The organism is Piscinibacter sp. HJYY11, assembly GCF_016735515.1.
GTDB lineage: Bacteria > Pseudomonadota > Gammaproteobacteria > Burkholderiales > Burkholderiaceae_C > Rhizobacter.
In genome coordinates this window covers 1,027,700-1,483,083 of the sequence record NZ_JAERQZ010000001.1, presented here as the reverse complement: position 1 = coordinate 1,483,083, position 455,384 = coordinate 1,027,700, and the positions used below count along the sequence as shown (strand labels likewise).

The 455,384-nt window shown below is 67.9% G+C and carries 392 protein-coding genes, 5 tRNA genes, 2 pseudogenes and 1 riboswitch (2 of these 400 running past the window's edge); of the genes and pseudogenes, 201 read left to right on the top strand and 198 right to left on the bottom strand.

The genetic code is table 11. From position 1 onward, the window contains the following. On the bottom strand, nt 1–729 hold the 5' portion of the coding sequence (locus JI745_RS06635) for an MFS transporter (RefSeq protein ID WP_201804804.1). 441 nt of this gene lie to the left of the window's left edge; only the first 729 of its 1,170 coding nucleotides appear in the window; it begins with the start codon at nt 727–729; its stop codon lies beyond the left edge, outside the window. A gap of 84 nt (nt 730–813) precedes the next feature. Between JI745_RS06635 and JI745_RS06630 the strand changes: the two genes are divergently transcribed. Then, entirely contained in the window at nt 814–1,845 is a 1,032-nt protein-coding gene (locus tag JI745_RS06630) for an endonuclease/exonuclease/phosphatase family protein (protein WP_201804803.1), read from the top strand. A 3-nt stretch (nt 1,846–1,848) separates the two neighbouring features. On the opposite strand, the gene JI745_RS06625 is transcribed toward JI745_RS06630, so the two are convergent. After that, entirely contained in the window at nt 1,849–4,359 is a 2,511-nt protein-coding gene (locus tag JI745_RS06625) for a catalase (protein ID WP_201804799.1), read from the bottom strand. Between the two features lie 155 nt (nt 4,360–4,514). Here JI745_RS06625 and JI745_RS06620 point away from each other — a divergent pair, with 155 nt between their 5' ends. The 4 genes from JI745_RS06620 to JI745_RS06605 all read left to right on the top strand — a co-directional run bounded on the left by JI745_RS06620 (nt 4,515) and on the right by JI745_RS06605 (nt 7,801). Next, on the top strand, nt 4,515–5,018 hold the full coding sequence (locus tag JI745_RS06620; RefSeq protein ID WP_201804798.1) for a hypothetical protein: 504 nt from the start codon (nt 4,515–4,517) through the stop codon (nt 5,016–5,018). Nucleotides 5,019–5,025: 7 nt separating this feature from the next. Beyond that, entirely contained in the window at nt 5,026–5,382 is a 357-nt protein-coding gene (locus JI745_RS06615) for an ArsC family reductase (protein ID WP_201804797.1), read from the top strand. Nucleotides 5,383–5,552: 170 nt separating this feature from the next. Then, on the top strand, nt 5,553–6,656 hold the full coding sequence (locus JI745_RS06610) for a Gfo/Idh/MocA family protein (RefSeq protein ID WP_201804795.1): 1,104 nt from the start codon (nt 5,553–5,555) through the stop codon (nt 6,654–6,656). Then, nucleotides 6,638–7,801, top strand: coding sequence for a DegT/DnrJ/EryC1/StrS aminotransferase family protein (locus tag JI745_RS06605; protein WP_201804794.1), 1,164 nt, complete (start codon nt 6,638–6,640; stop codon nt 7,799–7,801). Before JI745_RS06610 ends, JI745_RS06605 begins: the two co-directional genes overlap by 19 nt. A 174-nt stretch (nt 7,802–7,975) precedes the next feature. Here the strand turns inward: JI745_RS06605 and JI745_RS06600 are convergent, their stop codons facing one another. Both JI745_RS06600 and acnA read right to left on the bottom strand, forming a co-directional pair. Continuing rightward, on the bottom strand, nt 7,976–9,127 hold the full coding sequence (locus JI745_RS06600) for a DNA alkylation repair protein (RefSeq protein ID WP_201804792.1): 1,152 nt from the start codon (nt 9,125–9,127) through the stop codon (nt 7,976–7,978). A gap of 13 nt (nt 9,128–9,140) precedes the next feature. Beyond that, nucleotides 9,141–11,864, bottom strand: a complete 2,724-nt coding sequence (gene acnA / locus JI745_RS06595; protein ID WP_201804790.1) for an aconitate hydratase AcnA — start codon at nt 11,862–11,864, stop codon at nt 9,141–9,143. 152 nt (nt 11,865–12,016) lie between these two features. Between acnA and JI745_RS06590 the strand changes: the two genes are divergently transcribed. Then, on the top strand, nt 12,017–12,496 hold the full coding sequence (locus tag JI745_RS06590; protein WP_201804788.1) for a helix-turn-helix domain-containing protein: 480 nt from the start codon (nt 12,017–12,019) through the stop codon (nt 12,494–12,496). Beyond that, a complete protein-coding gene (locus JI745_RS06585; protein WP_201804787.1) occupies nt 12,489–13,199 on the top strand; it encodes a nucleotidyl transferase AbiEii/AbiGii toxin family protein in 711 nt (236 codons plus the stop codon). The genes JI745_RS06590 and JI745_RS06585 overlap by 8 nt, the downstream gene beginning before the upstream one ends. Here JI745_RS06585 and JI745_RS06580 read toward each other — a convergent pair. The 4 genes from JI745_RS06580 to JI745_RS06565 form a co-directional block, all read right to left on the bottom strand. Continuing rightward, nucleotides 13,162–14,670, bottom strand: a complete 1,509-nt coding sequence (locus tag JI745_RS06580; protein WP_201804785.1) for a tripartite tricarboxylate transporter permease — start codon at nt 14,668–14,670, stop codon at nt 13,162–13,164. The genes JI745_RS06585 and JI745_RS06580 overlap by 38 nt on opposite strands. A 12-nt stretch (nt 14,671–14,682) precedes the next feature. Further along, nucleotides 14,683–15,198: a tripartite tricarboxylate transporter TctB family protein gene (locus tag JI745_RS06575; RefSeq protein ID WP_201804783.1), complete on the bottom strand. Its 516-nt coding sequence runs from the start codon at nt 15,196–15,198 to the stop codon at nt 14,683–14,685. Continuing rightward, on the bottom strand, nt 15,195–16,157 hold the full coding sequence (locus JI745_RS06570) for a tripartite tricarboxylate transporter substrate binding protein (protein WP_201804781.1): 963 nt from the start codon (nt 16,155–16,157) through the stop codon (nt 15,195–15,197). The genes JI745_RS06575 and JI745_RS06570 overlap by 4 nt, the downstream gene beginning before the upstream one ends. 142 nt (nt 16,158–16,299) lie before the next feature. Further along, nucleotides 16,300–18,786: a chemotaxis protein CheW gene (locus JI745_RS06565; RefSeq protein ID WP_201804780.1), complete on the bottom strand. Its 2,487-nt coding sequence runs from the start codon at nt 18,784–18,786 to the stop codon at nt 16,300–16,302. 191 nt (nt 18,787–18,977) lie between these two features. On the opposite strand from JI745_RS06565, the gene JI745_RS06560 reads away from it, so the two are divergent. From JI745_RS06560 to JI745_RS06515, 10 genes are all read left to right on the top strand, one after another. Continuing rightward, a complete protein-coding gene (locus JI745_RS06560) occupies nt 18,978–20,873 on the top strand; it encodes a tetratricopeptide repeat protein (RefSeq protein WP_236674922.1) in 1,896 nt (631 codons plus the stop codon). 144 nt (nt 20,874–21,017) lie between these two features. Further along, nucleotides 21,018–23,282, top strand: coding sequence for a type I secretion system permease/ATPase (locus tag JI745_RS06555; RefSeq protein ID WP_201804778.1), 2,265 nt, complete (start codon nt 21,018–21,020; stop codon nt 23,280–23,282). A gap of 86 nt (nt 23,283–23,368) precedes the next feature. Next, nucleotides 23,369–24,595 (top strand): HlyD family type I secretion periplasmic adaptor subunit, encoded by a 1,227-nt coding sequence (locus JI745_RS06550; RefSeq protein WP_201804776.1) that lies wholly within the window; start codon nt 23,369–23,371, stop codon nt 24,593–24,595. A 169-nt stretch (nt 24,596–24,764) separates the two neighbouring features. Further along, nucleotides 24,765–26,108 (top strand): TolC family protein, encoded by a 1,344-nt coding sequence (locus JI745_RS06545; protein ID WP_201804775.1) that lies wholly within the window; start codon nt 24,765–24,767, stop codon nt 26,106–26,108. Nucleotides 26,109–26,142: 34 nt separating this feature from the next. Next, a complete protein-coding gene (locus JI745_RS26735; protein WP_310738502.1) occupies nt 26,143–27,063 on the top strand; it encodes a WxcM-like domain-containing protein in 921 nt (306 codons plus the stop codon). 77 nt (nt 27,064–27,140) lie between these two features. Further along, a complete protein-coding gene (locus JI745_RS26730; protein ID WP_201804774.1) occupies nt 27,141–27,635 on the top strand; it encodes an acyltransferase in 495 nt (164 codons plus the stop codon). Nucleotides 27,636–27,648: 13 nt separating this feature from the next. After that, nucleotides 27,649–28,779, top strand: a complete 1,131-nt coding sequence (locus JI745_RS06530) for a DegT/DnrJ/EryC1/StrS aminotransferase family protein (protein WP_201804769.1) — start codon at nt 27,649–27,651, stop codon at nt 28,777–28,779. 1 nt (nt 28,780) lies between these two features. Next, entirely contained in the window at nt 28,781–29,743 is a 963-nt protein-coding gene (locus tag JI745_RS06525; RefSeq protein ID WP_201804767.1) for a glycosyltransferase family A protein, read from the top strand. A gap of 1 nt (nt 29,744) precedes the next feature. Then, nucleotides 29,745–30,425 (top strand): acyltransferase, encoded by a 681-nt coding sequence (locus JI745_RS06520; protein ID WP_201804765.1) that lies wholly within the window; start codon nt 29,745–29,747, stop codon nt 30,423–30,425. Beyond that, on the top strand, nt 30,412–31,767 hold the full coding sequence (locus JI745_RS06515; protein WP_201804764.1) for a bifunctional glycosyltransferase/class I SAM-dependent methyltransferase: 1,356 nt from the start codon (nt 30,412–30,414) through the stop codon (nt 31,765–31,767). Before JI745_RS06520 ends, JI745_RS06515 begins: the two co-directional genes overlap by 14 nt. A gap of 69 nt (nt 31,768–31,836) precedes the next feature. Here the strand turns inward: JI745_RS06515 and JI745_RS06510 are convergent, their stop codons facing one another. From JI745_RS06510 to JI745_RS06495, 4 genes are all read right to left on the bottom strand, one after another. Beyond that, on the bottom strand, nt 31,837–33,357 hold the full coding sequence (locus JI745_RS06510; protein WP_201804761.1) for an FkbM family methyltransferase: 1,521 nt from the start codon (nt 33,355–33,357) through the stop codon (nt 31,837–31,839). Between the two features lie 19 nt (nt 33,358–33,376). Then, entirely contained in the window at nt 33,377–34,270 is an 894-nt protein-coding gene (locus tag JI745_RS06505; RefSeq protein WP_201804760.1) for a glycosyltransferase, read from the bottom strand. Between the two features lie 13 nt (nt 34,271–34,283). Continuing rightward, nucleotides 34,284–35,084 (bottom strand): glycosyltransferase family A protein, encoded by an 801-nt coding sequence (locus JI745_RS06500; protein ID WP_201804758.1) that lies wholly within the window; start codon nt 35,082–35,084, stop codon nt 34,284–34,286. Nucleotides 35,085–35,209: 125 nt separating this feature from the next. Further along, nucleotides 35,210–35,563 (bottom strand): helix-turn-helix domain-containing protein, encoded by a 354-nt coding sequence (locus JI745_RS06495; RefSeq protein WP_201804756.1) that lies wholly within the window; start codon nt 35,561–35,563, stop codon nt 35,210–35,212. 102 nt (nt 35,564–35,665) lie between these two features. On the opposite strand from JI745_RS06495, the gene JI745_RS06490 reads away from it, so the two are divergent. Further along, nucleotides 35,666–36,526, top strand: coding sequence for an NAD(P)-dependent oxidoreductase (locus JI745_RS06490; protein ID WP_201804755.1), 861 nt, complete (start codon nt 35,666–35,668; stop codon nt 36,524–36,526). Nucleotides 36,527–36,530: 4 nt separating this feature from the next. Here the strand turns inward: JI745_RS06490 and JI745_RS06485 are convergent, their stop codons facing one another. The 3 genes from JI745_RS06485 to serC form a co-directional block, all read right to left on the bottom strand. After that, nucleotides 36,531–40,349: a heme utilization protein gene (locus JI745_RS06485; RefSeq protein WP_201804754.1), complete on the bottom strand. Its 3,819-nt coding sequence runs from the start codon at nt 40,347–40,349 to the stop codon at nt 36,531–36,533. 85 nt (nt 40,350–40,434) lie between these two features. After that, nucleotides 40,435–49,893 carry a hypothetical protein gene (locus tag JI745_RS06480; RefSeq protein WP_201804752.1) on the bottom strand — a complete coding sequence of 3,153 codons (9,459 nt, stop codon included), beginning with the start codon at nt 49,891–49,893 and terminating at the stop codon, nt 40,435–40,437. Between the two features lie 392 nt (nt 49,894–50,285). Beyond that, a complete protein-coding gene (gene serC, locus JI745_RS06475) occupies nt 50,286–51,368 on the bottom strand; it encodes a 3-phosphoserine/phosphohydroxythreonine transaminase (protein ID WP_201804751.1) in 1,083 nt (360 codons plus the stop codon). Nucleotides 51,369–51,774: 406 nt separating this feature from the next. Between serC and sbcB the strand changes: the two genes are divergently transcribed. Continuing rightward, entirely contained in the window at nt 51,775–53,208 is a 1,434-nt protein-coding gene (sbcB, locus tag JI745_RS06470) for an exodeoxyribonuclease I (RefSeq protein WP_201804750.1), read from the top strand. Nucleotides 53,209–53,267: 59 nt separating this feature from the next. On the opposite strand, the gene acnB is transcribed toward sbcB, so the two are convergent. The 4 genes from acnB to JI745_RS06450 all read right to left on the bottom strand — a co-directional run bounded on the left by acnB (nt 53,268) and on the right by JI745_RS06450 (nt 58,815). Continuing rightward, nucleotides 53,268–55,862, bottom strand: coding sequence for a bifunctional aconitate hydratase 2/2-methylisocitrate dehydratase (acnB, locus tag JI745_RS06465; protein ID WP_201804749.1), 2,595 nt, complete (start codon nt 55,860–55,862; stop codon nt 53,268–53,270). A gap of 120 nt (nt 55,863–55,982) precedes the next feature. Continuing rightward, on the bottom strand, nt 55,983–56,426 hold the full coding sequence (locus JI745_RS06460) for a hypothetical protein (protein ID WP_201804748.1): 444 nt from the start codon (nt 56,424–56,426) through the stop codon (nt 55,983–55,985). 310 nt (nt 56,427–56,736) lie between these two features. After that, a complete protein-coding gene (locus tag JI745_RS06455) occupies nt 56,737–57,744 on the bottom strand; it encodes a CoA ester lyase (protein WP_201804747.1) in 1,008 nt (335 codons plus the stop codon). Nucleotides 57,745–57,828: 84 nt separating this feature from the next. Beyond that, on the bottom strand, nt 57,829–58,815 hold the full coding sequence (locus JI745_RS06450; protein ID WP_201804746.1) for a malate dehydrogenase: 987 nt from the start codon (nt 58,813–58,815) through the stop codon (nt 57,829–57,831). 186 nt (nt 58,816–59,001) lie between these two features. On the opposite strand from JI745_RS06450, the gene JI745_RS06445 reads away from it, so the two are divergent. The 26 genes and pseudogenes from JI745_RS06445 to JI745_RS06320 all read left to right on the top strand — a co-directional run. Beyond that, nucleotides 59,002–59,775 (top strand): GntR family transcriptional regulator, encoded by a 774-nt coding sequence (locus JI745_RS06445; protein ID WP_236674921.1) that lies wholly within the window; start codon nt 59,002–59,004, stop codon nt 59,773–59,775. A 103-nt stretch (nt 59,776–59,878) separates the two neighbouring features. Beyond that, nucleotides 59,879–60,301 carry a succinate dehydrogenase, cytochrome b556 subunit gene (sdhC, locus tag JI745_RS06440; protein WP_201804743.1) on the top strand — a complete coding sequence of 141 codons (423 nt, stop codon included), beginning with the start codon at nt 59,879–59,881 and terminating at the stop codon, nt 60,299–60,301. 8 nt (nt 60,302–60,309) lie between these two features. Further along, entirely contained in the window at nt 60,310–60,675 is a 366-nt protein-coding gene (sdhD, locus tag JI745_RS06435; protein WP_201804742.1) for a succinate dehydrogenase, hydrophobic membrane anchor protein, read from the top strand. A gap of 65 nt (nt 60,676–60,740) precedes the next feature. Then, nucleotides 60,741–62,468 (top strand): succinate dehydrogenase flavoprotein subunit, encoded by a 1,728-nt coding sequence (gene sdhA / locus JI745_RS06430; protein WP_236675189.1) that lies wholly within the window; start codon nt 60,741–60,743, stop codon nt 62,466–62,468. A 19-nt stretch (nt 62,469–62,487) separates the two neighbouring features. Next, nucleotides 62,488–63,192 (top strand): succinate dehydrogenase iron-sulfur subunit, encoded by a 705-nt coding sequence (locus tag JI745_RS06425; RefSeq protein WP_201804739.1) that lies wholly within the window; start codon nt 62,488–62,490, stop codon nt 63,190–63,192. A gap of 16 nt (nt 63,193–63,208) precedes the next feature. After that, on the top strand, nt 63,209–63,481 hold the full coding sequence (locus tag JI745_RS06420) for a succinate dehydrogenase assembly factor 2 (protein ID WP_201804738.1): 273 nt from the start codon (nt 63,209–63,211) through the stop codon (nt 63,479–63,481). Nucleotides 63,482–63,518: 37 nt separating this feature from the next. Beyond that, a complete protein-coding gene (gene gltA, locus JI745_RS06415; protein ID WP_201804733.1) occupies nt 63,519–64,832 on the top strand; it encodes a citrate synthase in 1,314 nt (437 codons plus the stop codon). Between the two features lie 115 nt (nt 64,833–64,947). Next, nucleotides 64,948–66,357 (top strand): 3-isopropylmalate dehydratase large subunit, encoded by a 1,410-nt coding sequence (gene leuC / locus JI745_RS06410; protein ID WP_201804731.1) that lies wholly within the window; start codon nt 64,948–64,950, stop codon nt 66,355–66,357. A gap of 11 nt (nt 66,358–66,368) precedes the next feature. After that, nucleotides 66,369–67,013 carry a 3-isopropylmalate dehydratase small subunit gene (gene leuD, locus JI745_RS06405; RefSeq protein WP_201804730.1) on the top strand — a complete coding sequence of 215 codons (645 nt, stop codon included), beginning with the start codon at nt 66,369–66,371 and terminating at the stop codon, nt 67,011–67,013. Between the two features lie 16 nt (nt 67,014–67,029). Beyond that, a complete protein-coding gene (gene leuB / locus JI745_RS06400) occupies nt 67,030–68,109 on the top strand; it encodes a 3-isopropylmalate dehydrogenase (RefSeq protein ID WP_201804728.1) in 1,080 nt (359 codons plus the stop codon). A 53-nt stretch (nt 68,110–68,162) separates the two neighbouring features. Beyond that, nucleotides 68,163–69,296 (top strand): aspartate-semialdehyde dehydrogenase, encoded by a 1,134-nt coding sequence (gene asd, locus JI745_RS06395; RefSeq protein ID WP_201804726.1) that lies wholly within the window; start codon nt 68,163–68,165, stop codon nt 69,294–69,296. A gap of 306 nt (nt 69,297–69,602) precedes the next feature. Beyond that, nucleotides 69,603–72,257 (top strand): FimV/HubP family polar landmark protein, encoded by a 2,655-nt coding sequence (locus JI745_RS06390; RefSeq protein WP_201804725.1) that lies wholly within the window; start codon nt 69,603–69,605, stop codon nt 72,255–72,257. 46 nt (nt 72,258–72,303) lie between these two features. Beyond that, nucleotides 72,304–73,092 carry a tRNA pseudouridine(38-40) synthase TruA gene (truA, locus tag JI745_RS06385; RefSeq protein ID WP_201804718.1) on the top strand — a complete coding sequence of 263 codons (789 nt, stop codon included), beginning with the start codon at nt 72,304–72,306 and terminating at the stop codon, nt 73,090–73,092. Nucleotides 73,093–73,099: 7 nt separating this feature from the next. Next, nucleotides 73,100–73,747, top strand: coding sequence for a phosphoribosylanthranilate isomerase (locus JI745_RS06380; protein WP_201804716.1), 648 nt, complete (start codon nt 73,100–73,102; stop codon nt 73,745–73,747). 14 nt (nt 73,748–73,761) lie between these two features. Continuing rightward, complete coding sequence (gene trpB, locus JI745_RS06375) at nt 73,762–75,006, top strand: tryptophan synthase subunit beta (RefSeq protein WP_201804715.1); 1,245 nt, start codon at nt 73,762–73,764, stop codon at nt 75,004–75,006. Further along, complete coding sequence (gene trpA / locus JI745_RS06370; RefSeq protein ID WP_201804713.1) at nt 75,006–75,833, top strand: tryptophan synthase subunit alpha; 828 nt, start codon at nt 75,006–75,008, stop codon at nt 75,831–75,833. Before trpB ends, trpA begins: the two co-directional genes overlap by 1 nt. Continuing rightward, nucleotides 75,830–76,702: an acetyl-CoA carboxylase, carboxyltransferase subunit beta gene (gene accD / locus JI745_RS06365; RefSeq protein WP_201804712.1), complete on the top strand. Its 873-nt coding sequence runs from the start codon at nt 75,830–75,832 to the stop codon at nt 76,700–76,702. The genes trpA and accD overlap by 4 nt, the downstream gene beginning before the upstream one ends. A gap of 69 nt (nt 76,703–76,771) precedes the next feature. Next, nucleotides 76,772–78,073 carry a bifunctional tetrahydrofolate synthase/dihydrofolate synthase gene (gene folC / locus JI745_RS06360; protein WP_201804710.1) on the top strand — a complete coding sequence of 434 codons (1,302 nt, stop codon included), beginning with the start codon at nt 76,772–76,774 and terminating at the stop codon, nt 78,071–78,073. Nucleotides 78,074–78,142: 69 nt separating this feature from the next. After that, nucleotides 78,143–78,928, top strand: a complete 786-nt coding sequence (locus tag JI745_RS06355) for an SPOR domain-containing protein (protein WP_201804708.1) — start codon at nt 78,143–78,145, stop codon at nt 78,926–78,928. An 11-nt stretch (nt 78,929–78,939) separates the two neighbouring features. Then, nucleotides 78,940–79,458: a CvpA family protein gene (locus JI745_RS06350; protein WP_201804707.1), complete on the top strand. Its 519-nt coding sequence runs from the start codon at nt 78,940–78,942 to the stop codon at nt 79,456–79,458. Between the two features lie 19 nt (nt 79,459–79,477). Further along, a complete protein-coding gene (gene purF / locus JI745_RS06345) occupies nt 79,478–81,001 on the top strand; it encodes an amidophosphoribosyltransferase (protein ID WP_201804705.1) in 1,524 nt (507 codons plus the stop codon). A 7-nt stretch (nt 81,002–81,008) separates the two neighbouring features. Further along, on the top strand, nt 81,009–82,400 hold the full coding sequence (gene gltX / locus JI745_RS06340; protein WP_201804704.1) for a glutamate--tRNA ligase: 1,392 nt from the start codon (nt 81,009–81,011) through the stop codon (nt 82,398–82,400). Between the two features lie 75 nt (nt 82,401–82,475). Continuing rightward, nucleotides 82,476–82,551, top strand: a tRNA-Ala gene (locus JI745_RS06335). 55 nt (nt 82,552–82,606) lie between these two features. Next, nucleotides 82,607–82,682 (top strand) — tRNA-Glu (locus JI745_RS06330). A 38-nt stretch (nt 82,683–82,720) separates the two neighbouring features. Further along, a tRNA-Asp gene (locus JI745_RS06325) sits at nt 82,721–82,797 on the top strand. Between the two features lie 333 nt (nt 82,798–83,130). Then, nucleotides 83,131–83,298, top strand: a pseudogene (locus JI745_RS06320) (fumarylacetoacetate hydrolase family protein); the annotation flags it as partial. 44 nt (nt 83,299–83,342) lie between these two features. On the opposite strand, the gene JI745_RS06315 reads toward JI745_RS06320, so the two are convergent. The 11 genes from JI745_RS06315 to JI745_RS06265 all read right to left on the bottom strand — a co-directional run bounded on the left by JI745_RS06315 (nt 83,343) and on the right by JI745_RS06265 (nt 91,640). After that, a complete protein-coding gene (locus JI745_RS06315; protein ID WP_201804703.1) occupies nt 83,343–83,840 on the bottom strand; it encodes a hypothetical protein in 498 nt (165 codons plus the stop codon). An 80-nt stretch (nt 83,841–83,920) separates the two neighbouring features. After that, nucleotides 83,921–84,511: a TetR/AcrR family transcriptional regulator gene (locus tag JI745_RS06310; RefSeq protein ID WP_201804702.1), complete on the bottom strand. Its 591-nt coding sequence runs from the start codon at nt 84,509–84,511 to the stop codon at nt 83,921–83,923. Between the two features lie 54 nt (nt 84,512–84,565). Next, nucleotides 84,566–85,798 carry an MFS transporter gene (locus tag JI745_RS06305; protein ID WP_310738501.1) on the bottom strand — a complete coding sequence of 411 codons (1,233 nt, stop codon included), beginning with the start codon at nt 85,796–85,798 and terminating at the stop codon, nt 84,566–84,568. Further along, a complete protein-coding gene (gene arsN2 / locus JI745_RS06300; RefSeq protein WP_201804700.1) occupies nt 85,791–87,665 on the bottom strand; it encodes an arsenic resistance N-acetyltransferase ArsN2 in 1,875 nt (624 codons plus the stop codon). Before arsN2 ends, JI745_RS06305 begins: the two co-directional genes overlap by 8 nt. Next, nucleotides 87,659–88,138 (bottom strand): MarR family winged helix-turn-helix transcriptional regulator, encoded by a 480-nt coding sequence (locus JI745_RS06295; RefSeq protein ID WP_201804698.1) that lies wholly within the window; start codon nt 88,136–88,138, stop codon nt 87,659–87,661. Before JI745_RS06295 ends, arsN2 begins: the two co-directional genes overlap by 7 nt. A gap of 110 nt (nt 88,139–88,248) precedes the next feature. Then, nucleotides 88,249–88,956 carry an MIP/aquaporin family protein gene (locus JI745_RS06290; protein ID WP_201804697.1) on the bottom strand — a complete coding sequence of 236 codons (708 nt, stop codon included), beginning with the start codon at nt 88,954–88,956 and terminating at the stop codon, nt 88,249–88,251. Nucleotide 88,957: 1 nt separating this feature from the next. Further along, the gene (locus JI745_RS06285) at nt 88,958–89,464 is read right to left on the bottom strand and encodes an arsenate reductase ArsC (protein WP_201804696.1); all 507 of its coding nucleotides are present in this window, start codon (nt 89,462–89,464) and stop codon (nt 88,958–88,960) included. A gap of 9 nt (nt 89,465–89,473) precedes the next feature. Then, complete coding sequence (locus tag JI745_RS06280) at nt 89,474–89,971, bottom strand: arsenate reductase ArsC (protein WP_404932800.1); 498 nt, start codon at nt 89,969–89,971, stop codon at nt 89,474–89,476. Between the two features lie 9 nt (nt 89,972–89,980). Beyond that, complete coding sequence (locus JI745_RS06275) at nt 89,981–90,460, bottom strand: ArsI/CadI family heavy metal resistance metalloenzyme (protein WP_201804695.1); 480 nt, start codon at nt 90,458–90,460, stop codon at nt 89,981–89,983. A 13-nt stretch (nt 90,461–90,473) separates the two neighbouring features. Continuing rightward, nucleotides 90,474–90,797, bottom strand: coding sequence for a helix-turn-helix transcriptional regulator (locus tag JI745_RS06270; protein WP_201804693.1), 324 nt, complete (start codon nt 90,795–90,797; stop codon nt 90,474–90,476). A gap of 60 nt (nt 90,798–90,857) precedes the next feature. Continuing rightward, the gene (locus tag JI745_RS06265) at nt 90,858–91,640 is read right to left on the bottom strand and encodes an SDR family oxidoreductase (protein WP_201804692.1); all 783 of its coding nucleotides are present in this window, start codon (nt 91,638–91,640) and stop codon (nt 90,858–90,860) included. A 211-nt stretch (nt 91,641–91,851) separates the two neighbouring features. Here JI745_RS06265 and JI745_RS06260 point away from each other — a divergent pair, with 211 nt between their 5' ends. After that, nucleotides 91,852–92,757 carry a LysR family transcriptional regulator gene (locus JI745_RS06260; RefSeq protein ID WP_201804691.1) on the top strand — a complete coding sequence of 302 codons (906 nt, stop codon included), beginning with the start codon at nt 91,852–91,854 and terminating at the stop codon, nt 92,755–92,757. 65 nt (nt 92,758–92,822) lie between these two features. On the opposite strand, the gene JI745_RS26895 is transcribed toward JI745_RS06260, so the two are convergent. The 7 genes from JI745_RS26895 to JI745_RS06225 form a co-directional block, all read right to left on the bottom strand. Beyond that, nucleotides 92,823–93,152 (bottom strand): S41 family peptidase, encoded by a 330-nt coding sequence (locus JI745_RS26895; protein WP_404932843.1) that lies wholly within the window; start codon nt 93,150–93,152, stop codon nt 92,823–92,825. Nucleotides 93,153–93,336: 184 nt separating this feature from the next. Next, nucleotides 93,337–94,878, bottom strand: a complete 1,542-nt coding sequence (locus tag JI745_RS26725; RefSeq protein ID WP_201804689.1) for a methyl-accepting chemotaxis protein — start codon at nt 94,876–94,878, stop codon at nt 93,337–93,339. A 234-nt stretch (nt 94,879–95,112) separates the two neighbouring features. After that, nucleotides 95,113–95,361 (bottom strand): hypothetical protein, encoded by a 249-nt coding sequence (locus tag JI745_RS06245; RefSeq protein ID WP_201804688.1) that lies wholly within the window; start codon nt 95,359–95,361, stop codon nt 95,113–95,115. A gap of 14 nt (nt 95,362–95,375) precedes the next feature. Further along, on the bottom strand, nt 95,376–96,080 hold the full coding sequence (locus tag JI745_RS06240; RefSeq protein ID WP_201804687.1) for a hypothetical protein: 705 nt from the start codon (nt 96,078–96,080) through the stop codon (nt 95,376–95,378). A gap of 1 nt (nt 96,081) precedes the next feature. Next, nucleotides 96,082–96,516 carry a hypothetical protein gene (locus JI745_RS06235; protein WP_201804686.1) on the bottom strand — a complete coding sequence of 145 codons (435 nt, stop codon included), beginning with the start codon at nt 96,514–96,516 and terminating at the stop codon, nt 96,082–96,084. 44 nt (nt 96,517–96,560) lie between these two features. Then, nucleotides 96,561–98,015, bottom strand: coding sequence for a M20 family peptidase (locus tag JI745_RS06230; protein ID WP_236674919.1), 1,455 nt, complete (start codon nt 98,013–98,015; stop codon nt 96,561–96,563). A 114-nt stretch (nt 98,016–98,129) separates the two neighbouring features. Continuing rightward, a complete protein-coding gene (locus JI745_RS06225) occupies nt 98,130–99,095 on the bottom strand; it encodes a LysR family transcriptional regulator (protein WP_201804685.1) in 966 nt (321 codons plus the stop codon). A gap of 90 nt (nt 99,096–99,185) precedes the next feature. Here JI745_RS06225 and JI745_RS06220 point away from each other — a divergent pair, with 90 nt between their 5' ends. Beyond that, the gene (locus JI745_RS06220; protein WP_201804683.1) at nt 99,186–99,728 is read left to right on the top strand and encodes a nuclear transport factor 2 family protein; all 543 of its coding nucleotides are present in this window, start codon (nt 99,186–99,188) and stop codon (nt 99,726–99,728) included. Beyond that, nucleotides 99,725–100,597, top strand: coding sequence for an AraC family transcriptional regulator (locus tag JI745_RS26720; RefSeq protein WP_201804682.1), 873 nt, complete (start codon nt 99,725–99,727; stop codon nt 100,595–100,597). The genes JI745_RS06220 and JI745_RS26720 overlap by 4 nt, the downstream gene beginning before the upstream one ends. Here the strand turns inward: JI745_RS26720 and JI745_RS06210 are convergent. From JI745_RS06210 to JI745_RS06200, 3 genes are read right to left on the bottom strand one after another with little or no spacing between them, the layout of a single operon-like run. After that, nucleotides 100,588–102,294: an AMP-binding protein gene (locus tag JI745_RS06210; protein ID WP_201804680.1), complete on the bottom strand. Its 1,707-nt coding sequence runs from the start codon at nt 102,292–102,294 to the stop codon at nt 100,588–100,590. The genes JI745_RS26720 and JI745_RS06210 overlap by 10 nt on opposite strands. Continuing rightward, nucleotides 102,291–102,848, bottom strand: coding sequence for a hypothetical protein (locus tag JI745_RS06205; RefSeq protein WP_201804678.1), 558 nt, complete (start codon nt 102,846–102,848; stop codon nt 102,291–102,293). Before JI745_RS06205 ends, JI745_RS06210 begins: the two co-directional genes overlap by 4 nt. Before the next feature lie 26 nt (nt 102,849–102,874). Then, the gene (locus tag JI745_RS06200; protein WP_201804677.1) at nt 102,875–104,233 is read right to left on the bottom strand and encodes a TIGR03118 family protein; all 1,359 of its coding nucleotides are present in this window, start codon (nt 104,231–104,233) and stop codon (nt 102,875–102,877) included. A gap of 303 nt (nt 104,234–104,536) precedes the next feature. Here JI745_RS06200 and JI745_RS06195 point away from each other — a divergent pair, with 303 nt between their 5' ends. Next, nucleotides 104,537–105,415, top strand: a complete 879-nt coding sequence (locus tag JI745_RS06195) for an AraC family transcriptional regulator (protein ID WP_201804675.1) — start codon at nt 104,537–104,539, stop codon at nt 105,413–105,415. A gap of 13 nt (nt 105,416–105,428) precedes the next feature. Here the strand turns inward: JI745_RS06195 and JI745_RS06190 are convergent, their stop codons facing one another. After that, nucleotides 105,429–106,505: an alpha/beta fold hydrolase gene (locus JI745_RS06190; protein ID WP_201804674.1), complete on the bottom strand. Its 1,077-nt coding sequence runs from the start codon at nt 106,503–106,505 to the stop codon at nt 105,429–105,431. Between the two features lie 133 nt (nt 106,506–106,638). Here JI745_RS06190 and JI745_RS06185 point away from each other — a divergent pair, with 133 nt between their 5' ends. Further along, nucleotides 106,639–107,142 carry a GNAT family N-acetyltransferase gene (locus JI745_RS06185; protein WP_201804672.1) on the top strand — a complete coding sequence of 168 codons (504 nt, stop codon included), beginning with the start codon at nt 106,639–106,641 and terminating at the stop codon, nt 107,140–107,142. A 32-nt stretch (nt 107,143–107,174) separates the two neighbouring features. On the opposite strand, the gene JI745_RS06180 is transcribed toward JI745_RS06185, so the two are convergent. The 5 genes and pseudogenes from JI745_RS06180 to JI745_RS06160 all read right to left on the bottom strand — a co-directional run. Next, on the bottom strand, nt 107,175–108,020 hold the full coding sequence (locus JI745_RS06180; RefSeq protein WP_201804670.1) for an AraC family transcriptional regulator: 846 nt from the start codon (nt 108,018–108,020) through the stop codon (nt 107,175–107,177). After that, nucleotides 108,017–108,523, bottom strand: a complete 507-nt coding sequence (locus JI745_RS06175; RefSeq protein ID WP_236674918.1) for an SRPBCC family protein — start codon at nt 108,521–108,523, stop codon at nt 108,017–108,019. Before JI745_RS06175 ends, JI745_RS06180 begins: the two co-directional genes overlap by 4 nt. A gap of 149 nt (nt 108,524–108,672) precedes the next feature. After that, complete coding sequence (locus JI745_RS06170) at nt 108,673–109,149, bottom strand: cupin domain-containing protein (RefSeq protein ID WP_236674917.1); 477 nt, start codon at nt 109,147–109,149, stop codon at nt 108,673–108,675. A 25-nt stretch (nt 109,150–109,174) separates the two neighbouring features. After that, on the bottom strand, nt 109,175–110,098 hold the full coding sequence (locus JI745_RS06165; RefSeq protein ID WP_201804666.1) for a c-type cytochrome: 924 nt from the start codon (nt 110,096–110,098) through the stop codon (nt 109,175–109,177). A 157-nt stretch (nt 110,099–110,255) separates the two neighbouring features. Then, nucleotides 110,256–110,599: pseudogene (locus JI745_RS06160) on the bottom strand (IS630 family transposase); the annotation flags it as partial. 71 nt (nt 110,600–110,670) lie between these two features. On the opposite strand from JI745_RS06160, the gene JI745_RS06155 reads away from it, so the two are divergent. Continuing rightward, the gene (locus JI745_RS06155; RefSeq protein WP_201804662.1) at nt 110,671–111,072 is read left to right on the top strand and encodes a helix-turn-helix domain-containing protein; all 402 of its coding nucleotides are present in this window, start codon (nt 110,671–110,673) and stop codon (nt 111,070–111,072) included. On the opposite strand, the gene JI745_RS06150 is transcribed toward JI745_RS06155, so the two are convergent. Beyond that, a complete protein-coding gene (locus JI745_RS06150; RefSeq protein ID WP_201804660.1) occupies nt 111,019–112,125 on the bottom strand; it encodes a LysR substrate-binding domain-containing protein in 1,107 nt (368 codons plus the stop codon). The two genes, JI745_RS06155 and JI745_RS06150, sit on opposite strands and share 54 nt — an antisense overlap. Nucleotides 112,126–112,235: 110 nt before the next feature. Between JI745_RS06150 and JI745_RS06145 the strand changes: the two genes are divergently transcribed. Continuing rightward, on the top strand, nt 112,236–112,517 hold the full coding sequence (locus JI745_RS06145) for a hypothetical protein (protein WP_201804659.1): 282 nt from the start codon (nt 112,236–112,238) through the stop codon (nt 112,515–112,517). 360 nt (nt 112,518–112,877) lie between these two features. Here JI745_RS06145 and JI745_RS06140 read toward each other — a convergent pair whose 3' ends face one another. From JI745_RS06140 to JI745_RS06125, 4 genes are read right to left on the bottom strand one after another with little or no spacing between them, the layout of a single operon-like run. Continuing rightward, complete coding sequence (locus tag JI745_RS06140) at nt 112,878–115,088, bottom strand: ATP-binding protein (protein WP_201804657.1); 2,211 nt, start codon at nt 115,086–115,088, stop codon at nt 112,878–112,880. Between the two features lie 13 nt (nt 115,089–115,101). Beyond that, entirely contained in the window at nt 115,102–117,012 is a 1,911-nt protein-coding gene (locus tag JI745_RS06135) for a TonB-dependent siderophore receptor (RefSeq protein WP_201804656.1), read from the bottom strand. Then, a complete protein-coding gene (locus JI745_RS06130) occupies nt 117,009–118,886 on the bottom strand; it encodes an ATP-binding protein (RefSeq protein ID WP_201804655.1) in 1,878 nt (625 codons plus the stop codon). The genes JI745_RS06135 and JI745_RS06130 overlap by 4 nt, the downstream gene beginning before the upstream one ends. 7 nt (nt 118,887–118,893) lie before the next feature. After that, a complete protein-coding gene (locus tag JI745_RS06125; RefSeq protein ID WP_201804654.1) occupies nt 118,894–119,457 on the bottom strand; it encodes a YfiR family protein in 564 nt (187 codons plus the stop codon). A gap of 332 nt (nt 119,458–119,789) precedes the next feature. Here JI745_RS06125 and JI745_RS06120 point away from each other — a divergent pair, with 332 nt between their 5' ends. Then, nucleotides 119,790–122,642 carry a PAS domain-containing protein gene (locus JI745_RS06120; RefSeq protein WP_201804653.1) on the top strand — a complete coding sequence of 951 codons (2,853 nt, stop codon included), beginning with the start codon at nt 119,790–119,792 and terminating at the stop codon, nt 122,640–122,642. A gap of 20 nt (nt 122,643–122,662) precedes the next feature. Here JI745_RS06120 and JI745_RS06115 read toward each other — a convergent pair whose 3' ends face one another. The 6 genes from JI745_RS06115 to JI745_RS06090 form a co-directional block, all read right to left on the bottom strand. Further along, on the bottom strand, nt 122,663–123,025 hold the full coding sequence (locus JI745_RS06115) for a response regulator (RefSeq protein WP_201804649.1): 363 nt from the start codon (nt 123,023–123,025) through the stop codon (nt 122,663–122,665). Between the two features lie 10 nt (nt 123,026–123,035). Next, a complete protein-coding gene (locus tag JI745_RS06110) occupies nt 123,036–124,154 on the bottom strand; it encodes a sugar ABC transporter substrate-binding protein (protein WP_201804648.1) in 1,119 nt (372 codons plus the stop codon). Between the two features lie 11 nt (nt 124,155–124,165). Further along, nucleotides 124,166–125,506, bottom strand: a complete 1,341-nt coding sequence (locus JI745_RS06105; RefSeq protein ID WP_201804647.1) for a sensor histidine kinase — start codon at nt 125,504–125,506, stop codon at nt 124,166–124,168. Between the two features lie 222 nt (nt 125,507–125,728). Further along, nucleotides 125,729–126,814: a PHB depolymerase family esterase gene (locus JI745_RS06100; protein WP_201804646.1), complete on the bottom strand. Its 1,086-nt coding sequence runs from the start codon at nt 126,812–126,814 to the stop codon at nt 125,729–125,731. A gap of 287 nt (nt 126,815–127,101) precedes the next feature. Next, entirely contained in the window at nt 127,102–127,983 is an 882-nt protein-coding gene (locus JI745_RS06095) for an HDOD domain-containing protein (RefSeq protein ID WP_201804645.1), read from the bottom strand. A gap of 121 nt (nt 127,984–128,104) precedes the next feature. After that, a complete protein-coding gene (locus tag JI745_RS06090; protein WP_201804644.1) occupies nt 128,105–129,241 on the bottom strand; it encodes a DUF1615 domain-containing protein in 1,137 nt (378 codons plus the stop codon). A gap of 571 nt (nt 129,242–129,812) precedes the next feature. Here JI745_RS06090 and JI745_RS06085 point away from each other — a divergent pair. Further along, entirely contained in the window at nt 129,813–130,124 is a 312-nt protein-coding gene (locus JI745_RS06085) for a polyhydroxyalkanoic acid system family protein (protein WP_201804642.1), read from the top strand. 133 nt (nt 130,125–130,257) lie between these two features. Continuing rightward, nucleotides 130,258–131,394 (top strand): sensor histidine kinase, encoded by a 1,137-nt coding sequence (locus JI745_RS06080; protein WP_201804640.1) that lies wholly within the window; start codon nt 130,258–130,260, stop codon nt 131,392–131,394. A 64-nt stretch (nt 131,395–131,458) separates the two neighbouring features. Here JI745_RS06080 and JI745_RS06075 read toward each other — a convergent pair whose 3' ends face one another. Then, on the bottom strand, nt 131,459–134,146 hold the full coding sequence (locus JI745_RS06075; protein ID WP_201804639.1) for an ATP-binding protein: 2,688 nt from the start codon (nt 134,144–134,146) through the stop codon (nt 131,459–131,461). 299 nt (nt 134,147–134,445) lie between these two features. Here JI745_RS06075 and JI745_RS06070 point away from each other — a divergent pair, with 299 nt between their 5' ends. Next, nucleotides 134,446–134,982, top strand: a complete 537-nt coding sequence (locus JI745_RS06070) for a chemotaxis protein CheW (protein ID WP_201804637.1) — start codon at nt 134,446–134,448, stop codon at nt 134,980–134,982. A gap of 35 nt (nt 134,983–135,017) precedes the next feature. Then, nucleotides 135,018–136,757: a methyl-accepting chemotaxis protein gene (locus JI745_RS26715; protein WP_310738500.1), complete on the top strand. Its 1,740-nt coding sequence runs from the start codon at nt 135,018–135,020 to the stop codon at nt 136,755–136,757. A 75-nt stretch (nt 136,758–136,832) separates the two neighbouring features. Here JI745_RS26715 and JI745_RS06060 read toward each other — a convergent pair whose 3' ends face one another. Together JI745_RS06060 and JI745_RS06055 are read right to left on the bottom strand one after the other, a co-directional pair. After that, a complete protein-coding gene (locus tag JI745_RS06060; protein ID WP_201804635.1) occupies nt 136,833–137,468 on the bottom strand; it encodes a response regulator transcription factor in 636 nt (211 codons plus the stop codon). A gap of 125 nt (nt 137,469–137,593) precedes the next feature. Beyond that, nucleotides 137,594–138,013 (bottom strand): putative quinol monooxygenase, encoded by a 420-nt coding sequence (locus JI745_RS06055; RefSeq protein WP_201804634.1) that lies wholly within the window; start codon nt 138,011–138,013, stop codon nt 137,594–137,596. A gap of 131 nt (nt 138,014–138,144) precedes the next feature. Between JI745_RS06055 and JI745_RS06050 the strand changes: the two genes are divergently transcribed. Beyond that, nucleotides 138,145–139,065 carry an AraC family transcriptional regulator gene (locus JI745_RS06050; protein ID WP_201804632.1) on the top strand — a complete coding sequence of 307 codons (921 nt, stop codon included), beginning with the start codon at nt 138,145–138,147 and terminating at the stop codon, nt 139,063–139,065. Here the strand turns inward: JI745_RS06050 and JI745_RS06045 are convergent. From JI745_RS06045 to JI745_RS06020, 6 genes are all read right to left on the bottom strand, one after another. Further along, on the bottom strand, nt 139,011–140,357 hold the full coding sequence (locus JI745_RS06045) for an adenylosuccinate lyase family protein (protein ID WP_201804631.1): 1,347 nt from the start codon (nt 140,355–140,357) through the stop codon (nt 139,011–139,013). The genes JI745_RS06050 and JI745_RS06045 overlap by 55 nt on opposite strands. 28 nt (nt 140,358–140,385) lie before the next feature. Then, entirely contained in the window at nt 140,386–141,219 is an 834-nt protein-coding gene (locus tag JI745_RS06040) for a CoA ester lyase (protein WP_201804628.1), read from the bottom strand. Further along, nucleotides 141,216–142,412, bottom strand: a complete 1,197-nt coding sequence (locus JI745_RS06035; RefSeq protein ID WP_201804627.1) for a CaiB/BaiF CoA-transferase family protein — start codon at nt 142,410–142,412, stop codon at nt 141,216–141,218. The genes JI745_RS06040 and JI745_RS06035 overlap by 4 nt, the downstream gene beginning before the upstream one ends. Before the next feature lie 19 nt (nt 142,413–142,431). Next, entirely contained in the window at nt 142,432–143,301 is an 870-nt protein-coding gene (locus tag JI745_RS06030; RefSeq protein WP_201804625.1) for a MaoC family dehydratase N-terminal domain-containing protein, read from the bottom strand. 24 nt (nt 143,302–143,325) lie between these two features. Further along, nucleotides 143,326–144,450 carry a porin gene (locus tag JI745_RS06025; RefSeq protein ID WP_236674916.1) on the bottom strand — a complete coding sequence of 375 codons (1,125 nt, stop codon included), beginning with the start codon at nt 144,448–144,450 and terminating at the stop codon, nt 143,326–143,328. 77 nt (nt 144,451–144,527) lie between these two features. Continuing rightward, nucleotides 144,528–146,615 carry a 4-oxalomesaconate tautomerase gene (locus tag JI745_RS06020; RefSeq protein ID WP_201804623.1) on the bottom strand — a complete coding sequence of 696 codons (2,088 nt, stop codon included), beginning with the start codon at nt 146,613–146,615 and terminating at the stop codon, nt 144,528–144,530. Nucleotides 146,616–146,725: 110 nt separating this feature from the next. Here JI745_RS06020 and JI745_RS06015 point away from each other — a divergent pair, with 110 nt between their 5' ends. Further along, nucleotides 146,726–147,655 (top strand): LysR family transcriptional regulator, encoded by a 930-nt coding sequence (locus JI745_RS06015; RefSeq protein ID WP_201804621.1) that lies wholly within the window; start codon nt 146,726–146,728, stop codon nt 147,653–147,655. Here JI745_RS06015 and JI745_RS06010 read toward each other — a convergent pair. Then, nucleotides 147,652–148,644: a LysR family transcriptional regulator gene (locus JI745_RS06010; RefSeq protein ID WP_201804620.1), complete on the bottom strand. Its 993-nt coding sequence runs from the start codon at nt 148,642–148,644 to the stop codon at nt 147,652–147,654. The two genes, JI745_RS06015 and JI745_RS06010, sit on opposite strands and share 4 nt — an antisense overlap. Nucleotides 148,645–148,784: 140 nt before the next feature. On the opposite strand from JI745_RS06010, the gene JI745_RS06005 reads away from it, so the two are divergent. The 6 genes from JI745_RS06005 to JI745_RS05980 all read left to right on the top strand — a co-directional run bounded on the left by JI745_RS06005 (nt 148,785) and on the right by JI745_RS05980 (nt 157,564). Continuing rightward, the gene (locus JI745_RS06005) at nt 148,785–149,804 is read left to right on the top strand and encodes a TRAP transporter substrate-binding protein (protein ID WP_201804619.1); all 1,020 of its coding nucleotides are present in this window, start codon (nt 148,785–148,787) and stop codon (nt 149,802–149,804) included. 62 nt (nt 149,805–149,866) lie between these two features. Continuing rightward, entirely contained in the window at nt 149,867–151,648 is a 1,782-nt protein-coding gene (locus JI745_RS06000) for an IlvD/Edd family dehydratase (RefSeq protein WP_201804617.1), read from the top strand. 19 nt (nt 151,649–151,667) lie between these two features. Then, a complete protein-coding gene (locus JI745_RS05995; protein WP_201804615.1) occupies nt 151,668–152,882 on the top strand; it encodes a fumarylacetoacetate hydrolase family protein in 1,215 nt (404 codons plus the stop codon). Nucleotides 152,883–152,884: 2 nt separating this feature from the next. Then, nucleotides 152,885–153,475 (top strand): TRAP transporter small permease, encoded by a 591-nt coding sequence (locus JI745_RS05990; protein ID WP_310738745.1) that lies wholly within the window; start codon nt 152,885–152,887, stop codon nt 153,473–153,475. Then, a complete protein-coding gene (locus JI745_RS05985) occupies nt 153,472–154,749 on the top strand; it encodes a TRAP transporter large permease subunit (protein WP_201804614.1) in 1,278 nt (425 codons plus the stop codon). Before JI745_RS05990 ends, JI745_RS05985 begins: the two co-directional genes overlap by 4 nt. A 25-nt stretch (nt 154,750–154,774) precedes the next feature. After that, the gene (locus JI745_RS05980) at nt 154,775–157,564 is read left to right on the top strand and encodes an endo-1,4-beta-xylanase (RefSeq protein ID WP_201804613.1); all 2,790 of its coding nucleotides are present in this window, start codon (nt 154,775–154,777) and stop codon (nt 157,562–157,564) included. Between the two features lie 37 nt (nt 157,565–157,601). Here the strand turns inward: JI745_RS05980 and JI745_RS05975 are convergent, their stop codons facing one another. Then, the gene (locus JI745_RS05975; protein ID WP_201804612.1) at nt 157,602–158,114 is read right to left on the bottom strand and encodes a MarR family winged helix-turn-helix transcriptional regulator; all 513 of its coding nucleotides are present in this window, start codon (nt 158,112–158,114) and stop codon (nt 157,602–157,604) included. 148 nt (nt 158,115–158,262) lie between these two features. On the opposite strand from JI745_RS05975, the gene JI745_RS05970 reads away from it, so the two are divergent. The 4 genes from JI745_RS05970 (at nt 158,263) to JI745_RS05955 (ending at nt 164,147) form a co-directional block, all read left to right on the top strand. Next, nucleotides 158,263–160,698 (top strand): 2-hydroxyacyl-CoA dehydratase family protein, encoded by a 2,436-nt coding sequence (locus tag JI745_RS05970; protein WP_201804611.1) that lies wholly within the window; start codon nt 158,263–158,265, stop codon nt 160,696–160,698. Between the two features lie 135 nt (nt 160,699–160,833). Continuing rightward, nucleotides 160,834–161,850: a porin gene (locus tag JI745_RS05965; RefSeq protein ID WP_310738499.1), complete on the top strand. Its 1,017-nt coding sequence runs from the start codon at nt 160,834–160,836 to the stop codon at nt 161,848–161,850. A 32-nt stretch (nt 161,851–161,882) separates the two neighbouring features. Next, on the top strand, nt 161,883–163,136 hold the full coding sequence (locus JI745_RS05960) for a CaiB/BaiF CoA-transferase family protein (protein WP_201804609.1): 1,254 nt from the start codon (nt 161,883–161,885) through the stop codon (nt 163,134–163,136). 24 nt (nt 163,137–163,160) lie between these two features. After that, nucleotides 163,161–164,147: a tripartite tricarboxylate transporter substrate binding protein gene (locus JI745_RS05955; RefSeq protein ID WP_201804608.1), complete on the top strand. Its 987-nt coding sequence runs from the start codon at nt 163,161–163,163 to the stop codon at nt 164,145–164,147. Here JI745_RS05955 and JI745_RS05950 read toward each other — a convergent pair. The 4 genes from JI745_RS05950 to JI745_RS05935 are packed head-to-tail and all read right to left on the bottom strand — an operon-like array spanning nt 164,125 to nt 167,318. Further along, nucleotides 164,125–165,129: an NAD(P)-dependent oxidoreductase gene (locus JI745_RS05950; protein WP_201804607.1), complete on the bottom strand. Its 1,005-nt coding sequence runs from the start codon at nt 165,127–165,129 to the stop codon at nt 164,125–164,127. The genes JI745_RS05955 and JI745_RS05950 overlap by 23 nt on opposite strands. Beyond that, a complete protein-coding gene (locus tag JI745_RS05945; RefSeq protein ID WP_201804606.1) occupies nt 165,126–165,908 on the bottom strand; it encodes a FadR/GntR family transcriptional regulator in 783 nt (260 codons plus the stop codon). The genes JI745_RS05950 and JI745_RS05945 overlap by 4 nt, the downstream gene beginning before the upstream one ends. Continuing rightward, the gene (locus tag JI745_RS05940) at nt 165,895–166,428 is read right to left on the bottom strand and encodes a VOC family protein (protein ID WP_236674915.1); all 534 of its coding nucleotides are present in this window, start codon (nt 166,426–166,428) and stop codon (nt 165,895–165,897) included. The genes JI745_RS05945 and JI745_RS05940 overlap by 14 nt, the downstream gene beginning before the upstream one ends. Beyond that, nucleotides 166,425–167,318, bottom strand: coding sequence for a sugar phosphate isomerase/epimerase (locus tag JI745_RS05935; RefSeq protein WP_201804601.1), 894 nt, complete (start codon nt 167,316–167,318; stop codon nt 166,425–166,427). Before JI745_RS05935 ends, JI745_RS05940 begins: the two co-directional genes overlap by 4 nt. Before the next feature lie 209 nt (nt 167,319–167,527). Between JI745_RS05935 and JI745_RS05930 the strand changes: the two genes are divergently transcribed. The 5 genes from JI745_RS05930 to JI745_RS05910 all read left to right on the top strand — a co-directional run bounded on the left by JI745_RS05930 (nt 167,528) and on the right by JI745_RS05910 (nt 173,427). Continuing rightward, nucleotides 167,528–168,583, top strand: coding sequence for a sugar phosphate isomerase/epimerase (locus JI745_RS05930; protein ID WP_201804600.1), 1,056 nt, complete (start codon nt 167,528–167,530; stop codon nt 168,581–168,583). A gap of 12 nt (nt 168,584–168,595) precedes the next feature. Continuing rightward, the gene (locus tag JI745_RS05925; protein ID WP_236674914.1) at nt 168,596–169,786 is read left to right on the top strand and encodes a Gfo/Idh/MocA family protein; all 1,191 of its coding nucleotides are present in this window, start codon (nt 168,596–168,598) and stop codon (nt 169,784–169,786) included. A 93-nt stretch (nt 169,787–169,879) separates the two neighbouring features. Further along, on the top strand, nt 169,880–171,361 hold the full coding sequence (locus JI745_RS05920) for a sugar ABC transporter ATP-binding protein (protein WP_201804598.1): 1,482 nt from the start codon (nt 169,880–169,882) through the stop codon (nt 171,359–171,361). Then, entirely contained in the window at nt 171,342–172,385 is a 1,044-nt protein-coding gene (locus tag JI745_RS05915; protein WP_201804596.1) for an ABC transporter permease, read from the top strand. The genes JI745_RS05920 and JI745_RS05915 overlap by 20 nt, the downstream gene beginning before the upstream one ends. Nucleotides 172,386–172,464: 79 nt before the next feature. After that, the gene (locus JI745_RS05910; RefSeq protein WP_201804595.1) at nt 172,465–173,427 is read left to right on the top strand and encodes an ABC transporter substrate-binding protein; all 963 of its coding nucleotides are present in this window, start codon (nt 172,465–172,467) and stop codon (nt 173,425–173,427) included. A gap of 20 nt (nt 173,428–173,447) precedes the next feature. Here the strand turns inward: JI745_RS05910 and JI745_RS05905 are convergent, their stop codons facing one another. Next, the gene (locus JI745_RS05905) at nt 173,448–175,085 is read right to left on the bottom strand and encodes a sialate O-acetylesterase (RefSeq protein ID WP_201804593.1); all 1,638 of its coding nucleotides are present in this window, start codon (nt 175,083–175,085) and stop codon (nt 173,448–173,450) included. A gap of 89 nt (nt 175,086–175,174) precedes the next feature. Then, nucleotides 175,175–176,146 (bottom strand): porin, encoded by a 972-nt coding sequence (locus JI745_RS05900; RefSeq protein WP_201804591.1) that lies wholly within the window; start codon nt 176,144–176,146, stop codon nt 175,175–175,177. 168 nt (nt 176,147–176,314) lie between these two features. Here JI745_RS05900 and JI745_RS05895 point away from each other — a divergent pair, with 168 nt between their 5' ends. Both JI745_RS05895 and JI745_RS05890 read left to right on the top strand, forming a co-directional pair. Continuing rightward, entirely contained in the window at nt 176,315–177,505 is a 1,191-nt protein-coding gene (locus JI745_RS05895; protein ID WP_201804589.1) for a mandelate racemase/muconate lactonizing enzyme family protein, read from the top strand. Between the two features lie 86 nt (nt 177,506–177,591). Then, a complete protein-coding gene (locus JI745_RS05890) occupies nt 177,592–178,242 on the top strand; it encodes a GntR family transcriptional regulator (protein WP_201804587.1) in 651 nt (216 codons plus the stop codon). Here JI745_RS05890 and JI745_RS05885 read toward each other — a convergent pair. Next, the gene (locus JI745_RS05885) at nt 178,239–180,308 is read right to left on the bottom strand and encodes a diguanylate cyclase domain-containing protein (protein WP_201804586.1); all 2,070 of its coding nucleotides are present in this window, start codon (nt 180,306–180,308) and stop codon (nt 178,239–178,241) included. The two genes, JI745_RS05890 and JI745_RS05885, sit on opposite strands and share 4 nt — an antisense overlap. A gap of 113 nt (nt 180,309–180,421) precedes the next feature. Beyond that, nucleotides 180,422–182,167, bottom strand: coding sequence for a D-lactate dehydrogenase (gene dld / locus JI745_RS05880; RefSeq protein WP_201804582.1), 1,746 nt, complete (start codon nt 182,165–182,167; stop codon nt 180,422–180,424). A 161-nt stretch (nt 182,168–182,328) separates the two neighbouring features. Between dld and JI745_RS05875 the strand changes: the two genes are divergently transcribed. From JI745_RS05875 to JI745_RS05865, 3 genes are read left to right on the top strand one after another with little or no spacing between them, the layout of a single operon-like run. Next, entirely contained in the window at nt 182,329–183,087 is a 759-nt protein-coding gene (locus JI745_RS05875) for a ribonuclease activity regulator RraA (RefSeq protein WP_310738497.1), read from the top strand. Beyond that, entirely contained in the window at nt 183,084–183,902 is an 819-nt protein-coding gene (locus JI745_RS05870) for an NAD(P)-dependent oxidoreductase (RefSeq protein ID WP_201804579.1), read from the top strand. The genes JI745_RS05875 and JI745_RS05870 overlap by 4 nt, the downstream gene beginning before the upstream one ends. Beyond that, nucleotides 183,868–184,806, top strand: a complete 939-nt coding sequence (locus JI745_RS05865; RefSeq protein WP_201804578.1) for an SMP-30/gluconolactonase/LRE family protein — start codon at nt 183,868–183,870, stop codon at nt 184,804–184,806. The genes JI745_RS05870 and JI745_RS05865 overlap by 35 nt, the downstream gene beginning before the upstream one ends. 62 nt (nt 184,807–184,868) lie before the next feature. Here JI745_RS05865 and JI745_RS05860 read toward each other — a convergent pair whose 3' ends face one another. Beyond that, the gene (locus JI745_RS05860; protein ID WP_201804576.1) at nt 184,869–185,861 is read right to left on the bottom strand and encodes a tripartite tricarboxylate transporter substrate binding protein; all 993 of its coding nucleotides are present in this window, start codon (nt 185,859–185,861) and stop codon (nt 184,869–184,871) included. Nucleotides 185,862–186,057: 196 nt separating this feature from the next. Between JI745_RS05860 and JI745_RS05855 the strand changes: the two genes are divergently transcribed. The 9 genes from JI745_RS05855 (at nt 186,058) to JI745_RS05815 (ending at nt 198,813) form a co-directional block, all read left to right on the top strand. Beyond that, the gene (locus JI745_RS05855; RefSeq protein ID WP_201804574.1) at nt 186,058–187,485 is read left to right on the top strand and encodes an aldehyde dehydrogenase family protein; all 1,428 of its coding nucleotides are present in this window, start codon (nt 186,058–186,060) and stop codon (nt 187,483–187,485) included. Nucleotides 187,486–187,551: 66 nt separating this feature from the next. After that, nucleotides 187,552–188,691, top strand: coding sequence for an ABC transporter substrate-binding protein (locus JI745_RS05850; RefSeq protein ID WP_201804572.1), 1,140 nt, complete (start codon nt 187,552–187,554; stop codon nt 188,689–188,691). A gap of 132 nt (nt 188,692–188,823) precedes the next feature. Then, on the top strand, nt 188,824–190,134 hold the full coding sequence (locus tag JI745_RS05845; RefSeq protein WP_201804570.1) for a GH39 family glycosyl hydrolase: 1,311 nt from the start codon (nt 188,824–188,826) through the stop codon (nt 190,132–190,134). Then, nucleotides 190,095–190,376: a hypothetical protein gene (locus tag JI745_RS05840; RefSeq protein WP_201804568.1), complete on the top strand. Its 282-nt coding sequence runs from the start codon at nt 190,095–190,097 to the stop codon at nt 190,374–190,376. Before JI745_RS05845 ends, JI745_RS05840 begins: the two co-directional genes overlap by 40 nt. 14 nt (nt 190,377–190,390) lie before the next feature. Continuing rightward, nucleotides 190,391–190,552 carry a hypothetical protein gene (locus JI745_RS05835; RefSeq protein ID WP_201804566.1) on the top strand — a complete coding sequence of 54 codons (162 nt, stop codon included), beginning with the start codon at nt 190,391–190,393 and terminating at the stop codon, nt 190,550–190,552. 274 nt (nt 190,553–190,826) lie between these two features. After that, entirely contained in the window at nt 190,827–191,786 is a 960-nt protein-coding gene (locus JI745_RS05830) for a CrpP-related protein (protein ID WP_310738496.1), read from the top strand. Nucleotides 191,787–191,990: 204 nt separating this feature from the next. Further along, nucleotides 191,991–193,811, top strand: coding sequence for an autotransporter assembly complex family protein (locus JI745_RS05825; protein ID WP_201804564.1), 1,821 nt, complete (start codon nt 191,991–191,993; stop codon nt 193,809–193,811). A 9-nt stretch (nt 193,812–193,820) separates the two neighbouring features. Then, a complete protein-coding gene (locus tag JI745_RS05820; protein WP_201804557.1) occupies nt 193,821–198,014 on the top strand; it encodes a translocation/assembly module TamB domain-containing protein in 4,194 nt (1,397 codons plus the stop codon). Nucleotides 198,015–198,075: 61 nt separating this feature from the next. Continuing rightward, nucleotides 198,076–198,813, top strand: coding sequence for an SRPBCC family protein (locus JI745_RS05815; protein WP_201804555.1), 738 nt, complete (start codon nt 198,076–198,078; stop codon nt 198,811–198,813). Here JI745_RS05815 and JI745_RS05810 read toward each other — a convergent pair. Together JI745_RS05810 and JI745_RS05805 are read right to left on the bottom strand one after the other, a co-directional pair. After that, nucleotides 198,740–200,308, bottom strand: coding sequence for a sensor histidine kinase KdpD (locus JI745_RS05810; RefSeq protein ID WP_201804554.1), 1,569 nt, complete (start codon nt 200,306–200,308; stop codon nt 198,740–198,742). The two genes, JI745_RS05815 and JI745_RS05810, sit on opposite strands and share 74 nt — an antisense overlap. Nucleotides 200,309–200,485: 177 nt before the next feature. Further along, on the bottom strand, nt 200,486–202,465 hold the full coding sequence (locus tag JI745_RS05805) for a S9 family peptidase (RefSeq protein ID WP_201804552.1): 1,980 nt from the start codon (nt 202,463–202,465) through the stop codon (nt 200,486–200,488). 132 nt (nt 202,466–202,597) lie between these two features. Between JI745_RS05805 and JI745_RS05800 the strand changes: the two genes are divergently transcribed. From JI745_RS05800 to JI745_RS05775, 6 genes are all read left to right on the top strand, one after another. After that, a complete protein-coding gene (locus JI745_RS05800; protein ID WP_201804550.1) occupies nt 202,598–202,900 on the top strand; it encodes a patatin-like phospholipase family protein in 303 nt (100 codons plus the stop codon). Continuing rightward, nucleotides 202,876–203,613: a patatin-like phospholipase family protein gene (locus JI745_RS05795; protein ID WP_201804547.1), complete on the top strand. Its 738-nt coding sequence runs from the start codon at nt 202,876–202,878 to the stop codon at nt 203,611–203,613. Before JI745_RS05800 ends, JI745_RS05795 begins: the two co-directional genes overlap by 25 nt. 9 nt (nt 203,614–203,622) lie before the next feature. Further along, nucleotides 203,623–204,495 carry an MBL fold metallo-hydrolase gene (locus JI745_RS05790; protein WP_201804546.1) on the top strand — a complete coding sequence of 291 codons (873 nt, stop codon included), beginning with the start codon at nt 203,623–203,625 and terminating at the stop codon, nt 204,493–204,495. A gap of 98 nt (nt 204,496–204,593) precedes the next feature. After that, on the top strand, nt 204,594–204,866 hold the full coding sequence (locus tag JI745_RS05785) for a hypothetical protein (RefSeq protein ID WP_201804545.1): 273 nt from the start codon (nt 204,594–204,596) through the stop codon (nt 204,864–204,866). 8 nt (nt 204,867–204,874) lie between these two features. Next, nucleotides 204,875–205,045, top strand: coding sequence for a hypothetical protein (locus JI745_RS05780; protein ID WP_201804544.1), 171 nt, complete (start codon nt 204,875–204,877; stop codon nt 205,043–205,045). A gap of 73 nt (nt 205,046–205,118) precedes the next feature. Next, nucleotides 205,119–205,436, top strand: coding sequence for a hypothetical protein (locus JI745_RS05775; protein ID WP_201804543.1), 318 nt, complete (start codon nt 205,119–205,121; stop codon nt 205,434–205,436). 5 nt (nt 205,437–205,441) lie between these two features. Here JI745_RS05775 and JI745_RS05770 read toward each other — a convergent pair whose 3' ends face one another. Then, nucleotides 205,442–205,957 carry a DUF4142 domain-containing protein gene (locus JI745_RS05770; RefSeq protein WP_201804541.1) on the bottom strand — a complete coding sequence of 172 codons (516 nt, stop codon included), beginning with the start codon at nt 205,955–205,957 and terminating at the stop codon, nt 205,442–205,444. Nucleotides 205,958–206,191: 234 nt separating this feature from the next. Here JI745_RS05770 and JI745_RS05765 point away from each other — a divergent pair, with 234 nt between their 5' ends. Then, nucleotides 206,192–207,718 carry an ATP-binding protein gene (locus JI745_RS05765; RefSeq protein WP_201804540.1) on the top strand — a complete coding sequence of 509 codons (1,527 nt, stop codon included), beginning with the start codon at nt 206,192–206,194 and terminating at the stop codon, nt 207,716–207,718. A gap of 14 nt (nt 207,719–207,732) precedes the next feature. Then, nucleotides 207,733–209,121 carry a sigma-54 dependent transcriptional regulator gene (locus JI745_RS05760; protein WP_201804538.1) on the top strand — a complete coding sequence of 463 codons (1,389 nt, stop codon included), beginning with the start codon at nt 207,733–207,735 and terminating at the stop codon, nt 209,119–209,121. Between the two features lie 67 nt (nt 209,122–209,188). Here JI745_RS05760 and JI745_RS05755 read toward each other — a convergent pair whose 3' ends face one another. From JI745_RS05755 to JI745_RS05715, 9 genes are all read right to left on the bottom strand, one after another. Further along, the gene (locus tag JI745_RS05755; RefSeq protein WP_201804537.1) at nt 209,189–209,395 is read right to left on the bottom strand and encodes a hypothetical protein; all 207 of its coding nucleotides are present in this window, start codon (nt 209,393–209,395) and stop codon (nt 209,189–209,191) included. A gap of 166 nt (nt 209,396–209,561) precedes the next feature. Then, nucleotides 209,562–210,323 carry a DUF2243 domain-containing protein gene (locus JI745_RS05750; protein WP_201804535.1) on the bottom strand — a complete coding sequence of 254 codons (762 nt, stop codon included), beginning with the start codon at nt 210,321–210,323 and terminating at the stop codon, nt 209,562–209,564. Then, complete coding sequence (locus tag JI745_RS05745) at nt 210,320–210,691, bottom strand: hypothetical protein (RefSeq protein WP_201804534.1); 372 nt, start codon at nt 210,689–210,691, stop codon at nt 210,320–210,322. The genes JI745_RS05750 and JI745_RS05745 overlap by 4 nt, the downstream gene beginning before the upstream one ends. Before the next feature lie 85 nt (nt 210,692–210,776). Beyond that, nucleotides 210,777–211,184: a response regulator gene (locus JI745_RS05740; RefSeq protein WP_201804532.1), complete on the bottom strand. Its 408-nt coding sequence runs from the start codon at nt 211,182–211,184 to the stop codon at nt 210,777–210,779. Nucleotides 211,185–211,193: 9 nt separating this feature from the next. Further along, the gene (locus tag JI745_RS05735; RefSeq protein ID WP_201804525.1) at nt 211,194–213,761 is read right to left on the bottom strand and encodes a PAS domain S-box protein; all 2,568 of its coding nucleotides are present in this window, start codon (nt 213,759–213,761) and stop codon (nt 211,194–211,196) included. A gap of 114 nt (nt 213,762–213,875) precedes the next feature. Continuing rightward, on the bottom strand, nt 213,876–214,955 hold the full coding sequence (locus JI745_RS05730; RefSeq protein WP_236674913.1) for a glycosyltransferase family 9 protein: 1,080 nt from the start codon (nt 214,953–214,955) through the stop codon (nt 213,876–213,878). Next, nucleotides 214,952–216,118, bottom strand: a complete 1,167-nt coding sequence (locus tag JI745_RS05725; RefSeq protein ID WP_310738494.1) for a glycosyltransferase family 9 protein — start codon at nt 216,116–216,118, stop codon at nt 214,952–214,954. The genes JI745_RS05730 and JI745_RS05725 overlap by 4 nt, the downstream gene beginning before the upstream one ends. Further along, the gene (locus JI745_RS05720; RefSeq protein ID WP_201804523.1) at nt 216,115–216,705 is read right to left on the bottom strand and encodes an HAD-IIIA family hydrolase; all 591 of its coding nucleotides are present in this window, start codon (nt 216,703–216,705) and stop codon (nt 216,115–216,117) included. The genes JI745_RS05725 and JI745_RS05720 overlap by 4 nt, the downstream gene beginning before the upstream one ends. Nucleotides 216,706–216,709: 4 nt before the next feature. After that, nucleotides 216,710–218,014 carry a glycosyltransferase family 4 protein gene (locus tag JI745_RS05715; protein WP_404932799.1) on the bottom strand — a complete coding sequence of 435 codons (1,305 nt, stop codon included), beginning with the start codon at nt 218,012–218,014 and terminating at the stop codon, nt 216,710–216,712. Between the two features lie 245 nt (nt 218,015–218,259). Between JI745_RS05715 and JI745_RS05710 the strand changes: the two genes are divergently transcribed. Then, the gene (locus tag JI745_RS05710; RefSeq protein ID WP_201804521.1) at nt 218,260–219,219 is read left to right on the top strand and encodes a UDP-glucuronic acid decarboxylase family protein; all 960 of its coding nucleotides are present in this window, start codon (nt 218,260–218,262) and stop codon (nt 219,217–219,219) included. Here JI745_RS05710 and JI745_RS05705 read toward each other — a convergent pair whose 3' ends face one another. The 6 genes from JI745_RS05705 to JI745_RS05680 form a co-directional block, all read right to left on the bottom strand. After that, nucleotides 219,220–220,170 (bottom strand): glycosyltransferase family 4 protein, encoded by a 951-nt coding sequence (locus JI745_RS05705; protein WP_201804520.1) that lies wholly within the window; start codon nt 220,168–220,170, stop codon nt 219,220–219,222. Next, entirely contained in the window at nt 220,167–221,159 is a 993-nt protein-coding gene (locus JI745_RS05700; protein WP_201804518.1) for a glycosyltransferase family 2 protein, read from the bottom strand. The genes JI745_RS05705 and JI745_RS05700 overlap by 4 nt, the downstream gene beginning before the upstream one ends. Continuing rightward, nucleotides 221,156–222,958, bottom strand: coding sequence for a carbamoyltransferase C-terminal domain-containing protein (locus tag JI745_RS05695; protein WP_201804516.1), 1,803 nt, complete (start codon nt 222,956–222,958; stop codon nt 221,156–221,158). Before JI745_RS05695 ends, JI745_RS05700 begins: the two co-directional genes overlap by 4 nt. Before the next feature lie 26 nt (nt 222,959–222,984). Next, nucleotides 222,985–223,740, bottom strand: coding sequence for an SDR family oxidoreductase (locus JI745_RS05690; RefSeq protein ID WP_201804514.1), 756 nt, complete (start codon nt 223,738–223,740; stop codon nt 222,985–222,987). Nucleotides 223,741–223,873: 133 nt separating this feature from the next. After that, entirely contained in the window at nt 223,874–224,368 is a 495-nt protein-coding gene (locus JI745_RS05685) for a hypothetical protein (RefSeq protein WP_201804513.1), read from the bottom strand. Then, nucleotides 224,365–227,118 (bottom strand): ATP-binding cassette domain-containing protein, encoded by a 2,754-nt coding sequence (locus JI745_RS05680; protein WP_201804511.1) that lies wholly within the window; start codon nt 227,116–227,118, stop codon nt 224,365–224,367. The genes JI745_RS05685 and JI745_RS05680 overlap by 4 nt, the downstream gene beginning before the upstream one ends. A 104-nt stretch (nt 227,119–227,222) precedes the next feature. Here JI745_RS05680 and JI745_RS05675 point away from each other — a divergent pair, with 104 nt between their 5' ends. The 4 genes from JI745_RS05675 (at nt 227,223) to JI745_RS05660 (ending at nt 231,212) form a co-directional block, all read left to right on the top strand. Further along, the gene (locus JI745_RS05675; protein ID WP_201804510.1) at nt 227,223–228,014 is read left to right on the top strand and encodes a ferritin-like domain-containing protein; all 792 of its coding nucleotides are present in this window, start codon (nt 227,223–227,225) and stop codon (nt 228,012–228,014) included. A 16-nt stretch (nt 228,015–228,030) separates the two neighbouring features. Further along, nucleotides 228,031–229,203, top strand: a complete 1,173-nt coding sequence (locus JI745_RS05670; protein ID WP_201804509.1) for a hypothetical protein — start codon at nt 228,031–228,033, stop codon at nt 229,201–229,203. Nucleotides 229,204–229,318: 115 nt separating this feature from the next. Next, the gene (locus JI745_RS05665) at nt 229,319–229,930 is read left to right on the top strand and encodes a hypothetical protein (RefSeq protein WP_201804507.1); all 612 of its coding nucleotides are present in this window, start codon (nt 229,319–229,321) and stop codon (nt 229,928–229,930) included. A 58-nt stretch (nt 229,931–229,988) separates the two neighbouring features. Further along, nucleotides 229,989–231,212 carry a PQQ-dependent sugar dehydrogenase gene (locus JI745_RS05660; RefSeq protein ID WP_201804506.1) on the top strand — a complete coding sequence of 408 codons (1,224 nt, stop codon included), beginning with the start codon at nt 229,989–229,991 and terminating at the stop codon, nt 231,210–231,212. Here the strand turns inward: JI745_RS05660 and JI745_RS05655 are convergent. From JI745_RS05655 to JI745_RS05600, 12 genes are all read right to left on the bottom strand, one after another. Beyond that, on the bottom strand, nt 231,196–232,257 hold the full coding sequence (locus JI745_RS05655) for a Cj0069 family protein (protein WP_201804505.1): 1,062 nt from the start codon (nt 232,255–232,257) through the stop codon (nt 231,196–231,198). The genes JI745_RS05660 and JI745_RS05655 overlap by 17 nt on opposite strands. A gap of 29 nt (nt 232,258–232,286) precedes the next feature. After that, a complete protein-coding gene (locus JI745_RS05650) occupies nt 232,287–233,333 on the bottom strand; it encodes a YeiH family protein (RefSeq protein ID WP_201804500.1) in 1,047 nt (348 codons plus the stop codon). Between the two features lie 6 nt (nt 233,334–233,339). After that, entirely contained in the window at nt 233,340–234,113 is a 774-nt protein-coding gene (locus JI745_RS05645) for a ferredoxin--NADP reductase (protein ID WP_201804499.1), read from the bottom strand. Then, nucleotides 234,110–234,436, bottom strand: coding sequence for a DUF971 domain-containing protein (locus JI745_RS05640; protein ID WP_201804498.1), 327 nt, complete (start codon nt 234,434–234,436; stop codon nt 234,110–234,112). Before JI745_RS05640 ends, JI745_RS05645 begins: the two co-directional genes overlap by 4 nt. A gap of 11 nt (nt 234,437–234,447) precedes the next feature. Next, complete coding sequence (locus tag JI745_RS05635) at nt 234,448–235,314, bottom strand: ABC transporter ATP-binding protein (RefSeq protein ID WP_201804497.1); 867 nt, start codon at nt 235,312–235,314, stop codon at nt 234,448–234,450. Further along, nucleotides 235,311–236,249, bottom strand: a complete 939-nt coding sequence (locus tag JI745_RS05630; RefSeq protein ID WP_201804496.1) for an ABC transporter permease — start codon at nt 236,247–236,249, stop codon at nt 235,311–235,313. The genes JI745_RS05635 and JI745_RS05630 overlap by 4 nt, the downstream gene beginning before the upstream one ends. Before the next feature lie 10 nt (nt 236,250–236,259). Beyond that, on the bottom strand, nt 236,260–237,708 hold the full coding sequence (locus JI745_RS05625) for an ABC transporter substrate-binding protein (RefSeq protein WP_201804494.1): 1,449 nt from the start codon (nt 237,706–237,708) through the stop codon (nt 236,260–236,262). Between the two features lie 82 nt (nt 237,709–237,790). After that, nucleotides 237,791–238,129, bottom strand: coding sequence for a ferredoxin FdxA (fdxA, locus tag JI745_RS05620; RefSeq protein ID WP_201804488.1), 339 nt, complete (start codon nt 238,127–238,129; stop codon nt 237,791–237,793). Between the two features lie 83 nt (nt 238,130–238,212). Continuing rightward, on the bottom strand, nt 238,213–239,175 hold the full coding sequence (locus JI745_RS05615; protein WP_201804486.1) for a HEAT repeat domain-containing protein: 963 nt from the start codon (nt 239,173–239,175) through the stop codon (nt 238,213–238,215). A 2-nt stretch (nt 239,176–239,177) separates the two neighbouring features. Then, a complete protein-coding gene (locus JI745_RS05610) occupies nt 239,178–239,411 on the bottom strand; it encodes a ferredoxin family protein (RefSeq protein ID WP_201804485.1) in 234 nt (77 codons plus the stop codon). Between the two features lie 21 nt (nt 239,412–239,432). Next, nucleotides 239,433–241,160: a fumarate reductase/succinate dehydrogenase flavoprotein subunit gene (locus JI745_RS05605; protein ID WP_201804483.1), complete on the bottom strand. Its 1,728-nt coding sequence runs from the start codon at nt 241,158–241,160 to the stop codon at nt 239,433–239,435. A 13-nt stretch (nt 241,161–241,173) separates the two neighbouring features. After that, a complete protein-coding gene (locus JI745_RS05600; RefSeq protein WP_201804482.1) occupies nt 241,174–241,989 on the bottom strand; it encodes a GntR family transcriptional regulator in 816 nt (271 codons plus the stop codon). 352 nt (nt 241,990–242,341) lie between these two features. On the opposite strand from JI745_RS05600, the gene JI745_RS05595 reads away from it, so the two are divergent. The 3 genes from JI745_RS05595 (at nt 242,342) to JI745_RS05585 (ending at nt 246,022) form a co-directional block, all read left to right on the top strand. After that, on the top strand, nt 242,342–243,523 hold the full coding sequence (locus JI745_RS05595) for an acetyl-CoA C-acetyltransferase (RefSeq protein WP_201804480.1): 1,182 nt from the start codon (nt 242,342–242,344) through the stop codon (nt 243,521–243,523). Nucleotides 243,524–243,637: 114 nt separating this feature from the next. Continuing rightward, the gene (locus JI745_RS05590; RefSeq protein WP_201804478.1) at nt 243,638–244,882 is read left to right on the top strand and encodes a hypothetical protein; all 1,245 of its coding nucleotides are present in this window, start codon (nt 243,638–243,640) and stop codon (nt 244,880–244,882) included. 207 nt (nt 244,883–245,089) lie between these two features. After that, complete coding sequence (locus tag JI745_RS05585; RefSeq protein ID WP_201804477.1) at nt 245,090–246,022, top strand: LysR family transcriptional regulator; 933 nt, start codon at nt 245,090–245,092, stop codon at nt 246,020–246,022. Here JI745_RS05585 and JI745_RS05580 read toward each other — a convergent pair. Then, a complete protein-coding gene (locus tag JI745_RS05580; RefSeq protein WP_201804476.1) occupies nt 246,019–247,515 on the bottom strand; it encodes a hypothetical protein in 1,497 nt (498 codons plus the stop codon). The genes JI745_RS05585 and JI745_RS05580 overlap by 4 nt on opposite strands. Nucleotides 247,516–247,636: 121 nt before the next feature. Continuing rightward, on the bottom strand, nt 247,637–248,032 hold the full coding sequence (locus JI745_RS05575; protein ID WP_201804474.1) for a nuclear transport factor 2 family protein: 396 nt from the start codon (nt 248,030–248,032) through the stop codon (nt 247,637–247,639). A 64-nt stretch (nt 248,033–248,096) separates the two neighbouring features. Here JI745_RS05575 and JI745_RS05570 point away from each other — a divergent pair, with 64 nt between their 5' ends. Continuing rightward, on the top strand, nt 248,097–248,570 hold the full coding sequence (locus JI745_RS05570; protein ID WP_201804472.1) for a MarR family winged helix-turn-helix transcriptional regulator: 474 nt from the start codon (nt 248,097–248,099) through the stop codon (nt 248,568–248,570). 27 nt (nt 248,571–248,597) lie between these two features. Then, the gene (locus JI745_RS05565) at nt 248,598–249,014 is read left to right on the top strand and encodes an ester cyclase (protein WP_201804470.1); all 417 of its coding nucleotides are present in this window, start codon (nt 248,598–248,600) and stop codon (nt 249,012–249,014) included. Between the two features lie 87 nt (nt 249,015–249,101). Here JI745_RS05565 and JI745_RS05560 read toward each other — a convergent pair whose 3' ends face one another. Continuing rightward, nucleotides 249,102–249,830 carry a DUF502 domain-containing protein gene (locus JI745_RS05560; protein WP_201804469.1) on the bottom strand — a complete coding sequence of 243 codons (729 nt, stop codon included), beginning with the start codon at nt 249,828–249,830 and terminating at the stop codon, nt 249,102–249,104. A 72-nt stretch (nt 249,831–249,902) separates the two neighbouring features. Then, entirely contained in the window at nt 249,903–250,541 is a 639-nt protein-coding gene (locus JI745_RS05555; protein WP_201804467.1) for a hypothetical protein, read from the bottom strand. Between the two features lie 223 nt (nt 250,542–250,764). On the opposite strand from JI745_RS05555, the gene JI745_RS05550 reads away from it, so the two are divergent. Then, nucleotides 250,765–252,675, top strand: coding sequence for a PAS domain-containing sensor histidine kinase (locus tag JI745_RS05550; protein ID WP_201804466.1), 1,911 nt, complete (start codon nt 250,765–250,767; stop codon nt 252,673–252,675). On the opposite strand, the gene JI745_RS05545 is transcribed toward JI745_RS05550, so the two are convergent. Next, entirely contained in the window at nt 252,653–253,588 is a 936-nt protein-coding gene (locus JI745_RS05545; RefSeq protein ID WP_201804459.1) for a ParA family protein, read from the bottom strand. The genes JI745_RS05550 and JI745_RS05545 overlap by 23 nt on opposite strands. Before the next feature lie 213 nt (nt 253,589–253,801). On the opposite strand from JI745_RS05545, the gene JI745_RS05540 reads away from it, so the two are divergent. Next, nucleotides 253,802–254,977 (top strand): MFS transporter, encoded by a 1,176-nt coding sequence (locus tag JI745_RS05540; protein WP_201804458.1) that lies wholly within the window; start codon nt 253,802–253,804, stop codon nt 254,975–254,977. Here JI745_RS05540 and JI745_RS05535 read toward each other — a convergent pair. Beyond that, nucleotides 254,959–255,801: an arylamine N-acetyltransferase gene (locus JI745_RS05535; RefSeq protein WP_201804456.1), complete on the bottom strand. Its 843-nt coding sequence runs from the start codon at nt 255,799–255,801 to the stop codon at nt 254,959–254,961. The two genes, JI745_RS05540 and JI745_RS05535, sit on opposite strands and share 19 nt — an antisense overlap. Nucleotides 255,802–255,899: 98 nt before the next feature. Here JI745_RS05535 and JI745_RS05530 point away from each other — a divergent pair, with 98 nt between their 5' ends. Next, complete coding sequence (locus JI745_RS05530) at nt 255,900–258,632, top strand: ATP-binding protein (RefSeq protein WP_201804455.1); 2,733 nt, start codon at nt 255,900–255,902, stop codon at nt 258,630–258,632. On the opposite strand, the gene JI745_RS05525 is transcribed toward JI745_RS05530, so the two are convergent. The 4 genes from JI745_RS05525 to JI745_RS05510 all read right to left on the bottom strand — a co-directional run bounded on the left by JI745_RS05525 (nt 258,625) and on the right by JI745_RS05510 (nt 263,212). Next, a complete protein-coding gene (locus JI745_RS05525; protein ID WP_201804453.1) occupies nt 258,625–260,160 on the bottom strand; it encodes a methyl-accepting chemotaxis protein in 1,536 nt (511 codons plus the stop codon). The genes JI745_RS05530 and JI745_RS05525 overlap by 8 nt on opposite strands. Before the next feature lie 129 nt (nt 260,161–260,289). Next, nucleotides 260,290–261,192, bottom strand: coding sequence for a DMT family transporter (locus tag JI745_RS05520; protein WP_201804450.1), 903 nt, complete (start codon nt 261,190–261,192; stop codon nt 260,290–260,292). Then, the gene (locus JI745_RS05515) at nt 261,192–261,707 is read right to left on the bottom strand and encodes a methylated-DNA--[protein]-cysteine S-methyltransferase (RefSeq protein ID WP_201804449.1); all 516 of its coding nucleotides are present in this window, start codon (nt 261,705–261,707) and stop codon (nt 261,192–261,194) included. Before JI745_RS05515 ends, JI745_RS05520 begins: the two co-directional genes overlap by 1 nt. 26 nt (nt 261,708–261,733) lie before the next feature. Beyond that, complete coding sequence (locus JI745_RS05510) at nt 261,734–263,212, bottom strand: DNA-3-methyladenine glycosylase 2 family protein (protein ID WP_236674912.1); 1,479 nt, start codon at nt 263,210–263,212, stop codon at nt 261,734–261,736. Nucleotides 263,213–263,305: 93 nt separating this feature from the next. Here JI745_RS05510 and JI745_RS05505 point away from each other — a divergent pair, with 93 nt between their 5' ends. The 4 genes from JI745_RS05505 to JI745_RS05490 all read left to right on the top strand — a co-directional run bounded on the left by JI745_RS05505 (nt 263,306) and on the right by JI745_RS05490 (nt 267,652). Further along, nucleotides 263,306–263,815, top strand: a complete 510-nt coding sequence (locus JI745_RS05505; RefSeq protein WP_201804447.1) for a nucleoside deaminase — start codon at nt 263,306–263,308, stop codon at nt 263,813–263,815. A 181-nt stretch (nt 263,816–263,996) separates the two neighbouring features. Continuing rightward, nucleotides 263,997–265,385, top strand: coding sequence for a phosphomannomutase/phosphoglucomutase (locus tag JI745_RS05500; protein WP_201804446.1), 1,389 nt, complete (start codon nt 263,997–263,999; stop codon nt 265,383–265,385). Between the two features lie 18 nt (nt 265,386–265,403). Beyond that, a complete protein-coding gene (waaC, locus tag JI745_RS05495) occupies nt 265,404–266,375 on the top strand; it encodes a lipopolysaccharide heptosyltransferase I (RefSeq protein ID WP_201804445.1) in 972 nt (323 codons plus the stop codon). A gap of 8 nt (nt 266,376–266,383) precedes the next feature. After that, nucleotides 266,384–267,652 (top strand): 3-deoxy-D-manno-octulosonic acid transferase, encoded by a 1,269-nt coding sequence (locus JI745_RS05490; protein ID WP_201804443.1) that lies wholly within the window; start codon nt 266,384–266,386, stop codon nt 267,650–267,652. A gap of 30 nt (nt 267,653–267,682) precedes the next feature. Here JI745_RS05490 and JI745_RS05485 read toward each other — a convergent pair whose 3' ends face one another. Genes JI745_RS05485 through JI745_RS05465 form a run of 5 tightly spaced genes read right to left on the bottom strand, consistent with a single transcriptional unit; the run spans nt 267,683 to nt 274,800 of the window. Beyond that, nucleotides 267,683–269,011: a TolC family outer membrane protein gene (locus JI745_RS05485; protein WP_201804441.1), complete on the bottom strand. Its 1,329-nt coding sequence runs from the start codon at nt 269,009–269,011 to the stop codon at nt 267,683–267,685. A 38-nt stretch (nt 269,012–269,049) separates the two neighbouring features. Continuing rightward, nucleotides 269,050–269,703: a protein-L-isoaspartate O-methyltransferase gene (locus tag JI745_RS05480; RefSeq protein WP_201804438.1), complete on the bottom strand. Its 654-nt coding sequence runs from the start codon at nt 269,701–269,703 to the stop codon at nt 269,050–269,052. A gap of 41 nt (nt 269,704–269,744) precedes the next feature. Next, on the bottom strand, nt 269,745–272,924 hold the full coding sequence (locus JI745_RS05475; RefSeq protein ID WP_201804437.1) for an efflux RND transporter permease subunit: 3,180 nt from the start codon (nt 272,922–272,924) through the stop codon (nt 269,745–269,747). Nucleotides 272,925–272,936: 12 nt separating this feature from the next. After that, a complete protein-coding gene (locus JI745_RS05470; protein ID WP_201804436.1) occupies nt 272,937–274,115 on the bottom strand; it encodes an efflux RND transporter periplasmic adaptor subunit in 1,179 nt (392 codons plus the stop codon). Between the two features lie 16 nt (nt 274,116–274,131). Next, nucleotides 274,132–274,800, bottom strand: a complete 669-nt coding sequence (locus JI745_RS05465) for a TetR/AcrR family transcriptional regulator (RefSeq protein WP_201804434.1) — start codon at nt 274,798–274,800, stop codon at nt 274,132–274,134. Nucleotides 274,801–274,948: 148 nt separating this feature from the next. Here JI745_RS05465 and JI745_RS05460 point away from each other — a divergent pair, with 148 nt between their 5' ends. Next, nucleotides 274,949–275,806, top strand: coding sequence for an undecaprenyl-diphosphate phosphatase (locus tag JI745_RS05460; RefSeq protein ID WP_201804433.1), 858 nt, complete (start codon nt 274,949–274,951; stop codon nt 275,804–275,806). Here JI745_RS05460 and trmB read toward each other — a convergent pair. Next, nucleotides 275,790–276,485 carry a tRNA (guanosine(46)-N7)-methyltransferase TrmB gene (trmB, locus tag JI745_RS05455; protein WP_201804431.1) on the bottom strand — a complete coding sequence of 232 codons (696 nt, stop codon included), beginning with the start codon at nt 276,483–276,485 and terminating at the stop codon, nt 275,790–275,792. The genes JI745_RS05460 and trmB overlap by 17 nt on opposite strands. 116 nt (nt 276,486–276,601) lie before the next feature. Continuing rightward, complete coding sequence (locus tag JI745_RS05450; protein WP_201804430.1) at nt 276,602–278,239, bottom strand: serine hydrolase; 1,638 nt, start codon at nt 278,237–278,239, stop codon at nt 276,602–276,604. A 214-nt stretch (nt 278,240–278,453) separates the two neighbouring features. On the opposite strand from JI745_RS05450, the gene JI745_RS05445 reads away from it, so the two are divergent. The 3 genes from JI745_RS05445 (at nt 278,454) to JI745_RS05435 (ending at nt 280,430) form a co-directional block, all read left to right on the top strand. Continuing rightward, entirely contained in the window at nt 278,454–279,359 is a 906-nt protein-coding gene (locus JI745_RS05445; protein ID WP_201804428.1) for an aspartyl/asparaginyl beta-hydroxylase domain-containing protein, read from the top strand. Between the two features lie 45 nt (nt 279,360–279,404). Next, nucleotides 279,405–279,478, top strand: a tRNA-Gly gene (locus tag JI745_RS05440). A gap of 70 nt (nt 279,479–279,548) precedes the next feature. Further along, the gene (locus JI745_RS05435) at nt 279,549–280,430 is read left to right on the top strand and encodes a GGDEF domain-containing protein (protein WP_201804425.1); all 882 of its coding nucleotides are present in this window, start codon (nt 279,549–279,551) and stop codon (nt 280,428–280,430) included. Nucleotide 280,431: 1 nt separating this feature from the next. Here JI745_RS05435 and JI745_RS05430 read toward each other — a convergent pair whose 3' ends face one another. Then, nucleotides 280,432–281,910, bottom strand: coding sequence for an NAD-dependent succinate-semialdehyde dehydrogenase (locus JI745_RS05430; protein ID WP_201804424.1), 1,479 nt, complete (start codon nt 281,908–281,910; stop codon nt 280,432–280,434). A 152-nt stretch (nt 281,911–282,062) separates the two neighbouring features. On the opposite strand from JI745_RS05430, the gene alaS reads away from it, so the two are divergent. From alaS to dut, 5 genes are all read left to right on the top strand, one after another. Beyond that, complete coding sequence (alaS, locus tag JI745_RS05425; protein ID WP_201804423.1) at nt 282,063–284,690, top strand: alanine--tRNA ligase; 2,628 nt, start codon at nt 282,063–282,065, stop codon at nt 284,688–284,690. A 98-nt stretch (nt 284,691–284,788) separates the two neighbouring features. Then, nucleotides 284,789–285,388: an NMCC_0638 family (lipo)protein gene (locus JI745_RS05420; RefSeq protein WP_201804420.1), complete on the top strand. Its 600-nt coding sequence runs from the start codon at nt 284,789–284,791 to the stop codon at nt 285,386–285,388. Then, nucleotides 285,385–286,221: a dienelactone hydrolase family protein gene (locus JI745_RS05415; protein ID WP_201804419.1), complete on the top strand. Its 837-nt coding sequence runs from the start codon at nt 285,385–285,387 to the stop codon at nt 286,219–286,221. Before JI745_RS05420 ends, JI745_RS05415 begins: the two co-directional genes overlap by 4 nt. Nucleotides 286,222–286,249: 28 nt before the next feature. Next, nucleotides 286,250–287,470 carry a bifunctional phosphopantothenoylcysteine decarboxylase/phosphopantothenate--cysteine ligase CoaBC gene (gene coaBC / locus JI745_RS05410; RefSeq protein WP_201804418.1) on the top strand — a complete coding sequence of 407 codons (1,221 nt, stop codon included), beginning with the start codon at nt 286,250–286,252 and terminating at the stop codon, nt 287,468–287,470. After that, the gene (dut, locus tag JI745_RS05405; RefSeq protein ID WP_201804416.1) at nt 287,467–287,916 is read left to right on the top strand and encodes a dUTP diphosphatase; all 450 of its coding nucleotides are present in this window, start codon (nt 287,467–287,469) and stop codon (nt 287,914–287,916) included. The genes coaBC and dut overlap by 4 nt, the downstream gene beginning before the upstream one ends. A gap of 4 nt (nt 287,917–287,920) precedes the next feature. Here dut and JI745_RS05400 read toward each other — a convergent pair whose 3' ends face one another. Then, nucleotides 287,921–288,442 (bottom strand): peptidylprolyl isomerase, encoded by a 522-nt coding sequence (locus JI745_RS05400; RefSeq protein WP_201804415.1) that lies wholly within the window; start codon nt 288,440–288,442, stop codon nt 287,921–287,923. A gap of 25 nt (nt 288,443–288,467) precedes the next feature. On the opposite strand from JI745_RS05400, the gene JI745_RS05395 reads away from it, so the two are divergent. The 3 genes from JI745_RS05395 to JI745_RS26280 all read left to right on the top strand — a co-directional run bounded on the left by JI745_RS05395 (nt 288,468) and on the right by JI745_RS26280 (nt 290,444). Further along, nucleotides 288,468–289,592, top strand: coding sequence for a cupin domain-containing protein (locus tag JI745_RS05395; RefSeq protein WP_201804413.1), 1,125 nt, complete (start codon nt 288,468–288,470; stop codon nt 289,590–289,592). Between the two features lie 10 nt (nt 289,593–289,602). Continuing rightward, nucleotides 289,603–290,094 carry a hypothetical protein gene (locus JI745_RS05390; RefSeq protein ID WP_201804412.1) on the top strand — a complete coding sequence of 164 codons (492 nt, stop codon included), beginning with the start codon at nt 289,603–289,605 and terminating at the stop codon, nt 290,092–290,094. 140 nt (nt 290,095–290,234) lie between these two features. After that, complete coding sequence (locus tag JI745_RS26280) at nt 290,235–290,444, top strand: hypothetical protein (protein WP_236674910.1); 210 nt, start codon at nt 290,235–290,237, stop codon at nt 290,442–290,444. Nucleotides 290,445–290,503: 59 nt separating this feature from the next. Here JI745_RS26280 and JI745_RS05385 read toward each other — a convergent pair whose 3' ends face one another. The 7 genes from JI745_RS05385 to JI745_RS05360 all read right to left on the bottom strand — a co-directional run bounded on the left by JI745_RS05385 (nt 290,504) and on the right by JI745_RS05360 (nt 296,179). Beyond that, nucleotides 290,504–291,280: an MBL fold metallo-hydrolase gene (locus JI745_RS05385; protein WP_201812347.1), complete on the bottom strand. Its 777-nt coding sequence runs from the start codon at nt 291,278–291,280 to the stop codon at nt 290,504–290,506. A gap of 30 nt (nt 291,281–291,310) precedes the next feature. Beyond that, complete coding sequence (gene bamC, locus JI745_RS05380) at nt 291,311–292,450, bottom strand: outer membrane protein assembly factor BamC (protein ID WP_201804410.1); 1,140 nt, start codon at nt 292,448–292,450, stop codon at nt 291,311–291,313. A 93-nt stretch (nt 292,451–292,543) separates the two neighbouring features. Next, nucleotides 292,544–293,425 (bottom strand): 4-hydroxy-tetrahydrodipicolinate synthase, encoded by an 882-nt coding sequence (gene dapA, locus JI745_RS05375; RefSeq protein WP_201804408.1) that lies wholly within the window; start codon nt 293,423–293,425, stop codon nt 292,544–292,546. Between the two features lie 25 nt (nt 293,426–293,450). Continuing rightward, nucleotides 293,451–294,011, bottom strand: a complete 561-nt coding sequence (locus JI745_RS05370; RefSeq protein ID WP_201804406.1) for a bifunctional 2-polyprenyl-6-hydroxyphenol methylase/3-demethylubiquinol 3-O-methyltransferase UbiG — start codon at nt 294,009–294,011, stop codon at nt 293,451–293,453. Beyond that, nucleotides 294,008–294,814, bottom strand: coding sequence for an SDR family oxidoreductase (locus JI745_RS05365; RefSeq protein WP_201804404.1), 807 nt, complete (start codon nt 294,812–294,814; stop codon nt 294,008–294,010). The genes JI745_RS05370 and JI745_RS05365 overlap by 4 nt, the downstream gene beginning before the upstream one ends. 7 nt (nt 294,815–294,821) lie before the next feature. After that, on the bottom strand, nt 294,822–294,947 hold the full coding sequence (locus JI745_RS26615) for a hypothetical protein (protein WP_255545606.1): 126 nt from the start codon (nt 294,945–294,947) through the stop codon (nt 294,822–294,824). A gap of 5 nt (nt 294,948–294,952) precedes the next feature. Beyond that, nucleotides 294,953–296,179 carry an MFS transporter gene (locus JI745_RS05360; protein ID WP_236674909.1) on the bottom strand — a complete coding sequence of 409 codons (1,227 nt, stop codon included), beginning with the start codon at nt 296,177–296,179 and terminating at the stop codon, nt 294,953–294,955. Between the two features lie 59 nt (nt 296,180–296,238). On the opposite strand from JI745_RS05360, the gene JI745_RS05355 reads away from it, so the two are divergent. The 5 genes from JI745_RS05355 to JI745_RS05335 are packed head-to-tail and all read left to right on the top strand — an operon-like array spanning nt 296,239 to nt 303,501. Next, nucleotides 296,239–298,212: a DNA topoisomerase IV subunit B gene (locus tag JI745_RS05355; protein WP_201804402.1), complete on the top strand. Its 1,974-nt coding sequence runs from the start codon at nt 296,239–296,241 to the stop codon at nt 298,210–298,212. 46 nt (nt 298,213–298,258) lie between these two features. Next, complete coding sequence (locus JI745_RS05350; RefSeq protein ID WP_201804401.1) at nt 298,259–298,891, top strand: hypothetical protein; 633 nt, start codon at nt 298,259–298,261, stop codon at nt 298,889–298,891. Nucleotides 298,892–298,895: 4 nt separating this feature from the next. Continuing rightward, a complete protein-coding gene (locus JI745_RS05345; RefSeq protein WP_201804399.1) occupies nt 298,896–299,579 on the top strand; it encodes a lytic transglycosylase domain-containing protein in 684 nt (227 codons plus the stop codon). Nucleotides 299,580–299,585: 6 nt separating this feature from the next. Next, nucleotides 299,586–301,889, top strand: a complete 2,304-nt coding sequence (gene parC, locus JI745_RS05340; RefSeq protein WP_201804397.1) for a DNA topoisomerase IV subunit A — start codon at nt 299,586–299,588, stop codon at nt 301,887–301,889. Nucleotides 301,890–301,899: 10 nt separating this feature from the next. Beyond that, nucleotides 301,900–303,501, top strand: a complete 1,602-nt coding sequence (locus JI745_RS05335; protein ID WP_201804396.1) for an MFS transporter — start codon at nt 301,900–301,902, stop codon at nt 303,499–303,501. A gap of 13 nt (nt 303,502–303,514) precedes the next feature. Here the strand turns inward: JI745_RS05335 and JI745_RS05330 are convergent, their stop codons facing one another. From JI745_RS05330 to JI745_RS05320, 3 genes are all read right to left on the bottom strand, one after another. Next, complete coding sequence (locus JI745_RS05330; RefSeq protein ID WP_201804394.1) at nt 303,515–303,853, bottom strand: hypothetical protein; 339 nt, start codon at nt 303,851–303,853, stop codon at nt 303,515–303,517. Nucleotides 303,854–303,932: 79 nt separating this feature from the next. Next, complete coding sequence (locus JI745_RS05325) at nt 303,933–304,397, bottom strand: disulfide bond formation protein B (protein ID WP_201804392.1); 465 nt, start codon at nt 304,395–304,397, stop codon at nt 303,933–303,935. Then, a complete protein-coding gene (locus JI745_RS05320; protein ID WP_201804391.1) occupies nt 304,394–304,849 on the bottom strand; it encodes a RidA family protein in 456 nt (151 codons plus the stop codon). The genes JI745_RS05325 and JI745_RS05320 overlap by 4 nt, the downstream gene beginning before the upstream one ends. Before the next feature lie 46 nt (nt 304,850–304,895). Between JI745_RS05320 and JI745_RS05315 the strand changes: the two genes are divergently transcribed. The 8 genes from JI745_RS05315 (at nt 304,896) to JI745_RS05280 (ending at nt 321,200) form a co-directional block, all read left to right on the top strand. Then, the gene (locus JI745_RS05315) at nt 304,896–307,301 is read left to right on the top strand and encodes a DNA internalization-related competence protein ComEC/Rec2 (protein ID WP_201804389.1); all 2,406 of its coding nucleotides are present in this window, start codon (nt 304,896–304,898) and stop codon (nt 307,299–307,301) included. A gap of 88 nt (nt 307,302–307,389) precedes the next feature. Further along, nucleotides 307,390–308,826 (top strand): circularly permuted type 2 ATP-grasp protein, encoded by a 1,437-nt coding sequence (locus JI745_RS05310; protein WP_201804387.1) that lies wholly within the window; start codon nt 307,390–307,392, stop codon nt 308,824–308,826. A gap of 18 nt (nt 308,827–308,844) precedes the next feature. Further along, entirely contained in the window at nt 308,845–309,816 is a 972-nt protein-coding gene (locus JI745_RS05305; protein ID WP_201804385.1) for an alpha-E domain-containing protein, read from the top strand. A 15-nt stretch (nt 309,817–309,831) separates the two neighbouring features. Then, nucleotides 309,832–310,674: a transglutaminase family protein gene (locus tag JI745_RS05300; RefSeq protein ID WP_201804384.1), complete on the top strand. Its 843-nt coding sequence runs from the start codon at nt 309,832–309,834 to the stop codon at nt 310,672–310,674. Further along, on the top strand, nt 310,675–314,091 hold the full coding sequence (locus JI745_RS05295) for a DUF2126 domain-containing protein (RefSeq protein WP_201804382.1): 3,417 nt from the start codon (nt 310,675–310,677) through the stop codon (nt 314,089–314,091). It abuts the gene before it with no gap. 127 nt (nt 314,092–314,218) lie between these two features. Continuing rightward, nucleotides 314,219–317,899, top strand: a complete 3,681-nt coding sequence (locus JI745_RS05290; RefSeq protein WP_201804380.1) for a DUF2339 domain-containing protein — start codon at nt 314,219–314,221, stop codon at nt 317,897–317,899. Then, nucleotides 317,889–319,253 carry a DUF3999 family protein gene (locus JI745_RS05285; RefSeq protein WP_201804378.1) on the top strand — a complete coding sequence of 455 codons (1,365 nt, stop codon included), beginning with the start codon at nt 317,889–317,891 and terminating at the stop codon, nt 319,251–319,253. The genes JI745_RS05290 and JI745_RS05285 overlap by 11 nt, the downstream gene beginning before the upstream one ends. A 27-nt stretch (nt 319,254–319,280) precedes the next feature. After that, entirely contained in the window at nt 319,281–321,200 is a 1,920-nt protein-coding gene (locus tag JI745_RS05280) for a radical SAM protein (protein ID WP_201804376.1), read from the top strand. Here JI745_RS05280 and JI745_RS05275 read toward each other — a convergent pair. Further along, complete coding sequence (locus tag JI745_RS05275) at nt 321,197–321,820, bottom strand: TetR/AcrR family transcriptional regulator (RefSeq protein ID WP_201804370.1); 624 nt, start codon at nt 321,818–321,820, stop codon at nt 321,197–321,199. The genes JI745_RS05280 and JI745_RS05275 overlap by 4 nt on opposite strands. Nucleotides 321,821–321,933: 113 nt before the next feature. Here JI745_RS05275 and JI745_RS05270 point away from each other — a divergent pair, with 113 nt between their 5' ends. Together JI745_RS05270 and JI745_RS05265 are read left to right on the top strand one after the other, a co-directional pair. Next, the gene (locus tag JI745_RS05270; protein WP_201804368.1) at nt 321,934–322,359 is read left to right on the top strand and encodes a hypothetical protein; all 426 of its coding nucleotides are present in this window, start codon (nt 321,934–321,936) and stop codon (nt 322,357–322,359) included. After that, nucleotides 322,356–322,967: an N-methyl-D-aspartate receptor NMDAR2C subunit gene (locus tag JI745_RS05265; RefSeq protein ID WP_201804367.1), complete on the top strand. Its 612-nt coding sequence runs from the start codon at nt 322,356–322,358 to the stop codon at nt 322,965–322,967. Before JI745_RS05270 ends, JI745_RS05265 begins: the two co-directional genes overlap by 4 nt. Before the next feature lie 10 nt (nt 322,968–322,977). Here JI745_RS05265 and JI745_RS05260 read toward each other — a convergent pair whose 3' ends face one another. Further along, nucleotides 322,978–323,463 carry a hypothetical protein gene (locus JI745_RS05260; protein WP_236674908.1) on the bottom strand — a complete coding sequence of 162 codons (486 nt, stop codon included), beginning with the start codon at nt 323,461–323,463 and terminating at the stop codon, nt 322,978–322,980. A gap of 61 nt (nt 323,464–323,524) precedes the next feature. Further along, a complete protein-coding gene (locus JI745_RS05255; protein ID WP_201804365.1) occupies nt 323,525–325,375 on the bottom strand; it encodes a diguanylate cyclase in 1,851 nt (616 codons plus the stop codon). Between the two features lie 188 nt (nt 325,376–325,563). Here JI745_RS05255 and JI745_RS05250 point away from each other — a divergent pair, with 188 nt between their 5' ends. From JI745_RS05250 to JI745_RS05240, 3 genes are all read left to right on the top strand, one after another. Then, nucleotides 325,564–328,032 (top strand): circularly permuted type 2 ATP-grasp protein, encoded by a 2,469-nt coding sequence (locus JI745_RS05250; protein ID WP_201804363.1) that lies wholly within the window; start codon nt 325,564–325,566, stop codon nt 328,030–328,032. Between the two features lie 2 nt (nt 328,033–328,034). Continuing rightward, the gene (locus JI745_RS05245) at nt 328,035–328,919 is read left to right on the top strand and encodes a transglutaminase family protein (RefSeq protein WP_201804362.1); all 885 of its coding nucleotides are present in this window, start codon (nt 328,035–328,037) and stop codon (nt 328,917–328,919) included. A 154-nt stretch (nt 328,920–329,073) separates the two neighbouring features. Continuing rightward, nucleotides 329,074–329,292 (top strand): hypothetical protein, encoded by a 219-nt coding sequence (locus JI745_RS05240; RefSeq protein WP_201804360.1) that lies wholly within the window; start codon nt 329,074–329,076, stop codon nt 329,290–329,292. 43 nt (nt 329,293–329,335) lie between these two features. On the opposite strand, the gene JI745_RS05235 is transcribed toward JI745_RS05240, so the two are convergent. The 7 genes from JI745_RS05235 to JI745_RS05205 form a co-directional block, all read right to left on the bottom strand. Further along, the gene (locus JI745_RS05235) at nt 329,336–330,478 is read right to left on the bottom strand and encodes an ABC transporter substrate-binding protein (RefSeq protein WP_201804359.1); all 1,143 of its coding nucleotides are present in this window, start codon (nt 330,476–330,478) and stop codon (nt 329,336–329,338) included. Nucleotides 330,479–330,620: 142 nt separating this feature from the next. Beyond that, entirely contained in the window at nt 330,621–331,955 is a 1,335-nt protein-coding gene (locus tag JI745_RS05230; RefSeq protein ID WP_201804357.1) for a YbfB/YjiJ family MFS transporter, read from the bottom strand. 42 nt (nt 331,956–331,997) lie between these two features. Continuing rightward, entirely contained in the window at nt 331,998–333,890 is a 1,893-nt protein-coding gene (locus tag JI745_RS05225) for an FAD/NAD(P)-binding protein (RefSeq protein WP_236675173.1), read from the bottom strand. Between the two features lie 281 nt (nt 333,891–334,171). Further along, complete coding sequence (gene mltB, locus JI745_RS05220) at nt 334,172–335,272, bottom strand: lytic murein transglycosylase B (RefSeq protein WP_201804354.1); 1,101 nt, start codon at nt 335,270–335,272, stop codon at nt 334,172–334,174. A gap of 8 nt (nt 335,273–335,280) precedes the next feature. After that, nucleotides 335,281–337,335 carry a DUF3488 and transglutaminase-like domain-containing protein gene (locus JI745_RS05215; RefSeq protein ID WP_310738493.1) on the bottom strand — a complete coding sequence of 685 codons (2,055 nt, stop codon included), beginning with the start codon at nt 337,333–337,335 and terminating at the stop codon, nt 335,281–335,283. Continuing rightward, nucleotides 337,326–338,330 carry a DUF58 domain-containing protein gene (locus JI745_RS05210; protein WP_201804350.1) on the bottom strand — a complete coding sequence of 335 codons (1,005 nt, stop codon included), beginning with the start codon at nt 338,328–338,330 and terminating at the stop codon, nt 337,326–337,328. The genes JI745_RS05215 and JI745_RS05210 overlap by 10 nt, the downstream gene beginning before the upstream one ends. Before the next feature lie 16 nt (nt 338,331–338,346). Next, nucleotides 338,347–339,273: a MoxR family ATPase gene (locus JI745_RS05205; protein WP_201804348.1), complete on the bottom strand. Its 927-nt coding sequence runs from the start codon at nt 339,271–339,273 to the stop codon at nt 338,347–338,349. Nucleotides 339,274–339,310: 37 nt separating this feature from the next. On the opposite strand from JI745_RS05205, the gene JI745_RS05200 reads away from it, so the two are divergent. Continuing rightward, nucleotides 339,311–340,246, top strand: a complete 936-nt coding sequence (locus JI745_RS05200; RefSeq protein ID WP_201804346.1) for a histone deacetylase family protein — start codon at nt 339,311–339,313, stop codon at nt 340,244–340,246. A 94-nt stretch (nt 340,247–340,340) separates the two neighbouring features. Then, entirely contained in the window at nt 340,341–341,636 is a 1,296-nt protein-coding gene (locus JI745_RS05195; protein ID WP_201804345.1) for a mechanosensitive ion channel family protein, read from the top strand. 30 nt (nt 341,637–341,666) lie between these two features. Here JI745_RS05195 and JI745_RS05190 read toward each other — a convergent pair whose 3' ends face one another. After that, entirely contained in the window at nt 341,667–343,190 is a 1,524-nt protein-coding gene (locus JI745_RS05190) for a fumarate hydratase (RefSeq protein WP_201804343.1), read from the bottom strand. Nucleotides 343,191–343,243: 53 nt separating this feature from the next. On the opposite strand from JI745_RS05190, the gene nhaA reads away from it, so the two are divergent. Continuing rightward, nucleotides 343,244–344,479: a Na+/H+ antiporter NhaA gene (gene nhaA / locus JI745_RS05185; protein ID WP_404932842.1), complete on the top strand. Its 1,236-nt coding sequence runs from the start codon at nt 343,244–343,246 to the stop codon at nt 344,477–344,479. Here nhaA and JI745_RS05180 read toward each other — a convergent pair. Further along, nucleotides 344,473–345,084 carry a YqhA family protein gene (locus tag JI745_RS05180; RefSeq protein ID WP_201804341.1) on the bottom strand — a complete coding sequence of 204 codons (612 nt, stop codon included), beginning with the start codon at nt 345,082–345,084 and terminating at the stop codon, nt 344,473–344,475. The two genes, nhaA and JI745_RS05180, sit on opposite strands and share 7 nt — an antisense overlap. A gap of 169 nt (nt 345,085–345,253) precedes the next feature. On the opposite strand from JI745_RS05180, the gene acs reads away from it, so the two are divergent. Further along, nucleotides 345,254–347,221: an acetate--CoA ligase gene (gene acs / locus JI745_RS05175; protein ID WP_201804340.1), complete on the top strand. Its 1,968-nt coding sequence runs from the start codon at nt 345,254–345,256 to the stop codon at nt 347,219–347,221. 4 nt (nt 347,222–347,225) lie between these two features. On the opposite strand, the gene JI745_RS05170 is transcribed toward acs, so the two are convergent. From JI745_RS05170 to JI745_RS05160, 3 genes are all read right to left on the bottom strand, one after another. Beyond that, on the bottom strand, nt 347,226–347,999 hold the full coding sequence (locus JI745_RS05170) for a 4'-phosphopantetheinyl transferase superfamily protein (RefSeq protein WP_201804339.1): 774 nt from the start codon (nt 347,997–347,999) through the stop codon (nt 347,226–347,228). Between the two features lie 7 nt (nt 348,000–348,006). After that, nucleotides 348,007–348,768, bottom strand: a complete 762-nt coding sequence (locus JI745_RS05165) for a metallophosphoesterase (RefSeq protein ID WP_201804334.1) — start codon at nt 348,766–348,768, stop codon at nt 348,007–348,009. Nucleotides 348,769–348,841: 73 nt separating this feature from the next. Further along, nucleotides 348,842–349,153: a c-type cytochrome gene (locus JI745_RS05160; RefSeq protein WP_201804333.1), complete on the bottom strand. Its 312-nt coding sequence runs from the start codon at nt 349,151–349,153 to the stop codon at nt 348,842–348,844. Here JI745_RS05160 and JI745_RS05155 point away from each other — a divergent pair. Together JI745_RS05155 and JI745_RS05150 are read left to right on the top strand one after the other, a co-directional pair. Next, nucleotides 349,059–349,268 (top strand): hypothetical protein, encoded by a 210-nt coding sequence (locus JI745_RS05155; protein ID WP_201812784.1) that lies wholly within the window; start codon nt 349,059–349,061, stop codon nt 349,266–349,268. The two genes, JI745_RS05160 and JI745_RS05155, sit on opposite strands and share 95 nt — an antisense overlap. 14 nt (nt 349,269–349,282) lie before the next feature. Next, a complete protein-coding gene (locus JI745_RS05150) occupies nt 349,283–349,540 on the top strand; it encodes a TIGR04438 family Trp-rich protein (RefSeq protein WP_201804332.1) in 258 nt (85 codons plus the stop codon). Nucleotides 349,541–349,603: 63 nt separating this feature from the next. Here the strand turns inward: JI745_RS05150 and ilvD are convergent, their stop codons facing one another. Next, on the bottom strand, nt 349,604–351,283 hold the full coding sequence (gene ilvD, locus JI745_RS05145; RefSeq protein WP_201804331.1) for a dihydroxy-acid dehydratase: 1,680 nt from the start codon (nt 351,281–351,283) through the stop codon (nt 349,604–349,606). Nucleotides 351,284–351,422: 139 nt separating this feature from the next. Between ilvD and JI745_RS05140 the strand changes: the two genes are divergently transcribed. The 5 genes from JI745_RS05140 to JI745_RS05120 all read left to right on the top strand — a co-directional run bounded on the left by JI745_RS05140 (nt 351,423) and on the right by JI745_RS05120 (nt 355,196). Continuing rightward, complete coding sequence (locus tag JI745_RS05140) at nt 351,423–352,562, top strand: beta-ketoacyl-ACP synthase III (protein WP_201804330.1); 1,140 nt, start codon at nt 351,423–351,425, stop codon at nt 352,560–352,562. A 10-nt stretch (nt 352,563–352,572) separates the two neighbouring features. After that, entirely contained in the window at nt 352,573–353,514 is a 942-nt protein-coding gene (locus tag JI745_RS05135; protein ID WP_201804329.1) for a LysR family transcriptional regulator, read from the top strand. 75 nt (nt 353,515–353,589) lie between these two features. Continuing rightward, complete coding sequence (gene lgt / locus JI745_RS05130) at nt 353,590–354,399, top strand: prolipoprotein diacylglyceryl transferase (RefSeq protein WP_201804327.1); 810 nt, start codon at nt 353,590–353,592, stop codon at nt 354,397–354,399. Beyond that, nucleotides 354,396–355,100 (top strand): DNA polymerase III subunit epsilon, encoded by a 705-nt coding sequence (gene dnaQ / locus JI745_RS05125; RefSeq protein ID WP_201804326.1) that lies wholly within the window; start codon nt 354,396–354,398, stop codon nt 355,098–355,100. The genes lgt and dnaQ overlap by 4 nt, the downstream gene beginning before the upstream one ends. 21 nt (nt 355,101–355,121) lie before the next feature. Continuing rightward, nucleotides 355,122–355,196, top strand: a tRNA-Val gene (locus JI745_RS05120). Between the two features lie 54 nt (nt 355,197–355,250). Here JI745_RS05120 and JI745_RS05115 read toward each other — a convergent pair. Further along, nucleotides 355,251–355,946 carry a PEP-CTERM sorting domain-containing protein gene (locus JI745_RS05115; RefSeq protein ID WP_236674907.1) on the bottom strand — a complete coding sequence of 232 codons (696 nt, stop codon included), beginning with the start codon at nt 355,944–355,946 and terminating at the stop codon, nt 355,251–355,253. A 287-nt stretch (nt 355,947–356,233) separates the two neighbouring features. Here JI745_RS05115 and JI745_RS05110 point away from each other — a divergent pair, with 287 nt between their 5' ends. Together JI745_RS05110 and JI745_RS05105 are read left to right on the top strand one after the other, a co-directional pair. Further along, nucleotides 356,234–359,176, top strand: coding sequence for a thioesterase domain-containing protein (locus JI745_RS05110; protein WP_201804324.1), 2,943 nt, complete (start codon nt 356,234–356,236; stop codon nt 359,174–359,176). 102 nt (nt 359,177–359,278) lie between these two features. Further along, complete coding sequence (locus JI745_RS05105) at nt 359,279–362,095, top strand: hypothetical protein (protein ID WP_201804322.1); 2,817 nt, start codon at nt 359,279–359,281, stop codon at nt 362,093–362,095. A 16-nt stretch (nt 362,096–362,111) separates the two neighbouring features. Here the strand turns inward: JI745_RS05105 and JI745_RS05100 are convergent, their stop codons facing one another. From JI745_RS05100 to JI745_RS05085, 4 genes are all read right to left on the bottom strand, one after another. Then, on the bottom strand, nt 362,112–362,402 hold the full coding sequence (locus tag JI745_RS05100; RefSeq protein ID WP_201804319.1) for a hypothetical protein: 291 nt from the start codon (nt 362,400–362,402) through the stop codon (nt 362,112–362,114). A gap of 103 nt (nt 362,403–362,505) precedes the next feature. Further along, complete coding sequence (locus JI745_RS05095) at nt 362,506–363,414, bottom strand: aldose 1-epimerase (protein WP_201804318.1); 909 nt, start codon at nt 363,412–363,414, stop codon at nt 362,506–362,508. Between the two features lie 4 nt (nt 363,415–363,418). Beyond that, the gene (locus JI745_RS05090; RefSeq protein WP_201804317.1) at nt 363,419–364,318 is read right to left on the bottom strand and encodes an SMP-30/gluconolactonase/LRE family protein; all 900 of its coding nucleotides are present in this window, start codon (nt 364,316–364,318) and stop codon (nt 363,419–363,421) included. Nucleotides 364,319–364,391: 73 nt separating this feature from the next. Further along, nucleotides 364,392–366,140: an IlvD/Edd family dehydratase gene (locus JI745_RS05085; RefSeq protein WP_201804316.1), complete on the bottom strand. Its 1,749-nt coding sequence runs from the start codon at nt 366,138–366,140 to the stop codon at nt 364,392–364,394. Nucleotides 366,141–366,279: 139 nt separating this feature from the next. On the opposite strand from JI745_RS05085, the gene JI745_RS05080 reads away from it, so the two are divergent. Further along, the gene (locus JI745_RS05080; protein ID WP_201804314.1) at nt 366,280–367,047 is read left to right on the top strand and encodes an SDR family NAD(P)-dependent oxidoreductase; all 768 of its coding nucleotides are present in this window, start codon (nt 366,280–366,282) and stop codon (nt 367,045–367,047) included. Nucleotides 367,048–367,053: 6 nt separating this feature from the next. Here the strand turns inward: JI745_RS05080 and JI745_RS05075 are convergent, their stop codons facing one another. Continuing rightward, nucleotides 367,054–368,031, bottom strand: a complete 978-nt coding sequence (locus JI745_RS05075) for a LysR family transcriptional regulator (RefSeq protein WP_201804313.1) — start codon at nt 368,029–368,031, stop codon at nt 367,054–367,056. 120 nt (nt 368,032–368,151) lie between these two features. On the opposite strand from JI745_RS05075, the gene araD1 reads away from it, so the two are divergent. From araD1 to JI745_RS05015, 12 genes are all read left to right on the top strand, one after another. Continuing rightward, nucleotides 368,152–369,147: an AraD1 family protein gene (gene araD1 / locus JI745_RS05070; RefSeq protein ID WP_201804311.1), complete on the top strand. Its 996-nt coding sequence runs from the start codon at nt 368,152–368,154 to the stop codon at nt 369,145–369,147. Nucleotides 369,148–369,152: 5 nt separating this feature from the next. Continuing rightward, nucleotides 369,153–370,592: an aldehyde dehydrogenase family protein gene (locus tag JI745_RS05065; RefSeq protein ID WP_201804309.1), complete on the top strand. Its 1,440-nt coding sequence runs from the start codon at nt 369,153–369,155 to the stop codon at nt 370,590–370,592. A 109-nt stretch (nt 370,593–370,701) separates the two neighbouring features. Further along, nucleotides 370,702–371,664, top strand: coding sequence for an ABC transporter substrate-binding protein (locus JI745_RS05060; RefSeq protein WP_201804308.1), 963 nt, complete (start codon nt 370,702–370,704; stop codon nt 371,662–371,664). 84 nt (nt 371,665–371,748) lie between these two features. Next, nucleotides 371,749–372,816, top strand: a complete 1,068-nt coding sequence (chvE, locus tag JI745_RS05055; RefSeq protein ID WP_201804307.1) for a multiple monosaccharide ABC transporter substrate-binding protein — start codon at nt 371,749–371,751, stop codon at nt 372,814–372,816. Nucleotides 372,817–372,893: 77 nt separating this feature from the next. After that, entirely contained in the window at nt 372,894–374,447 is a 1,554-nt protein-coding gene (gene mmsA / locus JI745_RS05050; RefSeq protein WP_201804305.1) for a multiple monosaccharide ABC transporter ATP-binding protein, read from the top strand. Next, nucleotides 374,444–375,640: a multiple monosaccharide ABC transporter permease gene (gene mmsB / locus JI745_RS05045; protein ID WP_201804303.1), complete on the top strand. Its 1,197-nt coding sequence runs from the start codon at nt 374,444–374,446 to the stop codon at nt 375,638–375,640. Before mmsA ends, mmsB begins: the two co-directional genes overlap by 4 nt. An 11-nt stretch (nt 375,641–375,651) precedes the next feature. Continuing rightward, nucleotides 375,652–377,172, top strand: a complete 1,521-nt coding sequence (locus JI745_RS05040; RefSeq protein WP_201804301.1) for a sugar ABC transporter ATP-binding protein — start codon at nt 375,652–375,654, stop codon at nt 377,170–377,172. Next, nucleotides 377,169–378,212 (top strand): ABC transporter permease, encoded by a 1,044-nt coding sequence (locus JI745_RS05035; protein ID WP_201804300.1) that lies wholly within the window; start codon nt 377,169–377,171, stop codon nt 378,210–378,212. Before JI745_RS05040 ends, JI745_RS05035 begins: the two co-directional genes overlap by 4 nt. Beyond that, nucleotides 378,209–379,231 carry a galactofuranose ABC transporter, permease protein YjfF gene (gene yjfF, locus JI745_RS05030; RefSeq protein ID WP_404932798.1) on the top strand — a complete coding sequence of 341 codons (1,023 nt, stop codon included), beginning with the start codon at nt 378,209–378,211 and terminating at the stop codon, nt 379,229–379,231. Before JI745_RS05035 ends, yjfF begins: the two co-directional genes overlap by 4 nt. Continuing rightward, entirely contained in the window at nt 379,228–380,109 is an 882-nt protein-coding gene (locus JI745_RS05025) for a 2-dehydro-3-deoxygalactonokinase (protein WP_201804293.1), read from the top strand. The genes yjfF and JI745_RS05025 overlap by 4 nt, the downstream gene beginning before the upstream one ends. Then, nucleotides 380,106–380,771, top strand: a complete 666-nt coding sequence (locus JI745_RS05020; RefSeq protein WP_310738492.1) for a 2-dehydro-3-deoxy-6-phosphogalactonate aldolase — start codon at nt 380,106–380,108, stop codon at nt 380,769–380,771. The genes JI745_RS05025 and JI745_RS05020 overlap by 4 nt, the downstream gene beginning before the upstream one ends. Before the next feature lie 37 nt (nt 380,772–380,808). Further along, nucleotides 380,809–381,930: an NAD(P)/FAD-dependent oxidoreductase gene (locus tag JI745_RS05015; RefSeq protein WP_201804292.1), complete on the top strand. Its 1,122-nt coding sequence runs from the start codon at nt 380,809–380,811 to the stop codon at nt 381,928–381,930. 3 nt (nt 381,931–381,933) lie between these two features. On the opposite strand, the gene JI745_RS05010 is transcribed toward JI745_RS05015, so the two are convergent. The 4 genes from JI745_RS05010 to JI745_RS04995 all read right to left on the bottom strand — a co-directional run bounded on the left by JI745_RS05010 (nt 381,934) and on the right by JI745_RS04995 (nt 384,456). Then, nucleotides 381,934–382,308, bottom strand: coding sequence for a hypothetical protein (locus JI745_RS05010; RefSeq protein WP_201804290.1), 375 nt, complete (start codon nt 382,306–382,308; stop codon nt 381,934–381,936). Nucleotides 382,309–382,332: 24 nt separating this feature from the next. Then, nucleotides 382,333–383,238, bottom strand: coding sequence for a c-type cytochrome (locus JI745_RS05005; RefSeq protein WP_201804288.1), 906 nt, complete (start codon nt 383,236–383,238; stop codon nt 382,333–382,335). A gap of 21 nt (nt 383,239–383,259) precedes the next feature. Then, nucleotides 383,260–383,979 carry a hypothetical protein gene (locus tag JI745_RS05000; RefSeq protein WP_201804286.1) on the bottom strand — a complete coding sequence of 240 codons (720 nt, stop codon included), beginning with the start codon at nt 383,977–383,979 and terminating at the stop codon, nt 383,260–383,262. A 135-nt stretch (nt 383,980–384,114) separates the two neighbouring features. Beyond that, nucleotides 384,115–384,456 (bottom strand): cupin domain-containing protein, encoded by a 342-nt coding sequence (locus JI745_RS04995; protein WP_201804284.1) that lies wholly within the window; start codon nt 384,454–384,456, stop codon nt 384,115–384,117. Between the two features lie 94 nt (nt 384,457–384,550). Between JI745_RS04995 and JI745_RS04990 the strand changes: the two genes are divergently transcribed. Further along, on the top strand, nt 384,551–387,214 hold the full coding sequence (locus JI745_RS04990; RefSeq protein WP_201804283.1) for a LuxR C-terminal-related transcriptional regulator: 2,664 nt from the start codon (nt 384,551–384,553) through the stop codon (nt 387,212–387,214). Here JI745_RS04990 and JI745_RS04985 read toward each other — a convergent pair. After that, entirely contained in the window at nt 387,211–388,179 is a 969-nt protein-coding gene (locus JI745_RS04985; protein WP_201804281.1) for an inositol monophosphatase family protein, read from the bottom strand. The two genes, JI745_RS04990 and JI745_RS04985, sit on opposite strands and share 4 nt — an antisense overlap. Nucleotides 388,180–388,292: 113 nt before the next feature. Between JI745_RS04985 and JI745_RS04980 the strand changes: the two genes are divergently transcribed. Further along, complete coding sequence (locus JI745_RS04980; protein WP_201804280.1) at nt 388,293–389,018, top strand: RNA methyltransferase; 726 nt, start codon at nt 388,293–388,295, stop codon at nt 389,016–389,018. Nucleotides 389,019–389,043: 25 nt separating this feature from the next. Continuing rightward, nucleotides 389,044–389,811 (top strand): serine O-acetyltransferase, encoded by a 768-nt coding sequence (gene cysE, locus JI745_RS04975; protein WP_201804278.1) that lies wholly within the window; start codon nt 389,044–389,046, stop codon nt 389,809–389,811. On the opposite strand, the gene JI745_RS04970 is transcribed toward cysE, so the two are convergent. The 3 genes from JI745_RS04970 to yjgA all read right to left on the bottom strand — a co-directional run bounded on the left by JI745_RS04970 (nt 389,804) and on the right by yjgA (nt 393,662). Further along, entirely contained in the window at nt 389,804–392,440 is a 2,637-nt protein-coding gene (locus JI745_RS04970; protein ID WP_201804276.1) for an EAL domain-containing protein, read from the bottom strand. The genes cysE and JI745_RS04970 overlap by 8 nt on opposite strands. A 66-nt stretch (nt 392,441–392,506) precedes the next feature. Beyond that, the gene (mog, locus tag JI745_RS04965; protein ID WP_201804274.1) at nt 392,507–393,112 is read right to left on the bottom strand and encodes a molybdopterin adenylyltransferase; all 606 of its coding nucleotides are present in this window, start codon (nt 393,110–393,112) and stop codon (nt 392,507–392,509) included. After that, nucleotides 393,105–393,662 carry a ribosome biogenesis factor YjgA gene (yjgA, locus tag JI745_RS04960; RefSeq protein ID WP_201804272.1) on the bottom strand — a complete coding sequence of 186 codons (558 nt, stop codon included), beginning with the start codon at nt 393,660–393,662 and terminating at the stop codon, nt 393,105–393,107. Before yjgA ends, mog begins: the two co-directional genes overlap by 8 nt. A gap of 101 nt (nt 393,663–393,763) precedes the next feature. On the opposite strand from yjgA, the gene pmbA reads away from it, so the two are divergent. The 3 genes from pmbA (at nt 393,764) to JI745_RS04945 (ending at nt 397,608) form a co-directional block, all read left to right on the top strand. Further along, complete coding sequence (gene pmbA, locus JI745_RS04955; protein WP_201804271.1) at nt 393,764–395,140, top strand: metalloprotease PmbA; 1,377 nt, start codon at nt 393,764–393,766, stop codon at nt 395,138–395,140. Nucleotides 395,141–395,292: 152 nt separating this feature from the next. Continuing rightward, entirely contained in the window at nt 395,293–396,375 is a 1,083-nt protein-coding gene (locus JI745_RS04950) for a TRAP transporter substrate-binding protein (protein WP_201804269.1), read from the top strand. A gap of 150 nt (nt 396,376–396,525) precedes the next feature. Continuing rightward, nucleotides 396,526–397,608, top strand: a complete 1,083-nt coding sequence (locus JI745_RS04945; RefSeq protein WP_201804267.1) for a TRAP transporter substrate-binding protein — start codon at nt 396,526–396,528, stop codon at nt 397,606–397,608. A 44-nt stretch (nt 397,609–397,652) separates the two neighbouring features. Here JI745_RS04945 and JI745_RS04940 read toward each other — a convergent pair whose 3' ends face one another. The 9 genes from JI745_RS04940 to JI745_RS04900 form a co-directional block, all read right to left on the bottom strand. Beyond that, nucleotides 397,653–398,117, bottom strand: a complete 465-nt coding sequence (locus JI745_RS04940; protein ID WP_201804266.1) for a hypothetical protein — start codon at nt 398,115–398,117, stop codon at nt 397,653–397,655. A 1-nt stretch (nt 398,118) separates the two neighbouring features. Continuing rightward, complete coding sequence (locus tag JI745_RS04935; protein WP_201804264.1) at nt 398,119–399,609, bottom strand: TRAP transporter large permease subunit; 1,491 nt, start codon at nt 399,607–399,609, stop codon at nt 398,119–398,121. 45 nt (nt 399,610–399,654) lie between these two features. Beyond that, entirely contained in the window at nt 399,655–400,194 is a 540-nt protein-coding gene (locus JI745_RS04930) for a TRAP transporter small permease subunit (protein ID WP_201804263.1), read from the bottom strand. Between the two features lie 133 nt (nt 400,195–400,327). Beyond that, complete coding sequence (locus tag JI745_RS04925; protein WP_201804262.1) at nt 400,328–400,978, bottom strand: response regulator transcription factor; 651 nt, start codon at nt 400,976–400,978, stop codon at nt 400,328–400,330. Continuing rightward, complete coding sequence (locus JI745_RS04920) at nt 400,975–402,351, bottom strand: cache domain-containing protein (protein ID WP_201804261.1); 1,377 nt, start codon at nt 402,349–402,351, stop codon at nt 400,975–400,977. Before JI745_RS04920 ends, JI745_RS04925 begins: the two co-directional genes overlap by 4 nt. 18 nt (nt 402,352–402,369) lie before the next feature. Beyond that, complete coding sequence (locus JI745_RS04915; protein WP_201804258.1) at nt 402,370–402,714, bottom strand: TIGR01244 family sulfur transferase; 345 nt, start codon at nt 402,712–402,714, stop codon at nt 402,370–402,372. 10 nt (nt 402,715–402,724) lie between these two features. Continuing rightward, on the bottom strand, nt 402,725–403,171 hold the full coding sequence (locus tag JI745_RS04910) for a GatB/YqeY domain-containing protein (protein ID WP_201804250.1): 447 nt from the start codon (nt 403,169–403,171) through the stop codon (nt 402,725–402,727). A gap of 100 nt (nt 403,172–403,271) precedes the next feature. Continuing rightward, on the bottom strand, nt 403,272–403,484 hold the full coding sequence (rpsU, locus tag JI745_RS04905; RefSeq protein ID WP_047503026.1) for a 30S ribosomal protein S21: 213 nt from the start codon (nt 403,482–403,484) through the stop codon (nt 403,272–403,274). A gap of 148 nt (nt 403,485–403,632) precedes the next feature. After that, the gene (locus JI745_RS04900; RefSeq protein WP_201812341.1) at nt 403,633–404,850 is read right to left on the bottom strand and encodes an NAD(P)/FAD-dependent oxidoreductase; all 1,218 of its coding nucleotides are present in this window, start codon (nt 404,848–404,850) and stop codon (nt 403,633–403,635) included. Nucleotides 404,851–404,925: 75 nt separating this feature from the next. On the opposite strand from JI745_RS04900, the gene JI745_RS04895 reads away from it, so the two are divergent. Then, nucleotides 404,926–406,050 carry an MFS transporter gene (locus JI745_RS04895; protein ID WP_201804248.1) on the top strand — a complete coding sequence of 375 codons (1,125 nt, stop codon included), beginning with the start codon at nt 404,926–404,928 and terminating at the stop codon, nt 406,048–406,050. A gap of 6 nt (nt 406,051–406,056) precedes the next feature. On the opposite strand, the gene JI745_RS04890 is transcribed toward JI745_RS04895, so the two are convergent. The 5 genes from JI745_RS04890 to nirB form a co-directional block, all read right to left on the bottom strand. Beyond that, nucleotides 406,057–407,190 (bottom strand): sterol desaturase family protein, encoded by a 1,134-nt coding sequence (locus tag JI745_RS04890; RefSeq protein ID WP_201804246.1) that lies wholly within the window; start codon nt 407,188–407,190, stop codon nt 406,057–406,059. Nucleotides 407,191–407,250: 60 nt separating this feature from the next. After that, on the bottom strand, nt 407,251–408,204 hold the full coding sequence (gene ybiB / locus JI745_RS04885; RefSeq protein ID WP_201804245.1) for a DNA-binding protein YbiB: 954 nt from the start codon (nt 408,202–408,204) through the stop codon (nt 407,251–407,253). A gap of 62 nt (nt 408,205–408,266) precedes the next feature. After that, the gene (locus tag JI745_RS04880) at nt 408,267–411,074 is read right to left on the bottom strand and encodes a molybdopterin-dependent oxidoreductase (RefSeq protein WP_310738490.1); all 2,808 of its coding nucleotides are present in this window, start codon (nt 411,072–411,074) and stop codon (nt 408,267–408,269) included. A gap of 65 nt (nt 411,075–411,139) precedes the next feature. Continuing rightward, complete coding sequence (nirD, locus tag JI745_RS04875) at nt 411,140–411,520, bottom strand: nitrite reductase small subunit NirD (RefSeq protein ID WP_201804243.1); 381 nt, start codon at nt 411,518–411,520, stop codon at nt 411,140–411,142. Between the two features lie 19 nt (nt 411,521–411,539). After that, nucleotides 411,540–413,999 (bottom strand): nitrite reductase large subunit NirB, encoded by a 2,460-nt coding sequence (gene nirB / locus JI745_RS04870; RefSeq protein WP_201804241.1) that lies wholly within the window; start codon nt 413,997–413,999, stop codon nt 411,540–411,542. A 170-nt stretch (nt 414,000–414,169) separates the two neighbouring features. Here nirB and JI745_RS04865 point away from each other — a divergent pair, with 170 nt between their 5' ends. Beyond that, entirely contained in the window at nt 414,170–415,864 is a 1,695-nt protein-coding gene (locus tag JI745_RS04865; protein WP_201804239.1) for a bifunctional protein-serine/threonine kinase/phosphatase, read from the top strand. Here JI745_RS04865 and JI745_RS04860 read toward each other — a convergent pair. After that, nucleotides 415,821–417,092, bottom strand: coding sequence for a nitrate/nitrite transporter (locus JI745_RS04860; protein ID WP_201804237.1), 1,272 nt, complete (start codon nt 417,090–417,092; stop codon nt 415,821–415,823). The two genes, JI745_RS04865 and JI745_RS04860, sit on opposite strands and share 44 nt — an antisense overlap. Before the next feature lie 356 nt (nt 417,093–417,448). Between JI745_RS04860 and JI745_RS04855 the strand changes: the two genes are divergently transcribed. Further along, nucleotides 417,449–418,480, top strand: coding sequence for a sensor domain-containing diguanylate cyclase (locus JI745_RS04855; protein ID WP_236674905.1), 1,032 nt, complete (start codon nt 417,449–417,451; stop codon nt 418,478–418,480). 6 nt (nt 418,481–418,486) lie between these two features. On the opposite strand, the gene JI745_RS04850 is transcribed toward JI745_RS04855, so the two are convergent. From JI745_RS04850 to JI745_RS04840, 3 genes are all read right to left on the bottom strand, one after another. Then, nucleotides 418,487–418,930 carry an EVE domain-containing protein gene (locus tag JI745_RS04850; protein ID WP_201804235.1) on the bottom strand — a complete coding sequence of 148 codons (444 nt, stop codon included), beginning with the start codon at nt 418,928–418,930 and terminating at the stop codon, nt 418,487–418,489. Nucleotides 418,931–419,199: 269 nt separating this feature from the next. After that, nucleotides 419,200–419,526 (bottom strand): cell division protein ZapA, encoded by a 327-nt coding sequence (locus tag JI745_RS04845; protein WP_201812338.1) that lies wholly within the window; start codon nt 419,524–419,526, stop codon nt 419,200–419,202. An 8-nt stretch (nt 419,527–419,534) separates the two neighbouring features. After that, complete coding sequence (locus tag JI745_RS04840) at nt 419,535–419,765, bottom strand: cell division protein ZapB (RefSeq protein ID WP_201804233.1); 231 nt, start codon at nt 419,763–419,765, stop codon at nt 419,535–419,537. Between the two features lie 53 nt (nt 419,766–419,818). Further along, nucleotides 419,819–420,054: riboswitch (cobalamin riboswitch) on the top strand. 121 nt (nt 420,055–420,175) lie between these two features. On the opposite strand from JI745_RS04840, the gene JI745_RS04835 reads away from it, so the two are divergent. Genes JI745_RS04835 through JI745_RS04785 form a run of 11 tightly spaced genes read left to right on the top strand, consistent with a single transcriptional unit; the run spans nt 420,176 to nt 431,050 of the window. After that, a complete protein-coding gene (locus JI745_RS04835) occupies nt 420,176–422,086 on the top strand; it encodes a TonB-dependent receptor (protein WP_201804232.1) in 1,911 nt (636 codons plus the stop codon). Continuing rightward, on the top strand, nt 422,083–422,652 hold the full coding sequence (gene cobU, locus JI745_RS04830) for a bifunctional adenosylcobinamide kinase/adenosylcobinamide-phosphate guanylyltransferase (protein ID WP_201812337.1): 570 nt from the start codon (nt 422,083–422,085) through the stop codon (nt 422,650–422,652). The genes JI745_RS04835 and cobU overlap by 4 nt, the downstream gene beginning before the upstream one ends. Before the next feature lie 11 nt (nt 422,653–422,663). Next, nucleotides 422,664–423,518, top strand: coding sequence for an ABC transporter substrate-binding protein (locus JI745_RS04825; RefSeq protein ID WP_201804230.1), 855 nt, complete (start codon nt 422,664–422,666; stop codon nt 423,516–423,518). Beyond that, nucleotides 423,518–424,540, top strand: a complete 1,023-nt coding sequence (locus JI745_RS04820) for an iron ABC transporter permease (RefSeq protein ID WP_201804228.1) — start codon at nt 423,518–423,520, stop codon at nt 424,538–424,540. The genes JI745_RS04825 and JI745_RS04820 overlap by 1 nt, the downstream gene beginning before the upstream one ends. Then, a complete protein-coding gene (locus JI745_RS04815; RefSeq protein WP_201804227.1) occupies nt 424,537–425,298 on the top strand; it encodes an ABC transporter ATP-binding protein in 762 nt (253 codons plus the stop codon). Before JI745_RS04820 ends, JI745_RS04815 begins: the two co-directional genes overlap by 4 nt. A 30-nt stretch (nt 425,299–425,328) precedes the next feature. Further along, nucleotides 425,329–426,270: an adenosylcobinamide-phosphate synthase CbiB gene (cbiB, locus tag JI745_RS04810; RefSeq protein WP_201804225.1), complete on the top strand. Its 942-nt coding sequence runs from the start codon at nt 425,329–425,331 to the stop codon at nt 426,268–426,270. Further along, nucleotides 426,249–427,220 (top strand): aminotransferase class I/II-fold pyridoxal phosphate-dependent enzyme, encoded by a 972-nt coding sequence (locus JI745_RS04805; protein WP_310738489.1) that lies wholly within the window; start codon nt 426,249–426,251, stop codon nt 427,218–427,220. The genes cbiB and JI745_RS04805 overlap by 22 nt, the downstream gene beginning before the upstream one ends. After that, a complete protein-coding gene (locus JI745_RS04800) occupies nt 427,217–428,692 on the top strand; it encodes a cobyric acid synthase (protein ID WP_201812335.1) in 1,476 nt (491 codons plus the stop codon). The genes JI745_RS04805 and JI745_RS04800 overlap by 4 nt, the downstream gene beginning before the upstream one ends. Next, nucleotides 428,689–429,726: a nicotinate-nucleotide--dimethylbenzimidazole phosphoribosyltransferase gene (cobT, locus tag JI745_RS04795; protein ID WP_201804220.1), complete on the top strand. Its 1,038-nt coding sequence runs from the start codon at nt 428,689–428,691 to the stop codon at nt 429,724–429,726. The genes JI745_RS04800 and cobT overlap by 4 nt, the downstream gene beginning before the upstream one ends. Beyond that, the gene (gene cobS, locus JI745_RS04790) at nt 429,723–430,496 is read left to right on the top strand and encodes an adenosylcobinamide-GDP ribazoletransferase (protein ID WP_201804219.1); all 774 of its coding nucleotides are present in this window, start codon (nt 429,723–429,725) and stop codon (nt 430,494–430,496) included. Before cobT ends, cobS begins: the two co-directional genes overlap by 4 nt. Further along, the gene (locus JI745_RS04785; RefSeq protein ID WP_310738487.1) at nt 430,484–431,050 is read left to right on the top strand and encodes a histidine phosphatase family protein; all 567 of its coding nucleotides are present in this window, start codon (nt 430,484–430,486) and stop codon (nt 431,048–431,050) included. Before cobS ends, JI745_RS04785 begins: the two co-directional genes overlap by 13 nt. On the opposite strand, the gene nth is transcribed toward JI745_RS04785, so the two are convergent. From nth to JI745_RS04755, 6 genes are all read right to left on the bottom strand, one after another. Then, nucleotides 430,996–431,652 (bottom strand): endonuclease III, encoded by a 657-nt coding sequence (gene nth, locus JI745_RS04780; RefSeq protein WP_201804217.1) that lies wholly within the window; start codon nt 431,650–431,652, stop codon nt 430,996–430,998. The two genes, JI745_RS04785 and nth, sit on opposite strands and share 55 nt — an antisense overlap. Before the next feature lie 42 nt (nt 431,653–431,694). After that, nucleotides 431,695–431,841, bottom strand: a complete 147-nt coding sequence (locus JI745_RS04775; protein WP_201804216.1) for a hypothetical protein — start codon at nt 431,839–431,841, stop codon at nt 431,695–431,697. A gap of 27 nt (nt 431,842–431,868) precedes the next feature. After that, on the bottom strand, nt 431,869–432,060 hold the full coding sequence (locus JI745_RS04770; RefSeq protein ID WP_201804215.1) for a hypothetical protein: 192 nt from the start codon (nt 432,058–432,060) through the stop codon (nt 431,869–431,871). Between the two features lie 155 nt (nt 432,061–432,215). Further along, nucleotides 432,216–432,860 (bottom strand): electron transport complex subunit RsxB, encoded by a 645-nt coding sequence (gene rsxB / locus JI745_RS04765; protein WP_201804214.1) that lies wholly within the window; start codon nt 432,858–432,860, stop codon nt 432,216–432,218. Between the two features lie 10 nt (nt 432,861–432,870). Next, on the bottom strand, nt 432,871–434,193 hold the full coding sequence (locus JI745_RS04760; protein WP_201804212.1) for a polyhydroxyalkanoate depolymerase: 1,323 nt from the start codon (nt 434,191–434,193) through the stop codon (nt 432,871–432,873). Nucleotides 434,194–434,395: 202 nt separating this feature from the next. Continuing rightward, nucleotides 434,396–435,595: an amino acid aminotransferase gene (locus tag JI745_RS04755; protein WP_201804211.1), complete on the bottom strand. Its 1,200-nt coding sequence runs from the start codon at nt 435,593–435,595 to the stop codon at nt 434,396–434,398. Between the two features lie 94 nt (nt 435,596–435,689). Here JI745_RS04755 and uvrB point away from each other — a divergent pair, with 94 nt between their 5' ends. The 8 genes from uvrB to fdx all read left to right on the top strand — a co-directional run bounded on the left by uvrB (nt 435,690) and on the right by fdx (nt 443,322). Then, nucleotides 435,690–437,783, top strand: coding sequence for an excinuclease ABC subunit UvrB (gene uvrB, locus JI745_RS04750; RefSeq protein WP_201804210.1), 2,094 nt, complete (start codon nt 435,690–435,692; stop codon nt 437,781–437,783). A 218-nt stretch (nt 437,784–438,001) separates the two neighbouring features. Further along, nucleotides 438,002–438,535, top strand: a complete 534-nt coding sequence (gene iscR / locus JI745_RS04745; RefSeq protein WP_201804209.1) for a Fe-S cluster assembly transcriptional regulator IscR — start codon at nt 438,002–438,004, stop codon at nt 438,533–438,535. A gap of 27 nt (nt 438,536–438,562) precedes the next feature. Then, a complete protein-coding gene (locus JI745_RS04740) occupies nt 438,563–439,783 on the top strand; it encodes an IscS subfamily cysteine desulfurase (protein ID WP_201804207.1) in 1,221 nt (406 codons plus the stop codon). A 33-nt stretch (nt 439,784–439,816) separates the two neighbouring features. Then, on the top strand, nt 439,817–440,203 hold the full coding sequence (gene iscU, locus JI745_RS04735; protein WP_201804206.1) for a Fe-S cluster assembly scaffold IscU: 387 nt from the start codon (nt 439,817–439,819) through the stop codon (nt 440,201–440,203). Between the two features lie 2 nt (nt 440,204–440,205). Beyond that, entirely contained in the window at nt 440,206–440,529 is a 324-nt protein-coding gene (iscA, locus tag JI745_RS04730) for an iron-sulfur cluster assembly protein IscA (protein WP_201812334.1), read from the top strand. Nucleotides 440,530–440,602: 73 nt separating this feature from the next. Continuing rightward, nucleotides 440,603–441,121 carry a Fe-S protein assembly co-chaperone HscB gene (gene hscB / locus JI745_RS04725; RefSeq protein WP_201804205.1) on the top strand — a complete coding sequence of 173 codons (519 nt, stop codon included), beginning with the start codon at nt 440,603–440,605 and terminating at the stop codon, nt 441,119–441,121. Between the two features lie 3 nt (nt 441,122–441,124). Continuing rightward, entirely contained in the window at nt 441,125–442,981 is a 1,857-nt protein-coding gene (gene hscA, locus JI745_RS04720) for a Fe-S protein assembly chaperone HscA (RefSeq protein ID WP_201804204.1), read from the top strand. A 2-nt stretch (nt 442,982–442,983) separates the two neighbouring features. Then, entirely contained in the window at nt 442,984–443,322 is a 339-nt protein-coding gene (gene fdx / locus JI745_RS04715; RefSeq protein ID WP_201804203.1) for an ISC system 2Fe-2S type ferredoxin, read from the top strand. Between the two features lie 127 nt (nt 443,323–443,449). Here the strand turns inward: fdx and JI745_RS04710 are convergent, their stop codons facing one another. The 8 genes from JI745_RS04710 to JI745_RS04675 all read right to left on the bottom strand — a co-directional run bounded on the left by JI745_RS04710 (nt 443,450) and on the right by JI745_RS04675 (nt 450,797). After that, on the bottom strand, nt 443,450–443,908 hold the full coding sequence (locus JI745_RS04710) for a chemotaxis protein CheX (protein ID WP_201804202.1): 459 nt from the start codon (nt 443,906–443,908) through the stop codon (nt 443,450–443,452). Beyond that, entirely contained in the window at nt 443,905–444,279 is a 375-nt protein-coding gene (locus JI745_RS04705; protein WP_201804201.1) for a response regulator transcription factor, read from the bottom strand. Before JI745_RS04705 ends, JI745_RS04710 begins: the two co-directional genes overlap by 4 nt. After that, nucleotides 444,276–446,420, bottom strand: a complete 2,145-nt coding sequence (locus JI745_RS04700) for an ATP-binding protein (RefSeq protein WP_201804200.1) — start codon at nt 446,418–446,420, stop codon at nt 444,276–444,278. Before JI745_RS04700 ends, JI745_RS04705 begins: the two co-directional genes overlap by 4 nt. Before the next feature lie 96 nt (nt 446,421–446,516). After that, a complete protein-coding gene (locus JI745_RS04695; protein ID WP_201804198.1) occupies nt 446,517–447,317 on the bottom strand; it encodes an ABC transporter ATP-binding protein in 801 nt (266 codons plus the stop codon). A gap of 19 nt (nt 447,318–447,336) precedes the next feature. Beyond that, a complete protein-coding gene (gene ntrB / locus JI745_RS04690) occupies nt 447,337–448,242 on the bottom strand; it encodes a nitrate ABC transporter permease (RefSeq protein WP_201804196.1) in 906 nt (301 codons plus the stop codon). A gap of 27 nt (nt 448,243–448,269) precedes the next feature. After that, nucleotides 448,270–449,517 (bottom strand): ABC transporter substrate-binding protein, encoded by a 1,248-nt coding sequence (locus JI745_RS04685; RefSeq protein WP_201804194.1) that lies wholly within the window; start codon nt 449,515–449,517, stop codon nt 448,270–448,272. 264 nt (nt 449,518–449,781) lie between these two features. Then, entirely contained in the window at nt 449,782–450,432 is a 651-nt protein-coding gene (locus tag JI745_RS04680; RefSeq protein WP_201804187.1) for an ANTAR domain-containing response regulator, read from the bottom strand. Nucleotides 450,433–450,509: 77 nt separating this feature from the next. Next, nucleotides 450,510–450,797, bottom strand: a complete 288-nt coding sequence (locus JI745_RS04675) for a hypothetical protein (RefSeq protein ID WP_201804186.1) — start codon at nt 450,795–450,797, stop codon at nt 450,510–450,512. A gap of 192 nt (nt 450,798–450,989) precedes the next feature. Between JI745_RS04675 and tsaD the strand changes: the two genes are divergently transcribed. From tsaD to pnp, 4 genes are all read left to right on the top strand, one after another. Beyond that, entirely contained in the window at nt 450,990–452,021 is a 1,032-nt protein-coding gene (tsaD, locus tag JI745_RS04670; RefSeq protein WP_201804185.1) for a tRNA (adenosine(37)-N6)-threonylcarbamoyltransferase complex transferase subunit TsaD, read from the top strand. Beyond that, nucleotides 452,018–453,169, top strand: a complete 1,152-nt coding sequence (locus JI745_RS04665; RefSeq protein WP_201804179.1) for a pyridoxal phosphate-dependent aminotransferase — start codon at nt 452,018–452,020, stop codon at nt 453,167–453,169. Before tsaD ends, JI745_RS04665 begins: the two co-directional genes overlap by 4 nt. A gap of 148 nt (nt 453,170–453,317) precedes the next feature. Next, nucleotides 453,318–453,587: a 30S ribosomal protein S15 gene (gene rpsO, locus JI745_RS04660; protein ID WP_201804177.1), complete on the top strand. Its 270-nt coding sequence runs from the start codon at nt 453,318–453,320 to the stop codon at nt 453,585–453,587. A gap of 207 nt (nt 453,588–453,794) precedes the next feature. After that, a protein-coding gene (gene pnp, locus JI745_RS04655) for a polyribonucleotide nucleotidyltransferase (RefSeq protein WP_201804169.1) crosses the window boundary here: on the top strand, nt 453,795–455,384 show its 5' portion. Its footprint extends 531 nt past the window's final position; 1,590 of the gene's 2,121 nt are visible here — the first part of the coding sequence; its start codon is at nt 453,795–453,797; its stop codon lies beyond the right edge, outside the window.

Genomic DNA, 455,384 nt, shown 5'->3' with positions numbered 1-455,384 from the left:
GCCGAGCGCCTGCATCAAGCGAGGCAGGTGGGCCGCCATCGCGGTGCTGGTGAACCACGCCACCGCGAACACGAACGACAGCACCACGCTCACGAGCATCGGGTGCTGGGGCTCCGTTTCAGGCGGCACCTCTGCCGCGGCCGCCGCTGCTGCCGGCGCGGGCGCCAGCGATGCGGGCGCCTTCGGCAAGGCCGCGTTCAGTGGCAGCCCCAGCACGATGTGCAGGCCTGCCCAGCCCAGGCACGCGCCGCGCCAGCCGAAGGTCGTTTCCATCCAGGCGGTGAGCGGCCAGCCGATGGTGCTCGCGAAACCGGCGAAGAGCGTGATGCCGGTGATGGCGTTGCGCGAGTCATGGCCGTACAGCCGCACGAGCGTGGCAAACGCTGCCTCGTAGAGCCCGGCGCCCATCGCAAGGCCGAGCACGACCCAGGCGATGAAGAGCGTCCACGGCCCCTGCGCGAGCGCGAGGCCGGCAAGGCCGGCGGCAAACAGCACATTGGTGCCCATCAGCAACTGCCGGCCGCCGTGGCGGTCGATGGTGCGGCCGGCCCAGGGGCCGACGAAGGCCGACACTACCAGCGCCAGCGAGAACGCGAGGAACACCGTCGGCTCGCGCAGGCCCAGGTCGCGGGCGATGGGTGCGGCGAGCAGGGCGGCGATGTAGTACGACGACGCCCAGGCCAGGGTCTGGGCGCTGCCGAGCACGGTGACGACGATCGGCTTCTTCATGGAGGCCGGCCGAATATAGAGGAGTAGGGATTGCGCGCCTGTCACATGCGTCGCCTACTCTCGCGTCACCACCCGGAGGCCGCCATGAACCTGAGAGAGCTGAGCATCGCCACCTTCAACCTCTACAACCTCAACGAGCCCGGCCGGCCGCTCTACACCGACCGCGACGGCTGGACCGAAGCCGAGTACAACCTCAAGATCGCCTGGACGGTGCGCCAGCTCACCATCCTCAAGTCCGACGTGTTCGGCTTCCAGGAGCTCTGGCATGCCGATTCGATGAAGCGCGCGTTGCAGGCCGCCGGCCTCGACGCCGACTACGACCTCGTCGCCCCGCCCGATGCCGATGGCCGCAAGATCGTCTGCGCCGCCATCGTGCGCAAGGGCCTGTTGAGCGGCGTGCCCCAGTGGATCGAGCAGTTTCCGAGCAAGTTCGTGCTGCGCTCGCACGGCGACGACCCGCAGACCCCGCTCATCGACGTGAGCATCCGCGGCTTCTCACGCCCGGTGGCGCACTGCACCATCAAGCCGCGCGAAGACGAGCCCGAGGTGCACCTCTACGTGTGCCATTTCAAGTCGAAGGGCCCGACGAAGATCTACAACGAAGGCTGGTACCGCGAAGACCGCGACACCTACGCCAAGCACGCCACCGCGATCGGCGCGGCCATCTCCACCATCCGCCGCACGGCCGAGGCGGCGGCGCTGCGCTTCATCCTCACCGAGCAGATGAAGGGCAACGACACGCCGGTGATCGTGCTCGGCGACATCAACGACGGCCACTTCAGCAACACCACCAACATCCTCACCGAGCAGCCGCGCTATCTCGTGGGCGACTCCATCGGCGGCGGCGACATCGCGCTCTACAGCACGCAGACGCTGCAGGAGTACCGCGACACGCGCGACGTGTACTACACCCACGTGCACGAGGGCATCCGCGAGTCGCTCGACCACATCATGGTGAGCGAGCAGTTCTACGACCACAGCCGCAAGCGCGTGTGGCTGTTCGACGGGCTGGTGGTCAACAACGACCACCTCAATTTCGACGACCACAAGCTCGACGGCACGAACGACCACGGGGTCATTCGCGCCGTCTTCAAGTACAAGCCGCAGCGGGCCTAGTCGCTACACGCGCGGCGGGTCGGTCTCGCGCTCGTAGTGGCGGTGCCGCGCGAGCGCGGTGACGAAGGCGTCCACGTTCACCTCGGCCCCCGGCGCGGCGGCGTCCATCGGCTCGCCCAGCACGATGCCCGGGTCGGGCGTGCCGTCGGGCAGCTGCACGTCGATGCTGGCCTTGGCCAGGACGACGCTCGCATGGCCCAGCACCAGCATCGGCTTGCAGTGCCGGTACTGGTCTTTCACGAACTCGAGCACCTGCCCCTGCGCGGCGAGCGAGAGCGCCGCCCGCTCGCCATCGGGCAGCACGACCGCATCCCAGGTCACCGAGGGTGCGGCTTCGAGCGACACCTCCACATGCAGCGGCTCCTGGCTCAGCGGCGTGACGACGCCCAGCCGCACGCCCACGAAGCGCGGCGCGGCGCCTGCCGTGGCCAGTGCCTTGTGGACCGCGCGCAGCCGCAGGTCTTCCACGCCATCGGCGACCAGCAGCGCCACGCGCCGGCCCTTGACGCCGGCCTCGCCGGGGCGTGAGAGCAACGACAACGCCGGCGAGCTTTCCACCTCCGGCGTCACCTCGATCGCCAGCGCCTTCGGTTGCGGCGGCGGCACCGGCATGCCCAGGCCTTCGGCCACGCGGGTCACGAGCTCGGTGTCGATGTTCGCCAGCACCGACAGCACACGCTCGCGCACCGCCGGCGTCTGCACGCGCGTCAGCTCGAAGCGGTAGGCGCCGACGATGTGCGCCTGCTCGGTGGGCGTCTGGCTCTTCCAGAAGAGCCTGGCCTGCGAGTAGTGGTCGGCGAACTTCTCGGGCTTGCCGCGCACCTTGTCTTCGGCCACCGGCTGCGGGAAGGAGACGAAGCCCGCCTTGCCGGCCTGGAACGGGCAGCCGCCGCCCAGCGAGTTGGGCTCGTAGTTCACCCGTCCGCGGTGGATGGCCTGGCGGTGCAGGCCATCGCGCTGGTTGTTGTGCACCTGCGCAATCGAGGCGTTGATCGGGATCTCGTGGAAGTTGGGCCCGCCGAGCCGCGTGAGCTGCGTGTCGACATACGAGTGAATGCGGCCCTGCAGCAACGGGTCGTTGCTGAAGTCGATGCCGGGCACCACGTGTGCGGTGCAGAAGGCGACCTGCTCGGTCTCGGCGAAGAAGTTGTCGGGGTTGCGGTTGAGCACCAGGCGGCCCACGGTGCGCAGCGGCACCAGCTCCTCCGGCACGATCTTGGTCGGGTCGAGCACGTCGAAGCTGAAGCCTTCGGCCTGCACCTCGCTGAAGATCTGCACGCCGAGCTCCCACTCGGGGTAGTTGCCGGCCTCGATGGCCTCCCACAGGTCGCGGCGGTGGAAGTCGGGGTCGGCGCCGCCGAGCTTGGCGGCTTCATCCCACACCAGCGAGTGCGTGCCGGCGACGGGTGTCCAGTGGAACTTGCAGAAGACCGATTCACCCGCCGCGTTGACCAGCCGGAAGGTGTGCACGCCAAAGCCCTGCATCGTGCGGTAGCTGCGCGGGATCGCGCGGTCGCTCATCACCCACATCAGCATGTGCGCCGACTCGGGCATCAGCGAGACGAAGTCCCAGAAGGTGTCGTGCGCGCTCGAAGCCTGCGGCATCTGGTGGTGCGGCTCGGGCTTGACCGCATGCACGAGGTCGGGGAACTTCATCGCGTCCTGGATGAAGAACACCGGGATGTTGTTGCCCACCAGGTCCCAGTTGCCCTGCTCGGTGTAGAACTTGACGGCGAAGCCGCGCACGTCGCGCGCGGTGTCGATCGAGCCGCGCTCTCCGGCCACGGTCGAGAAACGCACGAAGACCGGGGTCTTTTTACCGGCTTGTGCAAAAGGTGCGGCAGCCGTGTGCTCGGTCAGCGGCTCGGTGCATTCGAAGTACCCGTGCGCCGCCGAACCGCGCGCATGCACCACCCGCTCGGGGATGCGCTCATGGTCGAAGTGGGTGATCTTCTCGCGCAGGATGAAGTCTTCGAGCAGCGTGGGCCCGCGCAGGCCGGCCTTGAGCGAGTTCTGGTTGTCGGCGACCGGCACGCCCTGGTTGGTGGTGAGTGCCTGGCCGCCGCTGTCGACGCGCACGCGGTCGAGCGGGCCGTTGGTGGGGTTGAAGCCGGGCCTCACGCTGCCGTCGCCCGTCTTCGGCGAGGGCACGTCTTCGTTGACGGTGCTGCTGCGCACAATCTCGTCGGGCGCCGCCTGCGAAGGCCCGGCCTGCGGATGGTGGCCGTTGTCGAGCCCGTGCTCGGCGGGCTTGAGCGGGTTGGAAGGCATCGCTTTCGCGAGCACCTGCGTGCCGGCGTAGCGTGTGCCGAGCATCTGCTGCGCGGGCGTGGAAAGGGCTTGCGCGTCGTCTTCGGTGAAGAGCACCGTCGATGGGCCGGAGAGCGTGCTGAGCACCGTGCCCACGGCTTCCTGCGGATCGGCGGGCAGGGGCTGGCTCGGGTCGGGCTCGGCGGCGGTGGGGGCGGGCGAGGGTGCCGGCTTCCGGGGGCTTTTTGGTTTTGACGTGGCCATGCAAGCTGCTCTCGACGAGTGGAGTTGAGCCCACTCGGCAAGGCCTGTTCCCTGGCGCGCCGTCGTTGGGGAGAAGTCCCCCGTGTGGACGGGGGCACGAGCGCTTCCTACCATGAGGCCTTCGGTGCCTGCATGCACCGCGGAAAGGATCTCTCATGAAGTCGTTCCACGCCTTGGGCGCAGCGCTGGCGGCCGCCGTGCTGGCGGGCTGCGTGAGCTATGGCCCGCAGTCGCTTTCCCCCGGCACCTCGATCCAGGCGGCCCGCCAGTCGCTCGGCGAGCCGACCGGCGAGTACCCGCAGGCCGACGGTGGCCGCCGCCTCGAGTTCGCGCGAGGCCCGTTTGGCCGGCACACCTACATGGTCGACTTCGACGCGGCCGGCAAGCTGGTGCGCTGGGAGCAGGTGCTGACCGAGGCCAACTTCAACGCGGTGCAGCCCGGCATGGCCGCGAGCCAGGTGCAGGCGCTGATCGGCCATTCGTTCGACCAGCGGGTGGTGGGCATCGCCGAACGGCGGCAGACCGTCTGGGCCTATCGCTACGAGACGCCGTTCTGCCAGTACTTCCAGGTGGGCATCGACGCGCAGGGCAAGGTGATGGACACGTCCTACGGGCCCGATCCGCTGTGCGACGTGCACGACGCCGACAACGGGCTATAAAGCGCGGATGACCTCCATCACGCTCTACGGCATCCCCAACTGCGATACCGTCAAGAAGGCGCGCGCTTGGCTTTCCGGGCAAGGCGTCGACGTGGCCTTTCACGACTTCAAGAAACAAGGCGTGCCCGAGGCCCGGCTCTCGCGCTGGTTGCAGGCCGTCGGCTGGGAGAAGCTCGTCAACCGCCAGGGCACGACCTGGCGCAAGCTCGACGAGGGCGAGAAGACCGCGGTGACCGATGCCGCCTCGGCCCGTGCGCTGATGCTGCGCCAGCCGAGCGTGATCAAGCGGCCCGTGGTCGAGTGGGGCGACGGCGAGGTGACCGTCGGGTTCTCCGAAGCGCTCTTCGCCGGCCACGTGCGCTGAGGCTCGCGTCGGCAACGCTTGCACATCACGGGAAGACCGCGCCGGTAAAAGTGGCATCCGCCCTGCGGCGGGAGAGTCGGCACTACGGCGCAGGGCCCGGTGCTCGCTGCAAGCATTGAAGTCGGCAAACCTGCAACTGTCTCGGGCACGGGACCTGCAGTTGCGCCCCCATGATCAACGTCGCCATTGTCGGCTGCGGCCGCATCGCCAAACGGCATGCCGAGCTCCTGACGCAGCACGTGGCCGGCATGAGGCTGGTCGCGGTGTGCGACCACCACGCCGGCCGCGCCGAGGCGTTCGGCGCCCGGCACGGGGTGCCCGCCTTCGAGTCGCTTGCCGAGATGCTGGCCATGCGGGGCATCGACCTGGTGGCCGTGCTCACGCCGAGCGGCGAGCATGCCGAGCACGCGATCGCGGCCATGCGCAGTGGCCGCCACGTGCTCGTCGAGAAGCCGATGGCGCTCACGCTGACCGATGCCGACGCGATGCTCGACGAAAGCGAGCGTGCCGGCGTGCAGCTCTTCGTCGTCAAGCAGAACCGCTTCAACGTGCCGGTCGTCAGGGCGCGCGAGGCCCTCGAGGCCGGCCGATTCGGCCAACTGGTGCTGGGCACGGTGCGCGTGCGCTGGTGCCGCGAGGCGGCCTACTACGACGAGGCCGCGTGGCGAGGCACCTGGGCGCTCGATGGTGGTGTGCTGGCCAACCAGGCGAGCCACCACGTCGACATGCTGCGCTGGTTCATGGGCCCGGTGGCGAGCGTGCATGCGCGTGGCGCCACGGCCCTGGCCCGCATCGAAGCCGAAGACACGGCCGTCGCCACGCTGCGCTTTCGCAATGGCGCGCTGGGCGTGATCGAGGCCACCACCGCGGCCCGCCCGCACGACATGGAGGGCTCGCTGTCGGTGCTGGGCTCGACGGGTGCGGTGGAGATCGCGGGCTTCGCCGTCAACCAGACGCGCATCTGGCAGTTCAACGAGCCGTTGCCCGGCGATGCCGACGCACTCACGCGCTTCAGCGTCAACCCGCCCAACGTCTACGGCTTCGGGCACCAGGCGTTCTACGAGCACGTGGTGGAGGTGCTGGGGGGCCGTGCCGCGCCGCTGGTCGATGGGCATGAAGGGCGCGGCACCCTGGAGCTGCTGGTCGCGCTGTACGAGTCGATGGCTTCGGGCGAGGAAGTGGCCCTGCCGGTGCAGGGGGTCCGGCATAGCCGCCTCGGCCGGCGCGCTTCTGTGCCGGCGTCCGCATGGGCGGCATGGGAGGCAGCCTCGTGATCCGCTTCCTCGACCTGCAGGCGCAGTATCAGTCGATCCGCGACGACATCGACAGCGCCATCGCCGCCGTGATCGCCAACTCGGCCTTCGTCGGCGGGCCCCATGTCGCCGCGTTCGAAGAGCAGTTCGCCCGCTACGCCGGTGCGGCGCATTGCGTGGGCGTGGGCAACGGCACCGACGCGCTGGAGATCGCCATCGAGGCGCTGGCCTTGCCGCCGGGCAGCGAGATCATCGTGCCGGGCAACAGCTTCATCGCCAGTGCGGAGGCGGTGTCACGCTGCGGGCACCGCGTGGTCTTCGCCGACGTGCACCGCGAGAGCTACGTGCTCGACGTGGCCTCGGTGCAGGCGCAGCTCACGCCGCGCACGAAAGCGCTGGTGGCGGTGCACCTCTACGGCCACCCCTGCGACATGGACGCGCTGATGGCGCTGGCGCGCGAGCATGGCCTGGCGGTGATCGAAGACTGCGCGCAGGCGCATGGCGCCGAAGTGCGCGGGCAGCGTGTGGGCGGCCTCGGCGATGTCGGCTGCTTCAGCTTCTACCCGGGCAAGAACCTCGGTGCCTACGGCGATGCCGGCGCCATCACCACGCAGCGCGCCGACCTCGCGCAGCGCTGCCGCATGATCGCCAACCACGGGCGTCTGGCCAAGCACGAGCATGAATTCGAGGGCCGCAACTCGCGGCTCGACGGGCTGCAGGCGGCCGTGCTGTCCGCCAAGCTGCCGCACCTGGGCGGGTGGACCGAGCACCGCATCGCGATCGCCGACCACTACCTGCGCGAGCTGGCCGGTGTGGGCGACCTGGTGCTGCCGGTGCGCCAGCCCTGGGCGCGGCAGGTGTACCACCTGTTCGTCGTGCGCACGGCGCGGCGCGATGCGCTGATGAAGCACCTGGCCGAGCACGGCATCGAGACGGGGCGGCACTACCCGGTGGCCTTGCCCAAGCTGCGGGCCTACCGGTACCTCGGCGAGCCTGACCTGCGCGCGTTCTGCAACCGCATCGACGCCACCCTGCTCAGCCTGCCCATCGGCGAGCACATGACGCTGGCCGACGCGCAGGCCGTGGTCTCGGCCGTGCGGTTGTTCTACCGCGAGGCCGAGCAGGACGAGGCGCCGCTCAGAAGATCAGCCAGAGCAGCAGGATGACGGGAATGGGGACGCCCAGCGCCCAGAGAAGAACGGATTTCATGGCGTGCTCCTGTCGTTGCGAATGAGGAGCTTGCAGCGTAGGGCGAGGAGCAGGAGGCGCGAACCGGACGGCGCGCCGAAACGCCCAAGACCCGGCAGCGGCGTGCTGTCGGAGTGATCCGACGCCAGGCCCTAGATGCGCAACTCGAAGCTCGCCTCGGCCACCGCTGCCCCGTTCACCAGCACCTCGAGGCGGTGCGTGCCCGGGTAGTACACGCGGGTGGTGATGGGCTTGAGCGAGTGCTGCTTGCGGAACTCGCGTGCCTCGCCCGCGGCCAGCTCCGCCACCCAGCCCTTGAAGACCTTGGGCGAGGTCTCGCCGCTGGCCTTCACGTGGTGCACGGCGTAGTCGATGGCCAGGCGCTGCGGCTTCTTCGCGGTCGATCGCAGCGTCAGCGCGAGCAGCAGGCTGTCGCCCACCTTCGCCCGGCGTGACGACAGCGTGAGGCCCGCCTCGCCCTTGAACCGGTCGCCCACGCCGAAGGCTTTCAGCACGCCGGCGTGGCCCTTCTTCACCAGCGTGCGGCTGGCGTGCTTGAGCAGTGCGAGCCGCTGTGGCGTGGCGCCCGGCAGGTGCTCCTGCAGCCAGGCCTCGACGAGATACGGGTGGTCCTTGGCGATGTCGTTCAGGTGGTTGGCCACGCTGCGCCGCACGTAGGGGCTGGCGTCGTCCATCAGCCGGCGCAGCAGGGGCAGGGTGGGCGAGGGGTCGTCGACCAGGGGTTTGAGCACCATGCCCCAGGGCAAGCGCGGGCGGCTGCCTTCGCTCACCAGGCGGCGCACGTGCGGGCTGGTGTCGGTGCTCCAGCGCTGGAGGGTGTCGAACGACAGCGCCGGCTCCGACAGGATGAACGGGCGGATCGCCCATTCGGCGGTGAAGCGCTGCGTCATCGCATGCAGGGCCTGCAGGGCGCGGGGCGCGTTGTCGTGGCCGTGCCGCGCCACGTATTCAGTGAGCGGCCACACGGCCCAGCCGGCGAGGCCGTCGTCGCGCGCGCCGGTGGGGCTGTCGAGCGTGGCGTCGTCGATCGGGTCCATCGACGCGAGCGCGCCTTCCATCACCGCAGCGGCGCTGTCGAAGTCGCTTGGCAAGGTCTTCTCGAGCGCGCTGCAGAGGTGCTGCGCGCGGGCCTTCATCTCCAGCACTTCCAGCCCGCTGAGTGCGAGCGAGCGAAAGCGTTTGGCGTTGAAGGCCGCACCGGTTTCAGCGCCCGCACGTTGCAGGTGGCTCGCCATCGCGGCGACCACCTGCGGTCCGAGCAGGTTCTTGAACGGCTCGGGCATCAGTGCAGAGAGATCAGGCCGCGGCCAGCAACTGCCGCAGCACGAAGGGCAGGATGCCGCCGTGCTTGTAGTAGTCGACCTCGATCGGCGTGTCGATGCGCAGCGTGACGCGCACGTCGCGCTTTCCCCCGTCCTTGCTGCAGATCACGAGCGTGGCGTCCTGCTGCGGTTTGAGCTCGGTGCCGAGCAGCACGTCGAAGCTCTCGTCGCCCTTGATCCCCAGCGTCTGCCAGGAGTCGTCGCCCTTGAACTGCAGCGGCAGCACCCCCATGCCGACCAGGTTCGCACGGTGGATGCGCTCGTAGCTGCGCGCAACCACCGCCTTGATGCCCAAGAGCGCCGTGCCCTTGGCGGCCCAGTCGCGCGACGAGCCGGTGCCGTATTCCTCGCCCGCGAAGACGATGGTGGGGATGCCCTGCTCGATGTACTTCATGGCAGCGTCGTAGATGAACTTCTTGCTGCCATCCATGTAGATGGTGAGGCCGCCTTCCTCGCGGCTGCCGTCGGGCCCCGGCGGGATCATCAGGTTCTTGATGCGCACGTTGGCGAAGGTGCCGCGCACCATCACGTCGTGGTTGCCGCGGCGCGAGCCATACGAGTTGAAGTCGGCCTTGGAGACGCCATGCGACTTGAGCCAGTGTCCGGCGGGCGATTGCTCCTTGATCGAGCCGGCCGGCGAGATGTGGTCGGTGGTGATCGAGTCGCCGAAGAGCGCCATCGCGCGTGCGCCCTTGATGCCCAGGCTGGCGGTGGCCGGCGTGATGTGGAAGTCGTCGAAGAAGGGCGGCTTGGCGATGTAGGTGCTGCGCGGCCAGGTGTAGGTCTCGCCCTTCACGCCCTCGATGCGCTCCCACAGCTCGCCGGGGTTGCTCTTCACCTGCGCGTAGTTCTCGCGGAAGGCCTTGCCGTCCATCGCGAGGTTCATCAGCGCGCTGATCTCGTCGCTGGTCGGCCAGATGTCGCCGAGGTAGACGTCGCGGCCGTTCGTGCCCTTGCCGACAGGCTCGGTCATCAGGTCGCGCGTCACGTTGCCGGCGATGGCGTAGGCCACGACCAGCGGCGGCGAGGCGAGGAAGTTCGCCTTGAGGTTGGGGTGGATGCGCGCCTCGAAGTTGCGGTTGCCCGAGAGCACCGCGGCGCACACCAGGTCGTTCTTGTAGATGACCTCGTTGAGCTCGAGCGTCAGGTCGCCGGCGTTGCCGATGCAGGTGGTGCAGCCGTAGCCGGCGAGCGTGAAGCCGAGCTTGTCGAGGTAGGGCGTGAGGCCGGCCTTGTCGAGGTAGGTGGTGACGACACGCGAGCCCGGGGCAAGCGAGGTCTTCACGTGCGGCTTGACGGTCAGGCCCGCCTCCACCGCCTTCTTGGCCAGCAGGCCCGCGGCCAGCAGCACGGCGGGGTTCGAGGTGTTGGTGCAGGAGGTGATGGCGGCGATCAGCACGTCGCCGTTCTGGATCGGGATGCCGCTCTTGGTGGTGTAGGTCTGGTGCAGCTTCTCGGGCGGCTGGTTGAAGCCGTTGGCCGTGACGGGCTTGGAGAAGAGCTCGCTGAACTCCTTCTTCAGGTTGCCGAGCTCGATGCGGTCCTGCGGGCGCTTGGGGCCGGCGAGCGACGGGGCCACGGTGCCGAGGTCGAGCGAGACTTCCTTCGAGTAGCGGATCTCGCCACGCCGCGGGATGCCGAACATCTTCTGGGCCTTGAAGTAGGCCTCGAGCATCTCGATCTCGTCCTTGGTGCGGCCGGTGCCGCGCATGTAGTCGAGCGTGCGTGCGTCGACCGGGAAGAAGCCCATGGTCGCGCCGTATTCGGGCGCCATGTTGGCGATGGTGGCGCGGTCGGGCAGCGTGAGGCTCTCGGTGCCTTCGCCGTAGAACTCGACGAACTTGCCGACGACCTTCTCCTTGCGCAGGATCTCGGTGACGGTGAGCACCAGGTCGGTGGCCGTCACGCCTTCGCGCAGGCGGCCGGTGAGTTCGAAGCCCACCACGTCGGGCGTGAGGAAGTAGACCGGCTGGTCGAGCATGGCCGCTTCGGCCTCGATGCCGCCCACGCCCCAGCCCACCACGCCGATGCCGTTGATCATGGTCGTGTGGCTGTCGGTGCCGACCAGCGAGTCAGGGTAGACCACGCCGTTCTTCTCGTACACGCCGCGCGCCAGGTACTCCAGGTTCACCTGGTGCACGATGCCGAAGCCGGGCGGCACCACGCCGAAGGTCTCGAAGGCCTGCATGCCCCACTTCATGAACTGGTAGCGCTCCTTGTTGCGGTCGAACTCGAGCTTCATGTTCAAGTCGATCGCGTCCTTGGTGCCGTAGTAGTCGACCATCACCGAGTGGTCGACCACCAGGTCGACCGGGCACAGCGGCTCGATGGTGCGCGGGTTCTTGCCCTTCTGCACCGCCACGTTGCGCATGGCGGCCAGGTCGGCCAGCAGCGGCACGCCGGTGAAGTCCTGCAGCACCACGCGGGCCACGACGAAGGGGATCTCGTTGACACGGTCCGCGTTCGGAGCCCAGTTCGCCACCTGCGCCACATGGTCGGCGGTGACCTTCTTGCCATCGCAATTGCGCAGCACCGACTCGAGCACGATGCGCATCGAGACGGGCAGCTTGGCGACGTTGGGGTAGGTCTTGGCCAGCTCGGGCAGCGAGAAGTAGCTCGCACTGCGCCCGGAGGCGGTCTTGACGGTCTTGAGCGTGCTGGCAAAGGCGTGATCTGCTGGCTTCTTGGCGGTGGCCATGGCGATGCTCCTGTGGGTGGGGATGGAGGGACAGCGGCTGATTGTGCCGCTGCTGCTTGTCCTCCGGGAGTCAAGGCTGTTGGCGAGCCTGCAGGTGGATATGTTTCTCATTGTGGACAAAACGGCGAGGAATGCCTAAGATGAGAAACACTATGCCAGCCCGCGCCCCCACCCCCGACCTTGCCGCTGCCGCCCGCCTGGGTGCGCTCGGCCTCGACATCCGCGCGCGGCGCAAGGCCTTGGGCGTGAGCGCGCAGGCGGCCGCCGAGGCGGCGGGCATGTCGCGCGTGACCTGGCACCGCATCGAGGGCGGTGAACCGTCGGTGACGATGGGGGCCTACCTCAACGCGCTCGGTGCGCTGGGCCTTGAGATCCACGTCGCCGGGGTGGTGGTGATGCCCGCGAAGGCGGAGGCGCCGCCGGTGCCTCAGCGCATCGTGCTGGCCGACTATCCGCAGCTCAAGCGCCTGGCCTGGCATGCGCCGGGGCTCACCGAATTGACCCCTGCCGAGGCACTGAGCCTGTACGAGCGCCACTGGCGCCACCTCGACCGCGAAGCGCTCGATCCCAGGGAGCGTGCGTTGCTGGAAGCTTTGGCCCGTCAAGAGGGCGGAGGGCGTCTGCTTGTTTGAGCGCGCCCACCATCGCCGCATCGCGACCGTGCTGGAGGCGCTCGACGCGCCTTTCCTGCTCGCGCATCGTTGCCTCTTCGGAGGCGGGACGGCCATCGCCTTGCGCTATGGCGAGTACCGTGAATCGGTGGACATCGACTTCGTGGTGTCCGACTTGGCGGGCTACCGCGAGCTCCGCCAGCGTCTCACCGGCACACAGGGGCTGCAAGCCATCGTGCGCGACGGCGCCTCGCTGCAGCCCGTGCGCGAGGTGCGTGCCGACCAGTACGGGCTGCGCACGCTGCTGAAGGTCGACGAGGTGGAGATCAAGTTCGAGATCGTGCTGGAAGGTCGCATCGAACTCGACCCTCCTGGTCCCGACGACCTGGTGGGGGGTGTCGCCGCCCTGACGCGTGTCGACATGGCGGCGACCAAGCTGCTCGCCAACTCAGACCGTTGGGCCGACGACAGCGTGTTCAGCCGCGACCTGATCGACCTCGCGATGATGCAGCCCAAGGGCAAGCTGATGAAGCAGGCCCTGGCCAAGGCGCAGGCGGCCTATGGCGACAGCGTGGAGCGCGACCTTGGCAAGGCCGTCGACCACCTGCTCGGCCGCGAAGGCCGGCTGGAGCGCTGCATGACGGTGATGCAGGTGAGCGTGCCGCGTGCGCTCTTGTGGCAGCGCATCAAGGCCTTGCGGCCTGCACGCCGCGGCGGCGCTTGATCCACCCGATCACGAACGGCGCGAACAGCGCCAGCGCCACGACCACCAGCAACCCGGCCGACATCGGCCGCTCGATGAACACCGTCCAGCTGCCCTCGCCGATGGAAAGCGCGTTGCGCATCTGCGCCTCGGCCAGCGGGCCGAGGATCATGCCGACGATGACCGGCGCGGTCGGGAAGTCGAAGCGGCGCATCAGCACGCCGGCCAGGCCCACGCCCCACATCAGCACCAGGTCGAAGGCGCTCTGGCGCATGCCGTACACACCGACGGTGGCGAAGATCAGGATGCCGGCGTAGAGCTGCGGGCGCGGGATCTTCAAGAGCTTCACCCACATCGCGACCAGCGGCAGGTTCAGCACCAAGAGCATCACGTTGCCGATGTACAGCGAGGCGATCAGCGCCCACACCAGCGCCGATGAAGTCTGGAAGAGCTGCGGCCCCGCCTGAATGCCGTAGTTCTGCAAGGCGCTCAGGAGGATGGCTGCCGTCACCGAGGTCGGGATGCCGAGCGTGAGCAGCGGCACGAGCGTGGCGGTCACCGAGGCGTTGTTGGCGGCCTCCGGCCCGGCCACGCCTTCGATGGCGCCGGTGGTGCCGAACTCCTCCTTGTGCTTCGACAGCTTGCGCTCGGTGGCATAGCTGAGGAAGGTGGGAATCTCCGAGCCGCCCGCCGGCACCGCCCCGAAGGGGAAGCCGATCGCCGTGCCACGCAGCCATGCCGGCCAGGAGCGCTTCCACTCGCTGCGGGTCATGTGGACCTTGTCCATGCGGTTGAGCGTGGCGGCCGTGCGGCCTTCATACAGCGCGGTGTAGAGCGTCTCGCCGACCGCGAAGAGGCCCACCGCGACCAGCACCACCTCGATGCCGTCGAGGAACTCCGGGATTCCGCCGGTGTAGCGCACCTGGCCGGTGATCTGGTCGAGGCCGATGAGGCCGAGCGCCAGCCCGATGAAGAGCGAGGTGATGCCGCGCAAGCGGCTCTTGCCCAGTACCGCACTCACCGTGGTGAACGCCAGCAGCATCAGGCAGAAATACTCCGGCGGGCCGAGCTTCACCGCGAACTCGGCGACCGGCGGCGCGAAGAGCGTCACCAGCACCGTCGCCAGCGTGCCTGCGACGAAGGAGCCGATGGCCGCGGTGGCGAGCGCCGCGCCGGCCCGGCCGCTCTTGGCCATCTTGAAGCCTTCGAGCGCGGTGACCATCGTGGCCGTCTCGCCGGGCGTGTTGAGCAGGATGGAGGTGGTCGAGCCGCCGTACATCGCGCCGTAGTAGATGCCGGCAAAGAAGATCATCGATGCGGCCGGCTCCACCTGGGCGGTGATGGGCAGCAGCATGGCGATCGTCACCGCCGGCCCCAGGCCGGGCAGCACGCCGATGGCGGTGCCGAGCGCGCAGCCCAGGAAGGACCACATCAGGTTGATCGGCGTGGCGGCCGACGCGAAGCCGGCGAGGAGCTGGTCCCAGGTGCCCATGTCGCGTGCCTTTCAGATCCAGCCGCTGGCTGAAAGCCCCGGGAGCGTGAGCCCCAGCAGCTTGCGGAAGAGCCAGAACACCGGCGCCGAGATCGCCAGGCCCACCAGCCCGTCGATCAGCGTCTGCCTCAGGTCGCCGGCCGGTTTCCCTTCGGACCCCCGCAGCCCGCGCACCGCCAGCATGAAGCCGATGGCGCAGCTGAGCACGAAGCCGATGGTGGTGATGAGCGCCGCGATCTCGAGCACGCCGGCCGAGACCCAGGCGAAGGCTTTCCAGTCGCCGCGCTCGGCGCCCGAGGGCGGGTCCACCTCGCGGTAGCCGCCGTGGGTGGCCTGCCAGCAGAGCAGGGCGCCGCAGATCGCGAGCACCGCGCTCACCACCCAGGGCAGGAAGTTGGGCCCGACGCCCTGGTAGCCCGCGGTCGACGGGATGAACCACGCGCCCACCGCCATCACGGCGGCGAGCGCGAGCGTGCCCAGCCCGACCAGCAGCTGCCGGCGCTGGGTCGACGAGGCCGCCTCGCTCACGACACCATGCCGGCTTTGGTCATCGTGTCGCGCAGGCTCGCGAACTCCTTCTTCACGAACGCCTCGAACTCCGCGCCGCTCAGCACCGCGGGCGTCCACTGGTTCTTCTCGAGCGCCTCGGCCCAGGCCTTCGACTGCAGGGCCTTCAGCACCATGTCGGTGATGGCCTTGCGCTGCTCGGGCGTGATGCCGGGGCCGGCGTAGACGCCGCGCCAGTTGCCGATCTCGACGTTGAGGCCCTGCTCCTTGAGCGTGGCGATCTCGATGCCCTTCACGCGGCTCGGCGCCGTGATGCCGATGGCCGTCATCTTCTTGGCGTCGATGTACTGCTGGAACTCGCTGAAGCCGCTGCCGCCCACGGTGACGTTGCCGCCCAGGATGGCGGCCACCGCCTCGCCGCCCCCGCGGAAGGCCACGTAGTTGATCTTGGCCGGGTCGACGCCGGCTTCACGCGCGATCATGGCCGCGGCGATGTGCTCGGTGGACCCGCGCGAGCCGCCGCCCCATTTCACGCTGGCGGGGTCCTTCTTGAGCTGGGCCACCACGTCGGCCATGGTCTTGAGCGGCGAATTGGCCGGCAGCACGAACACGCCGTACTCGGTGGTGAGGCGGGCGATGGGCGTCATCGTCTCCAGCGTCACCGGCGGCTTGGTGGTGATGATGCCGCCGAGCATCACGGCCCCCATCACCATCAGCGAATTCGGGTCGCCCTTGGCGGAGTTGGCGAATTGCGCCAGGCCGAGCGCACCGGCGGCGCCGCCCTTGTTCTCGAAGGTGACGCTGGCAGCCACGCCGGCGTCTTGCAGGGCCTTGCCCAGGGCGCGGCCGGTCAGGTCCCACCCGCCGCCGGGGTTGGCAGGGATCAGGATCTTGAGGTTGGCGGCGGCGTGGGCGGCCGAAGGCACGAGGCCCATGGCGGCGAGCCCGGCCAGGGCGTGCAGGAAGGTGTCGCGGCGCATGTCGTCTCCTTTGTGTTGTGGGGGCGCGCAGGCGCGCGCCAGCTCGTTGGACTCGAGCGAGCTTACCCGGGCAAAGGATGTTTCGCGAGCGGGGACTACTGATGACAAGGGCAGGGCTTGCCCGCCCCCGGTCTGCCTGGCCTCAGGCCGCGAGGGCCACCGGCGCGGGGCCGAGCGACTCGGCCAGGCGCTGCGCGTCGAGCAGCTGCACCAGCACCTTCTCGTGCGTCTCGCCGTTGGAGGCGCGGCAGTCGACCAGGCCCTTGAGGCTGGCCGCGAAGCCGCCGCTGCCGGCCGGTACCGGGTGCAGGTCGTGGCCGGGTACTTCGATCACGCTCAGCACGTCGTCCACGCGCAGGCCGAAGACCGAGGCCGTGCTGCCCTGGCCACGGCGCAGCAGCAGCACCACGCCATCGGTGGCACGCGCAGCGCGTGTGATGCCGGTCAGGCGACGTGCGCAGATCACCGGCACCGCGCGGCCATCGCCGGCCGGCCCGCCGGCGAGCGGCAGCATGCCGACCACGAGTGAGGCCGCACCCGGCGAGCGCACCACCTGCTGGGTGGAGACGACTTCGAGCACCGCATCGCAGTCCAGCGCATAGCGGGCGCCGCCCACCTGGAACACCGCCATCTCGCGCTTCTCTTGCCTGTTCCCACCCCGCTGCTGCGGGTTCGGCGTGCTCAGCTCGTAGTCGCTGAAGCGCAGGCCGCGCCGCTCGGTGGTGCCGATCTGCAGGCCGACCACGGCCCGCACCTGGTTGTCGTAGCCGTCGCTCTTCTTGAACTCGCGGTAGCCGCCGGCTTGCGAGCTGGCGCAGGCCCACATCACGCCGTCGAGGTCGAGCAGCTCGCCGGCCTCGCCGGTGCCAGCCGGGCGCACCTTGTCGGCCAGCTCCGGGTGGGTGGCGGCGAGCACGCGGCCGTGGGCGTCGACGAACGCGGCATGGCCGGCACGGGTGCCGAGGATGTCGGTCAGCATGGCCGAGAGTTCGCGCGCCGCATTGAAGACGATCGCCACGCCGCCGACGAGCGTGCGCTCGTCATGCTCGGCGCGCACTGCGGCCAGGTAGACGTAGGTGTCGCCGTTGTCGTGCAGCGCCGTCGGGCCGAACTCGCTCACCGCGTAGTGCTGCGAGCCCTGCAGGCTGCGCACCCGCTGCAGCCAGGCCTCGGGCACGCGGCTTCCGAGCAGGTCGCCTTCGGCGCGCGAAGCACTGCGGATCACGCCCTGCGTGTCGAAGGCCACGAGCCGGCTGTACACCGTGTAGAGGCCGTTGATGTGGTCGAGCACGCCATTCATCGTGGCGCGGCTTTCGGCGCTGTCGGGCGCGGCCAGCTCGCGGCGCAGCACCGGCGAGAGCGCCCACCAGCGGCAGTCGTTGGCCCGCTCGTAGAGGTTGCGGTCCATGATGTCGGCGGCCAGGCGTGCGAGCTGCTGCGCCTGGCGGCAGGTGCGGCCGAACGAGGTGGCCGAGAGGTCGACGATCGCGTTTTCCAGCCGCCGCCGGGTGCGCACGCCGGCGAGGCTGACCTGGCGCAGCACCGCTTTCAGGCGCATGCGCCCGTCGTCGCTCTGGCCCGTCATCAGGCGGCCGTTCCAGATCACGCGGCGCAGCTCGCGGTTGATCGCGTCGGCATCGCGCTCCACCGCCGAGAGCTCGCCGGTCGCGAGCTGCGTGCCGGCCATGGTGACGCCGGTGTCGCCCGAGGTGTTGAAGGCGGTGAGCAGCGACACCATCGCGAGGGCCCGCCAGCGCGGCCCCGCGTAGCCCTGGTAGCCGTGGCTCGCGCAGCACACCGCCAGGTATTCGCGCCCGGCAAAGCTCGTGAGCGCCACGCTGCCGAGCGGCAGGGTGGCGAAGCGTGCGCCGAGCGGCACATGCGCCTCGTCGTTGCTCATGATCACGCGGTTGGCATCATCGAGCAGCACGATGGCGATCTGGCCTTGCGCGTCGCTCACGTCGGCAAAGATGCGCTCCATCTCGTCGGCGAAGCGGAAGCGCAGCACCAGCACGCCCACGGCATGGCCGCGGGTGTTGACGATGCGGTGGGCGTAGCGCAGGCAGGGCAGGGCGGGGTCGCTGCCGAGGTCGCTCAGCCCGAAGGCTTCGACATACGCGCCGGCGGCGAGCGCCTGCGCGGCGATGGGGTCGTGGCTGGTCGCGAGCTCATGCCGGTCGTCGAGCCGCAGCAGCACCTCGCCGTCGGTTCCGAGCAGGGCGATGTCGTCGTAGACGGTGTATTTGGCCTGGTACTCGCGCAGCCGCGTGCGCAGGCGTTCGCGCTCAGCGGCACGCGTGTCGGCATCGGCAGCGCAGAAGTCGGTGACCGGCCCGTCGGTCGCGAGAAAGCCCACGTCGGCGGTGCGCTCGTAGAGGTTGCGCACGAGGATGTCGATCGCGCATTGCGCGCGGGCACCGAGGTCGTCGCCCAGGGCGGCGCGGTTCTCCTCCACCATGCGGTCGACCAGGCGGGTGCGCATGGCGTCGAAGCGCTCGCGGGTGTCCACGAGCGTGGGCATCAGCGACGAGACTTCTTCCGGGCAGCTGATGGCCGCGCTCGTTTCGATCATCTGCCACAGCACGCTGAGGTCGCACAGGTCGCGCTCGGCCACTTGCACGCGGCGCATGTGGGGAAGCAGGGGGTCGAGATTGGCCACGGTTGAAGCTCGCCAATGTGGGTGGTGCCAGCTTTCGAGTCTAGGGAGCGCGCGCGCCGCGCTGGCGCTGATTTGACGGCGTTTCCCGGCCCATTCGCCGCGATCGGCCGGGTGGCCCGCTGCCCACAATGGGATGAGCCCACTCTGCCCCCGCTTGCTCCATGAAAAAGTCGACCGCAAAACCCCCGATGGCGCCCGTGGTGACGCCCAAGGCGGCGGCGAACCAGATTCAGGCCCTCCAGGTGCCCCAGGCCGTGCCCACCGAGCACCAGCGCCTGCTCGCCCTGGCACGCACGGGCGCGATGGGGCTGGGCGATCTGATGAACCACAACCAGCTGCTGCAGCAAAGCGGCCAGCTGGCGGCCTCGGCCGAGCTGTACGAGGTGTGGATCGCGCACAACGTGTCGCCCATGCTCCACGTGGCCTGCTTCAACTGGGGCACCGTGCTCGGCAGCCTGAACCGCGCGGCCGATGCCGAAAAGGCCTACCTGCGCGCGCTGGCCCTGAGCCCCGTCTTTCACCAGGCCCGCCTGAATCTCGGCCACCAGGTCGAACGCCAGGGCCGCCCCGACGAGGCCCTCGCCCATTGGAAACAGGTGGTCGAGACCCCCGGCATCGAGGAAGAGCTGCTGCTGCACGGCCTGAACAACATGGCCCGCCTGTACGAGACCCAGCGCCGCTACGACGAGGCCGAGGCCTACATGGTCAGGAGCCTGGAGAAGAAGCCCACGCAGAACGACGTGATCCAGCACTACGTGCACCTGCGCCAGAAGAAGTGCGCCTGGCCGGTCTACCAGCCGGTCGGCGAGGTCACGCCCAACCAGCTGGTGATGGGCACCTCGGTGCTGGCCATGCTCGGCCAGAGCGACGACCCGGCCCTGCAGCTGCTCGTGGCCCAGCGCTTCGTGCACGACCGCACGCCCAAGCCGCCGGCCCAACCCTTCCACAAGGCCGGCCCGAAGCGCGAAGGCAAGATCCGCATCGGCTACCTCTCGGGCGACCTGCACATGCATGCGGTGGGCCTCTTGTCGGTCGAGCTGCTGGAGCTGCACGACCGCGAGCGTTTCGAGGTCTACGCCTTCTCGTGGAGCCGCGACGACGGCACCCCGCTGCGCGCGCGCATCCGCGCCGCCATCGACCACTACGTGCCCATCGGCGGCCTCGACGACGTGACCGCCGCGCGCCTGATCGCTGAAGCCGGCATCGACATCCTGGTCGACCTGCAAGGCCTCACCAGCGGCGCCCGCCCGGCCATCGTCGGCATGCGCCCGGCGCCCGTGCAGGTGAGCTACCTCGGCCTGCCGGGCACCTGCGCGCTGCCGGGTGTCGACTGGATCCTGGCCGACCGTTTCGTGATGCCGCCCGAGCTGCAGCCGTACATGACGGAAAAGCCGATCTACGTGCCCAGCTGCTACCAGGTGAGCGACCGCCAGCGCGAAGCCGGCCCGACGCCCAAGCGCGCCGACTACGGCCTGCCGGAAGACGCCTTCGTCTTCTGCTCGTTCAACAACACCTTCAAGTTCACCGACGAGCTCTTCCGCAGCTGGCTGCGCATCCTGCAGCAGGTGCCCAACTCGGTGCTGTGGCTGCTGGCCGACAACGACTGGGCGCTCGCCAACCTGAGGAGCGAAGCCGATGCGCATGGCATCGACCCGTCGCGCATGATCCTCGCGCCGCGCGTGGCGCCGCCCGAGTACCTGGCCCGCTTCCAGCTGGCCGATCTCATGCTCGACACCTTCCCCTACAACGCCGGCACCACCGCCAGCGATGCGCTGTGGATGGGCCTGCCGATCGTCACCTACAGCGGCCGCAGCTACATCTCGCGCATGGCCGGCAGCCTGCTCACCGCCGTGGGCCTGCCCGACCTCGTGACCTTCTCGCTGGCCGACTACGAGAAGCTCGCGGTGCAGCTGGGCCGCAACCCCCTGCGCGTGGCGTCGTACAAGCGCTACCTGGCCGAGCAGGGCCGGCAATCGAAGCTCTTCGACGTGCCCCAGCTCGTGCGTGACATCGAGCACGAATTCGAGCGCCTGGCACTGGAATACCGGGCCCGCTGAGGCCCGCCCGACCGCGCGGGAAGCGCGGAATAGTGCAGCAATCGCCTCTCTATTGGAGGCACCGCGCCGGGGGCGGCCGCTCACAATGAAACGGACTCACTCTGCCGTCATCGCCTGCGCATTGGATCGCGCCGGCACCCCTTCATGAGCGCACGCCAGGAACCTTTCATCGCACCGCCCGCAGGCTCGTTGCATGCCGACGATGCGCTGGCGCAGGCGATCGTCTGGCTGTGCAAGCACCATGGGCGCGAGCGCTCGGCCGAGTCGCTGCTGGCCAACACGCCGGTGGAGGGCAACCTCGGCCCCGACCAGGCGGTGCGCATCATGCGCGAGGCGGGCTTCAACGCCGGCCTGATCCAGAAGCGCATCTCCGACATCCACTCGCTGCTGCTGCCGGCGGTGCTGCTGCTGAAGAACGGCGACTGCGCCATCCTCGTGGCCCGCCACGCGGCTGACAAGGGCGCCGACGCCTACGACGTCATCATGCCCGGCCCCGAGAGCCACGCCTGCAAGGCGACCGAGGCCGAGCTCGTGGGCGAATACACCGGCTTTGCCTTCGTGGCCTCGCCCAAGCCTCAGGCGGCCGTGAACCTTGGCGACGAGGCCCTGCTCGACCCCGGTGCGCACTGGCTGTGGGGCACGCTGCGCCGCTTCATTCCTTATTACCGCTCCGCGCTGCTGGCCGCGGCGCTGAGCAACGTGCTGATGCTGGCCAGCGGCCTCATCACTGCGGTCGTGTTCGACAAGGTGATCCCGCACCAGGCCTTCGTCACGCTGTGGGCGCTGGCGACCGGCGGCTTCATCGCGCTCGGCTTCGACCTCATCGCCCGCCAGCTGCGCAGCAGCCTGATCGACCGCGCCGGCAAGAAGGCCGACATGCTGATCGGCTCGCTGCTCTTTCGCCAGACGCTGGGCGTGCGCATGGAGCACCGGCCCGAGTCGGCCGGCTCCTATGCCCACCACCTCGCGCAGATCGAGACGGTGCGCGACTTCTTCGCCGGCGCCACGCTGTCGGCCTTGAGCGACTTGCCGTTCATCGTGATCTTCATCGCGATGACCTTCGTGATCGGCGGCCCGCTCGGCTGGGTGCTGGTGTTTGCCGTGCCGCTGATCCTCCTGGTGTCGTTTGTGATCCAGTCGTCGCTGCGTCGCTCGATGAGCGCCCACATGGCCCACCAGGCTGACCTGCAGGGCCTCCTCGTCGAGGCGGTCGAGGGCCTGGAAGACGTGAAGGCCGCCGGCGCGCAGGGCCGCTTCCTGCGCCGCTACGAAGACGCCACCGCTGCGGGTGCCGAGACGGCCCTGCGCGCACGTTCGCTCGGCGGCCTCACCAACAACATCGCCGCGATGTCGCAGCAGCTCGTCACGCTCGTGATGCTGATCGTCGGCGTCTACCTCATCCATGCCGGCGTCATCAGCGGCGGTGCGGTCATCGGCGCGATCATGTTCGCCGGCCGCGCCATCGGGCCGCTCAACAGCGTGGTGGGCCTGGCCACTCGCTACCAGGGCGCGCGCGCCGCGATGGTGGCGCTCGACCAGATGATGAGCCTGCCGCTCGAGCGCACCCCCGGCGCGACCTACGTGGCCAACCACGAGATCAAGGGCCGCATCGCGCTGCGCGAAGTCGGCTTCTCCTACCCGCCCACCGCCGAAGACGCCGCGGCACCGAAGGTGCTCAAGGGCGTGACGCTCAAGTTCGAGCCGGGCGAGCGGGTCGCCATCCTCGGGCGCATCGGCAGCGGCAAGTCGACCGTGCTGCGCCTCCTGGCCGGCCTCTACCAGCCGACCGAAGGCATGGTCGAGGTCGACGGCATCGACCTGCGCCAGATCGACCCGGCCGATTTCCGCGTGAAGGTCGGCTTCGTCTCGCAGGAGCCGCGCCTGTTCAAGGGCACGCTGCGCGAGAACGTGCTGATGGGCCGTGTCTCGGTCGACGCGACGCGCCTGGCCGAAGTGGCCCGCGTGACCGGTCTCGACCGCCTGATCGCTTCGCACCCGCAGGGCTGGGAGCTCCCGGTCGGCGAAATGGGCGGCCTGCTCTCGGGCGGCCAGCGCCAGCTCGTGGCGCTCGCGCGCTGCCTCGTCACGCAGCCGCAGATCCTGCTGATGGACGAGCCCACCAGTTCGATGGACGCGCAAAGCGAAACCCTCTTCCTGCGCCAGCTCAACGAAGCGCTGGGCACACGCACCGTGGTGATGGTCACGCACCGCCCGGCGGTGCTCGAGCTCGCACAACGTGTCGTGGTGGTCGATGGCGGCAAGGTCGTGCTCGACGGGCCGAAGGCCCAGGTGCTGGCGGCGTTGTCGGGCGCCAAGCCTGCAGCCACGGCGACGCCCGAGACCACCACGTCGCCCAACGTCCACCTGCACCCGTCGACACAGCCGGTGCAGCGTCAAGCTTCTGTTTGATATGACGACGCCCCCACGCTCGCTTCGCTCACTGCCCCCCGAGGGGGCGCCAGCCTCCCTTGGGGCGGCCCGGCGGGAGGCTTGACATGGCCTTCTGGAAACGCAAACCCAAGGACCCGAGCGGCCAGGAGATGGCCTACGTGGCCGACGTGCGCGCCGCGATGGTGGTCGACTCCCTGCCCGGCACCAACCTCACGCTGTACCTGATCGCGGTGATTCTGGTGGCCGGCGTGGCCTGGGCTGCGCTCGCCAAGGTCGACGAGATCACCCGCGCCGATGGCCGCGTGGTGCCCGAGGGCCGCGAGCAGGTGATCGCGAGCCTGGAAGGCGGCATCCTGCGCGAGCTGCACGTGCGCGAAGGAACGCAGGTGTTCGAAGGGCAGGAGCTGGCCCAGCTCGACCCCACCCGCTTCGAGTCGCAGCAGAACGAAGGCGAGGCCAAGCGCGTGGCGCTGCTCGCCACCATCGCCCGCCTCACGGCCGAAGCCAATGGCCGTGCGCTCAAGTTCCCCGATGAAGTGAAGGCCGTGGCCTCGCTGGTGGAAGCCGAGACCGACTCCTTCAACGCCCGCAAGCTGGCGCTCGACGAAGCGCTGCACACCAACGCGCGCAACGTGCAGCTGCTGATGAAGGAGCTGGGCGTCTCGGAGGCCATGTCGGCCAAGGGCCTGATGAGCGAGGTGGAGGTGATGCGCCTGCGCCGCCAGGTCAACGACCTGCAGCTCAACGCACGCGAGCGCATCAACAAGTTCCGCCAGGACGCGAGCGGCGAGCTGGTGCGCGCCCAGACCGAGCTCTCGCTGCTCGACGAGCAACTCGCCGGCCGTGCCGACGTGCTGCGCCGCACCGTGCTCACCTCGCCGGTGCGCGGCCTGGTGAAGAACATCCGCATCAACACCATCGGCGGCGTGGTGGGGCCGGGCGCGGCCATCATGGAGATCGTGCCCATCGGCTCGCGCGTGCTGGTGGAGGCGCGACTCAAGCCGAGCGACGTGGGCTTCGTGCGCGTGGGCCAGAAGGCAGAGGTCAAGCTCGCCGCGTATGACTACAACACCTACGGCGGCCTGCACGGCAAGATCGAATACATCAGCCCCGATGCGCTGGGCGAGGCCGACAAGGGCACGCCCGACTCGACGTACTACCGCGTGATGATGCGCAGCGACCGCTCCACGCTGAAGGACAAGAGCGGCAAGGCGCTGCCCATCCTGCCGGGCATGACGGCGCAGGTGGAAGTGCGCACGGGTGAGCGCTCGGTGTTGAGCTTCATCCTGCGCCCCATGCTGAAGTCCAAAGAAGCGTTCCGCGAAAGATGACGGCCCCTCGGCTGGCGGGTACGCCAGCCCGCGCGCTGAGCACGTTCCGGAGCGCTCGCTCCGAATTGGCGGCCATTTCCCCCCGCTTTCCGGCCATCGAGGCCCCGTGTTCCGCGGTGTACTGAAGGGAGTGCTGTCCCTGTAGTACGCAGCCCCCGTGGAGCCCGTCTTGATCAAACCCACCGTCCAACAACTCCTGCCTGCATTCGCCGCCGTGCTCGCGCTGCTGGCCGTGATGCCGGCAGACGCCAACTGCATCGACGAAAGCGCGGCCGAAGCCCGCACCGATGCGACCCCCATCGAAGGCGCCGGCGGCAGTGACCCGCGCGAGAACCTGCACAACCTCGTGCGCGAAGCCCTGCGCCGCAGCCAGGCCATCGGTGCCGCCAAGCTGCTGGCCGAAGCCGCTGCGATCGACGTCAAGGAAACCCGCGCGACCCGCTTTCCCACGGTCAACGTGGGCGGCACGATCGGCAGCACGCGCTCCGAAGTCGGCGGCGTGGAAGAAGCCCGCGGCAAGCAGGGCCGCGGCACCTTCAGCGTGACCGTGCCCATCTTCGACGGTGGCCGCATCTCCGACCTCACCGACTGGCGCGAAAGCCTGGCCGAAGCGGCCCGCTTCGGCCACATCAACGCCCAGGAGCAGGTGGCGCTGCAGACCGTGTCGCTCGCCATCGAGCGCAGCCGCTACCACCAGCAGGCGCAGGTCTACCAGCAGTACGCCCGCAAGATGAGCTGCCTGGTCGAGGCGCTGCAGACCATCGTGCGCGCCGACCGTGGCCGCCAGAGCGAGCTCGTGCAGGCGCAGAAGAACCAGAAGCAGGCGGAGGTCTCCTACGCCCAGACCCTGTCCACCGTGCGCCAGGTCGAGACACGCCTGCGCCGCTTCGTCGGCGAGCAGCTGCCCGCCAACCCGGTGGTGCCGGTCACGCTGATGAGCGTGCCCAACCTGCCTGACGTGCTCGCACAGGCCGAGGGCGCCCCCGACATCGCCCAGCTCACCGCCCAGGCCGAAGCCTCGAAGGCGTTTGCCGAATCGGTGAAGGCCCAGCGTTGGCCGCAGGTCAGCGCCACGGTGAGCGGGAGCGAGGTGCGCGGGGTCGGCAACTCCGGCACCTGGTCGGCCGGCATCAACGTCAGCATGCCCATCTTCAACGCGCCCGTCGGCCATGCGGTCGATTCATCGCGCAAGCGCGCCGAAGCGGCCCGCCTGCAGCGCGCCGATGCGCTCGAGTCCAAGCGCTCGCGCATGACCGAGGTGCACGACCAGGCCATGTCGTCCTTCGACCGTGCGCGCCGCGTGGTGGAGGTGCTGCGCGACAGCGAGCGCCTGCGCAACTTCACCCTGCAGCAGTGGCAGCAGCTCGGCCGCCGGTCACTGTTCGACGTGATGGCCTCCGAAGGCGACCACTACAACCTGCGCGTGAGCTACGTGAACGCGCTCTACGACGGCCAGCAGTCCAACGCGCTGCTCTGGTCGCTGGGCCTGGGGGTCCAGGCCCAGCTCAAGTGAATTCTTCAACTCCGACCGACCCGAGGACGCCTTCATGGGCCTGATGACCGACACCGAGCGCGAATCGCTGATCGACGCCGCCGCCCGCGCACAGCGCGAGCGCTACAGCGTGGTCGACCCGAGCGCCACCGTCGGCGGCGGCACCACGCTGGGCCCGCACGCCTTCGTCGATGCCCAGGCGGTGATCGGTGACGACTGCGTGGTCGAGAGCGGTGCCCACATCTGCCGTGGCACGGTGATCGAGAGCCAGGTGCACATCGGCGCGCATGCGGCGTTTGCCGGTGCCCCGGGTGGCGGCCAGCCGGCGGCGGTGGTCAAGGCCGGCGCCTGGATCGGCGCCAACGCCAGCATCCTGGCCGGCGTGGTGATCGGTGCCAAGGCCATCGTGCGGCCGGGCTCGGTCGTCTCGCGCTCGGTGCCGCCCGGCGCCATCGTCGAAGGCAACCCCGCCAACATCATCGGCTACGTCGACGCGGCCCCCGGCCCCGGCACCGCGCCCCTGCATGGCGGCTCGCGCGGCGGCGCCAAGATCGAAGAGACGGCCGTGAAGGGCGTCACGGTTCACCACTTCCCGGTGATCCCCGACCTGCGCGGCAGCCTCACGGTGGGCGAGTTCGACCGCCAGGTGCCGTTCACGCCCAAGCGCTACTTCATGGTGTTCGGCGTGCCCAGCCGCGAGATCCGCGGCGAGCATGCCCACCACCAGTGCCACCAGTTCCTGATCTGCGTGCGCGGCAGCTGCGCCGTGATGGCCGACGACGGCGAGCACAAGGTCGAGGTGCTGCTCGACTCGCCCGACCGCGGCATCTACCTGCCGCCCATGACCTGGGGCGTGCAGTACAAGTATTCGGCCGACGCGATGCTGCTCGTGTTCGCCTCCGACTACTACGACAACGCGGACTACATCCGCGACTACGCCGACTTCATCCGCATCAGCGGCCAGGCCAAGGCCTGACGAGCCTGCGAAGTGGGGGGCAAATCCCCTCGCTTTCCGGCCATCAGCGCGCACTCACCTGCGGTGTACTGAGGGGCATGAGCAGCCCCTCGTCCCCCTCCAGCGAGCCGTTTGTCCATCGCCTCGCCGACTGCCAGTGCACCGCCATTGGCGCCGGCTCGACGGTGTGGCAGTTCACGGTCGTGCTGGCCGGCGCCCGCATCGGCGCCAACTGCAACATCAACAGCCACTGCTTCATCGAGAACGACGTCGTGATCGGCGACGACGTGACGGTGAAGTGCGGCAACTACCTCTGGGACGGCATCACGCTCGAAGACAAGGTCTTCATCGGCCCGAACGTGACGTTTTCCAACGACCGCTACCCGCGCTCCAAGCAGTACCCCGATGCCTTCGCGCGCACCGTCGTGAAGGCGGGCGCCTCCATCGGCGCCGGCGCGGTGATCCTGCCCGGCCTCGTGATCGGCGAGGGCGCCATGGTCGGCGCCGGCGCGGTGGTCACGAAAGACGTGCCGCCCCATTCGGTGGTGCGCGGCGACTACGCCCGCAACGTCTACCTCGCCAAGAAACCCTGAGCCTCTGCCCGCCATGACCCACCCGAGCGTTCCCTTCCTCGACCTCAAGGCCATCCAGATGACGCAGCGCGAAGAGCTGCGCGCCGCGTTCGACCGCGTGCTCGATTCCGGCTGGTACATCCTCGGCCAGGAAGTGGCGAAATTCGAAGCCGAATACGCCGCGTGGTGCGACGCTGAACACTGCATCGGCGTGGCCAATGGCCTCGATGCGCTCACGCTCGCCTTGCGCGCGATGGATGTGACCGAAGGCGACGAGGTCATCGTGCCCTCGAACACCTACATCGCCACCTGGCTGGCCGTGAGCCACATCGGCGCCGTGCCGGTGCCGGTGGAGCCCGACGCGGCCACCTTCAACCTGGATGTGGCCCGCATCGAAGCCGCGATCACGCCGCGCACGAAGGTCATCCTGCCGGTGCACCTGTACGGCCAGGCGGCCGACATGGCCCCGATCGTCGCCATCGCCCGCAAGCATGGCCTGCGTGTGCTGGAAGACGGTGCCCAGGCGCATGGCGCCCGTTACCACGGCCGCCGTGTCGGCGCGCATGGCGATGCGGTCGCGTGGAGCTTCTACCCCGGCAAGAACCTCGGCGCGCTCGGCGATGGCGGTGCCGTCACCACCAGCGACCCGCAGATCGCCGACCGCCTGCGCGTGCTGCGCAACTACGGCTCGCGGGTGAAGTACCACAACGAAGTCATCGGCTACAACTCGCGCCTCGACGAGCTGCAGGCCGCGCTGCTGCGCGCCAAGCTGCCCGCGCTGCAGGGCCAGAACGAGCGCCGCGCCGAGATCGCGCAGCGCTACCTGCAGGGCCTGGCCGGCCTCGGCCTGACGCTGCCGGTCGTGCCGGCGGGCCACGAGCCGGTGTGGCACCTCTTCGTCGTGCGCCACCCGCAGCGCGACGCGCTGGCCCAGGGCCTCGCGGCGCTCGGCGTGCACACCATGATCCATTACCCCGTCGCGCCGCACCTGCAGCCGGCCTACGCCTCGCTGGGCCTGAAGGCCGGCAGCCTGCCGATCTCGGAAGCCATGCACGCCGAAGTGCTGAGCCTGCCCATCGGCCCGACGCAGACCGACGCCCAGACCGACCAGGTGATCGCGGCCGTGCGCGAAGTCGCCGCGCGTTTGCACAAGCTCGCCGCCTGACATGCAGATCACGACGCTCATCCCGGCCTACAAGGCCCAGTACCTGCCCGAGCTGCTGCAGTGCCTGCGCTCGCAGACGCACAAGGCCGGCAAGATCATCTTCAGTGACGACAGCCCCGGCGGTGCCTACCGCCAGGCGCTGTTCTCCGACGCACTGGCCCCGCTGCGCGCCGGCCTCGACATCGAGTGCGTCGAGGGCCCGCGCAAGGGTGGCGGCTACGCCAACATGCTCAACCTGCTGCAGGTGTGGAACCAGCGCAGCGAGCTCTTCCACCTGCTGCTCGACGACGACGTCATCTATCCCGAGTTCTACGAACGCCACCTGGTGGCGCACCTGTCGAGCCCCTTCAGCTGCTCGATCAGCCGCCGCTGGTCGGCCAACGAGCAGGGCCTGCCGATCAAGAGCGACCTGCCCCTGCCGCCCGCGGTGGCACGCCACCCGAACCGCCTGCTCTCGCTCGACGACTCGGTGATCTTCAGCACCACCGCCATCGAGGGCAAGAACTGGCTGGGCGAGTTCTCCAACGCCGTCTTCCGCGCCAACACCACCGCGGCGCTGATGAAGCCGGCTTTCGGCTCCGTCTCGTACGCGGGCCTCTGGGACCTGGGCGCCTTCATGGCGGCCAGCCTCGTGGCGCCGGTGGGCTACGTGCACGAGCACCTGGGCTATTTCCGCACCGGGCCGGCCGGCAACTCGTCGAAATTCTTCGGGCCCTACATGAAGGGCGCCTACCTCGGCTACGCCGCGCTCGTGATGGGCGGCGTGGAGATCGGCAAGTACACCCCCGAGCAGGCACGCCCCTCGTATGCGGCGCTCGCCGGCATGCTGGGCCAGTACTACCGCTCGCAGGCCGACATGCTGCCTTTCATCGAGCTTTTGCCGCGCATGGCCGCGGGCGATGAGCTGGCGGTGGCCTCGTTCCACGAGGTCTGGCACGCCTTCCTGCGCACGCACGACTTCTGAGATGAAGCGGCTCTTCGAACGCCTCACCGCCAAGGTCCTCGCGGCGAACCCGCTGGACCTCGAGTCCATGGTGCGCGGCTTCCTGATCCAGTATTTCTTCCACACCTCCGACCGCGGCCGCATCGCGGTGGTAGGCGAGGGCCGGCGCAGCATCAACCTGCTCACGCCCACGCAGTTCAAGGGCTTGGGCCGCATCGTGCTGTCGACCACCACGGTCTTCGGCGTGCCGCGTTCGCCGGGCAGCTACGGCTGCAGCTACGTCGAGTCGCGCACGCCCGAGTCGCTGATCCAGATCGGCGCCGGCACCGTGTTCAACAACCGCGCGTTCATCCTCTCCGAAGGCGCGAGCGTGACCTTCGGCGAGCGCGTGCTCGTGGGCCCCGAGCTGCACGTGGCCGACAGCAACTCCCACCAGCTCGAGCTCGGCCTGCGTGCACAGCCCGATGCGAAGCCCCTGCCGGTGGTGATCGGCGACGACGTCTTCATCGGCTCGCGCGTCACCATCCTCAAGGGCGCGCGCATCGGCCGCGGCTGCGTGATCTCGGCCGGCACCGTGGTGACGCCGAACTTCGAGGCGCCCGAGATGAGCATCGTCGCCGGCAACCCCTGCCGCATCGTGGGCCGCGTGAAAGACGCCGCGTCCACCGACAACTCCAGGAACGAAACCCATGAACCCGCATGACATTCCCGTCGTCGCCGTCTCGTACAACTCGCCCGAGCTGCTGCTGGGCCTCCTGAGCTCGTTCCGCCAGTTCTACCCGCGCAACCCGATCCACATCGTCGACGGCTCCGAGCCGGGGCCGCTCGCCAGGATCCGCGAGGTGGCGGCCGGCTTCGAAGGCGTGCAGCTGCACGCGATGGAATACAACATCCACCACGGCCCCGGCATGGCCTGGGCCATCCAGAACCTGAACCTGTCGGGCCCGGTGCTCTTTCTCGACACCGACATCGTGGTGCTGCGCGAAGGCTTCATCGAGGAGCTGCTGGCCGTGCTGCAGCCCGGCGACTACGGCGCCGGCGGCGTGGCCTACGTCAACCGGGACGGTTTCGACATCGACTACGCCTATGGCGCCATCGCCTACCTGCACCCGCCCTGCATGCTGTGCAACGTGGAGGTGATGCGCGAGTGGCCGATGCCCATCAAGCACGGTGCGCCGATGGTGGCCCCGATGCGTGCGCTGCACGACGCCGGCAAGTCCGAGCTGCTGCGCAACCTGCCCTGGTGCGCCAACGACGTGCTGATGGGCACGAAGAAGGTCTTCATCGACCACATCGGCCAGGGCACCAGCACCCGCACCGGCGGCTACCACCTGGAAGAGTGGATGGCCGAGATGGCCGAGAAGCGCAAGAAGGAGGCCGCCGACATGGCCGCCCGCGCCGGCTCGTACAACCCCGACCTGCTGAACCTGATGCCTGCGCAACGCAAGGTGCTGGAAGTGGGCTGCAGCACCGGCGCCCTGGCGCAGGCCTACCAGCAGAAGAACGGCGAGGCCGACTACTGGGGCATCGAGTTCGACCCCAAGGCCGCCGAGATCGCCAAACGCCACTGCAAGCAGGTGACCGCGCTCGATGTCGAAGGCATGAGCGACAAGGAGCTGGCCGAGCTGTCGACCCGCAACTGCTGGGTCTTCGGCGACGTGCTGGAGCACCTGCGCGACCCGTGGCGCCTGCTGGCCCGCATCCGCAAGGTGCTGCCGGCCGATGGCTGCGTGGTGGCGAGCATCCCCAATGCGCAGCACTGGAGCGTGCAGGCCAAGCTTGCGATCGGCGACTTCCGCTACACCGACGGCGGCCTGATGGACCGCACGCACCTGCGCTGGTTCACCCGCGTGACCATGCTCGAGATGTTCCAGAACGCCGGCTTCCGCATCGAGGCGGGTGGCCCGCGCATCTTCAACGAGCCGGCGCGCGACAAGGCGCTGCCGGCCATCCGCATGATGGCCGAGGCCCTGGGGATCGACCCGCAGCAGGCGGTGAACGATGCGCTGCCGCTGCAGTACGTGGTGCGGGCGGTGCCGGCCTGAGGGCCTGGTCGACCGGTCAAGAAGAAGCGGGCCCTCGAGGCCCGCTTTCTTTTGGAACGTTGCCGAGGCTTACTCGGCCAGCTTCCATTCTTCCCACACGAAGTAGTAGCACCACGACTGCCGGTGCGTCGCCTGCAACTTCTCGACGATGCTCGCGCGCAGCGCGATCGCGTTCGGCACGAAGTCGTGGAACTGCACCTGCAGGCGGCGCACCTTCTTGATGTCGCCCGTTTCGATCAGGTGCTCGAGCAGGTCGTACTCGCCGCCTTCGATGTTGATCTTCAGGAGGTCGATGCGCTCGATGCGGTGCTCGCGCAGGAACTTCGCCGCTTCGACCAGCGTCACGCTCTCGCTCACCGAGGCCTTCATGAAGGCGCCGGTGCCGTCGGCCGAGTGGCCCATGTCCAGCGTGGCGTCTTGCGCGCCCAGGCCGAACTGGCAGGGCTTCACCTTGGGGTGTGCGGCAAAGCGCGCGCAGATGTTGTCGTGGTAGCCCTTGATGGGCTCGAAGACGTAGACGTTCGAGCCATAGCGCTGGTGGATCTCGGCCGTCCAGTCGCCCTTGTAGCCGCCGAGGTCGAGCACGGTGCTGTCGGCGTCGAGCTCGGGGAACTCCAGGCGCAGGGTCTGGTCGCCGCGCGTGGCAAACCAGGCGCGGATGGCGTCGTCGAAGCGTTGCTTCTGCAGCTTCTGTGCGCTGGCGGCGAGCTCGGCCGCGTCCAGCTTGAAGGGATGCACTGCGCCGGCCACTTGCACCCAGCGCGCCGGGCAGGGCGAGGGCGTGGCATCGATGGTGACCCACTCCTTCGGGCAGATCACGGTGCCGCCCTTGTGCTCGCCGAAGCGGGCCGCCCACCAGGAGTAGCTCGAATTGGCGATCACGAAATGCTGGCAGAGCGACATCAGGTAGAGGTCGCCCAGGTCGCTGCCGCTGGCCACCGGTGTGAACGCATGGCCCGCGCTCAGCAGCAGGTGGCGCGCGTAGTTGGGCTCGTCGCTGAAGACGAAGAGCTCGGCCTGCGGGTGGTTGAGCTTGAGGTTCTCGATGGCGGCGAGGTAGTAGCTGTCCTTGCACAGGCCCATGTGGCCGTAGTCGCCACGGCGGATGTGGACCGCGATCGCGTCGGCGCTGCCCTGGATCTGCAGTGCGAGCTCGGCCGACACCATGCCGCCGGCGCGGCGCGCGAGCTGCGCGTAGGTCTCTTCGACGACCTTGGCGTCGAGCAGGCTGTCGCGTTGCCAGTAGCCGGTGAGCACCAGCGTGCGCACGCCTTGGGGCATCTGCGGCAGCTGCTCCAGCGACTGGATCTGACCTTCCTTCAGCACGAAGCAGCCTTCGCCGGCGTGCTGGGCCACGGTGCCGGTGCGGGTCTCGCCCGCCAGGCTCCACACCCAGGCCTGGCGGCCGTAGGGGTCGTGGTCGAAGGCGCTCAGGTCGGTCACCAGGTCGGCGCCCACGCGGCGCGCGAGGCTGCGCGCGAACACATGCTGGAAGAGCTGGTTGCCGATCCCGCCCTTGGCGCAGTTGAGGATGACCGGCCGCGGGCTCGTGGTCGGGGCGACGGCGGGCTCGGCGTGGGCAAGTGTCATGGTGTGTTGTTCTCGTGGTTCAGCGCAGGTGGCGCATCAGGCTGCCCGTCACGATGCGGGCGTATTCGTCGCTGTGCGGCACGGCGCGCGCCAGGCGCGTCATCGTCGGGCCGCACTGCTGCAGCACGGTGAGGGCGATGTCGCGCGAGCGGAATTGCGTCTGCAATGCGATGAACTGCGGCAGCAGGCCGGGGTTCTCGCCCTGCAGCATGGCGGCCATGTAGCGCGCCTTGATCGCGATGTCGCGCTCGTACTGCAGCTGCGCCTTCTGGCTGCTGACCTGGCCGGCGTGCTTGCGGTAGTGCGTCAGCACCTCGGGGATGTTGGCGAACTGCGCGCCGAGCAGGCTCGCGCGGCACCAGAGTTCGTAGTCTTCGGCGAAGTCGAAGCGCGGGTCGTAGAAGCCGAAGCGCTCAAAGGTGCTGCGGCGGCACAGCACCGAGGGGTGCGAGATCGCGCAGCGTTGCAAGAGCGCGGTGCGGATCTCGGCGCTCTCGGTCGGGTGGGCGAGCACGTGGCGGTCGACACGCTGGCCGTTTTCCACGCCGAAGATCTGCATGTGGCTGCCGCACACGTCGATGCCCGGGCGGCTGCTCAGGAAGCTGAGCTGCCGCTCCAGGCGCTGTGGTGCGGCCAGGTCGTCGGCGTCCAGCCGGGCGACGAACTCCGAGTCGCTGGCACGCAGGCCGTCGTTGATCGATTCGGCCACGCCGCGCGAGCTCTCGTGCGTCACGACCTTGATCGACAGGCGCTCGGCAAACGAGGCGGCCACGGCGGCGGTGCCGTCGGTCGAGCCGTCGTTGACGAGCACGACCTCGAAGTCGCGGAAGCTCTGCGCGGTCAGGCTTTCCAGCGTCTCGCCCAGCGTGGCTTCGGCGTTCTTGGCGGGGATGACGACCGAGACGAATGGCATGGTGCGTCCCGCCTCAGAGCCAGGCCGTGGGCAGCGCCAGCCCGACGGACTGCATCAACTGCTGGCGCTGGGCCTGCAGCTCGGGCGTGGGGGCCCGCCAGCGGCGGTAGGTGTGCAGGAAGTCGACGACCACCGTCGCGTCGTTGGCGGCGGTCGAGGTGCCGCGGCGTGTGCCGGGGTTCACGTAGTCCTTGTGGACGATCGCGCCGCCGCCTTCGTAGTGCACCGGCATCGCCTTCTGGCAGACGGCGAGCAGGAAGTCCCAGTCTTCCTGCGACTCCAGGTGCGGGTCGACGGTGACGCCTTCGAGCACCATGCGGTGGAAGACGAGCGCGTTGTTCGGGATGAAGTTCTTGACGTGCAGCGACTCGATCGGCTGCGCCGCGAGGCTCACGCGGTTGCGCGACAGGGCGGTGTGCAGGTCCTTCGAGCGGTCTTCGGTGAGCACGTCGAAGTCGGAAAACAGCACCTTGGCGGCCGGGCCGGCGGTGATGCGCGCATGCGCGTTCTGCAGGTGATCGGGGGCGAAGGTGTCGTCGTCGTCGAGGAAGACCACCCACTCGCCGCGCGCGAGCGACATGCCGACGTTGCGGCTTTCCGCCGGGCCGCGGCGGCCACCGCGCTTGATGAAGACATCCTGCTCGCGCAGCAGCTCCGCGCAGACGGTGGCGGTGCCGACATCGAGCGCATCGGCCACGACGATGAGCTCGAAATCCTGGAAGGTCTGGGCCCGCAGCGACCGCAGGTTGCGCGCCAGCAGGGGCGAGCGCAGGTGGGTCGCGGTGATGACGCTGAAAAAGGGCGCGTGGGGCATGTTGCAGGCGCCGCAGGGCGCGTCTCGCAGGCCAATGGTGACGAGGCATGCTATCGACGCGGGGGTGCGCCAAGCGGGCGGAATAGGGGCGGAAAGGGGGCGGTTCTCCCCCGAGCCCGCGGGCGCTACACCGGCGTGTCGGCCGCGCCCGAGGCCGCGCGCTGGGCCTCGTAGTCGGTGCCCCACTGCGCCAGCGGGCCCAGCGCCTGGTTGAGCGACACCCCGAGCGGCGTCAGCGAGTACTCCACGTGGGGCGGCACGGTCGCCCGGTCCACCCGCGACACCAGCCCGTCGGCGACGAGCTCGCGCAACTGCTGGATCAGCATCTTCTCGGTGATGCCGGGCACCAGCCGCTTGAGCTCGCCGAAGCGGCGCGTGGCGCCGTGCAGTTCCCACAGGATGACCGCCTTCCACTTGCCGCCGATGACGGCGAAGGCCGGGCCGATGCCGCAGTTGAAATGAACGTCGTCGCTGCTCATGGGTACGAACCTCCAGGTGGGTACAGACAAAATTGTAGGTACTTGATGAATGGAAAGCACCCTCCCATCATCCGCTCCCCCACTTCTTTTTGGAGCGAACACATGAGTGCAGTGACCGTGATTGGCTTGGGCGCGATGGGCGCGACCCTGGCCAGCTTGTTCAGAGACAAAGGCCGCGAGGTGACGGTGTGGAACCGCAGCCCCGCCAAGGCGGCGGGCCTCGAGGGCGTGGCGACCGCACCCACCGCCGCGGCCGCCGTGGCGGCGAGCCCGCTGGTGGTGATGTGCGTGTACGACTACGTGGCGGTGCGCGAGATCCTGGCGCAGCCCGGCGTGGCCGACGCCCTGGCCGGCAAGACGCTGGTGCAGCTGACGACCGGCAGCCCCGCCGATGCACGCGACGCCGCTGCGTGGTGCGCGGCTCATGGCGTGGCCTACCTCGACGGCGCCATCCAGGCCGCCCCCAGCCAGATGGGCCAGCCCGACACGCCCATCCTCATCTCGGGCGACCCGGCGGCGTTCGCCCAGTGGCAGGGCGTGCTGGCCGACCTCGGCGGGCACTACGCCCACCTGGGCGAGCAGCCCGATGCCGCAGCCACGATGGACCTGGCGACGCTCTCCTACGTGTACGGCGCCTTCATCGGCTTTGCGCATGGCGCGCTGATCGCCGAATCGCAGGGGCTCGACGTGGCCCGCTTCGGCCAGCTCGTCCAGGACATCTCGCCGAGCTTCGGCGCCTTCTTTGCCTTCGAGGGCCAGGTGATCCAGTCGGGCGACTTCACGATGAAGGAGAGCCCGCTGCGCATCTCGGTGGAAGCAACGCAGCGCATCCACGAGTTCTCGCGCGAGGCGCGGCTCAACACCGAGCTCCCCGAGCTGGCCGACCGGCTGCTGAAGCGGGCGCAGGCCGCCGGGCTCGCGAACGAGGAGCTGGCGGCGCTGATCAAGGTCATGCGCCGCTAGCGCGTCAGATCAGCGGTGCAGGCCGGGTGTCGCCGAAGCTCGGGTACGAGATGGCGGTGGGGGCGGCCGTCGTGCCGGCAGGAGCCTGGGATGGCGCCGGGGCGGCCGCACCGGGCAGCAGCTCGGCGGGGGGAGCGGAGAGCAGCTCGCCGAGCTGCAGGTCGGCACTGCGGTCCTTGGCGAACCACACGTCGGCCATCGCGTGCTCGGCGCCGTCGGCGGTCGTGTAGCTCGACACCAGGCCCAGCAGGTTGCCGTTGTCGACCTCGGTGCCCGTCACCGCATCGAGGTTGATCGAGACGATGCCGAAATCGGCCAGGCCGTGCAGTTCGCCGGCGTCGGTCTTGCCGTCCTGGTTGGCATCGACCCACAGCTTGAGTTCGCCGAAGCGGGCGTCGCCGGCGGCGAGCCGGCCGTCGCCGTTGCTGTCTTCGAGCTTCATGGCCTCGAAGCCGTTGGCCACGCGGCCGCCGCTGGCGGTGCGGGTGGCCGAGCCGAAGAGCTCGCTGCCGTCGTTGACCCGGCCGTCGCCGTTGCGGTCGAGCACCAACAGGCCGTCGGTGGCCGAGGCCCAGCCCGCGCGGTGCACGGTGCCGGTGCCGCCCAGGTCGAAGTTCACGCCATCGGCCGCCGCGGTGGTGCGCACGCCGTTGCCGTCGAGGTCGAGCACGATGGGGGTGGCGGCGAAGAGCGCGTCGATCTGCGCGTTGCTCATCACCGTCAGGTCTTCGGCTTCGAAGGCCGCGACCTGCGTCATGTCCATCGCGGCGATGTCGGCCGTTTCCAGGGCCACGACCTGCGTGGTGGTGAGTGAGGTGATCTGGTCGGGCGTGAGGCCGGCGACCGCCGCCGTGGAGATCGCGGCGATCTGCGCGGTGCTCAGCAGCGAGATCTGCTCGGTGCTCATGCTGTTGAGGTGCACGGCCGACAGCGAGTTGATCGCGTTGGTCGACAGGGCACGCAGGTCCTGCGTTTCCAGTGCCGCGAACTGCCCCGCCGACAGACCTGCCACCTGCATGCTGGTGAGCGCGGCGTAGTGCTGGGTGGTCAGGGCGTTGAGGTCCTGCTGGTCCATCGCATTGATCTGCGACGAGCTGAACGACGCCACCTGCTGGGTGGTCAGCGCCTCGTAGTGCTGCGTGCCCAGGAAGAGCAGCTGCGTCGGCGACAGCGACTGCAGTGCCGAGGTGCTGAGGGCGCGCAGGTCATCGGTTTCCAGGTTGGCCACCTGGTCGAGCGTCAGCGCGTTGATCTGGGCGGTGGTGAGCGCGCGGAACTGCGCCGTGCCCAGCGCATTGAGGTCCTGCGTCTCCAGCAGCGCCACCTGGATGGGGCGCAGCGCCGCCACCTGGGTGGTGGTGAGGGCGCCGATCTGCTCGGTGGTGAGTGCGTTGAGGGTGCTCGGGTCCAGGCCCGCGATCTGCGCGGTGGAGAACGAGGCGACCTGCGCCGTCGACAGCGCGGCGAGCTGGTCGGTGTTGAGCACCGAGAAATGGTCGGTCGTCCAGCCCCGCAGGGCGGCGGTGCTGAGCGCGCGCAGGTCGGCGGTTTCCATGCCGGCGATCTGGCCGAGCGTGAAGGCCGAGGTCTGCGCGGTGGTGAAGGCCGCGAAGTGCTCGGTGCCCATCGCGTTGAAGTCGATGTCGCTCAGCGATTGCAGCTGGGCCGAGGTGATGGCCGCGGCTTGTGTCGTGGTGAGCGAGGCGAAATGCTGGGTGCCGAGCGCATCGAACTGCGCCGGCGAGAACGCACGGAATTGCGAGGTGCTCAGTGCACGCAGGTCGCCCGTCTCCAGGCTGGCGACCTGGTCGAGCGTGAGCGCGTTGACCTGGGCGGTGGTGAGCCGGGCGAACTGCGCCGTGGTGAGCGCGTTGAGGTCCTGCGTCTCCATCGCGACGAGCTGCGCGGTGGTGAGCGCCATCACCTGGGTGCTGGTGAGGGCGCCAAGCTGGGCCGAGCTGAGCGCGCCCAGGTCCTCGGGCAGGAGGCCGGCGATCTGGGCGGTGGTGAGCGAGACGAGCTGCGCGGTGCTGAGGGCTTCGATCTGGTCGGAGCCCATCGCGGCGATCTGCTCGGTCGACCAGGCGCGGATGCCGGCGGTGTTGATCGCGCGCAGGTCTTGCGTTTCCAGCGCGGCGATCTGGTCGGTGGTGAACGCGCGCACCTGGTTCGAGTTGAAGGCGGCGAAGTGCGCGCTGCTGAAGGCGTTGAGGTCGGCGGGCGCGAGGCTCGCGATCATCTGCGTGCCGAACGACGCGATCTGCGCCGTCGACATCGACGCACGCTGCAGCGGCGTGAGCGAGTTGATCTGCTCGGCCGTCATCGCGTTGAGCACCGGCAGGCTGATGGCCTGCAGGTCCTGCGTCGAGAGGGTCGGCAGCTGGTCGGTGGTGAGCGCAACGATCTGCGTGCTCGTGAGCGCGGCGAACTGCTCGGTGGTGAGCGCGTTCAGGTCGACCGTGTCCAGGCTGGCCAGCTGCGTGTTGGTGAGCGCGCGGATCTGCGTGGTGGTGAGCGCCGCCATCTGGTCGCTGCTGAAGCCGGCGATCTGGTCGGTGCTGAGCGACTGCAGCACGCCGGTGGAGAAGCCGCGCACATCGGCCGTCTCGAGGGCTGCGATCTGGTCGCTCGTCATCGCGCCGAGCTGGGCGGGGGTGAGGCCGGCCACCTGGGCACTGGTGAGTGCGCGCACGTCGGCGGTCTCCAGCGCGCCGAGCTGGGTGCTGGTGAGCGCGCCCATCTGCGCGCTCGTGAGCGACGCGATCTGCATCGTGGTGAGCGCGGCGATCTGGTCGGTGCTCAGCGTCTGCAGCATGCCGGTTGCGATGGCGCGCAGGTCGGTCGTCTCGAGCGCGGCGATCTGGCTGCCGGAGAGGGCGGCCACCTGGTCCACGGTGAGGGCGGCCACCTGGGCGGTGGTCAGGGCCACCAGGTCTTCGCTGCCGAGCGCGGCCACCTGCAGGGTGGAGAGGCCGCGGACCTGGTTGTTGGTGAGCGCCGCGATCTGGGCGGTGCCGAGCGCGGCCATCTGGCTGGCGTTGAAGGCCGCCACCGCGTCAACCGAGATGGCGCGCAGGTCCTGGGTCTCGAGGGTTGCGACCTGGTCGGTGCGCATCGCGCTGACCTGGCCGATGTTCATCGCGGCGAACTGGGCGGTGCCCAGCGCGCGCAGGTCCTGCGTTTCGAGCGCGGCGATGCGGTCGCTGGTGAACGAGGCGATGTGCGTGGTGGTGAGCGCGGCGAACTGCGCCGTGCTCATCACGTTGAGCTCGTCGGTCGTGAGCGTGGCCAGTTGCTGCGTGGTCATCACCGCCACCTGGGCGGTGGTGAGGGCTGCGATCTGGGCGGTCGACAACGCGGCGATCTGCGTGGTCGACATGGTCGGCAGCGCATCGGTCGAGATGCCGACGATGCGCGAGGTGGCCAGCAGGCCGATCTGGTCGGTGGTGAGTGCCTGGATCTGGGCCGACGACATGCCGCGGAAGTCGGCCGACTCCAGCGCGCGGAAGTCCTGCGTCTCCAGCGCCACCATCTGCGTGGGCGTGATCGCCCCCGACTGCGTGACGGTGAGCATGGCGAACTGCGAGACCGTGAGCGCGTTGAGCTCGTCGGTCGTCATCGCGGCGATCTGCGACGGCGTGAGCGCGCGCACCTGTTCATCGGTGAGGGCGTAGGGCGAGTTGCTCCCTCCGCCGCCACCGGCGCCGCCATTGCCGCCGCCGGCGGTGGCGGAGGTGTCGAACGAGCTCCAGCGCGTGACCTTGGACCGGAGTGCGTAGAACACCCAGGTGCCCGTCACGATCTTGCCGAGCGAGAACTTCATGGTCGTCAGCCGGGCGTGAGTGACAAGACCTCACCCGACGCACCCACCCGGAGGGGCAGGTGCGTCGGTGTCTTGGTCATGGCCGTCAGATCAGCGGCAGGTTGTTGTTGTCGTCAGGCAGCAGGCTCTTGTCGACCGACCCGGTGGCGACGTCGCGAGCCGGTGCCGGGGCGGCAGCCGGTGCAGCGCTCGGCAGCACGTCGCTCGGTGCAGCGGCCAGCAGCTCGTCGAGCTTCGGCGCATCCTTCGCGAACCAGACGTCGGCCATGTCGTGCTTGGCGCCGTCGGCGGTCGTGTAGCTCGAGGTGATGCCCAACAGGTTGCCGTTGTCCATCGCCGTGCCGGCAATGCCGTTCAGGTCGAGCGAGACGATGCCGAAGTCGGCCAGGCCGCGCAGTTCGCCTTCGTCGGTCTTGCCGTCCTGGTTCGCGTCGACCCAGAGGCGCAGCTCGTTGAAGCGTGCGTCATCGGCGGAGAGCTTGCCGTCGGCGTTGCTGTCCTCGATCTTCATCGCTTCGTAGCCGTTGCCCGCGCGGGTGCCGTCGGCCTTGACCGTGGCGACACCGAAGAGCTCGGTACCGTCGTTGATCTTGCCGTCGCCGTTGCGGTCCATCACGAGCAGGCCGTCCTTGGCGTCGACCCAGCCGTAGCGCTGGCTGGTGTTGCCGCTCGCGTTCAGGTCGAAGTTGACGCCGTTGGCGGCCGCCGTGGTGCTCACGCCGTTGCCGTCGAGGTCGAGCACGACCGGCGAAGCCGCCAGGTACGCGTCGAGCTGGGCAGCCGACATGCGGCCGATGTCAGCGTTTTCGAAGGCCGAGATCTGCGCCATGCTCATCGCCGCGATGTCGGCCGTTTCCAGCGCGACGACCTGGTCGGTGGTCAGGGCCACGATCTGGTCGGTCGTCAGGAACTGGGCCTGTGCGGTGGTCAGCGCGGCGATCTGGGCGTTGGTCAGCTGGGCGAAGTTCGCGGTGCTGATCGCTTCGATCTGGGCCTGGTCCCACTGCTGGATGCCGGCGGTCGTGATGGCACGGATGTCGGCCGTTTGCAGGTTGTTGATCTGCTCGGTCGTCAGCGCGTTGATCTGCGAGGTGGTCATCACGAGGAACTGCGACGCGGTGAGGGCGTTCAGGTCTTGCGTGGCCAGGCCCATGATCTGGTCGCTGGTGAACTGGTTCACCGCACCACCCAGCTGCTGGAACTGATCCGACGTCAGCTCGGCGAGCTGGGCATCGGTCAGGGCACGCAGCGAGGCGCCGGACAGGGCACGCAGGTCGTTGGTCTCGATCGACGACACCTGGTCGGTCGTGAAGGCCTGGAGCTGGTCGGTCGTGAACGCGGCGAAGTGTGCCGTGGTCAGGGCCACCACATCGTCGCTGTTCAGCGAGGCGATCTGGTCCGAGGTCAGCGTGCGGACCTGCGCCGTGGTGAGCGAGGCGATCTGCTGGCTGCTCAGGGCACGCAGGTCTTCCGTCGTGATCGTCGGCACCTGGTCGGTGGTCAACGATGCGACTTGCTGGGTGCTGAGCGCGCCCACCTGGTCGGACGTGAGGGCGGCCAGTTGGTCGGAGTCAAGCGCGCGGATCGCCGTCGTCGTGATGGCACGCAGGTCATCGGTCTGCAGGCTGCGGATCTGGTCGGAGACCAGCGACTCGACCTGTGCCGAGCTCAGCGCAGCGAAGTGGGCGGTGCCCAGCGCGTTGAGGTCCTGGGTGGCCAGGGTCGGCAGTTGGTCGGTGGTCAGCGCCGCCGCCTGGGCGGTGGTCAGCACGCCCACCTGGTCGGAGCTCAGCGCACCGAGCTGGTCGCTCGACAGGCCGCGGATGGCCGCGGTCGACAGGGCGCGCAGGTCGGCGGTCTCAATGGCCGCGATGTGGTCGCTCGTCAGGTAGCCGACTTGAGCTGCGCTCAGGGCGGCGACCTGGGCCGAGGTCAGCGCGGCGATGTCGGCCGTCTGCATGGTCGGCAGCTGGTCGCTGGTCAGCGCGGCGATCTGGGCCGTGGTCAGGCGCGGGATCTGATCCGAGCTCAGGGCGTTCAGGTCGGCGGTGCTCAGGCCGGCGATCTGCTGGGTCGTGAGCGACGAGACCTGGGCGCTGGTGAGCGTCGGGATCTGGTCGGACGTCAGGGCGCCGAGCTGCTCGTCGGTCAGGGCACGGATCGCGTTGCTGCTCAGCGAGCGGAGGTCGTCGCTCTGCAGGCGCGAGATCTGGTCGGTCGTCAGGCCGGCCACTTGCGCCGCGGTGAAGGCGGAGAAGTGGGCGGTGCTGAAGGCGTTCAGGTCTTGCGTGGCCAGGGTGTTGAGCTGGTCGGACGTCAGGGCCGAGCTCTGGGCCGTGGTCAGCGCCGCCATCTGGTCGCTGGAGAGCGCACCGATCTGCTCGCTGGTCAGGCCACGGACAGCCGCCGTGCTCAGGGCACGCAGGTCGGCGGTCTCGATCGCGCCGATGTGATCGCTGGTCAGGTAGCCGACTTGAGCAGCGCTCAGGGCGGCGACCTGGGCGGTCGACAGGGCGGCGATGTCAGCGGTCTGCATGGTGGGCAGCTGGTCGCTGTTCAGCGCGGCGATCTGGGCGGTCGTCAGACGCGGGATCTGATCCGAGCTCAGGGCGTTCAGGTCGGCGGTGCTCAGGCCAGCGATCTGCTGGGTGGTCAGCGACGAGACCTGGGCCGAGGTCAGGGTCGGCACCTGGTCCGAGGTCAGGGCACCGAGCTGCTCGTTGGTCAGCGCGCGCAGGGCGTTGCTGCTCAGGGCGCGCAGGTCATCGCTCTGCAGGCTCGACACCTGGTCGCTCGTCAGGCCGGCCACCTGGGCTGCCGTGAGGGCAGAGAAGTGGGCGGTGCCGAGCGCGTTCAGGTCTTGCGTGGCCAGGGTGTTGATCTGGTCGGAGGTCAGCGCAGCGGTCTGGGCGGTCGTCAGGGCACCCATCTGGTCGCTCGTCAGGGCGCCCAGCTGCTCGCTGGTCAGGCCACGGACAGCCGCCGTGCTCAGGGCACGCAGGTCGGCGGTCTCGATCGCAGCCATGTGATCGCTGGTCAGGTAGCCGACCTGAGCGGCGCTCAGGGCAGCGACCTGGGCGGTCGTCAGCGCGGCGATGTCGGCCGTCTGCATGGTTGGCAGCTGGTCGCTGTTCAGGGCGGCGATCTGGGCGGTCGTCAGGCGCGGGATCTGGTCCGAGCTCAGGGCGTTCAGGTCAGCGGTGCTCAGGCCGCCGATCTGGGCGGTGGTGAGCGACGAGACCTGGGCGCTGGTGAGCGTCGGGACCTGGTCGGAGGTGAGGGCACCGAGCTGCTCGTTGGTCAGCGAGCGGATCGCGTTGCTGCTCAGCGAGCGCAGGTCATCGCTCTGCAGGCGCGAGATCTGGTCCGTCGTCAGGCCGGCCACTTGCGCTGCGGTCAAGGCAGAGAAGTGGGCGGTGCCGAGCGCGTTCAGGTCTTGCGTCGCCAGGGTGTTGATCTGGTCGGATGTCAGGGCCGAGGTCTGGGCCGTCGTCAGGGCGCCCATCTGGTCGGAGCTCAAGGCACCGAGCTGCTCGCTGGTCAGGCCACGGATGGCGGCGGTGTTCAGCGCGCGGAGGTCGGCGGTCTCGAAGGCGGCGACGTGGTCGCTGGTCAGGTAGCCGACCTGAGCGGCGCTCAGGGTGGCGACCTGGGCGGTCGTCAGGGCCACGATGTCAGCGGTCTGCATCGTGGGCAGCTGGTCGCTGTTCAGGGCGGCGATCTGGGCGGTCGTCAGACGCGGGATCTGGTCCGAGGTCAGGGCGTTCAGGTCAGCCGTGCTCAGGCCGCCGATCTGGGCGGTGGTGAGCGAGGCAACCTGGGCGCTCGTGAGCGTGGGCACCTGGTCGGAGGTCAGGGCGCCGAGCTGCTCGTTGGTCAGCGCGCGGAGGGCGTTGCTGCTCAGCGAGCGCAGGTCATCGCTCTGCAGGCGCGAGATCTGGTCCGTCGTCAGGCCGGCCACTTGCGCTGCGGTCAAGGCAGAGAAGTGGGCGGTGCCGAGCGCGTTCAGGTCTTGCGTCGCCAGCGTGTTGATCTGGTCCGAGGTGAGCGCGGCGGTCTGGGCCGTGGTCAAGGCACCCATCTGGTCGGAGCTCAAGGCACCGAGCTGCTCGCTGGTCAGGCCACGGACGGCGGCGGTGCCCAGAGCACGCAGGTCAGCCGTCTCGATGGCCGCGACGTGGTCGCTCGTCAGGTAGCCGACCTGAGCGGCGCTCAGGGTGGCGACCTGGGCGGTCGTCAGGGCGGCGATGTCGGCCGTCTGCATGGTCGGCAGCTGGTCGCTGTTCAGCGCAGCAATCTGGGCGGTCGTCAGACGCGGGATCTGGTCCGACGTCAGGGCGTTCAGGTCGGCGGTGCTCAGGCCGCCGATCTGGGCGGTGGTGAGCGAGGCGACCTGGGCGCTCGTCAGCGTGGGCACCTGGTCCGAGGTCAGGGCGGCGAGCTGGTCGTTGGTCAGCGCGCGGATCGCATTGCTGCTCAGGGCGCGCAGGTCATCGCTCTGCAGGCGCGAGATCTGGTCGCTCGTCAGGCCGGCCACTTGCGCTGCGGTCAAGGCAGAGAAGTGGGCGGTGCCGAGTGCGTTCAGGTCTTGCGTGGCCAGGGTGTTGATCTGGTCAGAAGTCAGCGCAGCCGTCTGGGCGGTCGTCAGGGCGCCCATCTGGTCGCTCGAGAGAGCCCCCAGCTGTTCGCTCGACAGGTTGCGGATCGCGGCCGTCGACAGGGCGCGCAGGTCGGCCGTCTCGATGGCGGCCATGTGGTCGCTCGTGAGGTAGCTGATCTGGTCGGAGCGCAGTGCGGCGACTTGGGCGGTCGTCAGCGCAGCGATGTCGGCCGTCTGCATGGTCGGCAGCTGGTCGCTGTTCAGCGCAATGATCTGGGCGGTCGTCAGACGCGGGATCTGGTCCGAGCTCAGCGCGTTCAGGTCGGCGGTGCTCAGGCCGCCGATCTGGGCGGTCGTGAGCGAGGCGACCTGGGCGCTCGTGAGCGTCGGGACCTGGTCGGAGGTCAGGGCGGCGAGCTGGTCGTTGGTCAGCGCGCGGATCGCATTGCTGCTCAGGGCGCGCAGGTCATCGCTCTGCAGGCGCGAGATCTGGTCGCTGGTCAGGCCGGCCACCTGCGCTGCCGTGAAGGCAGAGAAGTGGGCGGTGCTGAGCGCGTTCAGGTCTTGCGTGGCCAGGGTGTTGATCTGGTCAGAGGTCAGCGCGGCCGTCTGGGCCGTGGTGAGCGCACCCATCTGGTCGGAGCTCAAGGCACCGAGCTGCTCGCTGGTGAGGCCGCGGATCGCAGCCGTGTTCAGCGCACGCAGGTCGGCGGTCTCGATGGCGGCGATGTGGTCGCTCGTCAGGTAGCCGACTTGAGCAGCGCTCAGCGAGGCGACCTGGGCGGTCGTCAGCGCAGCGATGTCAGCCGTCTGCATGGTCGGCAGCTGGTCGCTGTTGAGGGCGCCGATCTGGGCGGTGGTGAGGCGCGGGATCTGGTCCGAGGTCAGCGCGTTCAGGTCGGCCGTGCCGAGGCCGCCGATCTGGGCGGTGGTGAGCGAGGCAACCTGGGCGCTCGTGAGCGTGGGCACCTGGTCCGAGGTCAGGGCGGCCAGCTGGTCGTTGGTCAGCGCGCGGATCGCATTGCTGCTCAGGGCGCGCAGGTCATCGCTCTGCAGGTGCGAGATCTGGTCGCTCGTCAGGCCGGCCACTTGCGCTGCCGTGAGGGCAGAGAAGTGGGCGGTGCCGAAGGCGTTCAGGTCTTGCGTGGCGAGCGTGTTGATCTGGTCGGAGGTGAGCGCAGCCGTCTGGGCCGTGGTCAGCGCACCCATCTGGTCGGAGCTCAGGGCACCGAGCTGCTCGCTGGTCAGGCCGCGGATCGCGGCCGTGTTCAGGGCGCGCAGGTCAGCCGTCTCGATGGCGGCGACGTGGTCGCTCGTCAGGTAGCCGACCTGAGCGGCGCTCAGCGAGGCGACTTGTGCCGTGGTCAGCGCGGCGACGTCGGCCGTCTGCAGGTAGGGCAGCTGGTCGCTGTTGAGCGCGGCGATCTGGGCCGTGGTCAGGCGCGGGATCTGGTCGGAGGTCAGCGCGTTCAGGTCGGCGGTGCCGAGGCTGCCGATCTGGGCGGTGGTCAGCGAGGACACCTGGGCCGTGGTCAGCGCGCCAATCTGGTCGGAGGTCAGCGCGGCGAGCTGGTCGGAGCCCAGCGCGCGGATGCCGGCGGTCGTGATGGCGCGCAGGTCCTGGGTCTCGAGGCGCGAGACCTGGTCGGTGGTCAGCGCCTGGATCTGGGACGCCGTCATCGCAGCGAAGTGCTGGGTGCCGAGCGCGTTCAGGTCGTTGGTGGTGATGTTCTCGAACTGCGGCTGGGCTGTCAGCGCGGCGACTTGCGCGGTCGTCAGCGCGGAGAACTGGTCACTGCTCAGCGCGTTGATCTGGTCGGTGCTGAGGTTGCGCAGGGCGGCGGTCGACAGGGCCCGCAGGTCGGCCGTCTCGAAGGCGGCGATGTGGTCGCTGGTCAGCAGGGCGACCTGGTCGCTGTTCAGCGCGGCCACCTGGGCCGTCGTCAGGGCGACGATGTCGGCGGTCTGCATGTACGGCAGTTGGTCGCTGTTCAGCGCGCCGATCTGGGCGGTGGTCAGGCGCGGGATCTGGTCGGACGTGAGCGCATTCAGGTCGGCGGTGCCGAGGCCGGCGATCTGGGCATTGGTCAGCGTGGAGACCTGGGCCGAGGTGAGCGTCGGGATCTGGTCGGACGTGAGGGCGCCGAGCTGCTCGTTGGTGAGCGCGCGGATCGCGTTGCTGCTCAGCGAGCGCAGGTCGTCGCTCTGCAGTTGCGAGATCTGGTCGGTGGTGAGGCCCGCCACTTGCGACGCGGTGAGCGACGCGAAGTGGGCGGTGCCGAGCGCGTTCAGGTCTTGCGTGGCCAGGGTGTTGATCTGGTCGGAGGTCAGCGCAGCGGTCTGGGCGGTCGTCAGGGCACCCACCTGGTCGGAGCTCAGGGCACCGAGCTGCTCGCTGGTCAGGCCGCGGATCGCGGCGGTGTTGATGGCGCGCAGGTCAGCGGTCTCGATCGCGGCGATGTGGTCGCTCGTGAGGTAGCTCACTTGCGAGGCGCTCAGCGTCGCGGCTTGTGCGGTCGTCAGCGCGGCGATGTCGGCGGTCTGCATCGTCGGCAGCTGGTCGCTGTTCAGGGCAGCGATCTGGGCCGTCGTCAGGCGCGGGATCTGATCCGAGCTCAGGGCGTTCAGGTCAGCGGTGCTCAGGCCGCCGATCTGGGCGGTGGTGAGCGACGAGACCTGGGCGCTGGTGAGCGTCGGGACCTGATCGGAGGTGAGGGCACCGAGCTGCTCGTTGGTCAGCGCGCGGATCGCGTTGCTGCTCAGCGAGCGCAGGTCATCGCTTTCGAGGCGCGAGATCTGGTCGCTCGTCAGGCCGGCCACCTGTGCTGCCGTGAGGGCAGAGAAGTGGGCGGTGCCGAGCGCATTCAGGTCTTGCGTGGCCAGGGTGTTGATCTGGTCGGAGGTCAGCGCAGCGGTCTGGGCCGTGGTCAGCGCACCCATCTGGTCGCTGCTCAGGGCGCCGAGCTGCTCGCTCGTCAGGTTGCGGATCGCGGCAGTCGAGAGGGCACGCAGGTCGGCCGTCTCGAGGGCGGCGACATGGTCGCTCGTCAGGTAGCTGACCTGGTCGGAGCGCAGGGCGGCGACCTGGGCGGTCGTCAGCGCAGCGATGTCGGCCGTCTGCATCGTCGGCAGCTGGTCGCTGTTCAGGGCGCCGATCTGGGCGGTCGTCAGGCGCGGGATCTGGTCGGACGTCAGCGCGTTCAGGTCGGCGGTGCTGAGACCGGCGATCTGGCTGTTCGTCAGCGACGAGACCTGGGCGCTGGTGAGCGTCGGCACCTGGTCGGAGGTGAGGGCGCCGAGCTGCTCGTTGGTGAGCGCACGGATGGCGTTGCTGCTCAGCGAGCGCAGGTCATCGCTCTGCAGGCGCGAGATCTGGTCGCTGGTGAAGCCGGCCACCTGGGCGGCGGTGAACGAGGCGAAGTGCGCGGTGCCCAGCGCGTTCAGGTCGTGGGTGGCCAGGGTGTTGATCTGGTCGGACGTGAGGGCAGCGGTCTGGGCCGTGGTCAGCGCGCCGATCTGGTCGGAGCTCAGGGCACCGAGCTGCTCGCTCGTGAGGCCACGGACGGCGGCGGTGCCCAGGGCACGCAGGTCAGCGGTCTCGATGGCGGCGACGTGGTCGCTCGTCAGGTAGCCGACTTGAGCAGCGCTCAGCGAGGCGACTTGTGCCGTGGTCAGGGCGGCGATGTCGGCCGTCTCCATCGTGGGCAGCTGGTCGCTGTTCAGCGCGGCGATCTGGGCGGTCGTCAGGCGCGGGATCTGGTCGGAGGTCAGCGCGTTCAGGTCGGCGGTGCCGAGGCCGCCGATCTGGGCGGTGGTCAGCGACGAGACCTGGGCCGTGGTCAGCAGCGGCACCTGGTCGGACGTGAGGGCGGCGAGCTGGTCGTTGGTGAGCGCGCGGATCGCGTTGCTGCTCAGCGAGCGCAGGTCATCGCTTTGCAGGCGCGAGATCTGGTCGCTGGTGAGGCCGGCGACCTGGGCGGCGGTGAGGCCGGCGAAGTGCGCGGTGCCCAGCGCATTCAGGTCTTGCGTGGTCAGCGTGTTGATCTGGTCGGAGGTGAGCGCGGCGGTCTGGGCCGTGGTCAGCGCACCCATCTGGTCGCTGCTCAGGGCGGCGAGCTGTTCGCTCGTGAGGCCGCGGATCGAGGCGGTGTTGAGCACGCGCAGGTCAGCGGTCTCGATCGCGGCGATGTGGTCGCTCGTGAGGTAGCCGACCTGGCCGGCGCTCAGCGCGGCGACCTGGGCAGTCGTCAGCGCAACGATGTCGGCCGTCTGCATGTAGGGCAGCTGGTCGCTGTTGAGCGCGGCGATCTGGGCCGTCGTCAGGCGCGGGATCTGGTCGGAGGTCAGCGCGTTCAGGTCGGCGGTGCCGAGGCCTGCGATCTGGGCGGTGGTGAGCGAGGTGATCTGGGCCGAGGTCAGCGCGCCGATCTGGTCGGAGGTGAGCGCGGTGAACTGGTCGCTGTTGAAGCTGCGGATCGCGGCGGTCGAGATGGCGCGCAGGTCATCAGTCTGCAGGTGCGCGATCTGGTCGCTGGTGAGGTTCATCAACTGCGACGACGACATCGCGGCGAAGTGCGCGGTGCTGAAGGCGTTGAGGTCTTGCGTGGCGAGCGACGAGAGCTGCTCGGTGGTGAGCGCGGCCACCTGGGCGGTGGTAAAGGCGCCGACCTGGTCGGTCGACAGGGCGCCGATCTGGTCGCTGTTCAGCGCGCGGACGGCGGTGCTCGTCAGGGCGCGCAGGTCGTTCGTCTCGAACGCCATCATGTGGTCACTGTTCAGCGCACCGATGCCGGTGGTCGTGATGGCCGCCATCTGTGCGGTCGTCAGGGCCACGATCTGGTCAGTGCGGAACGCCGCCCAGTCTTCTGTGGTCAGCCCAGCGATCGATCGGGTCGACAAGCCGGCGATCTGCTGGGTGCTCAGTGCGGGGATGATGGTGGCCATGTGGGTTCCTGTTGCAGTTTTTCGGTCGGCGACGTCGGCTTTTCCTTGAACCTGGGTCGCGGCGCTCGAGACGGAAAGTTGTTCGTTTGCTGTCTTTCGTGGGTCGGGAGGGGGTGTGGTGGTGAGGCGCGAATGCACCGTCCACAGGTCTTCCTCTCTTCCCAGTCCGTCGGAATATCGGTGAACACCCCCCCGGACTTAAGGGTGATGTGCAGGCCTTAGTGGCCTCTTTTCCGTGTGCACGGGGGTGCTTGAACGAGCGCGCGAGACATCCGTCACGAACGGGTGCCCAGAACGACAAAGGCCCCGTCGTTGCCGACGGGGCCTGTGCATCCGGAGGTCGTGAAGCTGTTCGCGTTCTCTATATGGAGGGGCCGCGGCGCCCTGAGGCCTCAGCCATGGCGGGCTGCGAATTCCTTCATGTACTGGGCGAGCGCCTGCACGCCCTCGAGGGGCATGGCGTTGTAGATCGAGGCCCGGATGCCGCCCACCGAGCTGTGGCCCTTGAGCTGCACCATGCCGCGCTCGGTGGCGCCCTTGAGGAAGGTGGTGGTGAGCTCTTCGGTGGGCAGGGTGAAGGGCACGTTCATCAGCGAACGGTCGCTGCGCGCGACGGGGCTCTTGTAGAAGGGCGTCGCGTCCAGCAGGTCGTACAGCAGTGCGGCCTTCTTCCGGTTGTGCGCTTCCATCGCGGCGAGGCCGCCTTGTTTCTTCAGCCACTGGTACACGAGCCCGGCGATGTAGATCGCGTAGGTGGGCGGTGTGTTGAGCATGGAGTCGTGGTCGGCCTGCTGCTTGAAGTCGAAGGCATTGGGCGTGATGGGCAGGGCGCGGCCGAGCAGGTCGTCGCGCACGATCACGAGCGTCATGCCGGAGGGGCCCATGTTCTTCTGCGCGCCGGCGAAGATGAGGCCGTAGCGGCTCACGTCGATGGGGCGCGAGAGGATGTCGGACGACATGTCGGCCACGAGCGGCACGTTGCCGGTGTCAGGCACCCAGTGGTACTGCACGCCGCCGATGGTCTCGTTGCTGCAGATGTGCACGTAGGCGGCCTCGGGGTCGAGCTTCCAGGTGTCACGCGGCGGGATGCAGGTGTAGTGCTGCGGCTCGCTGGTGGCGGCTTCGTTGGCCTGGGCGTATTTCTTCGCCTCCTTCAGCGACTTGCTGGCCCACGAGCCGGTGTTGATGACATCGATGCTCTTCTTGTTGCCGAGCAGGTTCATCGGGATGATGCCGTTCATGCCGACACCGCCGCCCTGCAGGAAGAGGATCTTGTAGTTGCTCGGCAGATTCAAGAGCTCCGTCAGGTCGGCCTTGGCCTGCGCATGGATCGACATGAACTCCTTGCCGCGGTGGCTCATCTCCATCACCGACATGCCGGAGCCTTGCCAGTCGAGCATCTCGTCGGCGGCCTGGCGGAGCACGGATTCGGGGAGGACGGCGGGGCCGGCGCTGAAGTTGTAGGCGCGAGTCATGTCTCTTGAACGGTTTGCGGAAGGGGACGGGGTAGCTTAGCTGATGGGGGTGCGCGGCTGGCAGTACAGATGGCGCGGATATGGGGGATGACAGAGCGGCACATCGGGCCTGGGGTGAGGGGCTCCGTTCATGTCCCCCGACGAGGATCGCTCCCGCGAGCCTCGTCTCCTCCTTTACTTCACTGCGCCCCTCACCCCAGGCCCGATGTGCGAGACGCTCTGCCCTGCGAAAGATGTATTTCGCGGCCGTGGTGGCGTGCGGGGCTGGGGTGTCGCACGGAGCGAAGTAAAGGAGGAGCAAGGGATCACGGGAGTGATCTCTTGCGGGGGACATGAGCGGAGTGCGATACCCCAGCCCCGCACGCTCGCGCCGAACAACACAAGGCGCCTGTTAGATTCCAAGCCCATGAGTGAAATGAGCTTCTTCTGGCACGACTACGAAACCTTCGGTCGTGTGCCGCGCCGTGACCGGCCTTCGCAGTTTGCGGGCGTGCGCACCGATGCGGATCTGAACGAGATCGGCAAGCCGGTGATGGTGTATTGCCAGCCCGCGCCCGACTACCTGCCCGACCCCGAGTCGTGTCTGCTCACCGGCATCCTGCCGCAGGTGTGCCTGGCCCAGGGCCTGCCCGAGCATGCGTTTGCCGATCTGATCGAGAAGGAGCTGGCGACGCCCGGCACCATCGGCGTGGGCTACAACTCCATCCGCTTCGACGATGAAGTGACCCGCCATCTCTTCTGGCGCAACCTCATCGACCCCTATGCGCGCGAGTGGCAGAACGAGTGCGGCCGGTGGGACCTGCTCGACGTGGTGCGCGTCACCTGGGCGCTGCGGCCCGAAGGCATCGAGTGGCCGGTGCACGAGGATGGCCGGCCTTCGTTCAAGCTCGAGCACCTGACCAAGGCCAACGGCCTGCTCCACGAAGCGGCGCACGATGCACTCTCCGACGTGCGCGCCACCATCGCAGTGGCCCGGCTCATCAAGACGCGCCAGCCCAAGCTGTGGGACTTCTGCCTGCGCCTGCGCCGCAAAGACGAGGTGATCCGCGAAATGGGCGTGGGCAAGCCTTTCCTGCACGTCTCGGGCATGTACGGCGTGGAGCGCGGCTGCATGGCGCTCGTGTGGCCGCTCGCGCCGCACCCGACCAACAAGAACGAAGTCATTGTGTGGGACCTGGCCACCGACCCGAGCGAGCTCTTCACCCTCGGCGTGGAGGCGATCCGCGAGCGCATGTTCAGCAAGGCCGATGCGCTGCCCGAGGGCGTGGCGCGCCTGCCGATCAAGACCATCCACATCAACAAGTCGCCCATCGTGGTGGGCAACCTCAAGACGCTGAGCGATGCCGTGGCGGCGAAGTGGGGCGTCGACGTGGCGCTGGGCCTGCGACACGCGGAGCTGTGCGCGCAGAAAGGCCAGCTGCTCGCCGGCATGTGGCCCGCGGTGTTCGACCGCCCGCAAGTGGAGGGCAAGCCCGATGTCGACGAAGACCTCTACGGCGGATTCGTCGGCAACGAAGACCGCCGCACCCTGCAGCGCCTGCGTGGCCTGACGCCCGAGCAACTGGCGGAGAAACGCCCGGTGTTTGCCGACAAGCGGCTCGACGAGCTTCTGTTCCGCTACCGCGCGCGCAACTTCCCGCACACGCTCAACGATGTCGAGCGGCTGCAGTGGCAGGAGCATTGCGCCCACAAGCTGCACGACGGCGCCGGTGGGGCGCTCACGCTGGAAGCGTTCTTCGAGCGCATCGACCAGCTCGAGCCCGAGGCCGACGAGCGGGCGCAGGAAATCCTGGGCGCGCTCGTCGACTACGCGACCGAGATCGCCCCCGAGCGCGACTGAACCAAATGAAAAAGCCCGCGGTGTGAGCCGCGGGCTTTTGGCTTGTGAGCGCTGAGCGATCAGGCCGTCGTCACCGACTTCGCCGTCTCGACGTACTCGTCGATCTGGTTGAAGTTGAGGTAGCGGTACACGCTCGCCTTGTCGGCGTCGATGATGCCCATCTCCTTCAGGTACTCGGCCGGCGAGGGCAGCTTGCCCAGGCGCGAGGCGATGGCCGCGAGCTCCGCCGAGCCGAGGAACACGTTGGTGTTCTTGCCCAGGCGGTTCGGGAAGTTGCGGGTCGAGGTGGAGATCACCGTCGCGCCCTCGCGCACCTGCGCCTGGTTGCCCATGCACAGCGAGCAGCCCGGCATCTCGGTGCGCGCGCCGGCGGTGCCGAAGGCGGCGTAGTGGCCTTCCTTGATCAGCTCGTCCTGGTCCATCTTGGTCGGCGGGGCCACCCACAGCTTGACCGGGATGTCGCGCTGGCCGCCGAGCAGCTTGGCAGCCGCACGGAAGTGGCCGATGTTGGTCATGCACGAGCCGATGAAGGCTTCGTCGATCTTGGTGCCTTGCACTTCCGACAGGAACTTGGCGTCGTCCGGGTCGTTCGGGCAGCAGACGATCGGCTCCTTGATGTCGGCCAGGTCGATCTCGATGACGGCGGCGTACTCGGCGTCCTTGTCGGCTTCGAGCAGCTGCGGGTTGGCGAGCCAGGCTTCGACCTTCTCGATGCGGCGCTGCAGGGTGCGGGCGTCGGCATACCCGTTGGCGATCATGTTCTTCATCAGAACGACGTTCGACTGCAGGTACTCGGCGACCGGCTCCTTGTTGAGCTTGATCGTGCAGCCGGCGGCCGAGCGCTCGGCGGAAGCGTCCGACAGTTCGAAGGCTTGCTCGACCTTCAGGTTCGGCAGGCCTTCGATCTCGAGCACGCGGCCCGAGAAGATGTTCTTCTTGCCGGCCTTGGCGACCGTCAGCAGGCCTTGCTTGATCGCGTAGAGCGGAATCGCATGCACGAGGTCACGCAGGGTGACGCCCGGCTGCAGCTCGCCCTTGAAGCGCACCAGCACCGATTCGGGCATGTCGAGCGGCATCACGCCGGTCGCCGCTGCGAAGGCGACGAGGCCCGAGCCGGCGGGGAAGGAGATGCCGATCGGGAAGCGGGTGTGCGAGTCGCCGCCGGTGCCCACGGTGTCGGGCAGCAGCAGGCGGTTGAGCCAGCTGTGGATCACGCCGTCGCCCGGGCGCAGGGCCACGCCGCCGCGGTTGCTGATGAAGGCCGGCAGCTCGCGGTGCATCTTCACGTCGACCGGCTTCGGGTAGGCCGCGGTGTGGCAGAAGGACTGCATCACCATGTCGGCGCTGAAGCCCAGGCAGGCCAGGTCCTTCAGCTCGTCCCGGGTCATCGGGCCCGTCGTGTCTTGCGAGCCGACGGTGGTCATCTTGGGCTCGCAGTAGGTGCCCGGGCGGATGCCCTGGCCTTCGGGCAGGCCGCAGGCGCGGCCGACCATCTTCTGCGCGAGCGTGAAGCCCTTGCCGCTGTCGACCGGTGCCTTGGGCAGGCGGAACACGGTGGAGGCGGGCAGACCGAGGAATTCGCGCGCGTTGGCGGTCAGCGAGCGGCCGATGATGAGGTTGATGCGGCCGCCGGCACGCACTTCGTCGAGCAGCACGTCGCTCTTGAGCGCGAAGGTGGCGACTGTCTGGCCGTTCTTCTCGAGCTTGCCGTCGTAGGGATAGACGTCGATCACGTCGCCCATCTCGAGCTTCGAGACATCGACCTCGATCGGCAGCGCGCCGGAGTCTTCCTGGGTGTTGAAGAAGATCGGGGCGATCTTGCCGCCGAGGGTGACGCCGCCGAAGCGCTTGTTCGGCACGAAGGGGATGTCTTCGCCGGTGGCCCAGATCACCGAGTTGGTGGCCGACTTGCGCGAAGAGCCGGTGCCGACCACGTCGCCCACGTAGGCCACGAGGTGGCCCTTCTTCTTCAGATCTTCGATGAACTGCATCGGGCCGCGCTTGCCGTCTTCCTCGGGCTTGAAGGCCGCGTCGGGGCGGGTGTTCTTCAGCATCGCGAGGTAGTGCAGCGGGATGTCGGGGCGGCTCCACGCATCGGGGGCCGGCGACAGGTCGTCCGTGTTGGTTTCGCCGGGCACCTTGAAGACGGTGACGGTGATCTTCTTCGCGACTTCGGGGCGCGAGGTGAACCACTCGGCGTCGGCCCAGGACTGGATGACTTCCTTCGCCTTGGCGTTACCAGCCTTGGCTTTGGTGGCGACGTCGTTGAAGAAGTCGAACATCAGCAGCGTCTTCTTCAGCGCATTGGCGGCGACCGAGGCGACGTCAGCGTGGTCGAGCAGGTCGACCAGCGGCTGCACGTTGTAGCCGCCGACCATGGTGCCGAGCAGCTCGGTGGCCTTGGCCTTGGAGATGAGGGCGACCGTCACGTCGCCATGGGCGACGGCGGAGAGGAAGGAGGCCTTGACCTTGGCCGCGTCGTCCACGCCCGGGGGCACGCGGTGGGTCAGGAGGTCCAGCAGAAACTCGCCTTCGCCGGCCGGGGGAGCCTTGAGCAGCTCGATGACCTCGGCCGTCTGCTGGGCGGTCAGGGGCAGCGGCGGGATGCCGAGCGCGGCGCGGTCAGCAACGTGTTGGCGATAGGCTTGAAGCATGGAGGTCTCCGGGTGGTGCAAAGCAAGAAAAAGGGGAAGCAAGATTCCTGCGCGCGGAGCGAGCAGGGTCTTGCCATGCGGTCATGACGTTTGCGTGCGCACCCGGAGAAGCCCGTCGAATCACGACTTCGAGGCCTCCATGGCGGCACGCTGCTTCTCGTGCACGCAAGCATCGACCAGGCGCTGGCCGATCTTGGTGTCCATCAGCATGGACTTGTTGGCGATCTGCAGCAGCAGGGTGCGGCCCTTGACGTCTTCCAGGCGCAACGCGCCGGTGGACGAGACGCTGGGCTTCATCGTCCAGGTGTCCTTCTTGAACTTGACGTCGACGTAGCCCGGGTACTTCGGGTTCATCGAGACGTCGATCGTCTGCTTGAAGTCGCATTCGTAGACGCCGAAGTGCGTGCGCTCGGCAGCGTCGAGCTGGGCCTGGTCGGCCTGGGGCAGCGGCTTCTCGGCGGCGGCCGGTTTCTTCGCAGCGGGCTTGGCGGCCGTCTGGGCCATGGCGGCGCCGCCAGCGAGGGCGAAGGACACGGCAACGGCAAGTGCGATGCGGGAGGTCATGGATCCACTCCTGGTGTTGAGGAAGCACGGATTGTGAAGGGGCACTCACAACGGCTTTCCAGGGCGGAATCCCGGATTGAAACAATTTGCTGGGCTGACTTTGCGGGGCGTGCGCGCGTGCGGTGCAGCGTGTCAGCGCTTGGTGCGGCATGCACGGGCAACGCCGGCCGCGTGGGTGTGCGTGAAGTCACGAACACGACGCCCGAGGCCTTCCCACGCCGCGTGCGCAACGTGCTAGCGGCACAAGCGCGCACGGTCGCGGCGCTGAAACATTTGTTCGCCAAGCCGAAAACCGCGGGCGTGAAGGAGTTCACGACGCCGCTCCCGGGGTGTCGGCGAAAAACAGCTCTTCGACCTGCGCCGGCAGGTCCTGGCCCGTCTGCCGGGCGCGTTCGAGCACATGCCAGAAGTAGCGGAAGCTCGCGCGGTCGTGCAGGGTGTCGCGGTGGCTGATCGGCGCCCAGTCGGCCGCCTGCGCGGCCATCAGGATCTCGATCGCCTGGTCGGTCTCGGCGACCGTGGGGGCGAAGCTCTCGACGATGGGCTGGATCTGGTCGGGATGGATGCTCCACATGCGCAGGTAGCCGAGCTGGCGCGACGCCTTCTGCGCAGCGGCGCGCAGCAGGTCGAGCTTGCGGAACTCGGTCACCACGCAATGCGAGGGTGTCTTGTTCGACGCGTGGCAGGCGGCCGAGATCTCGAGCTTGGCGCGCAGCACCAGCGGGTGCTCGAACTGGCCTTGTGCGCTCATGCCGGCCTGCGGGATGGCGCCGCGATGGGCGGAGACGAAGTCCATCAAGCCGAACGACAGCGACTCGATGCGCGGATGCGCGGCGATGCGCTGGACCTCGCGCAACGCACCATGCGTCTCGATCAGCACGTGCACCGGCAGCACACGCTTGTGGCCGTGTTCGACCATGGCCTGATCGACGGCGCGGACGGCGGCCTGCGCCTCGTCGAAGCCCGCGACCTTGGGCACCGTCAGGTAGGCGAGGCGCTGGCCGGCCCGCTTCACCAGCGTGGCCACGTCGGCATCGAAGCTCGGGTGGTCGACCGGGTGAACCCGTGCGCCCACGCGGCCGTGCAGGTTGAGCTCGGAGGTCGCCATCTCGGCCACCAGGTGGGCATGCTCGGCCTCGCCACCAACCGGCGCGCCGTCTTCGCAATCGAGCGTGACGTCGAAGATCGGCCCGAGTTCGGCCTGCAGTTGCAGGCTCTTCCTCATGCGCGCCTCGACGCCGCAGTAGTGGTCGCAGACAGGCAACGACGGCGCGATCTCGCGCGCGTCGAAGAGGGCTTGTCTGGGATGAAGCGGCATGGCGTTCAGCGTGGGCGGGTCGGCGGGGGCGAAAAAAAGGCCAGCAGCGTGATGCACCGGCCTTTTTGTTTGCGCTTGACGCGATCAGAGCAGGTGCTTGACGCCGTCTTGCTCTTCCTGCAGTTCCTTCAGCGTGATGTTGATGCGCTCCTGGCTGAAGGCATCGATCGGCAGGCCTTCGACGATCTTGTACTTGCCGCCTTCGGTGGTGACCGGGTAGCCGAACATCACGTCCTTCGGGATGCCGTATTCGCCATTCGAGGGCACGCCCATGGTGACCCACTTGCCGTTGGTGCCCAGGGCCCAGTCGCGCATGTGGTCGATGGCGGCGTTGGCGGCCGAGGCGGCCGACGACAGGCCACGCGCTTCGATGATGGCGGCGCCGCGCTTGCCGACGGTGGGCAGGAACACGTCCTTGTTCCACACATCGTCGTTGATCGTTTCCTTGACCGACTTGCCATCGATGGTGGCGAAGCGGTAGTCGGCGTACATCGTCGGCGAGTGGTTGCCCCACACGGCGAGCTTCTCAATGGCGGCGACCGGCTTGCCGGTCTTGGCGGCGATCTGCGAAGCGGCGCGGTTGTGGTCGAGGCGCAGCATGGCGGTGAAGTTCTCGCGCGGCAGGCTGGGGGCGCTCTTCATCGCGATGTATGCGTTCGTATTGGCAGGGTTGCCGACGACCAGCACCTTGACGTTGCGCGAGGCGACCTTGTCGAGGGCCTTGCCCTGGGCGGTGAAGATCTGGGCGTTGGCGGCCAGCAGGTCCTTGCGTTCCATGCCGGGGCCACGGGGGCGGGCGCCGACGAGCAGGGCGTAGTCGGTGTCCTTGAAAGCGGTGTTGGCGTCGCCGTGGGCTTCGATGCCGGCGAGCAGCGGGAACGCGCAGTCGTCGAGTTCCATGATCACGCCCTTGAGTGCCTTCTGGGCCTTCTCGTCGGGGATCTCGAGCAGCTGCAGGATGACCGGCTGGTCCTTGCCCAGCATCTCGCCCGAGGCGATACGGAACAGCAGGGCGTAGCCGATCTGGCCAGCAGCGCCGGTGACGGCGACACGAACGGGTTTCTTGCTCATGGAAGGCTCCGGAAGGTTCAGGGGGATGGTGGAATTCGGGCCGCGGCGGGCGCTTTTCTGGTGAGCCGGGGAGTTTAGGCGAGTCTAGGTGGCAACCCTGGGTGTGTCAATGCTCTTATGTCTTATATAAGACATCTTTCAAATGGGCGTGGACGCAAACCGGGCGCCTGTGTTGCAATTCCGGACATGGCCACGTCGACGTCCGTCCCTGCTGCTGCCCGCCCCGCGGAAGGCGAAGCCGATGGCCCGGCATTCAGCCCGCTGTATCAGCAGATCAAGTCGCTGATCACGCGCAGCCTGCAGAGCGGCGAGTGGAAGCCGGGTGAGGCCATCCCGAGCGAGATGGAGCTCGCCGCGCGCTTCAAGGTGAGCCAGGGCACGGTGCGCAAGGCGATCGATGCCTTGGCCGACGAGAACCTGGTCGTGCGCCGCCAGGGCAAGGGCACCTTCGTCGCAACGCATGCGGAAGAAAAGATCCAGTACCGCTTCCTGCGCCTGATGCCCGACGACGGCCAGCCTGGCGGGGCCGAGCGGCGCTTCATCGATTGCCGCCGGGTGCGCGCTCCCGCCGACGTGGCGCGTGCGCTGGAACTGAAGGCCGGTGACATGGCGGTGCAGGTGCGGCGTGTGCTGCATTTCCACGGCTCGCCGGTCGTGCTCGACGACATCTGGCTCAACGGGACGCTCTTCAAGGGCCTGACGGCCGAGCGCCTGAGCGAATACCAGGGGCCGATGTATGGCCTCTTCGAAACCGAATTCGGCGTGCGCATGATCCGCGCCGAAGAGCAGCTGCGTGCGGTTGCCGCCGATGCCGGGGCGGCGGAGCTGCTTCAAGTTCCGCTGGGCGCACCCTTGCTCAGCGTGGAGCGGCTGTCGCGGACCTATGGCGACAAGCCGGTGGAGCTGCGCCGGGGCCTGTACAACACCCAGGCGCATTACTACCGCAATGAGCTGAGCTGAGGACCAAGCAGGGCGAACCGCGACCGCAGAAAGGTGCGTGTCAGGCGAAACCCTGCTGCGTTGCAATAAACTCCGAAAGTTTCTACAGGATTACAGGTTGGGCATGGCACAGACCACAGCGAAGCAAAGACCCGGCGCCAACATGCGCCTCATCGAAGCCACGCAATACCGGCTTCCGCCCGCCGGATGGGTGTCGATCCTTCATCGCGTGAGCGGCATCCTGATGTTCGTGCTGCTGCCGTTCATCATCTGGCTGCTCGACAAGAGCCTCACGTCCGACATCAGCTACGGCGAGTTCACCAGCGCGTTCGTGGGCGGCTTGTGGATCTTCCCGGCCATCATCGTCAAGCTCGTCGTGCTGGCCCTGATCTGGGCCTACCTGCATCACTTCATCGCCGGCCTGCGCCACCTGTGGATGGACGCGACCCACTCGGTGTCGAAGGAATTCGGCCGTGTCTCGGCGCTCGTGACGCTGGCCCTGAGCATCGTGCTGACACTGGCCCTCGGTTTCAAGCTCTTTTTCTGATCAAGAACATGACGACTCCGAACTACGGTTCCAAGCGCACGGTGGTCGGTGCGCACTACGGCCTGCGCGACTGGCTCGCCCAGCGCGTCACCGCGGTGCTGATGGCGCTCTTCACCATCGTGCTGATCGTGCAGGTGCTGCTGCCCGGCCCGATGGGCTATGACAAATGGGCCGGCATCTTCTCCACGCAGTGGATGAAGTTCCTGACCTTCGTGACCATCGTCGCGCTGGCCTACCACGTGTGGGTGGGCATCCGTGACGTGCTGATGGACTACGTGAAGCCCGTGGGCGTGAAGCTCGTGTTGCAAGTGGCCACGCTCGTGTGGCTGGTGGGCTGTGCCGGCTGGGCCATCCAAGTGCTGTGGAGACTGTGAACGTGAGCGCATCGATCGCAAAGAGAAAGTTCGACGTCGTGATCGTCGGGGCAGGTGGCTCCGGCATGCGCGCGTCGCTGCAACTGGCCCAGGCCGGCCTGAACGTGGCCGTGCTGTCCAAGGTCTTCCCGACCCGCTCGCACACCGTCGCCGCCCAGGGCGGCATCGGCGCCTCGCTCGGCAACATGAGCGAGGACAACTGGCACTACCACTTCTTCGACACGGTGAAGGGCTCCGACTGGCTCGGCGACCAGGACGCCATCGAATTCATGTGCCGTGAAGCGCCGAAGGTCGTGTACGAGCTCGAGCACTTCGGCATGCCGTTCGACCGCAACCCCGACGGCACGATCTACCAGCGCCCCTTCGGCGGCCACACCGCCAACTACGGCGAGAAGCCGGTGCAGCGCGCCTGCGCCGCGGCCGACCGCACCGGCCACGCGATGCTGCACACGCTGTACCAGCAGAACGTCAAGGCCCGCACGCACTTCTTCGTGGAGTGGATGGCCCTCGACCTGATCCGCGATGCCGAGGGCGACGTGGTGGGCGTGACGGCGCTGGAAATGGAAACCGGCGACCTGCACATCCTCGAAGCCAAGACCGTGCTGCTCGCCACCGGTGGGGCAGGGCGCATCTTCGCGGCCAGCACCAACGCCTTCATCAACACCGGCGATGGTCTCGGCATGGCGGCACGCGCCGGCATCCCGCTCGAAGACATGGAGTTCTGGCAGTTCCACCCCACCGGCGTCGCCGGCGCGGGTGTGCTGCTGACCGAAGGCTGCCGTGGTGAAGGCGCGATCTTGCGCAACAGCAACGGCGAGCGCTTCATGGAGCGTTACGCCCCCACGCTGAAGGACCTTGCGCCGCGCGACTTCGTCTCGCGCTGCATGGACCAGGAGATCAAGGAAGGCCGTGGCTGTGGTCCCAACAAGGACTACGTGGTGCTCGACATGACCCACCTGGGCGCCGAGACCATCATGAAGCGCCTGCCGTCCGTCTTCGAGATCGGTCACAACTTCGCCAACGTCGACATCACCAAGGAGCCGATTCCCGTGGTGCCGACCATCCACTACCAGATGGGTGGCATCCCGACCAACATCCACGGCCAGGTCGTGGTGCCGAAGGATGGCAACCCGAACGCGGTGGTCAACGGCCTCTACGCAGTGGGCGAATGCTCCTGCGTGAGTGTGCACGGCGCCAACCGCCTGGGCACCAACTCGCTGCTCGACCTGCTGGTGTTCGGCCGCGCGGCCGGCAATCACATCATCGAGACCGGCCTCAAGGCCAAGGCGCACAAGCCGCTGCCGGCCGATGCCGCCGACCGCACGCTGTCGCGCCTGGCCAAGTACGAAAGCAGCACCAGCGGCGAATACGCCCAGGACGTGGCCAACGACATCCGCTCGGCCATGCAGCAGCACGCCGGCGTGTTCCGCACGCAGGTGTCGATGGACGAAGGCGTCACCAAGATCAAGGCCATCGCCGAGCGCGTGAAGGGCATCCACCTGGCCGACAAGTCCAAGGTGTTCAACACCGCCCGCATCGAGGCGCTGGAAGTCGAGAACCTGATCGAGGCGGCCCTGGCCACCATGATCTCGGCCGCCGCCCGTCGCGAAAGCCGCGGTGCCCACACCGTGAACGATTACGGCGACAGCCCCGAATTCCCGAACGGCCGCAACGACAAGGTGTGGATGAAGCACACCCTCTGGTATTCGGAAGGCAACCGCCTCGACTACAAGCCGGTGAACCTGAAGCCGCTCACCGCCGAATCGATCCCGCCCAAGGTCCGCTCGTTCTGAGCCCGCCGCAGGAACAGACATGACCAAGAGAACTTTCCAGATCTACCGCTACGACCCCGACACCGACGCGAAGCCGCGCATGCAGACGATCGAGGTCGAACTCGACGGCTCCGAACGCATGCTGCTCGACGCGCTGATGAAGCTGAAGGCGGTCGACCCCAGCTTGAGCTTCCGCCGCTCGTGCCGCGAAGGCGTGTGCGGCTCGGACGCGATGAACATCAACGGCAAGAACGGCCTGGCCTGCCTGACCAACATGCGCACGCTGCCGGATGTCGTGATCCTGAAGCCGCTGCCCGGCCTGCCGGTCATCCGTGACCTGATCGTGGACATGACGCAGTTCTTCACCCAGTACAACTCGATCAAGCCGTACCTGGTGAACGACAGCATGCCGCCCGAGAAGGAGCGCCTGCAGTCGCCCGAAGAGCGTGAAGAGCTCAACGGCCTGTACGAGTGCATCCTGTGCGCGAGCTGCTCCACCAGCTGCCCGAGCTTCTGGTGGAACCCCGACAAGTTCGTCGGCCCGGCTGGCCTGCTGCAGGCTTACCGCTTCATCGCCGACAGCCGCGACCAGGCCACCGGCGAGCGTCTCGACAACCTCGAAGACCCGTACCGCCTGTTCCGCTGCCACACCATCATGAACTGCGTCGACGTGTGCCCGAAGGGCCTGAACCCGACCAAGGCGATCGGCAAGATCAAGGAACTGATGGTCCGCCGCGCCGTTTGATCCACACTGATCCGACATGCAGACCCTGATCGACGAACGGGCCCTCTCCAAGCTGCGCTGGCGCTGCCGCCGCGGGCTGCTGGAGAACGACCTCTTCGTCGAGCGCTTCTTCAAGCGACAGGGAACCGCCATCACCGAAGGGCAGGCCCAAGGTTTGCTGGCGTTGATGGACCTGTCGGACAACGACCTGCTGGACCTGCTGCTGGCCCGCAAGGAGCCCGAAGGCGAGTTGCAGCGAGACGAAGTATTCGAAGTGCTCAGGCTGATGCGCAACAGCCCACAACACTGAGCCGTGTGATTTCCAAGACTCTCATTAAGGAACGCCCATGATCCCCTCAGACGTGAAAGCCACCCTGTCGTTCTCCGATGGCAGCCCTGCCATGGAACTGCCCGTCTACAAGGGCAGCGTGGGCCCGGATGTGATCGACATCCGCAAGCTGTACGCCCAGACCGGCAAGTTCACCTACGACCCCGGCTTCCTGTCGACGGCCTCGTGCCAGTCCGCCATCACCTACATCGACGGTGACAAGGGCGAGCTGCTGTACCGCGGCTACCCCATCGAGCAGCTGGCCACCCACTGCGACTACCTCGAGACTTGCTACCTGCTGCTGAAGGGCGAGTTGCCCAACGCCACGCAGAAGGACGACTTCGTGAAGACGGTCACCCGCCACACGATGGTCAACGAGCAGATGCAGTTCTTCCTGCGCGGCTTCCGGCGTGACGCCCACCCGATGGCGGTCATGACGGGCCTGGTGGGGGCCCTGTCGGCCTTCTATCACGACAGCACCGACATCAATAACCCGCAGCACCGCGAAATCGCCGCGATCCGCCTGATCGCCAAGATGCCGACGCTCGTGGCCATGGCCTACAAGTACGGCATCGGCCAGCCCTACATCTACCCGCGCAACGACCTTTCGTACGCCGGCAACTTCATGCGCATGATGTTCGCCACCCCGTGCGAGGAGTACGAGCCGAACGACGTGCTGGTGCGCGCGATGGACCGCATCTTCATCCTGCACGCCGACCACGAGCAGAACGCCTCCACCTCGACCGTGCGCCTGTGCGGCTCGTCGGGCACCAACCCGTTCGCTGCCATCGCGGCCGGCGTGGCCTGCCTCTGGGGCCCCGCCCACGGCGGCGCCAACGAAGCGGCGCTCAACATGCTGGAAGACGTGCAGAAGATGGGCGGCGTCGAGAAGATCGGCGAGTTCATCAAGCAGGTGAAGGACAAGAACTCCAACGTCAAGCTGATGGGCTTCGGCCACCGGGTCTACAAGAACTACGACCCGCGTGCCAAGCTGATGCGCGAGACCTGCCACGAAGTGCTGGGCGCGCTCGGTCTGCAGAACGACCCGCTGTTCAAGCTGGCGATGGCGCTCGAGAAGATCGCGCTGGAAGACGAATACTTCGTCGCCCGCAAGCTCTACCCGAACGTCGACTTCTACTCCGGCATCGTGCAGCGCGCGATCGGCATCCCGGTGAGCCTCTTCACCGCGATCTTTGCGCTCGCCCGCACGGTCGGCTGGATTGCCCAGCTGAACGAGATGATCTCGGACCCCGAGTACAAGATCGGCCGCCCCCGCCAGCTATTCGTCGGTGCGACCGCGCGCGACGTGAAACCCATTTCGCAACGCGCCTGAACGCCGGAAAAGCGCTCGCTTTGCACGCAGACCCCGGCCTTCAGGCCGGGGTTTTTGCTTCTGGGCGCCTAAAATCTCACTCTTTTCCGCGGTTTTCCCCAGCCAGAGAGCCATCATGGGACGCACGCTGTACGACAAGATCTGGGACGAGCACGTCGTCCACACCGAAGAAGACGGCACCGCCGTCCTCTACATCGACCGCCATCTCGTCCATGAAGTGACGAGCCCGCAGGCTTTCGAAGGCCTGGACCTGGCGAATCGCAAGGTCTGGCGCATCTCGGCCAACCTCGCCGTCAGCGACCACAACGTGCCGACCACCGACCGGTCGCACGGCATCACCGACCCGATCTCGCGCCTGCAGGTCGAGACGCTCGACAAGAACTGCGACCGCGTCGGCATCACGCAGTTCAAGATGAGCGACAAGCGCCAGGGCATCGTCCACGTGATCGGCCCGGAGCAGGGCGCCACGCTGCCCGGCATGACGGTCGTCTGCGGTGACTCGCACACCTCCACGCACGGCGCGTTCGGTGCGCTGGCGCATGGCATCGGCACCAGCGAAGTCGAGCATGTGCTGGCCACGCAGACGCTGCTGGCGCGCAAGGCCAAGAACCTCTTGATCAAGGTCGAAGGCACGCTGCCCAAGGGCTGCGGCGCGAAAGACATCGTGCTCGCCATCATCGGCAAGATCGGCACCGCCGGCGGCACCGGCTACACCATCGAATTCGCCGGCTCGGCCATTCGTGCGCTGAGCATGGAAGGCCGCATGACGGTGTGCAACATGGCGATCGAGGCGGGGGCGCGCGCCGGCCTGATCGGGGTCGACGAGACGACCATCAGCTACGTGCAGGGCCGGCCGTTCTCGCCGACCGGTGTGGTGCTGGAGCAGGCCATCGCCTACTGGCGCACGCTGCATTCCGACGCCGATGCGAAGTTCGACCGCGTGGTCGAGCTGGACGCCAGCGAGATCCGCCCGCAGGTCACCTGGGGCACCTCGCCCGAGATGGTGCTGTCGATCGAAGACCGCGTGCCCGATCCCGATCGCGAGAAGGACGCCAACAAGCGCGGCGCGATGGAACGCGCGCTGACCTACATGGCGCTGGAGCCGAACAAGCCGATCACCGACATCCGCATCGACAAGGTCTTCATCGGCTCGTGCACCAACTCGCGCATCGAAGACATGCGCGAGGCCGCGGCCGTGGTGAAGCGCCTGGGCAAGCGCATCGCGTCGAATGTGAAGCTCGCGCTGGTCGTGCCGGGCTCGGGCCTCGTGAAGGAGCAGGCCGAGAAGGAAGGCCTGGACAAGGTCTTCACCGCCGCCGGCTTCGAGTGGCGCGAGCCGGGCTGCTCGATGTGCCTCGCGATGAACGCCGACCGGCTGGAGCCGGGCGAGCGTTGTGCGTCCACCTCCAACCGCAACTTCGAAGGGCGCCAGGGCGCTGGTGGCCGCACCCACCTCGTGAGCCCGGCGATGGCTGCCGCGGCCGCCATCGAAGGCCACTTCGTCGACGTGCGTCGCATCGCCTGAGGACCAAGACCATGCAAGCCTTCAAGCTCCACAAGGGCCTGGTCGCACCGCTCGACCGCGAGAACGTCGACACCGACGCGATCATCCCGAAGCAGTTCCTGAAGTCGATCAAGAAGTCGGGTTTCGGTCCGAACCTGTTCGACGAATGGCGCTACCTGGATCATGGCGAACCGGGTCAGGACCCGTCGACGCGCAAGCCCAACCCCGACTTCGTGCTGAACCAGCCGCGCTACCAGGGCGCCTCGATTCTGCTGACCCGCCAGAATTTCGGTTGCGGCTCCTCTCGCGAACACGCGCCATGGGCGCTCGACCAGTACGGCTTCCGCGCCATCCTGGCGCCGAGCTACGCCGACATCTTCTTCAACAACAGCTTCAAGAACGGCCTGCTGCCGATCGTGCTGCCCGAGTCGGCGATCAACCAGCTCTTCGACGAGGTCAACGCTTTCGTCGGCTACCAGCTCACGATCGACCTGCAGCGCCAGGTCGTGGCCAAGCCCGATGGCGCGGAGATCCCGTTCGACATCGAGCCCTTCCGCAAGTACTGCCTGATCAATGGCTTCGACGACATCGGCCTCACGCTCCGCCATGCCGACAAGATCAAGGCCTTCGAGGCCGAACGCCTGCTGACCAAGCCTTGGCTCGCCAAGACCATCTGACCCTGACGACCACAACATGAAGATCGCGATCCTGCCCGGCGACGGCATCGGCACCGAAATCGTGGCCGAGGCCCTGAAGGCGCTCGCCTGCCTCGACCTCAAGTTCGAGATGGAAGAGGCCAAGGTTGGCGGTGCCGCCTACGAGGCGCACGGTCACCCACTGCCCGAGCACACGCTGAAGCTCGCGAAGGAAGCCGACGCGGTGCTGTTCGGTGCCGTCGGCGACTGGAAGTACGACAAGCTCGACCGCCCGCTGCGGCCCGAGCAGGCCATTCTCGGGCTGCGTAAGAACCTGGAGCTCTTCGCCAACTTCCGCCCGGCGATTTGCTACGAAGAGCTCACGCATGCGTCCTCGCTCAAGCCCGAGATCGTGGCGGGCCTCGACATCCTCATCATCCGCGAGCTCACCGGCGACATCTACTTCGGCCAGCCGCGCGGCCGCCGCCAGTCGCCCGATGGCGCGTTCAAGGGTGCGGACGAAGCCTTCGACACCATGCGCTACTCGCGCCCGGAGATCGAGCGCATCGCGCACGTCGCGTTCCAGGCAGCCCGCAAGCGCAACAAGAAGGTGCTGAGCGTCGACAAGGCCAACGTGCTCGAGACCTTCCAGTTCTGGCGCGACGTGGTGACCGAGGTGCACGCCCAGTACCCCGACGTGGAGCTGGAGCACATGTACGTCGACAACGCCGCGATGCAGCTCGTGAAGCAGCCGAAGCGGCTCGACGTGATCGTCACCGGCAACATGTTCGGCGACATCCTGAGCGACGAGGCCGCCATGCTCACCGGCTCGATCGGCATGCTGCCCTCGGCCTCGCTCAATGCGAAGAACCAGGGCCTGTACGAGCCAAGCCACGGTTCTGCGCCCGACATCGCGGGCAAGGGCATCGCGAACCCGCTGGCGACGATTCTTTCGGCCGCGATGATGCTGCGCTTCAGCTTGAATCAGGAAGCCGCAGCGCAACGCATCGAGGCCGCCGTGCAGGCGGTGCTGGCGAAAGGCCTGCGCACCGCCGATATTTACAGCGCCGGCACCACCAAGGTCGGCACGAAGGAGATGGGCGACGCTGTGGTCGCCCATCTGAAAGCGCAGGGCTGATCAGGGCTCCCGCGTTTTCAGATCAAACACTTTCACAGACGATAGGAATCAAGATGGCTACGAGATTGGTCGGCCTGGTGGGCTGGCGAGGCATGGTGGGTTCGGTCCTGATGGACCGCATGCAGGCGGAGAACGACTTCGCGCTGATCGAGCCGGTGTTCTTCAGCACCAGCAACGTTGGCGGCAAGGCGCCCGCACAGGCGAAGAACGAGACCACGTTGAAGGATGGTTTCGACATCGACGCGCTCAAGCGCTGCGACATCATCATCACCGCCCAGGGCGGCGACTACACCACCGAGGTGTTCCCCAAGCTGCGCGCCGCCGGATGGAACGGCCACTGGATCGACGCCGCCTCCACGCTGCGCATGAAGGACGATGCGATCATCATCCTCGACCCGGTCAACATGCCGGTGATCAAGAACGCGCTCGCCAAGGGCGGCAGGAACTGGATCGGCGGCAACTGCACCGTGAGCTGCATGCTGATGGGCGTGGGCGCGCTGTACAAGGCCGGCCTCGTCGAGTGGATGAGCACCCAGACCTACCAGGCGGCGTCCGGCGGTGGTGCCCAGCACATGCGCGAGCTGCTCACGCAGTACGGCACGCTCAACGCCGAGGTGAAGGCCCTGCTCGACGACCCGAAGAGCGCCATCCTCGAGATCGACCGCAAGGTCATCGCGAAGCAGCGCAGCCTGACCGAAGCCGAGACGGCCAATTTCGGTGTGCCGCTGGGTGGCAGCCTGATTCCCTGGATCGACAAGGACCTGGGCAACGGCATGTCCAAGGAAGAGTGGAAGGGCATGGCCGAGACCAACAAGATCATGGGCATGGGCGAAGGCTTCGGCACGCCCGCGGTGCCGGTCGACGGCTTCTGCGTGCGCGTGGGCGCGATGCGCTGCCACAGCCAGGCGCTGACCTTCAAGCTCAAGAAGGACGTGCCGCTGGCGGACGTGGAAGCCATGATCCGCAACGACAACGCCTGGGTGAAGTTCGTGCCCAACACCCGAGAAGACACCCTGCGCGACCTGACGCCGGTGTCGGTGACCGGCACGATGACCATCCCGGTCGGGCGTGTGCGCAAGCTGGCGATGGGCCCGGAATACCTCGGCGCCTTCACCATCGGTGACCAGCTGCTGTGGGGCGCGGCCGAGCCGCTGCGCCGCATGCTGCGCATCCTGCTCGACGCGTGACGCGATGAAACCAGGCTCCTGTGCCGCGTTGTGGAACCGCCACAGGGGCCTGCTCCAGAACCCTTTGAACGGCTTTGCCGGCGAACGTCAGGCAAAGCATGAGCTTGTCTTTGTATCTCGTTGATGTTATTGTGATTTCTACCTTTACCGGTTGAAAGCGCCCAGAAAGCCCGTGGCTCGCGTCAACAACAACTCCGAAAGCAGTGGGGCTCGCTCGGTTCCACCCCCTTCCTATTGGGAGACGCCTTGAAAAGAAACTCGCTGTACACAGGGCGATTCGCTCTGACCGGAGCGGCATTCGCCGCCATGTGCCTCATCGCCTCGAACGCGCAAGCGCTCGGCCTGGGGCGCCTGAACGTGCAGTCGTCGTTGGGCGAAACCTTGAAGGCGGAAATCGAGGTCACCAGCCTCACGCCAGAGGAGGCGTCGAACTTCAACGTCCGCGTCGCACCTCCCGAGTCGTACCGCGCCGCTGGCGTCGACTACAACTCGGTGCTCCCGGGCACGCAGGTCGTGCTTCAGCGCCGTCCCGACGGGCGTCAGGTGCTGGTGCTGTCGAGCGACCGCGCGGTGCAAGAGCCCTTCGTGGACGTGATCCTCGAGCTCACCTGGTCCACCGGCCGCCTGGTCCGCGAATACACCTTGCTGATGGACCCGCCGTCGACGCGCGTCGCGGCCGCACCGGTGCCGCCAGCACCCACCACCTCGCCGGTGATGACCCCGGCGCCTGCAGCGCCGGCCTCTGCGCCTTCGTCCGAGCCCGTCCGCCGCACCTCGCCGGCCCCCTCGACGCGTGCTGCCGCCCCATCGGCTGAGCCTGCCGAGCCCCGCAAGCCCGCTGTCACGCGTGCGCCGTCGGCAGCGCCCTCCGGTGATGCCGTGGGCGCCGATGAATACAAGGTGAAGCCAGGCGACACGCTCTCGCGCATCGCCGGCCGCACCCAGCGCCCCGGCGTTTCGCTCGACCAGATGCTGGCTTCGTTGTACCAGGCCAACCCCGATGCGTTCGTCAACAGCAACATGAACCGGCTGAAGTCGGGCGTGGTGCTGAGCGTGCCGTCGGCGGACTCCGCCAAGGCGATCACGCCCGCCGAGGCGCGCCAGCTCATCCAGGCGCAAAGCGCCGATTTCGGCACCTATCGCCAGCGCCTCGCGTCTGCGGCGCCCGCGGCGCCGGCCGACGCGCCGTCGCGTCAGGCGGGTGGCAAGGTCGAGTCGTCGGTTGAAGACCGCAAGGCGTCTGCTGCCCCCGCGCCCGACAAGCTCACCTTGAGCAAGGGCTCCGCTTCGGGCAGGGCTTCCGCCCCTGAAGACCGTCTGTCGAGAGAGCGGGAGAAGAAGGAGGCCAGCGCTCGTGTGGCCGAGCTCTCGAAGAACGTCGAAGAGTTGAAGAAGCTCTCCGGCGCCTCGGCGGCAGCCGGTGGCAGGGCCGCTGCGCCGGCTCCGACGACGACGGCACAAGCGCCTGCGGTGAAGCCGCCGGTCACCGTGCCGACACCGCCTGTGGCACCGGCCAAGCCGGTGGCTCCGCCGCCCCCACCGCCGCCGCCTCCCCCTCCGCCGCCTCCGCCCCCACCTCCGCCTCCTCCCCCGGTGGCGCCGCCCCCGCCGCCTCCGGCGCCGGCTCCCGTGGTGGCCGCAGCGCCTGCGTCTGCGCCGGCCTCTGTTCCGGCAGTGGCGTCTGCACCGGCCGTGGTTGCTGCCGCGTCGGCTGCGAGCGTCGCAGCAGCCAGCGCACCGATGGTCGCAGCGCCAAGTCCCGCTCAGCGTCCGCCGGTCGCAGCCGCCCCAGCGGCCGAGCCGCCGGGCCTGTTTGCCTCGCTGCTGGAAGACAACCCGCTCGTGCTCGCGGCTGGCGCCGCGCTGATCGCGCTGCTAGCAGGCTTCGGCATCTACCGCTTCACCAAGCGTGCGAAGAAGGACAGTGGCGAAACCTCGTTCCTCGAGAGCCGCCTGCAGCCCGACTCGTTCTTCGGCGCCAGCGGTGGCCAGCGCATCGACACGCGTGATGCCGGCGGCACCTCGTCGTCGATGAGTTACTCGCTGAGCCAGCTCGACGCCATTGGCGATGTCGACCCCGTGGCGGAAGCCGACGTGTACCTCGCCTATGGCCGCGACCTGCAGGCCGAGGAAATCCTCAAGGAAGCGATGCGCGCGAGCCCCGAGCGTCTCGCCATCCGGACCAAGCTGCTGGAGGTCTACGCCAAGCGCCGCGACACCAAGGGCTTCGAGCTCCTGGCCACCCAGCTGTATGGCCTGACCGGCGGCCAGGGCGAAGACTGGGCGAAGGCGCAGGAAATCGGCCTGCAGATCGACCCCGAGAACCCGCTGTACCAGCCGGGTGGCAAGCCGGCCACGGTCGAAGGGGAGGGCCGCCCGGCGGCTGAGCTGCTGGGTGCGAGCACGATGCCGCAATCGGTGCTGCCGTCGCCGTCGGAGTTCGGCGCCAGCGGCAACTCGGGCAGCGGCTTTGACACCACCGGCGGCGGTGGTCTCGACCTCGACCTCGACCTCGGCGGTGCAACCGATGCCGCGCCTGCACCTGCCGTCCGCCTCGACGAGCGGACCCAGCCGGTGCCCGTGCCTCCGCCCACCCCGGTGGCGGCTCCGGCCTTCGACGCCATGAGCTTCAACCTGCCGCCGGTGCCCGCGCCCGCTCCGGCACCTGTCTCGCAGTCCATGGACTTCGACCTCGGCAACATCTCGCTGGACCTCGGCGACGAGAGCACGATCGCCCAACCCAAGGCCGCGCCGCCTGCAGCCGACGACTTCGGCACCATCGACCTGGGCGAGCCGGTCGACGACGGAGCCGATCCGATCGCCCGCAAGCTCGAGCTGGCGGAGGAATTCCGCCAGATCGGCGACATGGAAGGCGCGCGAGACCTGCTGCAGGAAGTGGTGGCCAAGTCGAGTGGCGCGGTGAAGAACCGCGCCCAGGCCATGCTCAACGAGCTGGGTTGACCGCATTGGCAGTACGCGCCGCTGATCGGCGGCGCACAGGCGTGACATGAGGCTGGCCCTGGGAATCGCATACCGGGGTCAGGCCTACGCGGGCTGGCAGAGCCAGCCCGGTGGCAACACGGTGCAGGACCATCTTGAATCGGCGCTGTCGCATTTCGCGGCCGTGCCGATTCGCACGTTGTGTGCAGGCCGCACCGATGCGGGTGTTCACGGGCTCAACCAGGTCGTGCACCTCGACGCGCCGGTCGAGCGCGAGCCGTTCTCCTGGGTCCGAGGGACCAACCGCTACCTGCCGCCTGACATCGCCGTGCAGTGGTGCCGCGAGGTCGACGACAGCTTTCATGCTCGCAACAGTGCACGCGGGCGCCGCTACACCTATGTGTTGCTCGAATCACCCGTCCGGCCGGCCATCGAGCAGGGCGCTGCAGGTTGGGTGTTCCGCGCCTTGCAGGCCGAGCCGATGCGTGACGCTGCCCAGGTCCTGCTCGGCGAGCACGACTTCAGCAGCTTCCGCTCGGCCGAGTGCCAGGCGGCATCTCCCGTCAAGGAATTGCGCGCCATCACCATCGCCCGCCACGGCGCCTACTGGCGCTTCGACTTCGACGGCTCGGCATTCCTCCACCACATGGTCCGCAACATGATGGGTTGCCTGGTCGCGATCGGCAGCGGGCAGCGGCCGGCAGACTGGATGCGGGAGGTGCTGGCGGCACGCTCGCGCGATGCCGCGGCGCCGACCTTTGCGGCGGCAGGGCTCTACTTTGTCGGGCCGTACTACGATGCCAGCCTGGACCTGCCGGCCCACACGCCGGCGATCGACTGGCTTCCCCACGCATGAGCCACGCATGAGCACCCGCACCCGAATCAAGATCTGCGGCCTGACCCGCGAAGCCGACCTCGACGCAGCCGTCGAAGCCGGCGCCGATGCCGTCGGCTTCGTGCTGTATCCAAAGAGCCCGCGGCATGTGACGGTCGACCGCGCGGCGGCGCTGGCCAGTCGGCTGCCTCCCTTCGTCACACCGGTCGTGTTGCTCGTCAATGCTTCGCCCGGTGAACTGGCGGGTGTGGTCGAGGCCCTCCCGGATGCGATGCTCCAGTTCCACGGCGACGAAACGCCTGGCCAATGCCGCGAGGCTGGCAGGCCTTTCCTGCGGGCCGCACGCATGGCGCCAGGGTTCGATTTGCTAGACTTCGCGCACCAGTATCCCCATGCCCAGGGCCTGTTGCTCGACGCGCATGTCGAGGGTTATGGTGGCAGCGGAAAGGTCTTCGATTGGTCTCAGATTCCCACAAACGTGCCCCGTCCAGTCGTTTTGTCTGGTGGGTTGCATGCCGGAAATGTGACCCAAGGGATTCTTCAGGTACGGCCCTCGGCCGTTGACGTCAGTTCCGGCGTCGAGGCTGCCAAAGGCATCAAGGATGCCGCAGCCATCCGCCGGTTTTGCGAGGCCGTCCGCGACGCGGATGCGCGCATCGCAGACTCAGCCACCTGAAAAGCGAGACAACCATGTTGAACTACCAGCAGCCCGACGCCCGCGGGCACTTCGGGCCGTATGGCGGCACTTTCGTCGCCGAAACCCTGATCCACGCCCTCGACGAGCTCAATGCCGCCTATGAGACGGCGCGCAAAGACCCTGCGTTCATCGCCGAGTTCGAGCACGAGCTCAAGCATTTCGTCGGCCGTCCGAGCCCTGTCTACCACGCGGCCCGCCTGAGCCGCGAGCTGGGCGGCGCGCAGATCCACCTGAAGCGCGAAGACCTGAACCACACCGGCGCGCACAAGGTGAACAACACCATCGGCCAGGCGCTTCTCGCCAAGCGCATGGGCAAGCCGCGTGTGATCGCTGAAACCGGCGCCGGGCAGCACGGTGTGGCCACGGCCACCGTCTGTGCCCGCTACGGCATGGAGTGCGTGGTCTACATGGGCAGCGAAGACGTGAAGCGCCAGTCGCCGAACGTCTACCGCATGCACTTGCTGGGCGCGCGGGTGGTGCCGGTGGAGAGCGGCTCCAAGACGCTGAAGGACGCGCTCAATGAAGCGATGCGCGACTGGGTCACGCACATCGAGAACACCTTCTACATCATCGGCACCGTGGCCGGCCCGCACCCGTATCCGGCGATGGTGCGCGACTTCCAGCGCGTCATTGGTGACGAGTGCCTGCTGCAGATGCCCGAGCAGATCGGCCGCCAGCCCGATGCGGTGATCGCCGCGGTGGGCGGGGGCTCGAACGCGATGGGCATCTTCTACCCGTACATCCAGCACGAGAAGACGCGCCTGATCGGCGTTGAAGCCGCAGGGCAGGGGCTCGAATCGGGCAAGCACTCGGCCAGCCTCAGCAAGGGCTCGCCCGGCGTGCTGCACGGCAACCGCACCTACCTGCTGCAGGACGACAACGGCCAGATCACCGAGACGCATTCCATCTCGGCCGGCCTCGACTACCCCGGCGTCGGCCCCGAGCACGCGTACCTGAAGGACATCGGTCGCGCCGAATACGTCGGCATCACCGACGACGAGGCGCTCGCCGCCTTCCACCGCCTGTGCCGCACCGAGGGCATCATCCCGGCGCTCGAGTCTTCGCATGCCGTTGCGCAAGCCATCAAGATGGCCCCGACGATGAAGCCCGACCAGCACCTCCTCGTCAACCTCTCCGGGCGTGGCGACAAGGACATCGGCACCGTGGCCGACCTCTCCGGCGCCGAATACTTCGACCGCCCCTCGCAGGCCGGCCGCACGGTGAAGGGGGCCAGGTGATGAGCCGCATCCAGGCCGTGTTCGCAGCGCTTAAGGCGCAAGGCCGCAAGGCGCTGATTCCTTACGTGATGGCCGGCGATCCGTACCCCGACGCAACGGTCGAGGTCATGCTGGCGATGGCGAAGGCCGGCGCCGACGTGATCGAGTTCGGCGTGCCCTTCTCTGACCCGATGGCCGATGGCCCCGTGATCCAGGCCGCCGGCGAGCGCGCCTTGGCCAAGGGCATCGGCATGCCGCAGGTGCTCGAGTTCGTGCGCCAGTTCCGCCGCAGCAACGACACCACGCCCATCGTGCTGATGGGCTATGCCAACCCGATCGAGCGCTACGACCAGCGCGCGGGCGAGGGGGCATTCGTGCGCGACGCCAAGTCGGCCGGTGTCGACGGCGTGCTGGTCGTGGACTACCCGCCCGAAGAATGCGAGGCCTTTGCCACGCAGATGCGAGCGGCAGACCTCGACCCGATCTTCCTGCTGGCGCCCACCTCCACCGACCAGCGCATCAAGGACGTCGCCCGGGTCGCCACCGGCTTCGTCTACTACGTGTCGCTCAAGGGCGTGACGGGCTCCGGCGCGATCGACACCCAGTCGGTGGCCGACAACCTGCCGCGCATCCGCGCCCACGTGAAGGTGCCGGTCGGTGTCGGTTTCGGCATACGGAATGCCGAGACGGCCAAGGCTGTTGGCGCAGTTTCGGATGCCGTCGTGATTGGCGCCCGCATCGTGAGCCTGCTCGAAACCCAAACGCGCGACAATGTCGCTTCCGCCGGCGCGGCGTTCATCGCCGAGATCCGCGCGGCCCTCGATTCCCTGAAAGGAGTTCCCGCATGAGTTGGCTTGAAAAACTGCTGCCTCCGAAGATCCAGCAGACCGACCCGGCCGAGCGGCGCACCGTCCCCGAAGGCTTGTGGATCAAGTGCCCGTCCTGCGAGACGGTGCTCTACAAGAACGACCTCGAGCAGAACCTCAACGTCTGCCCCAAGTGCGCCCACCACCACCGCATCGGTGCACGTGCGCGCCTCAATGCCTTCCTCGACGGCGAAGGCCGCTACGAGATCGGCCAGGAGGTCGTGCCGGTCGATGCGCTCAAGTTCAAGGACAGCAAGCGCTACCCCGATCGCATCAAGCAGGCCATGGAAGCCACTGGCGAGACCGATGCCCTCGTGGTGATGGGCGGCGCGCTGCACACCATCCCCGTGGTCGCAGCCTGCTTCGAGTTCGACTTCATGGGGGGCTCCATGGGCTCGGTGGTCGGTGAGCGCTTCGTGCGCGGCGTCGAGATGGCCGTCGAGCAGAAGGTGCCCTTCATCAGCTTCACCGCCACCGGCGGCGCCCGCATGCAGGAAGGTCTGCTGAGCTTGATGCAGATGGCCAAGACCAATGCGGCCATCACGCATCTGTCGAAGAGCAAGCTGCCCTTCATCAGCGTGCTGTGCGACCCGACGATGGGTGGCGTGTCGGCCAGCTTCGCCTTCATGGGCGACATGGTGATCGCCGAGCCCAAGGCGCTGATCGGCTTCGCCGGCCCGCGCGTGATCGCCGACACCGTGCGCGAGAAGCTGCCTGAAGGTTTCCAGCGCGCCGAGTTCCTGATGCAGACCGGTGCCATCGACGCCATCGTCGACCGTCGCGAGCTGCGCACCGTCATCGCGAAATCGATCGCCATGCTGCAGCGGCAAAGCGCGGACGCGGTGGCCTGATCGTCACGGCCTCAACGCGACAAGGGCGGCCTCGGCCGCCCTTGTGCATTCCAAACCTCCTTCAATCCCATGACCCTGCCCACCACGCTGGCCGAATGGCTGGACCACTGCGAGCGCCTGCACCCCAAGAACATCGACATGGGCCTTGCGCGCAGCGAGGAGATGAAGCGCCGCCTGAACCTCGATTTCAAGGTGCCGGTCATCACCGTGGCAGGCACCAACGGCAAGGGCTCGACCTGCACGATGATCGAGTCAATCGGCCTCCACGCCGGCTACAAGGTGGGCCTCTACATCAAGCCCCACTTCGTGCACTTCGAAGAGCGCTGCCGCGTCAACGGGTCGATGGTGTCGGCTGGCGATCTGCTGCCGCACTTCGAGGCGGTGGAGAAGGCACGCGGTGACATGCCGCTGACCTATTTCGAGTTCACGAGTCTCGCGATCTTCCGGCTGCTGTCGATGGCCGAGCTCGACTTGGTGATCCTCGAAGTCGGCCTCGGCGGCCGGCTCGACACGGTCAACGTGATCGACACCGACTGCGCCGTCATCACCAGCATTGCGCTCGACCACATGGAGTACCTCGGCCCCGACCGCGAAGCCATCGGCCGCGAGAAGGCCGCGATCATGCGGCCGGGCAAGCCGGCGATCTTCAGTGACCCGGTGCCGCCGGCCAGCGTGGGCGACCACGCGAAGAGCATCGGCGCAGACCTCTGGCAGATCGGCGTCGATTTCAATTTCGCAGGCGACAAGCAGCAGTGGGGCTGGGCCGGCCGAGGCCGTCGCTACAGCGGCCTGGCGTACCCGGCGCTGCGCGGTGCGAACCAGCTGCTCAATGCATCGGGCGCGATCGCGGCGTTTGAAGCCTTGCGGGATCGCCTGCCGATCAACGCTCAGGCGATTCGCAGCGGCCTGGCCACGCTCGAGTTGCCGGGCCGCTTCCAGATCGTGCCTGGCCAGCCGACGCTGGTGCTCGACGTGGCCCACAACCCGCATGCCGTCGGGGCGCTGTTCGAGAACCTCGACCAGATGGGCTTCTTCCCTCGCACCCATGCCGTCTTCGGTGTGATGGCCGACAAGGACATGGCGGCCATCCTCACGCGCATGGCGCCGCTGGTGGATCACTGGTACTTCTGTGACCTGCCGATCCCGCGCGCGGCGCCTGCGCAGCAGCTCGCCGACCTGCACCGTGCGCTGCAGCTGAAAGGCCCAGGACCGGTCACCACGTCGATGCATGCAAGCCCGTCCGAAGCCCTTCGAGCCGCGGTCGCTGCTGCGGACCCCACTGATAGAATCGTGGCCTTCGGCTCGTTCTACACCGTGGGCGGCGTGCTCAAAGATGGCCTGCCTCGGTTGTCTGCCAAGCACCTCAGCTGATCTGCATCCGTCAGGCCCTTGCGGGCCCCGAAGCTCGACAGTCCTCGAGCCACTTCGAACCAGCACTGCATGGGTCTGCTGTCATTTCTGAAGCGCAAGTCTGGCGATCCTGCCGTGAGGCCGGTGGGTCTGCCCGAGTCGGCCGATTCGGTGCAACAAGCCCGCACCCGTGCGCGGCAGCGCCTCGTCGGCTCGGTGGTGCTGGTCGCGGCGGGCGTGATCGGCTTCCCCTTGCTCTTCGAGACGCAGCCCAGGCCCCTGCCAGGCGACACGCCGATCGAGATCGCCCGCAGGGATGGCGGTGCACCTGCGACTGTGCCAGTCCGCACCACGCCCGCTCCGAGGGCACCCGCTGCAACGCCGCCCTCGGCCGTCGTCACCGAGACCCCTGCGGAAGCGGGCCGCGAAGTGGCTGCCGCTTCTGCGGTGCCCGTCACGCCTGCGCCTGAAGTCAAGCCGGAGCCCAAGCCGGTGGAGCCGAAGCCGGCCGCCGAGCCGAAGCCCACACCCAAGCCGGAACCCAAGCCAGAAGCCAAGCCAGAAGCCAAGCCGGCTGCCGAAGGCGCGCGTGCGCAGGCGTTGCTGGAAGGCAAGCCAGCAGCGTCCAAGCCAGCTGCGACCGCCGATGGACGTTTCATCGTGCAGGTCGGGGCCTTCGCCGAAGTCACGGCGGCACGCGAAGCGCGCCAGAAGGTCGAGAAGCTTGGCCTCAAGACCTACACCCAGGTGGTCGAGACCTCCACCGGCAAGCGGATCCGCGTGCGCGTCGGCCCGTTCGCGTCGCGCGACGAGGCCGAGAAGGCTTCCACCAAGATCAAGTCGGCCGGCCTCAGCTCGGCGGTCTACACCCTCTGACCACACAGGCCATGCAATGGGTGGACATCGCCATGCTGGGCATCCTGGCGATCTCGGTGATCGTCGGGATGGTGCGTGGCTTCGTGTTCGAAGTGCTGTCGCTCGTCGGCTGGCTGGTGGCGTATCTCGTGGCCCGCTGGTTTGCGGCCGACGTTGCGGTGCACATCCCCGTCGGCAAGCCCGGCTCGGCGGTCAACCATGCGGTGGGCTTCGTGGTCCTGTTCATCGCGGCGCTGCTGTTGTGGGCCATCGTGTCGCGCTTGCTGCGCTTCCTCATCCAAGCGTCGCCGCTCAGCCTTCCGGACCGGGCGCTCGGCGCGGCCTTCGGGCTTCTTCGCGGGCTGGTGCTGCTGCTGGCGGCGGCGACTGTGATCACCGTCACGCCGCTCGCGAAATCGCCTGCCTGGCAAGCCTCGCAAGGGGCACAGTGGCTCCATTCGGCACTGGACGGCTTGCGTCCGCTGCTTCCATCCCAACTTTCGACCTATCTTCCGAACCGCGCCCCGGCCTCGTCAGGCGGAGCGCGGTGATTCCCAAGGATTTCTGATCATGTGCGGCATCGTCGGTGTCATCTCCAAGAGCCCGGTCAACCAGCTGATCTACGACGCGCTGCTGCTGCTGCAGCACCGCGGTCAAGACGCTGCGGGTATCGTCACGATGCAGGGCACCAAGTGCTTCATGCACAAGGCGCGGGGCATGGTGCGCGACGTGTTCCGCACGCGCAACATGCGCGCGCTGCCGGGCCCGGTCGGCTTGGGGCAAGTGCGCTACCCGACCGCGGGCAATGCCTACAGCGAAGAAGAGGCGCAGCCGTTCTACGTGAACGCGCCGTTCGGCATCGTGCTCGTGCACAACGGCAACCTCACCAACGCGTTGGCGCTGAAGGAAGAGCTCTTCGCCATCGACCGCCGTCACATCAACACCACCAGCGACACCGAGGTGCTGATCAACGTGCTCGCGCATGAGCTCGAGCTGGCCGCACGTGACTTGCCGCTGTCGCCGGATGAAATCTTCAAGGCGGTAAGCGCCGTCCACAAACGCATCAAGGGCTCCTATGCGGTGGTCGCGCTGATTGCGGGCCATGGATTGCTGGCGTTTCGCGACCCGTACGGCATCCGCCCGCTGATATTCGGTGAAAGCCAGACGGCTGACGGCCGTGAGGTGATGGTGGCGAGCGAATCGGTCGCCATCGAAGGCACCGGCCACACCGTGACGCGCGACGTGGCACCGGGCGAGGCCATCTTCATCGACCTCGAGGGAAAAGTGCATGCGAAGCAATGCGCCGAGACGCCGACGCTCAACCCGTGCATGTTCGAGTTCGTCTATCTCGCACGGCCCGACTCCGTGATGGACGGCATCTCCGTCTACCAGGCCCGTCTCAACATGGGCGAGACGCTGGCGCAGCGCGTGATCTCGACCATCCGCCCAAACGAGATCGACGTGGTGATTCCGATTCCCGAGTCGAGCCGGCCCTCGGCGATGCAGCTCGCGCAGAAGATCGGCAAGCCCTATCGCGAAGGTTTCGTGAAGAACCGCTATGTGGGCCGCACCTTCATCATGCCGGGACAAGGCATGCGCAAGAAGTCGGTGCGCCAGAAGCTGAACACGATCGGAATGGAATTCAAGGGGCGCAACGTGCTGCTGGTCGACGACTCCATCGTCCGGGGGACGACGTCGAAGGAGATCGTGCAGATGGCGCGAGACGCCGGCGCTCGCAAGGTCTACATGGCCTCGGCCGCGCCGCCGGTGCGCTTCCCGAATGTGTACGGCATCGACATGCCGACGAAGGAAGAGCTGATTGCCCACAACCGCAGCATCGAGGAAATCCGCGAATTCATCGGTGCCGACGCGCTGATCTACCAGGATGTGGACGCGATGAAGAAGGTGGTGAGTGCGCTCAACGGCAAGCTCAGCGGCTTTGAGGCCTCGTGCTTCGATGGCCACTACGTGACGGGCGACGTCTCCAGTGCCGACTTCGACGCCATGGCGTCGCAGCGCTCGTCACAACCCGAAGAGGAAGAGGGCAGCGACCGCACACGGCTCGCCCTGCAAAGCGCCAATGAGCGTTCCTGAACACCGCATGACCCAAAAGATTCGCACCCGCATCGCTCCGTCGCCGACCGGCTTCCTGCATCTCGGCACGGCCCGCACCGCCCTCTATTCGTGGGCCTACGCGCGCCACCATGGCGGCGAGTTCGTTCTGCGCATCGAAGACACCGATGTCGCACGCTCCACGCAAGACTCCGTCGACCAGATCCTCGCCTCGATGAAGTGGCTCGGCCTCGAGTACGACGAAGGCCCGGTCTACCAGATGAAGCGGCTCGATCGCTATCGAGAAGTCGTCGACCAGATGATCGCGAAGGGCCAAGCCTATCGTTGCTACACCACGCCCGCCGAACTTGATGCGATGCGCGAGGCGCAAAAGGCTCGCGGTGAGAAGACCCACTACGACGGTCGCTGGCGCCCGGAGCCCGGCAAGGTGTTGCCCGCGCCCCCGGCGGGTGTGCAGCCGGTCATCCGCTTCGCCAATCCGAAGGATGGCACCGTCACCTGGGACGATCTCTGCAAGGGCCCGATCACGATCTCTAACCACGAGATCGACGACCTCATCATCATGCGTGCCGATGGTGTGCCCACCTACAACTTCGCGGTGGTAGTCGACGACTGGGACATGCAGATCAGCCACGTCTTCCGCGGCGACGAGCACGTCAACAACACACCCTGGCAGATCAACATCTTCAACGCGCTTGGCGCGCCGCTGCCGCGGTTCGGCCATGTGCCGGTGATCCTTGGCGATGACGGGCAGAAGCTGTCGAAGCGCCGGGGCGCCGTGAGCGTCACGGCCTACGAGGAGAACGGTTTCCTGCCCGAAGGGATGCTGAACTACCTCGCTCGCCTGGGCTGGAGCCACGGTGACGAAGAGCTTTTCACCCGTGAGCAGTTCATCTCATGGTTCGACGGCTCACACCTGTCGAAGAGCCCGGCGCAATGGGACGCCGCCAAGCTCGCCTGGGTCAATGCGCACTACATCAAGACGATCGACGAGCAGCGCCTGTCATCGCTCGTGGTGGACCAGTTGAAGCGCCGTGGCATAGAGGCGTCGGTCGCGGCGGTGGCCCGCACGGTGCCGCTCTTCAAGGACCGTTGCAGCACCACCGTCGAACTGGCCGGCTGGGTGGCGATGTATTTCGCCGAGGTGTCGCCCAGCGCCGAAGACCTGGCAACCCACGTGACCGACCTTGTAAAGCCTGCGATTCCTACACTGCGCAGCAAGCTTGAAGACGCCGAGTGGGCCAAGCCCGCCATCGCCGCCGCCATCAAGGAAACGTTGGGCGCCCACGGCCTGAAAATGCCCCAGCTTGCGCATGCCGTGCGCGTACTCGTGTGTGGCCGCGCGCAAACGCCGTCGCTCGATGCAGTGCTCGAACTGTTCCCCAAAGACACCGTTCTTTCGCGTTTGCAGGGCGTCTGAATTTCTGTCTATAATCGCGGTCTCGCTTGAACAGTGTGACTCGTTGAAGTTTGCAGAAGTTTTGCAAAAGACCACGGGGGTATAGCTCAGCTGGGAGAGCGCTTGCATGGCATGCAAGAGGTCAGCGGTTCGATCCCGCTTACCTCCACCAACCAAACGGTGGCGCACAGTTCAAGAGAATCTCGGAAGAGATTGCGAAGGTTTAAGTCCCCTTCGTCTAGAGGCCTAGGACACCACCCTTTCACGGTGATTACAGGGGTTCGAATCCCCTAGGGGACGCCAAGTTTGATGGCGCTTGTGCAGAGATGCAGAAGCCATCTGGAGTGGTAGTTCAGTTGGTTAGAATACCGGCCTGTCACGCCGGGGGTCGCGGGTTCGAGCCCCGTCCACTCCGCCAACGAAATCGACGGGTTAGCGCGAAAGTGCTAACCCGTTTTTCTTTGCCATTTTCCAAAATTTGAAGAAGTTGCGCGCAAGCGGCTTGCCACCGAGCTGCGCTGCATGTTTCCGAACGGACGAACCCCCATGCGGTGGTTCACCCACAGTTCTTCCGTCGGCCCGTTCACACCGTGAGTGCAGGTGGCCGATGGACTGCGACCGGCACGTTGTGCGGTGGTCGGGCCGCGCGTTGGGCGAACCACTGCTGGCAGCCGGTCATGCGGGGGTGCTGCGCGCGGTGGCGGAGCTGTTTGGCATTTGCGCAACCTTCCAACCCTCCGGCACCTGAAAAGCGCCGCATCGCCTCAGCTGCTCCAAGCTGCGGGACGCGTACTGGACCATTGCCCAACTGGCGGCACACCACACGGTCAACGGCTGCAACCTGCGGCCAGGCGGCCTGCTGGGAACGGGCACGCTCTCCGGTCCCTTGCCCGAGCAGGCCGGCCCCTTGCTGGAGCTCTGCGCGCTCGCCGGCGTTGCGCACGAGTCGCCACGCCCGGATGGTCACTCGACGCGTTGTCGGTTCGACAGGATCGCACGGCACTGCATCACGAATCCGGCGATGAAGAGCACCAGCAGCGCCAGCAAAGCCTTGCCCACGAGCGGATCGTCCGGGCCGGTGGCAATGGGGTGCGCAACAGGCAGGCGCTTGAGCGTTTCAACAGTGCCCGGCACGAGCAGCAGGAAGAAGCTGAACGAGGGACCGAGGGTCTCCAGGAACGGGCGCAGCCTTCCTAGGAAGGCGAGTTGCGGCACGAGCAGGCTCGACAGGGCGGCCACCAGTGCCAGTACGCCCAGCAGATGCCCGGGGTTGAGGCCACCGGTGCTGGAGAGTCCGAACGAGGTGACGACCGACAGGGCCAGTCCGACCAAGTAGAGGCGTCCTGAGGTTGTGCCGGGGTGGATTCGGCCGAAGCGGACGAAGCCGTACAGCCCGGCGCCGAGGGGCAACAAGCTGATGAGGGTGTGGGCGACGCCTAGCGTGGAAAGGGAGTTTGGCATGATTAACAATCTACTAGTTGGTTGGGTGGGTGGGCAAAATGCGGACTTCCGCTCCGTGCCGGACGAAGGGAACCGGTGGGTCAGGACGACTTGACCAGCGCGCGGAGTGCGGGCTGTACGACGGTGTGGAAGGCCCCGGCGTCACCGAGCGCGCGTGCGACGAGCATCGCGCCGTGCACGACGGCCATCAGCGAGCGTGCCTCGCTCGCTGCGTCTTGTCTGAGCTGGATGCGCCCGCGGCGTGCGCCTTTCGTGAGCACTGACTCGAGCCAGTCGCTCAAGCCCTCGAAATGCGCCCGCACTTCTACGGCGACCTCCTCGGGGACGGTCGGTAGCTCGGTGGCGAGCATGGCGTTGATGCAGAAAGGCGGAGCGTTGGTGCGGATGCATTCGGCCCAGTGGTCGACGTAGGCGTTGAGCGTGGCCACGGGATCGCCGAGCTGGCTCTCCAGCTGGGCCAGGCCCTGCATCATCTGTTCGCGGTGCTGCACCACCACGGTCTTGACCAGTTGGGCTTTGCTCGGGAAATGGTGGTGAATGCTGGCCTTGGTGATGTTGACCTTTGCTGCGAGGTCGGCGTAGCTGAAGCTGTGGTACCCCCCGGCAGTGAGCAGGGCCCGCGTGCGCGCGGCGATTTCCTGAGCCTTGGGAGAGAGTTCTTCGGTGAGCATGCCTCCATTCTACTAGTTGGATGGGAAGGTATCAAGAGCGACCATCGGGAATCGTCATGAACGTCCCCTCACGATGACGTCAGCGCGTTCCGGCGAGCGAGTGCGCAACGTCAACGTGAAGAGTCCTGCCGATGCCGCCGCAACGGCTGCCAGGAGCCAAACCAGCCCCGAGCCACCAGTCGACACCGCAATGACCAGCGAAGCGGCGATCGGCCCCGCCGCCTTTGCCACAAGCACCGGCGTCGCCATCGCACCGTTGACGGTGCCGTAGTTCTCCCGCCCATACAGCTCGGCTGGAATCGCACCACGCACAATCGTCATCACGCCGTTGCTTGCGCCATAGAGCAGCGCAAAAGCTGCCAGGCCCGCCATCTGGCCGCCCAGCACCGCGAGGAGCGCGAGCGCCACCGGTAGGAGCCACATGGCCAGCATGCCCACCCGTGCGGGATGAATCTTCGACAAGAACACGTACTCCATGATCCGCCCGAGCACCTGCATCGGGCCGATGAGCGCACCAATCCAGGCCGCCTGAGCGAGCGTCAGGCCCTTGTCCTGCAGCAGCGAGATCAGGTGCACCGACATCGCCGAGAACACCAAGGCGTTGCCGGTGAAGGCAAGGCAGAGCCAATAGAACCTGGAGTCTCTGAGCACCGATTGAAGTGCGGTGCGGTCCACTGGACGCTTGCCGCCGGTGGCTTCGGCGGACAACGTTCGTCCAGACAGCATGAGCAGGTGCACCGGCGCACAAACCACCAGGTTGAGGAGACCAAGCACCATCAAGGCACCTTGCCAGCCGCGACCTTCAATCAGCCATTGTGTGAGCGGCCAGAAGACCGTGCTCGCAAAGCCACCGAAGAGCGTGAGCGCGGTGATCGCCTTGCGTTGCCCTTCGCGAAAGACCTGCCCAAGCACCGCAAAGGCAGGGTCGTACAGCGTGGCCGCCATCGCCAAACCCAGCCCGACGAAGACCGAATACAGCTGCGCCACCGACTGCACATGCGCGAGCGCCACAAGGCAGGCTGCCCCCAGCACGGAGCCCGCGGCCATGACCCAGCGGCCGCCATGTCTGTCGACCGCCGACCCGACCGGCGCCGAGGCCAGGCCGGCGACGAGCAGGGCGATGGAAAACGCGCCCACGATCGTCGGCTTGTCCACCGCCACAGCGATGGCCAAGGGGTCGATCAGCAGGGAGAACGCGTAGTAAATCGATCCCCAGGAAATGATCTGGGTGATCCCGAGCCCCAGCACGACCCACCAGGTCGACCGCGCGTTCGCCGTGTCAGCCACAGCAGCGCACCTTCGGCTCCACCCGGGCCTTCGGTGCCCCACAGCCGCATCCGGCTTCGCCCTGCGCCTTCTTGGCCTCATCGAGCGCGCAGCATGCCGTGGCGTCCGCTTTGGCGGGGCCGCCGCAGCAGCCGCCGCCAGCGGTCGTCTCCACCGGGGTACTGACGCTGCAAACCCCCGTCTCCGGAAGGTCGAGTTCCACCCGGTCGGCCACGGCGAGGTCATTGTCGAGCGCGGCCACCACCGAGCGCGCCTGTTCGTAGCCCGTGGCCATCAGGAACGTGGGCGCACGGCCATAGCTCTTGACGCCGATGGCATAGAAGCCGGCTTCTGGATGGGCCAGCTCCCGGTGGCCATGCGGCCGCACCGTGCCGCAGCTGTGCAGGTTCGGATCGATCAGCGGCCCCAGGGCTTCTGCGGACTCGAGCCACGGGTCCAGTTTCAGGCGCAGTTCGCGCGTCAACGTCAGGTCGGGGCGTTGTCCCGTGGCGCAGATGATCTCGTCGATACCGGCCACATGCACTGCCTGGCCTTGCGCATCGAGGCCTTCCACGCTCAGCTGCCGCCCCTCGCGCCGCAGCTCCGTGATCCGAAGGCCGCTCAGGAACTCCAGGCCTCCGCGATCACGCAGCCGACGGAGATCGCTTCCCAGCTTGCCGCGGGCCGGCAAGGCGTCAGCAGCACCGCCTCCGAACACGCGCGTGAGGCTGGGCGTTCGCACCGACCAGGCAAGTCGGGTGCCGGGAACGGCGTTCGACAGTTCGGCGAGGCCGAGGAGCGCGTTGGCTGCTGAATGCCCGGCACCCACCACCAGCGTCCGTTTGCCGGCGTAGCGCGCGCGGTCGCGCCCGAGGACGTCGGGGATGCCGTAGAAGATGCGGTCGGCCAGCTCCGCTTCACCGATCGCGGGCAGACCATTGGCCCCCAGCGGGTTCGGCGTCGACCAGGTGCCGGTGGCGTCGATCACGGCGCGTGCCCGGAATTCGATGGAGTGGCCGTTCTGCCATGCCCGGATCACGAACGCGGCCGCCTCTCGTCCAACGCTCTTCACCTTGTCGAAGCCCTCGCGGCTGATGGACTGCACGCGGGTGTTGAGGTGCAGAGCTTCGGCCACCTGTGGCAAGGCTGCGAATGGCTTGAGAAGCCGATCGACGATCTCATGGGCGAGCGGCGCGTCATCCAGCGCAGGCGGTGCCCAGCCGGTCGGCTCCAGCAGTGCCGACATGGCGGCGTCGATGTTGTAGCGCCACGGCGAGAAGAGCCGGACATGGCCATAGTCCACCAGGCTCGCTCCCACACCAGCACCGGCCTCGAGGACGATGAGCGGCATGCCGCGTTCAATCAGCCGGGCCGCGGCGGCCAGACCGACCGGGCCCGCGCCGATGACGGCGACCGGAAGGGTCCCGTCTGGCTGGCGGGTGGCGTGGAGGGTGAGGGCCATCAGCGCGGCGCTGTCCGGGCATGCGCCCTGGAACTCGGCCGAGGCCTTCAGCGCCTGATGGGCACGGTCGCGTGCAACGCGCGAGAAGCCGAAACCTTGAAAGTAGTCCGGAGCCGAGGTGGTCAGCAAGAACACCTGGCGGATGCCGCGGCGCCTGGCCTGGTCGAGCACCGTCGACACCAGCAGGCGGCCCACGCCTTGGCGGTGCAGGCCCGGTGCCACGGCCACCGAGCGCAGCAGCGCGACGTCGCCGTAGACCTCGGCGCCGGCCACGCCGATCACTTCGGTGCCCTGGTGCGCGACCACGAAGGTTTGCAGGTGTTGCTCGGCGCCGTCCAACGGCAGCTTGTTGGCGCGCAACAGCGCTGAGATGGCAGGCCAGTCGGCGGTGCCGGCCTGGCGAAGAGACACAGTGGAAGTCAACATTTGGATTCCCTTTTGCTGGCCGGCGCGATGCAGCAATTGGCGGCGGTGTCTTCGCGCAAGGCCTTCATCAAGATCAGGAGTGAGGCCCGGACCGTTTTGCGTTCCTCGTCGCTGAGAGAACTCATCAGTTGCTCGGCATGCTGGTCCAGGGTGGCGTTCAGGTCATGGACGGTTTGCTCGCCGTCGTCGGTGAGCGTGACGAGCCAGCTTCTTGCGTCGAGCGGGTTCGGCTCCTTGGTGACCAGTCCACGCTCCACCATCGCATCGACGGCGCGTGACACCCAGCTCTTCTCGAGCATCACTCGTGTGCCCAACTCCGACAGCGGTAGCGGGCCGCTTCGGCCGAGCTCGGTCAACAGATGACACTGGGTGTTGGTGGTGCGGCAGCAATCGGCGACGACGCGCTGGGCGCGTGTGTAGAGGCGCGCCACCTCCCGAAGAATCTCGCCCGCGTCGCTCTTGAGGGGTTTCATAAGGTTGTGTGTAGCAACTAGATGAGCGCAAGTTTGGCTCCCTTTTGATGGTTGTCAATAGCATCTATCTGACCGACAGAACGGTTGCGGCCCTCACGGAGCCACGTTGGCTACGCCTCGTGGATCTGCTGGGCGCTCGTGTCCAGCGCCTGCTCGCGCGCGGGCGCTGTGGATTCGGTCGCGCTCAAGGCACGGTGGATCAGCACCCCGATGCCCGCTCCAACCAGCTCGGCCAGCATGAAACCCGGCGCGCTGCTGGGCGCGATGCCAGCAAAGCTGTCGCTGAACATGCGGCCGAATGCTGCGGCCGGGTTGGCGAACGAGGTCGACGCGGTGAACCAGTACGCCGCGCCGATGTAGCAGGCCACCATGGCTGCACCGCGGCCAGCGGGCGCGCGCAGGATGACGAGGAGCAGCCCGGCCGTGGCGACCGCTTCGGCGATCCACTGGCCCATGCCCGTGCGCAGCTTGGTCGAGAACTGGAGGATGCTCATGTCGAACATTGCATGCGCCAGCCAGGCACCGAGCATGGCGCCGAGGAGCTGCGCTGCGATGTACAGCACCAGGACGCCGGCCGGGAGCTCGCCCCGCCAGGCCATCACCGCGCTGACCGCCGGATTGAAGTGGGCACCGCTGATGGGGGCGAAGACCTCGATCAGGATGTAGAGGCCGCCCACCGTGGCCAAGGTGTTGGCCAGCAGCGCGACGGCGACATTCCCACCGGACAGGCGCTCGGCCATGATGCCGGAACCGATCACGACGGCCAGCAGCAGCGCGGTTCCGAGCGCCTCTGCAGCAAGCTTGCGGGGCAGGTCCATCTCAGTTCCTCGAGATGTCGAGCAGCGCACGCTGCAGGTCGGCCTTGACCATGCTTTCGAGCGGCAGCTGCAGCAGCTGGAGCATCCGGTAACCGATGGCCTGGCGTGTCAGCTCGAACGCCCGGCGCTTGCCCTCGTCGCCGCCCTCGGCGTTTGACGGGTCCGGGTAGCCCCAATGCACCTTGACCGGTTGGCCGCCGGTGCCACCGAAGAACACGGGGCATTGCTCAGCCGCGGCGCTGTCGCACACCGTGATCACGATGGACAGAGGCGGTGCACCGTCCTGGCTGAATTCGTCCCAGCTCTTGCTGCGGTAGCCGGCGGTGTCGACGCCGGCAGCTTCAAGGGCTTCGATGGCGAACGTGTTGATGCGGCCACTCGGGGCGCTGCCGGCGCTGTGGGCTTGGACGTCTCGGCCGAGCTTCTTCGCCCAGTGGTTCAGCATGCCTTCGCTCAAGACGCTGCGCGCCGAGTTGTGTGTGCAGAGGATGAGGACGTGGGTGGTCATCTTGGTGTCTCAGGCTTGCTTGCCAATGTCGCGGACAGCGTGCTGCAGCGATAGCTTGTCCAGGGTGGTGAAGGGAAGGGAAAGCATCAGTTCGATGCGCCGCTTGAGCAGCACGGCCGCGTCGAGAAAGGCTTGCTGCTTCTGGGCATCGCTGCCCTCGACCGCCGCCGGATCGGGCATGCCCCAGTGGGCGGTCATCGGCTGGCCGGGCCAGACCGGGCATGCTTCGCCGGCGGCTTGGTCGCAGACGGTGAAGACGAAGTCGAGTACAGGGGCGTCGGGGCGGGCGAATTCTTCCCAGCTCTTGCTGCGATAGCCCTCCGCGGGAAGCTTGAAATGCTGCAGGGCGGCCAGCGTCATCGGGTGCACGGCGCCCCGAGGCGAACTGCCTGCGGAGAACCCCTTGAAGCGATCGCGCCCGAGGTGGTTCAAGAAGGCTTCGGCCAGGATCGACCGTGCCGAGTTGCCGGTGCAGATGAAGAGGACGTTGTAGGGACGGTCAGCCACGATCGGATCTCAGCAGCAGGAGGAACGGGCGGCTGCGACGGGAATACCGATCGGCTTGCCGCGGGTGGTGGTGGCACAGCAGGCGCTGGGCTCGACCGAGGGCTGCGCAGTCTTCTCGCTGAAGACGGGAATGTCACCCAGGGTGTGGAAGTGCTCCCAGGCGACGCCTTGAGGGTCTGTCACCCAGTGCTTCTCGCTGCGCGCGTAGCAGCAGCTCGTTTCGCCGCTGTCGGAGACGACCAGGTCGGCCGCGTCGGCGCGCCGCTTCAGTTCGTCCAGCTCCTCGGCGCTGTCGGTCTGGAAACCCAGGTGGTCGACGCCAGGCTTGCTGCCGCGGGTGGAGATGGCGAAGTTGATGCGTGGGTCGTCCAGCATCCACTTGGCGTAGTCGTCCTCGGTACGTGTTGGCTGAGCGGCGAAGAGCTTGGAGTAGAACGCGATGCTCTGCGCCAGGTCGTCGACGTGAAGGTGAACGTGGAATCGCTTCATGGTGTCTCCCTGGTCAGCAATCGCAGGATGTGGTGGTGGCTGGCAGGCAGGCCTCGCCCTGGCAGCAGTTCTCGGTCAGGAAACCCAGCAGCCCGTTCATGTGCTCGAACGAGGCGCGGTAGATGAGGTTGCGGCCTTGGCGCTCCTGAGTGACGAGGCCCGCGTTGCTGAGCTCCTTCAGGTGGAACGACAAGGTGGCGGCGGGCACGTCGAGGTGCTCGACCATCGTGCCGGGCGTGATGCCCTGCTGGCCGACCACGACCAGGGCACGAAAAATCTTGAGGCGCAGGTCATGGGCCAGCGCGGCGAGGGAACGAACGACGTCTTTTTCTTCCATCGTTCGAGTATATTGGAATTTAGGAACCATGGGGTCAACCATGGCCCCATGTCCCGAGGTCTATACGGTGGGCACCGTCCCGCCATCGATGACGTGCTCCGAGCCCGACACCGATGCCGCACGTGGCGATACCAGGAAGGTGATCAAGTCGGCAACCTCCTGCGGTTTGGCGGGGCGGCCAACCGGTATGCCGCCGAGCCAGTCCATGACGAGCTTCTTGCCGCCCTCGTAGTCGGTGCCTGCCTGGGCTGCCATTCGCTCGGCGAACACGACCGAGGCTTCGGTCTCGATCCAGCCTGGCGAGACGCGCAGGACGCGAACCCCTTTCGGCGTGACCTCCTTCGACAAGGACTTGCTGTACGTGGACAGGGCCCCCTTCGCCGCGGCATAGGCGGTCGTCGACTCCGGAAGCGGCAGCACACGCTGGATCGAGGTCACGTGCAGGATCACGCCCGCACCTTTGGCCAGCATGGCCGGCAGCAGCGCACGGTCCAGGCGAACGGCGGACATGAAGTTGAGGTTCAGCTCGTTGAACCAGACCGCGTCATCCAGGGCCGCGAAGCCGCCGGCCGGGGCGGTCGATCCTCCGAGGGAATTGACCAGGATGTCGACGCTGCCCCAGCGCTGCAGGACCTCGCCCGCCAGCTTCCTCACGCCTTCCGCGGTCGTCAGGTCGGCCTGGATGTAGGTCACGCCTTCCTGGGGGTGCTCGGGCGCGGAGCGCGCCGTCGTCATGACCTGCGCTCCGGCCTCGTGAAGGCTCTTGACGAGAGCAGCGCCCAAACCCTTGGTGCCGCCGGTCACCAGCACACGCCGCCCTGTGAGTTGGAGGTCGAAGCTCATGCTGCGACCTCCAGCGTTGCGATCAGGCCATTCTCGAGGCAAAAACGGTAGGAGGGTTCGGCCGCAAAGTACGCGGCGACCGGCGCGGGAAGGGTCAAGGTGTGCATGTGGATGGCTCCGTAGGGGTGAATGACGGACCGAAGGATGCGCGCCGGGCGGTATTTAGTGAATGGCCTAGAATTTTGATGAGCTATGTTGAAAAGAGTACATAATGCGCGGGTCTGATTTCGCCGAGTTGAAGGCCTTTGCCGCCGTGGTCGAACGGGCGAGCTTCGCGCGGGCTGCGGAGCACCTGGGCCTTTCGCCGTCTGCACTCAGCCAGACCATTCGTCAGCTGGAAAGCCGGCTCGGCGCGCGCCTGCTCAACCGGACGACTCGAAGCGTCGCGCCCTCGGCCAGCGGCGAGCGGCTCTACAAGCGCATCGCCCCCTTGTTTCGGGAAATGGACGCCGCAGTCGCCGAAGCCAGCGAGGCCACAGGGCGGGTCACGGGAACGCTTCGCATCAACACCCTGGGCATCGCCGCCAGAAACGTCATTGCGCCGCGGCTTTCACGCTTTCACCGGGCATATCCAGACGTCGTGCTCGACATCGTGGTCGACGACGCGCTGGCCGACATCGTGGTCGGCCGGTTCGACGCGGGTATCCGCGTGGGAGGGCGGCTCGACAAGGACATGGTCGCCGTGCGCCTCACCCCCGACCTGGACATGGTCGCCGTGGCGTCGCCCGAGTACCTCGCGCGTCGAGGTACCCCCAGAACACCCGCCGACCTGCATCGCCACGCCTGCATCAACTGGCGGCTGCAGATGGACGGCAGGCACTATCGGTGGGAGTTCCAGAAAAGAGGAAAGCGACTCGAAGTGGCGGTCGATGGCCCGGTGGTCACCAACCACCCGGACATCGGCGTCGCGGCTGCGGTGAACGGGCTCGGCATCGCCTATCACTTCGAGCGCGATGGCGTGGCGGATCTGTTGGCGCAGGGGCGGCTGGTCCAGGTCCTCGCCGACTGGTCGATCTCGCGCCCAGGGCTGTTTCTCTATTACCCAAACCGGCAGCACCGGCCGGCCCTTCTTGGCGCGTTCATCGACTGCTTGCTGGACAAGGACCTGGCCGGGTAGGCGTATTCAGCAGCGGCGACGACCGGCTCTCGGCGACGAGACCGGTCCGGACTGATTCCAGCCCGTCAGCGCTCTTTCGGCTCAGGACGCGATGCTCGGGAAAGAATGCGTGCTCCCGCCTCGATCGACGCATCACCGGGGGCACCAAACTCCAAGTCCGCTACATCAGGGGCATGCACGTCGACCGCCAGCCCAGACCCCAGCCAACCCGCCCCGAGTCCAGACTCCATGCGTGCCGTTTGGAGACGAATGGCCGCGGCGCCATCGAGCACAAAGCGAGTGGCAACGAGACCGAAGCCAGGCGTCGGTTCCCCGACGAGCTTTGCACCACGGCGCTCGCGCAGAACCTGTGCCAGGGCTTCTGCCCCACCGGCTGTGCCACGATTTACCAACACAACGAGCGGCACAGTTCAAAGCCACCGCGGCGTCGCCGCGTCAATGCTCTTGATCGTCTTGGGGCCAATCTTCTTCACCAAGGTGAGCAGGTGGACTTCAGGTTCGCCAAAGAACGATGCAACCTTGACCTGATCTCGCGCCGGCATTGAACAACCAGCGGCGCGTCAGGTACGGGTCAAGCGTTCATGCTGCCAGCTTGAAGACGGAGACGGATTCCTTGAGCAGGCCCGCACGGTCCTTCAGGACTTCCGCCGATGCGGCGCCTTGTTCCGCCAGCGTGGCATTCTGTTGCGTGGCCTGGTCCAGCTGGGTCACGGTCTTGCCGATCTGGTTCACACCATCGCTCTGCTCTTCGCTGGCCAGGCTGATCTGCGCCACGATGTCGCTCACGCGCTTGATGGCCTCGACGATTTCGGTCATTCGGCCGCCGGCTTGGTCCACGAGGACCGTGCCGCGTTCCACCTGGTCCACGCTTCCGTGAATCAGCGCCTTGATCTCGCGCGCGGCCGTTGCACTGCGCTGCGCGAGGCTTCGCACTTCCGAAGCCACGACGGCAAAGCCACGACCCTGTTCGCCCGCGCGTGCGGCCTCAACAGCGGCATTGAGCGCCAGGATGTTGGTCTGGAACGCGATGCCGTCGATGACCGAGATGATGTCGCTGATCTTCTTTGAGCTGCTGTTGATATCGCGCATCGTCTGGACGACTTCGCTGACCACCTCGCCGCCTTGGCTGGCCGTGCGGCTCGCGCCAGCCGCGAGCTCATTGGCAAGGCGTGCGTTCTGAGCATTGTTGCGGACGGTCGCGCCCAGTTGATCCATGGTGGCTGCGGTCTCCTGCAAGGCTGCTGCTTGTTGTTCGGTTCGGCTGCTGAGGTCGCTGATCCCGGACGCGATCTCGGACGAAGCGCTCGAAACACCGTCCGCGTTCTCGCGCACGCTGTGCAGGATGTGCTTGAGGCGCCCCTGCATCTCGTTCAAGGATCGCAGCAGGACGCCGGTTTCGTCTTGAGCGTGTGACTCCACGAGCACCCCGAGATCACCAGCCGCAACCCGCTGCGTGGCGGCGAGCGCCACGCCGATTGGACGGGTGATGCTGCGGGTGATGAAGAAGGAGAACGACGCGCCAATGCCAAGGGCAAGCAGCCCAAGGGCCAGGATCAGATTGCGGCTGTCTGTGTTGGTCTCGTCGATCTGGGCCGCCGCGGCGTCAATGCTGGCACGCTGCTGGTTGAGCAGCTCTTCGACATGACTGAGGAATGCCGCGGTGGCGGGGGTGAAGACGTCCGCAAAGATCTTGGCGGCGCCTTCCATGTCGCCAGCCTTCTTGAGCTGGGAGATCTCGTCACGTGACTTCAGGTAGATCTTGCGCTGATGCGAAATCTTCGCGAACAGGGCCTGCTCTCCGGGCGTGCGGAGCAGTCCTTCAATCTGCTTCTTATAGTCGCCGGAGGCCTTCGACGACGCCTTCGACTCTTCCGCAAAGAAGTCCGCCAGGGTTGAGTCGGAACTCTTCACGATGGCAGTCGTGCGGCGGACGCCAGTCTGAATGTTGCGGTACCAGTCGCCGATCAGCCGCTCCTTGGTCAAGGGCTCCTTCATCATCTCCGCGGTATCGACGGAGGTACGCTGCAGGCGCCACAGGCCCAAGAGGGTGATCATGGCCGTCAGAACGAGTACGAGGCCAAACGCCAGCGACAGACGCTGGCCAATCGAAAAGCGGTCCATGTTGTGTGCCCGGGGGCTGCGTTCACCAGCATCGTCTATCGGTGCTTCAGCGTTCAACTGAAGGCGGGGATGCTGCAGTGCGTCAAAAACGTGCAATGCGTCACGATGGTCAACTCCCGACTGAGTGCCGTCTTTCCACCGCGACTCGTTGAGGGACTGCTCACGTCGGAAGCAGTCGCTCAGTCGCCATGCTGGAACGACAGCAATCGCTGCAAATCCGACGCGGGGATGGACTCAGAACCACCGTGCCTCGTCGGACTGGCGGGCCTCCAGTCTTTTCAGTCGGTCCTCGTAGTCCTTCATGTCCACTGATGCGGACAGGAAGGCGTCGCGGCGCGCGTCGTCACTCCTGAGCACCGCGCGGGCGACAACGTCGATGTTGGACAGCAGGAAATCCCGCAAGCGCCCGCGGAGCCTCTTGTCCGCCACGGGCCTCGCAGGCAAAGGGTTGGTTCGAGGATCGGGCTGGATGGTGAACGTCATGTGACCTCCTGGGCTCAGGCGGCGAGCGCCTGCGTGTTCTCGGCCAGCGCGTAGGAGAGAAGCTCCTGTGTCCACGCGCTGAACCACGCGAAGACCTTGTCGGCGCATGCAATCGCCTGGACCACGTCTTCCGCGCTCAGCTCGATCGTGGCCAGTTCGGCGTGGTCGTTGTTCATCGCATGCCCCGATTCGAGCGCGAAGTGGAACTCGCCGCAGTAGCGAAGCTCGACGCCGGTGTCCTGCTGGATGCGCTGCGCGAGCTTCGTCGTCAAGGCAAAGAGCACGTTCCCGGTCTCTTCGATCGCCTCGATGATGGCCAGGCGCACCACCGGCTTGGCGCTCCAGATGAGGTGGGCCAGGCGGTGCGACAGCAGGCGACTCTGGATGGTGGCATCGCTGTACAGGAAGCGGATCGTGTCCACCGGGCGCCAGCCAGTGCGGTTGTGGCCGAGCTTGTTCCAGTCTTCGAGGTACCACGGCCAGTGGTGATCGTCTTCGTAGGTGTGGGCGTTGATCATCGCCAGGTGCGGGTCGGCGGTCGGCTCCACCCGCAACACGTGGCGGTTCAGGTCGCCGAAGCTCATGATGAACGGCGCCATGCAGGGGAAGAAGCTCAGTCGCTCCTGCGGCGTGAAGGACTCGTTGCGCAGGTAATCGAAGAACGGCAGCGTGGCGTAGTCGCGCTTGAGGCGGAAGATGTGCTTGAGGACGGTTTTCATGTCAGTGAGGGGCGGTTTGCTGGAAGGAATGGAGGTGCGACGCGCTGGTGTTCGACCCGTGCTTGGGAGACGGACGCATGCGCAGCAGCACGTTGAGGGCGAAGAGCAGGATGCCCAGCGAGGCGACCATCGCGCCGGTGCCCAGCGCCGGGACGAACTGCTTGCCCTGCAGCACATAGCCGGTGAAGCCGCCCATGAAGACGACGAGCCCGACGTTGTGCAGCCACAGGTGGGCGCGTGGCAGCCAGCCTTCTGCCAGCTCGGGGTACACGCGGTAGAGCACGCCGATCAGCGCCAGCGAGAGCCAGCCCAGCAAGGCGATGTGCACGTGCACGTGCTTGAGCCGGAAGTCCTGCTGCATGCCCATGTAGTTGCCGAGGAAGACCGCCACGAGGAAATAGACGACGGAAAGCTTGATCAGGGTCCTGGAAATCATGATGAGGTCGGAGTGGTGTTGAAGGAGTCGGAAGCCGCGCGCGCTCAGGACGCTTGCAGCAGGCGGTGATAGAAGCGCACCATGTCGTGGTAGCCCTTCACCGACACCCGCTCGTCGGTGCCGTGGAAGCGCGTGGTGTCGGCTGGTGTCACCCGCAGCGGGGTGAACCGGTAGGTGCTGTCGGCGAGATCCCAGTAGTGCTTGGAATCGGTGCCGCCGATCACGAGGCCGGGTGCCACGATGGCGTCTGGGAACACGTCGCGGATGCTGCGCTCGATGCGCGCGAAGCTCGGCAAGCCGGTGTCGGACACGGTCGAGGGCGCGGCCGAGCCCGGGTCCAGGCTCACCTCGATGGCGTTGTCGCCCACGAGCGAGGCGATACGCTGCGACACCGCGGTCGCGGTGTCGCCGGGCAGCGTGCGGGCGTTGATGACCGCTTCCACCACACCGGGCAGCACGTTCTCCTTGTCTCCAGCATGGAACATGGTGGCGGCCGTGGTGGTGCGGATCATGGCGTTGGTGAGCGGTGTGTCGGCCAGCCTCGCCGACACCAGCGGGCCGGTGAGCCAGAGGTTCGACAGAAGCACCCGTTGCAACGCGCCCGAGTGCGGGGCGATCGCCTCGAACATCTGCGCCACCACGCCGTCGATGCGCGCGGGCAACGGCTCGCGGTTGATGCGCGTGATCGCGGCTGCCATGCGGTCGATGGCCGTCTGCGGCGGCGGCATCGACGAATGCCCGGAGTCCGTGCGCAGCCGCAGCCGCACCGTGGCATAGCCCTTTTCTGCCACGCCCACGAGCGCCACCGGCACCTGTGGGCCACGGATGACACCTTCGCTGATGATGAGCCCCTCGTCGAGCGCGTAGTCGAAGCGCACGCCGCGCTCGCGGAAGAGTCCGGCGATGGTGCGTGCTCCACGCAGGCCGGTCACCTCTTCGTCATGGCCGTACGCCAGGTAGACCGTCTGCTGCGGCTGCCAGCCCGCCGCCAGCAGCATCTCGATCGCTTCCATCTGCGCCAGGATGTGGCTCTTGTTGTCCCAGGTGCCGCGGCCCCACACGTGGCCGTCCTTCACCTCGCCGGCAAAGGGCGCTGCCTGCCATTGGCCCTCGGTGCCGGGTGACACGGGCACCACGTCCTGGTGCGCGATCCACAGCACCGGCTTGGCGGAGGGGTCCCGGCCTGACCAGGTGTAGAGCAGGGCGTGGTCGGCCACGATCTCGCGGCGCAAGGAGGCATGCAGGCGCGGGAACGAGGCCTGCAGGTGGTCCCTGAACCCCTTGAACTCGGCGGCGTTGGCGTTCGGGTCGTCGGCCTGCGCGATGGTCCTGAAGCGGATGCTGCCCGCGAAGCGCGCGATGGCCTGTGCGTCGATCTGGACGGGCGCGACAGAACTCGGCTCCGCATGGCGGGGCCCGAGCCACGCGGCTCGAACGACGAGCGTGGCGGCGAACGAGGCGACCAGCGCACAGGCCGCGGCGATCGGGTAGAGCTTCATGGTCTTCGGCAACAGGAATGAAAGTGAAGACGCGATTCTTCGAAGCGAAGGCGCCTGCGTCTTGCACATTTGCGACGAGTTGTCCGGATGGCCGTCGCGGCCACGCCTGCGGTTTCAGCGCGAGAGTCGTGCCGCGGGCCCAGCCGCGGATTCCTCAAGCCGGTTTACGAACCACGCGATGCCGGCGTCCATCAGCGCCACCTCGGGCGTGACGATGTTGAGCCGGAACTGGCCGAGCGGCGTGGGCGAGTCCACCACGACGATGCCGAACCGATCGGCGTAGGCCGCGGCGAAGCGCGCGGGCAGCGCGCAGACCAGGTCGGTGTCGGCAATGACGGCCAGGGCGAACACGAAATTCGGCACCGTGAGCGCCACGCGCCGAGACAGTCCCGAGCGGGCCAGCACCTCGTCGACGAAGCCGTGCGGATCACCGGTCAGGGACACGACCAGATGCTCGGCCGCGCAGTAGCGCTCCAGCGTGAGCTTGCGCCGCAGCGGATGGCCGGCGCGCATCGCGAGCACGAAGCATTCTTCGTAGAGCAGCCGCGTCGCGAAACGCAGGGGCACTTCGCTGGTCGGCACCACGGCGGCGTCCATCGCGCGCGATTCGAGGGCCAAGAATGCAGCCTGCCACGCGCGGTCGGGCGAGGGCTCTCCTGCCGTTGGCAACAGCTGGCGCACGGCGATGTCGATGTGGGGCGCCGAGGCGCGCACGCTGGCGAGCAGCCGCGGCAGGAAGACGGCCGACACCCCGTCGGGGGCCCCGACCGTGAAGCGCCGCGTGGCGGTCGCCGGATCGAACGGGCCGGCGCTCAACACGACGGAGCGCACGCGCGCCAGCACATCGGTGATGGCCGGCGCGAGCACGAGTGCCCGCGCGCTGGGCACCACGCCCTTGGGCGTCTTGAGGAAGACCGGGTCGTTCAGCAGCCTGCGCAGGCGGCCGAGCCCGTGGCTGACTGCGGATGCGCTGATGTTGAGCCGATCCGCGGCGCGGCCCACGTGCAGCTCGCGCAGCACCGCCTCGAACAGCACGAGCAGGTTCAGGTCGACGCGGGACAGATCACTTTCATTCAGCATATTCGTGAAATCGTATCAGTTGATTCATGAGGCGGCCATGGCCATGCTTGCGGCCTTCCAGCGTTTTGCTGTCTTTTTGGAGCCCATCTCATGTCACCAGTCCGCCGTCTTCTTCTCGCCGCTGCAGGCGAGCCCATCGTGGCCGCGCTCGGCGCCGCCTTCACGCCCGCTGCCGCCAGTGCTGCCCCTTCGACCGTCGATGCGCTGGTGCGCAACGCCGAGCAGGGGCACCAGGCGCTCATGCAGGGCGACATCGAGCGCTACCAGTCCTTCCTGCAGCTCAGTGACGACTTCACGCTGATGGCGCCCTTCGGCGGGCCGCCCACCCGTAGCGGCCACTACACGCCCGAGCAGTGGGCGGCGATCGGCCGCTTCTTCCGGCACGGGCGGGATTCGACGCTTGAGCTGATCCGCGCCTATGAAGCGGACGGGCTGGTCGTGCTGGTGGCCACCGAGCACTCGCACGTGGCGGTCGGTGCGGTGCCGGCTCAACCGTGGTCGCTGCGGGTCACGCTGGTGTTCCGCGAGGACGGCGGCCAGTGGCGGCTGGTGCACCGGCACGCCGATCCGCTGGTCGGTGCGATCAGCGTCGAGAAGGCCGGCGAGCTTGCCCGGGCCGGGGGCCGCCCGTGACAGCCGCGCGCGACGCATCACCCGTCGTCTCGTGCATCGACATCGACGTGCCGCACGGCACGCGCCACCAGGGACTGCCGTCCGATCTGTACGCGATCACCGTCTATTGCGACGACGAATTGCGCTGCTCCGAAGAGGGCGAGGACTTCGTGCCCGAAGTGACGGTGTCGGCGATGCGCACGCGCCCCGGCCAGTTCACCTCGAGCGGGCGCGGGCAGCTTGCCATCGCGTTGCTCGCGCCCGAGGCGATGACGGCCGTGTTGCGTGCGCCGTTGGAAGGGCTCGTCGACTGCCGCGTGCCGCTCGCGCAGCTTTGCGGGATGGGCGCGCAGCGTGGTTTGCGCGACCGGCTCAGAACGGCCGCGTCGACATCGGAGCGAGCACATCGCTTCCAGCACTGGATCGGAGAGCGCATGGGCGCACGATCGCCCCTGTCGCCGGCACAACGCAGGGTATCCCGCGCCACGCAGTTGATGGCGCAGCCGACCGCCGAGCTCACAACGGTGGCGTCGACGGTCGGTGCCAGCCTGCGGCAACTGGAACGCGATTTCGACCACTGGCTCGGCGTGTCTCCGTCGCATTTCATGCGGCTCACTCGTTTCCAGCGTGCGGTGAAGTCGATCGCCGAGGGCGGGTCGCTGGCCGACACCGCCATCGACTGCGGCTTCTCTGACCAGCCCCACCTCACGCGCAGCGTGCGCCGGCTCGGGGGCGAGACACCGCGCTTCTTCGGCCGAGACTCCAGTGCGCCACGCGCGGTGCTTGCCGACCGCTTGCTGATCAGCGGACCGCCGGGTGTGGTCTTCGGCAGCGCGGGGCCGACCGCTCGCGGCGAGGCGCACCTGGTCGCACGGGCCGCTCAGGCCTGAGCGGCCCAGATGACCGGCGCGTGCTGCGCCGACCACCCAGGCAGCTGCTGCGCATAGCGCGCCTCCACGCTGTGGCGCTTGACCTTGAGCGTCGGCGTGACCAGGCCGTCCTCCACCGTCCAGGGTCCGCCGACCACCACCAGCCGGTCCAGCCGTTCATGCGGGTCCAGTCGCTGGTTGAGCGCCGTGAGATGCCGATCGAGCGACTGCAGGAGGCGCTGCCGCCGCGTCGAGTCGGCGGCGCCGGACCAGGTCGCCTCGTTCAGGCTCAGGAGCCCGATGGGCTGCGCGAGGCCGCTGCCCACCACGACGCAGGCTTCCACGCTGTCATGCATCACCAGGCTGTCCTCGATGGGCGCGGGTGCCACGTACCTCCCCTTGCTGGTCTTGAAGAGGTCTTTTACGCGGCCGACGATCTTGAGCGCGCCGTCGTCGCGCATCAGCTGGCCCTTGTCGCCGGTGCGCAGCCACCCATCGGGTGTGAACGCTTCGGCTGTCTGCGCGGGTGCCTTGAAGTAGCCCTTCATCAGGCCGCCGCTGAGGAGCTGGATCTCGCCCGTCTCGGGGTCGAGACGCGACTGCACGCCGTCGACGGGCCAGCCGACCGTGCCGATGCGCTGGCGCAGCGGCAGGGTCGAGTGCGACAGGGCGCCGTTCTCCGTCATGCCGTACACGTCAGCGATGTAGAGACGCAGGTCACCGTACCAGCGCAGCAGCTCCGGCGGCATGGGCGCTGCACCGCCGATGGCGAAGATGCAGGCATCGAGGCCGAGCGCACGCAGGATCTTGCGGCGCACGACGACGCGCAGGCCGGGGATGCTCAGCAGCAGCTTCAGCTTGCGCCGCGGCACCTGCTGGAGGATGTTCTGCTGGAACTTGAGCCACAAGCGCGGCACCGAGAAGAACACGGTGGGGCGCGCACGCTGCAGGTCGGTGACGAAGGTGTCGAGCGAGTCGGCGAAGTACACACGCGCGCCGGTGGCGAGCTGCCCGTGCTCGACCATCGTGCGCTCGGCTGCATGAGCGAGCGGCAGGTAGCTGAACACACGGCCGTCGCGTTGGAGCGGCACGCGGCGGATGCCCGCTTGCGCCGCCCAGGCGAGCGTCCCGAAGGTGTGCATCACGCCCTTCGGCACGCCGGTCGTGCCCGAGGTATAGATGATGGTCGCGAGGTCGTCTGCAGGCCGCAGTGGATGCCCGGGGATGCGGGCGGTCGACTCGACGATGGTGTCCCACTGTGCAAAGTCGTTGGCCGGAGCCAACGGAAACGCGATGCACCGCAAGCCGCGCGGAATGCCGGTTTGCAGCAGGCCCCAGTCGTCGAGCTTGCCGACGAAGAGCAGGCGGGCTTCGCTGTGCTCGAGGATCTGCGCCATGCTCGAGGGTGCCAGGGTGGGGTAGAGCGGCACCGACACATGCCCCGCCATCCAGATGGCGTAGTCGGCGAGCAGCCAGTGCACGCAGTTCTTCGACAGGATGGCGATGCGGCTGCCCGGCGGCAGGCCCATCGTGCGCAGGTGCTGCGCGATGCGGCGGGCCTGGTCGATGGCGTCGCCCCAGGTGACTTCGCGCACCTCGCCAGCGAAGCCGGCGCCCATCGGCTGCACGAACGCAACGCGGTCGGTTTCGACGCTTTCGAAGTGGTACAGGCGCGCCAGCGCCAGGTGGTGGTTGGAGACGGTGAAGTCGGTTGTCATGGGGTGAGGCGGCCGTGTTCCAGGGCACGCACGAGTTGGGGCCGGACGAAGAGCAATGCGCTCGACACGGCGACGGTCACCAGCAGCCCGTAGCCCGCCAGGAAGTCCGCGAGCGACAAGGCCGGCGAGACGATGCGCGCGACGCCCATGAACGCGGCGTACAGCCAGCTCGCGCTGCTGGTGGCGCCCAGCACGACCGCGAGGCTCGCACCGCTGCGGTCATTCCCGCGCAGGGCCGGGAAGGCCCACACATGCAGCGCGAGCCCGTTGCAGGTGAGCGCGGTGACGACGAGCAGCTTGGCCGTCGGCTTCGGCGACGCCCACAGGCGTTCGAGATCGCTGCCGTACTCGAACGCCAGCAGCCCGAGGCCGGTGAGCCACAAGACAGCGAGTGCGGCGGTGAGCGTGCGGGCCGTGCGGCTCAGGCGCGCGAGGTCGAGGCCCCGCGCCTTGAGGAGGGCCAGGTCTTCGCGCAGCACTGCGGAGAAGGCCACGGCGAAGGCGGTGACGTGCCCGTACAGCACGCCTTGGTGGAGCAGGAGAGAGGCGTCCATGATGTGTGTGCGGGCCCGCCAATGCCTCAGTGGCAGAGCGAGATGCCGCCGATGTAGGGCAGCGTGCGCGGGTTGGCTTCGAGCTTGCCCACCAGGCCATCGGTCTCGCGGTTCGGGCCGGCAGCGAAGTACATGTGGTTCGCTTCGCCGAGGCTCGCGCCGTTGCCGAACTGCAGGCCCCACAGGCCGTCGAGCACCACGCGGCGGCCGCGGTCGTCGCGCACGTAGTCGATCGCGACCTTGTAGCGCGGGTGAAAGGCCACCACCGTGCCGTCCCCAAAGTTGCCCACCAGGAGGCAGTTCGAGTACAGGCCGTAGTTCTGCGGCGCCATCGCCACGCCCCACGGGTAGTTCAAGAGGCCCCGCCCGGCCCACTTGGCCACCAGCCGGCCCTGCGCGTCGAACTCGGCCAGACGGCCTTCGGCTGGCAGGGGCGAGGTGCCCGGCGGCACGTGGCGGCCGTACATCGCGAAGATGCTCTGGCCGAGCGTCTGCACGTTGAAGGCCTCGAAGCCACCGGGCTGCGCACCAGCCTTGCGGAACGGGTTCTCCATCGGTGCCTGCTCGGCGAAGGCGCCGTTGTAGACGCGCAGCTCGGCCTCGGCGCCGAAGTCGGCGACGAGCAGGCGCTCGGCACCTGGCGCGACGGTCACGCCGATGAAGCTCGAGTGGCGGGCGGTGCCGTCGATCACGGGCACGGAGTCAAGCGGGTGGTCGAAGCCGCCACCGGCGCGCGGGCGCTCGGTCCATGCGGTCACGGTGCCGCTAAGGTTGGCGAAGAAGAACTTGGTCGGCGCGGTGATGGCGCCGTTGGCATGTTCCTGGGTGATGACAAAGTTCGACCCCGGGTTGAACGCCGTGCCGCTCGACGGGCCCAGGGTGTCGATGACCTTGAGCTCATCCTGGAACAGCGGCACGCCGCCCACGTCGCCCACGTACTGGATCGATTTGCCGCTGCCCGCCGAGGCAAACCAGAAGTGGCCGCCGAAGCCCGCGGGCCGGATGGCGATTCCCCAGGGGTTGATGAGGTCCGGGTCGACGATCTGCGCGTTGTACTCGGGCCGGTTGGCCACGAGGTTCGTCTGTGCCACGCCGGGGAACCAGCCGTGTGCTGGCGCGCCGGCCGGGCTGTCGGTCGGTGGTGTGTCGGGGGCGTTGACGGTTGCCACGCCGCGGGCACGCAGCTGTGCATCGACGTCGCTGGTGAGAGACGACAGGGCGGCCAGCGTCGCCGCATCGGCCTGGTCCTCGGCGGGCGCGGCAGGCGCAGCGTCGTCGTCGTTGCCGCCGCAGGCCGCCAACAGGGCGATGGCCGCGGCGAGCGCGGTGGCGCGCAGGGTGATGACGAGCGGGTGGCGCTCGGGATAGGAAAGGGAGCTGTCCATGGTGTCTCGATGAGCTTCAGGGGTTGAGGAAGACCGAAGTTTCCGGACGCAGGCCGCGCAGGTCTTGCAGATTTCCGACGCATTCATGTCGCAAAGATCCAAGACATCGAGAGGCGGCTCGCTCACGATCGCGCTCGGGCCTGCGGGCCCTGGCCGGGACATTCCGGTCATCGCGCGCGGCGCGTCGCGCCTGCGGCGGGCCCTGGCCGGGACATTCCGCCCTGTCCCCGCGCGCGTCCGCCACCCAGACTCACGCCTCGATGGGCGTCGTCAAAGGAAGCACAGATGCATCAGCAGAACAGCTTGAACACCGCAGGAGCGGACGTGGCCGACGGCGCGCGCGGCGCCGTGCGCTCGCACGCGATCGAAGTCACCGGTGCATTGCGGCCCTACGTGAGCGCCCTGATGGCCGCCGAGATGAGCGCCACCGGGCCGATGCCGCTCGCCATCGCACCGCACGAGTCGATGATGCTCAGCGTGCAGATGGGGATCGACTCGCAGGTGGAGCAGAAGGGCCGGCTTGGCGAGAACACGGCGCTCACAGGCATCCGCCAGTGGACGGGCACGTTCGTCGGCGCTGGGAATTGCATCACCCTCTTTGCCCTGCTCACGCCGCTCGGCCTCGTGCACCTGCTCGAAAGCCGCCAGGTCGACAAGATACCCCGCATCCGCGCGCCGGTGGCCGCGCTGCTCGATGGGTTCATCACGCGCGGGCTGGAGTCGGACGTCGCGGTGGCGCCAACGCTTCAAGACAAGCTTCAGGCATTCGGCAGCTGGCTCGAGGAGCGCGCCACGGCGCACCGCCAGCAATCCACGGCCGCGCTGCGCGCTGCACGGGCGGCGATGCGCATCTGCGCCGAGCCCGAGGCGGCCATTGAGTCGCTGGCCGATGAGCAGCATGTGTCCCGTCGCCAGCTCGAGCGAGACTTCGGCCAGTGGATCGGTACCTCGCCGCGGCACCTGTCACAGGTGGCGCGCCTGCAGGCCGTGTCTCGCCGGGCCCAGGCCGGGGCGAGCCTCGCCGACATCGCCGCCGACCTCGGCTTCGCCGACCAGGCGCACATGTCACGCGTGGTGCGCCAGCTCACCGGACTCACGCCACGCAGTTTCGTGAAGTCACGCCAGTCGCCGATGGCCACGACGTGGCGGCGCGCCACTGCCGGCGGCACGGTCTACCTGTGAGCGCGGCGCTGCATCAGCCCGAGGCCGCGCCGAAGCCGGCGTCCCGCGCCTTGACGATCGCCTGCGAACGGTTTTCGACTTCGAGTTGGGCGAGGAGCCGGCTCACATGGTTGCGCACGGTCTTGTCGCTCAGCGATAGCGCTGCGGCGATCTGCGCGTTGTCGCGCCCTTGGGCCAGCAGCTCGAGCAGCTCACGTTGCCGCGGCGTGAGCCCCGCGAACGCGCCGGCCTGGCCGCCCATTGCGTGCCGGGCAACAAAGCGGCTCACCTGGTCGATCCAGTGCTTCCAGCCGGGCTCGTCGCCCAGCAGGAGGTGGTTGCCGCTGTCGATGGGCACGAGTTGCGCGCCTGGAATGGCGCTGGCCAGGAGACGGCTTTCCTCGAAAGGCTGGCGCACGTCGCGCCGGCTGTGCAGCACGAGCGTGGGGCAACGCACCTGCCCCAGCAGCGCCGTCACGTCGATGCGCGCGAACTCGTTCATGAAGCGCGCAGCGTTCTGCGGCGAGGTAGAAATGCGCTCCAGCTCGTTGAACCACTGGTGCTGCTCGGCGGTGCCACCGGGGATGAACTGGCTGGTGAAGAACTGGCGGAACGACGCGTCGGCCTTGCCCCAGCCGAGTTCGGCCAGCTTGGTCATCGTCTGGACTTCTTCGCGGTCCTGGTCGGTGTCGCTGCGAACGAGGCGACCCCGCGCGTAGCCGCCATGGAGCACGAGAAGCGACACCCGCTCCGGGTGGCGCACGGCATAGGCGATGGCGATCGATGCACCCTGCGAGATGCCGAGCAACCCGAACCGTTCGCTGCCGCAGGCATCGGCCACCGTTTCCAGGTCGCGGACCCAGCTCTCGAAGGAGAGGTCGTCGACCGACCAATCCGACAGTCCGCACCCGCGTTCGTCGTAGCGCACGTAGGTGCATTGGCGAGACAGGTCGCGCAGCAGGTGGCTCCATACCGGGCTTTCCCAGTCGTACTCGAGGTGCGACAGCCAGGTGGCCGCCTTGATCAGCGTGGGGCCCGAGCCTGTCGACGAGTACGCGAGTCGCACCCCGTCGTGGCTGCGCGCGAAGCGGATCTGTGGCGACAGGCTCATCGTGGCAATACCTTGGCGATCAAAGGGTTTGCGAAGCCTCCATTGTTGCGTGTCGAGAACGAGCGCTGGCGAATGCCTTGGCTAAAGTGCCAGTCAGGGCAATCACGCTCTCGTAGGTCAGAAACATCACACCATGCAGATACGCCCGTTTTGCACCGGAGATGAACCCGCGCTGCTGGCTGTGTTTCGCTCCGCAGTCCATGGACTTGCGAGCAGAAGCTACACGCGTGAACAACTGAACGCCTGGGCTCCTCAGACGATCGATCAATCGCTGTGGACGAATCGCATGCAGGGGATTCAGCCCTTCATTGTGGAAGTGTCGGGCCAGATCGTGGCGTATGCGGACGTTCAGACTTCCGGCTACATCGACCACTTCTTCGTCTCAGCCGAGCATGCAGGGCAAGGCATCGGCAGCTTCCTGATGGAGCATCTCATCAAGGTCGCGAATGGGCGCGCAACCCCTTGGCTGGCGTCAGATGTCAGCCTGACCGCGCAGCCGTTCTTTGGAAAGTTCGGCTTTGCAATCGTTGAGCAGCGCTTTCCAGTGCTTCGCGGCATCGTGGTTCCGAACGCCCTGATGCGAAAACAGCTGACGGCTGATCCTTGTATCGATGGAGCGCGCGCCGTCCAGTTTTGATACCTAGGCCATCCGTGCGGGTGACGCGTGCGCTATGCGAAGACTCGCGCATGCGTCGTCATCGCCTGTCGAAAGGTTGCAGACACCGGACCTGTAGCAGCCCGAAGAAGTTGTTGAGGCGTCATGCCAGAAAACCTCTTCACCGCCCTGTTCATGTGCGCCTGGTCGGCAAACCCGGCTTCCAACGCCGCACCCAGGAGAGTCTCCTCTCTGCCAGCCACTTGGAGAAGACGCTGGAATTGCGCCGTGAGGGCGTACTGTTTCGGCGGCACGTTGAACCACCGCTGCATGTCTCGCTCCAGTTGGCGCTGCGAGACGGCTTGTCGCTGCGCGGCGTCGCCTACTTTCGTGCTGGGTGCCAGCGATAGCTCGGAAGACACCCTGGCGACCCGCCACGCCGCCTGAGGAATCACGCATCGGCGACTCAGTCGGCTCTCCAGCCAGCGAGCAAATTCCGCCAAGGCTAGCTCCACCGAAGGCTGCGCGCACACGGCACGCTCCAACGAGCGGGCAACGTCGAGGGTCGTCACACGGCTCAGCGTGACGCAGGGATCGAGTCCGTCCATGGGGGCACCGCCAAGAAGCGCCACGGCTCCCGGCGGCGTCAACACTGCGAACAAGGTCAGGAAGTCGCCTCCGACCGAGTGGCAAGCGGGCGCCTGTCGGATGCCGGTGAAGAAGCTCCGCTCGCCTGTGGCGCGGTCGAGCTCGGGATCGCCCCATAGATGGACGTGCAACAGGAGCGCATCACATGGCAGCGCGTGCAACGATTCCACCGGCACGCCTGATCCGCGCAGAGCGAAAACTTTCGTGACCAGTTCACGCATCGTGGTGGTCGCGGGGACATGTTGAACGATCTCGAGGAATGAAGCTTTCATGGTGAATTCGACCCGACGGGTACCTCCAGGTGAGCCTTGAGTGAATCCAGATAGCCCGCGACCTTGCGCTGCGTCCACCACTCCAGCACGGGCCGAAACGCCCTGAAAAGAAAGACGTCGGTGACGTCCGCCGTCAGCTGGTAGGTGAAGCGGGCGCCGTCTGCAACCGGTTCGACCGCTCGCGCCGTCACGACCGGCGTCAGACCGGTGACAGTGTGCCTCGCCATGCGCTCACCCGGCACGAACTCGGTGATCTCGGTCGTGGTCTCGAGTTGTTTGCCAAGTACCTTGGCAACCTCGAGCGTGCGCGTGCCCACCCGGTGAGGCGGTGCTGTCAGGTTCTTCATGCTGACGACTTCGCTGCGCCAATGCACGTCGTTCTCGGCGTCGGATACGAAGGCAAAGACTTCAGACGGGGGCCGATGGATGACGATCGAAGCCTGCACATTCACGTAGGAGCGGACGGGGGCCTCTGTGGTCGCGGCTTCGGGCGCTGCTGCCATGCAACGGAGCGAGGCAAGTCCGAACAAGAGAATCTGTAGGGAGCGGCGGAGCATGATGGTGACAAGGAGTTGATGACGCGCTTGATTCTTCCGTCGTGTGGAGAAATGGTCTTGTATGAACTCGCCATCGGATTGTTCAGCACGCTGACTCAGGTGTACGGGGTGCCGTCCTTGCGCGTGAAGCGCCACCGCTGGTCCACCAGCACCGCCTGGATGTCGTCATCGGGGTAGGTCACCTCGTCGCCTAGCGTCCGGTCCCCGATTTCGAGGTACAAGACTTCTTCGAGGGTCTCGTTGACCAATCGGTGAGCGTCGCCTGTTCCATGCGCGAAGCCGGCGCACATGCCGGGTGAGAGCGACGTCATCCCCGCGTCGGTATGCAGTGTCGGGTGGCCTCGGAGGATGTAGATGAACTCATCCTGACGCGTGTGGGCATGGCGCAGTGCGGAAGACGCGCCTGGTGCAAGGTGCGTCAGGTTCACGCCGAAGTTCTTCAAGCCGAACAGGTCACCCAGCGGCTTCTTCAGGCGGCCCGCCATGCGGGAGGCAAACGGCTCGGGATAGTTTGAGGGTTTGGTGCGTGGCGCGGTGTCGGTCCCCAGCAGTGCGATCGGAACGGCGTTCATGGCGTTGGCAGTCATTGGGGGTGCTTCACGATTTCGGACGCCTATTCTGAGCCGATGAAGACACCGAGGTTGCTGCAGCTTGCGTCGACTTGAAGTACAGATAGATGGCCTCCAGGTCGACGTCGTTCAGGTGCTGGTTCGTGGGCATCGCTTCGTTGGTCTTCGTGCCGTCGGGTCGCGCTCCGGTGCGCAGCAAGGTCTTGAACTGCTCTGCCGTTGCATAGCGGGCGATCACGCTGCCGGGACCTGTGAGTTGAGCGGCAGGCGGCCAGTGCGGCGGGGCGCCCGCAATCGAGCCGCCCTTCAGTTCGACGCCGTGACAGCCCACGCATGCCTGCGCGACATAGCGGCCATGCTCCGTCGTGATGCCGACAGGGATCGGCTGAGAGGGTGGTAACGAGTGGTCGATCTTCTCGGCCGAATCCTTCATCACGCCGGCACCGTGGATCAGCCTCACGATCAGGGGCAGTCGAATGATGGCGCCGTTGCCGTCCTTCGCTGGCAGCGAGCGGACATACGCCACCAAGCTGGCCAGGTCGCGGTCGCTGAGGCGGTTGAAGTCTTCGCTGGGCATGATGAAGACCGGGCGCCCGCTTGGTTTGACTCCGTGGCGAATGGTGCGTACCCAATCCGTCTCGCTGTAGGAAGCCACTGCGCTGCCACGGCCCGTGGTCAGGTTGGAGCCGGCGAGGTACAGGCCGTTCGGCTCATTGATGAAAACGGCGCCGTCGCCGTCGCGGCCGTGGCACTCGATGCAGCGGGTCATGTACAGGTACTTGCCGCTCTCGAGTGCCTGCGCATCGGTTACATAGGGCACCGGAGCCACGGCAACAGCGACCACCCGATCCAGTTTGCGTTGGCTGTTGAGAAGCAAGCCGGCGGCTGCGACGGCGACACAGGCGGCCACCGCGCCGAGGGTACCGAGAGTCATCTTCAAGGGCTTCTTCATGAGGTGAAGTTTTTCCTTGAAGGCTGGCCACGTCTTGGATAAATGCGACACCCTTTGAGCATCAGCCCGAAAACCTCGCTATTAGTGTTGACTAGCGAGTCTCGGCGCTCGGCGCCCTGGCGCCTTAGACAGTGCCGCGGTGTGATCAAACTAACCCGCCTCCGCGAATGGCCTTGTCAGTGATCAAACAAGTGCTACAGGTTGGGATGAAGAGCATGTGCCAACGCGGCCGACTTGCCAGTCAGGCCTAGACGTTCGGGTGGCTGTGTGTCGCGTGGTTGTCGACTATCTATCGAACGCCCGGCTCGATGGGCACGGCCTCGTCGATCTCGCGCGGGAACGACAAAACCTCCTGATGTAGGTGCCGCGCCTTGCAGCTGACCAGCACCGCGCCGTTGAGCACGTTGAGCGCGCGAACGCCGTGGTGGTGCCGTGGTGCTTGTAGTGGTGCATGAGCCCTTCGAGGTATCTGAAGCGCATCGGCAGCATCGGCCCTGGGCGGCTGGCTCGAAGAGCGCGCCTCGGCCAATCGCCAGCGCTGGACCGCCGCGATGCGCGCGGCGCGTGCGGCCATGCGCCTCTGCCAGGCGCCGCGGGCGGCCATCGAGACGCTGGCCGACGAGCAGCACGTGTCGGGCCGCCAGCTCGAGCGCGACTTCGTCCAGTGGATCGGCACGTCGCCGCGGCACCTGTCGCAGGTGGTGCGCCTGCAGGCCATCTCGCGCAGGGCACAGCGGGGGGCGCCGCTCGCCGACATCGCGGCAGACCTCGGCTTCGCGGATCAGGCGCACATGTCTCGCGTGGTACGCCAGCTCACGGGTCTGACGCCGCGCAACTTCGTTCGCTCGGGTGTGTCTCGCCCTTGGCGGCAACGTGGCGCCGCGCCACTGCCGGCGGCACGGTGTACCTGTGAGGGGCGCTCAGCCCCCCCGGAAGCCGAATCCGGCGTCCCGCGCCTTGACGATGGCCTGTGACCGGTTCTCGACTTCGAGCTGCGTGAGGATGCGGCTGACGTGATTGCGGACGGTCTTGTCACTCAGCGAGAGTGTGGCGGCGATCTGCGCGTTGTCGCGGCCTTGGGCGAGCAGCTCGAGCAGCTCGCGCTGGCGCTGGGTCAGGGAGGCAAAGACCGGTGAGGCGTGGCCGGCAAGTTTCTCGCGCGCCTCTTCGAAAGTCTCGCGGGTGACGTCGATCACGAGCTTCACCGCTGCCGAGAGGCGCATCTCACGGCGGTAGACGAGCACCAGCTCACGCTTGACCAGTACCTCCGCCGTCAGGCGCACCAGGCTGGCAGCGCGGTCGCCCAGGTAGCACGGCAGCAGCGCCACTCCTGCGCCTTCGGCTGCAGCAGCGGCGATGTCGACCACTTCCGAGCCCCTCAACACGACGCGTGCCTGGCCGCAGCGGCTGTCCAGCCAGCGTGCGTTCGGCGTGTCGGCCAGTTGCTGGGCGAAGCCGATGACGTCGTGCCCATCGAGGTCGGTCGCTGAGGCGTTGGCTGGCCGCTTGGCAAGGTAGACCGGTGATGCATAGAGCGACCAGCCCACGCTGCAGAGCGGGCAGGCCACCAGGTCGGCGTCGTCCACGGGGCCGCCGCGAACGGCGAGGTCGGCCTCGCCCTGGGCCAGGTCGACCTTGCGAGCGCCACTTACGATGTCGAGTGCAATCGGTGGCTTCGACGCCCTCAGGCGGTCCAGCGGTGCCGTGAAGAACAGCGAGAAGCCCGACGGGACAGCCAGACGCACGCGCTCCTGCGCAGAGGCGGCCACATCGGCCACCGTGTTGGCGGCCAGCTCCACCTGGTGCGCGGCCAGCAGCACCTGTTCCCCGAGCGTGGTGAGCGCCAGCCCGTCGGGCTTGCGCAGCATCAGCCGGGCACCCAGCGCCGTTTCCAACGACGTGAGCCGCCGGCCGACCGTGGAATGCTCGACCCCAAGCATGCGGGCCGCACCGGCGAGGCTCAGGGTGCGGGCGGCCGCCAGGAAGTAGCGCAGGTCGTTCCAGTCGAAGCTTTTGGCCGGTGCCATCTCGGTGTCCTTGCATGTGCAGATCCGCACAGGGGTGTGCCGCATTCGGGAATCGACGGCGCAAGCGCGGCGAACAAGACTGAAGCCCTCAAATCAACCAGGAGTTTCACATGCCCATCTTGATGTTCGGTGAGTCGCAAGGACTCACGGCAGAGATCTACGCGCCGATTGCCGCGGCGTTGGAGCCGGTGTTCAAGCAGTCGCCGGGCTTCATCCTGCACATGGCGCACGCGACGGACACCGGGCTTCGCATCATCGAGGTGTGGCGAACCAAGGAAGAGTCGGACCGCTTCTTCGCCAAGAACGTTGCGCCCAACCTGCCTGCGGGCATTCGGCCCAAGCGGCGGACCCTGCCGCTTGAATCGCTCATCACGTTGTTGCCTGATCGATAGGCGGCGGTGCGCTCGCATCGAGTGCCAGCTCTTTGCGCATGAGCGCATTTGGAACGACAACGCGGCGAAGGACGGGCGACCGCTGCTCAACGAAACCCGAAGCATTGCTGCGACGGGGACCGGAGTCGAATCGATCTGAGAGAGATTCGTGCGACGCCATGGCGACTGCGTCAATGCGAACCAACCGGCTAGAGGCACCAAGGGAGCCGGATCAGGGCCGCGTTGAGTTTAGAGAGTAGGCCGCTTGAAGCAAGTTGCTCCCTGCACGGTGCCCAGTCATGTTCAGTCGTTCAGATCGAACACTGCGGATAGCGTTTTGCGGGCGACCTAGCACTCACGAAGCGAGTTTTTCTGATGCTGCTATGGCCTGGGCTGGGATCGCCCGACCAGCAAGGCGGCCCTCATCGCGACCGCGAGCGTCTCCGGTTCCACCGGTTTGGAAAGCACCACGTGTCCATCGACCTGGCCTGTCCGCAGTTCGTCCGCATAGCCGGTCATGAGGAGGAACGGCAAATCGGGACGGTGCGCCCGGAGCCAGCTTGCGAGGCCAAGGCCGTTCAGCTGCCCCGGCATCCGGATGTCGCTCAGGACGAGCTCGATGTCGGTCTTCGCCGTCAGGCGGTCGCGCGCCGAGTCTGCAGAAGGCGCGAGTTCGACCTCGCAGCCCAGTGCGATGAGCAATTCACGGGTCGACTTGCGGAGCTCCTCGTTGTCTTCGACCAGCAGTACCTTGCAACCGAGCGGCTGGAGCGACGCCGGCACCGGGGCATCGGCCACGGCGCTCTCGGTCGTCGGCTTGAGCATCATGCGCACAGTGGTGCCGGCGCCAACCTTGCTTTCGATCTCGAGCTTGCCGCCGGCCTGTTGGCAGAAGCCGTACACCTGGCTCAGGCCAAGGCCGGTGCCTTGGCCCGGTGGCTTGGTGGTGAAGAAGGGCTCCATCACCTTGTCGAGGATGTCCGCCGGGATGCCCAGGCCGGTGTCGCTCACCTCGACAACGACGAAGCGCTCGTCTTCGGCTCCGACATGGTTGCTGGCTCGAATGGTGAGCTTGCCGCCCTTCGGCATGGCGTCGTTGGCGTTGACCGCCAGGTTGAGGATCGCCAGTTCGAATTCGCCCACGTCGACCTCGACCGGCCAGGTGCCGGGCGCGACCGTGCAGGTGAGCTCGACCCCGCTTCGGATCGCGGTGCGGACGAGGCTGGCCATCGCGTTCAACCGGTCTTCGAGCGCGATGACCTCGAGCCTGAGCGGCTGACGCCGGGCAAAGGCCAGCAGCTGGCGGGTGAGGCGCGTCCCCGTCTTCACGGAACGGTCGATCGCCTGCAGCTGCGGCGATTCACGCCACGCCTCGGGCAGGCGGCGCGCAAGCACGTGGGCATTGCTGCTCACCACCATGAGCAGGTTGTTGAAATCGTGTGCGACGCCCCCGGTGAGCCGTCCGAGCGCCTCCAGCTTCTGCGCCTGCAGCGCATTGGCATGCGCGGCCGCCGCTTCGGACCGCGCCTTCTGCACCTCCTGCTGCAGGTCCACGCGCGCGCTCGCGATCTTGTTGTTCGCCCGCGCGAGTGCCTCCGCGATCTGGTCGACTTCACGCAGGCCGCTCGGTTGCCGATCAAACGCCACCTCGTCGGTGCCCACACTTTCGGCGAGGGCCACGAGCCGCGTCACCGGCCGCACGATGCTGCGTGCGACCCACACCGTGGCCAGCACCCCGAGGCCCAGCAGGATGAGCGACAGCACCGCCAGGACCACCGTGGCGTTTCGCGCCTCTCTTTCGATCTCTTCCTGTGGAACGCCCACGATGAAGGTCCAGCCCAGTTGGGGCGAGCGGTGAAAGATGGCGATGACCGGTGTGCCTTCGAGGGTCTTCACCTTGAATTGGCCCGAGGGCCGTGCGCTCAGGCCACGCACGTGCTCCGGAAGCGACACCGTTCCGACCCATTGCTGCGCCTGGCGCGAGCGGGCCACCACCCGGAAGTTGCGATCGACGAGCGTGCCGAGCCAGGTCTGCGGAAGCGCTTGCCGCTCGAACACCTGCTGCAGCCGATCCGCGAAGCCTCCCATGGCGAGATAGCCGACGACCTTGCCGTTCTCCTTCACCGGCACCTGCACCGCAAAGCTCCAGCGCTTGCCGATCGGCGCGAAATACAGGTCGGAGGTGATGGTCGCGTCGGGGCCGACGGCCTGCCGCAGACGCAGCAGGTCCGGGTTGGTCCTCGGCAGCGGCGCGCCGAAGGGTTGCCGCGTGTTGAGAAGTTGCTGGCCGTCGAGGTCGCTGAAGACGATGACGGTGTCCCAGCCGGCCGCGAACTCCTTCGCATGCTCGTGGAAGCTGCGCAGGTCACCCTCCTGCAGCGACGGGGTGGTCGCCAGCACCTTGAGCAGCGTCTCGGTCTGCGCGATGTCGCGCTCGACCACCAGGGTCAGGGCCCGCACCGCTTCGTGCACGCCGCGTTCCAGCGCCTGCCGCTGACCTTCATAGAGAAAGCGAACCCCCGCCAGCATGGCAGCCAACAAGGGCAGCAGCAGGGCAATGATCAGGATGACGAGCCGGCTCCGGATGGTCATGGGCAGGTGCTGCTCACGGAAGCCGCCAGTCCACTTTGATGCCTGCAGACGACCGGATCACGCTCGCGTCGGATGCGTTGAACTCGGTGCGCCCGCTGCGCCCCAGGTCGTTGACGTACAGGCTGGCGTTCAATGCCGGCGTGACTCGCCACCCCAGCCGGACATTGCCGGCCGTGTAGGACGGCACATGCGGCTCTGGCAACGAGGCCACGTAGCGCACCGACACATCGAGCTGCGTGCGGCGGTTCAGGTCGAGCGTGGAGCGAACCTGAAGCTGGCGCCGTGGGTCGTTGCCGAGATTGGGGATCGAAGAGGCCGGCGACAGCTCGTCTTTGTGCAGCGACTTGCGAAGCTCCACCCAGCCCGCCATCAGCCGCCAGCCGGCGGCCACGTCGACCGTTCCCCAGGTCTCCAGCCCCCACACCTTGCCCCACGCACGGTTCTCGATTTCGGTGGGCCCGGCACGGCCCGCGCGCAGCCGGTCGAAGTCGTGCAGGAACGCGGTGGCGCTGTAGCTGGCAGCAGACGTCTGTCCCCGCAGGCCCAGCTCCGCCACGTTCGCCACCTCGGACTCGAAGTTCGGGCCGCCGGCGATGAGGTGGGGAGGATTCGCCGGGAGATAGAAGTCGCGGTCCAGCCGGGCGGGTGACCTCACCGCCCGGGACAGTGAGGCCCAGAGGATCTTCCGCTCGCCGATGTCGTACGCCGCGCGCAGCGTCGGCAGCACTTCGGTGCCGGTGTAGACGTTGGTTTCGAGCTTCACGCCGGCCGTGACCCGCAGCGTCTCGCTCACGGCGAACTCGTCCTGAAGAAAGAGGTGGCTCCAGCGAAGCCGACGGGTGGCCGGCTCGAAGCGCACGAGCGGCGTCGCCTCGGTCCTGCTGGTCGCCGCACGATACCCGGCCCCCCACAGCACCTTGTGGGCGCGGTCGACCGAGGGGGCGTGGTTGAAGGTGACATCCACCGTGTCGGTCTTGTCGCGGAAGACCACCGGGTCGCTGCGCTTGGTGTGATCGAGATAGACCTGCGCCTGCCAGTTCGACGCCTCACCCGGCCGGCTGCTCAGCTTCGCGATCAGGTTGGCACCGGAAAGCTCCGCCGCGATGTTGCTGCTGCCGTCGCCGCCGCCGTCGTAGATGTCGCCTTGCAGCTGCAAGTGGTGGTCGTCTGTCGACGTGTCGGCACGAAACCCGGCTTGCCGCAGCGTGTTGTCATCGTTTCTCGGCGCGCCCGTCGAGACGGCATCGGTCTCATTACGCCGGCTTTGCACGGCGTAGAGCCGCAGCGCGGTGTCGTGTCCGACCGACGTGCCATAGCGTGTGGCCGCGCGGTAGCCCGAGCGCTCGCTCGAGGCCGCCGCGAACGCACCTTGCGTCGCCGTCGCCGACTTGGTAATCACGTTGATCACGCCGTTGACCGCATTGGCCCCCCACAAGGTGGCGCCGGGCCCGCTGATGACTTCGATGCGATCGATGTCCTCGAGCAGTACATCCTGTGCATCCCAGAACACGCCTGAAAACAGCGGCGAGTAGACGGTGCGGCCGTCGATCAGCACGAGCAGCTTGTTGCCGATCGTGTTGTTGAAACCGCGTGCCGAGATGGCGTACTGGGAGGCGTTCAGCCGCGCGACCTGCAGGTTGGGCGCGAGGCGCAAGGCCTCGGGCAGGCTGCTCACGCCCGAGCGACGGAGCTCGTCGCCGGAGATGACGTAGATCGAGGCGGCTGAGCGTTGCAGGGCCTCCGGCCGCCCCGTGACGGACGTGACGGGCACGTTCGCCAGCGCCTCCAGGCTCATGTCTTCGATCGCCGCAGCGCCCGGGAACTGGGCGTGCGCACTCCCCACCGAAAGCGCCGCCGCCAGCGGCCAGCGCACGAACGCGCCGAGCCGCGGTCGGCGCACAAGCAACGAGGCCGGTGGCGTCATGTCTTCACATCCTCCATGGTTCGCGTGGCCGCGGTTCGGGCCTGTATCGCCTGCAGCAGGTCATCTGGCGAGGCCGGCTTGACGAAGTGGTGGTCGAATCCGGCGTTCCTCGCACGTTCCTTGTCCGACGGCTGGCCCCAGCCCGTGAGCGCCACCAGGACCAGGGCGGGCTGTGCACCGGCGCGGATGCGCTGCGCCGCGTCATAGCCGTTGAGCCCGGGCATTCCGATGTCGAGAATCGCCGCGTCGAAGCGTCGGGCGAGCGCCTGGCCGACCGCCGACAGCCCGTCGTGGCACACCGATACCTCATGCCCCAGGGCTTCGAAGGCATCCCGCAGCCCGACCGCGGCGTCGACGTTGTCATCGGCGATGAGGATCGACATCGGACGGCCGGCTGCGGTGGCCTCGGGGCGCCGCTCCACGTTGGGCTGCGTGCCGCGTGGCGCGATCGGCAACCTCACCGTGAAACAGGCGCCTCGGCCGAGCCCTTCGCTTTCGACCGCGATCTCACCACCATGCAGTTGGGCGAGCTGGCTTGCCAGGGTGAGGCCGATGCCCAGGCCGGCATTGCCACGCTCCAGGCTCTGGTCCGCCTGCTGGAACATCTCGAAGATCTTGCGCTGCATCGACGCGTCGATGCCGATGCCGGTGTCTCTCACGCTCACGAACACATGCGTGTCGTCGCAGCGGTACGACACCTCGATGGAGCCGCCGCGGGGCGTGTAGCGCGACGCGTTGGTGAGCAGATTCGAGAACACCTGCAGCAGCCGTGTGCGGTCTGCGATGACGCAGATGTCGCGGCCCTCGAGCGAGGCTTTCACCACTTGCTGCTTGCCCGTGGCAACCGGCTCGATCAGCTCCGCGGCCGCGCGCACGACACTCAGCAGCTCGATTGCATCCTTCTGGAGTGTCAACTTGCCGACCCGGATACGAGAGACATCGAGCAGGTCATCGATCAGACGTACCGTGTGCGACAGCTGGCGATCGAGGATGCCAACGCACTTGTCCTGAAGTGCCTGCGGCTGCTGCTTCTTGCGCAGGATCGACACCGCCACCGTCATCGGGGCCAGGGGGTTGCGCAGCTCGTGTGCGAGCGTCGCGAGAAAGACATCCTTCTGTTCGTCGGCTGCTCGAAGCTCGACCTCGACCCTGCGGCGCTCCACGGTCTCGGCCTCGAGTGCCTGCGTGCGCTGAGAGACTTCATCCAGCATGCGGTTGAACGCGGTGACCAGCACGCTCAGCTCTTCGTAGCGAGACGGCTGCGCTCGCGGCGACCAATCGCCGTGCTGGGTCACCCGCCGCGCAACCCGTGTCACATCCGCCAGCGACTGCACGGCATTCACCTGCAAGCGCCGGAACAGCCACGCCGCCAAGGCCAGCGCGATCACCAGCACACACGCTTGAATGGCGACGAAGGATCCGATGCGAGACCAGAGATCGTGCCGGGCTGACATGTACAGGCGACCCACCTCTTCATCGTCATGCCGGACTGACTGCGCAAGGCTCATGCCGGAGGCGCTGAAGTCGAAGCCCAAGGCACGGGGCATCGGCACTTTGGTTCCGCCCGGCTGTGCATTCGAATGGAAGGTGGCGAAGGTGGAACCATCGAGTCGATAGACCACCGCGAAATCGAGCTCGGGCGCATTGCGCAGTGCGGCCAGCTGGAGGCGAACGGTTTCTCGGTCGTTGAACACGAGGGCCGGTGCGATGGCGTACGCCAGGACGTCCGCGCGGGATTGCAAATCGGCCTGCCTTTCGCTGCGGAATTTCGCAAACTCGAACCAGGCCGTGGCCACGGTGCTCAGCAGCAGCGCGACCAACGTGGCGGTCAGCGCTGCACGAGCCAGCTGGAGCCGAAGACTTCGCGGTTTCATGGGCGTCCTACTTCTTGTCGCGAGGGCTGCCGTGCACGTGGTCCGCCACGGCCAGCAGCCTGGAACTGAGGGTCAGGCCGGCCTTCTCCGCCGCTGGGAGCGACGCCGAGAATCGGACCGTGCCGCCTCGGTCAAGGAAGTTGAGAATCACGAGCCGCTCGATCGGCTCATGCTCTGCGACGGTGAGAATCGGAAGCGCCTGGGCGGCTTTCAGATACAACGACGCCTCGCTGCCCATCTCTCGCCCGATGAAGAGAACGTGGAGACCCGCAAGGCCGCGGATGCCGTCGACCCGGCGGGCTTCGACCAGGCGGCCTGCCACGTGGCGGCCTTTCGAGATCCGCTCCAGCTCTCTGAAGATGGCATCGGCGCTCGCAATGCCAATGACGATGGGCGCCCCGTCCGACGGCAGCGCCGCGGCGGGCCACTCGACGAAGCTCGGGAACTTGTGCAGGTACGCGGCCTTGACGCGCACTTCCTCGGTCAGCTCGTGTTGGGCCGGCGCGGGAGTCGCCGACAAACCCGCGACCAGGAGCAGCAGCGCCCATACCAAGGCGTGGCAACGGCTCATGGGCATGGCTTCAAGGCGCCCGCCAGTCCCCATCGACCCCAAATTTTCTCGAGCATTCTTCTTGGCTTCCTTTTGTGCTCGGCCGGCTGCGTCTGCGACGGGCGGCGCGGAGTGTGTTCTCGGCGTTTACAAATTGTCGGACACCGGAAGCGCGAAACAGCAGGTGAAACCCACGCCAAGGCATCCGCGGGCGTAGGAGCTCGCGACAAGCTGTTGTCGGACGGTTCCTACGCCTTTGCACGGCGCGTGCAGGACCTCGGCGACGCAGTTAGCATGCGGCGCTTCTTGGGGCGAAGCGGCAGCTCTGCCGCCCCGCTGCAGGACTGTCTCTCATGGAGACCAGGCATATGGCAGCTCAGGCAATCGACCTGGCGTTTCTCGCTGGCGACAGCGAGATGGCAAGACGCATACGAGAGTTCGACTGGTCCCGCACGCCGCTGGGCGGCCCGGAAGGCTGGCCCGCCAGCCTTCGTGTGATGGTGCGCATGGCGCTCACGACCGGCCACCCCGTGTTCCTGTTCTGGGGGCCGGAGCACATCTGTCTCTACAACGACGCCTACCGCGCTTCTCTCGGGCCCGAGAAGCACCCCAGCATCCTCGGCATGCGAGGGCAGGAAGCCTGGCCGGAGATCTGGGACATCATCGGACCGCAGATCGCGTCCGTCCACTCGGGCGGACTGGCGACGTGGCACGAGAACCAGCTGGTCCCCATCATCCGCAACGGCAAGCTGGAAGATGTCTACTGGACCTACTCGTATGGCCCGATCGACGACGTTACCGCTCCGAGTGGCATCGGTGGCGTGCTGGTGCTGTGCACCGAGACGACCGAGCAAGTCATGGCCGCCCAAGCAGTGGAACGGGAACGAGAGAAGTTCCTGCAGCTGTTCCAGCAGGCGCCGGTGTTCATCGCGTTGCTCTCCGGTCCGGCCCATGTCTTCGACATGGCGAACCCGGCCTATCTCTCATTGCTGGGAAACAGAGACCTGGTCGGCAAGGCGGTGGCCGAAGCGCTGCCTGAGGCGGGAGCGCAGGGCTACATCGATTTGTTGGACCAGGTCTACCGGACAGGCCAGCCGCACGAGGCCCTTGGCGCCGAATACCAGTTCAAGCTGCCCGGCGAACCCGTGCGCAGACTGAAGCTCGACTTCCTTTACCAACCCGTCTTCAATGACGACGACACGGTACGCGGCATCCTCGTCGTCGGGATCGATGCAACGAGCCGCTACCAGGCCTTGGACGAGCTGGCAGTGCGCGAGGAACAGCTGCGCCTGGCAACCGACGCAGGGGATGTCGGCTTGTGGGACGTCGACTTGGTGGCCGACACCTTGCATTGGCCTGCGCGCGTGAAGGCCATGTTCGGCATCTCGCCACAGGTCAAGGTGACCCTCCGCGATTTCGAAGAAGGCTTGCATCCGGAAGACCGGGAGCGCGTCATGACGGCCTTTCGAGCCACCGCTGATCCGGTCAAGCGCCCCGTCTACGACGTCGAATACAGGACCGTGGGCAAGGAGGACGGGCAGATCCGATGGATCTCCGCCCGCGGGCGAGGCCAGTTCGACGATGCGGGAACGTGCACGCGCGTGGTGGGGGCTGTCATCGACATCACCGAGCGCAAACGGGTCGAGCAGAACCTGCAGGAGCTCAACGACGCATTGGGTCGCAAGCTGGAGTCGTACCTGGCCGAGAAGAAGCTTCTCGCGGACATCGTCGAAGGGACGGACGCGTTCGTGCAAGTCGCCGACCGGTCGTTCCGCTGGCTGGCCATCAACGAGGCCAGCGCGCGGGAGTTCGAGAAGATCTTCGGCATCCGGCCTTCGGTGGGTGACAACATGCTGGAGCTGTTGGCCAACTACCCGGAGCATCAAGCCGCTGTTCGATCGGTTTGGCAACGAGCGCTCTCTGGCGAGGAGTTCAATGAAGTGGGCGTCTTCGGCGAGCATGTGCGGCGCCACTACGAGATGCGCTTCCGCTCCCTGAGAGGGAACCAGGGAGAACTCATCGGCGCCTATCAGTTCGTCTACGACGTGACGGCGCGAGTCGAGAGCGCAGAACGTCTCGCGCGTGCCGAAGCATCGCTCGCCCAAGCGCAGAAGATGGAAGCGGTGGGGCAGCTGACCGGTGGGATCGCGCACGACTTCAACAACCTGCTGCAGGCGATCCAGGGCAATTTCGAGATCATCCGCCGCTCTTCAGACAACCCCGAGATGGTTCTTCGCATCGCGCAGAAGGGAAAGGACGTGACCACGCGGGCGTCCAAGCTCACGGCACAGCTGCTGACCTTTTCGCGCGAACATGCGTTCGACAGTCGGCCGCTGTCGGTGGGCGACTTGCTGGGCAGCTTGCAACAGCTGCTTCAAACGACGCTCGGCTCCACGGTTGAGCTGAGTCTCGGCCTTCCCGATGAAGACCTGTGGTTGCTCGCCGACTCGACGCAGCTGGAGATGGCGATCCTCAACCTGGCCATCAACGCACGAGACGCGATGGGAGGCGTCGGAACGTTCCACATCGGCGTGCGCAGGCTGCCGGCGGGGCCTTCGAAAGGCCCGCGTGTCGAGCTGACCTTCACCGACAACGGCCCTGGAATGCCGCCAGAAGTTCAGTCGAGATGCTTCGACCCTTTTTTCACGACGAAAGGCGTGGGCAAAGGAAGCGGCCTCGGGCTGAGCCAGGTGTACGGCATGTGCGAACGCGCCGGGGGCTCCGTTTCCATCCGAAGCTCGGATGACAACGGTACGACAATCGCCGTCGAGCTGCCGGAGTTCACGGCACCCGATCGCGTTCGGGCCGCGCCGGAGGACGCATGGGTGCCGAGTCTGCAGTCCGTCGCTCAGCCGGTGAGAGTGCTGATCGTGGACGACGACGACGACGTGCGCGAAGTCTTGTGCGCCGCCGTTCGCTCCCTTGGGCACGAGGTGCACGCCAGCAGCGACGGACCGTCGGGGTTGAAGGCGGTGGAGGCGCTGTCCCCGGACATTCTGCTGGTCGACTTCGCCATGCCGGGCATGAACGGCGCCGAGGTCGCACGCCGCGCGCTGCAGACGAGGCCTGGCCTGCGCGTTGCCTTTGCCAGCGGACGTGCTGACGCCAGTGCTATCTATCAGGCGGTGGGCGAAAACGCGGTTCTGTTGCGCAAGCCTTTTGACATGGAGGTCCTCCGCCTGACCCTGACGGCGCTCAGGCAATAGCTTGCAGTCAAGTCGTAGGTTTATCGCGCCAGCCGCTCGACCAACGCCTCGAGCTCCTCGACCTCGAAAGGCTTCCTCAGCGGATGGGCGGTCGGGCCGAGCGATTGCGCGATGTCGCCGACGTCGTGCCCGGAGCAGACGATCACCGGCAGCCCGGGGTTCTGCCGAAGGGCCTCGCTTGCCACGTCGAGGCCCGAGCCGTCGGGCAGGTTGACGTCGGTGATCAGCAGGTTCACGCTCTGATCGCGCAGCGCCGCGCGCGCGCCGGCACCGTCAGCCACACACACGATCCGGCGCTCGGCCGTGGCGAGCAACTCGGCGAACGACTCGCGGATGAACTCGTTGTCTTCGACGTAGAGGATGACGAAGGGGTTGGCGGTCATGGTGCTGGACCTATTTGGATTCTGATGACCAGGGGAAATTAATATAGATTTCGCGCGTGTCGAAACAGATGTTCCCGTACATCTTCAGGTATGAGGCGCGACGCGACGGATCCGCATACACCGCTCCAGGATCGGCCGTATCGCGCAGATAGTCGGCGATGTTGGCGCTGGTCAGCGCCTTGGGCAGGATGTCCATGGCTTGTGGGATCGATTTCCCTTCCAGCCAATCGGCGGCATGCTGCCCCATCGCATAACCGAATATCGAGGAGGCGAGGCTGATGCTCGCCTTGTAGGGGCTGTCGCCTTTCTTGATTTCCACGACCGCTTCCTGCTCGCCGTCGATACCGCCCAGAAACTGGTCCGCTCTGGCCTTGCCCGCTTCGCGCAGTGCTGCCAGCGCTCCAAGCACCACCGTGTCCGCACCCAGCACCACATCGATGTTGGGTTGCGCCAGCAGGATCGTCTTCATCGTGCGGAATCCGCCTTCCTTGTCGACCGTGGCCGGCGAAATGTCGGCAACGATCGTCACGCCGGGCAGTGTCCGCAGGGTGTCGCGCATGGCGGTGAAACGCGGCGCCAGAAATTGAAGGCTGTCGTGCGTCAGCAGCACGACCTTGGCCCGTCCGCCAAGGCGGGTCCGGATGTAATTTGCTGCCGCTTCGGCCAGAACCTTTCCGGTCAGATATTGCGGCGCGTTCAACACCGACGTCGCGGGTGGCGGGACGATGGCACCCACATAGGCGCCGCCGCCGAGGACCTTCTTCAGGGCGGGTGCCAGCGACGGCGGGTCGATCGGGGCCACCACGATGGCGCCTGTCTTGTCGGTGGCAATGGCCTCGACCTGTTTGATCATCAGCGCAGGATCGTTGTTGGCAAAGGCCACGCCATAGGCGAGGCCTCGCGCGCGCGCCGCGGCCTCCATCCCGCGTCCCGCGCCCTGCATGAACTCACGCCTGTTGTCCTGCACGAAGACGAGTTTTTTCTGCAAACCCGTTGGTGCTCTGCAGGTGGCACGTGCCGGGTCATACGCAGGCAGCTTGACCGGCGTGGTCTGCCCTTCGCCGCCCCCGGCAAACGAAGCGCCGCTCAGGCACAGGAGCGACGCGATCGCAGACAGTCGGAGTTTCATCGCCATCCCTCTTACGCGTTCGCCGTCGTCAGCACCAGCCGTGCCGCCGTGCCCGGCCTGCGGTTGATGTACTCCACATGGGTCTGCAGCGCCGACGCCATCGTCTGGATGATCTTGCTACCCAACCCGGTACCTGCACGCGGAGCGTTCGGCGCTATGCCCACACCGTCGTCCTCGACCGTCAGTTCGGCTTTGCCATCTTCCAAGCGCTTCAGCCGCACGCGCACCTCGCCGGGTTTGTCGCCGGGATAGGCATATTTGAAGGCGTTGGTGACCAGTTCCTGTACGGCGACGCCCAGGCTCACGCTGGCGTCTGTGCGCAGCGAGATGGGCTCCAGATAGCATTTCAGGATGGCGGTGTGGCCGTCCTTCTTCATCGCTGTCTCCAGGTTGGTCAGCATGGCGCCCAGATAGTCGTTTAGTGCCACGTTCGTCACGTCGCCGGATGTGTAGAGGCTCTTGTGGATCAGCGAGATGGCATTGATCCGCGATTGCGTTTCGCGCAAGGCATCCTTGGCCGCCGTGTCGGTGACGGAGCGCAGCTGCATCAGCACCAGCGCCCCCACCAGCTGCAGACTGTTGGCGACTCGATGATTGACTTCGGCCAGCAGGACTTCTGCACGTTCCCGCGCCAGGGCCAGATCAGCCGTGCGGGTCTTCACCCGTTCTTCCAGGGTCAGGTTGATGGCCCGCACTTCGTCGCGGGCCTGTTTCAGGTCTTGCTCATTGCGGTAGACGGTGAAGGCCACCACCAACACCACCAGGACGATGACCACGGCGGCACCGGCCGATATCCACCGCAGCAGCGAAGCATTGCGTTGCTGCTCTGCGCTGTTGAGCGTGCCGTTCTCGTCGGCGAGCAGTATGGCGCCATAGAGAAAGACATTGATTTCATCCATCAGCGCCTTGCCGCGATTGCGCTTTAGCAGTGCAAGTGCCTCGGCATCGCGGCCCGCGCTCTTCAGCGCGATGCTGGAGTCCATGTCCCCGATTTTTTGGTTGACCGCTTCCGACAACCTGGGGAGCATGGCCCGGTTGGGTGCATCGGGTGGAAGCAACCGGGCCAGATCCGCCAGCTCCTGGAGAGCGCGCGTCTTGGCCGTGTCGTATGGCGCCAGGTAGATCTGGTTGCCGGTCAGAAGAAATCCGCGCTGGCTCGACTCGGCAGTGCGCACATGATCCCGCAGTTCCACCGCGGCGATGCGGATGGCGCGCTGCAATGCCGATTGCTGGAACAGGCTGTTGCCGCGTTCCACCAGCCAGATGGTCGTGCCCACGATCACGATCAGCGCCAGAAAGCCGATCGTCAGGCCTACGCCAACGCCTATCGCCAACCGGCTTCGTCCGAACATCGATCAACTTTCAATAGGCTGCGTGGACAAAGGAATGAGCGCGCTTCTCGCGGCGTCGACGCTCTTTGGCAATCAGTCACTCATGATACTGACTTGTGCGTCCCCCAAATCCAGGGCGCCTGACGTTTCGACGCGAGTGGGGCCCACCCGCCCCGTTCGGTGTTGGGGCGCGCCAATGCATCTCAGACTCGCGCTCAGTGACAGGAGCAATCGGGCGCTGACTCAATCAGAGCGAGTGATTGGTCGAGCCCCACTCGAGCCCAAGAAGAAGCGGACGAACTCCTCTGACGCATCGGGACCCGAGCGGTCCGTGAATGAGCCTGCTGTGTCGCCGCCCGACCACGCGTGCCCGCCGCCGTGGATGACGCACTCTTCCACCAAGGGCATGCCGAGTTCGTCGCAGAACGCGCGCGAAGAGTAGCGCCGTCCACCGCGCTCTAGCGTCTGGACAGCCTGCGGCTGCAGGTGCACACCACTCTGCTTGTAGGCGTCCAGGGCGTGCCGGATGATGGCCGAGCCATTGGCCACGTTCACAGTGGCATCGGCGTCGCCATGGATGACCATCGTCCGGACGGCGCGCCCACCGCTCCCTGAACCTTGCTGCGTGCGCGATTGCATGGCGGCAAATGCCGACGGCACATCGTGGGCCACCCCTTTCGGCAGCCCTGAGTGGGCTCCGATGCCGGCGAACAGATCGGGGTGCGTCTGCCCCAGGATCACCGCCATCGCCGCCCCCGCCGACAGTCCGGCCACATATACCTTGCTCCGGTCGACCGGGTACATCGCGTTGATGTCGTCGACGATGCCCGCCAAGATGGACGGCTCACCGCCCGAGCGCTGCTGTTGCGCGGTGTCAAACCAGTTCCAGCAATTCGAGCCATTGGCTCGACGGGTCTGCGCTGGGTACGCGACGAGAAACCCGTGTCGCTCGGCAAGCTCGTTCATGCGCGTCCCCGCGGCGAAGTCATCCGGGTGCTGCTTGCAGCCGTGAAGCATCATCACCAGCGCCGGCCTGCACGCGTCCGTGCAGGACGCCGGCACGTAGAGCCGGTAGTCGCGGCTGCCGTGCGGGCCGGTGTGGCGATGCCAGACGAATCGCCCCGGCGCAGCGGGGGCCCTGCGTGGGGCGTCCCGCACGTCGTCGAGCGCCGTGCGCGGTGGCGCGGAGGGCGCGTGCGCCAAACCAGCAGACGCGAGCGCGTCCTCGATCACGCGATGGATGTCGATGCCCTGCGCACGATAGCCTGGGCCAAGGCCGGCTGTCGTCAATGCTCGGTTGATGGTGTCTGAAATGAAGGTGCTGTCCACGGCGGTGATTCAATGTTGCAGTGCAGCAATGATGCGCCATAGAGACGTCCGCCGGGGCCCAACCTCCTGTAGGAAATGCCCTATGCAACCGAAGGCGGCCCCATCAACATGGTTGCTTCGCGCCGGCGGTCTGCACGTAGTTGCGCAGTTCGTCATTGCAGGGGATCGCCCCGACGCTTGCACACCAACCGTGGAATGCTGACGCGTCGATGGTCCAGGGCTCCACGTCGTCGCCGCGCGTCATGACCAGGCCCGCTGCGCGCATTTGCTGCTTGCCCGCGCGTCGTTCAGCCGGTCGTCTCGGAGTCGATCAGCGCGTCATGCCAGGCGTCGACCTCTTCCATCGCTATCCCGAGCCAGCCGAGCGCGGCGAGGTGAAAGCGCTCCCACTCGGGCTCGGCGGGAAGGCTGTTGCGGCGCGCCACCAGCAGGTCGGCCACCAAGCCGGCGGCCATCAGCGTCTGGACTTCTGGTTCGACTTGGCGGCCACCCAACGCGTCCAGGCTATGGTGCAGCCGGACTGCGGCCACCACAGGCGGCGCCAGATTCCAGCAGCGTGCCGTCAGCGCGCCGGCAACGGCGTGGTCGGTGCGGTGGTTTGCGTTCTCGGTCTCGACGAAGCTGCGGTCGCGACGCGCGCGGCCTTCTACCATCGTGCCGGCGTAGCCGCGCAGGCTCTGCATCAGCACCGGCTGGCCGACGTGGCAAAAGAGGCCGAAGCTGTAGGCGAGGTCGGGCGACAGGCCAGGCAGGTGACCGGCGATCCAGGCCAGCGTCTCGCCGCGTTGGGTGGCGTGCTCCCAGAAGCCGGCCAGCAGCGGGCTGTGTACCGGGATGGCATGGCGCACGAGGAAGGCGCGCATCAGCTCAGCGGTCCGCCGCAGGCCGAGTCGGTTCATCGCCTGGCCGGCCGAGGCCACGGGTTCGGTGCCGGCGTAGAGCGCGCCATTGGCGTTGCGCACCAGCGTTGCGCTCATCGCCACGTCGGCGTTGGCGATGCGGGCCACTTCGCCGAGGTCTGGTTCGTCAGCCCGCATGGTGCGCTCAAGTCGTGCAAGCAGATCGGGGCAGGGTGGCACGACGATCTGCGTCAGCGGCCCGCTTCGGCGGGCCTTGTCGATCTCGAGTTCAATGTCCGCGATGCGACCGCGGGAGGGTTGGTAGGGCATTGCGGGCGCGACCCTGAGCTGCCGGAGCTGGTCTTAGCCTTATCGGCTGCCGGGCGGGCGGCCTTGAGCCCGTGCGCTCGGCTTCAGTGAGGGATAGCCGGGAGTTGTACCGGCTCTTTCGCTAGCCGCGGACCAGCGCCCCCAAGCGGTCGACGCACCGCCCGTACCGTTCATCCACTCTCGTCGCGAACCACTGCGTCGTCAACTTGCGCGTGAACTTTGGGCTCTTGAGATGGATGCGCGGCACCACGGCGCGTGGGAGCTTGCGGGCGTCGAGTTCCTCGGCGTAGGCGAACACCCGCTGGTACAGCGCCGTCTTTTCCAGACCCGGTGCGTCGCCCATCTCGAGGTCGCGCCGCACCTCGCCATCGCTCAGCTTCAGCCGGTTCGCAAGCGACAGCGCGGCGCGTTCCGTTTCACCCGCGCGCGCGGTGTCCGAGCGCGAGACCAGATCTCCGTCGAGCGCGAGCGGCAGGCCGGAGGCCAACGCCAGCGCGCTCTGGAAGCCGGCGTTTCGGCTCGCAAAGCGGCCCGCGTTGAAATCGGCGAAGCGGTAGATCGGGCGGTCGTAAGGCGCTTCGTAGTCCAGCAAGTGGGCGGCACCGAAATAGATGCCGCCGCGTCGTGTGAACACCTCGTGGCGGATCGAGCCATCGACGGCGTAGGGGTAGCGCCGCTTTTCGGCGTGCGCTTGCGCAAAGGCGATGCTCACCTGCATCGGGCCGCCCGTGCGCACCGGGTTGCTGTTCGCCAGAAAGCGTTGGCCTAGCGGCACCATGCCGATGAAGTCTTCGAATATCTCGCTTAGCTGCCGCTCAGTTTTCACGGCGTTGAGCCGCTCTGAAAAGCTGCGGCCATTCGGCGATTCGACGCTGAGCGCTGCGCGCACAGCGAGCATCGGCACGCCCGCTTGATCCGCTCGGCGTTCGATCTCCTTCCACGCAATGGCTGGCAGCCCGGGCACGGCAGGGTCGGCCTGGTAGCCGGACTCCTGCTCGATCACCGCCATCACGGCGCACAGGTTCTCCACGGTCGAGGGCACTTCGAGCGTGGCCAGGGCGGCATGGATGTCCACAGCCCAGCCTTCGGCGCTCGTGGTCTTGTCTTGGAGCACCGCAGTCACCACCCGGCGCGCCGCAGTGGGGCCGAGGCCCTCCGGCTTCGATGCGGGGGGCGGCCCGGCGCAGCCGGCGAGCGCTGCCATGAGCGACAGCAGCCCGATCGTGTGTGTCGAATTGCTGGCTCGATTGAACGTCATTGCAATAAATGTCCGTCGGGCCGCAATTGTCGTCCGGCGAGCTTGATTGGCGCCTGTGACCATGCCCTATCTTTACCGCAGGCAGGGTGATCTCTTGCCGGCAAGCGGGACACTCAACGTCCGCCTGAATGAGACGGCTCACTTATGGATGTTGGACGATCAGCAACCGACGCGGATCTCGGAGCCGGCGTTGGCAAACAGTCGCTCGTTCAAAAGCCAATGGCCCACGGGTACCAGATCACCAGACCCAACCCGATTCTCACGGGTCGATCGACTGGAATTAGTCGGAAGCAGTCGCTCAGTCGCCACGCTGGAACGACAGCAACCGCTGCTGAGCCGACACTCAGGACGAATGCGTGCTTCAGACTGGGTACCGCCGGTCGAGTCTTGCAGATGAGTGACTGTCGAGACTGAGACCGGTCCTTCGCGTCGCCGTTGGACGGATCACTGCATCCGCAGCGAGAGCCTTCAGAGGCGGCCGCTCGTTTCACTTGAACGGCCTACCGCGCCCTCGAATCGCCACAAGAGCCGTCTGGGCCAGGGGTCTTTCGAGATGCGTCACCCTGCGCGGATGGCCAACCCACTCAAGGTCGACATCCCCCACCAACTTGGTCGCGCGGAAGCGCGTCGCCGTATCGAGAGCGGCTTCGAGAACCTCGTCCGCCAGCTTCCTGGCGGTACGGGCACCTGCACGCAACGCTGGGAGGGTGACCGTCTGACATTCACCCTCGCCACGATGGGGCAGACCGTTCCCGGCCGCATCAATGTGCTGGAGACATCGGTGGCGATCGAGGTCGAACTCCCCGGGCTGCTCGGTCAGATCGCAAGCGCCTTCAAGGGCCGGCTGCAAAAGGCGGGGCAACTGTTGTTGACCAAGAAATGACGAGCAGCGCTACCGCGGTGGCCGGCGAATTTCGGCCTCCTGCCGCTTGATTCCCGTTTCTGTGTGGCCTCCAGCCCCCGGACTTTTGACAGCCAGGGAGCCGGCATGGTGGCGGAAGATGCAGAATGGGTCGATGCGCCTCTCAACGTTCATCAGCAACAACCTCGACGCGATCCTGGCGCATTGGGTGGCATTCGCACGCGAACAGGCGCCCCAGGCAGCAAACTTGGACGTGGTCGCCCTGCTCGACCATGGACGGCTGATCCTCGAAGAGATAGCCGCCGACATGCGAAGACCGCAGGACGATGCTGAACGGCAGGCCAAGTCCGAGGGCAACAGTGCCAGCGCTTCTCAGTCGAATGACGTCCCGTCTCGCAGCCACGCACGCCAGAGGGAGAGGCAGGGATTTGAGGTCGAACAACTCGTCGCCGAGTACCGGGCGCTGCGTGCGACCGTGCTTCGCTTGTGGGTCGCTGACTCGAACGAAGCGCAGGTGCAGGATTTTGAAGACATCACGCGCTTCAACGAAGCCGTCGACCAAGCCATTGCCGAGTCGTTGAAGGTCTTCGTGGTCGAGGTCAACCGGTCACGTGATCTGTTTCTTGGCATCTTGGGGCACGACCTGCGCGGGCCACTCAGCACGATCTCGGCGTGCGTCGCTGTCGAAATGCGTGCCCGTCCAAGCGGTTCACCGCAATCAGCAGTCATCCTGCGTAGCGTCGCGCAGATGAGGGCACTGCTGGACGACATGGTCGAGTACACGCGCCATCGCCTCGGTTCCGAACTGGCGATCGACCCTTCGAGCCTTCAACTCGACCATTTCGCCCGCAACACCTTGGAAGAGATCCAGGCGATCAGCCGTGGGCATGCGCTCGAGCTTGACGTCAGAGGGGACATGCAGGGTGAATGGGACGCTCGGCGCCTGCACCAAGCGCTCTCCAATCTTGTCTTCAATGCCATGAAGTACGGCGTTCCCGATGCTCCCATCCACATCTCTTTGGACGGCACGAGCAAGGATGAACTGGTGCTTGGCGTGCAGAACTCCGGAAAGCCCATCCCTCCAAGCTTGATGGGGAGGCTCTTTGATCCGCTTGTTCGCCAAGGGGGTGAGGACGAGGGCGCCGATTCTCAGGTCGCAGGTGCCAACCTGGGACTTGGCCTGTATGTCGTGCAACAGATTGCCAAAGCGCACGGAGGCACTGTTGCGGTGACCTCTGACGCTTCCGCAACGCGCTTTGAACTGCGGTTGCCACGAATCTCGGTGCGTTGAAGCAAGGCTCCGAATGGGAGACAGCGGGGTCGCTTCTCACTGAAAGCCCGTAGGCAATCTGCGGCTACTTCAACTGTTCCAGTGCGCGCTCGAGTGCGTGCAGGTCTCCAGTGATGTTCTGGAAATGGCGCTCGGCTTCTGCTCGATCGGTCCAGGCGCCGACATGCGCCTCGAACGCCTCCAGGTGCGCTGCGAGTGCATGGGCGCCGACACTCGCCGCTGCGCCGCGCATGAAATGGAGCAGGGCAATCGTGGTGGCTTCGTCAGGTTTGTCCACGGCCGCCTGAAGCCTTGCGAGGTCTGCCATGCTGTGCTCGACCATGGCGCGCAGCAAGCGTACGAATCGGCGCGGGTCTCCATTGGTGAGAGACAGCCCGTACTGCCAGTCGACCCCTGGAAGTGCCCGCAGTTGTGCCGCCAGATCCGGCTCTGCGTTCACGGCGGGTTTGGGTGCCTCGCCACCCTCGTCAGGTCGTACCGCGCCGCGCAGGTCAAGCGCTCTCAGCAGCGCCCCGTACAGGGCTTGTGGTTCAACGGGCTTGCCGATGAAGCCGGTCATTCCTGCGGCCCGGCATGCCTCGCGGTCGTCTTCGAAGACATTGGCCGTGAACGCGAGGATCGGGGTGTCACCCCACTCGGGCAAGGCCCGGATGACCTTCGCAGCTTCAACGCCGCCCATGAGCGGCATCTGCATGTCCAGCAACGCCAGCGAATACCCGCCGGCGCGAGCCCGTGCCACCGCCTCACGGCCGTTGGTCACCGTATCGACCGTCAGGCCCACGTCGTCCAGCAACGCGACGGCGATTTCGCGGTTCACGGGGTGGTCCTCCGCCAGCAGGATGCGCGCGCCCTTGTGGCGTGAGCGCAGCAATTCCCCTGCTGTCATGTCCGTCGGTGCGGGGGTGGGCATCTGGCTGCGAGCACGAGCGACACGCGCCGTGAACCAGAACATCGAGCCTTGCCCCGGTTGGCTGCTTGCGCCAACGGCGCCACCCATGAGTTCGGCAAGGCGCTTGGTGATGGCGAGCCCGAGACCCGAGCCCCCGTAGCGGCGCGTCGTCGTGGCTTCCGCCTGCTCGAAGGCGCTGAACAGTTTGTCCAGTTTTTCGGGCTCGATCCCGATGCCGGTGTCTTCGACCTGAAATCGAACGAGAAACCCTTCGTCGTCCTCGGCCACCAGGATGAGCTCCAGCGACACCTGACCGCGCTCGGTGAACTTCACGGCATTGCCCGCATAGTTCAACATCGCTTGTCGCAGACGCGTCGCATCGCCGCGAACCCATCTTGGAGCTCCTTCGGCACGAAGGACCAGCAAGAGTCCCTTCGATTCGGCTTGGGTCCCCATCAGGGAGCACACGTTGTGCAAGACCGCCAGAAGGTCGAAGTCGGCTTCTTCGATCGTGAGTTGACCTGCCTCGATCTTCGATATGTCCAGGATGTCATTCACCACGGAGAGCAGGTGCCGCCCGGCGACGTCAATCTTCTCCAGCCGATCACGCTGCTCGTGGTTCAGTGACGTGCGTCCCAGCAAGCTCGCCAGGCCGATGATGGCATTCAGAGGCGTGCGAATCTCGTGGCTCATGTGCGCCAGGAAGGACGATTTGGTCTTGCTGTGGACTTCCGCGAGGAGTACCGCCTCCGCATCACGTTGCCGTTGCGTGATGTCCCTGAGGATTGCGGTGTAGAAGCGCTCGCCATCGACTTCGAGCTTCGAAATCGATGCCTCGATGGGGAAGCTCTCGCCATTTGCCCGCACCCCTGTGACCGGTCGGGTCGCGCCCATGCGCCGTACTTCAGAGCGCTCGAAGGCAAAGCCCCTCACCAGACTTGCGTGCGTCGCCTGCGCAGACGCAGGCAGAAGTGCCTGCAGGCCTGATCCCAGCATGCTGGCCGACGTGCGGCCGAACATGGCCTCAGCCGCGGCATTGAAGAGCACGATCTGCTGGGCGTCGTTGATGACCACCACGGCATCCATCGCGGTGTTGATGATTCCATCCAGTTGGGCGCGCTGCCGCCGCTCGGCCTCCCGCATTCCCCGGGCCTCCGTGTCGAGGCGTCGCACCAGGATTGCGGCGTAGCAGATCATCCCCGCCAGCAAGACAATGTTGGCAGTGGTCACCGCCGCTGCGGCTGCCGCAGGTGGAAGCACCCCTTCCTGCTCCGCATGGAAACGAACCCATACGAACAGCGGCGGGGCAACGAACGCGATGGGCATGAGCCGCCGGATCACGAGGCCGCCGGCAGACCGGCTCACCAGGATCGTGAGCAGTCCTTCGGTGGGTCGAACGAGCAGGCAACCGGCACTCAGCAAGATGAGTCCGATGGCGGTATGCAACGCCACGGACGAATAGATGCCGGCCGCGTAAAGGTGGCGCACGTCGAACAAATAACCAAGCGCTGCCATCACAGCGACCAGCAAAGCAGAGCCAAACGCGATCTGCCGCAATGCCGGCGCGGCGCGAAGGCCTTGCAGCAGCAGCCCCGTGCCGATCGCAACGAACGCGAATGCAGTGGCGGGTGCCATGCGCAATGCGCCGCCCTGAGCGGAGATGTTTCCGTGGACGCCGAGAAAGCCATCGATGGCGAAGTCGACTCCCGTCACATGCTGAACCAGCGTCATGCCGGCCAGCACGGCCACCGAAGCGGCGAGGGCCACCTGGAAAAGCCGTTCCCACCCGGTGGCGATTCCGTGCGAGGCGAGCACCAGCGCAACGCCTGCCCCGGCGAAAGCCAGCGCGGAATTGGGTTTCATCGTCGGCCAGTCTCGTCTCAGGGCTGTGAGGATCGGCAGCTCGAGTACCCAGCCCGCCAAGACTGCAATTCCGAGCGCTGCAGCGCTGAGTCCGCATATCAGGGAGGCGGCCGCGAGTCGCTGGCCTGCCTCACGGTCGTTGTCGTCGAATAGCGCCAATGGACTGACTCGCTCTAGGGGAACTCCGGCAAATCGTATCCGCGGTCTGCAGCACGCTGTCTAGAACTCCCTACAAAAGGGGGCGGCATCGCCGCCGAAAACACAGCAGTGTCAACAGACCTCACAGCGAGAGAGTGCCAATGTCTGAAGTCATCACTGCCCCTCTTCCCGGGGCCATCTCTTCCCGGAGCAAGCCGACCGGCGCGAAAGTCGCCGACACACTCGTCGACGCGGCGATCCGTGAATTTCTTGCGTTCAAGCTCGGGAGCGAGGAGTACGGCATCGACCTCCTTCGCGTGCAGGAGATCCGCTCGTACGAGGAACCCACGCGAATCGCAAACGCGCCTGAATTCATGAAGGGCGTGCTCAACCTGCGCGGCGTCATCGTTCCAGTCGTCGACATGCGCTTGAGGTTCAACCTCCCGGAGGCGCGATACGACGGCCTCACGGTGCTGATCGTGCTCAACCTGCACTCCCGCATCGTTGGCATGGTCGTCGACTCCGTCTCAGACGTCATCACGCTGTCGGGTGACCAGATGCGCGCCGTCCCGGAGTTCGCGTCGAACGTACCAACCGATCACTTGTTGGCCATCGGCGCGATCGACGACCGCATGCTCATTCTGGTCGACATCGTGAAGTTCATGTCCAGTGCCGACATGGGTCTTCTGAACCATTGACTGTCAATCAAACACACGTTCCAAGGGGTGAACTCATGAACAACCAAGCTATGAAGCTGGGCACGAAGCTCGGGCTGGCCTTTTTTGCCATGGTCCTGCTGACGATGGTGGTCGGGGGCTTTTCCTTGAGCCGAGTCGCAAGCGTCAATTCCTCGACTGAAGACATCGCCACCAATTGGCTTCCCAGCATCAAAGTGTTGGGCGAGGTTCGCACCTTCGCCAATCAGATGCGCCGTGTGGAGGCGGATCACGTGATGGCCGTCGACGCCGCCGAGATGGCGGCGATGGAAAAGCGCATCGACGAACTGAAGGCGTCGCTCAACGACGCGATGGCGCGCTATGAGCCGATGATTTCCTCGGACGAGGAACGCTCGCTCTACTCGGTGTTTCGCCGCGAGAAAGAAGCCTACTTGACGATCCAGGCCAAGCTGATCGAGGTTTCTCGCGGTGGCGAGAAGACGGCCGACCAGACCAAGGCCATGTTCCGAGGGGCGTCTCGCGCCGCATTCAACGCCATGACCGGCGAGGTCGGCAAGCTGGTGGAGCTGAACAGCAAGGGTTCGGAGGCTTCCGCTGCCGAGGCCAAGGCCACCTACCAGGCTGCCATTGTCTGGGCGTCCGTCCTGATCCTGCTCGCAGTGGTCACCGCCGCGGTGCTGGGGTTTGTCATTGTGCGAGGCGTCAAACGCCAGCTGGGGGGTGAGCCTGGTGATGCAGCCGACCTGGCCCAGCGCGTGGCCGACGGCGATCTGTCGACGCCGATCCATCTGGAACCGGGTGACCAGACCAGCATGCTCGCAGCGCTGAAACGCATGCAGGAGAGCCTGGTCACGATCGTCACCGACGTGCGAGAGAACGCGGACGGCGTGGCGACCGCATCGGCCCAGATCGCACAAGGCAATCTTGACCTGAGCAGCCGCACGGAAGAGCAGGCGAGCGCATTGCAGCAAACCGCGGCCTCGATGGAGCAACTCGGTTCGACGGTCAAGCACAACGCAGAGAACGCGCGGCAGGCGTCTCAACTGGCGGGTGGCGCGTCCGGCGTGGCGGGCCAGGGCGGCACGGTCGTCAGCCAGGTCGTCGCCACCATGAAGGAGATCGACGAATCGTCGAAGCGCATCGCCGACATCATCGGCGTCATCGACGGCATCGCGTTCCAGACCAACATTCTTGCGCTCAATGCAGCGGTGGAGGCGGCTCGCGCCGGCGAGCAGGGCCGCGGCTTCGCGGTGGTGGCCGGCGAAGTGCGCACGCTCGCGCAGCGCAGTGCGGAAGCTGCCAAGGAGATCAAGTCGCTCATCACTGCGAGCGTTGAGCGCGTCGGCCGCGGAAGCGAACAGGTCGGCGAAGCTGGAAAGAAGATGGACGAGATCGTCTCCTCCATCCGCCGTGTGACCGACATCATGGGCGAGATCAGCGCTGCCTCTCAGGAGCAGAGCGCGGGCGTGACCCAGATCGGAGAGGCCGTGACCCAGATGGACCAAGTGACACAGCAGAACGCCGCACTTGTCGAAGAAAGTGCGGCGGCTGCCGACAGCTTGCAGACCCAGGCACGCCGGCTGGTGGCGGCGGTGTCGGTGTTCAAGCTGGCGGGTGCTGCACACACGGCGTCACATGGGCTGCGCTCGTCTGCCGCGCCTGAGCCGCAGCCGGCCAAAAAGACCGTCGTCAAGCCATCGGTGAAGAAGGCGGAAGCCCCAGCGTCGGGCAAGGCCCCGGCACAGCAGGCCGCTGAACCGGTGAAAGCCGGGTCCGAAGAATGGGCAACGTTCTGACAGCCGGAACTGCTTGATTGGCCTGAAAACGCCCACCGCCGGTGGGCTTTTTCACGTGTGCAATGGGCCGACGAACTAACGCTCGTTCGCGTCGATCAACTTGGCGCGGATCGCCCAGCGAACCACCGCAGGCACGTCCTTCAGGCCCAGTTTTGCCATGAGGCGGCTGCGGTAGGTATCGACGGTCTTCGGCGACAGGTGCAGCTCCTCACCGATCTCTGCGCTCGACGCGCCTCGCGCGACCATCACGACGATTTGACGTTCTCGCGGTGACAGGTCGTCTTCTCCAGCGTTCGAGCCTGATCGGCCTGCCGCTGCCAGAGCTGATTCTTCCTTGGCAAGAAAGGTTCGCCCGAAGGCGGCAGCGGCCACGGCAGACAGCAGATCTTCGATGGGTGAGCCCTTGAGCACGTAGGCGGCGGCTCCCATTTGCATGGCTTCCGCGACATGGTCCGCGTTTTGAGAACTGCTCAGCACCACCACGCGCGCGCTCAGCCCACGTTCCTTGATCTGGGCCAGGATCTCGAGACCTGATCGGCTTCCCACGGACAGGTCCAGAAGCACGACCTCGGGCGACAACCGGACGATCTCCGACAGCGACCGAGTCAAGTCATCCGACTGGCCCACCACCTCGTGACCGCGGCTCTCGAGCAGCGTCGCGAGACTCTCACGGACGATCGGATGATCGTCAACGAGGTATATCCGGCTCATTGTTGGCGTTCCCCCTGCGATAAGACGTCGTGCGAAGTATCACTGACGCTGAGGAGCGCAATCTTTAACGACCTGGCAGGCGCTTGTGGGCGCTCTCTCGCGGCTTCTGCAGCCCGCCCACTGAGTCACTCCTTTTGTCGATGCGAAAAGTGGTCCTTGCTCATGAGGACATCAACGCGGTGCACCTTGGCAGCTTGGACCAGGATGGCGTTCATGCGCTCTGCGTCACGGAAGATGTCGCCACCGCCGCCTTCAACATGTGCCTGGCGGCCCGCCAGGTTCGGGAAGGCCTCGAAGATGCCGAAGCTCGTCGGCGAGAACCTGACAGCGAACCAGGGTCCAGTGGCGGGCTCTGCCTCGACGCAGGCCCGAATGTCCTGCAGCATCTGAATGACGGCGTCCTCCTGCCCAGGGCGCGCCTCGATCTCGATGAAGAAGCCCTTGCGGCCCTCGGCGCCTTGTTCGCCCAAGACCTGGACCCCTCGATGAGCGGCAAGGCCACCATCTGATGAGGGCAACGCTTCTGGAAGGGGGGCTTGGGTCATGTGTGCATCTCCTGAATGAGGTTCACCACTGTCACCCCCGGCCAGGGCCGGCTCTTGCGTGAAAGTCGATACTGCTTGCCTGATTGTCCAAGCCGGCTGTGTTTCACCCGATGCGCTGGCCAGAATCCGACATGGCCAATGACTTGAGAGAGGCAGTCGAGCGTCGCACGGAAGGGCAGAGCGAGGCCACCACGGGCGTCGTCACCCCGGTGCGCGGTCTGTACTTGGTACGACGCACAAGCCCGAGCGAGCTGGAGCACACCGTGGTGCAGCCCATGGTGTGCTTGGTGCTGCAGGGCTGCAAGCGCGTCAGCACGGGAAGCGGGTCGGCGTCCTACGCGGCCGGTGACACGATGATCGTCACCGGCAACGTGCCGACGGTGAGTCGGATCACCAAGGCCAGCGTCACCAACCCCTACCTGGCGCTGGCATTCGATCTGGATCTTTCCGTGATCAAGGATCTGGTGACCCACGCACCTGAGGTCCATTCGAGACCGTCCGGGAAGGGCACGCATGATGAACTGCGCGACGCCCTGCGTCGACTGGTGCTGCTGCTTGATCGTCCGGAATCACTCGCGGTGCTCAAGAACGGCTTGATTCGGGAAATCCACCACTGGATGCTCTTGGGCCAGCAAGGGCCCGCCATCCGCCACCTGGGCTTGCCCGACAGCAACGCGCGACGCATCGCCAAGGCGGTGAAGATCTTGCGGGCCAACTATGCCAAGCCGGTGCAGATCGAGCGTCTGGCGGCAGCAGCCAGCATGAGCCGCTCCGGGTTTCACCAGCACTTTCGTGCCATCACATCACTGACGCCGCTGCAGTTTCAAAAACAGTTGAGGCTGATCGAGGCGCGTCGCTTGATCGTGTCCAGCGGGAAGATCCTCAGCCAGATCGCGTTTGAAGTGGGGTACGAAAGCGCATCGCAGTTCAGCCGCGAATACACCCGCATGTATGGGCGAACGCCCACCAGGGACAAGCGAGCAACGACGTCAGCAGATCAGCGCAGTTTCCCCAGCACCCGATCCACCATCACCCCCGACTGCCCGAGGTAGTTCTGCGGGTCGCACAGCTTCTCGAGGGCGGGTCGATCGAGGTGCCGGCTGATCTCGGCGTTCTCGCACAGCAGGTCGAGCAGCGGGCGCTTCTGCTTGACCGCCTCGCGGCAGATGTCGTAGACCAGGTCGTGGGCGTATTCGCGGCCGAGGTAGGGGCCAAGGCCCATCATCACCGCTTCGCTCATCACGAGGCCGCCGGTGATGTCGATGTTGGCGCGCATCTGCTTCGCATCGACCTCCAGGCCCTGCAGCACGAAGAGCGATTGCTTCAATGCACCGGCCATCAGGCAGAAGGTCTCGGGCAGCACGATCCACTCGATCTCCCAAGGGCCGGTGCTGCGTTCATGGTCGGCCACCATCGCGTCCATCAGCGCGGCCGCGTGCTGGCGCACCACCGAGATCTGCGCATGGATGTAGCAGCTCGAGATGGGGTTGCGCTTCTGCGGCATGGTGCTGCTGGAGCCGCGGCCGTGGGCGAAGGGTTCGTACACCTCGGCCACCTCGGTCTGCATCATCAGCTTCACGTCCATGCTGAGCTTGCCGAGCGTGCCGCCCACCAGGCCGAGGAAGCAGCCCACTTCGGCGATGTTGTCGCGGATGGTGTGCCAGGCGATGTCGGGCTGGCCGAGGCCCAGTTCGGCCATCAGGCCGGCCTGGGTTTCCATCGCGCCGGTGGACAGCGACGCCAGCGTGCCTGCCGCGCCGGCGAATTCGCCGACCAGCACACGCGGCCGCAGCTGTGCCAGCCGCGTGCGGTGTCGTTCGATGGCCGAGAGCAGGCCCGCCATCTTGTAGCCGAAGGTGACGGGGATGGCCTGCTGCAGGTTGCTGCGCCCGATCATCGGCGTGAGCCGGTGCTGGCGGGCGAGGTCGGCCATGGCCTTGGAGATGGCCGCGAGGTCGGCGTCGACCAGCTCCAGCGCTTCGCGGATCTGCAGCACAGTCGCGGTGTCGGTGATGTCCTGCGTCGTGGCGCCCCAGTGGCAGTACTCGCCGAGCTTGTCGCGGCACAGTGCGTTGAGCTGCGACACCACGCCGAGGATCGGGTAGCCGATGCGCTCGGTCTGGGCGCGCAGCTTCACCATGTCGATCTGGTCGAGGTGGCAGTGGCTCACGATCTCGTCGGCCGCTTCCTGCGGAATCAGGCCGAGGCGACCCTGGACCTTCGCGAGCGCGGCTTCGACATCGAGGTACTTCTGCGTGCGGTTCTCGTCCGACCAGACCTTGCGCATGGCGTCGGTGCTGAAGATGCCCTGGAAGATCGACGAGTCGATGATGGTGGACGGCATGGTGTTCTCCTTGAAGGGTTCGAGTCGATCAGGTTCTGGCAGCTCGCGCCAGCAATGCGTGGGCCCGTTGCACGACCGGGCGGTCGACCATGCGGCCGTCGAGCTGGACGGCGCCTTCCGCACCGGCAGTGGCCTTCACCACCCGCTGCGCCCACGCCAGCTCTTCCGCGGTGGGGCGCAGGGCGGCATGCACCTGCTCCACCTGCCGCGGGTGGATGCAGAGCTTCGCACCGAAGCCATGGGCGCGTGCGCGTGCCAGGTCGGCCAGCAGGCGTTGGTCGTCGGTGATCTCCGGCGTCACGCCGGCCACCGGCGAGGCGATGCGCGCCGCGCGCGAGACGAGCGACAGCACGCTCGCCGCGTGGTCCAGTCCGACGGGGTCGCCCGACAGGTCGAGGTCGAGCGCGAAGTCGAGCGTGCCGAACACCAGCCGGACGACGCCGGCCGCCTGGGCCAGCTGCGAGGCGTTGACCACGCCCAGCGCGCTCTCCACCAGCGGCAGCACCGCGAGCTGCGGGATGCTTCGCCGCAGCGTCGCGATCTGTGCGGCCTGCTCGGCCTTGGGCAGCATCACGGTGCGTGCGCCCCGGGCGCGCAGCATGGCGAGGTCGTCTGCGTACCAGGCGGTGGACGGGTCGTTGAGGCGCACCACCAGGCGCTGGCGTTGGTCGAACGATGCGGCCTCCAGCGTCTCGGCCACGGCGTCGCGCGCCTTGGCCTTGTCGGCGGGCTCCACCGCGTCTTCCAGGTCGAGCACGACCTGGTCGGCGGCCGAGTCCAGCGCCTTGGCGTGCCGTTCCGGGCGGTTGCCGGGAACGAAGAGGAAGGTCCGCGCGGTGGCGGCGGGCGGCCTGTCGCTCATACCGCGCCCTGCGCTCGCAGCTCGGCGATGGCCTGGGCGTCGAGGCCGAGTTCTCGCAGGATGGCGTCGGTGTGGGCGCCGAGGGCCGGCACCGGGTCCATGCGCGGGCCGCCGTCGCGGGTGTCGGTGCCCGGCGGCAGGAGCGCGGGGACGCGGCCTGCGGCGGTGTCGACTTCTGCCCAGCGTTGCCGTGCCGCGAGTTGCGGATGGCGCCACACGTCGTGCATGTCGTTGACCTGCGCGTTCGCGATCTGCGCATCGTCGAGCCGGCCGAGCACCTCGGTCGCGCTGAGGCTCGCGAACGCGTCGACGATCAGCGCCCGCAACTCGGCGCGTGCGGCGCTGCGCTTCGAGTTGGAGGCGAAGCGTTCGTCGCGCGCGAGCGCCGGCTGCTGCAGCACCTTGTCGCAGAAGGAGGCCCACTCGCGCTCGTTCTGCAGGCCCAGCATCACCGTCTTGCCGTCGCCGGTGGGGAAGGGCCCGTAGGGGTAGATCGTGGCGTGGCTCGCGCCACTGCGAGGGGGCGGCGAGGCGCCGTCGAAGGCGTAGTAGAGCGGGTAGCCCATCCACTCGCCCATGGCCTCGAGCATCGAGACATCGATGCGCCGGCCCTGGCCGTCGATCGCGCGCTGCATCAAGGCGGCGAGGATGTTGGTGTAGGCGTACATGCCGGCGGCGATGTCGGCGATGGAGGGGCCGGCCTTGCTCGGCTCGTCGGGCGTGCCAGTGATCGACACGAAGCCCGCCTCGCTCTGGATCAGCAGGTCGTAGGCCTTCTTGTCGCGGTAGGGGCCCGGGCGCTCCAGGTCATCGCCGTAGCCGGAGATGTCGCACACGATGAGGCCCGGCTTGCGAGGCGACAGCGCCGCGTGCGAGACGCCCAGCCGCGCAGCCGCACCGGGCGCGAGGTTCTGCACCACCACGTCGGCCTTCTCGAAAATCAGGCGCTCGAGCAAGGCCGCGGCCTGCGGATGTTTGACGTCGAGCGTGAGGCTTTCCTTGGAGCGGTTGGTCCAGACGAAATGCGAGGCGAGGCCACGCACGCGCTCGTCGTAGCCGCGGGCGAAGTCGCCGCTGCCGGGCCGCTCGATCTTGATCACGCGCGCGCCCAGGTCGGCGAGCTGCCGGGTGGCGAAGGGCGCGGCGATCGCGTGTTCGAGGGTGACGACCGTCAGGCCTTTCAGGGGTTGCATCTCAGCGCCTCGTCTCGTGTCATGCCAGGGTGGCGGTGGCGTCCATGGTCAGCCACCCTTCATGGTCGTTCGCCCACAGCCGCACCGTCTTGCCGTCAGGCTCCAGTCGCCCGTTGACGTGGAAGGGGTGCAGGTCGAAGGTGGCCCGCACGGCCTTGAAGCGGAAGGTCTCGACCCGCGCCTGCGGCAGCTCGCGCCGCAGCAGGTCCATGAGCAGCGTGGCGATCAAGGGGCCATGCACGATAAGGCCGGGGTAGCCCTCGGTCTCGGTGACGTAGCGGCGGTCGTAGTGGATGCGGTGGCCGTTGAAGGTGAGCGCCGAGTAGCGAAACAGCAGCACATCGTCGGGCACGATCTCGCGTCGCCAGGTCGCCCCCGTGGGCGCGGCCTGCGGCGGCGGCGCCACGTCGTCTGGCCGCTGCGCCTCGCGGTAGACGATGTCGTGGAACTCGACCAGCGCCGGCGCCGCAGCGCCGTTGCTGCTCACCTCGTGCCGCACTTTCACGAACACCAGCGTGCCGGTGCGGCCTTCCTTGACCGTCACGTCGTCGATGGTGGAGGTGCGGGCGACGGCGTCGCCCACGCGCAGCGCCGACCGGAACTCGAACTGCCCGCCCGCCCACATGCGCCGCGGCAGCGGCACGGGCGGCAGGAAGCCGCCTCGGCGCGCATGCCCGTCCGGGCCGATGCCGGACTGCCGGTGCAGCGGCAGAAAGTACAGCCAGTGCCACAGCGGCGGGATCTCATCGCCGGCCTGTGCGGCCGGCAGCGGATCGTGGTCGAGCGTGGCGGCCAGTGCCTTGATGGGCGTGGCGCCGATCAGGTCGTGCACCGTCTCGCTGCGGCCGATCCATTGCGACAGCGGGCCCAGCTCGGGGGTGTCTTGCATTCAGAACCTCGTGATGCGTCGAAATCAGAAAGAGTGCCGCACGCCCGCCTCGAAGCCGGTGGAGTTGCCGCCGCCGGCCAGCCCCGAAGGGCCGCCCGGCACGGCATAGGTGGCCGCCCCCTTGTTGCCGATGCGGGAGCCGGTGGCATACAGCGCCGTGCGCTTGGACAGGCTGTGAACGTACCCCAGGCCGATCTGCGCGGCATCGTTGGCGTCGATGACCGTGGCGCCGACACGGCCGCTCAGGTCCACCCGGGTGTACGACGCCTTGATCTCGCCGCTGCTGCCCACCGGCACCGTGGCGCCGATCAGCAGGTTGCGCTGCCGGGCCTGGTCGTACTTGAACTGCCGATAGGCCGCCGACAGGCGGACGACGGCAAGGGACAGGTGCGCGCCGATGGCGCTGTCCTGGTGGGTGCCGGCGAGGGTGAGGTCGTTCTCGGTGCGCGTGTGCGCGGCCGACACGCCCCATTGCGCCGCGGCATAGCCCAGGCGCGCGCCCACTACCTTGTGCTGGCCGTTGGCGGCGGTGCCGCCTTCGCCGGCGGCCACCATCGCGCCACCTTCCACGCCGCCCAGGCCGCCCGGCAGCAGGTACTGCACGGCATTGCTCGAGCGCACGGTGGTGTTGACGCCGCTGCCATAGGCCGAGCGGATGGGGCCGACCGGCGTGGCGCTCACGAAGTTGTTGGACCCTGCGACGCCCACATACCCGAACGGGTCGTAGCGGCTCCAGTTTGAATAGCTCGGCACGAAGTCCCGCCCGATGCGCACCTCGCCCAGGGGGCGGCTGATGAGGCTCACCGTCGCACGACGGTCCCAGAACTGGGTGCTCGATGCCGGAGCGCCGGTGTCCAGCAGGATCCCGTGCTCCAGGTGGAAGCCGGCGCTCAGCCCACCGCCCAGGTCTTCGGTGCCGCGGAACGAGAGGCGGCTGGTCGAGTTGGAGCCGCTCACGAGCGACTTGACGCTGCCGCGCCCCTCGTTGCTCACATGGCGCACGGCGCTGTCTGCCACGCCCCAGAGCACGACGCTGCTCTGGGCCGCCGCCTTCGGGGTGAAGGCGCCGCACACAGCGATCACGAACAAGGTGGCCCAGGGCAAGGGGGCCATGCGTGACGGGGAAAGGGCGAGGACGGGCTGGTTCATTCTGGTGTCTCCTGTGCGCTCGAAGCGCCTGCTTGTGGGAATTGGGGAATGAGGAATGGGGAGCGGGAGGCGAAGCGTCAATCGGCCGTGAGCTTGCCCGCCTGCACGACGCGCTGCCATTTGGCGAGTTCGGCCTTCACGAGCGTGCCGAGCGCTTCAGGCGTACTCGTCTCCACGTCGGCGCCGTGGTCCTCGATTCGCTTGATGATCTCCTTGTCCTGCAGCACCTCGTTGAGCGCCTTGTTGAGCTTGTCGACGATGGGCCGGGGCGTCTTGGCGGGGGCGAAGATGGCGTACCACTGGGTCACGTCGACGCCTTCGACACCGGCTTCCTTCAGCGTCGGCACCTCGGGCAAGGCCTTCGAACGCGAGGGGCCGGCAATGGCGAGCGCGCGCAGCTTGCCCGACTTCACATGCGGGTACGCGGTGAAGAGGCTGGGGAACATGAACTGCGTCTGGCCGCCGATGGTGTCGCTGATGGCGGGGGCCGAACCCTTGTACGGCGCGCCCGTCATCACCGTGCCCGTGCTCAGCTTGAAGAGCTCGGCGGCGAAGTGCGGCGCGGTGCCGTTGCCGGCCGAGGCGTAGGTGAACTTGTCGGGCTTGGCCTTCAGTTGCGCCACCAGGTCGCGCACGTCCTTCACCGGCACGCCCGCGTTGGCGACCATCAGCGTCGGCGAATAGCCCACCAGGCCGATCGGCTCGAAGTCGCGCACCGGGTCGTACTTCAGCTTCTGCAAGGCCGGGTTCATGCTGTGCGTGGCGATGTAGCCGAGCATCAGCGTGTGGCCGTCCGGCGTGGCGCGTGCCACGTATTCGCTGGCGATGGAGCCGTTGGCGCCCGCGCGGTTGTCGATGATGATGGTCTGGCCCAGCATCGGGCCGAGCTTCTGCGCGATCGTGCGGGCCATCGCATCGTTGGCGCCGCCGGCGGCGGTGGGCACGACGATGGTGATGGTCTTGCTCGGGTACGCGGCGGGGGCCTGGGCGTGGGCCGGCACGGCCACCGCGGCGAGGCCGGCGGCGAGGATCGGGGCGATCAGTTGCTTCATGGGCTTGTCTCCTGCCATCTCGGGCATTGGGGGTCTTGAAAACACATAGCTCGGCACGTGCAGGTCGCCCTGCATGATCTTTCTGGCCGTGCGGATCAGCGCGGCGCGCTGGATGCGCGCGTCCTGGCCGCGGCCGTCGACCGTCACGGTCACGTCGATGCGGCCTTGCGGGTGCAGCACCACCACGTCGTGGTCGCCGGCCGGCAGCCCGCTGCCCGATGCCACCGTGCCTGGCAGCGCGAACGCAGTGGCCACGCCGATGGCGCCGGTGGCGGCATGCGAGGCATGGCAGCGCCGCGGCGTGAAGTAGCGCGAGGTGATGCTGGCCGGGCTGTCGCCGGCGCTCACCAGCACGGGCTTCGGAATGACGCTGTTCGACACGTCGCCCAGGCCCATCAACTCGCCGGCCTGGCGACGCAAGCCTTCGATGCGGTCGAGCAGGCCGGGGTGTGCATCGAGTTGCGTGGGGGTCTCGCGGCCCGTCACGCCGAGGTCCGCCGCGCGGATGATCATGAGCGGCATGGCGGCGTCGATGCAGGTCATCTCCACGCCGTCGACCACGTCCATGCGGTGGCCGGTCGGGAAGACGCTGCCGGTCACCGAGCCCCATGCGTCGAGGAAGTTGAGCCGGATCGGCGCGGCCGTGCCGGCCACACCGTCGATGCGCACGTCGCCGTCGTAGCGGACCTGGCGGCCGGGTGTCTGCACCGTCACGTCGATGCGCGAGCGGGTGTTGACGTTGAACACCCGCACCGTCGTCACGCCCTCGGCCGCGTCGAGCAGCCCCTGCTCGATCGCGAAGGGGCCCACGCCCGCCAGCATGTTCCCGCAGTTGGGCCGGGTGTCGACCGACTGCTGCCCCACGCCGACCTGCGCGAAGAGGTAGTCCACGTCGCAGTCCGGCTGGGTGGAGCGCGACACGATCGCGACCTTGCTGGTCAAGGTGCTGCCGCCGCCCACGCCGTCGACCTGCAGCAGGTCGGACGCGCCGATGGCGCCGATCAGCGCCTGGTCACGTGCCAGGTCATCCTCGGGCAGCCACTCGCGCAGGAAGAACGGCCCGCGCGAGGTGCCGGCGCGCATCAGGACACAGGGCAGGGTGATGGAAGACATGGCGGAATGATCCGCAGCGAGACCCTGTCTGTGAATTGCATTGTTCTGATGGATTGATCGATGTGGCGCAATAATCGGCACCTGCAAACACCGTGGCAGGAGAACGGGAGATGGCCCTGAACTTCGACCTCAATGACCTGCAGGCCTTTCGTGCCGTGGCCGAGCTGTCCAACTTCCGGCTGGCCGCCGAGGCGGTCAACATCTCGCAGCCCGCGTTCAGCCGGCGCATCGAGAAGCTGGAAGAAGCGCTCGGCGTCAAGCTGCTCGAGCGGACCACGCGCCGCGTGAGCCTCACCGCGGTGGGTCGCGACTTCGCCCGCAAGGTGCAGGCGATGCTCGACGAACTCGACGCCACGCTGCTCGGCATCAAGGGCATCGCCGCCACGCGCATGGGCGAGGTGACGATCGCCTGCGTGCCTTCCACCGTCTACTACTACCTGTCGCAGGTCATCAAGCGCTACCGCGACCGCTACCCGAAGATCCGGGTGAAGGTGTTCGATGCCAGCGCGAACGAAGTGCTGGCGGCGGTGTCACGCAACGAGGCCGACTTCGGCCTCAACTTCATCGGCGGCCAGGAAGCCGACATCGCTTTCGAGCCGCTGCTCGAAGAGCGCTTCGTGGCCGCGTGCCGCCGCGACCACCCCTTGGCGACGAAGCGCAAGGTAACCTGGCGCGACCTCTCGGCGCACGACTTCATCACCGTGAGCCGGGCCTCCGGCAACCGCCTGCTGATGGACCAGGCGCTGGCCGGGCAGGGCGACCGGCCCCAGGGCTTGTATGAGGCCCAGCACGTCACGACGCTGCTGGGCCTGGTGGAAGCGGGGCTGGGCGTGGCGGCCGTGCCCTCGCTCGCGATGCCGGCGAAGAACCACCCGGTGCTGGTGAGCGTGCCGCTCGTCGAGCCCGAGGTCACCCGCGTGGTCGGCCTCATCCGCAAGCGCGGCCGCACCCTGGCGCCGGCCGCCCAGCAGCTCTATGAGTTCTTCGCCGACATCGGGCAGGCGCCTGCCCCGGGCCGCAAGCGGCGGCGGCCCGGCTAGCGCGCGCGTCGCTCGGCCTCCACGCCCTCGACCGACGGGTCGGCCAGGCCGCGGATCACGTCCATGAACGCCTGCACGGCGCTGTTGGGCGGCTCGCCCTGCAGCGTGATCAGGCCGAAGTCGGGCATGCGATCGGGGAGGTCGGCCGCGATGTGGGTCAGCAGGCCGCGCCGCACGTACTTGTCGACCAGCGCCGCGGGCTGCAGCGACAGCATGTTGGTGCTCTGCATCAGCTCGAGCGCAAACAGGAACGACGGCGTCTCGACGATGCCGGAGGTGAGGGCGAGGCCGGTGCGGCTGAAGATGTCGTCGGACACCCTGCGCAGCGCGGTGGACGGCGGGTAGAGGATCCACGGCCAGTGCGAGAGCTCGAGCAGCCCGGGGGCATTGGGCCCGCGCAGCGGGTGGTGCACGCCGGCGGTGACGTGCAAGGTCTCACCGGCGAGCTTCTCGTACTGGAACTGGGCGCGCTGCGATTCGTCGGTGAAGCGGCCGATCATCACGTCGATCTTGCGTTCGGCCAGCCACACGATGAGCTGGTCGCTGCTCTGCTCCAGCACCTTGACCACCAGCAGCGGCCGCAGGCGCTGCAGCTCGGCCACCGCGGCGATCAAGAGGTGCGCCGCCGAGCCCGAGATGGCGCCGATCGACAGGTGCCCATGGCCGCCTTGCTTGAGCGTGCTGAACTCGTCGACGAACTTGCGATGCCCATCGAGCGCCGCGTGCGCATAGCGCAAGGTGAAGAGCCCGAGTTCATTCGGCCGCATGCCGCGCGGCAGGCGATCGAACAGCGTCGACTCCAGCATCTCCTCGATGTCCATCAGCACCTTGGTCGCCGCCGGCTGCGTGATGTGCATCTGCTCGGCCGTCAGGCGCAGGTTGCGCGTCTTGCCCAGGATGTCGAGGAACTGCAGATGCCGGAAGCGCAGGCGCGAGACCTGCGCCAGCGTCAAGGGTTTCCCAGGGGGCTTGTCCGGACTCATCAGCATTTGGAATGGATGCTAGCGAAAAAGTCAGTGGACCGTGCCTGGGGGCTCACCTAGCCTTCAGCTCCACTGATCGGCTCCACAGAGGGCCGGCACGCGAGGCAGGGTGCCTGCAGCTCGCACTTCATCATTTCGGAGACATCATGAAAATCAGATCACTTGGCGTGGCCGCAGCCCTGCTGGCGGCACTGGTCGGCCCGGCGTCGGCGCAGGTCAAGGAGCACGTGTTCAAGATCGGCACGGGCCTCAACGAAGAGCATCCGCAGGCGAAGGCGCTCAAGTTCTTCGCCGATCAGCTGGCCGCCAAGAGCGGCGGCAAGATCACCGCGCGGGTCTACACCAGCGGCTCCCTCGGCAACGACATCAGCATGACCTCGGCCCTTCGCGGCGGCACGCTGGAGATGACCATCCCCGACAGCTCCACGCTGGTCTCGCTGGTCAAGCCCTTCGGCGTGCTGAACCTGCCGCTGACCTTCAACAACGAGAAGGAAGCCGACGCGGTGCTCGACGGCCCCTTCGGCCAGAAGCTGCTCGCCACGCTGCCCGACAAGGGGCTCATCGGCCTCGGCTTCTGGGAGAACGGCTTCCGCCACGTCACCAACTCGCGCCGCCCGGTGCAGAAGGCCGACGACCTGAGCGGCCTGAAGCTGCGCGTCATCCAGAGCCCGCTGTTTCTTGACACCTTCAACGCACTTGGCGCCAACGCCACGCCCATGCCCTTCACCGAGCTCTACACCGCGATGGAGCAGGCGGCGGTCGACGGGCAGGAGAACCCGGCGGCCACCATCCTCGCCAGCAAGTTCTACGAAGTGCAGAAGCACATGGTGCTGTCGCGGCACATGTACAGCGCGTGGGTGCTGCTGCTGTCGAAGAAGACCTGGGACGGCCTCTCGGCCGACGAACGCAAGATCGTGCAGGACGCGGCGCGCGAAGCAACGCTCTTCGAGCGCAAGACCATCCGCGCGTTCTCCGACACGGCCCTGGCCGACCTGAAGAAGGCCGGCATGCAGATCACCGAGCTGCCCGCGGCCGAGCAGGCCAGGATGCGCAGCAAGCTGCAGCCGGTGCTCGCCAAGTTCAGCAAGGAGTTCGGCGAAGACACGACCGCCGAGCTGAACGCCGAGCTCGCCAAGGTGCGCAGCGGCGCGACCGCCGCGAAGTAGCTCTCGCCCTCGCGAAGGCGGCGCCGCCGCCTTCCATTCATCTTCTTTCCCCGACGACGGCCATGGACCACCGAGCCGGCCGGCGCTTTCGCTCGCGCGAATGGTTTGCCGACCCCCAGCGTTCCGACATGACGGCGCTCTACCTCGAGCGCTTCATGAACTACGGACTGACACCCGAAGAGCTGCGCTCGGGCCGGCCCATCATCGGCATCGCACAGACGGGCAGCGACCTGTCGCCGTGCAACCGCATCCACCTCGAGCTGTCGCGCCGCGTGCGAGACGGCATCCGCGACGCCGGCGGCATTCCGATGGAATTCCCGGTGCACCCGATCTTCGAGAACTGCCGCCGCCCGAGTGCAGCGCTGGACCGCAACCTCGCCTACATGGGGTTGGTGGAGATCCTCTACGGCTACCCGATCGATGCGGTGGTGCTCACCACCGGCTGCGACAAGACCACGCCGGCCGGCATCATGGCCGCGTCGACCGTCGACATCCCGGCCATCGTGCTGTCGGGCGGGCCGATGCTGGATGGCTGGCACGACGGTGAACTGGTGGGCTCGGGCACGGTGATCTGGCGCAGCCGCCGACAACTGGCGGCCGGCCAGATCGACGAAGAAGAGTTCATGCAGCGCGCCTGCAGCAGCGCGCCTTCGGCCGGCCACTGCAACACCATGGGCACGGCCTCCACGATGAATGCCGTGGCGGAGGTGCTGGGCTTGTCGCTGCCGGGCTGTGCCGCCATTCCCGCGCCGTACCGCGAGCGTGGCCAGATGGCCTACGAAACCGGCCGGCGCATCGTCGGCATGGCCTTCGAGGACCTGCGGCCCTCACGCATCCTGACGCGCGAGAGTTTTCTCAACGCGCTGGCGCTCGTGAGCGTGGCGGGCGGCTCCACAAACGCGCAGGTCCACATCATGGCGATGGCGCGCCATGCCGGCGTGGAGCTGCGACCCGAAGACTGGACCGAGCACGCCTACGACCTGCCGCTGCTGCTGGACATGCAGCCCGCCGGCCGGTTCCTCGGCGAACGCTTCTTCCGCGCCGGCGGCGTGCCGGCGCTGATGTGGGAGCTGCAGCAGGCCGGCGTGCTGCATGGCGACTGCGCGAGCGTCACCGGCAAGACGGTGGCGCAGAACATCGAGGGCCGTGCGCCGACCGATCGCGAGGTGATCCGGCCGTTCGACGCACCGCTCATGCACAAGGCCGGCTTCCTGGTGCTGCGCGGCAACCTGTTCGACTTCGGGATCATGAAGACCTCGGTGATCTCGCAGCGCTTCCGCGAGCGCTATCTGAGCCGGCCGGGGCACGAGGGCGTGTTCGAGGCGCGTGCCGTGGTCTTCGACGGCGCCGACGACTACCACGCCCGCATCAACGACCCGGCGCTCGAGATCGACGAAGGCTGCATCCTGGTGATGCGCGGCGCGGGCCCCATCGGCTGGCCGGGCTCGGCCGAGGTGGTCAACATGCAGCCGCCCGATGCGCTGATCCAGCGCGGCATCCTCGCGCTGCCCACGCTCGGCGACGGCCGCCAGTCGGGCACGGCCGACAGCCCGTCCATCCTGAACGTGTCGCCCGAGAGCGCTGCCGGCGGTGGCTTGAGCTGGCTGCAGACAGGCGACGTGATCCGCATCGACCTGCAGGCCGGCCGCTGCGACGCGCTGGTGCCGGTCGACGAGATCGCGCGCCGCAAGCGCGAGCTGCCGGCCCCGGCCGTGCCGCCGAGCCAGTCGCCCTGGGAAGAGATGTACCGAAGCCACACCGGCCAGCTGGTGGACGGCGCCACGCTCGACATGGCGCTGAAGTACCGCCGCATCGCCGAACGCACCCCGCGCCACAACCACTGACGACGCCTGAGGAAACTGAATGACTGCCACCACGACCGCCTTGCCCGAGCGCACCGATGGCCTGCACCCCGTGCTGCCCCAAGACGGCCTGGCCGGCACGCTGGTGGCCCGTGTCTGGCGGCCCGGCACGCCGGCCGGCCCGGCCGTGGTGGTGCTGCGCCCCGAAGGTGTGTTCGACCTGAGCCGGCACTTCGCCACCATGAGCACGCTGCTCGAAACCGACGCGCCGTCGCAGGCCGTGCGCGCCGTGGCCGGCGAGTTCGTGTGCACGGTCGATGCGCTGCTCGACAACAGCCAGGGCGATGGGAGTGACAACAGCATGCCGCGGCTGTTGGCGCCTTGCGACCTGCAGGTGGTCAAGGCCGCCGGCGTGACCTTCGCTGCCAGCATGATCGAGCGTGTGATCGAGGAGCAGGCGGGCGGCGACGCGAGTCGCGCCGACGGGCTGCGCACCCAGGTCACCGCGCTGATCGGCGACAGCCTGTCCGACATCCGCCCCGGCTCGCCGCAGGCGCAGGCGCTCAAGGAGCTGCTGCAGCAGAAGAAGCTGTGGTCGCAGTACCTGGAGGTCGGCATCGGGCCCGATGCCGAGGTCTTCACCAAGGCGCCGGTGCTCGCCGCGGTGGGGCATGGCCAGGACATCGGCATCCGCGCCGACTCCGCCTGGAACAACCCCGAGCCCGAGGTCGTGCTGGCCGTCAACAGCCGCGGCGGCATCGTCGGCGCCGCGCTCGGCAACGACGTCAACCTGCGCGACATCGAAGGCCGCAGCGCACTGCTGCTCGGCAAGGCCAAGGACAACAACGCGTCCTGCGCCATCGGCCCATTCATCCGATTGTTCGACGACGGCTTCGGCCTCGACGAGTTGCGCCGCGAGACCGTGCACCTGCACGTGAGCGGCGCCGATGGCTTCACGCTGCGCGGCATCAACACCATGGCCAGTATCAGCCGCGATCCGGTCGACCTGGTGGCGCAGACGACCGCCTGCCACCAGTACCCCGACGGTTTCATGCTGTTCCTCGGCACGCTCTTCGCGCCTACCGAAGACCGCGACCAGCCCGGCGGCGGCTTCACCCACAAGCTGGGCGACGTGGTCACCATCCACAGCCGCTGGCTGGGCGGCCTGCAGAACCGGGTGACGCACAGCGAGGCTGCGCCGCCCTGGCGCTTCGGGCTGCGGGCCCTCATCGCCAACCTGGCCGAGCGCGGCCTGCTGCAGGGGGCGCGGTTGTGAGCGTGCTTGACGTGGCCATCGAGCGCTTCTGCCGCGCGATCGATCTGCTGATCGCCGCGGCGCTCGCGGTGATGGTGGTGCTGGTGTTCGGCAACGTCGTGCTGCGCTATGCCTTCAACTCCGGCATCGCGGTCAGCGAAGAAGTCGCGCGCTGGCTGTTCGTCTGGCTGTGCTTCATGGGCGCCGTGGTGGCGCTCAAGGAAGGTGGCCATCTGGGCACCGACATGCTGGTGTCGCGCCTGCCGGTGGCGGGCAAGAAGGCCTGCCTGCTGGTGGGCCACCTGCTCATGCTGTACGTGACCTGGCTGTTCCTCCAGGGCAGCTGGCAGCAGGCCCGTCTGAACATGGACGTGGCCGCGCCGGTCACCGGTGCTCCGGTGGCTGCCTTCTACGCATCGGGCGTGGTCTTCTCGGTCTGCGCGGGGCTCTTGCTGCTGTTGCGGCTCGCGCGGCTGCTGACCGGCCAATTGCAAGAGGGCGAGCTGGTGGCCGTCAAGGAATCGGAAGAGCAGGCCGAGCTCGAAGCCTTGCAGGCCAACCTGGCGCACCACGATGCGCAGCCGGGCGACGGACCGCGGGGCACACGGCCATGACCGTCTTCATCTTCCTCGGCAGCCTGATCGGCGCGATGGCGCTGGGCATCCCCATCGCCTACGCGCTGCTCGCGAGCGGTGTGGCGCTGATGTGGCACCTGGGCCTCTTCGATGCGCAGATCCTCGCGCAGAACTTCATCAACGGTGCCGACAGCTTCCCGCTGCTGGCGGTGCCGTTCTTCATGCTCGCCGGAGAGATCATGAACGTGGGCGGGTTGTCGCAGCGCATCGTCAACTTCGCGCTGGCGCTCGTGGGCCACGTGAAGGGCGGGCTGGGCTACGTGGTGATCCTCGCGGCCTGCCTGCTGTCGGCACTCTCAGGCTCGGCCGTGGCCGACGCGGCGGCGCTGACCGCGCTGCTGCTGCCGATGATGATCGCAGCCGGGCACAAGAAGCAGGTGTCGGGCGGGCTGATCGCGGCCTCGGGTGTCATCGGCCCGATCATTCCGCCGAGCATCGGCTTCGTGATCTTCGGCGTGGCGGCCAACGTCTCGATCAGCAAGCTCTTCCTCGCCGGCATCGTGCCCGGCATCATGATCGGGCTGGCCCTGGCACTCACCTGGTGGTGGGTGGGCCGTAAGGAGACGCTGACGCTTCCCCCGCGCAAGACGCGCGCGGAAGTGTGGACGGCGGCACGCGAGGCGGTGTGGGCGCTGCTGCTGCCCGTCTTCATCCTGGTGGGCCTGCGCATGGGCGTGTTCACGCCCACCGAAGCGGCGGTCGTCGCGGCCGTCTATGCGCTCTTCGTCACGACGGTGGTGTACCGCGAGCTGACGCTTCAGGCGCTGGTGCGCGTCTTCGTCACGGCGGCCCGGACCACGGCAGTGGTGATGTTCCTGGTGGCCTCGGCGATGGTGTCGGCCTGGCTCATCACGGTGGCCAACCTGCCCGCGCAGGTGGTGGACCTGCTGCGCCCGCTGCTGGACAACCAGACGCTGCTGCTGATCGCGATCATGCTGCTCGTGATGCTGGTGGGCACGGCGATGGACATGACGCCCACGATCCTGATCCTCACGCCGGTGCTGATGCCGCTCGTCAAGGCCGCGGGCATCGACCCCGTGTACTTCGGCGTGCTCTTCATCATCAACAACTCCATCGGCCTGGTCACGCCGCCGGTGGGCACCGTCCTCAATGTGGTGGCCGGTGTCGGCCGCATGAAGATGGACGAAGTCACGCGCGGGGTGCTGCCCTTCATGGCCGCCCAGTTCGCGGTGCTGTTTCTCATGGTGCTCTTCCCGCAGACGGTGCTCGTGCCGCTGCGCTGGTTCTATTGAAACCGTGTTCATTGAAAGGATGGGAATGAAGTCCAGCAACCTGATCCTCAGGAGCCTCGTGGCCCTGCCTGCAGCCTTGACGATGGCGAGCGGTGCGCTCGCCGCCGACCGGCCCACGAACCCGGCGCAGTGGCCGGCGCTGAAAGACGTCTACAAGCACTACTTCCAGATCGGCAGCACCAACCTCAACGCGGCCAACTTCGCGCCGACCGTGGTGCCTGGCGAAGACTCGTTCGCCGCCATGACCGTGAAGCACTTCAACGCGGTGACGCCCAGCAACGCGATGAAGCCCGACTTCTGGAACGGCGGCATCAACGACCCGGCGCCGAACTTCCTGACCAACTTCACGACGGGCATCAACGTGGACATCGCGGCCGCCAATGCGCGCGGCGTGAAGGTCACCGGCCACACGCTGCTGTGGCACAACCAGTCGTCCCAGTGGCCCGCCGCCAACGTGCTGACGCCCAACGGCGGCTGGGAAACCCCGTGGGACAACGCCATGGCGAAGACGAGCCTGGAGTACTACATCCGCGTCGTGGCCGGCCATTTCGACCGGGCATCGCAGAAGGTCTACGCCTGGGACGTCGTCAACGAAGCGTTCAAGGACAACCCCGAGAACCCCGCCGACTGGCGCAATGCGCTGCGCACCGGCTACAACCCGGAGGAGCGGCCTTCACGCTGGGCCCAGGCCTACTCGAAGGGAGGGAAGAGCTGGGACTACATGTACGACGCCTTCTTCCACGCCCGCCAGAACACCACGGCGCTCCTGAACTACAACGACTTCAACGACGACGAGCGGGCCTCCAAGGCCAACGCGATCGCCGCGATGGTGAAGGAGTTCAACGAACGCTACGCCGCCGAGTCGGCCGCCGGCCGCGGCCGCATCCTGCTCGATGCCAAGGGCAAGCCGCGGCCGCTGGTCGACGTGATCGGCACGCAGGGGCACTGGGACATGCGGCTCAACATCGATGCCTTCGAGCGGACCATCCGGACCTACCTCGACATCGGCGTGGACGTCGACCTCACCGAGCTCGACCTCGCCCCCACGCTCGGACTCGACAAGGCCCAGCGCATCCAGAACGGCCCCGAGATGAACGCGCTGTTCCTGGAGCAGGGCGTGCAGTACGCCAAGCTCTTCAGCCTGATGAAGGAGTACGCCGCGGGCCCCGGCGGTCGCCACCCGCACTACAAGGCCGGGGTGCACCGTGTCACCTGGTGGGGCATGACCGACCCGGGCTACCACACCAATGGCTACCCGTGGTCGGCCGTCGGCCAGCCGAAGGAAGCGTACTGGGCGACGGTGAACCCGGAGCAGTACCTCATCGACGCCGGCCTGCCGCCGAACGGCGTGAAGGCGAGCTTCAAGTACGGCGGAGAGCACTTCAAGGCCCGCACCTGGGGCGGCCGGAATGCCCGGGCGCTGCTCGACATCCACGTGCCGGTGGGCACGACGCGCGTCGCCTTCGGCCCGGAAAACGTCTCGCTGCCGCCAGGCTTCGCCGTCGAAAGCATGAAGTACAACCCGCCGGACTGCGCCGTGTCACCTGGCAAGCCCTGCCACGTGACGGTGACGGCCCGAGGCCCTGCGCCCGCGGCGGCCTACCGCGACGTGGGCGTGGAGAACACCGCGACCTTCGTGCTGTCCTTCGGGCACATGACCGTCTCGTGGATGGACGCGCCCAACTCGCTGGCAGCGCCCCTGTCGTACGCGGAAGTGCGCTTCAGCGACGGCCACACCAGGTTCAGGCAGTACAAGACCTACTACGCGGCCGACGGCATGGCGCGTCTTTCGGGCGCGAGCGACATGAAGGCCGTGCCCCGGCACGGTCGCGAGACGCTCATCCTCGCGCCGAACGACCGCATCTCCGGGCCGGCGGGTCTCCGGTTCGCCAAGGACGCCTCGACCGAGAAGGCCTGGCGCCTCGTCAAGCGCTTCGAGCCGGGCAGGACCTACATGGTGGCCTCTGCGGCGACGGCGCCCCATGACGGTGGCGAGACCCGCACCCACGTTCTCACCAACCGGAGCAAACCCGCGTCGACGACCTCGCCCGAGTCACTGTCGCGCACGCCGGTCGTGCTGCGCGGTGACACGCTGCTGCCCGTGCGCAATGTGAATGCCCCGGCGAGCGAGCCGGTGCTGGCGCAGGACAACCACAAGTTCATCGTCGAGGCCTCGAAGAGCCCTGCTGCAGGGCCGTATGCGGCGTGGGAAGGGCACACGCTGCAAAGCTTCATCCACGGCAGCAACGTCTACCCGCACGTCATGTTCCGCGGCAATGGCGCGCCCGGCACGGTGGTGGGTGGCCTGCATTCGCTGATCACCCGGCAGACCAACGGCCAGGAGGGTTCACAGATCGCCGAGCGCGTGCTGGACCAGGCGGTGTGGTTCAACACGCCCATCGACCCGAGGACCGGCGAGTTGAAGCTGTTCCAGTACACCAGCCGGGGCGCCGGCCAGCACCACGTGCTCCGCGAAGTGGCCGATGGCATCACGCCGAACCGCGACGCCAACAACGCGATCAGCCAGCGGCAGGGCTCGGTCGGCGGCTTCGTCGCCGCGCAGGCGGGCAGCCCCGAGGAGGGCACGGGCGTGAAGCTGTACGCGTACGACATCGAACCCTACGTGCCGGGCGACGTGGACGGTGACGGCCAACTCACCTGCGCCGATGTGTCGGCTGCGATGTCGTCGCTCTGGAAGCGCGCGGGTGACGCCGGCTACCTGCGCCACGCCGACCTCGACCAGGACGGCCTGATCGAGATGCGCGACATCGTGTCGATCGGGCGGCTGCTGCCGCACGGCGTGCGTTGCCGATGACCCGAGATGGCGGCAGCACCCGGGCCGCCTTTCGGCGTCACTCGGGTGTGTCGTCGGCGGTCGGCGCGCCTTGGCCGAGGTGCGCCGCCGTCAGCTTCTGCAGCAGGCGGACCAGCTCCTTGCGTTCCACCGGCTCCAGCACGGAGAGCACGCTTTCACTGTGGGCCACCAGGCCCTCGCGCACCCGCTTCCACAGGCGCGTGCCCTTGGCCGTGAGGGTCAGGGCGTTGTAGCGGCGGTCGGTGGCCGACGGCGTGCGGTCGACGATCTCTCGCACGACGAGGTCCTGCACCAGCACCGTCATCTGCGACTTCGTCATCTGCATGGCCTGCGCGAGGTCGTTCTGCGACACGCCCTCGTTCGCGGCGATGAGCGCCATGGCGGTCAACTGCCCACCCAGCAGTTCGAACTTGCCCAGGTGATCCGGGGCGGACTGCTGGGCCGCGCTGCGCACGACGCGGGTCAGGTAGCTGATGTTTTCCTCCAGGACCCCCGGCTGCAGGCCACCCGGAAGGCGTGGCGGGGCGGGGGGAGGGCTGTTGCGCGGCATGGGTGGGCTCGGGAAGAAGGTGCTTGGCGAAAGAGGGGCCGCACGCATCATAGTTTCGCCATGTCGTGGCCGGCGGCGTGCAAGGCGTCTGACGTTCAAAACACAGACAGTTCATAATGTGAACTAATGTGAAAGGAGCGTTGCCGTCATGAAGGATCACCCCGCCGCGCGTTTGCGCGAAGCCAGCCGCGACGCAGACGAGCGAACGCGACAGCTCGTTCGGCAGGGCCGGCCGGTCGTTCGCACGCTCGGCGAGGGATTGCCGCTGGCATTGGTGCGGGCGAGCGGCATGAGCCCGGTGGCGCTTGCGCCCGTGGACGCTTCGACGTCTGCGTTGCCACAGGTCGAGCTCGATGCCCAGGGGCGCGCGCGGCTGGCGGCCGTGCTGGCAGCGCCGGCCGGCCAGCCGGTGCTGGTGTCGACGCACGATGCGGCCGGGGCGCGGCTGTTCGCCATCCTGCGCGAGCTGATGCGCTGCGGCGAGATGCCGGCCCGGCCGCTGCACGGCGTGGACCTGCTGCGGCCACGCGACGCGGCGCTCGTGCGCTACAACCGCGAGCGCTTGGCCGAGCTCGCAGCGTGGCTGGCCTCTTGTGGCGGCATCAGCGTGACACCGACCGACCTCGCCACGGCGATCACGGTCGACGACCGCCAGCGTGGCCTGCTCCGGCAGCTCGACGGTTGGCGCATGCGCCGCGATGCCCGCATCGCCGCGAGCGATTGGCACGCGGCGCGCCGTGCGGGCGGTGTGCTCGATCAGGAGGAGCATCTCTCCCTGCTCCAGGCGTGGCTCGAGGTCGCCCCGCAGGCACCGGTGCTGGAAGGCGAGCGTGTCTTCGTCGCCGGTGTGCTCGAGGCGTCGGAGGGCGCGCTGGAGGTGCTGGAGAAGCTGGGCCGACAGGTCGTCGCCGACGATTCGGCGCTCGACGACGACCCGCTCGGCTGCGCGGTGCAAGACGCCGACCCCTGGCCCTGGGAGGTGCTGGCGCGGCGTGCGGTGCAGCCCGGCGCCGTCGACCCACAGGCGCGGGCGCGCTGGAGCGTGGACCGCGCTCGCGAGGCAGGTGCGACGCGCCTGCTGCACCTGCGCTGCGATGGCGACGAGGCCCAGGCCTGGCTGCGCCCATGTCTCGTCGAGGAATGCAAGCGGGCGGGCATCGGATTCGTGCCGCTCGACCTGCTGGCCTCGGCGCCCCTCCTGAAGACCCTGCGTCGGGCCTTGTCCGCCGAAGCGGCAATGCCCGCGCGGCCGGCGGCCGCACGTGCCAAAGGCACCGGCCCGCGGGGCTCCGCGGCTTCGCCCAAGCCGCCACCACACGAGCAGCGCAGCCGCAAGTCGCTGCAGGCGGTGGCCGACTTCGGCCGCCACCAACGCGACTGGTTCCAGTCGGTGCGACGCCGCGCGCTCGATGGGGAACCGTTTGCCGTGGTCAATGCCGATGCGCCGCAGGAGCTGCTGCGGGCGCTCGACATTCCCTTCGTCGTCAACCAATGGTGGGCGTCCATCGTGGCGGCGAAGCAGCAGTCGGGCCGCTACCTCGACCTTCTGCGTGTGCACGGCTACCCGACCGATGCCGAGCCGTACAGCGCGCAGGGGCTCGCCGCGGCCTTCGACGAGGACCCGGAGCTTGCCCCCTGGGGCGGGCTGCCGCAGCCGCAGTGGCTGATGGCCTTTTCCGGCACGCCGGCCACGCGAGGCATCCACAGCGCCTGGGCGCGCCACACCGGGGCCGAGCTGTGCGTGTTCGACCGCACGGTCGACACGCGCCTCGACCTGCCGCTCGAATGGTGGTCGCGGCTGCCGCATGAATGGGACGAGCTGCTCGAGCGGCCGAGGCTGGACCTGATCGAACGCGAGTTCTCGGCGGTGATCGAGCGGCTGCAGCGCACGACGGGACGGCGCTTCGACGAAGCCCGGTTCGTCGAGGTGATGCAGCTCGTCAACGAGCAGGAGGACTATTACCGCCTCACGCGCGACCTGGTCGCCTCGTGCCCGCGCGCGCCGGTGGGCATCGTCGACACGATGCCGGCCACGATGGTCCCGCAGTGGCACCGCGGCACCGCGTGGGGCCGCGATGCCGCACGCACCTTGTACGAGGAGGTGCGCACCCGTGCCGAGGCGGGCGAGGCCGCCTGCGCCGGCGAGCAGCTGCGCCTCATGTGGGTGGGGCGCGGGCTGTGGAGCGACATGGGCTTCTACCAGCGCTGGGAGGCGAGCCACGGGGCGGTCTTCGTCTGGTCGATGTACCTCGCGCTCGCGGCCGACGGCTACCTGCGCTACTGGCGCGACGACCAGTCGCCGCTGCGGGCGCTCGCCGCGCGTTTCGTGACCATGGGCGACGAGCTGCGCATGCCGACCTGGGCCGGGGCGTGGCACCTGCGCGAGGCGAGGACCCACCGGGTCGACGCCGCGGTGGCGATCGACGACGCAGACCCGCTCGTGTTGCGCACGCTGGAGTCGGCCGGCATTCCCGTGTTGCGCCTCGCCCTCGACAACTTTGCGCAGGGCACCGACGGCCGCGAGCTGGCGGCGGCCCAGGTCACGTCGTTCCTGGACGGCCTGCGCCGCGGCGGGCCGCGGTGAACCCGGCCGCCCGTGCGAACGTCGCCCGCGCTTGAGGGAAACCACGCAGTCGAAATCGCACACCGCCGCTTGTTCTTGCCGCCTTCAAAGTTAATACTGTGAACCGTTCGTAAACATAACTATTGGAGACGATCGATGTTCATGCGGCCCTGTGTTCCTGTTCTCATCGGCTCGTGTTTCGCTGCCGCAGGCGCTGCGGCGCAGAGCGGGTCGGTGGTCCTCTATGGCTCCCTCGACGTGGCCATCACCCACCGCAGCGACCGCGGCTGGGCCGTGGACCCGCAGGGCGGCAACCGGCTCGGCTTTCGCGGTGTCGAAGCGCTCGGCGAGGACCTGAGCGCGACCTTCCGTGCCGAGATGCGCTTCGACCCGGACACGGGCGGCTGGGAGCGCACCAACCGCCCGCCCTGGCAGGGTGAGTCGACCGTCGGCCTGGCCAGCAAGCGCTTCGGTGCACTGCGCCTCGGCCGTGCCATGACGGCGGTGCAGTGGTACAACGGTTTCTACGATCCCTGGGCCCTCAAGACCGTGGCCACGGTGCAGCTCTACCAGACGGCCAACTACTACTCGGACCTGTCGCAGCCGGCCGGCGCGGGCAGCGGTCGCTGGTCCAACGGCATCTTCTACGACTCCCCGCGCCTCGGCGGATTGCTGGTCGCCGTGAGCCTGCAGCCGCGCGAGACCCTGCCCACGCCGAAGCGCCCGGTGAGCCTCGCATTCGACTACCAGCAAAGCGCCTTCACCGCCTTCGCCGGCTTCGAGCGCAGCGCCCAGGGGAGCGACTACGTGCAGGTCGCCGGCAGCTACGACTTCGGCTTGCTGCGCCTGCTGGGCACGGTGTCGCGCCAGGACCCGCTTCCCGGCATCGACCCTGACAACGTGACCGGCCTGGGCAACGGCCCGGCCCCGGCCGGGGCGGCGATCAAGGCCTATGGCGTCTCGGCGATCGTGCCCCTGCCGGGCGGCTCGGGGCGGATCGGCCGTGCGAGCAAGAAGTTCGAGGGCCAGACCTCGCGCGACAACCAGAGCTCGCTCGGCTACCGCTACGACCTGTCCAAACGTTCGTACATCTACACCGACGTCACCCGCACGGCGCCGCAGTTCGGCGTGCGCCGCACCTCGGTCGACCTGGGCATCGTCCAGAACTTCTGACCTTCACGTTCGCTTTGCGTTCAAGGATTCCCATGGCGCCTTCGCCAGACAAGCAGCCCCGCCCGCTGGAGGGCATCACGGTGCTCGACTTCACCACCGCGCTCGCCGGGCCCTACGCCACGCTGTTGCTCGCCGGCCTGGGCGCTCGTGTGATCAAGGTCGAGAACCCACGCGCGCCCGACACCGCGCGTGCGAACGCGCCCTACCTCGGCGCCGACGGGGTGAAGCTGGTGAAAGAGCGCGAGGACGACGTCTCGCTCGCCATCATCGAGCGCGCGCGCAACAAGGACGCCATCACGCTGGACCTCAAGGTGCCCGGCGCCGCAGCCGTGTTCGCCGACCTCGTGCGCCATGCCAACGTGCTGGTCGAGAACTTCAGCGCCGGCACGGCCGACCGCATCGGCATCGGCTATGCCGCCGCCTCGGCGATCAACCCGCGCCTCGTCTACACCTCCATCAGCGGCTTCGGTGCCAACGCGACGGGCACGCAGAACAAGGCGATGGACACCATCGTGCAGGCCATGAGCGGGATGATGATGACCTCGGGCGAGGCCGGTGCGCCGCCGATGCGCGTGGGCGTGCCCTTCGGCGACCTGAGCGCGCCGCTTTTCGCGGTGATCGGCACGCTGGCCGCCCTGCGCCAGGCGGAGGCGACGGGCCGTGGGCAGCACGTCGACGTGTCGCTGCTCGGGGCCTTGACTTCGCTGGTCGCCTGCGAACCCTTCGAGCTGCTGCAGCGAAGCGGGCAGGAGACCCGCACCGGCAACGTGCTGCCGCGGCTGGGTGCCTTCGGCGTGTTCGCCACGGCCGACGGCCACGTGGCCATCTGCGCGCCGACCGATGCGTTCGTGGGCGGCATGTTCCGCGCGATGGGTCGGACCGAACTGGTGAAAGACCCACGCTTCACGACGCGCGATGCACGGGTCGCGCATTCGGGGGCGCTGTACGACCAGATGCGCGCCTGGGCGGGCGGCCTCACCACGCAAGCCGTCCTCGATCGACTCGCCGAGCACGGCGTGCCTGCCGGGCCGGTGCGCACGCCGCATGAAGCGGTGAGCGATCCGCGCCTCTTGGCGCGCGGGGAGATCCAGGCCGCCCAGCATCCGATCCATGGCACGAACGACGAGGCCTTGATCGGAGGCCTGCCGATCGTGATGTCGGGATCGACGGTCGGCTTCGACCGCCCCGCGCCCATGCTGGGCGAGCACAACCACGCCGTCTACCGGGATCTGCTGGGCTACAGCGATGCCGACGTCGAGCGGCTGAAACGCGAACGCGTCATCTGACGCCTCAACCTGAGCGAGGCTTGCATGCTGAAACGAAGAACCTGTCTCCAGTTCGCCGCCGCTGCGGCGCTTCCGGCCCTGCTGCGCAGCGGCCCCGCCTTGGCCCAGGGCGACCAACGCACCGCGCGCTTCATCGTCGGTTCGGCCGCAGGTGGGCCGGCGGATGTGCAGGCGCGCGCGCTGGCCGAGGCCATCCGCCGGGCCGACGGCTCGATGATGATCGTGGAGAACCGCCCGGGCGCTGCGGGCCGCATCGCGGTCCAGGCGATGAAGCAAGTGCCGGCCGATGGCTCGCACTTGCTGCTCGGGCCGGGCTGGGTGCTGACGCTCGCGCCGCAGACGGACAAGTCGCCGAGCTACGACCCGGCCACCGACCTCATCCCGATTGGCGGCTACTGCCAGCAGGAGTACGCGCTGGTCGTCGGGCCGGCAGCGCAGGGCGTGAAGTCGATCGGCCAGTTCGTGGCGTGGGTGAAGGCCAATCCCGCAAAGGGGCAGTTCGGCTCCGCCGGCGTGGGGTCCATGGGGCACCTCGTGGCCTCGATGTTCGAGCGCAGCGCCGGCATCACGCTCGAAGGCATCCCGTACAAGGGGGCGGCTCCGGCGCTGCAGGACGTGCAGGCCGGGCACCTCGTGTCGTACATCGGCGGCCTGGGCGAGATGATCCGCATGCACCGCGACGGCTCGGCGCGCGTGCTCGCCACGTCGGGCGACAAGCGCTCCAAGTTCCTCCCGGATGTGCCGACGTTCGAGGAATCGGGGTTCGCGTCTGTCCGCGCCGTCGACTGGACGGGCATCTTCGCGCCTGCGAAGACACCGGCCGCGGTCGTGGCGCGCTACGCCAGGCAGCTCGAGCTCGCGTCCAAGGACAAGGAGTTCAACGCCTTGCTCGAGAAAGTGGGCGTCGAGCCCACTTTCATCAGCGGGAAGGACCTCGCCGCCCGCATCAAGGCCGACAGCGTCGTGATGCAGGAGCTGGTCCGTTCGTTCAAGCTGAAGGGGTCGACCTGACCGTCAGGCGGGCGAGGTAGGCCGGCAGTGCCTGCCGGTTGACGCAGGTCGCCGGGCACTCCCCGCGCAGCAGTTGCTCGACGGCCTGCACTGCGCCCAGCCCCATCGCGCGCATGCTGTCCACGCTGACGCCAGCGGCGTGGGGCGTCACCAGCACCTGCGGCATGTGGCGGAACGGGTGGTCGGCGGGCAGGGGCTGCACGTCGAAGACGTCGAGTGCGGCACCGGCCAGGTGGCCGCGCGCCAGCGCGTCGAGCAACGCCGCTTCGTCGACGACCGGGCCACGCGCCACGTTGACGAGCCAGCTGCCGCGCCGCATGTGGGCGAGTTGTGGCGCGCCGACGAGGCCGCGCGTCTGCGGCGTGAGCGGGCAGGCGAGCACCACCACGTCGCTGCGTGCCATCAGATCGTCGAGCGTCGCCGGGGCCACGTGGTCGGGCTCGTGCCACGGCGTGCGGCTGTGCGCGAGCACCTGCATGCCGAGCCCGTGGTGCGCGACGCGGGCCACGGCCCGCCCCACATGCCCGAAGCCCACGAGGCCGAGCGTCCGCCCACGCAGTTCGACCCCTTGCTCTGCTGCGACACGCGCGGCGGCCCAGCCGCCTTGCTCCAGCGCGATCGACACCTCCGAGCTCCGGCGCGCCAGCGACAGCATGCTGCGCAGCACGTGCTCGGCGACGGCATTGGCGTTGACGCCGGGCACGTTGGCCACGAGGACGCCGCGCGCGCTCGCGTCGTCGATCGGGATCATGTCGACGCCGGCGCCATGGCGCACCACGCCGATGAGCGACGGTGCCGCCGCGAAGATGTCGTCGGGGAGCTGCGACCGCACCACCACCACCGCGCAGCCGATGGCGGCCTGCCGCAAGGTGGCGGCGGCCGTGTCGGCGGCCACGACGACGTCTGCAGATGCGGCGAGCCGCGCGTGCGCTTCGGGATGGATCGCGTTCGTCAGCAGAACGCGTGGCCTGGCGTCGCTCACCGCCTTGACGCGACGGCGGCGCCGGCTCGCTTCGGCTTGTTGACCTTCGCCTTGCCGTTGCCGGCCACCGGTGCCGAGGCCTGTTCGGCGCCGGCGCCTTCGGAGAAGAACATGCGGAAGTACGCGTCCACGCCCTTCAGATGGCGGCGCAGGATCTGCAGCCCGGCCTCCACGTCGCGCTGCTCGATGGCGCGGTAGAGCTGCTGGTGCTGGGCGTGCGACCGTTTGCTCTGCATCGGCGTGTCGAAGTAGATCTCGCGGCGCTGGCGCGACATCCGGTAGAACACGTTGATGAAGCGCAGGAGCACGTCGTTCTTGGTCGCCGCGACGATGGCCTTGTGGAACTCCGCGTCCATCTCGGCGAGGCTTTCGCCGCGCCGGATGATGTCTTCGCTCTCGGCGAGCAGGGCCTGCAGGCGGTCGAGGTCTTCCTCGGTGCGGCGCATGCAGGCCAGGCGCAGCGCTTCGGTCTCGAGCACGCTGCGCAGCTCCACCGACTGCGCCACCTCGGCCGCCGACAGCGGCGTGTTGGTTTCGGCGAACAGCACCATCGCCTCGATGCTGCGCTCGGCGCCGTAGGGCTGCAGGTAGATGCCCGACTTGGGCCGGCACTCGATGATGCGCAGCGTGTCGAGGCGGATCAGCCCTTCGCGCAGCGCGCTGCGACTCATGTTGAACTCCACGGCGAGGTCGCGCTCCGACGGCAGCTTGTCGCCCGGCTTGAAGCCGCGCTCGCGGATCATCTGCAACAGCTTGGCGGTCTGCTCAAGGCCTTCCATGGTCGCTCCTGGAGGTGTCGGAGAACTGCCGGTACGCCGCCGGCTGGAACCAGCGCTCGCGGGGCTGGTACAACCGCTCCGCGGGGATCACCGGCGTGGCCGTGCGCTCGGCCGCCGAATGGAAAGTCAGCTCGAGCTGCACCCCGTTCGGGTCGTAGACGAAGAGCTGCCACAGCGGCGTGTCGGGCACGAGGTTCTCGCGGTAGGGCAGGGCGTAGCGCTCGAACTGCGCGCGGAACGCGTGGTAGCCGCTGCACACGATGGAGAGGTGGTCGATGGCACCCGAGCCGGTCTGCACCGATCCGTCGGCCTCTTGCGCGGCTTGTCCGGCGTAGAGGTGGACGGTGGCTTCGGCGCCCGGCTGTGCGGGTGCGAGCCAGGCGCCGGGGAAGTCGAAGGGCGGGCGCGCCACCTGCACCATGCCCAGCACCTCGGTGTAGAAGCGCACGCTGGCGCCGAGGTCGGCGGTGCGCAGGCCGGTGTGGAAGAGCTTGCCGAAGAGCATGGTGGGTGTCCTCACCGTGGCCCGACCAGCGGGCGCAGCACCTGCATCGAGCGCGTGAAGAGCGAGCTGTAGAACGCGTCCGACAACAGGTGGGAGCCGTGGTCGATGAGGAACTGCTTCTGCTGCGGCGAGATGTCGATCGGATCCGTCTCGACCTGCGGGCCGTACGGGTTGGCCGGTGTGCGGTCGACGGTGGCCACGAACTCGAGCGAGAGGGCGCCGTCGTAGCCGACCTCGCGCAGCGTCTGCACGATGGCGGCGAAGTCGAGGTGGCCCATGCCGAGCGCGAAGCGGTTGCTGTCGGCGAGGTGCACGTCGTGAATGCGGCCCTCGGCCTGGCGGAAGGCAGCGTGGAGGTCCACCTCCTCGATGTTCATGTGGAACACGTCGAGGCACACGCCGCACTCGGGGCCGACGGCATCGGCCAGTGCGAGCGCCTGGTCGCCGCGGTTGATGAGGTAGGTCTCGAAGCGGTTGAGCGGCTCGATGGCGATGCGCACGCCGGCGCGCACGGCGTGGTCGTAGACCTCCTTCACGCCCTCGACCAGCCACTTCCACTCTTCTTCCGGCGTGCCGTCGGCGACGACCTTGCCCACGGTGGCCGGCACCAGCGAGACGATCTCGCCGTCGAGTTCGCGCGTCATGGTGACCACGCGCTTCATGTAGTCGACAGTGGCCTCGCGGCGGGCCGCGTCGCGCGAGACGAGGTTGCGTTCGCCGGTGGTGAGCGTGACGGCGCCCCAGCAGCGCACGCCATGCTCCTTGAGCAATGCGCGCACCTCGCGCGTGTCGTACTGCGCGGGCTCGCCGGCGATCTCGAGGGCCTCGATCCCGTTGGCGCGCATGCGTTCGAGGGTTCGTCGAATGGGTTCTGCGCGCATCCAGTTGTGGGCGGCGATGTGCATGGTGTCTCCTTCGATCCGGATGCGCGTCGTCGCGCCTCTCCGGCAGAGGAGAACTGTACCGGGCCGCTGGTCGGCGGCGTCGGCGTGCCGAGCTTATGACGCCCTGGCACACGTCGTCAATCTGGTCTGACCAGATTGACGGCATCGATGTGGAGCGCGATCATGCGGCCCGCAACGCCGAACACACGGCGCGAATGAAGGAGACACGCATGAAGACCATCAAGGGCCCCGCCATCTTCCTGGCGCAGTTCGCCGGCGACGAAGCGCCGTTCAACTCGCTCGACTCGATCGCCGCCTGGGCCGCCGGCCTCGGCTACAAGGGCGTTCAGATCCCGAGCTGGGACGCGCGCCTCTTCGACCTGAAACGGGCCGCCGAAAGCAAGGGCTACTGCGAGGAAGTGAAGGGGACTTTGGCCCGCCATGGGCTGGAGATCACCGAACTGTCGACCCATCTGCAGGGCCAGCTCGTTGCGGTGCATCCGGCGTACGACGAAGGCTTCGACGGCTTCGCCGCACCCGAGGTGCGCGGCAACCCGGCGCGGCGCCAGCAGTGGGCGGTGCAGCAGATGCTCTATGCGGCCAAGGCGTCGGAAAACCTCGGCCTCACCGCACACGCCACCTTCTCGGGTGCGCTCGCCTGGCCTTACCTGTACTCGTGGCCGCCTCGGCCCGCCGGCCTGATCGAGAGCGCCTTCGACGAGCTGGCCAAGCGCTGGCGGCCGATCCTCGATGCCTTCGACGCGAGCGGTGTCGACGTCTGCTACGAGATCCACCCGGGCGAGGACCTGCACGACGGCGTGACCTACGAGATGTTTCTCGACCGCGTGAACCAGCACAAGCGCGCCTGCCTGCTCTACGACCCGAGCCACTTCGTGCTGCAGCAGCTCGACTACCTCGAGTACATCGACATCTTCCACGACCGCATCAAGATCTTCCACGTGAAGGATGCCGAGTTCAACCCGACCGGGCGCCAGGGCGTGTATGGCGGCTTCCAGTCGTGGGTCAACCGGGCCGGGCGCTTCCGCTCGCTGGGCGACGGGCAGGTGAACTTCCCGGCCATCTTCTCGAAGATGGCGGCGTATGACTTCCCGGGCTGGGCGGTGCTCGAATGGGAGTGCTGCCTCAAGCACCCGGAGGATGGCGCCCGCGAAGGCGCTACTTTCATCGCCGACCACATCATTCGCGTGGCCGACCGCGCCTTCGACGACTTCGCCGCGAGCGGTGTCGACCAGGCGAAGAACAAGAAGATCCTGGGCCTGGGCTGAAGGAGGCGCGCGATGACCATCGAAGCATCTCGCGCACAAGGTGCGACGCCCCGGCGCATCCGCCTGGGGATGGTGGGCGGCGGGCAGGGTGCCTTCATCGGCGGCGTGCACCGCATGGCCGCGAGGCTGGACGACCGCTACGAGTTCGTGGCAGGGGCGCTCTCATCGCAAGCCGAGCGTGCACGGGCGAGCGCGGCCGAGCTGCACCTGGCGCCCGAGCGCAGCTACGCCGACTACCGCGAGATGGCGGCCCGCGAAGCCGCGCGCGAGGACGGCATCGACGTGGTCGCCATCGTGACGCCCAACCACCTGCATGCGCCGATCGCGCGTGCCTTCCTCGACGCCGGCATCGACGTCATCTGCGACAAGCCCATCACCAAGTCGCTCGACGAAGCGCTCGACCTCGTCGAGCGTGTGAAGCGCAGCGGCCGGCTCTTCGCGCTGACGCACAACTACAGCGGCTACCCGATGGTGCGGCAGGCGCGCGAGATGGTGCTCGCGGGCGAGCTGGGCGAGATCCGGCTGGTGCAGGCCGAGTACCCGCAGGACTGGCTGAGCACCGGCCTCGAATTCACCGGCCAGAAGCAGGCCGCGTGGCGGGTCGACCCGGCGCAGGCGGGCGCCGGCGGTTCGCTCGGCGACATCGGCACCCATGCCGAACACCTGGGCCGCTTCATCTCGGGCCTCACGCTGAAGGCGGTGAGCGCGGACCTGCACACCTTCGTCGAAGGCCGACGCCTCGATGACAACGCCCACGTGATGCTGCGCTACACCAACGGCGCGCGCGGGCTGCTGTGGAGCAGCCAGGTCGCCCCGGGCAACGAGAACGCGCTGCGCGTGCGTGTGTACGGCACCAAGGCGGGGCTCGACTTCTGCCAGGAGCAGCCCAACCACCTGTGGTTCACGCCGCTGGGGCAACAGCCACGCCTGATCACCCGGGCCGGCCACGGCAGCGGCGAGGCGGCGGGTTACGCGACACGCACGCCCTCGGGCCACCCCGAGGGCTACCTCGAAGGCTTCGCGCAGCTCTACCGCGACGTGGCCGAGCAGATCCATGCGCGCTGGCAAGGGCGCGCGCCCGATCCGCGCGCCTGCTGGGTTCCGGGGGTGGAAGACGGCGCGCGCGGCATGAAGTTCATCGAGGCGGTGGTCGAGTCGAGCCGTGCCGACGGGCGCTGGGTCGACGCCCAGCTCCCGCTGTGAGCTGCGGCACTGCGGTAAACCCTCCGTCGTCGCGAGGCACACGGCTGCTAAATTTCCATCTGGTCTGACCAGATTGATGCGTCCTGTTCTCCCATGAGCCTCCACGTCCGATTCGCCGACATCACCAAGGACTTCGGTCCCGTGCGTGTGCTGCACGGCGTCAGCTTCGAGCTGCAGCCGGGCCGCGTCTACGGCCTGCTGGGCGAAAACGGCGCGGGCAAGTCGACGCTGATGAAGATCCTCTCCGGCTACGAGGCGGCGAGTGGCGGCGAGCTCTTCATCGACGGGCAGGCCTGCCGCTTTGCCGGGTCTCGCGATGCCGAGGGCGCGGGCGTGGTGCTCATCCACCAGGAGTTCAACCTCGCCGACGACCTGACGATCGCGCAGAACATCTTCCTCGGCCGCGAGCTTCGCCGCGGCTGGTGGCTCGACGACGCCGCCATGCGCGAGGTGGCGCGCGGCGTGCTGGAGCAGGTCGGCCTGCACGTCGACCCGGGCCGCCGCGTGGGCGAGCTCATCGTGGCCGAGAAGCAGCTGGTGGAGATCGCCAAGGCGCTGGCGCGGCGTGCACGGCTGCTGGTGATGGACGAGCCCACCGCCACGCTCACGCCGTCCGAGACGCAACGCCTGTTCGCGCTGATCGAGCAGCTCAAGTCGTCTGGCGTGACCATCCTCTACATCTCGCACAAGCTCGACGAGGTGGAGCGCATCACCGACGAGGTGCTGGTGATGCGCGACGGGCGCTTGGTCGCCCGCGAGCCCACCGCGGGCCTGTCGCGACAGCGCATGGCCAACCTGATGGTGGGTCGCGAGCTGTCGGACATGTACCCGCCGCGCCACCCGGCCCAGGCGGCCGAGCCGCTGCTGCGCGTGAGCGGCCTCACCGTGCCGGGCTGGGCCCGCGACGTGAGCTTCGAGGTGCGGCCCGGCGAGATCCTCGGCTTCGCGGGGCTCGTGGGCGCAGGGCGCACCGAGCTCTTCGAAGGGCTGCTCGGCCTGCGCCCCGTGAGCGCGGGCGAGGTGAGCATGGCGGGGCAGGTGGTGCGCTTTCGCAACCCGCGCGAGGCGGCGCGCCAAGGCCTCACCTACCTGAGCGAAGACCGCAAGGGCAAGGGCCTGCACGTGAGCCTTCCGCTGTACCAGAACCTCACGCTCATGAACCTGTCACGCCACACGAGGCCGCTGCTCGACACCGCTTCGGAGCAGGCCGCGCTGGCACGCGCGGTCGCCGAGTTCGGCATTCGCGGCAACCCGGACAGCCGGGCTGCGTCGCTCTCGGGCGGCAACCAGCAGAAGCTCGCCATCGCGAAAGTGCTGCAACCCGATCCACGCGTGGTCGTGCTCGACGAGCCCACGCGCGGCGTGGACGTCGGCGCCAAGCGCGAAATCTATTTCCTGATCCAGCGGCTCGCCGACGAGGGGCGCGGCGTGGTCGTGATCTCGTCGGAGCTCATGGAGCTGATCGGCCTGTGCCACCGCGTCGCGGTGATGCGCGCGGGCACGCTGCAGGCCACGCTGGGGGCCGACCACCTGACCGAAGAGGAACTGATTGCGCATGCCACCGGCACACACTGACACGAGCACGGCCGCCGTCACCGCGGCCGTGGACACGAGCGCGACCGCGCGCCTGGCTACCGGCCTGCGGCGTGGCCTGAAGCTGCACGGCATGGGGCCGGTGCTGGGCCTGGTGCTGCTGTGCATTGCCGGCACGCTGCTCAACAGCGACTTCGCCAGCGTCGACAACGCGATGAACCTGCTCACCCGCACCGCCTTCATCGGCATCATCGCGGTCGGCATGTGCTTCGTCATCATCTCGGGCGGCATCGACCTGTCGGTCGGCTCGATGGCGGCGCTGATCGCCGGCTCGGTGATCCTCTTCATGAACGCCATGGCGCCAGCCGTCGGCTCGCCCGTGCTGGTGGTCGCGCTCGGCATGGGCTTCGCGGTGCTGCTCGGGGCGGTGTTCGGCCTCGCGCACGGCCTGCTCATCACCAAGGGGCGCATCGAGCCCTTCATCGTGACGCTCGGCACGCTGGGCATCTTTCGCGCGTACCTGACCTACTTCGCCAACGGGGGCGCGATCACGCTCGACAACGCGCTGTCGGACGTCTACAGCCCGGTCTACTACGCGAGCCTGCTCGGCGTGCCGATCCCGGTGTGGGTGTTCGCCGTGGTGGCACTGCTGGGGGCGCTCATCCTCAACCGCACCGCCTACGGCCGCTACGTGCAGGCCATTGGCTCCAACGAGCAGGTGGCGCGCTACGCCGCGGTCGACGTCGACCGGATCAAGGTCATCACCTACGTGCTGCTCGGCGTGTGCGTGGGCATCGCGACGCTGCTCTACGTGCCGCGCCTCGGCTCTGCCTCGCCGACCACCGGCCTCCTGTGGGAGCTGGAAGCGATTGCCGCGGTCATCGTCGGCGGCACCGCGCTCAAAGGCGGCGCGGGCAGCATCACCGGCACGGTGGTCGGTGCGGTGCTGCTCTCGGTCATCAGCAACATCCTCAACCTCACCAGCATCATCAGCGTCTACCTGAACGCTGCGGTGCAGGGTTTCGTCATCATCGCCGTCGCGTTCATGCAGCGTGCCCGCCGATGAAGACGACGCCATCCCGATCCGCAACCTGTCGCGGGAAGCGGCCTTTCCCCACCTCAGACTCATCACGAGGAGACATGCCATGAACAACAGAAGAACTCTTTTCCGCACCGCCATCGCCCTGGCGGCCCTGGTGGCCGGCGGCGCCGCCCTGGCGCAGAACAAGGTCACGATGGGCGTGTCGATCCCCGCCGCCACCCACGGCTGGACCGGCGGCGTCGTCTACTGGGCCAATCGCACCAAGGGCGAACTGGAGAAGCAGTACCCCGGCATGACGGTGATCGTGAAGACCGCCGGCTCGGCCACCGAGCAGGCCAACCAGGTGCAGGACCTGCAGACCGCCAACAAGATCGACACGCTGGTGATCCTGCCGTTCGAATCCGCACCGCTCACCAAGCCGGTGGCGCAGGTGAAGAGCAAGGGTGTCTTCGTGACCGTGGTCGACCGCGGCCTCACCGACCCGAGCGCCCAGAGCGCCTACGTGGCCGGCGACAACCCCGGCTTCGGCAAGGTGGCCGGCGAATACATCGGCAAGCAGCTCGGCGGAAAGGGCAACGTGGTCGTGCTGCGCGGCATCCCGACCGTGATCGACAACCAGCGTGTCGACGCCTTCAATGCGGTGCTGAAGGCGCAGTACCCCGATGTCAAGGTGCTGGATGCGAAGCACGGCAACTGGAACCGCGACGACGCCTTCAAGGTGATGCAGGACTACCTGACGCGCTTCAAGCAGATCGACGCCGTGTGGGCCTCCGACGACGACATGGCCGTCGGCGTGCAGAAGGCCATCGAGCAGGCCAAGCGCACCGACATCAAGCTCGTGCTCGGCGGCGCAGGCTCGAAGGAGTACATCAAGAAGGTGATGGACGGCGACAAGATCGTCACCGCCGACGTGACCTATTCGCCGAGCATGATTGCCGACGCGATGAAGCTCACGGCCGAAGCGCGGGTGAAGGGCACCACCATGCCGGCCACGACGATCATCCCCTCGGTGCTGATCACGAAGGAGAACGCGGCCAAGTATTACGAGCCGGCGTCTCCGTTCTGATCGCCTTCTGCGGGCGGGCCTCAGCGAATGCCGTAGCCGCGTTCGCTGGAACGTTCGAAGTCGTAGGTGGCCCTCACCTGCGACCCGGACAGGGCCTGCTTGTAGACCTTGGCGGAGACGAAAGCCCCGTCGACGCCAAAGCCGGTGTTGCTGCCGTAGCCGCTGAAGTCCAGGGCAACGAGTCCCGATGCCTGCGTCGCCGCCGCAATCGATGAGCCGCTGGCGACCTCGACACCGTTGAGGTACAGGCGGCCGGTCCCTGCGCTGCGGTGGTAGGCGTAGGCGACGTGGACCCACTGGCCAACCGGCAAGGCCTGGGGCGCCTGTGCATGCGCCTGCACGGTGCCGGCGGCCGTGGAGTGACCGGCCGTGAGCTGCTTCGTGGTGCCGACCGAGTACAGGTAGTGCGACTGCGCCGGGTTGTTCGCCGAGATGAGGTGGTTGCGGTAGGTGTTGGAGGCGAGCTTCACCCAGGCCATCTTGGTGTAGCTGTTGTTGAACAGCGTGCCATCCACCAGGCTGCTCAGCTTTCCCCCGCTGCGCACCACGCGCGCGACGTTGCCGCGCTGGGCGTCGAACTCCGGCGTCACCGTGCCCAGGACCTGCAGGTTGCCGTTGCGCCGGCGATCGGGAAAGTTGGGGTCGAGGTCGATCGAGTCGCCCACGTTGAAGAAGTCCCCTGCATAGACCTTGAGGTGAACCGCCGGGGAGGGGAGAGCCTGCTCGGCCTCCCAGAACCTCGAGAAGAAGCGCCGGCCCAGTTCACGCTGGGAGGCGGTGTTGAAGTGCACGCGATCGCCGGCCCCGTTGTCGGACAGGCCGGCACTGCTGACCCAGGCCGAGCGCGGGAGCGTCGCCGCGATCCCGTGCAGGTAGCTGAGCACCGGGGTGCGTTCTGCCTGGCCCACGACCGTGATGGAGCTGTCGCGGCAGGGCTCCCACAGGAAGCAGGGCGTCATCTCGCCGACGACGATGGGGACCTCCGCGGCGCCTGGGATCTCGCTCCGGAACGCACGCATCAGCTCGTCGTGACGCTGCGCGTACTCGGCCGCGCCGCCGTTGACGATGTCGCTTTCTCCCTGGTGCCACAGGATGCCGCGGATGGCGCTCGTGGTGTCGAGGCGCCTGGCTTCGGCGATGGCCGCTGTGGCGCGGGCCACGGCGCCTCGGTAGAGGTCTCCGCCCAGGGCCGGGTTGTCGGTGACGAGCCAGCGCAAGCCGTTGCTGCCGCTGCGCTGTTGCACGAAGCTCGTGCCGCCCCAGGCCGCGCCGACGAGCAGCACCTTCCGGTTCGGAAAGCCGTTCGCGCGTCGCCAGGCGAGGTAGGCCTTGGCGAAGCTCATCCCGGGCCCGACCCCTGTGGGTTTCGAGCCGCGCTCGGGGTGCAGCAGGGGGTCCTTGGCTTCGACGATCGATTGGGTGTCGTGCGACCACATCCTGATGGCCGGATCGGGCGTGCCGTCTGCGTCGATGGGCGCGGTGACGAGGCCGCGGCCGGCCATGTTGGATTGGCCGGCGAGCAGGAAGATGTCGTAGCCGGCCGTGTTGTCAGCCGCCGCCGCCACCGGGGCGATGGTGGCCAACACCAGACCCGCCAGGCACTTGGACAAGGGGCGGGCGATGCTGCTCTCCCACATTGCCAGTAGGCATCGGATCATGTCTCCACTCCTTGTGGTTGTGAGCTGAGGCGACACGCTGTCGATCGCCGGAGGCCGGAGACCGTGGTCTCCGGTTTTGGCCCCGAGCCTCAGAACTGATGCTTGATGGTCGCGTCGAAGAGCGTCGTGCGCGTCAGGTTGCCTTGCTTGGCCGAGCCCACGTTGGCCAGCAGCGACGTGCGCTTGCTGAGGAAGTGCTCGTAGCCCGCGCTGAGCCGGGTGTTGGTGTTGTTGGCGCCGGCAGGGTCGAGGCGAGCCGCTCCCAGCTTGATCTGGTGCGTGGCCACGGGGATGCGGGCGGTCAGGGTGGTGTTCTTGCTCTTCACCCCCGCAACCGTCGACTCGGCGTACAGCACGCCGGGGCGGATGACGCCGAAGTCGTACATCACGCCCACCAGGCCCACCTTGAGTGCATCCGTGACCTTGTCGTAGGCGAGGCCGACATACAGAGGACCCTTGGTGTACTCGAGGTTGGCGCCTTCCGAACGATCGCGCAGGCCTTCGCCTGCGGAGATGGCGATGTTGGTCTTGAAGCCGAAGAATTCAGGACTGCGATAGCCCACCGTGTTGTCGCTTCGGATGCCGCTCACGGGGACGGTGTAGTTGGCGAGCTGGTGCTTCGGTCCCGGCGTGCCGACACTGTCGAAGCCCCATGGGTCCAGCTTCAGTGCGGGCCAGAAGGCGGGGATGTACTCGCGGCCGGCGTAGACGGTGCCCAAGGTCTTCGGTGCGCCCAGTTCCACGAAGGAGCGTGCTTGCCAGAAGGGCGTTTCGGACACACCCGTGTCCGGTTGGAAGCGGTGCTCCATCAGGAAGTTGGCCTGCCAACCGCCGCCAAGGTCCTCGTTGCCACGAAAGCCGATGCGACCCGCGGAGCCTTGGCGCACCTGCCACATGTTGGCCGCTGCGCCCGGCGGGGCGATGCCGGCGTTGATCGGCGTGGTGCCGCCGTTCTGGTGGAAGACGCCGACGTCGACGCGGCCGTAGATCGTGACGGATGACTGGGCCAGCACGGGCACCGAAGTCACGGCAAGTGCCAGCGCGGGGAGCAGCTTGTTCAAGATGGGTCTCCTTAAGGTAAGTGATGCAGGGCACGACCGTGCCTGCCCCTGAATGGATTTAATAAAATCCAAAATGGAGTATACTTAAGACATGCCAAAGTTGAACCCCCTTCGCGGCCGATTGCGTGCGATCGGGCACTCTCGCCAGCCAACAAAGAGGAGGAACCGATGAAGATTGCGGACATCCGTTGTCACCTGATGCAGGCGGGCGCGCCGCCGCAGACGGGGTGGACGGCCACGGGCAAGAGCGTGCTGTCGGTCTCGCGCAACTGGCTCTTCGTGACGATCACCGCGGACAACGGGCTGGTGGGCGTGGGCGAGGGCTCCGGCTGGCCACGGGTGGTGAGCGCCGCGATCGAAGACCTCGCCAAGGTCCTGATCGGCGAGCCTGCTGGTCAGATCGAACGCCTGTGGCAGCGGATGCGCGTGGCCCTCATGGCCCACGGCCAGACCGGCGTGGTGGGCATGGGCGCGGTCAATGCCATCGACATGGCGCTGTGGGACTTGAAGGCGAAGTCGCTGGGCGTGCCGCTCTACGAGCTGCTGGGCGGCAGCACGCGCGCCTCGGTGCCGTATTACGTGCACGCGTCGAGCCCCGAAGCCGCCAAGGCCGCCGTGGCGGCCGGCGTCAAGGGCATCAAGGTCGGCGGTGTCACGGGCGTCGTGGAGCGCGCGTTTGCGGTGCGCGAGGCGGTCGGGCCCGAGATCGACATGATGTGCGACCTGCACGGCCCGCCGTGGCTGTCGCCGGCCGACGCCGTTGCGATCGGGCGCGAGCTCGAGCCGCTCAAGCTTCTCTTCCTGGAAGAGCCGGTCGCGCCGGACGACCTCCGAGGCTGGCGCCTGGTGCGCGACAAGGTCGCGCTCCCGCTGGCCGGCGGCGAACGCTTCGGCCTGCTGCAGGACTTCCTGCCCTTCTTCGAGGATCGGCTGCTCGACTTCGTCCAGCCCGACAGCGGCCGCTTCGGTGGCATCACGCAGATGAAGAAACTGGCGGGCATGGCGGAGGCGCACTCGATCGGCTTCGCGCCGCACTCGGGATCGCTGGGCCCGGTCGCGGAGGTGGCCGCGGTCCATCTCTTGAAGGCGCTGCCGAATGCGCTGCTGCTGGAGCGCATGCAGCCCGATTGGGAAGGGCGTGAACGCGTGCTCGAAAGTGGCCTGACGGCGCAGGACGGGCAGCTCACGCTCGATGCGTCTGCCGGCCTGGGTGTGCGACTGAACTCAGCCTTCATCGCGGAGCATCCGAGCCAGCAGAACGTCGGCCTGGCCTCCGGCGGCTGGAACCCTGGAACGGAGAACGAGAACGTCTACGTCCAGGCGCGGCGGGCTCGTGCCACTCTCGGGCGCAAGACCTGAGAAGCCTCGCACACTGCAACCGCCCGCCTCTGCGCGGGCGGTTCGCTTTATGGATTTAATTTAATAGCTTCTCTATACTGGCCCGCATGAGTGCCATCAACACGCCCACCTACCTGCGTCTGCGAGAGCAGATCCGATCGGACATCGTCGCGGGCGTGTGGGCCTTGGGTAGCCACGTCACCCTGGCCGAGCTGAGCCAGCACTACCAGGTGAGTGCGAACCCGGTCCGGGAAGCGCTGCTGCAATTGCAGGGCGAAGGTGTGATCGACATGCGCATGCACCGCGGCGCGGTGATCCCCGAGGTCGATGCGCGCTACATCCACAACGTCTACGGCCTGCGCGGGGCCGTGCAGAGCATGCTGGCCCGCGAAGCCGCGGAGCGTGCAACGCCCGAGCAGATCAAGAAGCTGGCCGAGCTGTCGGAAGCGCATGAAGCCGCCGCAGCGAAGGGAGACGTCGCGGCCTGCGTGGCGGCAAACCGGCAGCTGCACATGTTCATCGACAACCTGGCCGACAACCCGCTGGCGCTGGAGGTACTCGAGACCCGGGCCAGCCTGGTGGATGCCTTCCGTCGCGCGCGCGGCTACGGCGCCGGCCGGCTGGACGCCGTGGTGGCCCAGCACCGCAAGCTCGTGCGTGCGATCAGCCGCCACGATGGCGACAAGGCCGCAGCCGCGGCACTCGAGCACACCGTGTCGTCGCGTGACGACCTGCTGAAGCTGCTCGCCAGCACCTAGATCGTGCGGCTGGCCGCGGCGAGAACGTAGCGGTTCTTCCCCGAACGCTTGGCCTCGTACATGGCGCTGTCGGCCATGCGCATCAATGCCGCGACATCTTGCGCATCGGTCGGGAAGATCGCCGCCCCGACGCTGGTGGTCGTGGGCACCGATGACGCCGAGAGCTGGAACGGCTGGGCGAACGCCGAGATCACTTTCTCGGCCACCGAGGCGGCATGCTCCGGCCCGATGAGTTGGGGCACGAGCACCACGAACTCATCACCCCCCATGCGGGCCACGGTGTCGGTGCGGCGCAGCGCGAGCTTGAGCCGCGAGGCCACCTCCTGCAGCAGCTGGTCGCCGGCTTCGTGGCCGAGCGTGTCGTTCACGCGCTTGAAGCCGTCAAGGTCGAGGAAGTACAACGCGAACGAACGTCCGTAGCGCCTGGCCTCGTTCAGCGTGCGCTCGAGCAGTGCCGCAAAGCTTCTGCGATTGGGCAGCCCGGTGAGCGGGTCGTGGTTGGCCAGGAACTCGGCACGCTCTGCATGCACGAGCTTTTCCTGAGCGGCCTTCAGTTCCGCGGCCGTCAGCCTCAGCGTCTCCTGGTGCAGGGACGCCGTCTCGAAGGCCAGGGAGAGCTGGTGCGCGATGGCCTCCAGCAGCTGGACGGTCTCGTGCGGCAAGGGTTTGCCGTGGGTCGAGCGCACATCCATGACGCCGTAGCGTGTGCCCTTGGTGATCAGCGGGAAGAGGGTCGATTGCCGCGATGGGTCCCAGTGGCTGGACGAGGTTTCAGTGTCCGGCGTGTTGTGAAGGTTCGACAGGACGGCCGTCAGCCAGTCGGCGTCCGCTGCGGGCAGCGGCACGCGCTGCGAGGCCCCGGATGCCAGGCGCCACTGCCAGGCCGCGCCAAACACATCGTCGCGCGACGCGGCTTCCGAGGGGATGGCCGGGCTGTTCAACGAAGGCGGCGCGGGTGCCGTGTAGACCATCGTGTCGAGTGCCGGGAACGCCTCGCGCAACTGGCCGAGGAGCGCCTCGACCATCTGGTCCGGGCTCTGGCTCTTGGCCAGGGCCGCCGACGTCGCCGAGACCATGTTCAGCGCACTTCGTTGCCGCGAGATGACCTGCTCCTGCAACTGACGCTCGCGCGTCTGGCTTTCGCCCAGTTCTTCGATGAAGCGCGGCACGACATTGAGGAAGCGGTAGGCATGCTCGCTGACGTTGTCCTGGGTGACCAGCTGGCTGTCCACGAAGCGGTGCACCCAGGCGCTTTGCGGGTGGTCGCTGCATTCGCAGGCCATTTCCAATGCCGTGCGGGCAATCCATTCCGGCGATTGGGCGATGGTGCCCGTCATGCCGCCGGATTGCACCAGCAGCAGCGCTTCGGCGAGGCCGTTGAAGCCGACAACGACCGGCCACTGGCCGGTCCATGTGCCGGCTGCCTGCGCGGCGCGCAGGGCATTGACGCCACCGATTGCCGCTTCGTCGCCGGCCGCCACCAGCGCGTCGAAGCTCTTGTGCCGGGCGAGCACGCGGCGCATGCATTGGCTGGCCGTTTCGATGCGGGACACCGGGCTTACCCAATCCAGCGACTCCTGTTGCAGCAACTGGATGCCCGGGAACTCCTGCAGCACCTCGTGGAAACCGATGTTGCGCGCCGTGCCAGCCGAGAGCCGCTCGTCGCCCGCGAAGTACACGACCTTTCCGTTGCCCTGGAGCACGTCAAACGCATGCCAGGTCGCTCGCTTCATGCCCTGGTAGTTGTCGCTGCCGACGGTGGCGCGAACTGCCGGGTGATCGATCTTCGAGTCGATGGTGATGACGGGCACCGACAACGACAGCGCACGATCCAGGGCGGGCACCAGCTCGCCCTGGTGGCCGAACAAGGGTTTGATGACGATCGCATCGACCGCCTGGTCGAGCAGTTCCTGGATGCCCAGCGCCTGGTCCCGCGCCGTGGCCGCCGCGCGCTTGGTGAGCTGGATGCCTTGGCGGGCGGCCTCGGGCTGCAGGCAGCTGGCAACGACGGTCCAGAAGAAGGGGCCGGAGTAGGGCGCCGAAAGCACTGTGCCGACGTGCTTCATGGGTGACTGACGGATCGCTGTACAGCTCGTTTCTGCGATGTCCGGACTTTATGGGCGAGGCGCCTGCAGCGGAGGGTCAAGGCCTCGACGCGCCTGCGCGGCTGTCCACCTCGTCACGCTTGCCGACCGATCGGTGTGGCCGGGTTGGTGTTCGCCTCGTCGGCATAGCGGAAGTACTTGGGCAGTTTGCCGATGCCAGGGTTGAAGCAGTTGCAGGGATCGAGCTCGCGGTAGAAGCGCGCGAGCGCCGGTTTCGCCCGGTACTGGTGGCCGACGTTGTGCTCTGCCGGGTATTCGGCGCCCTTGCGGTCGAACATCTCCGCGAGCCTGCGCTTGATGCGCTCGGTGTCCTCGCCCTTCTTCACGATGTAGTCGAGGTGGAACACGTGGCAGAAGAAGTGGCCGTAGCGCAAGGCGTGCTGCACGCGGGGGGCCAGGTCGGCGTCGAGGGGCAGGTGCCAGGCCTGGTCGTTCCGGCGCAGCGCCACGTCGAAGGCCACGATGTCTTCCACCGTCTCGGGGTGGACGGCACGAAAGCGGTTCGCCGCTCCGGCGGCCACGAAGCGATGGAGGAAGAGCCGCTCGCCTTCCGCGGCATCGCATTCGAGGTATTCGCCGGTTCGTGCCGCATGAAAGCGGGCGCGCAGGAACGCGCGTGCTTCCTCGAGCCCGTCATGAGGGACCTTGAGCAGCAAATGGTGCTCGTAACGCTGCGCGAGGGCGCGCGGCCGCGCCGGCAGGTTCGGTGGCAGGAACCGGCTGGCCGCCTGCAGCAGGCGATCGCTGATCCCGGGGCCGCACCAGCGCCGCGCCAGGCGGTCCAGCCGGCTCTTCAGGCTGAACAGCAACGGAAGCCTCTGTGTGCCAAGGGTGCGGATGAGCCAGAACATGTCGCGCCCGTGGTCCGACGCCATCTGCATCGCATCGCGGTGTATGTACTCGGCGGCGATGGGCAGGTGACGGAAGTGTTGGAGGACATGGCGGCGCACGTCCGTCAACACGCTTTCCTGGTCCGTCGCCAGATGGAACACCGCTGCGCCGGTGTCGAGGGCGAAGGTGTCCAGGCGGACGGCGATGACGACGAGCTTGCCCGCGCTGCCCGAGGCCTCGTGCAGGCGCCGCGGGTCTGCGTTGAAGCGCGCCGGCGTCTCGGCCTCGACGTCCCGCACGTGCTGCGCATAGTCGGGATCGGACGCCGCGCCGCGCCAGCTCACCAGGTCGTCGTCGAAGCGGCCGGTTTCCACCAGTTGAATCGCTTCTTCCTCATCGGGCGGCAATTCGATGCCGAGGTGGTTGACCAATTGCAGCTGACCGCGGGCGTCGATGCGGGCGTACATCGCGAGCTCGGTGTAGGCCGGCCCGCGTCGCAGCAAGGCGCCGCCCGAGTTGTTGCACACCCCGCCGATGACGGACGCGCCGATGCACGAGGAGCCGATCTCCGAATGGGGCGCCCGCCCGAGCGGCTTCAGCATGCGCTCCAGCTGGTGCAGCGTGGCGCCGGGCAGGCAGAGCACTTGCCGCCCGCCCTGGAGCAGGCGCACCGTGGCCAGTCGCCGCATGCTGATGACCACCACGGGCCGGTCGTAGTCGTCGCCGTCCGGCGTCGAACCTCCGGTGAGGCCGGTGTTGGCCGCCTGCGGGATCACGATGAGCTTCGCATGGCTGCAGACCTGGAGCACGCGCCACAGTTCGACCAGGGAGCCCGGCTGCACCACCGCGAGGGCATTGCCCGCGCCGAACCGGATGCCCGTGACGAAGGGCTCGATGTCGGACGGCCGGGTGAGGACGTATCGCGCGCCGACCTGTGCCGCCAGGCGGTCGAGCACCAGGTGTTCGAAGGAACGAGGGGTCGGGACCATGGGAGTTCGTGAAAAAAAGCGGCCACCGAAGTGGCCGATGGAGGGCTTGCGCCCGTCCCGCTGAGGGTCGTTGTCGCAGCGACTCTTGTCCGCGCATCATAATGGATTTTATAAAATACATGATGTACACTGGCCGCGAACCCACTGGCTTGAGGACCGACGTGACCGTGAACGATTCATCTCCCCTCCACCCGCTGACGCTCGACCGGCTGCGCGCCGTGTCGTCTGCCACCTTGACGACCGTGTTGTTCAAGAAGGGCTTTCGCAACACCTTCCTGCAGAACGTGCACCCGGTGAATCCGAAGGGGCCACGCCTGGTCGGCCCGGCCTACACGCTGCGCTACATCCCTGCGCGGGAAGACACCGACCCGCTGAACGTCTTCGAAAGCCGCGAGCACCCGCAGCGCGTGGCGGTGGAGCAGTGCCCCGCCGGCCATGTGCTCGTGATGGACAGCCGCAACGACCCGCTGGCGGCCTCCGCCGGCAACCTGCTCGTGACCCGCCTCATGAAGCGTGGATGTGCCGGCGTGGTCACGGACGGTGGCTTCCGCGACTCGCCCGAAATCGAGCGCCTGGACATCGCCGCCTACCACCAGCGGCCCTCGGCGCCGACCAACCTGATCCGGCACCACGCGATTGACCTGCAGTTGCCCATCGCCTGCGGTGGTGTGGCGGTCTATCCGGGTGACGTGATGGTGGGCGATGCCGAAGGCGTCGTCTGCGTCCCGCGCCACGTTGCAGATGCCGTGGCCGTGGAGGCGTATGCACAAACGCTGTACGAGGACTGGGTGGAAACGCGTATCTTCGACGGCGCGGGCCTGTTTGGCCTGTACCCTCTGACCGACTCGCGACAGGCCGAAGCCTTCGCGGCCTGGAAGCGAGAGAACGCCTCCAAGTACCCTCTGCTCGAACCATCATGACGACTCCCTTGCCGCGCGTGCTCATGACGGGCGCTTCCGGAAAGCTGGCGCGAAGCATCCGCCCGTACCTCGTGCAGTACTGCAGCGAGCTGCGCCTGGCCGACATCGTGGCGCCCACCGCCGAGCACGAGCGCGAGACCTGCCACACCGCGGACCTCGCGCAGCTCGACGGGCGCGACGAGTTGTTCGAAGGCATCCACACCATCGTCCACTTCGCGGGGTACCCACGCGAGGCCGACTGGTCGACCTTGATGGCGCCCAACGTGGTGGGCGTGGCCAATCTGTGGGAGATGGCGCACCGCCACGGCGTTCAGCGCGTCGTCTATGCCAGCTCCAACCACGCGGTCGGCTTCTATCCCCGCAGCCACACCATCGATGGCCAGGTCCTGCCGAGGCCCGACACGCGCTACGGCGTCGCCAAGGTCTTCATGGAGGCCCTCGCGAGCTTCTACGCCGACAAGCACGGGATCCGCGCGTTCGGCCTGCGCATCGGCCATGGCAGCCCCGAGCCGACCGACCGGCGCATGCTGTCGGTGTGGGTGCACCCTGAAGACCTGGCCGACCTGGTTCGCGTGGGCATCCAGGCCGACTACCTCTGCGAGATCGTGTATGGCGCCTCGAACAACTCCCGCGCCTGGTGGGACAACCGGCGGGCCATCGAGCTCGGCTACAAGCCTCGGCACAGTGCCGACCGGTTTGCCGCCGCGCTCGAGTCCGTTCACTCGCAGGACGCCGTCACCGAGCGCTACCAGGGCGGCGCCTTCGCAGCAAACGGCTTCGTTGGCGATCCTCTGCGCCCAGAGCGAGACCGTTGAACGGCGCCAGCTGAACTCGGCGGCCCACGGGCCGCTCGTGGCCTTCCTCGTCCACAACCGGGTGGGGGAGTCGCCGGTCTGGGACCTGCGGCACCAGTGCCTGTGGTGGATCGATGTGCGCGCGCAGCAGGTGCTGCGCCTGGACCCGGTGCGCTGCCACCTCCAGCGCTGGACCTTCGAGACGCCGCTGGGGGCCTTGTGCCTGCTCGCGGATGGTCGACTCGGCGTCGCCATGCGCCACCACGCCGTCATCTTCACGCCCGAGAGCGGCGAGCGATGCGTGTTCGGCACGGTCGAAGCCGATCGACCAGGCAACCGCCTCAACGACGGCAAGGTGTCGCCCTCGGGCCGGTGGTGGCTGCTCGGCTCGATGGACGACGCGCCGGCCGACAAGCAGCCGCTGGGCTGCCTCTACCGCCTTGGCGTCGATGGTTCTGTCGCTCGCCTGCACGAAGGCCTGACGGTCGCGAACGGCATCGCGTGGAGCCTGGATGCGCGCACGCTGTACTTTTCCGACAGCCACGCCGGTCTGGTGTGGCGCGCCGCGTGGAACGAAGAGGCCGGCGAGATGGGGCCGCCGAGCCTCATGGCCACGCTGACCGATTCCACAGGCCGCCCGGATGGCGCGGTCGTCGACGCGAGCGGTGCGTACTGGTCCGCCGGTGTGTCCGCCGGCCGGCTCAACCGGTTCATCGACGGGGCGCTTCGTGACGTGATCGAGCTGCCGTGCCGCGCACCGACCATGCCCTGTTTCGGAGGAGAAGGCCTGCAAGAGCTCTACGTCACCTCGCTCGTGCGGCCCCAGTGGTCGAGCGACCGCGAGGGGCTCGACGGAGCGCTCTATCGGCTCGCGTCACCGGCCTCGGGGTCGCCGCCAGCGCTGTGGGCCTTCGCCGCTGCATGAAAGAAGGGCCGCGACACACGCCGCGGCCCCCAGCAGACCTCAGGTCAACGCCGGAACTGTCACTACTCCGACTTGATGTTGGCCGCCTTGATGAGGGCCGTCCAGCGCGCCAGTTCCTTCTTGTAGTGCTCCTGGAACGCTGCAGGCGTCTTGCTGCCCACGACCTCGCTGCCAAGGGCCTCGACCTTGTCCTTGAAGGCCGGCGTCTTGAGGGCCGCCGTGACCGAGGCGTGCAGCTTGTTGACGATCTCGGGCGGCGTGCCACCCTTGACGGCGATGCCCTGCCAGCTGCGGATGAAGGTGGAAGGCGAGAGGCCGAGTTCCTTCGCGCTCGGAAGGTTGGGCATGGCCGTGATGCGCGACTCCTGCATCACGGCCAGCGGGCGGATGCGGCCGCTGTCGACGGTCGACTTCAGCGAGCCTGACATCAGGTCGAACATCAGCTGGATCTCACCCGCCATGAGCGCCATGTTGGCGGGCGCACCGCCACGGTAGGGCGCGTGGATGAACTCGAGCTTGTGGCTGCGCATGAAGAGCTCGGCGGCCAGGTGCGACGACGTGCCGTTGCCACCGGAGCCGATCTTGAAACCCCCATTCGACGTGGCCGCCTGGCGCACGACGTCGGCCGGGCTCTTCAGCGAACTCTCGCCGGGCGCCAGCATGATGACCGGCACGCTGGTGATCTGCGACACCATGGCCAGGTCCTTGTCCGGGTCGTACTTGGTGTTCATGAGCGCGGGATTCGTCGCCAGGTTGATCGCCGCGAAGAGCAGGGTGTAGCCGTCGGCCTGGCCGTTGACCAAGGCGAGCGTGGCCACGTTGCCGCCGGCACCGGCTCGGTTCTCGACGATCACGCGTTGGCCCAGCGTCTTGCTCATCTCCTCGGCCAGCACGCGGGCCACCGTGTCGGCAGCGCCCCCGGGCGCGAAGCCGATCAGCAGCGTGACCGGTTTGGACGGGTAGGTGTCCGCCTTCGCCAAGGGCGCCGTCACGCCGAGCGCCGCGGCGGTCAGTGCCAGAGCGAGCTTGTTGCGAAAGCGATAGGTCCTGTTCAAGAGATGTCTCCTTTAACGATGAGTCCATTGGCGCCAGGGAGCTGCATGGGGCATCGGCGCATGGGGAGCACGCTGAAGCGGTTATTTGTGTCGCCCATGCAAGTTGTCACGGCTGCTCCTGGTTTCGTTTGGCGCCGGTTGTTCAAGTATCATGGATTTTATAAAATGTATCAACCAAACTTTGAGGGGTGCGCCCATGAACAAGAACTTTGTCGCAGGCCATTGGGTTGACGGCGAGGCCTACGAAAACCGCAATCCATCGGATGTGAGCGACCTGATCGGGGTTTACGCGCATGCCGATGTGGCCACGACCGAGGCGGCCATCGCGGCGGCGCAGGGTGCCTCTCATGAATGGGCCCACGCGACGATCCAGAAGCGGTTCGACGTGCTCGACTTCATCGGCAGCGAGCTACTGGCCCGCAAGGATGAACTCGGTGCGTTGCTCTCGCGAGAAGAGGGCAAGACCTTGGCGGAAGGCGTCGGCGAGGTGGCCCGCGCCGGCCACATCTTCAAGTACCACGCGCACCAGGCCCTGCAGCCGAACGGCGAGGTCGTGCCTTCCGTCCGCGCCGGCCTGCAGGTGCAGGTGACGCGCGAGCCGGTGGGCGTCATCGGGATCATCACGCCGTGGAATTTCCCCATGGCCATCCCCGCGTGGAAGATCGCGCCGGCCCTCGCGCACGGCAACACGGTGGTCTTCAAGCCGGCCGAACTCGTGCCCGGGTGTGCCTGGGCGCTGGCGGAGATCATCTCGCGCAGCGGGCTCCCGGCCGGTGCGTTCAATCTCACCATGGGCGCCGGCTCGCGGGTCGGCCAGACCTTGCTGAACGATTCTCGGGTCAGCGCGCTGAGCTTCACCGGCTCCACGACCACGGGGCGCAACGTGGCACGTGCGGCCGCGCACCGCATGGTGCCGGTCCAGCTCGAGATGGGTGGCAAGAACCCGATGGTCGTGCTGAACGATGCCGACCTGGACCTGGCGGTGAACTGCGCCGTGCAAAGCGCCTTCTACTCGACGGGCCAGCGCTGCACCGCCGCCTCTCGCATCATCGTCACGCGCGGCGTCTACGCCGCCTTCTGTGACCTCCTCGTGCGGCGCACGCTCGAGTTGCGTGTCGGCCACGCCCTGGCCGCCGACACGCAGATCGGCCCGGTCGTCGACCCGCGGCAACTGGAGCAGGACCTGCGCTACATCGAGATCGGCCGCTCGGAAGGGGCGACGCTCGCCTGTGGCGGCGCGCCCGTGCGTCGCCCGACCGAAGGCCACTTCCTGGCGCCGGCCGTGTTCGTCGACTGCGACAACCGCATGCGCATCTGCCGCGAAGAAATCTTCGGCCCGGTGGCGTCCGTCATTCCGGCCGAGGACTACGACGAGGCCCTGGCCATTGCCAACGACACCCCGTTCGGCCTGTCGAGCGGCATCTGCACCACCTCGCTGCGCCACGCCGCGCACTTCCAGCGCCACGCCCAGGCCGGCATGGTGATGGTCAACGCGCCGACCGCCGGCGTCGACTACCACGTGCCCTTCGGTGGCGTGAAGGGGTCAAGCCTGGGCGGGCGCGAGCAAGGCCAGGCCGCGCGCGAGTTCTTCACCAAGGTCAAGACGACCTACATCGCGGCCTAGCCGCTTCATCTCGGGGAGCTCCACAAAGGGTGGCCATGACCACCCACGCGAAGCGGAGACGTTCGCATGATTGCTCTGGATTGGATCTCGAAGCTCGTCGGAGGGCGCCTCACGGCCCGTCGGGGCGTGGCAGCGCTGGTGTGCCTGGCGGCTTTTCCCGCGCACGGGCAGGGCGTGACCCTCACCCAGGTGGCCGATTTCAGCGGCCGAGGCAAGGCGGTGGCCGTGCCGGCCAGTGAAGGTGCCAAGGCCTGCATCGCCGCGCACAACGCCAGCCCCGCGGGCGCTGCCTCACCGGCCAGGCTCGTGCTGCAGGACGACAAGTTCGACGCCGCCACCAGCCGTGCGCTGGCAGAAGCGTCGATCCGCTCGGGCACCACGGCCTTCATCAACAGCCTGGGCGCGGACACCACCAACGCCATCGCCGAAGTGGCGGGGCCGGCCTCCGTGCCGGTGGTGGGCGCGATCACGGGAGCGACCAGCGTGCGTGCGCGCAAGCACGCGACGATCTTCTTCATCCGCTCCAGCATCGTGCACGAGGGGCGCCATGCCGTGCGGCACCTGCACACGCTCGGCCTCAAGCGCATCGCCGTGTTCCACACCGACGATGCCTACGGCCGCGACGGACTGGAGGCCGTCAAGACCGCCATGGCCGAGCTTGCGCTGTCGGCCCCGAAAGCGGTGAGCTATGTGACGAGCCAGAAGGATGCAGGACCGGCGCCCGACCAGCTGGCAGACGCCGAGGCGGTCGTGATGTTCGGCTCGGGCCCGGTGATGGCGGACTTCGTGAAGCGCATGCGCGCCAAGGCCAGCCCGGCCATGCTGATCGCCGCCAGTGCGGCGAACATGACGGCACTGGTGGACGCCGTGGGCGTCAAGGCCGCGCGAGGGGTGGGGTACCTGCGCTCGGTGCCGTCCGCCTCGGAGCGGTCCGTCGTCGGGCGCCAGTTTCGCCAGATCTGGAAGGCCCATGGCACGAAGCAGGAGCCCACGAGCTTCCACCTGGAAGGGTGCATCGCGGCGCAGGTCGCGCTGCGGGTCGCACAGACGGCGGGCACCTCGCCTCAGAAGATGCTGCGCGCGCTGCAAAACACGAGCATGGCGCCCTTCGGTGACTTCAGGCTCGACTTCCGCAACCCGCGCAACGAGGGTTCGTCGTGGGTGAGCATCGCGGTGATCAACCACGCCGGCGTGCTACTGGACTAGACGCCGCGCCTGCAGGCGCAGCGCGTCCATCCGCGCTTGTCCTAATAATGGATTTTATAAAATCCATTAGATTTGATGAGCCAAGCCGTCCACATCGAGACGGCGAGCGAACCACCCTACAAGGAGACATGAATGAGATCTGGCTACAAATGGATTGCCGCGGCAGCCGTGACGCTTTCAGCATGGGGCGCACATGCGCAGCTCACCAGCCCTGCGCTGAGCCACATTGGAAACATCAAGCCCCGCTCGTCGAACGAGCTCAAGGCCGCAGGCCTGACCTCACCATTCGGCATTGGCGGCGAGACGACCGATCGGGGCTTCTCCAACTTCGACAACTGGAAGGACTACCTGGGGCCGCTCGGTGCCACACGTGTGCGCGTGCAGTCGGGCTGGAACGCCATTGAGAGCGTCATCACCGAAACGCCGACCTACAACTTCAGCACGCTCGACGCCATCGTCGACGGTGCGATCGCGCGCGGCGTGCAGCCGTGGGTGTTCCTCGGCTACGGCAACAACCGGCCTGGGTGCACGGACTGCGGCACCCCGGTGCTCGGTGGACAGATCCCGACTGGCGTGGGCATGGAGCGCTGGTTGAAGTTCGTCAAGGCCACGGTCGCTCGCTACAACTCGCCCACCGTGAAGGTGACGGATTGGGAGTTGTGGAACGAGCCCGATGGTCATGTGGAGATCAACGCCTACATCGACTTCATCGCCAAGACGGCGCAGGCGGTCAAGCAAGTCCAGCCGGCCGCCAAGATCACGATCGGGTCGTTCACGGCCGGCGCTCTGGGCGGCCCGAGCTCGAGCAGTTTCCAGTACGCGCAGCAGGCCGTCGCCGGTTTTGCCGCGCGCGCGGTCGTGCCGCCCCAGGACGTGTACGTCAGCTTCCACTCGTATCAGACGCACGTGGACTATGACTCGTACGCGAGCGAGGAATCCAAGTTCAATGCGCTGCGCGACATGGTGCAGAGCCACGGGTTCAAGCTGCGCCAGGGGGAAAGCGGTGCGCCTTCGGGGCCGTGCCTCTACTACGCGCTCTGCACCGACCCGTCAAACTGGACCGAGCCGAACCAGGCGAAGTTCGTGCTGCGCCGCATGCTGGGCGACTTTGCGCGCGGCATGCTGACCAACATCTTCACGATAACCGACCTGCACTACGACTCCACGAAGAACCCGAAGGGCTTGCTCCGCACCGGCACCTTCAACCAGAACGTCGACACCCCGTTCCTCAACGGCGACCAGACCGTGAAGGGCATGAAGCCGAGCTACAAGGCGTTCCAGAACGTCACCGCGATCTTCGACAGCCGCCTGCAGCGGATCACCAACCACGGCTGCACCGCCCCGTGGGGCTATCAGGTCCACGCCTACACCCGCACCGACCCGGGCAAAACGTGGTGCGCAACATGCTCGTGGTGTGGCACAAGGCGAACAACCTGCCGGTGAACACCGATGCGATCAGCACCATCACCATCACCTGCACCAACTTCCACTTTGCCCGTTACGCCCAGGTCAACACGCTGCCCCCGCGCGTGGCCGATCTGCTCGATGGGCGGGTGTACTCGCTCACGACTCCGGCTTCCACCATCACGGGCAACAGCGCAGCGGCCAATGATGTGACGGTCAACAACGTTCCGGTGGGCAACTACGCGGTGGTCATCGCAGACCAGGGCGTGGTGCTGTTCTAGTCCAAGGAGTCCCCATGAAACCCATTCGCGAACTGGGCTTCGTGCTCGTGCTTGCTGTCCTGCTGTCAGCCTGTGGCGGAGGGGGCGACGAGGCTCCGCCGTCGGCCGACGCTTCACCACGGGCCACCGGCACCGTGAGTGAAACGGAAAGCCTGGTGACCCCGCCCAGGCAGTAGCACACCGCCAACGAAGCCCCTCGCGCCTTTGGCAAGTGGCTTCGCCTTCGACCCTGGTTGCGCATGAGGCACGCTATGCGCCCCAGGCCTTTGCGCGTACATTGCAAAGCGATGGGGTGCTCCACGCAACGCGCCCCACAGCGAACCACTTGAAGCGCCACCGGCGGAAGCGTCGCCCCTGACGGGACAAGTCCATCAACGGAGTTGTCCCGTGCCTTCCGGACCCAATCCCCCTCCCACGCGCAAGGCGCCGCCTCCATCGGCGGATGAGTTCTTGCCGGGCGTCTCGGCCGAGCATGCCGAGCTTCAGCGACAGGGCGCCAAGGCGGCCGCTCGCGGTGAGTCGCCCGACACGAACCCGATGCTGGAATCGATCAACCAACCTTCGAGCACCGGCGAGAGCGAACGTGTCTGGTCCGGTCGCCGCGACGCCTGGGAGCGTGGGCGCACCACGGACCCCGGGCCGGCGTTCTCGCCCGATCGTTCCACTCCCGGCCCCGCAGAGCACGAGCGAGACGAGGCGCTCTTCGGCGTCACGCGTGTGCTGACCTTTTCAGGCGCCGTCGGGCTCACTTCGGCGAGCGGCTTTCTGTTCGAGCGCGATGACCGCCTCTTCCTGGTCACCAGCCGCCACGTGCTGTTCGATGCACCGACCGAGCACGCGCCCGACCGGATCGAAATCGAGTTCCACACCGATGCACGTGACCTCACGCAGTTGGCCACGCTGTCGATCCTGCTGCACCGCGACGGGCTGAGTGTCTGGCGCCAGGCGAAAGACTCGGGCGGAGAGGTCGACGTGGCCGTGCTCGAGCTCGACCGTGCCGCGATGCCGGCGGGCAGTGTCGTGCAGGCCTTCGGGCCGAAGCACATGGAGGGCGGCTTCGACCTGTTTGCCGTCGGAGACCGACTGGTCATCCCGGGTTTTCCGCTCGGCTTCTTCGACACGGTGCATCACCTGCCGGTGGTGAGGCAGGCGGGCATCGCTTCGAGCTACGGTGTTCGCTTCCAGGGCCAGGGCTACTTCCTGACCGACGCGCGCATGCACCGCGGTTGCAGCGGCTCGCCGGTGCTCGCGCGCGTCGAGCCGCGTGCCTTGGGCCGCCCGCGCTGGCACCTGCTCGGCGTGCATTCGAGCCGCATGGACATGTCCACACGGGATGCAGCGCAGGACGAGTCGCTCGGCCTGAACTGCGCCTGGTACGCCGACGTGCTGCTGGCGCTGACCGCTCCCTGAATGAGCGGGCGGGTCTCCTGACACCGGCAAGCCTTACACCCTCCTGCACGAGGCGCCACGCCGGGCCATCGACCCACACGCCGGGCGAAGGCCGCGCGCTGCAGGCCCGGCCCGCGATCTCCACGCCCGCTCTTGTCAAGGCACGCGCTTTGCCCCGTGGCGACACGCCACCTCACGGCAGGTGGCATTGCCGTGACCGCCTGGATGACTCTCCCCCGCTCTCGTTTCATCGTCGTCTTCACGCTGGCCGTGTGCGCCTGTCTGCTCGCGGGGGCTTGTGCCACCCGCGACGGCGATGCCGAAAAGAAGGCGCCTCCTGCACCCGTTCGCCTGGAGGTCGACGCGCCGCGTGAGCTCGAGACCCTGCTCGAGACGCACCTCGACCTGGCACGGCTGAATGTCATCGCAGCCGGCACGACGCTCGACGAGACCGAGCTCTCGCGCCTGGTCGCGTCGACGCCCGCCCAGGCGCGCGAGCTCCTGAAGACCGAGGGTTACTTCAACCCCAAGGTCGACGTGGTGCGCGAGGCAGGCGATCCGCCGGTGGTGCGCGTGCGCGTGGAGCCCGGGCCTCGTGTGCAGGTGCGCGACGTGAGCATCCAGGTGCGCGGGCCGCTGGCCGAGTCGACCGCGCGCGACGAGCCGCATGCGCGCGAAGCGCAGAAGGCGCTGCGGCACAACTGGCCGCTGCCGCCCGGCTCGCCGTTTCGCAACCCGCTGTGGAGCGGCGGCAAGCGCGACGCGCTGGCGCAGCTGCGCGCCCAGGCCTACCTCGACGCCGAGTGGCAAGACACCTCGGCGCGCGTCGACGCCGACCAGCAGGCGGCCGACCTGGCGATGAGCGTCGACAGCGGTCCGCTGTACCGCACGGGCGCGCTGCGCATCCGCGGCCTCAAGGCGCACGACGAGGAGACCGTGCGCAACATCGCCAACTTCGACCCCGGCACGATCGCCACCGAGTCGCTGCTGCTCGACTTCCAGGAGCGCCTGCAGAACACCAACCTCTTCGACCGCGCGACGGTGGTCGTGCGGCCCAATGCCGAGAACCCGTCGGCCGCCGACGTCAACGTGCGCCTGCGCGAGCGCAAGCTGCAGGAGGCGACCTTCGGCGTGGGCGTGAGCGCCGATGTCGGCGTCCGCACGACCGTCGAGCACTTCCATCGCCGGCCCTTCGGCTGGGCCGCCGTCGCGCGCAACAAGATCGAGGTGTCGCAGCTGCGCCGCCAGTGGGAAGGCGAGCTCAGCACGCACGTCCTGCCGGGCCTCTGGCGCAACCTCGTCGGCGGTGCGGCCGAGCGCATCGAGTCCGACACCGACACGGTCGTCTCCGGTCGCCTGCGGGTGGGCCGCGCGCAGGACACACGGCCGATCGACCGGCTGGTGTTCCTGGAGTTCGAGCGCTCGCTGCGCCGCAGTGCGCTCGGCCGCGAGCAGTCGAACGCGCTGGGCCTGCACTACCACGGCATCTGGCGCGACGTCGACGACCCGGTGCTGCCCACGCGCGGCAACGTGTGGGTGGGGCAGGTGGGCGCGGGCATGGCCGAGTCGGAGCCGGGCGCGCGCGGGCCGTTCACGCGGCTGTACGGCCGTTACCGCGGCTACTGGCCGATCAGCGCACGCTGGTATGGGCAGTCGCGCGTCGAGCTCGGCCAGGTCTTCACGCGCGACAACGTGACCGTGCCCGAATCGCTGCGCTTTCGCGCGGGCGGCGACGACTCGGTGCGCGGCTACGCCTACCGCTCGCTCACGCCGCAGGTCAACGGCGTCGACACCGGCGGGCGCGTCATCTTCACGACCAGCGTCGAGGCGGCGCGCCCGCTGCTCGCGCGCATCCCGGAGCTGTGGGGCGCGGTCTTCGTAGACGCCGGCCGCGCGGCCAACAGCTTCGGTGGCCTCAAGCCCGCGGTGGGCGCCGGCGTGGGCCTGCGCTACCGCAGCCCCATCGGGCCGGTGAGCCTCGACGTCGCCTATGGCGAAGAGGTGCGCAAGTTCCGCCTGCACCTCAACGTGGGCGTGACCTTCTGAGGCGAGTCGATGGCCGACACGGCACCTGCCCCTGCACCCGTTCGCCGCTCCGGTCGTCGCTGGGCCGTGATCGCGCTCGCGACGCTCGGCGTCGTGGTGCTGGTCCTCGTGCTCGCTGCCGCGGCCGGTGTCGCCTGGCTGCGCACCGACAGCGGCCTCGACTGGGCGCTGCGCCAGGTGCCGGGCCTGCAGATCACCGGCATGCGCGGCCGGCCCGATGGCGGCAGCTTCTCCGCGCAGCGGCTGCAGTGGCAGTCGCCCACGCTGACAGTCGACGTGGAGCAGCTCAGCTGGCGCGACCTGCAGTGGCGCTGGCGGCCGTACAGCGGGGCGTGGCTGGGCATCACGCTCGTCGAGCCGCGCGCGCAACGCGTGACGGTGCAGACACGGCCCGGCCCCGAGCCCACGGCACAGAAGCAGGGCGCCCCCGACCATGTGCGCCTGCCGCTCGAGTTCGCGGTGCGCGGCCTGCAGGTGGCGACCGTGCAGGTCAACACCCTGCCGCCCATCGAAGCGCTCGCCGCCGATCTGCACCTGGGCGACGAGGCCGGCGCGGTGCACCGCGTGCAGCGCCTGTCGGCCCGCATGCAGCAGCGTCAGGCCGATGCGCAGCTCACGCTGCGAACCACCGGCGACATGGCCCTGCGCGGCAACGTGACGGTGGCCAGCCTGCCCGGCGCATCGCAGGCGCTGCAGGCACGTGTGGACCTCGCGGGCAGCTTGCCGCGCCCGCAGCTGCGCGCGAACCTGTCTGCCGGTGCCAGCGCGCAAGCGCAGGCCGAGGCCACGCTTGCACCGTTCGAGGCCTGGCCCATCGCCGCGCTGCAGGCGAGCACGCGCGACCTCGACCTGTCCACGCTGGCCGCCGGCCTGCCGGGCACGCGCCTCACCGGCAACGCGGTGGTGCAGGGCGACGGCCGCGGCCAGCCCCTGGCCGTGCGCCTGGACCTGAGCAACGCACTGCCGGGCCCCTGGAGCGCGCTGCGCCTGCCGGTGCGAGAACTGCATGCGCTGGTGCAGGGTGACCTGGCGGCCTTGTCGCGGCTCGACTTCAAGACGCTCGACCTCCAACTGCACGGCAGCCGGCCCGCGGGCCGTGTGCAGGGCAGCGGCCGCTGGCAGGACACCACGCTCGCGCTCGACCTGGCCTTCGCCGACGTCCAGCTGGCGCAGCTGCACGAGGCCATGGCGCCGGCCACCCTGACCGGGCCGCTGCAGCTCAAGCTCGAGGGGGTGCCATCCCCGGTCGGCGACAAGCCCGCCACGCCGGCCAACGGCATCACCGCCACGCTGCACACCGACCTGCGCGGCGCATTGCGGCGCCAGGGCTCGCAGCAGCCGGTGCAACTGGCGCTGGATGGCGGCCTCGCGCTACCGGCCGATGGCAGCCTGCACGCGCGTGAGCTGCGCGCCACGCTGGCCGCAGGCGGCGCGCAGGCGAAGCTCGATGCCGACGTGAAGCGCGAGGCGCAGGGCAGCTGGCAAGGCCGCAGCACCGGCCGCCTCACGCGCTTCGACCCCACGGACTGGTGGGCCGGCCCCGCCGACGCCAGGGGCTGGCGCCGTGGGCCGCATGTGCTCAACGGCGATTGGGTCGCATCGTTCAGCATGCCGGCGGCCGCGGCACCGAGCGCCGCCTCCGCACCGGCGGGTGCGGCCTCGTCACCACCAGCACTGCGCGACCGACTGCTCGCCATGCAGGCCGATGCCACCGTCAAGCTGCGCGACAGCCGGCTGGCCGGCGTCCCCTTGCAGGCCGACCTGGCGCTGAAATCGGCCGATCGCAACGCGCGTCTCAACGCCGACCTTCAGGCCGCGGGCGCGCGAGCGAAAGCCGACGTCGCCCTGGCCGCCGACCCGCGCGCCGACCGCGGCCAGGTCGACATCGATGCACCGGCACTCGCCGCGCTGACGCCTCTCTTCGAGCTGATTCCTGGTGCCGCGGCGTGGGCACCCCGCAGCGGCTCGCTGCGCGCCGATGCCAGCGCCACCGGCGCGTGGCCCGCGCTGCGCACGGAAGGCCGCGTGGCCGCGGCGCAGATCGACGGCGGCAGCTGGCGGCTCGGCTCGGCAGACGCGCGCTGGACCGCCGCACCCTCCAACCCCGATGCACCGCTGCAGCTGTCGCTGCAGGCCGCGGCCCTGGCCCGTGGCGAGCAGCGGCTTGACCGTGTGCAGGCCGAGGTCGACGGCAGCATGCGATCGCACCGCATGTCGCTGCTGGCGACGAGCCCGCTGCGCCCGCCGGCGTGGACCGATGCCGCCCTGTCGCAAGGCCAGGCCCCGCCGCGCGGCGGCATGCTGTCGATGCGAGGTGCGGGCCGCTGGCAGCCCGCGAATGCAGGCGGCGGCGAGTGGCGCGCCGAGATCGCCGAGCTGCGCGCGGCCCCGCCCCATGAAGGCGCCACGCCGTGGGTGCAGGCGAAGGGCGTGCAGGCCGCGTTGCGCTTCGCGCCGGCCGGTGGCCTGGCGCAGGCGACGCTGTCACCCAACGCGGTCGAGCTTCTGGGCGCCACGCTGCGCTGGCAGCAGGCGAGCTACGAGGCACCCGCCACCGCCGGTGCGCCGCCGAAGCTGGAGGTCGATGCGCAGCTCGAGCCGCTCGCCATCGCTCCCTGGCTCGCGCGGCTGCAGCCGCACATGGGCTGGGGTGGTGACCTGCGTGTGGGCGGCCGCCTCAAGGCCACCAGTGCCCAAGGCTTCAGCGCCGACGTGGTGCTCGAGCGGCAGGGCGGTGACCTGCGCCTGAGCGATGCCGCTGGCCCACGCGCGCTCGGCTTGAGCGAGCTTCGCGTGGCCGCCGTCGCCCGCAACGGCGTGTGGACGTTGCGCGAGTCGGTGCGTGGTGGCGGGCTCGGCGAGCTGAGCGGCACGCAGACGCTGCGCACCGCACCCGACGCCGTGCTGCCCGGCGCCGATGCGGCGATGGAAGGCGGCCTCAACCTGCGCGTGGTCGACCTCGGCGCGTGGAGCGCCTGGCTGCCCGCGGGCTGGCGCATCGGCGGCCGGCTGCAGGCCGACGCGAGCCTGAGTGGCCGGGTCGGCGCGCCCGAGTACCGCGGGCGGGTGACCGGCAGCGGCCTGCAGGTCGCCAACCTGCTGCAAGGCGTGCAACTCACCGAAGGCGAGCTTGCCCTCGCGCTCGACGGCGAACGCGCCACGCTCGAGCGGCTCGTCTTCCGCGGTGGCGACGGCACCGTGCGCGTGGAGGGCGGTGCGCAGTTCGGCGCCTCACCGCAGGCGCAGCTGCAGCTCAAGGCCGAGCGGCTGCTCGCGCTGGGCCGTGTCGACCGGCGCGTGGTGGTGAGCGGCGACGCCAACCTGCGCTTTCGCGAACAGGCGCTCGACCTCGATGGCCGCTTCACCGTCGACCAGGGCCGCATCGACATCTCGCAGGCCGATGCACCCTCGCTCGACGAAGACGTGACCGTGGTGCAGGTCAATGCCACCGGCCCCGCCGTCGCGAAAGACGATGCCTCGCCGGGGGCCCTCGCGCGCGCCAACGTGCAGCTCGCCGTCGACCTGGGCCAGGACCTGCGCCTGCGCGGCCGCGGCATCGACACCTTGCTCAAGGGCCGCCTGCGCATCACCACGCCCGAGGGCGTGCTGGCAGTGAACGGCACGCTGCGCACCGACGAAGGCACCTACACCGCCTACGGCCAGAACCTCGCCATCGAGCGCGGGGTCATCACCTTCAGCGGCGACCTCGCCACGCCGCGGCTCGACATCCTCGCGGTGCGCCCCGACATCGACGTGCGCGTGGGCGTGGCGGTGCAAGGCAGCGCCGCCGATCCGCGCATCCGCCTCTACAGCGAGCCCGAGATGAGCGAGATGGACAAGATCTCGTGGATCGTGATGGGCCGCGAGCCCGAGGGCATGGGCCGCGCCGAGACGGCGCTGCTGCAACGCGCCGCGCTCGCGCTGCTGGCCGGCGAGGGCGGCAACCCCTCGGGCGGCACGCTCAAGAAGCTGGGCATCGACGAGCTCTCGGTCGCGCGCGGCGACTCGGGCGAGCTGCGCGAAACGGTGGTCACGGTGGGCAAGCAGCTGTCCAAACGATGGTTCGTGGCCTACGAGCGCGGCTTCAACGCGGCCGCGGGCTCCTGGCAGCTCATCTACCGCGCCGCACGCCGATTCACCGTGCGCGCACAGAGCGGCGAGGAAAGCGCGGTCGACGTGATCTGGACCTGGCGGTGGAACTGACAGGGCATGCGCCTTGCCCGTGTCGAAATCCTCCAAGCGCGACCAGAAAGGCCCCACGACCATGAATTCAGCCCCACGCCCCCAGATCGGCCTGAAGCAGCAGGTCACCACCATGCTGCTGGGCATCGGCCTCAAGGCCTGGCTCGAGCGCCGGATGTCACCGCCCCGTGAGCCCGGCCTTCGACAGCACGCGAGCCCCGCCCGCCCGGTCGCGCGCAGGCCACGCTTCCAGAAGCAGACCGGCGTGCGTGTCGGCATCGCGGCCGGCGTGGCGGCGGCCACGCTCGTGGTGCTGGCGACGAGGCGGCGCGCGCCGATCCACATGTCGGGCTCGGTCGAGATTGCGGCGAGCCTCAAGCAGGTGTACGACGTGTGGTGCGAGTACGAGAACTTCCCGCGCTTCATGTCGCTCGTCGACGATGTGCACCGCACCGGCCCCAACCGCTCGCACTGGAAGGTCAAGGGCCCGGCCGACGTGCCGATCGAATGGAACTCCGTCATCACCGTCCGCGAGCCCGGCCGGCTGCTGGCCTGGCGCAGCGAGCCGGGCAGCGCGGTGCAGCACAGCGGACGCGTCGAGCTCGAGCCCATTGCGCTCGGCACCCGCGCCACGGTGTCGATGAGCTATCGACCGCCCGGCAACCTGCTCGGGCATCTGGTCGCGAGCCTCTTCGGCCGCAACCCCCGGCAGGACCTCGGCCGCGACCTCGCCTGCATGAAGGCCTTCATCGAAGGCCGGTATGGCCAGGTTCCAACAGCAGCGCGTGAGGCCTCGCGTCCAGCGGAAGCCACAAGCTGAAGGTCGTGCCGGTGGCGTCGGACTTGGTGACGCCGATGCTGCCGCCGTGACCGACGGCCACCGCCTTGGCATACGCGAGCCCGACGCCCCAGCCGCCGGGCTGGCGGCGCGCCGTTTCCTGGCCCCCGGTGAAGGGATGGAAGATCGTCTCCCACTCCGCGTGCGGAATCGCTGCGCCCTGGTTGCCGATCTCCAGGAGCACGTCGGTCGAGTCCATGGGGGTGATGCGGCACACGATGGGGCTGTCGCGGTCGCCGTACTTCACGGCGTTGAGCACCAGGTTCTCGATGACACGAAGCATCGCGTCGCGGTCCCACCAGCCGTGGGCTTCGCCTTCGCAGCTCAGGCGCCCGGCCAGGGCCGCCTCGTTCTCAGCCACCACCTCGGCCACCAGCTCATGCAGTGCGCAGGGGCCCATCTTCAGGGCCAATGGCTTGCCGGCGCTCACGGTCATGCTGTCCAGCAGCGAGCGCAGCAGTCGGTCGAGGCGCCGGTGGCTTCTCTGCAGGCGTTGCAGCGCGGCGGTGGCTTGCAGCTCGGCCACCTGGCGCTGCAGCAGCGATGCGGTGGCCACCGCCGTCGACAGCGGATTGCGCAAGTCGTGCGCCACGGCCGCCGCGACCATGCGCTGCACACGGTCGCGCTCCTCTTCGGCGACCTGTCGCGCCGCCTCGACGCGCGCCACGGCGACCGCCAGTCCCCACAGCGCGCTGCCCAGAAGGGCGATGGCGCCCCAGGCGACCAGCAAGACCGCGGTATCGGCGTCGAAGAGGCCATGCCGCCGCGCGATGACCACCGCGACCGTCAGCCCGAGCACCGAGAACAATCCGACGGACAGCAGCCGCAGCCCCGCTCGACCGGCCGCACTGTGCCGCGTCAGCGCGCCCGCGATGCCCCGGGTGTGGCAGGCCCGCAGCTGGCCGATGGACAGCACCACGAACGCCAGCACGCTCGGGATCGCGACCCCGGTGCCGGGCATCAGCGTATACAGGTCCGCATCGGGAAAGACGTGCCCGAGCCCGAGCAGCGAGGCCAGCAGCAACACCCCCAGTGCCACGATCTGCCCCGCGGCAAACCGCCGCAGCGCGAGCAGCACCGTCGCCAGGCCCGACATCGCAAACGCCAGGCCGCTCAGGCGCGACGACCACCAGAACGAGGGCACCAAGGTGTCGGTGGCCGGCAGGGCGAACTGGTGCGCCACCATGATGAAGAGACCGCAGGCCGCCTGGGCGAGCCCGTAGCGCAGGGCGATCGCCTTGTCCTCCGGCAGTGCGGCCATGGCCCTGGCCGCCAGCAGGAGGACGATGGCCGTCATGGGCGCAAGTGTGGGCCGTCCCTGGACGAAGGTGGTCAGCCGAGGCAGCCCGGTGACCCAGCCCACGAGCGCGACGACGGCAAGTGCCGCCACCAGGGCCGCGAGCCAGCGATGGACCGGCGCGGGCTCGCGCGCCGCCGGCACGGATGCGGAGGCTGCTGCTTCGGGAGCGCTGCTCATCGAGAGCCTTCCATCGTGAACCCCGGCGACGCACAGGATGGCAATTGGCAAACTGCGTGCCGGAGGCGCACTGCGCTGTCATGGTGGGGCCGGCTCAGCCTGTTCGTCTGCATGCCGCCTGCGACCAGCCGCCGCAGTTTCCAGCGCCACGGTCTTCGGGTCGTCGTTCAGAAGGCGCTAGGCCTTTTTCAGCGGCTGGTCGATCCAGCGGGTGAGCCAGCCCAGCCTGCGCTTCAGGGCATCGAGGCGATGCGAAGGCCGGCCGCTCTCCCAGAAGTGGTGGCTGCCGCCGGGGTAGAGCACCATCTCGGTCGGCGTGTCGCCGGCGCGCGCGATGGTGACGAAGAGCTCCTCCGACTGGCATTTCGGGCAGCGCTCGTCTTCCTTGCCCTGCAGGAAGAGCGTGGGCGTGCGCGTCTTCTGCACGTGCCGCATCGGCGAGAGCTTCACGCTCGTCTCGCGGTTGAGGAAGGGCTCGCCGCACATCGAATACGGGTCGGCGTGGTAGCCGCTGTCGGAGGTGCCGTAGTGCGTCTCGAGGTTGCCCACCGGGGCCAGCACCACGGCGCTGCGGAAGAGCTGCGTCTGCCCGATGGCCCACGCGCTCAGGTAGCCGCCGTACGACTTGCCGTTGATGGCCACCCGATCGTCGGCCAGGCCCTCGCGCTGGAGCGCCTTCACCGCGGCGATGTGCTGCTGCAGGTCGAGCTCGCCCCAGCGGCCGCGCAGGCGCGCCGAGAAATCGCGCCCGTAGCTGCTGGAGCCGGTGCAGTTGAGCGCGAGCACCGCCCAGCCCTGGTCGCACAGCACCGGCCAGTGTGGCGCCGAGGTGTAGGCCACGAGCACGTAGCTCGCGGGCCCGCCATGCACGTCGACCAGCAGCGGCACGCTCCCGCCCCGGTGATCGGCAGGCAGCATGAGCCAGCCGTCGATCTCTTCCTCGCCACCGCGGCCGTCGGGCACCTTGAAGCGGCGGATCTCCACGCGCGGCGGGCGGCGCTCGTGCCACCACGCGTTGAAGCGGCTGAGCACGCGCTCGTCGTCGCCGTTCCAGCGGCTCACGCGGATCTCCTGCGGCGAGGCCGGCGAGGTGGCCGTGTAGATGAAATGCTCGGGCGTCGCGACGAGGCTCTCCACATGCCGCTCGCCGCTCACGGCGACCGTGCAGCGCCCGCTGGGCACGTCGATCAGCACCACTTCCTGCAGGCCGTGGTGCGCGCGGATGCAGGCCAGGCGCCGGCCGTCCTTGGCCCAGCACGGGGCGGCGGGCACGACTTCGATGGACTCGTCGCCCAGCCCTTGCACCTGGCCGGTCTCCATCTCGATGTGCCACAGGCGAGCCTGTGCGTCGCCCTCGTCGAGCGCGCCCTGAAAGACGATCCTGCGCCGGTCTGGTGACCACGACGGGCTGCTCGCCGTGGCCTGCTGGTGCGTCAGCCGGCGCGCTTCGCTGCCATCGACGTTCATCACCCAGATGTCGGTGCAGTGCTGTGCATCCTCCCGGGTGCGCGAGTACGCGATGCGCCTGCCGTCGTGCGAGACGTCGAAGCCGCGTACCTCGTAATCGCCGCGGGTGAGCTGCTCGACGCTGCCGCGCTCGATGTCGATGCGAAAGAGGTGCACACGCTCGGCCAGCGTGTAGCCCATGCCGTCGAGCTCGTACGGGAGGCGCCATACCACCTCCGGGTCATCGGGCCCGCGGGGTGGGGGTGTCCCCTCGTTGTCGACGTTGCCGTGCGCATCCGGGTCCACCCGCACCGGCCCGGTGGCGAGCAGCGATCGGCCATCGGGATGCCACGCGAAGCTTTCTGCACCTTGCGGCAATTCCGGTAAAGCGCGTGCTTCGCCGCCTTCGCGGTCGATCACGAAGGGCTGTGGCGCGCCACCGGCGCGGTCGGAGAGAAAGGCGATGCGCCGGCCGTCGGGTGACCACTGCGGCTGCGCGTCGCGTGCGGTGCCGGGCGTGAGTTGCAACGGCTCGCCGCGGCCCTCGATGTTGAAGAGCCAGAGCGCCGAGCAATAGCCGTCGTCCTCGCGCTCAACGTGCTGCACATCGCAGACCACTTCATGGCGGGCTGGATTCGCGTGCAGCGTCTTGATCTGCTGGTGGAGAAAGATGTCTTCGGCGCGGAAGCGGGGGGTGTCGGACGCTGTCATGCCCGAGCTGTCGGCAAGCGATGTTCCGCGTAGGCCCACGCCGGCGCCGCGCACGCCGCTTGCCTGACGAAGGGCAGAGAGGAGTCACACCATGTGCACATCGATCCGCAAAGGCGCGTTGGAAGGAATCGCATGAAGACCGTCGTCGTCTTTCAGGGCGGAGGCGCGCTCGGCGCATTCGCCTCCGGCGTGTGGGAGGCGCTCGCACCCTGGCTGCGCGAGCGCGATGCCCGGCTCATCGGGCTGGCCGGTGCGTCCATCGGCGCGATCAACGCGGCCGTGGTCGCGCATCGCCTGCACGAGCCGGATCTCGGTGCCGGGTGCCTGAGCGCGCTGTGGCGAGAGCAGATCGCGAGCCCCTCGCTCCCGTTCTGCGGCTGGCCGATCGGTGACCACGACTGGCGCGCGCGTTGCGCAGCTGGAATGGTTTCCTGAGCGGCGTGCTGGTGGGCAATCGCGGCCTGTACCGGCCTTGTTATCACCGCTGGAACCCGTGGTATGGCCTGCAGCGTTTCGAGCGGCCTCTCTTCGACCGCAGCGCGATGCTCTCGCTCGTGCAGGCGCATGCGCCGGGCTATGCGAGCGCGCAGCGCGACGACCTGCCGCTGCTCGCCGCGGCCGCCACCGCGGTGGTGGATGGCGAGCTGCAGCTCTTCGACAGCGATGCCGCGACGATCGAGCCGATGCACCTGATGGCAAGCACGGCGATCCCGGTCCTCTTCGACCCGGTGACCATCGACGGCCGCGCCTACTGGGACGGCGAGCTGATGCGCGACTCGATGCTGCCGGCGCTCGTCGCGCGCCTGCGCACCACCGGCCGCCTGCAGGCGGGCGAGCCGCTTCGGCTGGTGACGATCGAGCAGCTGCCGCAGCGGCTGCCGGTCGTGCCGCGCTCCGGCGCCGAGATCACCTACCGCATGCTCAACCTGCTGCAGATCGCGAAGCTCGCGCCACGCGAGCTCGACGAGACCGGCGGCGTGCAGTGGCTGCGCATCCGCCGGCCGCCGCTCGAGCACGACGGCATCTCGGGCCAGTTCGACTACTCGCCCGAGCGCATCGAGCAGCTCGTCACCCAAGGCCGGCAAGCGGGTGATGCGGCGTTGCACGGCACCGCCGCCGCCGCGCCGCCTGCCGTGTCAGCGGCGTGAGGTACGCGCATGAAGATCCATCGCCTCAACTGCGTGTCGTCCTGCCCCCTGGGCGGGCGGCTGATGGACGGCCGCTCGGGCTCGGTCTTCGAGCGCGGCAGGCTGTGCTGCCACTGCCTGCTCGTCGAGTCGAACGACGGGCTGGTGCTCGTGGACACCGGCTTCGGCCTGCGCGATGTGGCCCACCCGAAGAGCCGCCTCAGCAGCTTCTTCCTGGCCATGCTGAGCCCGGACTTCCGCGAGGAGATGACGGCCGCGCGCCAGGTGCAGGCGCTGGGGCACAAGCTTGCCGACGTGCGCCACATCGTGCTCACGCACCTCGACTTCGACCACGCAGGCGGGCTCGACGACTTTCCGTTTGCGCAGGTGCACCTGCTGCGCCGCGAGCGCGACGAGGCCATGCGCCAGAGCACCTGGCTCGATCGCCAGCGCTACCGGCCGCAGCAGTGGAGCAGCCGCGAGCGCTGGCGGCTGCACGGCGTGACCGGCGGCGAGACATGGCTCGGCTTCCAGGGAGTCTGCACGGGGCAAGGATTGCCGCAAGGCGTGGCACTCGTGCCCTTGCCCGGCCACACGCACGGCCACGCGGGTGTGGCCGTGCGCACCCACCGCGGCTGGCTGCTGCAGGCGGGCGACGCGTACTTTCACCACCGCGAGATGGACGCCCAGCGGCCGTGGTGCACGCCGGGGCTGCGCCTCTACCAGACCTTGATGGAAAAGAGCCGCCGCCTGCGGCTGCAGAACCAGGCCCGCCTGCGCAAGCTCGTGCACGATCATCCCGAGGTGCAGGTGAGCTGCTCGCGCGACCCGGAGGAGTTCGAACGGCTCGCCGGCCACGCGCAAGGCGTGGCCATCCACGGCATGCCCTTCGTTGCACGCTGACGCGGTGACGTGCCGCGCCCACGGGTGCCGGCACATGGGTTGCCTCCTGTGAAATGTCCAGCACACATGTCGTGTGCGGCAAACCTCAGGAGATCGTCATGACTCAGCAACAGAACCGCAACCAGCAGGGCGGCCAGCAAGACCAGCAGCGCAATCAGCAGGGCAGCCAGCAAGACCAGCAGCGCAACCAGCAGGAGCAGCAAGGCGGCTCGCAGAACCAGCAAGGCGGTGGCAGCAAGAGCGGCCAGCAGCAGCAGGGCGGCTCGCAGAGCGGTCAGCAAGGTGGCCAGCAGCAGCGCAACGAAGGCAATCGTGAGCAGGAGCGCAACGAGAACCGCCAGGAGCGCAACGAGAACCGCGACGAGCGCTGAGCGCCACCATGGCCATGCCTGCCGCACCGACCGAGCCCGAGCCCCAGGAGCCTGGCGTGAGCCAGACCGGCGAGGCGCCGTGCCCGGCGTGCGGCGGCAGCGGCCGTCGTGACGACGGCGGCGAATGCCCGGGCTGCAAAGGAAGCGGCCTGGTGATCGTCACCGTCGGCGACGCGTAGGGCGGGCGGCTTGCCGCCCGCTTTGTCCACACACCCGCTTGCCGACCGGCGAGCTCACCCCAAGGAGGCCGGCATGGCCCTCAAGACTTTGACGCTGCTTCTCGCCGCCACCGGCATCGGTGTCGCGCTCTACAGGATGGGGCAACAGCGCTCCGCCACCCAGGACAGTTCGGCCGACGACGGCGACACATTGGCCGCCGAGCCATCGCCGCTGCTCTCGGCGTCGAAGCCCAATTTCGGCGAGCAGCTGCAGGACATGCAGCTGGCCAACGCCGGCATGGGCGCGGCGGGCAACTCGCCAAACGAGGATCTGCTGTCGCCACCGCGGGCCGACGAGCAGCAGACCGAAGAGATCCGGCCCGGGCTGCCCGACTTCGCCCGAGGCGCCTGACGTGCTTACTTGCTCGGTGCTGCGGTATCGAGCGCGCGCGCCATTTCCAGGTGGTGCTTGAGTGACGGCAAGGTCTTCTGCGCGAAGGCCTTGACCTCCGGGTCGGTGGCCTTGGCCGCGGCCTCCTCGAAGAGCTTGATCGTGTCTTCATGGGCCTTCACGCCGAAGGCCTTGGTGTAGCGCTGGTCGAACTTGTCGGCATCGCCCGCGTCGATCATCTTCAGCTCGCCCTTCTGCTTGAGAGACGGGCCGGTGGGCAGCTCCACCTTCTTGCTGGCGGCGAGCTGCTTGAGTTCGCCGTCGACCTTGGTGTGGTCGTTGACCATCGCATCGGCGAAGGCCTTGACGTCGGGGCGCTTGGCCTTCTGCTGTGCCAGCTTGCTGGCCTCGATCTCGGCGGCGCCGTTCTGGGCCGCCTGCTTCATGAAGGCGGCGTCCGAGCGGGCGAAGGCCGGCGTGGCGAGGGCGATGACGCCGGCGGCGAGCACGGCGCGGGTGACGAAGCGGGCTAGGGTGGTCATAGGTGGTTCTCCTGGGGTTGATACGTCCCGGGAATCGGCAAACCACATGCCCCTGGCGGTCGAGAGCGCGGCCCGTGCGATGCGCCCCCATCGACTGTGCGGGCATTTCCGAACTCCGCAAACTTTGCCGAACATCGCCGTGCCAGACACCGCGCACCTCGTGCGCCAGCGGGCGGCGCACAGGCGCGCCGATTGCCGGGGCTCATGAACGCGGCGCCCACCCAGCCACCAGCCATGACACCAGACTGCCTCACCGAACACCGCCTGCTCGATCTGGCTCAGGCAGACGGCTCGTTCGGCTATTTCACCTACCAGTTCGACACCGACTGCCTGCGCTGGAGCGCGGGCCTGGCCCAGCTCTTCAGCCGGCCGGCCGAGCGCCTGCAGACGCCCATTGCGGGGTGGCTCGCCGCCCTGGATCCCGAAACCCGCAACATCTTCCGCGAGAGCCTGGAGGCCGCCGTGGCCCGGCGCGCGGCGACCATGGCGTGGTCGGCCCGCCATGCGGCACCGGGCGGCCGCAAGCGCTGGCTCGATGGCCGCGTGTCCCTGCATTACGACGAGGCTGCGCGGCCGCACGAGATGGTGGGCGTGGTCTACGACACCACGGAGCGGCACGAGACCCGTCTCATGCAGGAGGTGCTGGTCGAAGGTGAGCGCGTGGCCCGCGCGCGCGCCGAGGCGGCACACCGCGCACATGACCAGATCCTGTCGATGCTCGGGCATGAGCTGCGCAACCCGCTGAGCGCCATCTCGGCCGGCGTCGAGGTGCTGCAGCGCCGTGGCGACGACGACCCCATCGCCCGCGAAGCGCAGGAGATCATCGCGCGCCAGACGCTCCACCTCGGCCACATGATGGCCGAGATGCTCGACGTGACGGGCGCCATGTCGGGCAAGCTGCGGCTGGAAAAGGAGCTCGCGCTGATGGGCTCAGTGCTCGAGCAGACCGTTCGCAAGCTCGAGCGAAGCGGCCGGGCGCCCGAAGGGCGCATCGTGCTGGACATACCCACGCTGTGGGTCGAGATTGACGTCGCCCGCATGGAGCAGGTGGTTACGCATCTGCTGGTCAACGCCATCACCTACACCCCCGACGAGTCGCCCATCGAGGTGCAGGCGCGTCAGGAGGCAGGCCAGGTGGTGGTGACGGTGGTCGACCATGGCCCCGGCATCGCGCCCGAGGTGCTGGAGCATGTGTTCGACCTGTTCGCGCAAGGCCAGCGGCCGCTCGACCGGCGCGCGGGCGGGCTCGGCATCGGCCTCACGCTGGTCAAGCGCCTGGTGGAGCTGCACGGCGGCACGGTGCGGGCCACCAGCTCGCGCGAGGGCAGCTGCTTCGAGATCCGCCTGCCGGTGGCCGAGGCGCCGGTGCACAGCGGCGGCAACGGCAGCCACGCGCGGGCCGCCGATCGTGCGCTGCGCGTGCTCGTGATCGAAGACAACGACGATGCGCGCTTCGCCCTGTGCAGCCTGCTCCAGCTCGACGGCCATGCCGTGACGTGGGCAGATGACGGGCCGTCGGGGCTCGAGAAGCTGGTCGAGCAGCGGCCCGAGGTCGCGATCGTCGACATCGGCCTGCCGCGCCTCGATGGCTTCGAACTCGCGCTGCGTGCGCGTGCCGCCGGATTCCCCGGCCTGATGATCGCCGTGTCGGGCTACGGCATGTTGCAGGACGCCCGCCGTGCCATGGGGTCGGGCTTCGATGCCCACATGCCCAAGCCGCTGGACGCTGCGAAGCTGCGCCGCCTGATGCTTTCGAAGTGAAGAAGAAGGATGCGATGAGCCGTGTACTGATCGTTGAAGACGATGAAGACGCCGCCAAGATGATGGCGGCCCTGGTGGCCGATGCCGGTTTCACGGTGGCCACCGCCAACAGCCTGCATGCCGCGCGGCGCCAGCTCGTGCTCGAGCAGCCCGAGCTGGTGCTGCTCGACCTGCAGCTGCCCGATGGCAGCGGGCTGTCGCTGCTCGAGTCGCCGGGGGCGATTGGCAATGCGCAGGTGGTGCTGATCACCGGCCATGCGTCGGTCGAGACCTCGATCCAGGCGCTGCGGCTCGGTGTGGCCGACTACCTGATCAAGCCGCTCAACACCGTGCAGCTCGACGGCGTGCTGTCGCGCATGACGCCGCCCTCGGCGCTGAAGGCCGAGCTGGGCCAGGTCACCGAGGAATGGAAGCGCAGCGGCCGCTTCGGCCACATGCTCGGGCGCAGCCCGCTGATGCAGCGGGTGCACGACCAGGTGGGCCGCGTGAGCGGCACGGCGGTCACGGTGCTCATCACCGGCGACAGCGGTACCGGCAAGGAGGTCGTGGCGCGCACCGTGCACGACCTGAGCCTGCGGCGCCGCGCGCCCTTCATGGCGGTGAACTGCGGGGCTATCTCGCCCCACCTGATGGAAAGCGAGATCTTCGGCCACGAGAAGGGCAGCTTCACCGGCGCCGAGCGGCAGCACATCGGCTTCTTCGAGCGCGCCCACGGCGGCACGCTCTTCCTCGATGAGGTGACCGAGATGGCGCCCGAGCTGCAGGTCAAGCTGCTGCGCGTGCTCGAGACCGGCACCTTCATGCGCGTGGGATCCACCGTGCGCCAGGAGTGCGACGTGCGCGTGATCGCCGCCACCAACCGTTCGCCCGAAGGGGCGGTGGAGAGCGGCCGCCTGCGCGAAGACCTCTACTACCGGCTCGCGGTGTTTCCAATCGACTTGCCGCCCCTGCGGCGGCGTGGCGACGACATCGAGCTGCTGGCCCAGCACTTCCTCGACGAGTTCAACCGCGCCGAGGGCACGAACAAGCGGCTCTCGCCCGAGGCGCTGGTCAAGCTGTCGCTCTACCGCTGGCCCGGCAACGTGCGCGAGCTGCGCAACGTGATACAGCGGGTCTTCGTCATGACCGACGGCCAGACCATCGGCCCCGAATGGCTGCCCACCAACGGCCCCATGCCGCGGCGCGAAGAGCACACCGGCGACGCGGTGAGCATCCCCATCGGCTGCTCATTGGCCGACGCCGAGCGCATGCTGATCCTCGCCACGATGAAGCACTACAACCACCACAAGGAGCGCGCGGCGGCTGCGCTCGGCATCAGCCTCAAGACGCTCTACAACCGCGTGAAGGACTACAACGGCAATCCGTCGCCGGACGAATCGGATTCACCGGCGTCCCTGGCCTAGCGGGGAAGGCAATAGAAAAGCGGGCATGCCCGCCAGGGGCAAGCCCGCCGCTCACGATCAACGGCGCTTAGCGGTTGTCGTTCCGCTCGTTGCGGTTCTGGTTGCGTTCCTGCTCGCGGTTCGCCTCGTTGCGCTGCTGGCCACCCTGCTGGTTCTGCGAGCCGCCTTGCTGCTCCTGCTGGCGTCCTTGCTGCTGGTTGCCCTGGTTGCTCTGGTTGCCTTGCTGTTGTTGATCTTGCTGGCCACCTTGCTGGCGGTTTTGGTTCTGGCTCATCACGATCTCCTTCAGTGATTGAATTGCCGGAGAAAGCTCCGGTCTCCCTGATGGGCAACCGACGTGCCTTTCGCGCCTCCGCGTATGGACCCAGGCGAGCGGGTACAGACGACGGGTTTTCTGCAGGAATTTCCAAGCGGAAAAGTTCCCCGCAGTTTCCCGGCCCTCAGGCGCGCGACCACGAGATGCAGCCCCAGGCTATCGCCGAGCTGCTGACGATCAACGCGCCCTTCCGGTATAGCGCGCGTGCCGCCTCCGGCTGCTCGAGCTTCACCGCCCAGAGCCCACCGGAGCGGTCGACCCAGAGCACGCGCGCATCGGCCTCGGCCAGCGCACGAAAGGCAGAGGCCGGGCTCACGCCAGGGGCAAACATGACCATGACCTCGCCCGCGTTGTCGCCCGGCGGCGAGGCCGCAACCGCCCCCGCGAGGAGGGTGGTGAAGGCGAGCGAGACCGCCGTGGCGCGGCCATCGCCCAGACCGGGCCCGCCCGCGCGGCGCAGCAGCCAGCCCCCGGCCAGCGGCACGATGCCGAAGACGGCGAACCAGAGCAGGTCCCACGCCAGTGGATGGGGCGAGTCGCTGCGCACGCGGTGGATGCCCAGCACCCAGTGCGACAGCACGGCGTCGATCACGTGCCAGGCGCCGAAGCCGATCAGCACCATGCCCACGAGCCATCGGCTGGCGCCGGGACCGGTCATCGCCGACCGGCCTCGCCACAGGCCCACGAGCGCGATCACCGCGATGACGTACATCAACGCGTGGAAAGCACCGTCGGCCAGCAGCTGCAGGCGTGCGTCGTCGACGGCGTCGACGTTCGACAGCAGGTGATGCCACTGCAGCACCTGGTGGAGCAGGATGCCGTCGAAGAAACCCCCGAGCGACAGCCCCAGCAGCAACGCCGGCCAGCGCCAGGGCCGTGGGCTCACGGTGCGCTCTTCTTCGCGCGTGCGGTCGGGGGTTGGATGCTCGGCGCCGCGGCTTCGGCTTCACCGTCGGCGGCGCCGGGTGGCAGCGGCTGGCCGCTCTGGGCCGACGCCGTCTGCGAGCCCAGCACGGCGCCCGTTGCTCCGCCGACCACGGCCCCCGCCAGGCTGCCCACGGGCCCGGCGGCGATGCCCGTCACCACGCCGGCCGCGGCGCCCGCTGCGGCACCCGCCATGGCGCCCATGGGGTGCGAGGCCAGTTGTTTGGCCGTGGAGGGGGTGTCGCTCTTCGCTTCTGGACGGGCCTTGTCTTCCTGGGCGCGTTTGTCTGCCGCAGCGATGCTGTCGGGCTTGTGATCGGTGCTCTTCATGCCGTACTCCTGTGTCAAGGGCGCGGCACCAGGTGGCCGCGCATGCCGTCCACAGGCAGGCGACATGCCGCGATGCGGCGAGCCTTCAGTCGGAGCGCTTGCCGAGTTCTCGCGAGGCTTCGGCCAGCAGGTGCTCGAGCTGCTCGATGTCCATCGGCTTGACGAGGTGATGCCGGAAGCCGGCTTCAAGGCTGCGGGCGCGGTCGCTGGCCATGCCGTAGCCGCTCATCGCGATGGCGTAGACCTCGTGCGGCAGGTGCACGCGCTTCAGCAGCTCCCATCCATCGCCATCGGGCAGCCCGATGTCGGACACCAGCACCTCGGGGTCGGCCTGGGGCAGGGCGTCGAGCGCCTCGTGCATGGAGGCAGCGCTCTTCACCTGGTGGCCCATCGAGGACAGCAGCATCGTCAGCATCAGGCGGCTGTCGTCATGGTTCTCCACCACGAACACGCGCAGCGGGGGGTTGGGGCGGTTTGGCGTCGGCGTACTCATGCGGGTGGCTCACGTCGCTGCCAGCGGCAGCTCAAGGGTGAAGGTGGCGCCCAGCCCACGCCCCGGGCTCGCCGCCCGCAACGTGCCGCCGTGCGCCTCGACGGTGGCTTTCGAGATCGACAGCCCGAGGCCCAGGCCCCCGAACTCGCGTGCCACCCAGGCCCCTCCCTGGATGAAGGCCTCGAAGATGCGGGGCAGGGCTTCGACATCGATGCCCATGCCGTTGTCCGACACCTCGATGCGGAAGCGCCCGTCATGCACCGAGGTGCCGATGCGGATGAGGCCTTGGGCGGGGGTGAATTTGGAGGCGTTCTTCAGCAGATTCCAGACGACCTGCTGCAGGCGGTGGGCGTCGCCGAGCGCCGTCGACACAGGGGCGTCGAGCGCCAGCGTCAGCTTCTGTGGCTTGGCCTGCAGGTCGTCGCTGCAGACCTCGACGGCGCTTCGGATGATCTCGTGCAGGTCGACCTGTTCGTGAGACATCTCCAGCGTGCCGCGCGAGATGCGGGTGATGTCGAGCAGGTCGTCGATCAGGTGCGACTCGACGCGGATGTTGCGGCGGATCAGCTCGAGCGCCTGGTGGGCGTCTTCGGGGATGTCCTTGCGGCGCGAGAGCAGCTGCAAGGCCATCACCGCGGGGGTGAGGGGCGTGCGCAGCTCGTGGGAGAGCACGGCGAGGAACTGGTCCTTCGCCACGTTGGCGGCCTCGAGCGCGGTGCGCGCGTTTTCGTTGTCGCGCAGGGCCTGTTCGAGGGCCTGCTGGTTGCGGCGCACGTCGGTCTGGTCGCGCAGGATCTTCACGAAGCCGGCGAGCTGGCCGCTGGCGTCGTGCATGGCCATCATCACACCGCTCGCCCACAGGCGGCTCCCGTCCTTGCGCACATGCCAGCGGTCGTCGCCCGCACGGCCCTCGGCCAGCGCCTGCCCGGCTTCGGCCGATGGCGCGCCCTCGGCCTGATCTTCCGGCGTGAAGATCATGTCGGCCGATCGGCCGATGGCCTCCTGCCCGGTGTAGCCGAGGATGCGTTGCGCGCCGGTGTTCCAGCCGGTGATGCGGCGGTCGAGGTCGGTGGTGAAGATCGCGTATTCGCGTGCGTTCTCGACCACCATGCGCAGGTGCTCTTCGCTGTTGCGCAGCGCGGATTCGGCCCGCTTGCGCTCGGTGATGTCGACGCACACCGCGATGGTCGCCTCGACGTGGCCGTGCGCGTCGGGCAGGCAGGTCACGCTGTTGTGCACCCACAGCTCGCTGCCATCACGCCGGAGCAGGCGCTTCTCGATCTCGAACGGCTCGTGCTGGTGCAGGAGCCGCGACATGCGCTGCTGGTGCAGCGGCAGGTCGTCGGGGTGGACGAGCGTCGCGACGTCGGCGCCCATGAGCTCCGATTCGGCGTAGCCGAGCAGCTGGCACATGCGCTCGTTGGCAAAGGTGAGCCGGCCTTCCAGGTCGAGCTGCACCACGCCCACGGTGGCCTGGTTGACGATGGCGCGGAAGCGCGCGTCGGCATTGAGCAGTGCCTCCTGCGAGCGCTTGCGATCGGTGATGTCGACGAAGGTGAGCACCACGCCGGCGATGCGGTCGTCGATGGTGCGGTAGGGCCGGATGCGGGCGAGGTACCAGTGGCCGCCGCGTTCGCCCACCTCGCGCTCCACCGTCGTGAGCGTCTCCAGCGCGCTCTTCGCATCGGCGCCGAGCGTGGGGTAGCGCAGCGGGCTGGTGAGGTCGGCCAGCGGGCGCCCCACGTCCGTCGCGATGAGGTGGAAGAGCGACACGGCCGACGGCGTGTAGCGCGTGATGCGCAGCTGCCGGTCGAGGAACACGGTGGCGATCGCCGTCGCGTCCATCAGGTTGTGCATGTCGCTGTTGGCATGCCCGAGCTCGTCGACCTTGCTCTTGAGCTCATGGTTGACGGTGGTCAGCTTCTCGCTGATCGACTGCAGGTCCCTGCGGCTCGTCTCCAGCTCCCCGGCGGCCGAGCGCAGCTCCTCGTTCATGGCCTGCAGCTCTTCGTTGCTGGCCTTCAGCTGCTCGGTGGAGGCTTCGTGCTGCTCCACCGTGTCTCGCAGCTGGGCCTTGAGCCGCTCGATCTCGCGGTCGAGCTGGCGTGCCACCGGGTCGAGGACGTGTACTTGGGCCGCTTCGTCGCCATCATGTGCCAGATCGGACGCCTCGGCCTGGAAGATCACGAGCATCAGGCCGGCGGCGATGTCGCGGGCCGGGAGCACGCGCATCGTGATCGCCATGCTGCCGTTGCCCAGGTCGGCCTGCACCCGCGGCACGGCCGAGGATTCGTTGTGTCGTGCGGCCTGGTCGAGCGCCGCGCGCAGCTCGACGCGCAGCGCGGGGTGCACCGCGTGCAGCAGGTTGCGGCTGGGCTCGCCGCCGCTGAACTGCAGGAAGCGGCCCGCCGCCGGCGAGAGGTGCAGGATGTCGTGTCCGGCATCGACCAGCACCGAGGGCGGCGCCAGGTGGTCGAGCAGGCGCAGGTGCACGTCGCCCCACGAGTCCGCGCGGCCTTCCGCCGACTTTCCCTGCGCCTTCTCGGCGTGGTGCAGGTGGCTCGGGTCAACGGTCATGCAGGGGTGGTCCTCGTTCCGTGGCGCGGTGCGGGCCTCGGTCGATCGATTATGGAGGGCAGCCCTTCGGCAACGACCCCTGCGCCGACACTGCTTCTGGGAATGGCGGACCGCTCATGCTGCAGCCCTGAACAGCTTGAGGCTCTCGGCCACCGCGGTGGCCACGTCGGCCACGTGCAGCCCGGTCGAGCACCCGTGGCCGGTGGGGCACTGGGCAAACCCGCAGGGCCGGCAGGCCATCGGCTGCCACAGCACGCGGTGCCGCTCCCCATCGGCCGGCGCCCAGCGCGACACGTCGGCGCCCAGGCTCACCACCACGCTCGGCGTGCCGAGCGCCGCGGCCACGTGCGACGCGCCGGTGTCGTTGCACACCAGCAGTCGTGCCCCTTCGATCAGCGCGCCCAGCGTCCACAGCGTGGTGCGGCCCGCGAGCGACCGCGCCGGGGCGCGCATCGCGCGGCACACCGCGTCGGCGAGCGGTGCCTCGGCCGCGGTGCCAGTGACGATCACCTCGTGGCCCGCCTCGGCGAGCTGGTCGCCGATGGCGGCGAAGCGCTCCGGCAGCCAGCGGCGCGACGGCAGCTGTGCGCCCGGGTGCAGGCACACCCATGAGCGACGCGTGCGTGCGCCGGGCCACAACGCCGCCAGCGCCTCACGGTCTTCTGGTCGCAGCGGGAACTCGAGCCGGTTGCCCTGGCGGGGGAGGCCGAGGTGGTCGATGAGCGTGAGCAGCCGTTCCGTCTCGCGCCCTGTCGTCGGCCACGGCGCGTGCAGGGCGGGCTCGGCGCAGTAGCCGGCGGGCTCGACGAAGCCGGCCACATGCCGCGCTCCCCAGGTTGCCAGCATCGGGTTGGTGATGCGGCCGCTGCCGTGCAGCTGTAGCAGCAGGTCGAAGCGCTCGGCCTGCATGCGCTGCACGAAGCCCGGCCAGGCGGCAAGGTCGGGCGCGCGCTCCGGCAGGCCAGGGTGGCCGGGAAAAGCGAAGAATCGGTCGACGTGCGGCAGGCGCTCGGCGAGCTCGGCGGCCCACGGCAGGCCGATGAGGCTGAGTTCTGCGCGAGGAAACGCATGGCGCAGCGCCCGCAGCACCGGCACGGCGCAAAGCACGTCGCCCAGCACCAGCGCACGGAAGACGCCGATGCGCAGCCGACCGTCGACAGGCCGCAGCAGCTCGTGCAGCGACGACATGCTCATGCGCTGAGGGGCAGGGCGCCGATGGCGGCCCTGGGGACCAGTGGCACGGTGCGGTGCGGTGGGGCGTCGATGCCCATCAGCTCCAGGGCCGCACGGGCCACCGCCGGGGCCTGCACTTCGAGCAGGCAGGCGTGGTGCCCCTGGGGGCAGATGCTCTTCAGGCAGTTGCGGCACGGCACCTCGTGGTTGAGTACCCGCGAGCGCACCTGCCACGGCGTGTGCTGCGGGTTCGTCAACGCGTACAGCACCACCACCGGCGTGCCGAGCGCGGCGCAGAGGTGTGCCGGCCCGCTGTTGTTGCACACCGTCGTGTGCGCGCCGGCCAGCAGCGCCGCCAGCTCGCCGAGCGAGAGCGCGCCTGCCAGCGAGACGACCGGCGCGCCCGTGTGGGCCTGCATCGCCTGGCGTGCGCGGGCCACCAGCTCGCGCTCGTCGGGCCCGCCGGTGAAGACCACCTGGCAGCCGGTCTCGCGCTGCAGGATGTCGGCCGCCTGGCCGAAGCGCTCGGGCGGGTAGCGGCGCGAGGCCGCCGTCGCGCCCGGGTGGATCACCACATAGCTGCGCGCCGGGTCGCCCCCGGCTGCTGCGAGCTTGCGCTGCATGCGGGTCACGTCGTCGGGCAGGCATTCGAAGGCCAATCGTTCATCGGGCGTGTGCAGGCCGACGCTGCGCACCAGGTCGAGCTGGCGACGCACCTCGTGGCGCATGCCGTCTTCGCAGACCTCGCGGTCGTGCACCCAGTCGGTCAGCAGGCCATAGGGGTTCTCACGGCAATGCGCCAGGCGCAGCGGGATGCCGGCAAGCCGGCAGGCCATGGCGGCCGGCAGCGCGCTCTGCGTGCACACGGTGAAGATCACCGCCGCGTCGAAGGCGCGGTCGCGCAGCGTGGCGATGAGCTCCAGGTCGGCCGCGCTGCCGTGCTCGGGGCCTTTGACCCACGGGGCGTCGTAGACGATGGTGTCGTCGATCAGCGGCACGTGGCGCGCCACGGCCGCGCCCGAGCGTGAGCCGAGCAGGGTGAGCCGGGCGCCACCTTGCTTCAGCGCGCGCATCGCCGGCGTGCTCATGAGCACGTCGCCCAGGTTGTCGAGCCGCACCACGAGCACCTGGCGGGCGGCGGCCCAGGCCTGCGCGCGGGCGGTGTGTTCGTCTGCCGGGATCACGTCGTTTCCCTGGGCGAGGCCGACATCACATGGTCGGCCGCGAGGATGGTCTCGGCGGCTTCGAGCAGGTTGGCCACGCGGAACTCGGGCTCGCGCAAGGGCGAGCGTTTCCACTGCGTCTCGTTGCCCACGTCGAGCAGCACCGAGCGGCAGCCCGCGCGGTGGCCGGCTTCCACGTCGTCGAGGATGTCGCCCACCATCCATGAGCGCTGCAGGTCGAGGTCGAGGTCGGCCGCGGCCTGCAGCAGCAGGCCGGGCGCGGGCTTGCGGCAGCTGCAGCCGGCATCGGGCGCATGCGGGCAGCAGCGAAAGCCGGCGAGCCGCACGCCGTGCGAGGCCAGCCGCACCATCAGCACCATGCGCAGGCCGGCGAGCGCGGCCTCGTCGAAGTAGCCGAGCGCCACGCCCGGCTGGTTGCTCACCACGACGAGCGGGTAGCCGTGCTGCGACAGCAGGCGCAGCCCCTGCATCGCGTGCGGCGTGAAGGTGACGAGGCTCGGGTCGACGTTGTACGGCACGTTCTCGACCAGCGTGCCGTCCTTGTCGATGAAGACGGCGCGGCGGCGGCGGGGGTTCGGCTCGGGCACGGTGTCACCTCGCGAGGGCGGTGCCGGTGGGCGACACGAGCCGCGGCCGCTGCAGCCAGGGCGGCGGGCTCTCGCGGCGCCGCTCGCAGACCTCGCGGTACACGTCGACCAGCTCGCGCGTGATGCGCTCCCAGGTGAAGAGCGAGCGCGCGCGGCGGATGCCCGCGCGACCCATCGCGCGGGCCAGCGACGGGTTGGCCTGCAGGTGCTCGAGCTTCTGGGCCAGCGCTGCGGGCTCGTGCGGCGGCACGAGGAAGCCCGTCTCGCCGTCGCGCACCGAATAGCGGATGCCGCCCACGTCGCTGCCGATCACCGGCGTGCCGCAGGCCATGGCTTCGAGCGGCGTGATGCCGAAGGGCTCGTACCACGGCGTGGTGACGAACACGTCGGCCGCCGAGTAGTACTCGCGCAGCTCGTCGCGGCTGCGGTGGCCGACGAAGCTCACGCGTGCCGCCACGCCGCTCTCGCGAGCCACGCTGCGCAGGCGCGCGATCTCGGGCGTGCGCGCTTCGTCGGGCTCGCGGTCGTCTCCGCCCACCACCAGCAGGCGCACCGGCATGTCGGGCGGCAGGTGGGCCAGCGAGCGGATCACGTTGTCGATGCCCTTGCGCGGCACCAGGCGGCCGAGCTGCAGCACGATGAACTCGTGCGGGTCGAGGCCTAGCTTCGTGCGCGCCTGCGCGCGGTTCATCGGGCGGAACTCCGCCGGGTCGAAGCCGCACGGCACCATGGCCATGCGCTCGGGGTCGGCGCCGTAGAGTCGGGTGAGGTCGTCGCTGTCCTGCGGGCACTCGGACACGATCGCATCGGCGTCGTGCACCAGCTGCCGCTCGATCTCGAGCCGCTCGATCGGGAAGGCATCGGCCTCCTTCTGATGCTCGCGCCGCACGAGGCCGAGCGCATGGAAGGTGATGACGAAGGGCAGACCCAGCGTGCGCTTGAGCCGCTGCGCGACCATGCCCGACATGAAGAAGTTCGCATGCACCAAGTCGTAGGGCATGCTGTGCTCCATCAGCGTGCGGGTGCCGTGCGCGAACTCCGGCATGTGCGCCATGAGCTGCTCCTTCGGCACGAACTCCGAAGGCCCGGCCGGGATGTGGATGACGCGCGCCCCGGGCCGCATGTCGACGGACGGCGCGAGCGTGGCGCTGTCGCGGCGGGTGAGCACGTCGACCTGGTGGCCGGCCTGTGCGAGGCAACGGGCGACATGGGCGACGTAGATGTTCTGCCCGCCCGAATCGACACCGCCCAGCGTGGCGAGCGGCGATGCGTGCTCGCTGATGAGCGCAATGCGCAGTGGTTGCTCCATGGGAATGCTCCAGCTTCAACGGACTTCAATCGGACTGAAGCTGGAAAGGCAATGCGCATACCGGGCTTGGGCAGGCGCTGCGGATTGCCCTCACGCCGCGCACGTTTCCGATTTCGCAAAACTTGCTGCACTTCACATCGATTGAAGACGCAGTGCATCGGCGGCGCCTTCTCGATCGTGAAAGGCACAGGGCTTGCCGAAGCGCTGGACGGCCTGTCCTTCGGCGGGCCCTTGCAGGAGCACACATGCCTCAACTTTCCGTGGTGACGGGCGGCGCCGGTTTTCTGGGCAGCCACCTCTGCGACCGGCTCGTGGCGATGGGCCACCACGTGGTGGCGCTCGACGACCTGTCGAGCGGCCACATGTCGCACGTGCAGCAGCTCGCCTCGCACCCGCGCTTCGAGCTGCGCGGGCACGACGTGGTGCAGTCGTGGCCGCTGGGGCTCGACGGCGCGACGCGGGTCTTCAACCTCGCCTGCCTCGCCAGCCCCGCGAGCTACCAGCGCCAGCCGGTGCAGACCACGCTCACCAGCGCCGTGGGCATGTGGCGGGTGCTCGAGGCCGCGCAGCACAGCGGCGCGCGTGTGCTGCAGGCCTCGACCAGCGAGGTGTATGGCGACCCCGAGGTCCACCCGCAGGCCGAGACCTACCACGGCCTCGTGAACCCCATCGGCCCACGCTCCTGCTACGACGAGGGCAAGCGCGTGGCCGAGGCGATGTGCTTCGCCTACCACCGCGAGCGCAAGGCGCCGGTGCGCCTGGTGCGCATCTTCAACAGCTACGGCCCGCGCCTGCGCCCGGGCGACGGCCGCGTGGTCAGCAACTTCATCGTGCAGGCGCTGCGCGGCCAGCCGCTCACCATCTACGGCGACGGGCAGCAGACGCGCAGCTTCTGCTACGTCGACGACACGGTCGAAGGCATCCTGCGCATGATGGAGGCCGACATCGAAGGCCCGATCAACATCGGCAACCCGGTGGAGCACACCGTGCTCAAGCTGGCCGAGTACGTGCTGCGCCTGACCGGCAGCCGCTCGCGGCTGGAGCGACGCCCGCTGCCGCCCGACGACCCGAAGAAGCGCTGCCCCGACATCTCGCGCGCGAAGCACCACCTGCAGTGGGAGCCGCGCGTGTCGCTGGAGGACGGGCTTCGCGAGACGATCGCGTACTTCCGCAGCGAGCTCGCGAACGAGCGGCTGGCGGCCTGATCAGCTGGTCACGTCGCGCAGCAGCGTCATCCAGTCGGCCACGAAGCGGTCGATGTTGAACCGCTCCTGCGCCATGCGCCGACCGGCCTCGCCGATGAGGCCGGCACTGGCGCGGTCGGCCAGCAGGCGGCGCATGCCGTCGATGAGCACCTGCGGCCGGGTGTCGACGAGCCCCGTCTCGCCGTTGCGGATCACGCTCGCGAGCTCGGTGGTGGCCAGGCCCACCAGCGGCGCGCCGACCATCATGGCCTCGATCACCGCGAGCCCGAGGCTGGTGTAGCGGATGGGGTTGAAGAAGAAGCGGTGCTCGGCCATGCGGCCGGGCAAGGCGTGGTGCGGCACCTCGCCTTCGCCGCCGCAGCGTTCGCTGCCCATGCCCACGAGCGACAGCGGCAGCTCGCGTGCAGCGGCCTGGTAGACGTCGAGCCCGAGCCGGCGGCCGCGGCGGTCGAGGTTGTTCACCACCACGAGGCCGCTCTCGGTGCGGCCGTGCCAGCGGGCATCGGCGAGAGGCTTCACGCCATGCTCGACCACGCGCACCGGCGTGTCGCCGTTGTCCCACATCAGCGCATTGAAGGGCGTCACGTGGACGAGCATCGTCTCCTTGTCCTGCACCCAGTGCCGGGTGTTGGTGGGGTGCTCCTGCGGCGGGTCGTGCTCGATGTAGAGGCGCGGCAGCCGCAGCTGCGCCGGCGACAGGATGCGGTGGCGCTCGTGCTCCCAGGCGTCGCGCGACTGGAAGACGATGGCGTCGAACGCCATGTCGGCGATCTGGTCGACGTGGGCGTCGTGCACGTTGTCGCCCCAGGGCAGGATGCCGCTGCGCCCGCTGTGGTGCGTGGAGCGTGCGTCGTCGGCCACGAGGTAGAAGTCGTGCGGCACCTGCGTCAGGTAGTAGAGGTAGTTGCCATGCACGTGCCAGGTGAGGATGCGCAGCTTGCGTGTGTTCACAGGAAGAGCACCCTGAAGTGGAGGGCACCGCGCAGGCGCCAGTAGACCGAGAGGAACGGGATCAGCGCCGAGGTGCACAGCATCTCGATCACGTGGCCCGCGTCGTGGCTGGTGTGGCGCAGGCGCTGCCAGGCGAAGCGCAGCACCAGCACGGCCACGCCGATCGCCGCCACGCCAGCGGCGATGCCTTGGCCCGCCACGAGCAGCACGATGGACAGTGCCGTCAGCAGCACGGTCGCGTAGTAGCTCCACGGCGGCACCGGGCGGATGCTCGTGCGGTAGCGCTCCGGGTGCTTCTTGTAGAGCAGCGCGTCGAAGAAGGTGTTGCGCTGCTGCGAGAGGCTCAGGCCCCAGGGCGCCGCACGCACCGGGTGCACCACCTCCGCGATCGGCGAGCGGCCCACCGGGCCGGCCTGCTCCATCAGCCGGAACTGCAGGTCGGAGTCTTCGCGCCAGGCGCGCAGGAAACGCTCGTCGAAGCCGCCGACCGTCTCCATCGCGTGGCGCCGCACGAAGGCGTTGGCCGTCACGAACTCGGCGGTGGCCAGGCCCTGCGTCATGCGCGCATGGTCGGTGGGCGGCGGCGCCACCGGCACCACGACGCGGCCGCACAGCGCCACCCAGGCCGGGTGGGCGCGCAGCTCGCGCTCGCCCTCGGCCAGCCAGTCAAGCGAGGGGATGGTGTCGTCGTCGGTGAAGGCGAGGAGCTCGCCGCGCGCGGCGCGCCAGCCGGCGTTGCGGGCCACCGCCGGGCCACGGCCCTGCGGCGGCCGCAGGTAGCGGACGACCGGCAGGCCATCGCCGCGCGCGGCGATCTGCTGCACCGCATCGCGTGTCGCGTCGTCGTGGCCGTCGTCGACCACGACGACCTCGTAGTCGCGGGCGTCGACCTGCCGCTGCGAGAGCACGGCGCGCAGGCAGCGCAGCAGAAGCTCCGGCCGCTTGTAGGTCGGGATGACGACGGAGATGCGTGGAGGGCTGTCGCTCATCTTGGTTTTTCCACGAGGAAGCTCCCGATGGCGAGCACATCGAGCGGCGTGCTGTGGAAGGCCTCGATCGCCGCCTTCGGCGTGCACACGATGGGCTCGCCGCGCACGTTGAACGAGGTGTTGACCAGCACCGGCACGCCGGTGATGCCGGCAAACGCGCGCAGCAGCGCATGGAAGCGCGGGTTGGTGTCGGCGCTCACGGTCTGCACGCGTGCCGTGCGGTCGGTGTGGCAGGCCGAGGGGATGCGCGCCGCCTGGCCGGGTGCGACGTCGTAGACGAAGAGCATGAAGGGCGAGCGCCCCTCGTTGGCGTCGGACGGGCGGAACCAGTCGGCGAAGTCTTCCTCGGTCACCGCCGGGGCGACGGGGCGGAAGTCCTCGCGGTCCTTCAGCTCGTTGAGGCGCGCCTGCATGGCGGGGTCGATGGGCGAGGCGAGGATGGAGCGGGCGCCGAGCGCGCGCGGGCCGAACTCCATGCGGCCCTGGTACCAGCCGACGATGCAGTCGTCGGCCAGCAACTGCGCCGTCTCGGCCGCCAGGTCGGTGGCGCGGCGGTAGGGGAGCTTGGCCCAGCGCAGCAGCTGCTCGATCTCGTCGTCGTCGAAGCCGGGGCCGAGGTAGGCGTGGTTCATCTGCCAGAGGCGCGGCGCGAAGGTGCAGGCCGTGGCGGGCGTGAGCTTGTCGGGGAAACCACTCGGCGGCAGGCCGCGGCGCTCGCGTGCATCGGTCCACAGCGCGGCACCGAGCGCGGTGCCGGCGTCGCCTGCCGCGGGCTGGATCCACACGCTGTCGAAGAGGCCGCTGTCGCGCAGCCGCGCGTTCATCACGCAGTTGAGCGCCACGCCGCCGGCCATGGCGAGCTGGCGTTCGCCGCTGGCCTTCTGCAGCCAGCCCGCGAGCTGCAGCGCCACGTCTTCCAGCACGTCCTGCAGCGAGGCGGCGAGGTCGAGGTACCGCTCTTCCATCGCGGCGCCGGGCACGCGCGCCGGGCCGACCAGGGTGTCGAGGTCGATCCGGTTGATGCGGTACTGCCCCTCGGCGCCGATCTCGATGTGATCGCGCAGGCCCTGCGCATAGCGCGGCGTGCCGAGTGCGGCGAGCGCCATCACCTTGTACTCGTCGCTCGACTGCAGGAAGCCGAGGTGCGTGGTGACCTGCTCGTACAGCATGCCCAGCGAATGCGGCATCAGCACCTCGCCCATCGGCTCGTAGCGGCTGTCGCGGTAGCGGCCGTAGGTGGTGGTGGCGTGCTCGCCGCGGCCGTCGAGCGTCATCACGGCGCATCGCGAATAGGGCGCGGCGAGGAAGGCGCTCGCCTGGTGGCAGGTGTGGTGGTTGACGAAATGCCAGCGGTAGGGCGCGCTGTCGGCCTTCACGCCCGAGAGCCGCTTGCGCAGGTGGTGCGGGCGGCCGTCGGCGAGCTGCCGTGGCGCGTTGACGATGTAGGCGGCGAAGAGCGGGTCCCACGGGTTCTCCCAGCGCTCATCGGGCGCGGCGGCCGAGGGCTGCAAGGGGAGGGTGATGGTGGCGCTCGTCGAGTTCTGCAGGCGCTCGCCGAGGAAGTTCTGCGGGTCGTAGCTGTAGGCCACGTGGTCCAGGTCGGCCAGCGTGATGCCGGCCTGGCGCAGGCAGTCGTCGATCGCGTGGAAGGGCAGCTCCCAGGCCGAGAAGGGCACGGGCCGCTTGCCGTGCTTGATGCGGGTGAAACGCTCTTCTTCCGACGCGGCGATGACGACGCCGTCTTTCACCAGCGCGGCAGACGAGTCGTGGAAGGCGGCGTTGATGCCGAGTGTGTACATGGCGAGCTCCTGTTGTCCGTGGCCTGTCAGGGCCAGGAGGTTTCGCGCATCGGCAGCACGGTGATCTCGGGCACCACCGTCTCGTCGGGCTGCGTCAGGGCGAAATGCACCGCGCGGGCGACGTTGAGCGGGTCCTGCAGCACGCCCGGGTCGATGTCGGGGAAGCGGTCGAGCAGGAAGGGGGTGCGCATGCCACCGGCCACCACCGCCGTGACCTTGATGCCCTGCGGCCGCAGTTCGGCGTGCAGCGCGTGCGAGAGGCCCAGCAGGCCCCACTTGGTGGCGTGGTAGGCCGAGGCGTTGGGCCATGCGCGCTTGGCGGCGGTGGAGGCGATGTTGATGATGTGACCGCCGCCTTGCCCGTTGGCGCCTTTCGCGCCCATCACCGCAGCCGCGTGCTTGGCCATCAGGAAGGGGCCGGTGAGGTTGGTCTGGACGATGCGCTCCCAGTCGCTGCAGCTCAGCTCGGCGACGGGCACGGTGATGTCGATGGCGGCGTTGTTGACCACCGCGTCGAGCCGGCCGAACTTTTCGCGCGCGGCGGTGACGACCTTGCGCACGTCGTCGTCGTTGCCGACGTCGAGCGGCATCGCGAGTGCCTTGATGCCGCTTTCGGCGAGCACGGCCACGCGGTCTTCTGCGCGCTCGAGCGCGATGTCGGCGATGACGAGCTGGGCGCCTTCCTCTCCGAGCACTTGTGCGATGGCGGCACCGAGGCCGCGCGAGCCCCCGGTGATGATGATGGTCTTGCCTTGGACGGATGAAGGGCGTGTGGCGGTCATGGTGACTCCTGAGAAGCGGTGAGGCTGCTACGGCACGCGGTGTGCCACCGCCGGCGCTGTGAACGCGGCCGCGCCGCCGGCGCCGCCGTTTACCGAAATTGAAAAAGCTGCGGTGAAAGCCACCGCGGCCGGATCACACCGACAGGCGCCCCGCCTTCACGGCGGCCGCATGCCGCTCCTTCGCGATGGCGCGCAGGTTGGCCGCCACGGCGGTGGCGAAGGCTTCGTCCCACCACGCTTCGGCACCGCTCACGCCGACCACGATGCCGTCGACGCAGACGCTGCCCCACAGCAGGCTGTCGCCCTGGCGCAGCGTGTGCGCGCGTGCGTGCTGGATCTCGCTGCTGCCGAGGCCGCTGCACCAGCTCAGGCGCGCCTTGGCGCGAGCGAAGCCGGCGTAGTCGGCATCCCACCGGGTGCGGTCGCCGATGCAGTGCTCCAGCAGCACCGCTTCCTCGAAGACGCACTGGTCGGGCCGCAGCGCCGGGTCCATCACCACGATGACGAGAAAGCCGCTGCCGCACACACCGGGCTCGCGCATCGCGGGCTCGATCATCGGCAGGGCGAGGGCGATGGCGCGGCGGGCGGCGTCCACGTCGGCGAAGTGGCTGGGGGCGGGCTGGGTCATGCGGGGGTCTCCTGGAGCGTCTCTGGTTGGAAGGGGCGGCCGGTGAGGGCGCACAGCGCACCCACCAGCGTCTGCAGTTCGACCGGCTTCGAGAGATGCATCTGGAAGCCTGCGGCCAGCGCCTGCGCGCGGTCGCCGCCTTCCGCGAGGCCAGTCAGCGCGATGGCAGGCATTCGCTGTTCCTCGCGGCGCCCCCGCTGGTCTTCGAGCTGGCGCACGTGCTGCATCACCGCGTAGCCGTCTTCCTGCGGGCCGAGCAGGATGTCGCACAGCATCGCGTGCGGCCAGGCGTGCGTGGGCTGGCTGGCGAGCCAGGCGAGCGCTTCGCCGCCGTGGCCGAAGGGCACGACCGAGGCGCCGTCGAGCGAGAGCGCCATGCCGAGCGAGTCGCGCGCGTCGGCCTGGTCGTCGACCACCATCACGGTGAGGCCGGCGAGCGGCTGCTCTTCGCTCGCGGGCGCCGGCGCAGCCGGCACCGAGATCGCCCGCAGCGGCAGCTCGACCACGTAGCGCATGCCCTTCAGCGCACCGGCCTGCTCGATCACCAGGCTGCCGCCCTGGCGCTCGATGGTGGAGCGCAGCTGCATCGGGTCGATCGGCGTGCCGTCGCCTTCGGGCGAGACAGGCATGGGCCCGTCGGCGGTGCCGGCGTGGTGGCGCCCGTCGGTGACGGCAAGCCGTGCCTGGTTGCCGCTTCGCGTGAGGCTCAGCTCGATGCGGCCGCCGGGCGGCGTGGCCTGCAGCGCCCAGAAGCACAGCTCGCGCAGCGCCTGGGCCAGCGTGCCGGGGTCGCCGGTGATGCTGGCGTCGTCGATGTCGATTTCGGTGGCCAGGCGCACGCGCCGCGCTTCGATGACGTCGCGCAGGCCGTCGATCGCGTTCGCCACCAGCGACACCAGGTTGACCGGCCGGCGCGCGAGCTGCCGCTCCAGGCGCTCGAACTGCTGCTGCTGACGCTGCAGGTTCCACAGCTGCGCGTAGAGCCCATCTTTCGCGAGCAGGTCGTCGTGGCGGCCACGTTCGACGATGCGGCCCTTGTCCATCACGATGATCTCGTCGGCATCGACGATGGTCGACAGCCGGTGCGCGATCACGAGCGTGCTGCGGCCCTGCGCGATGCGGTCGAGCTCGCCCTGGATGGCGCGCTCGGCGCGGGTGTCGAGCGCCGAGGTGGCTTCGTCGAACACCATGATCGGCGGGTTCTTCAGGAAGGCGCGTGCGATGGCGATGCGCTGCTTCTCGCCGCCCGAGAGCTTCAAGCCGCGCTCGCCGACGCGCGTGTCGTACTGCTGCGGCAGCGAGAGCACGAACTCGTGCACCTGCGCCGCCTTGGCCGCTTCCACCACGTCGGCCAGGCCGGCGCCCTGGCGGCCGTAGGCGATGTTGTAGGCGATGGTGTCGTTGAAGAGCACCGTGTCCTGCGGCACCACCCCGATGGCACGGCGCAGCGAGGCGAGCGTGACCTCGCGCACGCTCTGGCCGTCGATGCGGATGTCGCCGGCATCGGCCTCGTATAGCCGCATCAGGAGCCGCGCGAGCGTCGACTTGCCCGAGCCGCTGCCGCCCACCACCGCCACCGTCTTGCCGGCGTCGATGGTGACGCTCACGTCCCACAGCACCTGGCGGCCGGGCTCGTAGGAGAAGTCGACGTGCTCGAACTGCACCACGCCTTCGCGCACCGTGAGCGCGGGCGTGCCGGGCGCGTCCTGAATGTCAGGCTTCTGGTCGAGCAGGGTGAAGAGCTTCTCTGTGTTGACGAGCGCATCGCTCGCCTCGCGGAAGACGAAGCCCAGCGCGTTGAGCGGCAGGCAGATCTGGATGATGTAGGCGTTGACGAGCACGAGGTCGCCGACCGTCATCACGCCTTGCACCGTCTGGTGGGCGGCGAGCATCATCACCGCCGCCACGCCCACGGCGATCACCGCGCTCTGGCTGATGTGCAGCACCGAGAGCGCACGCTGGTTGCTGAGGCTGCCGCGCACCCACTCGGCGCAGATGTCGGCGTAGCGCTGGCGCTCGTCTTCCTCGCGCGCGTGGGTCTTCACCGTCTCGTAGTTGAGCAGGCTGTCGACGAGCCGCCCGTTGGCGCGCGAATCCATCTCGTTGACGCGCCGCTGGTGCAGCTCGCGCCGCTGCGTGAGCAGCATGGTGACCGCCGCGTAGACGAAGAAGGTGACGAGCACGATCAGCGTGAACCACAGGCTGTAGGCTGCGGCCAGCACGCACAGAACCGCCACGAACTCCACCAGCGTGGGCACCACGGTGAAGAGCCCCGCACCGAGCAGGAAGCCCACGCCGGCGGTGCCGCGCTCCACGTCGCGGATCAGCGAGCCGGTGTTGCGCAGCACATGGAAACGCGGGCTGAGCGACATGAGGTGCGCGAAGCTGCGCTCCGACACCGCCGTGACCGTGCGCCGCGTGACGGGCGCGAACACCAGGTCGCGCAGCTCGGTGAACAAGGTGCTGCCGAAGCGCAGCAAGGCGTAGGCGAGCAGCAGGAAGACGGGCAGCACGAGCACCACCGGGTCGCTCTGCGTGCCGGCGGCGGTGCTGCCGGCGGCGAGGTTTTCCGGGCGGCTGAAGCGGTCGACGATGGCCTTCAGCAGCAGCGGCACCGTCACGGAGGCGAGCTTGGCCAGCACCAGCAGCGCGATGGCGGCGATGGTGCGGCGGCGCTGCGCCCAGGCCGCCTCCCAGAGCCCGGTCAACACACGGCGATGGTTGCTCGAAACGGACGCGAAAAGGGCCATGGCCGCGGGGTGCAATCGACGTGCCGAGGGAAAACGCGCAATGGCACACCCCTTGCCGAATGTGAGCTCTACACCCGCAACCCACACACGCAGAGGCCGCCCACATGCAACCCACTTCCCTCGGCCCCAACATGACGGGAGCGACGCTCGCCCCCGCCGCGCTGGCCGCCATGACACAAGCCACCGACGAGCTCACGCCGTTCGACGAGATCGACACGTCCGAGATGGAATCGCAGAAGCTCGCGTACATCGACGAGTCCGACGCCGTCGGCTCCATTCCCGTGCCCACCACGCTGAAGGGCGTGGCCAAGTCAGGGCTTTCCAAGCTGCAGGGCAAGCACCCCGGCGTGTTCCTCGACAAGCTCGGCGAGCGCCTGGCCTACGAGCGCACCGGCGTGCGCCTGTACGACGCGCTGATCCTCAAGTACGAATCGGCCGCGCAGCTCGACCAGGGCGATGTGTTGCCCGCCGTGCTGCTCGAAGGCCCCGACGGCCAGGCCCGCTCGCCCGAGACGGCCGAGGCCTTGCTCCACCGCATCCGGGGCGAAGAGCTCGAGCACTTCCAGCTCATCACGCAGGCCATCGTCAAGATGGGCGGCGACCCGACCTGCATGACGCCCTGCGCCGACGTGACGGCGCTCGCGTCCAGCGGCTTCATGCAGGTGCTCAACGACCCGCGCACCACGCTCGCCCAGTGCCTCAACGCGATGCTTGCCGTAGAACTTGCAGACAACGCCGGTTGGGAGCTGCTGGCGACGCTGGCCGACGACATGGGCGAGGGTGACCTCGCAGGCCAGTTCCTCGGCGCGCTCGCGCAGGAGCAGGAGCACCTGCTCATCGTCAAACAATGGTTGACCGGGCTGGTGGTCGAAGACCCCAAGCCCGCGGCCGTCTGATCCAGGAGGCAAGCCCATGGCCATCAACCTTTTCACCGACCGCGGCGTGTCGCTCGACCGCCAGAAGTTCACCTGGAAGGAGCTCGTGCAGAACCCGATCTCCAAGCTCGACGACGAGGCCTTCACGCGTGTGCGCGTGATCCTCATGAACGGCGTGGAGCTCGACTCCCTGCGCATGAAGCAGGTGATGCTGCGCACCAACGGCCCGCTTCGGGAGCCCATCGCGAAGCTGATGCGCACCGAGCAGCACCAGGCGACGCTCATCAACTGGCTGATCGGTGCCGACCATTCGCCCATCGAGACCACCATCGGCTACGAGCAGACCGCCATCGAGGTGACGGCCTCCGTCGCCCAGCTCGAGGCCGACCCCTACCTCGCGCAGGGCTACCGCTACGCGCTGCTCGAAGACTTCGACCACCTCTACCGCTACAGCGCGCTGCTCGATCGCCTGGAAGGCAAGGACGCCAACAACATCACCCAGGGGCACACCGACATCATCCCGGCGCGGCCGACGATGGTGCACCACCGCGCGCCCGAGCACGAGCTGCTGCGCCCCTACGAACGCACCGCCACGCTTGCCACCAAGCTGCACGCCTTGACGCTGACCGGCGGCGAGTACCAGACGCACGACTACTACATGAACATCGGGCCGCTCTTCACCGACCCGATGGCGCGGCAGCTCTACGCCGAGATCGCGTCGATCGAGTCACAGCACATCACGCACTACGGCAGCATGATCAACCCCGACGAGCTGCCGCTGGAAAAGATGCTGCTGCAGGAAGCCTGCGAGGTGTGGAACTACAGCGCCTGCCTGGAGCAGGAGACCAACCCGCGCATCAAGGCGATCTGGGAGCGTTTCCTCGACTACGAGCTGGGGCACCTGCAGGTGGTGATGGAGCTGTGCAAGTCGCAGGGCATCGACCCGGCCGAGCTGCTGGGCGACGGCCAGCTGCCAGCGCCCATCGTCTTCAAGAGCCACCGCGAGTACCTGCGCGAGGTAATCGCCAACGAGACCCAGCTGCGCAAGAACGGCACCGAGTTCGTCGACGCGGCGCAGGAGGGCGAGACCTCGCTGCTCTACCGCGAGCAGATGAACAGCGAAGGCTCGCCGTCGGAGACAGTGTCGGCCACCTACCGCTGGTCGGCGGGCACCGAGCTCGCGCGGCCGCCGCTGCGGCGCGTGGCCTGATCGGCGCGGGCGGTCAAGCGCGAAGAGCCGGGCGAAACCCGGCTTCCTGCCTCGATCGGCCGCGTCCTGGCGCTGCCAGGATGGGGTTGGCCGGCGTTTCGGCCCGAGGACACGCGTGATCTCCTTCAACAGTGCCAGTTCGCTCCTGAGCTTTCTCACGACCAAGGCCGAGTCGTCCGGCGCCGGCTCGCTCATCGGCGGCGGCAGCACGGCCACCGTCAGCGACAAGGCGAAAGCCCAGGCCGCCACCACCGCAGAGGCCGCGCTCAAGGCCGCCGGCAGCACCCACCAGGCCGCCGTGGCCGGTCGCGCGCTCGACAAGCAGCAGGCCACGCTCGCGAGCGACCTGCGCGCCGCCATGGGCCGCGCCAACGTCAAGCTCTCCAGCCCGGTCGAGTTCTCGGTCAGCAGCAGCGGCGCGGTCTCGGTCAACGGCGCCGCGGCCGACAAGGCCGCCGTCACCGCCTTCCTGAAAGCCGACACCAGCCGGCCCAGTTTCTCCACCCGCATCGCCACGCAGGCGCGTGACGCGCTGGAGCTGTCGGCCAGCATCCAGCAGCGCGCCGCGATCTCGCAGGCCGCGCGCTACGCCGGCTCGTCGGGCGGCGTGATGTCGATGTACACCTCGCTGATGCAGCAGTCGAGCGCGGGCAGCACGGCGGTGTTCACCGTGTCGGCGAACGCGAGTTCGCTCACCTACCCGGGATCGTTGGCCGCAAAGGCATGAGCGTCTGAAGGGAACTGTGTTTGCCCTAGGCTCGGGCCTTCACACAGCCGGGGCTCCCATGACGACACATCCACTCCAGGCGCTGCTCGCGGCGCCGCTGCTCCTGGCTTGCGTGGTCGCGGGGGCCCAGTCCGCGGCGACCGGCTGCCAGCCTCTCGAGACCCGCGCGGCCAACGCCCCGTCGCAGCGACCTGCCTTTGCGGGGCAGACGCGCGCCTGCGCGGCACCGCGCAGCGCGCCGGTGAAGGTCACGGTGCTCGCCACCGGGCTCGTCAAACCCTGGGCGGTGGAACCGCTGCCCGATGGCGCCGTGCTGGTGACCGAGAAACCCGGCCGCATGCGCATCGTCTCGGCCAACGGCACGCTGGGCGCGCCGATCGCCGGCGTGCCCGCGGTGGATGCGCGCGGGCAGGGCGGCCTGCTCGACGTGGCGCTGAGCCCGGGCTTCGCCACCGACCGCACCGTCTACTGGAGCTACTCCGAGCCGCGCAGCGGCGGCAATGGCACGAGCGTGGCCAAGGGCGTGCTGTCGGCCGACCGCACGCGGCTGGAGCAGGTGAGCGTGATCCTGCGCACCCTGCCCACCTACGACGGCGACAAGCACTACGGCTCGCGCCTCGCCTTTGGCCCCGACGGCATGCTATACGTGACGACCGGCGAGCGCTCCGACCGTGTCACACGCCCGCAGGCGCAGGCGATGGACAGCCACAACGGCAAGATCCTGCGCATCCGCCCCGATGGCAGCGTGCCGCCGGACAACCCCTTCGTCGGCCGTGCCGGCGCCCGCCCCGAGATCTGGAGCCTGGGCCAGCGCAACGTGCAGGCTGCGGGCTTCGACCCGCAGGGGAGCCTCTGGGTCGTGGAGATGGGCACGCGCGGCGGCGACGAGCTCAACCTCATCGAGAAGGGCAAGAACTACGGCTGGCCGGTCATCGCGTATGGGCTGGAGTACTCGGGCCTGCCGATCGGCGAGGGCGCCACGGCCCGTGAAGGCATGGCCCAGCCGCAGTACTACTGGGACCCGGTCATCGCGCCCTCGGGGGCGCAGTGGTACACGGGCGATGCCTTTCCGGCGTGGAAGGGCAACCTCCTCGTGGGCAGCCTGAGAGACAAGAAGCTCGTGCGCCTGGTCATCGAAGGGCAGCGTGTCGTCGGCGAAGAATGGCTCCTGGCCGACCGCGGCAAGCGGGTGCGCGACGTGCGGCAGGACAAGGCCGGCGCCGTCTACCTCGTGACGGACGAAGAGGACGGCGAGGTCTGGAAACTCACGCCCGGGTCGTGACGGCGCGAAGCGCCAGGCGCCGCCGGATCGCGTCGACGATCGGCTGAACGCACGAGGGCGGGAACGGCGACACGCTGCTCACGTTGATCTCGCACAGCACGAAGCGCTCTTCACCGGAGGCCGGGCGTTCCCCGAACATGAAGTCGCAGTCCCACAGCAGGGGCAGCTGCTCGCACGGAAGGCCGACCGCGGCGCGCAGTTGCTCGACCCAGCCGGTTTCGAGCAGGTGCTTCAGGCCCTGGAAGGCCGCAAGCTCCGGCCCGTGGTACAGGCGCGGCCCGGCGGCGGGCGCTTCTTCGCCGGGGCGCGCCGGGTAGAGCGCGTTGATGGCCTGGTGGCCGAACCCCGCGACCCTGTCTTCGACCAGGTACGCCCGCACCATGCCGTCGCTCAGCCGCGCTTGCCACGCCTGGTCGATCATGTGGCCGCCGTTCTGCGGCTCGAAGTACTCCTTCATCCGCTCGAGCAAGGCCGGCAGGTCCATGGTCGTTTCGACGCTGCCGCGTTCGGCGTGGCGCAGGCGCATCGTGAGGGGCGAGCCGTCGACCAGCCGTTCCACGCGCCAGACGCCGATCCCGCTGTGCCCTCGGTGCTGCTTGAGCACGCGAGGCCCGGAGGCCAGGCGCTGCGGGAGATCGGCCGCCAGTTGCGCGAGGCTGTCGATGCGGTGCACGTCGCTGCCGAAGGGCAGCGCTTTCGTCGCGACCAGCACGTCTTTCGTCCCGAGCTTCAAGATCGCATCGGGATGCGCGCTGACCTCCACACCGGCCGCGGCCACGCGGCGAAGCAGCGCGTCGAGACGATCGCGGCGGTAGCCGTCCTGGATGGGGTTGCACCAGACCTGCACCAGGTCGACGTGGCTCAGCTGTGCCTCGACTTCGCCCGCAAACCCATCGTGGTACACGGCAGGCTCGGCCGACACGCCGGCCGCGGCCAGCGCTTCGAACAGGGCGGCAAAGCGGCTCTCGGCCGGGTCCGAGCGGTCGCGTGCCTGGCGATCACCCGGGTACAAGAGGGCAACGCGCCCTGGCGTGGCATCGGCCATTCCGTCCTCCTGCATCGAAGCGTGCGTTTTCAGGTCGACACGCACGCGGCGCCAAGCACGACCGACGCCAGCCAGACGCTGGTGGCGGCCATCAACAGCACAGGTCGCCATCCGGCGCCCGCGAGCTGCGGGAACGATGCCTTCATGCCCAGCCCGGCCGCGCCGAGCACGAGGCAGGCGCGGGAGGCGATCGACAGCGCGGGCTCGACACTGCGCAGCATGCCCACCGAGTTTAGGGCCGCGAGCAGGAGGAAGAGCCACAGGAACCCGGGCACGAACTCGGTGATGCGGCCGAGCGCCGCGCCCGAGCGTTTCTCGATCGGTGGAGACGTTGCCCGGCACGCGATGGACACGCCCAGCACCACCACCACCAGCAGGCTCACCCGCAGCAGCTTGACCAGCGACGCGACATCGCCCGCCGCAGGGGAGATGGAATAGCCCGCCACCACCACCTGCGCCACATCGTGGATGCTGCCGCCGATGAAGAGGCCGGCCGCAGCCGGCGGCAGCTCCAGGTGGCGCGCGATCAAGGGGTAGGCCACCATCGCGACGGTCGACAGCAGCGTCGCCATCACGACGACGATCAGCGCATGGCGCTCGGTGGGCGTCTCGCCTTCATCGGCGCGGGGCAACACCGCCGCGATGGCCAGGGCCGCCGACGCACCGCAGATCGCCGTGGCGCCCCCGGCCAGCACACCCAGCGCCCAGGGCAGCTTCAGCACCCGGGCCAGCCACCAGCCGCAAGCGAGCGTGCTGGCCACGGCACCCACCACGATGAGGACCGTGGGCCAGCCCAGGCTGGCGACCTGGTCCCAGGTGATGCGGGCGCCCAGCAGGCCGATGCCCAGGCGCAGCAGCGCGCGGCTGCACAGGTCGACCCCCGGGGTGATGCGGTCTTCGGCGCTGTGCTGGCTGATGGCGATGCCGAACAGCAGCGCATAGAGCATGGGCGGCCCGTGGTGCAGCGAGGCCACGAAACCTGCTGCGAGCGCGATCAGCACGCAGGTCGACAAGCCGGGCCAGACGCGACGCAGGCCTTGCGCCGAAGCCTCGAGCAGAGACGTCTGCGCCAGCATCCGGTCTCACTTCTCGACGAAGGCCCGCTCGATGACGAAGTGCCCCGGCGTGCTCATGTTGCCTTCGTTCATGCCGAGCTTGTCGAAGAGCGCGCGTGTGTCGCGCAGCATCTCGGGGCTGCCACAGAGCATGAAGCGGTCGTGCTCCTTGCTGATCGGCGGCAGCTTGATGTTGCGTGTCAATTCGCCGCTTTCCATCAGCACCGGGATGCGACCCTGGTTGCGGAAGGCCTCGCGCGTGACCGTCGGGTAGTAGATGAGCTTTTCCTTCACCTGGTCACCGAAGTACTCGTTGGCCGGCAGCTCCTTGGTGATGACCTCGTCGTAGGCCAGCTCGCCGACCTGGCGGCAGCCGTGCACGAGGATCACCTTCTCGTAGAGCTCGTACACCTCGGGGTCACGGATCATCGCCATGAAGGGTGCGAGGCCCGTGCCGGTGGACAGCAGGTACAGGTTCTTGCCGGGCAGGAGGTTCTGCGTGAGCAGCGTGCCCGAGGCCTTGCGGCCGATCTTCACCGTGTCGCCGACTTGGATGTGCTGCAGGCGCGAGGTGAGCGGGCCGTCGGGCACCTTGATGCTGAGGAATTCGAGCGTTTCTTCCCAGTGCGGGCTCACCACGCTGTAGGCGCGCAAGAGCGGCTTGCCGTCGACCTCGAGGCCGATCATCGTGAACTGGCCGCTCTGGAAGCGGAAGCCGGGGTCGCGGGTGCAGGTGAACGAGAACTGCCGGTCGGTCCAGTGGCGAACGCTCAGCACACGCGAGTCGAAGAGGGCGCTCATGGCGATGCCTCCAGGGCGAGTTGATGCAGAGAAAGCTGGTGCAGATACGGCCACGGGTAGATGCCGCGGTCGTGGCCATCGCTGAAGACGAGCTGCACGCCCATCTCGCCGATCGGGTTGATCTGGGTCAGCGCGACGTCGGCAGGCGCCTGCGGTGGCTGGCCATCACGACGGCGCCGCTCGCAACCTGAGCACTTGCAGGCGGACCTGAGATGCGCCGCGGTGAACTTCACGTGCGGCCCGTCGGCCCAGCCCATTTCCAGCAGGCCGCTGGTCTCGTGCCACACCACTTGGGTGGGCACGGCGTCGGCAGACAAGAGCATCTCGGCCTCCATCACACCAGCTGCCCCACGCCTTGCGGGCCGACCTCGGTGCACAGCCCGGCGAGGCCGCCTTCGCTCAACTCTCCGCCCATGGCCGCGATGCTCTCCTCGCGGATGAGGCCCTTGATCTGCCGCACCATCGCCGCGAACTCGGGCGTGGCCGTCATCTCGGGCGTGCGCGGCCGCGGCAGCGGCACCGGCAGCTCGGCCTTGATGCGCCCCGGGCGAGCCGTCATCACGTAGATGCGGTCGGAGAGGAACACCGCCTCGTCGATGTCGTGCGTGATGAAGAGCACCGAGATGCGCAGGCGCTGCCACATGTTGGTCAAGATCTCCTGCATCACGACGCGGGTCTGCGAGTCGAGCGCGCCGAAGGGCTCGTCCATCAGCAGCACCTGCGGGCTGGTGGCGAGCGCGCGCACGATGCCCACGCGCTGCTTCATGCCGCCCGAGAGCTGGTCGGGGTAGTGGTTCTCGAACGAGAGCAGGCCCGCGAGGCCCAGCAGCGTGCGCGCCTGCGATTCACGCTCGCTTGCCGACACGCCTTTCATCTTGAGCCCGAACTCGACGTTCTTGCGCACCGTCATCCAGGGGAAGAGCGAGTACTGCTGGAACACCACGCCACGGTCGGAACCCGGGCCGGTGATGGCCTGCCCGTCGAGCATCACCTGGCCGCCGTTGGGCTTGAGGAAGCCGGCCACCGCGTTGAGCAGCGTCGACTTGCCGCAACCCGAGGGCCCGATCAGCGAGACGAACTCGCCCGGCCGCACGTGCACGCTCGCCGAGCGCACGGCCTCGACCTCCTGGCCCTTGACGTTGAAGCGGATGTGGAGGTCGCGCACGTCGACGCGCCCCTGCGATGCCACGGTGCTGCTCATGCCTTGCCTCCCGAATGCGCCTGCCACGGCATGGCCAGCTTCGCCAGCAGGCGGATGCCGCCACTGCACAACAAGCCGAGCACGCCGATCGTGATCATCCCGAGCGCGATCTCGGCGTAGCTGATCAGCGAATACGCCTCCCAGGTGAAGTAGCCGATGCCGAACTGGCCCGAGATCATCTCGGCCGCGATCAGCGACACCCACGCCACGCCCATGCCGACCGCCAGCCCCGTGAAGATGTGCGGCAGCGCGCCGGGGATCACCACATGGCGCAGGAGGCTCGCTTCACCGGCGCCCAGCGTGCGCGCCGCGCGCAGCAGCACCGGGTCGAGCGACTCGACGCCGTGCACCGTGTTGAGCAGGATGGGGAAGAAGGCGCCGAGGAAAGTGATGAAGACGATGCTCACCTCGTTGTCGGGCCACAGCATGATCGACATCGGCACCCAGGCGATGGCCGGGATCGGGCGGAAGATTTCCATCGCCGGCATCGCCAGGCCCCGCACCAGTCGGTAGCGCCCGATCAGCACGCCGAGGCCCACCCCCAGCACGGTGGCGACGAGGAAGCCGAGCAGGATGCGCCGCACGCTGATGCCGATGTTGGTGATGAACTTCGGGCTGCTGTTGACCTCGACCACCTTCTCCAGCACCGCCGCCGGCGTGGGGATGTTGTTGAAGCGGATGTAGGCGTCGAGCTTGTAGTGCGTGGCGAGTTGCCAGAAGAGCAGCACGCCCGCGATCGAGATGGCCGCCATCAGCAGCATCGCGCCGCGGCCGTCCCAGAAGCGGCGCCAGAGCGAGGGCGTGGTGGGCGTGGCCACGGGCAGGGGCAGCGGGGTCACGCCCTGGCCCACGTGGGCGGGTGGTGCGGCCGCCGCACGGGCCGGCGCGGCCTCCAGCGGCGGGGTGAAGTCTTCGACTCGTTGCAGGGCGCGCATGGTGCTCACTTCACTTGGTGGTAGCGACAACGGTGGCCGAGGCCTGGCCCAGGGCCTCGGCGTAGGTGGCGAGCTTGCCGTTGGTCTTGGCCGCGTGGGCCTCGGCGTCCTTCTTCAGCAGGAAGGGCACGGCCACCGGTGCCTTGGGGTTGCTCGCGTCGAGCGCGTAGAAGGCCTTGTCGGCGACAACCTTGATGCCGAGCGCCTTGTCGTAGAGATAGGCGACATTGACCTTCTTGCCCGCCGCTTCGTACTGCTTCACGCCGGCCAGCAGGCAGGCGGGCGAGCTCACCGGCACGATCTCGCCGGTCGAGAGCCAGATCTCGCCGGCTTCCTTGGGGCGCGTGACCGGCACCTTGCAGATCGGGTCCTTGCCCGTGATGTCGTAGTTCGCGAGCGTCTGCTTCTGCGCGTCGTAGTCCTGGCCGCGCTGCTTGAAGGCTTCACGCACATAGCTCTCGTTGACCCAGGCGTTGACGTCGAAGTCCTTCACCCGGCCGAGCTTGGCGAGCACGCCATGCGCGATCTTGATGGTCTCGATCCAGCGCGGCTTGATGCTCGGGTCGAGCGTGTGGATGCCGCCCGGGCCGAGGAAGAGGTAGACCACCTCCTTCTCGATCTTGGTCCATTCCTCCACCTTCGTGGCCGCGGCCTTCGGGTCCTTGCGCACCCAGTCGTTCGCTTCCATCAGGGCCTTGATGTAGGCCACCACCGCCTCGGGGTACTTGTCGGCGAACTCCTTGCGCACCACCACGCCGTGGAAGGTGGGGATCTTGGTCTGCGCGCCGTCGAAGATCTTGCGGGCGAAGCCGCGGTGCGGCAGCAGGTCGGCGAAGGGCACGAAGTCGCCGTGGCCGTCGATCTTCTTTTCCTGCAGGTTGGTGGTGCCGACCTCGGGGCTCTGGCTCACCAGGTTCCAGAAGTCGTTGGGCCAGCCGCGCTCCTGCATGGCCTGCAGCATCATCCCGTGTGCCGCCGAGCCGAAGGGCACCGACACCGTCTTGCCCTTGAGGTCGGCCAGCTCGTAGTACGGGCTGTCCTTGTGCACCACCACGCCGTTGCCGGAGCCGAAGGCGTTGTAGGCGATCACCGCGATGAGCTGCGTCTCGTTGCCCTTGTTCTGCTGGCCGGTGGCGCCGTTCACCAAGAGCGGGTAGTCGCCCATCATCCCGATCTGCAGCTTGCCGGCGACCATGCCGTTGGTGATCGGCGGGCCGGAGGTGAAGTTCTGCCAGTCGAGCTTCCACTCGATGTTGGCGTACTTGCCAGTCTTGGGCAGGTGTTTCTCGAGGAGCTTCATCTCCTTGAGCACCACGCCGCCGGTGACGGTGTTGGTGGTGGTGTTCTGCGTGCCGATGCCGAGCGTCACGACCTCTTTCGCCGCGTGGGCGAGGCAGGGCATGACGAGCAGGCAGGCCATCAGGGTGGAAGGAACAAGCGAGAAGGTTGGCAACGTCATCTCAATCTCCTGGTGTGGTCGGTCGATCACAGAGCCGTTGCGCAAGATCGGTGCCTGCGCAGCGGCTCCACCTCTGTCTCCTTCAAACCTGCTCGACGCTTTCGGTCAGCAGGGCACGCTTGTTCTTCTGGTCGGCCCACGTGTCGGCGTCGGGCAAGGGGTCTTGGGCTGCGGTGATGAGCGGCCACTGCGCGGCCAGGCGCTTGTTGAGCGCGATGTACTCGTGGTGCTCGGGGGCCAAGTCCTTCTCGTCGAAGATGGCCTCGACCGGGCACTCGGGCACGCACACGCCGCAGTCGATGCAGGCGGCGGGGTCGATGACGAGGAAGTCGGGGCCTTCGTGGAAACACTCCACGGGGCAGGCGGCAACGCAGTCCGTGTACTTGCAGCGGATGCAGGCTTCGGTGACGACGAAGGCCATGTCAAGCCTCCCGCCGGGCCGCCCCAAGGGAGGCTTGCGCCCCCGTGGGGGGCAGTGAACGAAGTGAACGTGGGGGCTTCATATCAGGCTCCTTGCTTGGGCATTTGCATGGAGGTCAGCGCGAGCTTGGAGAGCTTGCGCACGTCGGGGTCCGGGTCCTGCATCGCACGCTCCAGCGGCGCGATCGCGCGCGAGTCGCCGATCTCGCCGAGGGCGATCACGGCTTCCTTGCGCAGGTTGCTCACCGGGTGGATCAGCGCCTCGATCAGCACCATCACGCCATCGCGCGCCTTGAGCTTGCCGAGGCTGCGTGCCGCTTTCACGCGCACCTGCCAGTACTCGTCGTCCATCGCCCGCACCAGGTTGGGCACGCCGAGCAGCGAGTTGGTCTTGGCATACGTGGTGGCCGCTTCCTCGCGCACCTGCCACACCGGGTCGGCGATGGCGCGGCCGAGGGCGGGCAGCACGCTCACGTCGGCCGTGTCACCGGCGTAGCTGATGGCGCCAACTGCGATGCGGCGCACCTCGGCGTCGGGGTCGTGCGCGGCAACTTCGGTGAGGGCGCCCAGCGCCTGCGGCTTCTTGAGGTAGCCGAGCACGCCGACCGCGGCGCGGCGCACGCGGGCGTCGGTGTGTTGCAGGGCCTGCATCGCCGGTTCGAAGGCAGCGTCGACCCGCAGGGCCCGCACCGCCTGCAACGCGGCCGCCTGCACCTCGGCGTCGGCATCCGAAAGGTAGGGCAGGATCGGCCCGGCCGACGAAGGCTCCTTCAGCTCGGCCAGCGTGTAGGCCACCGCGTCGCGCACCGCAGCGTCGCTGTCCTTCAGCAACGGCACCAGCGCGGTCAGCACCTCGTGCTCCTCGAAGCCTTCGAGCGCCTTGGCGGCCTCGAGCCGCACGCTCGCATCGGCGTCGGAAAGCGCTTCGACCAGCAGCGGTGCGATGTCGTCTTCCTCGTCGGTGTACGGCAGGTCGATGACGGCGATGCGGCGCACGCCCGCGTCGGGGTTGCGCAGCCGGTCGTGGATGGAGGCAACGGCGACCATGGTCAGCGCACCAGGTAGGGAATGTCGACCCGCACGGCGCCGGTCGGGCAGTCCTTCTCGCAGGGCATGCAGTACCAGCACTCGTCGAACTTCATGAAGGCCTTGTTCTTCGTCAGGTCGATGGCCAGCACGTCGAGCGGGCAGACGTCGACGCAGACGGTGCAGCCCTTGTCGGCGATGCACTTGTCCTCGTCGATCACGACCGGGGCTTGGGTTCGGGTCAGGGCGATGGTCATGGGGCTCTCCTTCGTCGTGGTTCAGGCAGCGGCGGGCGTGGCCACACGCAAGCGCTGGTAGGCGGACTTCTCTTCCTCGTTCAGCTCGACCACGTAGGGTTCGACGGCGCGCTTGCGGAAGACGGAGTTGCCGTTCTCGTCGCTCGTCACGTTGGTGTGGCAGAACCAGTTCGCGTCGTCCTTCTCGGGGTGGTCGACGCAGAGGTGGTAGAGGCCCCAGCGGCTCTCGGTGCGGTAGAGCGAGGCACGCGCGGCGAGCTCGGCGCAGTCGCGGATGGTGTGGGCCTCCATCGCGCGCATCAGCTCGTGCGGGTCGGTGGCGCTCATGTGCTGCAGGTCTTCACGGATCTCGTCGAAGCGCTGCAGGCCGATCTCCATCTTGCGGGTGACCTTGGGCGGCTGCAGGTAGTCGTTGACGATGCGGCGCGTCTTGTATTCCACCTGGAAGGGCGTCAGGCCCTCGGTCTTGCCGAGCGGGGCGTAGACGCGTGCGCGCTCGGCCTCGACCTTCTCCTGCGCGAAGCTCGGCTGCGAGATGCCGCTCACGTAGTCGGCCGCGTTCTCGCCGCAGAACTTGCCATAGACGAAGGCACCAAGCATGTAGTTGTGCGGGATGCTCGCGCAGTCACCCGCCGCATACAGGCCGGGGATCGAGCACTCGCCGCGCTCGTTGGTCCAGATGCCCGAGGCGCTGTGGCCGCTGCAGAAGCCGATCTCCGAGATGTGCATCTCGATCATCTGCTTGCGGTAGTCGGTGCCGCGCCCGGCGTGGAAGCGGCCGCGACTGGGCCGCTCGTTGGTGTGCAGGATGTGCTCGATCTCGCTGATGGTCTCTTCGGCGAGGTGGTCGAGCTTGAGGAACACCGGGCCGCGGCCGCCTTCGAGCTCGTTCCAGAACTCCATCATCATCTGGCCGCTCCAGTAGTCGCACTCGATGAAGCGCTGGCCGGCGTTGTTCGATGTGTAGCCGCCGAAGGGGCCGGTGACGTAGGCGCAGGCCGGGCCGTTGTAGTCCTTGATCAGCGGGTTGATCTGGAAGCACTCGAGGTTGGTGAGCTCCGCGCCCGCGTGGTAGGCCATCACGTGGCCCTCGCCGCAGTTGGTGGGGTTCTCGTAGGTGCCGAAGAGGTAGCCGCTGGCCGGCAGGCCCAGACGCCCTGCGGCACCGGTGCAGATGATCACGGCCTTGGCCTTGATCACGTGGAACTCGGCGGTGCGGCAGTCGAAGCCCATCACGCCGGCGATCTCGCCGCTCGGGCCGGTGAGCAGGCGGGTGGCGACCACGCGGTTGGTGATCTCAACGCGCGCACGCTTGAGCTGGCGGTAGAGCACGCGCTTCATGTGGTGCCCCTCGGGCATCGGCAGCACGTAGCTGCCGAGGTGGTGCACCTTGCGCACGGCGTAGTCGCCGGTCTCGTCTTTCTCGAACTTGACGCCCCACTTGTCCAGCTCTTCGATCATCGAGTAGCTGTTGCTCGCGTAGGCGTAGACACCTTTCTGGTCGACGATGCCGTCGTTGGCGACGGTGATCTCCTTGGTGTACTGCTCAGGGGTGGCATGGCCAGGGATCACCGCGTTGTTCAGACCGTCCATGCCCATGCTGATCGCGCCGCTGCGCTTGACGTTGGCCTTGTCCAGCAGCAACACCCTTAGCTTGGGGTTCTTCTCCTTGGCCTTCACCGCGGCCATCGGGCCGCCGGTGCCGCCACCCACCACGACGATGTCGTATTCGTGTTCGATCGTGTTCATCATTTCCTTCTCCTCAGGAGGCTCGGTCAGAGAGCGGCACGCGATCGACGCGCACCTTGTACTGGAAGGCGTCACCCCGGTAATAGAGGTGCTCGTAGTCGATGGGCGCGCCATCGGCGGTATGGGTGGTGCGCTCGATGAAGAGCACCGGGGAACCTTCTTCCACCTTGAGCTGCGTGGCGAGCGACTCGTCAGCGAGCGTCGAGCCGATCTGCAGTTCGGCGTGGCCGAGGGCGAGGCCGTAGTCGTTCTCGAGGATCACGAACACGTCGCGCGCGGCCAGGTCTTCCTTGGCGAGGCGCTGCCCGATGGCGGTGGGCACGTAGGTCACGTCGAGCGAGATCGGCTCGCGGTTGAGGAAGCGCAGGCGCTGCAACTCGGTCACCTTGGCGCGCTTGGGCAACTGCAGCTTTTCCAGCACCTGTGCTGGGGCTGCAACAGTCCTGATGGAAATCACGCGGGCGAAGGTCTCGTAGCCCATCTGCCGCATCGCCTCGCCGAAGCCCTGCAGCCGGCCCAGGTCCTGGAAGGCCTTGGGCTTGGAGACGAAGGTGCCCTTGCCGTGGATGCGGAAGATCAGGCCTTCGTTCTGGAGGTCGTTGAGCGCCTGGCGCACCGTGATGCGGCTCACCTCGAAGGCGGCCATCATCTCGCTCTCGGAGGGCATCTGCTGGTGCGGCTGGTAGCTGCCGTCGAGGATGCGGGCGCGCAGGATCTCCTTGATCTGCGTGTAGAGCGGCAGCGGTGAACTCAGCGTCACGCGTTGCGGCGTACCCGGCGCACTGACCAGCGTCAGCGGCTTCGTCGCGGTGGATCCCGTCTTGGCCATGGCCCTTCCAACTCGTTATGACAAGTCATCATGAGCATGAGCCGTGCCAGGCCGATCAAGGGTGTGGTGCGCGGCCTTGGTGCTGCCTGCACATGGCCGTTTTTTGGCGCCTGACGCCCGGTGAGAAGCGAAGAATCAGCGGCCCGGGCGCTCGCGCGGGGTGCGACTGGCGGTGCCTTGGCGTGCGCACCGAAGCGGTTCCACGTGCACCGTCGCGCGACGATCAGGTGCGCACATCACGGGCATCGGCCGCATCAGTGCCTTTCCTCAAGCGGCTGGGCGACCCGCGGGAGTACGCTGCGCTGACTGAACAGATGGTCATCCGTGGCCACGTCAAAAAGGAGACCCACACATGTCACAGGAAGCCTTCATCGTTGCCGCCACCCGCACCGCCGGCGGCCGCCGTGGCGGCCGGCTCTCGGGCTGGCACCCCGCAGACCTGGCGGCGCAGGTGCTGGACGCACTCGTCGCCCGCACCCAGGCCGACCGCGCTCTCATCGACGACGTGATCATGGGCTGCGTGGGCCAGGCCGGCGAGCAGGCGGCCAACGTGGCGCGCAACGCCATCCTCGCGTCGACGCTGCCCGAGTCGGTGCCCGGCACCACGGTCGACCGCCAGTGCGGCTCGTCGCAGCAGGCGCTGCACTTCGCGGCGCAGGCGGTGATGTCGGGCAGCATGGACGTCGTCATCGCCGCCGGCGTGGAAAGCATGACGCGCGTGCCCATGGGCATGCCGATGACGCTGCCGGCGAAGCAGGGCCTCGGCTTCTATGTGAGCCCGGCGATGCAGAAGCGCTACCCGGGCGTGGAGTTCAGCCAGTTCACCGGCGCCGAGATGATCGCCAGGAAATACGGCCTCTCGAAAGCGCAGCTCGACGAATACGCCTTCCACAGCCACCAGCGTGCCATCGAGGCAGTGCGCGCTGGCCGATTCGGCGAAGAGATCACCCCGGTGGCCGCACGCAGCGCCGAGAAGGGCGACCTGGGTGAGCAGCACACGGTCGACGAAGGCATCCGCTTCGACGCCTCGCTGCCGGGCATTGCCGGCGTGAAGCTGGTGCAGGAAGGCGGCGTGGTCACGGCCGCCACCGCCTCGCAGATCTGCGACGGCGCGAGCGGCGTGATGGTCGTCAACGAGCGTGGCCTGAAGGCCCTGGGCGCGAAGCCGCTCGCCCGCATCCATCACATGAGCGTGATGGGCCACGACCCGGTGATCATGCTGGAGGCGCCCATCCCCGCCACGCAGCGTGCGCTGAAGAAGGCCGGCCTGGCCATCGACGACATCGACCTCTATGAGGTGAACGAAGCCTTCGCCCCCGTGCCGCTCGCCTGGCTGCAGGTGACGGGCGGCCAGGCGTCGCGCCTGAACGTGAACGGCGGCGCCATCGCCCTCGGCCATCCACTCGGGGCCTCGGGCACCAAGCTGATGACCACGCTCGTGCATGCGCTGCACCAGCGCGGCGGGCGTTATGGGCTGCAGACGATGTGCGAGGGGGGAGGGCTGGCCAACGTGACGATCGTGGAGCGGCTTTGAGCGACCGCGGAGCCCATCGGTGAGAAAGCGCCGCGCCGTCAAGTTTGAGGATGGAAGCGGCTGCGCACAGGCCTATCGTGAAGCCTCTCTTTTCTTCGGGAGAAGCAGATGGGCATGGCAAGACTTCTGGTGACGGCTGGTGTGGCATTGGCCGGCGGTGGTTGCGCGCACCTCACCACCTACAACAAGCCTGTCGACCTGCGAAGTGGGTCGCTGGCCATCGACGTGAAACAGCGGGTTGTCTTTTCGCAGCAGACGATTGGACGAGAGGGAGCAACGAGCACAGTCGTGTGCGCAGAGCCCAGCCCGGACGCCCTGACCGTGTTGGGCGCGTCGGGCGCGCTGTCGATCAGCGCGCTTGAAAAAGGGGGCAACGTCGGAGCCAGCCTCGCGGAAACCGGGGCGTTTGTGGGGTTGCGGACGCAGTCCATCCAGCTGCTGCGAGACGCCATGTACCGCCTGTGCGAGGGCTATGCCGGCGGCGCCATCTCTCCACCGGACTACGCGGCGATGCAGCGCCGCTACCAGAGCACGATGATGGGCCTCATCGCCATCGAGCAGCTCACGCGGCCGGTGGTCGCGGGCCAAGCCTTGCTGACCAATGCCGCCAGTGCGCAGGCCGGCGCATCGGCGGGCGATGCTGCGGTCGACAAGGCCGAAGCCGGCGTGAAGTCGGCGTCGGACAGTTCACTGGCCGCCAAGTCGGAAACCGACAAAGCCACCGCCCGTCTCGAGAAAGCCAAGGGCGACGTGGCCTCGTTGAGCAAGCAACTGGCGATGGAAAAGGCCAAGCCCAAGCCGGATGAGGCGGCCATCAAGTCTCTCGTCGACCAGCAGCCTGCCGCCGACAAAGAGGTTCGCGACGCCGAGCTGGCCCTGGTCGACGCCAGGCGCCGTGAGGCTGCGGCCGATGAAAACCTGGGTCGTGCGCGCGCGCAGCTGCGCGATGCTCAGACGCGTGTCGTCACCTCGGCGTCAGGAGGCGGCGCGCTGGCTGCGGTGGCTCAGTCGACCGCAGCGTCCGCTGACTCACTCACCACCGGGGTCACGGCCATCGTGGAAGAGATCAATCGCAGCTACACCAAGGACACGTGCATCACGCTGATGGTGGAGCTGGCGCGGCCGCAGCCTGCTGCAGCTGTCGCGCCAGCTGTGGCAGTCGCGCCGGCCCTCCCCAGCCCCATGGCGCAGGTCCGTCCCTCGCTGGCGCCCGAGAACCAGGTTGCCGTGAACAACGCGTTCAAGCAGACGCTCGAAACATGCACGGCAATCCTGGCCGAAGCCGCTTCCGATGCGAAGCGGAAATCTGACCAGGCCGAGGAAGAACGCAAGCGGCGGGTCGACAAGAAGCCGTCGTAGCCTGGGCGCGGCCTCGTCTCCGCGCGGCGTGCCAGCTTGGTGGAACGTGGCGAGGAGGAGGTGGGTGTCGTAGAGATGGATCATGAGATCACTCTAGGAAGGCGGCCCCTCCTTGGGTAGCCGTGTGGTGGCTGACTGAATGACAACTCAAGGTTGACAATCCAGAGACCGTGGCTCGGGCATATTGCCCTTTCACCGTTCTCACGTATGGATGAACTCCGCGCCCTGCGTCTCTTTCACAAGGTCGCCCAGTCGGGCAGCTTCCGCCAGGTGGCCGCGAGCGAAGGGCTCACGCCGCAGGCGGTGAGCAAGAGCATCGCCCAGCTGGAGCAGCACCTGGGCGTGCGCCTGCTGTCGCGCACCACGCGGCGCAGCAGCCTCACGCAAGAGGGCGAAGCATTGCGCCGCTCGACCGGCGCTCCGCTCGACGACCTGACCCAGGCGCTGCGACGGGTCAAGGCATCCGTCGAGCGTGTGTCGGGCGTCGTGCGCATCAGCGCAGCGCCGTCGGCCCGGCATGTGCTCGCGGAGCCGCTCGCGCGTTTCTGCGAAGAGCATCCCGACGTCACCATCGAGTACCTCTCGGACAACAGCTTCACCGACATCGTGACGGAGCAGGTCGACGTGGGCTTCCGCTCGGGCCTGCAGCCGCAGGGCGAGCTGGTCGCGCGCCGCCTCTTCACCGTGAGGCTGGTGGTCTGCGCGGCACCGTCCTACCTGGCGCGGCACGGCAAGCCCGCGTCTCCGGACGAGCTGCGCCACCACCGCTGTACCGCCTTTCGCCACAGCGAATCGGGGCGCCTGCTGCCGTGGGAGTTTGACGAGGCCGGGCAGCTGCGCACGCTTGAAGTCGAGCCCGTCTTCCTCGTCAACGACCCCGAAGTCGAACTGAGCCTCGTGCGCACCGGTGCAGCGATCGGGCAGCTCGACAGCATCACCGCCGGCGCGGACCTGCAGGAAGGGCGGCTCATCCCCTTGTTTGCAGAGCTCGCCAGCAACCGCCTCGGCTTCTACATCTACTACCCGAGCCGCAAGAGGCTCCCGCGCCGCACCCGGGCGCTGATCGATCACGTGACGGACTGGCTGCTGGAACGCGAGGCTCCTCGCACCGCCGCCGCCTCGCGCTCAACAGCAGCTTAGTTCGCCGGCTTCTCGGCAGCTGCCGCAGGTGCAGGAGGCACGACGGGTACGGCGGCCACGGCTGGTGCGACGGGTGCTGCTGGCGTGACTGCGTCGACCGCTGCCTTGCAGCTGGGTGCCGCTGTCTCGACGTTGGACGGCCACTTGAGCGGCAATCCGCGCAGGACCGCCCACGTGACAAGATTGGCATCGAACCCGCTCAGGTTGATGGCGGCAATGGCGTTCTTGGTCTCGCGGCAAAAGTTGTCCGCCGCCTCCAATTGCGTTGCGGCATTGGCCAAGCGCTCGACGAGGGGCGTGTACCAAGTCTGGCGAGAGATGAAGGCTCGGATGGTCCCACCGCCTTCCGCTTCCTGGCTCAGTTGGAAGCCCAGAATCTCGCTGGCATCCTTCTGCGCGCTCGCGGCGTTTCTGGCGTCAGCGGCAGTCGTGTAGCAACGGCCAAGCCTGGGGCTGCCTGCCGAACCGCGTCCGAAATAGTCTGCCCAGGCGCCCAGAGGCGCGCCTCCCGGATTCGGATGCGGCCTTGGGACAAATGCGCCGCACACGTAGGACTCAACGAAGACGGAGGGACGGGGGTAGTCGAACGCAATCTCCCAACTCCCAGCCGAGTCTCGCTTGCCGTCCCAATTGCCTTCCTCCTGAGGCAGCATGAGCTCGACCTTCACGCCGACAGGGCCGTTGCTGTCTGCACGCCACAGCCGAAGGTCGACATCGGTCAAGCGGCGTTCAGCGATCGAAGACCCCAGCAGGGAGGACAGCACTTGGTCGAGGCGTTCCGCCTTGTCCTTGGTGCCCTGCTCAGTCAGCTTGGTGACGACGCTGCTTTGAATCCCCGCAAAGCCGGCGATCGCGGTCAAGGCTCGGATGCTGCGGCCAGCACCTTTGACGGTGTACTCGTTGTCCCCCCGCAAGGTGATTTCGAGCGTGGGGCTGCTCGAGCCGCCTCCGCTCTTGGTCAGGAACAAGGGAAAGTGCGAGCCCGTCATCAGCACCTCACGCGACCATGATTCGCCGTCCGAGGAGCTCTCGTGTGACAACGCGACGATCGGCACCGTTTGCTCGAGGCCGTTGACCTTCAACTTGGCGCTCAGAACCATCGAATGTTGCTTGCCGGACAACAGGCGCTTGATCTTGTTGCGCCCCTTGTATTCGAGTGAGGTTTCGCTGATGACGGTCTGAGAAGACACTTTCACCGCGCGCATCAACAGGCGCGTGTACATGCCCGAAAAGTCTGCGCCTTGGGCGCTCGAAAAGGACAGTGGGTCAGCATAGTTGGACAGCGGCAAGACGTCGACGTAGCGCTCGTCTTGCGTTCCGGTCAGCTTGCCCTGGTCCTTTTGCTGATTGCCGGACGGTGTGTTGCCTGTTGCCGCCGGCACGTCGATACCCGCCCGCTCATTCGCGAGCTGTTGCGTGGAACACCCCGCCAGCAGCATGACAAGCCCGCCGAGAACGAACAGCTCTGCGAGCCGTTGATGGCTCATGGTCATCTGCCACTCCTGGTCGCTGTTAGCCGCTTCGTACGATAGGGGCGCAGCAGGCCGTACCGCATCATCCGTATGAAGGAAGCACGTTCGGCCGTCGATCCATGCCGGTCTCGCCTGACCCGGTTCACCAAGCGTCAAAGCAGTCGTAGGTGACGTGACGTACCACCCGACCGCCGTCGAGTTCGATGAACTGGGCAAACCGTGCGGTCATCAGGCTGCCCGCCTTCAAGCCAAGCGGCGGAGCGTCCACGCTGAGTCGCCCGGACCATCTTGCCTCTACCGCCACATGGCTCTCCTGAACCACTGCTTGCTCGATCGCCAGCTTCTGCTCGGCCATGAGTGCACGGCCCCTGGCAGCAGCCTGCAGGATCTCCGACTTGTTGCGGGTTGCGCCGCCTGGCAAGAGCCGATTCGGGTGCTCGACCTGAACCGCGTGCGCCGCATACAACTCATCCAGGCGTGCGAGGTCAGAGTTCTCTATGGCGACAAAGAGTTCGCGGACGATTTCCAACGCTTTCATCATGGCCTTCCATAAACACAACCAAGGTTGTGTATAGTGCCATACGCAGGCCATTCGTCAAAGCATGACCGTCGACATTCGAAATCTGGACATCGGAACGCTCTGGTATCTGGTAGGGCAGGGATTCAACAAGGAAGTGCTCGAGCGCTTGAACTCCGAAGGATTCGCCGACGTGAAGGTTTCCTTCGGCTATGTCGTCCAGCATCTCCTGGATGGCGACAAGACCGCGACCGAGCTCGCAGTTCGCATGGGGATCACCCAGCAGGCTGCGTCGAAACGCATCCGCGAGATGCTCGATGCGGGTGTTCTCGAGCTGGCCGCCGGCAAAGACCGGCGTGAGTTGCGTGTGGCGCTCAGCCCGCTTGGCCGCACCGTCGTCGCTCGCACCAGAGCCATCCGAGAAGAGGTGGCGCAGGAGCTCTTGGCCGATGCTTCCGCGGCGGACGTTCGCGCTGCCAGAGGGTTGCTGTTCGCGGCGATTGAGCGACTGGGGATGAACCCAACGGTTGAACAGCGGCTCGTTCAAGAGCAAGGCTGAATCAGACCTTCTACTGCGGAGCTCTAGATGACCAATCTATCGGTGCGCGACTGTGCGCTCGCCTGGGTGCAGGCCTACAACTCGCGCAACCTGGATGCCCTGATGCTGTGCTACGACGAGCATGCCGTCAACGTTCAACACCCATGGGGCAAGGCCGTGCACGGCATCGCTGCGATCCGCAGCACTTACGAGCGCACCTTCAGCTGCTTTCCCGATATTTCTCTGAGCGTCGATGCTTGCATCACCGATGATGCGAAGGCCGCAATCCAATGGGAATTCAGCGGAACGATGCAGGGCGAGTTCGCCGGCCATCCACCGACGGGGCGCAAGTTCCAACTGCGAGGTTGCGAGATCCTGCGATTCTTTGCGGGCAGGGTCGTCGAGCAAACGGGCTATTGGGATCGGGCCACGATGTTCCGTCAGCTCGGTCTGCCGGGTGGATAACCGAGACGAACCCAGCGCGACGACAGAGCCTCCAGCGATCCAGCCAACGAGCAGCGAATCGATCGTGATCCCGCGCGGTGAAGTGGCTCAGCGGGTCGGTGGGCTGGCGCCAGCCTGCGAAGACGCGTTCCCGCCGTTCATGTACTGGCTCGTCGTCAGCCCCATCGAGACGTAGATGCTGGTCAGCGCCTCCATGCCGATGTCGGCACGGCTCACCCACTCCTCGGGCACGTAGAGGAGCCCTCCGCCGATTGGCACTGGTGCCGTGGGCACGAGCACGCCCAGGTAGCGGCGCCCACCGTCCATGACCACCGGCTCGGGTGTGCACAGCAGGGCGAGCACGGCGACCTTCTGCCCGTCGGCGCCCTGCGCATCATCTGCGGGGCGGCCGCCGAAATGCAGCCACACCGGGCTCATGGAGCTGAGCCCTTCGGTGCTCTTGCGCGAGAAGAGCTCGACCATGCGCGTGATCACGTCGTAGACGCTGCGCACGAGCGGGATGCGGGACATCAGCCGGTCGATCAGGCGCCGCACGCCGAGCTGGAGGCCGGCCTCGACCAGGAGGCCCAGCAGCCAGATCGCCGCGCACAGGAGCACCAGGCCCAGCACGTAGCCCACCGACTCCGAGCCCGAGACCGAGAGGCCGATGGCGACGAGCACCGAGCCGAACACGCTCGAGGGCCCAAGCCAGGTCGACAGCAGCTGCCAGGCCCAGGCGAGCAGCCCGATGGTGGCCGCAAGCGGCAGGATGGCGATGAGGCCGGTGAGAAAGGTACGGCCCTGGCGGTAGAGCTTGTCCTGGAGTCGAGGCAGCATGGGGTGGGGTGCAGAGCGCAGGTCCGAGGATCATAGAGACCACCCCTTGCGCTCACCCGCCTGCGCTCGGTCTCACGCGTGCGCGGGCTCCTGCGGCCGCCGGCGCGCGAGCTGCCACCGGCGCAGCCCCAGCAGGCCGAGGCCCAGCCCTGCCATCACGAGCGGCGGTACCTCGGGAACGGCAGGCACCGGGCCGAGTGTGAAGCTGAAGTTGTCGATCAGCGGCCCGAAGCTCGGGAAGCTGGAGCCGCCGAGCGCCACGAAGCTGAAGCCGGCGTCGTCATGCAGTCGGATCGGCGTGTTGGGGTCGTAGAACGGCGGCAGCGGCGGGTCGCCCGCGGGGTAACGGGCCACGCCCCATGGGATGCGGGCGGTGGTCATGGCCGTCACGTTGAGGAAGTGATCGGGCTCGACCCGCACGTTGAAGTCGAGGTCTTGCGGCGCGAAGCCCACGAAGGTGATCTGCGTCGACGACGTGCCCAGCAGCGACTGGTTGCCGGTGCGCGGGTCGCGCCACAGGTAAGCCCCGCTGATGTAGACGCCGTAGCCCAGGTATTCGCTACCGGTGAGCGGCACGCTGAACGGCCCCGAGCCGGCCGGCGGGCGGGTCAGGTCGTCGAAGGTGATGGTGTGCAGCGTCTGGGCCTGTGCGATGGCGGCACACGCCATCAGCGAGGCGAGGGCGATCTGGCGCGAAAGGAAGATGGGCATGGCGAGCTCCTGTGCGCTGCAGATCGCGGGAGCCCGATCGCTTGGCCGCGAGGGCCGGGCAGCGCGTGCCGGTGGCTCAGGGCGGCAAGGCGTGTGCCGGCAGCGGCTCGGCGAGGATTCCTCTTGTCGCCCCGCCCTTGGCTTCGGGAAACCGCTTCTCCCCGCGGAATTGGGGCCGCACGAATAATCCGGCCATGCACAACTGCCCCGCACGTGGACGCTGATGGACGAGAGCCGCTATCGGCTGCTGGTCGATTCGGTCACCGACTACGCCATCTACATGCTGGATGCCGACGGCATCGTGTCGAGCTGGAACAGCGGCGCCCACCGCTTCAAGGGCTACACCGAGGCCGAGATCGTCGGCCAGCATTTCTCCCGCTTCTACGTCGACGAGGACCGTGAGGTCGGCCTGCCGCAGAAGGCGCTGGCCACCGCGGTGCGCGAAGGGCGCTTCGAAGGCGAGGGCTGGCGCCTGCGCAAGGACGGCACGCGCTTCTGGGCGCATGTGGTCATCGACCCGATCCGCTCGCCGGGCACGGACGACCTGCTGGGCTTTGCCAAGATCACGCGCGACCTGAGCGAGCGCAAGGCGGCGGCCGAGCTGCTCAAGCGCAGCGAAGACCAGTTCAACCTCCTGGTGCAGAGCGTCACCGACTACGCGATCTACATGCTCGACGCGCAGGGCCGCGTGTCGAGCTGGAACCTGGGCGCGCAGCGCATCAAGGGCTACGCACCGGAAGAGATCATCGGCGTGCACTTCTCGCGCTTCTACACGGCGGAAGACCGAGCGCGCGACCGGCCGGCCATCACGCTGCAGACGGCCGCGCGCGAAGGGCGCTTCGAGGGCGAAGGCTGGCGCGTGCGCAAGGACGGCACCCGCTTCTGGGCCAACGTGGTGGTCGACCGCATCAACGGCCCCGAGGGCCAGCTGCTCGGTTTTGCCAAGGTCACGCGCGACGTGACCGAGAAGCGCGAGGCCCAGCACCAGCTCGAGATCGCGCGCGAGGCCTTCTTCCAGTCGCAGAAGATGGATGCGATCGGCCAGCTCACTGGGGGCGTGGCGCACGACTTCAACAACCTGCTGATGGCGGTGCTGGCCAGCCTCGCGCTCATCCGCAAGCGCATTCCCGAAGACCCGAAGACGCAGGCGCTGCTCGACAACGCGGTGCGCGGCGCGAAGCGCGGTGCCGAGCTGACGCAGCGCATGCTGGCCTTCGCACGCCGCCAGCAGCTGAAGCCCGCGGCGGTGAACGTGCCGGAGCTGGTGGAGGGCATGGCCGGCCTGCTGCAGAGCTCGCTCGGGCCGGGGGTGGGCATCGAGACGCGGTTCGCCGAAGGGCTCTCGCCGGTGCTGGTCGACGCCAACCAGCTCGAGCTGGCGCTGCTCAACCTGGCCGTGAACTCGCGCGATGCCATGCCGCACGGCGGCGTGATCACGATCGCCGCGCGCGAAGACGTGGCCCCGCCCGGCAAGGCCAGGCCATCAGCCCAGCGCTATGTGCGCCTGTCGCTGCAGGACCAGGGCGAGGGCATGGACGAAGAGACGCTCGCCCGGGCGACCGAGCCCTTCTACACCACCAAGGGCGTGGGCAAGGGCACGGGGCTGGGCCTCTCGATGGTGGAGGGCCTGGCCGCGCAGTCGGGCGGCTGGCTCGAACTCAAGAGCGCCAAGGGGCAGGGCACGACCGCCGAGCTGTGGCTGCCGGTGGCGCCTGCAGCGTCGGAGGTCCCCCCGCCGGCGCAGGCTGCGCCTCCGAGCCTGCCCGCCGCTTCCACCGGGCCGCTCACGGTGCTGGCAGTCGACGACGATGCGCTGGTGCTGATGAACACGGTCGCCATGCTGCAGGAGCTCGGCCACACGGTGCGGGAGGCGCCTTCGGCCAAGGAGGCGCTGGCCATGCTGGCCCGAGACGGCTCGATCGACCTGCTGGTCACTGACCAGGCGATGCCGCAGATGACGGGTGCGCAGCTCATCGAGGCGGCGCGGCTGGTGAAGCCGGGCTTGCCGGCCATCCTGGCGACGGGTTACGCGGACCTGTCGACCTCACTGCCACCGGACGTGCCGCGCCTGGCCAAGCCCTTCGACCTGGACGCGCTGTCGCACACGATCGTCAGCGCTGCAGGAGGCGGCTGACGCCCCAGCTCCCGAGCCAGTTGCCCACGCGGTCGGCCATGCCGGTGCGGGCGGGCGCGGCTTCGGCCGCAGGCGGCTGCGGCAGGGCCGGCTTGGCGGGCTGGAGCCGTGGCGCCGGCGGTCGCGGGGCGACGGCTTGTTGCGCCGCGGGCAGCGTCGACTGGGCGGGCCTCAGGCTGTCGGCGCGGGCGCTGGCGTTGGCGTTGGTGCTGGTGGACGAGGCGGCGGCCACGTCGATCGGCCGGCTCACCGGCGCCGGCACGGGCTTCGGGTGCAGCACCGGGTGCAGCCACTGGAGGATGGGCTGCCACTGGGCCAGGTCGGATTCCACCTTGGACGGGGGCAGGTCGAAAAGGGTCAGGCCCTGCTCGACGCAGCGCACGTAGCCCTGGGTCTCGCGCAGCACGCCGATGAAGGGGATCTCGTGCTTGCCGGCCCATTCGCGCAGGGTCTCGTCGGCCTTGGTGCGAGCGTCCAGCCGCATGCCGACGGCGGCCACCTTGCACTTGCCGGTGGCCACGCGGGGGAGCGTCATCAGCTCGGCGAAGCAGTCGGCGGCCGATTCGCGGTCGAAGACCGAGTTGCACACCGGCATCACGATCGCGTCGGCAAACATCACCACGCGGGCGAGGTCGAAGCCGCGCAGGCCGCCGGGGGTGTCGAGGATCACGTGCGTCACGCCGGGCGGGGAGCGCAGCACGCTGCGGGCATCGACCGTCCAGCCGACGATGGGCACCTTGTTCGTGACGGGCTGCTTGCTGCGCAGCCGCAACCAGGCCTGGGTGGACTGCTGCTTGTCCACGTCGCCCAGCATGACCGGGACGCCCGCGTGCGCCAGGTGAGCGGCCAGATGGGTGGCCAGCGTGCTCTTGCCGCTTCCACCTTTCCGATTGACGACTGCAACGACGGGCATGAAGACCTGTGTCTCTAGGGCTTGAAGGGCCCTGGGCTGTGGCGCGCGGGCAAAGGCCAGCGGGCCGCTCCATTACATCACCAAACCAGTGCAGCTCCCATAGGCGGCTGCCCTCGTAGATGCGAAGTGTTGCCGGCTTCGATACTCCACTTCAGTTCTTATATCGGCATGACAGCAGCAGTTCCTGATTCGAGATACGCCTGGATACGCTTGATGGCGTCCCTGGCGCTGATGACCATCGGCAGCGGCGGCATGTACCTGGTGGCGGTGGTGCTGCCCTCGGTGCAGGCGGAATTCGGCGTGGCGCGGGCCGATGCCTCGCTGCCGTACACGGCGCTGCTCATCGGCTTCGGCGTCGGCGGCATGCTGATGGGCCGGCTGGCCGACCGCTACGGGGTGATGGTGCCGGTGCTGATCGGCAGCGCGGGCCTCGGCCTCGGCTACCTCGCGGCCGGCCTCGCGCCCAATGTGTGGGTCTTCGCGCTGGCGCACGGGGTGCTGCTGGGCCTGCTCGGCAGTTCGGCCACCTTTTCACCGCTGGTGGCCGATGCCTCGCTCTGGTTCGTGAAGCGGCGCGGCACGGCGGTGGCCATCTGCGCCAGCGGCAACTACCTGGCGGGCGCCATCTGGCCGCCGGTGGTGCAGCACTTCAACGAACTGGTGGGCTGGCGCCACACCTATTTCGGCATCGGCGCCTTCTGCGTGCTGACCATGCCCTTCATCGCGCTGATGCTGCGCCCGCGGCCGCCCATGGCGCAGGTGTCGGCCGTGCCGGGCGGGGCGGTGGTGGCGAGCGAGCGGCCCTTCGGCCTCTCGATGAACAAGGCCCAGCTGCTGCTGTGCGTGGCCGGCGTGTCGTGCTGCGTGGCGATGTCGATGCCGCAGGTGCACATCGTGGCCTACTGCGGCGACCTCGGCTACGGCGCGGCGCGGGGTGCGCAGATGCTGTCGCTGATGCTGGGCCTGGGCATCGTGAGCCGGCTGGTGTCGGGCTGGATCTGCGACCACATCGGGGGCTTGCGCACGCTGCTGCTGGGCTCCACGCTGCAGGGCGTGGCCTTGCTGCTCTTCCTGCCCTTCGACGGCCTTGTGCCGCTCTTCGTGATCTCGGGGCTCTTCGGGCTCTTCCAGGGCGGCATCGTGCCGTCTTACGCGATCATCGTGCGCGAGCATTTCCCGCCCAAGGAAGCCGGCTCGCGGGTGGGTGCGGTGCTGATGTGCACGCTGCTGGGCATGGCGCTCGGCGGCTGGATGTCGGGCAAGGTGTACGACCTCACCGGCTCGTACCACGCCGCTTTCCTCAACGGCATCGCGTGGAACCTGCTCAACCTCGGCATCGCGTGGTGGCTGTTCCTGCGGGTGCGCAAGGCTCAGGGCGTGACGAACTGATCCAGGCCCTTGGGCAGCTTGGCCCACAGCGCCGAGCGCTGCTCGGTGGCCAGCTCCAGTTGGAAGTGCTGCTCCAGCGCAGCGTCGAACTCCGGTTGTGAGTTCAGGCGCGTGGTCACCGGCGGCACGTCCGGGCGGCGCTGCACCAGCCGGTCGTTGAAGAGGCCCACGCGCAGCTCGGGCGTCACCCGCTCCATCAGCAGGTTGTGGCAGAAGATCGAGCTGGGGTGCGTGGCCGTGAACCAGTTCAGCGGCTCGTAGTCGGCCGCGGCATGCGGCTCGAGCGTGAAGCGGTACATCGGCGTCCAGCCGGCGGGCAGGCGCGTCTCGGCGGTGTAGAGCTCGCCATCGAGCGTGAAGCGCAGCGTCGCATGCGGCGTGCGCTGGGGCTCGTCGGCGACGAGGGGCAGCGGCGTGTCCATCAGGTTGCCGCCGAAGCCGGCATCGGCGATGTAGGTGTCGGTGCCTTGGCCTTGCGGCACCGCCACCTTCAGCAGCATGTGGCTGCGCGGGCGCAAGGGCGCATCGGCCGGGCGCATCCACACCACGCGCGCGGCCAGCGCCTCCACCTCGAAGCCCAAGGCTTCCAGCGCCAGCTTGAGCAGGAGGTTCTGCTCGAAGCAATAGCCTCCGCGCCGGGCGTGCAGGAGCTTCTCCGTCACCGCCGCGGGCTCGAGCGACGGCGGCGTGCCCAGCAGCGGGTCGATGTTTTCGTAGGGGATGTGGGCCGGCTGGCTCGCGCAGAGTGTGCGCAGCAACGCGACACCCGGCTCACGCGGGCCGCGGTAGTCCAGGCGCCGCAGGTAGGCGTCGAGGTCGATCATGGGCAATCGTGTGATCAGGATGCGGCATTCTGCCGTTGCACCCGGTTGACGCCTGGGCCGTGCAGGTTCACGCTCCGCGCAGGGGAAGGAACGTCCAGGTGAACACAAGCCTTGGTGGAATACGCTGGCGGCTGGCGATGCTGCTCGCCTTGCTGCTGGCGCTCATGGCGATCGCGGCGGGGTATGCGCTGGTCCAGCTGAGAGGCGTGAGCCTGTCGGTGCAGAGCGTCTACGACGACCGCGTGCTGCCGCTGTTCCAGCTGCGCAAGGTGTTCGACACCTATGTGGTCGACCTGCCCCGCGTGGCGCGCGACCTGCGCGACGGCAGCCTCGGCAGCGACCAGGCGCTCGGCATGCTCCACACCGCGCGCCGCGAGGCGCGTGAAGAGTGGCTGCGCTACAAGGCCACCTACCTCGTGCCGCGGGAGAAGCTGCTGATCGCGCGGGCCGAACCGCTGCTTGACGCGTCGGAGAAGCTGCTCGATCGCTTTGCCCTGGCCGTGGCGCACGGCACCGAGCGGCCGAGCGCCGCCGAGCTGCAGGCCACCATCCAGCCCATGGGCAATGTGCTCGGCGAACTGATGGCCCTGCAGGCGGACGAAGCCCAGGCCGCGGCCAAGGCCGGCCGCGGAGCCTATGACGCCGCGTTGTGGGCCTTCGTCGCACTGCTGGGCCTCGCCACCGTGGCAGGCATCAGCATCGCCTCGCTGGTGGCCGTGGGCTACGCCCGCGAGCGGCGCCAGGGTGAACTCGAAGCCGAGCGCCTGTCGCTGTGCTACTCGGCCCTGTCGCGCACCAACCAGATGATCGTGCGCGTGCGCGACGAGGCGCAGATGTTCAGCGAGATCTGCCGCATCTGCGTGGAGAGCCGGCTCGCACGCGTGGCGATGCTGATGCTGCCCGACGGCGCCGACCGCTTCCGCATCACCGCGTCGGCGGGGCCTGCCGAGACCATGATGGCCGGCCTGGAGCTCAAGCTCGATCCCCCGGGGCGCGACGGGCCGGTGGCGATCGCGCTGCGTCATGGGCGGGTCGACGTCTGCAACGACTTCGCGCGCGACGTGCGGCTGGCGCGCTTCCGCTCGCGGGCCCACGAGCACGGCGTGCGCGCCATGGCCGCCTTCCCGGTGCGCCGCGGCGGCACCGTCGTGGCCGCCCTGGGCCTGTACGTCGGCGAAGTGGGCTTCTTCGACGCGGCCCGCCTCGCGCTGCTCGAAGAGATGACGCGGGACCTGTCGTTCGCGCTCGACAACATCGACCGCGACGCCGCGCACGCCGCCGCCGAGCGCGAGATCGAGGCGGGCTACGAGCGGGTGCAGCAGATCTTCAACGTGATGCCGGTGTCGATCACGCTTGCGTCGCGCCGCACCGGGCGGCTGGTGCTGGCCAACACCGCGGCAGGCGAACGCTACGGCATGGCGCCCGAGATGATGGTGGGCCGCACCACGGCGGAGCTGAAGATCGGGTTCAACCCGGCCGAGCGCGAGAAGTTCTTCGCGCGGCTCGACGCCCACCGTTCGGTGCGCAACTTCGAGGCGCAGGTGCGCAACGCCCACGGCGAGGTGCTGGACCTCCTCACCAATGCCGCGCTCATCGACTACCGGGGCGAGCCCTGTGCGCTGGCGGTGAGCCTCGACATCACCGAGCGCAAGCGCCGCGAACGTGCCGAGCAGGCGCAGCGCGACGCCGAGACCCACAGCCGCGCCAAGACCGATTTCCTCTCGCGCATGAGCCACGAGCTGCGCACGCCGCTCAACGCGGTGCTGGGCTTCTCGCAGCTCCTGCAGTCCAACGCGGCCGAGCCGCTCACGCCGCGCCAGCGCGAGCAGGTCGAGGCCATCCGGCAGGCCGGCTGGCACCTGCTGGCGCTGGTGAACGACGTGCTCGACGTGTCGCGCATCGAGTCGGGCCACCTGCGGGTGGAGTCGCGCGGGGTCGACCTGCTGGCGCTGCTCGACGAGGTGAGCGAGCTCGTGCGTCCGCAGGCCGAGCGCGCCGGCATCCAGCTGAGCCACCACCACGGCGAGGGGCCGGCGTTCGTGATGGCCGACCCGGTGCGGCTGCGCCAGGTGCTGGTCAACCTGATGAGCAACGCCATCAAGTACAACCGGGCGGGCGGTGTGGTGAGCGTGGAGGTCGAGCGCACGGGGCTGCGTGTGGGCGTGTCGGTGGCCGACACCGGCATCGGCATGACGCAGGAGCAGCTCGACAGCCTGTTCGAGCCCTTCAACCGCCTCGGCCGCGAATACAGCGAGATCGAAGGCACCGGCATCGGCCTCGTGCTCACGCGCCAGCTGCTCACGCTGATGGACGGCGAGCTCGAGGTGGAAAGCGAAGAGGGCCACGGCACCACGGTGCACGTGACGCTCAGGCGAGCCGACTCGGCCCAGCCCATGGGCCCGCGGGTGCCGGCGGGCTCGACGCCGGGCGATGCCGACGAGGACGCGCCCGAAGGCACGGTGCTCTACATCGAAGACAACCCGATCAACCTCTTGCTGGTGGAGCAGCTGCTGCTGCGCTGGCCGGGCATCCGACTCTTGCAGGCCGAGACGGGCGAGAAGGGCATCGAGCTGGCGCAGGCGCTGCAGCCCGACCTCGTGCTGCTCGACATGCGCCTGCCCGACATGAGCGGGCCGGAGGTGCTGGAAGAGCTGCGCGCGCATCCTCTGACGAGCGGCCTGCGCGTCGTGGCGCTGTCGGCCAGCGCCATGCCGGACGAGGTGGCGCTGGCCCGAGACGGCGGCGCCTTCGACTACTGGACCAAGCCGCTCGACTTCGACCGCTTCACGGCCGACCTCAAGCGGCTGCTGGCGAAGTCGACGGTCAGCTGAGCTTGAAGACGGCGACCGTCTGAGCGAGCGTCGCGGCCTGGTGCTTCAGGCTTTCGGCGGCAGCGGCGCTTTCTTCCACCAGCGCGGCGTTCTGCTGCGTCACCTGGTCGAGCTGCTGCACCGCGTCGCCGATCTGGCCGATGCCGGCACTCTGCTCCAGGCTTGCGCTGCTGATCTCGCCGATGAGGTCGGTGACGCGCTTCACCTGGGTCACGATGTCGTCCATCGTCTGGCCGGCCTCGGTGACGAGGCGCGCGCCGTTCTCCACCTTCTCGACGCTCTCGCCGATCAGGCTCTTGATCTCCTTGGCGGCCTGCGCGCTGCGCTGGGCCAGCGTGCGCACCTCGCCGGCCACCACCGCGAAGCCGCGGCCCTGCTCGCCGGCGCGGGCGGCTTCCACGGCCGCGTTCAGCGCGAGGATGTTGGTCTGGAAGGCTATGCCGTCGATCACGCTGATGATGTCGGCGATCTTGCGCGAGCTGGCGGTGATGGCGTCCATCGTGGTGATGACCTGGCCGACCACCACGCCGCCCTGCGCGGCCACGGCCGAGGCGCTGCTCGCGAGCTGGGTCGCCTGGCGCGCGGTGTCGGCGCTCTGCTGCACGGTGGAGGTGATCTCTTCCATCGACGCGGCCGTCTGCTGCAGGTTGCTCGCCTGTTCTTCGGTGCGCTGGCTGAGGTCGGCATTGCCCACCGCGATCTGCGCCGAGCCGGTGGCAATGGAATCGGCGCTGTTACGCACCTGGGTCACCACGCCGACCAGGCTCTCGTTCATGTGTTTGAGCGCGGCCAGCAGCTGGCCGGTCTCGTCCTGTGTCTTCACCTCGATGCGCGAGCCGAGGTCGCCGGAGGCAACCGTCTGCGCCACGCGCACCGCTTCGCCGATGCCTTGCGAGATGCGGCGGATCAGCGCCCAGGCGAAGCCGCCGGCCAGCAGCACGGCCAGGACGCTCACCATGATGTTGCGCCAGAACACGCCTTCATACTCGGCCTGGGCCTTCTTGTATTCCTGCTCCGCCACCGTGAGCTGCACCGCGATCAGCTTGTTGAGGTCGTCGCCGACCGGGTCGACCGCGGGGTACATCTCCTTGGCGGTGAACGCGCGCAGGCCTTCGATGTCGTTCTTGGTGAGGAACTCCTCGACCCGCTTGGCGGCGGCGTCGGCCACCTTCATCGCGGGCTCGGTGACGGCGATGAGCTTCTTCTCTTCGTCGACGAGCTCGGTGTCGATGTAGGCCTTCCAGTTCCGGTCGATGCTGATGCGGGCGTCGGCCAGGGCCTTCAGGCCGTCGGCGGGCTTCATCAGGCCGTCGCGCGTCTTGTGGGCGGTGTCGACCATGCCGATGAAGTAGCCGTCGGCCACCTCCTTGAGCTGCTTGAGCGGCACCACACGGTCGTTGTAGACGCTGCCCAGCTGCTTGTTGCTTTCGCTTAGGCGGTAGATGGTGGAGCCGGCCGAGATGAGCAACAGGACCAGCAGCACGCTGACCAGTGCGATCAGCCGCGCCTTGATGCTGAGTTTGTTCATGGTGTTCTCCGTGCAATTGACCCGTCAGCCGGCACTATCGGCGTGCGGCCGCTGCGGTAAAGAGCGATATCGGACGGAGAAGACAGCTATTTCATTTCGTTCAATTCTTCGGCACCGGAAGCGTGCATTTCAGGCCGCCTTGGCGGCCGGTTTGGGCAGCTTCAGCACGCCGGTCACCAAACTGGTGCCGAGCAGGATCACGGCGCAGCCGAGCGCCATGGCCAGGTCGATCTTCTCGCCGAGGAAGATGCCGCCCCAGACGACCGCGAACACCGGGATCAGGAAGGTGACCGAGATCGCGTTGGCCGGGCCCACGTTGGCGATGAGACGGAAGAAGAGCAGGTAGGCGAGCGCGGTGCAGGCCACGGCGAGCACCAGCGCGTAACCCCACGCCGCGGCGCCCGGCATCTGCGCCGGCCACCAGATGAGCGCCGGCACGGCGAGGAAGAGCGCCGCGCCCGCCTGGCTGCCGGCAGCCACCGCCATCGGCGGCACGCCGGTCAGGTAGCGCTTGGTGAAGCTGGCGGAGAAGCCGTAGAGCACGGTGGCGGCCAGGCAGGCCAGCACGGCGAGGGCCACGCCGGTGCTGTCGCCTGCGGCGGGCCTGAGGCCTGCGCGGTCCCACACGAGCCAGAGCACGCCGCCGAAGCCGATCAGCAGGCCCGCGATGCGCGATGCGTCGAGCCGATCCTTCAGCCACAGCCACGCGAAGACGGCGCCGAAGAGCGGCGTGGTCGCGTTGAACACCGCCGACAGGCCGGCGTTGATGGTGAGCGCGGCGTAGTTGAAGCACAGGAAGGGCAGGGCCGAGTTGGTGAGGCCCACGATCAGGATCGTGCGCCAGTGCTGGCGCAGCGCCGGCATCTGCGCGCGGTAGGCCAGCAGCGGCAGCAGCAGCGCGCTGGCCGCGGCCACGCGCACGAAGGCCAGGGCGGCCGGGCCGAAGTCGGCCGCGCCCAGGCGCATGAAGAGGAACGAGGCGCCCCAGAGCGCGGCGAGGGAGATCAGGTCCAGCAGGTCGGTCTTCTTCATCAGGTGCCTTGTGGGGGAGCGTGTCGTGTGTTTTCCAGGGCGAGCAATGCGCGCTTGCGCTCGAGCCCGCCAGCGTAGCCGGTCAGCTCGCCGCTGCTGCCCAGCACGCGGTGGCAGGGCACGATCACGCTGATCGGGTTGCGGCCGATGGCGGCACCCACGGCGCGCACGGCCAGGGGCGAGCCGATGCCGCGCGCGATGTCGGCATAGCTCTTCGTGGCGCCGCACTCGATGTCACGCAGCGCCTGCCACACGCTGCGCTGGAAGGGGCTGCCGTGCAGGTCGAGCGGCAGCTCGAACCGGGTGCGCCGGCCGGCGAAGTAGTCGGTGATCTGTGTCGCCGCTTCGCGCAGCAGCGGGTCGTCTGGGCGCTCGGGGGCGCTGAATGGCTCGGGGTGCCATTTCTGCGATTCGAACCAGAGGCCGGCGAGGCCCGCCTCGGTGCGGGCGATGAGCACCTTGCCGAGCGGGGTGTCGTACACCGCGTGGGCGGTGATGTTTCGAGGCATGGGCATGGGGGTGTCCTTTGAGGCGAGCGAGTTCAGGCCAATGAATTCCACAGGCGCAGCACGGCGTAGGAGCGCCAGGGCCGCCAGCGTTCTGCAATGGCGTCGGCGTCGCGTTGGGCGGTGGTGCCGAAGAGGGGCTTCATTGCGTTGAGCACGGCCACGTCGTTGGGAGGGAAGGCATCGGGCCACGAGAGGGCGCGCATGGCGATGTAGTGCGCCGTCCAGGGGCCGATGCCGGGCAACTGCTTCAGCATCTCGATCAGCGCGGCGGGCTCGCGCTTCTCATGCAGGTGGCGCGCAGCCTCGGGCCAGGCCTGCGCCAGCGCGAGGATGGCGCCGGCCCGCGCGCGGATGATGCCGAGCTCGGCGATCTGCTCCACCTGGGCCGACGCGATGGTCTCGGGCGAAGGGAAGGTGTGCGTGACCTCGGGCCACGGCGTGGCGATGGGCTCGCCGAACCGGTCGGCGAAGCGACGGGCGAGCGTGCGCGCCGCGGCCACCGTCACCTGCTGGCCGAGCACGGCGCGCACCACCATCTCGAAGCTGTCGACGCAGCCCGGCAAGCGCAGGCCCGGGCCGCCGGGGAGGTCGGCGAGCGCTTCGTCGATGGTGGCGGGCGAGGCATCGAGGTCGAGCCAGCGGCGTACGCCCGCCACCACGCGGGCGCTGTGCGGTGCAAGCGACGGGGCGAACTGCAGGCGCACGTGGGGCGCGCGGGTGTCGGTCTCGAGCACGAACTCGGCCTGCAGCCAGCCGCCGCTGGGCGCGAGCGCACCGGCACGCAGGCTGCGCCGCACGCACAGGCCGTCGACATGCTCGACGTTGGGAATGGCGCGCAGCGACAGGAAGCGCAGCATCGCGGCCGTGTCGTAGGGCGAGCGGTGGCCGAGGCTCACGCTCAGGGCCTGGTCGGCCGGCAGGGCCTCCTGCTCGTCGGCGTCGTGCCGCAGGCGGCTCGGGCTCATGCGGTAGCTGTCGGCAAAGGCGGCATTGAAGCGGCGCAGGCTGCGAAAGCCGCTCGCGAGCGCGACCTGCGCGACCGGCAGGCGGGTGTCGGTCAGGAGCTGCTTGGCGAGCAACAGGCGGCGCGTCTGCAGGTATTGCAGCGGCGTCACGCCATGCTCGGCGGCGAAGATGCGGCGCAGGTGGCGGTCGCTCACGCCGAGGTGGTCGGCCAGGGCCGACATCGACAGGGCGTCTTCTTCGCCAAGTCGCGCGTCGAGCCACTGCGCGGCCTGGCGGGCGAGGGTGCGCGACGCGTCCATCACCGTCCAGGCGAGGCCCGGGCCGGGCGCCATCTCGGGGCGGCACTTCATGCAGGGGCGGAAGGCTTCGGCCTCCGCCTGCGCCGGGGTCGAGAAGAAGCGGCAGTTCTCCTTGCGTGGCGTGCGCACGCGGCACACCGGGCGGCAGTAGATCCCGGTCGACGTCACGCCGACGAAGAGCCGGCCGTCGAAGCGGGCATCGCGGGCCTTGAAGACCTGGTAGGAAGCGTCGTGGTCGAGCGTCATGCGGGCCATTATGGGAGGCTGGCCCCTGCGGACTGGCCGTTTTCGGACACATCCACGCCGGCGCCGGGCGCGCAACCTGCATGGGGAACCCTTATGACCGACACACGCATCCATTCTTCCGGCGCTCCGACGCCTGCACAGGTCCTGCGCCACCTGCGCCGTGCCAACGAGGTGGCGCAACGCGCGCTGCAACTGGGCCACCACCCCTTCGGTGCCCTGCTGGTCGGGCCCGACCACGACACCGTGCTCATCGAGCAAGGCAACATCGACACGGTGAACCACGCCGAGTCGACGCTCGCGCGCATCGCCGCCACCAACTTCACGCCCGAGTACCTGTGGGGCTGCACGCTCTACACCTCGGTCGAGCCGTGCTGCATGTGTGCCGGCACGGCCTACTGGGCCAACATCGGGCGTATCGTCTTCGGCATCACAGAAGAAGCGCTGCTCGGCGCCACCGGCAACCACGGCGAGAACCCGACGATGAACCTGCCGTGCCGGCAGGTGCTGGCCGCGGGGCAGAAAGACATCGAGGTGATCGGGCCGGTCGCGGAGATCGCCGACGAAACGCTGGCCGTGCACCGGGCGTTCTGGGCGAGCCGCTGAGCGGCCGGCGCGCCGGGGCGCGTCGGCATGAAGTTCCGCCTGCCTTGCGAATGTGCAGGTAGAAACCACCACGCGCGAGGCCGCGACATGCGGGCCCGCATGGCTGAGCAGCGGAACGCCGCGTGCTTCTACCGCGATACCCGTCTATAGAATCCCCTTCTTTTCCAGGAGAGCCAGCGCAATGCAAGTCACCGCGTCGAACTTCAAGGCCTATGACATCCGCGGCATCGTCGGCAAGACGATCGACGAAAGTTTTGCGGAGCACCTCGGCAAGGCCTTCGGCAGCGCGGCGGTGGCAGCAGGCGAGAAGGCCGTGGCAGTTGGGCGCGATGGCCGCCTCTCGGGCCCGGGCCTCGTGGCCGCATTGATCCGCGGCCTCACCTCCACCGGCCTCGACGTCGTGGACCTCGGCGCGGTGACGACCCCGATGCTCTATTACGTGGCGGCCACACGCGGCCAGCACGGCTGCAACTCCGGCATCCAGGTGACCGGCAGCCACAACCCGAAGGACTACAACGGCTTCAAGATGGTGCTGGCCGGTCGTGCGATCTACGGTGACGAGATCCAGGCCCTGCGCACGCGCATCGAGAAGGAAGACTATGTGGAGGGCCAGGGCCGATCGGCCAGGATGGACATCGTCCCCGAGTACCAGCACCGCATCACGAGCGACTGCAAGCTCAAGCGCAAGATGAAGATCGTGGTCGACAGCGGCAACGGCATCCCCGGGGCGTCTGCCCCCGGCATCCTGCGCGCGCTGGGCTGCGAGGTGACCGAACTCTACTCCGAGGTCGATGGCGACTTCCCCAACCACCACCCCGACCCGAGCAAGCCGGAGAACCTGGCCGACCTGATCCACGCCGTGAAGACGAGCGATGCCGAGATCGGCCTCGCGTTCGACGGCGACGGCGACCGCCTGGGCGTCGTCACGAAGGACGGCAACATCATCTACCCCGATCGCCAGTTGATGCTGTTTGCGATCGACGTGCTCGAGCGCAACCCCGGCGCCACCATCATCTACGACGTGAAGTGCACGCAGCGGCTCGCGCCGGTGATCCGCGAGCACGGCGGCAAGCCGCTGATGTGGAAGACCGGCCACTCGCTGGTGAAGGCCAAGCTCAAGGAGACCAAGGCGCCGCTCGCCGGCGAGATGAGCGGGCACATCTTCTTCTCGGAGCGCTGGTACGGCTTCGACGACGCCACCTACACCGCGGCGCGCCTGCTGGAGATCCTGTCCAAGAGCAAGAACCCGAGCGACGTGCTCAATGGCCTGCCGACGAGCTTCAACACGCCCGAGCTCAACGTGCCCTGCGCCGAAGGCGAGCCCAGGCAGGTGGTGGAGAAGCTGCTGAAGAACGCTGACTTCCCCGGCGCCGAGGTGGTGACCATCGACGGCCTGCGCGTCGACTACGACGATGGCTTCGGCCTCATCCGCTCGTCCAACACCACCCCGGTGCTGGTGCTGCGCTTCGAAGGCCACACCCAGGAGGCGCTGCATCGCATCGAAGACAAGATGATGGCGGCGCTCAAGGCCGCCAAGCCCGACGCCCAGGTCGCGGCCGCGGCCCACTAATCGGTTGTACCGGTCCCCTTGCGTGTCCTGATCGTCAAGCTGTCGTCGCTGGGGGACGTGGTGCACGCCATGCCGGTGGTGCACGACATCCGCGGCGTCTACAGCGGGGCGCGCATCGATTGGGTGGTCGAGCCGGCCTTCGCGCCGCTCGTGCGCCGCGTGCAGGGCATCGGCGACGTGATCGAGTGCGCCCAGCGCCGCTGGCGCAAACGCTGGTGGACGGGCACCGTGCGCGCCGAGTGGCGCGAGTTCAAGCGCAAGCTCACCGCCGAGCGGTATGACGCGGTGATCGACCTGCAAGGCCTCACCAAGTCGGCCATCGTTGCCCGCATGGCGCCGGGCCCGAGCTTCGGCCTGGCCAACAAGACCGAAGGCTCGGGCTACGAGTGGCCGGTGCGCTGGCTGATCGACCAGGCCATCGAGATCACGCCGCGCATCCATGCGCTCGACCGCTCGCGCGAGCTGGCGGCGCGCGCACTCAACTACCAGGTGAGCGGCTCGCCGTACTTCGGCCTGCTCGCGCAAGGCGCGGCGCTGCCCATGCCGACGGTGGTCTTCGTGCACGGCACCTCGCGCGACGACAAGCTCTGGCCCGAGGCCTCGTGGATCGAGCTCGGCCAGCGCATGGCGGCTTCCGGCTTCTCGGTGGCCCTGCCGCATGCGGGCGAGGTCGAGCGCGCGCGTGCCGAGCGCATCGCCCAGGCGATCGGCGTGCACGCGAGCGTGTGGCCGCAGATGTCGCTCGATGCGCTGGTCGACCGGCTCGGCGCCGCGCAAGGCGTGATCGGCGTGGACAGCGGCCTGAGCCACATCGCCGTGGCGCTCAACCTGCCGCATGTGCAGCTCTACAACTTCCCGACCGCATGGCGCACCGGGCCGCTCGCGGCCCACGGCCATCACCACCAGGTGGCGCTCGAGCGCGACCCGACGCCTGAAGTTGACCTCGTCTGGGCGACCTGGCAGGTGGTGCGCCGGGCCAAGCACGGGTGAGCGCCGGCATGTTCGCGCGGCACCTCTACTCCAACCTGCTGCGCCTGCTCAAGCCGGCCTATGTGTTGCGCCTGTGGTGGCGCGGCCGCGCCGAGCCGCTGTATCGCCACGCGATCGGCGAGCGGCTGGGTGACTACCAGGGTGCTGCGCAAGCCGGTGCGTTGTGGGTGCATGCGGTGTCGCTCGGCGAGACACGCGCGGCGGCGGCCCTGGTCGATGCGCTGCGCGCGCGCCACCCGCAGCTTCGGCTCCTGCTCACCCACAGCACCGCCACGGGCCGCGAGGCCGGCAAGGCGCTGCTGCGCGAAGGCGACGTGCAGGCCTGGCTGCCGTACGACACGCCGGGCGTCGTGCAGCGCTTCTTCCGGCAGTTCAAGCCTGTCGCGGGCGTGCTGATGGAAACCGAGATCTGGCCCAACCTGCTGCATGCCGCACAGGCCGCCGGCGTGCCGATGGTGCTGGCCAACGCGCGCCTGAGCGCCAAGAGCCACCGCCAGGGCCAGCGCCTCTCGTCGGTGATGTACCCGGCCGCTGCCACGCTGCGCATCGCGCTTGCGCAGACCGAAGACGACGCCGTGCGCCTGCGCGAGTCGGGCGTGCGCGAGGTGGTGGTGTGCGGCAACCTCAAGTTCGACATGACACCCGACCCGTCGCTCGTCGCACGCGGGCGGGCCTGGGCCGGGCGGCTCGGCCGGCCGGTGGTGATGGCGGCGGCCTCGCGCGAGGGCGAAGAGGCGATGCTCCTCGCGGCATGGACCACGTTGCCCGCGGTGCGGCGGCCCTTGCTGCTGATCGTGCCGCGCCACCCGCAGCGTTTCGACGAGGTGGCCGGGCTCGTCACCGCGCAGGGGCTGTCGCTCGCGCGGCGCAGCAGTTGGCAGGAAGAACCCGGCGACTCGGCGTGGCAGGCCGACGTGTGGCTCGGCGACAGCATGGGCGAGATGCCGCTCTACTACGGGATGAGCAACGTGGCCCTGCTCGGCGGCAGCTTCGCGCAGCTCGGGGGGCAGAACCTGATCGAGGCCGCAGCATGCGGCTGCCCGGTGGTGATGGGCCCGCACACCTTCAATTTCGCCGAGGCAGCAGCGCTGTCGATTGCGGCGGGCGCCGCGCTGCGCGTGGCCGACATGCCCGAAGGCGTGGCGCGCGCGGTGGCGCTGTCGGGCGCCGAAGAGCGTGCGCAGTACGCCGAGCGTGCGGTGGCCTTCGCCGGCCAGCACCGTGGGGCGGCCGGGCGCATGGCCGACCGCATCTCGCCGCTGCTCGCGCTCCGCTGAGGCATTCCCGCGGGAGCGGGAATGACGGGTTTACTTCGCGAGCAGGCTGTTGACGGCGGCCACGTCAGCCGGGCTCAGCTGGCCCGCTGCCTGGCGCAGGCGGAGGCTGTTGACGAGGACGTCGTAGCGGGCCTTGGCCAGGTCACGCCGGGTCGAGAAGAGTTGCGTCTGCGCATTCAGCACGTCGAGGTTCACTCGAACGCCGACCCGGTATCCGAGTTGCGTTGCTTCGAGCGCCACCTGGCTGGAGGATTCGGCAGCTTCAAGGGCCTTGGCTTGCGCGGTCAGCGACTGCACGCCGAAGAAGGATTGCCGTGTGGCCTGGGCGACGCTGCGTCGCGAGGCTTCGAGGCCGTTGCGTGCCTGTTCTTCGAGCAGCAGCGTTTCCCTGACGCGGTTTTGCACGGAGAAGCCCGCGAAGAGAGGCACCGTCACCTTCAGGGCGACGTTGGAGCCGGAGGTCGGGCCCGAACGATCGAAGTTGATGCCGCCCTGATTGCCGTTGCTGTCGGTGCGGCCCTTGCTGTAGCCGCCTTCCAGGGCCACGGTGGGCAGGTGGCCGGCTCGGGCCTTGCTCGTCTCGAGTTGCGACTGCTCGTAGGCAATGCGTTGCTTGCGCACTTGGGGCGCATCTTCCGCTTTTGTGACCCACTCGTTCACATCGGCAGGCACCACCGGAGGCAAGGCGACCGGGGCGGCCAGCGGCTTCGGCTGGACGCCGGTGCGACCAACCAACTGGTCGAGCGCGATGCGCTTGGTGAGCAGGTCGTTCTCAGCGGCGATCTCCTGCGCGGTCGAGAGGTCGAAGCGTGCCTGGGCTTCACGCGTGTCGGTGATCGTGGCGGTCCCGACCTCGAAGTTGCGTTTCGCCGAGGCCAGCTGCTCCGAGATGGCCTTCTTGCTGGCCTGCGCGGTGGTCAGCGCGTCCTGGGCCGTCAGTACATCGAAGTAGGCCTGTGCCAGACGCACGATCAGGTCCTGCTCCGCAAGCTGCAAGTCCGCCTTTGCCGACGTCACGCTCAGGTCGGCTTGCTCAATGGTCGCGTCGTTGGCGCGATTGAAGAGGCTCTGCGTCGCCCGCAGCGCCGTGTTCGGGCCCCGCGAGTTGTTGACGCCCTGCGGCGAGTCGCTTGTCGTGCGTGCGTACGACAGCTCCGCACCTACGTTGGGCCGGCGCAGCGCGTGCGCCTGGTCGGCCTTGTACTGGGCCGAATCCGCGAGCGCCCGTGCCGCGAGATAGGTCGCGTCGTACCCGCGCGCGGTGTCGTAGAGCTCCTGCAGCGACTGGGCATGGGCGGCAGGCAGGGCGCCGAGGGCAAGCGCTGCCGCAAGGGCGAGGCGCGTGAAAGCAGGGGACATGAACAGGTCCTTGGGTTGTACTGCGTTCGGGAAGGGTTTCAGAAGTGGAAGCGCGACGGCTCGTCGAAGCCCGACAGGCGCTGCGCCACGGTGTCGAAGAGGTTGACGCTCTTGAAATCGTTCTCGCCCACACGGGTGACGAGCACGGCGTTCATCACCGGCTCCTGGCCCACGATGGCGGCGAGCCGGCCGCCGACCTTCAGCTCGTTGAGCAGGGCCTGCGGGATGGAAGCGACCGAGCCCGAGAGCAGGATCGCGTCGAACGGGCCGGCGGTGGGCAGGCGCTTGGAGCCGTCGCCCTCGACCACGCTGACGTTCGTCACCGAGGCGTTCTTGAGGTTCTCGGAGGCGAGCCTCGCGAGCACCGGGTCGATCTCGAGCGTGACGACCTGGCGCGCCTTGTGGGCGAGCAGCGCGGCCATGTGGCCAGAGCCGGCGCCGATCTCGAGCACGCGCTCGTGCTTGCGCACCTCCAGTTCCTGCAGCAGCCGCGCCTCGATCTTCGGGGCCAGCATCACCTGGCCGTTCGGCAACGGCACCTCGGTGTCGAAGAAGGCCATGCTGCGGTAGGCGGCGGGCACGAAGTCTTCGCGCTTGACCACGGCCAGCAGGGACAGGACGCTCGGGTCCAGCACTTCCCAGGGGCGGATCTGCTGTTCGATCATGTTGAAGCGGGCTTGCTCGGTGTTCATGGCGTTGTTCTCAGGTGAAGCGTTGGGGTGAGCCAAAAATTCTATTTGCCGCCCGCGGGTTGCGGAGCGATGTCAGCAGTGGCATGCCGGCCGCTGCCGAACCTGCGCCGGGCCCAGGCGGCCAGGTCGTCGAGGTAGCAGTAGATGACGGGCACGACGACGAGCGTGAGCAGCGACGAGGTGATCACGCCGCCGATCACCGCCTGGCCCATCGGCGCGCGCTGCTCCGAGCCTTCGGAGAGCGCGAACGCGAGCGGCACCATGCCGAAGACCATCGCAAGCGTCGTCATCAGGATCGGGCGCAGCCGCACCTCGGCGGCGTGCAGCAGTGCCTCTTCGCGGCCCATCGGCGCCGAGCCGTTCTCGCCGGCCCGGCTGCGGATGGCGAAGTCGACCAGCAGGATCGCGTTCTTCGTCACCAGGCCCATCAGCATCACGATGCCGATGATGCTGAACATGTTGAGCGTGGAGCCGAAGACGAGCAGGGTGAGCACCACGCCGATCAGCGTGAGCGGCAGCGACGCCATCAGCGCGATCGGCTGCAGGAAGCTCTTGAACTGGCTCGCGAGGATCATGTAGATGAAGACGATGGCGAGCGCCAGCGCGCCGATGGCGTACTGGAACGACTCGGTCATGTTCTTGGTCGAGCCGCCGAAGCTGTAGCGGTAGCCTGGCGGCCAGGCCACGGTGTCGAGCACGCGGCGGATGTCGGCCGAGACTTCGCCGGCGCTGCGGCCGTAGGCGTTGGCGTCGACGTTGATCTCGCGGTTGAGGTCGCGGCGGTTGATCTGGTTGAGGCCGGTCGAGGGCGTCACCTCGGCCACCTGCGACAGGCGCACGATGCGCGGCGAGCCATCGGGCGCGGCGGCCACGTTGATGGGCACGCGCAGCAGGTCGTCCACCGCCACGCGGGCCTCGGGCGTCACCCGCACGTTGACGTCGTAGTTCTCGCCGTCGGGCGCGCGCCAGTTGCCGGCGGTCGTGCCGGCCACGAGCGTGCGCAGCGTGCCGGCGAGCGCGTTGACGTTGAGGCCTAGGTCGGCCGCGGCTTCGCGCTTGACGTCGATCGAGACGGTCGGCTTGTTGGCCTTGAGCGTGGTGTCGAGGTCGACGAGGCCGGGGATCTCTCGCAGCTTGGGCATCACGAGGTTCGACAGCCGCTCCAGCTCGGCCAGGTCAGGCCCCTGGATGGAGAACTGCAGGCTCTTGCCGCCGCCCAGGTCGGTCACGCCGATGTTGGTGACGGTGATGCCGGGGATGCGCGCGAGCCGCTCGCGCAGCGGGCCGGTGAGCTGGTCGACGCTGCGCTGGCGGTCCTTGCGGTCGACCAGGCGCACGTAGACGGCGCCGTAGATCTTGCCCGGCGAGCCGGCGCCGTTGATGGTGGTTACGGTGTGGCGCACTTCGGGCAGCTCGCGCAGCGCGGCGTCGATCTGCTTGGCGCGCGCTTCGGTGGTCTCGAGCGACGAGCCGACCGGCGTGTAGAAATTGATCTGCGTCTCGGAGAAGTCGGCCTTGGGAATGAACTCCGCGCCGAGGATGGGGATCAGGAAGAAGCTGCCGACGAAGGTGGCGAGCGCCACCAGCAGCGTCTTGAGCTTGTGCTTGAGCGACCAGCCGAGGATCTGCTGGTAGGCGTCGGACAGCCACCCGGTCAGCCGGTCGAACCAGCCGGTCACACGGCCGATGGTCTTGTCGTACAGCGTGACCGGCGGGCCCTGGCGGCCGTGCTCATGCGCCTGCGGGTCGTGCCACACGCTCGAGAGCATGGGGTCGAGCGTGAAGCTCACGAACATCGAGATCAGCACCGCGGCCACGATGGTGATGCCGAACTGGTGGAAGAACTTGCCGACGATGCCGCCCATGAAGCCGATGGGCAGGAACACCGCCACGATCGACAGCGTGGTGGCCAGCACCGCGAGGCCGATCTCGGCGGTGCCGTCGAGCGAGGCCTGCATCGGGCTCTTGCCCATCTGCACATGGCGCACGATGTTCTCGCGCACCACGATCGCGTCGTCGATCAGGAGGCCCACGCACAGGCTCAGCGCCATCATCGTGATGCCGTTGATCGTGAACCCGAAGAGGTACATGAAGAGGAAGGTGCCGATCAGCGCGATCGGAAGCGTGAGCCCGGTGATGACGGTCGAGCGCCACGAGTTCAGGAACAGGAAGACGATCAACACCGTGAGCACCGCGCCCTCGATCAGCGTCTGCGTCACGTTGGCCACCGACACGCGGATTGAGCGCGAGTTGTCGCGGTTGACCTCGACCTTCACGCCTTGCGGCACGAGCGGGGCCACGTCCTTGAGGGCGGCCAGCAGGCCGTCGACCACGGCGATCGTGTTTTCGCCCTGCGACTTCTGCACCGAGAGCAGCACCGTGCGCTGGCCGTTGTAGAGCGCGAGGCTCTCGATCTCCTGCGGGCCGTCGACCACGTCGGCCACCTGCCAGAGCTTGATCGCGTTGCCACCGCGGCGGGCGACCACGATGTCGCGGAACTCCTCGGGGCGCTTGAGGCGGGCGTTGATCTGCACCACGCGCTCCTGTTCGCGCGATTGCAGGGCGCCCATGGGCAGCTCCTGGTTCTCGCTGCGCACGGCGGCGAGCACCTGGTCGACGCTCACGCCCATGGCTTCCAGCGCGGCGGGGCGCAGGTAGAGGTTGACCTGGCGCTTCACGCCGCCCACCACCGTGACGGAGCCCACGCCGCGCACGTTTTCCAGGCGCTTCTGGAGCACCTGGGTCGCCCAGGTGGTCAGCTCCTGCGAGGACTTCTTGCCTTCAGGGGACAGCACCGCCACGTTGAAGATCGGCGCGCTCTGCGGGTCGAAGCGGAAGATGCGCGGCTCCTTGACCTCATCGCGCAAATTGGGGCGGATGAGGGCGATCTTCTCGCGCACGTCATCCGCCGCCTTGCGGCCATCGACGTCGAGGTTGAACTCGACGATCACGACCGACGAGCCTTCGTACGAGCGCGAGGAGAGGGCGTTGATGCCGGCGATGGTGTTGACCGCTTCCTCGACCTTCCGGGTGATCTCGGCCTCGACGATCTCGGGCGAGGCGCCGGGGTAGTCCATCTGGACCACGACGGTCGGGAAGTCGACGTTGGGGAACTGGTCGACCGCGAGCCGCTTCACGCTGAAGAGGCCCAGCACGACGAAGGCCAGCATGACCATCGTGGCCATGACCGGGTTGCTGATGGAAACGCGGGTGAACCACATGGCGGCTGGGCCTCAGCGGGCAGCGGCTGCCGAGGCTGGCGCGGGTGTGGCCGACGGTGGCGTGGCGAGCGTCACGGCGGTGCCGTCGCGCAGCAGGCCCACCGTGCCGCGCAGCACCTGCGTGCCGGCGGTGAGGCCTTCGGTGATCTCGACCACGCTTTCGCGCGCACCGTTGAGCCTCGCTTCGCCGCGCGCGCCAGTGGTCACCGGCTTGTGTGCGATGCGGCCATCGACGATGGCCATCACGTAGGGCCGGGCCTGGTCGACACGCACCACGCCGGTCGGCACGACGAGCGCGTTGCGGCGCTGCAGCTCGATGCTGCCCTTGGCAAACAGGCCCTGGCGCAGGCCGGGGTGGGGCTTCACGCTCAGGTAGACCATCACCGCACGGGTGCCGGCCTGGGTGCTCGGGTTGATGCGGGCGACGGTGGCTTCCACGGGCTCGCTGTAGCCGTCGATCTCGAGCCGGGCGACCTGGCCCACGCGCACGTCGGCCACGTCCTCGGCCGGCACGGCGGCCTCGAGCTCGATGCGCGAGAGGTCGACCACCTCGATCAGGCGCGTGTCGATGGAGACGCGCTCGCCCACCTGCACCAGGCGCTGCGAGACGGTGCCGGAGATCGGCGCCACCAGGCGCGCATCGGCGAGCGACTTGCGCGCGAGGTCGACAGCGGCCTGGGCCGCGCCGTAGTTGGCGCGGGCCGCGGCTTCGTTGGAGACCGAGGTCTCGAGCCCGGTGGGCGAGATGAAGCCCTGGGCGACGAGCGCGCGGTTGTTCTCGAGCGCACGCCTGGCGATGTCGAGCTGCGCGCGTGACGACGCCGCGGTCTGCTCGGCCTGGCCGACGCGCAGCACGAGCTCGGAGGTGTCGAGCTGGCCCAGTTCTTGGCCGGCCTTGACCGGGTCGCCTTCGCGCACGGTGAGCGACTTCACTTCGGCCGCCACCTTGGCCTTGATGAAGGCGCTGTTGACCGCCTTCAGACCGCCCGACACCGACAGCGTGCGCACGAGCTCCTGCTGGCCTGCGACGACCACGTCGGTCGGGGCGAGGTCATAACTCTGCGTGACCTTCGCCGGCTGCGCGGCTGCGGCACGGGCCTGGCGCTTGGCGACCAGCGTGCGCGCGACGAGCGCGCACACGAGCAGCAGCACGATCCCTCCGATCAGCCACTTGAGTCGGGTCTTGGTCATGAAACGTGGTTCTCCCTCAGCCTGTTTTTGTCGTCGTGTCTGGCTTGGCCAGCAGCCCGTGGAGCATCAGCTCGATGTGGACATCGATCACCCGGTCAGGGTCGAAGTCCATGCCTTCGGCCGGGCAGGCACCGAAGGAGTTCTTGTGCAGCGACATGAAGATCAGCGGCGCGATGAGCGCATGCACGGTTTCTTCATACGGCAGCGGGCGGAATTCGCCGCGCTCCACGCCACGGCGCAGTGTACGGATCAGCAGGTCGGCGGCCGGCTGGATCACCTCGTCGCGGTAGAACTGCGCGATCTCGGGGAAGTTGCGCACCTCCGACATCATGATCTTGTGGATGCCGCCAGCCGGCGAGTTGCCCACCCGCACCCACCACATGCGCATCAGCATGGCCAGGAGCTCGGCGCTCTGGCCTTCAAACTGATCGACGATGCCGGCGCCTTCGGCGATCACGCCGCTCAGGTTTTGCTGGATCACCGCCTTGAGCAGCTCTTCCTTGCTCGGGTAATAGAGATAGAGCGTGCCCTTGGAGACGCCGGCACGCACCGCCACCTCGTCGGAGCGGGTGGCGGCGAAGCCTTTTTCGACGAAGAGCTCCAGCGCTGCGTCGAGCAGCTCCTGGGGGCGCGCTTCCTTGCGGCGTTGCCGCGTGGGGGCGGCGGCGGGGGAGGTTTTGGACATGGAGGAGGGGGTTGAGATACTGACCAACCGGTCAGTAATGTAGCCGCCCCGAGCCGACGGGGTCAAGGAACGGCCCTTGCTCCAACTCCGGGGTTTGCGTCATAGCCCGTCGCTATCATGCGGCGTCTTTTTATCTGGGGGCGTTCTTTTGGACTTCGTACTGCTGCTCAAGGCAGCCATCATGGGCATCGTCGAGGGCTTGACGGAGTTCCTTCCCATCTCGAGCACCGGCCACCTCATCCTGACCGGCTCGCTGCTCGGTTTTACCGGTGACACGGTCAAGGTGTTCGAGATCGCCATCCAGACGGGCGCCATGCTGTCGGTGATCTGGGAGTACCGGCTGAAGCTCGGCCGCACGGTGACCGGCCTCACGCACGACCCGGTGGCGCAGCGTTTCGCGCGCAACGTGATCGTGGCCTTCATTCCCGCCGTGGTGTTGGGCCTGGCCTTCGGCGGCATCATCAAACAGCATCTCTTCAAGCCGGTGCCGGTCGCCATCGCCTTCATCGTGGGCGGCTTCATCATCCTGTGGGTGGAACGGCGCCACAAGCGGCTCTACGGTGCCAGCGACACCGAAGGCACGCGCCAGGCACGCGTGGAAACGGTCGACGACATGAGCGCGCTCGATGCGCTGAAGGTCGGCTTGCTGCAGTGCTTCGCGCTCATCCCCGGCACCAGCCGCTCGGGCGCGACGATCATCGGCTCCATCGTGCTCGGCTTCTCGCGCAAGGCGGCCACCGAGTTCAGCTTCTACCTGGGCATCCCCACGCTGATGGGCGCCGGCGCCTACTCGGTGTGGAAGCAGCGCGACCTGCTGCAGTGGAGCGACCTGCCGATGTTCCTGGTGGGAACGGTGTTCGCCTTCGTCAGCGCGCTGATCTGCATCCGCTGGCTGATCCGCTACGTGTCGACGCACGACTTCACGATCTTCGCGTGGTACCGGATCGTGTTCGGCCTGATCGTGCTCGGCACGGCCTACACGGGCTTGGTCACGTGGGCCGCGTGAACACCAGATCCCAGACCCCGTGGCCGAGCTTGAGGCCACGGTTCTCGAACTTGGTGAGCGGTCGGTACTCCGGCTTGGGCGCGTAGCCCTCGGCCGTGTTGCGCAGGCCGGGCTCGGCCGACAGCACTTCCAGCATCTGCTCGGCATACGGCTGCCAGTCGGTGGCGCAATGCAAGTAGCCGCCGGGCGCGAGGCGCGTCACGAGCTTGGCCACGAAGGGCGCCTGGACCAGCCGCCGCTTGTTGTGCTTCTTCTTGTGCCACGGATCGGGAAAGAAGATGTGCACGCCGGCGAGCGAGCCAGGGGCGAGCATGTGCTCCAGCACGTCGACTGCGTCGTGCTGCACGATGCGCAGGTTGCTCAGTTGCTGTTCGTCGATGAGCTTGAGCAGCGCCCCCACGCCCGGGGTGTGCACCTCGACCCCGAGGAAATTGGTGCCGGGCAGGGTGCCGGCGATCTGGGCCGTGGCCTGGCCCATGCCGAAGCCGATCTCCAGCACGAGCGGGGCCTCGCGGCCGAAGACGGCGGAGGGGTCGAGCAGCTTCGCCTCATAGGGCAGCACGAAGCGCGGCCCGAGCGTCTCGAGCGCGCGGATCTGGCCGGTGCCCATGCGGCCGGCGCGGACGACGAAGCTCTTGATGCCGCGTCGCTGGGGTGGGGAAGAGGTGTCGTCGCTCATGGAGGGGCCGCATTGTGCCCGCAGGCCGGGTTCGGCCTCTTCGTTCCACGCGCTTCGGTCGATGTCCCCGGCCGGCTCGCGCCGGCCGGGGTGTCACTCGGGTTGGATGCGAGTGATCAGCGCCCGCCTTCCCACAGCTTCAGGTCGGGGGCGTAGTTGCCTGCGCCGTAGGCCGAGCAGAAGGCAGCGTTGTTGCCGCGGTAGGTCGGGTCGAGCGCCACCACGGCTGGGCGGATTGCCTGCCAGAAGCGGCCGGGCTCCTCGCCCGACTGCCCACCGGAGTCCTTCACCACGATCACCATGTCGAGGCCACGGTGCACGATGATGTACTGGCCGCCAAGGCCGGCCGCGAAGAACACGCCCACGTCGTGCTGCTGCGCCGGGCAGCCCGTCGTGCGGCCGCAGTTCGGTGCGCCCGAGACCGGGCCGTGCGGGTAGCTGCGGTACTGCGGCTTGGGTGCACAGGAGTCGGCCTCGTTGAGCCAGGTCAGGTAGCCGTAGCGGGTGTTGGCGTCCTCGAACGAGGTGTGCGCCAGGTTGTACAGGTAGTTCACGTCGACCAGGCGCTGGCCACCCCACACGCCGCCGTTGTTCATCAGCAGGCCCAGGCGCGCCATGTCGCGGATGGTGGTCTGCCAGCTGGTCGCGAAGTTCTTGCTCGACGACGAGCTGCCCCAGGTCGAGTTCTCGAAGCCCAGCGGCTGCGCCAGGTAGCGCGTCCAGAAGGCGCCGATGTTGCTGCCCAGGCGGGTGGTGTCCTGCGCGACGACGGTGTTGACGACGTCGCTCAGGCGGTTGATCGCATCGCTGCCGACGGTGTCGTAGACGAACTCGCGGTTCGGGTAGCTGAGGCTCGACGACGCGTCGCTCACCATGCCCAGCACGTGGGCGGTCGTCGAGTCGCGGTGGAAGGTGAAGCTGTCGAGCCAGTGGTCGATGCGCTGGAACTCGCCCAGCGGGCCGCGCTTGCGCGTGGTCGTGGCGGGGATGTTCCGGGTCTGGTGGATCAGCGCGCCGATCGTCAGGGCGCCCATGGTCTTCGTCGTCGAATAGACTTGGCTCGCCGTGTCGCGCCCGCTCGGGTAGTACTCGTGGCAGAGCTTGCCGTAGCGCACGATCGCGTACGACAGGCCGAGGGTGCGGTTGGCCTGCTGCAAGGCGCTCGGGTCGAGCTTGCATTCGTTGGCCACGTTGGAGGGCGAGACCAGCGTCCACGGGCCGGTGCCCGGGTCGGTGAGGCCACCCGTCGGCGGGTTGCCGGTGCGCGTGCCTTCGATGCGGGCGTTGGTGACGGTGTACGACTCGGTGCTGCTGTTGGCGTTGACGCGGAAGCGGATGTAGAGCGTGGCCTGGCCGGCGGCGGTGGTCGGCAACGCGAAGGTGGCGGCGCCCGACGCGCTGTTGCTGGACTCGAGCACGGTGTAGGTGCTGCCGTTGGTGGAGAACTCGACGATGCCGGCCTCACCGGTGTCGAGACCGGTGGAGCTGCGGCTGAACTGCAGCGTGAGGTTGCTGAAGCCGACGGTGCTGATGGGCGCCGAACGGATGGCGCCGTCGGTGCTGAACGCCGACGCGGTCATGCGTGCGCCGTAGCTGCCGGTGCTGACACTGCCGCTCGACGTGAAGCCGCCGAGGCCGGCGCTGAAGCTCTGGTCGAGCAGCACGTCGGCCTGGGCGGCCGCAGCGACGACGGTCAGGCCGAGGCCGCAGAGCATCCGGGTCGCGTGCCCGAGGCGGCTGAGGGGGAAAGTCATGCGATGTCTCCTTGGAACTTCTTTGTTGGGGCCGCAAATATGGATTACCGTGCAAAAACAGCGAATATCGATTTCCCGAGGCCGCGTTCTCTGGTGGGAAACAGGCGCTCGACGCTGCAAGCCCGGTTTGGAGTGCGGCCTTGTATCGAGCAGGCGTGCGAGTAGATCCCCGGGTTTTCACTCAGCTATTGGTGCAACCACAGAATCCGCGGCCATGGTCCTCAGACACTGGGTGCTCCTGGCCTTCGTCGCGTCGGCGCTGTACGCCCACCTACGCGGCCGCGAGCGCTTCGAGCTCAAGCGGGCGCTCGACTTCACCATCCTGCTGGCGCCGGTCAACGCGCTGATGTATCTCTTCTCGCGCGTGCGTGCGTCGGCTTACCTCGACACCCGCGACTTTCCCGAGCTCGCGCCCCTCGCCGCGCATTGGCAGACGATCCGCGACGAAGCCCTGCAGCTGCAGGACAGCGGGCAGATCCGGGCGGCAACGGGCTACAACGACATCGGATTCAACTCGTTCTTCCGCACCGGCTGGAAGCGCTTTCACCTGATGTGGTACGGCAAGGAGTTGCCGTCAGCTCAGCTGCAGTGCCCGCAGACCGTGGCGTTGCTCAAGAGCATTCCGAGCATCAAGGCGGCGATGTTCGCGTCGTTGCCACCAGGCGCCCGTCTCACACGGCACCGCGACCCTTATGCGGGCTCTCTGCGCTATCACCTCGGTCTCGCCACGCCCAACGACCCGGGCTGCTTCATCGAGGTCGACGGCCAGCGCTACCACTGGCGCGACGGCGAGGCCGTGATGTTCGACGAGACCTATATCCACTACGCCGAAAACACCACCGAGCAGCAGCGGGTGGTGCTGTTCTGCGACGTCGAGCGGCCCCTGCACACGAAGGCCATGCGCTGGTTCAACCGGTTCTTCGCCACCCACGTGATGGCCGCAGCGTCGAGCCAGAACGTCGAAACCGAGCACGATTCGGTGGGGGGCATCAACCGCTTCTTCCGCCACCTCTACGCGGCGCGGCTGAAGGCCAAGGCCTTGAAGGCAGCCAACCGTCGGCTGTACTACGTGGGCAAGTGGGCCTTGATCATTGCGCTGCTGTGGCTCCTGTTCTGGTGACGCGCGAGGGCGCTTTGGCCGCCACGCTAGAATCCGCGCCACATTGCGGGTGTAGTTCAATGGTAGAACGGCAGCTTCCCAAGCTTCATACGAGGGTTCGATTCCCTTCACCCGCTCCACATTCCCATACCGCAGGGCCGCTTTTGCGGCCCTTGTCGTTGATGAGCCACGTCGTGGGGAGAGCCGGGCATGACTGACAAGCTGCTTCGTGTCGTGTGGGTGGACCGGCCTGAGTCGCCGGCCTTCGACCTGCCCGACGCTGGGGCATGGGGCCCCTTCACGGCGAACGCGGTGCAAGACCTGAGCGTGCAGGCCTCCCGCGACGCGATTGCCAATGCCGAGGCCGCGCTCGTGTGCCTGCCGTCCGGCGCCAAGGCAGCGCCCATCCCGTGGGCGGCGCTGTCAGCGGTGTGCGCCGATGCCGCGGTGCTGGTGCTGGCCGACGCGATCGATGCCGCCACCCAGCAGCGGCTGCTCAACACCGGCGTGCAGGACGTGGTGCTGCACGCCGATGCCGGGTCGCTCGCCCAGCGCGTGCGGCTGGCGGTCCAGCGCAAGCAGGTCGAGGTGGAGGCGCGCAAGGCCTACGCCACCGATTTGGGCACCGGCCTTCCCAACCGACAGCAGCTGATCGAGCACATGAGCCAGCTGCTCGCCTTGCGCGAGCGCGAGCCCAAGCCGGTGAGCGTGCTGGCGTTCCGCATCGAAGGGCTGCAGGGCGTGGAGAGCGGCCACGGCGTGGAGTCGGCCAACGTTGTGCGCCGCAAGATCGCGGTGCGCCTGCGTGCCGGCGTGCGCGCGAGCGACGTGGTCGCGTCGCTGGGCGGGGATGTGTTCGCGGTGCTGCTGCCGTCGACCGAATCGGCGACCGATGCGGAATACGTGGTGCAGAAGCTGCTGCGCTCGCTGCGCGACCCGTTCAAGATCGCCGGGACCGAAGTGCCGATCACGGCGCATGTGGGTGTGGCGCAGTATCCCGATGACGGCAAGCAGCCCGAGCCGCTGCTGCGGCATGCATCCACCGGCGCCTTGCTCGGCGCCTATGGCATGCAGGACTCGGCGAACGACTGAACTACCTGTTGATGTCGCCCAAGCAGAGGTACTTGATCTCGACGTAGTCGTCGATGCCGTGGTGAGAACCTTCGCGGCCCAGGCCTGATTGCTTCACGCCGCCAAACGGCACTTCCGCGGTCGAGATCAGGCCGGTGTTGATGCCCACCATGCCGTACTCCAGCGCTTCGCCCACGCGGAAGATGCGGCCCACGTCGCGGCTGTAGAAGTAGCTGGCCAGCCCGAACTCGGTGTTGTTGGCCGCGGCAATCGCCTCCGCCTCGGTCTTGAAGCGGAACACCGGCGCCACCGGGCCGAAGGTTTCTTCGCGGGCGCAGAGCATGTCGCTCGTCGCGTTGGCGATCACCGTCGGCTCGTAGAAGCGGTCGCCGATCTTCTTGCCGCCGGTGAGCACCTTGCCGCCCTTGGCCATGGCGTCGGCCACGTGTTTCTCGACTTTGGCGATGGCCGCGTCGTCGATCAGCGGGCCTTGCGTCACGCCGGATTCGAAGCCGTTGCCGACCTTGATCGACTTCGCCTTCTCGGTGAGCTTGGCCACGAAGGCGTCGTACACGCTGTCCTGCACGTAGAGCCGGTTGGCGCAGACGCAGGTCTGGCCGGCGTTGCGGTACTTGCTGGCGAGTGCGCCTTCGGCGGCGCTGTCGAGGTCGGCATCGTCGAACACGATGAAGGGCGCGTTGCCGCCCAGCTCCAGCGAGAGCTTCTTGATCGTCGGCGCGCATTGCGCCGCGAGGATCCGCCCCACCTCGGTGGAGCCGGTGAAGGAGAGATGGCGCACGATGTCGCTCGCGCACAGCACCTTGCCCACCTCGATCGAGTTGGCGCCGTCGGCCGTGATGATGTTGAGCACGCCGGCGGGCATGCCGGCACGTTGAGCCAGTTCGGCAACGGCCAGGGCCGACAGCGGCGTCTGCTCGGCTGGCTTGATCACCACCGGGCAGCCGGCTGCGAGCGCCGGTGCCACCTTGCGCGTGATCATCGCGATCGGGAAGTTCCACGGCGTGATGGCCGCCGCCACGCCCATCGCCTGTTTGATGACGAGGTAGCGCTTGTTGTTGTCGGTGGTGGGCACGGTCTCGCCGTAGACGCGCCGCGCTTCTTCGGCAAACCACTCGATGAAGCTCGCGCCGTAGATCACCTCGCCCTTGGCCTCGGCGAGCGGCTTGCCCTGCTCGGCCGTCATGATGCGCGCCAGGTCGTCGGCGTGCTGATGCAGCAGGTGGAACCACTTCATCATCACCGTGGCGCGCTCCTTGGCGGTCTTGCTGCGCCAGAGCGGCCAGGCGGCATTGGCGGCGTCCAGCGCCTGGCGGGTCTCGGCGGCGCCGAGGTTGGCCACGTCGACCAGCTTCTGCCCGGTGGCCGGGTCGACCACGTCGAAACGGGCGCTGCCGCCGATCCATTCGCCGTTGACGAGGGCGTTGTTCCTGAGCAGGCCCTGGTCGGCCAACAGGGCGAGGGGGGATGTTTTCATGTCCATGGTTTTGTCTCCGGCTGGGGCTCGGACCATGATAAGTCGCACGTCCTGGCATCTCCCCGCACGCGGCTTCGCCAGAGGGGCGCCACCTATAATCGCGACCCCCGGTAAATCAAGCACTTACCGCGGGTTCCTCCCCCGAGAAAGCGATTGGCATGAAAGCCTCTGAAATCCGTTCGCAGTTCCTGAAGTTCTTCGAGTCCAAGGGCCACACCATCGTGGGCTCGAGCCCGGTGGTGCCGGGCGACGACCCGACGCTCCTGTTCACCAACGCCGGGATGAACCAGTTCAAGGACGTCTTCCTCGGCTTCGACAAGCGCCCCTACACCCGCGCTGCCACCTCGCAGAAGTGCATCCGCGCCGGCGGCAAGCACAACGACCTCGACAACGTGGGCTACACCGCACGCCACCACACGTTCTTCGAGATGCTGGGCAACTTCAGCTTCGGCGACTACTTCAAGCACGATGCCATCCAGTACGCCTGGGAGCTGCTGACCAAGGTCTACAAGCTGCCGGCCGAGAAGCTGTGGGTCACCGTCTACGCCGAAGACGACGAGGCCTACGACATCTGGAACAAGGTGGTGGGCGTGCCGGCCGAGCGCATCGTGCGCATCGGCGACAACAAGGGCGCGCGCTACGCCTCCGACAACTTCTGGATGATGGGCGACACCGGCCCCTGCGGCCCGTGCACCGAGATCTTCTACGACCACGGCCCCGAGGTCGCGGGCGGCCCCCCCGGGTCGCCGGATGAAGACGGTGACCGCTACATCGAGATCTGGAACAACGTCTTCATGCAGTTCAACCGCACCGAAGACGGCGTGATGCACAAGCTGCCCAAGCCGAGCGTCGACACCGGCATGGGCCTGGAGCGCATCACCGCGGTGCTGCAGCATGTGCACAGCAACTACGAGATCGACCTTTTCGTCGCGCTGCTGGCCGCGGCCCGCAAGGCCGTGGAAGGCGCGGGCGGCAAGGACGTCGACCCGGATTCGCCCAGCCTGAAGGTGATCGCCGACCACATCCGCGCCTGCACCTTCACCGTGGTCGACGGCGTGATCCCGGGCAACGCCGGCCGCGGCTACGTGCTGCGCCGCATCGCCCGCCGTGCCATCCGCCACGGCTACAAGCTGGGCGCGCGCAAGCCCTTCTTCTATTCGCTGGTGCCGGCGCTGGTCGAGCAGATGGGCGAGGCCTATCCCGAGCTGCGCACCGGTGCCGCCCGCGCGACCGAAGTGCTCAAGCAGGAAGAAGAGCGCTTCTTCCAGACCATCGAGCGCGGCATGGAGATCCTCGAGACCGCGCTGGCCGCAAAGCCCGCGGTGCTCGACGGCGACACCGCCTTCAAGCTGCACGACACCTACGGCTTCCCGGTCGACCTGACCGGCGATGTGTGCCGCGAGCGCGGCCTGAAAGTCGACGAAGCGCGCTTCAACGTGCTGCTGGAAGAGCAGAAGCAGCGCGCCCGCGAAGCCGGCAAGTTCAAGATGGCCCAGGGCCTGGAGTACAAGGGCGCGCCGACCACCTTCCACGGCTACAACGAGCTGGCCCGTGAGGGCGCGCAGGTCACCGCGATCTACGTGGACGGCAGCGCCGTCGACGTGGCCCGCGCCGGCGACGACGTGGTGGTGGTGCTCGACCACACACCGTTCTACGCCGAGAGCGGCGGTCAGGTAGGCGACGCGGGCGAGTTGCGCAACGCCACCACGCGCGTGGTGATCGACGACACGCTCAAGATCCAGGCCGACGTGTACGGCCACCACGGCCGCATCGCCGAAGGCGAGGTCAAAGTCGGCGACGTGTTCACCGCGAAGGTCGACATGGAGCGCCGCGCCCGGACCGTGCGCAACCACAGCGCGACCCACCTGATGCACAAGGCGCTGCGCGAAGTGCTGGGCGGCCACGTGCAGCAGAAGGGCTCGCTGGTCAACGCCGACCGCACCCGTTTCGACTTTGCCCACACCGGCCCTTTGACCGAGGAGCAGATCGCGAAAGTCGAAGCCATCGTCAACGCCGAGATCCTGGCCAATGCCGGCGCCACCGCCGAAGTGATGGCGCTGGACGATGCGCAGAAGAGCGGCGCGATGATGCTCTTCGGCGAGAAGTACGGCGACACCGTGCGTGTGCTCAGCATCGGCAGCAGCAAGGAGCTCTGCGGCGGCACGCACGTGGGCCGCACCGGCGACATCGGACTCTTCAAGATCGTGGGCGAGGGCGGCGTGGCCGCCGGCATCCGCCGTGTCGAGGCGGTGACGGGGGACAACGCGCTCGCGTACCTGCGCAACCTCGAGCACACGGTGAATGGCCTGGCCGGTTCGCTGAAGGTCTCGCCGCAGGACGTGCCGTCGCGCGTGGCCAGCGTGCTCGACCAGGTGCGCGCGCTCGAGAAGGAAGTCGCGGCGCTCAAGGGCAAGCTGGCGTCATCGCAAGGCGATGAACTGCTCGCCAAGGCTGTCGACGTGAAGGGCATCAAGGTGCTGGCGGCCACGCTCGAAGGCGCCGACGCCAAGGCCCTGCGCGAGACGATGGACAAGTTGAAGGACAAGCTCAAGAGCGCGGCCATCGTGCTGGCAGCAGTCGAGGGCGGCAAGGTCCAGATCGCGGCGGGGGTCACGGCAGACAGCACCGGCAAGGTCAAGGCTGGCGAACTCGTCAACTTCGTGGCCCAGCAGGTCGGCGGCAAGGGCGGCGGCAAGCCCGACATGGCGATGGCCGGCGGCACCGACCCGAAGAACCTGGGCGCGGCTTTGGCGTCTGTGCAGGGCTGGGTGGCCGAGCGGGTGTGACACCACCACCTTTGACACCACCGCTTGCAAGCTGATGGAAACGCCCGCTCCATGAGCGGGCGTTTTCGTTTCATCATCACGGCCGAAGGAGACTTGGCATGAGGCGTGTCCTGGGTGTGTTGTTGAGTACCTGCGCGGGGCTGGTGTCGGCGCAGCAGAACCCGCCGCCGCTGTCGGCCTGGGCCACGCCCCAGGGCGCGGCGCGCATCTTTGTTCAGGCCTGCGTGCAGACTAGCGCGGAAGAGGGCGCTGCGGTCGACTGGGCGCTGTCGCAAGGTTTCGAGCCGGTGGACCCGATGCGCGGCAGCATGGACGGCCTGCTCGCCGGGCAGCCGGGGAGCGTGCTGGCGGCGCCTGGCACGCGAGGCCAGGTGCTTCTGGCCGCCGCCACCGGGCGCCAGTGCACGGTGTGGGCCGAGCACATGCCCGGCCCCCCGGTGCGCACCGCGATGCAGGAGGCACTCGGCGTGTTGTCGAGCCGCGGGGCGAAGGTCCAGCTTGGGGTCGACCGCAACTTCGAGCGTGCGGGCGCCTGGCGCAACCAGCTGCAGTGGCGCTACCGCGCCGTCGGCGCGACGGGCGATCTTGGCATCGGCGCCATCACCACGCTGGGCGATGCACCCGGGACGCAAGGCCTCAACGTGGCCCCGCTGCCGGCGACGCCGGCGTTCGCGCCGGACGGAATGCCCACGCGATGAGCCGTTTGCGCCGGCTTGGCGGCTTCGTCGCGGCATTGGTATGTGCCGCGGCGGCGCGTGCGGAGAGCGAAGTGTCCTTCCCGAGCCTGGATGCGCCGCGTGGACAGGCCGTCGTGCTCAAGGCCTACTGGCATCCGGTGGCTGCGCCGAAGGCGCCGGCGATCGTGCTGCTGCACGGTTGCGGCGGCATGCACGGCCGCAACGGCCGCCCGAGCGAGCGCATGCGCGACTACGCGCAATGGCTCAATGGCGAGGGCTGGCACGTGCTGGTGGTGGACTCGCTCACGCCGCGCGGCGAACGCGAGCTGTGCACCCAGCGCAATGGGGAGCGCGCCATCACGCAGACGAACCGGCGCCTCGATGCCCAAGCGGCCTTGCAATGGCTGGCCAGCCGGCCCGAGGTCGACGCGAAGCGCCTGGGCCTGCTCGGCTGGTCCAACGGCGGCAGCACCGTGCTGGCGGCGACGAACAGGAAGCACCGCGCGGTGGCCGCGGCGGCGGTGCAGCCCAGTCTTGCCGTGGCCTTCTACCCGGGCTGCGAAAGCGAACTCAGGCGCGGCTACGAGCCGGTGGCGCCGCTGCTGATGCTGGTGGGCGAAGCCGACGACTGGACGCCCGCCGCACCCTGCCATCGCCTCGCAGCGGGTGCTTCGCAGATCGAGATCGAGGGCTATGCGGGCGCCTACCATGGCTTCGACTCCGGCGCGCCACTGCGCCTGCGTCGCGAGGTGCCCAACGGCGTCAACCCCGGGCAGGGTGTTCACGTGGGCGGCGACGCCCAGGCCTGGGCCGCGTCACGCGCGCGGCTGCAGAAGTTCCTGAAGGCTCACTGAACGGGCCGCCCGCCATAATCTCGCCCACATGAGCACACCCCTCGACTTGCAAGGCCGCCACATCGTTCTGGGCCTGAGCGGCGGCATCGCCTGCTACAAGAGCGCCGAGCTGGCGCGCGGCCTCATCAAGGCCGGCGCGACCGTGCAGGTCGTGATGAGCGAATCTGCCGAGCAGTTCATCACCGCCGTCACCATGCAGGCGCTGACGAACCGCCACGTCTATACCAGCCAGTGGGACACGCGCGAGCCCAACGCGATGGCGCACATCAACCTCACACGCAACGCCGATGCGGTGCTGATCGCCCCGGCGAGTGCCGACTTGATGGCCAAGCTCGTGCAAGGGCGAGCCGACGAGCTGCTGAGCCTGATGTGCCTGGCCCGCCCGATCGAGCGCTGCCCGCTGCTGCTGGCCCCGGCGATGAACCGCGAGATGTGGGCGCATCCGGCGACGCAGCGCAACGTGGCGCAGCTGAAGGCTGACGGCACCACCATCCTCGGCCCCGGCAACGGCGACCAGGCCTGCGGCGAGATCGGCGATGGGCGCATGCTCGAAGCCGACGAGCTGGTGGCCGAATTGACGGCGTTCTTCGTTCCCAAGAACTTGCGCGGCCAACGCGTGCTCATCACCGCGGGCCCGACCTTCGAGCCGATCGACCCGGTGCGCGGCATCACGAATCTTTCCAGCGGCAAGATGGGTTTTGCGATCGCCCGTGCCGCACAGGAAGCCGGCGCCGAAGTCACGCTGGTGGCCGGCCCGGTGCACCTGCCCACGCCGCGCGGCGTGCAGCGCATCGACGTGCAGACCGCGCAGCAGATGTACGACGCGGTGGTGCCGCAGGCGCCGCAGCATTCAGTGTTCATCGCCACCGCGGCGGTGGCCGACTGGCGACCGGCGACCCTGTCGAATCAGAAGATCAAGAAGAACGGCAACAAGGTCGCCCCGACCTTCGAGCTGACCGAGAACCCCGACATCCTCGCGGCCGTGGCGAAGCTGCCGAAGCGGCCGTACTGCGTGGGCTTTGCGGCCGAGAGCCACGACCTCCTGAAGCACGCGCGCGAGAAGCTCGAGCGCAAGAACGTGCCGCTGGTCGTCGGCAACCTCGGCCCGGCCACCTTCGGCCGAGACGACAACCAGCTGATCCTCGTTGACGCACAAGGCCACCGCGAGTTGCCGCGCGCCGACAAACTTTCCCTCGCCCGCGCGCTGGTCAACGAGATCGCCCAGCGCCTTCACGCCAAGTCCTCATGACCACCATTGACCTGAAAGTGCTCGACGCCCGCATGGCCGAGCAACTGCCTGCCTATGCCACCGCCGGGAGCGCCGGTCTCGATTTGCGTGCCTGCCTCGACGCGCCACTGGTGCTGGAGCCGGGCCAGACGCAGTTGATCCCGACAGGCCTTGCGATCCACGTGGCGGACCCGGGCCTTGCGGCCATCATCCTTCCGCGCTCCGGCCTCGGTCACAAGCACGGCATCGTGCTCGGCAACCTGGTCGGCCTGATCGACTCCGACTACCAGGGCCAGCTGATGGTGAGCTGCTGGAACCGTGGCCACGCCACGTTCACCATCCAGCCGATGGAGCGCATCGCGCAGCTCGTGATCGTGCCGGTGGTGCAGGCGAAGTTCAACGTCGTCGACGAGTTTGGCGCGTCGGACCGCGGGGCCGGTGGCTTCGGGTCCACCGGCAAGCACTGAAGAATCAGTGCAGGTCTGAGCCGCCCGGCGCGGAGTGCAGGATGCTGATGCCGGGCTCGCTGACGCTGCCGGCTTCGATCTCGTCTTCGGTGGCTTCGCGCACGTCGCGCACCGTCACGTCGAGCCGCAGCGCGATGCCGGCGAGCGGGTGGTTGCCGTCGAGCACCACGTGCTCGGGGTACACCTCGGTCACGGTGTAGATGGCATCGGCCGGCAGGCCCTCGGTGGTGGCGCCTTCGGGCGGGCCTTCGAACTGCATGCCGGGCTGGAGCTTGTCGTCGAACACGGAGGCCGGTTCGAAGAACACGAGCTCGGGGTTGTAGTCGCCGAAGGCATGCTCAGGCTCGAGGTGCAGCTGGGTCTGGAAGCCGGCTTCCTGTCCGTCGAGTGCTTCCTCGACCTTGGCGAGCAGGTCGTCGCCCCCGAAAAAGAACTCGACCGGCGCGGTGAGTTCGTCGATCAACTGGCCTTGGGCATCTTCGAGTCGCCACACGAGGCTGACGACGCAGGGGGCGGAAATGAGCATCGGGCAATGATCGCACAATGACCCCATGACGATGACCGATCCGATGACGCTGCTGGGAGGGTTGTCTCCCGCGAAGTTCATGCGCCGCCACTGGCAAAAGCGGCCCTTGCTGATCCGCCAGGCGATGCCGGGGCTGACGTCCTTCGTGAGCCGCGCCGAGCTGTTCGCTCTGGCGGGGCAGGAGGGCGTGGAGTCGCGTGTGATCGCGCACCAGGGCAAGGGCTGGACCTTGAAGCACGGCCCGTTCGCTCGACGTTCCCTGCCACCCGTGTCGCAACCTGCGTGGACCTTGCTCGTGCAGGGGCTGGACACTCACCTCGACGCGGCGCATGAAGTGCTCTCGCGCTTCCGCTTCGTGCCCGACGCGCGCCTCGACGACCTGATGGTGTCGTGGGCCAGCGACGGCGGTGGCGTCGGCCCGCATGTCGACTCCTACGATGTGTTCCTGCTGCAGATCCACGGGCAGCGTCGCTGGCGCATTGCTCCGCCCGGCGACGCGACGCTGGTCGATGGCGTGCCGCTCAAGATCCTCAAGCACTTCGAGCCGCAGGACGACTGGGTGCTCGACCCCGGCGACATGCTCTACCTGCCGCCGGGCTGGGGCCATGACGGCGTCGCCGTGGGCGAATGCATGACGGCCTCGATCGGCTTTCGCGCCGCCGGCCGCGCCGAGCTGCGAGACGAGGTACTGCAGCGCATGCTCGACAGCAGCGAACGGCCCGACCTCGACCCGCTGTACCGCGACCCGAATCAGCCCGCGACCGACCAACCGGCGCTCATCCCCGCAGCGCTGCGCGAGTTCGCCGCGCGTGAGGTGGCACGCTGGCTGGCCGAGCCGCAGGCGCTGGCCTGTGCGCTGGGCGAGGTGCTGAGCGACCCCAAGCCCTCGGTGTGGTTCGACTCCGGCGAGCCACTGTCAACAGGGCAGGGGGTGCGCCTGGATCGCCGCACCCGGATGCTGTATGACGAGCGTCATGTCTTTATCAATGGCGAAGCGTTCCGGGCCGCGGGCCGTGATGCGACGTTGATGCGCCGCCTTGCCGACGAGCGCACCCTGCCAGCCGCCCGGCTTGCAGCGCTGAGCGACGACGCCCGAGAATTGCTCGACCAGTGGGCGCAGGCCGGCTGGCTGCACCCGCTTCCCGATTGAAAGGCCCGCCATGGACGACCTGCCGACCTCTCGCATCATCACCTCACGTTCGGAGTTCCACGATGCCCTGAAAGAGGCCTTCGCCTTCGTGGCCGACAAGGGCTGCCGTGAGGTCTTCATCGCCGATCCAACCTTCGCCGACTGGCCGCTGAGCGATCGTGCGGTGATCGAGAACCTCTCCCGCTGGGCGTTCACGCATCGCAAGCTGACGGTGTTGGCGGAGAGCTTCGACGAGTTTCCGCGGCGTCACCCGCGCTGGGTGGAGTGGCGGAGGCAGTGGTCGCACGTTGTGGAGTGCCGGGCCGTCGATGAAGCCGACATCGGCCAGATGAGCGGCCTCTTCCTCGCGCCGGGGCTCATCACCTTGCGTGTCCTCGACGCCGAGCACTACCGTGCGAGCCTCTCCTTTGACCCTGCCGATACCACGCGGATCCGCGACGCCCTTGATGCGCTTTTGCAACGGTCCGAAGAGGCCTTCCCAGTCACCACTTTGGGGCTCTAGGGAGTTCCCTAACAGCGGATATACTCATGGGCTGGCGCGGAAATGCTCGAGCGTTTCTCGCCTGATATGTTGGGGATCTGCCAGGACGGAGGGTTCCCACAATTACCGGTAATTGTTTGAACCTTTCACTGAGGAAAAGTATGAAAAAGTCGCTTCTGATGGCTTCTCTGGTTGCTGCTGTTGCTCTGGCCGCTTGCGGCAAGAAGGAAGAGCCCGCTGCTGCTCCGGCCGCTCCCGCCGCTGCCCCGGCCGCTCCGGCCCCGGCTGCTTCTGACGCTGCTTCGGCTCCCGCTGCTGCTCCGGCCGCTTCGGATGCCGCTTCTGCTGCCGCCCCCGCTGCCAGCAAGTAATCGGTTCTCCGATTCTGAGAAAGCCGCCCTCGGGCGGCTTTTTTCATGGTCTCGCGAGATTAAATCGCCAGCCAGTCGAATCCCTGCAGGGGGTCGGCCACGACGATTTCCTCCGGCTGACCGCCAAACACCGCCGCGAGCGCGGCTTGGGCCAACTCCGGCCGGTTGTTTCGCTCGCTGAGGTGGGCTGCGACCAGGTGCTTCAAGGCAGGGTGGAGGCAACTGGCCAGGATCTCGGCCGAAGTGTCGTTGGCCAGATGGCCCAGGCGACCGCCGATGCGCGCCTTCAGCGAGGCAGGGTAGGCCGAATGGGCCAGCAGCGTGCGGTCGTGGTTGCATTCCAGCAGCAACGCGTCACAACGCTGCAGCTGGGCCAGCAGGTGGGCTGTGGCGCAGCCCGCGTCGGTGAGGACACCGAGTCGCACCGCACCGTCACTGGCGCACAGTTGCAGGGGCTCGTGGGCGTCGTGCGGCACGGTGTAGGGCCTGATCTCCAGGTCGCCCAGCTGGATGGGCGTGAGGTCGCGGGCGAAGTGCAGCAAGCCTTCCGGCAACTCGGGCTGGCCGATGGCGCGCCAGGTGCCGCGGCTGGTCCAGACCGGCACATGGTGCTTGCGGGCGAGGTGAAAGGCGCAGCCCACGTGGTCGCCGTGCTCGTGCGTGACGAACACGGCGTCGATGTCGGCAGCGGAAAGGCCGCGCGTGGCGAGGCGGCGCTCGAGCTCGCGCAACGAGAAGCCGCAGTCGACGAGCACCCGCGTCGTCGTGATGCCCGCGCTGGCCTCGATCAGCGTCGCATTGCCGGAGCTCCCGCTGCCGAGGCTGCAGAAACGCATCATCCCGGCGTGACCTTCAGGCGTCCTGGCTTATTTCAGGTCGTCGACCAGCAACTTGACGATGCGCTGGCCGGCGTCGCCGTTTTCGGGCTGGCCCTTGGCGTCGTACACCGACACCGTGCTCAAGTCGCCCTCGGCCTTGACGTTGACGCGGTAGCGGGTCGGCCCACTCAGCTTGGCATCGGTGAAGAGCCGGGCGAAGAAGCCGGGCTCTTCCTTGCCGGCCTGTGCGGGGTCGACGTAGCGCACGAAATAGAGCCCTTGTGCGCGGTCGCGGTCTTCCACCGTGAAGCCGCTGCGGTCGAGGGCGAGGCCGACGCGGCGCCAGGCGCGGTCGAAACTCTCGTCGAGCTGCAGCGTCGCCGCAGGACGGCCGCTGAGGGTGCGGGCGCGCGGAGCGGTATTGGACGGGTTGGCGGCGGTGGTCTGTGCCAGCGCGGCCTTGGCGGCTTCACCCTTGGCACCGAGCTTCACCATCAGGCGCGACAGCATCTCGCCTTCGAGCGTCGGGTCGCTCGGGCGGGGTTTCCAGGTGGTCTGGTCCTTGCGCTCGCTGGCGTAGACCTCTTCCATCCCGCGGTGCGTGATGTAGATGTCGGTGCCACGCTCGCTGCGCTCGACGCGGGTGCGGTACTTGTCGCGCTCGCCGGTGTCGAACAGGGAGTCGAACACCTTGCCGATGGTGCGGCGGATGATGTCGTCCGACAGCTTGGCGCGGTTCTCGGACCACACCGTCTCCATCACGCCGACCTCGGGCTGGTCGACGGTCAGTGCCAAGCCGCGGTCCCGCCAGAACTCCTGGAGCTGCGGCCACAATTGATCGGGCGGGATGTTGGTGCTGAGGAAGCGCAGGTTGCCCTGGCGTTCCAGGCGCACGTCGCCGAGGGCGGTGGGCGCCACGGCGTTCGTGACCGGCGCGGAGGCCGCCACACCCGGTGCCTGCAACTGGGCGGCGCTGATGACGCCGGCCGTGGGTGCGTAGCGGGGGTCGACGGCGAGTTGCGTCAGGTCGGGCGGCACCTCGAGCGGCGTCGCCTTGGTCTTGGCCGTGCGGTAGTCGATCTTGTCACCAGAGGCGATGCTGTCGATGGAAGAGCAGGCGGTCAGGGTGCACAGCAGGGCCGTGGCGGCTGCCAGCGAACTGAGGGGAACACGAATCACGTTGAACATCTCCGTAGGGAGCGGGCCGGGCCGGATGGGCCGTGGAGCCGTGGGTGACAAGGGAATGAATGCCGCGCCTGGGTCGCAGGCTGCGGCCTCGGCTCACAACAGACCCGCTTCGCGCAGTGCTTGTTCCACGGCGGATTGGCCGGCCGGGCTCAAGGGCAGGATGGGAAGGCGCACCGTCGGGCCGCAGCGGCCCAGGCGCGACAGGGCCCACTTGGTGGGCGTCGGGCTCGATTCGACGAACAGGTTCTTGTGCAGGCCCAGCAGCTTCAGGTGGATGGCGGTGGCCTCGCGTGCCTGGCCGGCGAGTGCGGCCTTGCACAGCTCGTGCATCGCGCGCGGCGCGACGTTGGCCGTGACGCTCACGTTGCCATGGCCACCGAGCAGCATCAGCGCGATGGCCGTCGGGTCGTCGCCGGAATAGATCGAGAAGCCCTTGGGAGCATGCTTGATCAGCTGGCAGGCACGCTCGATGTTGCCGGTCGCTTCCTTGATGCCGATGACGCCGGGCACTTGCGCCAGCTTCAGCGTGGTCTCGGGCAGCATGTCGGCCACGGTGCGGCCGGGCACGTTGTACAGCACCATCGGCACGTCGACGGCTTCGGCGATGGCCTTGAAGTGCGCGTAGATGCCGTCCTGCGAAGGCTTGTTGTAGTAGGGCACGACCGACAGCGTGCAATCGGCGCCCACCTCTTTGGCAAAGCGTGACAGTTCGATCGCCTCGCGGGTGGAGTTGCCGCCGGTGCCGGCCATGATGGGCACGCGACCCTTGGCATGCTGGACGGCCACGCGAATGATCTCGCAGTGCTCTTCGACCGACACCGTCGGTGACTCGCCAGTGGTGCCGACCACGCCGATGCAATCGGTGCCTTCGGCGATGTGCCAGTCGATCAGGCTGCGCAGGCCGTCATAGTCGACGCTGCCGTCTTCCTGCATGGGCGTGACGAGCGCCACGATGCTGCCAACGATGGGTTTCATGGGGGTTCCTCGGAATCCAGGGATTTTAGCTGCCCGACGTCCTCGGCCCGGGCGTCAGCAGGTGACGTGGGTGAGGAGGGCTCCCGCTCGCCGGACGTACCGCCGTGATGCGCTGCACGAATCGGTCGGGTGAATCGAGAAAGCCGTCTTCATAGGCAATCACATGCAGGCCTTGGGCCGCCTGCAACAGCTCGCCCGGCTGGAGCAGGAAGTCGGGCCGCGAAGGCTTGCCGATGGTCTGGTTGCCGTCGGCAAAGGTCTCGTACAACAGTACGCCGCCCTCGGCCACGCTGTCGATGATCGTCGGCAGCAATGCTCGCCAGAGGTAGTTGGTGACGACGACCGCATCGAACCGCCTGCCCAAGAGGAGCCAGGGCTGGCCTTCGATGTCGGCCACGACCACCTCCGCGACGGCGCGCAGCGGCTCGACTGCGGCAGCATTCCGGTCGACACCGGTGACACGGCAACCGCGCTCGGCGAACCACCGCACGTGCCGCCCCGAGCCGCAGGCCACGTCGAGCACCGTGGCGCCCGCCGGCACCAGGTGCGACCAGCGTTGCAGCCAGGGAGAAATTTCCAGCGTCATTGGGGGCGGGCGTGCTGGTTCAGAGCCTTGAGCGCGAGCGCATCGACCAGGCTCGGCACCAGAAGTTTCATCCACCGGCCGAGCTTGCCCTTGGCCGTCATCACGACCTCGCGGCTGCGCGACTCGGCGCCATCGATGATGAGCCGGGCGCAGGTCTCGACGCTCATCGCCCCCCGCTCGTCGAGCCCGCTCTGCCCAGCAGCCTCTCCGGCGGCATTGAAGCCGCGGTAGCGGATGTCTGTCGCCACCACGCCCGGGTAGGCGAGCGTGACGCTCACGCCAGCGGCGGCGAGTTCGGTGCGCAGCGCTTCGAAGAAGCCGGTCATCGCGAACTTGGTCGAGCAATACGCCGTGCGGCCGGGCACCCCGACGAGCCCAGCCAGGCTGGAGACGGCCACGATCCGCCCCTTGGCCGACTTGAGGTGCGGCAACGCGGCATGCGTGCACCACACGCTGCCCCAGTGGTTGATGCGCATCAGCGTCTCGTACCAGGCGAGATCGTTCACTTCGCCGAAGAGCGCCTGCGCCGACATGCCGGCGTTGTTGACCAGGGTGTCGAGCCGGCCGAAGGTCTTGACCGTTGCGGAAACAAGCGCTTCGCAATCGGCCTGCACACCCACGTCGCAGCGTTGCACCAGCACCTGCGCGCCGTGCTGCCGGCATTGCGCTGCCACCTCGTTGAGCTTGTCGATGTTGCGCGCCGCGAGCACCAGCGCCTGCTGCGCGCCGCCACGTCGTGCCCACTGGCGAGACATCTCAGCGCCGATGCCCTCGGAGGCACCGGTGATCACGATCACGTTCATGGTGTGTTTAGAAGCAGTTCCAGAGCTGGTTCGCGAGTGTGAACGCGAGATCCGGCCGGAGGTAGGCGGCAAACACCGACAGCAGCACCAGCGTGACGATGCTCCAGAGTGCGAGGCGGCGTCCGCGGGTCATGGCGTTCAGGCCGTGGCCGGTGCCCGGCGCACGATCGCCGACTCACGCACTGGCAGGTTGACGATGGCCGCGAAGATGCCGAGTGCCACCGAGATCCACCACACCACGTCGTAGCTGCCCGTCGTGTCGTAGAGCTTGCCGCCCAGCCAGACACCGAGGAACGATCCGACCTGGTGGCTCAGGAAGACGAAGCCGCCCAGCATCGACATGTACTGCACGCCGAAGATCTGCGCGATCACCGCGTTGGTGGGCGGCACGGTCGAGAGCCACAGGAAGCCCATCACCGACGCGAAGATGTAGACGCTCCACGGCGTGAGCGGCACGCTGAGAAAGACGACGATGGCCACCGAGCGCAGGGCATAGATCGACGACAGGATGTACTTCTTCTGCATGCGCTGGCCCAGCGAGCCGGCAGCGTAGGTGCCGAAGACGTTGAAGAGGCCGATCAGCGCCAGTGCCGTGGTCGCGACGTTGGGTGTGAGCCCGTTGTCCTTCAGGTAGCTCGGCATGTGCACGCCGATGAACACCACCTGGAAGCCGCAGACGAAATAACCCGCCATCAGCAGCTGGAAGCTCGGGTAGCTGAACGCCTCGCGCAGCGCATGGCCGATGCTCTGCTGGTGTGCGCCGGCCAGCGGCGTGGCCTTGGGCTCCTTCATGCCGAACGCGAGCGGCACGATCGCCAGCGCCAGGCAGCCAAGCAGGAAGAGCGCGTTCTGCCAGCCCAGGCCGGCGATCAGCCAGTTCTCCACCGGCACCATCAGGAACTGGCCGAACGAGCCGGCGGCAGCGGCCACGCCCATCGCCCAGCTTCGCTTTTCGGGTGCCACGTTGCGGCCGATCACGCCGTAGACCACGGCATAGGTGGTGCCCGACTGCGCCATGCCAAGGATGAGGCCGGCGCTGCCGGTGAAGGCCAGGCCCGAGGTCGACACCGCCATCAGCACGAGCCCGGCCGCGTAGAGCAAGCTCCCGACGATGAGCACGCGAAACGCGCCGAAGCGGTCGGCCAGCATGCCGGCGAACGGCCCGGCCAGGCCCCAGGCGAGGTTTTGCACCGCCAGTGCAAACGCGAAGGTTTCGCGCGACCAGCCCCGGTCCGTCGTGATCGGCTGCAACCACAGGCCGAAGCCGTGGCGGATGCCCATCGAGAGCGTGACGATCAGCGCGCCGCAGAGCAGCACCTGTTTCATGGACAACGGGGCGGGCGGCGTGGCGGCAACGGCGGTCATCCGGGCACTGTAGCCATTTCAATGGGCGCTTGCTGGGACGCTCCTAGAATCCGCCGCCTATGGCCACCAAACCCAGCGACAACTACGGCGAAGCGTCGATCCGCGTGCTCAAGGGCCTCGAGCCCGTGAAGCAGCGGCCGGGCATGTACACCCGCACCGACAACCCGCTGCACATCATTCAAGAGGTCATCGACAACGCAGCCGACGAAGCCCTGGCCGGCTACGGCAAGCGCATCGACGTCACGTTGCACATCGACACCTCGGTCAGCGTGCAGGACGACGGCCGCGGCATCCCCTTCGGCAAGCACCCGGAAGAGAAGGTGCCGGTCGTCGAGATCGTGTTCACCCGGCTGCATGCCGGCGGCAAGTTCGACAAGGGCTCGGGCGGCGCCTACAGCTTCTCGGGCGGCCTGCACGGGGTGGGTGTGAGCGTGACCAACGCGCTTGCCAAGCGGCTGGAAGTGCACGTCTGGCGCGAAGGCCAGGTGGCGAGCATCACCTTCTCGGGCGGCGACGTGATCGAGCCGCTCAAGGTGCGCAAGGCCACCAACGCCGATCGCAAGTCGGGCACCACGGTGCGTGCCTGGCCCGATGCGAAGTATTTCGAAAGCCCCGATTTCCCCAAGCCGGAGCTGATCCACCTGTTGCGCAGCAAGGCGGTGCTGATGCCCGGCGTGACGGTCACGCTCACCATCGAGAAGACCGGCGAGGTGCTCACCTGGACGTACAAGGGCGGCCTGCGCGACTACCTGATGCAGACGCTGCCGGCCGACCCGGTGATCCCGCTCTTCGAAGGCGAGCACTACGCCGACAAGGGCGAGACGGAGAACTTCGCCGAAGGCGAGGGCGCGGCCTGGTGCGTGGCCTTCACCGAAGACGGCACGCCGATGCGCGAGAGCTACGTCAACCTCATCCCCACGGTGAATGGCGGCACGCACGAGTCGGGCCTGAAGGACGGCCTCTTCGGCGCGGTGAAGGGCTTCATCGAGCTGCACTCGCTCCTGCCCAAGGGCGTGAAGCTGATGCCCGAGGATGTGTTCTCGCGGGCGAGCTTCGTGCTGAGCGCCAAGGTGCTCGACCCCCAGTTCCAGGGCCAGATCAAGGAGCGGCTCAACAGCCGCGATGCACTGCGGCTCGTGTCGACCTACGTGAAGCCGGCGCTGGAGCTGTGGCTCAACCAGCATGTGGACCTGGGCAAGAAGCTCGCCGAACTCGTCATCAAGCAGGCGCAGACGCGACAGCGCGCGAGCCAGAAGGTCGAGAAGCGCAAGGGCTCCGGCGTGGCCGTGCTGCCGGGCAAGCTGACCGATTGCGAGAACCGCGACCTCACGCTCAACGAACTCTTCCTCGTCGAGGGCGACTCGGCCGGCGGCAGCGCCAAGATGGGCCGCAACAAGGAAACCCAGGCCGTGCTGCCGCTGCGCGGCAAGGTGCTCAACGCGTGGGAGGTGGAGCGCGACCGCCTCTTTGCCAACAACGAGATCCACGACATCTCGGTGGCCATCGGCGTCGACCCGCACGGGCCGAACGACGAGGTCGACCTGTCGGGCCTGCGCTACGGCAAGGTCTGCATCCTGTCGGACGCCGACGTCGACGGCTCGCACATCCAGGTTCTGCTGTTGACGCTCTTCTTCCGCCACTTCCCCAAGCTCATCGAAAAAGGCCATGTGTACGTGGCCAAGCCGCCGCTCTTCCGCGTCGACGCACCGGCGCGCGGCAAGAAGCCGGCGGCCAAGATCTACGCCCTCGACGAAGGCGAGCTCACCGCCACGCTCGACAAGCTGCGCAAGGAAGGGGCGAAGGAAAACAGCTGGAGCATCGGCCGCTTCAAGGGCCTGGGCGAGATGAACGCCGAGCAGCTGTGGGACACGACGCTCAACCCCGACACCCGCCGCCTGCTGCAGGTGAACTACGGTGCGCTCGATTTCGGCGCCACCACCGACTCGCTCACCAAGCTCATGGGCAAGGGAGAAGCCGCCGCACGCCGCGAGCTGATGGAGCTGCATGGCGACGACGTCGAGGTCGATGTCTGAGCCTGGCCGACAAGATTCCACACAACGAGCGGAGGGAGGACCTGTCATGACCCTGGATGCGATCAAGCCGCTGCTGGGCAACGGCTTGCAATACGTGGCCGAAGTGCTGAAGTGCGGGGCTGCGGGGCTGTTCCTCAGCGGAGCGGTGTTGCTGGCGCTGCTGATGGCGCTGCCGGCGAGCACCGGCCTCAAGATGGTCGCGATGCTGGGCTGCCTGGTGGCGCTGGTGCTCTATGTGCTGGCCGGGCATCAGCGGGGGGTGATGCGGGTGCTGAGCAGCCTGACCCACTCGCACGGCGGCCTGCTCTTCGACCAGACGCTCGGCCGTTTCATCCAGGCCACCGAGGCCAAGCGCCCCGGTACCGTGGCCGGGTTGCTCGGCGTGCCCGGTCGGCTGGCCGATGCCTTTCGCCAGTTCCTCGGCAACGAAGGTTCGCTCATCCCGCGCCCGCTGCGCCGGCTGGGCGCGCGCTATGTCGACAAGCTGGACGAGAGCCTCGCTGAAGCCGGCCCCACCGATGCGGTGGTCGGCGGCCAGCTGCGCGAAGAGGCCCTGCGGTCCTGGGCCGTGCAGCGCATGGGCGAACAGATGGCGCCCGGCTGGGATTTCTTCGTCTTCGTGGCGGCGGCGCAGTCGGTCTTTGCTGTCGCGCTGTGGTGGTGGGGCACCCGGGGGTGAGCCGATGAACCGGAGCCTGTGCCTTGCCGCGTTGGTCAGCCTGCCGCTGGCCTGCCAGGCCGAGCTCTGGGGCTATGTCGACGGCAACGGCGTGGCGCATGTCGCGCCGACGCAGGTCGATTCGCGCTACCACCTGGTGCTCGGCAACACGAGTGGCGACGCGCGTGTGCCGGGCAAGACCGACGGCGCAGGCGGCCTGCTCACCTGGCTCGACTTCGCGCCCGAGGTGAAGTCGCTGCAGGCGGTGCTGCGCAACGCCTCGAAAGCGCACGGTGTCGACATCGAGCTGCTCAAGGCCATCATCGCCGTGGAGTCGGGATTCAAGCCGAACGCGGTCTCGCCGCGCGGTGCTGTCGGGCTGATGCAGATCATGCCGGTGGGCACCACGCCGCAGGCACGTGCTGAAGAAGCGCAGCGCCTGCTCGACCCTCGCCACAACATCGACACCGGCGCACGCCTGCTGTCCAGGCTGATGCACCGCTTCGGCCGCATCGACGTGGCGCTGGCCGCATGGAACGCCGGCGTCGGCACGGTGATGAAACACGGTGGCGGCATGCCGCCGATCGCAGAGACCCAGGCGCATGTGCACCTGGTGCTCGAACTCTATTGGGCGCTGCTGCAGAACAAGATGCCGCGCGGCGCCCGCGAATTGCAGATGCACGGGCCAGCGTCGGCCCCCACTCAATAAGACGACATGAGCCTCGAAGACACGAACGACAACCCCGACGCGATCACGCTCGCTCATTACGCCGAGCGCGCGTACCTCGAATACGCCTTGAGCGTGGTGAAGGGCCGCGCACTTCCCGATGTGTGCGACGGCCAGAAGCCGGTGCAGCGCCGCATCCTCTATGCGATGGAGCGCATGGGCCTGAGCTTCACCGGCACCGCCGGTGCTCGGCCCGTGAAGAGCGCCCGTGTGGTGGGCGACGTGCTCGGCAAGTACCACCCCCACGGCGACCAGGCCGCGTACGACGCGATGGTGCGCATGGCACAGGACTTCTCGCAGCGCTACCCGCTGGTCGACGGCCAGGGCAACTTCGGCTCACGCGACGGCGACGGCGCGGCGGCCATGCGCTACACCGAAGCCCGGCTCGCCCCCATCTCGCGCCTGCTGCTCGACGAGCTGGACGAAGGCACGGTCGACTTCGCGCCCAACTACGACGGCTCGGAGCAGGAGCCGAAGCAACTGCCGGCGCGCCTGCCCTTCGTGCTGCTCAACGGCGCAAGCGGTATCGCGGTGGGCCTCGCGACCGAGGTGCCGTCGCACAACCTGCGCGAGGTGGCGGCGGCCGCCGTCGCGATGATCCGCAACGACAAGCTCAACGACGAGGAGCTGGCGGCCCTGATTCCCGGCCCCGACTACGCCGGTGGCGGCCAGATCATCAGCGACGCAGCCGACATCCGCGCCGCCTACGCCACTGGCCGCGGCAGCCTCAAGGTGCGGGCGCGCTGGAAGATCGAAGACCTGGCGCGGGGCCAGTGGCAGCTCGTCGTCACCGAGCTGCCGCCGGGCACAAGTTCGCAGAAGGTGCTCGAAGAGATCGAAGAGCTGACCAACCCGAAGGTCAAGGCCGGCAAGAAGGCGTTGGCGGCCGAGCAGGTGCAGCTCAAGACCACGGTGCTGTCGGTGCTCGACGCGGTGCGCGACGAAGCCAGCAAGGACGCCCCGGTGCGCCTCGTCTTCGAACCCAAGACCTCGCGCATCAGCCAGGAAGAACTGATCCAGACGCTGCTCGCGCACACGAGCCTCGAAACGTCCGCGCCCATCAACCTCACGATGATCGGCGCCGACGGCCGGCCCACGCAGAAGAGCCTGCGCCAGATGCTGGCCGAGTGGGTGGCCTTCCGTGCCGAGACGGTGCAGCGCCGCTCGCAGTTCCGACTCGACAAGGTGCTGGCGCGCATCCACATCCTCGAAGGCCGGCAGCTGGTGCTGCTCAACATCGACGAGGTGATCAGGATCATCCGCCACTCGGATGAACCCAAGCCGGCGCTGATCGAGCGCTTCAAGCTGACCGAGATCCAGGCCGAAGACATCCTGGAAATCCGCCTGCGCCAGCTCGCGCGGCTGGAGGCCATCAAGATCGAGCAGCAGCTGAAGGAGCTGCGCGAAGAGCAGGGCAAGCTGGAAGACATCCTCAACTCGCCGGCCACGCTCAAGCGCACGCTGATCAAGGAGATCGAGACCGACGCCAAGCAATACGGTGACGAGCGCCGCACGCTGATCCAGGCGGAGAAGAAGGCGGTCGCCGAGATCAAGGTGATCGACGAGCCGGTGACGGTGGTGGTGAGCCTCAAGGGCTGGGTGCGTGCGCTCAAGGGCCACGAGGTTGATGCCGCGGCGCTGGCCTTCAAGGCGGGTGATGGCTTGTACGGCGTGTTCCCGTGCCGCACGGTCGATTCGCTGCTGGTCTTCGGCAGCAATGGCCGTGTGTATTCCACGGCGGTGTCGCAACTGCCGGGCGGGCGTGGTGACGGCCAGCCCATCACGACGCTGATCGACCTCGAATCGGGCACGCAGCCGCTGCACTACTTTGCAGCCGCACCCGACGTGACGCTGCTGCTTTCGAACACCGGCGGCTTCGGCTTGCTGGCGCAAGTCGGCGACATGCTGAGCCGCCAGCGCGGTGGCAAGAGCTTCCTCACGCTCGAAGCCGACGACAAGGTGCTGCCGCCGGTGCCGCTGGTGACGGGCCATTCGCAGGTGGTGTGCCTCTCGATGAGCGGCCGGCTGCTGGCCTTCCCGCTGCAGGAACTGAAGCTGCAACCCAAGGGCGGCCGCGGCCTCACGCTGATGGACGTGGACGCGAAAGACCCGCTGGTGTCGGTGGCGGCCTGCGCCAACGGCGTGAAGGTGCTCGGCACCGGCCGCGGCGGCAAGGCCAAGGAAGAGGAGCTCAAGGGCGCCTCGCTCGCGGTGTATGCCGGCAAGCGTGCCCGCAAGGGCAAGACGCTCGACGCGGGGATGAAGCCGCATCGGGTATTGAGCCTGGGGTAAAAACGAGCCGATGCAGACAGCGGCCCAGCCTTCGCCCGAATCCCCCTGGGCCCCGCTGAGCCAGCCCGTGTTCCGCATGCTGTGGAGCGTGTGGCTCACGGCGAACGTCTGCATGTGGATGAACGACGTGGCGGCGGCGTGGATGATGACCTCGCTGACCACCTCGCCCATCATGGTGGCGCTGGTGCAGTCGGCGTCCACGCTGCCGGTGTTCTTTCTGGGCGTGCCGAGCGGGGCGCTGGCCGACATCCTCGACCGGCGCAAGTACTTCATCTTCACGCAGTTCTGGGTCGCGATCGTCGGGGTGCTGCTGTGCCTTGCGACGCTGAGCGGCCACATGGGCGCGCCGCTCTTGCTGCTGCTCACGTTTGCCAACGGCATCGGCTTCGCGATGCGCTGGCCGGTGTTCTCGGCGGTGATCCCGGAGCTGATCCCCCGGCACCAGCTGCCGTCGGCACTGGCGCTCAACGGGTTGGCGATGAATGCATCGCGCATCTTCGGGCCCATCCTCGCCGGGGCGCTGATCGCGAGCCTCGGCAGTGCCTGGGTGTTCGCCTTGAACGCGGTGCTGTCGGTGGCCTGCGGCTTCGTCATCATGCGCTGGAAGACGGCGCCCAAGGCGAGCGCCTTGCCGGCCGAGCGCTTCTTCGGTGCCATCCGCGTGGGGCTCACCTACGTACGGCAGTCGCAGGCCATGCATGCGGTGCTGTTCCGGGTGTCGGCGTTCTTCCTGCAGGCCATCGCGGTGACCTCGCTGCTGCCGCTGGTGGCCCGGCAGATGCCGGGTGGCGACGCGGGCACCTTCACCTTGCTGCTGGCCGCCATGGGCACGGGTGCGGTGATCGCCGCACTCAACATGCCACGCATCCGCGCGGTCATGGACGGCGACCTGCTGGTGCGCAACGGCACGCTGCTCCAGGCGGTGGCCATGCTGGTGGTGGCTTTCGCGCCCAACATCTACGTCGCGGCCCCGGCGATGATGGTCAACGGCATGACCGTCATTTCGGTGGCCAACTCGCTGGCCGTCTCGGCGCAGCTCACGCTGCCCAACTGGGTGCGCGCGCGTGGCATGTCGGTCTACCAGATGGCGCTGATGGGCGGTGGCGGCATCGGCGCGGCCATCTGGGGCCAGGTCGCCACCTTCAGCAGCGTGCGCGCGAGCATCGTCATCGCAGCGATCGTCGGGGTGGTGCTGATGCTCGCGGTCATCCGCTACAAGCCGCGCGGTGCCACCGACTCCGAGGACCTCACGCCGTCCAGCGCGTGGAAGGCCCCCGAGATGCCGCCGGGCGTGCAAGGGCACGATGGGCCGGTGATGACCACCATCGAGTACCTGATCGACCCGGCCCGCGCCGACGACTTCATGGCCGTGATGCGCGAGACACGCAGCAGCCGCTTGCGGCAGGGCGCGCTGTCATGCGAAGTCTTCCGCGATGCAACCGTGCCGGGCCGTTACGTGGAGCACATGCTCGACGAGTCATGGATCGAGCACCTGCGCCGCTTCGACCGCGTGACCGCCTACGACGTGGCGCTGCGCGAGCGGCGCCTCTCGTTCCACATCGGCAGCGAGCCGCCGCGCCTCACGCGCAGCCTGGCGGAGGCGATGGACTGATCAGCTGGACCGATCAGCGCTTCCGCGCTGGAGCACGCTTGCGGGCGGCGGGCTTCGCCGGCGCTTCCTCGGCGGGCTTGGCCAAGGCCAACGGTTCGGCGCCCGCTGTCGCAGCCTTCGTGTCGGCCGTGCCGCCGGTCCACGCCGGCAGCGGCCAGCTGTTGGCCACGGGCCAGGCCGACAGCATCATCGTCCACCACGAGTGCGTGGTGCTGAGCAGCGCTTCCCAGCTGCGCGCCTGCAGCGCGATCACCTGCTCGGGCGACCAGGGTGCGCGCCACAGCGAAGGGTCGTCGATGGCGGGTGGGTCTCCGGGCGCGGGCGCCCACAGGGAATTCCAGTGCCACATCATGGTGCGTACTCCTCGAGGCAATGAATGAGGGCAGCTTACTTGGCGCTCGTGACAAGCGCCAGCATGACCTTGCGCGGCGCTATCGCTTCCGGATGACGGCGACGCTGGCCACGCCGAGCACGACGAACAAGGCCAGGCTCCAGAACTCATACGGCACGCCCGCAAGCTTCACGGCGGCATCGGCACAGCTGGCGCGTGCCAGGAAGACATCGGGCCAGAGGCTGTCGAGCTTCATCGCGATCACGATCTGGTCGGCCACCGTCAGGGCGCATGAGGTCGACGATGCGGCCTTGAAGTGCTGCCACAGCGCGGCGGCGATGCCGCACAGCGAGAACGCCAGCGCCAGCACGCCGGCGATGCGCGTCGACACGAAGCCGACGACGCACAGCAGCGCGATGGCCAGGAAGATCACCCGCTGCAGGATGCACCACGGGCACGGCTCCATGCCGTAGACGTGCTGCGACACCAGCGCCGCGCCCACCGCGGCGACGCTCAGTGCGGCCATGCCGGCCAGCAGCCACCCCGGGCGTCGCAGCGCACTCATTCGACTTCGGCGATCAGCTCGATCTCGACGCAGGCGCCCAGCGGGATCTGCGCCACGCCGAAGGCGGCGCGCGCATGCACGCCGTTGGCGCCGAACACCTCGCCCAGCAGCTCGCTGCAGCCATTGGTGACGAGGTGGTGCTCGGTGTAGTCGGGCGTGCTGTTCACCAGGCTCACCACCTTGACGATGCGCTTGACCTTGTCGAGGTCGCCCACCGCCGCATGCAGCGTGCCCATCAGGTCGATCGCCACGGCACGGGCGGCCTGCTTACCGGTGGCGGTGTCGATGTCGCGGCCGAGCTGGCCGACCCAGGGCTTGCCGTCGCGCTTGGCAATGTGGCCCGAGAGAAACACGAGCGAGCCGGTGCGCACGAAAGGCACGTAGGCCGCCACGGGCACGCCGACGGCGGGCAGCTCGATTCCGAGGGACTTCAGACGGTCGTAGACAGACATCGCAGTGCAGCCAGTCGTGAGGGGTCGCAAATCCTACACTGCACCCATGGGAGGAAAACAAAGGGCCGGGCATGCCATCGGCATGGGCTTGGCATGGCTCGTCGGCGTGGCCGTGCAGCTGCACGAGCGCGCGCTGATGCCGCTCGGGCTCTATCAGGCGATGGTGCTGGGCGCCGTGCTGGCGCTCGCCGTCGGCTGGCGCTGGCAGCGGGTGCGGTGGCTGTGGGTCGCGGCGGCGCTGGCGGCCGGGCTGGGAGCGAGCGGCTGGCGTGCGACGGTGCGGCTGGCCGACACCTTGCCGGCGTCGGTCGAAGGGCAGGACGTGCAACTCGTCGGCGTGGTCGCCAGCCTGCCGCAGCGTTCGGCCGCGGGCCTGCGCTTTCGCTTCGACGTGGAGTCGGCGGCGCATCAGGGGCAGGCGGTGCAGATGCCGGCGAAGGTGTCGCTCGGCTGGTACGTCGGCTGGCACGAAGACGGCGGCCTGAGCGAGCCGCAGCTGTCGCTGCGCGCGGGCCAGCGCTGGCGCTTCACGGTGCGGCTGCGGCAGCCGCACGGCAACCTCAACCCGCACGGGTTCGACTACGAGCTCTATCTCTTCGAGCAAGGCATCCGCGCGACGGGCTATGTGCGGGCAGGCGATCGTGCGGCGCCGGAGCTGCTCGACGCGAGTGCCGGCCGCTGGGTCGACCGCCTGCGGCAGCGGGTGCGCGACGGGATCGACGCGAACGTGAGCGAGCCGCGCGCAGCCGGCGTGCTGGCGGCGCTGGCGGTGGGCGACCAGTCGGCCATCGAACGGGAGGACTGGCAGCTCTTCCGCAACACCGGCGTCGCACACCTGATGTCGATCAGCGGGCTGCACGTGACGATGTTCGCGTGGCTCGCCGGCTTGGCGGTAGCCGCGGTGTGGCGGCGCAGTTCGCGCGCCGTGCACCTGTGGCCAGCGCCATGGGCTGGGCGTGTCGGTGGCTTGCTGGCGGCGACGGCCTATGCGGTGTTCGCCGGCTGGGGCGTGCCGGCGCAACGCACGGTGTGGATGCTGGCGGTGGTGACGCTGTTGCAGCTCAGCGGGCGGCGCTGGCCGTGGGCGATGGTGCTGCTGTCGGCGGCCGTGGTGGTGAGTGCGCTCGACCCGTGGGCCTTGCTGCAACCGGGCTTCTGGCTGTCGTTCGTCGCGGTGGGTTTGCTGATGGCGTCCGAGCCGGCGCAGCGGGCGAGGGATGACGCACCGGCGCAGCGATGGTGGCAGCGCCTCTGGTCGGCAACACGCGGTGGCGTGCGCACGCAGCTCGTCGCCACGCTCGGGCTCACGCCGCTCAGCCTGGTGTTCTTCCAGCAGGTGTCGCTGGTGGGCCTGCTGGCCAACCTGGTCGCGATTCCGCTGGTCACGCTGGTGATCACGCCGCTGGCGCTGCTGGGTGTGGTGCTGGCCCCGCTGTGGCGGCTCGGAGCGTTCGTGCAGGAGACCTTGAGCCACGGCCTGGCGTGGCTGGGTGCCGTGCCTGGGGCAGTGTGGCTCGTGCCGGCTGCGCCACTGTGGGCGCAGGCGGCGGGCCTGGCCGGCGCGGCGCTCATCGTGCTGCCGCTGCCGTGGCGCATGCGGCTCCTGGCACTGCCCATGGTGATGCCGCTGCTGCTGCCGGTGCCAGCGCGGCCCGAGGCCGGCCGCTACGAGGTGCTGGCGGTCGACGTGGGGCAGGGCACTGCCGTGCTGGTGCGCACCGAGAACCACCTCCTGGTGTACGACGCCGGCCCGCAGTATTCACGCGAGAGCGATGCCGGCCAGCGGGTGCTCCTGCCGCTGCTGCACGCACGCGGCGAAACGCGCATCGACCGCCTGGTGCTGAGCCACCGCGACCTCGACCACGTGGGCGGCGCCAAGCCCTTGCTGCAGAACCTTCCGGTGGGTGAACTGCTCAGCTCGCTCGAAGACGACCACCCGATCCGCGCGCTGGCGAAGCAGCCCGTGCGCTGCGTCGCCGGCCAGCGCTGGGCCTGGGACGGCGTGCAGTTCGACGTGCTGCACCCGCGCGCCGAGGACTACGAGCGCGCCCTCAAATCCAACGCCATGTCGTGCGTCCTCAAGGTGAGCGGCCCGCAGGGCACGCTGCTGCTGACCGGCGACATCGAGCGCCAGCAGGAGGCCGAGCTGCTGGCCACCTCGGCCAAGGCGCTGCGCAGCGACGTGCTGCTGGTCCCGCACCACGGCAGCCGCACCTCGTCGACGGCGGCTTTTCTCGATGCCGTGTCGCCCAGGATCGCGATCGTGCAGGCCGGCTATCGCAACCGCTTTGGCCACCCGGTGGCCGAGGTCGTCGATCGATTGAAGGCGCGAAACACCCGCATCGAGACCAGCCCTGCCTGCGGCGCGTGGCAGTGGCGCGGGGGCGACGCCGCCGTGTGCGAACGGGATCAGGCGCGCCGCTACTGGCATCACCACGCCAGACGCGAGTAACCTCGGGGCGATCATCGGGCCGCTGTGCGCTGGGATGGGTGCAATTGGCCTGCTTTTTGCTACCTTGCCTGCGAGGAGACCAGGACCCATGCGACCCAGCTTCGACGAGATGCAGGCCACCAGCACCAGCGTGCGAGACCACTACCGGGTCTACGACCGCTGGCTGGCGCAGCAGCCCCGCGATGTGATGCGCTCGCGGCGTGAAGAGGCGGAGATGATCTTCCGCCGCGTGGGCATCACCTTCGCGGTCTACGGGGCGAAAGACGAAGACGGCTCGGGCACCGAGCGCCTGATCCCGTTCGACCTGATCCCGCGCGTGATCCCGGCCAGCGAATGGAGCGAGATGGAGAAGGGCCTCACGCAGCGCGTGACCGCGCTCAACCGCTTCATCCACGACGTCTACCACGAGCAGGAGATCATCCGCGCCGGCATCGTGCCCGCCGACCAGATCTTCAAGAACGCGCAGTTCCGCCCCGAGATGATGGGCGTCGACGTGCCGGGCGGCGTCTACTCGCACATCAGCGGCATCGACATCGTGCGCGCGGCCAACGCCGACGGCAGCGGCAGCTACTACGTGCTCGAAGACAACCTGCGCGTGCCCAGCGGCGTGAGCTACATGCTCGAGAACCGCAAGATGATGATGCGCCTCTTCCCCGAGCTCTTCAGCCAGCACCGCGTGGCGCCGGTCGCTCATTACCCCGACCTGCTGCTCGAGACGCTGCGCGGCGTGGCGCCGGCCTCCGTCAACGACCCGACGGTCGTGGTGCTCACCCCGGGCATGTACAACAGCGCGTACTTCGAGCACGCCTTCCTTGCGCAGCAGATGGGCGTGGAGCTGGTCGAAGGGCAGGACCTCTTCGTCAAGGACAACTTCGTCTACATGCGCACCACGCAGGGCCCGAAGCGGGTCGACGTGATCTACCGCCGTGTCGACGACGACTTCCTGGACCCGCTGGCCTTCCGCCCCGATTCCACGCTTGGCTGCGCGGGCCTCCTGAGCGTGTACCGCGCCGGCAACGTGACGCTGTCCAACGCCATCGGCACGGGTGTCGCCGACGACAAGTCGATCTACCCCTACGTGCCCAAGATGATCGAGTTCTACCTGGGCGAAAAGCCGATCCTCAACAACGTGCCCACGCACCTGTGCCGCGAGGAAGACGACCTCAAGTACGTGCTCGACCACCTGCCCGAGCTCGTGGTGAAGGAAGTGCATGGCGCCGGCGGCTACGGCATGCTCGTCGGCCCGGCCGCCACCAAGGCCGAGATCGCCGACTTCCGCAAGGCGCTCGAAGCCAATCCCGCCGGCTACATCGCGCAGCCGACGCTGAGCCTGTCCACCTGCCCGACCTTCGTGGAAAGCGGCATCGCCCCGCGCCACATCGACCTGCGGCCCTTCGTGCTCTCGGGCAAGGAGGTGCAGATGGTGCCGGGCGGCCTGACGCGCGTGGCCCTGAAAGAAGGCTCCCTCGTCGTCAATTCGTCGCAGGGTGGTGGTACCAAGGACACCTGGGTCCTGGAAGCTTGAACGACGAGGAGGCCTGAAATGCTGTCAAGAACTGCCGATCACCTCTTCTGGATGGCCCGCTACATGGAGCGAGCCGAGAACACCGCGCGCATGCTCGACGTCAACTACCAGACCTCGCTGCTGCCGCAATCGGCCGATGCCGCCGTGAACGGGTGGCGCGGCCTGCTCAGCATCTCGGAGCTGAGCCACGACTACAACACGCGCTACGGCGAGGTCGACCCGCGCAAGGTCATGGCCTACATGGTCGGCGACGAGAAGAACCCGTCGAGCATCTACAACTGCCTGCTCGCTGCCCGCGAGAACGCGCGCGCCGTGCGCGGCGCCCTCACCACCGAGGTGTGGGAGACGCAGAACCAGACCTGGATCGAGTTCCAGCGCATGCTGCGCAGCAAGGCCTTCGAGCGCGACCCGGGCGAGGCCTTCGAGTGGGTGAAGTTCCGCTCGCACCTCTCGCGCGGCGTGACGGTGGGCACCATGCTGCAGGACGAGGCCTTCCACTTCCTGCGCATCGGCAGCTTCCTCGAGCGGGCCGACAACACCGCGCGCATGCTCGACGTGAAGTTCCACGCGGTCGAAAGCGAGTTCTACGGCGCGGGCAACGGCAGTGGTGCCACGCGCGACCAGGAGTACGACTTCTATCACTGGTCGGCGATCCTGCGTTCGGTCTCGGGTTTCGAGGTCTACCGCAAGGCGTACCGCAACGTGATCCGGCCCGAGAAGGTGGCCGAGCTTCTGATCCTGCGCACCGACATGCCGCGCTCGCTCGCCTGCTGCATGGACGAGGTCGTGGCCAACCTCAAGCGTGTGGCCAACGACCAGTCGCACGAGACGCTGCGCCGCGCCGGCCGCCTGCAGGCCGACCTGCGCTTCGGTCGCATCGACGAGATCCTCGCGACCGGGCTGCATGCGTTCCTCAGCCAGTTCCTCGAGCGTGTGGGTACGCTGGGTGTGGGCATCAGCCGTGACTTCCTTGTTCCGGTCGCCGCCTGAAGTGAGACGTGCTGGATGAAACTCACCATCCAACACGTCACCCACTACGACTACAGCGCGCCGCTGCAGTACGCCCTGCAGTCGCTGTGCCTCACGCCGCAGGCCAGCGCCCACCAGACGGTGCACGAGTGGACCGTCACCGCGCCCGCGCCTTTGCATGCGCAGCGCGACGGCTACGGCAACCTCGCCCACACCTGGAGCCTGGCGCGCCGCTCCTATGGCAGCGCGGTGCGCGCAGGCGGCACGGTCGAGACGCATGCCTCGCCGTGGCTCGTGGACAAGGGCACGCCCATCCAGCTCTATCTGCGAAGCACACGGCTCACCGTGGCCGATGAACAGCTGAAGGCCCTTGGCCGTGTGCACCTCGCCGATGGCGTGACCGAAGATTCGGCCATGGCGCTCGCGCAGGCCGTGCTCCAGCGCGTGCGCTACAAGCCTGGCGCCACCCACGTGCAGACCACGGCGCTGGAAGCGTGGGAGCAGGGCGGCGGGGTGTGCCAGGACCACGCCCACGTCTACCTCGCCGCCTGCCGCGCCAACGGCGTGCCGGCGCGCTACGTCAGCGGCTATTTCTACGCGCCCGATGCGCCGCACCTCGCGAGCCACGCCTGGGTCGACGTGTGCGTCGAGCCCGAGCACCACCGCTGGCTCAGCGTCGACATCACCCACGGCTGCCTGATGGACGAGCGCCATGTGCGCCTGGCCGTCGGGCTCGACTACGCCGCCTGCTCGCCCATCCGTGGCGTGCGCGAAGGCGGTGGCGACGAGACCATGCGCGTGCGCATCGACATCCGCCAGGCCGGCGAACCCGCCGTGCCCACCTTTTCCCAGCAGCAGACCCAAGCCCCGGAGCCCTGAATGTCCATCCACGTCGCGCTCAACCATGTGACCCACTACCGGTACGACCGGCCGGTCAACCTGGGTCCGCAGGTGGTGCGTCTGCGGCCCGCGCCGCATTCGCGCACCCGCATCCTCAGCTACTCGATGCGGGTGGAGCCGGCCACGCACTTCATCAACTGGCAGCAGGACCCGCAGAACAACTACCTCGCGCGGCTCGTCTTTCCCGACAAGACCACCAGCTTTCGCATCGAGATCGACCTCGTCGCCGAGATGTCGGTGCTCAATCCGTTCGACTTCTTCCTGGAGCCTTCGGCCGAGCACTTCCCGTTCACGTACGACGAGTCGCTTGCGCACGAGCTGGCGCCGTACCGCCTGAAGGGCGAGCTCACGCCACTGCTGTCGCACTACCTCGAGACCATCCCGCGCGAGAAGAAGCAGACCACCAACTTCCTCGTCGAGCTCAACCAGCGGCTGCAGGGCGACATCGGCTACCTCATCCGCATGGAGCCCGGCGTGCAGACGCCGGAAGAAACGCTCGCGAAGAAAAGCGGCTCCTGCCGCGACTCGGGCTGGCTGCTGGTGCAGATCCTGCGGCACCTGGGCTTTGCGGCGCGCTTCGTCTCGGGCTACCTGATCCAGCTCAAGAGCGACGTCAAATCGCTCGACGGCCCGAGCGGCACCGAGGTCGACTTCACTGACCTGCACGCCTGGTGCGAGGTCTACCTGCCCGGCGCCGGCTGGATCGGCCTCGATCCCACCTCCGGCCTGCTCGCGGGCGAAGGCCACATCCCGCTCGCGTGCTCGCCCGACCCGTCGTCGGCCGCGCCCGTCACCGGCGCGCTCGACGAATGCGAGACCGAGTTCGAGCACCACATGAAGGTCACGCGGGTGTGGGAGGCACCGCGCGTCACGCTGCCCTACACCGACGAGCAGTGGGCCGACATCGAGGCCCTCGGGCACGAGGTCGATGCCGACTTGCGCCAGAACGACGTGCGCCTCACGCAGGGAGGCGAGCCGACCTTCGTCTCGGTCGACGACCGCGACGGTGCCGAGTGGAACACCGAGGCCCTGGGCCCGACCAAGCGCATCCTCGCCGCCGACCTGATGGACAAGCTGCGCGCCAAGTACGGCGACGGCGGCCTGCTGCACTACGGCCAGGGCAAGTGGTACCCGGGCGAGCAGCTGCCGCGCTGGTCGCTCAACCTCTTCTGGCGCAAGGACCGCGAGCCCATCTGGGCCAATCCCGAGCTTTTCGCAAGCGAGCACCACGACTACGGCATCACCGACGTGAAGGCGCATCAGTTCCTCGCCGGCGTGGCCAGGCGGCTGGGGCTCGATCCGAAATATGTGTTCCCGGCCTACGAGGACGTCTGGTACTACCTGTGGCGCGAGCGCAAGCTGCCGACCAACGTCGACCCCTTCGATGCGCGTCTCTCCGATGAAATGGAGCGCGACCGCATCCGCAAGGTCTTCTCGCAAGGGCTCGACAAGGTCGTCGGCCATGTGTTCCCGGTGCTGCGCAACCCGACCGGCGCCACGCGCTGGCAGACCGGCCCGTGGTTCCTGCGCAGCGAGCGCTGCTACCTCGTGCCGGGCGATTCGCCGCTGGGCTACCGCCTGCCGCTCGACTCGCAACCCTGGGCCTCCTCGGCCGACTACCCCTGGACGCACCAGCCCGACCAGACGCAACCCTTCGCGCCGCTGCCGCCGTATCGCCGCCTGCGCTATGCGATGGGCGAGCAGGAGCCCGGCGCCCCCACGAATGGCCAGCAGGAGCCGCTCGCCACCTCGGCCACCACCTTCGGCGAGCGCTCGCGGGCGGCGCAAAACGGCAAGCACGCCAGCACCAGCGTGCCGACGCAGGATCCGCCGCGTGCGCCGTCGCGCTTCGAGTCCGCCGGCTGGATCACCCGCACCGCGATGTGCGCCGAGCCGCGCCATGGCCGGCTCTATGTCTTCATGCCGCCGACCTCGGCGCTGGAAGACTACTTAGAGCTTGTCGCCGCCGTCGAAGACACTGCCGCCGAGATGAAGCTGCCGGTGATCCTCGAAGGCTACGAGCCGCCGAAGGACCCGCGCCTGTCCACGCTGCGCGTGACGCCCGACCCCGGCGTCATCGAAGTCAACATCCACCCGGCGCACAGCTGGGGCGAACTCGTCGACCAGACCACGCACCTCTACCAGGCCGCACACGAGACGCGCCTGTCGACCGAGAAATTCATGGTCGATGGCCGACACACCGGCACGGGCGGTGGCAACCACTTCGTGCTCGGCGGCGCGACGGTGGCCGACTCGCCGTTCCTGCGCCGGCCCGACCTGCTGGCGAGCATGGTGGCGTACTGGCACAACCACCCGGCGCTCTCGTACCTCTTCTCCGGCCTCTTCATCGGCCCCACGAGCCAGGCGCCGCGCATCGACGAAGCGCGCAACGATTCGGTCTATGAGATCGAGATCGCCTTCGCCGAGCTGCAGCGCAAGACGGCCGAAGGCCCGACCGCCTGCCCGCCGTGGCTGATCGACCGGCTGCTGCGCAACCTGCTCATCGATGTGACCGGCAACACCCACCGCGCCGAGTTCTGCATCGACAAGCTCTACTCGCCCGATGGCCCGACCGGCCGGCTGGGCCTCCTGGAGATGCGCGCGTTCGAGATGCCGCCGCATGCGCGCATGAGCCTCACGCAGCAGCTGCTGATGCGCTCGCTGGTGAGCCGCTTCTGGCAGAAGCCCTACCAGCCGCCGCGCCTGAAGCGCTGGGGCACCGAGCTGCACGACCGCTTCATGCTGCCGCACTTCGTGTGGCAGGACCTGTGCGACGTGATCGAGGAGCTGAACGGCTTCGGCTACGCGATGAAGGCCGAGTGGTTTGCGCCGCATTTCAACTTCCGCTTCCCGCGCCTGGGCGACTTCAATGCGATGGGGGTCGACGTCGAGCTGCGCCTCGCGCTCGAGCCGTGGCATGTGATGGGCGAGGAGGGCGCCGTGGGCGGCACGGTGCGCTTCGTCGACTCGTCGGTCGAGCGCCTGCAGATCAAGGCCACCGGCCTGGTCAGCGACCGCCATGTGCTCACCTGCAACGGCCGCGTGATCCCGATGCAGCCGACCGGCAAGGTGGGTGAGTTCGTGGCCGCCGTGCGCTACCGCGCATGGAACCCGCCGTCGGCATTGCACCCGACCATCGGCGTGCACGTGCCGCTCACCTTCGACCTCGTCGACAGCTGGATGAGCCGCTCGCTCGGCGGATGCCAGTACCACGTGGCGCACCCGGGCGGCCGCAACTACGCGACCGCGCCGGTCAACGCCTACGAGGCCGAGGCGCGGCGGCTTGCGCGCTTCTTCCGCATCGGCCACACGCCGGGCGAGATGACGGTGCCAAAGGACGAGCGCAACCCGAACTTCCCGTTCACGCTCGACCTGCGCCGCGCGACCGTCGGCTAGCGTCGGTACTGCCCTGGCGCACCGCCGGGGTTGCCTCGCGATACCTGGGCCCGCCCCCAAAAGGCGGGCCTTTTTCATCGTGTGTCGCCCTCCATAATCGGCCGCCAACAAGACAGAGGGAGACTCGATGAAGTTCATCTTCGGCGTGGTCGGCGCCATCCTGGGTTTGCTAATGGGCGAACTGATCGGCGGTCTGATCGGCCTCGGGGTGGGCATCGGGCTCGCCTCGATGATGCAGAAGAGCGACAAGGCGAATGCATCGAAGACCGCGGCTGCCGCGCCGGCACAGCCCACGGCGGCCAAGCCTTCCACCCCGCCGCCACTGCCGATGGAAACGCGTGTGGCGCGCCTGGAGCAGGAAGTGGCGATGCTGCGGGCTGAGGTGAAGCGCCTGTCGCAAGCGCCGGTGGCGACCGCGGCCCCGGCGTCGGTGTCGGTGTCGGAGCCTTTGGCGTTCGACCTGCCCGACCTCGCGCCTGCGCCGATGGCCGCCCCGATCCCCGAGGCCGCGCCGGCGAGCTTCTCGCTGCCTGCGCTGGAGCCTGCACCGGCGCCGACGCCTGTCAATGAACAGCCCGACACGCAGCCATTGCCGCTCGACGTGCCCACGCCGGCACAGGCCGCCACGCCAGCCGCAGCGCCCACGCCTGCGCGTCCACCGGCCCCACGGCCTGCGCCCGTGCCTCAGCCCACGCTGCAGGAGCGCCTGCCGCCGTTCCTGAGCAAGCTCATCTTCGGTGGCAACACCATCGTCAAGGTCGGCGTGCTCATCCTCTTCCTGGGACTGGCCTTCCTGCTGCGCTATGCGGCCGAGCGCGTGACGGTGCCGGTGGAGCTGCGCTATGCCGGCGTCGCGCTGCTCGGCGCGGTGCTGCTGGTGCTCGGCTGGCGCCTGCGCGAGCGCAAGGATGGCTACGGCCTGATCCTGCAAGGCGCGGGCATCGGCGTCTTCTACCTCACCACGCTTGCGGCGCTCAAGATCAGCCACCTGCTGCCAGCCGAGCTCGCCTTCGGCTTCCTCTTGGCCGTCACGCTCCTGAGCGCCGTGCTCGCGATGGCGCAGAACGCGCCGTGGCTCGCCTACGTGGCCGCAGCCGAGGGCTTTGCCGCGCCGGTGCTGGTGTCCACCGGCAGCGGCAACCACATCGCGCTCTTCAGCTACCTCGCGGTGCTCGACGTGGGCATCTTCCTGATGGCGTGGTTCCGTGCCTGGCGGCCGCTCAACCTGATCGGCGCGGTGGGCACCTTCGCGCTCGCCGGCGCCTGGGCCCACAAGCACTACACCGACGCGCACTACCCGAGCACGCAGGCCTTCCTGCTGTTCTTCTTCGTGCTCTTCACGCTGGTGGGCGTGCTCTTCGCGCGACGTGCGCTCGCGCAGGGCGACGAGCCCGATGCGCGTCGCCCGATCTCGCAGCGCGCGGCGCAGACGCTGGCGCAGGTGGGCCGTGTCGACAGCACGCTGGCCTTTGGCGTGCCGCTCGCAAGCTACGGCCTGCAATACCTGATGGTGCGCGGCTGGGAGTTCGGCCCCGCGTGGGCGGCGGTCGGCTTTGCGCTCTTCTACCTGCTGCTCGGTGGCGTCCTGCTCAGAGGCGGCAATGTGCGCTACGCCTTGCTGGGCGAGGCCTACGTGATCGTCGCCGTGATTTTCGGCACGCTGGCGATCCCGCTCGCGCTCGAAGGCGAATGGACGGGCGCCACCTGGGCGGTGGAAGCGGCCGGCATGTTCTGGCTCGGCGTGCGGCAGCAGCGGCGCTATGCGCGGGCATTCGCGCTGCTGGTGCTGGCGGCGGCCACGCTGCGGCTGGTGAGCGCGCTCGGCTTCGACTTCTCGCCGGGCACGCCGCTCTTCACCGGCTCGGTGCTGGGCGTGCTGATGCTCTCGGCGAGCGCGTTCGCGATGTTCTTCGTGGCCCGCCGCGCGGCAGTCGACCAGCAGGGCGGCTGGGAGGCCGCCGGCGTCATCGGCCAACTGTGGATCGGCCTGGCGGCACTGGCACTTGCGGCCTGGTTGCTGCTGGTGCCGCAGTGGGCGTGTGTGGCGACCTCGCTGCTCGCCTTCGCCTGCGCCTGGGTGCAGGCGCGCAAGCCGCTGCCGGCCCTGCAGTGGGCGAGTGCGGCGCTGCATGCCGTGGCGCTGGCCGGTTTCGCAAGCACGCTGCACGCCTTGCATGGCCAGGCGATGCTCAGCAACGGCTGGCAAGGGCTGGTGGCCGCGACCGTGATCGGCGTGAGCCTGCTGGCGAGCACCTGGCTGCCCTTGAGCGCGGTGCTGCGTGAGGCCGAGGCGAAGCAAGCCGCGCCGCAGTGGTCGGTTGCCAGCAGCATCGGCTTGCTGGCGGGCGTTGGCGCCTTGTCGTCGAGCCTGCTCTTCGTGATGCCGGCCGACATCGCGGCACGCGTCTGGCCCTGGCTCGGCTTGCTCGCGTTGTGGCTGGGCCTGCGCCTGCGCCATCCGGCGCTGGCCGTCGCCTGGGGCGCGCTGCAGCCCGGTTCTGCGCTGGCATTCTTCGTCTATGGCCCTGCGCTGTGGGCCGAGACGAGCACGGGCCTCACTTTGTGGACACCGCTCGTGCTCACGCTCGCCGGCCTGATCTCGGGCGACGCGCTGCAGCGCTCGGCCAAGCTGCCGCGCGCCGTGCCCTGGCAGCGGGCCACGTGGCTGCACTGGGGCGTGGTGCTGTGGGGCCTCGCGTGGTGGTCGCAGGTGCTGCTGCCCGATGCGTGGCGCCACCTGCTGCGCACGCAGAAGTACTGGGTGCTGCTGTGGCCGGCGGTGCTCACCGGCTGGGTGCTCGTCACCTCGGTGGTGGTGACCGGTGTCGCACGCTGGCGCGACTGGCGTGTGCTCGGCCAGACGGCCTGGGCCACCGTGCCGGCCTGGGTGTGCACCCCGGCGCTCGGGATGGTGCTTGTCGGCGCTGCGCCGCACCAGCACCTGGGCTGGCTGGTCTGGCCGCTCGCGCTGGCGTGGCATGTGGTGTTGTTGCGCGCCTTGTCGCGCTGGTGGTCCGACTCGGCGATCGCGCCCTTGCACGTGGGCGGGTTCTGGCTCTTCCTGCTGCTCGCCGCGCGCGAGGCGCAGTGGCTCACCGCCGGCTGGGGCGAAGCCGGCTCGGCCTGGCCGGTGCTGGGCTGGGTGCTGGTGCCGGCGCTCGTGCTCGCAGCGATCACACGGCCGGCCGTGCTGCAGCGCTGGCCGCTCACGACCTTCCGCATGCCTTATCTCGTGGTGGCGTGTGTGCCGGTCGCGCTGTACCTGCTGCTGTGGCTGTGGGTCGGCAACACGCAGGAGGGCGAAACTGCGCCGCTCCCTTACGTGCCCTTGCTGAACCCGCTCGAAGCAGGGCAGGGCCTGGTGCTGCTGTCGCTCTTCCTCTGGCACCGTGCCTTGCCGGCCGGCACTCAGCTGCCGCGCCAGGCGTTGCTGGCCGGCCTGGGTGCCACGGCGTTCGCGCTCTACACCGGCATGGTGCTGCGCACCTGTCACCACTGGGCCGGCGTGCCGTGGGAGAGCGGGGCGCTGATGGACTCGACGCTCACGCAGGCCGCGCTGTCGGTGGCCTGGGCCATCGTCGGCGTGGCGCTGATGATGCTCGGCCACAAGCGCGTCGAGCGCGCGGTGTGGGTGGTCGGTGCGGCGCTGCTGGCCGTCGTGGTGTTGAAGCTCTTCTTCGTGGAGCTGGCCGACAGCGGCGGCCTCTACCGCATCGTGTCGTTCATCGTGGTCGGGCTGTTGCTGCTGCTCGTGGGCTACTTCGCCCCCGTGCCGCCCAGCCGCAAGGAGGCAGCACATGCGGCATAGCGTGGGGTGGGCCTTGCTGGCCTGTGCAATGCCGGCCTGGGCCGGCGAAGCCCCGTTGACGCTGCAGGGCAAGGCGCCGTACCACGGCCTCACGCTGCCGCTCGCGGTGCTGGCGCAGGCGAGCCGTGCCGACCTGGGCGACATCCGCGTGCTCAACGCGCGCGGCGAGCCGGTGCCGCATGCATGGGTCGACGAGCCGCCATCGTCCACCGCCGAGGAGCGGCAGCATGCGGTGCCGTTCTTCCAGGCGCCGGCGGCGGCTTCGGCGGTCACCGCCTCGCAGCAGGGCGGCTGGATCGTCGACCTGCGCAAGGTACCCGGCACCTTGCTCGAGCTGAACCTTGCCGTGAAGCCCGGCACGCACGGCGTCTATAGCTTTGCCATCGAGGCCAGCGACGACCTGCAGCAGTGGCGCCTGCACACGGGCGCGGCGCAGCTGCTGTCGCTGCAGCGGCAGGGCCTGCGGCTCGAGCACACGCGCTTCGACCTGTCGGGCCTGCGGGCGCGCTACCTCCGGCTGCCTCCGCAAACCGGCAGCGCGCTGCCGCCGCTTAGCGCGGCGAAGGTCACGAGCGTCACCCACTACGCGGCCATGCCGCCCGTGCAGTGGAGCGAGCCGCTCGCGCCCACGCAATGCACCGCCGAGCATTGCGACTTCACGCTGCCGCGCCACCTGCCGCTCGATCGCCTGGAATGGCAGCTCGCCGATGCCAACACGCTGGCCTCGGTCGACCTGCTGGTGCAGCGTGACCGCGGCGAGCCAGCGCCGGCGCGCGGCCGCTCGCACCGGCAGCGCCTGCGCGACCACCTGCGCGGCATTCGCCACAAGGACTCGCCCGCCGCGCCGTCGCCCACGCCCGACTGGACGTTCCTGCAACGCACCACCGCCTACTGGCTGCGCCTGCCCGAGGGCGACGTGCGCTCGCAACCGCTGCGGCTCGACGCCGGCGCGGTGACGCAGCTGCGCGTGCAGCCGCAGGGCGGCATGGTGCAGCTCGGCGCCAGGCCGCCGACGATCCGCATCGGCGCGCCGGCCGCGACGCTCGTGTTCCTGGCGCGCGAGCCTGCGCCATTCCGGCTGGCCTGGGGCGGCGAGGCCGCCACGGCGATGTCGCTGGCCCAGCTGATGCCGACCCGCAAGCCCCACGACCCCTTGCCGGTGGACACGGCCTCCGTCGTCATGCCGGTCGTGGCCGCGCCGGTGGCGACGCCCGCGCCCGCGCCCGCCAGCGCCCCGGCGCCGTCCGCGCCGGCACCATCGCGCAAGCTGTGGCTCTGGGGCGTGTTGCTCGCGGCCTTGGGCGTGATGGGGACCATGGCCTGGCGGCTGCTGCGACCGTCGAAGACGAGCTGAGCGCAGGGCACGTGGCAGACTTGCCACATGCCCATTGCAGTACCCCGCGTGCTCTCCGTCATCCCGCCGATGACGCAGCTCAACACGCCATACCCGTCCACCGCCTACCTCACCGGCTTCCTGCGCTCGCGCGGCATCGCCGCGGTGCAGGAAGACCTCGCCCTGGCGCTCGTGCTGAAGCTCCTGTCGTCCGAGGGGCTGCAGCAGGTCCGGGCCGAGATCGAGGCCTTGCCGCGCGCGGCGCGCACACCGCAGGTCCAGGCCTTCGTCGACCAGTTCGACCGCTACCGCACCACCATCGGCCCGACCATCGCCTTCCTGCAAGGCCGTGACCCGACGCTCGGCCACCGCATCGCAAGCCGCGGCTTCCTGCCCGAAGGCGCGCGCTTCGAGTCGCTCGAGGTCTACAGCGACCTCTATGACGATGGAAGCGGCGGCGATCCGCTCGCCTGGGCCTTTGGCGCGCTGGGCATGCAGGACCGCGCACGCCACCTGGCCACGCTGTACCTCAACGACCTGGCCGACGTGCTGCGCGACGCCATCGACCCGCGCTTCGAGTTCGTGCGCTATGCCGAATCGCTCGCGCAGAGCCAGCCGAGCTTCGACCCGCTGGCGGAAGCGCTGGCGGAGCCGCTGAACCTCGTCGACCGCACGCTGGTCGAGCTGACACTCGCGGCGATCGATCGCCACCAGCCGAACGTGGTGCTGGTTTCCGTGCCGTTCCCCGGCTCGGTGTACGCGGCCTTCCGCATCGCACAGGCCGTGAAGGCCCGCCACCCGCACATCACCACCGTGCTCGGCGGCGGCTTCGTCAACACCGAGCTGCGCGAGCTCAGCGAGCCGCGCGTGTTCGACCACTTCGACTACCTCACGCTCGACGCCGGCGAGCGCCCCTTGCTTTCGCTGCTGGAGCACCTGCAGGGCAGGCGATCGCAGCAGCGTCTGGTGCGCACCTTCCTGCGCGACGAGACCGGCGTGGTGCGCTACGTCAACATGATGGAAGCCGACATCGCCTTCTCCGACGTCGGCACGCCGACCTGGGACGGTCTGCCGCTGCACAGCTACCTCTCGCTGCTCGACATGCTCAACCCGATGAACCGGCTGTGGAGCGACGGGCGCTGGAACAAGCTCACGGTGGCGCACGGCTGCTACTGGAAGAAGTGCAGCTTCTGCGACGTGAGCCTCGACTACATCTCGCGCTACGAAGGCGCGTCGGCCGCCACGCTGGTCGACCGCATCGAGGCCATCGTCAAGGAAACCGGCCAGACCGGCTTCCACTTCGTCGACGAAGCCGCACCGCCCAAGGCACTGAAGACACTCTCGGCCGAGCTCATCGCGCGGAATCTCTCCGTCTCGTGGTGGGGCAACATCCGCTTCGAGAAATCGTTCAGCCGCGAGCTCTGCCAGCAGATGGCCGACAGCGGCTGCATCGCGATCTCGGGTGGGCTGGAGGTCGCCTCCGACCGTCTGCTCAACCTGATGAAGAAGGGCGTGTCGGTCGAGCAGGTGGCGCGCGTGACCAAGTCGTTCAGCGACGCTGGGATCCTGGTGCACGCCTACCTGATGTATGGCTTTCCCACGCAGACGGTGCAAGACACGGTCGACGCGCTGGAATACGTGCGCCAGCTCTTCGAGCAGGGCTGCATCCAGTCGGGCTTTTTCCACCGCTTCGCCTGCACTGTGCATTCACCGGTCGGCCAGAACCCCGAGGAATACGGCGTCACCCTGCAGCCGCTGCCGCCGGTCAGCTTCGCGAAGAACGACATCGGCTTCATCGACCCCACCGGCACCGACCACGATGCGCTCGGCGTCGGGCTCAAGAAGGCGCTCTACAACTTCATGCACGGCATCGGGCTGGAGGAAGACGTGCGCATGTGGTTCGACTTCCCCGTGCCCAAGACCAAGGTGCAGCGGCACCACATCGCCAAGGCGCTGGCCAGGGCCTAAGCCTTGCGCCTGGGCGCCGCATCGATGCCGTGCGCGGCGAACGCCATGGCGGCATCGGCGGCATAGCCGGCCGGCATCACGTTCGCGGCGGCGCTCGACAGCTGGAAGGCGCCTTCCATCAGGGCCACCAGCCCTGCGGCAAGTGTGGGGGCCGAGTCGGTGGTACGGCGCTTCTCGGCCAGGCACGCCGACAGCAGCTGCTTGAGCAGTGCCAGTTCCTGCGCGATGGCCTCCTCGTAGAGCACCCGCACTTCAGGCTGGCGGACCGCTTCGGCGCCGATCATCACCCAGGCCGCCACCATGTCGGGTGCGGCACCAGTGCCCAGGCCCAGTCGCGCCTGCACGTAGGCGCGCAGCCGGTCCGCCGGGCTCGCCGATGCGGCCGAGCGGCTCTCGTAACGCGTTCGCGCGAACTCGACGATCGCCGCCACCAGCGACACCAGGATCTCCTGCTTGCTCTTGAAGTGGTAGTGGATGAGCCCCGGCGTCAGGCCCGCCTCTCGTGCGATGGCCTGGATGGTCGCCTTCTCGTAGCCGTGCCGGGCCATGACGGGGAGCATCGCCGCCACGATGGCGGCGCGGCGGCTCTCGGTGTTGGTGACGCTGGGAGTGCGGGGCATGGCGTGAGGTATTTTTGGCTGAATGACCAAATTATCGTTGCACACGTCTGGCAAGGCGACTAAAGTTTCTATAAATTGGGTGCACAACCAAATATTGGCAATGGGAGCCCTGCGTGCAAGTGCGATATGCCTTCGAGAGCAGCGATTCGCTGGCCCAGTTCACGGGCTGGCTGCTGCATGGCCACCTGCTGCTCTTCGCGCTGGTTCCGTTTTCCATCTGGGGCTGGGCGAGCGTGCCGGCCTGGCTGTTGCTGGGGGCGCTCCACATCGCGGGTCTCCGGGCCTCGATCACGGTGACGGATGCCGAGGTGGTGATCATGAAGAAGTGGTTCTTCATTCCATACTCGCGCCACCGCGCACCGGTGATCGCCGACGTCTGGTACGGCGGTGATTGGGGCCTGGAAGAGGGCGCGATATGCCTTGTCGTGAAGCTGGGTGACAAGGAAGTCACCATCGGCACCAGCAAGAACATGAGAGACCTGTACGTCGATCTTCTGCCGTACACAGCGCCAAGGTTCGTGAGGGGAGAGGCCACATGACGATGCTTTCAAGCTGGCAACAGGCCTGGGTGTTGGCCGGCCTGGTCGAACCGCCGAGGACCGTCTTCGAGTCGCTGTGCCGCGCCTACGCCGAGCCTCAGCGCCACTACCACTCGCTGCAGCACCTGCGCGAGTGCCTCGCGCAAGCCGGTGAGATCGAGCGGCTGGCCGAGCGGCCCGGCGAGGTGCTGATCGCGCTGTGGTTCCACGATGCCGTCTACGACACCCATGCGCGGGGCAACGAGGCCGCGAGCGCCGCATGGGCACGCGACATCGTCGCAGCCGCCGGCAGCCGCGAGGCCGCCGACCGGGTGCATGCGCTCGTGATGGCCACCGAGCACCACGCCGTGCCGGCCACGCGCGATGCGCAGGTGCTGGTGGATGTGGACCTGTCGATCCTCGGGGCCGACGCGGCGCGCTTCGATGAATACGAGCAGCAGGTGCGCGACGAATACCGCCACGTGCCGGCGCTGCTCTTTCGCACCAGGCGGCGCGCGGTGCTGCAGGCGTTTCTCGCGCGGCCCCGGATCTACAACACCGAGGCCTACGTCGATCGCCTCGAAGCCCGGGCGCGCGCGAACCTGGGCCGCTCGATCGAGCGGCTCTGACCGCCCGCGGTCAGCTGCAGCTGCGCGCGACCAGTTGGCCCTTGAGGTAGGCGCGCCGCACCGTGCCGGCGGCAATCGCCGCGGCCACGTCCTTCGAGTAGCGCTCGGCACCGCTCAGCTTGCGCACCCACTTGCGATAGGGCACCACGCCTTCGGCCGCACCGCGCAGGCTGCCCATTGCTTCGTTGGTGGCGAGCGTGACGCCACGTTCGATGAGGCTCGGGTTGGTGGCCGTGGCCGGGGTGTCTAGGTCGGCGCCGAGCAGTTCGTCGAGCGCCTTGATCTCGGCGCCGATGGCGGTGCAGCTCGCATCGATCGGCGGCGCGTAGGGCCGTGCGGCCACGGCCACCAGCAGCGGCGGGATGGGCGCCTGCACGAGGTTGAGGTCGTTGAGCGGCGTGATGGCCGCATCGGTCACCGGCTTGGTGTCGAGCTGGGCGCAGCCGCCGAGCAGCAAGGCGATGGTGAGGGCGAGGGTGGGGCGTTGAATGTTCATGCAGGCCAGGGTACCAGCGGCTCGCGTGCACGGCGAGCGTCGAAACCCCAGGATGCCCGGGTCAGACCGGCGTCAGGGCGACCTGGTCGCGGCCGGCCTTCTTGGCACCGTGCAATTGCGCGTCGGCCTGTGCATAGAGCTGCTCGCGGCTCAGCGGCGAGCCGAGGGGCTGACCCCACCACGCCACCCCGAAGCTGGCGGTGACGATCCCGGCCGGGCTGCCCGGGTGCGAGATGTGCAGCTGGCGGATGGCATGGCGCAGCCGCTCCACGAACTGCCGTGCGCCGTCTTTCGACGTGGCAGTGAAGAGCAGGCCGAACTCTTCGCCGCCGAGGCGGAACAGCAGGTCGCCCGAGCGGCGCAGCTCGGCCCGCACCGCACCCGAGACGGCGCGCAGCACCTGGTCGCCCGCGGCCTGGCCGAGCAGATCGTTGAAGGCCTTGAAATGGTCGAGGTCGAAGATGCAGAACGCCAGCGGCTCCTGGCGCGGCTGGTGGTCGAGCAGCTGGGCGCAGAAGTCGTTGAAGTGCCGGCGGTTGAAGGCGCCGGTCAGTTCGTCGGTGATCGACAGTTCGTACAGCCGGCGGTTGGCGGCATCGAGCGCCTGGGCCCGCTCTTTCACCTGGGCTTCGAGCTTGCCGACCAGCGCCTGCTGGGCCAGACGTGCGCGGCGCTCGGCGGCCACCTTGTCGAGGCCCTGGGCGTCGAGCATGTCGGCGAGGCCGAGCGCGAGCACGAGCATCGCGAAGCTCGCGCCGATCTCCACACCCCAGGTGCTGAACCCGTTGACCGGCACCAGCCCCGTGACCTGCGCGATGTAGCTGGCCGCGCCGAGGCACAGCAGTGCGAAGGCGCCCACGTAGAAGCGCGCCGCGCGATGACCGTGCAGCGCGAGCCATGTGGCGAGGGCGAGCGTGAGGATGCCCAGCGGCAGGCCGGTGGCCCAGCCGAGCATCACGGCGATCGCGTGCTGGCCGGTGAGCGCCAGCAGGGCGTCGCCCACGTTGAGCGCGACCAGCACCTGCGCCGCCATGAGCCACGGTCGGCGCAGGTGCTCGCGCAGGCGCAGGTACGAGAGCGCGAAAAGACCCATCGCGGCGAACCCCGCGCCGGTGGTGAGGATCAGGAAGCCGTTGTTGAAGTCCGGCGCACCGGGCCAGACGTGCTGCCAGAGGTTGCCACCCGAGGTGAGGCTCCACAGCAGGAGCCAGCCGGCGCAGTGCGCGTAGTGGCCGAGCGCCTTCTGGCGCGTGACGGCGAAGAGCAGCAGGTGGTAGAGGCCGATCACCAGCACGCCGCCGTGGAAGAGCGTGAGGATCGTGTGGTCGCGCGCCATCGCGGCCTCGAAGCTGCTGCGGCTGTGCAGGGTGATGGGCAATGGCTCGAAGAGGCCGTCGTGCGTCGACAGGCGCACCCACACTTCGAGCTCTTCTCGCGGCGCGAGCTGCAGGGGGAGGGCGATGCTGCGCTGAGGCAGCGGCTGCTGCGAGAAGGGCAAGCGATCACCGCCGTGCACCTGCTCGATCCGGCTGCCGCCCAGGCGCAGCACATGCCAGTGCGCCAGGTCGTGGCGGGGGTGGCCGAGGTCGATCACGGCATCGGCGGGCTGGTGGCTGGTGTTGGCGATGCGCCAGCGCACCCAGAAAACGGACGGCGTGTACCCGAAGGCGAGGGCGTTGCCCCGGCCGTATTGCCAGCCGGAGGCGGCGCGGGCGCCGGCGAGGTCGAGGCGGGTGCTGCGGTCTTCCAGCCACTCGGCCTGTTGCACCAGGCTGGTCGGGCTGGCGTTTGGCTGCCAGGGCACGGGGTTGGCCGCATGGGCGCTGGCCAGGCCGATGAGGGACGCCAGGCCGAGGGCCAGCAGCACCACGGCCCGACGCCAACCCCCAAGCCCAGGCACGCGTGCAGACATGACGTCTTTATCGACCCGGCCCCGCCCGCATTGAGTGCACGCCTGGCGGGCAGGCCCGGTGGCCTGTGCGGTACGCCACGCCGGGTATTGTTTTTGCACGACAGCCCTGGGTTACGGTGGCCCTGCCGGGCCGCGCCGATCTAAGAGAATCGCCCATCCCTGCACGCGTGCCGTTTCCCCGTTCCCCCATGCTGAAGAGGCTGCTCTCCGCTTACTCCGCCCTCGAAGGCCGCTACGACGAGCTGCTCGCAGCGACGGGCGAGCCACGCCCGCACTGGGACGCGTTCCTGCACGCCATGGCCGAGCGCGAAGGCGCCGGCGTGGGCGAGACGCTGGCGCTGATGGAGCGCCAGGTGCGCGAGAACGGCATCACCTACAACGTCTACGCCGACCCGAAAGGCGCCGATCGGCCGTGGGAGGTCGACCCGCTGCCGCTGCTGCTGTCGCCGCGCGAGTGGGACGAGATCGAGACCGGCATCGCCCAGCGCGCCGAGTTGCTCAACCGCGTGCTGGTCGACGTGTACGGCGAGCAGTCGCTGCTCAAGAGCGGTGCCATTCCGCCCTCGGTGGTGTTCGGCCACAGCGGCTTCCTGCACCAGGTGCGCGGCATCCGGCCGCCGGGCGACGTGCACCTCTTCCACTACGCTGCCGACCTTGCCCGCTCGCCCGATGGTCGCTGGTGGGTGGTGAGCGACCGCACGCAGGCGCCTTCGGGCGCGGGCTATGCGCTGGAGAACCGGTTGGTGGTCTCGCGTGTGTTCCCGCAGCTCTTTCGCGACCTGCATGTGCAGCACCTGGCATCGTTCTTCGCGCAGATGCGCGAGTCGCTGCTGCGCTGGGCCCCCAAGGGCGACGGCCCGCCGCTGATCGCGTTGCTGACGCCAGGGCCCTACAACGAGACCTACTTCGAGCACGCGCTGCTGGCGCGCTACCTCGGCTTCGCGCTGGTGGAAGGCACCGACCTCACGGTGCGCGATGGCCGGGTGTGGATGAAGACGGTCGAGGGCCTCAAGCGCGTGCACGCCATCCTGCGCCGCCAGGACGACGACTATTGCGACCCGCTCGAGCTGCGCTCTGACTCGGCGCTCGGCGTGGCCGGGCTCACCGACTGCGCACGCCGCGGCGCGGTGCTCGTGGCCAACGCGCTGGGCTCGGGCGTGCTGGAGTCGGGTGCCTTGCTCGGCTACCTGCCCAAGTTGAGCGAGCAGCTGCTGGGCGAGTCGCTCCGGCTGCCTTCTGTCGCCACCTGGTGGTTGGGCGAGCCGGCGGCGTTCGACGACGCGTGGAAGCGGCTCGACCACATCCTCATCAAGCCGCTGGAGCGCTCGGCCAAGGAGCCGGCGCTGTTCGGCGCCGACCTCTCGCCCGACGAGCGTGTGCTGCTCAAGGCACGCGTGGCCTCGCGGCCGCAGCGCTACGTGGCGCAGGAGTGGGTGCACGTCTCGCAGGCGCCGGTGCTGGAGCGCGGCACCACGACGCAGGGCGATCACCTCAGCGCGCGCACCGTGGGGCTGCGCGTCTTTGCCGTCGCCACGCCGCACGGCTACCGCGTGATGCCCGGCGGCCTGACCCGCGTGGCCAGCGACAGCAACTCGCGCGTGATCGCGATGCAGCGCGGGGGCGGCTCGAAAGACACCTGGGTGCTGTCCGACGGGCCGGTGAATGCGGCGTTCTCGCTGCTCTCGAGCACCGTCACGCCGCAGGACCTGGTCACCTCGCGCGGCAACGTGCCTTCGCGCACGGCGGAAAACCTGTTCTGGTTCGGCCGCTATGGCGAGCGCTGCGACAGCTCGGCGCGCCTGCTGCGCGTGGCCATCGCCACCGTGCTCGGCGCGACCGATGCCAATGCCGACGGCACCTCCGACGGCCTCGTGCCGGTGCTCGCGCTTGCGCAGCGCGTGGGCCTGATCGACGCGGCCGACAACCCCGGCACCGAGCTGCTGCGCGCCGCCACGCACCCCGATGAAGGCCTGAGCCAGCGGCTGAAGCAGCTCTCGCGGGTGGCCTTCAACCTGCGCGACCGCATGTCGGCCGACAACTGGCGCACGCTCAACCGCCTGATCGGCGACCCGGTGTTCCAGCGCGGCAGCTCACTGCCGCTCGCGCTCGCGTGGCTCGACCGAGCCGTGACAACGATGATGACCCTCTCGGGCTACGTGCTCGACGGCATGACACGCGGCACGGGCTGGCGCTTCCTCTCGATCGGCCGGCGCATCGAGCGCCTGTCGAACCTGTGCACCACGCTCCAGGTGGCCACCCATGAAGGCCGCGCCGACGGGCTCGACTGGCTGCTGGAGCTGGCCGATTCGACTGTCACCTACCGCTCGCGCTACCTGGTGGCGCCCGAATGGCTGCCGGTGCTCGACCTGCTGGTGCGCGACGACACCAACCCGCGCTCGGTCGCGTTCCAGGTGAAGGGCCTGGTCGAATACGTCGAGAAGCTCGAGCGTACGCACGGGCGATTCGCGGCCGATGTGCTGGGCCCGGCCCAGGCGGCACTGCAGGCGCTGCAGCCCGCGGACCTGCATCCCGAAAGCGTGACGCTCGCGCATGCGATCGACCAGATCCAGCGTGCGGCGCATACCGTGTCGGACGAACTCACGCTCAAGTTCTTCTCGCATGCGGCCTCGCGCAGCGTGCTCTCGCTGGTGGCCTGACGATGGGCACGGCCGAGCGCTACACGGTGGAGCACGAGACGCGGTACGTGTACGCCGCGCCGGTCTCGCAGTCGTGGCAACTCGCGCGTCTCACCCCGCGCAACCTGCCGTGGCAGAAGCTGCTCTCGTGCTCGATCCAGATCGACCCCCCGCCCGACGAGCGCCACGAAGCGCCCGACAGCTTCGACAACAGCGTCACCCATTTCGGCTTGCACGGCGCGCACCGCATGCTGAGGGTGCGCATGCAATGCAGCGTGGAGGTGGGCGACCGGCCGTCGGCCGAGGACACGCCCTTCGCGGCCTGGGAGCGCGTGCGCGACACCGTGCGCGAGCAGACGCAGCTCGATGGCCTGGTGCCGGCGCGCATGGCCGAGCCGACGACGCTCGTGCCGCTGTCGGAAGGTGCGCGCATTTACGCGCTGGAGTCGCTCACGCCGGGGCGTGACTGGCTGGAAGCGGTGACCGACCTGATGCACCGCATCCATGCGCATTTCGAGTTCGACCCCGGGGCCACCACGGTGAGCACCTCGGTGGATGAAGTGCTGCACCAGCGCCGCGGCGTCTGCCAGGACTTCGCCCACCTGATGCTGGCCTGCCTGCGCGGCCATGGCCTGCCGGCGCGCTACGTGTCGGGCTACCTGTTGACCGACCCGCCCGAGGGGCAGCCGCGCCTGATGGGCGTGGACGCCTCGCACGCGTGGGTGGCGGCGTATTCACCCGCCACCGGCTGGGTGGAGTTCGACCCCACCAACAACCAGCTCGCCGACAGGCGCTACATCACGCTCGCGTGGGGGGCGGACTTCGCCGACGTGGTGCCGCTTCGAGGGGTGATCCTCGGGGGCGGGGCGCAGGAGATGGACGTCTCGGTCAGCGTCATCCCGGCCTGAAAGCCTGAGCAAACAGGGGCCCCCCGAAGCGGGGCCCTCAGGCTGCGGGATTCTTCAGAGGGTCTCGCAGCACTATCTTTGCAGCCATAGGTGGGATGTCTTCGCGAACCCGGCTTGCGCACACTGCGGCTCAAGCAAAACAGAGGGAGCGAACATGACGACGGCAAGTGGTGGCTGGATGAAAACGAGCGACGTGCGGCACGAGATGCGGCGCCCCGGCACAGGCGACTGGACCGGGATCGGCTGGACCGATTCGAGCTGGGAACTGGCCCATGGCCTGGAGGTGGTGGAAGACCTGCCGCCCGATGCGTGGCCGGTGGAGTTCTCGCCCGGCGCGGCGGCCAAGGCTTTGTTGCCGCCCCAAAAAAATTGACCGGGCAGCGCCCGGTCAATCCTGGTGAAACGGCGCTTGCCGTTCAGCGGCGGAAGCTGCCGTCGTCACCGATGTACGACAGGTCCACGTAGTCCAGGCCCGAGTGGTCGGTCGGGGTGTAGGTCAGCTCCGTGCCGCCGACGCCGGCGCCGATGTCGACGCGGTTGAAGGACTCCAGGGCCTTCTTGAACGATGCGCGGGTGATGGCTTCTTTCCCCTGTGCGGCGCGGCGCAGGGCGAGCACCAGCACCTTCGACGCGGCGTAGCCTTCGATCATGGCGGGCGTCAGCTGCTTGATGCCCTTGGCTTGGGCGAGGCGCGCAGCCTCGGCGATCATCGGCGAGGCCAGCCGGCGCTCCGACGGGAACACCTGGCTCACGATCACGCCCGAAGCGTGCTCGCCCAGCGCATCGACGAAGCCCTTGGCGGCGTTGTTCGACAGGGTGGCGACGGTGACCTTGGAGCCGGCCTGGCGCAATGCCTTCACGCCGGTGGCCACCGAGGCGGCCGTGCTGATCATCAGGATGCCCAGCGGCTTGGTCTCGAGTGCCTTGGCCACGCACTTGGAATAGTCGGGCTTGAACTTGTCGAGCGCTTCGTTGAACGCGGTCTGCTTGCCGGCGGTCTTGAAGACGTTGAGCGCGCCCTGCAGGGCGTCTTGGCCGAAGGGGTCGTCGACGTAGCAGATGCCCACGCGCTCGAGGCCGCCCATGCCGAGGTGGCGCGTCACGTGCTCGGCTTCACGCTGGTAGGTGGCGCGCACGTTGAACACGTAGGGGTGCACCGGCTTGTGCACCGAGATCGCACCGGTCGACGGGGCCAGCAGCACGATGCGGGCTTCGGTCAGCAGCGGCAGCATGGCCTGGGCGTGCGGCGTGCCGCGGTTGAGAAAGAGCGCGACGACCTTCGGGTCGGCGATCAGCTGCTTGGTGTTCTCGACGGTGTTGGGCACCTGGTTCTTGTCGTCCAGGGTGACCACCTCGATCTGCTGGCCGTTGATGCCGCCTTCCGAGTTGACGAAATCAATGTAGAGCATGGCGCCCTGGTTGATTTCCTTGACCGGGCCTGCGGCCGGGCCGGTCACCCCGGTGGTCTGGCCGATGCGGATCTGGGCCGACACCAAGGTGCTCGCCAGAAGGCCGATGGCCGCCAGGACGGCGCGCGTTGCATTCGCTTTGAACCACATGATCAGGAACCCCTAAGTTTTAAGTTTTTTGGTCGTGCGACCACCCAACGAATTTTCGATATTGCACCCCAGTTTTCCCATCACCTTGCGCGGAAAAACGCTGACTCCGCGGTGCTTGTTCTGAGGGAACTTCGCTGCCGTGCTATTTCTCCACCGCGGTCGCATTCGGATACAGGTTGCTTTCGTGTGGAGGGCTGTCGCTCGTGGCGCCAGGCTCGGGGGAAACTGCAGCAACTTCTTCGACCGCGGCGTCAGGCTTGCGGATCATGAGGACGCAGGCGATGGATCCGAGCAAGGCCATCGCACTGGCGAGGAACAGCGGGTGATAGGAATCGAGGTGCGGTGCGGCCGTGGCCATCAGGAAACCGCCGCCAGCCTGCGTGATCGAGAAGCTGAAGGTGGCCAGGCCCCACGCACGGCGGTGGAGTTTGGCACCAACCGTCTCCAGCGCATAGGCCGAGATCAGCGCCACGATGCCGGGGGTGAAGATTCCCATCAGGATGGATGAGATGAACAGCGCCGGCACGCTGCTGCTCCACCAGGGCATGGCGGCGGCGACCGCCTTCAGCGCGAAGCCCGCGATCAGGCAGCGCTTGAGGCCGAACTTGTCGGCCAGGCTTCCGGTGAGCAACGGGCCGATGGCCGCGCCCACGCCGAACATCGACCACATGAAGCCGCCCATCGCGAGCGACCTGCCTTGCTCGCGCACGATGTAGTCGACCCAGAACATGGTGTGCGCGAGGTAGCCCATGGCATTGAGGCCGTGCGCGGCGAGGATCAGCCAGACCGTCCAGCGGGCCTCGGCCGGGATTTCCTCTTTCGGCGCCGGTGCACCGTCGGCGGTGGCGGCCGGCGGTTCGCTCGCTTCGGGCGGCCACTGGTGCCAGGCCGAGACCGTGAGCGCGAGGCAGACCGCGCCCATGCCGAGCCAGGCGCCTTCGACGCCCCGGAAGGCGAGGGGCAGCACCTCGTCGCCCCAGATGATCCCGACGCCCACGCCGGCGATCAACACCGGCACCAAGAGGCCCGACAGCACGGCGCCGAGCCCGATGCCCGAGAAGACGATGCCGCTGGCCTTGCCGCGGATCGCCGGGTCGTGCTGGGGCAGCACCACCGGCGCCGGCAGCACCATCAGGATGGCGCCGCAGAAGCCGGCCGCGGTGCGCCAGGCGTAGTACCAGGCGAGCGGTGCGTCGCGGAAGGCGCAGGCGAAGAAGCTCACCGAGCAGATGAGCATCGACCAGCGGAGCAAGGTCGCCACCGCGTAGCGGCGGCCGAGCCAGTCGGACGCCCAGGCGCCAAGCACGTAGCCGAGCAGGGTGGCCACGCTCAGCTGCGAGGCCTCGCCTTTCGTGAACCAGCCCGCGTCGATGAGCGCAGGCATCAGGGCAATGAACGCGAACCGGCCGATGCCGTTGCCGATCAGCGTGGCGGACAGGCCTGCCAGGCTCAGGCGGTTCAGCGCGGCCTGCAGCATCGCGGCAAGCCGGTCAGGGGCAGGGAGGAGGGCTGCTCAGGGTCAGGACAACGCGCCATACAGGGAAGCAAAGGCGGAGGCGTACTCCGTCGTCGGAACGGCCGTGTCGATCGCCTCGTCCTGAGGCGCAGGCGCGTGGCCGGTGATCATCGAGATCATCTTGGTGACGGCTCGCCCGGCATCAACGATCGCGGTGGAGTTGACGCCGGAGCGGGGCACCACGAAGGTGTAGAACTTGACGCCTTCGGTGGGAATGCCCAGCGCCCAGGCGTTGTCGATCGGCTGACCGCTGGTGGTGACCCAATTGAATTCGCGGGTGACCTCGATGCCGCCGGGATGGAAACCGCCGTTGTGGAAGAGGCGCAGGTAGCCGGCCTTGAGCAGGCTGCGCAGCAGCGGCGACGAATCGTCGGCGGGGCTGTGCATGGAAATGCGGGCCTTGATGAGCACATCGATCGCCGTGCTCTTGTCGGGCCAGTGCTTCGAGACGACTCGCATGCGCTCGCCAGCCTTCATCTGCTTGCAGGCGGCGCCAGGGCCGTAGCTCACATCGAGCACACCGGCTTCGACCAGCGCCAGCAGTTCGGCAATGCGCGACGACGGCGGGCCGACCGCGATGCGGTTCATGATGGGGTTGAACTCCGCCAGCAGCCACCGGTGCGACGCCTCGGTCAGGCCGCCGTGGTCGATGGCGGCGCGCAGGTTGTCGCGCAGGTCGCGCACCACGTCGCAGGCAGCCTTCAGCGGGCCTTGCACGTTGCCCTTGTAGGCCTCGCGCAGGTCCTGCCGCAGGTGCTCCATCAGCCACTCGTGGAAGTCTTCCGGCGTGGCCAGGGCGTCGTCGGTGATCGGGTTGACGAGCTGGTCCCACGAGAAGCGGTCGGCTTCAGGCACGTACTGGCGGATCAGCGCTTCGCGCTCGGCGACGTCTGCACACAGGAACTGGTTGCAGAAGAGCATGGAGGTGACCGGATCGCGGCGCTCGCGCAGGTAGGCCTCGTAGTAGGCGAACTGCATGTCGGCCAGCAGCAGCGGGAAGATGTCGGTCACGAAGTCGAGCTTGCGGCCGGCGCGCATGGCGCGCACCTTGTCGGCCACCAGGAAGCGCGCCTTGTACTGGATCGACACGCCTTTCTGGTTGACCGCGCGGGCGGTCAGCGGCAGGCCGGAGCGCGAGTACGCCACCAGGCGCGGCTCCTGACCCGAAGGCAGGTAGCGCATGCGGCCTTCGTCGTCTTGTACGAAGCGGCCACCGCGGCCGGTGGTCAGGGCGCCCAGCACGTCGAACATGGTCAGGCCCATGCCTTCGATGGCGACCGTCATGTCGGCCGTGATGGGGGCCGTGGTGGACCGGATGGGATACGGGTCGTCAATAACCTGGGTGGATTGCGACGACGTGTTGAACGCAGCCGCTGATTTCCCGGCAGGTTTTGTGTGGCCGGTGGTGAGAAACAGATAGTTGACGCAGAAAGAGCCACTCTTGGTGGAAATGACCCATGAATCCTCGGCCAGCCGATCGGCGTCGAGGATGGATTCCTGCACGAGGTTTATCTGCACATGCGACGGGGCCAGCGCCGCGAGATAGTGGTAAACCCAATACAGATATCGCCCAAACAGGGCACGCGAGTAGTACTTGTCCGGGGAAATGGCCTGACCCGACCAACGGCCGGACAGCTTGCTGCTGCGCTGCTCTTCCAGCCACTGGTAGAACGAAGGTCCTTCCAGGATGGGACCGGCGCCCACGACGGAGGAATCGGAGAACTGGGTGATCTGGCCGGCCACGGTATTGACCAGCAGATATTCTTCTTGCTCCGGATCGTGGCAACCCACGCCAGGGGGGTGGGGGTCGAAGATGAAGATTTCAATATTGGCGGATTTTCTGACCCGTTCGTTGGCGACTATGCGCTCCAGAACCGTCAACCCGCGCGGGCCCATCCCGATGATCCCAATTCGAGCTGTTGTCATGAGTTCCTACTCTCCGGGCGGGCAATTTAACCTGAGGCCCGCGACAAATTGATGGCCGATGTTTGTTTGTATCGTTTGGACAACTCTTGTCGCGGTCTCGCCGTGCCAGCTCCCGATCCCTGACACGGTGGTAAGAAGTCGCAGACCCCCCTTGAATAGGGGGTTGCGTTGGCATGATGCGGGTTTTCGCTAGCCGCCTGTGTTTCTTCTTGTAAGCGCGGCGGTCGATTCGTTGACGGGGATCAACGGTCCTACCGGTCAACCTTGTGCTTGACCAGCCCGATCGCCTCGCCGAGGTCGATGACGGCCATCGCGTAGTAGCTCGACCAGTTGTAGCGGGTCACCGCGTAGAAGTTGGACGTGCCCGCCACATAGCTGGGCGCGGCGTCGCCGTTGTGCAGCTCGACCAGCGCCAGGAGGCCCGTGAACTCGCGGCCGGCCGCCGGGAGGCCGGCCCCTTTCTCCGCGAACTGCTGGGCGGTGAAGGTGGGCTTGATGTCCGGCTCGAGCAAGGCGGCGCGGTCCGCCAGGTCGACGGGCAGCGACACTTCGAAGCGCGTGGGCACGCCACGCTGCCAGCCGAACTCGGCCAGATAGTGCGCAATGCTGCCGATCACGTCGGCTGGGCTGGCGTGCAGGTCCACGCGCCCGTCGCCATCGAAGTCGACGGCGTACTTGTTCCAGCTGCTCGGCATGAACTGGCCCATGCCCATCGCTCCGGCGTAGCTGCCCTTCAGCTGGCGCGGGTCGACCTTCTCGCTGTGGGCGAGCACGAAGAGCTGCTCGAGTTCATCGCGGAAGAAGGCGCTTCGGTCCTTGCGGCCGGTCGGAAAATCGAAGGACAGCGTGGCCAGCGCGTCCAGCACGCGGAAGTTGCCCATGTGGCGGCCGTACAGCGTCTCGACGCCGACCACGCCGACCACGATCTCGGGCGGCACGCCGTACATCTCTTCGGCGCGCTGCAGCCACTTCTCGTTCTCGCGCCAGAAGGCGAGGCCGGTGCGGATGCGCAGCGGCTCCACGAAGCGCGCGCGGTAGGCGGCCCAGTTCTTCGCAGTGCCCGTGGGCGGCGGCATGATGAACCTGGCCACGTTGGGCACGTAGCGGGCCTCGGCCAGCACGCTCTTGACCCAGGCAGCATCGAGGCCGCGGCGTTCGGCGAGCTCGGTGGCGAAGCGCATCACGTCTTCCCGCTGGCCGTAGGTGACGAGGTCGGGTTCGCTGTCCGACCTGGCCGGGGCGCGCGGTTTCTTCGCTTCGGTGGCGGCCACCCAGGTGCTGCAAGTCAGGAGGGCTGCGAACAGGGCGGGCAGTGCGCGGCGCGAGAGCGGCAAACGTAGCGAGAGCGACATGCCGCGGATTATCGCGGGGCGTGCTGCGCACTCCGGCGCAGTGCACGCACTTCTCCCCGCAGCGCACGCAGCCATTGCGCAGAAGGTCGCGTGAGCGGCGCGTGCCCGTAGCGCTGCCGCTCCAGCGCCATCAACTGGCCCGCAACGGCCGCTCCGAGCTCGCCGTATTGCTGATGCACCTGCGCTGCCAGGGTGCGGGGCGCTTCGTGCGGCAGCGCGGCCAGGCCGAGCAGGCGCAGGCTGCGACGCATCTGCATCGCCTGGCGGGCCCAAGGGTCCTGCCGGTGGCGATCCCACCAGGCCCAGCTGGCGCCGAGCAGGGCCAGGCCGCTCAAGATGCCGATGAGCAACAGGGCCACGTCCTGCCAGCTCGGCGAGTCGAAGCCGAGCTGCTTCATCAGATCGAGCTGCTGGCCGCGCGAGTAGTTGAGCACCCACTGGTTCCAGCGGTTGTTGAGGGTTTCCCACGTCTGGCGCAGCTGGGCCAGCAGCTCGGGGTTGACGTTGCTGATGGCGCCGGCGACGAAACCCGGCGCAGGCACGAGGTTGCGGCTGCGCACGATGCGGTCGGGGGCGACAGCGGCGGTGGGGTCGGCGCGCACCCAGCCGCGGCCCTCGACCCAGTACTCGGCCCAGGCATGGGCATGGCTCTGGCGCACGATGTAGTAGCCGTCGATCGGCATCGGGTCGGCGCCCTGGAATCCGGTGACCACGCGAGCGGGCACGTCGAGCGCGCGCATGATCACGACGAAGGCCGCTGCGAAGTGCTCGCAGAATCCTTCCTTGCGGTCGAGCCAGAACTCATCGAGCGCCACGCGCTCGTCGGTTTCACCATAGACGCCGGGCGCCAGCGTGTAGGTGAAGCCGGCCGTGCGGATGTGCTGCATCACCGCCTGGGCCAGGGCCGGCGCGTCGGCGTTGGCCATGCGAGGGTGGTCGCCCAGCTCGCGGGCCCACGCGAGCGTGCGCGGGTTGTAGCCGTTGGGCAGCAAGACGTTCTCGCGCAGGCTGGGGCTGCGCTGCTGGGGCCCATGCTCGAAGCGGGTGTGCGCCGTGGCCTTGAACCTGACGCGGTTGAACACCAACCGGTCGGTGCCCCAGCTCAGGGTGTCGCGCCGACGCGCCGTGAGCCCGTCGATGGGCTCGATCGCACTCGTGGCTTCGAGTGTCGGAATGAGAAAGAGGCGTGTGGGTTCTGCGGTGATCTCGTAGTCGAGGCCCGGGCTCGTCGCTCGCAGCTCGTCTCGTGCCGGCGCGCTCGAGGCAATGCCTGTCGTCCAGGTGCGGCCGTCGAAGTTGGAAAGCACGGGGCCTCTGAAATACAGGGTCTCGGGTGCGGGTGGGTTGCCGAAGAAGCGCACCCGCATGGCAATGGAGTCGTCGAGCGCGATCTCGGCCACGGTGCCCATCCGCATGGTGTTGGACAGGCCGGTCTTGACCAGCCCATCCTGTGGCACGCCCCACAGCGGCCCCATCCGCGGAAACAGCAGGAACAGCAGCACCATCACCGGCGCGCCCAGCAGCGCGGTGCGCAGCGCGAGCCGGCTGGCGCTGCTCAGGCTGGGCTGGCCCACCGGCATGTGGGCGAGCACCAGGGCGGTCAGCAAGCCCCAGACCGAGCCGAGCATCGCCGCCGCCACGAGCAGCGACTGCGAAAAGAGAAAGTGCGTGAGCACGAGGAAGAAGCCGAGGAAGAACACGACGAAGGCGTCGCGCCGCGCCCGCAGCTCCAGCGTCTTCAAGGCCATCAGCACCACCGCGAGCGTGACGCCGGGCTCCTTGCCGAAGATCGTGCGGTAGGACCAGAGCGTGAGCCCCGCGGCCAGCGCCAGCACGGCGATCAGCACCCAGCGGCTGGGCAGCGGCGCGTTGGTGAGGGCCAGGCGCGTGCGCCACAGCAGCACCACGGCCGTGAGCGCGGTGCACCACAGCGGCAGGTGGTTCACGTGGGGCAGGACCGTCCAGCCGATCACGGCCAGCAGGAACAGCGTGTCGCGTGCTTCGCGCGGCAGGTGGCGCCAGCGGGCCGCCAAGCCGAGTCGGGGAGGTGTCGTCAGCTCCACAGCGCCAGTGCCTCCAGGCATTCCTTGCGTTGCGCTTCACCCTGGCCCGGCGCGATCTCGACGCCGGGCAGGCGCAGGCCGTGGTCGGCGCCAGCGCGGTTCGCGGCCACCACCCAGGTGGCGAGACGCGACAGGCGGTCTTCCGGCGCAAGCCCCGTGCAGTGGCTCCAGTCCAGCCACAGCTGGTGCTGCACCGAGGCGCTGGTGTCGCGGCTGACGAGTTCCCCCGTCGTCTCCAGCGTGCGGGCGGCTTTCTTCCAGAGCACCATCTTCAGCGGATCGCCGCGGCGGTAGCTGCGCACGCCCTCGACTTCTCCTCCGTCGGTGCTGCGCCGCGCGGCCGGGCCGCCGGGCACGGGGTGCGCGGCAGGCAGCGGGGCGGCGGGTTGCTCCAGCCGTGGGTAGACCAGCACCTGCGCGGCCGGGCGCCAGATCGCCCAGGCACGAAAGAGACCGAGCGGAAAGCGCGTCTCGATCTGGATCGTCGGCACGTCGTGACGGCCACGCTGCGGCGGCACGAAGCTCACCTGCGCGCTCGACTGGCCACCCTCGGGCACGTCGGTCCAGGCCACCGCCTTGCCGGGGGTCGATTCGAGAGAGAGGCCGATGCCGAAGCGCGCGCGGCCGGCGCTCGTGAGCGTCACGTCGAGCAGGGCGGAGGTGCCGGCGAAGACGGCGCTGGGCGGTCGCAGGTGCAGCGTGAGCCCGCGCAGCGTGTTGTGGGTGACGTGCATCGAGACGATGCCGCTGCCCGCCAAGAGGAACGTGAGGACGTAGCCCAGGCTCAGCTGGTAGTTGATCGACGCCAGCAGCAGCACCACGAGCGTCACGCCGAACATCAGGCCGGCGCGCGTGGGCAGGATGTAGATGTTGCGCTGGGTCAGCAACAGCGTGTCGGTGCGCGGCAGGCGCGCCTGCCACCAGGCGCGAAAGCGTCTGCGCACGGCGGCGGCCGGGTGGAGCACGCTGCGCAAGGGAGCGGCGATGCTGCTCATGGCAAGGCGTCCCAGCTCAGGCCAGCGGCACGGCCTCGATCATCGCCCGCACCTGCTCGCGGGCCCCGCGGCCAGCGCCGGCAACGGGCACCAGGCGGTGCGCGACCGTCTGCACGAGGATGGCCTGCACGTCGTCGGGCGCCACATAGTCGCGCTGGTCGAGCAGGGCGTGCGCCTTCGCGGCGCGCAGGACGGCGATGCCGGCGCGCGGGCTCAAGCCATCGACGAACCACGCACCGCTGCGTGTGGCGGCGATCAGCGCCTGCAGGTAGTCGAGCAGGGCGTCGCTCGCATGCACCTTCAGCACCTCCTGCTGCGCAGCCATCAGCTCCTCGGGCGTCATCACCGCCTTCAGTTCGGCGATGGCCTCGCGGCGGTCGATGCCGGCGAGCAGCGCTCGCTCGCTCGCCTTGTCGGGGTAGCCGAGCGTCAGGCACATCAGGAAGCGGTCGAGCTGCGACTCGGGCAGCGGGTAGGTGCCGAGCTGGTCGGTCGGGTTCTGCGTGGCGATCACGAAGAAGGGACGCGGCAGGGCGCGGGTTTCGCCCTCCACCGTCACCTGGTGCTCTTCCATCGCTTCGAGCAGCGCGCTCTGCGTCTTGGGGCCGGCGCGGTTGATCTCATCGGCCAGCAGCACCTGTGCGAACACCGGGCCCGGGTGGAAGACGAAGGCCTCCTTGCTGCGCTCGTAGACGCTCACGCCGATCAGGTCGGCCGGCATCAGGTCGGCGGTGAACTGGGTGCGGGAAAAGCGCAGGCCGAGCGACACGGCCAGGGCATGCGCCAGCGTGGTCTTTCCGACGCCGGGCACGTCTTCGATGAGGAGGTGGCCGCCTGCCAGGAGGCAGGCCACGCAGTCGCGCACCTGGGGGCGCTTGCCGACGATGATCGTGCTAATCTGGTCCGTCAGTTGGGTGAGTCGTGTCGCCAGGCTCGTGTTCATGCGGCGCACGATACCCGAAACGATCACGCCGCGAGACATGCCCACCGCCCTCTACACCCACGCCGACTGCCGTGCTCATGACATGGGTCACGGCCACCCCGAGTGCCCGCAGCGGCTGGATGCCATCCACGACCACCTCATCGCCACCGGCCTCGATGTCGCCCTCGAGCAGCGGGAAGCACCGCTGGTGGACCTGCGCGACGTGGAGCTTGCCCACAGCGCGCACTACGTCGCAGAGTTGAAGGATCGGCTGGAGCAGCTCGCGCTCACCGGGGAGTCGCGTGCCTTCGACCCCGATACCGCCGCCAACGGTGGCACCTGGGCCGCCACGCAGCGCGCGGCCGGCGCGGCCGTCGCCGCCACCGATGCGGTGATCGACGGCGAGGTCGACAACGCCTTCTGCGCCGTCCGCCCGCCGGGCCACCACGCCACGCGTGACGAGACCATGGGCTTCTGCTTCTTCAACAACGTGGCCATTGCCGCGCGCCATGCGCTCGATGTGCGCGGACTCAAGCGCGTAGCCATCGTCGACTTCGACGTGCACCACGGCAACGGCACCGAAGACATCGTCGCCGGCGACGACCGCATCCTGATGGTGAGCTTTTTCCAGCACCCGCTGTACCCCTACTGCGGCGGCGTGCCCAAGGGCGAGAACATGGTCAACCTCCCCATCCCGCCCTACACGCGCGGCATGGAGATCCGCGACATGATCGAAGCGATGTGGATGCCGCGGCTCGAGGCCTTCAAGCCACAGATGATCTTCATCTCGGCCGGTTTTGACGCCCATCGTGAAGACGAGCTCGGCCAGCTCGGTCTGGTCGAGGCCGACTACGAATGGATCACGCGGCGCGTGAAAGACGTGGCCGACCGGCATGCCCAGGGCCGCATCGTCTCGTGCCTCGAAGGCGGCTACGCGCTGGGCGCGCTGTCGCGCAGCGTGGCCACGCACCTGCGCGTGCTGGCCGACCTGTAGCCGTCATTCCCGCGGAGGCGGGAATCCACGATGAAGCAAGGCCTCGGCTCCCGCTTTGGCGGGAATGACGGGCCCGTGATGGAAAACGACAAGAATGAACAACACCACTGTCGACCTGCAAGAGTTCCAGGAGCTGCTGCGCAGCCTGACCACCCAGAGCGCACTCACCGAAGCCGGCGTGCTGCTCGGTTGCCTGGGCGTGTCGTGGCTGGTCTGCGCGGCCTTGCGCCGCGTGCTGCACATCCAGGGGGCCGTGCTCTTCGGTCGCAGCGTGGTCGACGGCGTGCTGTTCCCGGTCTTTGCGCTCGTGCTCGCGCTGATCGCCAAGCAACTGCTGGTCGGCGTGGTGAAGGTCGCGGTGTTCAAGGTGGCCATCCCGATCCTCACCTCGCTGCTGCTGATCCGTCTGACCGTGCGGGTGCTGACGGCCGCGTTCCCCAACAGCCAGTGGATGCGGGTGATCGAGCGCTTCGTCTCCTGGATCGCCTGGATCGCGGTCGTCCTGTGGGTGACCGGTGTCATGCCGGCGGTGCTGGAGCAGCTCGACGGCGTGCGCTGGAAGATCGGCGGCGCGCAGATCTCGCTTCGCAACCTGATCGAAGGCACGCTCACCGCGGGTGTGGTGATGGTGCTCGCGCTGTGGATCTCGGCGGCGGTCGAACGCAAGATCATCCGCGGCACCGGCGACGACCTCTCGATGCGCAAGATGGCGGCCAACATCGTGCGCGCGCTGTTGCTCTTCATCGGCCTGCTCTTTGCCATGTCGGCGGTCGGCATCGACCTCACGGCGCTCAGCGTGCTCGGCGGTGCGGTCGGCGTGGGCCTGGGCTTCGGTTTGCAGAAGATCGCCGCCAACTATGTGAGCGGTTTCGTCATCCTCGCCGAGCGCTCGTTGCGCATCGGCGACATGGTGAAGGTCGACAACTTCGAAGGCCGCATCACCGACATCCGCACCCGCTACACCGTGATCCGCGCCCTCAACGGCCGCGAAGCCATCGTGCCCAACGAGATGCTGATCACGCAGCGGGTCGAGAACTCGTCGCTGGCCGACCCGCGCCTGTCGATCTCGAGCACGGTGCAGGTCGCCTACGGCACCGACGTGCAAGCGCTGCAGCCCAAGCTCGTGAGCGCGATTGCGGCCGTGCCTCGCGTGTTGCCCGACCCGGCGCCGGCGGTGCAGCTCTCGGCCTTTGCCGCCGACGGCATGGACCTGACCCTGCAGTTCTGGATCCGCGACCCGGAGAACGGGCAGGGCGCGGTGAAGTCGGAGGTCAACTTGGCGGTGCTGGCGGTGCTCAATGCCGAGGGCATCGAGATTCCGTTCCCGCAGCGCGTGGTGCACACGCGCCCGCTCCCCGCAGAAGCCACGAACAAAAACGCCGGCGAGTAGCCGGCGTTTGTGGGGGCATCAGGCCGCTCTTCAGGCAACAGCGACCGGGATCTTCCCGATCTTGGCCTGCCACTCCTTCGGCCCGGTGATGTGGGCCGAGGTGCCGCCGGCGTCCACCGCCACGGTGACCGGCATGTCCTTCACGTCGAACTCGTAGATGGCTTCCATGCCGAGGTCGGCGAAACCGACGACCTTGGCGGCCTTGATCGCCTTGGCCACCAGGTAGGCCGCCCCACCGACCGCCATCAGGTAGGCGCTCTTGTGCTTCTTGATCGCTTCGATGGCCACCGGGCCACGCTCGGCCTTGCCCACCATCGCGATCAGGCCGGTCTTGGCCAGCATCATCTCGGTGAAGCCGTCCATCCGCGTGGCGGTCGTCGGGCCGGCCGGGCCGACCACTTCATCGCGCACCGGGTCGACCGGGCCCACGTAGTAGATGACGCGGTTGGTGAAATCGACCGGCAGTTGCTCGCCCTTGGCGAGCATGTCCTGGATGCGCTTGTGCGCAGCATCGCGGCCGGTGAGCATCTTGCCGTTGAGCAGCAACGTGTCGCCTGGCTTCCAGCTGGCCACTTCGGCGGGCGTCAGCGTGTTGAGGTTGACGCGCTTGCTCTTGTTGTAGTCGGGCGCCCAGTTCACGTCGGGCCAGAGGTCGAGGCTCGGTGCTTCGAGGTAGGCGGGGCCTGAGCCGTCGAGCACGAAGTGCGCGTGGCGCGTGGCGGCGCAGTTGGGGATCATCGCGACCGGCTTGCTGGCCGCGTGCGTGGGGTAGGTCTTGATCTTCACGTCGAGCACGGTGGTGAGACCACCCAGGCCCTGCGCGCCGATGCCGAGCGCGTTGACCTTCTCATAGAGCTCGATGCGCAGCTCCTCGAGCTTGTTGCTCGGGCCGCGGTCGAGCAACTCGTACATGTCGATGTCTTCCATCAACACTTCCTTCGCGAGCAGCACGGCCTTCTCGGCCGTGCCACCGACGCCGATGCCCAGCATGCCCGGCGGGCACCAGCCGGCGCCCATGGTCGGCACGGTCTTGAGCACCCAGTCGACCAGGCTGTCGTTGGGGTTCATCATGACCATCTTCGACTTGTTCTCGCTGCCGCCGCCCTTGGCCGCCACGATCACGTCGACCGTGTTGCCCGGCACCACTTCCATGTGGATCACGGCGGGGGTGTTGTCCTTCGTGTTCTTGCGGGCGAAGAGCGGATCGTCGAGCACCGAGGCGCGCAGCACGTTGTCGGGGTTGAGGTAGCCCTTGCGCACGCCGTCGTTCACTGCGTCGGCGATCGAGCCCTTGAAGCCCTCCCAGCGCACGTCCATTCCGATCTTCAGGAACACGTTGACGATGCCGGTGTCCTGGCAGATCGGGCGGCGGCCTTCTGCGCACATCTTCGAGTTGGTGAGGATCTGCGCAATCGCGTCCTTGGCCGCCGGGCTCTGTTCGCGCTCGTACGCGCGTGCGAGGTGCTGGATATAGTCGGCCGGGTGGTAGTAGCTGATGTACTGCAGTGCTGCGGCGACGCTCTCGACGAGGTCTGCGTGGCGGATGGTGGTCATGGGGAGGCTCGGGTGGGCGGAAGCGCAGATTTTATCGAAGGGGGCCTGCGGTGATCACCGATGCGCTGAAGCGCTTTTTCGCGGCCGAATCGGCGGGCGGCATCGTGCTCGCCGCCGCCACGGTGGCAGCGCTCCTGCTCAGCAATTCGCCCTGGGGCATCGAATACGAAGCCTTCCGGCAACTCCCCGGCGAAGTGCGCTTTGGCAACGACGCGCTGGTGCTCGCCAAGCCGCTGATCCTGTGGGTCAACGACCTGTGGATGGCGGTGTTCTTCCTGCTCGTGGGCCTGGAGATCAAGCGCGAACTGATGGTGGGCGAACTCTCGACTTTTCGCCAGGCGCTGCTGCCGCTGGGTGCGGCGATCGGCGGCATGGCCGTGCCGGCGGGCATCTACGCGGCATTCAACTGGCACGACGCCGTGGCGCTGCGCGGCTGGGCCATTCCCGCGGCGACCGACATCGCGTTCGCGCTCGGCATCCTGATGCTGCTGGGTTCGCGGGTGCCGGCGTCGCTGAAGGTCTTCCTCACGGCGGTGGCGATCATCGATGACCTGGGCGCCATCGTCGTGATCGCCTTCTTCTACACGGCCAAGCTGTCGTGGGTGATGCTGGCCGCGGCGGGCGTGGGGGTCGTGGTGCTCTTCATGCTCAACCGTTCGGGCGTGAAGAGCGTGTTGCCCTACCTGGCGGTGGGCGTGGTGATCTGGCTTTGCGTGCTCAAGTCGGGCGTGCACGCCACGCTGGCTGGCGTGGTGACCGCGTTTGCGATTCCGCTGCAGACGGACGATGAAGACGGCCCCTCGCCGCTGGAATCGCTCGAGCACGCGCTGCACCCCTGGGTCGCGTTTGCCGTGCTGCCGATGTTCGCGTTTGCCAATGCCGGCGTGGTGTTGCATGGCCTGTCGCTCGGCACGCTGACCGAGGCGGTGCCGCTGGGCATTGCCGCCGGGCTGGTGCTGGGCAAGGCGGTCGGCGTGTTCGGCGCCTCGTGGCTGCTGGCCGTGACCGGGGCCGCCGAGCTGCCCGATGGCTCGAACCGCTGGCAGTTCTTCGGTGTGTGCGTGCTCTGCGGCGTGGGTTTCACCATGAGCCTCTTCATCGGCGGGTTGGCCTTCGAAGGCCATGGCCCCGGCTACGAGACGCAGGTCAAGCTGGGCGTGCTGGGCGGCTCATTGATCGCCGGCGTGCTGGGCACCTTGATCCTCATCCGCGCCGAGCGGCGCGGGCCCACGCGGCGCCGCCAGCAGCACCTGCGCGAGTCGAGTTTCCACCCGTCGAAGCTTCAGTGAGGCGCTGAGGCGCTCGGTGCCGAAAGGATGCGGTCCGTCCACGCGATCGCAAGCGCCGAGAACAGGAAGGCCACGTGGATGACCGTCTGGGCGATCAGCACCCGGTCGCTCAGCGCGTCGGCGTTGATGAAGGTCTTCAGCAGGTGGATCGACGAGATGCCGATGATGGCGGTGGCCAGCTTCACCTTCAGCACGGAGGCGTTCACATGGCTCAGCCACTCGGGCTGGTCGGGGTGGCCTTCGAGGTCCATGCGCGAGACGAAGGTCTCGTAGCCACCCACGATCACCATGATCAGGAGGTTGGAGATCATGACCACGTCGATCAGGCCCAGCACGACCAGCATGATGGTCGTCTCGGTCAGCTTGCCGCCTGCTGCGGCGTCGCCGGTGATGCCCACCGAGGTGTAGATGGCCTGCAGCGCGGTCTTGTCGCCCACGGCGGCTTCGATCAGATGCACGAGCTCCACCCAGAAGTGGAAGACGTACACGCCTTGCGCCAGGATGAGGCCGAGGTAAAGCGGCAGCTGCAGCCACCGGCTCGCAAAGATGAGCTGCGGCAGGGTGCGCAGACGGCGGGAGACTTGAGCGGGCTTCTGGGCGGCCATGGGGCGGGGGCGAAAGGGTTCAGGGAATGTCCGGTTGCCTGCGATTCTAGTTGTCACACCATGACAGGACGCTCGAGCGGCACAGGCCTTGCCAGAGTCGAGTAAGCCCTTCGTAAGAGCGCCCCCCTATGGTGCTGCCTGCACACCATTCCAAGGCCAGGAGACCGCGATGACCGACACCACCAAGCTCTATTCGCCACCCGCCGCCCTCGCACAAAAGGCACATGTGTCAGGCATGGCCGCCTACGACAAGCTGTGCGCCGAGGCCGCGGCCGACTACGAGGGCTACTGGGCACGGCTGGCGCGCGAGTTCGTCAGCTGGAAGAAGCCCTTCACCCAGGTGCTCAACAGCGGCGAGGCGCCGTTCTTCAAATGGTTCGAAGACGGCACGCTGAACGTCTCGTACAACTGCCTCGACAAGCAGGTGGAGGCCGGCCTTGGCGACAAGGTCGCGATCATCTTCGAGGCCGACGACGGCAAGGTCACCCACGTGACCTACCGCGAGCTGCTGGCCAAGACCTGCCGCATGGCCAACGCTTTGAAAGCGCAAGGCGTGAAGAAAGGCGACCGCGTCGTCATCTACATGCCGATGTCGGTGGAAGGCGTGGTCGCGATGCAGGCTTGCGCACGCATCGGCGCCACGCACTCGGTGGTGTTCGGCGGCTTCTCGGCGCAATCGCTGCGCGACCGCATCGAAGACGCCGGCGCCGTGATGGTGATCACCGCCGATGAGCAACAGCGTGGCGGCAAGTCCCTGCCGCTCAAGGCCATCGTCGACGAGGCGCTGAAGCTCGGCGGCTGCGAGACGATCAAGGACGTGATCGTCTACAAGCGCACCGGCGGCAAGATCGCCTGGAACGCGCCGCTCGACAAGTGGATGCACGAGCTCACCGCGTCGCAGGCCGAGACGTGCGAGCCCGAGTGGGTGGGCGCGGAGCACCCGCTCTTCCTGCTGTACACCTCCGGCTCCACCGGCAAGCCCAAGGGCGTGCAGCACAGCACCGGTGGCTACCTGCTGCATGCGGCGCTCACGACGAAGTGGACCTTCGACCTCAAGCCTGACGACATCTTCTGGTGCACCGCCGACATCGGCTGGGTCACCGGCCACACCTACATCGCCTACGGGCCGCTTGCGCTCGGCGGCACCGAGATCGTGTTCGAAGGCGTGCCGACCTTCCCGGATGCCGGCCGCTTCTGGAAGATGATCCAGGACCACAAGGTCACGATCTTCTACACCGCGCCCACCGCCATCCGCTCGCTGATCAAGGCGGCCGAGTCGAACGAGGCCGTGCACCCGAAGCAATACGACCTCAAGAGCCTGCGCATCCTCGGCTCGGTCGGCGAGCCCATCAACCCCGCCGCGTGGGAGTGGTACCACCAGCACGTGGGCGGCGGCCGCTGCCCCATCGTCGACACCTTCTGGCAGACCGAGACCGGCGGCCATGTGATCACGCCGCTGCCGGGTGCCACGCCGCTGGTGCCGGGCTCGTGCACGCTGCCGTTCCCCGGCATCCAGGCCGCCGTGGTGGATGAGACCGGCAAGGACGTGCCCAATGGGCAGGGCGGCATCCTCGTGATCAAGAAGCCCTGGCCGTCGATGATCCGCACGATCTGGGGCGATGCCGCGCGCTTCAAGAAGAGCTACTACCCGGAAGACTACAAGGGCCAGTACTACCTGGCTGGCGACGGCGCGATCCGCGACGAGAAGACCGGCTACTTCACCATCACCGGCCGCATCGACGACGTGCTCAACGTGTCGGGCCACCGCATGGGCACGATGGAGATCGAGTCCGCGCTTGTCTCGTGCACCGAGCTCGTGGCCGAGGCCGCGGTGGTGGGTCGTCCTGATGACACCACCGGCGAAGCAATCTGCGCCTTTGTCGTGTTGAAGCGCCCGCGCCCGACCGGTGATGAAGCCAAGGCGATCGCCAAGCAGCTGCGCGACTGGGTGGGCAAGGAGATCGGCCCGATCGCCAAGCCCAAGGACATCCGCTTCGGCGACAACCTGCCGAAGACGCGCAGCGGCAAGATCATGCGGCGCCTGCTGCGCTCGGTGGCCAAGGGCGAGGCGGTGACGCAGGACACCTCGACGCTCGAGAACCCGGCGATTCTCGAGCAGCTGGGCCAGGCCTACTGAGGGATCAGTTCTGCCGTGACGCGAGCAGGTCGATGGCCTGCTCGCCTTCCAACGGCACGATGCGGCGCGCGGTGAGTGCGAAGTCGGGCTGATCGCCGCGCTCCACACACAGCGCGAGCGGGTGTTCGGGCGTGGCCCACAGGTGGCGCAGTGCCCAGCGCTCGGCTGGGTCATCCAGCTCGGGCAGGGTGGCGAGCGACACCGAGCCCGGTTCGCGCAAGTCGAACGCGAACTTGTGCAGCGGGATCGACAAGCCCATGCCTCGTGCCTTGATGTAGCTTTCCTTCAGCGTCCACAGCTCGAAGAAGCGGGTGGTGTGCTGCTCGGCGGGCAGGGCCCACAGGTGCTCGCATTCGCTGGGCGCGAAGAAGCGGTCGGCGACATCGAGCAGGGCGCCCCGCGTGATGTTCTCGGTGTCGACGCCGACAGCGCGCTGCCGCGTGACCGCGAGCACCACGAGGTCGCTGGTGTGCGTGAGGTTGAACGACAGGCTTTGCGCCTCGGGTTCCGGGTTGGTGATCACCGGCTGGCCGTAGGACGTAGCCTCGAAGCGCCAGTCCTGCGGCGCAATCGGCGCGTAGCGCGACAGCACGCTGCGCACGAGGGCGCGCGTCACGCGGTAGCGGGCGCGGTCCTGCTCGAAGTAGAAGCGTTCGCCGCGTGTGCGCTCTTCCGGCGTCATCAGCGCACGGTAGCGCTCGTGCAGGAGCTCGCGGCCGGCGTCGGCGCAGAAGGCCAACCAGAGGTGGACGTCGGATCGGTCGAGCGCGAGGGTCATCGGTGGGCTATGCCTCGTAGACGCACACCAGCTCCTTCTTGGCGATGTGGGTCTCGTGCGGGTAGGCGAAAGCGTTGTTGACGAAGAGGGTGCCGTCGAGTTCCACGCGCCGGTTCACGTGGCTGTGACCGTAGACGTGCACCGCCGAGCCCAGCGCTTTCACCTGTTCGCCCAGGGCTGCGCTGCCGAGTACCGGATAGATGAAGCGCTTGTCGAGCGGGATGCGCGATGGCATCACGTCGATGCGCGGCAGGAAATGCGAGTACGACACGATGACCTCGTCGTCGGACTGCCGCTGGTAGCGGTTCATCGCCATGAAGGCCTGCGCGGTGTGATGCGACTCGTAGCCCTCGGGCCAGCGGCAGGCGCGGAAGTCGACCCAGGCCAGTCGCAGCTCTTCGCTGGGCTGGCCGAAGGAGCCGTCGTACCAGCCGAGCAGCGGAACGATGCTCAAGCGCCCGGTGTGGAATACCTCCATGCTCCCACCCGCGGCGTTCACCAGCTGGCGGACACGCTCGAACTTGCCGAAGGAGTCGACGCCAGGGCCATCGCGGCGCACCCACAGGTCGTGGTTGCCGGGCACGAACAGCACTTGGCGGAAACGCCGCGCCAGCGTCTCAAGGCAGGCCTGCAGCCGCTCCACATGGTCGGAGACATCGCCGGCGACGATGAGCACGTCGTTCTGGTAGTCCACGAGCGAGAGCTCCTGCACCCAGCGGGCGTTGGGCTCGTAGTCGACGTGGAGATCGGAAATCGCGAAAACGCGCATGAGCGGAAGTGTGGGGCCAAATGACGAAGGCCCCGCGAGCGGGGCCTTGTCGAGAGACGAAGAGATCAGCCGATCACTTCTTCTGCGCCAGGATCCAGGTGACCAACTGCTTGGCCTCGGCGTCGCTCACCGCGGTGTTGGCGGGCATCGGCACGGGGCCCCACACGCCAGCGCCACCCTTGATCACCTTCACCGAGAGCTTCTCGACGGCGTCCTTCTGGCCGGCGTACTTGGCCGCGACGTCCTGGTACGAGGGGCCGACCACTTTCTTGTCGGTGGCGTGGCAGGCCATGCAGTTCTTCTTCTGGGCCAGATCGGCGTTGGCAAAAGCCGGGCCAGCGACGAGCGCGGAAGCGGCAAAAATCATGGAAAGCAGCGACTTCATGGGTTCCTTTCGGGTGCCGAAGACGGGTGGGGTGAATTACATTTCCAGCACTGCCGGAATCAACGCATTCTACGGGCCGCACGTTGACAGCCCGGGCGTGACGGCCAAAGCCTGACGTGAGGTCTTTGCATGTATTTCGTGGTCCTCGGCGTGCTATTGCTGGTGATGAAAGTGGCCGAATTCGGCCCGGTCGGCCTGTGGTCATGGTGGGCGGTGCTGTGGCCTTGGGCCGCAGCCGTGGCCTGGTGGGCGTGGGCCGATGCGACCGGCTACACCAAGCGCCGCGAGATGGACAAGATGGACGAGCGCGTGGCCAAGCGCCGCGTGGAAAACCTCGCCAACCTCGGCATGGACCACCGCGGGCGCCGCGGCAAGGCCAAGAAGTAAGGCCGCATCCCCAAAAAACAAGCGGCCCCGCAGGGCCGCTTTTTCATGCTCGCCTGAGAGGCGTCAGTCGAACTTGTCGAGCACCGCGCCCGAGCTGGCGCTGGAGGCGTTCTTGGCGAACTTTGCCAGCACGCCGCGGGTGTAACGCGGGGCCGGGCGCTTCCACGCCGCACGGCGCTTCGTCAGTTCTTCCTCGGGCACGTTGAGCTGCAGCACCAGGGTCTTCGCGTCGATGGTGATCGAGTCGCCTTCATGCACGAGGGCGATGTTGCCGCCTTCGTAGGCTTCGGGCGCCACGTGGCCCACCACCATGCCCCAGGTGCCGCCGGAGAAACGGCCGTCGGTGATCAGGCCCACCGATTCGCCCAGGCCCTGGCCGATGAGTGCGCCGGTCGGGGCCAGCATCTCCGGCATGCCGGGGCCGCCCTTCGGGCCGAGGTAGCGCAGCACCATCACGTCGCCCGCCTTGATCTGGTTGGCCATGATGGCGGCGAGCGCGGATTGTTCGTCGTCGAACACCCGCGCCGGGCCGGTGATCGTCGGGTTCTTGAGGCCGGTGATCTTGGCGACGCAGCCTTCGGGGCTTAGGTTGCCCTTGAGGATGGCGAGGTGGCCTTCGGCGTAGATCGGGTCCGACACCGGGCGGATCACCTTCTGCTCCTTCGAGAGCGGCGGCACGTCGGCCAGGTTATCGGCAACGGTCTTGCCGGTGATGGTGATGCAGTCGCCATGCAGCAGGCCGGCGCTGAGCAGCTCTTTCATCACGGCGGGAATGCCGCCCGCGTGGTGCAGGTCGATCGCGAGGTACTGGCCGCTGGGCTTCAGGTCGCACAACACGGGGGTGCGGCGGCGGACGCGCTCGAAGTCGTCGATGGTCCACTCAACGCCTGCCGCATGCGCGATGGCGAGGAAGTGCAGCACCGCGTTGGTGGAGCCGCCGGTCGCCATGATCACGGCCACTGCGTTCTCGATCGCCTTCTTGGTGACGATGTCGCGCGGCTTCAGGTCGGCCTTCACCGCCTCGACCAGCACCTGCGAGGCACGGGTCACCATGGCCACGATCTCTTCTTCCACGTTGGCCATGGTCGACGCGTAGGGCAGCGACAGGCCGAGCGCCTCGAACGACGAGCTCATCGTGTTGGCGGTGTACATGCCGCCGCACGAGCCGCTGCCGGGGATGGCGCGGCGCTCGATCTGGCAGAAGTCTTCCTCGCTCATCTTGCCGGCGCTGAATTGGCCGACGGCTTCGAAGACGCTGACGATGTTGAGGTCCTGGCCCTTGTACTTGCCGGGCAGGATGGTGCCGCCGTAGATGTAGAGCGAAGGCACGTTGGCGCGCAGCATGCCCATCATGCCGCCCGGCATGTTCTTGTCGCAGCCGCCGATCACCATGACGCCGTCCATCCACTGGCCGCCGACGCAGGTCTCCACGCAGTCGGCGATGACCTCACGCGACACCAGCGAGTACTTCATGCCCTCGGTGCCCATGGCCATGCCGTCGCTGATGGTGGGCGTGCCGAAGATCTGCGGGTTGGCGCCGGCCTGCTTGATGCCGACCACCGCCGCATCGGCCAGGCGCTGCAGGCCCGAGTTGCACGGCGTGATGGTCGAGTGGCCGTTGGCGATGCCGATCATCGGCTTCTTGAAGTCGCCCTCCTGGTAGCCCAGGGCGTAGTACATGGAACGGTTGGGCGCGCGGGCCACGCCTTCGGTGATGTTCTTCGAGCGACGGTTGGAGCTCATGTGACTTTCCTGGCGGTATGCGGGGAGGGCGGCAGTATCTCGTCGCAGCTGGTCGCCGTCCAATATATATAAAATGGATCGGTGATATGCCTCTCATATCGAGAGCGCTTTGGTTTGGCAATTCGCTACTAGCTTCTTCATGTCATCGCAGAACGTCTACGTCACAGGAATTTCCCACTACCTGCCGAACCGCCCCGTAGAAAACGATGCGATGGAGGACTACCTCGGCCTGATCGGCGGCAAGTCGTCCCGCACGAAGGCGATCGTCCTGCGTAACAACGGCATCACGCAGCGCTACTACGCGCTTGAAAAGGGCGGCCAGCCCACGCATACCAATGCGTCGATGACGGCCGCGGCGATCCAGCCGCTGATCGACGACCGCTTCCGCGCACAAGACCTGCAGCTGCTCGCCTGCGGCACTGCGTCGCCCGACCAGCTGGTGCCCTCGCATGCGGCGATGGTGCACGGCCTGCTGCCGGCGCCGAATCTGGAGATCGCGTCGTTCGCCGGCTCGTGCGCCGCGAGCATGCAGGCGCTCAAGCTCGCGCAGATGTCGATCGCCACCGGCAGCACCGCCAATGCGGTATGCACCGGCAGCGAGATGCTGTCGCACTGGATGCTGGCCAAACACTTCCAGCCCGAGATCGACCGGGAACGGCAGCTCAATGCCAATCCGATGCTCTCGTTCGACAAGGAATTCCTGCGCTGGATGCTCTCGGACGGCGCCGGCGCCTTGCGGCTTGAAAACCAGCCGCGTGGCGCGAAGCCATTGAAGCTCGAATGGATCGACGTGCGCTCGTACGCCAACGAAGCCGAGACCTGCATGTACGTCGGTGCCGAGAAGAGCAAGGACGGCGAGCTTCGTGGCTGGAGTCGCTTCGAGCCCGAGGAGTGGCTGGCCCGCTCGATCTTCTCGGTCAAGCAGGACACGCGGCTTCTGAGCGAACGCATGATCAAGCACGGCATCCAGTTCGCGCTGGACGTGGCGCGCAGGCGCGACTTCGATGTGGCGACGATCGACCACTTCCTGCCGCACCTGTCGTCCGAGCTTTTCCGCGAGCCCATGTACCAGGGCCTGCGCGATGCCGGCCTGCACATCCCAAGGGACAAGTGGTTCACCAACCTCGCCCAGGTGGGCAACGTGGCCACGGCCTCGTTCATCCTGATGCTGGAAGAGCTGGTGCGCACCCGTGACCTGAAGTCGGGCCAGCGCATCATGGTCTTCGTGCCCGAGAGCGCGCGTTTCTCGTACGCCGCGGCGTTGCTGACGGTCTGCTGAGAGCCCCGTCATGAGCGACAACGCCCAGATCGAGCTGCGTGTGTGGCGCCAGTTCCTGGTGCTGGCGGAAGTCTTGCACTTTGGCCGCGCGGCCAAGCAGCTCAACATCACGCAGCCGCCGTTGACCCTTGCCATTCAGCAACTCGAAGCGCGCCTCGGTGTGCCGCTCTTCGAGCGCACGCGCCGGCAGGTGTCGCTCACGCCGGCGGGGCAGGCGTTGGTCGAGCCGGTGCGGCAGTTGCTGCAGCAGGCCTCGGCGCTGTCGTCGATCGCGCGAACGGTGGGGCAGGGCGCGATCGGGCGCCTGCGATTGGGTTTCGTGTCGACCGTGGGCTTCGGGCCCTTGCCGGGCTGGCTGCGCGGCTTTCGCGACATCGAGCCCGGCATCGAAGTGGTGCTGCGCGAAGCGACGACCGACGTTCAACTGCGTGCGTTCGAGCTGGGCGAAGCCGATGCCGGCTTCGTGCTGCATGCACCCGGCATCGTGCCGGAAGGCAGCGGGCAGGGCCTGTCGCGGCTGTCGGTGAGCGTCGAGCCGATGGTGCTCGCGGTGCCGGAGGCCTCGCCGCTCACCACGGCGCGGCGGCTCACCCTGTCGCAGATCCTCGCGCAGCCGCTGATCATCTTCCCGCGGGAGATTGCACCTTCCTTGTACGACGCGGTGCTCGCGTTCTACCACCGCCACAGCGCGTCGCTCGTGATCGCCCAGGAAGCGATCCAGATGCAGACGATCGTCAACCTGGTGTCTGCGGGTCTGGGCCTGGCGTGGGTGCCGCAGTCGGTGACGACCTTGCAGCGGCCGGGCGTGGTCTACCGTCGCCTGCCGGTGGCGCTCGGGGCGATGGCGCCCCGCGCGGAGACGAGCCTCGTGTGGCCCTCGGACGCCGGCCCGGTGGTCACGCGCTTCGTCGACTACGTGCAGCGCACCTTGCACGAGGCCGAGCCGGCCTGATCCGCGCGCTGCGTCGCAGGTCGCTGCGGCGCCTGCGGTATCGTTCGCTGCTTTCCGCTTCCGACTCGCCGGTCCATGCTCACCCATCCGCAGTTCGACCCTGTCGCCCTCCAGATCGGCCCCGTCGCCATCCACTGGTACGGGTTGACCTACCTGGTCGCCTTCGGGCTCTTTCTCTGGCTGGCGTCGGTCCGGGTGAAAAAGCCCTGGTTCGCCAATGCCGGCTGGTCGCGCCGCGATGTCGAAGACCTCCTGTTCTACGGCGTGCTCGGTGTGGTGATCGGCGGGCGGCTGGGCTTCGTGCTGTTCTACAACCTCGGCCACTACCTGCAGAACCCGCTCGAGATCTTCGCGGTGTGGAAGGGCGGCATGTCGTTCCACGGCGGCATGCTGGGCGTGGGGGCAGCACTGGCCATCTACTCGTGGACGCACAAGCGGCCGGTGCTGCAGACCTTCGACGTGATCGCCCCGTGCGTGCCCACGGGCTTGGCGTCGGGACGCATCGGCAACTTCATCAACGGCGAGCTGTGGGGCCGCTTCGCCGACCCGAGCCTGCCCTGGGCGATGGTGTTTCCGCAATCGGGCACCGAGCAGCCGCGCCACCCGTCGCAGCTGTACCAGTTCGCGCTCGAAGGCGTCCTGCTTTTTGTCTTCCTCTGGTTTTACGGCCGCAAGCAGAGGGCCCCTGGGCAGGTGGCGGCGGCCTTCGTGGTCGGCTATGGCGTATGCCGCTTCATCGCCGAATATTTCCGCCAGCCTGACAAGGGCCTCGAGAACCTCCCGCTGGGCTTGAGCATGGGCCAGTGGCTGTGCGTGCCGATGTTGCTCGGCGGCGCGCTCTGGTGGTGGTGGGCGGGTCAGCGCGAGCAGAAAGCCAAGGCATGAGACAGATCTTCTTCGACACCGAAACCACCGGCCTCAGCCCCGAGTCGGGCGACCGCATCATCGAGATCGGCTGCGTGGAGATGGTCAACCGGCGGCTGACCGGCAACAACAAGCACTTCTATCTCAACCCCGAGCGGCCCAACCACGAAGACGCGGTCAAGATCCACGGGCTGACCGATGAATTCCTGGCCGACAAGCCGCTCTTCGCGTCCATCGCCGACGAGTTGCTGGAGTACCTGGCCGGTGCCGAGGTCATCGCCCACAACGCAAGCTTCGACGTGGGCTTCTTCAACGAGGAGCTGAAGCGCCTGGGTCGCGGCAAGTTCACCGAGCACGTCGGCAGCGTCACCGACACGCTGGTGATGGCGCGCGAGATGTTCCCTGGCAAGTCGAACTCGCTCGACGCCCTGTGCAAGCGCCTGGAGGTCGACAACTCTAACCGCACGCTGCACGGCGCGCTGCTCGACGCAGGCCTGCTTGCCGAGGTCTACATCAACATGACCCGCGGCCAGGACTCGCTGGTCATCGACGCCACCGAGGCGGCCCAAGCCGACCTGGTGCTGGCGGCCATCGACTTCAGCCAGTTCGAGCTGCCCGTGCTCGTGGCCAACGATGAAGAAATCGCGGCGCACGAGGGCATCCTCGCCGAGCTCGACAAGTCTTCCGGCGGCAAGACGGCGTGGCGTGCGCTTGTGGCATAATCTGCGGCTTCCCGTCGGATTGGGCGGTTAGCTCAGCGGTAGAGCACTGCCTTCACACGGCAGGGGTCGCAGGTTCGAACCCTGCACCGCCCACCAGTCCACCGGATGAACGCAAAAAAACGGCACCCGCGGGTGCCGTTTTGCTTTTGGTCATGCGGGTCTGGGCGTGCGGGAGCGTTGGCGGCGTGACGCCGCGCCGACCGCGCCAAGCCCGAGGAGCATCAGCGCATAGGTCTGTGGTTCAGGCACCGGGGCGGCGATTGCCGTGACGGCCGTGCCCACGTCGCCGTTGCGCACGGCAAGCACATAGCCGGTGATGAGGCTGGTTTCGTTGGACAGGACGCTTCTGCCGGTGGTGATGTTCCGCAGCTCCTGCCACGCCATGTCCGAGGTCCAGCTGAGGTAGTTCCCGTTCATCACGTTCGAGAACAGGCCGGTCACGCCGGCCAGGAACGACAGCTCGCTCGGGAACTGCCCGTACAGCGGCGCGGACTGGATGCAGGCCAGGGGACACGAGGCGCTCGGCACATAGCCCTCGGGTATGACGCGCTCCGGCAGGCGCCAGTCGCTCACCGATCCCACCACCAGCGAGTCGACCCAGCTGATGGCCGTGCTCAGGCGGAGCTGCCCCGAGGCAAGGACGCCGCCCATGAAGCTGCGCGGGTCTCGATCGGCGGGGCCGCCCAAGGTGGCGTAGAGGTTGGCATCGGCCAGCCACGTCAGGTCGTGGGCGCTGTCGTAGAAAGCGTCGGTGACGCCGTCACCGGTGAGGTCGCGCGCCTGGAACGTTTGAGCCTGTGCTGTGCAGGCCAGCAGCGCGAAAGCGATGGCAGCGATTCTTTTCATGTTTTCCTCCTTGTGGTGCGCGGAATGTAGAGGGAGCCCGAAAAGGGCTAACACCCCCGAGGCACGGGGTCGCCAGGGCGGCCTCGGGATCTCGTTCGCAGTTTCCCAGGGGAGCAGGCCTGTCACCGTGTCGTGGCATAGCAAGAACTGACCATGCCCGTGGCCACGGTGCGTGGCGGTCCCGCGACATGTCTGTAGGCCATTGCCTACAAGAAATTGGCGACCCCGCCGCTGGCAATCTGCGCGCCCGCGTCCGATGCTCGCGGTGCAATTTTCAAGGAGCAGGCATGGCAGGCGAGTCGGGGCTGGGCGCGTTGGCCGCGTCGCGCGGCGTGGCCGCGCCCGCCGCCCATGCCGATGCGTTCTGGCAGGCCTGCTGGCGCAATGCCCGGTTGATCGCAAGCGGAGACGAACGCCGCCTTCACGACGACCAGGGCCACTACTTCCCGGGGCTGAAGCTCAACTTCACCGAAAACCTGCTGGCCGGTGACGGCCAGCGCGACGACGCGATCGCGGTCGTCACCTGCCTGGCCGACGGCAGCCTCGAGCGCACGAGCCGTGCCGAGCTGCGCCGGCGTGTGGCCCGCCTCGCGGAGGCGCTGCGCCAGGGCGGTGTGGCCGAAGGCGATCGTGTGGTGCTGGTGCCCCGCAGCGATGCACGTGCCGTGGTCGCGGTGCTGGCCGTGGCTGCCGTCGGTGCGAGCCTCGCGCTCGCTTCACCGGAAATGGGCCCTGCGCTGATGAGCGCCCGGTTCAAGTCACTCGCCCCCCGGCTGCTGCTCGCCCATGCCGGGACCATGACGCACGACACCGGCCTGCCGCTGGCGGAACGCGTGGCGCAAGTCGTGCAGGCGCTGCCATCGCTGGAGGCGGTGATGGTGCTGGACGATGCGTCCGCGCAGCTGCCGCCGCTCGGGCTGCCGGTGATGGACCTCTCCGCGGCCTTGGCCAGCGTCCCCGACATTCACGAGCCCGACGCCTGGCCGCGGTTCCCGTTTCACCAGCCGCTCTACATCACCCGCACGGCAGGGGCCGACGGGCAGCTGGAATCGCTGGTGCACGGGGCGGGCGGGGTGTTGCTCGAGCACGTCAAGGAGCACCGGTTGCACCTGGGGATGGACGGCCACAGCCGGGTGTTTGCCCCGGCCTCGGTCGCCTCGCCCCTGTGGCTGTGGCAGCTGTCGAGCCTGGCCAGCGGCGCCTGCATCGTGCTCTACGACGGCCCGGTGCGCGACGCACGCACGCTGTGGCGCGTGGCCCAGGAAGGTGGCGCCACGATCTTCGTGGCCCATGCGTCCTACCTCCGCCTGGGCGAACACGCCGACCTGGCCCCTGGCCGCGAGTTCGGCCTGAGCGCGCTCCAGTCGGTGTTCTACACAGGCATGACGCTCGACGACGCCGCGGCCCGCTGGGTGCATGACAAGGTCAAGCCCGTGCCGCTGCAGGCGCTGTGCATGAGCCCCGACCTGCTCGGTTGCCTGCTGCTGCAGCGTGCCGGGCCGGCGCTCGACCATGACGACAACCACAGCCTGGGCCTGGGCGTGCGGGTGGCCGACCGCGGCAACGGGCTGGAAGGCGAACTCGTCTGCCATGCGCATTTCCCGTCACGGCCGCTGGGCTTCCTCGACGACCCGCACGGCACGCGCTTCCATGAGACCTACCTGAAGCGCACACCTGGCGCCTGGTCGAGCGGCGAGCGGGTGGAGCGGGCGGCCGACGGCGCGCTCTTGCAGCGCGGCCGCGTCGACGGGCTCATGAACGTGCGCGGGTCGCTGATCGCGCCGGCCGAACTGCTGCCCCTGCTGCGCGAGTTCCCGGAGATCCGTGAATCGACTGTGGTCGAGCAGCAGCAGACGGGCCAGCTCGGCGAAGGCCGTGCCGTGCTGCTGCTGGCGCTTCGCGAAGGCGCGAGCCTCGACGGCTCCTTGATCGCCCGCATGCGCCGCCGCTTTGCCGAAGCCGCCTCGCCAGCGCACGTGCCCGACCTCGTGCTCCAGGTGCCCGAGCTGCCACGCCTGACGGATGGCAGCGTGTGCGTGGCGGCGCTGCGCGACGTGGTCAACGACCGCCCCGTGGTCGACATGCGGCGCCTGCTCAACCCCGGCTCCCTGCGCGCCCTGCGCGGCGAGCCGACGTTGCGCATCCCCACCGTCCCGGCCGGACCGTTGCCACCGCCGCCCGCGCCCGGCTGGCGCTCGCGCCAGGACCACGAGGCCTACCTGCAGGCGCTGTGGGAAAAGATCTTCGGCTTCTCGCCCATCGGCCTGGACGACGACTTCTTCGAGATTGGCGGCCACTCGCTGCTGGCCGCCCGCATCTTCACCGACATCCAGTTGTCCACCGACCAGCGCCTGGCGCCCAGCACGCTGCTCAAGGCGCCGACCATCCGGCAGCTGGCAGCGGTGATGGACCAGGCCGCGTGGGACCTGCCCGTGCCGCTCGTGCAACTGCGTCCCGGCAGTGGGCGGCCGTTCTTCCTCGTGCACAGCCTGGCCGGCACCTTCCTCGAACTGTGGGCGGTGCTGCGTGCGCTCGACACCCAGCGCGCCGTGTACGGACTGCAGGCGCGGGCGGTGGGCGACGAGAACGCGCCCTACGTCAGCGTGCGCGAGATGGCCACCGACTACATCGGCCACATGCGGCGCGTGCAGCCCGAGGGGCCGTATGCCGTGGGCGGCTATTCCTTCGGCGGGCTGGTGGCCTACGAGATCGCCCAGCAGTTGAGCCGCGCCGGCGAGACGGTCGAGCTCGTGACGCTGATCGACACCCACGTGCACGGCCGCTACCTGCCGCTGTGGGAATGGGCGCGCTACTGCTCCGGCTGGCTGAATGTGACCTGGGGCCGGCTGCGCTCGCTGCCCCTGCGCGGCCAGATCGACTACCTGCACAAGAAGGCGATGGTGCTGAGCGACCGCTGGCGCGTGGCCCTCGGGCTCACCCCCAAGCACCCCGAACTGGTGGGCGACGTGCTGAAGGAAGCCAACCTGCCGCCGGCCCTGCGCCGCACGCGTGGCGCGATGCTCGTGGCACTGCGCGAGTACCGGCCCGAGCCCTATGGAGGGCGGGTGGTCTTCCTGCGCGCATCGCGGCCCAGCCCCGGCGACCCGTTGCCGGTGTGGCGCAAGGTCGCTCGCCGGCTGGAGATCGACGTCACCCCCGGCGACCACGACGAGATGATCAGCGGGGCCAACGCCAAGGCGCTGGCCGTGGCGCTGGCGCGTCATCTCTAGGCCCCCGAAACGGCCTGTCACAGGGGCGTACGCCGGCCGGGCGCCCGTCGTCCTGTACCCTTGCGCCCGACAAAAACGCAGACCACCCCCCGTGGAGACCCTATGTCCTGGATCCGGACCCTCGTTTTCCTGCTGTCATGCTGGTGGGCATGCAGCGCTGCAGTTGCCCAGAGCATCGAACCCGCACCCGACTGGCAGAGTGCCGACACGGCGCACTTCCGCATCAACTACCGCGCCGCGTGGCGTCCGCAGGCCGAGCGGGTCGCCCGGATCGCCGAGCAGGTGTACCCGCGCATCACCCAGGCGCTGCAATGGGAGCCGCGCGGCCGCACCGAGATCCTGCTGATCGACCAGTACGACCTGGCCAACGGCTTCTCGACCCCGCTTCCCTACAACATCATCGGCGTCTACATGGCGCCGCCCGATTCGGGCGAGCTGCTCGACAACAGCGACTGGCTCGAGCTGCTCATCACCCACGAGTTCACCCACACCGTGCACCTCGACAAGGTGCGCGGCTTCCCGAGCGTGCTGCAGAGCATCTTCGGCCGGCAGCCGTTCTTCTTTCCCAACGTGTTTCAGCCGAACTGGATGGTCGAAGGCCTGGCCGTCTACCAGGAGAGCGAGCCCGGCACCGGCCGCGGCCGCCTGCGCGGGCCGGTGTTTGAAGCCTGGCTGCGTGCCGAGGCGGGCCGGGGCTTCCTGTCGCTGCGCGAGCTGAACGCCAATGGCCGCGCGCTGCCGCTGTCGAAGTCGTACCTCTACGGCGCCTACTTCTTCGACTTCCTCGCCCGCCGCTACGGCAAGGAGTCGGTCACCAAGGTCGTGCACCACTACAGCGGCAACCCGCCGTTCTGGCCACGCCTGCACAACAGCCCGTACGAGGCCACCGGCAAGCAGCTCGACGTGCTGTGGGCTGAGTTCCTCGCCGACCTGCAGCAGCAGGTGCGGGAACGTTCGCAGCCGCTGAAGCAGAAGGCCGAGGTGGCAGGCGAGCGCCTCGCCGGCCCGATGTTCGGCGTGGGCGCGGTCGCCGCGCTGCCGGGCGGTGAGACGCTGGCGGTGCTGGAAGACGGCCTGCACCATGCCAAGCTCGTGAAGATCGCCAAGGACGGCAAGCAGACCGTGCTCGCCGACGTGAACGGCAACGCCGAACTGCACGTCAACGCCAAGGGCGAGGTGCTGCTGAGCCAGCCGGACGTGTGCAACTGGCGTTACCTCGCCTACGACGTCTACCGCGTCGACGCCGATGGCGACCTGCGCCAGCTCACCCACTGCGCGCGGCTGCGCCGTGCCGTGCAGGCCGGTGGCGGCATCGTCGCCTTGCAGCAGGGGCAGGGCATCACGCGCCTGGTGCAGCTCGATGCACAAGGACGGCAGCAACGTGTGCTGTGGGAGCCGCCCGGCGAGATCAACCTCATCGACCTGGCCGTCTCGCCCGATGGCCAGCAGCTCGCCGTGGCGAGCAAGCGCGCGGGTGCATGGCGTGTCGACGCCTTCGACCTCTCGCAGCCCACACCGGCGCCTCGCCTGCTATTCACGCACGACGCGCCGGTGCACGGCCTGGTGCACGGCCCCAAGGGGCTGGAGTTCATCGCCGTGCGCGATGGCGTCTTCAACGTCTATCGCCTGGAAGGGGGCGCCTGGGTCAAGCTCAGCCACACCCACACCCGCGTGACGGCTCAAGGCGGCACGCAGGACGACGGCTCGCTCGCGATGGCCGTGGTCGCGCCCGGCGGCTTCGAACTGCGTCGCCTGGGCACGGCGGCGCCGCTCGAGCGCGCACCGGCCGCCACTGCAGCGTCAGCGCCGGCGCCGGCGCCGGCCGCCGTGACCAACCCCGTCCTCGGTGCCGGCCGCTCCTACAGCGCGCTGCGCTCCGTCTACCCGCGGGCGTGGTTCCCGGTGAGCTCGAGCGACCGCGGGCTCTTCAGCGTGGGCGCCAGCGTGTTCGGGGCTGACGCGCTCGGCTGGCACCAGTACGCCGCCACCCTGGCGTACGAGGTGACGCAGCACGAGCCGGTGGGCGCGGTGCAGTACCTTTTCCGCGACCAGCATGTCTTCACCCTGCAGCGCACCCTCACGCCGCGTGCCTGGGTGAACGGCGACGACACCGAAGACGTGCGCGCCTTCGACCGCAACACCAGCGCGCAGTGGCTGAGCGTGGTGCCGTGGCTGCGCCTCGACCGGCGCGTGCTGTTCGGCGTGGGTGCGGCGCTCGACCATGTCGAGCGTGTGCACCCCGAGGCCTTCAACGCCCCCGTCAACCGCACCGAGCGCATGCTCGCCGGCCTGTTCGAGTACGACACCACCGGCGGCGGCTGGTGGTCCGAAGGCGACAACCGCGGGCAGAAGGCGACCTTGCTCTACGAGAGCTATCGCCCGTTCGCCCGCGACGGCCGCAACGACTACGACGGTGACGTCGTGCGCCTCGACTGGCGCGGCTTCGTGCCGGTGGGCCGCAGCGTGATCGCGCTGCGCCACACCGAGGCCTGGGCCGAAGGCCTGACCGAGCCCTTCCAGCTCGGCGGTGCGGTCGACCCGCAGTTGCAGTTCGGCCTCGCGCTCAACAACCGCGACATCACCCTGCGCGGCTACCGCGGCAACGAGCGTGTGCTGCTGGGCCGCAAGGCGCGCGTCACGAGCTTCGAGTTCCGCACGCCCATTGCCGACATCGACCGCCATTTCATGGTGCCCGCAGTCGGCATCAACCGCGTGTCGGCGGCAGCCTTCTTCGACATCGGCGGCGCGTGGGACACCGGCAACCGCCCGCTGCACTACAGCCGCGGTGTGGGGGTCGAAGTGCTGGCCGACCTCAAGTTGCTCTACGCGCTCGGCTTCCAGGTGCGCATCGGCCTGGCTCAGGGCCTGGACGCTCCCAAGGGCACGCGCGGCTACTTCACGCTCGGCCGGGCGTTCTGAGCCGCTTCGGCGGCCCTCAGTGCATCTTGTCGCGCGGCGGCCGTTTGCTGAACGACTTGGGCTTGTAGACGTTGCCTTCCCAGTGGCCGTCGTCGCGGGCGCGGCGGATGGCCTCTTCGGCCAGGCGCTCGGCGCTCTTGCGCGAGCTGCGCCAGTGGTAGAGCTGCAGCCAGCCGTGCTTCAGGCGCAGCCAGGTGAGGCGCGCCCAGGCGTCGAGCGCAGCCCGGCGCTGCGCACCGGCCACGAGCCGGAGCATGAACACGACGCACACCGCCAGCGTGGCGCCGGCCAGGAACTTCTCGATCATCGGTGGGAGCACGCTTGGGCGGAGACGCCGCCCGTGGCGCACATCGTAGCGAGCGCTGCAAGACCTTGGCCGCAGAATCGGTTCGCCGCCGCGAGGCCAGGGCTCAGCGCGTCGATTTCTCCACGCGCCACTGCACCTCGAGGCTCAGCGTTTCGCCCTGCGCCAACACCTGCAGCCCCGGACGGCTGGGCAGGTGGAAGGCGTCGATCGGGTGGGTGACAGGCTCGAAGCAGAAGGCGTTGCCCTGCGGTGGTCGGTACATCAGGCAGTAGCCGTCGTTGCGCCCGCGCCGCAGTGTGGCCAGGTCGCGCATCGTCACGCGCAGGCCGTGTTCGGGCCAGTCGATGTGGGCTTCGCCCGACCAGCCGGTGTAGCAGTTGTCGACGAAGCTGCCGTGCGCGGGCGCCCCGCGGTTGAAGTCCCAGTCGGCGGGGATCTCCTCGGTGTGGCGAGTCGGCAGCGGGTCGCTGCCGCTGAGCCACACGCCCTTCACCGAGGTGGTGATGCGCGTGCCGGGTGTGCGCGGGAAGTAGGGGTGCAGGCCCGTGCCATAGGGCAGGGGCTCGGCGCCGAGGTGGGTGATGTGGATGGATTGGTCGAGCCCGGCGTCGAGCAGCGTGAAGACCTGTTCGGCGCGGTAGTGGTACGGGTTGCCGTCGTGGTGCTTGGACTCGAGCGACAGGCGCAGCGTGTTCACGCGTGGCCGCTCGGCCCGCCAGGCCTGCAACCAGCCGTCGCCGTGGATGGGATAGGGCTCGCCGGCGCGGTTGGGCGCCATAGGGTGGAAGTGGCCCGCCTGCTCGAAGCCGCCGCGGCTGATGCGGTTGGTCCACGGCAGCATCGCGAAATTGGCGAAGGTGTAGCGGTCGGCCGTGGCACCGTCCCAGGGGCGCCAGAGGTCGTGCCAGGTGTCCGCGTGCCAGGTCTGCCACGCGGCGATACCGCCGCCCAGGGTGGGCAGCAGGCCGAGGCGTTGGCCGGCGTGTTCGAGCCAGACGGTGTCTTGTTGCATCCCTTCAGCCTGCGTAAAGGTTCGGCGCGCGGCCGGCGGTGTCGAGGTCGATCGAAAAGAGCGCACCCGCCAGCGGCTGAGCGGCGAGTTGCGCATCGCTCAGCTCGAAGCGCGCGGTGGTGATGAAGAGGGTCTTCAGGTCCTGGCCGCCGAAGCAGCAGTTGCTGACGTGATCGGTCGGCAGCGGGATGCGCGCCAGCTCTTCGGCCGTCACCGGGTCATGGCAGGTGACACACGCGCCGCCCCAGTGGGCGATCCACAGGCGGCCGCTGGCGTCGGTGGTCATGCCGTCGGGGTAGCCGTCGTCGTCGGCGAAGCGGAGGAAGAGGCGCTGGTTCGACAGCGTGCCGGTGGCCACATCCAAGTCGAAGGCGTGGACCTTCTTGTTCGCCGTTTCGTTGAAGTAGAGGGTGCGGCCGTCGAGCGACCAGGTCGGCCCGTTGGTGACTGCGTAGTTCGCGTCGAAGGCGAGGGTGCAGCGGCGCTCGGCGTCGAAGCGGTAGAGCTTGCCGGTGGGTTCGGTGCAGCCAAAGTCCATCGTGCCGCCCCAGAAGTTGCCCTGGGCGTCGCACTTGCCGTCGTTGAAGCGGTTGCCAGGGATGTGGGGCTCGGGGTCGTGCAGCGGCTCGAGCGCGCCGGTGTCGGGGTCAAAGAACGCGAAGCCGCTGCGCAGAGTGACGAGCAGGCCGGGGTGGTGGGCGCGCTCGGCCACGGCCGAGATCTCTTCGTTGAAGTGCCAGCTGGTGCGCCGGCCGCCTTCCGGCTCGCAGCGGTGCAGCTGACGGCCGAGGATGTCGACCCAATAGATCGCCTGCCGGCGGGGCGACCAGAGCGTGCCTTCGCCCAGGGTGGCGTTGGCCGGCCAGAGGCAGCGCAGGTCGGAGGTGGGGCGCGGGGCAGTCATGTCGGCAGGTCGAAGTGGAGGCGGCGCGATTGTGCGGGCTCGCGCCGTAACCACTTTGTTCCTCGCGCAGGCGTCAGTGGGACTCGCGCGGCACCGGTGCGCCGCTGCTGCCGACCAGGAAGTCGAGGTCCGCCCCCAGGTGCGCCTGCTGCACGTGCTCGACGTAGAGCTTGTACCAGCCGCGCTTGGGCACGGGGGGCGCCTGCCAGTCGGCGCGGCGGCGCGCAAGCTCCTCGTCCGACACCTCGAGGTGCAGGCGCCGATTGGCCACGTCGAGCTCGATCATGTCGCCGTTCTTCACGAGCGCCAGCGTGCCGCCGGCCGCCGCTTCGGGCGAGGTGTGCAGCACCACGGTGCCGTAGGCCGTGCCGCTCATGCGGCCGTCAGAGATGCGGACCATGTCGGTGATGCCTTTCTGCAGCACCTTGGGCGGCAGCGGCATGTTGCCCACCTCGGCCATGCCGGGGTAGCCGCGCGGGCCGCAGTTCTTGAGCACCATCACGCAGTGCTCGTCGACGTCGAGATCGGGGTCGTCGATGCGGGCGTGGAAGTCTTCGATGTTCTCGAACACGACCGCGCGGCCGCGGTGCTTGAGCAGGTGCGCCGACGCGGCCGACGGCTTGATCACCGCGCCATTGGGCGCCAGGTTGCCGCGCAGCACGGCGATGCCGGCGTCGGCCATGAACGGCTCTTCAGGGGTCTTGATGACCTCGCGGTCGTAGCAGGCGGCGTTGGCGATGTTCTCGCCCAGTGTCTTGCCGTTGACCGTCAGCGCATCGAGATGCAGGCGCGAGGTGATCTCGCGCAGGACGGCCGGCAGGCCGCCCGCGTAATAGAAGTCTTCCATCAGGTACTTGCCCGACGGTTGCAGGTTCAGGATGCAGGGCATCTCGGCGCCCAGCTTGTCGAAGTCTTCCAGCGTGAGCGGGATGCCCATGCGGCCCGCGATCGCCAGCAGGTGCACCACCGCGTTGGTCGAGCCGCCGATGGCGGCGTTGGTGCGGATGGCGTTCTCGAAGGCCTGGCGCGTGAGGATCTTCGACATGCGCAGGTCCTCTTTCACCATCTCGACGATGCGCCGGCCGGTGAGCTGCGCAAGGCGGTGGCGACGGGTGTCGACCGCGGGGATGGCGGCGTTCTCCGGCAGCGACATGCCGAGCGCCTCGACCATGCTCGCCATCGTGGAGGCCGTGCCCATGGTCATGCAGGTGCCGCTGGAGCGGTGCATGCACGACTCGGCGGCGGTGAACTCCTCCATCGTCATCTCGCCGGCGCGCACCATCTCGCTCATCTGCCACACGCCGGTGCCGGAGCCCACGTCGCGGCCGCGGAACTTGCCGTTGAGCATCGGCCCGCCCGACAGGCCGATGGTCGGCAGGTCGCAGCTGGCCGCGCCCATCATGAGAGAAGGCGTGGTCTTGTCGCAGCCCATCAGCAGCACCACGCCGTCGATCGGGTTGCCGCGGATCGACTCTTCCACGTCCATGCTGGCAAGGTTGCGGAAGAGCATCGCGGTGGGGCGCATCTGCGTTTCGCCGAGCGACATCACCGGGAATTCGAGCGGGAAGCCGCCCGCTTCGTACACGCCGCGCTTGACGAACTCCGCCAGGTCGCGGAAGTGGCCGTTGCAGGGCGTCAGCTCGCTCCAGGTGTTGCAGATGCCGATGACCGGGCGGCCGTCGAGCAGGTCGTGCGGGTAGCCCTGGTTCTTGAGCCAGCTGCGGTGCATGAACCCATCGCGGTCCTGCTTGCCGAACCAGGCCTGGCTGCGGCGCACGGGCTTGTCTCCCGGCTTGTCGTCGGGCTTCTTCTTCGAATCCATTCGTTGTCGTCCTCGGTGCTTTTATGGGCTCGGGCGCGATAGCGCTTGACGCGGCGGATGCTAACAAGGCACATTGATAATAGAAAAATAAAGAAAAAAACTCGTGACATATAAAGATTGCAATACATCAGGAGATCGCATGCCTTCCCCCTCTCGACTCGCCACCTATCCCAGCCTGCAGGGCCGCACCGTCTTCATCACCGGTGGCGGCAGCGGGATCGGCGCGGCGCTGGTCGACGCCTTTGTCGCGCAGGGTGCGCGCGTGGCCTTTGTCGACATCGACGAGGCGTCGAGCCGCACGCTGGCGGAAAAGCTGGGTCCCAGCCGGATCTGGTGGCGCCGCTGCGACGTGCGCGACATCCCGGCCTTGCAATCGGCGATCGCCGACGCCGCGAAAGCGCTGGGCGACTTCGCCGTGCTGGTCAACAACGTGGCCAGCGACGACCGGCACACGCTGGAAGAGATCACGCCCGAGTACTACGACAACCGCATCGCCATCAACCAGCGCCCGGCGATGTTTGCCATCCAGTCGGTGGTGCCGGGCATGAAGCGGCTGGGCTTCGGCTCCATCGTCAACATCGGCTCCATCGGTTGGCAGACAAAGAACAGCGACTACCCGTGCTACGCGGTGTCGAAGTCGTCCGTCGACGGGCTCACGCGCGGTTTCGCCTCGGGCTTGGGCCAGGACCGCATCCGCGTCAACACGGTCACGCCGGGCTGGGTGATGACCGAGCGGCAGGTGAAGATGTGGCTCGACGCCGAGGGCGAAAAAGAGATCGCCCGCAACCAGTGCCTGCCCGACAAGCTGATGCCGGAGCACATCGCGAGCATGGTGCTGTTCCTCGCCTCGGACGATGCCGCCATGTGCACGGCGCAAGAGTTCACCGTCGACGCTGGCTGGACCTGAGCCTCGTCAATCCAGGTCTTCGGCCGAGGGCTCGAAGCGCGAGCCGTACACCGTCACCGCCGTGCTCTTGAGCGCCTTCAGCATCACCTTCGCCGCCGGCGACAGCAGCTTGTCGGTGCGGGTGATGAGCCCGAAGGCATCCATGTGGCACGGCAGGTCGATCGGCAGGATCGACACGATGCCGTGCGAGGCGTAGTACCGCGCCACGTCGCTCGCCACCACCGCGATCATGTCGCTCTGCTGCAGCATCTTGGTGATGAAGAGCAGGGCGCTGGTCTCGACCACGTTGACCGGCGGCTCCAGGCTTTCTTCCTGGAACATGAGCTCGAAGCGGTGGCGCAGCACGCTGCCCGTGGGCGGCAGGATCCAGCCCGCGCTCACCACGTCGCGCAGGCCGAGCTGCGACACGTTGATCAGCGGGTGTCCGGGGCGCGTGATGGCTGACACGGGCTCCTCGGCCAGCACCTCGTAGCGCAGGTCGGTCTTGTCGTGCTGGGCGAAAAGCCGGGCGACGAGCATGTCGAGCTTGCCGTGCGAGAGCCGCTCCATCAGCACGTCGCTGGTCTCGATCTGCAGCGAGATGTTGAGGCTCGGGTGCTCCTGCTTTACCAGCGCCACGGCCGGAGGCAGCAGCACCAGCCCCGGCGACGTGATCGCGCCCACGCTCACCTGCCCGAAGCGGCCGGCCTTCAGGGCGGTGAGCTCGTCGTGCGCCTGGTTGAGGCTGGCCAGCGCCACGCGTGCGTGGCGAATCATGGTTTCCCCGTACCAGGTCGGCCGCATGCCCCGCGGCAGGCGTTCGAAGAGCGGCACCTCCAGCACGTCCTCCAGGTCCTTCAGCAGCTTCGACGCAGCCGGTTGCGTCATGTTGAGCACCTGGGCCGCGCGGTGGATGTTGCCTTCCTCGGCCAAGGCCACCATCAGCAGCAACTGGCGTGTCTTGAGCCGGGCGCGGATGAACCAGTGCGTGTAGTTCGTCGTCATGAAACGAGGCTTGGGGTTTTCATTGATAAGAAATCGTATATCGGTTACCGGCAAATTTCTATTAGGAAGTTATCTGTCGGCTACGTACCATGCGGCACCTTTCGAAGCCCCCAGCCCTCCATGAGACTCATCCAGTTCATCGACGACGACAACGCATGCAGCGTGGGCCGCGTCACGGCCGACGGCGTGCGCCGTGTCGGCGGCTTCCGCAGCAGCTATGCGCTGGCCGATGCGGCGCTGTCGCGTGGCATCGGGCTGGAAGCCTTTGCCGAGAGCCGCGATGCGCCCGGCGCCGCGTTGCCCTACGCGCTGCTGCAACAAGAAGGTCGCCTGCTGCCGCCGGTGACCCACCCCGACCCGGCACATTGCCTGGTGAGCGGCACCGGCCTCACCCACCTCGGCAGTGCCGCCGCGCGCGACGCGATGCACCACAAGCTCGCGGGCGGTGAAGAAACGCTGTCGGACTCGATGCGCATGTTCAAGTGGGGCCTCGACGGCGGCAAGCCGGCCGAAGGCGCCGGCGTGCAGCCCGAGTGGTTCTACAAGGGCAACGGCCACATCGTCGCCGCGCCCGGTGCGCCGCTCACCATGCCCGACTTCGCGCTCGACGGCGGCGAAGAGCCTGAACTGGTCGGCCTCTATCTCATTGACAGCAGCGGTCAGCCGCGCCGCCTGGGGTTCGCAATCGGCAACGAGTTTTCCGACCACGTGACCGAGCGCCAGAACTACCTCTACCTCGCCCACTCGAAGCTGCGCGCCTGCGCCATCGGCCCCGAGCTGCGCACCGGCGCGCTGCCTTCGCACCTGGCCGGCACCAGCCGCATCCGCCGCGACGGCCACGTGGTGTGGGAGAAGCCCTTCCAGACCGGCGAAGCCAACATGAGCCACAGCATCGCCAACCTGGAGTACCACCACTTCAAATACGCAGAGCACCGCCGGCCGGGCGACCTGCACCTGCACTTCTTCGGCACCGCCACGCTGAGCTTCGCCGACAACGTGCGCGTGCAGCCGGGCGACCGTTTCGAGATCGAGCTGCCCGAGTTCGGCGCGCCGCTGGTCAACCCGCTGGCGCTGGCCGAGCGCGGCTTCGCCTTCGGTGGCGTGAAAACACTCTGAACGCCATGGCACAGCAGACCTTCAAGAACTACATCAACGGGCGCTGGGAAAACGGCGTCACCACCGGCGTGAGCGAGAACCCGTCGGACCTCTCCGACGTGGTGGGCGAGTACAGCCGCGCCGACGCGAGCCAGACCCAGTCGGCCATCCGTGCCGCGGCCGATGCACGCAGCGCCTGGGGCCAGAGCACGCCACAGCGCCGTGCCGATGCGCTCGACCAGATCGGCAGCGAAATCCTGGCGAGGAAAGACGAGCTCGGCGAACTGCTGGCCCGTGAAGAGGGCAAGACGCTGCCCGAGGCGATCGGCGAGACGGTGCGCGCCGGCAACATCTTCAAGTTCTTCGCCGGCGAGGCCCTGCGCATCGGCGGCGAGAAGCTGGCCTCGGTGCGACCGGGTGTCGATGTCGAGGTGACGCGCGAGCCGGTCGGCGTGGTCGGCATCATCGCGCCGTGGAACTTCCCGCTGGCCATCCCCGCGTGGAAGATCGCGCCGGCCCTGGCTTACGGCAACAGCGTCGTCTTCAAGCCGGCCGAGATCGTGACGGCCTGCGCCTGGTCGCTCGCCGAAATCATCAGCCGCGCCAACCTGCCGGCGGGTGTGTTCAACCTCGTGATGGGCAGCGGCCGCCAGGTCGGCCAGGCGCTGCTCGACAGCACGCTCGTCGATGCGGTGAGCTTCACCGGCTCGGTGGGCGTGGGCGAACAGGTGCTGAAGGCCACCACCGCCCGCCGCGCGAAGGTGCAGCTCGAGATGGGCGGCAAGAACCCGCTCGTCGTGCTCAACGATGCCGACCTCGAGCAGGCGGTCGAAGTCGCCGTGCAAGGCTCGTACTTCTCCACCGGCCAGCGCTGCACGGCCTCCAGCCGCCTGATCGTCGAAGCCGGTGTGCACGACGCCTTCGTGAGCCGCCTGCGCGACCGCGTGAAGGCGCTGCGTGTCGGCCATGCGCTCAAGCGCGAGACCGAGATCGGCCCGGTGGTCAGCAGCGATCAACTCGCGCAGAACCTGTCGTACGTGGAGCTCGGCCGCACCGAAGGCGCCGAGCACCTCTGGGGCGGCGAGGTGATCGAGCGCGACACCCGCGGCCACTACATGAGCCCGGCGCTCTTCCTCGCGCAGCCGCAGCACCGCATCGCCCGCGAAGAGATCTTCGGCCCGGTGGCCGCCGTGCTGCGCGCCGACGACTACGAGCACGCGCTGGCGCTGGCCAACGACACGCCCTTCGGCCTGTGCGCCGGCATCTGCACCACCTCGCTCAAGCGCGCCACGCATTTCAAGCGCCACGCCCAGGTCGGCATGGTGATGGTCAACCTGCCCACCGCAGGCGTCGACTACCACGTGCCTTTCGGCGGCCGCAAAGGATCCAGCTACGGCCCGCGTGAACAGGGCCGCTATGCCGCCGAGTTCTACACGACCGTCAAGACGGCCTACACGTTTTCCTGAGATTTATTCGCTGTCACACAACAGAAGGTCTTCCACGAAAGACGTTCACTTCCATACGCCGCTTCGTTCCGCCGAACATTCCACCAAGACATCCCAACGAGGAGACAACATGAAACTGCAACGACGCACCCTGATCGCAGCCGCCACGGCCGCTCCGCTGGCCGGCCTGCTGCCGACCGCCTTTGCCCAGAAGAAGATCGTGCTGGGCTTCAGCCAGATCGGCGCTGAAAGCGAATGGCGCACCGCCAACACCGAGTCGATCAAGTCGTCGGCCAAGGAAGCCGGCATCGAGCTCAAGTTCTCCGACGCGCAGCAGAAGCAGGAGAACCAGATCAAGGCCATCCGCAGCTTCATTGCGCAGAAGGTCGATGTGATCGCCTTCTCGCCGGTGGTCGAGTCGGGCTGGGGCACGGTGCTGCGTGAGGCCAAGGCCGCGAAGATCCCGGTCATCCTGTCCGACCGCGCCGTCGACGAGAAGGACGACAGCCTGTGGGTCAGCTTCATGGGCTCCGACTTCGTCGAAGAGGGCCGCCGCGCCGCGCGCTGGCTGGTCGACAAGACCAAGGGCAATAACACCCCGGTCAACATCGTCGAGCTGCAGGGCACCGTGGGCTCCGCTCCGGCCATCGACCGCAAGAAGGGCTTCGAGGAAATCATCAAGGCCGACCCGAAGTTCAAGATCATCCGCTCGCAGACCGGCGACTTCACCCGTGCCAAGGGCAAGGAAGTGATGGAAGCCTTCCTCAAGGCCGAGGGCAAGAAGATCAACGTGCTCTACGCGCACAACGACGACATGGCGATCGGCGCCATCCAGGCGATCGAAGAGGCCGGCCTGAAGCCCGCGAAGGACATCCTCATCATCTCGATCGACGCGGTGAAGGGCGCCTTCGAAGCCATGATCGCCGGCAAGCTGAACGTCTCGGTCGAGTGCAGCCCGCTGCTCGGCCCTCAGCTGATGGCCGCGGTGAAGGACCTGGTCGCCGGCAAGCCGATCCCGAAGCGAATCGTCACCGAGGAAGGCGTCTTCCCGATGGAAGTGGCCGCCAAGGAATTCCCCAAGCGCAAGTACTGATCACTCGCTGACCACGAGCCAGTGTCACGGGGCCGCCCATGCAGCGGCCCCGGTCTGGCTTGCCTCATCCCTTAGGAGACACGCATGCAGAAGATTCGTCGCCTCATCGTCGCGGCGCTCGCCACCGGCCTCGTCGCCTGGCTGCCCCAGGTCCAGGCCCAGGACAAGGGCCTCATCGGCATCTCGATGCCCACCAAGTCGTCGTCGCGCTGGATCAGCGATGGCCAGAGCATGGTCAAGTACTTCCAGGCCAAGGGCTACAAGACCGACCTGCAGTACGCCGACGACGACATCCCCAACCAGCTCGCCCAGGTCGAGAACATGATCACCAAGGGCGCCAAGGTGCTGGTGATCGCCGCCATCGACGGCACCACGCTCTCGGACGCCCTGCAGAAGGCGGCCGACAAGAAGGTCAAGGTCATCGCCTACGACCGCCTCATCCGCGGCTCGAAGAACGTCGACTACTACACCACCTTCGACAACTTCCAGGTCGGCGTGCTGCAGGCGAACTCGATCGTCGACAAGCTCGGGCTGAAGCAGGGCAAGGGCCCGTTCAACATCGAGCTCTTCGGCGGATCGCCCGACGACAACAACGCCTTCTTCTTCTACAACGGCGCGATGTCGGTGCTCGACCCCTACATCAAGAGCGGCAAGCTCGTGGTACGCAGCAAGCAGATGGGCATGGACAAGGTCGGCACGCTGCGCTGGGACGGCGCCGTGGCGCAGGCCCGCATGGACAACCTGCTCTCGGCCTACTACACCAACGCGCGTGTCGATGCGGTGCTGAGCCCGTACGACGGCCTGTCGATCGGCATCCTCTCGTCGCTGAAGGGCGTGGGCTACGGCACGCCGAAGCAGCCGTTCCCGGTGGTGAGCGGGCAGGACGCCGAGCTGCCCTCGGTCAAGTCGATGCTGGCAGGCGAGCAGTACTCCACCGTGTTCAAGGACACGCGTGAGCTCGCCAAGGTCACGGTCGACCTGGTCGATGCCGTGCTGGCCGGCAAGCAGCCGCAGATCAACGACACCAAGACCTACAACAACGGCGTGAAGGTCGTGCCCTCGTTCCTGCTGAAGCCGGTGAGCGTGGACGCGTCCAACTGGAAGCCGGTGCTGGTGGGCAGCGGCTACTACACCGAATCGCAAGTCAAGTAACCCAGGCGTTCAAGCGGCTTGAGCCTGCGTCTGACCCCGATTCGTCTGCGCAGGCTCTTTTTTGAATCCCCAAAGCCATGAACATCCTCGAGATGCGCGGCATCACCAAGACGTTCCCGGGCGTCAACGCGCTCAGCAACGTCAACCTCGCCGTGCGCCAGGGGGAGATCCACGCCGTCGTCGGCGAAAACGGCGCCGGCAAGTCGACCTTGATGAAGGTGCTGAGCGGGGTTTACGCCTGCGACACCTACACAGGCGAGATCCACTACCAGGGCGAACTGCGCCGCTTCAAGAGCATCGCCGACAGCGAGAAGCTCGGCATCATCATCATCCACCAGGAGCTGGCGTTGGTGCCGCTCCTGTCGATTGCCGAGAACCTCTTCCTCGGCAACGAGCCCGCACGCCATGGCGTGATCGACTGGGGCGAGGCGCATCGCCGCACGCGTGAGTTGCTCGCGAAGGTGGGGCTGAACGAATCACCGTCCACGCTGGTCACGCACCTGGGCGTGGGCAAGCAGCAGCTGATCGAGATCGCCAAGGCGCTCGCGAAAGAGGTGAAGCTGCTCATCCTCGACGAGCCCACCGCCAGCCTCAACGAGAGCGACAGCGAGGCGCTGCTCGAGCTGCTGCTGCAGCTGAAGCAGCAAGGCATCTCGTCGATCCTCATTTCCCACAAGCTCAACGAGATCGCCAAGGTGGCCGACTCCATCACCGTGCTGCGCGACGGGAGCACCGTCGAGACGCTCGACTGCCGCGAGCAGCCCGCGAGCGAAGACCACATCATCCGGCTGATGGTCGGCCGCGAGATGGCCGACCGTTACCCCAAGCGCTCGCCCAACCCGGGCGAGGTGGTGTTCGAGCTGCGCGACTGGCGCGTGCACCACCCGCTGCACGCCACGCGCGAGGTGGTGAAGGGCGTGAACCTCGCGGTGCGCCGCGGCGAGATCGTCGGCATCGCGGGCCTGATGGGCGCCGGCCGCACCGAGCTGGCCATGAGCCTCTTCGGCCGCGCCTACGGCCAGCGCATCACGGGCGAGGTGCTGAAGAACGGCCGCCCCATCGACACCAGCACCATCGACCGGGCCATCGCGCAAGGCATCGCCTACGTCACCGAAGACCGCAAGGGGCTGGGCCTGGTGCTGCACGACGACATCCGCCGCAACATCACGCTCGCCAACCTGCGCGCCGTCTCGCGCGGTGGTGTCATCGATGGCGGCAAGGAGCACTCGGTCGCCGTCGACTACCGCCGCAAGCTCAACATCCGCTCGTCCGGCGTGCACCAGGCGGTGGTCGACCTCTCGGGTGGCAACCAGCAGAAGGTCGTGCTGAGCAAGTGGCTCTTCGCTGAGCCCGAGCTCCTGATCCTCGACGAGCCCACGCGCGGCATCGACGTCGGTGCCAAGTTCGAGATCTACAGCCTGATGGCGCGCCTGGCCGAAGAAGGCAAGTGCATCCTCATGATCTCGTCGGAGATGCCCGAGCTGCTCGGCATGTGCGACCGCATCTACGTGATGAACGAAGGGCGCTTCGTGGCCGAATTCCCCGCGGCTGAAGCCTCCCAGGAAAAAATCATGCGCGCCATCGTCAAGTCCGGCAGCGCCATCCACCAAGCAGAAGAGGTCGCCGCATGAGCAGCGTGGCCCCCGCCGCCATTCCCGCCGCCCGCAAGGAGCACGGCAACTTCCTGAAGGCCAACATGCGCGAGTACGGCATGTTGCTGTCGCTCGTGGTCATCATGGGCCTGTTCCAGGTGCTGACCGACGGCACGCTGCTGCGCCCGCTCAACCTCACCAACCTCGTCCTGCAGAACAGCTACATCGTCATCATGGCGCTGGGCATGCTGCTCGTGATCGTGGCCGGCCACATCGACCTCTCGGTGGGCTCGGTGTGCGGCTTCATCGGCGCGCTGGCGGCCGTGCTGATGGTGCAGCACGGCTGGCACCCGGTGCCCACCACGCTCGTCTGCCTCATCGCCGGCGCCGTGATCGGCGGGGCGCAGGGCTGGTGCGTGGCCTACAGGCGCATCCCGTCCTTCATCGTCACGCTGGCGGGCATGCTGGTCTTCAAGGGGCTCACGCTCGCACTGCTCGGCGGCATGTCGGTCGGGCCGTTCCCGGTCGCGTTCCAGCGCCTGAGCTCCGGCTTCATCCCCGAGCTGTTCAATGACGACAACCTGCGGCTCACCTCGCTGGTGATCGGCGTGATTGCCGCCGCGGTGTGGTTCGCCGTGCAGATGCGCGCACGCCGGCACCTGGCGAAGCACGGCATGGACGAGGAGCCGTACCCGTTCTTCCTCGGCAAGACGCTGGTGTTCTCTGGCGCGATCATCGCCTTCAGCTGGCTCATGGCCTCGTACAAGGGCCTGCCCAACGTGCTGATCGTGATGGTGGTGCTGATGCTCGTCTACGACTTCATCACCCACCGCACCACGCTCGGCCGCCGCATCTACGCGCTCGGTGGCAACGAGAAGGCCACGCGCCTGTCCGGCATCAAGACCGAGCGGCTCACGCTCTTCGCCTTTGCCAACATGGGTGTGCTGGCCGCACTGGCCGGGCTCGTGTTTGCCGCGCGCCTCAACACCGCCACGCCCAAGGCCGGCCTTGGCTTCGAGCTCGACGTGATCGCTGCCTGCTTCATCGGCGGCGCCTCGGCCTCCGGCGGCGTCGGCAAGGTGATGGGCGCGGTGATCGGCGCCTTCGTGATGGGCGTGATGAACAACGGCATGTCCATCATGGGCATCGGCATCGACTACCAGCAGGTCATCAAGGGGTTGGTGCTGCTGGCGGCGGTCTTCATCGACGTGTACAACAAGAACAAGGCCTGATCCACTTTTCCATGACCGACCACCACCCTGAGCCGCTGCTGCACCTGCGCGGCGTGTCCAAGCAGTTCTTCGGCGTGCGAGCACTGCACGGCGTGGAGCTGCGCCTTTTTCCTGGCGAAGTGCATGCCCTGATGGGGCAGAACGGGGCGGGCAAGTCCACGCTCATCAAGGTGCTGACGGGCGTCTACGCGGCCGATGGCGGCGAGATGACACTCGCCGGCCAGCCGATCGCCCCCACCTCGCCGCAAGACGCGCAGGCCCTGGGCATCAGCACTGTCTATCAGGAGGTCAACCTCTGCCCGAACCTCTCGGTCGCCGAAAACATCTTCGCCGGCCGCTACCCGCGCAAGGGTGCGCTCGGTGCCTGGCGCATCGACTGGGCTGGCATGAACCGGCAGGCCGAGGAGTGGCTCGCCCGGCTCAACATCCGCATCGACGTCACCCGCCGGCTCGACAGCTATGCGGTGGCCGTGCAGCAGATGGTGGCCATTGCGCGCGCGCTGAGCGTGTCGGCCAAGGTGCTCATCCTCGACGAGCCGACCTCCAGCCTCGACGAAGACGAAGTGGCGCGGCTCTTCGACACGCTGCGCCGACTGCGCGGCGAAGGCATGGCGATCCTCTTCGTCACGCACTTCCTGGAGCAGGTCTACGCGATCTCCGACCGCATCACCGTGCTGCGCAACGGCGAGCTGGTGGGCGAGTACCCGGCCAGCTCGCTCGGCCCCACCGCGCTCATCACCGCGATGGTGGGGCGTGAGCTGGCGGCGAGCCGGGGCCAGGCGCAGGCCCGTCCGGTGGCCGAGGGCGCGGTGCCGCTTTTGGAGCTGAAGGGCCTCGGTGAGCGTGGCCAGGTGCAGCCCATGGACCTCACCGTGCACGCCGGCGAAGTGGTGGGCCTCGGCGGCCTGCTCGGCTCGGGCCGCACGGAGCTCGCGAGGCTGCTCTTTGGCCTGTCGTCGGCCGACAGTGGCGAGCTGCGGGTGGACGGCGAGGCCGTCGCGTTCAAGACCCCCGCCGATGCGGTGCGCCACGGCCTGGGCCTGTGCCCCGAGGAACGCAAGGCCGACGGCATCGTGGCCGAGCTCTCCGTGCGCGAAAACATTGCGCTCGCGCTGCAGGCCCGGCACGGCCTCACGAAATACCTGTCGCGCGAGCAGCAGGCGGCGCTCGCGGAAGGCTACGTCAAGGCGCTGGGCATCAAGACGGCCAGCATCGACACCCCCATCGGCCTGCTCTCCGGCGGCAACCAGCAGAAGGCGATGCTGGCGCGCTGGCTCGCCACCGAGCCGCGGCTGCTGATCCTCGACGAGCCCACGCGTGGCATCGACGTGGCCGCCAAGCAGGAGATCATGGACAAGATCCTGGCGCTCGCCGAGGGCGGCATGGCCATCGTCTTCATCTCGTCGGAGATGAGCGAGGTGGTGCGCGTCTCGCACCGCATCGCTGTCTTGCGCGACCGCCGCAAGGTCGGCGAGCTGCCCGCGGGCAGCAGCGAGCAAGAGGTCTATCACCTGATCGCGGCAGACGCATGATCAAGAAACTTTTCGAGCACCGCCTTGCGTGGCCCATCGTCACGCTGCTGTTGCTGCTGATCCTGAACGCAGCCTTCAACCCCAGCTTCCTGCGCCTGGAGTGGCGCGACGGCCACCTCTACGGCAGCCTGATCGACATCCTCAACCGTGCCGCACCGTTGATGCTGGTGGCGCTCGGCATGACCCTCGTGATCGCCACCCGGGGCATCGACATCTCGGTGGGCGCAACGGTCGCCATCACCGCCGCCATCGCCGCCTGGATGATCGGCGGCGCGCTGGTGGTGCAGAACGGCGTGGCCACGCATGTGAGCCGCTTCCCGATGCCGGTGGCGATCGCCGCGGCGCTGGGCGTGGCGCTCCTTTGCGGCCTGTGGAACGGCGTGCTCGTCGCCCGCGTGGGCATGCAGCCGATCGTCGCCACGCTGATCCTGATGGTGGCGGGGCGCGGCATCGCCCAGCTCATCACCGACGGCCAGATCATCACCATCTATTACGCGCCGTACTTCTTCATCGGCAGCGGGTACCTGCTGGGCATCCCGTTCTCGCTCTTCATCGTGGCGGCCGTGTTCGCGCTGCTGTGGTGGGTCGTCACGCGCACGGCGCTCGGGCTCTTCATCCAGGCGGTGGGCATCAACCCGGCCGCAGCGCGTGTGGCCGGCGTGCGCTCGCGCCTCATCATGCTGTCGACCTACGCCTTCTGCGGCCTGTGCGCCGGCGTGGCGGGCTTGCTCATCAGCTCCAACGTCAAGAGCGCCGACGGCAACAACGCCGGGCAGCTGATGGAGCTCGACGCCATCCTCGCCGTCACGCTTGGCGGCACGTCGTTGAACGGCGGCCGCTTCAGCCTCGCCGGCAGCGTGATCGGCGCGCTCATCATCCAGACGCTCACCTACGCGATCTATTCCATGGGCGTGCCGCCCGAAGTCAACCTCGTCGTCAAGGCGGTGGTCGTGTTCATCGTGATGCTGCTGCAATCGCCGGAGTTCCGGCAGAGCGTGCGTGACCTCGTGTTCCGTGCACCGGTGGGGGCCAAGCCATGAGCGCCTCCCCGATGGCAGCGGGCCTGGGCACGGCGGGGCAGGGCGCCACCTTGCGCCGCCCGAGGCTCGACCCGAAGTACCTGCCCCTCACCGTCACCATCGCGCTCTTCTTCGCGATGGCGACTGCCGGCTCGGTCAGCTACACCGGCTTCTTCTCATCGCAGGTGTTCCTCAACCTGCTGATCGACAACGCCTTCCTCTGCATCGTGGCGGTGGGCATGACCTTCGTGATCCTCTCGGGCGGCATCGACCTCTCGGTGGGCTCGGTGATCGCGCTCACGACCATGGTGTCGGCCTCGCTGGTCGAGAAGCACCAGTGGAGCCCGGCGGTGGTGCTGCCGCTGGTGCTGCTGATGGGCACGGCCTTCGGCGCGTTGCAGGGCTTCCTGATCGAGCGCTTCCGCCTGCAGCCCTTCATCGTGACGCTCGCGGGCATGTTCCTCGCGCGGGGCCTGTGCTACCTCATCAGCATCGACTCGATCAGCATCACCAACAGCACCTACACCGCGATCTCGCAGTGGCGGTTGCCGGTATGGGGCGAGGCGTCCATCACCCTGAGCGCACTGATCGCGATCGTGGTGGTGCTGGCGGCGATCTTCATCGCGCACTACACGCAGTTCGGCCGCACGGTGTATGCCATCGGCGGCAGCGAGCACTCGGCGGTGCTGATGGGGCTGCCGGTGCGCTCGACGGTGGTCGGCGTCTACACGCTCAGCGGCTTCTGCTCGGCGCTGGCCGGCGTGGTGTTCACCTTCTACATGCTGTCGGGCTACGGCCTGCATGCGGTCGGCCTCGAGCTCGACGCCATCGCCGCGGTGGTGATCGGCGGCACGCTGCTCACCGGCGGCGTGGGCTACATCGCCGGCACGCTCTTCGGCGTGCTGATCCTCGGCATCATCCAGACGCTGATCATGTTCGACGGCACGCTCAGCTCGTGGTGGACGCGCATCGTGATCGGCGCGCTGCTGTTCGTGTTCTGCCTGCTGCAGCGGGTCTTCGAATCGAAGCGCAAGCGATGAAGCACGGCGTGATCGGCATCGACTGGGGCACCACGCACCGCAGGGCCTACCTGCTGGGTGAGGGCGGGGCACTGCTCGACGAGCGCTCCGACGACCAGGGCCTGCTGGTGGCGCGCGGGCGGTTTGCCGAGTCGTTCGACGCGATCGTGCAAGGCTGGCCGCGCGAGCTGCCGGTGGTGATGTCGGGCATGGTCGGGGCCGCCTCGGGCTGGCAGGAAGTGCCGTACCTCGAGGCGTCGACGCCGCTCGCGGCGCTCTCGCGCCACCTCGTGCCGCTGAAAGACGCACCGCAAGGCCGCCGCATGGCCATCGTGCCGGGCTACCGCTGGATCGGGCCGCAGGGCGAGGTCGACGTGATGCGCGGCGAAGAGACCCAGTTGCTCGGGGCCCTGGCATTGGGCCAGGGCGACGGATGGGTGGTGCTGCCCGGCACCCATAGCAAGTGGGTGCGGCTGGAGCGCGGCGTGATGCAGGGCTGGCGCACCTACATGACCGGCGAGCTCTTCGCGCTGCTCGGCCAGCACGGCACGCTGGCCGGCATCGTGGGGCCGGACGACGTGCCCGAAGCCTTCGAGGCGGGCCTGCTCGCAACGGGCCGTGGCGCGCTGTCGCACACGATCTTCGGCTGCCGTGCCAAGGTCGTGACGGGCCGCATGCCGGCGGCGCATGCGCGCTCGTACCTGTCGGGCCTCCTGATCGGCACCGAGTGGGGCGACACACGGCCGTCGCCCCGCGCAGTGACGGTGGTCGCGGCGGGTGCACTCGCGTCCGCCTATGGAGAGGCGGCACGCCACCATGGCGGCACCCCCATCGTGCTCGACCCTCGGGCGGTGTACCTCGCCGCACTGGCCAGCCTGCAGGAAGGGATCAACAAGTGACCGAGTTGCAAACATTCCAGCCGCCGCTCGTGGCCATCCTGCGCGGGCTTGCGCCCGAGCAGGCGCGTGCCGCGGCGCTCGTGCTCTTCGAAGCCGGGTTTCGCATCGTCGAGGTGCCGCTCAACCGGCGCGGCGCGCTCTACTGCATCGAGACCATCGCGGCGGTCGCGCCGGCCGACGCACTGGTGGGCGGTGGCACCATGCTCTCGACGCGCGATGTCGACGACGTGCACGCCGCAGGTGGCCGCCTGATGGTGGCACCCAACTGCGATGCCGACGTGATGCGCCGCGCCGCCGAGCGCGGCATGGCGGTGGTGCCCGGCGTGGCCACGCCCACCGAAGCCTTCAACGCGCTGCGCTGGCGTGCGAATGCGCTCAAGGTCTTCCCGGCCGAGATGGTGGGGCAGGCCGGCCTCAAGGCCTTCCGGTCGGTGCTGCCGGAAGGCACGCCGCTGCTGCCGGTCGGCGGGGTGACGCCCGAGAGCCTGGCCGGCTGGGTGAAGGCCGGGGCCACCGGCTTCGGCATCGGCAGCCAGCTGTTCCAGCCGGGCATGGCGCTCCACGAGCTGGGCCGCCGCGCGCGCGACTTCGTCGCCGCCTGGCATGCGGCCACCTCGGTGCCCACACCGGCACCGGTGCCGTCGACGGCTCACGCAGAATAGGCCGGCCGGGGATCGCCCGGCGTCACGCGGGCGAACGATGGAACAGGTCGATGCGGTGGTGGTCGGTGCGGGGGTGGTGGGCCTGGCGGTCGGGCGAGCGTTCGCGCAACGAGGCCTCGACACCATCGTGCTCGAGAGCGAGACCGCGATCGGCACGGGCGTCAGCTCACGCAACAGCGAGGTCATCCACGCGGGCCTCTACTACCCCGCCGGCTCGCTGAAGGCGCGGCTGTGCGTGCAGGGTCGGCAGATGCTGTATGCGTTCTGCGAGTCGCACGGCGTGCCGCACCGGCGCTGCGGCAAGCTGGTGGTGGCGACCGACGAATCGCAGGTCGCGGGCCTCGATGTCCTGATGAAAAAGGCAGCGGCCAACGGCGTGCACGACCTCCGGCGGCTGAGCGCCGCCGAAGCCATCGCGATGGAGCCGCAGCTCGCCTGCACTGGCGCCATCCTCTCGCCCTCGACCGGCATCGTCGACAGCCACGGCCTGATGCTCGCCCTGTTGGGCGACCTGCAGGCCGCCGGTGGCGACGTGGCGCTGTCGTCGCCGGTGGAGCGCATCCGCTGCATCGATGGCCTGCACGTGCTGCACGTCGGCGGTGACGAGCCGATGGAGCTTGCGGCACGCATCGTCGTCAACGCCGCCGGCTTGTGGGCGCCGAAGCTGGCCGCCGCGACCGAAGGGCTCGACAGGGCGCATGTGCCGACCGCCCACTTCAGCAAGGGCTGCTACTTCTCGCTTGCCGGCCGCGCGCCGTTCTCCCGTCTCGTCTACCCGCTGCCGCAGGACGCCTGGCTCGGCGTGCACCTCACGCTCGACCTCGGCGGCCAGGCGCGCTTCGGGCCCGACGTGGAGTGGTTGCCCGATGACGCGGCTAAGCGGCCGCTCGACTACACCGTCGACCCGGCGCGTGCCGCCGGCTTCTATGCCGACGTGCGCCGCTACTGGCCTGGCCTGAAGGACGGCGCGCTGCAGCCGGCCTACAGCGGCATCCGCCCGAAGATCCACCGGCCCGACGAGCCCGCGCCCGACTGGCGCATCGACGGCCCGGCCGAGCACGGCGTGAAGGCCCTGGTGAACCTCTTCGGCATCGAGTCGCCGGGGCTCACCTCGTGCCTGGCCGTTGCCGACGAGGTGGTGAAGCGGCTCGACGCCTGAGCTTCACGCGCTGGCGGTGAGGCAACCTGTCAGCGACAGGTTGCTGCTGCCGACGAGCAGCTCCAGCGTGTCTTGCCCCGGCTCGTCCAGCGCGAGTTGCACGGTGCCGCGAGCCGGCACCCGCAGGGCGAACACACCTTCGTCGTTGCTGCGGCCGCTGGCGAGCAGGCGACCGTCGCTGGCGCGTGCATGCACGCCGGTGGCCAAGGGCCGGTGCTGCCGGTCGGTGACGCAGCCTTCGAGTTGCACGAAATCACTGCGGATCACGGAGGCGGGTTGTGCGGTGGGCGAGGTGGGCTCCGACGGCCCTGCGCCACCGCCGCAGGCGGCGAGCAGGCAAGCCGAGGCCAGCGCCACCGCGTGGCGAATCGTTCTCATGGGTCTTCTCCTGTGCGGGACGGGTCAGCGGTTGCCGGCCGCGAGCGGCGGCAGGGTCTTCAGGTGGAGGTACATCGCCTGCACGTCGGTGTCGTTCATCTCCTTCAGCGCGAGGAAGGGCATGACCTTGCTCACCTCGGTGCCGTCGGGGCGCTTGCCGGTCTTGAGCATGGCGGCGAAGGCCTCGGCCGTCGGGTAGTGGTGCATCGCCGTGCCCTCGCCCGGCGTGAGGTTGGCGGCCGCGGGCCACTCCGGCGGGGCGCCCGGGATCCTGCCGCCCGAGAGCCTGGCGCCGTGGCAACCGATGCACGAGTTGATGACGTAGGCGCCATGCTCGGGCGTGGCAGCTTCCGGCACCGGGGTGGACGGCGGCAGGCGGTGGTCGATGACCTCGGCCGCGTCATGCACCACGCCCGCGGCGTAGAGCGTCTTCACGAGCGGCGGTAGCTCCAGCACCGCGCCCGTGCCAGGGGCCGGAGGCATCTGGCGCAGGTAGGCCACCATCGCGCCGAGGTCGGCGTCGGTGAGGCGCGCGTAGTCTTCGCTGGGCATCACGATGGCCGGGCGGCCGTCGGGCTTCACGCCGTGGCGCAAGGTGCGCACCCAGTCGGTGACGCTGTACTTCGCCACCACCGTGCCCGGGCCGGGCGTGATGTTGGGCGCATGGACGTGCATGCCCTTGCCGTCGTTGACGACGTCCCTGCCGGCACCATCGACACCGTGGCACTCGGTGCAGCCGCGCGACATGTAGAGGTAGCGGCCGCGCTCGACGCTCGCGGCATCGGTCGGCAGCGTGATGGGCGCCACGTCGACCGACACGATGCGGTTCATCTTGCGCTGGCCGAGCTGCGTGCCGACGACGAGCGTCGAGGCACCGAGCGCGACGAGCCCCAGCACGGCGAGGCCGCCGCGCTTCACCCACTTGTTCATCTGGTTCTCCTGGTGGGCGTGTCAGGCGGCGAGACCGACGTCACGCGTGAGCTTGGCCCAGTCGCGCGCGGCCAGGTGCGGCCGCGCGACGTTGACCACGGCAGCGACCACCTCGGCCGGGGCACCGGCCTTCATCTCGCCGAGCATGCCGGCGCGTTGCTGCGGGGTCAGCGCGGGCACCATCCAGCGCATGCCCAGCATCATGTCGGCCGGGCCGATGGTGGCGAGCAGTCGGTCGTGAATCGCAACCAGCTCTTCGTCGGTGTAGTGGGCCCAGAGCGCCGCGTTGTTGGCGGTCTCCTCGATGTGCATGTGCTGCAGGTTCTCGGCGACGAAGAGCGCGAGGTGGCGGTACAGGCGCAGTGCGAGCACGTGGCGCTGGGCGTCGTCGGCGTCGTAGACGGCGCGTGCCTCCTTGTGCAGCGCGTCGATGCTCTGCAGGTGCTCCGCGTGGTCGTCGATGGTGCGGCTGGCGGCCGCGGGCTGGCGGGCGCGGATGGCGGTGTGGATGAACTCGTTCTCGTGCTGCACGTGCTTGGCGCAGAAGTCGAGCAGCGATTCGAGCTGGCCCAGGGCCTCGGCCAGGTCCTCGGCATCGGTCACGTCGACGCGGCCGAGGCGCGAGAGGGTGTCGCCCATGAAGGTGCGCAGGCCCTTGTGGATGGGCTGGTACATGTCGAAGCGCGGGGCGGTGGTGGCGGGGCTGTGCGCGGCGGCGTCGGCGAGGGTGGCGGCGGTCATGGGGCTCTCCTGATGGGGTTGAAGGTGGTTGCCGCGGGGTCTGCGGCATGGTCGTCAGTGTTCCGGGAGGGGGCGGGCCAGGCATCGCCTGAAGGAGCCATCGCATGGCCCGCGACGGGCCACCCCGGATGGGGGTCAGCGGGCCACGGGCTCGGCGTTGAACACGCTCAGCACACGCAGCGGCAACGCGCTGTTGTTGGCGATCTGGAAGTCGCAGCCGGGCGGCACGACCAGCGTGCAGGGCGCCTGGAATCGCACCGGCGCGCCATCGATCAGCAACTTGCCGGAACCCGAGAACGCCAGGCAGGCGAAGCTGCCGGCGTGCCGCTGCAGGGGCGTGTGGGCGCCGGGCGGCAGGGTGTGCACCCAGACCTGGAAGTCGTGCACGCCGCAGGGCGGGCCGATGGCGCAGAAATGCTGTTCGCCGTCCCGGTCCTGGGCGAGGCGCTGCAGATGTTGGTGGTGGAAGACGTGCATGGCGTGCAGTCTGCGCAGCGGACCGGGCCACGGCATCGCCCAGAAGAGCCATTGGTCACCTGCCGCCCGAGGAGCCTTTGGGCAGAATTGCGCCATGCCTGCCCCCGCCGCCGTTCCGGCGCCGTCGTTCGCCCTCGCCAAGATCCAGCCCCCGCGGCCCCGGGCCGGGCTCGTGGCCCGCCCTCAGCTCGAAGAAGCGCTTGGCCGCGCGTTGACGGAGCAGCGGCTCACCCTGCTCGTGGCGCCAGCCGGCTATGGCAAGACCTCGGCGCTCGGGCGCCAGATTCGCCTGCTCCCCGAGGGGCCCGAAGGGCTGGCGCTGGCCTGGGTCTCGGTCGACGAAGACGACCAGCTGCCACGTTTCCTGGCCTGCCTGGCCACGGCGCTGGAGCCCTATGACCTGCCGTGGCGCGTGTCGCCCGAAGCGCTGGCCCTGCTGGCGCAAGCGGAGCATGGCCTGCGCGACGTGGCCACCGAGCTTGCCAACGCGCTCGCCGGCACCGAGGTGTGGCGCGGACTCATCGTGCTCGACGATGCCCACCGTCTCAACGACCCGCGCATCTTCGAGCTGCTGCAGGCGCTCATCGAGCGGCTGCCGCCGCGCTGGGGCCTGGTGGTGGCGAGCCGGGTGGAGCCCATGCTGTCGCTCGCACGGCTGCGCGCCCAGGGCGAGCTGGCCGAGTTCCGCCAGTTCGACCTGCGCTTCAACGAAGCCGAGGTGAGCGCCTTGCTGGACCTCAACGCCGGCGGCGCCCGCACCGATGCACGCGAGCTGCTCGAGCGCACCGATGGCTGGGCCGCGGGCCTCCGCCTGAGCCTGGCCACGCGGCCAGGCACGGCACGGGCCAGCGTGCCGACGCAGCGCCACCTGTTCGACTACCTCGCCACCGAGGTGCTCGATGAGCTGCCCGCCGAGCTGCGCGAGTTCCTCCTGCGCTGCTCCGTGCTGCCCGAGATGACGGTCGCGCGCTGCGGCCAAGTGGCCGAGACGCCGCATGCGGCGCGGCTGCTGGAAGACATCGAACGCCGCGGCCTCTTTGCGAGCGTGATGGAGGCCGACGAGTTCACGCTGCGCCTGCACGATCTCTTCCGCGATTTCCTGGAAGACCGGCTGCAGCGCGATTTCCCGGACGAGCTGCCGCGGCTCCTGCGCCGGGCGGCCGAGCACGAGCCCGACCTGTCACGCGCCGTCGGCTACCTCGCGCGGGCGGGGGCGTGGGACGAAGCGACGGTGGTGCTCGCCAGGCGCGCGCAGGAGCAGCTCGGCATCGGTGCCGGCGCCACCCTGGAGCAGTTGCTGACGCTCTTCCCCGAAGACGAACTCGCGCGCCGGCCCGATCTGCAATTGGTGAAGGGCCTCGCTGCGTGGCCTCGTTACGACTGGTCGACGCTGCTGGTCGCGATGCAACAGGCGGCCGAGGGGTTCGCCCGCATGGGCCGCCAGCGCGATGCCGCGCTGACGCGGGCCAACGTCTGCTCAGGCCTGTGGCACGCCGGGCGTCTGGCCGAATCGACGCGCGAGCTGACGGCCTTGCGTGCGATGCCGCTCGACGATGCGGCGCGCGCCTTCGTCTACTACAGCAGCGCGTGGGACGAGTTCGTGTCGGCCCGCACCGAGCAGGTGGCGCCGATGTTCGCCGAGATGCTGGCCTCGCTGGAGCGGGTGCCGGTGCCGATGCTGTGGATGCAGTTCCCGTCGCACTGCGTGTTCGTCGGTCTGCCCGGCATGCAGCCCCTGCTCGACCGTTTCGCCCACAGCGCGATGCGCATCTGCGGCGATGCGCCCACCCAGCTGCGCGCCGGCGTGAACCACATCCGCGCCTGGCTGGCGCTCGGGGCGGCCCGGCTCGACGAGGCCGGCGAGTGGCTGCAGCGCTGCGAGGAAGATTGCCACTGGCTGGGCATGCCGCGCATCCTGGCCACCGAGCTGCGCCTCGTGCGCACCCTGTGGCTCGCGCTGCGCGGCGAGCGCGAGGCCTGCCATGCGACCGGGCGCGAGCTGGTCGACGACCTGCGCCTGCACAGCCCCTTGAGCCACCGGCAGGTGCATGAGTCGGAGGTGCTCTTCGTGCACCTGCGCGCCTGCTGGATCCTGCGCGACGACGAGGCGCTACGTCGTGTCGATGCCGAGTTGCAGCGGGCGTGCAACGCCTACGAGTGGCCCGGCGCGCCAGCCAACCGTGCGTTCAGCCGTGCCCTGGTGGCGCTGGCCGATGGCCGGCTCGACGACGCGCGCAAGCTCCTGCAGCCGATCGCGGAAGACGTGAACCGTTCGCTGTTCTACCCCGCCACGCAGGCCCGGCTGATGTTGGCCGACCTGGAGCTGCAGCAGGGGCGCCTGGACCTTGCCGCGATCACGCTGCAGCCCTGGTTCGACGAGGTGCGCGACCGGCGCGAGATCGGGGGTGCCTTGCTTGCCGGACCGCAGGTGCTGTCGCGCTTGCAATCCGCCCCGTGGGGTGCGCGCCTGCCGGCGGCCGACCATGCGCTGCTGGCGCACCTGTCATCGGTGCTGGGGCTGCAGGGACAGGCGGTGCCTTCGTTGTCAAGCGCGCGGCCGGCAGGGGCGGCGGGTTTGAGCGAGCGCGAGACCGAGGTGCTGGCCCGCATCGCCGCGGGCGACAGCAACAAGCTCATCGCCCGCGCGTTCGACCTGAGCCCGCACACCGTGAAGCGGCACGTGGCCAACATTCTCGGCAAGCTGGGCGTCGACACACGCGGCCAGGCGGCCGCGCGCTGGCGGGAGCTGAACGCTTAAGCCTTGTTGTCGAGGTCGGCCTTGCGGATGCGCACGGCCTTGCGCTTGGGCGCATCCGCCGGCGCGGCCGTGGCGGCCGTGGCCGCAGCGATGAACGCTTCTTCGGCGGTGGGGGCGACTTCGGCGCTGGCGGGCGTGCCGGCCGAGGGTGCGTCCTTGATCACGCGGGTGAAGGGCGCGAGGATGCTGACCATCTGCGCATAGATCTTCGGGTTGCCCGCCACCACTTCGCGCTGGTACATGAAGTCGGCTTCGCCGGTGAAGTTGCCGATCAGGCCACCGGCCTCGGTGATGATCAGCGAGGCGGCGGCGATGTCCCAGGGGTTGAGGCCGGTCTCGAAGAAGGCGTCGTAGTAGCCGGCGGCCACGTAGCAGAGGTCGAGCGCCGCGGCGCCCGGGCGGCGAACGCCGGCGCACGACTGCATCACCTCGCTGAACATCTTGATGTAGCGCTGGAAGTTGTCGCCCTTGCGGAAGGGGAAGCCGGTGCCGACGAGCGAGTCGGACAGGCGCGTGCGCTTCGAGACCCGCAGGCGCTTGTCGTTCAGGAAGGCGCCCCGGCCCTTGGAGGCGTAGAAGAGGTCGTTGCGCGTGGGGTCGTACACGACGGCCTGCTGTACCTGGTCGCGGTAGGCCAGGGCGATCGACACCGCGTAGACCGGGAAGCCGTGGATGAAGTTGGTGGTGCCGTCGAGCGGGTCGATGATCCAGACGTATTCGCTGTTCTTCGCGCCATGCGTGCGGCCCGATTCCTCGGCGAGGATGCCGTGGCCGGGGTAGGCGGCGAGCAGCGTTTCGATGATGGCTTCTTCCGCCCGCTGGTCCACCTCGGTCACGAAGTCGTTGGCCGACTTGGTGCTGACCTTGAGCACATCCAGGTCGAGCGAAGCGCGGTTGATGATGGTCCCCGCGGTACGGGCCGCCTTGATGGCGACGTTGAGCATGGGGTGAAGCGCTTGCGACATGGGGCGTCCTGCAAAGGAAAAGGAAAGAGGCGGATGGCGGTGGGGAAAGAGCGGTGTGCGCAGGCCCTCTGCGGGAGAGGCGGCACGGATAATCGAATTTTAAGCGCGAGCCCATGAACGACACACGATTCGTCCTCATCAACACCAGCCATCCGGGCAATGTGGGCGCGGCGGCACGGGCGATGAAGGTGATGGGATTCACGGACCTGGTGCTCGTGGCCCCGCGCTTCGACGACGTGCTGGTGCAGGAAGAGACGGTCGCGATGGCCAGTGGCGCGGCCGACATCCTCGTGCGCGCACGCGTGGTGGGCTCGCTCACCGAGGCGCTCGATGGCGTGACCTACGCCTGCGCCACCGCCATGACCCCGCGCGATTTTGGCCCGCCGACCCATGCGCCGCGTGAACTCTTCACGACGCTTGCCAAGAGCGACCACCGCGTGGCCTTCGTCTTCGGCTCGGAGCGCTATGGCATGGGCAACGACGACGTGTACCGCTGCCATGCCTGCCTGAGCATCCCGACCCACCCCGACTACGGCTCGCTCAATCTGGGGCAGGCGGTGCAGCTGGTCGCCTACGACTGGCGGCAGGCCCTGGGGGGCTTCGAGGTGGCGCCGCGCACCGCACCCGTCAAGCATGCCGACGCGACGGCGGTGCAAGGGGCGCTGGACCATTGGCAGCAGGCCCTGGCCGACATCGGCTTCCTCGACCCGGCGTCGCCCAAGAAGCTGATGCCGCGGCTCCAGCAGTTGTTCAACCGGGCCGCGCTGACCGAGGAAGAAATCCACATCCTGCGCGGGATCGCGCGCGCCATGCAGGCAACCCGCGACAAGCGGGTTTGAGGGCCCGCCGCTAAACTGCCTCGCCATGTTCCAGCGCCTTCGAGAAGACATCCACTGCATCCTGGAGCGCGACCCCGCCGCGCATTCGGCGTTCACCGTGCTCACCTGTTACCCCGGCCTGCATGCGCTGGTGATGCACCGCTGGGCGAATGCCTGCTGGAAGCGCGGCTGGAAGTGGGGCGGGCGCTTCATCTCTCAGCTCGCGCGCTGGCTGACAGGCATCGAGATCCACCCGGCCGCGAAAGTGGGGCGGCGTGTCTTCATCGACCACGGCATGGGCGTGGTGGTGGGCGAGACGGCCGAGATCGGCGACGACTGCACCATCTACCAGGGCGTGACGCTCGGGGGGACCTCGCTCACCCGCGGTGCCAAACGCCACCCGACGCTCGGCAAGGGCGTGATCGTCGGCGCCAATTCGCAGGTGCTGGGCGCCTTCACCGTGCACGATGGGGCCCGTGTCGGCTCCAACGCGGTGGTGCTGAAGGAAGTGCCGGCCGGTGCCACCGCGGTCGGCAACCCGGCGCGCATCATCCACAAGGAGCTCGACGCCAAGCGCGAAGAGGCCGCCGCCCGCATGGGCTTCTCGGCCTACGGCATCACCGAAAGCGACGACCCGATGTCGCAGGCGATGAAGGGCCTGATCGACAACGCGGCCGGCAACGCGCACCAGATCGCGATGCTGTGGGCCGCCATCGAGAAGATCGCGCCGCTGCAGAAGGGCGACTGCGTGCCCAGCGACGCGGCGACGAAGGAAGACTTCGACGCCGACCGCTTGTCTCAACTCGTCAAGTAGCCTTCTCTTTGCCCAGCAGCGCCGCGAATTCTTCGGGCGCCACCGGCTTGCTGAAGTAGTAGCCCTGCATCTCGTCGCAGGCCTGCTCGCGCAGGAAGGTCTGCTGTTCGGCCGTCTCCACCCCTTCGGCCACCACCGTGAGCGAGAGTGTCTTGCCCATCGCGATGATGGCGCTGGTGATGGCCTTGTCTTCCGAATCGGTGGCGAGGTCGCGGATGAAGGATCGGTCGACCTTCAGCGTGTCGATCGGGAAGTTCTTCAGCTGGCCGAGCGATGAGTAGCCGGTGCCGAAGTCGTCGATCGCCAGGCGCACGCCGAGCTGCTTGATGGCGGTGAGCAGCTTGATGGCGCGGTCGACGTTGTGGACGATCATGCCCTCGGTGATCTCAAGCTCGAGCAGCTTCGGGTCCATGCCGGTCTCTTGCAGGATGGCGGTCACGTCGTCGAGCAGGTGCTCGTCGGCGAACTGGCGCACCGAGAGGTTGACCGCCATGTTGATCGGCGGCAGGCCCTGCTGCTGCCAGGCCACGTTCTGCAGGCAGGCGGTCTTCATCACCCAGCGGCCGATGTGCACGATGAGGCCGGTCTCTTCGGCCACCGGGATGAACTTGGCCGGCGACACCATGCCCAGCTCGGCGTTGTGCCAGCGCAAGAGTGCTTCCACGCCGGTGATGCGGCCGCTCTTCAGGTCGACCTTGGCCTGGTAGGCGAGCGAGAGCTCCTGCTTTTCCAGAGCCCGACGCAGGTTCGATTCGAGCGTCAACCGCTCCAGGGTCTGCGTGCTGATCTCGCTCGAATAGAACTGGAAGTTGTTCTTGCCTTCTTCCTTGGCGTGGTACATCGCGCTGTCGGCGTTTTTCATCAGCGTCTGCTCGTCCTGGCCGTCGCCGGGGAAGAGCGAGATGCCCACGCTCGCGGTGACGCGGCACTCCTGCCCCATGAGTTCGATCGGCTTGATGGCAGCCGAGAGCAGCTTGCGCGCGACGATGGCGGCATGCTCGCGGTCGGGCACCTCCTGCACCAGCACCACGAACTCGTCGCCGCCCAGGCGCGCGATCACGTCGCTCCCGCGCAGGGCCTGCTTGAAGCGGGCGGTGATTTCCTTGAGCAAGGTGTCGCCGGCCTCGTGGCCGAGCGTGTCGTTGATGAACTTGAAGCGGTCGAGGTCGATGAACATGACCGCGAAGGTGCGCTTGTAGCGCTCGGCCGTCTTGAGGGCCGCGTTGAGCAGGTTGCTGAAGAGCAGGCGGTTGGGCAGGCCGGTCAGGCTGTCGTGCCGCGCCATGTGGTGGATGTGCTCCTCGGCCACCTTCTGGTCGGTGATCTCGCGTGAGATGCCGCGGTAGCCGAGGAAGGTGCCGATCGCATCGACCATCGGCTCGCCACTCATGCTGATGTAGTAGGGCGGCTTGCCGGGCGCCACGCGCTGCATCACGATGTCGCGGAAGGACCGGCGCGACTCGATCAGCGTGCGGAAATCATCCCACCCGCCCGGCAGGTGCGCCTGCATGGTGCTTTCCCAGATGCGGCGGCCGAGCAGCGGATTGCGGCTCTGGCGCTGGCCCGTCTCGCGGCTGTCGAGTCGGGTGAAGCGGATCTCGGCATCGGTCTCCCAGTACCAGTCGGACGACAGGTTGGTCATCGCGCGGAAGCGCGCCTCGCTGTTGCGCAGCGCCTGGTCCGTGCGCCGGCGCTCTGTCACGTCGCGCAGGATGCCGCGAAAGCCGACGGGCTGGCCGTTCTCGTCTTTCACGAGCAGCACCGAGCCTTCGACCTGCACCACACTGCCGTCGCGGTGGAGGTACTCCCAGTACTGCGACTTCTTCGACACGCCCGTGCGGTAGACCTCGTTGAAGGCCTTGAAGACCACGTGCGTCATGGCGGCCGTCTGGCGGCTGCGGTAGTCGCTCTCGGCCACATGGTGGTGGTCGTAGCCCAGCATGCGGGCGTAGGCACCGTTGAGGTAGACCGGCTTGCCTTTGAGGTCGACCTCGTAGTAAGCGTCGTCCAGGCTCTCGAGGATGTTGCGGTACCGCTCCTCGCTGCGGCGCAGGGCCGCTTCGGCGTGCTGGCGCTCGGCTTCGCGGTCGAAGTTGTCGAGCGCGAACACGATGTTGCGCGCCATGCGCTCGAGCAGCGCGACGATGCTGGCGCCAAAGGCCTCGACCTCGCGCGCGTAGAACAACATCACGCCGAAGGCCTGGGTGCCGCGCACGATGGGGATGGCGGCGGCCGAGGCCACGCCGGCGCGGCTGGCCGGCCCGTGCCAGGGCTTGGTGCGCGGGTCCTGCATGAACTGGTTGCTGATCGCGGGCTTCATGCCGCGGTAGGCCTCGCCGACCAGCCCCTGGCCCTCGATCGTCTTCGCGTCGACCGAGATGCGCGACTCGCGCAGCTGCGTGGCGGCGATGCCCGAGGCGGCTTCCACGCGCAACCATGCGGTGTCGGCATCGGGCGTGGTGACCGCGGCGGTGAGGAACTGATGGCCGTCGACCGCGGCGTCGCACACGCGCTGGAACAGCTCGGCCGGGGTCTTGGCGAACAGCAGCGCCTCGTTGGTGGCGCTGAGCACCGAATACATGGCGACCATCTGCCGTTCGCCGCCATCGCGACTGGGCTGTGCGCTCATGCCGTCTCCTGTTGTCGTCAGTCGTCGCGAGGGCGGCCTGTGTGCAGGCTCTTGTCCCGTCGTGGGTTAGGTGCCGCGCGGCAGGGGCCGTTGCGCGGATTTGGGTCTGAAAGCCTTGCAGACGGACTCGTCCGTCTCGATGTAGGGGCCGCCGATGAGGTCGATGCAATAGGGCACCGCGGCGAAGATGCCGTGCACCGGGGGCTGCGCCGTCGGCAGTCCTTCCAGCGTCTCGGCGATCGATTTGGGCTGGCCGGGCAGGTTGATGATGAGCGCCTGCCCACGGATCACGGCCACCTGGCGCGAGAGGATGGCGGTCGGCACGAAGCGCAGGCTGATCTGGCGCATCTGCTCGCCGAAGCCGGGCATTTCCTTGTGGGCGACGGCGAGGGTGGCCTCGGGCGTCACGTCGCGCAGCGCCGGGCCGGTGCCGCCGGTGGTCAGCACGAGGTTGCACTTCGCCGTGTCGGCCAGCTCGATCAGCGTGGCGCTGATGACCGGCTGCTCGTCGGGGATGAGGCGTGTTTCCCAGTCGACCGGGTTGCGCAGGGCGCGGGTCAGCCACTCCTTCAGTGCGGGGATGCCCTTGTCTTCGTAGACGCCGCTGGACGCGCGGTCGCTGACCGACACCAGGCCGATGCGGACTTTGTCGAAGGTCGCCGCCTCACTCATGGTCGCCCGACTGTTCCTTGATGAACTGGAAGAGCTCGCGATAGGCGCGGCCGCTGCGCTGCTCAGGCGCGGCCGCGGCATCCTTGCGCGCGGCGCGGATCAGGCTGCGCAGCTGCTGCAGGTCACTGCCCGGGTGCTCGCCCATCCAGCGGGTAAGGGCGTCGTCGCTTGCCAGCAGCTCCACGCGCCAGCGCTCGGCTTCGTGCAGGGCCAGCGCGTCCTTGGCGCGGCCGAGCTTCATGGCGGCCACGGCTTCGCGGATCGGCTCGACGTCGTTCTTGCGCATCAGCTTGCCGATGTACTGCATCTGGCGGCGCTTTCCTTCGAAGGACTTGGTGCGCTTGTACTCGGCCACCGCGTCGCGCAGCGACTCGGAAATGGGCAGGTCGACGACACGGTCTTCGGGCAGGCCGACGAGCGCTTCGCCCAGCTCCTGCAACTCGTGCATCTCTTTCTTGAGCTGGGTCTTGCTGGGGCGCTCGTATTCGGGGGTGCCGTCATCGGCATGTCCGTCGTCAACGGAAGGGGAGCGCGGGTGGGGCTTTGCCATAGGTCGTGGGTATGATAGCCGCGGCCTTTTTGCTGGGCGCCTCGTGTGGGCCCTTTGCCGTGCACACGAACGTGCATCCCATCACCAAAACGCCGCTGCGCATGAGTTCATCGCTGACCAAACACCACGGCTTCTCGTATTCGCAGAGCGACTTCAGCCAGCTGGTGGAAGACGCTCTCGCCATCGCCAAGTCGCTCGGGGCCACCGACGCGGGCGTCGAAGTCTCCGAAGGCGCGGGCCTCTCGGTCTCGGTGCGCAAGGGCGAGATCGAGAACGTGGAGCGCAACCGTGACAAGTCGATGGGCGTCACGGTCTACCTTGGCCAGCGCCGCGGCAATGCCAGCACCTCCGATTTCTCGCGCAAGGCGCTCGAGCAGACGGTGCAGGCGGCCTACGACATCGCCCGCTTCACCGCCGAAGATCCCTCTGCCGGCCTGCCCGACGAGGCCGACCTCGCGCTCGGCGAAGCCGCGCGCCTCGACCTCGACCTCTTCCACCCCTGGGACATCAACGCCGCCGAGGCTTCCGAACTCGCCCTGCGCTGCGAAGCGGCGGCGCTCGGTGTCGACAAGCGCATCACCAACTCCGAAGGCGCGGGCGTCTCGGCCCAGCAGTCGCACTTCTATGCGGGCAACACGCATGGCTTTCGCGGTGGGTATTCCAGCTCGCGCCATTCGCTGTCGGTCGCGCCCATCGCCTCGGCCGGCGACGACATGCAGCGTGACGCGTGGTACAGCTCGATGCGCTCGCCCACCGACCTGGCCGCGCCCGAGGCCGTGGGGCGCTATGCCGCCGAGCGCGCGCTGTCGCGACTGAATGCGCGCAAGATCAAGACCTGCGAGGTGCCGGTGCTCTTCGAGTCGACGCTCGCCGCAGGGCTGCTCGGCGCCTATGTGCAGGCCACGAGTGGCGGGGCGCTGTACCGCAAGTCCTCCTTCCTGCTCGACAGTCTGGGTCAGCAGGTGCTGCCCGAGCACATCGACATCCACGAAGACCCGCACGTGCGTGGCGCCAAGGGCAGCGCACCGTTCGACGACGAAGGCGTGGTCACCCGTGTGCGCGACGTCGTGAAGGGCGGGGTGGTGCAGGGCTACTTCCTCTCGAGCTACTCGGCTCGCAAGCTCGGCATGCGCACCACCGGCCACGCCGGCGGCTCGCAGAACCTGACCTTCACCAGCCGTCTCACCCAGGCCGGCGACGACCTCGACGCGATGCTGCGCAAGCTTCACCGCGGCCTCTTCGTGATCGAGCTGATGGGGCAGGGCGTCAACTACGTCACGGGCGACTATTCGCGCGGTGCCGCGGGCTTCTGGGTGGAGAACGGGCGCATCGCCTACCCCGTGCACGAGATCACCATCGCCGGCAACCTGCGCGACATGTTCAAGGGCATCGTCGCGGTCGGCGCCGACACCTACACCATGGGCACCAAGACCATCGGGTCGGTGCTCGTCGACAGGATGAAGGTCGCAGGCTCCTGACACGAGCGGTTGCGCTCCTTCGTTGTGGACATTGCTTACGTGGGATCGCGCAGGGGTTAATCACCCCGGGCCGCGTTAACCCTCGTTCCTAGAATCTTCCGAAGCGGGCGGAGTCCATACCGCCTCGATCCCTCATCGCTTCAGGAGTACACATGGAACGTCGCTCGTTCATTCGTCATACCGGCCTGGCCGGCGTGCTGGCCGCAGGGGCCGCGCCGGCCATCGTCAACGCCCAGGCCGCCGTGCGCTGGCGCCTGGCGTCGAGCTTCCCGAAATCGCTCGACACCATCTATGGCGGTGGCGAAGTCTTCGCGAAGAAGGTTTCCGAGCTCACCGGCGGCAAGTTCCAGATCTCGGTGCACTCGGCGGGCGAGATCGTGCCCGCGCTGGGCGTGGTCGATGCGGTGCAGAACGCCACCATCGAGATGGCGCACACGGTGCCCTACTACTTCTTCGGCAAGGACGAGACCTTCGCCATCGGCGCCTCGATCCCCTTCGGCCTGAACTCGCGCCAGATGAGCGCCTGGACGTTCGAAGGCAACGGCCTGAAGCTGATGCGCGAGTTCTACCGCAACTACAACATCGTCAACTTCCCCGGTGGCAACACCGGTGCGCAGATGGGCGGCTGGTTCCGCAAGGAGATCAAGTCGGTCGCCGACATGAAGGGCCTCAAGTTCCGCATCGGCGGATTTGCCGGCCGCATCATCGAGCGTCTCGGCGCCGTGCCGCAGAACCTGCCGGGTGGCGACATCTACCCCGCCCTCGAAAAGGGCACGCTCGACGCGGCCGAGTGGGTGGGTCCGTACGACGACCAGAAGCTCGGCTTCAACAAGGTCGCGCCCAACTACTACTACCCCGGCTGGTGGGAAGGTGGCCCGCAGGTCGACCTCTTCATCAACAGCAAGGCGTACGACAGCCTGTCGGCCGAGTACAAGGCGGTGGTGCAGGCCGCCTCGTCGCACACGCATGTGGACATGCAGGCCAAGTACGACGCCCGCAACCCGGCCGCGCTGAAGCAACTGGTGGGCAGCGGCACCAAGCTGCACCGCTTCCCGAAGGACGTGCTTGAGGCTTGCTTCAAGACCTCGATGGACTACTACGCCGAACTCTCCAGCAAGAACCCGAACTGGAAGAAGGTCTACGAGGACTTCGCCAAGTTCCGCGCCGACCAGGTGCTGTGGTTCCGCTTCGCCGAAGCCGGCTTCGACGACTTCATGCAGGCGCAGAAGTTCTGACGCGCACTTTCACACTCCCATGCGAAAAGGCGGCCCTCGGGTCGCCTTTTTTTCTGACGAGTGCCTGACGAAACCCGCGCGGGAAACCCCCCAGTTCAGCATTGGTATTCATCCGCAAGAATCCGCGCACCATTCATTGAGGAGAGGTACATGGATCGTCGGAAATTCGTGGGCAATGCAGGGCTTGCCGGCGTGCTCGCCGCGGGTGTGGCGCCTGCCGTGGTGCATGCGCAGGCCACGCTGCGCTGGCGCCTGGCGTCGAGCTTTCCCAAGTCGCTCGACACCATCTTCGGCGCGGCAGAAGTCTTCGCCAAGAAGGTCAACGAAATGTCGGGTGGCAAGTTCCAGATCTCGGTGCATGCCGCCGGCGAGCTGATGCCTGCCTTCGGCGTGGTCGACGGCGTGCAGAACGCCACCGTCGAGGTCGCGCACACCGCGCCGTACTACTTCTTCGGCAAGGATGAGACCTTCGCCCTCGGTTGCGCCATTCCCTTCGGCCTGAACTCGCGCCAGATGAGCGCGTGGATGTACGAAGGCAACGGCCTGAAGCTGATGCGCGAGTTCTACAAGGCCTACAACATCGTCAACTTCCCCGGCGGCAACACGGGCGCGCAGATGGGTGGCTGGTTCCGCAAGGAGATCAAGTCGATCGGCGACATGAAGGGCCTGAAGATGCGCATCGGCGGCTTCGGCGGCAAGGTGCTGGAACGCCTGGGCTCGGTGCCGCAGAACATCCCCGGCGGTGAGATCTACCCGGCGCTGGAAAAGGGCACGATCGACGCGGCCGAGTGGGTGGGCCCATACGACGACCAGAAGCTCGGCTTCAACAAGGTTGCCCCGCACTACTGCTACCCCGGTTGGTGGGAAGGCGGCCCGCAGCTCGACTTCTTCATCAACAGCAAGGCCTATGACGGACTGTCGAGCGAGTACAAGTCGATCATCGAGTGCGCCGCGGCACTCGCGCACGTCGACATGCAGGCCAAGTACGACTACCGCAACCCGACGGCGCTGAAGCAGCTCGTGGGCGCAGGCACCAAGCTCTTCCGCTTCCCGCGGGACGTGATGGAAGCCGCCTTCAAGGCCTCGAACGAGATCTATGCCGACCTGTCGTCGAAGAACCAGAACTGGCGCAAGGTCTTCGAGGACTACAACAAGATGCGCGCGGACCAGAACCTGTGGTTCCGCTTCGCCGAAGCGGCGTTCGACGACTTCATGCAATCGCAGAAGCTCTGATCGGCTTTGCCCTCAGACGAAAGGCCCCGCATGCGGGGCCTTTTTCATGCGCCCTCGCGCATGTGCGGCGCCAGCGCGTAGCGGGTGAACGCCATCAGCACTTGGTCATCGGCCGCGTGGAAGAGCGTCACCATGCCACCGCGGCCACGCACCACGAGGCGTGGTGCGATGAGCCAGCTGAGGAAGGGCACGTAGATCATCTTGGCCTGCACGACGTCGGCCCAGAGCACGTGCTTGTTCCAGATCCAGCTCTGGCGGATCTCCTTCGCGTTGACGGACGTGCGGCTCCTGATGACCCAGTAGTTGAAGATCATGAGCGTGGCTAGGCCGGCCACCACCAGCAGCTTCGACGCGAAGCCCGCCTGCTGGATTGCCGGCTTGTCGACCGCCATCAGCCCGGTCACGAAAACGGCGATCGTCATGGCCGTCAGCAGGCATTTCACCAGCACCGGGAAGGCGTGACCTTCCGCGCTCACCGGGAGCGCACTGGCATCCGACGCCTCGTTCATCTCACTTCTTCTGGTCGTTCTCGTTGGCCCGCTTGAACAGGTCGTCGAGGTTTTCGTTCTGGTTGCCGTAGCCGCCGTCGGTGGGCGCTTCGATCTTGACCTTGTCGAGATCGATCTTCTGTTCCTTGTCGAGGAACACCGTCACCGTCTGCGGGAAGAAGATCACGATCACCACCAGCAGCAACTGCAGGATCACCCACGGGATGGAGCCGAGGTAGATGTCGCTCGACAGCACCTTGCGCGGCAGTGCGCCGTTCTTGAAGAGCGTGTCGGAGATGCCACGCAGGTAGAAGAGCGCGAAGCCGAAGGGCGGGTGCATGAAGCTCGTCTGCATGTTCACGCACAGCAGCACGCCGAACCAGATCATGTTGATGCCGAGCTTTTCGGCCACCGGGCCCAGCAGCGGCAGAATGATGAAGGCGATCTCGAAGAAGTCGAGGAAGAAGGCCAGGAAGAAGATGAAGATGTTGACGACGATGAGGAAGCCGATCTGGCCACCGGGCAGATCGGACAACAGGTGCTCGATCCACTTGGCGCCGTCGACGCCCTGGAACACCAGCGAGAACACACGCGAGCCGATCAGGATGAACACCACCATCGCGGTGATGCGCATGGTGCCGGTCATGGCTTCTTTCACGAGCGGCCAGTTCAGGCGGCGGTGGATCGCGGCGAGGATGAACGCACCGACCGCCCCCATCGCGCCCGCTTCGGTGGGCGTGCAGATGGCGGTCTTGATGCCGGGCAGGCCACCCATGCTGCCCAGCACGGCGAAGATCAGGATGGCCGAGGGGATGATGCCGCGCAGGCACTTGGCCCACAGCTGGAAACCGGAGAGCGTGCGCGCCTCCTTGGGCACGCCCGGCACGTGGCTCGGCTTGATGCGCGACAGCAGGAAGGTGTAGAGCGCGAAGAGCAGCACCTGCAGGATCGACGGGCCCCAGGCGCCCTTGTACATGTCGCCCACCGAGCGGCCGAGCTGGTCGGCCAGCACCACCAGCACGAGCGAGGGCGGCACGAGCTGGGTGATGGTGCCCGACGCGGCCAGCACGCCGGTCGCATAGCGCATGTTGTAGCCGTAGCGCATCATCACCGGCAGCGAGATCATCGCCATCGCGATCACCTGGCCGGCCACCGTGCCGGTGATGGCACCGAGGATGAAGCCGACGATGATCACCGAGTAGCCGAGGCCGCCGCGCACCGGGCCGAAGAGCTGGCCCATGGAGTCGAGCATGTCTTCGGCGAGGCCGCACTTCTCGAGGATGGCGCCCATCAGCGTGAAGAACGGGATGGCCAGCAACAGGTCGTTGGACAGGATGCCGAACACGTTGAGCGGCAGCGCCGACATGAACTCCGGCGGGAACCAGCCCATGTAGATGGCGTAGAAGCCGCACAGCAGGCCGAGCGCCGACAGCGAGAAGGCCACCGGGAAGCCGATCAGCATGATCAGGATCAGCCCCAGGAACATGACTGGGGCAAAGTTCTCCATCGTCATCTCAGCAGCTCCGGTTCTTGTTGTTCTGGTGGGAGTTCAGGGCGCTCATTGCAGCGGCCTCTCGTAGTGCGTGTCCATCTCGTACTTGTGTTGGAGCCAGCCGATGCGCTTGATGATCTCGGAGACACCCTGAAGCAGCACCATTGCGAAGCCGAGCGGCAGCATCAGCATCGCCGGCCAGCGGATCAGGCCACCGGCGTTGCCCGACATCTCCCCGCTGTGGAACATCTTCAGGAAGAGCGGGAACGAGAAATACAGCATCAGCGCCATCACCGGCAGCAGGAAGAAGATGAGGCCGAAGAGGTCGATGTAGACACGCCCACGGGCAGGGAAGCGCCCGTAGACCACGTCGACGCGCACGTGCTCGTTGACGCGCAGCACCTGCGAGGCGCCGAGCATCACGCAGGCCGCGAAGAGATACCACTGGATCTCGAGAAAGGCGTTGGAGCTGTAGTTGAAGGCGTAGCGCACCGCGGCGTTGGCCGCGCTGATGAAGCACGAGAGGAAGACGGCCCACTTGGCGATGCTGCCGAAGCGGTCGTTGAGCGCATCGATCAGATGCGCCAGTTTGAGTAGGGCTGACACGGGGTCTCCAGGTCTTTCGGTCTTGTGCCGGGTGGGCGCGCTGGGGGTGCGGGCGGTGTTCCGCCGATGTTCGCTATCAGACCTGAAGCGTCGGCGTGGCGCCACGGGTCTTTCCGCTAAGTGGAATTACGCATCATGACGCGGCGCGTGTGACGAGGACGTCGCCTGCGTGTTCTACCGCGTACTTGATGAGTTCGGCCTGGCCGGCCAGGCCGAGCTTGCGGCGGATGTTTTGCCGGTGGGTTTCGACGGTGCGCACGCTCAGTCCGAGGGCTTCGGCGATCTGCCGGCTCGCGTGCCCGCGCGCAAGGCCGGCCAGAATCTCGCTCTCGCGCAGCGAGAGCACCGGCTTCGGCGCCTGCGAGCGTGACATCCGCCCGGAAATCGCGGCACTCAGGTAGGTGCGGCCGGCGGTGATGGCGGCGATCGCGTCGAGGATCTCGTCCGACGGCGCGTCCTTCAGCACGTAGCCGCGGGCGCCTGCCTGCATGGCGCGGTTCACGTACTCGGGGTTGTCGTACATGCTGAGCATCAGCACGCGCAGGTGCGGGTGGCGTTGCAGCAGCAGGGCAGTGAGCTCGATGCCGTTGGTGCCCTTCATGCCGACGTCCATCAGCACCAGCTCGGGGGCGCTGCGTTCGACCATGGCAGAGGCTTCGGCGGCGTCGCCTGCTTCGCCGACGAGGGCCAGCGCAGGGTGGGCGGACAGGCGCAGCTTGAGCCCGTCGCGCACCAGCGGGTGGTCGTCGACGATCGCAATGCGGGTGGAGCGGGTGGTGTTCATGCGGCGAGGCGTTCGGAGGGGGACAGGCGCTTGATCGCAGAGGCAGGCACATCGGCGACGACCTCGGTGCGGCCGGCGCGCGAACGCACGCTGAACTGGCCGCCGATCGATTCGACCCGCTCGCGCATGTTGCGCAGGCCGATGCCTCGGCGCGGGTCGAGCGCCACGGCTTGCGCGTCGAAGCCGACGCCGTCGTCGGTGATGCGCAGTCGCACGCCGGTCGTGCCGAAGACGAGGCGCAGCTGCACTTCGCTGGCACTTGCGTGCTTCTCGATGTTGGTCAGGGCCTCTTGCGTGACGCGGAAGAGCACGGTGCTGATGGCATCGGGCAGGGCCGAGGCGCCGCCGCCCACGCGCATGTCGAAGGCCATCTCGCTGTGCTCGCTGAACTCGCGGCCCATCTGCTCCAGCGCGGCCGGCAGGCCCAGCACGTCGAGCTCGGCGGGGCGCAGGCGGTGCGAGATGTTGCGAACCTCGTGCAGGGCATCGTTGAGACGGGCCAGCGCTTTCGTCAGCGGTGCGCTGCGGTCGCGGTCGAGCTGGGCCTGGGCCGATTCGAGCAACAGCTTGATGGAGACGAGCGTCTGGCTGGTGCCGTCGTGCAGCTCGCGCGACAGGTGGGCGCGTTCGTCTTCCTGCGACTTCACCACCTGACGGGCAAGCAGCCGCAGCTTGTGGTCGGCCTCGCGCGATTCACTGAGGTTCAGCGCCAGGCCGCAGGCACCGAGCACCGCGATGCCGGCGAGCGCAATGCCGGCGATCCACCACATGGTCGTGCGCACGTTGTCGCTGACCTGCTCGTCGAGCTCGGCCAGCGTGGCGTGGATGTCGTCGAGGTACAGGCCGGTGCCGAGCATCCAGTTCCAGCGCGGAAGCGAGACCACGTAGCCGAGCTTGGGCGTGATCTGCTGTGATGACGGCTTCTGCCACACGTACTGCACATAGCCGCCGCCTTCGCGTGCCTTGCCGATCAGCTGCTGGATGATGGGCCGGCCCTGGGCGTCGCGCATGTCCCAGAGATTGCGGCCCATGAGCTCGGGCTGGCGCGGGTGCATGAGGTTGCGCCCGCTCATGTCGTAGAGGAAGAAGTAGCCGTCGGCACCGTAGTCCAGCGCGGCGAGCAGGCGCATGGCTTCGGCCTTGGTCGCCTCGTCGTCGCGGCCCGAGGTGTAGAGCGGCGCGATCACGCTTTGCGCGAGGTCGACGTAGTGGCGCAGCTCGGTCTGCTTGTTGGCCATGTAGGCCGATTCGACCAGCGCGCGTTCGCGCTCGGACAGGCTCTTCTCCTGCTGGGCGACGGCCCACGCGATGAGCGCGGCCGACGCCAGCAGCGGGATCACCGCCAGCAGGAAGACCTTGAGCTTGAGGCGCATGCCGCCAGCGCCGCGAACTCAGAGGCTGCTTGCCGCCTGGAAGAGCTTGCCCGAGCGGGCGCCCGAGCGGCAGAAGGCGAGCAGAGGGCGTGGCAGCGTGCGCAGCAGCTCGGCGAAACGCTCGATCTCCTCCGGCGACTGGTAGCCCCCGCTCACCGGCAGGTAGGCGTATTCGAGGCCGGCGGCGCGGGCCGCCGCTTCGATGGAAGCGTTGGTCGGCTGGTCAGGGCCGCCTTCGAAGTCGGGGCGGTTGTTGACCACGCTCTTGAAGCCGTTCTGCGCGGCCCAGGCCATGGCCGACGGGTCGAGCTGGGGAGCGACGCACACGTCGGGCGCCACGGGCATCACTTGGGGAGTCGTCATGGGAGTGACCTCAGCGTGCGAGAGCTTGTTTGACGGCGGCGGAGACGAGGCTCATGTCGGCCTTGCCGGCGAGTTGGGCCTTCACGGCGCCCATCACCTTGCCCATGTCGCCCGGGCCGCTGGCCCCGAGGCTGGCCACAATCTTCGCCACTTCGGCGTTGATCTCATCGGCGCTCATGCGCTGGGGCAGGTAACCCTCGAGCACCTTGAGTTCGGCCGTTTCCTTGTCGACCAGATCGGTGCGGCCCGCGGCGGCGAACTGGCTGATCGAATCCTTGCGCTGCTTGATGAGTTTGTCGACGATGCCGATCACCGCGGCGTCATCGAGCGTCACGCGCTCGTCGACTTCCTTCTGCTTCATGGCCGCCAGCAGGCCACGGATGGTGAGCAGGCGATCGGCTTCCTTGGCCCGCATGGCGGACTTCATGTCTTCGGTGATCTTGTCTTTCAGGCTCATGGCTGTTTCTCCGGGCTGGAAACGACGAAGCCCGCGGCTGTGCGGGCTTCCAGAACAACAAAGCCCGCTGGGTGCGGGCTTTGGCGGAGATCCGCGTGGATCAGTACAGGCGCTTGGGCAGCTGCATGCTGCGGATGCGCTTGAAGTGGCGCTTGACCGCGGCGGCCTTCTTGCGCTTGCGCTCGGCGGTGGGCTTCTCATAGAACTCGCGGGCGCGCAGGTCGGTCAGCAGGCCCAGCTTTTCGATGGTGCGCTTGAAGCGGCGCAGGGCCACGTCGAACGGTTCGTTTTCTTTGACGCGAATAGAAGTCATGGATTCAGATGTTGTGCGCTCGGTGTTCGCTCGGGGTGCCAGGAAGGAGGTTCCGGAATCCAGCCTGGTTGCTGGGCGAATCGACACGCGGGGTTTTGCCAGCAAAGACGGCGATTATAGCCAGGGAATCCGGGCTTGCAAGCGCAGGTTAGTGGCTGCTCTGAGGTGGTGCGGCCAGGGCCTGGGCACAGGCGGCGGCGCTCGCCCACGCCCACTGGAAGTTGTAACCACCGAGCCAGCCGGTGACGTCGACCACCTCGCCGATGAAGAACAGGCCGGGTGTGAGCCGGCTTTCGAGGGTTTGGGAGCTCAGTTCCCGCGTGTCCACCCCGCCGGCGGTGACCTCGGCCTTGCGGTAGCCCTCGGTGCCGGATGGGATCAGTTCCCAGGCTTGCAGGCTGTCGGCGAGGGTCTGGAGGTCGCGGTCGCGCAGGTCCGCAAGCAGTCGGTCAGCCATCGTGGGGTGGCGGGCCAGCCAGCCTTCGGCGAGACGCTGTGGCAGCAGGGCGGCCAATTCGGTTTGCAGCTTGCGCCTCGAGCCGGACTTGGCTTGGGTGAGGTGGCGGGCGAGGTCGAGGTGCGGTGCGAGATTGAGGCGCAACGGGCTGCCCGCCCGCCAGTAGCTGGAAATCTGGAGCACGGCCGGGCCGCTCAGGCCGCGGTGGGTGAACAGCAGATCTTCGAGGAAAGCCATGCCGCCCTTCGCCGGGCCGGTACGGATCTCGACCGGCAAGGACAGACCTGACATCGCAGCGAAGGGCGCCCACGCGGCTGCGTCGAACGTCAGCGGCACGAGGGCGGGCCGTGTCTCGATGAGCCGATGGCCAAATTGCTTCGCCAGCCGATAGCCGAAGTCTGTCGCGCCGATCTTGGGAATGGACAGGCCGCCGGTGGCGACCACGACTTTGCCGGCGAGGACCGTGCCTTGGTCGGTGTCGAGCTCGAACCCCCGCGCGGTCGACCGCACCGCCTGCACACCGCACCCATGCCACCGCGTCACGCGGCCTTGCTCGCATTCGCGCAGCAGCATGCCGATGATGTCTTCCGACGACTCGTCGCAGAAGAGCTGGCCCTTGTGCTTCTCGTGCCAGGGAATTCGGTGGCGCTGCACGAGCGAGAGGAAATCCTGCGGCGTGTAGCGCGCGAGCGCCGAGCGGCAGAAGTGCGGGTTGGCCGAGATGAAATTCCCCGGGCCGGCGTCCCGGTTGGTGAAGTTGCAGCGGCCGCCGCCCGAGATGCGGATCTTCTCGGCCACTTTCTCGCTGTGGTCGATCAGCAGGACCCTGGCGCCCAGTTGCCCCGCCATGCCGGCACAGAAAAGGCCTGCTGCGCCACCACCGATCACGACTGCATCGAATCTCCCCATCGCACGATTATCTCGACCGATTCCTAGAATCGCCGCCCCATGAGCCTTGTCGCACCGTTTCCTGAACCGAGCCTGATGCGTGCGACCCATGCCGTGCGGGCACAGTTTTTCATCGCCGGCGCCTTGTTCGCCACCTGGGGCATCCATGTGCCGACGGTCAAGCAGCACTACGGGCTCGGCGAACAGGCCCTTGCGATGGCGATGCTGGCTTCGGGCGTGGGCGCCGTGGCGACGCTGACGCAGGCCGGCCGGATCGTCGGCAGCTTCGGCGCCAGGCGCGTGGGCATCGCCGCAGGCGTGCTCTGCGCGGCCAGCCTGGTCGGTCTTCTGGCGAGCCAGAGCTACCTGGTGTTGATCGCCCTCCTGATCGCGTTCGGCATTGGCATGAGCTTGTTCGACGTGTCGATCAACACGGCCGCGAGCGAGGTCGAGACACTGCGCAAGCGCAGCCTGATGAGCGGCTTCCACGGCATGTTCAGCCTCGGGGGCATGGTCGGGGCGGCGTTTGGCAGCGCGCTGCTGTCTCGGGGAGTGTCACCCAGCTCGCATCTCGTGACCACGTCGATCGCCTCCGGCGTGCTCGTCGTCGTGGCCGGCCTCGCGATGCTGCCGACCGTCACCGGCTCTTCGCAACAGGGCCACGGCCTTGCCTGGCCACGAGGGGTGCTGGGCTTGCTGGGCGTGCTGGCCGCGCTGGGCCTGATCGCCGAGGGCGCGATGTACGACTGGAGCGTGCTCTACATGACGCAGGAGCTCAAGAGTGCCCCCGACTTCGCGGCGTTGGCGTACGCCAGCTTCAGCGGCGCGATGGCCGCGGCGCGTTTTGGCGGCGACTGGGTGCGCGACCGTGTGTCGCCTTCGGTGCTGATGAGTGCCAGCGCTGCGCTGGCCGCGGTGTCGATGGCGGCCGTGCTGGTCATCGCCCACCCGGTCGCCACGCTGATCGGCTTTGCACTGGTCGGCCTCGGGTTCGCCAACGTGGTGCCGGTGCTCTTCGGCTCGGCGGCGAAGCTCGACGCCAACCCCGCGCACGGCATCGCGGTGGTGGCGTCGGTCGGCTACTTCGGCATGATGGCCGGGCCGCCCTTGATCGGCGTGATCGCCGAGCATTCGTCGTTGACCATCGGCCTGACGTCGGTCGCGATGTTCGCTGCGATCCTCGGGCTGGCGGCGCCCAAGGCGCTCGGCTCCGTCAAGTGAAGCGGCTCAGCCTTTCCAGGTGAACGGGAACTTGACCTGCTTCCAGAAGCCGTTGGGCACGTAGTCACCGACGACGCCATACTGCGCCGGCCATTCGCGGTCTGACTTCACCGCGGTGCCGAAGAGGTGGTCGAGGAAAGCAAAGTGCGCCGCGTAGTTCTTGTCGATCGCCTCGTCGTCCTGCGAGTGATGCCAGTGGTGGAAGTTGGGCGTGACGATCAGGTAGCGCAACGGCCCGAGCCGCACGCTCACGTTGGCGTGGTTGAACACCGCCTGGAAGCCCACCACGATGATGTAGGCGTCGATCACCTGCTTGCTGAAGCCGAGCACGTAGATGGGCGCCAGCACCAGCGTGCGGGTGATCAGCAGCTCGAGGATGTGCTGGCGCGACCCGGCCAGCCAGTCCATGCTCTTCACGCTGTGGTGCACCGCATGCAGGCGCCACAGCAGCGGCACCTCGTGGTAGGCGCGGTGCGTCCAGTACTGCACCAGGTCGGCGACGAGGATGATGAGGAAGAGCGCCACCCAGAAATTGAGCCCCGACACCCAGCCGCGGATGCCGTCGTGCGCCGCCCAGCCGAAGAGCTTGTGCACCAAGAGGTTGGTCGCCAGCAGGATGAAGCCCACCACCATGTGGTTCACGATGAAGTGGTGCATGTCGGTCTGCCACTCGGCGCGGAAGACAGGCTGGTCTTTCCGCAGCGCCCACATCTTCTCGATGAAGATGAAGATCAGCGTGGAGCCGAGCAGGTCGAGGATGAACCAGTCGAGGCCGATGTAGGGCGTGTGGTCGGGGAAGTTGGGGTCGACCTCGACCTTGTGGCCGCCGAGCGCCAGCGTGATGGCGACGAGGGCAAAGGTCCACAGCGCCAGCCAGCGGGCACGGCCGCGGATGATGTTGAGCAGCGAGAGCCCACCCGAGATGCCAATGGCCACCAGCATGATGGTGCGGATGACGTTGACGTCGTAGCTCTTGCGCAGCTCAGGCGTGGTCAGGTACTGCGGGAAGTGGAAGGCCAGGACGCCCAGGAAACACAGCAGGGCCAGCACGAAGGCGATCACGCCGGTCACCATGCCTTTGCCGCGGCGCAGCTCGCCGTGCGATTCGGTGAGCTGGTTGAGCTTGTCGAGTTCGAGCATCTTCTCCCCTTCCGATTTGACGGGGAATTATCGTGCCGGACAGCCCGCGGATGAGCCCGCTCAGGCCGTCCGCTCGCGGGGGTGGGCGTGGGCCAGCGCGTCGAGTGCGGCCTGCAGGCAGCGCACCTGCTGCATCAGTGGCGCCGGTGCCGGCTTCTCGCCGCTGATCACCGACTGGATGTACATCGCGGTGGTGGCGGCGTCGCAGGTGCGCGGCAGGACGGGCAGTTCGCGCAGCACGCCGTCGTGGGCGGACACGGACAGGTCGCCGCGCAAGGCCCCGTCGATGAAGACGTCGAGCTTCGGCAGACGGCGCGGGTCGGCGACGGGCTCGCCTTCGGTCCCGCGCATCAGCATCGCGTTGGCCACGGTGTGCTGCAGGAAGCCGGTGAGCATCTGCCCGTACTCCGGGTGCGTGTAGTTGACGACGCGCACCGCGGTGCCGGCCTGGCACGGGTCGAGCAGCTTGGCGACGGTGTGGCCCGAGTTGCGCAGGCCGATCGTCCAGCGTGCGTCGAGCAGGCGTGCGAGCGGCGGGCACAGCACGTCGGTGCGGATGTAGACCGGCTCGTGGCGTGCCCACGCCGAGGCCACGTCGGCCGCGTCGCGTGCAATCGGCAGGCCGAGGTCGTGGAAGATTTCAGCCGTCGTCACTCGGCCCGGGTCCTCCGGCATGCCGTGCACCAGCACCGGGATGTCTTCATGCGCCAGCAGCAGGGCCAGCAGCGGCGTGAGGTTCGGCAGCTTGCGCGCGCCGTTGTAGGAAGGCAGCACGACGGCCGTGCGCGTCGTCGCGATGGGCAGGCAACGTTCGACGGTGGCTTGCAGGAAGCCAGCGGTCTCGTCGATGGTCTCGCCCTTGATGCGCATCGCGAGTGCAAAGGCGCCGAGCTCGAGGTCGGTGACCTGGCCTTCGAGCACCTGGCTCATCAGGTCGTAAGCCTGTTCGCGCTTCAGCGATCGGGCACCTTCCTTGCCGCGACCGATTTCCTTGATGTAGTGGCTGATGCTCATGTCGTGTCCCTGGCGCGTGGTTCGCAAGTGTCGGGCCAGGGTCGGCCCGGGGAGCGGTATTTTCAGGCGGTGCTCATCACAGTGCGCGCCAGTCGCTTCAACTCCGGGATGCAGGAGCCGCAATTCGTGCCGCATTTGAGCTGGCCCTGCAGTTGCGCCAGTTGTTCCTCGGGCGAGCCCTTGCAGGTCTTCAGGGTGGCCACGATTTCGGGCTCGGCCACGTTGAAGCAGGTGCAGACCTGGCGCCCGCGCGACTGCACGGCCAGCGGCGCGCGCGCACCGGGCACGAGCAGCAGGCGGCCGTAGGCCTGCGCCGGCAACTCGTCCTGCAGCAGCGGCTTGATCCACGCCTCGGCACTGGTGTCGCCAGCGAGCACGAAGCCTTCGAGCTGGGCGGTGTCGCCACTCCTGTGCAGCCGCATCGTGCGGCGCTGGCCGCGGCGCTTGTCGGCATAGCGCAGCACCTCGGTGCCGCCGAGGCCGAGCAGCGCCTCGATGCGCTGCACCAGCTCATCGGGCGCCGTCTCATAGGCGGCCGCGCGAAACAGCACGCCGCTGCGCTCGCGGCCGAAGGGCACACAGCTCGCATAGGCAAACGCGCCCATCAGCGACTTCAGCTCTTCGCGCACCGCTGCCGCGTGCTCGGCCGGCAGCCAGGCCACCCCCAGCAGGCGCCACGGCAGATCGGCCTTGAGCACCTTGACGGCCGCGTGCTTGAGCTCGGGTTGCTTGGACTTGGGGCAAAACGCCGCCGTGGTGAGCGCATTGACGCCATGCACCCTTGCGCCCGTGCTGGTGACGCCGGAGACGAATTCTTCGCCCCAGTGCATGGCGATGAAGGCCTGCGCCACCGCCACCTGTTCGCTGGCCAGGACCGGCAGCACCAGGGTGCCGCGCCGGGAGGTCACGTGCGCCAGGTCGCCATCAGTGAGTTGCAGGCGCGCGAGGTCTTCTGCGTTCATCTCGATGGCAGGCTCGGGCACATGGCCGAACAGGCGGCCGATGGTGCCGGTGCGGCTCATGCCGTGCCACTGGTCGCGCAGGCGGCCGGTGGTGAGCGAGAAGGGGTAGCGCACGTCGCGCGGCTCGGCCAGGGGCTCATAGGCCACGTCGGCAAACTTCGCGCGGCCATTCGCGGTCGGGAACACGCCGTCTTCGTACAGGCGCACCTTGCCCGTGGCGGCGCCTTCGGGGAAGGGCCATTGCGCGGGTGCGGACTCGAGCTGCGCGTAGCTCAGGCCGGTGATGTCCAGGTCGCGGCCACGGGTGCTTTCGCGGTGCTCCGTCCACACCGACTCGGGCGTCTCGTAAGGGAAGAGGGTGGCGCGACCGGGGCGCAGCCGTGCCTCGAGGCGGCGCGCGAAGTCGACCGCGATGACCCAGTCGTGCCGCGTCTCGCCAGGCGACGCGACGGCCGGCCGCACGCGGCTGATGCGGCGCTCGCTGTTGGTGACGGTGCCGTCCCTCTCGCCCCAGGTGGTGGCGGGCAGCAGCAGGTCGGCGTACTGGCAGGTGGCGGTGGTGGCGAAGGCTTCCTGCACGACGACGAACTCGGCGCGCTCCAGCGCACGCCGCACCATGGTCTGGTTGGGCATCGACTGGGCCGGGTTCGTGCAGGCGATCCACAGCGCCTTGATCTGGCCGTCGGCCGCGGCTTCGAACATCTCCACCGCGGTCTTGCCCGGCTGCGACGGCACGTCGTCCACGCCCCACAGCCGCGCCACTTCGGCCCGATGCTCGGCGTTGCCCAGGTCGCGGTGCGCGCTCAGCAGGTTGGCGAGGCCGCCCACCTCGCGGCCGCCCATCGCGTTGGGCTGGCCGGTGAGCGAGAAGGGCCCGGCGCCCGGCTTGCCGATCTGGCCGGTGGCAAGGTGAAGATTGATGAGGGCGGCGTTCTTGTCGGTGCCGCTGGTGCTCTGGTTGAGGCCCTGGCAGTAGAGCGAGAGCGTGCTGCCCGTGGCGAACCAGCGTGCAGCCTGTATCAATGCGTCTTCCGTGATGCCGCAGAGCTGCGCCGTCTCTTTCGTCGTGTAGCCGCGCACGCGGTCGCGCAGCGCCTCGAATCCCTGGGTGTGCGCGTTGATGTAGGCGTGGTCCACGAGCCCTTCCCACAGCATCACGTGCAGCATGCCGTGGTAGAGGGCGACGTCGGTGCCGGGGAGGATGGGCAGGTAAAGGTCGGCGGCTTCGGCCGTCTCGGTGCGGCGCGGGTCGGCCACGATGATCTTCATCGCCGGGTTGGCACGCTTCGCGTCTTCGATGCGGCGGAAGAGGATGGGGTGCGCGTAGGCGGTGTTCGAGCCGGTGATGAAGAGCGTGCTCGCGTGCTGGACGTCGTCGTAGCAGGCGGGCGGGGCATCGGCGCCCAGCGTGGCCTTGTAGCCCGCCACCGCGCTGCTCATGCACAGGCGCGAATTGGTGTCGATGTTGTTGGTGCCGATCAAACCCTTGGCGAGCTTGTTGAAGACGTAGTAGTCCTCGGTGAGCAACTGGCCCGAGACGTAGAAGCCCACGGCATCGGCGCCGTGGAGCGTGATGATGTTGGCGAAACGCTCGGCAGCACCGCCGAGCGCGGTGTCCCACGCAATGCTGTGTGGCGCGCCACCGCGGGCGGCACGCACGGCGGGCTGGAGCAGGCGCGTCTGATGTGTCAGCGGCTCGGTGGCCGTGTGGTGCAGTGTGCTGCCCTTCGTGCAGAGGCGGCCGAAGTTGGCGGGGTGGTCCGGGTCGCCGCGCACGCCGGTGATCTGCGTGCCCTGGCTTTCGATGATGACGCCGCAGCCGACGCCGCAATACGGGCAGGTGCTGCGGGTCTCTTGCGTGGTGTCCTGCGCCTGGGCGTGGAGAGGAATGATGGGGATGGTTTGCACTGACTGGACATTGCAGGTTGTGTGCCAGACGAAGGGTTCGCCCTGTGCGCGAGTCAGGTACCCGTTCAGAGCCGGCGGGTGGCGCAAGGCCCCGCCACCGGCAGCGGCAGGTCGATGCCGAGTGTCGCGAGTTCATCGGCGTCGAGGTAGATCGAGCCGGCATCCACCCTGACGGCGAAGGTCGGCACACAGCCTTCGTCGGGCTCCTTCACCCGGCCGTCATCGAGCCCGATGCTCATGTTGTGAAGCGGGCAGGCCACGTTCGTGCCGAAGACGATGCCCTGGCTTAGCGGGCCGCCCTTGTGGGGGCAGCGGTCGAGGATGGCAAAGATGCGGTCGTCGTGCGCGCGAAAGACCGCCACGGGTGCGCCGTTCGGGCGTGTCACGCGGCGCGAGCCCAGGGGCGGCAGGTCATCGACCGTGCAGATGAGGGTCCAGTGGGACATCGGAGGGTCTTCTTGCAGATCAGACGGCTCGAACGGGGACGAACTGGCGGGTGTCGACCTGGGCCTTGTCGAACTCGAACCACGGATCGGGCTCGCCTTCGAGGGCGTATTGCAGTTGGGCCCAGAGCTTCTTGCGGCCTTCGTGGTCGTCGAGGATCTTTTTCTTCACATGGTCGAGGCCGACGCGGTTGACGTAGTGGACCGTGCGCTCCAGGTACCACCCTTCCTGGCGATAGAGCTCGCAGAAGGCGCCGGTGTACTCGAGCACCTCCTCAGCCGTCTTGAGCTTGACGAGGAAGTGCGCCACCTCGGTCTTGATGCCGCCGTTGCCGGCGATGTACATCTCCCAGCCGGAGTCGACGCCGATGATACCCACGTCCTTGATGCCCGACTCGGCGCAGTTGCGCGGGCAGCCCGAGACGGCGAATTTCACCTTGTGCGGCGCGTACATGCGCCACATCGCACGCTCCAGGTCCTTGCCCATCTGGGTGCTGTCTTGCGTGCCCATGCGGCACCACTCGCTGCCCACGCAGGTTTTCACCGTGCGCAGCGCCTTGGCGTAGGCATGGCCCGAGGGCATGCCGATGTCGCGCCAGACGTTGACGAGGTCTTCCTTCTTCACGCCCAGGAGGTCGATTCGCTGGCCGCCGGTGACCTTGACGGTGGGGATCTTGTACTTGTCGACCGCGTCGGCGATGCGGCGCAGCTCGGCTGCGGTCGTCTCGCCGCCCCACATGCGCGGCACGACGGAGTAGGTGCCGTCTTTCTGGATGTTGGCGTGGCTGCGCTCGTTGATGAAGCGCGATTGCGGGTCGTCCTTCGCTTCCTTGGGCCAGGTGCTGATGAGGTAGTAGTTGACCGCCGGGCGGCAGCTCGCGCAGCCGTTGGGCGTGCGCCAGTTGAGGGCCTTGTAGGTGCTGGCGATGGTTAGCAGCTTTTGCTCGCGGATCGCGTCGCGCACTTCCTGGTGGCTGGCGTCGGTGCAGCCGCAGATGGCTTTTTTCTTCGGAGCCGCGGAGTAGTCGCCGCCCGCCGTGAACATGATCAGCTGCTCGACGAGGCCTGTGCACGAGCCGCAGGAGGCCGATGCCTTGGTGTGCTTGCGCACCTCTTCCAGCGTGAAGAGGCCCTTTTCCTTGATGGCCTTGCAGATCGTCCCCTTGGTGACGCCGTTGCAGCCGCAGACCTCGTCGGCGTCGGCCATGGCGGCGGCCTTGCTGTGCCCCTGGTGGCCGGTGTCGCCGATGTTCGACTCGCCGAACATCAACTTGTCGCGGATGTCGGTCACCGCGCGGCCCTCGCGGATGAGCTTGAAGTACCACGAGCCGTCGACCGTGTCGCCGTAGAGGCAGGCGCCGACGAGCTTGCCGTCCTTCACGACGAGCTTCTTGTAGACGCCGCCGTAGGGGTCGCTCATCACGATGTCTTCGCTGTCGCCGCCGCCCATGAAGTCGCCGGCAGAGAAGAGGTCGATGCCGGTGACCTTGAGCTTGGTGCTGGTCTGCGATCCGGTGTAGCGGCCGATGCCGAACTCGGCCAGGTGCGTCGCGCACACCTTGCCCTGTTCGAAGAGCGGCGCCACCAGGCCGTAGGCGATGCCGCGGTGGGCGGCGCACTCGCCGACGGAGTAGATGCGCGCGTCGGTGATGGTCTGCATCGTGTCGTTGACGACGATGCCGCCTCGCCCGTCATTGAAGCAGTGGAGGCCGATCTTCAGCGCGAGCTCAGTGTTCGGGCGGATGCCGGCGGCCATCACCACCAGGTCGGCCGGGACCTCGGTGCCGTCCTTGAACCGCACGGCCATCACGCGGCCCGCCTTGCCGCCGTCCTGGTCACCGATCAGGGCCTGGGTGCTGGCACCGATCATGAACTTCAGGCCGCGTGCTTCGAGCGACTTCTGCAGCAGCTTGCCGGCGGCATCGTCGAGCTGGCGCTCCATCAGCCACGGCATGATGTGGACGACCATGACCTGCATGCCGCGCAGCATCAGGCCGTTGGCGGCTTCGAGGCCGAGCAGTCCGCCGCCGATCACGACCGCGTGCTTGTACTTCTGCGCGGCCTCGATCATCGTGTTGGTGTCGGCGATGTCGCGGTAGGCGATCACGCCTTCGAGCTCCTTGCCGGGCACCGGCAGGATGAACGGGTTGGAGCCGGTGGCGATCAACAGGCGGTCGTAGGGCTCCTCGGTGCCGTCGGCCGCCTTGACGATGCGGTTGCGCCGGTCGACGTCGACGACCTTCTTGCCCAGGTGAAGCTTGATGTGGTTCTCTTCATACCAGCTCAACGGGTTGAGCACGATCTCGTCGAGCGTCTGCTCGCCGGCAAGCACGGGAGACAGCAGGATGCGGTTGTAGTTGGGGTGCGGCTCGGCGCCGAACACCGTGATGTCGTAGAGGTCAGGCGCGATCTTCAACAGCTCCTCGAGAGTGCGCACCCCCGCCATGCCGTTGCCGACCATCACCAACTTCATCTTCTTCATGAGGTGCGTCCTCGGTCGCAGTACTGCTCGATGGCGGCATAGTTAGCAAACACGGTGCCAACACGCACCACGCTCGCGGCTGCAATGTGGTGCTCGTTGCACTCTTTGCGGGCAGGCGTCTTGCTTCGCCGGTGGTACACAACACAAGCGCCCAGCGCAGGTGCATCAACATGAGCTTTGACATCGAGGTTGGCTACGCGAGCGAGCGTGGTCCGCGGCAGGAAAACGAAGACTTCGCGGGGGCTCGGAAACCGCTTGCCCACGAGGAGGAACTGGGCTTCATCGCCGCGATTGCCGATGGTGTCTCGATGGGCGGCGAGGGCCGCATGGCGGCGCAGACGAGCGTGCGTTCGGTGGTCGAAGACTATTTCGGTGCACCACCCACATGGGACACCAGTGTGGTGCTCGACCGCATCATCAGCGCGCAAAACAGCTGGCTCGCCGCCCACAATCGCCGCCACAACGGCGCTGCGATGAGCACGCTGACAGTCCTCGCGCTTCGCGGGCAGACCTGGACCGTGGCCCATGTTGGGGACACGCGGGCCTATCTGGTGCGTGACGGTGAGTGCCGTCGCCTGACCCAGGACCACGCCCTCGAGCACCCCGACCTGAAGAGCCAGCTCACCCGCGCGATGGGGCAGGACGACGCCATCCGCGTCGACTACCTGCAAGGCGAGCTGCACCTGGGCGATGTGTTCGTGCTCGTCTCCGACGGCGTGCACGCGAAGGTGCCGCAGTCGCAGATGCAGAAGCTGCTGGCGCAGGGCACGGCGCAGGAGGTGAGCGACGCCATCGCGCAAGCAGCGCTAGGCGCAGGCACGCAGGACAACGCCACGGTGCTGGTCGTGCGTGTGCTGGGGCTTGCGCGCTCGCGCCTCGAAGATGCGCTGGTGCGCAGCCGGCAGCTGCCGGTGCCGCCGCGTCTCCAGGTGGGCGATGAGCTCGATGGGCACGTCGTCACCGCACTCGTGGCCGACACCGGCGTGCACCTGCTCTACCAGGTGCGCCACGTCGAGACCAAGGCGCTGCGTGCGCTCAAGACGCTCAACCCTTTGCGCGCGAACGATGCGCAGGAGCGGGCCATGCTCGCCCACGAGGCGTGGCTGGGAACACGGGTCAGCGAGCGTGGCAGCACGGGTTTCGTCGCCCTGCACGAAGTGCACGACGCGAGCGCGTTCTACCTCGTGTTCGACTGGCATGCCGGGCAGACGCTCGAGCAGTTGCTCGCCGGTGGCCAGGGCCTGCCGGTGGCCGACGTGGTGAACTGGGCGCTGGCGGCGACGCGGGCCATTGGCAAGCTGCACCGGCTGGGCGTGATTCACCGCGACATCAAGCCCGGCAACCTGCACCTCGGCGACGATGGGCAACTGCGCCTGCTCGACCTCGGCGTGGCGATCTCCGGCAACGAGCCTGCCGAGCAACGCAGCCTGCATGCGGGCACGCCCAGCTACATGAACCCGGAGCTCTGGGACGACGAGCCGGTCGACGCGCAGACCGACCTCTTCGCGTTCGGCGCCACCCTTTACCAGTTGCTCACCGGTCACCTCCCGTTCGGCGACATCGAGCCCTACCAGAAGCTGCGTTATCGCCGCCCGCCGAAGCCACCCTCACGCCTGCGGCCCGACGTGCCCATCTGGCTCGACCACATCGTGCTGAAGGCCGTGGCGTTCGAAAAGAAGCTGCGTTTCGAAACCGCCGAGGAGCTGGAGCTGGCGCTTCAGCGCGGGGCCTCCCGGCCGCTCTCGGCACAGGGGCCGACACCGCTGCTCGTGCGCGATCCCACGCTGATGTGGAGGGTCGCGTTCGCAGTGTCGGCGCTCTTCAACGCATTGCTGGTGTACTGGCTGCTTTTCCTGCCACGCTAGAAGTGGCCGACGGCGCGTGCACCGGGCGGGCCCGACCGCCTTTTTCCGCCCAGGTGCGCGTCCAGCGGATCTGCACCATCCGCAGCATCACGAGCATCGCGAGCGCCAGCACGGCAAACGAGACGAAGCCCCACAGGTAGGTGCCGGCGTACTGCTTGGACTGGCCCATGGCATTGGGCAGGAAGCCGCCACCGAGCGCGCCGACCTCGCCGATCATCGAACCGGCCACGGCCGTGGTGAGCGGCCAGCGCAGCGGCACGAGCTGGAATAGGGCGCCGTTGCCCGCGCCGAGCGCGGCAAAGCACAGCATGAAGAGCAGGGTGGTGACGGCGACGGAGCTGCTCGCGAAGCCGCACAGCACCAGCGTCACGGCCACCAGGACCAGCACTCCGCTCAGGGTGTTGATGCCCCCCACGCGGTCGGAGATGTAGCCGCCGAGCACGCGCACTGCAGAGCCCATCAGAGTGGCCAGCATGGTGAGCTGGCCGGCCTCGACCTTGGTCACCTTGAACTGGTCGTAGAAGTAGGTCGGCAGAAAGCTCGCCAGGCCGATGAAGCCACCGAACGTGACGATGTAGATCAGGCTGAAGGCCCAGCCGTCCTTCTCGAACAGGCAGGCGATGTGCTCCCGGAAGGTCTGGTGCTCGCGATCCGGCGGCTCCTTGGCCGCAAACCACATCACCGCCATCGGTAGCAGCATGGTGCAGGCGGCAAGCCCATACACGGTGGACCAGCCGAACTTGGCTGCGAGCGGCGGTGCGAACAGCACGGCCAGCACGGTGCCGGAATTGCCGGCACCGGCGATGCCCATCGCGAGCCCCTTGTACTTGGGCGGGAACCAGCCCGAGCCCAACGAGAGGGCCACGCCGAAGCTCGCACCGGCGATGCCGAGCAGCACGCCCATGGCCAGCACGCTGTCGTAGCTGTTCACGAAGAAGAAGCCGAACGCCAACGCGAGCACGATCAAGCCCATCTCGACCATCGCCGCGTTCTTGCGGCCGATGTACTGCGCCAGCACGCCAAGAGGAAAGCGCATGAGCGCCCCCGCGAGGATGGGCACCGACACCATGAAGCCCTTTTGTGCCGCGGTGAGTTGGAAGGTCTCGCTGATGAAGGGCGCCATCGCGCCGTTCAAGACCCAGATGGCGAAGCAGAAGTCAAAGTAAAGAAACGATGCGAACAAGGTCGGGGCATGACCTGCTTTGAGAAAGCTCTTGAAACCTGACACGATGATCCCCAGGAAAGCGGCGCCCTTGTTTAGGGCAAGTTTGAACACTGAAGGAGAGGAAGCGATTCCTGTGCCAGATAGCGGTGCACCATGGAGCCACACAGGGGCAGCAAACCCGCCGCGACGTCGTAGCGGGTCGTGGTGGTTTGCTTGTCGTGCGCCGAGTCCGTGCCAAGGGCACGGCTTTTGTGCGAAATCTGCACGCCCCGCACTTGAGGTGGGCGGTCTGTAGGTCGGAACGTGATCGCTATGATCGATCAACCTAGGGGTTTTCAAGGCGTCGTGCCGGGTGCGCTAATCACCGGCAGGGCACTTCTGCCGCCGATGGCGGCCTGCGGGCACCGACGAGACAAGGAATGACCGACATCCACCAGCAGGCACTGTCTGCCCGCGCCGACCAGGCGCAAGCGCTGACGGCTGCACTTGGCTTGGCCCCGCATGCCTGGGGCGTGGTCGCCATGAGCCTGCTGGACCGTGCCGAGGCCATGTTCGCCATCAAGGAAGCGGCCACCGGCCGCTACGTTCACGTCAACGCCCGCATGCAGAGCCTGATCGGCCGCTCGGCCGAAGGCCTCGTCGACGAAGACTGGGCCGATCCGCAGGCGTGTGCCTCGCTGCGCACGGCCGACCAGTCGGCCATGGTGGTGACCGTGCCGCAGGTCAGCGAGCACCGTCTGGAACAGGGCGGGGTGCGGCGCGAGTTTTCGGTGACGCGTCTGGCGCTGCCGTCGGCGGACGGCTCGGCACCCAGGTACCTGTGCTGCATCTGGCAGGACCTCACGCCCCAGCGTCAGGCCGAAACCCAGCTGCAGCTGGCCTTGCGGCAGCTCGAGGAGCAGCAGCAGGCCAACGAAACCCTGCGCCGCGAGATGCAGGATCACGGGCTGCGCGACAGCGTCACCGGCCTCTATCAGCGAGGTCACTTCGACGATCAACTGCGCCGCGAAGTCGACCTGTCATCGCGCGAACATCGCGAGTTTGCGCTCGTGTCGGTGGCGCTCGACCCGCTCGGCGAAGCCGCTCGCGCGTCGGGCAGCGAAGGTCGCAAGCGCGTGCTCGAGGCGCTGGGCCGTCTCTTGCGCAGCAACACCCGCGCGATGGACGCCTCATGCCGGCTCAATGAAGACCGTTTCGCGGTGCTTCTGTCGGGTGTCGGCCTCGCCACCGCGCATGCGCGCATGGAAGGCCTGCGCCGGCAGTGCGCCACGCAGCTCGTCATGCTGAACGGTCAGGACCTGGGCTTTACCGTGTCGATGGGCGTGGCGAGCTTCCCGCACACCGCGCACACGCAGGAAGACCTGCTGCAAGCTGCCGACACCGCCTTGTCACAGGCGCAGAAGCGTGGCGGCAACCACGTCACGCTGGCCAGCATCCGCTTCGAAGCCTGAGCGGACTCAGCCGAGTCGCTTCAACACCGCTTTCCACTCGGCCGCCGTCACCGGCGTGATCGAGAGGCGGTTGCCTTTCTTCAGGATGATCATGTCGGCCAGTTCGGGCGCCTCACGCAGTTCGGGCAACGAGAGGAGACGGGTCTTGCGCTCCAGCGTCACGTCGACCAGCATCCAGCGCGGTTCCTCGCGGGTGGACTTCTCGTCGTAGTAGTGGCTCTTCTTGTCGAACTGGGTTTCGTCGGGGTAGGGCGTGCTCGACACGGTGGCAAGGCCCACGATGCCCGGCTCTGGGCATGAAGAGTGATAGAACAGCACGCCATCGCCGACCTGCATGTGGTCGCGCATGTAGTTGCGCGCCTGGTAGTTGCGCACGCCGAACCAAGGTACGGTCTGCTTCTTGGCGGCGGCGAGGTCATCGATCGAACATTCACTCGGCTCACTCTTCATGAGCCAATATTGTTGTTTTGCCATCGGACGAGTCGAGTGAAAAGAAAAGGTGTCCGTCGCGAGCCGTGAGCCGCATTCCTGAACCCAGGCTGGTTCAGGTGGGCGAGGTCAGCGGGGCTTCGGGTTCATCTGACGCGAGACGATCACACCTACCCGGCGATGTTCCAAGCCCTGGCGCTTACGCGCATCGGTTCAAGGAAATATAAGACTCACGCGAACGCAACGGACGCTTTGAATTTTACGCGCCGCATCGCCGCGACACCATCGCTTCAGAGCAATTGACCGTCGGCGCCAAGGGCTTGGTCCAGGCGCTGGATCAGGGCATCGATGTCCACGTTGCTGGCGGGTGCGTCTGATGCACCGGAGGCCGTTTGTGCCACCGCTGGTGCCGGCGCAGGGCGCTCGGCGAGCGCATAGGCGAGGTTGAGCGCGGCCAGCACTGCAATGCGCTCGCGAGCCTTCACCCGGCCCGCATCACGGATCGCGCTCATTTCGCGGTCGACGCTGCCCACCGCTTCGAGCAAGGACACCTCGCCACCTTCCGGGCAGCCGAGGATGTAGCTCTGGCCCATGATGGTCACTTCCATCTGCTTCATGCTGCTGCTCATGCGCGGTCCCCTTCGGTCCGGTTGTCACCCGAGGGGGCGTCGACCGGCAACCGGTCAAGCAAGGCGTCGATGCGGCTTCGCGCAGCGTTCAGCCGTGAGCGCAGGTTGTCGCGCTCTTGCGTGAGCTGGCTCACCTGCTGTTCCAGCAACTCGTTGGTGCGTTTGAGTTCCTCGTGCCGCAGCAGCAAGCGCTCGACGCGGTCTGCAAGGTCCTGGATCTTCGACATGGGGCGCCGGAAGGTTGCGGGTGCTTCATTGTAGGGGGGTAGGTGTGGCCGCTGCTTACAATCGCCGCGTTGGTGCTCGTGCCGGTTGTCACATCGGCACAGTTAAACGGGAAGCAGAGGTCGCAACGCCCCACGGGCCGCGCACCCACCTGCGCTGCCCCCGCAACGGTAAGCGGACGAAGGCCACCGCCTTCGCTCATGTGCAAACACCACTGGTGCCTCGCGGCACTGGGAAGGTCGCATGGGATGTCCGCCAGCCCGGATACCGGCCAACAGGGGGCCTGCAGCGCGCTGTGGGCCATGAGGTGTGTGCTGGCGGGGAAGCCGGCGCGCACGATGTCCACGTGAGTGTTCCCATGATGAGTTCTGCTTTGCGCGCTTCGGCACGGTCTGCCGCTGCGCGTGTGTCCATGCCTGCGTTTTCCTTGTCGGTTCTGGCCTTCGCGTGCTGTGCGGCGCATGCGCAGGGGCCCTCCCTGCCGCCCGTCACGGTGACGGCCACCCGCTTCCCCGAAGACGCCAGCCGTCTGTCGTTCAGCGTGAGCGTGCTGACGGCTGACCAGCTCCGCGACAGCGGCGCCGTTACCGTCAACGATGCGCTGATGAAGCTCCTGGGTGTGCCGGGCCGGCTAGACTTTTATGGCGGTGGCGACTACCAGCTCGACCTGCGCGGCTTCGGCAGCACGGCCGGCAGCAACCAGATCATCATCGTCGACGGCGTGCGCATCAGCGAAGCCGACCTGGGCGGCACGCGCCTGGCCGGCATTTCCATCGATTCGGTCGAGACCATCGAGGTCGTGCGCGGTGGCACCGCGTCCGTGCTGTACGGAGAAGGTGGCACGGGCGGTGCCATCGTCATCACCACCAAGGCCGCCAGCGGCAAGCCGCGCACGAGCGGCGGCCAGGGCTACCTTGCGATGGGCAGCCACTCGCTGCTGGAGGGTCGCAGCTCGGCAACCTTCACGAAGGACGGCTTTTCCCTCGACGCAGCCCTCAACGCGCGCGACACCAACGGCCACCGCCGCAATTTCGCCTCGTCGGGCGAAGGCCGCAGCCTCGCTGCACAGTGGCGCAACGACTGGCTGCGCGTTGGCGTGCGCCATGCGCAAGATTCGCTCGAGACGGGCCTGCCGGGCGCGCTCACCACAGCGCAATACAACGCCGACCCCACCCAGACCAACCGCCCGGACGACCGCGCGCGCGTTGACAACCAGCGCAACGGGGTCTTCGCGGCTGCGAGCTTCGGTGATTTTCAGGTCTCCTTCGATGCCGGCCAGCGCGACAAGGCGTTGGAGAGCATGACGAGCTTCGCGTACGCCTACAACATCGAGGCGCGTAACCGCAGTCTGCGGGTTCACCACAGCACGTCCATCGGCACCTTCAGCAACACCGTCATCACCGGGATCGACGACGACGCCTGGACGCGTGTCGTGCCCGGCGCCTTCGGGTCGACAGCCGAGCAGGAGTCGCGCGGCGTGTACGTGAAAGACGATTTGTCGACGCCGTGGGGCACTGTGGTCTCGCTCGGCCTGCGCCGCCAGAGCGCGACCAAGACCACGACCGACGCGCCGACGGCGGGTGTCGACCAGCGCTTCAATGCCTGGAACGTCGGGCTCGTGCAGCCGATCGGCAAGTCCGGGTCGGCCTATGGCAACGTGGGCCGCAGCTTCCGTTTCCCCAACGTCGACGAGATCGGCTTCACCGCCATCGGCGCAACCCTGCAGCCGCAGACCTCGCGCGATGCCGAACTGGGTGTACGCGTGAACTGGGCCACGGGCCGAACCGACGTGCGCCTCTACCGCAGCGCCTTGCGCCAGGAGATCGGCTACGACCCGGCAGCCCCCGGCCCCTTTGGCCCCGGTGCCAACGTCAACTTCGACCCGACGGTGCGCCAGGGCGTCGAGCTCGAAACGCGCCTGCAGCTCAACCGTGACTGGCTCGTGTGGGCGAACGCCGCTGCGCGCCAGGCCAAGTTCACCGCTGGCGCCTATGACGGCAACCGCATCGCGCTGACGCCGCGCTACACCGCATCGGTCGGTGCCGACTGGAAGGTGTTTGCCGGCCACAAGCTCGGCGCGCTCGTGAACACGGTGTCGTCACAATCGCCGAACTTCCAGAACACCTGCACCATGCCGGCCTACACGATTGGCAGTCTGCGCTATGCCTTCAGCACCGAACAGGTCGAGCTCGGCGTCGGCGTCAACAACGTGACCGACAAGAAGTACTACACGCAGGCCTATGGTTGCGCAGGCGGCGTGCCCACCTCTATCTACCCAGAGGCCGGCCGCAACGTGGTGCTGTCGGTGCGGGTCTCGCTCTGACCGTGGCCCATTCGGTCGAGCTCATCCTCGGTGGCCAGCGCAGCGGCAAGTCGCGTTGCGCCGAGGAGCGCGCACGGGCCTGGCTGCAGCAGCCGGGCCACGAGGCGGTGCTCGTGGCCACGGCGCAGGCGCACGATGCCGAGATGCGCGAGCGCATTGCACGGCATCGCGCAGACCGTGCCGCGCGCGCGCCCGGCCTGTCGACCGAGGAAGTGCCCGATGAGCTGCCCGCGTCGCTGCGCCGCCTCGGTGCGCCGCATCGGCTGGTGGTGGTGGACTGCCTGACCCTGTGGCTGACCAACCTCCTGATGCCGATGCACGGCTCGGCGCTCGACGAGCGCGCCTGGGACGCGCAACGGCAGTCGCTCTGCGAAGCCCTGGACGCCTCGCAGGGCCCGGTGGTGCTGGTGTCGAACGAGATCGGCCTCGGTCTGTCGCCGATGTCGCCCGAGGCGCGCCGTTTCGTCGATGCGCTGGGTCATCTGCACCAGGCTGTCGCGCGCTGCGCAAGCCGGGTCACGCTGATGGTTGCGGGCCTCGAGGTGAACGTGAAAGGGCCGGCGTGAAGCGCCTCGTGATGACGTGGCTGCTCCTGGGCCTGTCGTGCCCGGCGTGGGCGGCGTTCTCACTGCGCGACGACCGCGGCGTGACGCACCGCTTCGAGCGCAGCCCGCAGCGCATCGTGACGCTCCTGCCCTCGCTGACCGAGACGGTCTGCGCGCTGCAGGCGTGTGCCCGGCTGGTCGGTGTGGACCGTTTCTCCAATTCACCGCCGCAGGTGGTGGCGCTGCCGAAACTCGGGGGGCTGGAAGACGCGCAGGTCGAGCGCATTGCCGCGCTCAAGCCCGACGTGGTGCTGGCCGCCCCGTCGGCCCGGGTGATCGACCGGCTCGATGATCTCGGCTTGAAGGTGGTGATCGTTGACGCCAAGACGCATGCCGATGTGCAGCGCTCGCTCGGCATGGTGGCGACCTTGCTGGGCACGCCAGCCGAAGCCGATCGCGTGTGGGCGAGCATCCAGCGCTCGCTCGCCGACGCGGCCGCGCGTGTGCCGGCGAGCGTGCGCGGGCAGAAGGTCTACTTCGAGGTCGACCCCACGCCCTATGCCGCGGGCGCCGGCTCCTTCATCGGCGAGACGCTGCAGCGCCTGCACATGGGCAACGTGATCGCGCCTGCGCTCGGGCCGTTTCCGCGGCTCAACCCCGAGTTCGTGGTGAAGGTGCGGCCCGACATCATCATGGCCTCGCAACGCAGCCTCGACGACATGCCGCGCCGCCCCGGCTGGGCGAGCTTGCCCGCGCTTCAGCAGCGGCGCAGCTGCGGCTTCGATCTCAAGCACTACGAGGTGCTGATCCGCCCGGGCCCCCGCATGGGCGAGGCAGCGCTCCAGTTGGCCGACTGCCTGGCTTCGATCGAAAAGGCGCAGCGCTGATGTCGGACGAAGAGCGCCGTTCCCGTCGCCGACTGACGCTGGCCCTGTGGGTGCTGAGCCTGCTCTTCGGCGCAGCAGGCCTCGCCGCCGGCAGCGAGGGTTGGTCGCCCACGCAGGCCTGGGCGCTGCTGCAAGGGCCCGAGGGTGAACTGCTGATTGGCCAGATCCGCGCGCCGCGCACGCTGGGGGCCTGGCTGACCGGGGCCTTGCTCGGCCTCGCCGGTGCCGTGGCGCAGGGCCTTTTTCGCAACCCGCTGGCCGACCCCTATCTGCTGGGCTCGGCATCGGGCGCGGTGCTGGGCGTGGTGGTGGTGCTTGCCGCTTCGATGCTTGCAGGGCAGAGCTTGAGCCTCGCCACGGCGGAGCTGATTGCGCGTTTCGGCCTGGTGGGCGCTGCCTTCATCGGCGCCTTGATCGGCGTGATGCTCACGCTGAGCCTCGCGCGCGGTGCGCAGCAGACGGCGCGATTGCTGCTCGCGGGCGTGGTGGTGGGGGTGCTGCTGTCGGCGATGAGCGACCTGGTCACGACCGCGGCGCCGGATGCCTTGCGCGGCAAGCAGGCCTTCCTGCTCGGCTCGACCGGTTTCCTCGGCTGGGGCAGTTGTGCGGTCATGGGCCTGGGGCTGCTCGTGGCGCTGCCCTTGGCATGGCGCCTGTCGCGCGCGCTCGATGCGCTCACGCTCGGCGAAGACAGTGCCACGAGCCTCGGCGTCTCGCTTCCGAAGGTGCGTTTTGCGATGGTGCTGGTGCTCGCGCTGGCCACGGGGCTGGCGGTCTCGCAGGCCGGCTTGATCGCGTTTGTCGGCCTGGTGTCGCCGCATCTCGTGCGGCGCTTCTCGGCGGCGACGCATGGCTACCTGCTGGTGGCCAGTGCGGCCATGGGAGGCGTGCTGCTGCTGGCGGCCGACGTGCTGGCGCGCAGCCTCACTGCGCCGCAGGAGCAGCCGGTCGGCGTGCTCACCGCGGTGCTCGGCGGCGGTTACCTGATCTGGCTGCTGCATCGTCGGAGGGTGCACCCATGAGCACGTTGCAGGCACAGAAGCTCACGATGCAACTGGGCCGTGCCACCGTGCTGCAGGAGGTGACGCTGGCGCTGACCTCTGGCTGGACGGCCATCGTCGGCCCCAACGGCGCGGGCAAGTCGACCCTCTTGCGCTGCTTCGCCGGCCTGCTCAAGCCGCAGTCGGGCGAGGTGCAACTCGACGGCCGCCCGCTCGCGGCCCACACGCCGCGCGAGCGCGCCCAGCGCATCGCCTGGCTTGCGCAGCAGGGCGAGGCCACCGGTGAACTCACCGCGCGCGAGGTGGTGCACCTGGGTCGCCTGCCGCAACTGGGCCTCTTCGCCGAGCCCGGCCCGCGTGACCATGCGCTCGTCGCACAGGCGATGGCCGATGCCGAGTGCGACGCCTGGGCCGAGCGCCGGCTGCATGAGCTCTCGGGTGGCGAGCGCCAGCGCGTCTTGCTGGCGCGGGCGCTGGCGGTCGACGCGCCGCTCCTGCTGCTCGACGAGCCGACCACCCACCTGGACCCGCCTCACCAGGTGGCACTGGTGCGTCTGTTTCAGCGGCTGGCACGCGAGCGCACCGTGGTCAGCGTGCTGCATGACCTGTCGCTGGCGCTGCAGGCCGATCACCTCGTCGTCATGCAGGCGGGGCAGGTGAGGGTCGTCGGCGCGGCCGACGACGAAAAAGTGCATGCCACGCTGCAGGAGGTGTTCGGCCACGCGCTGCGCATCCAGCGGGTGGGCGAGCGTTTTGTTGCGATTCCCGACCTCGGCTGACGCACAATCCCGCCCGCACCCACCTCGACGATGCTGCCCGCCACCCCCTCTGCGCCGCTGTCTGCCGCTCTCGTCCTCGCCCTTGCGCTGATCCTCGCCTGGGCCCTCGACGCCATCTTTGGCGAACCCCGCAATACCTTCCACCCCGTCGCCTGGCTCGGCAAGCTGCTGTGGCCGCTGGGCTGCCGCCTGCGCGTGCTGCCGCAGTCGGCGGCGTTCTGGGGCGGCGCGCTGTCATGGATCGTGCTGGCCGGCGGCGCGGGCGCGCTGGCATGGTGGGTGCAGAAGCAGCTGCTCGGGCTCGCGTGGTGGTGGTCGATCCCGCTGCTGGCGCTGCTGCTCAAGCCGATGTTCGCCTGGCGCATGCTGCGCGACGAAGTGATCGCCTTCGAAGACAGCCTCACGCTCGGTCTGGAGCCTGCCCGCGAGCGCCTCTCGCAGCTGGTCAGCCGCGACCTGAGCGACTTCGACGAAGACACGCTGCGCGAGACCGCCATCGAGACCCTGGCCGAGAACCTGAACGACTCGGTCGTCGCACCGCTCTTCTGGTTCGCGATCTTCGGCCTGCCGGGCGCGGTGGTCTACCGGGTGGCCAACACGATGGATGCGATGTGGGGCTACCGCGGCGTGTGGGAATGGGCCGGCAAGTGGTCGGCACGTGCCGACGACGTGCTGTCGTGGCTGCCTGCGCGCATCACCGCGCTGAGCCTCTATCCGGCGTGGCGCGCGGCCAGCTGGCGTTCGCTCAAGCGGCAGGCGGGGCGCACACCCTCGCCCAACGGCGGCTGGGCCATGGGCGCGATGGCGCTGCGCCTGGGCGTTCGCCTGGCCAAGCCGGGTGTCTACGTGCTCAACGAAACCGGCGCCGCGCCTTCGTCGCGCAACATGGTGCAGGCCTTGGGCTTCGCCACCATGGCCGCCTGGGCGGCGGTGGTGCTGACGGTGCTGTCGTGGGTGGCGAGGGCGGTGTGAACCCGGCGGTGCACGGTGGCCCCGATGCGGCCGGTGTGCCGCGGTGGGACTTCTCCACCAACGCCAATGCCTGCGGGCCCGCGCCGATGGTCCTGGCCGCCTTGCAGCGCGCGGACGCCACGCGCTACCCCGACCCGGCCGGCACGGCCTTGCGCGAGCGGCTTGCCGCCTTCCACGGTGTCGAGGCCGCGCGCATCGTGGTGGCGGGCAGTGCGAGCGAGTTCATCTTCCGTCTGAGCGCGGTTGTCGCGCGGCGCTGGCCGGCGGCAGGCGTGCACGTGCCACTGCCAGGGTATGGCGACTACGCACGGGCGGCCGAGGCCGCGGGTCTTCGACGGGTTCCGGCGGGCGATGCGAGGCTCGTCTGGCACACCGAGCCCGCCAGCCCGGGGGGCCACGCGCACAGGGCACCCGCGGTGCGTGACGAGGCGATCCTCGTGATCGACAGCGCATACGCGCCTCTGCGGCTGCACGGCGAAGCCCCGGGCCGGCCCGCGCACGCGTGGGTGCTGATGTCACCCAACAAGGCGCTGGGCCTGACCGGGGTGCGCGGGGCGTATGCGATCGCGCCCGACGACACGCTGCTGGCCGACCTGCAGGCCCTCGCGCCGTCATGGCCCGTCGGGGCGCATGGCGTGGCGATGCTCGACGCGTGGACGGAGCCCGTCACCCAGGCCTGGCTCGCCGACAGCCTGCACACCCTGCGCAGGTGGAAGCAGCAACAGCTCGCCATGTGCACCGAGCTCGGTTGGGTCGTCGACGACGGCGGCGTCACCAATTTCTTCACGGCACGTGGTCCCACGGAGGGCGAGCTGCTGCGGCTGCGCGAGCAGGGCGTGAAGCTGCGCGACACCACGTCGATGGGCCTGCCGGGCCATGTGCGCCTGAGCGTGCAGCCACCGAGCGCGCAGCGCGCGTTGCGCGACGCATGGCGGGGGCTCGCACGATGACGGCACGCGCGGTGACGGTGCTCGGCACCACCAGCGGCGCGGGCAAGAGCTGGCTTGCCACGGCACTGTGCCGCTGGTACGCGCGGCAGGGCCTGAAGGTCGCACCCTTCAAGGCGCAGAACATGAGCAACAACGCGCGCGTGGTGCCAGGCCCGAACGGCGCACTCGGCGAGATCGGCAGCGCGCAGTACTTCCAGGCGCTGGCGGCGCGGCGTGTGCCCGAGGTGCGCATGAACCCGGTGCTGCTCAAGCCCGAGCGCGACACGCACAGCCAGGTGGTGGTGATGGGCGAGGTGCGCGCCGAGCTGGGCGCGGTGCCGTGGCGCGAGCGCAGCGAGGCGCTGTGGCCGTTCGCACGCGAGGCCTTGCGGTCGCTCGCCGCCGAGAACGACCTGCTGGTGATCGAAGGTGCCGGCTCGCCGGCCGAGATCAACCTGCATGCCAACGACTTCGTGAACATGCGCACCGCGCGCGAGGCCGACGCGGCCTGCCTGCTCGTCACCGACATCGACCGCGGGGGCGCGTTCGCCCACCTCTACGGCACCCATCAGCTCTTGCCCGAAGACGAGCGCCGTTTGCTGCGAGGCTTCGTGCTGAACCGCTTCCGCGGCGATGCGAGCCTGCTCGCGCCCGGCCCTCAGCAGCTGCAGGGCCTCACCGGCGTGCCCACGCTCGCCGTGCTGCCGATGTGGCGCGGCCATGGCCTGCCCGAGGAAGACGGTGTGCTCGACGACACGCCGACGGGCCCGGCCGGCGGCACGCGCATCGCCGTGGTGGCTTACCCGCGCATCAGCAACCTCGACGAGTTCCAGCCTCTGCGGAACCTGCCCGGCGTGCGGCTGCAGTGGGTGCGCAATGCCGCCGAGTTGGCCGCGATGGGCAACGCCGACTGGATCGTGCTGCCGGGCTCCAAGCACACCAGCGGCGACTTGGCGTGGCTGCGGGCGCAGGGGCTCGAGGCGCCGATTCGCGCCCACGCCGCGCGCGGCGGCCGGGTGCTCGGCGTGTGTGGTGGCTTGCAGATGCTCGGCGAGGCGCTGATCGACCCGCATGGCGTGGATGGCGATGCGGTGGGCCTCGGCTTGCTGCCCCTCGTCACGCGCTTCGAGCCGCGGAAAGTTCTTTCGGCTACGACAGTGCGTTTCGCGTCGCTGCAGGCCGGGTGGTCAGCGCTCTCGGGCGTGCATGCCGAGGGCTACGAGATCCGCCACGGCCGCACCGAACTCGCCCCGGGGGCCAGCGCGCCATCGGCGCTTTTCAACCTTCAAGGCGAGGCCATCGGCTGGCAACACGGCAACGTGCTCGGCCTGTACGCTCACGGGCTCTTCGAGTCTCCTGCCGTCATGCGCGCGCTGTTCGGCGCTGGCGCGCGGCCGCTGGAGGCCGTGTTCGACGGGCTCGCCGATTTCATCGACACCCATTTCGAGCCCGGTGCGCTGATGCGCCTGGCCGACGTTTCCGCTTCACCATGAACCTGCCCGAGATCGCCGACATCCACGACACCGCGCTGCGTCAGCGGCTGCAGCAGCGGCTCGACCGCAAGACCAAGCCGACAGGGTCGCTGGGCCGCATCGAGTCGCTGGCCTTGCAGGTCGGCCTCATCCAGCAGACCGAGGCGCCCCGCTGGCACGCGCCGCAGCTGCTGGTGTTCGCCGGCGACCATGGATTGGCCGCGCGCGGCGTGTCGGCCTACCCGAGCGACGTGACCTGGCAGATGGTCGAGAACTTCCTCGCCGGTGGGGCCGCGGTGAGCGTGCTGGCGCGCCAGCACGGGCTCGCGCTCAGCGTGGTCGATGCGGGCGTGAACCACAGCTTCGCGCCACGCCCCGGGTTGATCGACCGCAAGATCGGCTTCGGCACCGCCGATGCGCTGGTGGGACCGGCGATGACCGAGTCGCAGTGCGTGCAGGCGATCGAAGCGGGCCGTGAACTCGTGCGCTCGTTGCCCGGCAACGCGGTGCTGCTGGGCGAGATGGGCATCGGCAACACCTCAAGCGCTGCCCTCCTGCTGGCACGTCTGGGCGGCGAAGACCTGGAGCGTTGCACCGGCCGCGGCACCGGGCTCGACGATGCCGGCCTCGCACGCAAGCTCAACGTGCTGCGGGCCGTGATGACCCGGCACCGCGACGCAGCCACGCCGCTGGCGGTGCTGGCCGCGCTGGGCGGCTTCGAGATCGCGATGCTCGCGGGCGCGGCGCTGCAGGCGGCGGCCGAGCGGCGCACGGTGGTGGTGGACGGTTTCATCGCGGGCGCGGGGGTGCTGGCCTCCGCGCGTCTGGTGCCGCGGGTGCTGGGCTATTGCGTGCTCGCGCACCGCTCGGCCGAGCCGGGTCATGCGGCGCTCATCAAGCACCTGGGCGCCGAGCCGCTGCTCGATCTGGGCCTGCGCCTGGGCGAGGCGTCGGGCGCGGCGCTCGCCTGGCCGCTGCTGGTGAGCGCACTCAGGCTGCTCGACGAGATGGCGAGCTTCGAGTCGGCCGGCGTCTCCGACAAGCAGGCCCCATGATCCTTCACGAGCTGCGGCTCATCGGTGTGGCGCTGCAGTTCCTGACGCGCGTGCCGGTGCGCGTGGGCTTCGACCCGCTGTGGCTGAACCAGAGCGCGCGGCACTTCCCGCTGGTCGGTGCGCTCGTCGGTGCCGTCGGGGCGCTGGTGCTGTGGGCGGCGGGCTTGCTCTTTCCACCGATGGTGGCGGTCGTGCTGTCGATGATGGCCACGGTGCTCCTCACGGGCGCCTTCCATGAAGATGGGCTGGCCGACACCTGCGATGCGCTCGGCGGCGCGGTGAGCCGCGAGCGCGCGCTCGAGATCATGAAGGACTCGCGCATCGGCACCTATGGCGCGGTGGGCCTGCTGCTGATGCTCAGCCTGAAGGCGGCCACGCTCGTGGCGCTGCCGGTGACGTGGGCGATGGCCGCGCTGCTGCTTGCACACACTGTGTCGCGCACGGCGGCGGTGGCCCTGATTCGCTGGCTGCCTTACGCCGGCAATGTGTCGCAGGCCAAGGCCAAGCCGTTGGCCGAGCGTATTTCGGGGGCCGGCTTGCTGATGGCGCTCGTGTGGTCGGGGCTGGCCAGCGCGGCGCTCGTGGCGTGGCAGCCTGCGTGGTGGCCGGTGGTGGCGACGTCGGGGCTTGTCGCCGTCGTGGGCGCGTGGGCCTGCGGCCGCTGGTTCATGCGCCGGCTCGGCGGCATCACCGGCGACGCACTCGGGGCCACGCAGCAGCTCATCGAGCTCGGTGTCTTGCTGGCATGGGTGGCGTGGTGGCCCCGTTGATCGTCTGGCGCCACCCGCGCCCGGTGGGTGCGGCGGGGCGCTGCGTGGGGCAGGTCGACCTGCCGGTGGATCGGCGCAAGGCCAAGCGCCTCGCGCATCGCATTCGCGAGCACGTGCGGCGAACGGGTTGGCCGCGTGTGGTGGTCACATCGCCCTTGTCGCGCAGCGCCGAGGTCGGCCGGTGGCTCGCACGCTGGGGCTTTGAGCACCGCGAGGATGCGCGCCTGAGCGAACTGGATTTCGGACGATGGGAGGGGCAACGTTGGGCCGACATCGACGCCGCCGAGCTCAGTGCCTGGACCGATGACTTCGCGGACCACGCACCTGGTGACGGGGAGTCGGTGCGGCAGTTGATGGCGCGCTGCCAGTCGTTCATCGCAGCCCGCGCAGACGCACCGCTGTGCGTGGTCGGCCATGCCGGCTGGATCAACGCGGCCCGCTGGGTGGCGGCCGGCAACACCCAGCCGCGCACTGCCGCCGAGTGGCCTGCAGCCGTGCCCTACGCGGCCTCGGTCGCTTTCTTCAACAACTCGGGCGGCGCCGAGTCGCAATAGCGCAGCACCTTGCATTGCTCGCACAGCGGGCGCCGTGCCTGGCACACGTAGCGGCCATGCAGGATCAGCCAGTGGTGTGCATGGTGCAGGTAGTCGGCGGGCACACGCTTGAGCAGCCCCATCTCGACTTCGAGCGGGTTCTTGCCCGGCGCGAGGCCGGTGCGGTTGCTGACGCGAAAGATGTGCGTGTCGACCGCCATCGTCGGCTCGCCAAAAACGACGTTGAGCACCACGTTGGCTGTCTTGCGGCCGACGCCGGGCAGCGCTTCGAGCGCTTCGCGGTCGTGCGGCACCTGGCCGCCGTGCTGCTCGACGAGGATGCGGCTGGTCTCGACCAGGTTCTTCGCCTTGTTGCGGAAGAGGCCGATGGTCTTGATGTACTCGCTGACGCCTTCGACGCCGAGCGCCACCATCTTCGCCGGCGTGTTGGCCGCGGCGAAGAGCTTGCGCGTGGCCTTGTTGACGCCGGCATCCGTGGCCTGCGCAGACAGGAGCACGGCCGCCAACAGCTCGAAGGCGTTGGTGTATTCCAGCTCGGTGACGGGGTGAGGGTTGGCGGCCTTGAGGGTGGCGAAGAATGGCTCGATGGACGACGACTTCATGGCGCCGATTGTCTCAGCGCACCGTGATCGGCGAGGGTCACCTCAGCGGGGAAGCACGTCCAGGTGTTGTGTCTTCATCAGCGCGACGGGCTTGGGCGGCTCACCGGGCTTCGGCGTCTTGTTGGGATCGCAGGCCATCACGGCCCAGGCGGCAGCGGCCACCAGGATCCACCACGTCGGCCGGTTCATCGCATTTCGCGCCGCAGTGTTGGCGCCTCAATAGCGCGATTGCAGTTCGCGGATCTGTTCGCGGGCTTCGCCCTGGCGGATGGCGAACGTGCGCTGCGTCTTCCCGGTGGCGTGCTCGCGGACCTTCTCGCCCTGGTGCTCGTCTCCGAACAGGCGACCCCAGCCTTTGCGGACGTGGCCCTTGGGCTTCAGCTGGCCACCGATGCGATCTCGATTCATGTCGGCTCCTGTGAGTGCGGTACGTTGCGGGTTCCAACCGAACCCGTGCGCACAGCGTAGGGGCCTCGCCACGCAGCCCGAGTCAGCCCTGTGCATACCGGCTTGTCAGACTTGGCCGTGAATCGCTGTAGGACTGCGCCGACAGGCACCCGAGCTCAGGTGCCGCTGCGACGACGCGCACGCGCCATGGCGGCGGCGATGCGGCTTTCCTTGGAGTCCGCGCCCGGCACGGGGAGGCCGGCCTCCTGGGCGAGCACTTGCGCGCGGGCGGCGAGGCGCGCGCTGCGCTCGTCGGCGTCACGCTTCAGGCGCTGGCGGTGGAAGGTGTAGCGCTCCTTCGCCTCGTCGGCCTGAGGCTGGCTCCAGGCCTGCCAGCCGGTCGCCTCGCCCGTCACGTTGACGAGCGAGATGCAATCGACCGGGCAGATGGGAATGCAAAGCTCGCAGCCGGTGCACAGCGGGTCGATCACCGTGTGCATGCGCTTGGAGCCGCCCACGATCGCATCGACCGGGCAGGCCTTGAGGCACAGCGTGCAGCCGATGCACCAGGCTTCGTCGATCACCGCGAGCTGGCGCGGGCCTTCGTTCCCGTTGACGGGGTTGAGGGGGAGGGCGGGGCGGCCGGTCAGTTGCGACAGCCGCACGACGCCTTCCGCGCCGCCAGGCGGGCATTGGTTGATGTTCGCCTCGCCCTGCGCGATCGCTTCGGCGTAGGACCGGCAGTCAGGGTAGCCGCAACGCGTGCACTGCGTCTGCGGCAGGGCGTCGTTCAGGGCATCGGCGAGGGTTGCTGTGCTCACCTCGCCGAGCTTAGCGGGCCGGCCGCTTGCGGGCGGTGGTTGCCTTGCGGGCGGCGGTCTTGGAGCCGGCCGAGGCTTTGCGCGGCGCCGAGGCCGTCTGGTGCTTGGCGATGAAGTCGCGCAGCTCCGGGTAGACCTTCTCGCGCCAGCGGCGGCCCGAGAAGATGCCGTAGTGGCCGGCGCCGATCACGTCGTAGTGGAACTGGCGCGATTTCGGGATGCCGGTGCACAGCTCGTGTGCCGCCTTGGTCTGGCCGGCGCCGGAGATGTCGTCGAGCTCGCCCTCGATGGTCAGCAGGGCCGAGGTGGTGATGTCCTGTGGGCGCACCAGGTTGCCGCCCACGTCCCAGGTGCCGTTGACGAGCGCGAAGTCCTGGAAGATGGTCTTGATGGTGTCGAGGTAGTACTCGGCCGGCATGTCGAGCACGGCGTTGTACTCGTCGTAGAAGGCGCGGTGGAACTCGGCGCTTTCATCCTCGCCGCGCATCAGGTCCATGAAGTAGTCGTAGTGCGACTTCAAGTGGCGGTCGGGGTTCATCGCGATGAAGCCGCTGTGCTGCAGGAAGCCCGGGTACACACGCCGGCCGTTGCCGGGGTAGTTGACCGGCACGCGGTAGATCACGTTGTTCTCGAACCACTCGTAGCTCTTGTTCATCGCCAGGTTGTTGACTGCCGTTGGCGACTTGCGGGCGTCGATGGGGCCGCCCATCATGGTCATGGTGCGTGGCGTGAACTCGCCGGCGCTGGCCATCAGCGAGATTGCGGCGAGCACCGGCACGGTGGGCTGGCACACCGAGATCACGTTCACCTCGGGGCCGATGTGGCGGATGAACTCCTGCACGTAGTAGATGTAGTCGTCCAGGTGGAAGGGGCCGGCTTCGGTCGGCACCATGCGCGCATCGGTCCAGTCGGTGATGTAGACCTTGTGGTCGATCAGCAGCATCTTGACCGTCTCGCGCAGCAGCGTGGCGTGGTGGCCCGACAGCGGCGCGACCACGAGCACGGTCGGCTGTTCCTTCAGCTGGCCCAGCACGGCCTGGTCATCGGTGAAGCGCTTGAAGCGCAGCAGGCGGCAGAAGGGCTTCTCGATCGCCACCTGCTCCTGCACGGCGACGTCGACACCGCCGACCTTCACCGAGGTGATGCCGAATTCGGGCTTCTCGTACTCCTTCGAGAGCCGGTGCATCAGGTCGAGGCCGGCCGAGATGCGGTGCGCCAGCGGCGTGTGCGTGAACGGCGACAGCGGGTGGCTGTACAGCTTGGCCGAGGCGCTTGCGAATTCCGAGAACGGACTCAGCAGCGCGCGGTGGGTTTCATAGAGTTGATACAGCATCGGAGTTCCTCGTGAGCGTGGATCGCACGCCAGTGCACGCTTGTGCGTCGCAACATTCTAGGCAGCTGCCCTGAATCGTGCAGATGACAGCCGCGGGTGGAAACCCCGAAAAGGCACCAGAAGAGGGCCTAGTGCTCGTCGTTCGTGCGTTTATCGGCACGAACGGGGTGTCAAAGGCGTGACACCCTCGCCTCAAGTCAGATCAGCTCACCTTCGCAATGGCTGCGACCACTGCATCGATGTTCTTCTTGTTGAGGGCAGCCACGCAGATGCGGCCGGAATCGACGCCGTAGATGCCGAACTCGCTGCGCAGGCGTTGCATCTGCTCCTTGCTGAGGCCCGAATAGCTGAACATGCCCTTCTGCGAGGTGATGAAGCTCATGTCCTGCTTGAGGCCGGCGGCCTTGAGCTTCTCGACCAGGAGCTTGCGCATTTCCTTGATGCGAACGCGCATGCCGGCGAGTTCTTCTTCCCACAGCGCGCGCAGGGCAGGCGTGTTGAGCACCGTCGCCACGACTTGGGCGCCGTGCGTCGGCGGGTTGGAGTAGTTGGTGCGGATCACGATCTTCAGCTGGCTCAGCACGCGGGCGGCTTCGTCCTTGCTTTCGCACACCACGCTCAGCGCGCCGACACGTTCGCCGTAGAGCGAGAAGCTCTTCGAGAACGAGGTGGACACGAAGAAGTCGAGGCCGGCGGCCATGAACTGCTCGATGACGGCGCCGTCTTCCTTGATGCCTTCGCCGAAGCCCTGGTAGGCCATGTCGAGGAAAGGCACGAGCTTCGCGGCCTTGACCGCGTCGACGACCTGCGCCCATTGCGCTGGCGTGATGTCGTAGCCGGTCGGGTTGTGGCAGCAGGCGTGCAGCACGACGATGGTGCCGGCCGGCGCGGCCTTCAGGCCGGCGAGCATGGCGTCGAAGTTCACGCCCTTCTTGGCGGCGTCGTAGTACGGGTAGGTGTCGACCGTGAAGCCGGCGTTGGTGAAGAGTGCGCGGTGGTTTTCCCAGCTCGGGTCGCTGATCAGCACCTTGGCGTTGGGGTTGAGGCGCTTCAGGAAGTCGGCGCCGATCTTCAGGCCGCCGGTGCCGCCAATGCCTTGCACGGTGGCGACGCGGCCGTCTTTCACGGCGGCGCTGTCGGCACCGAAGACCAGCCCCTGCACGGCCTTGTCATACGCGGCGATGCCGTCGATGGGCAGGTAACCGCGCGCGGTCGGTGCTTCCATCATCTGCTTCTCGGCCTGGGCCACGCACTTCAGCAGGGGGAGCTTGCCGTTCTCGTCGAAATACACGCCGACGCCCAGGTTCACCTTGTTCGGGTTCGGGTCGGCGTTGAACTGCTCGTTCAGGCCCAGGATGGGGTCGCGGGGGGCCATTTCGACGGCAGAGAACAGCGAGGTCATGGGGACAGTCCTTGTCAGTAGAGCGGGGGAGTGATTTGGGCTAACCTGAACGATTGCCCTGCGTGCGCGGGGAAACCCGGAGATTTTATCTGCCATGGCCGAGATGTCTGAAGTTGTCGAGCAACCCGCGGCGGGCGAGTTCGTGAGCTTTCCCGATTCGCCGTTCCAGCTGTTCCAGCCGTACCCACCATCGGGCGACCAGCCAGCGGCGATCCAGCAGCTGATCGAGGGCGTGCAAGACGGCCTGAGCTTCCAGACGCTGCTCGGCGTCACGGGCTCGGGCAAGACCTTCACGATGGCCAACGTGATCGCTCGGCTCGGCCGGCCGGCGATCGTGTTCGCGCCCAACAAGACGCTGGCGGCGCAGCTCTACAGCGAGTTCCGCGAGTTCTTCCCTAAGAACGCCGTCGAGTACTTCGTCAGCTACTACGACTACTACCAGCCTGAGGCCTACGTGCCTCAGCGCGACCTCTTCATCGAGAAGGACAGCTCGATCAACGAACACATCGAGCAGATGCGCCTTTCCGCGACGAAGAGCCTGCTGGAGCGGCGCGACGTGGTGATCGTGGCGACGGTGTCTGCGATCTATGGCATCGGCAACCCGACCGACTATCACCGCATGGTGATGACCCTCAGGAAGGGCGACAAGATGGGCCAGCGTGACGTGATCGCGCAGCTCATCCGCATGCAGTACACGCGCAACGAGCAGGATTTTTCGCGCGGCACGTTTCGCGTGCGCGGCGACACGATCGATGTGTTTCCGGCCGAGCACTCGGAGCTGGCGGTGCGCATCGAGCTCTTTGACGATGAGGTCGAGACGCTGCAGCTCTTCGACCCGCTCACCGGGCGCATCAAGCAGAAGATCGTGCGCTTCACGGTCTATCCGTCGAGCCACTACGTGACGCCGCGTGATCGTGTGCTCTCGGCCATCGACACCATCAAGCAGGAGTTGCGCGAGCGGCTCGATGAGCTGGTGAAGGCCGGCAAGCTGGTCGAGGCACAGCGGCTCGAGCAACGCACGCGCTTCGACCTGGAGATGCTGCAGGAGATCGGGCACTGCAAAGGCATCGAGAACTACACGCGGCACCTTTCGGGCTCTCTGCCCGGCGAGCCGCCGTCGACGCTGGTGGACTATCTGCCGAAAGACGCGCTGATGTTCCTCGACGAGTCACACGTGCTGATCGGCCAGCTGGGCGGCATGTACAACGGCGACCGGGCGCGCAAGACGACGCTCGTCGAATACGGCTTCCGCCTGCCGAGTGCGCTGGACAACCGGCCGCTGAAGTTTGAAGAGTTCGAGAAGAAGATGCGCCAGGTGGTGTTCGTGTCGGCCACACCGGCCGACTTCGAGAAGCAGAACGCCGGCCAGGTGGTCGAGCAGCTCGTGCGGCCCACCGGCCTGATCGACCCGGTGGTCGAGGTGCGCCCGGCCACGCATCAGGTCGATGACGTGCTGCAGGAGATCCGCGAGCGCGTAAAGGTCAACGAGCGGGTGCTCATCACCACGCTCACCAAGCGCATGGCCGAGCAGCTCACCGACTACCTGAACGACAACGGCGTCAAGGTGCGCTACCTGCACAGCGACATCGATACGGTGGAGCGCGTGGAGATCCTGCGTGACCTGCGCCTGGGCGCCTTTGACGTGCTGGTAGGCATCAACCTGCTGCGCGAGGGGCTGGATATCCCCGAGGTGTCGCTCGTGGCCATCCTCGATGCCGACAAGGAAGGCTTCCTGCGCTCGGAGCGCTCGCTGATCCAGACCATCGGCCGCGCGGCGCGTAACCTGAACGGCAAGGCCATCCTCTACGCGGACAAGGTCACCGATTCGATGAAGCTCGCGCTCAGCGAGACCGAGCGGCGCCGCGCCAAGCAGCTGGCCCACAACGAGGCCGAGGGCATCACGCCGCGGAGCATCCAAAAGCAGGTGCGGGACCTGATTGATGGCGTCTATAGCGAAAAAACCAAGGATGCCCAAAGGGTCTTGGAGGCCGCGGCCGTCGAAGCCTTGTCCGAAAAAGATCTCGCAAAACGCATCAAACAGCTGGAAAAAACCATGCTGGAGCACGCTCGCAACCTCGAATTCGAGAAAGCTGCAAGGGTGCGAGATCAGCTTGCGACGTTAAGAGAGCAAGCATTTGGGGCTCCGGGGGCCGACAATGTGTCACCCGAACCGGCCGGGTCGAAGTAAGTGTCAGGGTGGAAAGGCAGGCCAATGAGCCTGCTCACCGAGGGGGAACTTCCTTAGCCAATGCCGACCGAATCAGTGGGTTTCATATATACTTGAGTAAACCTGTCGGATTATTCCGCGGGTTAACCCGCCCCATGAGGGCGGTGCTTGCGAGCGTGAAGCCACCATTGATCGCTTTCATTGACTAATCGTGCTGTCACCGGCACCAGGAGGATTTCATGCGACTGACCACCAAAGGCCGTTTTGCCGTTACCGCCATGATCGATCTCGCGCTGCGCGAGAACACCGGCCCCGTTGCGCTGGCTGCCATCAGCGCTCGCCAGCAGATTTCTCTGTCCTACCTCGAGCAGTTGTTCGGCAAGTTGCGCCGTCACGAGCTTGTGGAAAGCACCCGTGGCCCCGGCGGTGGCTACTCGCTCGGCCGCAAGTCCGATGAGATCACCGTCGCCGACATCATCGTTGCCGTTGATGAACCCATCGATGCCACCGGCTGCGGCGGCAAGGAAAACTGCATGGGCGAAGACGCCGGCCGTTGCATGACGCACGACCTGTGGTCCAGCCTCAACGCCAAGATGATCGAGTACCTCGACTCCATCTCGCTGCGCAAACTCGTGGAGGAGCAGTTGGCCAAGGGCGTCTCGATCGAGGAGCACCCCGTCAAGCGCGCCATCTCCACGCAACCCGTCGTCAAGCCGATCAAGATCACCGCCCCCAATTCGGTGTTTGCACTCGGCGGGGCCATGAGCAAGTAAGTCAACCCGTCTCTTTCGCCTTTCGTCATGGACATGACCCAGCATTTCCCGATCTACATGGACTACGGCGCGACCACGCCGTGTGACCAGCGCGTGGTGGACGCGATGATTCCGTGGTTGCGCGAACATTTCGGCAACCCGGCGTCGCGCAGCCATGCATGGGGTTGGGAAGCCGAGGCCGCCGTGGAGAAGGCCCGCGAACAGGTGGCGGCGCTGATTGGGGCCGACCCCCGCGAGATCATCTGGACCTCGGGTGCCACCGAGTCCAATAACCTGGCCTTGAAGGGTGCCGCACAGTTTTACAAGACACGCGGCAAGCACCTCATCACCGTCAAGACCGAGCACAAGGCCGTGCTCGACACCATGCGCGAGCTGGAGCGCCAGGGCTTCGAGGTGACCTACCTCGATGTGCGGGAAGACGGCTTGCTGGACCTGGACAAGCTCAAGGCCGCGATGCGCCCCGACACCATCCTCGTGTCGGTGATGTACGTGAACAACGAGATCGGCGTCATTCAAGACGTGGCCGCGATCGGCACGCTGTGCCGCGAGCGCGGGATCATCTTCCACGTCGACGCGGCGCAAGCCACCGGCAAGGTCGAGATCGACCTCGCCAAGCTGCCCATCGACCTGATGAGCCTGGCGTCCCACAAGACCTACGGCCCCAAGGGCATCGGCGCGCTCTACGTGCGCCGCAAGCCGCGTGTGCGCATCGAAGCGCAGATGCACGGCGGTGGCCATGAGCGCGGCATGCGTTCGGGCACGCTGCCCACGCACCAGATCGTCGGCATGGGCGAAGCCTTCCGCATCGCCCGTGAAGAGATGGGTGTGGAGAGCGAGCGTGTGCGCATGCTGCACAAGCGCCTGGTGGAGGGGCTGTCCGACATCGAGCAGACCTTCCTCAACGGCCACCCCACGCAGCGTGTGCCGCACAACCTGAACATGTCGTTCAACTTCGTCGAGGGCGAGTCCCTGATCATGGGCATCAAGGGCATCGCGGTGTCGTCGGGCTCCGCCTGTACCTCGGCGAGCCTGGAGCCGAGCTACGTGCTGCGTGCGCTCGGCCGCAGCGACGAGCTTGCGCACTCGTCGCTGCGTATGACCATCGGCCGCTTCACGACCGTGGACGAGATCGACTACGTGATCGCCACGCTGAAGGACCGCGTGGCCAAGTTGCGCGAGCTGTCGCCGCTGTGGGAGATGCACAAGGACGGCATCGACCTGAGCACCATCCAATGGGCTGCTCACTGACCACCGGCGCACGAAGGATTCTGGAGTACTGACATGGCATACAGCGAAAAGGTCGTAGACCACTATGAGAACCCGCGCAACGTGGGTTCGTTCGAAAAGGGTGATGACAGCGTGGGCACCGGCATGGTCGGCGCCCCGGCGTGCGGCGACGTGATGAAGCTGCAGATCAAGGTGAACCCGGCGACGGGCTTGATCGAAGACGCGAAGTTCAAGACTTATGGCTGCGGCTCCGCCATCGCGTCGAGCTCGCTCGTCACCGAATGGGTGAAGGGCAAGTCGCTCGACGAAGCGCTGACCATCAAGAACACGCACATTGCTGAAGAGCTGGCGCTGCCGCCGGTGAAGATCCACTGCTCGATCCTGGCCGAAGACGCGATCAAAGCCGCCGTCAACGACTACAAGGCGAAGAAGGCGCACTGATGATGGCGGTCACGCTGACGGAAGCGGCGGCACGCCATGTGACGCGCTATCTCACCAAACGCGGCAAGGGCGTCGGCGTGCGCCTGGGCGTGAAGACGACCGGCTGTTCGGGCCTCGCCTACAAGCTTGAATACGCCGATGACGTGGCGCCGGAAGACATCGTCTTCGAAGGCCACGGCGTGAAGGTGCTGATCGATCCCAAGAGCCTGCCTTACCTCGACGGCACCGAACTCGATTTCGTGCGCGAGGGCCTCAACGAAGGCTTCAAGTTCCACAACCCGCGCGAAAAGGATCGCTGCGGGTGCGGTGAATCGTTCCGGGTCTGAACCCGGGTGATGTGCATCAGGCGCGGCATGAGTCGCGCCTTTGTTTTGTCTGTACCTCTGAATCGAGCGTGCCGTGAAGCTGGACGACGATGACTTCGCCCTGTTCGGCCTGCCGCGGCGCCATGCGCTGGAACGCGCTGCGCTCGACAACCGCTGGCGCGAGCTGCAAGCGCAGGTGCACCCCGACAAGTTCGCGGCCGATGGTGCGGCGGCCAAGCGGGTGGCGATGCAGTGGGCGGTGCGGGTCAACGAGGCGTACCGGCGCCTGAAGGACCCGGTGAAGCGCGCCGCCTACCTCTGCGAGTTGAACGGCGTTCAGGTGCACAGCGAGAGCAACACCTCGATGCCCACGGGCTTCCTGATGCAGCAGATGGAATGGCGTGAGGCGCTCGAAGAGGCGACGCTGCTGAGCGACGTGGAAGCGTTGGCCGACAGCGTGGCAACGCACCGGCGCCATGCCCTCGAACAACTCGCTGCCACCTGCGACGAGCGGGGTGATTTCAACGCCGCCGCCGAACAGGTCAGAGCCCTCATGTTCGTCGAGCGCTTTGCCGACGACATCGATCAGCGCCTGGAAGCGCTGGGACAATAAGACATGGCCTTGCTTCAGATTTCAGAGCCGGGCGAGAGCCCGGACCCGCACCAGCGGCGCATCGCGGTCGGCATCGACCTCGGCACCACGCACTCGTTGGTGGCGGCCGTGCGTCATGGCGTGCCCGAATGTCTGCCCGATGCGCAAGGTCGCGTGATCCTGCCTTCGGTGGTGCGCTACCTCGACAAGACACGCCGCCAGATCGGCCACGAGGCGCATGCCGAGGCAGCGGTGGATCCGGCAAACACCATCGTGTCCGTCAAACGCTTCATGGGCCGAGGCCTGGCCGACATCGCCCAGCGCGACAAGCTGCCGTATGACTTCGTGGATGCGCCCGGCATGGTGCAGCTGCGCACGGCGGCCGGCGTGAAGTCGCCGGTGGAAGTCTCGGCTGAGATCCTCGCCACGCTTCGCCAGCGCGCCGAAGACAGCTTCGACGACGAGATCTTCGGTGCCGTGATCACGGTGCCCGCCTATTTCGACGATGCCCAACGCCAGGCGACGAAGGATGCTGCGCAACTCGCCGGCCTCAACGTGCTGCGCCTCATCAACGAGCCCACCGCGGCCGCCATCGCCTATGGGCTGGAGAACGGCAGCGAAGGCCTGTACGCGGTGTACGACCTCGGCGGAGGCACCTTCGACGTGTCGCTGCTGCGCCTGAGCCAGGGTGTGTTCGAGGTGGTCGCGACGGGCGGCGATTCCGCGCTCGGTGGGGACGACTTCGATCGCCTGCTTGCCGACTGGGCGCTCACGAAAGCCGGCCTGCGCGCGACCACGCCGCAAGACAAGCGCGCCGTGATGGTCGCCGCGCGTGCGGCCAAGGAAAAACTCTCGAGCAGCGACCACGCGACCCTGGCCTGCCCGCTGGCCGAAGGCGAACTCTCGGTGCGTGTGACACGCGACGAATTCCAGCAGCTCGGCGCCGAGCTCATCGGCCGCACCATCGGCGCGCTGCGCAAGGTCCTGCGCGACGCGAAGGCGGCCAAGGACGATGTGCAGGGCGTCGTGATGGTCGGCGGCTCGACCCGCATGCCGCAGGTGCAGGCAGCCGTGGCCGAGTTCTTCGGCAAGGCGCCATTGACCAATCTGAACCCGGACGAGGTCGTTGCGCTTGGCGCGGCCATCCAGGCGAACGCGCTGGCCGGCAACACCGGTGCCGATGAACTGCTGCTGCTCGACGTGATCCCGCTGTCCCTGGGCCTCGAGACCATGGGCGGCCTGGTCGAACGCATCATCCCGCGCAACAGCACCATCCCCACCGCCCGCGCACAGGACTTCACCACGTTCAAGGACGGCCAGACCGCGATGGCCATCCACGTCGTGCAGGGCGAGCGCGAGCTGGTGAGCGACTGCCGTTCGCTCGCACGCTTCGAACTGCGCGGCATTCCACCGATGGTGGCGGGCGCGGCGCGCATCCGCGTGAGCTTCCAGGTCGATGCCGATGGGCTGCTGGCCGTCAGTGCGCGCGAAGAAACCTCGGGCGTGCAGGCCTCGATCAACGTCAAGCCGAGCTATGGCCTGACGGACGACGAGGTGGCGCGCATGCTGACCGAGAGCTTCACCACCGCCGAGTCCGACATGAAGGCCCGCAGCCTGCGCGAATCGCGTGTCGAGGCCGAGCGAATGCTGCTGGCCACCGCCTCGGCGCTGCAAGCCGATGGCGACCTGCTCAGTGCCGAAAGCCGCGTCGAGATCGACGCCCTCATGCAAGCCCTCGACCAAATCCGACAGGGCGACGACCACGCCGCCATCGACACCGCCGTGGAAGCGCTCGCGAAAGGCACCGAGGCCTTTGCCGCCGAGCGCATGAACCGCGGCATCCGCCATGCCCTCGCCGGCCGCAAGGTGGAAGAAGTCTGACCATGCCCATCATCAAGATCCTTCCCCATCCCGAGTACTGCCCCCAAGGTGCCAGCATCGAGGCCCCCTCGGGCACGTCGATCTGCGAAGCCCTGCTCGACAACCACATCGAGATCGAACACGCCTGCGACATGAGCTGCGCCTGCACGACCTGCCACGTGGTGGTGCGCGAGGGCTTCAACTCGCTGGGTGAACTGGACGAGGCCGAAGAAGATCTGCTCGACCGCGCCTGGGGCCTGGAAGCCACCTCGCGCCTCTCGTGCCAGGCGATCCTGGCGCAGCAGGACGTGACGATCGAGATCCCGAAGTACTCGATCAATCACGCCAAAGAGAAGCACTGAGAAAAGAACCCTCTGACCGCATGGGCCAGAGGGTGGAGAAAGGGCTTGGGCCCTACTGAGGAGACAGAAGGCAGGCGATGAGCACCTGCAATCCTTCAGTCTGCAAGCATCGTGCCCGCTCTGCCGATCAGGCCGCTTCCGCGAGGTCCACGCAGACGACGCCCGGGTAACGGTTCCAGCGGAAGGTGATCACGTAGGGATGCAGGCGCGTGCGAGCGCCACCTGAAGGCTTCCCGTGCACCACCTTGGGTACTGAAATCTCCAGATCCTTGCCCAGTGACCTGCGGGCGTTGCCGGCCAGCGTGTTGGCGATCTCGCCCACCGCGTCGAGCAGGCTGTTTTGCGACAGGTCGGTCTCCTTCTGGATCAGCAACAGCTCCTTCAGGGCCGCCGCGGGTAGCGACACCACCACCTGCCCGCGGTAGCGGCCCGAGAAGCTCACGATGCCATTGAAGTCGTGCCCCGGCACGGCATCGACGCCCAGGTAGGCCGAGGTGATCTCCGGCTCGATGTGGCTCGTGACGTCGAAGTAGCGCCGCACCGAATCGACGAACAGGCGCAGGTCGGATTCTTTCAATGCGCTCATAGCTGATGGTCGAGAAGCCCCTTGAGGGCGAGTTGCAGTCCGTCGTCGGAAAAGGGCTTGGGCAGGAAGCCGTGGGCGCCGAGCCGCAGCGCGCGGATCGCGGTCGACTTGTCGTCGAGTGCGCTGATCACGAGGATGCGCGTGCGGGGGTGCATGCCAAGCAGGATGGGGATGCACTCCAGGCCGTCCATCTCGGGCATCGTGAGGTCCATTGTCACGATGTCCGGCGCGGCGGTTCGGGCGGCGCGCAGGGCCTCTTCGCCATTGCGGGCGAGACCCAGCAAGGTGACCTCGCCCAGCGCGCCGGTCTGCACGACGCGCGCGATGCGCGAGCGCACCATGTTCGAGTCGTCAACGACCAGGAGCTTCATGTGGCGAGACGCACGCGGAACGTCGTGCCTTCCTGTGCTCGGCTGGACACCAGCAGCCGTGCCCCCAGGCGCCGCACCTCGTGCGCCACGATGTCCAGCCCGACGCCACGGCCCGCGTGTTCGCCGGCCGATTCAGCGGTGCTGAAGCCAGGTTTGAACACCTGCGCCACGATCTGCGACACGCTCATCTCGGCCAGCTGCGCCTCGTTGAACCAGCCGAGCGACAGCAGGCGTTGCCGCACGCGCTCGGGGTTGAGGCCGCCGCCATCGTCGCGCACCAGCAGGTGCACCTGGTCGGTTTCGTCGCGTGCGACTTCGACGTCGATGCGTGCACGCACCGGCTTGCCACGTGCCTCGCGGGTGGCGGCATCTTCCACGCCGTGGACCACCGCGTTGCGCACCAGTTGGACGGCGATCTGCGTCAGTGCGTCGCGCACGCGGGTCGGCAGCTCGGTGATGGCATCGAGCTTCGTGTTGAGGCGTGCCGGTTTCGCGGTGTCGTCGGCGATGCGCTCGACCAGGGCGCTGAGCTGGGCGCCGAGTGCGTCGACGCCGGGCTGAGGCGCAACCTCGGGAAGGCGATGCCGATCACGCAGCACCGAGCGCTTGAGCGCCTGCAGGCGGGTCAGCAGCTCCTCCAGCGGCAAGGGCAGGGCGAGCAGGGCTTCGCCGCTCATCGTGGCCGCTTCTCGCAATGGCTGCAACTGCGACTCGAATTCATGCGCCGTGCTGGCCAGCAGCTCCAGGGACAGCATCGAAGCCTCGCCCTTCACCGCATGCACGTGTCGGTACATGCGGTCGACGGTGCGGCGCAGCTGTTTGCCGTCGGAGCCGGCGTCGACCTGGCGCAACAGGTCGTTGACTTCGAGCAGGCTGGCCTCGGTGCGGTCGACGAAGGCGGCGAGCGCGGCGGGGTCCGCCTCGAAGGCCTGCACCAGCAGGTCGAACTCGCGCTGCGCGCGCTTCTGCTCGCCTTCGAGCTTGCGCTCGAGCTCGATGCGCGGCGTCACGTCCTGCACGGTCACGAGCAGGTGCTTAACGCTCTTGTCTTCGACCACGCGGCTGAATTGCATCGACAGGAAGCGCTGGCGCTTCTGGCCGAGCGAGTCGGTCTGCGTGAGCTCCACCTCGGTCAGCGGGTTGATGCTCTGCACCAGGTCTTCCTTCACGTGCGGCGTGAAGAGGAGCTGGATGTAGCCGCGGGCATCTTCCAGCGTCTTGGCCGACACCAGCGGCGACAGCAGGAGGATGAAGTTGTCGCCGGGCTGCGTCGCGCGGCCGAACATCCCGCTCACCGAGTGCGAGATCTGCGTGCCGAGCGTCATCTCGGGCGTCAGCAGGAAGAGGCCTTCGCGCACGACGGAGAGGATCTCCTGTGTCTCGCCGCTGGCCTGTTCCACCGCGGCGTCCGACTGGCGCAGACGGCGGATGAACTTGAAGAGGATGAAGAGAAAGTTGAGCAGCGCGAGCACGATGCCGCCCGTCTGCACCATGCGCAGCACCGAGGCGCGCTGCGAGGCGGCGGCCTCCAGGTCGGTCGTCAGCTCGTTCATCATGCCGAGCAGCGCGACGTTGTTGGCACGGGCGTAGTCGGCCGCCGCCTTCACGTAGGCGGCATGCGAAGCGCTGCCCGATTCGCGCAACAGATCCATCTGCCGGCGCCACGGCTCCCAGATCGAGACGGCGCGGGCCAGGATGTCGGCACTCTTCGGGCCCGAGGCCGCGGGCAGGTAGACCGGCCGGCCATCGCCGCCCGTCACCTGCGCGCCGTTGCGAAACCCCTGCAGCGTGTTGTCGAACAAGCGGCTGGCGTTGTGAAGCTCGTCGAGCAGGCTCTGTGGGATCGGACCACTCGCGACGGCCAGTTCACTTGCGTAGAGCGCCTTCGACATGCGCTGCGACAACATGCGCTGCCGGCCGGCCAGGTTGATGGAGACCGCGTCTTCGGCGATCTGAAAGGAGACATAGAAGTTCAACACCAGCACCGCCAGGTCGAACAGCAGGAAGAACGCCACCGCGATGATGATCTCGCGGTACTTGCCCAGATTGAATTGCACCTTGCGGCCGGTGCGCCTCAGCAGGGGTGGGGCGGATGGAAGGGCAGGGGAGATCGCAAGACCGGGCGCGCCGGGTGATGACATGGGTCCTCCTCAATAACGCGTCATGCGTGTGACAGTGTTCTTGCAAGCAAGCCGCGGACCTTCCCGTCCGCGGCGCTTGCCCCAACGACTTGCGGCTCAGGCGGCCGCTTTTTCCACGTGGCCGTGGCGGGTGTACAGGAAGTCGAGCACTTCCTTGCGGTAGTGGACGTAGCGGGTGTCTTCCGCCAGGTCCACGCGGTTGCGCGGGCGCTCGAGCTCGATGGACAGGATCTCGCCGATGGTGGCGGCCGGCCCGTTGGTCATCATCACGATGCGGTCTGACAGCAGGACGGCTTCGTCCACGTCGTGCGTCACCATCACCACGGTGCTCTTGGTGCGGGACACGATCTTCAGCAGCTCGTCCTGCAGGTGAGCGCGGGTCAGGGCGTCGAGGGCGCCGAAGGGCTCGTCCATCAGCAGGACCTTGGGCTCCATCGCCAGCGCACGGGCGATGCCCACACGCTGCTTCATGCCGCCGGAAATCTCATGGGGGCGCTTGCTGACCGCATGGCCCATGTTGACCAGTTCCAGCGCGGCGATGGTGCGCTGCTTCAGCTGTGCCTTGGTCTCCTTGCCGCCGAAGACACGCTCCACCGCGAGGTGGACATTTTCGTAGCAGGTGAGCCAGGGCAGCAGCGAGTGGTTCTGGAACACCACCGCGCGCTCGGGCCCAGGGGCGGCGATCTCGCGGTTGTCGCACAGCAGCGCACCGCTCGAGGGCAGCGTGAGGCCGGCGATCAGGTTGAGCAACGTCGACTTGCCGCAGCCCGAGTGGCCGATGAGCGTGACGAACTCGCCTTGGGCCACATCGAGGTTGATCTCGCGCAGCGCATGGAAGCGACCCTTCTTGGTGGTGAACACCATCTCGGCCTGCTGCACTTGAATGAAGTTCTTCATGGTGTGGGGCTCCAGTCGATCAGGTTTCGGCGTAGGTGAACTTCTTGGCGACCGTGATGAGCAGCCACTCGAGCAGCAGGCCCACGATGCCGATCACGAAGATCGCGATGAGGATGTGCGTGACGTTGAGGTTGTTCCACTCGTCCCACACCCAGAACCCGATGCCCACGCCGCCGGTCAGCATCTCGGCCGCCACGATCACGAGCCACGCGGTGCCCACCGAGAGGCGAACGCCGGTCAGCATGTAGGGCAGCACGGCGGGGAAGAGGATCTGCGTGATGATCTTCCACTCCGACAGGTTGAGCACGCGCGCCACGTTGAGATAGTCGCTCGGCACACGTTGCACGCCCACCGCGGTGTTGATGATCATCGGCCAGATGGAGCAGATGAAGATCGTCCAGATGGCGGCCGGGTTGGCGGCCTTGAAGACGAGCAGCCCGATCGGCAGCCAGGCCAGCGGAGACACGGGGCGCAGCAGGCTGATCAGCGGCGACACCATGTTCGACAGGAAGGCGAAGCGGCCGATCATGAAACCGAGCGGGATGCCAACGAGTGCCGCCAAGCCGAAGCCCACTGCGACGCGCTGCAGCGAGAACAGGATGTTCCAGCCGATGCCCTGGTCGTTCGGGCCCTTGCTGTAGAACGGGTCGCTGAAGACCTTGATCGCCTCTTCGAAGGTGGCACCCGGGGTCGGGAAGTTGCCGCCCTTCATCGTGAGCAGATGCCAGATGCCCACCAGCAGCGCGATGCCGATGATCGGCGGCAACACCTTGAGCCAGAGGCCCGACCAGTCGAAGGCAGGCCGGGGTGACTTGGCGACCGGCTCTGCCACCACCGGCTTGGCGGTGGCGCTGGCAGAGGCGGCCTTGGCGGCACGCTCCTGCTTCGAGGCGTCAAGGGGGGAATGAAAGACTGCACTGACCATGGCGTACTCCTTGGGGTGATGTCGTCGTCAAGCCTTGATGGCAAAACCGTCTGCGTACTTCTTCGGGTCCTTGCCGTCCCAGACCACGCCATCGACCATCTTGCTGGGGCGAAGCGCGTCCTTGGGCACGCTGACCTTCATGGCGGTGGCAGCTTCCTTGTAGAGGTCGATCTGGTTGATCTGCTTGGCCACCGCGAGGTAGTCGGGGTGGTCCTTGATCAGGCCCCAGCGCTTGTGCTGGGTGAGGAACCACATGCCGTCGCTGAGGTAGGGGAAGTTGACCGAGCCGTCGTTGAAGAACTTCATGTGGTTCGGGTCGTCCCAGGTCTTGCCGAGGCCGTTCTGGTAGCGGCCGAGGATGCGCTGGTTGATCGCGTCCACACCGGTGTTGACGTAGCTCTTGTCGGCGACCGTTTCGGCCATCTTCAGCTTGTTCTGCAGGCTGGCGTCGATCCATTTGCTGGCCTCGAGGATCGCCATCACGACGGCGCGCGAGGTGTTGGGGTACTTCTTGACGAACTCCGATGTGGTGCCGAGCGCCTTCTCCGGGTGGTCCTTCCAGATGTCCTGCGTGGTGACGCCGGTGATGCCGATGCCGTCCATGATGGCGCGGTGACCCCAGGGCTCGCCGACGCAGTAGCCGTCCATGTTGCCCACGCGCATGTTGGCCACCATCTGCGGCGGCGGCACGGTGATGACCTTGGCGTCCTTCATCGGGTTGATGCCGTAGGTGGCGAGCCAGTAGTACAGCCACATGGCGTGCGTGCCGGTCGGGAAGGTCTGCGCGAAGGTGTACTCGCGCTTGTCGGCCTTCATCAGCTTGGCGAGCGACGGGCCGTCGACAGCACCCTTCTCCGACAGCTTCTTCGACAGCGTGATGGCCTGACCGTTGTGGTTCAGGTTCATCAGGATGGCCATGTCTTTCTTCGGGCCCGACACGCCGAGGTGCACGCCGTAGATCAGGCCCCACAGCACGTGGGCCATGTCGAGCTCGCCGTTGACGAGCTTGTCGCGCACGCCGGCCCACGAGGCCTCCTTGGTGGGGATGATCTTGATGCCGTATTTCTTGTCGAAGCCGAGCACCGAGGCCATAACCACCGAGGCGCAGTCGGTCAGCGGGATGAAGCCGATCTTGACTTCTTCCTTCTCGGGCTTGTCGGAGCCAGCGGCGTAGACGGCGGTGTTGAGGCCGGGGACAAGGCCCGTGGCGCTTGTGGCGGCAGCGGCTTTGATGATGGTGCGGCGGCTCATGAGTGCCTTTCGTTCGATGGTCATGGCGTGGTCTCGGTGCGTGAGTGAAATGACGAAGCGACTAAAGAGAGAAAACAAAAAGGCGTCCGCACTTGCTGGGGGTTAGCCCAACGCGTGGGGACGCCATCGTCCTGTCGACACCGCACCGTCTTTGGTGCGCTGCCGATGTCTTCAGAAGATCGCCGTTGACCTTCTGCCGTTCATTTCGCAAGGCCCGTGCCAGGGCTTTTTGCGGTGTTTCGGGTGTTGCACTGCACCAAGGCGGTGTGCGAACGCGTGCGCCGCACCTCAGCCGAGCAGGTCGCTCACATCAATGAGGCGCTGCGCCACATCAGAGAGCTTCAGGCGTTTCTCCATTGCGGTGCGTCGCAGCCTTGCGTAGGCCTCTTCTTCACTTAGGCCGTGGTGGCGGATCAGCAGTGCCTTCGCGCGGTCGATCAGTTTGCGGTCTGACAACTCCGTCCGTGCGTCGGCCAGCTCGCGGCGCAGCCCCTCTTCGTGCTGGAAGCGCGCCATGGCAACGTCGAGCACGGGCTTCACGCGCTCGGGCGCGAGGCCGGCCACCACATAGGCGGTCACCCCCGCCGCAATGGCAGCGCCCACGTGGGTCGTGTCGTCGTCGTTCGTGAAGAGCACGATCGGGCGGCGCTCCTCGCGCGTGGCCATCACCACATGCTCCAGGGTGTCGCGCGCCTGGCTTTCGGCGTCGACGATGATCATGTCGGGCGCGATTTGCGCGAGGCGGTCGGGCAGGAAGACGTCGGCCGGCAGCACGGCCACGATGTTGTAGCCGTGCTCCAACAGGCCGATGCGCAGCGCGCGCGAACGTTCCGCCTCGGTGCCGGCTTCAGGGTCGGACGCATCGGGTGCGAGGTCGGGCGCCACGATGACGATGCGCAGGGTGGTCGCCGGAATAGCAGGGCGCAGGGGCGCTTTCATGGTGCATGAATGAGCAACATCCACGCCAGAAAGCAAAAAGCCCGCGGGACGCGGGCTTCGTGATGGAGTTGGCAGTTTCAGTGGTCCCTGGCCGACGTATTCAGGGCCTTGCGCAACCAGCCACCCAGAGGGCGCAGCGAGTCGAAGACGGATTCGTTGGCGAACAGCTCTCGGTCGACCAGCAGGTCGCGACTTTCGAGCATGTCGAGAAAGTCGCGGACCTCCTGCCGTTTCAGGCCGCTGGCCGACACCAGCTGGCTGATGGTCATGTAGCGGTGCGACAGGTCGGTGAGCATGCGCCGGTAGGCCATGCGGTGGTAGGGCGCGGGCAACTCGGCCCAGGCCAGCAGACGGTATTCCTTCATGCGGATCCCCCAACGACTCTCATATTTGTGTGCCCGGCACACGCAGGTTTCGGGCCGGGACGCGCAGGGTAGAGCGCCATTGCGGTGCATTGGAAGGGGCGAGGGTGGCGTTTGCGGGAAAACACCGATGGGCTGCTGTAGGGATCCACAGCCTTTTCAGGGCCGAGTGTTGTGCTCGGTACACTCGTCGCGATGAAAGTCCTGGGGGTTGAGTCGTCGTGCGATGAAACGGGTGTGGCGCTGGTCGAGGCTGGTGCCGAGGGTGTTCCGAAGCTGCTCGCCCAGGCCTTGCACAGCCAGATCGACATGCACCAGGCCTATGGCGGCGTGGTGCCCGAGCTGGCCTCGCGTGACCACATCCGGCGGGTCCTGCCGTTGACGGGCCATGTGCTGGCTGAGGCGGGGTGTGCGTTGCAAGGCATTGATGTGGTCGCCTATACCCGCGGCCCGGGTCTGGCCGGTGCGCTGCTCGTGGGGGCCGGGGTGGCGTGCTCCCTGGCGGCGGCGCTCGGCAAGCCGGTGGTGGGAGTGCATCACCTGGAAGGACATCTGCTGTCGCCATTCCTGTCGGTCGACCCGCCCGAGTTTCCGTTCGTGGCCCTGCTCGTGTCGGGCGGGCACACGCAGCTGATGCGGGTCGACGACGTCGGCAGCTATGAACTGCTGGGCGAGACCATCGACGACGCGGCAGGCGAGGCCTTCGACAAGTCGGCCAAGATGCTGGGCCTGGGCTACCCGGGCGGGCCTGCGCTGGCACGCCTGGCCGAGTTTGGCAGTGCCGACGCCTTCGAGCTGCCGCGTCCGCTGCTGCACAGCGGGAATCTCGATTTTTCGTTTGCGGGCCTCAAGACGGCGGTGCGCACCCAGGCGCTGAAGTTCGGCTCCAACGTCTGTGAGCAGGACAAGGCGCACCTCGCGGCCTCGACCCAACAAGCGATCGTCGAGGTGCTGGTCAAGAAGTCGCTCGCGGCGTTGAAGCAGACCGGCCTGAAGCGCCTGGTGGTTGCGGGCGGCGTGGGGGCCAACGCCCGCCTTCGTGAGCAGCTGAATTCCGCTTGCGTCAAGCGAGGCGCGAAAGTGCACTATCCCGAGCTGGCCCTGTGCACCGACAACGGCGCCATGATCGCCCTGGCCGCGGCGATGCGGCTGCAGCGCGGCCTGGCTCAGCCGCGCCGGGAATACGGGTTCAACGTGCAGCCACGCTGGGATTTGTCGACCGTATGAGAAACGCCATCGCCAGCCTGCCGGGCTCCAGGATCCGCGAAGTGGCCAACGCCGGCATCGGCCGCAGCGACGTGCTGGCCTTCTGGTTCGGTGAGAGCGACGAGGTCACGCCCAGCCCGGCGCGGGACGCCGCCATCGCCTCACTGCAGGCAGGCGAGACCTTCTATTCGCACAACCTCGGGCTGCCGGCGCTGCGCGAGGCGCTCAGCACCTACGTGAGCGAGCTGCACCTGCCGGTCGCGGCGGAGCGCATCGCGGTCACCTCGTCCGGTGTGAGCGCCTTGATGCTGGCGAGCCAGCTCCTCCTGGAACCCGGCGACGAGGTGGTGGCCGTGGTGCCGGTGTGGCCCAACGTGACGGCGCAGCCGGTGATCCTCGGCGCACGGGTGAATCGGGTGTCGCTCGCGGTGCGCGAGGGTGCCTGGGAGCTCGACCTGCAGGCGCTGCTGGAGGCCATCACACCGCGCACGCGCGCCGTGATCCTGAATGCACCGAACAACCCGACCGGCTGGACGCTGACGCGCGCCGAGCAGCAGGCCATCCTCGACCGCTGCCGCCTGACCGGCAGCTGGATCGTGGCCGACGAGGTCTACGAGCGCCTCTATTTCGAACCCGGCCACCGGGCGGCGCCTAGCTTCCTGGACATCGCCGACCCGGCCGACCGGCTCGTCGTCGCACACAGCTTCTCCAAGAGCTTTCTGATGACTGGCTGGCGTCTGGGCTGGCTGGTGCTGCCCGCGGGGCTGTCGGGCGAGGTGGCCAAGTTGATCGAGTTCAACACCTCCTGCGCGCCGGTGTTCGTGCAGAAGGGGGGCCTGGCGGCGCTGGCCCAGGCCGGGGAGTCGGTGTCTGGGCTGGTCAGCCGGCTGCAGGTGTGCCGAGACACGCTCGTCCCGCGCTTGGCGTCGTTGCCCCGGGTGACAGTGGCGGTGCCCCGTGGCGGGATGTATGCCTTCTTTCGCGTCGAGGGCGAAAACGACTCCCTGGCCTTCGCGAAGCGCTTGGTCGAACGCCACGGCCTTGGGCTCGCCCCCGGTTCGGCTTTTGGCGATGAAGCGGAGGGCTGGCTGCGCTGGTGCTTCGCGGCCCGCGACCCTGCCCGGCTTGTGCAAGGGGTGGACCGACTGGCTGAGGCCCTTCGGCTATAATCGACGGGCTTTGCGCTCGCCGGTCTGCCGGTGGCACAGGCACCAAGCACGGCGCGGGAAGGTTTCTCCCGCTACCGCAAGTCGCAACACCGGAAACCGCAGCGTCATTAATGCAGGCGCCGGCGACCGGATTTTTCTGGAAACTGACATGTCTGTCGCTGATATCAAGAAGGCCGAAATCGTCAAGGCCAATGCCCGCAGTGCTGCCGACACTGGCTCCCCCGAAGTCCAAGTCGCGCTGCTGACCGCTCGCATCAACGAGCTGACCCCCCACTTCAAGACCCACCTGAAGGACCACCACGGCCGCCGTGGCCTCCTGAAGATGGTCAACACCCGCAAGAGCCTCTTGGCCTACCTCAAGAACAAGGACGCAGAGCGCTACACCGCTCTGATCCAGAAGCTCGGTCTGCGCAAGTAAGCCGAAGCTAAAAGTGAAGAGCCTGTCTGGACCTCTGCCAGCACAGGCTCTTTGCATTTGGAGACCGACAGCCACTGATGACGATGTGTCATTCCACCGGCGCTTCTTCTGAAGCCGAGCCCCGCTGGAATGGCATCGCGCCAGGTTGTTGTGCTCCGGGCAGAAGGCGCCGCCCGTGAAGGCGCTGACAAGCAATAGGAGAGACGCATGAGCATGTTCAACAAAGTCACCAAAACCTTCCAGTGGGGCCAGCACACCGTCAAGCTGGAAACCGGCGAGATCGCCCGCCAAGCTTCCGGTGCGGTGCTCGTCGACATGGAAGACACCGTGGTGCTCGCCACCGTCGTGGGCGCCAAGAACGCCAAGCCTGGTCAGGACTTCTTCCCCCTGACCGTCGACTACCTCGAAAAGACCTACGCCGCCGGCAAGATCCCGGGCAGCTTCTTCAAGCGTGAAGGCCGCCCGAGCGAGCTCGAGACCCTGACCTCGCGTCTGATCGACCGCCCGCTGCGCCCGCTGTTTCCGGACGGCTTCTACAACGAGGTGCAGGTCGTGATCCACGTCCTGTCGCTGAACCCCGAAGTCTCGGCCGACATCCCCTCGCTGATCGGCGCGAGCGCTGCGCTGGCCATCTCCGGCATCCCGTTCAACGGCCCGATTGGTGCCGCACGCGTGGGCTACATCAACGGCGAGTACGTGCTGAACCCCGGCAAGACCCAGCTGCTCGATTCGCAGATGGACCTCGTGGTTGCCGGCACTCAGGCCGCGGTGCTGATGGTCGAGTCCGAAGCACAGCAGCTGAGCGAAGAAGTGATGCTCGGCGGCGTGGTCTTCGGCCACGAGCAAGGCAACATCGCCATCGCCGCGATCAACGAGCTGGTGCGTGATGCCGGCAAGCCGGCCTGGGATTGGCAGCCGCCCGCGAAGGACGAGACCTTCATTGGCAAGGTCACCCAGCTTGCCGAAGAGAAGCTGCGCGCCGCCTACCAGATCCGCTCCAAGCAGGCCCGCACGCAAGCCACCCGCCAGGCCACGGCCGACGTGTTCGCCGCGCTCGATGCAGAAGGCACCGAGTACGACAAGGTGAAGGTCGAGACCATCCTGTTCGAGATCGAGGCTCGCATCGTGCGCAGCCAGATCCTGTCGGGCGAGCCCCGCATCGACGGCCGCGACACCCGCACCGTGCGCCCGATCGAGATCCGCAACGGCGTGCTGCCGCGCGTGCATGGCTCGGCGCTCTTCACCCGTGGCGAGACGCAGGCGCTGGTCGCCGCCACCCTCGGCACCGACCGTGACTCGCAGAAGATCGACGCGCTCGCGGGCGAGTTCAGCGAGCACTTCATGCTCCACTACAACATGCCCCCGTTTGCCACCGGCGAAACCGGCCGCGTGGGTTCGCCGAAGCGCCGCGAGATCGGCCACGGCCGTCTGGCCAAGCGCGCGCTGGTCGCCGTGCTGCCGGACCGTGTCGAGTTCCCGTATTCGATGCGCGTGGTTTCCGAGATCACGGAGTCGAACGGCTCCTCGTCGATGGCCTCCGTGTGCGGCGGCTGCCTCGCGCTGATGGACGCCGGCGTGCCCCTCAAGGCGCACGTGGCCGGCATTGCCATGGGCCTGATCAAGGACGGCAACCGCTTCGCCGTGCTGACCGACATCCTGGGCGATGAAGATCACCTGGGCGACATGGACTTCAAGGTCGCCGGCACCACCGCGGGCGTGACCGCCCTGCAGATGGACATCAAGATCCAGGGCATCACCAAGGAAATCATGCAGGTCGCCCTGGCCCAGGCCAAGGAA

Excerpts from the sequence above, each read along its gene's own strand:
- JI745_RS04685 (WP_201804194.1), bottom strand. The coding sequence starts at position 449,517 with ATGACCATCGAACGAAAGGCACTCATGAGCCGCCGCACCATCATCAAA.
- mmsA (WP_201804305.1), top strand. The coding sequence starts at position 372,894 with ATGAACATCCTCGAGATGCGCGGCATCACCAAGACGTTCCCGGGCGTC.
- JI745_RS06010 (WP_201804620.1), bottom strand. The coding sequence starts at position 148,644 with ATGCTGATGAGTCCGGACAAGCCCCCTGGGAAACCCTTGACGCTGGCG.
- JI745_RS06125 (WP_201804654.1), bottom strand. The coding sequence starts at position 119,457 with ATGAGCCGTTGCCACGCCTTGGTATGGGCGCTGCTGCTCCTGGTCGCG.
- JI745_RS04920 (WP_201804261.1), bottom strand. The coding sequence starts at position 402,351 with ATGCGCCTCAAGCTCAAGGTCTTCCTGCTGGCGGTGATCCCGCTGCTG.
- JI745_RS05190 (WP_201804343.1), bottom strand. The coding sequence starts at position 343,190 with ATGACCACCATCCGCCACGCAGACCTCGTCGAGAGCGTCGCCGCAGCA.
- JI745_RS06315 (WP_201804703.1), bottom strand. The coding sequence starts at position 83,840 with ATGCCAAACTCCCTTTCCACGCTAGGCGTCGCCCACACCCTCATCAGC.
- JI745_RS06025 (WP_236674916.1), bottom strand. The coding sequence starts at position 144,450 with ATGAACCAGCCCGTCCTCGCCCTTTCCCCGTCACGCATGGCCCCCTTG.
- JI745_RS05040 (WP_201804301.1), top strand. The coding sequence starts at position 375,652 with ATGACCGACCACCACCCTGAGCCGCTGCTGCACCTGCGCGGCGTGTCC.
- JI745_RS05360 (WP_236674909.1), bottom strand. The coding sequence starts at position 296,179 with ATGACCGCCGTTGCCGCCACGCCGCCCGCCCCGTTGTCCATGAAACAG.
- JI745_RS06045 (WP_201804631.1), bottom strand. The coding sequence starts at position 140,357 with ATGCCGTCCACCATCATCGACTCGTCGATCTTCCAGGGCATCTTCAGC.
- JI745_RS05570 (WP_201804472.1), top strand. The coding sequence starts at position 248,097 with ATGACCGTCGACATTCGAAATCTGGACATCGGAACGCTCTGGTATCTG.
- JI745_RS05160 (WP_201804333.1), bottom strand. The coding sequence starts at position 349,153 with ATGAAGTCGCTGCTTTCCATGATTTTTGCCGCTTCCGCGCTCGTCGCT.
- JI745_RS05540 (WP_201804458.1), top strand. The coding sequence starts at position 253,802 with ATGGCGTCCCTGGCGCTGATGACCATCGGCAGCGGCGGCATGTACCTG.
- JI745_RS06490 (WP_201804755.1), top strand. The coding sequence starts at position 35,666 with ATGAGTGCAGTGACCGTGATTGGCTTGGGCGCGATGGGCGCGACCCTG.
- araD1 (WP_201804311.1), top strand. The coding sequence starts at position 368,152 with ATGAGACTCATCCAGTTCATCGACGACGACAACGCATGCAGCGTGGGC.
- JI745_RS05760 (WP_201804538.1), top strand. The coding sequence starts at position 207,733 with ATGAGCCGTGTACTGATCGTTGAAGACGATGAAGACGCCGCCAAGATG.
- JI745_RS05735 (WP_201804525.1), bottom strand. The coding sequence starts at position 213,761 with ATGACCGTTGACCCGAGCCACCTGCACCACGCCGAGAAGGCGCAGGGA.
- JI745_RS04950 (WP_201804269.1), top strand. The coding sequence starts at position 395,293 with ATGGAACGTCGCTCGTTCATTCGTCATACCGGCCTGGCCGGCGTGCTG.
- nirB (WP_201804241.1), bottom strand. The coding sequence starts at position 413,999 with ATGAAGAAGATGAAGTTGGTGATGGTCGGCAACGGCATGGCGGGGGTG.
- JI745_RS05975 (WP_201804612.1), bottom strand. The coding sequence starts at position 158,114 with ATGCCGCGCAACAGCCCTCCCCCCGCCCCGCCACGCCTTCCGGGTGGC.
- JI745_RS06145 (WP_201804659.1), top strand. The coding sequence starts at position 112,236 with ATGCCCATCTTGATGTTCGGTGAGTCGCAAGGACTCACGGCAGAGATC.
- cobT (WP_201804220.1), top strand. The coding sequence starts at position 428,689 with ATGAACCTGCCCGAGATCGCCGACATCCACGACACCGCGCTGCGTCAG.
- JI745_RS05170 (WP_201804339.1), bottom strand. The coding sequence starts at position 347,999 with ATGACCCTCGCGCTCGACCGATCCGACGTCCACCTCTGGTTGGCCTTC.
- JI745_RS05195 (WP_201804345.1), top strand. The coding sequence starts at position 340,341 with ATGAACAACACCACTGTCGACCTGCAAGAGTTCCAGGAGCTGCTGCGC.
- JI745_RS05810 (WP_201804554.1), bottom strand. The coding sequence starts at position 200,308 with ATGAGCAGCGCTCCCGAAGCAGCAGCCTCCGCATCCGTGCCGGCGGCG.
- pmbA (WP_201804271.1), top strand. The coding sequence starts at position 393,764 with ATGAGTTCATCGCTGACCAAACACCACGGCTTCTCGTATTCGCAGAGC.
- JI745_RS05355 (WP_201804402.1), top strand. The coding sequence starts at position 296,239 with ATGGCCACCAAACCCAGCGACAACTACGGCGAAGCGTCGATCCGCGTG.
- arsN2 (WP_201804700.1), bottom strand. The coding sequence starts at position 87,665 with ATGTTGACTTCCACTGTGTCTCTTCGCCAGGCCGGCACCGCCGACTGG.
- JI745_RS06185 (WP_201804672.1), top strand. The coding sequence starts at position 106,639 with ATGCAGATACGCCCGTTTTGCACCGGAGATGAACCCGCGCTGCTGGCT.
- JI745_RS05765 (WP_201804540.1), top strand. The coding sequence starts at position 206,192 with ATGACACCAGACTGCCTCACCGAACACCGCCTGCTCGATCTGGCTCAG.
- JI745_RS06170 (WP_236674917.1), bottom strand. The coding sequence starts at position 109,149 with ATGAACGCCGTTCCGATCGCACTGCTGGGGACCGACACCGCGCCACGC.
- JI745_RS04865 (WP_201804239.1), top strand. The coding sequence starts at position 414,170 with ATGAGCTTTGACATCGAGGTTGGCTACGCGAGCGAGCGTGGTCCGCGG.
- JI745_RS05695 (WP_201804516.1), bottom strand. The coding sequence starts at position 222,958 with ATGTACACACTCGGCATCAACGCCGCCTTCCACGACTCGTCTGCCGCG.
- JI745_RS05685 (WP_201804513.1), bottom strand. The coding sequence starts at position 224,368 with ATGACCCAGCCCGCCCCCAGCCACTTCGCCGACGTGGACGCCGCCCGC.
- JI745_RS06030 (WP_201804625.1), bottom strand. The coding sequence starts at position 143,301 with ATGCAAGACACCCCCGAGCTGGGCCCGCTGTCGCAATGGATCGGCCGC.
- leuB (WP_201804728.1), top strand. The coding sequence starts at position 67,030 with ATGAAGATCGCGATCCTGCCCGGCGACGGCATCGGCACCGAAATCGTG.
- JI745_RS06135 (WP_201804656.1), bottom strand. The coding sequence starts at position 117,012 with ATGACGCCACCGGCCTCGTTGCTTGTGCGCCGACCGCGGCTCGGCGCG.
- fdx (WP_201804203.1), top strand. The coding sequence starts at position 442,984 with ATGCCCATCATCAAGATCCTTCCCCATCCCGAGTACTGCCCCCAAGGT.
- JI745_RS05320 (WP_201804391.1), bottom strand. The coding sequence starts at position 304,849 with ATGTCTGTCTACGACCGTCTGAAGTCCCTCGGAATCGAGCTGCCCGCC.
- JI745_RS06530 (WP_201804769.1), top strand. The coding sequence starts at position 27,649 with ATGACCCACCCGAGCGTTCCCTTCCTCGACCTCAAGGCCATCCAGATG.
- JI745_RS06565 (WP_201804780.1), bottom strand. The coding sequence starts at position 18,786 with ATGCGCCGCGTGCAAGTGGCCGAGCGCGACCTGTGCGACCTCAGCGTG.
- JI745_RS04985 (WP_201804281.1), bottom strand. The coding sequence starts at position 388,179 with ATGTCGCAAGCGCTTCACCCCATGCTCAACGTCGCCATCAAGGCGGCC.
- JI745_RS05095 (WP_201804318.1), bottom strand. The coding sequence starts at position 363,414 with ATGCAACAAGACACCGTCTGGCTCGAACACGCCGGCCAACGCCTCGGC.
- coaBC (WP_201804418.1), top strand. The coding sequence starts at position 286,250 with ATGAGCACACCCCTCGACTTGCAAGGCCGCCACATCGTTCTGGGCCTG.
- JI745_RS05300 (WP_201804384.1), top strand. The coding sequence starts at position 309,832 with ATGAAACTCACCATCCAACACGTCACCCACTACGACTACAGCGCGCCG.
- asd (WP_201804726.1), top strand. The coding sequence starts at position 68,163 with ATGGCTACGAGATTGGTCGGCCTGGTGGGCTGGCGAGGCATGGTGGGT.
- JI745_RS05330 (WP_201804394.1), bottom strand. The coding sequence starts at position 303,853 with ATGATGTGGCACTGGAATTCCCTGTGGGCGCCCGCGCCCGGAGACCCA.
- JI745_RS06510 (WP_201804761.1), bottom strand. The coding sequence starts at position 33,357 with ATGACACTTGCCCACGCCGAGCCCGCCGTCGCCCCGACCACGAGCCCG.
- JI745_RS05205 (WP_201804348.1), bottom strand. The coding sequence starts at position 339,273 with ATGAACACGAGCCTGGCGACACGACTCACCCAACTGACGGACCAGATT.
- trmB (WP_201804431.1), bottom strand. The coding sequence starts at position 276,485 with ATGAGCGACGACACCTCTTCCCCACCCCAGCGACGCGGCATCAAGAGC.
- acnB (WP_201804749.1), bottom strand. The coding sequence starts at position 55,862 with ATGCTTCAAGCCTATCGCCAACACGTTGCTGACCGCGCCGCGCTCGGC.
- JI745_RS04890 (WP_201804246.1), bottom strand. The coding sequence starts at position 407,190 with ATGCTCGAACTCGACAAGCTCAACCAGCTCACCGAATCGCACGGCGAG.
- JI745_RS05715 (WP_404932799.1), bottom strand. The coding sequence starts at position 218,014 with ATGGAGCAACCACTGCGCATTGCGCTCATCAGCGAGCACGCATCGCCG.
- JI745_RS05350 (WP_201804401.1), top strand. The coding sequence starts at position 298,259 with ATGACCCTGGATGCGATCAAGCCGCTGCTGGGCAACGGCTTGCAATAC.
- JI745_RS06570 (WP_201804781.1), bottom strand. The coding sequence starts at position 16,157 with ATGCGCCGCGACACCTTCCTGCACGCCCTGGCCGGGCTCGCCGCCATG.
- JI745_RS05800 (WP_201804550.1), top strand. The coding sequence starts at position 202,598 with ATGAAGACCGTCGTCGTCTTTCAGGGCGGAGGCGCGCTCGGCGCATTC.
- JI745_RS05430 (WP_201804424.1), bottom strand. The coding sequence starts at position 281,910 with ATGGACATGAAAACATCCCCCCTCGCCCTGTTGGCCGACCAGGGCCTG.
- JI745_RS05335 (WP_201804396.1), top strand. The coding sequence starts at position 301,900 with ATGCAGACAGCGGCCCAGCCTTCGCCCGAATCCCCCTGGGCCCCGCTG.
- JI745_RS05615 (WP_201804486.1), bottom strand. The coding sequence starts at position 239,175 with ATGGTCGCCGTTGCCTCCATCCACGACCGGCTGCGCAACCCCGACGCG.
- JI745_RS05815 (WP_201804555.1), top strand. The coding sequence starts at position 198,076 with ATGAATTCAGCCCCACGCCCCCAGATCGGCCTGAAGCAGCAGGTCACC.
- JI745_RS06155 (WP_201804662.1), top strand. The coding sequence starts at position 110,671 with ATGCGCCTCTGCCAGGCGCCGCGGGCGGCCATCGAGACGCTGGCCGAC.
- JI745_RS06620 (WP_201804798.1), top strand. The coding sequence starts at position 4,515 with ATGAAGTCGTTCCACGCCTTGGGCGCAGCGCTGGCGGCCGCCGTGCTG.
- JI745_RS05965 (WP_310738499.1), top strand. The coding sequence starts at position 160,834 with ATGTTCATGCGGCCCTGTGTTCCTGTTCTCATCGGCTCGTGTTTCGCT.
- JI745_RS06265 (WP_201804692.1), bottom strand. The coding sequence starts at position 91,640 with ATGAGCTTCGACCTCCAACTCACAGGGCGGCGTGTGCTGGTGACCGGC.
- JI745_RS06060 (WP_201804635.1), bottom strand. The coding sequence starts at position 137,468 with ATGAGCCGGATATACCTCGTTGACGATCATCCGATCGTCCGTGAGAGT.
- JI745_RS05435 (WP_201804425.1), top strand. The coding sequence starts at position 279,549 with ATGACTGACAAGCTGCTTCGTGTCGTGTGGGTGGACCGGCCTGAGTCG.
- gltA (WP_201804733.1), top strand. The coding sequence starts at position 63,519 with ATGATCCCCTCAGACGTGAAAGCCACCCTGTCGTTCTCCGATGGCAGC.
- JI745_RS05770 (WP_201804541.1), bottom strand. The coding sequence starts at position 205,957 with ATGACCACCCTAGCCCGCTTCGTCACCCGCGCCGTGCTCGCCGCCGGC.
- JI745_RS06630 (WP_201804803.1), top strand. The coding sequence starts at position 814 with ATGAACCTGAGAGAGCTGAGCATCGCCACCTTCAACCTCTACAACCTC.
- JI745_RS04970 (WP_201804276.1), bottom strand. The coding sequence starts at position 392,440 with ATGAGCGCACAGCCCAGTCGCGATGGCGGCGAACGGCAGATGGTCGCC.
- JI745_RS05135 (WP_201804329.1), top strand. The coding sequence starts at position 352,573 with ATGAGCGACAACGCCCAGATCGAGCTGCGTGTGTGGCGCCAGTTCCTG.
- JI745_RS05895 (WP_201804589.1), top strand. The coding sequence starts at position 176,315 with ATGAAGATTGCGGACATCCGTTGTCACCTGATGCAGGCGGGCGCGCCG.
- JI745_RS05305 (WP_201804385.1), top strand. The coding sequence starts at position 308,845 with ATGCTGTCAAGAACTGCCGATCACCTCTTCTGGATGGCCCGCTACATG.
- JI745_RS05525 (WP_201804453.1), bottom strand. The coding sequence starts at position 260,160 with ATGAACAAACTCAGCATCAAGGCGCGGCTGATCGCACTGGTCAGCGTG.
- rpsO (WP_201804177.1), top strand. The coding sequence starts at position 453,318 with ATGTCTGTCGCTGATATCAAGAAGGCCGAAATCGTCAAGGCCAATGCC.
- JI745_RS06270 (WP_201804693.1), bottom strand. The coding sequence starts at position 90,797 with ATGGAAGAAAAAGACGTCGTTCGTTCCCTCGCCGCGCTGGCCCATGAC.
- JI745_RS05295 (WP_201804382.1), top strand. The coding sequence starts at position 310,675 with ATGTCCATCCACGTCGCGCTCAACCATGTGACCCACTACCGGTACGAC.
- cbiB (WP_201804225.1), top strand. The coding sequence starts at position 425,329 with ATGCTGCCCGCCACCCCCTCTGCGCCGCTGTCTGCCGCTCTCGTCCTC.
- JI745_RS06445 (WP_236674921.1), top strand. The coding sequence starts at position 59,002 with ATGGCCACGTCGACGTCCGTCCCTGCTGCTGCCCGCCCCGCGGAAGGC.
- JI745_RS06495 (WP_201804756.1), bottom strand. The coding sequence starts at position 35,563 with ATGAGCAGCGACGACGTTCATTTCAACTGCGGCATCGGCCCGGCCTTC.
- alaS (WP_201804423.1), top strand. The coding sequence starts at position 282,063 with ATGAAAGCCTCTGAAATCCGTTCGCAGTTCCTGAAGTTCTTCGAGTCC.
- JI745_RS05635 (WP_201804497.1), bottom strand. The coding sequence starts at position 235,314 with ATGAGCAGCACCGTGGCATCGCAGGGGCGCGTCGACGTGCGCGACCTC.
- JI745_RS06350 (WP_201804707.1), top strand. The coding sequence starts at position 78,940 with ATGCAATGGGTGGACATCGCCATGCTGGGCATCCTGGCGATCTCGGTG.
- JI745_RS04775 (WP_201804216.1), bottom strand. The coding sequence starts at position 431,841 with ATGAACCGGCCGACGTGGTGGATCCTGGTGGCCGCTGCCGCCTGGGCC.
- JI745_RS05005 (WP_201804288.1), bottom strand. The coding sequence starts at position 383,238 with ATGAACAAGTGGGTGAAGCGCGGCGGCCTCGCCGTGCTGGGGCTCGTC.
- JI745_RS05000 (WP_201804286.1), bottom strand. The coding sequence starts at position 383,979 with ATGACCGCCGCCACCCTCGCCGACGCCGCCGCGCACAGCCCCGCCACC.
- JI745_RS06140 (WP_201804657.1), bottom strand. The coding sequence starts at position 115,088 with ATGACCATCCGGAGCCGGCTCGTCATCCTGATCATTGCCCTGCTGCTG.
- JI745_RS06235 (WP_201804686.1), bottom strand. The coding sequence starts at position 96,516 with ATGATTTCCAGGACCCTGATCAAGCTTTCCGTCGTCTATTTCCTCGTG.
- JI745_RS05385 (WP_201812347.1), bottom strand. The coding sequence starts at position 291,280 with ATGCGTTTCTGCAGCCTCGGCAGCGGGAGCTCCGGCAATGCGACGCTG.
- JI745_RS05165 (WP_201804334.1), bottom strand. The coding sequence starts at position 348,768 with ATGCGCGTTTTCGCGATTTCCGATCTCCACGTCGACTACGAGCCCAAC.
- JI745_RS05805 (WP_201804552.1), bottom strand. The coding sequence starts at position 202,465 with ATGACAGCGTCCGACACCCCCCGCTTCCGCGCCGAAGACATCTTTCTC.
- JI745_RS06075 (WP_201804639.1), bottom strand. The coding sequence starts at position 134,146 with ATGAAACCCAATTCCGCGCTGGCTTTCGCCGGGGCAGGCGTTGCGCTG.
- JI745_RS04895 (WP_201804248.1), top strand. The coding sequence starts at position 404,926 with ATGCGTGCGACCCATGCCGTGCGGGCACAGTTTTTCATCGCCGGCGCC.
- JI745_RS05450 (WP_201804430.1), bottom strand. The coding sequence starts at position 278,239 with ATGACTTTCCCCCTCAGCCGCCTCGGGCACGCGACCCGGATGCTCTGC.
- JI745_RS06560 (WP_236674922.1), top strand. The coding sequence starts at position 18,978 with ATGAAAAAGTCGACCGCAAAACCCCCGATGGCGCCCGTGGTGACGCCC.
- JI745_RS05325 (WP_201804392.1), bottom strand. The coding sequence starts at position 304,397 with ATGAGTGCGCTGCGACGCCCGGGGTGGCTGCTGGCCGGCATGGCCGCA.
- JI745_RS05585 (WP_201804477.1), top strand. The coding sequence starts at position 245,090 with ATGGATGAACTCCGCGCCCTGCGTCTCTTTCACAAGGTCGCCCAGTCG.
- JI745_RS05560 (WP_201804469.1), bottom strand. The coding sequence starts at position 249,830 with ATGCTGCCTCGACTCCAGGACAAGCTCTACCGCCAGGGCCGTACCTTT.
- JI745_RS05060 (WP_201804308.1), top strand. The coding sequence starts at position 370,702 with ATGAAACTGCAACGACGCACCCTGATCGCAGCCGCCACGGCCGCTCCG.
- JI745_RS04995 (WP_201804284.1), bottom strand. The coding sequence starts at position 384,456 with ATGCACGTCTTCCACCACCAACATCTGCAGCGCCTCGCCCAGGACCGG.
- JI745_RS05485 (WP_201804441.1), bottom strand. The coding sequence starts at position 269,011 with ATGTCCCCTGCTTTCACGCGCCTCGCCCTTGCGGCAGCGCTTGCCCTC.
- JI745_RS05710 (WP_201804521.1), top strand. The coding sequence starts at position 218,260 with ATGCCTCAACTTTCCGTGGTGACGGGCGGCGCCGGTTTTCTGGGCAGC.
- JI745_RS06090 (WP_201804644.1), bottom strand. The coding sequence starts at position 129,241 with ATGACGTTCAATCGAGCCAGCAATTCGACACACACGATCGGGCTGCTG.
- JI745_RS04665 (WP_201804179.1), top strand. The coding sequence starts at position 452,018 with ATGAGAAACGCCATCGCCAGCCTGCCGGGCTCCAGGATCCGCGAAGTG.
- JI745_RS05500 (WP_201804446.1), top strand. The coding sequence starts at position 263,997 with ATGCAAGTCACCGCGTCGAACTTCAAGGCCTATGACATCCGCGGCATC.
- JI745_RS05505 (WP_201804447.1), top strand. The coding sequence starts at position 263,306 with ATGACCGACACACGCATCCATTCTTCCGGCGCTCCGACGCCTGCACAG.
- JI745_RS05700 (WP_201804518.1), bottom strand. The coding sequence starts at position 221,159 with ATGAGCGACAGCCCTCCACGCATCTCCGTCGTCATCCCGACCTACAAG.
- JI745_RS06605 (WP_201804794.1), top strand. The coding sequence starts at position 6,638 with ATGGGAGGCAGCCTCGTGATCCGCTTCCTCGACCTGCAGGCGCAGTAT.
- JI745_RS06525 (WP_201804767.1), top strand. The coding sequence starts at position 28,781 with ATGCAGATCACGACGCTCATCCCGGCCTACAAGGCCCAGTACCTGCCC.
- JI745_RS04940 (WP_201804266.1), bottom strand. The coding sequence starts at position 398,117 with ATGAACGAGGCGTCGGATGCCAGTGCGCTCCCGGTGAGCGCGGAAGGT.
- JI745_RS05025 (WP_201804293.1), top strand. The coding sequence starts at position 379,228 with ATGAAGCACGGCGTGATCGGCATCGACTGGGGCACCACGCACCGCAGG.
- JI745_RS04675 (WP_201804186.1), bottom strand. The coding sequence starts at position 450,797 with ATGAAGGAATACCGTCTGCTGGCCTGGGCCGAGTTGCCCGCGCCCTAC.
- sdhD (WP_201804742.1), top strand. The coding sequence starts at position 60,310 with ATGACGACTCCGAACTACGGTTCCAAGCGCACGGTGGTCGGTGCGCAC.
- acnA (WP_201804790.1), bottom strand. The coding sequence starts at position 11,864 with ATGGCCACCGCCAAGAAGCCAGCAGATCACGCCTTTGCCAGCACGCTC.
- ybiB (WP_201804245.1), bottom strand. The coding sequence starts at position 408,204 with ATGAGCATCAGCCACTACATCAAGGAAATCGGTCGCGGCAAGGAAGGT.
- JI745_RS05745 (WP_201804534.1), bottom strand. The coding sequence starts at position 210,691 with ATGAAGAGCACCGATCACAAGCCCGACAGCATCGCTGCGGCAGACAAA.
- JI745_RS05035 (WP_201804300.1), top strand. The coding sequence starts at position 377,169 with ATGATCAAGAAACTTTTCGAGCACCGCCTTGCGTGGCCCATCGTCACG.
- nth (WP_201804217.1), bottom strand. The coding sequence starts at position 431,652 with ATGAAGTCGTCGTCCATCGAGCCATTCTTCGCCACCCTCAAGGCCGCC.
- JI745_RS04820 (WP_201804228.1), top strand. The coding sequence starts at position 423,518 with ATGTCGGACGAAGAGCGCCGTTCCCGTCGCCGACTGACGCTGGCCCTG.
- JI745_RS06420 (WP_201804738.1), top strand. The coding sequence starts at position 63,209 with ATGCAGACCCTGATCGACGAACGGGCCCTCTCCAAGCTGCGCTGGCGC.
- JI745_RS05925 (WP_236674914.1), top strand. The coding sequence starts at position 168,596 with ATGACCATCGAAGCATCTCGCGCACAAGGTGCGACGCCCCGGCGCATC.
- gltX (WP_201804704.1), top strand. The coding sequence starts at position 81,009 with ATGACCCAAAAGATTCGCACCCGCATCGCTCCGTCGCCGACCGGCTTC.
- JI745_RS05910 (WP_201804595.1), top strand. The coding sequence starts at position 172,465 with ATGAACAACAGAAGAACTCTTTTCCGCACCGCCATCGCCCTGGCGGCC.
- JI745_RS05645 (WP_201804499.1), bottom strand. The coding sequence starts at position 234,113 with ATGAGCGCCCTCTTCGACTCGCGTGTGCTGAGCGTTCGCCACTGGACC.
- JI745_RS06455 (WP_201804747.1), bottom strand. The coding sequence starts at position 57,744 with ATGCCGCTTCATCCCAGACAAGCCCTCTTCGACGCGCGCGAGATCGCG.
- JI745_RS05230 (WP_201804357.1), bottom strand. The coding sequence starts at position 331,955 with ATGCTGCAGGCCGCGCTGAACCGCCTGAGCCTGGCAGGCCTGTCCGCC.
- JI745_RS05870 (WP_201804579.1), top strand. The coding sequence starts at position 183,084 with ATGACGACTCCCTTGCCGCGCGTGCTCATGACGGGCGCTTCCGGAAAG.
- JI745_RS05555 (WP_201804467.1), bottom strand. The coding sequence starts at position 250,541 with ATGCCCATCTTCCTTTCGCGCCAGATCGCCCTCGCCTCGCTGATGGCG.
- JI745_RS06240 (WP_201804687.1), bottom strand. The coding sequence starts at position 96,080 with ATGAAAACCGTCCTCAAGCACATCTTCCGCCTCAAGCGCGACTACGCC.
- JI745_RS05240 (WP_201804360.1), top strand. The coding sequence starts at position 329,074 with ATGACGACGGCAAGTGGTGGCTGGATGAAAACGAGCGACGTGCGGCAC.
- serC (WP_201804751.1), bottom strand. The coding sequence starts at position 51,368 with ATGACTCGCGCCTACAACTTCAGCGCCGGCCCCGCCGTCCTCCCCGAA.
- JI745_RS05225 (WP_236675173.1), bottom strand. The coding sequence starts at position 333,890 with ATGGGCCCGCGCGGGTTGACGGTTCTGGAGCGCATAGTCGCCAACGAA.
- ilvD (WP_201804331.1), bottom strand. The coding sequence starts at position 351,283 with ATGAGCTCCAACCGTCGCTCGAAGAACATCACCGAAGGCGTGGCCCGC.
- JI745_RS05995 (WP_201804615.1), top strand. The coding sequence starts at position 151,668 with ATGACTGCCACCACGACCGCCTTGCCCGAGCGCACCGATGGCCTGCAC.
- JI745_RS26715 (WP_310738500.1), top strand. The coding sequence starts at position 135,018 with ATGAACAACCAAGCTATGAAGCTGGGCACGAAGCTCGGGCTGGCCTTT.
- JI745_RS05845 (WP_201804570.1), top strand. The coding sequence starts at position 188,824 with ATGAGATCTGGCTACAAATGGATTGCCGCGGCAGCCGTGACGCTTTCA.
- JI745_RS05480 (WP_201804438.1), bottom strand. The coding sequence starts at position 269,703 with ATGAACACCGAGCAAGCCCGCTTCAACATGATCGAACAGCAGATCCGC.
- JI745_RS06580 (WP_201804785.1), bottom strand. The coding sequence starts at position 14,670 with ATGGGCACCTGGGACCAGCTCCTCGCCGGCTTCGCGTCGGCCGCCACG.
- fdxA (WP_201804488.1), bottom strand. The coding sequence starts at position 238,129 with ATGGCCTTCGTCGTCACCGAAGCCTGCATCCGCTGCAAGTACACGGAC.
- iscA (WP_201812334.1), top strand. The coding sequence starts at position 440,206 with ATGGCGGTCACGCTGACGGAAGCGGCGGCACGCCATGTGACGCGCTAT.
- JI745_RS06040 (WP_201804628.1), bottom strand. The coding sequence starts at position 141,219 with ATGAGCGACAGGCCGCCCGCCGCCACCGCGCGGACCTTCCTCTTCGTT.
- JI745_RS05650 (WP_201804500.1), bottom strand. The coding sequence starts at position 233,333 with ATGCTGGCGCAGACGTCTCTGCTCGAGGCTTCGGCGCAAGGCCTGCGT.
- JI745_RS05605 (WP_201804483.1), bottom strand. The coding sequence starts at position 241,160 with ATGAACACGATCGAACACGAATACGACATCGTCGTGGTGGGTGGCGGC.
- JI745_RS06590 (WP_201804788.1), top strand. The coding sequence starts at position 12,017 with ATGCCAGCCCGCGCCCCCACCCCCGACCTTGCCGCTGCCGCCCGCCTG.
- folC (WP_201804710.1), top strand. The coding sequence starts at position 76,772 with ATGACCCTGCCCACCACGCTGGCCGAATGGCTGGACCACTGCGAGCGC.
- JI745_RS05490 (WP_201804443.1), top strand. The coding sequence starts at position 266,384 with ATGTTCGCGCGGCACCTCTACTCCAACCTGCTGCGCCTGCTCAAGCCG.
- JI745_RS06085 (WP_201804642.1), top strand. The coding sequence starts at position 129,813 with ATGGCCAACCCACTCAAGGTCGACATCCCCCACCAACTTGGTCGCGCG.
- leuD (WP_201804730.1), top strand. The coding sequence starts at position 66,369 with ATGCAAGCCTTCAAGCTCCACAAGGGCCTGGTCGCACCGCTCGACCGC.
- JI745_RS06095 (WP_201804645.1), bottom strand. The coding sequence starts at position 127,983 with ATGCCCTACCAACCCTCCCGCGGTCGCATCGCGGACATTGAACTCGAG.
- dld (WP_201804582.1), bottom strand. The coding sequence starts at position 182,167 with ATGGTCCCGACCCCTCGTTCCTTCGAACACCTGGTGCTCGACCGCCTG.
- cobS (WP_201804219.1), top strand. The coding sequence starts at position 429,723 with ATGATCCTTCACGAGCTGCGGCTCATCGGTGTGGCGCTGCAGTTCCTG.
- JI745_RS06110 (WP_201804648.1), bottom strand. The coding sequence starts at position 124,154 with ATGAAACTCCGACTGTCTGCGATCGCGTCGCTCCTGTGCCTGAGCGGC.
- JI745_RS06115 (WP_201804649.1), bottom strand. The coding sequence starts at position 123,025 with ATGACCGCCAACCCCTTCGTCATCCTCTACGTCGAAGACAACGAGTTC.
- sbcB (WP_201804750.1), top strand. The coding sequence starts at position 51,775 with ATGAGTGAAATGAGCTTCTTCTGGCACGACTACGAAACCTTCGGTCGT.
- JI745_RS05740 (WP_201804532.1), bottom strand. The coding sequence starts at position 211,184 with ATGAGTACGCCGACGCCAAACCGCCCCAACCCCCCGCTGCGCGTGTTC.
- JI745_RS05235 (WP_201804359.1), bottom strand. The coding sequence starts at position 330,478 with ATGTGGTTCAAAGCGAATGCAACGCGCGCCGTCCTGGCGGCCATCGGC.
- JI745_RS06070 (WP_201804637.1), top strand. The coding sequence starts at position 134,446 with ATGTCTGAAGTCATCACTGCCCCTCTTCCCGGGGCCATCTCTTCCCGG.
- JI745_RS06275 (WP_201804695.1), bottom strand. The coding sequence starts at position 90,460 with ATGAAGCGATTCCACGTTCACCTTCACGTCGACGACCTGGCGCAGAGC.
- cysE (WP_201804278.1), top strand. The coding sequence starts at position 389,044 with ATGTTCCAGCGCCTTCGAGAAGACATCCACTGCATCCTGGAGCGCGAC.
- JI745_RS05075 (WP_201804313.1), bottom strand. The coding sequence starts at position 368,031 with ATGACGACGAACTACACGCACTGGTTCATCCGCGCCCGGCTCAAGACA.
- JI745_RS06225 (WP_201804685.1), bottom strand. The coding sequence starts at position 99,095 with ATGCTGAATGAAAGTGATCTGTCCCGCGTCGACCTGAACCTGCTCGTG.
- JI745_RS04990 (WP_201804283.1), top strand. The coding sequence starts at position 384,551 with ATGCCTGCCCCCGCCGCCGTTCCGGCGCCGTCGTTCGCCCTCGCCAAG.
- trpA (WP_201804713.1), top strand. The coding sequence starts at position 75,006 with ATGAGCCGCATCCAGGCCGTGTTCGCAGCGCTTAAGGCGCAAGGCCGC.
- JI745_RS05945 (WP_201804606.1), bottom strand. The coding sequence starts at position 165,908 with ATGGAAGGCCTTGAGCAGACCGCCAAGCTGTTGCAGATGATCCGCGAG.
- JI745_RS05835 (WP_201804566.1), top strand. The coding sequence starts at position 190,391 with ATGAAACCCATTCGCGAACTGGGCTTCGTGCTCGTGCTTGCTGTCCTG.
- JI745_RS05365 (WP_201804404.1), bottom strand. The coding sequence starts at position 294,814 with ATGAACGTGATCGTGATCACCGGTGCCTCCGAGGGCATCGGCGCTGAG.
- JI745_RS06210 (WP_201804680.1), bottom strand. The coding sequence starts at position 102,294 with ATGACAACCGACTTCACCGTCTCCAACCACCACCTGGCGCTGGCGCGC.
- JI745_RS05210 (WP_201804350.1), bottom strand. The coding sequence starts at position 338,330 with ATGAGCAGCATCGCCGCTCCCTTGCGCAGCGTGCTCCACCCGGCCGCC.
- JI745_RS05660 (WP_201804506.1), top strand. The coding sequence starts at position 229,989 with ATGACGACACATCCACTCCAGGCGCTGCTCGCGGCGCCGCTGCTCCTG.
- JI745_RS04695 (WP_201804198.1), bottom strand. The coding sequence starts at position 447,317 with ATGAAGAACTTCATTCAAGTGCAGCAGGCCGAGATGGTGTTCACCACC.
- JI745_RS05395 (WP_201804413.1), top strand. The coding sequence starts at position 288,468 with ATGACGATGACCGATCCGATGACGCTGCTGGGAGGGTTGTCTCCCGCG.
- JI745_RS06610 (WP_201804795.1), top strand. The coding sequence starts at position 5,553 with ATGATCAACGTCGCCATTGTCGGCTGCGGCCGCATCGCCAAACGGCAT.
- JI745_RS06245 (WP_201804688.1), bottom strand. The coding sequence starts at position 95,361 with ATGACGTTCACCATCCAGCCCGATCCTCGAACCAACCCTTTGCCTGCG.
- JI745_RS05565 (WP_201804470.1), top strand. The coding sequence starts at position 248,598 with ATGACCAATCTATCGGTGCGCGACTGTGCGCTCGCCTGGGTGCAGGCC.
- JI745_RS06505 (WP_201804760.1), bottom strand. The coding sequence starts at position 34,270 with ATGCCATTCGTCTCGGTCGTCATCCCCGCCAAGAACGCCGAAGCCACG.
- JI745_RS05590 (WP_201804478.1), top strand. The coding sequence starts at position 243,638 with ATGGCAAGACTTCTGGTGACGGCTGGTGTGGCATTGGCCGGCGGTGGT.
- JI745_RS05840 (WP_201804568.1), top strand. The coding sequence starts at position 190,095 with ATGCTCGTGGTGTGGCACAAGGCGAACAACCTGCCGGTGAACACCGAT.
- JI745_RS05820 (WP_201804557.1), top strand. The coding sequence starts at position 193,821 with ATGGCCGACACGGCACCTGCCCCTGCACCCGTTCGCCGCTCCGGTCGT.
- JI745_RS06550 (WP_201804776.1), top strand. The coding sequence starts at position 23,369 with ATGGCCTTCTGGAAACGCAAACCCAAGGACCCGAGCGGCCAGGAGATG.
- JI745_RS05955 (WP_201804608.1), top strand. The coding sequence starts at position 163,161 with ATGCTGAAACGAAGAACCTGTCTCCAGTTCGCCGCCGCTGCGGCGCTT.
- JI745_RS06020 (WP_201804623.1), bottom strand. The coding sequence starts at position 146,615 with ATGTCTTCCATCACCCTGCCCTGTGTCCTGATGCGCGCCGGCACCTCG.
- JI745_RS04705 (WP_201804201.1), bottom strand. The coding sequence starts at position 444,279 with ATGAAGCTCCTGGTCGTTGACGACTCGAACATGGTGCGCTCGCGCATC.
- JI745_RS05730 (WP_236674913.1), bottom strand. The coding sequence starts at position 214,955 with ATGAGCATGTCGTCGCTGCACGAGCTGCTGCGGCCTGTCGACGGTCGG.
- JI745_RS05445 (WP_201804428.1), top strand. The coding sequence starts at position 278,454 with ATGGTCCTCAGACACTGGGTGCTCCTGGCCTTCGTCGCGTCGGCGCTG.
- JI745_RS05755 (WP_201804537.1), bottom strand. The coding sequence starts at position 209,395 with ATGAGCCAGAACCAAAACCGCCAGCAAGGTGGCCAGCAAGATCAACAA.
- JI745_RS05345 (WP_201804399.1), top strand. The coding sequence starts at position 298,896 with ATGAACCGGAGCCTGTGCCTTGCCGCGTTGGTCAGCCTGCCGCTGGCC.
- nirD (WP_201804243.1), bottom strand. The coding sequence starts at position 411,520 with ATGTCCCACTGGACCCTCATCTGCACGGTCGATGACCTGCCGCCCCTG.
- JI745_RS04900 (WP_201812341.1), bottom strand. The coding sequence starts at position 404,850 with ATGGGGAGATTCGATGCAGTCGTGATCGGTGGTGGCGCAGCAGGCCTT.
- JI745_RS06175 (WP_236674918.1), bottom strand. The coding sequence starts at position 108,523 with ATGGCAGCAGCGCCCGAAGCCGCGACCACAGAGGCCCCCGTCCGCTCC.
- JI745_RS04910 (WP_201804250.1), bottom strand. The coding sequence starts at position 403,171 with ATGAGCCTGAAAGACAAGATCACCGAAGACATGAAGTCCGCCATGCGG.
- ntrB (WP_201804196.1), bottom strand. The coding sequence starts at position 448,242 with ATGGTCAGTGCAGTCTTTCATTCCCCCCTTGACGCCTCGAAGCAGGAG.
- JI745_RS06080 (WP_201804640.1), top strand. The coding sequence starts at position 130,258 with ATGCGCCTCTCAACGTTCATCAGCAACAACCTCGACGCGATCCTGGCG.
- iscU (WP_201804206.1), top strand. The coding sequence starts at position 439,817 with ATGGCATACAGCGAAAAGGTCGTAGACCACTATGAGAACCCGCGCAAC.
- JI745_RS06260 (WP_201804691.1), top strand. The coding sequence starts at position 91,852 with ATGCGCGGGTCTGATTTCGCCGAGTTGAAGGCCTTTGCCGCCGTGGTC.
- rpsU (WP_047503026.1), bottom strand. The coding sequence starts at position 403,484 with ATGACTTCTATTCGCGTCAAAGAAAACGAACCGTTCGACGTGGCCCTG.
- dapA (WP_201804408.1), bottom strand. The coding sequence starts at position 293,425 with ATGAAACCCATCGTTGGCAGCATCGTGGCGCTCGTCACGCCCATGCAG.
- JI745_RS06150 (WP_201804660.1), bottom strand. The coding sequence starts at position 112,125 with ATGGCACCGGCCAAAAGCTTCGACTGGAACGACCTGCGCTACTTCCTG.
- JI745_RS04850 (WP_201804235.1), bottom strand. The coding sequence starts at position 418,930 with ATGAAGAGTGAGCCGAGTGAATGTTCGATCGATGACCTCGCCGCCGCC.
- JI745_RS05065 (WP_201804309.1), top strand. The coding sequence starts at position 369,153 with ATGGCACAGCAGACCTTCAAGAACTACATCAACGGGCGCTGGGAAAAC.
- JI745_RS05890 (WP_201804587.1), top strand. The coding sequence starts at position 177,592 with ATGAGTGCCATCAACACGCCCACCTACCTGCGTCTGCGAGAGCAGATC.
- JI745_RS05090 (WP_201804317.1), bottom strand. The coding sequence starts at position 364,318 with ATGACTGCCCCGCGCCCCACCTCCGACCTGCGCTGCCTCTGGCCGGCC.
- JI745_RS06500 (WP_201804758.1), bottom strand. The coding sequence starts at position 35,084 with ATGCCCCACGCGCCCTTTTTCAGCGTCATCACCGCGACCCACCTGCGC.
- purF (WP_201804705.1), top strand. The coding sequence starts at position 79,478 with ATGTGCGGCATCGTCGGTGTCATCTCCAAGAGCCCGGTCAACCAGCTG.
- JI745_RS05855 (WP_201804574.1), top strand. The coding sequence starts at position 186,058 with ATGAACAAGAACTTTGTCGCAGGCCATTGGGTTGACGGCGAGGCCTAC.
- leuC (WP_201804731.1), top strand. The coding sequence starts at position 64,948 with ATGGGACGCACGCTGTACGACAAGATCTGGGACGAGCACGTCGTCCAC.
- JI745_RS04845 (WP_201812338.1), bottom strand. The coding sequence starts at position 419,526 with ATGAAGCAGATGGAAGTGACCATCATGGGCCAGAGCTACATCCTCGGC.
- JI745_RS05985 (WP_201804614.1), top strand. The coding sequence starts at position 153,472 with ATGACCGTCTTCATCTTCCTCGGCAGCCTGATCGGCGCGATGGCGCTG.
- JI745_RS05115 (WP_236674907.1), bottom strand. The coding sequence starts at position 355,946 with ATGAAAAGAATCGCTGCCATCGCTTTCGCGCTGCTGGCCTGCACAGCA.
- JI745_RS04700 (WP_201804200.1), bottom strand. The coding sequence starts at position 446,420 with ATGTCATCACCCGGCGCGCCCGGTCTTGCGATCTCCCCTGCCCTTCCA.
- JI745_RS04855 (WP_236674905.1), top strand. The coding sequence starts at position 417,449 with ATGACCGACATCCACCAGCAGGCACTGTCTGCCCGCGCCGACCAGGCG.
- JI745_RS06480 (WP_201804752.1), bottom strand. The coding sequence starts at position 49,893 with ATGGCCACCATCATCCCCGCACTGAGCACCCAGCAGATCGCCGGCTTG.
- JI745_RS06180 (WP_201804670.1), bottom strand. The coding sequence starts at position 108,020 with ATGAAAGCTTCATTCCTCGAGATCGTTCAACATGTCCCCGCGACCACC.
- JI745_RS06130 (WP_201804655.1), bottom strand. The coding sequence starts at position 118,886 with ATGAAACCGCGAAGTCTTCGGCTCCAGCTGGCTCGTGCAGCGCTGACC.
- JI745_RS04760 (WP_201804212.1), bottom strand. The coding sequence starts at position 434,193 with ATGCTGTATCAACTCTATGAAACCCACCGCGCGCTGCTGAGTCCGTTC.
- JI745_RS06485 (WP_201804754.1), bottom strand. The coding sequence starts at position 40,349 with ATGAAGTTCTCGCTCGGCAAGATCGTGACGGGCACCTGGGTGTTCTAC.
- JI745_RS06310 (WP_201804702.1), bottom strand. The coding sequence starts at position 84,511 with ATGCTCACCGAAGAACTCTCTCCCAAGGCTCAGGAAATCGCCGCGCGC.
- JI745_RS05850 (WP_201804572.1), top strand. The coding sequence starts at position 187,552 with ATGATTGCTCTGGATTGGATCTCGAAGCTCGTCGGAGGGCGCCTCACG.
- JI745_RS05105 (WP_201804322.1), top strand. The coding sequence starts at position 359,279 with ATGTCCTGGATCCGGACCCTCGTTTTCCTGCTGTCATGCTGGTGGGCA.
- sdhA (WP_236675189.1), top strand. The coding sequence starts at position 60,741 with ATGCGCGCGTCGCTGCAACTGGCCCAGGCCGGCCTGAACGTGGCCGTG.
- lgt (WP_201804327.1), top strand. The coding sequence starts at position 353,590 with ATGCTCACCCATCCGCAGTTCGACCCTGTCGCCCTCCAGATCGGCCCC.
- JI745_RS05285 (WP_201804378.1), top strand. The coding sequence starts at position 317,889 with ATGCGGCATAGCGTGGGGTGGGCCTTGCTGGCCTGTGCAATGCCGGCC.
- JI745_RS05310 (WP_201804387.1), top strand. The coding sequence starts at position 307,390 with ATGCGACCCAGCTTCGACGAGATGCAGGCCACCAGCACCAGCGTGCGA.
- JI745_RS06120 (WP_201804653.1), top strand. The coding sequence starts at position 119,790 with ATGGAGACCAGGCATATGGCAGCTCAGGCAATCGACCTGGCGTTTCTC.
- JI745_RS05610 (WP_201804485.1), bottom strand. The coding sequence starts at position 239,411 with ATGACCATCGCCCTGACCCGAACCCAAGCCCCGGTCGTGATCGACGAG.
- JI745_RS05140 (WP_201804330.1), top strand. The coding sequence starts at position 351,423 with ATGTCATCGCAGAACGTCTACGTCACAGGAATTTCCCACTACCTGCCG.
- JI745_RS06460 (WP_201804748.1), bottom strand. The coding sequence starts at position 56,426 with ATGACCTCCCGCATCGCACTTGCCGTTGCCGTGTCCTTCGCCCTCGCT.
- JI745_RS05920 (WP_201804598.1), top strand. The coding sequence starts at position 169,880 with ATGAGCCTCCACGTCCGATTCGCCGACATCACCAAGGACTTCGGTCCC.
- JI745_RS05960 (WP_201804609.1), top strand. The coding sequence starts at position 161,883 with ATGGCGCCTTCGCCAGACAAGCAGCCCCGCCCGCTGGAGGGCATCACG.
- JI745_RS06625 (WP_201804799.1), bottom strand. The coding sequence starts at position 4,359 with ATGGCCACGTCAAAACCAAAAAGCCCCCGGAAGCCGGCACCCTCGCCC.
- JI745_RS04915 (WP_201804258.1), bottom strand. The coding sequence starts at position 402,714 with ATGACGACTCCCCAAGTGATGCCCGTGGCGCCCGACGTGTGCGTCGCT.
- JI745_RS05245 (WP_201804362.1), top strand. The coding sequence starts at position 328,035 with ATGGGCACGGCCGAGCGCTACACGGTGGAGCACGAGACGCGGTACGTG.
- JI745_RS06615 (WP_201804797.1), top strand. The coding sequence starts at position 5,026 with ATGACCTCCATCACGCTCTACGGCATCCCCAACTGCGATACCGTCAAG.
- JI745_RS05930 (WP_201804600.1), top strand. The coding sequence starts at position 167,528 with ATGAAGACCATCAAGGGCCCCGCCATCTTCCTGGCGCAGTTCGCCGGC.
- JI745_RS05595 (WP_201804480.1), top strand. The coding sequence starts at position 242,342 with ATGTCACAGGAAGCCTTCATCGTTGCCGCCACCCGCACCGCCGGCGGC.
- JI745_RS06450 (WP_201804746.1), bottom strand. The coding sequence starts at position 58,815 with ATGAGCAAGAAACCCGTTCGTGTCGCCGTCACCGGCGCTGCTGGCCAG.
- JI745_RS05255 (WP_201804365.1), bottom strand. The coding sequence starts at position 325,375 with ATGTCTGCACGCGTGCCTGGGCTTGGGGGTTGGCGTCGGGCCGTGGTG.
- JI745_RS06390 (WP_201804725.1), top strand. The coding sequence starts at position 69,603 with ATGTGCCTCATCGCCTCGAACGCGCAAGCGCTCGGCCTGGGGCGCCTG.
- JI745_RS05250 (WP_201804363.1), top strand. The coding sequence starts at position 325,564 with ATGCTGAAGAGGCTGCTCTCCGCTTACTCCGCCCTCGAAGGCCGCTAC.
- JI745_RS05110 (WP_201804324.1), top strand. The coding sequence starts at position 356,234 with ATGGCAGGCGAGTCGGGGCTGGGCGCGTTGGCCGCGTCGCGCGGCGTG.
- JI745_RS05915 (WP_201804596.1), top strand. The coding sequence starts at position 171,342 with ATGCCACCGGCACACACTGACACGAGCACGGCCGCCGTCACCGCGGCC.
- JI745_RS04815 (WP_201804227.1), top strand. The coding sequence starts at position 424,537 with ATGAGCACGTTGCAGGCACAGAAGCTCACGATGCAACTGGGCCGTGCC.
- JI745_RS05600 (WP_201804482.1), bottom strand. The coding sequence starts at position 241,989 with ATGGCCAAGACGGGATCCACCGCGACGAAGCCGCTGACGCTGGTCAGT.
- JI745_RS05015 (WP_201804292.1), top strand. The coding sequence starts at position 380,809 with ATGGAACAGGTCGATGCGGTGGTGGTCGGTGCGGGGGTGGTGGGCCTG.
- JI745_RS06035 (WP_201804627.1), bottom strand. The coding sequence starts at position 142,412 with ATGCAACCCCTGAAAGGCCTGACGGTCGTCACCCTCGAACACGCGATC.
- JI745_RS05655 (WP_201804505.1), bottom strand. The coding sequence starts at position 232,257 with ATGGCCGATGCCACGCCAGGGCGCGTTGCCCTCTTGTACCCGGGTGAT.
- JI745_RS05790 (WP_201804546.1), top strand. The coding sequence starts at position 203,623 with ATGAAGATCCATCGCCTCAACTGCGTGTCGTCCTGCCCCCTGGGCGGG.
- JI745_RS26725 (WP_201804689.1), bottom strand. The coding sequence starts at position 94,878 with ATGGACCGCTTTTCGATTGGCCAGCGTCTGTCGCTGGCGTTTGGCCTC.
- JI745_RS05640 (WP_201804498.1), bottom strand. The coding sequence starts at position 234,436 with ATGCTCTTGTCTGCCGACGCCGTGCCCACCCAAGTGGTGTGGCACGAG.
- accD (WP_201804712.1), top strand. The coding sequence starts at position 75,830 with ATGAGTTGGCTTGAAAAACTGCTGCCTCCGAAGATCCAGCAGACCGAC.
- JI745_RS26615 (WP_255545606.1), bottom strand. The coding sequence starts at position 294,947 with ATGACCCGCGGACGCCGCCTCGCACTCTGGAGCATCGTCACGCTGGTG.
- JI745_RS06355 (WP_201804708.1), top strand. The coding sequence starts at position 78,143 with ATGGGTCTGCTGTCATTTCTGAAGCGCAAGTCTGGCGATCCTGCCGTG.
- JI745_RS05415 (WP_201804419.1), top strand. The coding sequence starts at position 285,385 with ATGAGCCGTTTGCGCCGGCTTGGCGGCTTCGTCGCGGCATTGGTATGT.
- dut (WP_201804416.1), top strand. The coding sequence starts at position 287,467 with ATGACCACCATTGACCTGAAAGTGCTCGACGCCCGCATGGCCGAGCAA.
- JI745_RS05515 (WP_201804449.1), bottom strand. The coding sequence starts at position 261,707 with ATGCCCATGCCTCGAAACATCACCGCCCACGCGGTGTACGACACCCCG.
- JI745_RS05980 (WP_201804613.1), top strand. The coding sequence starts at position 154,775 with ATGAAGTCCAGCAACCTGATCCTCAGGAGCCTCGTGGCCCTGCCTGCA.
- JI745_RS06600 (WP_201804792.1), bottom strand. The coding sequence starts at position 9,127 with ATGCCCGAGCCGTTCAAGAACCTGCTCGGACCGCAGGTGGTCGCCGCG.
- JI745_RS04935 (WP_201804264.1), bottom strand. The coding sequence starts at position 399,609 with ATGACGATGGAGAACTTTGCCCCAGTCATGTTCCTGGGGCTGATCCTG.
- JI745_RS04835 (WP_201804232.1), top strand. The coding sequence starts at position 420,176 with ATGCCTGCGTTTTCCTTGTCGGTTCTGGCCTTCGCGTGCTGTGCGGCG.
- dnaQ (WP_201804326.1), top strand. The coding sequence starts at position 354,396 with ATGAGACAGATCTTCTTCGACACCGAAACCACCGGCCTCAGCCCCGAG.
- JI745_RS06515 (WP_201804764.1), top strand. The coding sequence starts at position 30,412 with ATGAACCCGCATGACATTCCCGTCGTCGCCGTCTCGTACAACTCGCCC.
- JI745_RS05885 (WP_201804586.1), bottom strand. The coding sequence starts at position 180,308 with ATGAAGCACGTCGGCACAGTGCTTTCGGCGCCCTACTCCGGCCCCTTC.
- JI745_RS06050 (WP_201804632.1), top strand. The coding sequence starts at position 138,145 with ATGGCCAATGACTTGAGAGAGGCAGTCGAGCGTCGCACGGAAGGGCAG.
- JI745_RS04800 (WP_201812335.1), top strand. The coding sequence starts at position 427,217 with ATGACGGCACGCGCGGTGACGGTGCTCGGCACCACCAGCGGCGCGGGC.
- JI745_RS05935 (WP_201804601.1), bottom strand. The coding sequence starts at position 167,318 with ATGCACATCGCCGCCCACAACTGGATGCGCGCAGAACCCATTCGACGA.
- JI745_RS06015 (WP_201804621.1), top strand. The coding sequence starts at position 146,726 with ATGGCCCTGAACTTCGACCTCAATGACCTGCAGGCCTTTCGTGCCGTG.
- JI745_RS05675 (WP_201804510.1), top strand. The coding sequence starts at position 227,223 with ATGCAACCCACTTCCCTCGGCCCCAACATGACGGGAGCGACGCTCGCC.
- JI745_RS05315 (WP_201804389.1), top strand. The coding sequence starts at position 304,896 with ATGGGAGGAAAACAAAGGGCCGGGCATGCCATCGGCATGGGCTTGGCA.
- truA (WP_201804718.1), top strand. The coding sequence starts at position 72,304 with ATGAGGCTGGCCCTGGGAATCGCATACCGGGGTCAGGCCTACGCGGGC.
- JI745_RS05180 (WP_201804341.1), bottom strand. The coding sequence starts at position 345,084 with ATGGCCGCCCAGAAGCCCGCTCAAGTCTCCCGCCGTCTGCGCACCCTG.
- trpB (WP_201804715.1), top strand. The coding sequence starts at position 73,762 with ATGTTGAACTACCAGCAGCCCGACGCCCGCGGGCACTTCGGGCCGTAT.
- JI745_RS05150 (WP_201804332.1), top strand. The coding sequence starts at position 349,283 with ATGTATTTCGTGGTCCTCGGCGTGCTATTGCTGGTGATGAAAGTGGCC.
- JI745_RS06425 (WP_201804739.1), top strand. The coding sequence starts at position 62,488 with ATGACCAAGAGAACTTTCCAGATCTACCGCTACGACCCCGACACCGAC.
- JI745_RS06105 (WP_201804647.1), bottom strand. The coding sequence starts at position 125,506 with ATGTTCGGACGAAGCCGGTTGGCGATAGGCGTTGGCGTAGGCCTGACG.
- JI745_RS05825 (WP_201804564.1), top strand. The coding sequence starts at position 191,991 with ATGACTCTCCCCCGCTCTCGTTTCATCGTCGTCTTCACGCTGGCCGTG.
- JI745_RS05475 (WP_201804437.1), bottom strand. The coding sequence starts at position 272,924 with ATGTGGTTCACCCGCGTTTCCATCAGCAACCCGGTCATGGCCACGATG.
- JI745_RS05260 (WP_236674908.1), bottom strand. The coding sequence starts at position 323,463 with ATGAACATTCAACGCCCCACCCTCGCCCTCACCATCGCCTTGCTGCTC.
- JI745_RS05775 (WP_201804543.1), top strand. The coding sequence starts at position 205,119 with ATGGCCCTCAAGACTTTGACGCTGCTTCTCGCCGCCACCGGCATCGGT.
- uvrB (WP_201804210.1), top strand. The coding sequence starts at position 435,690 with ATGGCCGAGATGTCTGAAGTTGTCGAGCAACCCGCGGCGGGCGAGTTC.
- JI745_RS06380 (WP_201804716.1), top strand. The coding sequence starts at position 73,100 with ATGAGCACCCGCACCCGAATCAAGATCTGCGGCCTGACCCGCGAAGCC.
- parC (WP_201804397.1), top strand. The coding sequence starts at position 299,586 with ATGAGCCTCGAAGACACGAACGACAACCCCGACGCGATCACGCTCGCT.
- JI745_RS04925 (WP_201804262.1), bottom strand. The coding sequence starts at position 400,978 with ATGAACACCACCCGCTCCACCCGCATTGCGATCGTCGACGACCACCCG.
- JI745_RS05520 (WP_201804450.1), bottom strand. The coding sequence starts at position 261,192 with ATGAAGAAGACCGACCTGCTGGACCTGATCTCCCTCGCCGCGCTCTGG.
- JI745_RS06005 (WP_201804619.1), top strand. The coding sequence starts at position 148,785 with ATGAAAATCAGATCACTTGGCGTGGCCGCAGCCCTGCTGGCGGCACTG.
- JI745_RS04710 (WP_201804202.1), bottom strand. The coding sequence starts at position 443,908 with ATGAGCGCATTGAAAGAATCCGACCTGCGCCTGTTCGTCGATTCGGTG.
- JI745_RS06200 (WP_201804677.1), bottom strand. The coding sequence starts at position 104,233 with ATGGACAGCTCCCTTTCCTATCCCGAGCGCCACCCGCTCGTCATCACC.
- JI745_RS05265 (WP_201804367.1), top strand. The coding sequence starts at position 322,356 with ATGACGATGCTTTCAAGCTGGCAACAGGCCTGGGTGTTGGCCGGCCTG.
- JI745_RS05400 (WP_201804415.1), bottom strand. The coding sequence starts at position 288,442 with ATGCTCATTTCCGCCCCCTGCGTCGTCAGCCTCGTGTGGCGACTCGAA.
- JI745_RS04755 (WP_201804211.1), bottom strand. The coding sequence starts at position 435,595 with ATGACCTCGCTGTTCTCTGCCGTCGAAATGGCCCCCCGCGACCCCATC.
- JI745_RS05670 (WP_201804509.1), top strand. The coding sequence starts at position 228,031 with ATGGCCATCAACCTTTTCACCGACCGCGGCGTGTCGCTCGACCGCCAG.
- JI745_RS06190 (WP_201804674.1), bottom strand. The coding sequence starts at position 106,505 with ATGAGCCTGTCGCCACAGATCCGCTTCGCGCGCAGCCACGACGGGGTG.
- JI745_RS05390 (WP_201804412.1), top strand. The coding sequence starts at position 289,603 with ATGGACGACCTGCCGACCTCTCGCATCATCACCTCACGTTCGGAGTTC.
- JI745_RS06220 (WP_201804683.1), top strand. The coding sequence starts at position 99,186 with ATGTCACCAGTCCGCCGTCTTCTTCTCGCCGCTGCAGGCGAGCCCATC.
- JI745_RS04770 (WP_201804215.1), bottom strand. The coding sequence starts at position 432,060 with ATGAATCGAGATCGCATCGGTGGCCAGCTGAAGCCCAAGGGCCACGTC.
- JI745_RS06000 (WP_201804617.1), top strand. The coding sequence starts at position 149,867 with ATGGACCACCGAGCCGGCCGGCGCTTTCGCTCGCGCGAATGGTTTGCC.
- JI745_RS04740 (WP_201804207.1), top strand. The coding sequence starts at position 438,563 with ATGGACATGACCCAGCATTTCCCGATCTACATGGACTACGGCGCGACC.
- JI745_RS05470 (WP_201804436.1), bottom strand. The coding sequence starts at position 274,115 with ATGACCAAGACCCGACTCAAGTGGCTGATCGGAGGGATCGTGCTGCTG.
- JI745_RS05420 (WP_201804420.1), top strand. The coding sequence starts at position 284,789 with ATGAGGCGTGTCCTGGGTGTGTTGTTGAGTACCTGCGCGGGGCTGGTG.
- JI745_RS05905 (WP_201804593.1), bottom strand. The coding sequence starts at position 175,085 with ATGATCCGATGCCTACTGGCAATGTGGGAGAGCAGCATCGCCCGCCCC.
- JI745_RS04840 (WP_201804233.1), bottom strand. The coding sequence starts at position 419,765 with ATGTCGAAGATCCAGGACCTTGCAGACCGCGTCGAGCGCTTGCTGCTG.
- JI745_RS05155 (WP_201812784.1), top strand. The coding sequence starts at position 349,059 with ATGCAGTTCTTCTTCTGGGCCAGATCGGCGTTGGCAAAAGCCGGGCCA.
- JI745_RS04825 (WP_201804230.1), top strand. The coding sequence starts at position 422,664 with ATGACGTGGCTGCTCCTGGGCCTGTCGTGCCCGGCGTGGGCGGCGTTC.
- JI745_RS06230 (WP_236674919.1), bottom strand. The coding sequence starts at position 98,015 with ATGAAGCTCTACCCGATCGCCGCGGCCTGTGCGCTGGTCGCCTCGTTC.
- JI745_RS05625 (WP_201804494.1), bottom strand. The coding sequence starts at position 237,708 with ATGACGTTGCCAACCTTCTCGCTTGTTCCTTCCACCCTGATGGCCTGC.
- JI745_RS05630 (WP_201804496.1), bottom strand. The coding sequence starts at position 236,249 with ATGCGCGCCCTGCAACGAGTCGAAGACTTCACCCCGCCGCTGGAGGCC.
- JI745_RS06055 (WP_201804634.1), bottom strand. The coding sequence starts at position 138,013 with ATGACCCAAGCCCCCCTTCCAGAAGCGTTGCCCTCATCAGATGGTGGC.
- JI745_RS04980 (WP_201804280.1), top strand. The coding sequence starts at position 388,293 with ATGAACGACACACGATTCGTCCTCATCAACACCAGCCATCCGGGCAAT.
- JI745_RS05465 (WP_201804434.1), bottom strand. The coding sequence starts at position 274,800 with ATGTCCAAAACCTCCCCCGCCGCCGCCCCCACGCGGCAACGCCGCAAG.
- iscR (WP_201804209.1), top strand. The coding sequence starts at position 438,002 with ATGCGACTGACCACCAAAGGCCGTTTTGCCGTTACCGCCATGATCGAT.
- JI745_RS05370 (WP_201804406.1), bottom strand. The coding sequence starts at position 294,011 with ATGACGCTGGAAATTTCTCCCTGGCTGCAACGCTGGTCGCACCTGGTG.
- JI745_RS05080 (WP_201804314.1), top strand. The coding sequence starts at position 366,280 with ATGCCTTCCCCCTCTCGACTCGCCACCTATCCCAGCCTGCAGGGCCGC.
- JI745_RS05280 (WP_201804376.1), top strand. The coding sequence starts at position 319,281 with ATGCCCATTGCAGTACCCCGCGTGCTCTCCGTCATCCCGCCGATGACG.
- JI745_RS05010 (WP_201804290.1), bottom strand. The coding sequence starts at position 382,308 with ATGAGAACGATTCGCCACGCGGTGGCGCTGGCCTCGGCTTGCCTGCTC.
- JI745_RS06520 (WP_201804765.1), top strand. The coding sequence starts at position 29,745 with ATGAAGCGGCTCTTCGAACGCCTCACCGCCAAGGTCCTCGCGGCGAAC.
- chvE (WP_201804307.1), top strand. The coding sequence starts at position 371,749 with ATGCAGAAGATTCGTCGCCTCATCGTCGCGGCGCTCGCCACCGGCCTC.
- JI745_RS06295 (WP_201804698.1), bottom strand. The coding sequence starts at position 88,138 with ATGAAACCCCTCAAGAGCGACGCGGGCGAGATTCTTCGGGAGGTGGCG.
- mltB (WP_201804354.1), bottom strand. The coding sequence starts at position 335,272 with ATGTCGCTCTCGCTACGTTTGCCGCTCTCGCGCCGCGCACTGCCCGCC.
- JI745_RS06555 (WP_201804778.1), top strand. The coding sequence starts at position 21,018 with ATGAGCGCACGCCAGGAACCTTTCATCGCACCGCCCGCAGGCTCGTTG.
- JI745_RS05100 (WP_201804319.1), bottom strand. The coding sequence starts at position 362,402 with ATGATCGAGAAGTTCCTGGCCGGCGCCACGCTGGCGGTGTGCGTCGTG.
- JI745_RS06205 (WP_201804678.1), bottom strand. The coding sequence starts at position 102,848 with ATGGACGCCTCTCTCCTGCTCCACCAAGGCGTGCTGTACGGGCACGTC.
- JI745_RS05970 (WP_201804611.1), top strand. The coding sequence starts at position 158,263 with ATGAAGGATCACCCCGCCGCGCGTTTGCGCGAAGCCAGCCGCGACGCA.
- JI745_RS26730 (WP_201804774.1), top strand. The coding sequence starts at position 27,141 with ATGAGCAGCCCCTCGTCCCCCTCCAGCGAGCCGTTTGTCCATCGCCTC.
- JI745_RS05290 (WP_201804380.1), top strand. The coding sequence starts at position 314,219 with ATGAAGTTCATCTTCGGCGTGGTCGGCGCCATCCTGGGTTTGCTAATG.
- yjgA (WP_201804272.1), bottom strand. The coding sequence starts at position 393,662 with ATGGCAAAGCCCCACCCGCGCTCCCCTTCCGTTGACGACGGACATGCC.
- bamC (WP_201804410.1), bottom strand. The coding sequence starts at position 292,450 with ATGTTCAACGTGATTCGTGTTCCCCTCAGTTCGCTGGCAGCCGCCACG.
- JI745_RS04680 (WP_201804187.1), bottom strand. The coding sequence starts at position 450,432 with ATGAAAGCGCCCCTGCGCCCTGCTATTCCGGCGACCACCCTGCGCATC.
- JI745_RS06165 (WP_201804666.1), bottom strand. The coding sequence starts at position 110,098 with ATGAAGAAGCCCTTGAAGATGACTCTCGGTACCCTCGGCGCGGTGGCC.
- JI745_RS05680 (WP_201804511.1), bottom strand. The coding sequence starts at position 227,118 with ATGGCCCTTTTCGCGTCCGTTTCGAGCAACCATCGCCGTGTGTTGACC.
- JI745_RS05580 (WP_201804476.1), bottom strand. The coding sequence starts at position 247,515 with ATGACCATGAGCCATCAACGGCTCGCAGAGCTGTTCGTTCTCGGCGGG.
- JI745_RS05275 (WP_201804370.1), bottom strand. The coding sequence starts at position 321,820 with ATGCCCCGCACTCCCAGCGTCACCAACACCGAGAGCCGCCGCGCCGCC.
- JI745_RS05535 (WP_201804456.1), bottom strand. The coding sequence starts at position 255,801 with ATGATCGACCTCGACGCCTACCTGCGGCGCCTGGACTACCGCGGCCCG.
- JI745_RS06290 (WP_201804697.1), bottom strand. The coding sequence starts at position 88,956 with ATGGACCTGCCCCGCAAGCTTGCTGCAGAGGCGCTCGGAACCGCGCTG.
- hscA (WP_201804204.1), top strand. The coding sequence starts at position 441,125 with ATGGCCTTGCTTCAGATTTCAGAGCCGGGCGAGAGCCCGGACCCGCAC.
- JI745_RS05780 (WP_201804544.1), top strand. The coding sequence starts at position 204,875 with ATGGCCATGCCTGCCGCACCGACCGAGCCCGAGCCCCAGGAGCCTGGC.
- JI745_RS05545 (WP_201804459.1), bottom strand. The coding sequence starts at position 253,588 with ATGCCCGTCGTTGCAGTCGTCAATCGGAAAGGTGGAAGCGGCAAGAGC.
- JI745_RS05085 (WP_201804316.1), bottom strand. The coding sequence starts at position 366,140 with ATGGATTCGAAGAAGAAGCCCGACGACAAGCCGGGAGACAAGCCCGTG.
- JI745_RS05550 (WP_201804466.1), top strand. The coding sequence starts at position 250,765 with ATGGACGAGAGCCGCTATCGGCTGCTGGTCGATTCGGTCACCGACTAC.
- JI745_RS04945 (WP_201804267.1), top strand. The coding sequence starts at position 396,526 with ATGGATCGTCGGAAATTCGTGGGCAATGCAGGGCTTGCCGGCGTGCTC.
- yjfF (WP_404932798.1), top strand. The coding sequence starts at position 378,209 with ATGAGCGCCTCCCCGATGGCAGCGGGCCTGGGCACGGCGGGGCAGGGC.
- mog (WP_201804274.1), bottom strand. The coding sequence starts at position 393,112 with ATGAGTGAGGCGGCGACCTTCGACAAAGTCCGCATCGGCCTGGTGTCG.
- JI745_RS05690 (WP_201804514.1), bottom strand. The coding sequence starts at position 223,740 with ATGACCGCCACACGCCCTTCATCCGTCCAAGGCAAGACCATCATCATC.
- JI745_RS26735 (WP_310738502.1), top strand. The coding sequence starts at position 26,143 with ATGGGCCTGATGACCGACACCGAGCGCGAATCGCTGATCGACGCCGCC.
- JI745_RS05510 (WP_236674912.1), bottom strand. The coding sequence starts at position 263,212 with ATGACGCTCGACCACGACGCTTCCTACCAGGTCTTCAAGGCCCGCGAT.
- JI745_RS26280 (WP_236674910.1), top strand. The coding sequence starts at position 290,235 with ATGAAAAAGTCGCTTCTGATGGCTTCTCTGGTTGCTGCTGTTGCTCTG.
- mmsB (WP_201804303.1), top strand. The coding sequence starts at position 374,444 with ATGAGCAGCGTGGCCCCCGCCGCCATTCCCGCCGCCCGCAAGGAGCAC.
- tsaD (WP_201804185.1), top strand. The coding sequence starts at position 450,990 with ATGAAAGTCCTGGGGGTTGAGTCGTCGTGCGATGAAACGGGTGTGGCG.
- JI745_RS05200 (WP_201804346.1), top strand. The coding sequence starts at position 339,311 with ATGCCCACCGCCCTCTACACCCACGCCGACTGCCGTGCTCATGACATG.
- JI745_RS05785 (WP_201804545.1), top strand. The coding sequence starts at position 204,594 with ATGACTCAGCAACAGAACCGCAACCAGCAGGGCGGCCAGCAAGACCAG.
- acs (WP_201804340.1), top strand. The coding sequence starts at position 345,254 with ATGACCGACACCACCAAGCTCTATTCGCCACCCGCCGCCCTCGCACAA.
- sdhC (WP_201804743.1), top strand. The coding sequence starts at position 59,879 with ATGGCACAGACCACAGCGAAGCAAAGACCCGGCGCCAACATGCGCCTC.
- JI745_RS05575 (WP_201804474.1), bottom strand. The coding sequence starts at position 248,032 with ATGAAAGCGTTGGAAATCGTCCGCGAACTCTTTGTCGCCATAGAGAAC.
- JI745_RS06285 (WP_201804696.1), bottom strand. The coding sequence starts at position 89,464 with ATGACCACCCACGTCCTCATCCTCTGCACACACAACTCGGCGCGCAGC.